Origin of the sequence: Luteimonas sp. 22616, from assembly GCF_052044325.1 — a bacterium.
Taxonomy (GTDB): Bacteria; Pseudomonadota; Gammaproteobacteria; order Xanthomonadales; family Xanthomonadaceae; genus Luteimonas.
On sequence record NZ_JBQEMW010000001.1, the window covers coordinates 774667 to 1228657 of the forward strand.

The 453991-nt window shown below is 67.3% G+C and carries 404 protein-coding genes, 4 tRNA genes, 1 other RNA gene, 4 pseudogenes and 1 riboswitch (2 of these 414 running past the window's edge); of the genes and pseudogenes, 236 read left to right on the forward strand and 177 right to left on the reverse strand.

Annotated elements, in window-relative coordinates:
* Window positions 1-1302: the 5' portion of a DUF7844 domain-containing protein gene (locus ACTJIL_RS03605; protein WP_440754227.1), read on the reverse strand. Its footprint begins 630 nt before the window's first position; only the first 1302 of its 1932 coding nucleotides appear in the window; the start codon lies at window positions 1300-1302; its stop codon lies off the left edge, out of view.
* 3 nt (window positions 1303-1305) lie between these two features.
* Window positions 1306-1608 carry a DUF2388 domain-containing protein gene (locus ACTJIL_RS03610; protein WP_440754228.1) on the reverse strand — a complete coding sequence of 101 codons (303 nt, stop codon included), beginning with the start codon at window positions 1606-1608 and terminating at the stop codon, window positions 1306-1308.
* 140 nt (window positions 1609-1748) lie between these two features.
* Between ACTJIL_RS03610 and ACTJIL_RS03615 the strand changes: the two genes are divergently transcribed.
* The 3 genes from ACTJIL_RS03615 to ACTJIL_RS03625 all read left to right on the forward strand — a co-directional run bounded on the left by ACTJIL_RS03615 (window position 1749) and on the right by ACTJIL_RS03625 (window position 2852).
* Complete coding sequence (locus tag ACTJIL_RS03615) at window positions 1749-2018, forward strand: DksA/TraR family C4-type zinc finger protein (protein ID WP_440754229.1); 270 nt, start codon at window positions 1749-1751, stop codon at window positions 2016-2018.
* 132 nt (window positions 2019-2150) lie between these two features.
* A complete protein-coding gene (locus tag ACTJIL_RS03620) occupies window positions 2151-2327 on the forward strand; it encodes an oxidoreductase-like domain-containing protein (protein WP_440754230.1) in 177 nt (58 codons plus the stop codon).
* Window positions 2328-2507: 180 nt separating this feature from the next.
* A complete protein-coding gene (locus ACTJIL_RS03625) occupies window positions 2508-2852 on the forward strand; it encodes a zinc ribbon domain-containing protein YjdM (RefSeq protein ID WP_440754231.1) in 345 nt (114 codons plus the stop codon).
* A 25-nt stretch (window positions 2853-2877) separates the two neighbouring features.
* Here the strand turns inward: ACTJIL_RS03625 and ACTJIL_RS03630 are convergent, their stop codons facing one another.
* The 3 genes from ACTJIL_RS03630 to ACTJIL_RS03640 form a co-directional block, all read right to left on the reverse strand.
* On the reverse strand, window positions 2878-3075 hold the full coding sequence (locus ACTJIL_RS03630; protein WP_440754232.1) for a hypothetical protein: 198 nt from the start codon (window positions 3073-3075) through the stop codon (window positions 2878-2880).
* 110 nt (window positions 3076-3185) lie between these two features.
* Window positions 3186-3539, reverse strand: coding sequence for a YkgJ family cysteine cluster protein (locus tag ACTJIL_RS03635; protein WP_440754233.1), 354 nt, complete (start codon window positions 3537-3539; stop codon window positions 3186-3188).
* Window positions 3536-4216, reverse strand: a complete 681-nt coding sequence (locus ACTJIL_RS03640) for a class I SAM-dependent methyltransferase (protein ID WP_440754234.1) — start codon at window positions 4214-4216, stop codon at window positions 3536-3538. Before ACTJIL_RS03640 ends, ACTJIL_RS03635 begins: the two co-directional genes overlap by 4 nt.
* A 233-nt stretch (window positions 4217-4449) precedes the next feature.
* Between ACTJIL_RS03640 and ACTJIL_RS03645 the strand changes: the two genes are divergently transcribed.
* From ACTJIL_RS03645 to ACTJIL_RS03685, 9 genes are all read left to right on the forward strand, one after another.
* Window positions 4450-5040, forward strand: a complete 591-nt coding sequence (locus tag ACTJIL_RS03645) for a 2'-5' RNA ligase family protein (RefSeq protein ID WP_440754235.1) — start codon at window positions 4450-4452, stop codon at window positions 5038-5040.
* A 172-nt stretch (window positions 5041-5212) separates the two neighbouring features.
* Entirely contained in the window at window positions 5213-5839 is a 627-nt protein-coding gene (locus tag ACTJIL_RS03650; RefSeq protein WP_440754236.1) for an HD domain-containing protein, read from the forward strand.
* A 2-nt stretch (window positions 5840-5841) separates the two neighbouring features.
* On the forward strand, window positions 5842-6408 hold the full coding sequence (locus tag ACTJIL_RS03655) for a GNAT family N-acetyltransferase (RefSeq protein WP_440754237.1): 567 nt from the start codon (window positions 5842-5844) through the stop codon (window positions 6406-6408).
* 28 nt (window positions 6409-6436) lie between these two features.
* The gene (locus tag ACTJIL_RS03660; protein WP_440754238.1) at window positions 6437-7249 is read left to right on the forward strand and encodes an SAM-dependent methyltransferase; all 813 of its coding nucleotides are present in this window, start codon (window positions 6437-6439) and stop codon (window positions 7247-7249) included.
* A gap of 165 nt (window positions 7250-7414) precedes the next feature.
* Window positions 7415-7705, forward strand: a complete 291-nt coding sequence (locus ACTJIL_RS03665) for a hypothetical protein (protein ID WP_440754239.1) — start codon at window positions 7415-7417, stop codon at window positions 7703-7705.
* Window positions 7706-7731: 26 nt separating this feature from the next.
* Window positions 7732-9582 carry a tetratricopeptide repeat-containing diguanylate cyclase gene (locus ACTJIL_RS03670; protein ID WP_440754240.1) on the forward strand — a complete coding sequence of 617 codons (1851 nt, stop codon included), beginning with the start codon at window positions 7732-7734 and terminating at the stop codon, window positions 9580-9582.
* 67 nt (window positions 9583-9649) lie between these two features.
* A complete protein-coding gene (locus tag ACTJIL_RS03675; RefSeq protein ID WP_440754241.1) occupies window positions 9650-10015 on the forward strand; it encodes a DUF6164 family protein in 366 nt (121 codons plus the stop codon).
* Between the two features lie 280 nt (window positions 10016-10295).
* On the forward strand, window positions 10296-10886 hold the full coding sequence (locus ACTJIL_RS03680) for a hypothetical protein (RefSeq protein WP_440754242.1): 591 nt from the start codon (window positions 10296-10298) through the stop codon (window positions 10884-10886).
* 37 nt (window positions 10887-10923) lie between these two features.
* Window positions 10924-11805, forward strand: coding sequence for a pseudouridine synthase (locus tag ACTJIL_RS03685; RefSeq protein ID WP_440754243.1), 882 nt, complete (start codon window positions 10924-10926; stop codon window positions 11803-11805).
* A gap of 39 nt (window positions 11806-11844) precedes the next feature.
* Here the strand turns inward: ACTJIL_RS03685 and ACTJIL_RS03690 are convergent, their stop codons facing one another.
* Genes ACTJIL_RS03690 through ACTJIL_RS03700 form a run of 3 tightly spaced genes read right to left on the reverse strand, consistent with a single transcriptional unit; the run spans window position 11845 to window position 14853 of the window.
* Window positions 11845-13110 carry a TIGR03862 family flavoprotein gene (locus tag ACTJIL_RS03690; protein ID WP_440754244.1) on the reverse strand — a complete coding sequence of 422 codons (1266 nt, stop codon included), beginning with the start codon at window positions 13108-13110 and terminating at the stop codon, window positions 11845-11847.
* On the reverse strand, window positions 13107-14291 hold the full coding sequence (locus ACTJIL_RS03695; protein ID WP_440754245.1) for an NAD(P)/FAD-dependent oxidoreductase: 1185 nt from the start codon (window positions 14289-14291) through the stop codon (window positions 13107-13109). Before ACTJIL_RS03695 ends, ACTJIL_RS03690 begins: the two co-directional genes overlap by 4 nt.
* A gap of 4 nt (window positions 14292-14295) precedes the next feature.
* A complete protein-coding gene (locus tag ACTJIL_RS03700; RefSeq protein WP_440754246.1) occupies window positions 14296-14853 on the reverse strand; it encodes a YaeQ family protein in 558 nt (185 codons plus the stop codon).
* A gap of 152 nt (window positions 14854-15005) precedes the next feature.
* On the opposite strand from ACTJIL_RS03700, the gene ACTJIL_RS03705 reads away from it, so the two are divergent.
* Both ACTJIL_RS03705 and ACTJIL_RS03710 read left to right on the forward strand, forming a co-directional pair.
* Entirely contained in the window at window positions 15006-15758 is a 753-nt protein-coding gene (locus tag ACTJIL_RS03705; protein ID WP_440754247.1) for a sulfurtransferase, read from the forward strand.
* A complete protein-coding gene (locus ACTJIL_RS03710) occupies window positions 15755-16153 on the forward strand; it encodes a hypothetical protein (protein ID WP_440754248.1) in 399 nt (132 codons plus the stop codon). Before ACTJIL_RS03705 ends, ACTJIL_RS03710 begins: the two co-directional genes overlap by 4 nt.
* A gap of 249 nt (window positions 16154-16402) precedes the next feature.
* Here the strand turns inward: ACTJIL_RS03710 and ACTJIL_RS03715 are convergent, their stop codons facing one another.
* A complete protein-coding gene (locus tag ACTJIL_RS03715; protein ID WP_440754249.1) occupies window positions 16403-18379 on the reverse strand; it encodes a DEAD/DEAH box helicase in 1977 nt (658 codons plus the stop codon).
* Window positions 18380-18565: 186 nt separating this feature from the next.
* Here ACTJIL_RS03715 and ACTJIL_RS03720 point away from each other — a divergent pair, with 186 nt between their 5' ends.
* The 5 genes from ACTJIL_RS03720 to ACTJIL_RS03740 all read left to right on the forward strand — a co-directional run bounded on the left by ACTJIL_RS03720 (window position 18566) and on the right by ACTJIL_RS03740 (window position 25727).
* Window positions 18566-20170 carry a protein adenylyltransferase SelO gene (locus tag ACTJIL_RS03720; RefSeq protein ID WP_440755831.1) on the forward strand — a complete coding sequence of 535 codons (1605 nt, stop codon included), beginning with the start codon at window positions 18566-18568 and terminating at the stop codon, window positions 20168-20170.
* A gap of 477 nt (window positions 20171-20647) precedes the next feature.
* A complete protein-coding gene (locus ACTJIL_RS03725; RefSeq protein WP_440754250.1) occupies window positions 20648-22558 on the forward strand; it encodes an ATP-binding cassette domain-containing protein in 1911 nt (636 codons plus the stop codon).
* An 84-nt stretch (window positions 22559-22642) separates the two neighbouring features.
* Window positions 22643-23314: a glutathione S-transferase gene (locus ACTJIL_RS03730; protein WP_440754251.1), complete on the forward strand. Its 672-nt coding sequence runs from the start codon at window positions 22643-22645 to the stop codon at window positions 23312-23314.
* 76 nt (window positions 23315-23390) lie between these two features.
* Window positions 23391-23945 (forward strand): SRPBCC family protein, encoded by a 555-nt coding sequence (locus ACTJIL_RS03735; protein ID WP_440754252.1) that lies wholly within the window; start codon window positions 23391-23393, stop codon window positions 23943-23945.
* 24 nt (window positions 23946-23969) lie between these two features.
* Window positions 23970-25727: a diguanylate cyclase gene (locus ACTJIL_RS03740; protein WP_440754253.1), complete on the forward strand. Its 1758-nt coding sequence runs from the start codon at window positions 23970-23972 to the stop codon at window positions 25725-25727.
* Window positions 25728-25891: 164 nt separating this feature from the next.
* On the opposite strand, the gene ACTJIL_RS03745 is transcribed toward ACTJIL_RS03740, so the two are convergent.
* Both ACTJIL_RS03745 and ACTJIL_RS03750 read right to left on the reverse strand, forming a co-directional pair.
* Window positions 25892-26764, reverse strand: coding sequence for an endonuclease/exonuclease/phosphatase family protein (locus ACTJIL_RS03745; RefSeq protein ID WP_440754254.1), 873 nt, complete (start codon window positions 26762-26764; stop codon window positions 25892-25894).
* Between the two features lie 286 nt (window positions 26765-27050).
* Window positions 27051-28826 carry a M14 family metallopeptidase gene (locus tag ACTJIL_RS03750; protein WP_440755832.1) on the reverse strand — a complete coding sequence of 592 codons (1776 nt, stop codon included), beginning with the start codon at window positions 28824-28826 and terminating at the stop codon, window positions 27051-27053.
* A gap of 180 nt (window positions 28827-29006) precedes the next feature.
* Between ACTJIL_RS03750 and ACTJIL_RS03755 the strand changes: the two genes are divergently transcribed.
* From ACTJIL_RS03755 to ACTJIL_RS03765, 3 genes are all read left to right on the forward strand, one after another.
* On the forward strand, window positions 29007-29639 hold the full coding sequence (locus ACTJIL_RS03755; RefSeq protein ID WP_440754255.1) for a glutathione S-transferase family protein: 633 nt from the start codon (window positions 29007-29009) through the stop codon (window positions 29637-29639).
* Between the two features lie 218 nt (window positions 29640-29857).
* Window positions 29858-31447 carry a POT-type proton-dependent oligopeptide transporter gene (locus ACTJIL_RS03760; protein WP_440754256.1) on the forward strand — a complete coding sequence of 530 codons (1590 nt, stop codon included), beginning with the start codon at window positions 29858-29860 and terminating at the stop codon, window positions 31445-31447.
* On the forward strand, window positions 31447-32067 hold the full coding sequence (locus ACTJIL_RS03765; protein WP_440754257.1) for a rhomboid family intramembrane serine protease: 621 nt from the start codon (window positions 31447-31449) through the stop codon (window positions 32065-32067). The genes ACTJIL_RS03760 and ACTJIL_RS03765 overlap by 1 nt, the downstream gene beginning before the upstream one ends.
* Before the next feature lie 29 nt (window positions 32068-32096).
* Here ACTJIL_RS03765 and ACTJIL_RS03770 read toward each other — a convergent pair whose 3' ends face one another.
* Window positions 32097-32294, reverse strand: coding sequence for a hypothetical protein (locus tag ACTJIL_RS03770; RefSeq protein ID WP_440754258.1), 198 nt, complete (start codon window positions 32292-32294; stop codon window positions 32097-32099).
* A gap of 217 nt (window positions 32295-32511) precedes the next feature.
* On the opposite strand from ACTJIL_RS03770, the gene ACTJIL_RS03775 reads away from it, so the two are divergent.
* Both ACTJIL_RS03775 and ACTJIL_RS03780 read left to right on the forward strand, forming a co-directional pair.
* Window positions 32512-33372: a hypothetical protein gene (locus ACTJIL_RS03775; protein WP_440754259.1), complete on the forward strand. Its 861-nt coding sequence runs from the start codon at window positions 32512-32514 to the stop codon at window positions 33370-33372.
* A 69-nt stretch (window positions 33373-33441) separates the two neighbouring features.
* Window positions 33442-33681: a GNAT family N-acetyltransferase gene (locus ACTJIL_RS03780; RefSeq protein WP_440755833.1), complete on the forward strand. Its 240-nt coding sequence runs from the start codon at window positions 33442-33444 to the stop codon at window positions 33679-33681.
* Between the two features lie 51 nt (window positions 33682-33732).
* On the opposite strand, the gene ACTJIL_RS03785 is transcribed toward ACTJIL_RS03780, so the two are convergent.
* The 3 genes from ACTJIL_RS03785 to ACTJIL_RS03795 are packed head-to-tail and all read right to left on the reverse strand — an operon-like array spanning window position 33733 to window position 35764.
* Window positions 33733-34782: a M23 family metallopeptidase gene (locus ACTJIL_RS03785; protein WP_440754260.1), complete on the reverse strand. Its 1050-nt coding sequence runs from the start codon at window positions 34780-34782 to the stop codon at window positions 33733-33735.
* The gene (locus ACTJIL_RS03790) at window positions 34782-35123 is read right to left on the reverse strand and encodes a transcriptional regulator (RefSeq protein ID WP_440754261.1); all 342 of its coding nucleotides are present in this window, start codon (window positions 35121-35123) and stop codon (window positions 34782-34784) included. Before ACTJIL_RS03790 ends, ACTJIL_RS03785 begins: the two co-directional genes overlap by 1 nt.
* Entirely contained in the window at window positions 35120-35764 is a 645-nt protein-coding gene (locus ACTJIL_RS03795; RefSeq protein WP_440754262.1) for a hypothetical protein, read from the reverse strand. The genes ACTJIL_RS03790 and ACTJIL_RS03795 overlap by 4 nt, the downstream gene beginning before the upstream one ends.
* A gap of 146 nt (window positions 35765-35910) precedes the next feature.
* Between ACTJIL_RS03795 and ACTJIL_RS03800 the strand changes: the two genes are divergently transcribed.
* The 7 genes from ACTJIL_RS03800 to ACTJIL_RS03830 all read left to right on the forward strand — a co-directional run bounded on the left by ACTJIL_RS03800 (window position 35911) and on the right by ACTJIL_RS03830 (window position 42589).
* The gene (locus ACTJIL_RS03800; RefSeq protein WP_440754263.1) at window positions 35911-36645 is read left to right on the forward strand and encodes a pseudouridine synthase; all 735 of its coding nucleotides are present in this window, start codon (window positions 35911-35913) and stop codon (window positions 36643-36645) included.
* Window positions 36646-36989: 344 nt separating this feature from the next.
* On the forward strand, window positions 36990-37199 hold the full coding sequence (locus ACTJIL_RS03805; RefSeq protein WP_137265674.1) for a cold-shock protein: 210 nt from the start codon (window positions 36990-36992) through the stop codon (window positions 37197-37199).
* Window positions 37200-37442: 243 nt separating this feature from the next.
* Window positions 37443-38267: a PdaC/SigV domain-containing protein gene (locus ACTJIL_RS03810; RefSeq protein ID WP_440754264.1), complete on the forward strand. Its 825-nt coding sequence runs from the start codon at window positions 37443-37445 to the stop codon at window positions 38265-38267.
* A 110-nt stretch (window positions 38268-38377) separates the two neighbouring features.
* Window positions 38378-39499, forward strand: a complete 1122-nt coding sequence (cfa, locus tag ACTJIL_RS03815) for a cyclopropane fatty acyl phospholipid synthase (protein ID WP_440754265.1) — start codon at window positions 38378-38380, stop codon at window positions 39497-39499.
* 91 nt (window positions 39500-39590) lie between these two features.
* Complete coding sequence (locus ACTJIL_RS03820; RefSeq protein ID WP_440754266.1) at window positions 39591-40349, forward strand: S-methyl-5'-thioinosine phosphorylase; 759 nt, start codon at window positions 39591-39593, stop codon at window positions 40347-40349.
* Window positions 40350-40447: 98 nt separating this feature from the next.
* The gene (locus ACTJIL_RS03825; protein ID WP_440754267.1) at window positions 40448-40654 is read left to right on the forward strand and encodes a cold-shock protein; all 207 of its coding nucleotides are present in this window, start codon (window positions 40448-40450) and stop codon (window positions 40652-40654) included.
* A 291-nt stretch (window positions 40655-40945) separates the two neighbouring features.
* On the forward strand, window positions 40946-42589 hold the full coding sequence (locus tag ACTJIL_RS03830; protein ID WP_440755834.1) for an isovaleryl-CoA dehydrogenase: 1644 nt from the start codon (window positions 40946-40948) through the stop codon (window positions 42587-42589).
* Between the two features lie 66 nt (window positions 42590-42655).
* Here the strand turns inward: ACTJIL_RS03830 and ACTJIL_RS03835 are convergent, their stop codons facing one another.
* The 5 genes from ACTJIL_RS03835 to ACTJIL_RS03855 form a co-directional block, all read right to left on the reverse strand.
* A complete protein-coding gene (locus ACTJIL_RS03835) occupies window positions 42656-43369 on the reverse strand; it encodes a hypothetical protein (protein WP_440754268.1) in 714 nt (237 codons plus the stop codon).
* A 113-nt stretch (window positions 43370-43482) separates the two neighbouring features.
* Entirely contained in the window at window positions 43483-45297 is a 1815-nt protein-coding gene (locus ACTJIL_RS03840) for an ABC transporter transmembrane domain-containing protein (protein WP_440754269.1), read from the reverse strand.
* Entirely contained in the window at window positions 45297-45887 is a 591-nt protein-coding gene (locus ACTJIL_RS03845; protein ID WP_440754270.1) for an IMPACT family protein, read from the reverse strand. The genes ACTJIL_RS03840 and ACTJIL_RS03845 overlap by 1 nt, the downstream gene beginning before the upstream one ends.
* On the reverse strand, window positions 45884-47074 hold the full coding sequence (locus ACTJIL_RS03850; RefSeq protein ID WP_440754271.1) for a hypothetical protein: 1191 nt from the start codon (window positions 47072-47074) through the stop codon (window positions 45884-45886). The genes ACTJIL_RS03845 and ACTJIL_RS03850 overlap by 4 nt, the downstream gene beginning before the upstream one ends.
* Window positions 47071-47655, reverse strand: a complete 585-nt coding sequence (locus ACTJIL_RS03855; RefSeq protein ID WP_440754272.1) for an RNA polymerase sigma factor — start codon at window positions 47653-47655, stop codon at window positions 47071-47073. The genes ACTJIL_RS03850 and ACTJIL_RS03855 overlap by 4 nt, the downstream gene beginning before the upstream one ends.
* 204 nt (window positions 47656-47859) lie before the next feature.
* Between ACTJIL_RS03855 and ACTJIL_RS03860 the strand changes: the two genes are divergently transcribed.
* Window positions 47860-50778 (forward strand): EAL domain-containing protein, encoded by a 2919-nt coding sequence (locus tag ACTJIL_RS03860; protein ID WP_440754273.1) that lies wholly within the window; start codon window positions 47860-47862, stop codon window positions 50776-50778.
* Window positions 50779-51255: 477 nt separating this feature from the next.
* Here ACTJIL_RS03860 and ACTJIL_RS03865 read toward each other — a convergent pair whose 3' ends face one another.
* Window positions 51256-52986, reverse strand: a complete 1731-nt coding sequence (locus ACTJIL_RS03865; RefSeq protein WP_440754274.1) for a vWA domain-containing protein — start codon at window positions 52984-52986, stop codon at window positions 51256-51258.
* A 243-nt stretch (window positions 52987-53229) separates the two neighbouring features.
* On the opposite strand from ACTJIL_RS03865, the gene ACTJIL_RS03870 reads away from it, so the two are divergent.
* A complete protein-coding gene (locus ACTJIL_RS03870) occupies window positions 53230-53694 on the forward strand; it encodes a hypothetical protein (RefSeq protein ID WP_440754275.1) in 465 nt (154 codons plus the stop codon).
* A 36-nt stretch (window positions 53695-53730) separates the two neighbouring features.
* On the opposite strand, the gene ACTJIL_RS03875 is transcribed toward ACTJIL_RS03870, so the two are convergent.
* Window positions 53731-55161, reverse strand: a complete 1431-nt coding sequence (locus ACTJIL_RS03875; protein WP_440754276.1) for an aldehyde dehydrogenase family protein — start codon at window positions 55159-55161, stop codon at window positions 53731-53733.
* A gap of 225 nt (window positions 55162-55386) precedes the next feature.
* Complete coding sequence (gene xseA / locus ACTJIL_RS03880) at window positions 55387-56730, reverse strand: exodeoxyribonuclease VII large subunit (protein ID WP_440754277.1); 1344 nt, start codon at window positions 56728-56730, stop codon at window positions 55387-55389.
* A 163-nt stretch (window positions 56731-56893) separates the two neighbouring features.
* Here xseA and ispG point away from each other — a divergent pair, with 163 nt between their 5' ends.
* Both ispG and ACTJIL_RS03890 read left to right on the forward strand, forming a co-directional pair.
* Complete coding sequence (ispG, locus tag ACTJIL_RS03885) at window positions 56894-58183, forward strand: flavodoxin-dependent (E)-4-hydroxy-3-methylbut-2-enyl-diphosphate synthase (RefSeq protein ID WP_440754278.1); 1290 nt, start codon at window positions 56894-56896, stop codon at window positions 58181-58183.
* A gap of 28 nt (window positions 58184-58211) precedes the next feature.
* Complete coding sequence (locus tag ACTJIL_RS03890) at window positions 58212-58889, forward strand: phosphatase PAP2 family protein (RefSeq protein WP_440755835.1); 678 nt, start codon at window positions 58212-58214, stop codon at window positions 58887-58889.
* Between the two features lies 1 nt (window position 58890).
* Here the strand turns inward: ACTJIL_RS03890 and ACTJIL_RS03895 are convergent, their stop codons facing one another.
* A complete protein-coding gene (locus ACTJIL_RS03895) occupies window positions 58891-59091 on the reverse strand; it encodes a hypothetical protein (protein ID WP_440754279.1) in 201 nt (66 codons plus the stop codon).
* Between the two features lie 324 nt (window positions 59092-59415).
* On the opposite strand from ACTJIL_RS03895, the gene ACTJIL_RS03900 reads away from it, so the two are divergent.
* On the forward strand, window positions 59416-59913 hold the full coding sequence (locus ACTJIL_RS03900; protein WP_440754280.1) for a hypothetical protein: 498 nt from the start codon (window positions 59416-59418) through the stop codon (window positions 59911-59913).
* A gap of 442 nt (window positions 59914-60355) precedes the next feature.
* Here ACTJIL_RS03900 and asd read toward each other — a convergent pair whose 3' ends face one another.
* Both asd and ACTJIL_RS03910 read right to left on the reverse strand, forming a co-directional pair.
* Window positions 60356-61210 carry an archaetidylserine decarboxylase gene (gene asd, locus ACTJIL_RS03905; protein ID WP_440754281.1) on the reverse strand — a complete coding sequence of 285 codons (855 nt, stop codon included), beginning with the start codon at window positions 61208-61210 and terminating at the stop codon, window positions 60356-60358.
* Window positions 61211-61597: 387 nt separating this feature from the next.
* A complete protein-coding gene (locus tag ACTJIL_RS03910) occupies window positions 61598-62242 on the reverse strand; it encodes an SCO family protein (protein WP_440754282.1) in 645 nt (214 codons plus the stop codon).
* Between the two features lie 101 nt (window positions 62243-62343).
* Here ACTJIL_RS03910 and prmB point away from each other — a divergent pair, with 101 nt between their 5' ends.
* The 39 genes from prmB to ACTJIL_RS04105 all read left to right on the forward strand — a co-directional run bounded on the left by prmB (window position 62344) and on the right by ACTJIL_RS04105 (window position 103531).
* Entirely contained in the window at window positions 62344-63294 is a 951-nt protein-coding gene (gene prmB, locus ACTJIL_RS03915) for a 50S ribosomal protein L3 N(5)-glutamine methyltransferase (protein ID WP_440754283.1), read from the forward strand.
* A 67-nt stretch (window positions 63295-63361) separates the two neighbouring features.
* Entirely contained in the window at window positions 63362-64465 is a 1104-nt protein-coding gene (gene aroC, locus ACTJIL_RS03920; protein WP_440754284.1) for a chorismate synthase, read from the forward strand.
* Window positions 64458-65444, forward strand: a complete 987-nt coding sequence (locus ACTJIL_RS03925) for a 2-hydroxyacid dehydrogenase (protein ID WP_440754285.1) — start codon at window positions 64458-64460, stop codon at window positions 65442-65444. The genes aroC and ACTJIL_RS03925 overlap by 8 nt, the downstream gene beginning before the upstream one ends.
* 150 nt (window positions 65445-65594) lie before the next feature.
* On the forward strand, window positions 65595-66611 hold the full coding sequence (locus ACTJIL_RS03930) for an aspartate-semialdehyde dehydrogenase (RefSeq protein ID WP_440754286.1): 1017 nt from the start codon (window positions 65595-65597) through the stop codon (window positions 66609-66611).
* 59 nt (window positions 66612-66670) lie between these two features.
* Window positions 66671-68512, forward strand: a complete 1842-nt coding sequence (locus tag ACTJIL_RS03935) for a type IV pilus assembly protein FimV (protein ID WP_440754287.1) — start codon at window positions 66671-66673, stop codon at window positions 68510-68512.
* A gap of 20 nt (window positions 68513-68532) precedes the next feature.
* A complete protein-coding gene (gene truA, locus ACTJIL_RS03940; protein WP_440754288.1) occupies window positions 68533-69321 on the forward strand; it encodes a tRNA pseudouridine(38-40) synthase TruA in 789 nt (262 codons plus the stop codon).
* A gap of 90 nt (window positions 69322-69411) precedes the next feature.
* The gene (locus tag ACTJIL_RS03945; protein ID WP_440754289.1) at window positions 69412-70119 is read left to right on the forward strand and encodes a phosphoribosylanthranilate isomerase; all 708 of its coding nucleotides are present in this window, start codon (window positions 69412-69414) and stop codon (window positions 70117-70119) included.
* A gap of 38 nt (window positions 70120-70157) precedes the next feature.
* On the forward strand, window positions 70158-71357 hold the full coding sequence (gene trpB / locus ACTJIL_RS03950) for a tryptophan synthase subunit beta (RefSeq protein ID WP_440755836.1): 1200 nt from the start codon (window positions 70158-70160) through the stop codon (window positions 71355-71357).
* Window positions 71358-71558: 201 nt separating this feature from the next.
* Complete coding sequence (gene trpA, locus ACTJIL_RS03955) at window positions 71559-72386, forward strand: tryptophan synthase subunit alpha (protein ID WP_440754290.1); 828 nt, start codon at window positions 71559-71561, stop codon at window positions 72384-72386.
* A 48-nt stretch (window positions 72387-72434) separates the two neighbouring features.
* Window positions 72435-73325 carry an acetyl-CoA carboxylase, carboxyltransferase subunit beta gene (accD, locus tag ACTJIL_RS03960; protein WP_440754291.1) on the forward strand — a complete coding sequence of 297 codons (891 nt, stop codon included), beginning with the start codon at window positions 72435-72437 and terminating at the stop codon, window positions 73323-73325.
* Window positions 73322-74683, forward strand: a complete 1362-nt coding sequence (glmM, locus tag ACTJIL_RS03965) for a phosphoglucosamine mutase (RefSeq protein ID WP_440754292.1) — start codon at window positions 73322-73324, stop codon at window positions 74681-74683. The genes accD and glmM overlap by 4 nt, the downstream gene beginning before the upstream one ends.
* 152 nt (window positions 74684-74835) lie before the next feature.
* Window positions 74836-75789 carry an isopenicillin N synthase family dioxygenase gene (locus tag ACTJIL_RS03970; RefSeq protein WP_440754293.1) on the forward strand — a complete coding sequence of 318 codons (954 nt, stop codon included), beginning with the start codon at window positions 74836-74838 and terminating at the stop codon, window positions 75787-75789.
* 177 nt (window positions 75790-75966) lie between these two features.
* Complete coding sequence (gene tpiA / locus ACTJIL_RS03975) at window positions 75967-76719, forward strand: triose-phosphate isomerase (RefSeq protein ID WP_440754294.1); 753 nt, start codon at window positions 75967-75969, stop codon at window positions 76717-76719.
* A gap of 49 nt (window positions 76720-76768) precedes the next feature.
* Window positions 76769-77206 carry a preprotein translocase subunit SecG gene (secG, locus tag ACTJIL_RS03980; protein WP_440754295.1) on the forward strand — a complete coding sequence of 146 codons (438 nt, stop codon included), beginning with the start codon at window positions 76769-76771 and terminating at the stop codon, window positions 77204-77206.
* A gap of 57 nt (window positions 77207-77263) precedes the next feature.
* Window positions 77264-77348, forward strand: a tRNA-Leu gene (locus ACTJIL_RS03985).
* Window positions 77349-77556: 208 nt separating this feature from the next.
* Entirely contained in the window at window positions 77557-77913 is a 357-nt protein-coding gene (locus tag ACTJIL_RS03990) for an NADH-quinone oxidoreductase subunit A (RefSeq protein WP_440754296.1), read from the forward strand.
* Window positions 77904-78491, forward strand: coding sequence for a NuoB/complex I 20 kDa subunit family protein (locus tag ACTJIL_RS03995; RefSeq protein WP_440754297.1), 588 nt, complete (start codon window positions 77904-77906; stop codon window positions 78489-78491). The genes ACTJIL_RS03990 and ACTJIL_RS03995 overlap by 10 nt, the downstream gene beginning before the upstream one ends.
* Entirely contained in the window at window positions 78484-79290 is an 807-nt protein-coding gene (locus ACTJIL_RS04000; protein ID WP_440754298.1) for an NADH-quinone oxidoreductase subunit C, read from the forward strand. Before ACTJIL_RS03995 ends, ACTJIL_RS04000 begins: the two co-directional genes overlap by 8 nt.
* Window positions 79287-80597, forward strand: a complete 1311-nt coding sequence (locus ACTJIL_RS04005) for an NADH-quinone oxidoreductase subunit D (RefSeq protein WP_440754299.1) — start codon at window positions 79287-79289, stop codon at window positions 80595-80597. Before ACTJIL_RS04000 ends, ACTJIL_RS04005 begins: the two co-directional genes overlap by 4 nt.
* Window positions 80594-81121 (forward strand): NADH-quinone oxidoreductase subunit NuoE, encoded by a 528-nt coding sequence (gene nuoE / locus ACTJIL_RS04010; RefSeq protein ID WP_440754300.1) that lies wholly within the window; start codon window positions 80594-80596, stop codon window positions 81119-81121. The genes ACTJIL_RS04005 and nuoE overlap by 4 nt, the downstream gene beginning before the upstream one ends.
* A 14-nt stretch (window positions 81122-81135) precedes the next feature.
* The gene (gene nuoF / locus ACTJIL_RS04015; RefSeq protein WP_440754301.1) at window positions 81136-82506 is read left to right on the forward strand and encodes an NADH-quinone oxidoreductase subunit NuoF; all 1371 of its coding nucleotides are present in this window, start codon (window positions 81136-81138) and stop codon (window positions 82504-82506) included.
* Window positions 82503-84734 carry an NADH-quinone oxidoreductase subunit NuoG gene (gene nuoG / locus ACTJIL_RS04020; RefSeq protein ID WP_440754302.1) on the forward strand — a complete coding sequence of 744 codons (2232 nt, stop codon included), beginning with the start codon at window positions 82503-82505 and terminating at the stop codon, window positions 84732-84734. The genes nuoF and nuoG overlap by 4 nt, the downstream gene beginning before the upstream one ends.
* A complete protein-coding gene (gene nuoH / locus ACTJIL_RS04025; protein WP_440754303.1) occupies window positions 84731-85807 on the forward strand; it encodes an NADH-quinone oxidoreductase subunit NuoH in 1077 nt (358 codons plus the stop codon). The genes nuoG and nuoH overlap by 4 nt, the downstream gene beginning before the upstream one ends.
* Complete coding sequence (gene nuoI, locus ACTJIL_RS04030) at window positions 85807-86295, forward strand: NADH-quinone oxidoreductase subunit NuoI (protein ID WP_440754304.1); 489 nt, start codon at window positions 85807-85809, stop codon at window positions 86293-86295. Before nuoH ends, nuoI begins: the two co-directional genes overlap by 1 nt.
* Before the next feature lie 7 nt (window positions 86296-86302).
* On the forward strand, window positions 86303-86950 hold the full coding sequence (locus ACTJIL_RS04035; protein ID WP_440754305.1) for an NADH-quinone oxidoreductase subunit J: 648 nt from the start codon (window positions 86303-86305) through the stop codon (window positions 86948-86950).
* A gap of 5 nt (window positions 86951-86955) precedes the next feature.
* Window positions 86956-87273, forward strand: coding sequence for an NADH-quinone oxidoreductase subunit NuoK (nuoK, locus tag ACTJIL_RS04040; protein ID WP_440755837.1), 318 nt, complete (start codon window positions 86956-86958; stop codon window positions 87271-87273).
* A gap of 12 nt (window positions 87274-87285) precedes the next feature.
* The gene (gene nuoL / locus ACTJIL_RS04045) at window positions 87286-89352 is read left to right on the forward strand and encodes an NADH-quinone oxidoreductase subunit L (protein ID WP_440754306.1); all 2067 of its coding nucleotides are present in this window, start codon (window positions 87286-87288) and stop codon (window positions 89350-89352) included.
* A gap of 19 nt (window positions 89353-89371) precedes the next feature.
* The gene (locus tag ACTJIL_RS04050) at window positions 89372-90883 is read left to right on the forward strand and encodes an NADH-quinone oxidoreductase subunit M (protein WP_440754307.1); all 1512 of its coding nucleotides are present in this window, start codon (window positions 89372-89374) and stop codon (window positions 90881-90883) included.
* A 28-nt stretch (window positions 90884-90911) separates the two neighbouring features.
* Window positions 90912-92378, forward strand: a complete 1467-nt coding sequence (gene nuoN, locus ACTJIL_RS04055) for an NADH-quinone oxidoreductase subunit NuoN (RefSeq protein WP_440755838.1) — start codon at window positions 90912-90914, stop codon at window positions 92376-92378.
* 371 nt (window positions 92379-92749) lie between these two features.
* Window positions 92750-92826 (forward strand) — tRNA-Met (locus ACTJIL_RS04060).
* A gap of 194 nt (window positions 92827-93020) precedes the next feature.
* Window positions 93021-93623, forward strand: a complete 603-nt coding sequence (gene rimP / locus ACTJIL_RS04065) for a ribosome maturation factor RimP (protein ID WP_440754308.1) — start codon at window positions 93021-93023, stop codon at window positions 93621-93623.
* 7 nt (window positions 93624-93630) lie between these two features.
* The gene (gene nusA / locus ACTJIL_RS04070; RefSeq protein WP_440754309.1) at window positions 93631-95142 is read left to right on the forward strand and encodes a transcription termination factor NusA; all 1512 of its coding nucleotides are present in this window, start codon (window positions 93631-93633) and stop codon (window positions 95140-95142) included.
* A 243-nt stretch (window positions 95143-95385) separates the two neighbouring features.
* Complete coding sequence (infB, locus tag ACTJIL_RS04075) at window positions 95386-97989, forward strand: translation initiation factor IF-2 (RefSeq protein WP_440754310.1); 2604 nt, start codon at window positions 95386-95388, stop codon at window positions 97987-97989.
* Window positions 97989-98351 (forward strand): 30S ribosome-binding factor RbfA, encoded by a 363-nt coding sequence (gene rbfA, locus ACTJIL_RS04080; RefSeq protein WP_440754311.1) that lies wholly within the window; start codon window positions 97989-97991, stop codon window positions 98349-98351. The genes infB and rbfA overlap by 1 nt, the downstream gene beginning before the upstream one ends.
* A gap of 133 nt (window positions 98352-98484) precedes the next feature.
* Complete coding sequence (gene truB, locus ACTJIL_RS04085) at window positions 98485-99456, forward strand: tRNA pseudouridine(55) synthase TruB (protein ID WP_440754312.1); 972 nt, start codon at window positions 98485-98487, stop codon at window positions 99454-99456.
* Window positions 99457-99615: 159 nt separating this feature from the next.
* A complete protein-coding gene (rpsO, locus tag ACTJIL_RS04090; RefSeq protein WP_386706832.1) occupies window positions 99616-99876 on the forward strand; it encodes a 30S ribosomal protein S15 in 261 nt (86 codons plus the stop codon).
* 125 nt (window positions 99877-100001) lie between these two features.
* The gene (pnp, locus tag ACTJIL_RS04095; protein WP_440754313.1) at window positions 100002-102110 is read left to right on the forward strand and encodes a polyribonucleotide nucleotidyltransferase; all 2109 of its coding nucleotides are present in this window, start codon (window positions 100002-100004) and stop codon (window positions 102108-102110) included.
* A 327-nt stretch (window positions 102111-102437) separates the two neighbouring features.
* The gene (locus ACTJIL_RS04100) at window positions 102438-103079 is read left to right on the forward strand and encodes a DUF5671 domain-containing protein (RefSeq protein WP_440754314.1); all 642 of its coding nucleotides are present in this window, start codon (window positions 102438-102440) and stop codon (window positions 103077-103079) included.
* Complete coding sequence (locus tag ACTJIL_RS04105) at window positions 103076-103531, forward strand: hypothetical protein (protein WP_440754315.1); 456 nt, start codon at window positions 103076-103078, stop codon at window positions 103529-103531. The genes ACTJIL_RS04100 and ACTJIL_RS04105 overlap by 4 nt, the downstream gene beginning before the upstream one ends.
* Window positions 103532-103555: 24 nt before the next feature.
* On the opposite strand, the gene ACTJIL_RS04110 is transcribed toward ACTJIL_RS04105, so the two are convergent.
* From ACTJIL_RS04110 to ACTJIL_RS04125, 4 genes are all read right to left on the reverse strand, one after another.
* The gene (locus tag ACTJIL_RS04110) at window positions 103556-104665 is read right to left on the reverse strand and encodes a hypothetical protein (protein WP_440754316.1); all 1110 of its coding nucleotides are present in this window, start codon (window positions 104663-104665) and stop codon (window positions 103556-103558) included.
* Window positions 104666-104788: 123 nt separating this feature from the next.
* A complete protein-coding gene (locus tag ACTJIL_RS04115) occupies window positions 104789-104965 on the reverse strand; it encodes a hypothetical protein (protein ID WP_440754317.1) in 177 nt (58 codons plus the stop codon).
* 106 nt (window positions 104966-105071) lie between these two features.
* Window positions 105072-107237: a peptidase domain-containing ABC transporter gene (locus tag ACTJIL_RS04120; protein WP_440754318.1), complete on the reverse strand. Its 2166-nt coding sequence runs from the start codon at window positions 107235-107237 to the stop codon at window positions 105072-105074.
* The gene (locus ACTJIL_RS04125; protein ID WP_440754319.1) at window positions 107237-108496 is read right to left on the reverse strand and encodes an HlyD family secretion protein; all 1260 of its coding nucleotides are present in this window, start codon (window positions 108494-108496) and stop codon (window positions 107237-107239) included. The genes ACTJIL_RS04120 and ACTJIL_RS04125 overlap by 1 nt, the downstream gene beginning before the upstream one ends.
* 422 nt (window positions 108497-108918) lie before the next feature.
* Between ACTJIL_RS04125 and ACTJIL_RS04130 the strand changes: the two genes are divergently transcribed.
* Window positions 108919-109545 carry a trimeric intracellular cation channel family protein gene (locus ACTJIL_RS04130; RefSeq protein WP_440754320.1) on the forward strand — a complete coding sequence of 209 codons (627 nt, stop codon included), beginning with the start codon at window positions 108919-108921 and terminating at the stop codon, window positions 109543-109545.
* A 168-nt stretch (window positions 109546-109713) separates the two neighbouring features.
* A complete protein-coding gene (locus ACTJIL_RS04135) occupies window positions 109714-110244 on the forward strand; it encodes a DUF4199 domain-containing protein (protein ID WP_440754321.1) in 531 nt (176 codons plus the stop codon).
* 163 nt (window positions 110245-110407) lie between these two features.
* Here ACTJIL_RS04135 and ACTJIL_RS04140 read toward each other — a convergent pair whose 3' ends face one another.
* The 3 genes from ACTJIL_RS04140 to ACTJIL_RS04150 all read right to left on the reverse strand — a co-directional run bounded on the left by ACTJIL_RS04140 (window position 110408) and on the right by ACTJIL_RS04150 (window position 115471).
* Window positions 110408-111931 carry a DUF1501 domain-containing protein gene (locus ACTJIL_RS04140; RefSeq protein WP_440754322.1) on the reverse strand — a complete coding sequence of 508 codons (1524 nt, stop codon included), beginning with the start codon at window positions 111929-111931 and terminating at the stop codon, window positions 110408-110410.
* Between the two features lie 11 nt (window positions 111932-111942).
* The gene (locus tag ACTJIL_RS04145) at window positions 111943-113961 is read right to left on the reverse strand and encodes a DUF1800 family protein (RefSeq protein ID WP_440754323.1); all 2019 of its coding nucleotides are present in this window, start codon (window positions 113959-113961) and stop codon (window positions 111943-111945) included.
* Between the two features lie 106 nt (window positions 113962-114067).
* On the reverse strand, window positions 114068-115471 hold the full coding sequence (locus tag ACTJIL_RS04150) for a GntP family permease (RefSeq protein ID WP_440754324.1): 1404 nt from the start codon (window positions 115469-115471) through the stop codon (window positions 114068-114070).
* A 189-nt stretch (window positions 115472-115660) separates the two neighbouring features.
* Here ACTJIL_RS04150 and ACTJIL_RS04155 point away from each other — a divergent pair, with 189 nt between their 5' ends.
* Both ACTJIL_RS04155 and ACTJIL_RS04160 read left to right on the forward strand, forming a co-directional pair.
* Window positions 115661-117943, forward strand: coding sequence for a TonB-dependent receptor (locus tag ACTJIL_RS04155; protein ID WP_440754325.1), 2283 nt, complete (start codon window positions 115661-115663; stop codon window positions 117941-117943).
* Between the two features lie 264 nt (window positions 117944-118207).
* Complete coding sequence (locus ACTJIL_RS04160) at window positions 118208-121531, forward strand: hybrid sensor histidine kinase/response regulator (RefSeq protein ID WP_440755839.1); 3324 nt, start codon at window positions 118208-118210, stop codon at window positions 121529-121531.
* A gap of 50 nt (window positions 121532-121581) precedes the next feature.
* Here ACTJIL_RS04160 and ACTJIL_RS04165 read toward each other — a convergent pair whose 3' ends face one another.
* Window positions 121582-122247: a response regulator transcription factor gene (locus tag ACTJIL_RS04165; protein ID WP_440754326.1), complete on the reverse strand. Its 666-nt coding sequence runs from the start codon at window positions 122245-122247 to the stop codon at window positions 121582-121584.
* A 97-nt stretch (window positions 122248-122344) separates the two neighbouring features.
* Between ACTJIL_RS04165 and ACTJIL_RS04170 the strand changes: the two genes are divergently transcribed.
* The 9 genes from ACTJIL_RS04170 to ACTJIL_RS04210 all read left to right on the forward strand — a co-directional run bounded on the left by ACTJIL_RS04170 (window position 122345) and on the right by ACTJIL_RS04210 (window position 129144).
* The gene (locus ACTJIL_RS04170) at window positions 122345-124180 is read left to right on the forward strand and encodes a 3-hydroxybutyrate oligomer hydrolase family protein (RefSeq protein ID WP_440754327.1); all 1836 of its coding nucleotides are present in this window, start codon (window positions 122345-122347) and stop codon (window positions 124178-124180) included.
* 178 nt (window positions 124181-124358) lie between these two features.
* A complete protein-coding gene (locus ACTJIL_RS04175; protein WP_440754328.1) occupies window positions 124359-124994 on the forward strand; it encodes a CDP-alcohol phosphatidyltransferase family protein in 636 nt (211 codons plus the stop codon).
* Between the two features lie 58 nt (window positions 124995-125052).
* Window positions 125053-126162: a class III poly(R)-hydroxyalkanoic acid synthase subunit PhaE gene (phaE, locus tag ACTJIL_RS04180; protein WP_440754329.1), complete on the forward strand. Its 1110-nt coding sequence runs from the start codon at window positions 125053-125055 to the stop codon at window positions 126160-126162.
* 1 nt (window position 126163) lies between these two features.
* Entirely contained in the window at window positions 126164-127234 is a 1071-nt protein-coding gene (locus ACTJIL_RS04185; protein WP_440754330.1) for a class III poly(R)-hydroxyalkanoic acid synthase subunit PhaC, read from the forward strand.
* Window positions 127235-127244: 10 nt separating this feature from the next.
* Window positions 127245-127646: a DUF5329 domain-containing protein gene (locus tag ACTJIL_RS04190; RefSeq protein WP_440754331.1), complete on the forward strand. Its 402-nt coding sequence runs from the start codon at window positions 127245-127247 to the stop codon at window positions 127644-127646.
* Window positions 127647-127694: 48 nt separating this feature from the next.
* The gene (locus ACTJIL_RS04195; protein ID WP_440754332.1) at window positions 127695-127895 is read left to right on the forward strand and encodes a PspC domain-containing protein; all 201 of its coding nucleotides are present in this window, start codon (window positions 127695-127697) and stop codon (window positions 127893-127895) included.
* 23 nt (window positions 127896-127918) lie between these two features.
* On the forward strand, window positions 127919-128356 hold the full coding sequence (locus ACTJIL_RS04200; protein WP_440755840.1) for a hypothetical protein: 438 nt from the start codon (window positions 127919-127921) through the stop codon (window positions 128354-128356).
* On the forward strand, window positions 128331-128654 hold the full coding sequence (locus ACTJIL_RS04205; RefSeq protein ID WP_440754333.1) for a hypothetical protein: 324 nt from the start codon (window positions 128331-128333) through the stop codon (window positions 128652-128654). The genes ACTJIL_RS04200 and ACTJIL_RS04205 overlap by 26 nt, the downstream gene beginning before the upstream one ends.
* 76 nt (window positions 128655-128730) lie before the next feature.
* Window positions 128731-129144, forward strand: a complete 414-nt coding sequence (locus ACTJIL_RS04210; RefSeq protein WP_440754334.1) for a hypothetical protein — start codon at window positions 128731-128733, stop codon at window positions 129142-129144.
* A gap of 29 nt (window positions 129145-129173) precedes the next feature.
* On the opposite strand, the gene ACTJIL_RS04215 is transcribed toward ACTJIL_RS04210, so the two are convergent.
* The 6 genes from ACTJIL_RS04215 to ACTJIL_RS04240 are packed head-to-tail and all read right to left on the reverse strand — an operon-like array spanning window position 129174 to window position 133097.
* Window positions 129174-129980, reverse strand: coding sequence for an NRDE family protein (locus tag ACTJIL_RS04215; protein ID WP_440754335.1), 807 nt, complete (start codon window positions 129978-129980; stop codon window positions 129174-129176).
* A 26-nt stretch (window positions 129981-130006) separates the two neighbouring features.
* The gene (arsH, locus tag ACTJIL_RS04220; protein WP_440755841.1) at window positions 130007-130711 is read right to left on the reverse strand and encodes an arsenical resistance protein ArsH; all 705 of its coding nucleotides are present in this window, start codon (window positions 130709-130711) and stop codon (window positions 130007-130009) included.
* A gap of 10 nt (window positions 130712-130721) precedes the next feature.
* The gene (gene arsC / locus ACTJIL_RS04225; protein WP_440754336.1) at window positions 130722-131147 is read right to left on the reverse strand and encodes an arsenate reductase (glutaredoxin); all 426 of its coding nucleotides are present in this window, start codon (window positions 131145-131147) and stop codon (window positions 130722-130724) included.
* Window positions 131144-132199: an ACR3 family arsenite efflux transporter gene (arsB, locus tag ACTJIL_RS04230; protein ID WP_440755842.1), complete on the reverse strand. Its 1056-nt coding sequence runs from the start codon at window positions 132197-132199 to the stop codon at window positions 131144-131146. Before arsB ends, arsC begins: the two co-directional genes overlap by 4 nt.
* A gap of 55 nt (window positions 132200-132254) precedes the next feature.
* A complete protein-coding gene (locus ACTJIL_RS04235) occupies window positions 132255-132749 on the reverse strand; it encodes an arsenate reductase ArsC (protein WP_440754337.1) in 495 nt (164 codons plus the stop codon).
* A gap of 9 nt (window positions 132750-132758) precedes the next feature.
* Complete coding sequence (locus tag ACTJIL_RS04240) at window positions 132759-133097, reverse strand: ArsR/SmtB family transcription factor (protein WP_440754338.1); 339 nt, start codon at window positions 133095-133097, stop codon at window positions 132759-132761.
* Between the two features lie 232 nt (window positions 133098-133329).
* Here ACTJIL_RS04240 and ACTJIL_RS04245 point away from each other — a divergent pair, with 232 nt between their 5' ends.
* Window positions 133330-133686: a DUF1428 domain-containing protein gene (locus ACTJIL_RS04245; protein WP_027080324.1), complete on the forward strand. Its 357-nt coding sequence runs from the start codon at window positions 133330-133332 to the stop codon at window positions 133684-133686.
* Window positions 133687-133697: 11 nt separating this feature from the next.
* A complete protein-coding gene (locus tag ACTJIL_RS04250; RefSeq protein WP_440754339.1) occupies window positions 133698-134315 on the forward strand; it encodes a YceI family protein in 618 nt (205 codons plus the stop codon).
* A gap of 147 nt (window positions 134316-134462) precedes the next feature.
* Here the strand turns inward: ACTJIL_RS04250 and ACTJIL_RS04255 are convergent, their stop codons facing one another.
* The 16 genes and pseudogenes from ACTJIL_RS04255 to purB form a co-directional block, all read right to left on the reverse strand.
* Window positions 134463-135743 carry an RNA polymerase sigma factor gene (locus ACTJIL_RS04255; RefSeq protein ID WP_440754340.1) on the reverse strand — a complete coding sequence of 427 codons (1281 nt, stop codon included), beginning with the start codon at window positions 135741-135743 and terminating at the stop codon, window positions 134463-134465.
* 49 nt (window positions 135744-135792) lie between these two features.
* A complete protein-coding gene (locus tag ACTJIL_RS04260) occupies window positions 135793-136332 on the reverse strand; it encodes an SRPBCC family protein (RefSeq protein WP_440754341.1) in 540 nt (179 codons plus the stop codon).
* Between the two features lie 70 nt (window positions 136333-136402).
* Window positions 136403-136831 carry a YciI family protein gene (locus ACTJIL_RS04265; RefSeq protein WP_440754342.1) on the reverse strand — a complete coding sequence of 143 codons (429 nt, stop codon included), beginning with the start codon at window positions 136829-136831 and terminating at the stop codon, window positions 136403-136405.
* A gap of 255 nt (window positions 136832-137086) precedes the next feature.
* Window positions 137087-137503 carry a low affinity iron permease family protein gene (locus tag ACTJIL_RS04270; protein ID WP_440755843.1) on the reverse strand — a complete coding sequence of 139 codons (417 nt, stop codon included), beginning with the start codon at window positions 137501-137503 and terminating at the stop codon, window positions 137087-137089.
* 57 nt (window positions 137504-137560) lie between these two features.
* A pseudogene (locus ACTJIL_RS04275) lies at window positions 137561-137698 on the reverse strand (SDR family oxidoreductase); the annotation flags it as partial.
* Window positions 137699-137760: 62 nt separating this feature from the next.
* Complete coding sequence (locus ACTJIL_RS04280; protein WP_440754343.1) at window positions 137761-137946, reverse strand: hypothetical protein; 186 nt, start codon at window positions 137944-137946, stop codon at window positions 137761-137763.
* A gap of 179 nt (window positions 137947-138125) precedes the next feature.
* Window positions 138126-139367 carry a TCR/Tet family MFS transporter gene (locus tag ACTJIL_RS04285; RefSeq protein WP_440754344.1) on the reverse strand — a complete coding sequence of 414 codons (1242 nt, stop codon included), beginning with the start codon at window positions 139365-139367 and terminating at the stop codon, window positions 138126-138128.
* Window positions 139368-139680: 313 nt separating this feature from the next.
* Entirely contained in the window at window positions 139681-140274 is a 594-nt protein-coding gene (locus ACTJIL_RS04290; protein WP_440754345.1) for a TIGR00730 family Rossman fold protein, read from the reverse strand.
* 297 nt (window positions 140275-140571) lie between these two features.
* Window positions 140572-142005, reverse strand: a complete 1434-nt coding sequence (lpdA, locus tag ACTJIL_RS04295) for a dihydrolipoyl dehydrogenase (protein ID WP_440754346.1) — start codon at window positions 142003-142005, stop codon at window positions 140572-140574.
* 127 nt (window positions 142006-142132) lie between these two features.
* Window positions 142133-143362: a dihydrolipoyllysine-residue succinyltransferase gene (gene sucB, locus ACTJIL_RS04300; protein ID WP_440754347.1), complete on the reverse strand. Its 1230-nt coding sequence runs from the start codon at window positions 143360-143362 to the stop codon at window positions 142133-142135.
* Window positions 143363-143404: 42 nt separating this feature from the next.
* Complete coding sequence (locus ACTJIL_RS04305; RefSeq protein ID WP_440754348.1) at window positions 143405-146233, reverse strand: 2-oxoglutarate dehydrogenase E1 component; 2829 nt, start codon at window positions 146231-146233, stop codon at window positions 143405-143407.
* 244 nt (window positions 146234-146477) lie between these two features.
* Entirely contained in the window at window positions 146478-147416 is a 939-nt protein-coding gene (locus tag ACTJIL_RS04310; RefSeq protein ID WP_440754349.1) for a GNAT family N-acetyltransferase, read from the reverse strand.
* Window positions 147413-148618 carry a ribosomal protein uL16 3-hydroxylase gene (locus tag ACTJIL_RS04315; RefSeq protein ID WP_440754350.1) on the reverse strand — a complete coding sequence of 402 codons (1206 nt, stop codon included), beginning with the start codon at window positions 148616-148618 and terminating at the stop codon, window positions 147413-147415. The genes ACTJIL_RS04310 and ACTJIL_RS04315 overlap by 4 nt, the downstream gene beginning before the upstream one ends.
* Window positions 148619-148732: 114 nt before the next feature.
* Window positions 148733-149137, reverse strand: coding sequence for a VOC family protein (locus ACTJIL_RS04320; protein ID WP_440754351.1), 405 nt, complete (start codon window positions 149135-149137; stop codon window positions 148733-148735).
* Window positions 149134-149514, reverse strand: a complete 381-nt coding sequence (locus ACTJIL_RS04325; protein ID WP_440754352.1) for a VOC family protein — start codon at window positions 149512-149514, stop codon at window positions 149134-149136. Before ACTJIL_RS04325 ends, ACTJIL_RS04320 begins: the two co-directional genes overlap by 4 nt.
* Before the next feature lie 3 nt (window positions 149515-149517).
* Window positions 149518-150888, reverse strand: coding sequence for an adenylosuccinate lyase (gene purB / locus ACTJIL_RS04330; protein ID WP_440754353.1), 1371 nt, complete (start codon window positions 150886-150888; stop codon window positions 149518-149520).
* A gap of 287 nt (window positions 150889-151175) precedes the next feature.
* On the opposite strand from purB, the gene ACTJIL_RS04335 reads away from it, so the two are divergent.
* Entirely contained in the window at window positions 151176-152585 is a 1410-nt protein-coding gene (locus tag ACTJIL_RS04335; RefSeq protein ID WP_440754354.1) for a class II fumarate hydratase, read from the forward strand.
* 30 nt (window positions 152586-152615) lie between these two features.
* Here ACTJIL_RS04335 and ACTJIL_RS04340 read toward each other — a convergent pair whose 3' ends face one another.
* From ACTJIL_RS04340 to ACTJIL_RS04370, 7 genes are all read right to left on the reverse strand, one after another.
* Window positions 152616-153221 (reverse strand): hypothetical protein, encoded by a 606-nt coding sequence (locus tag ACTJIL_RS04340; protein WP_440754355.1) that lies wholly within the window; start codon window positions 153219-153221, stop codon window positions 152616-152618.
* Between the two features lie 42 nt (window positions 153222-153263).
* Entirely contained in the window at window positions 153264-153854 is a 591-nt protein-coding gene (locus ACTJIL_RS04345; protein WP_440754356.1) for an ankyrin repeat domain-containing protein, read from the reverse strand.
* A gap of 53 nt (window positions 153855-153907) precedes the next feature.
* A complete protein-coding gene (locus ACTJIL_RS04350) occupies window positions 153908-154738 on the reverse strand; it encodes a DUF4097 family beta strand repeat-containing protein (RefSeq protein ID WP_440754357.1) in 831 nt (276 codons plus the stop codon).
* 66 nt (window positions 154739-154804) lie between these two features.
* Window positions 154805-155854: a hypothetical protein gene (locus ACTJIL_RS04355; protein ID WP_440754358.1), complete on the reverse strand. Its 1050-nt coding sequence runs from the start codon at window positions 155852-155854 to the stop codon at window positions 154805-154807.
* Window positions 155851-156729: an ABC transporter ATP-binding protein gene (locus ACTJIL_RS04360; protein WP_440754359.1), complete on the reverse strand. Its 879-nt coding sequence runs from the start codon at window positions 156727-156729 to the stop codon at window positions 155851-155853. The genes ACTJIL_RS04355 and ACTJIL_RS04360 overlap by 4 nt, the downstream gene beginning before the upstream one ends.
* Window positions 156726-157097 carry a GntR family transcriptional regulator gene (locus ACTJIL_RS04365; RefSeq protein WP_440754360.1) on the reverse strand — a complete coding sequence of 124 codons (372 nt, stop codon included), beginning with the start codon at window positions 157095-157097 and terminating at the stop codon, window positions 156726-156728. Before ACTJIL_RS04365 ends, ACTJIL_RS04360 begins: the two co-directional genes overlap by 4 nt.
* A 3-nt stretch (window positions 157098-157100) precedes the next feature.
* Window positions 157101-157568 carry a hypothetical protein gene (locus tag ACTJIL_RS04370; protein ID WP_440754361.1) on the reverse strand — a complete coding sequence of 156 codons (468 nt, stop codon included), beginning with the start codon at window positions 157566-157568 and terminating at the stop codon, window positions 157101-157103.
* Window positions 157569-158220: 652 nt separating this feature from the next.
* On the opposite strand from ACTJIL_RS04370, the gene ACTJIL_RS04375 reads away from it, so the two are divergent.
* The 8 genes from ACTJIL_RS04375 (at window position 158221) to ACTJIL_RS04410 (ending at window position 167097) form a co-directional block, all read left to right on the forward strand.
* Entirely contained in the window at window positions 158221-159162 is a 942-nt protein-coding gene (locus ACTJIL_RS04375) for an FKBP-type peptidyl-prolyl cis-trans isomerase N-terminal domain-containing protein (protein WP_440754362.1), read from the forward strand.
* Between the two features lie 113 nt (window positions 159163-159275).
* A complete protein-coding gene (locus ACTJIL_RS04380) occupies window positions 159276-160079 on the forward strand; it encodes an FKBP-type peptidyl-prolyl cis-trans isomerase (RefSeq protein ID WP_440754363.1) in 804 nt (267 codons plus the stop codon).
* A gap of 13 nt (window positions 160080-160092) precedes the next feature.
* A complete protein-coding gene (locus tag ACTJIL_RS04385; protein WP_440754364.1) occupies window positions 160093-161439 on the forward strand; it encodes a UDP-glucose dehydrogenase family protein in 1347 nt (448 codons plus the stop codon).
* Between the two features lie 7 nt (window positions 161440-161446).
* Window positions 161447-161674: a SlyX family protein gene (locus ACTJIL_RS04390; RefSeq protein WP_440754365.1), complete on the forward strand. Its 228-nt coding sequence runs from the start codon at window positions 161447-161449 to the stop codon at window positions 161672-161674.
* Window positions 161675-161803: 129 nt separating this feature from the next.
* The gene (locus ACTJIL_RS04395; protein ID WP_440754366.1) at window positions 161804-162415 is read left to right on the forward strand and encodes a DUF2058 domain-containing protein; all 612 of its coding nucleotides are present in this window, start codon (window positions 161804-161806) and stop codon (window positions 162413-162415) included.
* Between the two features lie 102 nt (window positions 162416-162517).
* Entirely contained in the window at window positions 162518-164638 is a 2121-nt protein-coding gene (locus ACTJIL_RS04400) for a TIR domain-containing protein (protein WP_440754367.1), read from the forward strand.
* 223 nt (window positions 164639-164861) lie between these two features.
* Window positions 164862-165392: a hypothetical protein gene (locus ACTJIL_RS04405; protein WP_440754368.1), complete on the forward strand. Its 531-nt coding sequence runs from the start codon at window positions 164862-164864 to the stop codon at window positions 165390-165392.
* 10 nt (window positions 165393-165402) lie between these two features.
* Window positions 165403-167097 (forward strand): hypothetical protein, encoded by a 1695-nt coding sequence (locus ACTJIL_RS04410; RefSeq protein WP_440754369.1) that lies wholly within the window; start codon window positions 165403-165405, stop codon window positions 167095-167097.
* Window positions 167098-167205: 108 nt separating this feature from the next.
* On the opposite strand, the gene metH is transcribed toward ACTJIL_RS04410, so the two are convergent.
* The 3 genes and pseudogenes from metH to ACTJIL_RS04425 form a co-directional block, all read right to left on the reverse strand.
* On the reverse strand, window positions 167206-170001 hold the full coding sequence (gene metH, locus ACTJIL_RS04415; protein ID WP_440754370.1) for a methionine synthase: 2796 nt from the start codon (window positions 169999-170001) through the stop codon (window positions 167206-167208).
* A gap of 150 nt (window positions 170002-170151) precedes the next feature.
* On the reverse strand, window positions 170152-171246 hold the full coding sequence (locus ACTJIL_RS04420; protein ID WP_440754371.1) for a homocysteine S-methyltransferase family protein: 1095 nt from the start codon (window positions 171244-171246) through the stop codon (window positions 170152-170154).
* A gap of 155 nt (window positions 171247-171401) precedes the next feature.
* Window positions 171402-172328, reverse strand: a pseudogene (locus ACTJIL_RS04425) (ArsR/SmtB family transcription factor); the annotation flags it as partial.
* Between the two features lie 244 nt (window positions 172329-172572).
* On the opposite strand from ACTJIL_RS04425, the gene ACTJIL_RS04430 reads away from it, so the two are divergent.
* From ACTJIL_RS04430 to ACTJIL_RS04440, 3 genes are all read left to right on the forward strand, one after another.
* Window positions 172573-173721: an acyl-CoA dehydrogenase family protein gene (locus ACTJIL_RS04430; protein WP_440754372.1), complete on the forward strand. Its 1149-nt coding sequence runs from the start codon at window positions 172573-172575 to the stop codon at window positions 173719-173721.
* 243 nt (window positions 173722-173964) lie between these two features.
* Entirely contained in the window at window positions 173965-178923 is a 4959-nt protein-coding gene (locus tag ACTJIL_RS04435; RefSeq protein WP_440754373.1) for an NAD-glutamate dehydrogenase, read from the forward strand.
* A 112-nt stretch (window positions 178924-179035) separates the two neighbouring features.
* Window positions 179036-179821: an NAD kinase gene (locus tag ACTJIL_RS04440; protein ID WP_440754374.1), complete on the forward strand. Its 786-nt coding sequence runs from the start codon at window positions 179036-179038 to the stop codon at window positions 179819-179821.
* A gap of 292 nt (window positions 179822-180113) precedes the next feature.
* Here the strand turns inward: ACTJIL_RS04440 and ACTJIL_RS04445 are convergent, their stop codons facing one another.
* Window positions 180114-180452: a 4a-hydroxytetrahydrobiopterin dehydratase gene (locus tag ACTJIL_RS04445; protein WP_440754375.1), complete on the reverse strand. Its 339-nt coding sequence runs from the start codon at window positions 180450-180452 to the stop codon at window positions 180114-180116.
* A 186-nt stretch (window positions 180453-180638) separates the two neighbouring features.
* Between ACTJIL_RS04445 and ACTJIL_RS04450 the strand changes: the two genes are divergently transcribed.
* On the forward strand, window positions 180639-181232 hold the full coding sequence (locus ACTJIL_RS04450; protein ID WP_440754376.1) for an NfuA family Fe-S biogenesis protein: 594 nt from the start codon (window positions 180639-180641) through the stop codon (window positions 181230-181232).
* 27 nt (window positions 181233-181259) lie between these two features.
* Window positions 181260-182969, forward strand: a complete 1710-nt coding sequence (locus ACTJIL_RS04455) for a hypothetical protein (protein ID WP_440754377.1) — start codon at window positions 181260-181262, stop codon at window positions 182967-182969.
* 220 nt (window positions 182970-183189) lie between these two features.
* On the opposite strand, the gene ACTJIL_RS04460 is transcribed toward ACTJIL_RS04455, so the two are convergent.
* Together ACTJIL_RS04460 and ACTJIL_RS04465 are read right to left on the reverse strand one after the other, a co-directional pair.
* Window positions 183190-183633: a c-type cytochrome gene (locus tag ACTJIL_RS04460; protein ID WP_440754378.1), complete on the reverse strand. Its 444-nt coding sequence runs from the start codon at window positions 183631-183633 to the stop codon at window positions 183190-183192.
* 8 nt (window positions 183634-183641) lie between these two features.
* Entirely contained in the window at window positions 183642-184052 is a 411-nt protein-coding gene (locus ACTJIL_RS04465) for a c-type cytochrome (protein ID WP_440754379.1), read from the reverse strand.
* A gap of 231 nt (window positions 184053-184283) precedes the next feature.
* On the opposite strand from ACTJIL_RS04465, the gene ACTJIL_RS04470 reads away from it, so the two are divergent.
* From ACTJIL_RS04470 to ACTJIL_RS04480, 3 genes are all read left to right on the forward strand, one after another.
* Entirely contained in the window at window positions 184284-185417 is a 1134-nt protein-coding gene (locus ACTJIL_RS04470) for an efflux RND transporter periplasmic adaptor subunit (protein ID WP_440754380.1), read from the forward strand.
* Window positions 185414-188926 (forward strand): efflux RND transporter permease subunit, encoded by a 3513-nt coding sequence (locus ACTJIL_RS04475; RefSeq protein ID WP_440754381.1) that lies wholly within the window; start codon window positions 185414-185416, stop codon window positions 188924-188926. Before ACTJIL_RS04470 ends, ACTJIL_RS04475 begins: the two co-directional genes overlap by 4 nt.
* 136 nt (window positions 188927-189062) lie before the next feature.
* The gene (locus ACTJIL_RS04480) at window positions 189063-192161 is read left to right on the forward strand and encodes an efflux RND transporter permease subunit (RefSeq protein WP_440754382.1); all 3099 of its coding nucleotides are present in this window, start codon (window positions 189063-189065) and stop codon (window positions 192159-192161) included.
* Here the strand turns inward: ACTJIL_RS04480 and ACTJIL_RS04485 are convergent.
* Complete coding sequence (locus ACTJIL_RS04485; protein ID WP_440754383.1) at window positions 192158-192592, reverse strand: hypothetical protein; 435 nt, start codon at window positions 192590-192592, stop codon at window positions 192158-192160. The two genes, ACTJIL_RS04480 and ACTJIL_RS04485, sit on opposite strands and share 4 nt — an antisense overlap.
* Window positions 192589-193146, reverse strand: a complete 558-nt coding sequence (locus ACTJIL_RS04490; protein ID WP_440754384.1) for an NADPH-dependent FMN reductase — start codon at window positions 193144-193146, stop codon at window positions 192589-192591. Before ACTJIL_RS04490 ends, ACTJIL_RS04485 begins: the two co-directional genes overlap by 4 nt.
* Window positions 193147-193218: 72 nt before the next feature.
* Here ACTJIL_RS04490 and soxR point away from each other — a divergent pair, with 72 nt between their 5' ends.
* Complete coding sequence (gene soxR / locus ACTJIL_RS04495; protein WP_440754385.1) at window positions 193219-193683, forward strand: redox-sensitive transcriptional activator SoxR; 465 nt, start codon at window positions 193219-193221, stop codon at window positions 193681-193683.
* Window positions 193684-193710: 27 nt separating this feature from the next.
* Here soxR and ACTJIL_RS04500 read toward each other — a convergent pair whose 3' ends face one another.
* The 9 genes from ACTJIL_RS04500 to ykgO form a co-directional block, all read right to left on the reverse strand.
* Window positions 193711-194172 (reverse strand): pyrimidine dimer DNA glycosylase/endonuclease V, encoded by a 462-nt coding sequence (locus ACTJIL_RS04500; RefSeq protein WP_440754386.1) that lies wholly within the window; start codon window positions 194170-194172, stop codon window positions 193711-193713.
* 39 nt (window positions 194173-194211) lie between these two features.
* Entirely contained in the window at window positions 194212-195432 is a 1221-nt protein-coding gene (locus ACTJIL_RS04505; protein WP_440754387.1) for a TraB/GumN family protein, read from the reverse strand.
* Between the two features lie 111 nt (window positions 195433-195543).
* Window positions 195544-196470, reverse strand: coding sequence for an alpha/beta hydrolase (locus ACTJIL_RS04510; protein WP_440754388.1), 927 nt, complete (start codon window positions 196468-196470; stop codon window positions 195544-195546).
* Window positions 196471-196493: 23 nt separating this feature from the next.
* Window positions 196494-197093: a TetR/AcrR family transcriptional regulator gene (locus tag ACTJIL_RS04515; RefSeq protein ID WP_440754389.1), complete on the reverse strand. Its 600-nt coding sequence runs from the start codon at window positions 197091-197093 to the stop codon at window positions 196494-196496.
* A 338-nt stretch (window positions 197094-197431) separates the two neighbouring features.
* Entirely contained in the window at window positions 197432-198316 is an 885-nt protein-coding gene (locus ACTJIL_RS04520) for a carbon-nitrogen hydrolase (RefSeq protein ID WP_440754390.1), read from the reverse strand.
* Between the two features lie 51 nt (window positions 198317-198367).
* The gene (locus tag ACTJIL_RS04525; RefSeq protein WP_440754391.1) at window positions 198368-198883 is read right to left on the reverse strand and encodes a DUF1697 domain-containing protein; all 516 of its coding nucleotides are present in this window, start codon (window positions 198881-198883) and stop codon (window positions 198368-198370) included.
* Between the two features lie 70 nt (window positions 198884-198953).
* A complete protein-coding gene (locus ACTJIL_RS04530; protein ID WP_440754392.1) occupies window positions 198954-199985 on the reverse strand; it encodes an agmatine deiminase family protein in 1032 nt (343 codons plus the stop codon).
* A gap of 70 nt (window positions 199986-200055) precedes the next feature.
* Window positions 200056-200385 (reverse strand): hypothetical protein, encoded by a 330-nt coding sequence (locus ACTJIL_RS04535; RefSeq protein WP_440754393.1) that lies wholly within the window; start codon window positions 200383-200385, stop codon window positions 200056-200058.
* A 202-nt stretch (window positions 200386-200587) separates the two neighbouring features.
* Window positions 200588-200713: a type B 50S ribosomal protein L36 gene (ykgO, locus tag ACTJIL_RS04540; RefSeq protein ID WP_010342887.1), complete on the reverse strand. Its 126-nt coding sequence runs from the start codon at window positions 200711-200713 to the stop codon at window positions 200588-200590.
* Between the two features lie 158 nt (window positions 200714-200871).
* Here ykgO and cmk point away from each other — a divergent pair, with 158 nt between their 5' ends.
* From cmk to galU, 8 genes are all read left to right on the forward strand, one after another.
* Window positions 200872-201546 (forward strand): (d)CMP kinase, encoded by a 675-nt coding sequence (gene cmk / locus ACTJIL_RS04545; protein ID WP_440754394.1) that lies wholly within the window; start codon window positions 200872-200874, stop codon window positions 201544-201546.
* A gap of 319 nt (window positions 201547-201865) precedes the next feature.
* A complete protein-coding gene (rpsA, locus tag ACTJIL_RS04550; RefSeq protein WP_440754395.1) occupies window positions 201866-203560 on the forward strand; it encodes a 30S ribosomal protein S1 in 1695 nt (564 codons plus the stop codon).
* A 21-nt stretch (window positions 203561-203581) separates the two neighbouring features.
* Entirely contained in the window at window positions 203582-203932 is a 351-nt protein-coding gene (locus tag ACTJIL_RS04555; RefSeq protein ID WP_440755844.1) for an integration host factor subunit beta, read from the forward strand.
* A gap of 109 nt (window positions 203933-204041) precedes the next feature.
* On the forward strand, window positions 204042-204314 hold the full coding sequence (locus ACTJIL_RS04560) for a lipopolysaccharide assembly protein LapA domain-containing protein (protein WP_440754396.1): 273 nt from the start codon (window positions 204042-204044) through the stop codon (window positions 204312-204314).
* A 1-nt stretch (window position 204315) separates the two neighbouring features.
* Window positions 204316-205494 (forward strand): lipopolysaccharide assembly protein LapB, encoded by a 1179-nt coding sequence (gene lapB, locus ACTJIL_RS04565; protein ID WP_440754397.1) that lies wholly within the window; start codon window positions 204316-204318, stop codon window positions 205492-205494.
* A gap of 9 nt (window positions 205495-205503) precedes the next feature.
* The gene (locus tag ACTJIL_RS04570; RefSeq protein ID WP_440754398.1) at window positions 205504-206532 is read left to right on the forward strand and encodes a hypothetical protein; all 1029 of its coding nucleotides are present in this window, start codon (window positions 205504-205506) and stop codon (window positions 206530-206532) included.
* The gene (locus tag ACTJIL_RS04575) at window positions 206529-208439 is read left to right on the forward strand and encodes a polysaccharide biosynthesis protein (RefSeq protein WP_440754399.1); all 1911 of its coding nucleotides are present in this window, start codon (window positions 206529-206531) and stop codon (window positions 208437-208439) included. The genes ACTJIL_RS04570 and ACTJIL_RS04575 overlap by 4 nt, the downstream gene beginning before the upstream one ends.
* Window positions 208436-209338, forward strand: a complete 903-nt coding sequence (galU, locus tag ACTJIL_RS04580; RefSeq protein ID WP_440754400.1) for a UTP--glucose-1-phosphate uridylyltransferase GalU — start codon at window positions 208436-208438, stop codon at window positions 209336-209338. Before ACTJIL_RS04575 ends, galU begins: the two co-directional genes overlap by 4 nt.
* Window positions 209339-209642: 304 nt before the next feature.
* Here galU and ACTJIL_RS04585 read toward each other — a convergent pair whose 3' ends face one another.
* The 3 genes from ACTJIL_RS04585 to ACTJIL_RS04595 form a co-directional block, all read right to left on the reverse strand.
* The gene (locus ACTJIL_RS04585; protein WP_440754401.1) at window positions 209643-210848 is read right to left on the reverse strand and encodes an acetyl-CoA C-acyltransferase; all 1206 of its coding nucleotides are present in this window, start codon (window positions 210846-210848) and stop codon (window positions 209643-209645) included.
* A 113-nt stretch (window positions 210849-210961) separates the two neighbouring features.
* The gene (locus ACTJIL_RS04590; RefSeq protein WP_440754402.1) at window positions 210962-213334 is read right to left on the reverse strand and encodes a 3-hydroxyacyl-CoA dehydrogenase/enoyl-CoA hydratase family protein; all 2373 of its coding nucleotides are present in this window, start codon (window positions 213332-213334) and stop codon (window positions 210962-210964) included.
* Between the two features lie 119 nt (window positions 213335-213453).
* Window positions 213454-214071 (reverse strand): TetR family transcriptional regulator, encoded by a 618-nt coding sequence (locus ACTJIL_RS04595; protein WP_440754403.1) that lies wholly within the window; start codon window positions 214069-214071, stop codon window positions 213454-213456.
* A gap of 210 nt (window positions 214072-214281) precedes the next feature.
* Between ACTJIL_RS04595 and ndk the strand changes: the two genes are divergently transcribed.
* The 11 genes from ndk to ACTJIL_RS04650 all read left to right on the forward strand — a co-directional run bounded on the left by ndk (window position 214282) and on the right by ACTJIL_RS04650 (window position 226071).
* Window positions 214282-214707: a nucleoside-diphosphate kinase gene (gene ndk, locus ACTJIL_RS04600; RefSeq protein ID WP_386707094.1), complete on the forward strand. Its 426-nt coding sequence runs from the start codon at window positions 214282-214284 to the stop codon at window positions 214705-214707.
* A 142-nt stretch (window positions 214708-214849) separates the two neighbouring features.
* Window positions 214850-216007 carry a 23S rRNA (adenine(2503)-C(2))-methyltransferase RlmN gene (rlmN, locus tag ACTJIL_RS04605; RefSeq protein ID WP_440755845.1) on the forward strand — a complete coding sequence of 386 codons (1158 nt, stop codon included), beginning with the start codon at window positions 214850-214852 and terminating at the stop codon, window positions 216005-216007.
* Window positions 215994-216809, forward strand: coding sequence for a type IV pilus biogenesis/stability protein PilW (gene pilW / locus ACTJIL_RS04610; RefSeq protein WP_440754404.1), 816 nt, complete (start codon window positions 215994-215996; stop codon window positions 216807-216809). Before rlmN ends, pilW begins: the two co-directional genes overlap by 14 nt.
* Window positions 216806-217618 carry a helix-turn-helix domain-containing protein gene (locus ACTJIL_RS04615; RefSeq protein WP_440754405.1) on the forward strand — a complete coding sequence of 271 codons (813 nt, stop codon included), beginning with the start codon at window positions 216806-216808 and terminating at the stop codon, window positions 217616-217618. Before pilW ends, ACTJIL_RS04615 begins: the two co-directional genes overlap by 4 nt.
* Before the next feature lie 168 nt (window positions 217619-217786).
* Window positions 217787-218419: a YfgM family protein gene (locus tag ACTJIL_RS04620; RefSeq protein WP_440754406.1), complete on the forward strand. Its 633-nt coding sequence runs from the start codon at window positions 217787-217789 to the stop codon at window positions 218417-218419.
* A gap of 26 nt (window positions 218420-218445) precedes the next feature.
* Window positions 218446-219648, forward strand: coding sequence for an outer membrane protein assembly factor BamB (gene bamB, locus ACTJIL_RS04625; protein WP_440755846.1), 1203 nt, complete (start codon window positions 218446-218448; stop codon window positions 219646-219648).
* A gap of 175 nt (window positions 219649-219823) precedes the next feature.
* Complete coding sequence (gene der / locus ACTJIL_RS04630; RefSeq protein ID WP_440754407.1) at window positions 219824-221239, forward strand: ribosome biogenesis GTPase Der; 1416 nt, start codon at window positions 219824-219826, stop codon at window positions 221237-221239.
* A gap of 353 nt (window positions 221240-221592) precedes the next feature.
* Window positions 221593-222183 carry a molybdenum cofactor guanylyltransferase gene (gene mobA / locus ACTJIL_RS04635; RefSeq protein ID WP_440754408.1) on the forward strand — a complete coding sequence of 197 codons (591 nt, stop codon included), beginning with the start codon at window positions 221593-221595 and terminating at the stop codon, window positions 222181-222183.
* A gap of 17 nt (window positions 222184-222200) precedes the next feature.
* Window positions 222201-223436: a molybdopterin molybdotransferase MoeA gene (locus tag ACTJIL_RS04640; protein WP_440754409.1), complete on the forward strand. Its 1236-nt coding sequence runs from the start codon at window positions 222201-222203 to the stop codon at window positions 223434-223436.
* 197 nt (window positions 223437-223633) lie between these two features.
* Window positions 223634-224773 (forward strand): molybdopterin-synthase adenylyltransferase MoeB, encoded by a 1140-nt coding sequence (gene moeB, locus ACTJIL_RS04645; protein ID WP_440754410.1) that lies wholly within the window; start codon window positions 223634-223636, stop codon window positions 224771-224773.
* 155 nt (window positions 224774-224928) lie between these two features.
* The gene (locus tag ACTJIL_RS04650; protein ID WP_440754411.1) at window positions 224929-226071 is read left to right on the forward strand and encodes a DUF2272 domain-containing protein; all 1143 of its coding nucleotides are present in this window, start codon (window positions 224929-224931) and stop codon (window positions 226069-226071) included.
* 10 nt (window positions 226072-226081) lie between these two features.
* Here ACTJIL_RS04650 and ACTJIL_RS04655 read toward each other — a convergent pair whose 3' ends face one another.
* Entirely contained in the window at window positions 226082-226396 is a 315-nt protein-coding gene (locus ACTJIL_RS04655) for a DUF1244 domain-containing protein (RefSeq protein WP_440754412.1), read from the reverse strand.
* 98 nt (window positions 226397-226494) lie between these two features.
* Here ACTJIL_RS04655 and folD point away from each other — a divergent pair, with 98 nt between their 5' ends.
* The 6 genes from folD (at window position 226495) to orn (ending at window position 232440) form a co-directional block, all read left to right on the forward strand.
* Entirely contained in the window at window positions 226495-227370 is an 876-nt protein-coding gene (gene folD, locus ACTJIL_RS04660; protein ID WP_440754413.1) for a bifunctional methylenetetrahydrofolate dehydrogenase/methenyltetrahydrofolate cyclohydrolase FolD, read from the forward strand.
* A 201-nt stretch (window positions 227371-227571) separates the two neighbouring features.
* Window positions 227572-229029: an IMP dehydrogenase gene (gene guaB / locus ACTJIL_RS04665; RefSeq protein ID WP_440754414.1), complete on the forward strand. Its 1458-nt coding sequence runs from the start codon at window positions 227572-227574 to the stop codon at window positions 229027-229029.
* A gap of 166 nt (window positions 229030-229195) precedes the next feature.
* The gene (gene guaA / locus ACTJIL_RS04670; protein WP_440754415.1) at window positions 229196-230761 is read left to right on the forward strand and encodes a glutamine-hydrolyzing GMP synthase; all 1566 of its coding nucleotides are present in this window, start codon (window positions 229196-229198) and stop codon (window positions 230759-230761) included.
* A 31-nt stretch (window positions 230762-230792) separates the two neighbouring features.
* Window positions 230793-231308: a DUF1993 domain-containing protein gene (locus ACTJIL_RS04675; RefSeq protein WP_440754416.1), complete on the forward strand. Its 516-nt coding sequence runs from the start codon at window positions 230793-230795 to the stop codon at window positions 231306-231308.
* Window positions 231309-231316: 8 nt separating this feature from the next.
* Window positions 231317-231808: a tRNA adenosine(34) deaminase TadA gene (tadA, locus tag ACTJIL_RS04680; RefSeq protein WP_440754417.1), complete on the forward strand. Its 492-nt coding sequence runs from the start codon at window positions 231317-231319 to the stop codon at window positions 231806-231808.
* A 59-nt stretch (window positions 231809-231867) separates the two neighbouring features.
* Window positions 231868-232440, forward strand: a complete 573-nt coding sequence (gene orn, locus ACTJIL_RS04685) for an oligoribonuclease (protein ID WP_440754418.1) — start codon at window positions 231868-231870, stop codon at window positions 232438-232440.
* Window positions 232441-232585: 145 nt separating this feature from the next.
* Here orn and ppsA read toward each other — a convergent pair whose 3' ends face one another.
* Window positions 232586-234961, reverse strand: coding sequence for a phosphoenolpyruvate synthase (ppsA, locus tag ACTJIL_RS04690; protein WP_440754419.1), 2376 nt, complete (start codon window positions 234959-234961; stop codon window positions 232586-232588).
* A gap of 171 nt (window positions 234962-235132) precedes the next feature.
* Here ppsA and ppsR point away from each other — a divergent pair, with 171 nt between their 5' ends.
* The 3 genes from ppsR to ACTJIL_RS04705 all read left to right on the forward strand — a co-directional run bounded on the left by ppsR (window position 235133) and on the right by ACTJIL_RS04705 (window position 236858).
* A complete protein-coding gene (ppsR, locus tag ACTJIL_RS04695) occupies window positions 235133-235954 on the forward strand; it encodes a posphoenolpyruvate synthetase regulatory kinase/phosphorylase PpsR (protein WP_440754420.1) in 822 nt (273 codons plus the stop codon).
* A gap of 125 nt (window positions 235955-236079) precedes the next feature.
* The gene (locus tag ACTJIL_RS04700; RefSeq protein WP_440754421.1) at window positions 236080-236568 is read left to right on the forward strand and encodes a DUF1249 domain-containing protein; all 489 of its coding nucleotides are present in this window, start codon (window positions 236080-236082) and stop codon (window positions 236566-236568) included.
* A gap of 107 nt (window positions 236569-236675) precedes the next feature.
* A complete protein-coding gene (locus ACTJIL_RS04705; protein ID WP_440754422.1) occupies window positions 236676-236858 on the forward strand; it encodes a hypothetical protein in 183 nt (60 codons plus the stop codon).
* Window positions 236859-236969: 111 nt separating this feature from the next.
* On the opposite strand, the gene ACTJIL_RS04710 is transcribed toward ACTJIL_RS04705, so the two are convergent.
* From ACTJIL_RS04710 to ACTJIL_RS04740, 7 genes are all read right to left on the reverse strand, one after another.
* The gene (locus ACTJIL_RS04710) at window positions 236970-237215 is read right to left on the reverse strand and encodes a hypothetical protein (RefSeq protein WP_440754423.1); all 246 of its coding nucleotides are present in this window, start codon (window positions 237213-237215) and stop codon (window positions 236970-236972) included.
* A gap of 206 nt (window positions 237216-237421) precedes the next feature.
* A tRNA-Glu gene (locus ACTJIL_RS04715) sits at window positions 237422-237497 on the reverse strand.
* A gap of 44 nt (window positions 237498-237541) precedes the next feature.
* Window positions 237542-237617: transfer RNA gene (locus tag ACTJIL_RS04720), tRNA-Ala, on the reverse strand.
* 22 nt (window positions 237618-237639) lie between these two features.
* The gene (locus ACTJIL_RS04725; RefSeq protein ID WP_440754424.1) at window positions 237640-240042 is read right to left on the reverse strand and encodes a heavy metal translocating P-type ATPase; all 2403 of its coding nucleotides are present in this window, start codon (window positions 240040-240042) and stop codon (window positions 237640-237642) included.
* Window positions 240039-240473, reverse strand: a complete 435-nt coding sequence (locus ACTJIL_RS04730) for a MerR family transcriptional regulator (RefSeq protein ID WP_440754425.1) — start codon at window positions 240471-240473, stop codon at window positions 240039-240041. The genes ACTJIL_RS04725 and ACTJIL_RS04730 overlap by 4 nt, the downstream gene beginning before the upstream one ends.
* Window positions 240474-240832: 359 nt before the next feature.
* Complete coding sequence (locus ACTJIL_RS04735; RefSeq protein ID WP_440754426.1) at window positions 240833-241066, reverse strand: DUF3653 domain-containing protein; 234 nt, start codon at window positions 241064-241066, stop codon at window positions 240833-240835.
* Between the two features lie 100 nt (window positions 241067-241166).
* On the reverse strand, window positions 241167-241541 hold the full coding sequence (locus ACTJIL_RS04740; RefSeq protein WP_440754427.1) for a DUF3693 domain-containing protein: 375 nt from the start codon (window positions 241539-241541) through the stop codon (window positions 241167-241169).
* A 140-nt stretch (window positions 241542-241681) separates the two neighbouring features.
* Between ACTJIL_RS04740 and ACTJIL_RS04745 the strand changes: the two genes are divergently transcribed.
* From ACTJIL_RS04745 to ACTJIL_RS04800, 12 genes and pseudogenes are all read left to right on the forward strand, one after another.
* Entirely contained in the window at window positions 241682-241873 is a 192-nt protein-coding gene (locus ACTJIL_RS04745) for a hypothetical protein (protein WP_440754428.1), read from the forward strand.
* Window positions 241874-242034: 161 nt separating this feature from the next.
* Window positions 242035-242250, forward strand: a complete 216-nt coding sequence (locus tag ACTJIL_RS04750) for a hypothetical protein (protein ID WP_440754429.1) — start codon at window positions 242035-242037, stop codon at window positions 242248-242250.
* Window positions 242243-242377: a hypothetical protein gene (locus ACTJIL_RS04755; protein ID WP_440754430.1), complete on the forward strand. Its 135-nt coding sequence runs from the start codon at window positions 242243-242245 to the stop codon at window positions 242375-242377. The genes ACTJIL_RS04750 and ACTJIL_RS04755 overlap by 8 nt, the downstream gene beginning before the upstream one ends.
* 98 nt (window positions 242378-242475) lie before the next feature.
* Window positions 242476-243222 (forward strand): annotated as a pseudogene (locus ACTJIL_RS04760) (rolling circle replication-associated protein); the annotation flags it as partial.
* Window positions 243219-243494 carry a single-stranded DNA-binding protein gene (locus ACTJIL_RS04765; protein WP_440754431.1) on the forward strand — a complete coding sequence of 92 codons (276 nt, stop codon included), beginning with the start codon at window positions 243219-243221 and terminating at the stop codon, window positions 243492-243494. The pseudogene ACTJIL_RS04760 and the gene ACTJIL_RS04765, both read left to right, overlap by 4 nt.
* A 3-nt stretch (window positions 243495-243497) precedes the next feature.
* Window positions 243498-243704, forward strand: coding sequence for a hypothetical protein (locus ACTJIL_RS04770; protein ID WP_440754432.1), 207 nt, complete (start codon window positions 243498-243500; stop codon window positions 243702-243704).
* 10 nt (window positions 243705-243714) lie between these two features.
* Entirely contained in the window at window positions 243715-243945 is a 231-nt protein-coding gene (locus tag ACTJIL_RS04775; protein WP_440754433.1) for a major capsid protein, read from the forward strand.
* A gap of 124 nt (window positions 243946-244069) precedes the next feature.
* Window positions 244070-245653: a hypothetical protein gene (locus ACTJIL_RS04780; RefSeq protein ID WP_440754434.1), complete on the forward strand. Its 1584-nt coding sequence runs from the start codon at window positions 244070-244072 to the stop codon at window positions 245651-245653.
* On the forward strand, window positions 245653-245979 hold the full coding sequence (locus ACTJIL_RS04785) for a DUF2523 family protein (protein ID WP_440754435.1): 327 nt from the start codon (window positions 245653-245655) through the stop codon (window positions 245977-245979). The genes ACTJIL_RS04780 and ACTJIL_RS04785 overlap by 1 nt, the downstream gene beginning before the upstream one ends.
* Window position 245980: 1 nt before the next feature.
* Window positions 245981-247225: a zonular occludens toxin domain-containing protein gene (locus ACTJIL_RS04790; protein WP_440754436.1), complete on the forward strand. Its 1245-nt coding sequence runs from the start codon at window positions 245981-245983 to the stop codon at window positions 247223-247225.
* Complete coding sequence (locus tag ACTJIL_RS04795; protein ID WP_440754437.1) at window positions 247222-247881, forward strand: TraX family protein; 660 nt, start codon at window positions 247222-247224, stop codon at window positions 247879-247881. The genes ACTJIL_RS04790 and ACTJIL_RS04795 overlap by 4 nt, the downstream gene beginning before the upstream one ends.
* A gap of 150 nt (window positions 247882-248031) precedes the next feature.
* A complete protein-coding gene (locus tag ACTJIL_RS04800) occupies window positions 248032-248256 on the forward strand; it encodes a hypothetical protein (RefSeq protein ID WP_440754438.1) in 225 nt (74 codons plus the stop codon).
* Here ACTJIL_RS04800 and ACTJIL_RS04805 read toward each other — a convergent pair.
* The gene (locus tag ACTJIL_RS04805) at window positions 248253-248558 is read right to left on the reverse strand and encodes a DUF3653 domain-containing protein (RefSeq protein WP_440754439.1); all 306 of its coding nucleotides are present in this window, start codon (window positions 248556-248558) and stop codon (window positions 248253-248255) included. The two genes, ACTJIL_RS04800 and ACTJIL_RS04805, sit on opposite strands and share 4 nt — an antisense overlap.
* A 12-nt stretch (window positions 248559-248570) precedes the next feature.
* Window positions 248571-249014 carry a helix-turn-helix domain-containing protein gene (locus ACTJIL_RS04810; RefSeq protein ID WP_440754440.1) on the reverse strand — a complete coding sequence of 148 codons (444 nt, stop codon included), beginning with the start codon at window positions 249012-249014 and terminating at the stop codon, window positions 248571-248573.
* Window positions 249015-249154: 140 nt separating this feature from the next.
* Between ACTJIL_RS04810 and ACTJIL_RS04815 the strand changes: the two genes are divergently transcribed.
* The 12 genes and pseudogenes from ACTJIL_RS04815 to ACTJIL_RS04870 all read left to right on the forward strand — a co-directional run bounded on the left by ACTJIL_RS04815 (window position 249155) and on the right by ACTJIL_RS04870 (window position 255729).
* On the forward strand, window positions 249155-249346 hold the full coding sequence (locus ACTJIL_RS04815; protein ID WP_440754428.1) for a hypothetical protein: 192 nt from the start codon (window positions 249155-249157) through the stop codon (window positions 249344-249346).
* A 161-nt stretch (window positions 249347-249507) separates the two neighbouring features.
* On the forward strand, window positions 249508-249723 hold the full coding sequence (locus tag ACTJIL_RS04820; protein ID WP_440754429.1) for a hypothetical protein: 216 nt from the start codon (window positions 249508-249510) through the stop codon (window positions 249721-249723).
* Window positions 249716-249850 (forward strand): hypothetical protein, encoded by a 135-nt coding sequence (locus tag ACTJIL_RS04825; RefSeq protein WP_440754430.1) that lies wholly within the window; start codon window positions 249716-249718, stop codon window positions 249848-249850. Before ACTJIL_RS04820 ends, ACTJIL_RS04825 begins: the two co-directional genes overlap by 8 nt.
* Before the next feature lie 98 nt (window positions 249851-249948).
* Window positions 249949-250695: pseudogene (locus ACTJIL_RS04830) on the forward strand (rolling circle replication-associated protein); the annotation flags it as partial.
* The gene (locus tag ACTJIL_RS04835; RefSeq protein WP_440754431.1) at window positions 250692-250967 is read left to right on the forward strand and encodes a single-stranded DNA-binding protein; all 276 of its coding nucleotides are present in this window, start codon (window positions 250692-250694) and stop codon (window positions 250965-250967) included. The pseudogene ACTJIL_RS04830 and the gene ACTJIL_RS04835, both read left to right, overlap by 4 nt.
* A 3-nt stretch (window positions 250968-250970) precedes the next feature.
* Window positions 250971-251177 (forward strand): hypothetical protein, encoded by a 207-nt coding sequence (locus ACTJIL_RS04840; RefSeq protein ID WP_440754432.1) that lies wholly within the window; start codon window positions 250971-250973, stop codon window positions 251175-251177.
* Window positions 251178-251187: 10 nt separating this feature from the next.
* Window positions 251188-251418, forward strand: coding sequence for a major capsid protein (locus tag ACTJIL_RS04845; RefSeq protein WP_440754433.1), 231 nt, complete (start codon window positions 251188-251190; stop codon window positions 251416-251418).
* A gap of 124 nt (window positions 251419-251542) precedes the next feature.
* Window positions 251543-253126 carry a hypothetical protein gene (locus tag ACTJIL_RS04850; RefSeq protein WP_440754434.1) on the forward strand — a complete coding sequence of 528 codons (1584 nt, stop codon included), beginning with the start codon at window positions 251543-251545 and terminating at the stop codon, window positions 253124-253126.
* Window positions 253126-253452, forward strand: a complete 327-nt coding sequence (locus ACTJIL_RS04855; protein WP_440754435.1) for a DUF2523 family protein — start codon at window positions 253126-253128, stop codon at window positions 253450-253452. Before ACTJIL_RS04850 ends, ACTJIL_RS04855 begins: the two co-directional genes overlap by 1 nt.
* A 1-nt stretch (window position 253453) precedes the next feature.
* Complete coding sequence (locus tag ACTJIL_RS04860) at window positions 253454-254698, forward strand: zonular occludens toxin domain-containing protein (RefSeq protein ID WP_440754436.1); 1245 nt, start codon at window positions 253454-253456, stop codon at window positions 254696-254698.
* Window positions 254695-255354 (forward strand): TraX family protein, encoded by a 660-nt coding sequence (locus ACTJIL_RS04865; RefSeq protein WP_440754437.1) that lies wholly within the window; start codon window positions 254695-254697, stop codon window positions 255352-255354. Before ACTJIL_RS04860 ends, ACTJIL_RS04865 begins: the two co-directional genes overlap by 4 nt.
* Window positions 255355-255504: 150 nt before the next feature.
* Complete coding sequence (locus tag ACTJIL_RS04870; protein ID WP_440754438.1) at window positions 255505-255729, forward strand: hypothetical protein; 225 nt, start codon at window positions 255505-255507, stop codon at window positions 255727-255729.
* Here the strand turns inward: ACTJIL_RS04870 and ACTJIL_RS04875 are convergent.
* Window positions 255726-256031, reverse strand: a complete 306-nt coding sequence (locus ACTJIL_RS04875; RefSeq protein WP_440754439.1) for a DUF3653 domain-containing protein — start codon at window positions 256029-256031, stop codon at window positions 255726-255728. The genes ACTJIL_RS04870 and ACTJIL_RS04875 overlap by 4 nt on opposite strands.
* Window positions 256032-256276: 245 nt before the next feature.
* On the opposite strand from ACTJIL_RS04875, the gene ACTJIL_RS04880 reads away from it, so the two are divergent.
* The gene (locus ACTJIL_RS04880; RefSeq protein WP_440754441.1) at window positions 256277-256564 is read left to right on the forward strand and encodes a DUF3653 domain-containing protein; all 288 of its coding nucleotides are present in this window, start codon (window positions 256277-256279) and stop codon (window positions 256562-256564) included.
* Window positions 256565-256626: 62 nt separating this feature from the next.
* On the opposite strand, the gene ACTJIL_RS04885 is transcribed toward ACTJIL_RS04880, so the two are convergent.
* From ACTJIL_RS04885 to ACTJIL_RS04895, 3 genes are all read right to left on the reverse strand, one after another.
* Window positions 256627-257052, reverse strand: a complete 426-nt coding sequence (locus ACTJIL_RS04885) for a hypothetical protein (protein WP_440754442.1) — start codon at window positions 257050-257052, stop codon at window positions 256627-256629.
* 182 nt (window positions 257053-257234) lie between these two features.
* A complete protein-coding gene (locus ACTJIL_RS04890; RefSeq protein WP_440754443.1) occupies window positions 257235-265949 on the reverse strand; it encodes a GH36-type glycosyl hydrolase domain-containing protein in 8715 nt (2904 codons plus the stop codon).
* Window positions 265950-265965: 16 nt separating this feature from the next.
* The gene (locus ACTJIL_RS04895; RefSeq protein WP_440754444.1) at window positions 265966-269826 is read right to left on the reverse strand and encodes a GH36-type glycosyl hydrolase domain-containing protein; all 3861 of its coding nucleotides are present in this window, start codon (window positions 269824-269826) and stop codon (window positions 265966-265968) included.
* Window positions 269827-269991: 165 nt separating this feature from the next.
* Between ACTJIL_RS04895 and ACTJIL_RS04900 the strand changes: the two genes are divergently transcribed.
* The 3 genes from ACTJIL_RS04900 to gnd all read left to right on the forward strand — a co-directional run bounded on the left by ACTJIL_RS04900 (window position 269992) and on the right by gnd (window position 273876).
* Complete coding sequence (locus tag ACTJIL_RS04900) at window positions 269992-271386, forward strand: glucoamylase family protein (RefSeq protein ID WP_440754445.1); 1395 nt, start codon at window positions 269992-269994, stop codon at window positions 271384-271386.
* Window positions 271386-272882, forward strand: a complete 1497-nt coding sequence (locus tag ACTJIL_RS04905; protein ID WP_440754446.1) for a mercuric reductase — start codon at window positions 271386-271388, stop codon at window positions 272880-272882. The genes ACTJIL_RS04900 and ACTJIL_RS04905 overlap by 1 nt, the downstream gene beginning before the upstream one ends.
* A 73-nt stretch (window positions 272883-272955) precedes the next feature.
* Entirely contained in the window at window positions 272956-273876 is a 921-nt protein-coding gene (gene gnd / locus ACTJIL_RS04910; protein ID WP_440754447.1) for a phosphogluconate dehydrogenase (NAD(+)-dependent, decarboxylating), read from the forward strand.
* Window positions 273877-274098: 222 nt separating this feature from the next.
* On the opposite strand, the gene ACTJIL_RS04915 is transcribed toward gnd, so the two are convergent.
* The 8 genes from ACTJIL_RS04915 to ACTJIL_RS04950 all read right to left on the reverse strand — a co-directional run bounded on the left by ACTJIL_RS04915 (window position 274099) and on the right by ACTJIL_RS04950 (window position 284598).
* Window positions 274099-274314: a DUF2945 domain-containing protein gene (locus tag ACTJIL_RS04915; RefSeq protein ID WP_440754448.1), complete on the reverse strand. Its 216-nt coding sequence runs from the start codon at window positions 274312-274314 to the stop codon at window positions 274099-274101.
* Window positions 274314-276386, reverse strand: coding sequence for a transketolase (gene tkt / locus ACTJIL_RS04920; RefSeq protein ID WP_440754449.1), 2073 nt, complete (start codon window positions 276384-276386; stop codon window positions 274314-274316). Before tkt ends, ACTJIL_RS04915 begins: the two co-directional genes overlap by 1 nt.
* A 39-nt stretch (window positions 276387-276425) precedes the next feature.
* Entirely contained in the window at window positions 276426-278090 is a 1665-nt protein-coding gene (gene pgm / locus ACTJIL_RS04925; protein WP_440754450.1) for a phosphoglucomutase (alpha-D-glucose-1,6-bisphosphate-dependent), read from the reverse strand.
* Window positions 278090-279745, reverse strand: coding sequence for a glucose-6-phosphate isomerase (gene pgi / locus ACTJIL_RS04930; protein ID WP_440754451.1), 1656 nt, complete (start codon window positions 279743-279745; stop codon window positions 278090-278092). Before pgi ends, pgm begins: the two co-directional genes overlap by 1 nt.
* A gap of 12 nt (window positions 279746-279757) precedes the next feature.
* Window positions 279758-280846 (reverse strand): transaldolase, encoded by a 1089-nt coding sequence (gene tal / locus ACTJIL_RS04935; RefSeq protein WP_440754452.1) that lies wholly within the window; start codon window positions 280844-280846, stop codon window positions 279758-279760.
* Between the two features lie 11 nt (window positions 280847-280857).
* The gene (locus ACTJIL_RS04940; RefSeq protein WP_440754453.1) at window positions 280858-281589 is read right to left on the reverse strand and encodes an HAD family hydrolase; all 732 of its coding nucleotides are present in this window, start codon (window positions 281587-281589) and stop codon (window positions 280858-280860) included.
* Entirely contained in the window at window positions 281583-282971 is a 1389-nt protein-coding gene (gene zwf, locus ACTJIL_RS04945) for a glucose-6-phosphate dehydrogenase (protein WP_440754454.1), read from the reverse strand. The genes ACTJIL_RS04940 and zwf overlap by 7 nt, the downstream gene beginning before the upstream one ends.
* Before the next feature lie 208 nt (window positions 282972-283179).
* Window positions 283180-284598, reverse strand: coding sequence for a PLP-dependent aminotransferase family protein (locus ACTJIL_RS04950; protein WP_440754455.1), 1419 nt, complete (start codon window positions 284596-284598; stop codon window positions 283180-283182).
* 98 nt (window positions 284599-284696) lie between these two features.
* Between ACTJIL_RS04950 and ACTJIL_RS04955 the strand changes: the two genes are divergently transcribed.
* The 12 genes from ACTJIL_RS04955 to ACTJIL_RS05010 all read left to right on the forward strand — a co-directional run bounded on the left by ACTJIL_RS04955 (window position 284697) and on the right by ACTJIL_RS05010 (window position 294314).
* Complete coding sequence (locus ACTJIL_RS04955) at window positions 284697-285071, forward strand: hypothetical protein (protein ID WP_440754456.1); 375 nt, start codon at window positions 284697-284699, stop codon at window positions 285069-285071.
* Entirely contained in the window at window positions 285068-285274 is a 207-nt protein-coding gene (locus ACTJIL_RS04960; protein ID WP_440754457.1) for a twin transmembrane helix small protein, read from the forward strand. The genes ACTJIL_RS04955 and ACTJIL_RS04960 overlap by 4 nt, the downstream gene beginning before the upstream one ends.
* 111 nt (window positions 285275-285385) lie before the next feature.
* Window positions 285386-286879 carry a cytochrome-c oxidase, cbb3-type subunit I gene (gene ccoN, locus ACTJIL_RS04965; protein WP_440754458.1) on the forward strand — a complete coding sequence of 498 codons (1494 nt, stop codon included), beginning with the start codon at window positions 285386-285388 and terminating at the stop codon, window positions 286877-286879.
* Between the two features lie 10 nt (window positions 286880-286889).
* On the forward strand, window positions 286890-287507 hold the full coding sequence (gene ccoO, locus ACTJIL_RS04970; protein ID WP_440754459.1) for a cytochrome-c oxidase, cbb3-type subunit II: 618 nt from the start codon (window positions 286890-286892) through the stop codon (window positions 287505-287507).
* A gap of 3 nt (window positions 287508-287510) precedes the next feature.
* Complete coding sequence (locus ACTJIL_RS04975; RefSeq protein WP_440754460.1) at window positions 287511-287654, forward strand: cbb3-type cytochrome oxidase subunit 3; 144 nt, start codon at window positions 287511-287513, stop codon at window positions 287652-287654.
* Entirely contained in the window at window positions 287651-288604 is a 954-nt protein-coding gene (ccoP, locus tag ACTJIL_RS04980) for a cytochrome-c oxidase, cbb3-type subunit III (protein WP_440754461.1), read from the forward strand. The genes ACTJIL_RS04975 and ccoP overlap by 4 nt, the downstream gene beginning before the upstream one ends.
* Before the next feature lie 41 nt (window positions 288605-288645).
* Complete coding sequence (locus ACTJIL_RS04985) at window positions 288646-288897, forward strand: hypothetical protein (RefSeq protein WP_440755847.1); 252 nt, start codon at window positions 288646-288648, stop codon at window positions 288895-288897.
* A gap of 10 nt (window positions 288898-288907) precedes the next feature.
* Complete coding sequence (locus ACTJIL_RS04990; protein ID WP_440754462.1) at window positions 288908-290455, forward strand: 4Fe-4S dicluster domain-containing protein; 1548 nt, start codon at window positions 288908-288910, stop codon at window positions 290453-290455.
* Window positions 290455-290955, forward strand: coding sequence for a FixH family protein (locus tag ACTJIL_RS04995; protein WP_440754463.1), 501 nt, complete (start codon window positions 290455-290457; stop codon window positions 290953-290955). Before ACTJIL_RS04990 ends, ACTJIL_RS04995 begins: the two co-directional genes overlap by 1 nt.
* Entirely contained in the window at window positions 290952-293390 is a 2439-nt protein-coding gene (locus ACTJIL_RS05000; protein ID WP_440754464.1) for a heavy metal translocating P-type ATPase, read from the forward strand. Before ACTJIL_RS04995 ends, ACTJIL_RS05000 begins: the two co-directional genes overlap by 4 nt.
* Before the next feature lie 2 nt (window positions 293391-293392).
* Window positions 293393-293602 carry a cbb3-type cytochrome oxidase assembly protein CcoS gene (gene ccoS, locus ACTJIL_RS05005; RefSeq protein WP_440754465.1) on the forward strand — a complete coding sequence of 70 codons (210 nt, stop codon included), beginning with the start codon at window positions 293393-293395 and terminating at the stop codon, window positions 293600-293602.
* Window positions 293592-294314, forward strand: coding sequence for a sulfite exporter TauE/SafE family protein (locus ACTJIL_RS05010; protein WP_440754466.1), 723 nt, complete (start codon window positions 293592-293594; stop codon window positions 294312-294314). Before ccoS ends, ACTJIL_RS05010 begins: the two co-directional genes overlap by 11 nt.
* A gap of 22 nt (window positions 294315-294336) precedes the next feature.
* Here the strand turns inward: ACTJIL_RS05010 and ACTJIL_RS05015 are convergent, their stop codons facing one another.
* From ACTJIL_RS05015 to lolA, 6 genes are all read right to left on the reverse strand, one after another.
* Window positions 294337-295095, reverse strand: coding sequence for a helix-turn-helix domain-containing protein (locus tag ACTJIL_RS05015; RefSeq protein WP_440754467.1), 759 nt, complete (start codon window positions 295093-295095; stop codon window positions 294337-294339).
* A 62-nt stretch (window positions 295096-295157) separates the two neighbouring features.
* Window positions 295158-295475, reverse strand: coding sequence for a DUF190 domain-containing protein (locus ACTJIL_RS05020; protein WP_440754468.1), 318 nt, complete (start codon window positions 295473-295475; stop codon window positions 295158-295160).
* Window positions 295476-295492: 17 nt separating this feature from the next.
* Window positions 295493-295882, reverse strand: coding sequence for a fluoride efflux transporter CrcB (gene crcB, locus ACTJIL_RS05025; RefSeq protein WP_440754469.1), 390 nt, complete (start codon window positions 295880-295882; stop codon window positions 295493-295495).
* A 61-nt stretch (window positions 295883-295943) separates the two neighbouring features.
* Window positions 295944-296011: riboswitch (Fluoride riboswitch) on the reverse strand.
* A gap of 1 nt (window position 296012) precedes the next feature.
* A complete protein-coding gene (locus tag ACTJIL_RS05030; protein WP_440755848.1) occupies window positions 296013-297317 on the reverse strand; it encodes a replication-associated recombination protein A in 1305 nt (434 codons plus the stop codon).
* A 291-nt stretch (window positions 297318-297608) separates the two neighbouring features.
* Window positions 297609-298295: a hypothetical protein gene (locus ACTJIL_RS05035; RefSeq protein WP_440754470.1), complete on the reverse strand. Its 687-nt coding sequence runs from the start codon at window positions 298293-298295 to the stop codon at window positions 297609-297611.
* 103 nt (window positions 298296-298398) lie between these two features.
* Complete coding sequence (lolA, locus tag ACTJIL_RS05040; RefSeq protein WP_440754471.1) at window positions 298399-299019, reverse strand: outer membrane lipoprotein chaperone LolA; 621 nt, start codon at window positions 299017-299019, stop codon at window positions 298399-298401.
* Window positions 299020-299321: 302 nt separating this feature from the next.
* On the opposite strand from lolA, the gene ACTJIL_RS05045 reads away from it, so the two are divergent.
* A complete protein-coding gene (locus tag ACTJIL_RS05045) occupies window positions 299322-299552 on the forward strand; it encodes a DUF6289 family protein (RefSeq protein ID WP_440754472.1) in 231 nt (76 codons plus the stop codon).
* 116 nt (window positions 299553-299668) lie between these two features.
* Here ACTJIL_RS05045 and ACTJIL_RS05050 read toward each other — a convergent pair whose 3' ends face one another.
* Together ACTJIL_RS05050 and ACTJIL_RS05055 are read right to left on the reverse strand one after the other, a co-directional pair.
* Entirely contained in the window at window positions 299669-302023 is a 2355-nt protein-coding gene (locus ACTJIL_RS05050; protein ID WP_440754473.1) for a DNA translocase FtsK, read from the reverse strand.
* Between the two features lie 191 nt (window positions 302024-302214).
* Window positions 302215-303285 carry an alanine dehydrogenase gene (locus ACTJIL_RS05055; RefSeq protein ID WP_440754474.1) on the reverse strand — a complete coding sequence of 357 codons (1071 nt, stop codon included), beginning with the start codon at window positions 303283-303285 and terminating at the stop codon, window positions 302215-302217.
* A 250-nt stretch (window positions 303286-303535) separates the two neighbouring features.
* On the opposite strand from ACTJIL_RS05055, the gene trxB reads away from it, so the two are divergent.
* The 4 genes from trxB (at window position 303536) to infA (ending at window position 307061) form a co-directional block, all read left to right on the forward strand.
* Window positions 303536-304489 (forward strand): thioredoxin-disulfide reductase, encoded by a 954-nt coding sequence (trxB, locus tag ACTJIL_RS05060; protein ID WP_386711189.1) that lies wholly within the window; start codon window positions 303536-303538, stop codon window positions 304487-304489.
* Window positions 304490-304678: 189 nt separating this feature from the next.
* Entirely contained in the window at window positions 304679-305806 is a 1128-nt protein-coding gene (locus ACTJIL_RS05065; protein ID WP_440754475.1) for a GNAT family N-acetyltransferase, read from the forward strand.
* Window positions 305807-305999: 193 nt separating this feature from the next.
* Window positions 306000-306752, forward strand: a complete 753-nt coding sequence (gene aat / locus ACTJIL_RS05070) for a leucyl/phenylalanyl-tRNA--protein transferase (RefSeq protein ID WP_440754476.1) — start codon at window positions 306000-306002, stop codon at window positions 306750-306752.
* Window positions 306753-306842: 90 nt separating this feature from the next.
* On the forward strand, window positions 306843-307061 hold the full coding sequence (infA, locus tag ACTJIL_RS05075; RefSeq protein ID WP_027080044.1) for a translation initiation factor IF-1: 219 nt from the start codon (window positions 306843-306845) through the stop codon (window positions 307059-307061).
* A 210-nt stretch (window positions 307062-307271) separates the two neighbouring features.
* On the opposite strand, the gene clpA is transcribed toward infA, so the two are convergent.
* Together clpA and clpS are read right to left on the reverse strand one after the other, a co-directional pair.
* Window positions 307272-309548, reverse strand: a complete 2277-nt coding sequence (clpA, locus tag ACTJIL_RS05080) for an ATP-dependent Clp protease ATP-binding subunit ClpA (RefSeq protein WP_440754477.1) — start codon at window positions 309546-309548, stop codon at window positions 307272-307274.
* 163 nt (window positions 309549-309711) lie between these two features.
* Window positions 309712-310032 carry an ATP-dependent Clp protease adapter ClpS gene (gene clpS, locus ACTJIL_RS05085; protein WP_440754478.1) on the reverse strand — a complete coding sequence of 107 codons (321 nt, stop codon included), beginning with the start codon at window positions 310030-310032 and terminating at the stop codon, window positions 309712-309714.
* Window positions 310033-310103: 71 nt separating this feature from the next.
* Between clpS and ACTJIL_RS05090 the strand changes: the two genes are divergently transcribed.
* Genes ACTJIL_RS05090 through hflD form a run of 3 tightly spaced genes read left to right on the forward strand, consistent with a single transcriptional unit; the run spans window position 310104 to window position 312317 of the window.
* On the forward strand, window positions 310104-310583 hold the full coding sequence (locus tag ACTJIL_RS05090) for an NUDIX hydrolase (RefSeq protein WP_440754479.1): 480 nt from the start codon (window positions 310104-310106) through the stop codon (window positions 310581-310583).
* Window positions 310580-311719 carry a tRNA 2-thiouridine(34) synthase MnmA gene (mnmA, locus tag ACTJIL_RS05095; protein WP_440754480.1) on the forward strand — a complete coding sequence of 380 codons (1140 nt, stop codon included), beginning with the start codon at window positions 310580-310582 and terminating at the stop codon, window positions 311717-311719. Before ACTJIL_RS05090 ends, mnmA begins: the two co-directional genes overlap by 4 nt.
* Window positions 311712-312317: a high frequency lysogenization protein HflD gene (hflD, locus tag ACTJIL_RS05100; protein ID WP_440755849.1), complete on the forward strand. Its 606-nt coding sequence runs from the start codon at window positions 311712-311714 to the stop codon at window positions 312315-312317. Before mnmA ends, hflD begins: the two co-directional genes overlap by 8 nt.
* A 73-nt stretch (window positions 312318-312390) precedes the next feature.
* Here hflD and ACTJIL_RS05105 read toward each other — a convergent pair whose 3' ends face one another.
* Entirely contained in the window at window positions 312391-312801 is a 411-nt protein-coding gene (locus ACTJIL_RS05105) for a type II toxin-antitoxin system VapC family toxin (protein ID WP_440754481.1), read from the reverse strand.
* A 68-nt stretch (window positions 312802-312869) separates the two neighbouring features.
* Window positions 312870-313115, reverse strand: a complete 246-nt coding sequence (locus ACTJIL_RS05110) for an AbrB/MazE/SpoVT family DNA-binding domain-containing protein (RefSeq protein ID WP_440754482.1) — start codon at window positions 313113-313115, stop codon at window positions 312870-312872.
* Between the two features lie 144 nt (window positions 313116-313259).
* Between ACTJIL_RS05110 and acnA the strand changes: the two genes are divergently transcribed.
* On the forward strand, window positions 313260-316025 hold the full coding sequence (gene acnA, locus ACTJIL_RS05115; RefSeq protein WP_440754483.1) for an aconitate hydratase AcnA: 2766 nt from the start codon (window positions 313260-313262) through the stop codon (window positions 316023-316025).
* A 134-nt stretch (window positions 316026-316159) separates the two neighbouring features.
* Here the strand turns inward: acnA and ACTJIL_RS05120 are convergent, their stop codons facing one another.
* Window positions 316160-316627, reverse strand: a complete 468-nt coding sequence (locus ACTJIL_RS05120) for a nuclear transport factor 2 family protein (protein ID WP_440754484.1) — start codon at window positions 316625-316627, stop codon at window positions 316160-316162.
* A gap of 180 nt (window positions 316628-316807) precedes the next feature.
* On the opposite strand from ACTJIL_RS05120, the gene ACTJIL_RS05125 reads away from it, so the two are divergent.
* Together ACTJIL_RS05125 and ACTJIL_RS05130 are read left to right on the forward strand one after the other, a co-directional pair.
* Window positions 316808-318481, forward strand: a complete 1674-nt coding sequence (locus ACTJIL_RS05125; protein WP_440754485.1) for a long-chain fatty acid--CoA ligase — start codon at window positions 316808-316810, stop codon at window positions 318479-318481.
* A 231-nt stretch (window positions 318482-318712) separates the two neighbouring features.
* Window positions 318713-319615 carry a crotonase/enoyl-CoA hydratase family protein gene (locus ACTJIL_RS05130; protein WP_440754486.1) on the forward strand — a complete coding sequence of 301 codons (903 nt, stop codon included), beginning with the start codon at window positions 318713-318715 and terminating at the stop codon, window positions 319613-319615.
* 111 nt (window positions 319616-319726) lie between these two features.
* Here the strand turns inward: ACTJIL_RS05130 and ACTJIL_RS05135 are convergent, their stop codons facing one another.
* The 11 genes from ACTJIL_RS05135 to dapB form a co-directional block, all read right to left on the reverse strand.
* The gene (locus ACTJIL_RS05135) at window positions 319727-321844 is read right to left on the reverse strand and encodes an ATP-binding protein (RefSeq protein WP_440754487.1); all 2118 of its coding nucleotides are present in this window, start codon (window positions 321842-321844) and stop codon (window positions 319727-319729) included.
* Between the two features lie 8 nt (window positions 321845-321852).
* Window positions 321853-322872 carry an HD domain-containing phosphohydrolase gene (locus tag ACTJIL_RS05140; protein ID WP_440755850.1) on the reverse strand — a complete coding sequence of 340 codons (1020 nt, stop codon included), beginning with the start codon at window positions 322870-322872 and terminating at the stop codon, window positions 321853-321855.
* 314 nt (window positions 322873-323186) lie between these two features.
* On the reverse strand, window positions 323187-324710 hold the full coding sequence (gene lysS, locus ACTJIL_RS05145) for a lysine--tRNA ligase (protein WP_440754488.1): 1524 nt from the start codon (window positions 324708-324710) through the stop codon (window positions 323187-323189).
* Window positions 324711-324843: 133 nt separating this feature from the next.
* Window positions 324844-325972 (reverse strand): peptide chain release factor 2 gene (gene prfB / locus ACTJIL_RS05150; RefSeq protein WP_440754489.1). Its coding sequence is split into 2 segments (ribosomal slippage): window positions 324844-325896 and window positions 325898-325972, totalling 1128 coding nucleotides; the frame shifts between segments, so codons are not numbered across the junction.
* Between the two features lie 113 nt (window positions 325973-326085).
* On the reverse strand, window positions 326086-327828 hold the full coding sequence (gene recJ, locus ACTJIL_RS05155; protein WP_440755851.1) for a single-stranded-DNA-specific exonuclease RecJ: 1743 nt from the start codon (window positions 327826-327828) through the stop codon (window positions 326086-326088).
* Window positions 327795-328733, reverse strand: a complete 939-nt coding sequence (locus ACTJIL_RS05160; RefSeq protein ID WP_440754490.1) for a phosphoglycerate mutase — start codon at window positions 328731-328733, stop codon at window positions 327795-327797. The genes recJ and ACTJIL_RS05160 overlap by 34 nt, the downstream gene beginning before the upstream one ends.
* Before the next feature lies 1 nt (window position 328734).
* On the reverse strand, window positions 328735-329211 hold the full coding sequence (gene greA, locus ACTJIL_RS05165) for a transcription elongation factor GreA (protein WP_440754491.1): 477 nt from the start codon (window positions 329209-329211) through the stop codon (window positions 328735-328737).
* Entirely contained in the window at window positions 329208-332453 is a 3246-nt protein-coding gene (carB, locus tag ACTJIL_RS05170; protein WP_440754492.1) for a carbamoyl-phosphate synthase large subunit, read from the reverse strand. The genes greA and carB overlap by 4 nt, the downstream gene beginning before the upstream one ends.
* 35 nt (window positions 332454-332488) lie before the next feature.
* Window positions 332489-334390, reverse strand: a complete 1902-nt coding sequence (locus ACTJIL_RS05175) for a prolyl oligopeptidase family serine peptidase (protein WP_440754493.1) — start codon at window positions 334388-334390, stop codon at window positions 332489-332491.
* A gap of 62 nt (window positions 334391-334452) precedes the next feature.
* Window positions 334453-335580: a glutamine-hydrolyzing carbamoyl-phosphate synthase small subunit gene (carA, locus tag ACTJIL_RS05180; RefSeq protein ID WP_440754494.1), complete on the reverse strand. Its 1128-nt coding sequence runs from the start codon at window positions 335578-335580 to the stop codon at window positions 334453-334455.
* 156 nt (window positions 335581-335736) lie between these two features.
* Window positions 335737-336447, reverse strand: a complete 711-nt coding sequence (dapB, locus tag ACTJIL_RS05185) for a 4-hydroxy-tetrahydrodipicolinate reductase (RefSeq protein ID WP_440754495.1) — start codon at window positions 336445-336447, stop codon at window positions 335737-335739.
* A 101-nt stretch (window positions 336448-336548) separates the two neighbouring features.
* Between dapB and ACTJIL_RS05190 the strand changes: the two genes are divergently transcribed.
* Window positions 336549-337241, forward strand: a complete 693-nt coding sequence (locus tag ACTJIL_RS05190) for a 2OG-Fe(II) oxygenase (protein WP_440754496.1) — start codon at window positions 336549-336551, stop codon at window positions 337239-337241.
* 144 nt (window positions 337242-337385) lie between these two features.
* Here the strand turns inward: ACTJIL_RS05190 and dnaJ are convergent, their stop codons facing one another.
* The 4 genes from dnaJ to hrcA form a co-directional block, all read right to left on the reverse strand.
* A complete protein-coding gene (gene dnaJ, locus ACTJIL_RS05195; protein ID WP_440754497.1) occupies window positions 337386-338519 on the reverse strand; it encodes a molecular chaperone DnaJ in 1134 nt (377 codons plus the stop codon).
* Between the two features lie 72 nt (window positions 338520-338591).
* Entirely contained in the window at window positions 338592-340520 is a 1929-nt protein-coding gene (dnaK, locus tag ACTJIL_RS05200; protein ID WP_440754498.1) for a molecular chaperone DnaK, read from the reverse strand.
* Between the two features lie 150 nt (window positions 340521-340670).
* A complete protein-coding gene (gene grpE / locus ACTJIL_RS05205) occupies window positions 340671-341192 on the reverse strand; it encodes a nucleotide exchange factor GrpE (RefSeq protein ID WP_440755852.1) in 522 nt (173 codons plus the stop codon).
* A gap of 215 nt (window positions 341193-341407) precedes the next feature.
* The gene (gene hrcA / locus ACTJIL_RS05210) at window positions 341408-342466 is read right to left on the reverse strand and encodes a heat-inducible transcriptional repressor HrcA (RefSeq protein WP_440754499.1); all 1059 of its coding nucleotides are present in this window, start codon (window positions 342464-342466) and stop codon (window positions 341408-341410) included.
* A 173-nt stretch (window positions 342467-342639) separates the two neighbouring features.
* On the opposite strand from hrcA, the gene recN reads away from it, so the two are divergent.
* Entirely contained in the window at window positions 342640-344322 is a 1683-nt protein-coding gene (gene recN, locus ACTJIL_RS05215) for a DNA repair protein RecN (protein WP_440754500.1), read from the forward strand.
* A 132-nt stretch (window positions 344323-344454) separates the two neighbouring features.
* On the opposite strand, the gene fur is transcribed toward recN, so the two are convergent.
* Window positions 344455-344859, reverse strand: coding sequence for a ferric iron uptake transcriptional regulator (gene fur / locus ACTJIL_RS05220; protein ID WP_440754501.1), 405 nt, complete (start codon window positions 344857-344859; stop codon window positions 344455-344457).
* Between the two features lie 225 nt (window positions 344860-345084).
* Here fur and ACTJIL_RS05225 point away from each other — a divergent pair, with 225 nt between their 5' ends.
* Window positions 345085-345474 carry an outer membrane protein assembly factor BamE gene (locus ACTJIL_RS05225; RefSeq protein WP_440754502.1) on the forward strand — a complete coding sequence of 130 codons (390 nt, stop codon included), beginning with the start codon at window positions 345085-345087 and terminating at the stop codon, window positions 345472-345474.
* 56 nt (window positions 345475-345530) lie between these two features.
* On the opposite strand, the gene ACTJIL_RS05230 is transcribed toward ACTJIL_RS05225, so the two are convergent.
* Window positions 345531-345803 carry an RnfH family protein gene (locus ACTJIL_RS05230; protein ID WP_440754503.1) on the reverse strand — a complete coding sequence of 91 codons (273 nt, stop codon included), beginning with the start codon at window positions 345801-345803 and terminating at the stop codon, window positions 345531-345533.
* Window positions 345803-346234 carry a type II toxin-antitoxin system RatA family toxin gene (locus ACTJIL_RS05235; protein WP_440754504.1) on the reverse strand — a complete coding sequence of 144 codons (432 nt, stop codon included), beginning with the start codon at window positions 346232-346234 and terminating at the stop codon, window positions 345803-345805. The genes ACTJIL_RS05230 and ACTJIL_RS05235 overlap by 1 nt, the downstream gene beginning before the upstream one ends.
* 83 nt (window positions 346235-346317) lie before the next feature.
* Here ACTJIL_RS05235 and smpB point away from each other — a divergent pair, with 83 nt between their 5' ends.
* Window positions 346318-346815: an SsrA-binding protein SmpB gene (smpB, locus tag ACTJIL_RS05240; RefSeq protein ID WP_440754505.1), complete on the forward strand. Its 498-nt coding sequence runs from the start codon at window positions 346318-346320 to the stop codon at window positions 346813-346815.
* 247 nt (window positions 346816-347062) lie between these two features.
* On the opposite strand, the gene ACTJIL_RS05245 is transcribed toward smpB, so the two are convergent.
* The gene (locus ACTJIL_RS05245) at window positions 347063-349276 is read right to left on the reverse strand and encodes a CHASE domain-containing protein (RefSeq protein WP_440754506.1); all 2214 of its coding nucleotides are present in this window, start codon (window positions 349274-349276) and stop codon (window positions 347063-347065) included.
* A gap of 125 nt (window positions 349277-349401) precedes the next feature.
* Here ACTJIL_RS05245 and ssrA point away from each other — a divergent pair.
* From ssrA to ACTJIL_RS05275, 6 genes are all read left to right on the forward strand, one after another.
* Window positions 349402-349755: a transfer-messenger RNA gene (gene ssrA / locus ACTJIL_RS05250) on the forward strand.
* Between the two features lie 207 nt (window positions 349756-349962).
* Window positions 349963-351231 (forward strand): tyrosine-type recombinase/integrase, encoded by a 1269-nt coding sequence (locus ACTJIL_RS05255; protein ID WP_440754507.1) that lies wholly within the window; start codon window positions 349963-349965, stop codon window positions 351229-351231.
* 274 nt (window positions 351232-351505) lie between these two features.
* Window positions 351506-351763: a helix-turn-helix transcriptional regulator gene (locus tag ACTJIL_RS05260; protein WP_440754508.1), complete on the forward strand. Its 258-nt coding sequence runs from the start codon at window positions 351506-351508 to the stop codon at window positions 351761-351763.
* A 2-nt stretch (window positions 351764-351765) separates the two neighbouring features.
* Window positions 351766-351897: a hypothetical protein gene (locus ACTJIL_RS05265; RefSeq protein ID WP_440754509.1), complete on the forward strand. Its 132-nt coding sequence runs from the start codon at window positions 351766-351768 to the stop codon at window positions 351895-351897.
* Window positions 351897-352262: a hypothetical protein gene (locus tag ACTJIL_RS05270; protein ID WP_440754510.1), complete on the forward strand. Its 366-nt coding sequence runs from the start codon at window positions 351897-351899 to the stop codon at window positions 352260-352262. Before ACTJIL_RS05265 ends, ACTJIL_RS05270 begins: the two co-directional genes overlap by 1 nt.
* Window positions 352259-352945, forward strand: a complete 687-nt coding sequence (locus tag ACTJIL_RS05275; protein ID WP_440754511.1) for a hypothetical protein — start codon at window positions 352259-352261, stop codon at window positions 352943-352945. Before ACTJIL_RS05270 ends, ACTJIL_RS05275 begins: the two co-directional genes overlap by 4 nt.
* Window positions 352946-354090: 1145 nt before the next feature.
* On the opposite strand, the gene ACTJIL_RS05280 is transcribed toward ACTJIL_RS05275, so the two are convergent.
* The 3 genes from ACTJIL_RS05280 to ACTJIL_RS05290 all read right to left on the reverse strand — a co-directional run bounded on the left by ACTJIL_RS05280 (window position 354091) and on the right by ACTJIL_RS05290 (window position 356153).
* Window positions 354091-354309 (reverse strand): hypothetical protein, encoded by a 219-nt coding sequence (locus tag ACTJIL_RS05280; protein ID WP_440754512.1) that lies wholly within the window; start codon window positions 354307-354309, stop codon window positions 354091-354093.
* A 382-nt stretch (window positions 354310-354691) separates the two neighbouring features.
* Window positions 354692-355069, reverse strand: a complete 378-nt coding sequence (locus ACTJIL_RS05285; RefSeq protein ID WP_440754513.1) for a hypothetical protein — start codon at window positions 355067-355069, stop codon at window positions 354692-354694.
* A 43-nt stretch (window positions 355070-355112) separates the two neighbouring features.
* Complete coding sequence (locus ACTJIL_RS05290; protein WP_440754514.1) at window positions 355113-356153, reverse strand: hypothetical protein; 1041 nt, start codon at window positions 356151-356153, stop codon at window positions 355113-355115.
* Between the two features lie 115 nt (window positions 356154-356268).
* Here ACTJIL_RS05290 and ACTJIL_RS05295 point away from each other — a divergent pair, with 115 nt between their 5' ends.
* The gene (locus ACTJIL_RS05295) at window positions 356269-357180 is read left to right on the forward strand and encodes a LysR substrate-binding domain-containing protein (RefSeq protein WP_440754515.1); all 912 of its coding nucleotides are present in this window, start codon (window positions 356269-356271) and stop codon (window positions 357178-357180) included.
* 203 nt (window positions 357181-357383) lie between these two features.
* Here the strand turns inward: ACTJIL_RS05295 and ACTJIL_RS05300 are convergent, their stop codons facing one another.
* The 5 genes from ACTJIL_RS05300 to ACTJIL_RS05320 form a co-directional block, all read right to left on the reverse strand.
* On the reverse strand, window positions 357384-357626 hold the full coding sequence (locus ACTJIL_RS05300; protein ID WP_440754516.1) for a DUF6868 family protein: 243 nt from the start codon (window positions 357624-357626) through the stop codon (window positions 357384-357386).
* Window positions 357627-357899: 273 nt separating this feature from the next.
* Window positions 357900-358310 carry a low affinity iron permease family protein gene (locus ACTJIL_RS05305; protein ID WP_440754517.1) on the reverse strand — a complete coding sequence of 137 codons (411 nt, stop codon included), beginning with the start codon at window positions 358308-358310 and terminating at the stop codon, window positions 357900-357902.
* A gap of 102 nt (window positions 358311-358412) precedes the next feature.
* Window positions 358413-359258, reverse strand: a complete 846-nt coding sequence (locus tag ACTJIL_RS05310) for a hypothetical protein (RefSeq protein ID WP_440754518.1) — start codon at window positions 359256-359258, stop codon at window positions 358413-358415.
* 100 nt (window positions 359259-359358) lie between these two features.
* Window positions 359359-360618, reverse strand: coding sequence for an MgtC/SapB family protein (locus tag ACTJIL_RS05315; RefSeq protein ID WP_440754519.1), 1260 nt, complete (start codon window positions 360616-360618; stop codon window positions 359359-359361).
* A gap of 282 nt (window positions 360619-360900) precedes the next feature.
* Window positions 360901-361659 carry a DUF6544 family protein gene (locus ACTJIL_RS05320; protein WP_440754520.1) on the reverse strand — a complete coding sequence of 253 codons (759 nt, stop codon included), beginning with the start codon at window positions 361657-361659 and terminating at the stop codon, window positions 360901-360903.
* A 170-nt stretch (window positions 361660-361829) separates the two neighbouring features.
* Between ACTJIL_RS05320 and ACTJIL_RS05325 the strand changes: the two genes are divergently transcribed.
* Complete coding sequence (locus ACTJIL_RS05325; protein ID WP_440754521.1) at window positions 361830-362573, forward strand: response regulator; 744 nt, start codon at window positions 361830-361832, stop codon at window positions 362571-362573.
* An 11-nt stretch (window positions 362574-362584) separates the two neighbouring features.
* Window positions 362585-364600, forward strand: a complete 2016-nt coding sequence (locus ACTJIL_RS05330) for a PAS domain S-box protein (RefSeq protein WP_440754522.1) — start codon at window positions 362585-362587, stop codon at window positions 364598-364600.
* Between the two features lie 6 nt (window positions 364601-364606).
* On the opposite strand, the gene ACTJIL_RS05335 is transcribed toward ACTJIL_RS05330, so the two are convergent.
* Complete coding sequence (locus ACTJIL_RS05335) at window positions 364607-365335, reverse strand: helix-turn-helix domain-containing protein (protein ID WP_440754523.1); 729 nt, start codon at window positions 365333-365335, stop codon at window positions 364607-364609.
* Between the two features lie 219 nt (window positions 365336-365554).
* On the opposite strand from ACTJIL_RS05335, the gene ACTJIL_RS05340 reads away from it, so the two are divergent.
* Window positions 365555-366448, forward strand: coding sequence for a hypothetical protein (locus tag ACTJIL_RS05340; RefSeq protein WP_440754524.1), 894 nt, complete (start codon window positions 365555-365557; stop codon window positions 366446-366448).
* Here ACTJIL_RS05340 and ACTJIL_RS05345 read toward each other — a convergent pair.
* Window positions 366445-367275 carry a universal stress protein gene (locus tag ACTJIL_RS05345; protein ID WP_440754525.1) on the reverse strand — a complete coding sequence of 277 codons (831 nt, stop codon included), beginning with the start codon at window positions 367273-367275 and terminating at the stop codon, window positions 366445-366447. The two genes, ACTJIL_RS05340 and ACTJIL_RS05345, sit on opposite strands and share 4 nt — an antisense overlap.
* A 157-nt stretch (window positions 367276-367432) precedes the next feature.
* On the opposite strand from ACTJIL_RS05345, the gene ACTJIL_RS05350 reads away from it, so the two are divergent.
* A complete protein-coding gene (locus ACTJIL_RS05350) occupies window positions 367433-367990 on the forward strand; it encodes an N-acetyltransferase family protein (RefSeq protein ID WP_440754526.1) in 558 nt (185 codons plus the stop codon).
* A 247-nt stretch (window positions 367991-368237) separates the two neighbouring features.
* Here the strand turns inward: ACTJIL_RS05350 and ACTJIL_RS05355 are convergent, their stop codons facing one another.
* Window positions 368238-369080, reverse strand: a complete 843-nt coding sequence (locus ACTJIL_RS05355) for a universal stress protein (protein ID WP_440754527.1) — start codon at window positions 369078-369080, stop codon at window positions 368238-368240.
* A gap of 521 nt (window positions 369081-369601) precedes the next feature.
* Here ACTJIL_RS05355 and ACTJIL_RS05360 point away from each other — a divergent pair.
* The 3 genes from ACTJIL_RS05360 (at window position 369602) to ACTJIL_RS05370 (ending at window position 373057) form a co-directional block, all read left to right on the forward strand.
* A complete protein-coding gene (locus tag ACTJIL_RS05360) occupies window positions 369602-370780 on the forward strand; it encodes a diguanylate cyclase (RefSeq protein WP_440754528.1) in 1179 nt (392 codons plus the stop codon).
* A gap of 324 nt (window positions 370781-371104) precedes the next feature.
* Window positions 371105-371527, forward strand: a complete 423-nt coding sequence (locus ACTJIL_RS05365) for a universal stress protein (protein WP_440754529.1) — start codon at window positions 371105-371107, stop codon at window positions 371525-371527.
* Window positions 371528-371668: 141 nt separating this feature from the next.
* Window positions 371669-373057 carry an MBL fold metallo-hydrolase RNA specificity domain-containing protein gene (locus ACTJIL_RS05370; RefSeq protein ID WP_440754530.1) on the forward strand — a complete coding sequence of 463 codons (1389 nt, stop codon included), beginning with the start codon at window positions 371669-371671 and terminating at the stop codon, window positions 373055-373057.
* 154 nt (window positions 373058-373211) lie between these two features.
* Here the strand turns inward: ACTJIL_RS05370 and ACTJIL_RS05375 are convergent, their stop codons facing one another.
* On the reverse strand, window positions 373212-373745 hold the full coding sequence (locus ACTJIL_RS05375) for a VTT domain-containing protein (protein WP_440754531.1): 534 nt from the start codon (window positions 373743-373745) through the stop codon (window positions 373212-373214).
* A gap of 471 nt (window positions 373746-374216) precedes the next feature.
* Window positions 374217-374783: a hypothetical protein gene (locus tag ACTJIL_RS05380; RefSeq protein ID WP_440754532.1), complete on the reverse strand. Its 567-nt coding sequence runs from the start codon at window positions 374781-374783 to the stop codon at window positions 374217-374219.
* A 490-nt stretch (window positions 374784-375273) separates the two neighbouring features.
* On the opposite strand from ACTJIL_RS05380, the gene ACTJIL_RS05385 reads away from it, so the two are divergent.
* The gene (locus tag ACTJIL_RS05385; RefSeq protein ID WP_440754533.1) at window positions 375274-376047 is read left to right on the forward strand and encodes an SDR family NAD(P)-dependent oxidoreductase; all 774 of its coding nucleotides are present in this window, start codon (window positions 375274-375276) and stop codon (window positions 376045-376047) included.
* 454 nt (window positions 376048-376501) lie between these two features.
* Here ACTJIL_RS05385 and ACTJIL_RS05390 read toward each other — a convergent pair whose 3' ends face one another.
* From ACTJIL_RS05390 to ACTJIL_RS05410, 5 genes are read right to left on the reverse strand one after another with little or no spacing between them, the layout of a single operon-like run.
* Complete coding sequence (locus tag ACTJIL_RS05390; RefSeq protein ID WP_440754534.1) at window positions 376502-379759, reverse strand: efflux RND transporter permease subunit; 3258 nt, start codon at window positions 379757-379759, stop codon at window positions 376502-376504.
* The gene (locus tag ACTJIL_RS05395) at window positions 379752-380831 is read right to left on the reverse strand and encodes an efflux RND transporter periplasmic adaptor subunit (RefSeq protein ID WP_440754535.1); all 1080 of its coding nucleotides are present in this window, start codon (window positions 380829-380831) and stop codon (window positions 379752-379754) included. Before ACTJIL_RS05395 ends, ACTJIL_RS05390 begins: the two co-directional genes overlap by 8 nt.
* Window positions 380832-380856: 25 nt before the next feature.
* On the reverse strand, window positions 380857-381072 hold the full coding sequence (locus ACTJIL_RS05400) for a YgaP family membrane protein (RefSeq protein WP_440754536.1): 216 nt from the start codon (window positions 381070-381072) through the stop codon (window positions 380857-380859).
* Window positions 381069-381665, reverse strand: coding sequence for a cytochrome b (locus ACTJIL_RS05405; protein WP_440754537.1), 597 nt, complete (start codon window positions 381663-381665; stop codon window positions 381069-381071). The genes ACTJIL_RS05400 and ACTJIL_RS05405 overlap by 4 nt, the downstream gene beginning before the upstream one ends.
* Before the next feature lie 38 nt (window positions 381666-381703).
* Window positions 381704-383002, reverse strand: a complete 1299-nt coding sequence (locus ACTJIL_RS05410) for an NAD(P)/FAD-dependent oxidoreductase (RefSeq protein ID WP_440754538.1) — start codon at window positions 383000-383002, stop codon at window positions 381704-381706.
* A gap of 304 nt (window positions 383003-383306) precedes the next feature.
* Here ACTJIL_RS05410 and ACTJIL_RS05415 point away from each other — a divergent pair, with 304 nt between their 5' ends.
* Together ACTJIL_RS05415 and ACTJIL_RS05420 are read left to right on the forward strand one after the other, a co-directional pair.
* On the forward strand, window positions 383307-385838 hold the full coding sequence (locus tag ACTJIL_RS05415) for a cation-translocating P-type ATPase (protein ID WP_440754539.1): 2532 nt from the start codon (window positions 383307-383309) through the stop codon (window positions 385836-385838).
* 67 nt (window positions 385839-385905) lie between these two features.
* Complete coding sequence (locus ACTJIL_RS05420) at window positions 385906-386241, forward strand: hypothetical protein (RefSeq protein WP_440754540.1); 336 nt, start codon at window positions 385906-385908, stop codon at window positions 386239-386241.
* A 28-nt stretch (window positions 386242-386269) separates the two neighbouring features.
* On the opposite strand, the gene ACTJIL_RS05425 is transcribed toward ACTJIL_RS05420, so the two are convergent.
* Complete coding sequence (locus ACTJIL_RS05425; protein ID WP_440754541.1) at window positions 386270-387241, reverse strand: zinc-dependent alcohol dehydrogenase family protein; 972 nt, start codon at window positions 387239-387241, stop codon at window positions 386270-386272.
* A 200-nt stretch (window positions 387242-387441) separates the two neighbouring features.
* Here ACTJIL_RS05425 and ACTJIL_RS05430 point away from each other — a divergent pair, with 200 nt between their 5' ends.
* Window positions 387442-388092, forward strand: coding sequence for a BON domain-containing protein (locus ACTJIL_RS05430; RefSeq protein WP_440754542.1), 651 nt, complete (start codon window positions 387442-387444; stop codon window positions 388090-388092).
* A gap of 121 nt (window positions 388093-388213) precedes the next feature.
* On the opposite strand, the gene ACTJIL_RS05435 is transcribed toward ACTJIL_RS05430, so the two are convergent.
* On the reverse strand, window positions 388214-389365 hold the full coding sequence (locus tag ACTJIL_RS05435) for an acetate/propionate family kinase (RefSeq protein WP_440754543.1): 1152 nt from the start codon (window positions 389363-389365) through the stop codon (window positions 388214-388216).
* Window positions 389362-391722 (reverse strand): phosphoketolase family protein, encoded by a 2361-nt coding sequence (locus ACTJIL_RS05440; protein WP_440754544.1) that lies wholly within the window; start codon window positions 391720-391722, stop codon window positions 389362-389364. Before ACTJIL_RS05440 ends, ACTJIL_RS05435 begins: the two co-directional genes overlap by 4 nt.
* A gap of 209 nt (window positions 391723-391931) precedes the next feature.
* On the opposite strand from ACTJIL_RS05440, the gene ACTJIL_RS05445 reads away from it, so the two are divergent.
* Together ACTJIL_RS05445 and ACTJIL_RS05450 are read left to right on the forward strand one after the other, a co-directional pair.
* The gene (locus ACTJIL_RS05445; RefSeq protein WP_440754545.1) at window positions 391932-393023 is read left to right on the forward strand and encodes a L,D-transpeptidase; all 1092 of its coding nucleotides are present in this window, start codon (window positions 391932-391934) and stop codon (window positions 393021-393023) included.
* An 18-nt stretch (window positions 393024-393041) separates the two neighbouring features.
* Complete coding sequence (locus ACTJIL_RS05450) at window positions 393042-393743, forward strand: murein L,D-transpeptidase catalytic domain family protein (protein WP_440754546.1); 702 nt, start codon at window positions 393042-393044, stop codon at window positions 393741-393743.
* A 70-nt stretch (window positions 393744-393813) separates the two neighbouring features.
* On the opposite strand, the gene ACTJIL_RS05455 is transcribed toward ACTJIL_RS05450, so the two are convergent.
* The 3 genes from ACTJIL_RS05455 to ACTJIL_RS05465 form a co-directional block, all read right to left on the reverse strand.
* Window positions 393814-394476: a DUF2238 domain-containing protein gene (locus ACTJIL_RS05455; protein ID WP_440754547.1), complete on the reverse strand. Its 663-nt coding sequence runs from the start codon at window positions 394474-394476 to the stop codon at window positions 393814-393816.
* Between the two features lie 256 nt (window positions 394477-394732).
* Window positions 394733-401092: an NACHT domain-containing protein gene (locus ACTJIL_RS05460; RefSeq protein ID WP_440754548.1), complete on the reverse strand. Its 6360-nt coding sequence runs from the start codon at window positions 401090-401092 to the stop codon at window positions 394733-394735.
* Between the two features lie 329 nt (window positions 401093-401421).
* Window positions 401422-403383 (reverse strand): tetratricopeptide repeat protein, encoded by a 1962-nt coding sequence (locus tag ACTJIL_RS05465; RefSeq protein WP_440754549.1) that lies wholly within the window; start codon window positions 403381-403383, stop codon window positions 401422-401424.
* Between the two features lie 901 nt (window positions 403384-404284).
* On the opposite strand from ACTJIL_RS05465, the gene ACTJIL_RS05470 reads away from it, so the two are divergent.
* From ACTJIL_RS05470 to ACTJIL_RS05485, 4 genes are read left to right on the forward strand one after another with little or no spacing between them, the layout of a single operon-like run.
* Window positions 404285-406339: a TerB N-terminal domain-containing protein gene (locus tag ACTJIL_RS05470; RefSeq protein WP_440755853.1), complete on the forward strand. Its 2055-nt coding sequence runs from the start codon at window positions 404285-404287 to the stop codon at window positions 406337-406339.
* Window positions 406336-407634, forward strand: coding sequence for an ATP-binding protein (locus tag ACTJIL_RS05475; RefSeq protein WP_440754550.1), 1299 nt, complete (start codon window positions 406336-406338; stop codon window positions 407632-407634). The genes ACTJIL_RS05470 and ACTJIL_RS05475 overlap by 4 nt, the downstream gene beginning before the upstream one ends.
* A 6-nt stretch (window positions 407635-407640) precedes the next feature.
* Window positions 407641-409884: a DEAD/DEAH box helicase gene (locus ACTJIL_RS05480; RefSeq protein ID WP_440754551.1), complete on the forward strand. Its 2244-nt coding sequence runs from the start codon at window positions 407641-407643 to the stop codon at window positions 409882-409884.
* 8 nt (window positions 409885-409892) lie between these two features.
* Complete coding sequence (locus ACTJIL_RS05485) at window positions 409893-410978, forward strand: hypothetical protein (RefSeq protein ID WP_440754552.1); 1086 nt, start codon at window positions 409893-409895, stop codon at window positions 410976-410978.
* 448 nt (window positions 410979-411426) lie between these two features.
* Here the strand turns inward: ACTJIL_RS05485 and ACTJIL_RS05490 are convergent, their stop codons facing one another.
* From ACTJIL_RS05490 to ACTJIL_RS05530, 9 genes are all read right to left on the reverse strand, one after another.
* The gene (locus ACTJIL_RS05490) at window positions 411427-412104 is read right to left on the reverse strand and encodes an OmpA family protein (protein WP_440754553.1); all 678 of its coding nucleotides are present in this window, start codon (window positions 412102-412104) and stop codon (window positions 411427-411429) included.
* Window positions 412105-412238: 134 nt separating this feature from the next.
* Complete coding sequence (locus ACTJIL_RS05495) at window positions 412239-413714, reverse strand: WS/DGAT/MGAT family O-acyltransferase (protein WP_440754554.1); 1476 nt, start codon at window positions 413712-413714, stop codon at window positions 412239-412241.
* A gap of 98 nt (window positions 413715-413812) precedes the next feature.
* A complete protein-coding gene (gene alr, locus ACTJIL_RS05500) occupies window positions 413813-414901 on the reverse strand; it encodes an alanine racemase (RefSeq protein WP_440754555.1) in 1089 nt (362 codons plus the stop codon).
* A 165-nt stretch (window positions 414902-415066) separates the two neighbouring features.
* The gene (locus ACTJIL_RS05505; protein WP_440754556.1) at window positions 415067-416467 is read right to left on the reverse strand and encodes a replicative DNA helicase; all 1401 of its coding nucleotides are present in this window, start codon (window positions 416465-416467) and stop codon (window positions 415067-415069) included.
* Window positions 416468-416808: 341 nt separating this feature from the next.
* A complete protein-coding gene (gene rplI, locus ACTJIL_RS05510; RefSeq protein WP_440754557.1) occupies window positions 416809-417261 on the reverse strand; it encodes a 50S ribosomal protein L9 in 453 nt (150 codons plus the stop codon).
* Window positions 417262-417526: 265 nt separating this feature from the next.
* On the reverse strand, window positions 417527-417757 hold the full coding sequence (gene rpsR, locus ACTJIL_RS05515) for a 30S ribosomal protein S18 (RefSeq protein ID WP_027080006.1): 231 nt from the start codon (window positions 417755-417757) through the stop codon (window positions 417527-417529).
* Window positions 417758-417768: 11 nt separating this feature from the next.
* On the reverse strand, window positions 417769-418203 hold the full coding sequence (rpsF, locus tag ACTJIL_RS05520) for a 30S ribosomal protein S6 (RefSeq protein ID WP_440754558.1): 435 nt from the start codon (window positions 418201-418203) through the stop codon (window positions 417769-417771).
* A gap of 279 nt (window positions 418204-418482) precedes the next feature.
* Window positions 418483-420258 carry a DUF885 domain-containing protein gene (locus ACTJIL_RS05525; RefSeq protein ID WP_440754559.1) on the reverse strand — a complete coding sequence of 592 codons (1776 nt, stop codon included), beginning with the start codon at window positions 420256-420258 and terminating at the stop codon, window positions 418483-418485.
* A 182-nt stretch (window positions 420259-420440) separates the two neighbouring features.
* The gene (locus ACTJIL_RS05530; RefSeq protein ID WP_440754560.1) at window positions 420441-420782 is read right to left on the reverse strand and encodes a HesB/IscA family protein; all 342 of its coding nucleotides are present in this window, start codon (window positions 420780-420782) and stop codon (window positions 420441-420443) included.
* A 75-nt stretch (window positions 420783-420857) separates the two neighbouring features.
* Between ACTJIL_RS05530 and asnS the strand changes: the two genes are divergently transcribed.
* The 17 genes from asnS to ACTJIL_RS05615 all read left to right on the forward strand — a co-directional run bounded on the left by asnS (window position 420858) and on the right by ACTJIL_RS05615 (window position 437680).
* Window positions 420858-422258 carry an asparagine--tRNA ligase gene (gene asnS / locus ACTJIL_RS05535; protein ID WP_440754561.1) on the forward strand — a complete coding sequence of 467 codons (1401 nt, stop codon included), beginning with the start codon at window positions 420858-420860 and terminating at the stop codon, window positions 422256-422258.
* A gap of 4 nt (window positions 422259-422262) precedes the next feature.
* Window positions 422263-422571, forward strand: coding sequence for a hypothetical protein (locus tag ACTJIL_RS05540; protein ID WP_440755854.1), 309 nt, complete (start codon window positions 422263-422265; stop codon window positions 422569-422571).
* On the forward strand, window positions 422568-422888 hold the full coding sequence (locus ACTJIL_RS05545; protein WP_440754562.1) for a hypothetical protein: 321 nt from the start codon (window positions 422568-422570) through the stop codon (window positions 422886-422888). Before ACTJIL_RS05540 ends, ACTJIL_RS05545 begins: the two co-directional genes overlap by 4 nt.
* A 7-nt stretch (window positions 422889-422895) precedes the next feature.
* Complete coding sequence (locus tag ACTJIL_RS05550; RefSeq protein ID WP_440754563.1) at window positions 422896-423516, forward strand: FMN-binding negative transcriptional regulator; 621 nt, start codon at window positions 422896-422898, stop codon at window positions 423514-423516.
* Window positions 423517-423532: 16 nt separating this feature from the next.
* On the forward strand, window positions 423533-424318 hold the full coding sequence (locus ACTJIL_RS05555; RefSeq protein WP_440754564.1) for an SDR family oxidoreductase: 786 nt from the start codon (window positions 423533-423535) through the stop codon (window positions 424316-424318).
* Between the two features lie 120 nt (window positions 424319-424438).
* Window positions 424439-425251: an endonuclease VIII gene (gene nei, locus ACTJIL_RS05560; protein WP_440754565.1), complete on the forward strand. Its 813-nt coding sequence runs from the start codon at window positions 424439-424441 to the stop codon at window positions 425249-425251.
* 119 nt (window positions 425252-425370) lie between these two features.
* Window positions 425371-426798 (forward strand): aldehyde dehydrogenase, encoded by a 1428-nt coding sequence (locus tag ACTJIL_RS05565; RefSeq protein ID WP_440754566.1) that lies wholly within the window; start codon window positions 425371-425373, stop codon window positions 426796-426798.
* 13 nt (window positions 426799-426811) lie between these two features.
* Window positions 426812-427480 (forward strand): carbonate dehydratase, encoded by a 669-nt coding sequence (gene can / locus ACTJIL_RS05570; protein WP_440754567.1) that lies wholly within the window; start codon window positions 426812-426814, stop codon window positions 427478-427480.
* Window positions 427477-427902: a RidA family protein gene (locus tag ACTJIL_RS05575; RefSeq protein ID WP_440754568.1), complete on the forward strand. Its 426-nt coding sequence runs from the start codon at window positions 427477-427479 to the stop codon at window positions 427900-427902. Before can ends, ACTJIL_RS05575 begins: the two co-directional genes overlap by 4 nt.
* A 3-nt stretch (window positions 427903-427905) precedes the next feature.
* On the forward strand, window positions 427906-428436 hold the full coding sequence (locus ACTJIL_RS05580; protein WP_440754569.1) for a 3-hydroxyanthranilate 3,4-dioxygenase: 531 nt from the start codon (window positions 427906-427908) through the stop codon (window positions 428434-428436).
* A 140-nt stretch (window positions 428437-428576) separates the two neighbouring features.
* A complete protein-coding gene (locus tag ACTJIL_RS05585) occupies window positions 428577-430691 on the forward strand; it encodes an FUSC family protein (protein ID WP_440754570.1) in 2115 nt (704 codons plus the stop codon).
* Between the two features lie 10 nt (window positions 430692-430701).
* Window positions 430702-431712 carry an amidohydrolase family protein gene (locus tag ACTJIL_RS05590; protein ID WP_440754571.1) on the forward strand — a complete coding sequence of 337 codons (1011 nt, stop codon included), beginning with the start codon at window positions 430702-430704 and terminating at the stop codon, window positions 431710-431712.
* An 82-nt stretch (window positions 431713-431794) separates the two neighbouring features.
* On the forward strand, window positions 431795-433081 hold the full coding sequence (gene kynU / locus ACTJIL_RS05595; protein ID WP_440754572.1) for a kynureninase: 1287 nt from the start codon (window positions 431795-431797) through the stop codon (window positions 433079-433081).
* 68 nt (window positions 433082-433149) lie between these two features.
* Window positions 433150-434526 carry an FAD-dependent oxidoreductase gene (locus ACTJIL_RS05600; protein WP_440754573.1) on the forward strand — a complete coding sequence of 459 codons (1377 nt, stop codon included), beginning with the start codon at window positions 433150-433152 and terminating at the stop codon, window positions 434524-434526.
* A gap of 271 nt (window positions 434527-434797) precedes the next feature.
* On the forward strand, window positions 434798-436240 hold the full coding sequence (gene sbcB, locus ACTJIL_RS05605; RefSeq protein WP_440754574.1) for an exodeoxyribonuclease I: 1443 nt from the start codon (window positions 434798-434800) through the stop codon (window positions 436238-436240).
* Window positions 436241-436352: 112 nt separating this feature from the next.
* Window positions 436353-437039, forward strand: a complete 687-nt coding sequence (locus ACTJIL_RS05610) for a DUF2461 domain-containing protein (RefSeq protein ID WP_440754575.1) — start codon at window positions 436353-436355, stop codon at window positions 437037-437039.
* Between the two features lie 86 nt (window positions 437040-437125).
* A complete protein-coding gene (locus ACTJIL_RS05615) occupies window positions 437126-437680 on the forward strand; it encodes a DUF2939 domain-containing protein (protein ID WP_440754576.1) in 555 nt (184 codons plus the stop codon).
* A gap of 27 nt (window positions 437681-437707) precedes the next feature.
* On the opposite strand, the gene ACTJIL_RS05620 is transcribed toward ACTJIL_RS05615, so the two are convergent.
* Complete coding sequence (locus tag ACTJIL_RS05620) at window positions 437708-438613, reverse strand: 5'-nucleotidase (protein ID WP_440754577.1); 906 nt, start codon at window positions 438611-438613, stop codon at window positions 437708-437710.
* A gap of 273 nt (window positions 438614-438886) precedes the next feature.
* On the opposite strand from ACTJIL_RS05620, the gene ACTJIL_RS05625 reads away from it, so the two are divergent.
* Together ACTJIL_RS05625 and pilH are read left to right on the forward strand one after the other, a co-directional pair.
* On the forward strand, window positions 438887-439903 hold the full coding sequence (locus ACTJIL_RS05625) for a YhdH/YhfP family quinone oxidoreductase (RefSeq protein ID WP_440754578.1): 1017 nt from the start codon (window positions 438887-438889) through the stop codon (window positions 439901-439903).
* Window positions 439904-439965: 62 nt separating this feature from the next.
* Window positions 439966-440370, forward strand: coding sequence for a twitching motility response regulator PilH (gene pilH / locus ACTJIL_RS05630; RefSeq protein WP_440754579.1), 405 nt, complete (start codon window positions 439966-439968; stop codon window positions 440368-440370).
* A 364-nt stretch (window positions 440371-440734) separates the two neighbouring features.
* On the opposite strand, the gene ACTJIL_RS05635 is transcribed toward pilH, so the two are convergent.
* Both ACTJIL_RS05635 and ACTJIL_RS05640 read right to left on the reverse strand, forming a co-directional pair.
* On the reverse strand, window positions 440735-441646 hold the full coding sequence (locus tag ACTJIL_RS05635; protein WP_440754580.1) for a DnaJ C-terminal domain-containing protein: 912 nt from the start codon (window positions 441644-441646) through the stop codon (window positions 440735-440737).
* Window positions 441647-441735: 89 nt separating this feature from the next.
* Window positions 441736-442152, reverse strand: a complete 417-nt coding sequence (locus ACTJIL_RS05640; RefSeq protein WP_440754581.1) for an Hsp20/alpha crystallin family protein — start codon at window positions 442150-442152, stop codon at window positions 441736-441738.
* Window positions 442153-442294: 142 nt separating this feature from the next.
* Here ACTJIL_RS05640 and ACTJIL_RS05645 point away from each other — a divergent pair, with 142 nt between their 5' ends.
* Together ACTJIL_RS05645 and ACTJIL_RS05650 are read left to right on the forward strand one after the other, a co-directional pair.
* Window positions 442295-442774, forward strand: coding sequence for a peroxiredoxin (locus ACTJIL_RS05645; RefSeq protein ID WP_440754582.1), 480 nt, complete (start codon window positions 442295-442297; stop codon window positions 442772-442774).
* A 16-nt stretch (window positions 442775-442790) separates the two neighbouring features.
* Entirely contained in the window at window positions 442791-443360 is a 570-nt protein-coding gene (locus ACTJIL_RS05650) for a ferritin-like domain-containing protein (protein ID WP_440754583.1), read from the forward strand.
* Between the two features lie 454 nt (window positions 443361-443814).
* Here the strand turns inward: ACTJIL_RS05650 and pbpC are convergent, their stop codons facing one another.
* From pbpC to gyrA, 3 genes are all read right to left on the reverse strand, one after another.
* On the reverse strand, window positions 443815-446160 hold the full coding sequence (gene pbpC / locus ACTJIL_RS05655; RefSeq protein WP_440755855.1) for a penicillin-binding protein 1C: 2346 nt from the start codon (window positions 446158-446160) through the stop codon (window positions 443815-443817).
* 395 nt (window positions 446161-446555) lie between these two features.
* Window positions 446556-451493: an alpha-2-macroglobulin family protein gene (locus tag ACTJIL_RS05660; protein WP_440754584.1), complete on the reverse strand. Its 4938-nt coding sequence runs from the start codon at window positions 451491-451493 to the stop codon at window positions 446556-446558.
* A gap of 245 nt (window positions 451494-451738) precedes the next feature.
* On the reverse strand, window positions 451739-453991 hold the 3' portion of the coding sequence (gene gyrA, locus ACTJIL_RS05665) for a DNA gyrase subunit A (RefSeq protein WP_440754585.1). The gene runs 342 nt beyond the window's last position; 2253 of the gene's 2595 nt are visible here — the last part of the coding sequence; its start codon lies off the right edge, out of view — the gene reads right to left on this strand; it ends in the stop codon at window positions 451739-451741.

Here is a 453991-nt window from a genome sequence, read left to right on the forward strand (position 1 = left end):
GGCTTCGGCGCTGTCGTCGAGAACCGACGCATCGGCGATGCCGGCATGTTCGAGTCGGCGCAGCAGGCCGGTCGGGGTGATGCTCGAAAGGTCCTCTCCGGCGAGCCGCGGGACGCCGTCGTGCAGCAGCTTCCAGGTCTCCACCGCGCAATTGTTGGTCAGGAAGTAATAGCGGCCGTCATAGCTCCAGTGCACGCGCGCGGCGCGTTCGAGCAGCATCGCAATCTCGTCGTCGCGCAGTTGCAGTGGGATCGACTGCAATCCGCGCAGCTCCACCTTGGTGTATTCGTCCACCACCTGCTGCAGCGGCAGCATGAACAGCCGCGACGGGTACGAACCGGTCAGCCCGCGCCAGCTCGACACCTGCACGTCGTCGACGAAGGCGCGGAACGAGAGCACCCGGTGGTATGGCAGGTCGAGGCGGCAGTCCGGGCCGGGCGGCCGCCCCGGCGCGCAGACCACCAGCCGCAGCATGCTGTGGCCCCAGCGGCTCATCACCTGGTCGTTGCCTTCCGCCAGCAGGTAGTCGACGGCGTAGACGCGGGCGGGATCGAGTTCGAGCAGCGGCGCCTGGCCGGCGTCGGCGTCCGGCTGCAGGTAGGGCAGGCCGGGCGCGCAGTCGGCCTGCGGCGGGGCGCCGCCGAAGCGGTCTGCGAAATAACGATGCAGTGCCGGCCGGCGACAGGCGTACGCCGGGTCGAGCACGAAATGCTCCAGGTTCACCGCGACGAATTCGGCCGGGCTGTCGAGCTCGTAGCGGTCCGGGCTGCGATCGGTGAGGGCATTGCGCGAGGTGCGCAGGCCCAGCCGCAGCGGTGCGACCTGCCAGCCTGCGAGGTCGAGCAGGCGCGGATCGTGCGACATGCGCCCGCGCGGCGAGCGGTCGAGGAAGTGCGCCAGTTCGTGGACGACGGCCGCCCGCGCCGCGCGCATCGCGGGAGCGTCGCCGGCTTCGGCCGGGCGCGCCATCCAGTCGTCGAGCAGGGCGCGGCGCAAAAGCAGTTGGCCGCTTCGCGCGCGGCCGTGGACTTCAGGCGGAAGGTCGCCGCGCCATTCGACCCGGACGCGGCGGTCGATCGCCTCGATCCAGGCAGGCGGCAGGCGACGCAGCACGTCGTCGAGGATTTGCCGCGTGGCGGCCGCCTGGGCCGACGACAGCGCATCGTCCTGCACGTCCAGTCGCAGCGCCGCCTGGGATGGCAGTGCGCAGGCAAGCAGGCAGGCCGCCCACCATCGCAGGGTGCGCCGCCGCGTGTGCAATGGGATTACGCGTGTTCGGGCAGGGAGCGCCGGTGGCGCCATGGCTTACTGGGCCAGGATGGCCTGCGCGAGTTCCATGTCGCTGGCCTGGCGCGCCGCGTCGCTGTCTTCGCGCAGGTGCCGCAACGCCGCTTCGAGCACGACGCCGCGGATGCGGCCGTTGCTGGCGACGAAGCCGGCTGCGTCGTCGCGCGCCTGCAGCACGATCTTGTCGTCGCCCGACGAGCTGCCCGACGAGGCGGAAGAGCCCGCCGACGAGGCGCCGGCCGAGCTTCCCGCGAAGCTGCCGGCCACGGCGGGGGCGATGGAGAACGCCGCCAGGGCGCAGAGCAGGAGCAGTCGGGTCATTGTTCGGAATCCGGGCTGGAGGGGCGCGGGAATAGTACCGGGCCTCCGCAGCGCATGCACGGGACGGCGAGCTTGAAATCATTCATCACCGCTTCGATATGGTGGAGAACATCATTCGGATCGGCGTTCCAGGAGGCGACATGGCAACCGGTTGGGCAGGCGACGGTGCGGTGCAGGACCAGATCGATGCGACCGTCAAGGACGCGATCAAGCGCGTGCGCAGCCAATTGCCGCAGGGGCCGGGGCTGAGCCACTGCGAGGAATGCGATGTGGCCATTCCAGAAGCGCGGCGCAAGGCCGTGCCTGGCGTGCGGTTGTGCGTGAATTGCCAGGAGGCGCGCGACGCCGAGAACAACGCCGCGGCCAGCGGCTACAACCGGCGCGGCAGCAAGGACAGCCAGCTGCGCTGAATCGCTGCGTTCCGGCAGCCGGGCGCGATGCGCGTGAGCCTGCGTGCGGTCAAACTTCTGGAGCTTCCCCGACCTGCGCGGCAGTGCCCGTAGACTGGCAGGGTCGCCAACGCCTTCGCCACTTTCGCCATCGTGCCCCCGGACCTGCCACCCATCCCGCCGGAAAAGCCCCTGCCTTCGGACTGTTGCGAAAGCGGCTGCGACCGCTGCGTGTTCGATATCTACGCCGAGGAACTGGCGTACTACGAACAGCAGCTGGCGGCCTGGCGGGAACGCAACCCCGGCCGCGATCCGGAACAGGTGCGGTAACAGGGCGGATGATCGTCGCGCCAACGGCTTGGGATTCCCATGCGTCGTGCGCGGCCATCGCGATCGCATCCGTGCCACGGGACGCGATGCAATCGGTCACTGTCGCGCGGGTTCCGGGTTGGCACGGCGCGCCCGTCGCGAACCCCTATAATTACCGGCCGGTTCCAGCGAGGCCGTTCCATGAATGCCATGCCAGCCTGCCCGCAATGCGGCGGTGAGATCACCTATCCCGATGGCGACAATCTCGTTTGCGCCGAGTGCGGCCACGAGTGGCCCGTTGCGGGCGATGCCAATGCCGGCCAGGCAGGTACGCCACCCCGGGACAGCAACGGCAATGTCCTCGCGGACGGCGACAACGTGGTGGTGATCAAGGACCTGAAGGTCAAGGGGTCGTCGATCCCGCTCAAGCAGGGCACGATGATCCGCGGCATCCGCCTGGTCGATGACGACCCGGAGCACATCGAAGGCAACTCCGACAAGATCAAGGGGCTGGTGCTCAAGACCTGCTTCCTGCGCAAGGCTTGAGCCAACCTGCGCGGTGTCGCCCGCGTCAGCCCGCGGCGGGTTCGTCCACTTTCTTGAGCACGCGGGTCACGCCGAGCACTTCAACGTGGCCGCCGGCTTTCTCGAAATCGGCCAGGTCGGCGGAGATCCGGTCGCTGGTCAGGCGCTTTTGCATGTTGCCGTCCGCCGCATCACGGGTGGTCCGGCGGATGCGCGCCTTGGGGTTGTGCTTGGGGTTGGCCATGCCGAATGCCTGCTCCGTAAAGATGTGCGCATGGAGGCGCGCCGTGGTTCCAGCGGGTTGAAGGACGCGCGAGACCGCTCGATCCTGCGCGCCCCGGCGTTAGTGCGGTGTTATTCGTCGCGAAGCGTCAACGGGATCCCGCGCAGCATCTGGTCGCGATAGGTGGCACGTTCGTCGCGGCAATACGGGCTGCCCATCGCGAACTTGCGGCAGATGGCGGGGCGCTGTTCGTAGATCGAACAGCACATGCGGCCATGATCGACGGCCACGCACCAGCCTTCCTCGTCGCGTGCCATCACTTCCAGTCCATGCCTGGTTTGCGTGGTGAGGTGGCGGGGGATCCTGTCTTCCGGCATCACCACCACGGTCAGGCGGCAGCAGACGGCGTCGCAATTGCTGCACGAGACCGACGGGTCGACGCTTTCGGCGAATGCATCTTCGGTTGCGATGGGGGCGGCGGTCATGTCGCGATTCCGGCATCGGCCGCCACGGCGCGCGCATAGCTGAGCAGGCGGCCGCGGAACGGTGGCACGTCGTTGGCGTTCATCCGGCAGCGCTGTTCGGCCACGACGTAGCCCTGGGTCGCCAGCGCACGGGTGAACGGCGCGCTGTTGCCGCGGCCCGGGTCGGTGATCAGCACCTCGGAGACGACGTGTGCGTGCCGCGGCAGCAGCGCCGAGAGGCGCTCGGCGTGGTCGCGTTCGTAGAGGATGTCGCTGCCTATGATCAGGTCGAAGCGGCCCAGGGTTTCGTTCGGCGTGTCCCAGCGCAGCGTGCGGTAGGGCACGGCCGGTAGCTCGTTGAGCGCCGCGTTGTAGGAGAGGAAGGCTTCCGCCAGCGGGTGGTAATCGCTGGCGACGACGTCGGCGCCGCGATGCCGCAGCACGAGGCTGGCAAGGCCCAGCCCGCAGCCCAGTTCGAGGACGCGCTTGCCGGCGATGTCGTGCGTGGCCATCGCTTCGGCCAGCAATCGCCCCGCGGGCCAGACGTGGCCGAACAGGCTCCACTGCGCCGAGGAAATGCCCAGCCGCCGCGCGTGGTGGTCGGGGTCGGCGAACTGCTGCAGGTCGACGAGCGAACGGATCCGGTAATCGTGGTCACCGAGGCGGAGCGTGCGGATATGGGTGTCGTAGCCAGACATGGGCGCTCCCGGACAAGCGTCACCCCGGAGGCCGGGATGCGGACACGGAAAAAGGAGCGAGACGGCGACGGGAAGCGGTCGGGCGCAGCGCGCGAAAACAACGGATAACGGGGCCATGCTACCGCATCGGACTGAAGGCGACTTCACCGCCGCGTGCAGGCCGGAATTGCGGTTGCGCATCGCCATTGGGCAGCATGGCGCCCCGGGACAAGGTGCCATTGGAGCCATCATCGATGAACGAACGCCACGCGCAGCTCTCGCTGGACGGGATGGCGCCGGAGCAGCCAACCGATCGCCTGTTCTTCGCGATCTTCCCCGATCCGCCCGCGGCCGCACGGATCGCCTCGATTGCGCAGTCCTTGCGAGCCGAGCACGGGCTGCGCGGCAGGCCGCAGCAGGCGGACCGCCTCCATGTCACCCTGCATCACCTGGGCGATCACGTCGGCCTGCGATCCGATATCGCCAGCGCCGCGGAAGCAGCGGCGGCGCAGGTGGCGATGCCTCCTTTCGGGATCGCATTCGACAATGCCTCCAGCTTCAGCGGTCGCGCGCGCAACCTGCCGCTGGTGCTGCGCGCAGGAAGTGGGGCCGGATCGCTGGAGGCGCTGCATGCCGCGATCGGTGCGCGGATGGCGGCTGCGGGGCTGGCCAAGTGGGTCAAGCCGGCCTTCGCCCCGCATGTCACCCTGTTGTATGACGATCGCGGCATTGCGCCACAGGCGATCGAACCGATTGCGTGGACCGTGCGCGAGTTCGTCCTCGTCCACAGCCTGCTGGGCCGGACCGAGCACCGGGTCATCGGTCGTTGGCCGCTGCGAGGATGAGCGCAGACTGGCCCGCTCCTGCGGATATTCCTGCAGATACACGGGCACTGCACTGACGACTCGCAAGCCGGCGCTCCGGGCGTTGCATGACGGTGCGCGCCGGGATCGCTGGTGCGAAGCACTGCATGCTTCGCCGCCGTAAGATGGCGTACAGCATCCTTGCCCCGCGCCCATGCCGCACACCACGCCCCTGGTGCTTCCCGAAACCCAGCTCACCGAGCTGGCGTCCGCCTATGCCACGCCGCCGCGGGCGTACCACAACTTCGACCATGTGCGCGAAGTGCTGCGCCACCATGCCGACGTCGCTGCAGGCCCGGGCTGGGCGCAGCCGGAAGAAACCTGGCTGGCCGTGCTTTACCACGACGCGATCTACGAAGCCAGCCGGAGCGACAACGAAACCCGTTCCGCGGAGATGGCCGTCGCCGCCATCGCGCGTTGGCTGCCCGACGCCGGCATCGATGCCGCGCGCGTTGCCGAACTGATCGAGCTCACTGCGCGCCATGGCCAGTTCGCGCCCGGCGACTTCGGCGAAGGAGACCTCGCCGACGACACCCGGCACTTCCTCGATTGCGACATGGCGATCCTAGGCGCCGAGCCGGACGTGTTCGACGCCTACGACCGCGGCATTGCCGCCGAGTACCGCGGCAAGGTTCCGGCCTGGTTGTTCCGGCTCAACCGTCGCCGCTTCCTCAAGTTGCTGCTCGCCAAGCCGCGAATCTATCTCAGCCCGCTCTTCCACGAGCGCTACGACGCGCGGGCGCGCGCCAACCTGCGCCGCGCAGTCAACGAAAAGCGCTGAAGATGCGCGGCGCCCATGGCGGCCTGCACACGCCGCACCTGCACCTGCGCCCGCTGGCGTCTTCCGACGAACGGTTGTACTGCAGCCTGTACACCGATCCGGACGTGATGCGCCACATCGCCGACCCGCTCACGCCCGCGGCCGCGCAGCGCGCATTCAGCGCGGTCCTGCAGCAACTGGCCGCCGATCCCCCGCGGGCGCGCTACTGGATCCTGTGTCGACGCGACGATGGCGGCGACATCGGCTTGATGGCCTGGGTGCCGGATTGCAACGACGCAGGTTCGGCGGAGGTCGGCGTGGTACTGGCCGGGTGTGAGGTGTGTCGAGGCTATGCGAGCGAGTCCATCGCCGCGTTGGCCGACGCCGTCTTCGGCCGGTCCGGGCAGCGACGGCTGTGGACGTGCCATGACCGCGACAACGGCCCGGCGGCTGGCCTGATGCGCAAGCTGGGCTTTGTTTCACTGGAGGACGCGGGCGGCGGCGCGGCAGCGCTGCGCTGGCAGCTCGAACGGCAGGCGTGGCTCGATCGGCATGCGCCGGCTTTTGCATCGCTCACAGCCAGCTGCTAGATTCCAGACGGTTATCCGGGGGGATGGCATGGCGGCGGGTAAGGGAAGCTTGTCCTGCGTGGGCGTGGGCATGATGCTCGGCGCCCACATCGGTCCGCGTGCGCGCGCCACCATCGAACAGGCCGACGTCGTATTCGGCGCCGTTTCCGATCCACTGGTCGAACTGTGGCTGCAGCAGATGCACGCCGACGTGCGCAGCCTCCAGCCGTATTACGCCGAGGGCAAGTCCCGGCATGAGACCTATCGCGAAATGATCGCAGCAATGCTCGCCGAGGTCCGTGTCGGTCGCCAGGTCTGTGGCGCGTTCTATGGCCACCCGGGCGTGTTCGCACGCGTGCCTCACAAGGCCATTGCACAGGCGCGTGCCGAAGGGTTCGAGGCGCACATGGAGCCCGGTGTTTCCGCCGAGGACTGCCTCTACGCCGACCTCGGCATCGACCCGGGCGAGGTCGGCTGCCAGCACTTCGAAGCCAGCCAGTTCATGTTCTATCGCCGCCGCATCGATCCGTCCGCATACCTCGTGCTCTGGCAGGTGGGCGTGGCCGGGGACCGCTCGGTTCGGCGTTTCAGTACCGGGCGAGCCTATCGCCGCCTGCTCGTCGAACGGCTGGCCGAGGACTATCCGGCCGATCACGTCGCCACTCTTTACGAGGCCGCCACACTGCCGATCGTGGCGCCGCGGATGGAGCAGATGCCGATGTGGCAACTGGTGGATGCCGATCTGCACATGCACACCACGTTGGTGATCCCACCCGCGCGGGCCTTGCAGCGGGATCAAGCCATGCTGGAGAAGATTCGTCGGCTGGATGGCGAAGTCGAGTTCGAAGTTGTTTCCATGTAACCAGGAAAAAGATCATGTCGAAGGCGATCCCGTTTGGCGATATGCAGGCAGCAGGCCAGCCCCGTGGCTGTCGACAACACTGTTGCTGAAGCCAGGCGACTGGTCGACAGGTCATGTCGACTTGGCAAATAGTTCACTTCCATTCGTGCACACAGGGGCAAGATCTTGGATTCCATCCGGTTTCTCGAATTGCTGGGCAGCAAGCCGGCCATGGCTTGCGGGCTGGCGTACGCCGAAGGGGTTGCGGCGCTGAAAGTCGACCCCGCCGAACAGAGCGCGTTGCTGGCAAGAGACGGTTCGGTCCTGAGCCGCCTGCTGGATGGACGTCCCGCGATCTACTGCATGATTTCAACGCCGGACGAACAGGCGCCTCTCAAGGATCCTGGCGATCGGGACGATGACCGGGAGCCGGGGCGTGAAGCGGAAGACGAACCAGACGGGATGGTTGATCAATGACCGACTAGTCGGTTGAGGAGCGTGCGATGAACAGGATGGCTTGCTGCCTGGTGCTCGGCGCCATTCTTGGCTGGTCGCTGTGGCTGCCTGCATCGGCATCGGCATCGGCATCGTTCGATGCGATGCTGCGCGAAGCGGATGCCGTACGCACGTCCGATCCTGATCGATTCAAGCGCATCCTGGATGACCTGGACCGCACGGCCATGGGAGCCTCGATCGAGCAACGCGAGAAGCTCGAGTTCATGCATGCCTACCAGTCGATCAGGATGGGCGATCTGCATGATGCCATCAGCAAGTTCAAGGCCCTTCATGCTTCGGCAACCAACAATGAAGTCCGCTATCGTTCGGGGGCGATGCTTGCAAACGCATACGCAGTAACCCGGGAATTTCGCGAAGGACTGATTGCTGCCCAAGAGACGATAAGGGGATCGGCATCCATCAAGGACAGGAGTGCCAGGCACCACGGCCTGGTGGCTTCCGGAATTCTGTACAACCAGGTCGGCGAGTATGGGCTGGGTCGTCGCTATGCGCAGCAGGTGCTCGCTGACAAGCCTGATGACAGGAACCGGTGCATCGCTGGCAACCTGCTGGTCGAGTCGTCGTTGCATCTCGACAAGAAGTCTTCCGATGAAGACGCCGTCAATGCGTTACGCCAATGCGAAGCCATCCACGATGCAACACTGGCCGGATTTTCCCGCATCTATCTGGCGAGGGTGTGGCATGGCGAAGGACGCACGCAGGAAGCGGTGAAACTACTTGAAGGGCACTTTGCCGAAGTGAAAGGAACGGGATATTCGCGCCTGATCGGCGAAGTCCATTCGCTCCTGGCCGAGATGCGCCTGTCGCTTGGCGACGTGCAAGCCGCAAAACGGGATGCCGAGGCTGCCGTTGCGCTGAATGTCGGCATGGTCAATTCGCTCCCGCTCGTGGTGGCCTACAAGACGCTCTTCGAAATTGCGGAACGCACGGGCGATACGGCAGCGGCGCTTGAGTTATACAAGCAGTATGCGGCTGCCGAGCGCGGGTACAGGGACGATGTCGCGGAGCGTGAGCTGGCGTACCAGATGGTGCAGCAGGAGGCGATGCAGCAAGCACAGAAGATCGAGTTGCTCAACAAGCAAAATGAGGTCCTGGTGCTGCACCAGGGCATCAGCGAGCAGAAGGCCCAGACCTCGCGCCTGCTGATCCTGCTGCTGGTGGTACTGGCCGGTTCGATCGGCTACTGGGCCTTCAAGATCAAGCGCGTGCAGATGTCGCTGCGGCGGATGGCGGAAACCGATGCGCTGACCAGCATCTGCAATCGCCACCACTTCAACCAGCAATCGGAGCAGACCCTGGGGCAGGCGGCGCGGGCCGGTGAGGACGTGGCGCTGGTGATGTTCGACCTGGACCACTTCAAGTCGATCAACGATCGCTTCGGGCATGACACCGGCGACTGGGTGCTGAAGAAGGTCTCCGAGCACTGCAGGACGTTCTGCCGGCGCGTCGACCACCTGGGCCGCATCGGTGGCGAGGAGTTCGCGATCCTGCTGTCGGGCTGCGACCTGCGCGGGGCGAAGCGCGTCGCCGAGGATTGCCGCGTGCGCATCGCGAGCATCGACACCCAGCCCAGCGGCCACAAGTTCCTGATCACCGCCAGCTTCGGCGTGACCGCCTCCTCGCTGTCGGGCTACGACCTGGCCAAGCTGCTCTCGCACGCCGACAAGGCGCTGTACCGTTCCAAGCGTGAAGGGCGAAACCGGGTGTCGACGTTCGATGGCGACGTGCAGCCCTGGATGCAGCTGCAGGTGGTGGCCGCCGACGGCTCGCCCGGACCCGAGGTGCCGCCGACGCCCGGGGTGGCGCCGGATCATCCCTTTCGAAGCCTGATTTCCTGATTGCCCGCGGGGCGCACGGGTTTGCGGCGCGCGCATCCGGCGGCCGCGTGGCGCTATAGAATGGCGCATGGCCAAACTGCTCCTGAACCTGCGCCACGTGTCCGACGACGAAGCCGCGGACGTGCGTGCTTTCCTCGAGGCGAACGCGATCGCCTTCTACGAAACCCAACCCAGCCGCTGGGGGATCTCCAACGGTGGAATCTGGGTGGAGAACAACGCCGAGGTCGCCGAGGCCAAGCGGCTGATGGCCGACTACCAGAAACAGCGCCAGGCCCGTGTCCGCGCCGAACGCGAGCAGGCCGTGCGCGAAGGCACCGCGGAGACCTTCGCCGACATCGCGCGCGAGCAGCCGCTGCGCGTGCTGCTGACATTGCTGGCGATCGTGTTCCTGCTGGCGCTGGTCGCGCTGCCGGTGTGGCTGCTGCATCATTAAGCGGCTGTCGGCAAGCCCGGGTTGCCCCGGATGGCCGTTGCCGGCATGCGCTGACATAGTCCACGGCCGCACAGTCCGGCCGCAGCCGGGCGCTTGCGGAGCGACGACAGTCGCGATTGGCCGCAGTGGCGGCCCCCGTCGCTCCCTGCTGGAGCGTCAGGACGAGCCGGCTAACGCCGGATGAACATTCCATGCTTAAGATGGCGAGTCTTCTGCCGTCGTGTTCCGGGGATCGAGATCCATGCCTTGTTCCATTTCCGGCAGCCGCGTTGTGCTGCCAATGCTCGCGCTATCCGTTGTCCTGTTCGCCGGCTGCTCGCGCAGCGGGCCGGCGGCGGCACCCGCCACCCAGCCGGAAGCGAACACCGCGCCGGCGCCGCCCGCGATCCCGCAGCATGATCCGGCCACCGCGCCGGTCGAGCGCGCCGCCCCGCCGACCCTGCAGGCGGTCGTGCTCGGCGAGTTCGCCGCCAGCAATCCGGCCGCGGAATCGGCCACCGGCGCATTGACCATCGAGGACGGCGAGATCATCGGTGCGAATGGTGCGAAGTTCACGACCGAGCGCGTGGCGCTGGTCAACGGCGACGACCAGTACACCGCCGACGCGCGCTTTGCCGACGCCATGATGATCGAGCCGCGCCAGCAGGTGGAGCTGCGCCATGTGGTCGAGGAAACGCCGCCGACCGATGCACCGGGCAACGCCTTCTGCGGCACGCTCAAGACCGGCCACCTGGCCATCGCCAAGGTCATGGATGGCGACGTTGAACAGGTGAAAGTCCTCGCGCTGAGCGGGCAGGGGCTTCCGGCTGCATCGGCGACCGATGTCTCGGCTTGCGCGATGGCGGAATACCGCTCCCTGCCGAAGAAATGACGGCGCGCGCCGGCGCATGCGTCCGGCGCTTCGGGCCATGACCGGCAATCGGCCGGATGACCTGGCGGCCAGCCGCCTGCAGCTTCCCCCCGGCAACTGGCCGACGTTGATCGATGGCCTGTGCGAACGTTTTCCCGCCATTTCGCGCGAGCAGTGGCGCGCGCGTTTCGAGCGTGGACGGGTGCAGGACCGCGACGGCAACCCGCTGCAGCCGACGCACCCGTATCGCGTCGGCATGGAAGTGCGCTACTTCCGCGAGGTGCCCGACGAGGCGCCGATTCCGTTCCACGAAGTGGTGCTGCATGCCGACGACGACCTGTGGGTGGTCGACAAGCCGCACTTCCTGCCGGTGGTGCCCGCCGGGCGTTACGTGGCCGAAACGCTGCTGGCGCGCCTGCGAAACGCGTCCGGCAATGCCGACCTGGTGCCGTTGCACCGGATCGACCGTGCCACCGCCGGGCTGGTGCTGTTTTCCGCGGGCCGCGAAACGCGCGCGCGATACCAGGCGCTGTTCCGCGACCGCGCCATCGACAAGACCTACGAAGCGCTGGCGCCGGGGCTGCCGGCACTCGAGTTTCCGTGTATCCGCCGCTCGCGGCTCGTGCGCGGCGAGCCTTTTTTCCGCATGCGCGAAGCCGACGGCGAAGCGAACAGCGAGACGCGCCTCGATGTCATCGGGCGGGGCGCCGACTGCTGGCATTACCGCCTGCGGCCGGTGACCGGCAGGAAGCACCAGCTGCGCGTGCACATGGCCGCGCTGGGCGCGCCGATCGTCAATGACGATGTCTATCCGGAGATGGTGGCGAATCCCGACAGCGTCGATTATTCGCGGCCACTGAAACTGCTGGCACGGCGACTGTCGTTCGTCGATCCGCTGAGCGGGCTGCGGCGGGAGTTCAGCAGCCGGCGCGAGCTTTGAGCACGTTCCGGACGCGATCTGGAATCGGGTGGAGGGGAGCTATCGCGAATCCGGTGGCGGCGCCACGCCTCTCGCGGCAAGCCACGCCACGGCGCCTTCACCCGCGCGCTTGCCGCTGGCGAAGCAGGCGGTGAGCAGGTAGCCGCCGGTCGGCGCCTCCCAGTCGAGCATTTCGCCGGCACAGAACGTGCCGGCCGGGACGGCATGGGCGCCCGGGGCCAGCATCAGCGCGTCGTCCAGCGCTTCGAGCCGCACGCCGCCGGCGCTGCTGATCGCCTCGGCAATCGGCCGGGGTGCGCGAAGGACCAGGGGCAGGCGCTTGATGGCCGCCGCGAGCGTGGCGGGTTCTTCCATCGCATCGCGGTCGAGCACCTCGCGCAGCAGGCCGGACTTCGCGCCAGACAAACCGGTCTGGCGACGGATGTGCTCGCCGAGGCTGCGGCCCAGCCGGGGCTTGGACAGCGCATCGCGCAGCCGTGCCTGGCCGCGCCCGGGCGCGAGGTCGAGATGGAGCACGGCGCTGCCGTCGCGCGCGATGGCGTCGCGCAGGTCGGCCGAGAGCGCGTAGACCAGGCTGCCTTCGACGCCGGTTGCCGTGACCACGCATTCGCCCTGCTGCGCGTGTTCGTGGCCGGCGGCGTCGCGCCAGTGCGCGATCACCGGCTTCAGCGGTGCACCGGCGTGGCGCTGGGCGAAGTGGCCGCTCCAGCCAATGTCGAAGCCGCAGTTCGCCGGGCGCAGCGGGGCGACCTCCACGCCGCGATCGCGCAGCACGTCCTGCCACGCGCCGTCCGATCCGAGCTGCGGCCAGCTGCCGCCGCCGAGCGCGAGCACGCTGGCATCGGCGAGCACCACGCGTTCGCCGTCGGGCGTGGCGAAGCGCAGCGCGCCGCCGTCGTCCCAGCCCAGCCAGCGGTGCTGGACATGGAAGCGCACGCCCTGGTCGCGCAGGCGCCGCACCCAGCCGCGCAGCAGCGGCGCGGCCTTGAGGTCGGACGGGAACACGCGCCCGGAACTGCCGACGAAGGTGTCCACGCCCAGTCCGCGCGCCCAGGCGCGCAGCGCGTCGGCATCGAAGTCGCGCAGCCAGCCTGCGATGTCGCGTTCACGCTCGCGGTAACGTTGCGCGAATCCCGGCATCGGCTCGGAATGGGTGAGGTTGAGCCCGCCCTTGCCGGCGATCAGGACCTTGCGGCCGACCGAGCCCTTGGCGTCGAACAGGTCGACCTCCACGCCCGCGGCGCGCGCGACTTCCGCCGCCATCAGCCCGGCCGGGCCACCGCCGATCACGGCGAGCGTGCTCACGCGACTTCTCCCGCGGCGTGGCCCGAGGCCCAGGCCCACTGGAAGTTGTAGCCGCCAAGCCAGCCGGTGACGTCGACCACCTCGCCGATGAAGTACAGGCCGGGCACGCGCCGGGATTCCATCGAGCTGGACGACAGTTCACGGGTATCGACACCCCCGAGGGTGACCTCGGCGGTGCGATAGCCCTCGGTGCCGCTGGCGGTGATCGGCCAGTGATGCAGCTGGGCGGCGATGTCGCGCAACTCGCGTTCGGTGTACTGGCGCATCGGGCGGTTCGGGAACCACGCCTCGCACAGGCGCTGCGCAAAACGCTTCGGCAGCTGTTCGGACAGCACGGTCTTGAGTTCCGCCGCCGGTCGTGACTGGCGTTGTTCGCGCAGGAGCGCTTCGGCGTCGAGTGCGGGCAGCAGGTCCAGCTGCAGCGTGTCGCCGGGCTGCCAGTACGAGGAGACCTGCAGGATCGACGGCCCGCTCAGGCCGCGATGGGTGATCAGCATGAAGTTGCGGAACGACTGGCCGTTGCAGGTCGCCTCGACCGGCAGCGACACGCCGCTCAGGTCCTGCACGCGCTCGGAATGCGTGCCGCTGAGCGTCAGCGGCACCAGCCCTGCGCGGGTTGGCAGCACCGCGTGGCCGAACTGGCGCGCAAGCTGGTAGCCATAACCGCTGGCGCCCATGCTCGGGATCGACAGCCCGCCGCTGGCGACCACCAGCGACGTCGCAGCGAACAGCCCGCGCGCGGTGCGCAGCGCGAAGCCGCCGCCGTCCCGTGCACGCACGTCCTCGACGCTGCAGCCGATCTCGATGCGCACGCCGGCCGCTTCGCATTCGTCCAGCAGCATGCGCACGATCTGCTTCGAGGACTCGTCGCAGAACAGCTGGCCGAGTTCCTTCTCGTGGTACGCGATGCCGTGGCGTTCGACCATGGCGATGAAGTCCACCGGCGTGTAGCGCGCCAGCGCGGACTTGCAGTAATGCGGATTGGCCGAGAGGAAGTTCGCGGGCCCGGCGCCGGTGTTGGTGAAATTGCAGCGCCCGCCGCCGGACATCAGGATCTTCTTGCCGACCTTGTTGGCATGCTCGACCACCAGTACCCGCCGCCCACGCTGGCCCGCCGTGATGGCGCACATCAGCCCGGCCGCGCCGGCGCCGATCACGACGACGTCGAAAGCCTCCGCCATTGCGTCAGTGCGTCCGCCCGGCCGGCGCCATGCGCACGCTGGATTCCACCGTCAGCGAGGTGCCCTCGCCATAGAGCTCGAACTGCCCGTCCTGCACCATGCACTGCAGGCGGATCGTGCGGTTGGCCAGCGCAGCCAGCGCGGCGACCGTGGCGCTGCCGATGTCGAGCACGGTGAGGTTGCCGATGCGCGCCAGCGCGCCGCGGTGCTTGTCCCACCAGATGTCCGAGCCGCGGCCAGCGTAGTTGACCACCACCACCTCGCGCGCACGGCCGCAGGCCTTGCGGATGCGCGCCTCGTCGGGCTGGCCGAGGTCGATCCACAGCTCGATCTCGCCGCTGAGCGACTTGCGCCACAGGTCCGGTTCGTCGTCGCTGGACAGGCCGCGGCCGAACTCGAGCGCATCGTCGGCGTGCAGCGCGAACGCCAGCAGCCGCACCATCAGGCGCTCCTCGGTTTCGGAGGGGTGCTGGGCCAGCGTCAGCGCATGGGTGGCGTAGTAGTGCCGGTCCATGTCGCTGACCTGCAGTTCGGCCTTGTAGATGGTGGATTTGAGTGCCATGCGACCCGTCGGAGGCGATTGCCGGCGCATAGTGTAGGCGTCCGCCACCACAGGCGTTGCCCGCACGCGCGGCGCGGGCGCTGCGGGAGGGTTCAGGTGTCGCGGGCCCGGGTGTCGCGGGCCCGCGGCCGCGCATTCCGTAGAATGCGGCCATGGTCACCAACATCGCCGCCTATCACTTCGTTGCCATCGACGCCCCGGACACGCTGGCCGCGCGCCTGCGCGCGCTGGCCGAAGCCGGCGCGCTGCTCGGCACCGTGCTGGTGGCCGGGGAGGGGATCAACCTGTTCCTGGCCGGCGTGGACGCCGGCATCGAGGACTTCCTGGCGCAATTGCGCGCCGATCCGCGCTTCGCCGGCCTGCAGGTGAAGTACAGCCGCAGCACCGCGCAGCCGTTCGCGCGGCTGAAGGTGAAGGTGAAGCCGGAGATCATCAGCTTCCGCCGCGACGACGCCTCGCCGCTGCGCGGACGGGCGCCCGTGGTGGCACCGGCGGACCTGTCGCGCTGGATCGCGCAGGGCCACGACGACGCCGGCCGGCGCCTGTTGCTGCTCGATACCCGCAACCGCGAGGAAGTCGCGCATGGCACCTTCGCCGGTGCACTGACCCTGCCGATCGACAATTTCACCGAGTTGCCCGAAGCGCTCGCGCCGCATCGCGAGGCGCTGGCCGACGCCACCGTGGTGAGTTTCTGCACCGGCGGCATCCGCTGCGAGAAGGCCGCGCTGTGGATGCAGGCCGAAGGCATGGACAACGTGCTGCAGCTCGACGGCGGCATCCTGGGTTACTTCGAGCAGGTGGGCGGGCAGGGCTTCGATGGCCGCTGCTTCGTGTTCGACGGGCGCATCGCGCTCGATCCGGCGCTGGCGCCGCTGGTCGATGCCGGCCTGGAGGAAGCCGCTTGAGCTGGCTCGCGCTGCTGCTGGTGCCGCTGGCGCTGTACCTGGCGTACAAGCTGGTCGGCGCGGCGCTGAAGATGGTCCTGGCCGTGGTGGTGCTGGTCGCTGTCTACTGGTGGGCGGCCCCGCACATGGGCTGGCCGACGGTGTCGGACCTGTTCTATGTCCTCGGGCCGGACTTCGACGGACGCCGCATCGAGGAGGTCGCCGACCCTTCGAACCTGGCGAAGCAGGCGACGGGCAGGGTCGTCGACGGCGTGGTGGACGAGGTCGTCCAGCGCAGCGGCATCGCTTCGCCAGAGCCCGACGCCGGGCCCGAAGCATTGCCGCCGACAGAGGCGGGGACGCCCGACACACCGGACATCCAGGCAGCGGAGCCTGCGGCGCCAGACACGCACTGACCAGACCTTGGGGTTTTGCAGGGGCACGCGTGTGTAGAGGGCGAGGCGCGCGCGTGGGGAGGGAGCAGCCCGCGCCTTGGCTGTAGCTGTCATCCCGAGCGCAGCGAGGGATCCGGCCCGCGCGTCGCAGGGCAAGATCCCTCGCTGCGCTCGGGATGACAGGGGGCAGGACAGATCGCGACATCCCGCTCTTCCGCGCACCGGCCGCAGAGCAAGCTCGCGGCTGAAGCCGCTCCTACAGAAGCGCGGTCAGCGCGGCGGGCGCTTCGGGCCCGGCCTGCGCGCGGGCAGCGGCTTGGCCCGTGGCTTGCCGGCGAACGGACGCTTGCCGCGCGGCGGCGGGGCGCCGGTATCGGCGACATCGGCGCGGCGCATCTTCAGTGACTGGCCGGAGACGTAGACGCGCTTGAGGTGTTCGAGCAGCTCGTGCGGCATGCCTTCGGGCAGGTCGACCAGGCTGTAGTCGTCGCGGATGTCGATGCGGCCGATGTAGCGGCTTTCCAGGTCCGCCTCGTTGGCGATCGCGCCGACGATGTTGCCCGGCTGCACGCCGTGGACGTGGCCCACCTCGATGCGGAAGGTTTCCATGGCGACGTCGTCGGCGCGTGGCGGGCGCGGCGCGCTTTCGCGGCGCGGCGCCTCGTCGTCGGCGAACATCGCTTCGGCGGCGTTGGGGTGCCGTGGCGACGGGGGCGGCGCGTGCCGCGCTGCGTCGTGGCCGGGACCACGCTGCGCAGGGGGAGCGTCGCGGCCGGTCGATGTTTCCGCAGGGTGGGGATGGCGCTTGACCGGCAGGCGTTCGTGGCCGTGCGTCCGCAGCTCGCCGCGGTCCTCGCGCCTGGGGTGCTGGAACGGCTCGCGCTGGAACGACTCGCGCGGCCGCTCCGGCGGCGCCTGCAGCAGGAGCGGCGTCTTGCCCTGCACCAGCTGCGCCAGCGCCGCGGCGATCTCCACCGCCGGCACGTTGTGCTCGCGCTCGTAGCGTTCGACCAGTTCGCGGAACAGCGGCAGGTCGCTGCTCTCCAGCGCCGCGCCGATCCGGCCGAGGAACTTCGCCACGCGCTGCTCGTTGACCGCTTCCACGCTGGGCAGCGCCATCTGTTCGATCGGCTGCCGCGTGGCCCGTTCGATCGCGCGCAGCATGCCGCGCTCGCGCGGGGCGACGAACAGGATCGCCTCGCCGTTGCGCCCGGCGCGGCCGGTGCGGCCGATGCGATGGACGTAGCTCTCGGTGTCGTAGGGAATGTCGTAGTTCAGCACGTGGCTGACGCGGTCCACGTCCAGTCCGCGCGCGGCCACGTCGGTCGCCACCAGGATGTCGAGCTGGCCGTCCTTGAGCCGCTGGATGGTGCGTTCGCGGGTCTTCTGCTCGACGTCGCCGTTGATCGCCGCCGCAGACAGTCCGCGCGCGGCGAGCTTCTCGGCCAGCTCCTCGGTGCCGAGCTTGGTGCGGGCGAACACGATCATCGCGTCGAACGGTTCGGCCTCGAGGATGCGGGTAAGCGCGTCGAGCTTGTTGACCCCGCTGACCATCCAGTAGCGCTGGCGGATGTTGCGCGCGGTGGAGGTCGCCGACTTGATCGCGATCTCCACCGGGTCCTTCAGGTAGGTCTGGGCGATGCGCTTGATCTGCACCGGCATCGTGGCCGAGAACAGCGCCACCTGGCGGGTCTCGGGGGTCTTCTTCAACACCGTTTCGACGTCGTCGATGAAGCCCATGCGCAGCATCTCGTCGGCCTCGTCGAGCACCAGGCAGCGCAGCTGCGAGAGGTCCAGCGAGCCGCGGGTGAGGTGGTCGATCACCCGGCCCGGGGTGCCGACGACCACATGCACGCCGCGGCGCAGCGCGTGCAGCTGCGGGCCGTAGCCCTGGCCGCCGTAGACCGGCAGCACGGAGAAGTTCGGCATGTGCACGGCGTACTTCTGGAACGCCTCGGCCACCTGGATCGCCAGCTCGCGGGTCGGCGCCAGCACCAGCGCCTGCGGCTTGCCCGGCTGCGGGTCCACCTGCGCCAGGATCGGCAGCGCGAAGGCCGCGGTCTTGCCGGTGCCGGTCTGGGCCTGGCCGAGGACATCGCGGCCGGCCAGCAGCGGCGGGATGGTCGCGGCCTGGATCGGCGAGGGCGACTCGTAGCCGACCGCCGCCAGCGCCTGCAGCAGCGTGTCGGGCAGGCCCAGATCGGTGAATTTGGGGCCCGGGGCGGGGGTGGCGTCGGCGCTGGTCATGGAAGTCTCGGGTGGTTCGTAGGCGTGGGAACGCGCTGGCGGGCCTGGCCCCGAAAGGGGCAGGCGAACGGATTGCAGTCGAAGGAGGACGCGAGGCGTTCGCGGTCGACAGTGTCGGCGGGCACGGCGCGAGTGTGCAGTTTAACCGGACAAAGGGGCGTGACCGAATAAGCTGGTGGCATGACGCTGCCTGCGCTGCACTTCGACAATGCCTTCCTGCGCGAGCTTCCGGGCGACCCGGAGGCCGGGCCGGGCATCCGCCAGGTCCACGGCGCGCTGTGGTCGCGGGTGGAGCCGGAGCCGGTGGCCGCGCCGCGGCTGCTGGCGTATTCGCGTGAAATGGCCCAGCGGCTCGGGTTCAGCGCCGAAGACGTGGCTTCGCCGGAATTCGCCGCGGTGTTCGGCGGCAATGCGCTGCTGCCGGGCATGGCGCCGTTCGCGGCCAACTACGGCGGCCACCAGTTCGGGCACTGGGCCGGGCAGCTGGGCGACGGCCGCGCGATCACGCTGGGCGAAGTGCTCGATGCCACCGGGGCACGCCACGAGCTGCAGCTCAAGGGGGCGGGGCCGACGCCGTACTCGCGCCATGCCGACGGCCGCGCGGTGCTGCGTTCGTCGGTCCGCGAATTCCTGTGCAGCGAGGCGATGCACCACCTCGGCGTGCCGACCACGCGCGCGCTGTCGCTGGTGGCCACCGGCGACGAGGTGGTGCGCGACATGTTCTACGACGGCCATCCGCGCGCCGAGCCGGGCGCGGTCGTGTGCCGGGTCGCGCCGTCGTTCCTGCGCTTCGGCAGCTTCGAGCTGCCGGCCTCGCGCAGCGAGCTGGACCTGCTGCGGCAGCTGGCGGAGTTCTGCGTCTGGCGCGATTTCCCGGAACTGCTGCCCGAACCGGCCCGCGCCCCGCTCGCCGGGCTGCGCGCGGAAGGCGCCTTCACCGAATCGCTGTTCGGCGCGTGGTTCGCGCAGGTCTGCGAGCGCACCGCGGTGACCGTGGCCGACTGGATGCGCGTGGGCTTCGTCCACGGCGTGCTCAACACCGACAACATGTCGATCCTCGGGCTGACCATCGACTATGGCCCCTATGGCTGGATCGACGACTACGACCCGGACTGGACGCCCAACACCACCGACGCGCAGGGCCGCCGCTACCGTTTCGGCTGGCAGCCGAAGGTGGCGCACTGGAACCTGGTGCGGCTGGCGCACGCGCTGTCGCCGCTGTTCGCCGGCGTGCAGCCGCTGCAGGACGGGCTGGACCGGTTCGCGGCCGTCTACGAGCGCACCGAGCGCGAACACACCGCCCGCAAGCTGGGCCTGGCCGAATGCCGCGACGAGGATGTCGAACTCGTCCAGAACCTGCATGGATTGATGCAGATCGCGGAGATCGACATGACGCTGTGGTTCCGCGGCCTGGCCGATGTCGACCCCGACGCGCCTGCGCTGGCGCCGATGGCGGCCGCGTTCTACGACGACGCCAGGCGCGGCGAATCCGAGGCGGCGCTGCTCGCCTGGCTGGCCCGCTACGCCGCGCGGCTGCGCGACGACCCGCTTTCGCCGCAGGCACGCCGTGAACGCATGCACGCCGCCAATCCGCGCTACGTGCTGCGCAATTACCTGGCGCAGCAGGCCATCGACCGCGCCGAGCAGGGCGACGACAGCGGCGTGTCCGAACTGCTCGATGTCATGCGCCGCCCGTACGACGAGCAGCCGGGCCGCGAAGCGTTCGCGCAGAAGCGGCCGGACTGGGCGCGCGACCGGGCAGGGTGTTCGATGCTGTCCTGCAGTTCGTAGGCCGAGTCCCGAGCCTCAAGTTCCGAGCTCCGAACCTCAAGTTCCGAGTCCCGAACCCCACGCTCCGGGATTCGAGCCCCAAGTTCCGAGCTCCGGGCCTCATGCTCCGGGTTCCAAACCCCAAGTTCCGAGCTCCGAGCCTCATGCTCCGGGTTCCAAACCCCAAGTTCCGGGCTCCGAACCTCAAGTTCCGAGTCCCGAACCCCAAGTCCCGAACTCCGAGCCTCAAACTCCGAGCTCCGACCCCCAATTCCGAATCCCCAAAAAGAAAACCGGCTCAATGGCCGGTTTTCTTTTCCTTCTTCGCCGCGCGCTTTTCCTTCAGCGTCTTTTCCGGCTTCTTCTTCTCTTCTTTCTTCTTGTCCAGGCTCTTGGCCATGACGGTCTCCGCTGGTTGGGTGGTCGACGCTGCGCAAATGTACGCTGGCGCGCGTCCGGCGCATAGGGCCGGGCGGCTGCGCCCCTTACACTATGCGCATGCCCCTGATCTCCCTGAATGCCGTCGACTACAGTGTCGGCGGCCCATTGCTGCTCGAACGCGTCGACCTGGCCATCGAGGCCGGCGAGCGTATCGCCCTGATCGGCCGCAACGGCGCCGGCAAGTCCACCCTGTTGCGCCTGCTGGACGGCGAGATCCGCCCCGACGACGGCGAGGTCCGCCGCGAGGGCGGGGTGCGCGTGGCGCGGCTGGAACAGGAGGTGCCCGCCGGCGCCGAAGGCAGCGTGTTCGACGTGGTGGCCGCGGGCCTGGGCGGGCTCGGCGCCGACCTGGCCGAATTCCACCGCCTTGCCCATGCCGAGGACATCGACATGGCCGCGCTGGCGGCGGTGCAGGGCCGGATCGAGGCGGCCGATGGCTGGCGCCTGGACCAGCGCGTGGTCGAGACCCTGACCCGGCTCGAACTCGACGGCGACGCGGCCTTCGCCCGCCTGTCCGGCGGCATGAAGCGGCGCGTGCTGCTGGCCCGCGCGCTGGTGTCGGCGCCCGACGTGCTGCTGCTCGACGAGCCCACCAACCACCTCGACATCGCCGCGATCGACTGGCTGGAAGGCTTCCTCAAGGGCTGGACCGGCGCGCTGGTGTTCATCACCCACGACCGCCGCTTCCTGCGCGCGCTGGCCACGCGGATCGTCGAGATCGACCGCGGCCAGGTGACCAGCTGGCCGGGCGACTGGGACAACTACCTGCGCCGCAAGGAAGAGCGGCTCAACGCCGAGGCGCAGGAGAACGCGCGTTTCGACAAGATGCTGGCGCAGGAGGAAGTCTGGATCCGCCAGGGTATCAAGGCCCGCCGCACCCGCGACGAAGGCCGCGTGCGCCGGCTCGAGGCGATGCGGGTGGAACGCGCGCAGCGCCGCGAGCAGACCGGCAACGTGCGCATGGACACCGCGCAGGCCGGCGCGTCGGGCAAGAAGGTCATCGAGGCGAAAGCGGTGTCGTTTTCCTTCGGCGACCGCGCGCTGGTGCGCGACTTTTCCACCACCATCCTGCGCGGCGACCGCATCGGCCTGATCGGCGCCAACGGCAGCGGCAAGACCACCCTGCTCAAGCTGCTGTTGGGCGAACTGCAGCCGCAGGCGGGCGAGATCCGCGTCGGCACCCAACTGCAGGTGGCCTACTTCGACCAGTACCGCGCCACGCTGCGCGAGGACTGGAATGCGCTGGAGAACGTCGCCGAGGGCCTGGAGTTCGTCGAGGTCGGCGGCAAGCGCAAGCACGTGATCGGCTACCTGCAGGACTTCCTGTTCACGCCCGAGCGCGCCCGCGCGCCGATCACCCGGCTGTCCGGCGGCGAGCGCAACCGCCTGCTGCTGGCGAAGCTGTTCGCGCAGCCGTCCAACCTGCTGGTGATGGACGAACCCACCAACGACCTCGACGTGGAAACGCTGGAGCTGCTGGAGGAACTGCTGGCCGAATACCCGGGCACGCTGCTGCTGGTCAGCCACGACCGTGACTTCATCGACAACGTCGTGACCTCGACCCTGGTGATGCAGGACGGCGGCGACGGACGCATCGGCGAATATGTCGGCGGATACAGCGACTGGGTTCGCCAGGGCCAGTCGCGGATGCGCCAGGAGCCGGGGGCCGGCCAGCCGTTCGCGGCTGCGTCGGACACGAATGCGGCAAAGACGCCGGCAGCGGAGGCCATCACTGCGCCCGCCAGCGAGAAGCGCAAGCTCGGCTACAAGGAAGCGCGTGAGCTGGAACAGCTCCCGGCCCGCATCGAGGCGCTGGAAACCCGGGTTGCCGCGCTGACCGCAGCGATGAACGAGCCCGCGTTCTACCAGCGCGACAGCGCCGCGATCAACGCGCACAACGCGGCCGTGGCCGAGGCGCAGGCCGAGCTCGACGAGGCCTATGCGCGCTGGGAAGCGCTCGAAGGCTGAGCGGCCCAAAGCCCGCGCGCCCCGATCGGCCTGCAGGAGTGCGACATCAGGTTCGGGATACACGCACGAGGGCCACAGGATTCCATGATCACCGTTCATCACCTCGAAAATTCCCGCTCCCAGCGCGTGCTGTGGCTGCTGGAAGAGCTCGGCCTCGATTACGAAATCGTGCGCTACGCGCGCGACCCGAAAACGCTGCTCGCACCGCCGGAACTGCGCGCGATCCATCCGCTCGGCAAGTCGCCGGTGGTGGTCGACGAAGGCGACGTGCTGGCCGAATCCGGCGCGATCATCGAGGCCCTGGTCGAACGCCACGACGCCGCGCATGCGCTGGCGCCGCCGCCCGGCAGCCGCGAGCGCCTGCGCTGGCGCTACTGGCTGCACTACGCCGAAGGCTCGGCGATGCCGCCACTGCTGCTGGCGCTGGTGTTCGCGCGCATCGAACAGGCGCCGATGCCCTTCTTCGCCCGCCCGGTCGCGCGCGGCATCGTCGGCAAGGCCATGGCCGGCTTCATCCGGCCGCAACTGAAGCTGCATGCCGGTTACCTCGAAGCCGAACTGGCGAAGGCGGCCTGGTTTGGCGGCGCTGACTTCAGCGCGGCCGATATCCAGATGAGCTTCCCGGTTGAAGCGCTGGCGGCGCGGCTGGGCATTGAGCGTTATCCGTACCTGCAGGACTGGCTGCAGCGCATCCACGCTCGTCCCGCCTGGCAGCGCGCGCTTGCGCGCGGCGGCCCGTACGCGCTGGTGAACTGACGTGTTGCAACCGGCCGGCCACACTTGCGCGGAGCCTCTACGCGGGGTAAACCGGCGACGCCTCCGGGGGAACGACATGCATCGAACGAAGCTGCTTGGCCTGCTGCTCGCTTGTGCGCTGGTACCCGCGGCCGTGGCGGGCGTGGTGGACGCTTCCCCGGCGGGCTTCACCGTCGAGAATTCACGCGACGTGCCGGTGGATGCGGACACGGCATGGCGGGCGCTGGTCGGCGATGTCGATCGCTGGTGGCCGAAGGACCACACGTGGTGGGGCACCGAATCGATGCTGTCCATCGAGCCGGTCGCCGGCGGCTGCTTCTGCGAACGCGCCGCCGATGGCAAGCGCAGCGCGCGGCACATGGTCGTGGCCTTCGTCGAGCCGGGAAAACTGCTGCGGCTGACCGGCGGCCTTGGCCCGATGCAGGGCATGGGCCTGCACGGCGTGATGGAATGGCGGCTGGCGCCGGCCGAAGGCGGCACGCGCATCACCCTGTTCTACCGCGCCGGCGGCTATGCGCCCGATGACCTGTCGAAACTCGCGCCGGTCGTCGACCACGTGCAGGCGCTGCAACTGGGCGCGCTGGCCGATCACCTGCGAGCCGGGCGTGCCACGCGCGGCGACGGGGACTGAGCGATGGGACAGCAGGATCCGCGCGTGGACGCCTACATCGCGAAGTCCGCTGCGTTCGCGCAGCCGATTCTGCGGCGCGTGCGTGAACTGGTCCACGAAGCCTGCCCGGGTGTCGAGGAAACCATCAAATGGGGTGCGCCGAGCTTCGTCCACGCCGGGGGCATCCTTGCCGGCATGGCGGCGTTCAAGCAGCACGCCTCGATCGGCTACTGGAAGCACGCGCTGGTGGTCGGCGAAGGCGTCGCGCGCGATGGCATGGGCAGCTACGGCAGGCTGGCGAGCGTGGACGACCTGCCGCCGCGCAGGCAGATGCTTGCGGACATCCGCCGCGCTGCGGCGTTGAACGAGCAGGGCGCCAAGGCGCCCGCCGCTCGCAAGGCCGCGCGCCCGAAACCGATGCCGGACATCCCGCCCGAATTCGCCGCCGCGCTTGCCATGCGCCGGCACGCCGGGGCGAAAGCGGCATTCGATGCCTTCGCGCCCAGCCATCGCCGCGAATACATCGAGTGGATCGCCGAGGCCCGGCGCGAGGACACCCGGGCCCGGCGCCTGGCGCCTGGCGCAGGCGCTGGAATGGCTGGCCGATGGCAAGCGTCGCCACTGGAAGTACGAAAAAGGCTGAATGCAGGCCTGCAGCGCCTGCACAGCGTGACGCAGCGCAGATTCACCGGTTCAGGCACGCGGGTATGCTGGCGAGCCAGACGGCCGGCTAACAGGGGCGACGACCGCGACATGGGCTTCCTCGAATCCCAGCTCACCGAATCCCGGGATCGGAAGTTCGTCGATCGCATGTACCGCATGCGCACGCTCGGGCTCGGTCTCGCTGCGTTGCCGATCGCATCGGTCCTGTACGAGAACGACGCTGCCTACTGGGTCTGGGGCCTGCTGCTGCTCAATGCCCTGGCCTGGTCGCACCTGGCCTTGTGGCTGGCGCGGCGCAGTGGCGACCCGCGGGATGCCGAGTTCCGCAACCTGGTGTTCGACTCGATGGCGGGCGGCGCATGGGTGGCGATCATGCAGTTCAACCTGCTGCCCAGTGCGCTGCTGGTGACCATGCTGACGATCGACAAGATCGGCGTGGCGGGCTGGCGCTTCCTCGCGCGGACCGTGCCGGCGCAGGTGGCCGCCTGCGTGGTGGTGTCGGCGCTGCTCGGATTCCCGGTGCGGCTGGAGAGCAGCATGCTCGTCATCGTCGCCTCCCTGCCGTTCATGCTGGTCTATCCGCTGGCGCTGAGCACGGTGACCTACGCGCTCAGCCATCGCGTGAAACGCCAGAACCGCCAGCTCGAACGGCTCAACCGGATCGACGTGCTGACCGGACTGCCTAACCGCCGCCACTGGGACGAAGTTGCCGACACCGAGCTCGCACGCTACCTGCGCTATCGCCGTCCGGCCGTGGTGATGCTGATCGACGTCGACAATTTCAAGGAAGTCAACGACGCGCACGGCCATGCCGCCGGCGACGACGTGCTGCGCCGGGTGGCGCAGGTGCTGCGCTCCTGCGTGCGCGAGGTTGACACGCCGGCCCGCTACGGCGGCGACGAGTTCGCGATGCTGCTCGCGGAGACCGACGTCAGGGGCGCGCGCGAAGTGGCCGAACGCGTGCGCACGCGCTTCCTCAGCGAACGGGGTGCCAAGGCCGCCGCCGAACACTGCACGCTGAGCATCGGCTTGGCCGAAGCCGATCGGTTGCTGGTCGACGCCGACGACTGGGTGCGGCGCGCGGATGCGGCCATGTATGGCGCAAAGGCCGCAGGCCGCGACCGGGTCAACGTGGCCTGAGGCGCCGGTACCCGCGCGCAGCGCGAACACCTCCCGGCAGCTAAGCAGCGCTTGAGGCCCTCCCCTTCAAGGGGAGGGTTGGGTGGGGATGGGTTCGCCCCCGATCGCGGAGTCCCCAGCAACATGCGCCTCCTGCGACGCGCTTCCATGAGCCCCGCCGCGCGCTACTGTCCCGCCGGCTCCGCGAACCGGAACCCCACCAGCACGCCGTAATGGTCCGACGCCCAGGTTCCCGCCGCATCGGGCCGGTCGAGGATCACCTTCGCCTGCATCGGGACGAACGCACCACGCTGCAGCAACACCTGGTCGATGTGCCGTGGCGGGTACTGCTCGAGATTGAGCGTGCTGTGCGCGCAATCGCCGGGCGCCATGCCCGGATGCATCGCGGCATAGGCATCGAGGAACGGAGCGAGCAGCGGCTGCAGCTCCGGCGCGTCCATCGAGGCGTTGAGGTCGCCGGCCAGCACCGAGGGCAGGCCGCCGTCGGTGGCTGAGATGTAGCGCAGGACATCGCCGGCCTGCTCGGCGCGGATCGCGCCGCCCTGGTCGGTCCAGTGCAGGTGGGTGTCGTAGACGTTGATTTCGCGGCCGTCGATGGCGATCCGGACCCGGACGATGGTGCGGAAGTCGTCGAGCGGTTCGAGCGCCTTCCAGTCCCGGGCGAGGATCGGGTGGCGGCTGAGGATCGCGTTGCCGAAGCGCTGCGCCTTGCCGGGTGCGTCGACCGACGCGAACACGTACTCGTAGCCCAGCGCTTCGGCCAGCGTCCGGGCCTGGTTGGGCAGCTCATCGTGCTGGAACACTTCCTGCAGCGCGATCAGGTCCGGATGCAGTTCGCGCAGCGCGGCGACGATCAGCTTCTCGCGCTTCGGCCACTCGCCCTTGTCGTGCCAGAGGTTGAGGGTGACCAGGGTCAGTTCCGGCGAATGCGTGTCGGCACCCATCCTGGGCGCCGGTGTCGAAGCGCATGCCGCCAGCGTGAGTGCCAGTACCAGCGCCAACAGGCGCACGGGCGAAGAGGTGGCGATGACGTGCATGCGGGGCTCCGGTGGCTCGGGTGGCGGCATCGCCAGCATGGAATGCAACGATAGCGCCTGGCTCGCGAACGCAATGTCAGCGGCGAATGGCGCTGGTTGGCGCTGCGATGCCTGGAGTGGCCACTGGCCACTCCAATGTGCTCGTCATTCCCGCCCAGGCGGGAATCCAGGAGGCATGAATGAGATCACTCCAGCCGCGAGCGTTCTTCCTGCCAGTCGAAGAGCTCGCGGCTGAAGCCGCTCCTGCGGATTGCAGTGGATCGGTTCCCTCGGGCTTGCCCGCGCCTCAGCGCGCTGCCGGCACCGTCGCCGTCCGCACCACCGGATACAGGTTGTAGCGCTCGTCCCAGGATGGATGCAGGCGATAGAAGAAGTCCAGCCGCGCACGCGGGCTCGCCGCGAATTCCGCGTCTTCGCGCAGCTTCTGCTCGAAGCGCGCCTTCAGCGCCGGATCCTTCGCCAGCATCCCGCGCGCGACTTCCTCGGCCACGTAGGGCTCCATGTATTCCTTGCGCTCGAAAGCGTTGTTGAATTCTCCCCAGGCGGCGAGCGCATCGGGCGCCTGCGGTTCCAGCAGTGCCATCACCAGCCGCGCCTTCGGCTGCGCGATCGGGACGAACAGCGCGCCGGCGGCGACGTCGCGCGTTTCGGGTTTCCAGCCGCCTTCCAGCGCCAGCCGCTGGTGGCCTTCTACCGACGTTGCATCGAACGACGCCTGGTCGGCGCGGAAGGTCTCGACCTTCGCCGCTGGCAGGGCCGCGCCCAGTTTGCGGAAGCCGATGCCGTGCTGCGCGAGCTTCTCTCCCACCCAGGCCGCGTGCGCGGCCGGCACGAGGTAGCCGCCCTTCGGCGCGACGATGCTGCGGCCGGGCACGATCTCGTCGCGCAGCGGCAGCGTCCACAGCTGCGGCGTGTCCTCGTCGTAATGGGTCATCAGCGCGCCGGAGATGTCCGACGGCGTGCGCGTGTAGGCGTAACCGAGGAAGTCGACGGTGCGCACCTTGTCGGTGGCCTTCCAGTCCAGTGCCACCGGCTTGCCGCCGAGCTTCGCCGCGCGGTCGTCCGCGGCATGCGCATCGCGCAGCCAGTCGTGGCCATGCAGCGCGGTCTGTTCGAGCAGGGCGACGATGGTGTCGCGGGTGATCTTCACCCGCACCGGGTATTCCTTCCACGAATGGGTTTCGACCAGCATGCCGAAGCGGTTGCGCAGCTGGAAATAGCCATGCGAAAAGCGCGGCGGGGCGACGCCGTCGACGAAGCCGGACGCCGGATTGTCCTCTTCGACGAACGAGGGATAGAACGTCAGCGGGTGCGCGCCCTGCGCCGCGACCGCCTCGACGATGGCGCCGCGCAGTGCGAGGCCGTCCGTGCGGAGCTGCATGTCGCCGGCGTGCACCGGCTCGATCTGGTACGACACGTCCTGGCGGAACTTGGCGCCGTCGGTCACGTGCAGGTCGACGTAGACGATCGGGTCCCAGGCGTTCACCAGCGCCAGCATCGCCTGCATTTCGGGCGCGTCGGCCTTCAGGTAGTCGCGGTTGAGGTTGTAGTTCTGCGCGGTGGTGCGCCAGCCCATTTCCTCCGGGCCGCGCTGGTTGGGGCGGTTCCAGCGGCCGAAGCGCTCGTGGCCGTCGATGTTGAACATCGGCACGAACAGCAGCACCTGTTTGTCGAGCGCTCCCGACGCGGCCTTGCCGTCGAGCGCCTCGCGCAGGGCGAGGAAGCCGGCGTCCTTGCCGTCGCTCTCGCCGGCGTGGATGCCGCCCTGGACCAGCAGCACCGGGATGCCCTTCGCGCGCGCCTGTTCCGGCGTGAACGCACCGCTGCGGGTGGCGACCAGCGCCTTCATCGGCCGGCCTTCCGGCGTGGTGCCGAAGTCGATGCAATGCACGGCGTCGGGGTAGCGCTGCGCGAATGCGGTGCAAAGCGCGACCACCTCGTCATAGCGGCCGGTCTGGATGAAGCCGGAGCGTTCGGAGACCGTGGTCAGAGGGGCATCCTGCGCGGTCGCCGGCAGCGGCAGCAGGGTGGCGGCGAAAAGCAGGGCGGCGAAAGACGGCAGCAGGCGCATGTCGATACCAGGCGGGGCGGAACGTGGATGATGCCGCAACGCACGCCTGCCGGCAGTGCCTTTCCCCGCATATCGTGCGGGACCGCTGGAATTCGCGTCCGTGCCCCGTTTTGCCGATCGTGGCCGAAGCCTTCCATAATGCGGCGGCCACTTCCCCCGGAGTCCAGGCGCATGCACACGCTCTACTACTCGCCGGGCGCCGCCAGCATGGTGGTGCATTGGCTGCTGATCGAGCTCGGCATCGCGCACGAGCTGTCGCTGGTCGACTTCGAATCGCGCGCGCAGAAATCTGCCGCCTATCTCGCGCTCAACCCCAACGGGGTGGTGCCGACGCTGGTGATCGACGGCCGGCCGCACACCGAGGCCGCGGCGCTGCTGGTGCACCTGGCCGACACGCACCCGGCGGCGCGGCTGTCGCCGCCGGTCGACGCGCCGCGGCGCCTGGATTTCCTGGCGTGGATGTTCCACCTGGCCAACGTGGTGCAACCGCTGTTCCGGATGTGGTGGTACCCGCACGAACCGGCGGGCGAGGGCTGCGAGGAAGCGGTGCACGGCGCCACGCGCGCGCGCATCGAGGCCGAATGGGCGCTGATCGATGCCCATCTCGGCCAGCACGGGCCGTACCTGCTTGGCGAGTACCCCTGCGCCGCGGATTTCTACCTCACGATGCTGATGCGCTGGTCGCGCAACATGCCGAAGCCGGCGACGGCGTGGCCGAACCTGGAAGCGCTGGCTGGTCGCATGAAGGCCCTGCCGTCGTTCCACGCGCTGTACGAGCGCGAAGGGCTGGCGGAGTGGGCCTGAGGCGCGCTTCCTTCTCCCTTTGGGAAAGGATGGCCCGCAGGGTTGGATGAGGCGGCGGCAAGGCGATCGTGGTTTGAGCCGTCGCGATCGCGCCGTACCCTCACCCCAACCCTTCTCCCGAGGGGAGAGGGGCCTCAACGCCGGGTGTGGCCCGCACCAGGCCGCCCGGGCAGCGCCATCGGTTACGCTTGCCCCCTGATCCCGACCAAGACTCCCGGATGACCACACCCGCTGCGGCCATCGACCGCCCCGCGAAACTGCCCCGGCAGATCCCCTACATCATCGGCAACGAAGGCTGCGAGCGCTTCAGCTTCTACGGGATGCGCAACATCCTGGTGCCGTTCCTGATCAGCAGCCTGCTGCTGGCCTACCTGCCGGAAAGCGAGCGCGGCGGCGCGGCGAAGGACATCTTCCATACCTTCGTCATCGGCGTGTACTTCTTCCCGCTGCTGGGCGGCTGGATCTCCGACCGCTTCTTCGGCAAGTACAACACCGTGCTGTGGCTGTCGCTGGTGTACTGCGCCGGCCATGCCTGCCTCGCGTTGTTCGAGGACAGCCGCACCGGCTTCTACACCGGCCTGTTCCTGATTGCGCTGGGGTCCGGCGGCATCAAGCCGCTGGTGTCGGCGTTCGTCGGCGACCAGTTCGACCGCACCAACAAGCACCTGGCGAAGGTGGTCTACGACGCCTTCTACTGGATCATCAACCTCGGTTCGTTCTTCGCATCCTTGCTGATGCCGATCTTCCTGCGCGAGTACGGGCCTGGCGTCGCATTCGGCATCCCGGGCGTGCTGATGTTCGTCGCCACGGTGATCTTCTGGAGCGGCCGCAAGAAGTACGTGCACGTGCCGCCGGCGCCGCCGGACCCGCACTCGTTCCTGCGCGTGGTGCGCACGGCGCTGTTCACGCACGCGCCGGGGCAGGGCCGGGCAGGGTTGGTGGTGTTCGCCATTGGTGCCGTACTGGCGGTGGTGGCGCTGGGCTGGCTGGTGCGCGACGACTTCGTGATCGCGGTGCTGCTGGCGCTGGGCCTGCTGCTGGCCTTCGGCGGCCTTGGCGCGTCGATGCAGCTCGAGCGCGCGCGCGGCGTGCACCCGCAGCACGCGATCGACGGCGTACGCGCGGTGTTGCGGATCCTGATCGTGTTCGCGCTGGTCACGCCGTTCTGGTCGCTGTTCGACCAGAAGGCCTCGACCTGGGTGATCCAGGGCGGCGCGATGACGATGCCGCACGACCAGTGGTGGTGGCCGAGCTGGCTGGTCAAGGCGCCGGCGCAGATGCAGGCGCTGAACCCGTTGCTGGTGATGCTGCTGATCCCGTTCAACAACCTGGTGCTGTTCCCGGCGCTGCGGCGGATGGGGCTGGAGATCACCTCGCTGCGGCGGATGGGCGCGGGCATCGCGTTTTCCGGGCTGGCGTGGATCGTCGCGGGCATGATCCAGCTGGCGATCGATGGCGGCGACGCGGTCTCGATCGCCTGGCAGATCGCGCCGTATGCGCTGCTGACGCTCGGCGAGGTGCTGGTCTCGGCGACAGGCCTGGAGTTCGCCTACAGCCAGGCGCCGCCGTCGATGAAGGGCACGATCATGAGCTTCTGGCTGCTGTCGGTGTCGTACGGCAACCTGTGGGTGCTGATCACCAACGCCGCGGTGCGCAACGAGGCGGTGACCACCCAGATCGCGGGCACCGGCCTGACCGAGAACGCGTTCCTGATGTTCTTCTTCGCCGTGTTCGCCCTGCTCACCGCGCTGGTGTTCGCGCTGTACGCCAGGCGCTATCCGATGCAGGACAACTACCGGGCCGCCTGATGAACCTCTCGATCACGATCGTCATCGTCGCCGCCACCTGCCTCGTCTCGTGGCTGGCGTTCAACAACCGGCAGTTGCTTGACCGGCTGATCCTGTGGCCGCCTGCGGTGGACCGGTTCAAGCAGTACGACCGGCTGGTCACGCACGGTTTCATCCATGCCGACCTCGGCCACCTGCTGTTCAACATGATCACGCTGTTCTTCTTCGGCCGGCCGGTCGAACAGGTGTTCGTGGAGCGGATCGGTGCGTTCGGCTTCGTGCTGTTCTACCTGTCGGCGATCGTGATCGCGATCCTGCCCACGTACATGAAGCACCGCCATGACGCGCAATACCGGAGCCTGGGCGCCTCGGGCGCGGTCTCGGCGGTGCTGTTCGCCTTCATCCTGATGGCACCGTGGACCGGGATCTACATCTTCTTCATCCCGATCCCGATCCCGGCGATCCTCTACGCGGTGTTCTATGTCGGTTACAGCATCTGGATGGACCGGCGCGGGACCGACAACGTCAACCACAGCGCCCACCTGTGGGGCGCCGGCTATGGCGTGATGTTCGCGTTGCTCATGGAGCCCGCGCTGTTTTCGCACTTCCTCACCGAACTGGCGAACCCGGAGTTCGGCTAGCAGGGCTGGCCGCGGCCTGCCCGCGGTACTTAGGCGGCGGCGGTCTGGACCTGGATTGCGCCTGCCCGCAGGGCGGTGTGGCCCTCGCTGCCGTAGGCCTGTTCCAGGCGTCCATAGATCATCGAATCGAGCTGGCTGTACTCGCAGTTGTCGGTGTCGCCGTTGCGGGCGAGTTCGAACAACCGGGTGACGGCTTCGTGCTCGGCGTTTTCGCTCTGGTCGTACATGGTGGTCTCCTTCTCTCTCGGCGAAGGAGGAAGCAGCAAGCGTGCCAATAGGTTTGCGCGGCCCGGGCGTGCCCTGTACGTGACGCAGCGTGTCAGCAATCCGCGCGCCGCGGCCGCTGAATGACACCCCAAGGCCAGGCCGTCGCGCTCACCCGGAGTGAATGGCGCCGATGCTATTGCTGTCCCTGCAACCCATCCAGGCGGAGACGGAGGCGAAATGGCGACCACCCGCAAGGCAACCCGGGCCGTGAAGAAGGCCACCACGAAGGCCGCGACAAAAACCGGGACCACGGCGCGCAAGAAAGCGCCTGCCCGCAAAGCGGGCGCGAAGCGCACCACCGCCATCAAGACGGCCGCGTCCCGGCGCGTGGTGAAGAAGGCCGCGGCACGCAGGGCGCCTGCGAAGAAGGCGGCGGCGAAACGGCCGGTGGCAGGAAAGGCGGCCGCGAAAAAGACCATGGCCAGGAAATCGGCAGCGACGAAGGTGTCTTCGCGAAAGGCGACACCGGCGAAGGTTGCCAAGAAGGCCGTGACCAGGAAGACAGCCGCGAAGAAGGCGGCAGGACTGGGCACTGCGAAAAAGGTTGTCGTGAAGAAAACGCCGCTGCGGACGGCGGCGAAGAAGACTGTCGTAAAGAAGGCAGCTGCAGGCCCCGCGGCGAAGAAGGCCGCGAAGAAGGCGGTCGCGAGGACAGCGGGCAAGCCTGCGCCCCGGAAGCGCACGGCCAAGGTGGCGAAGGTATCGGCAAGGCCAGCGCCCAGGAGGGCAGTCGGCAAACCTGCCGCCAGGGCGTCGTCGGGGCGGAAGCCAGCTGCGAAGCCGCATCCCATCACCCCCGAGCAGGCGCTGGAGAACACCCGCAAGCTGCTCGAAGCCAAGCAGCAACACGACCGCGAGACGCCAACCTGGCAGCAGCTGGATGGCAGTCACGTCGCGGGCGTGCAGGGCGGTTACCAGTCGGATGAGGCCGCGGCCAAGGCCACCGAGCTGCACGCGGCCGAGAGCCGGCTGCAGGCCATCCAGGGCAGCATCGGCACGCAGGATCGCCACAACCAGGGCAAGCGCGATAATCGCTGAGCCCGCAGGCAGGAGAGAAGTTTGGACATCACTACCGCGATCCGCCACGAAGGCGACCGCCATCGTTTCATGGTCAACGAACAGGGCAGCGAAGCCTTCGTCGAGTACGCACGCGATGGTGACGTGCTCGTCATCACCCACACCGTCGTCCCGCCGGAGATCGGCGGCCGCGGCATCGCGGGGAAGCTGGTGGAAGCCGCGCTGCAGTACGCCCGCGGCGAAGGTCTGAAGGTGCGTCCAGACTGTTCCTACGCCGAGGCGTACATGCGGCGCCATCCGGAGCACGCGGACCTGCTGGCCCCGGCGTGAGCCATGGGCCATCCGCGGCCACGACCGGCGCGGATGGCCCGGATCGAGTGACTACTTCGAAGCCGCTGGTGTCAGCGGCGCGATGAGCTGTCCCTTCACCGGCTCGCCGCGTTCCACGGCCTTGCCGTCGGCGGTGTAGTGCTCGAAGAACACCGGCAGGCCGTCGCCCTCACCGAACTTCGGCGCGTCCTGCAGGTGGAAGTGCAGGTGCGGTTCGCTGGTGTTACCGCTGTTGCCGCAGCGCCCGAGTTCCTCGCCTGCGGCCACCTGCTGGCCGGCTTTCACGGCGACGCTGCCCTCGCGCAGGTGCGCGAGCATCGCGTATTCGCCGTTGCCGAGGTCGAGCATGATGTGGTTGCCCGCGATCGCTTCGGTGTTGCGGGTACCAATCGCCTGGTCAGGCAGGCCATCGATGGCCTCCAGCACGGTGGCATCGGCCGGCGCGAGGATCGGCTCGTTCCAGCAGTAGTAGTCCTCGAGCGCCTTGCCATCGCCGCGGTGGCTGCTGCCGTCCACGCGCTTGACCAGGTCGTAGGCGAAGCGCTGGCCACGCACGGCGGCGTGGTAGTTCTGCTCGATCGTGTGGCCGCCCCAGAACACGTACCAGGCGCCGTCGAACGGCATGCGCAGGTGCGCCTTGGTCTGGTAGTCGAGGTGCGGCGAGGGCGCGGCCTCCAGCTTCGGACGCACGAAGAAGCCCTGCACCTTGCCTTCGCCATCGGTGGCCCATTGCATCACGATCGGCATCGGCGCCTTGCTCCAGCGTGCGACGCGCACGTAGACGCGCAGTCCCGACTGCTCGACCACCTGCTCGTCCAGCAACGACTGTTCCTCGCCGAGGTCGCGCGCCAGCTGCGCGCGGAACTGCACCAGCGCTTCGGCGTTGCCCAGCCCCTCGCGCATCGGTGCGCCCATGCGCGCCCAGACCGCCGCGGTGTCGCCGGCGAGGAACAGGCGCGAGAGCTCGCGCCCCTCGGACATGCCGGGATTCGCTGCGGCTTCGGCTGCAGGCGAGTGTTCGGCCGCGGACTGCGCAGGCGCGGTAAGCGGAAGCGCGGCGAGCGCCAGCGACAGCGCGGTGGCAAGGATCGGGTTCGACATCAGTCTTGCTCCTGGTCGGTGGGTGGAACGGAATCGATCAGTGCGGCGATCTGCCGGCGGTAGCGCTGCAGCGCCTCGCGGCCGGCGTCGGTGATCGCCGCGCGGGTGAGCGGCCGCTTGCCGCGGAAGCTCTTGTGTATCGCGACCAGCCCGGCGGACTCGAGTTTCGACAGGTGGCTCGACAGGTTGCCCTTGCTGAGCCGGCACACGGTTTCGAGGAAACCGAATTCAACCAGTTCGGCGCCGCTGAGCACGGTCAGGATCGCCAGCCGCGCTGGTTCGTGGACCAGCCGGTCGACGGCGAGCACCGCGTCGATCGCGTCCTGGGTGCCGCTTTTCATGCGCTGGCGTCCCGGGCGTGGTCGGCGCCAGGCAGGCCGAGCTCGTCGCGCAGGCGGAGGTAGTCGCGATGCTCGCGCCAGCCGGTGCCGATGGCGATGGCGGCGTACAGCGCGGCGATCAGGATCCAGTACCAGGGGTAGTGGTCGCCGGCGATCACCACCGCGGCCTGGCAGACCAGCAACACGCCGACCAGGAAATCACCGACCGACCAGAACCAGCGTGCGGCGACCAGCGGCATCGCCGCGACGATCGCGATGTAGGCGATCCCGGGCCACTGCCAGGCGCGGGCGCCTGCCGCCCAGACCACGCCACCGACGATCAGCAGCGACATCACCGCCAGGTAAGCCACCATCCACAGGTGCATGCGGCGCTGCTTGTCCGAGAGCCGTTCGCGCGCGGCGCCTGCGCGCTGGTAGTAGAAGGCACGCAGCAGTTCCTTCGACAGCAGCCACAGCAGCGGCGCGCCGACCAGCGCGTAGCGCAGGGCGGGGGTGAGTTCCGTGGTCGCGCCGACCACGAACGCGGCCAGGCACAGGATGCCGCCGATCACCAGGCTCAGCCCGCCGGCGCTGCGGGAGTAACGGGCGTAGCGGCTGGTGTTCTCGGCGAGGCGGGACAGATTGCTGGTGTCGTTCTGCATTTCATTGGTTCACTCAATGACTGCAAATAGGTTTGCATCACAAACTATGTTTGTCAAGTCCGGGCGTCGCAGCGTTCCGGCAGGTGTGGCGGCTGCCCTCGGCGTGCCGCGAGGTGGCCAATCTGCGAGACTGCGCGCCCGCCGCCATGCCCGACCGCCCGACCCGGATGCGACTCAACAAGCACATCAGCGACACCGGTTTCTGCTCGCGGCGCGAAGCCGACCGGCTGGTCGGCGAAGGCCGGGTCACCGTCAATGGCCAGCGCGCGCGCATCGGCGCCGAAGTCGGCGAGGGCGACGAGGTCAAGGTCGACGGCCAGGCATTGCGCGCGCGTACCGCAGCCAAGGGCCAGCGCAGGCATGTCTACATCGCGCTGAACAAGCCGGCCGGCATCACCTGCACCACCGAATCGGCGGTGCGGGGCAACATCGTCGACTTCATCGGCCACGAGCAGCGGATCTTCCCGATCGGGCGCCTGGACAAGGATTCCGAGGGTCTGATCCTGCTGACCAGCAACGGCGACATCGTCAACGCCATCCTGCGGGCGGAGAACAAACTGGAGAAGGAATACCTGGTGGCCGTGAACCTTCCGGTCACCGACGAATTCCTGCGCGGCATTGCCCGCGGCGTGCCTGTCCATGGCCAGACCACGCTGCCCTGCAAGACCGGGAAGCTGGGCAAGTTCGGCTTCCGGGTCGTGCTGGTGCAGGGCCTGAACCGGCAGATCCGGCTGATGGCGGCGTACTTCAAGTATCGGGTCAAGCAGCTGGTGCGGGTGCGGATCGGCGCGGTGAAGCTGGGGCGCCTGAAGCCGGGCCAGTGGCGCAATCTCACCGACGCCGAGCTGCAAGGCCTGCTGCCCCGGCGGGAGGAGTGGTAGCGCCGCTGGGCGCGGTTGCGGGGGACCTGTGCGGCGCGGGAAAGCGTGGACGGATCCCATGGCCGGAACGGCGTCCGTTCAACGTTTTTGCGGCCCGGCGGGGCGGGTGTTGCCGGGTCGCCCGGGGGATCGCCACCCTGGGGTAAACCCCATTCACACTTCTGGCGAAAAGTGCGGTAAGGTGCGCGCACTGTTCAAAGCCGGGATCACGGTACATCGTGGTTTCGATGCGGTAGATCTGCCGATCCGCTCCATCGCTTCGCGTTACCCCTTGCTGACACAGTCGCGGATCCGCCTGAAACGGACCGTGTATCCCAAAAAACTGTTCCAAGGAGTAACACATCATGTCCGATCGTCAGACCGGTACCGTCAAGTGGTTCAACGACGCCAAGGGCTTCGGCTTCATCACCCCGGAAAGCGGCCAGGACCTGTTCGTCCATTTCCGCTCGATCCAGGGCAGCGGCTTCAAGTCGCTGCAGGAAGGCCAGAAGGTCTCGTTCAAGGTCGTGCAGGGCCAGAAGGGCCTGCAGGCCGACGAAGTGCAGGCTCTCTAAGCCAGCACCCAGTCAGTCGCAACACCAGAGCCCCGGGCGGAAACGCCCGGGGCTTTTTCGTATGCGCGACTTTCTTCGCATGCGCGGCTTTTTCGTGGGCGTGTTCGCCTGCATGGCCGCGGTTCCGGCGCCGGATCCGGCATGCGAAGCCGGCGCGTCAATCCCGACATCACGCGCCGCCGCCTAGACTGCGCGCGTCCGGACTACACCGGAATGCCGCAATCCCCAGGGAGAGACTCCACGATGAAGCGCCTGCCGATCTGCCTCCTGCTGCTGGGTCTCGCCGCCTGCCAGCGTGAAACCCCTGCGCCGCAGGCGTCGCAAGCGCCGACGTCACCGCCGGCGGACCAGGCACAGACGGCGCCGCCGGCGCAGGTAGCGCTGAAAGACGTCATCGAGCGCGATCCGCGCTACATCGTCGGCATCAGCTATCCGCAAGGCGTGGACAAGTATCCGGGGCTGGCGGCCGAGCTGCAGCGCTACGCCCAGGCCGCGCGCGGCGAATTGATGCAGGCCGTCGACGGGCTGGCCGGTGAGAAGCCCAGCGCGCCCTACGACCTGTCGCTGGCCTTCAGCCTTCTGGCCGAAACGCCGCAAGTGGTGTCGGTGGCCGCCAACGGCAGCAGCTACACCGGCGGCGCGCACGGCAATCCGCTGGTGGCCCGGTTCGTCTGGCTGCCGCAGCGCAACGAATTGCTGCAGGCCGGGAATCTCATCGCCGACAAGGATGGCTGGCGCGCGGTCTCCGACGCGGTCCGGGAACAACTGCACGCATCGCTTTCGCAGCGCATCGACGGCGACGACATCGAGCCCGCCGAGCGCGCGGAGATGCTGAAGTCCGGCCTCAAGATGATCGACGAGGGCTCCGGCCCCGACGCCGGCAACTTCAGCCAGTTCGAACCGGTCATCGACGCCGCGGGCCGCATCACAGCCCTGCGCTTCGTGTTTCCGCCCTACCAGGTGGGCCCGTATTCTGACGGCGTGCAGACGGCCGAAGTACCGGCCAGCGTCCTGCTGCCGCACGTGGCGGAGGCCTACCGCGGGCTGTTCGCCGCGCCGGGAGCCTAGCCCCCGCGAGCAACGTCGTCGCCACGCTGCGTTTCACCTGTTGCCGTGACGCGGCGCGGACGGCGACGGTAATCTAGGCAGCAACGCTTTCCGGGATCCCACCGAGAGGCATGTCCGCAACGCATCCATTCCGTGATCGATTGCAGGCCCTGCTGGCCGATGCCGATATCCGCATCGACGGCGAGCGGCCCTGGGACATGCAGGTCAACGATGCCCACTTGCCGGCGCGACTGGTCGCCGGCGGTTCGCTCAAGCTCGGCGAGAGCTACATGGATGGTTGGTGGGACGCGCCGTCCCTCGACAGCCTGCTGTTCCACCTGCTCGACGCCCGCATCGACGAGCGCGCGCACGGCCCGGCCGACATCCGCGACGCTCTGCGCGCGCGCCTGTTCAACCTGCAGGCCGGGCGTCGCAGCTACGAGGTCGGCAAGCGCCACTACGACCTGGGCAACGACCTTTACCACGCGATGCTCGGCAAGCGGCTGGTCTACAGCTGCGGTTATTGGCGGCAGGCCGGCAACCTCGACGACGCACAGGAAGCCAAGCTCGACCTGATCTGCCGCAAGCTCGGCCTGCGCGAGGGGATGCGCGTGCTCGACATCGGCTGCGGCTGGGGCGAGGCGCTGAAATTCGCGGCGCAGCGTTACGGCGTCTCGGGCGTGGGCGTCACCATCTCGCAGGAGCAGGCCGCGTTCGCGCGCGAGCTGTGCGCGGGCCTGCCCATCGAGATCCGCGTGCAGGACTACCGCGAGGTGGACGAGCGCTTCGATCGCATCCTGTCGGTGGGCATGTTCGAGCACGTCGGTTTCCGCAACTACCGCCGCTTCTTTGAGGTCGCGCGGCGCTGCCTGGGCGACGATGGTCTGTTCCTGCTGCATTGCATCGGCAGCAACAGGTCGGTGACGCACACCGATCCGTGGATCGCGAAATACATCTTTCCCAACTCGATGCTGCCCTCGGCGGCGCAGATCGCCACCGCCACCGAGGGCCTGTTCGTGACCGAGGACTGGCACAACTTCGGCACCGATTACGACCGCACGCTGCAGGCCTGGCGGGCCAACATCGAAGCCGCCTGGGACATGCTGCCGGCGCGCTACGATGAACGCTTCCGCCGGATGTGGCGCTATTACCTGGCCGCGTCGATGGCCAGTTTCCGCGCCCGCCGGATCCAGCTCTGGCAACTGGTGCTCTCGCCGCGCGGCGTTGCCGGTGGCTACGTCGCGCCGCGTTGAGCGCCTCTTTCACGGGCAGGCGGCCGCCGGGCTTTGCGTCGCGCGCCGCGATTCCGGATGATCGGTGACCCCGCTCACTTCCGGAATCCCCATGTCCCAGTCCGACATCGCGCTCGCCATCATCGGTGGCACCGGCCTGTACCAGTTCGCCGGCCTGCAGGACATCGAGACCCATCAGCCGGTGACCCGCTATGGCGCGCTGTCCGGTCCGGTGCGCGTGGGCACGCTGGCAGGAAGGCGCGTGGCATTCCTGGCGCGTCACGGGGAAGGGCATTCAGTGCCGCCGCACAAGGTCAACTACCGTGCCAACCTCGCCGCGCTGCAGTCGCTCGGTGCGACGCGCGTGCTTGCGCTCAACACTGTCGGCGGCATCGGCGAGCGCTTCGGCCCGCGCGTGCTGGCGTGCCCGGATCAACTGATCGACTACACGTGGGGGCGTATTTCGACGCTGTGCGAAGAGGAGGGCACCGAGGTGCTGCACGTCGATTTCGGCGAGCCATACACGCCGTCGCTGCGCGCGCGCGTGCTCGAAGCAGCGCGCACGGCGGGCGTGGAACTGGTCGATGGCGGTTGCTACGGCGCCACCCAGGGGCCACGGCTCGAGACCCGTGCCGAGATAGCACGCATGCGCCGCGACGGCTGCGACCTGGTCGGCATGACCGGCATGCCCGAAGCCGGGCTGGCGCGCGAACTGGGCCTGGAATATGCCTGCCTGGCCATCGTCGCCAACTGGGCGGCGGGCGCGGGGCCGGTCGTCGATGAGGTGATCACGCTCGAGGAGGTGCTTGCCAATGTCGCGGCGGCATCGTCCGGGTTGCCGGCACTGGTCACGGAAATGCTCTCCGGGTGATTGCAACCGCCGGGCTTGCTTTGCATACTCGCGGCCGTGCGCCCGGGGGACCGCAAGGGGGCGTACGCACATCGCATCCAGACGAGGTAGGGAGAGTCATGCAATACGGCACAGTGAAATGGTTCAACGACGCCAAGGGCTTCGGTTTCATCGCACCCGAGGACGGCAGCGCGGATGTCTTCGTGCACTTCTCGGCGATCGAGGCCAAGGGCTTCCGCAGCCTGCAGGAAGGCCAGCGCGTCAGCTACGAGGTTACGCAGGGCCCCAAGGGTGCACAGGCCGCCGGCGTGCAGCCGGTCGCCTGATCCGACACATCGCGATTTTCGAGCCCCGCCTCCCGGCGGGGTTTTTTTGTTCTTGCGGGAATGGTTTCAGCCGCGAGCTTTTCGAGCGCCTGATGCAGCGGCCCATGAAAGCTCGCGGCTGAAGCCGCGCCTGCAACGGCCAATGACGCATGTTCCATGTTGCCGGCCGCGGCCATGCGCCGCGGCCGTTCGGGCGGCCGGGATTGCAGGACGGATTCGTCGATGCACTCGCCAGGCGCGACGAAGCGCAACGACGCGGGCACCCGGATTGCGCCAGAATCGGGGCATCGCATCGAGGGCCCTGCCATGTCGCGTTTCCAGACCCACACGGTCGACAACCAGCCGCCGGAGTTCGCGCCGCGCGATCTCTGGCAGGACGACATCGCCCTGCGCGAGGCACTGGCGCGTGAAGGCGGCGATGCGCACGCCGATCGTGTCGCGCGCTACGGCGCACTGGCTGGCGGCGAACTGTACGCACTGTCGTTCGACGCCCATCGCGACCGGCCGCGCCTGCGCAGCCACGACCGCTTCGGCCACCGCATCGACACTGTCGAGTTCCATCCCAACTACCACCGCATCATGGCCGCGGCCGTCGAACATGGCGTTGCCGGCCTGTCGTGGGCCGACGCCGCGCCCGGCGCGCATGTCGCGCGCGCGGCGCTGTGCTACCTGCACAACCAGGCCGAACCCGGCACCAGTTGCCCGCTGACCATGACCCATGCCGCGGTGCCGGCGCTGCGGCAGGCGCCGGCATTGCGCGAATGGGCGGACAAGGTCGCCGCCTGCCGCTACGACCCGCGCGACGTCGCCATCGACGACAAGCCCGGCGTGACCCTGGGCATGGGCATGACCGAGAAGCAGGGCGGCAGCGACGTGCGCGCCAACACCACCACCGCCACGCCGCTCGGCGGCAGTGGCGACGAATACGCGCTGGTCGGGCACAAGTGGTTCTTCTCGGCGCCGATGTCCGACGGCTTCCTGGTGCTGGCGCAGGCGCCCGGCGGGCTGAGCTGTTTCCTGTTGCCGCGACGGCTCCCGGACGGGGCGAAGAACGCCTTCGCGCTGATGCGCCTGAAGGACAAGCTCGGCGACTGGAGCAACGCCTCGGGCGAGGTCGAGTTCATGGAAGCGCGGGCGTGGCGCGTCGGCGACGAGGGGCGCGGCGTCGCCACGATCCTGCAGATGGTGATGCTCACGCGCCTGGACTGCATGCTCGGCTCGGCGGCGCAGATGCGCATGGCATTGGCGCAGGCGTTGCACCACACCGCCCATCGCGTGGCGTTCGGCAAGCGGCTCATCGAGCAACCGTTGATGCGCAACGTGCTGGCCGACCTGGCAATCGAATCGGAAGCCGCGCTGGCGTTGTCGATGCGGGTGGCGCGTGCCGTCGATGCAGCACCACGCGACCCAAGCGAAGCTGCGTTCGCGCGCATCGCCACCGCGATCGGCAAGTACTGGATCTGCAAGCGCACGCCTGCCTTCGTCAACGAGGCGCAGGAGTGCCTGGGCGGCGCCGGCTACATCGAGGAATCGATCCTGCCGCGGCTGTACCGGCAGGCCCCGCTCAACTCGATCTGGGAGGGCAGCGGCAACATCCAGTGCCTGGACGTGCTGCGCGCGCTGGGACGCGAGCCCGGCTCCGCGGACGCGTTGCGCAAGGAGCTTGAATCGGCAGCGGGGCGCAACGAACGCTATGACGCTGCAGTTGCGACGCTGGACGAATCGCTGCGCAACCAGGCCGGTGAATCCGGCGCGCGACTGCTGGTCGAACGCCTGGCGCTGGCATTGCAGGCCGCGACGCTGCTGCGCGCGGGCAGTCCGCTGGCCGACGCGTTCTGCAGCAGCAGGCTTGGCGGAGCGCATGGCCTGGCGTTCGGCACCCTGCCGACAAGCATCGACCACGGCCTGCCGATCGAACGCGCCTGGCCCTGTTGAAGCCTGTCGCGGTTGGCGATCCTCGCAGCAGGAGCTTCGTGCGGCGCCTGCTTGCGCGGCTGGCATTCAACCCGCGAGCCAGCTCGCGAATTGCTGCCACTGCGGTGTCTGCGACAGCGCCAACCGCAGCGGCCACGACACTGCGACCAGCGCGGCGCCCCATGCGAAGGCCGGGTGCAGGCGCCGGCGCGCGATCGTGTCCCATGCCACGCAGGCCAGCACCAGCGCCACGGTGACCAGGAAGAACGCGACGATGCCGCCCTGCTGCAGCGGCGGCCACGGGATCCGCGCGATCGGCGCGGTCAGCAGGCCCACGCAGGCGAGCAGCATCAGCCGCTTGTGGATGTCGCTGCGCTGGCGGAACCAGAGCGCGGCGCTGACAAGGAGGGCGAACACCAGCATGTCGCCGAGCGGCACGACGAGGAACGTCAATGGCGGCGGGCCGGGCGGGGCGTGCCCCAGCCGCGCGCCGGTGATCGCCACGAGCGTGCCCAGTACGAGGACCGCGACGGCCAGCAGTGCGCCGAACACGCCGAGCCTGCGGTGCACGGAAGTGCGGCCGGTGGCTACCAGCCTGGCCTGGACGATGAACAGCGCGAACCATGCACTCATCACGATGCCGTGGACGTGCAGCAGCGCGGAGATCGGTGGCGTGTCGAAGGCCAGCTTGAGGTAGTAGGTGCGCGCGAAGCCGGCGAACACCACCAGCAGCGCGACGATCGCGGCCCAGGTATAGAGGCGCCGTTCGAAGCCGCGGGAAGAGGCGAGAGTACGGGCCAAGATGCACCTGTTGCCGGAATGCCTGATCGCGACAACGCGGGGACCTGGCCGAACCGGCCGCCGGCCAGCGGGTTTTGCCGGGCCGGCGCAGGGGTGGAGAGCCCGGGGACCGGCTAGTCCAGGAACTGCAGCCGCGCCAGCTCCGCGTAGAGGCCGTCCTGGGCGATCAGCTCGTCGTGGGTGCCCTGGGCGATGATCCGGCCGCGTTCCATGACCACGATGCGGTCGGCCTTGAGCACGGTGGCCAGGCGGTGCGCGATCACCAGCGTGGTGCGGCCTTCCATCAGCCGCTCCAGCGCCTGCTGCACGGCGCGCTCGCTCTGCGCATCGAGTGCGGAAGTGGCTTCGTCGAGCAGCAGCACCGGCGCGTCCTTGAGCAGCGCGCGGGCAATGGCGATGCGTTGCTGCTGTCCACCCGACAGCCGCGCGCCGCGTTCGCCGAGCTGCTCGTCGTAGCCGTTGGGCAGCACCGAGAGGAACTCGTGCGCCTCGGCCGACCTTGCCGCGGCCTCGAGCTCGGCGTCGCTGGCCTCCAGCCGGCCGTAGCGGATGTTGTCGCGCGCGCTGCTGGCAAAGATCGCCGGCTGCTGCGGCACCAGCGCGACGGTGCCGCGCAACTCGGCCGGATCGAGCGTGCGGATGTCCACGCCATCGAGTTCGATGCGACCGTGCTGCGGATCGTGGAAGCGCAGCAGCATCGCGAACACGGTGCTCTTGCCGGCGCCGGAGGGGCCGACCAGGGCCACGGTTTCGCCGGGCGCGACCTGCAGGCTGAAGTCTTCCAGCGCCGGCGCATCCGGGCGCGACGGATAGTGGAACGTGACGCCGTCGAAGCGCAGTGCGCCGCGCACCGGCACCGGCAATGAGTGCGGCCGTGCCGGCGCAGCGATGCCCGGGCGCTCGTCGAGCAGTTCGCCGATCCGGCCCATGCCGCCGGCCGCCTTCTGCAGTTCGTTCCAGGTTTCCGCCAGCGCGCCGACCGAGCCGCCGCCGAGCACCGCGTACAGCACGAACTGGCTCAGCGTGCCGACCGTGAGCCGGCCGTCGATCACGTCGTGCGCGCCGGACCACAGCACCAGGGTGATCGCGCCGAACACCAGCGAGATCGCCATCGCGGTGACCAGTGCCTGCATCCCGATCCGGCGCCGCGCGGTGGCGACGGAAGCGTCGATCGCCGCGGCGAAGCGCCCGCGTTCGTACGGCTCGCGTGCGTGCGCCTGCACGGTGGGGATCGCGCCGAGGGTTTCGCTGGCCAGCGCGTTGGCGTCGGCGACGCGGTCCTGGCTCTGCCGCGAGATCTTGCCGAGCCGGCGCCCGCCGAGCACCAGCGGCAGCACGCACAGCGGGATGCCGACCAGCGTGTAGGCCGCCAGCCGCGGGCTGGTGGCCACCAGCATCGCCAGGCTGCCGATCACCATCACCACGCTGCGCAGCGCCACCGAAACGGTCGAGCCGACCACGCTGCGTAGCAGTTCGGTGTCGGCGGTCAGGCGCGAGACCAGCTCGCCGCTGCGGCTGCGCTCGAAGAACGCCTGGTCGAGCCCGACCAGGTGCGAATACAGGCGCTCGCGCAGGTCGGCGACCACCCGTTCGCCCAGCAGGGAAACGAAGAAGAAGCGCGCCGCGGTGGCGACCGCCAGCCCCAGCGCCACCGCGAACACCAGCGCGAAGGTGGCGTTGATGTTGCCGTCGCCCGAAAACCCGTGGTCGATCATCCGCCGTACCACCAGCGGCAGGCTCAGGGTGGCGGTGCTGGACGCGGCCAGCGCCACCAGCCACGCCACCAGCAGGCCTTTCTGGCGCATGACGAAGGGCCACAGCGCGCGCAGGCTGCCGAGTCGGGGCTTGGGCTTGCCGGTGGCGTCCTGCGGCGGCCGGGTGTCCGGCGCCTGGCCGGAGTCGGTGTCCTGTTCTGGAATGTCAGCCATCAGCCATTGTCGTCGATGCGCACCCGGTTACGGGTGGCGTCGCGCAGGCGCAGTTTCAAGGCATCGACGTTGTCATCGGGCAATCGCAGCACGAGGCGGACGCCGTCGGGGTCGAAGGTTTCGGACAGTTTTTCGGCGGAGACGGCAGCGAGCGCCGCGTGGACGGTGCCCAGGTCCTCGAACGGCGCATGCAGCGCGAGCTCGCGCAATTCGACCAGCACGATGCGTTCGGCGCTGCGCAGGCACTCGGCCGCGGCGCCGCCGTAGGCGCGCACCAGTCCGCCCGCGCCGAGCTTGATGCCGCCGAACCAGCGCGTGACCACGACCACCACCCGGTCGATGCCCTGGCCGTCGATGGCGGCGAGGATCGGGCGTCCGGCGGTGCCGGCCGGTTCGCCGTCGTCGTTGGAGCGGTAGTCGCCGCCGATGCGCCAGGCCCAGCAGTTGTGGGTGGCGTCGGCGATCGAGACCGCGGCCACGGCTTGCATCGCCTGCCCGGCGTTTTCGACCGGGATGGCATTGGCGACGAAACGGCTGTGCTTGACCTCGATCGCGTGCGTGGCGGGCACCGCCAGCGTGTGCAGGCTCATTCTTCCAGCAGCGCGCGCAGGTCGTCGGGCAGGGTGGCCTTCGGATAGCGGCGCTGGTATTCGCGCAGGCTGTCGCGCGCGGCGTCGGGCTTGCCTTCGGCGACCAGCTGGCGCACGCGCTGCAGCCATGCCTGCCGCACCTGCGGGGAGTCGACCGAGGCCGGGGGCTGGTCGTCGAGCGGCTGGTCGCTGGCGTATCCAACGTCGGCCTGGTCTTCCTCGTCTTCGATGCGCGCGCCGGTGACTTCGATGCGGTCGAGGGCACTGGCATCGGCGGCGGCGGCCGTGTCGGCCGGCCTTGCAGGTTGCGCGACGGCGCCCGAGGCGACCTGTGCCGAGGGGATGCGCCGGGCTGTGGTTTCCAGTGTCTTCGCACGCTGTGCGCGTGCCTTGTTCTCGGCCTCGACGACACTCCTGGTGGCGGGCGCGTTGCCGGACGCCGGCTCCTGCGGGAAGGCGATGGCAGCGCGTGCCGCCGGCGCCGGCGCGGATGGTGCAGCGGGCGGGGGTGGCGCAGATGGGGCGGGCGGCGCCAGATGCCGCGGCTCCCCGGGCGGGGAAGGCGGCGTGTCCATCGGCGACGGCTCATCGAAGACCACCGGCGGTTCGGCGGGTGCGGGCGGCTTCGTCGTGAACGCCTTCGGCGCGGGCTGCGCGCCGGCCCCGGATGGGGCTTCGGCGAACCGTTCGGTCGCTGCGGCAGGTTCGGGCGGCTTCACCGGAATGGGGGCGGGACTGGCCGACGCGGGTGCGGCGCTGTCCGCCGCTGCCGGCGCGACTTCGGCTGCCGGCGACGGCGGCAGCGCAACGACGGCCTGCTGCGCCGGGCGGGATGCAGGTGCGGCACCGGCCGACGGCCCCGAAACCGCACGCGGCGCTTCGGAATAATCGACCTGCAGGTCGTCGACCGGACGCAGCTGCCAGGCCAGCCCGCCGACGATGACCAGGGTGGCGACAGCGCCGAAGGCCACCGGCCAGCGCCGCTGCCTGCGGCGCGGCGAACGATGCGCGGGAGCGGTTGTGACAGGCGCGCTGGCCGCAGCACGCGCGGCGGCGAGAATGCGCGCGTCGAGCGCGGGCGACGGCTCGCCCTGCGGGCCGAGGCGGGCGAGGCGATCGGCCAGCGCGCGTTCTTCCGGCGTGAGCGCATCGTCGTGGTTGCCGTGGTGTCCGGATCCGATGTTCATCCGGCGTCTTCCAGGCGCGCGCGCAGCTTGTCCATCGCGTAGCGCAGGCGCGATTTGACGGTTTCCCGGCCGACGCCGGTGATGGCTCCAATTTCTTCCAGGGTCAGCTCCTGTTCCAGCCGCAGCAGGATCACCTCGCGCTGCTCGTCGGGCAGCTCGTCCAGCGCCAGCTGCATGCCGCGGCGCTGTTCGAATTCGGACAGTGTGCGTTCCGGCGTGTCGGGATCGGGTATGCGCGCGGTGCGCTCGTCGGCGTTCTCTGGTGCCGGCGGGCGGTACTGCTGCGCCCGCCAGTGGTCGGCGATGCGGTTGTGGGCGATGCGATACAGCCAGCTGGAGAACGAGGCGTCCGGCGTCCAGCCCGAGCGGGCCGCGATCACGCGCTGCCAGATGTCCTGGAACAGGTCGTCGGCCAGCGCACCGTCGCGCAGCTGGCGCAGCAGGAAACGGTACAGGCGGGTGCGGTGGCGTGCGTAGAGCTGCTCGAATGCACCCGGGCGCCCGGCCGCGTAGGCCAGCATCAGCGTCTCGTCGCTGATGTCCTCGCTGGCATTGGCGTCCGGGGCGGCAACATCATTCATTACCGGCAGGTTAAGCGCTGCCGTCGCGCGGGAAAAGCCCGGCACCGGCCCCGGCCGCGCGGGCGGGCTGCACCGGATCGCCACTGCGTTCATGTCGGACCACCATTCATGCCGAAAACAAACGACCATGGGCGCGGGCCGGGGTTGCCGGCGATGGAAAAAGCGCCCGATATCCTGAATGATGGCGGGCGGGGAAACAGCGGCATGCGAACCTTGGTGCAGACAACGAGAACCGCAGTGCCGGAAGGGGGTGCCTCCGGGCTCGCCGAACTGCTGGCCGCGACGCTGCCTGCCGGATCCAGGCTCGCGGTGGCGTGGAGCGACGTACGCATCGACGGCGGGCTCTCGCACACCGAGGATGCGCCGCATGTCCTGATCGCCCGCGCCCGCGATTCGCTCGAACATTTCGCGCCCGGCCAGGTCGATGCCGGGATCATCGATGCCTGGAACGACGCCGGCACGCGCATCGCGCTGGCCGCGGACCTGTCGCAGCCGCTGGCACCGGACTCGCGCAGGGCCTGGCTCGAACTCGCGCGTCGCACGATCGGCGCCACGCTCGCCGCCACCCAGGCCCAGGCCCGGATCGAATCGCTGCAGAAATCCGAGCGCCTGCAGCAGGCGCTGTACGAGATCGCCGACCTGGCCGGTTCCGGGCTGGAGATGCAGGACATGCTCGGCCGGATCCACGACGTGGTCGGCGGGCTGATGCCGGCCGAGAACTTCTACATCGTGCTCTACGACGATGTCCGCGAGACGCTGCGCTTCCTGTATTTCGCCGACCAGCACGACCCCTACGTGGCCGATCCGGACGAGGAACTGCGCCTGGACGCCATGGACAACAGCCTGACCGTGGCCCTGCTGCGGCACGGGCAGCCGCTGTTCGGGCCGTCGGAGGATATCCGCCGCAAGCTCGGGGTCATGCCCGACCTGAACCATGGCCCGGACAGCGCCGACTGGCTCGGCGTGCCGATGCGGCGCGAGGGCCGCGTCAGCGGCGCCATCGTCGTGCAGAGCTACCTGCAGGCATCACGCTACACGCACGAAGACCGCACCCTGCTGGAATACGTGGCCCAGCACATCCTGACCGCGCTCGACCGCCGCCAGGCGCGCGAACAGCTCGAGCGCCGCGTCGACGAACGCACCCGCGAGCTGCAGCAGGCGAACCTGGTGCTGCAGGCGGAGATCGTCGAACGCCAGCGCGCCGAGCGGCTGCAGCGCGCCCTGTATCGCATCACCGAGCTGTCGGTGACCGCCGGCAGCCTCGAGCGCTTTTATGCCGATGTGCATTCGATCGTCGACGAGCTGCTGTATGCGCGCAACTTCTACATCGCGCTGCTGTCGGGCGACGGCGAGCACATCGAGTTTCCGTACTCGGTCGACGAGCGCGACCGCGCCCGGGAATCCCGCCACCTCGCCAAGGGCCTGACCGAGTACGTGCTGTCCTCCGGCACGCCGCTGCTGGCCGACCGCGCGACCATCGCCGAGCTCGAAGCCAGCGGCGCGGTGCGCAGCTTCGGGCCGCTGGCGCATTGCTGGCTCGGCGTGCCACTCAAGCGCGAGGACGTGGTGGTCGGCGCGATCGTCGTGCAGAGCTATACGCCGGAGGTGAGCTTCGTGCCGCGCGACCAGGCGCTGCTGACCTTCGTCGCCCACCACATCGACGGCGCACTGGCGCGCAAGCGCGCGCAGGAACACCTCAAGGCCGCGCACGCGGAGCTCGAGTTCCGCGTCGAGGCGCGCACCCGCGAGCTGGAAAACGCCAACCGCGAGTTGCGCGCGCAGATCGGCGAACGCGTCCGCGCCGAGCAACAGCTGACCCACCAGGCCCGCCATGACAGCCTCACCGGGCTGCCCAACCGCGTCCTGCTGCTCGAACGGCTGGACGCGGCGATCGCGCGGATGGGCGACCCGCAGCGCGCGCGCTTCGTCGTGCTGTTCCTCGACCTGGATCGTTTCAAGCTGGTCAACGACAGCGCCGGGCATGCGGCCGGCGACGAGATGCTGGTCGAAGCCGGCCGTCGCATCTCCCGCTCGCTGGGCGAGCAGACGCTGGTCGCGCGGCTGGGTGGCGACGAGTTTGCCGTGCTGGTGGAGGAAGTTGGCAGCCACGCCGCCGCCGAGGCGCTGGCCGCCACGTTGCTGGAGGAGCTCGGCAAGCCCATGTGGATCGCCGGTCGCGAGCTGTTCCCCTCGGCCAGCATCGGCATCGCGCTGTGGGAGCCGCGCTACCGGCAGGGCGAGGACATGCTGCGCGACGCCGACGCCGCGATGTACCGCGCCAAGGCCCATGGCCGCGACCGCAGCGCGCTGTTCGACGAGGAGATGCGCGCCGAGGCCACGCGCCTGCTGGACCTGGAAGCGGACCTGCGCCGCGCGATCCTCAACGATGCCTTCGAGCCGCATTTCCAGCGCATCGTGCGCCTGGCCGATGGCGAGGTGGTGGGCCACGAGGCGCTGCTGCGCTGGAACCACGAGTTGCACGGGCCGCTGCCGCCGGGCGAATTCATCGGCGTGGGCGAGGACAGTGGACTGATCGAGCAGGTCGACTGGCTGATGTATCGCCGGGTGTTCGACTGGATGACCCGGCACCACCACGGCTACGTCTCGATCAACGTCTCGCCGCGCCACTTCCATGCCGAGACGTTCGCCGAGCGGCTGCTGCAGATGCTCGACGACGCTGGCGCCGATCCGCGTCGCCTGCGGATCGAGATCACCGAAGTCGCGCTGCTCGACGACGCGCCGCGCATCCTGCGCATGCTCAACGTGCTGCGCAGCCGCGGCGTGATGGCGCTGCTGGACGATTTCGGCACCGGGTTCTCGGCGCTGTCTTACCTGCACCGGTTCCCGATCCAGGCGCTGAAGATCGACCAGAGCTTCGTTGCAGGCCTCGGCGGCGAGATGCATGCCGAAAGCCTGGCGCTGGTGCGTGCGATCCTCGCGCTCGCCGGGACGCTGGGCATCGACGCGATCGGCGAGGGCATCGAGACTGCCGAGCAGCGCGACATCCTGCGCCAGCTGGGCTGCGAATATGGGCAGGGATTCCTTTATGGAAAGCCGTCGCCGGAGCTGCGTGGTAGCGATGGTGATGATGCGGGGCGGGAGCCGTCCCGCAAGTTGCGCTAGGCGTATGCCATTCCGCGGCCCAGGCGCGAGCCACAGCTGCGATAGGCCTGGGCAATTCCGCTCTTGATCGTCATTCCTGCGAAGGCGGGGTTTTCAACAGGCGACCGTCTGGTCACCCAGTGGCTTGGGTTGCGAGCGATTGGAGTCCACGGCTCCGATGTTTGCGGTGTGGTGATGATTGCTTTTGCCTGGGGCAAGGGCGTTTCGCGCCGTGACGGCGCGAGCCACCTTTCTTTGCTTGTGCAAAGAAACCTGGCGCAAAGAAACACACTCCGCCTGCGCGCCCGGCACGTTGTGCCGGGTTCGCGGAGCCGGCGGGAACTACCGAGAGGGCATCCTGCCCTCGCGGAAAACGCCGCACATCCATGTGCGGCGCCCCTGCGGGGTTTGGCCCGCCGTCTCCGCCGCTTCGGAGGGGCCCCGGAGGTCAAGGGCGACGAGCAAAGCAACAGCCGCGGCCCTTCGCCCGCCGATTCACTAGTCCGCCACCGCCGTCTCGCGTCGGTCGTCGTCGACAAGCGACTGCGCGGTTTCGACCAGCCCGATGAACTCTGCTCGCTGGGGATCGCCGCCCCGCAACTGGCGAGCGCTGCGCACGATGTCGTCCCATGCCCAGTCGCCGATGCGGCTGCCGCCGCGCAGCGCGTCGGCATAGGCGGCGACGGTCGCAGCGAAGCGCAGGGTGTCGCTGGGCGTCGCCCGCAGCGAGGATTGCGCGATCGGCGTGGTGATCAGCCGGCTCGCATCCTCGCCGGGGCGCTTGTAGCGCAGGCGCAGGTGGGCGATTTCATCCGCGCGTGCCTCGCCCGCGCGTGCACCGGATGGCGCGGACGCGGCGCCGTAGCGCAGCGCCGGCAGCTGTTCGGCGCCGGAACCAACCGGCGTGATCTCGTACAGCGCAGTGACCTCGTGCCCGGCGCCGATGTCGCCGGCATCGACCTTGTCGTTGGCGAAGTCCTCGTTGCGCAGCACCCGGTTCTCGTAGCCGACCAGACGATATTCCGCGACCAGCGCGGGATTGAACTCGACCTGGATCTTGACGTCGCGGGCGATGGTCAGCAGGGTCGAACCCATTTCCTGCACCAGCACCTTGCGCGCCTCGGCGAGGCTGTCGATGTAGGCGTGGTTGCCGTCGCCGATGTCGGCCAGTTGTTCGGCCAGCGCATCGTTGTAGTTGCCGCGGCCGAAGCCGAGGGTGGTCAGCGCGATGCCGCCCTTGCGCTGGTCGGCGACCAGCGTTTCCAGCGCGCCCTGGTCGACGGTGCCCACGTTGAAGTCGCCGTCGGTGGCGAGGATCACGCGGTTGACGCCGCCCTGCACGTAGCCCTGTTTCGCCATCGCATAGGCCAGGCGGATGCCATCGCCGCCGTTGGTGGAGCCGCCGGCTTCGAGTCGCTCGAGCGCGGCGAGGATCTCGCCGCTGCGGTCGCCGGGCGTCGGCGGCAGCACCAGCCCCGCTGAGCCCGCGTAGACGACGATGGACACGTGGTCCTGCGGGCGCAACTGGTTGACCAGCTGCTTCATCGACTGCTTCAGCAGCGGCAGCTTGTCCGGGGTGTTCATCGAGCCGGACGTATCGATCAGCAGCACCAGGTTGGCCGGTGGCAGGGTCGCCTTCGGCACGTCATAGCCCTTGATGCCGATCATCAGCAGCTGGCGCTTGCCGTTCCACGGCGCCGGCGCCAGTTCGGTGGTCACGCGGAACGGCACGTCGAGCGAAGCGGGCGTGGGGTGGCCGTAACGGAAGTAGTTGATCATTTCTTCGGCGCGCACCGCGTCGGCCGGCGGGCGCGTGCCGTCGTGCAGCATCCGGCGCACGTTGGCGTAGCTGCCGGTGTCGACGTCGATGGAGAACGTCGACACCGGCTGCTCGCGGGTGCGATGGATCGGGTTGTCGTCGCGTTCGGCGTATTTCTCGGTGTTGGCCGGCTGCCAGTTCGCGGCGACCGGCGACGGGGCGCGCATGGCCGCGTACGCGTCGGAGACCATTGCGGGTGCAGCCTGGACGCGCGCGCCGGTTACTTCGACGCGATCGAGCGCCAGCGAGGCCTTGGCTTCCCGTGCGATGTCGGCCGGCGGTGCAAGCGGTACGGGCGGAGGCGGCGCGGCCTGGCCTGCGGCGGCGGATTCCTGTTCGTTGCCCACCGTGCTGCAGGCGGACAGGGCGAGTGCGCAGAGCAGTGCGGAAGCAAGGGCATGGCGTTGCATGTGGGCATCTCCGGGGTTGGCTGCGGGGGCAAACGGGCCAGTCTCGGAAATGGGGTTGACGGAGATTCGCCGGATTCGCCGGATTCGCCGTCCAGGCGGGCAGCCGCCGGGACGCGCGCCATCGCGTACGATGCCGGCCGGCGAGGGGCCGAGAACAGGGGAATGCCGGGAATGGGGAGTCGGATGCGTCAGCCGGCAGCACAGGGGACAGCGGAAGCGGGTGCGAAAGCCAGTCTGCCGCTGGTGGCCGCAGGCAACTTTCCGAAGGTCTTCGTCTATCCGTTCTTCCTGTTCCACATGCTGATGTTCGGCATCTCGGGTTTCCTGCTGGCCTATGGCGTCGGCGACGTGATCTTCCTGTACATGCACGGCGGCATCGCGATCGTGGTCTACGTGGTGTTCTACCTGCTGATCTTCGGTCGCGACCAGGTCCAGTGGATGTTCATCAACGCGGCGCTTGGGGTCGTCGGCATCTACAGCCAGATCGGCTGGATCCTGTCGCTGTTCGGTCGCGACGCCGGCGACTATCCGTTCTACATACACGCGGTCCCGATGCTGTACTTCGTGCTGTACACGTTCCTGCTCAGGCAACTGCTGCTCGACGTCACCCGTTCGCGCGACAACGCCGGGCGCAGGCGGATGGTGGAGTTCGGCTACGTGGCGATCTCGCTGGCGTTCTATGGCCTGTCGCTCTGGCACCGCGCCTGATCCGCCGCACGTGGTACGTGGGGCGGGGCCGGGCGTTCAAGGATCGCGGATCACCAGCAACCGCAGCTCCGTCATGTCCTCGATCGCATAGCGCACGCCCTCGCGACCGATGCCGGAATCCTTGACCCCGCCGTAGGGCATGTTGTCGACGCGGAAGCTGGGCACGTCGCCGATGACGACGCCGCCGACCTCGAGCCGGTCCCACGCCCGCATCGCATGCGACAGCCGCCCGGTGAACACGCCGGCCTGCAGGCCGAAATCGCTGTCGTTGACGCGTGCCAGCGCGTCGTCGAAGTCGTCGAACGCTTCCATCCCGGCGACCGGGCCGAAGGCCTCCTTGCGATACAGGTCGGCGTCGTGCGGCACGTTCTCCAGCAGGGTTGCCGGCAGCATGTTGCCCTTGCGTTCGCCGCCGGCGAGCAGCTTCGCGCCGCCCTTCCTTGCCGCGCTGATCCATGACTCGACGCGTTCTGCCGAGTCCTCGTCGATCATCGGGCCGACGAAGGTCGTATCAAGGCGCGGGTCGCCCATTTTCAGCTTCGCCACCGCCGCCTTGAGCTTGCGACGCAGCTCCACATGGACATCGGCATGGACGAAGATGCGCTGCACGCCGATGCAGCTCTGCCCGGACTGGTAGTAGGCGCCGAAGACGATGCGCTCGACCAGGGCATCGAGGTCAACGCCGGGATCCTGGTCGACGATGCACGCGGCGTTGCCGCCAAGCTCCAGCACCACCTTCTTCTTGCCGGCGCGCGCCTTGAGGTCCCAGCCGACCAGGCCGCCGGTGAAGCTGAGCAGCTTGATGCGCGCGTCCTCGACCAGCAGGCCGGCATCGTCGTTGCTGCAGGGCAGGATCGAGAACGCGCCCTTCGGCAGGTCGGTCTCGGCCAGTACGGCGCCGATGATCAGCGCGCCGACCGGTGTCTTTGCCGCAGGTTTCAGTACAAACGGGCAGCCGGCGGCAATCGCCGGCGCCACCTTGTGCGCCACCAGGTTGAGCGGGAAGTTGAACGGGGTGATGAAGGCGCAGGGGCCGATCGGAACCCGCTTGGCCATGCCGCGATAGCCGCGCGTGCGCTTCGAGATTTCCATGTCGATCACCTCGCCGCCCAGGCACGTGGCTTCGCCGGCGGCGATGCGGAAGGTGTCGATCAGGCGCGTGACTTCGCCGCGGGCGTCCTTGATCGGCTTGCCCGCCTCGATGCACAGGGCCAGGGCGAGCTCCTCGTGGCGTTGCGTGAAGCGCGCCACGCAATGCTCGAGCACGTCGCGGCGCGCATCGTGCGGGAACGCCGCCATCGCCGGCGCCGCCTTGTGCGCGGCCGCGATCGCCTTGCGCACCGCAGTCGCATCCGCAAATGCCACGCGTGTCGCGCGCTTTCCGGAGTACTTGTCGAACACTTCCAGATCGGTATTGGCGGCGACGGGCTTGCCGGCGAGGTAATAGGGGTAGGTCTTGTCGAGCATGGCGATCTCCTTTGCGTCAGCATCCCGCGCCTGGCGTTAACGCCTCGTGGGATCGATCGCATGGGAGCGGCTTGGCGGGCCTGTAGGAGCGGCTTTAGCCGCGAGCTCTTCCAGCCAACAGAATTCCTGCCGGTTGCGGGCGTCGGGTGCGGCTCCTTGGCAAGATCTCGCGGCTGAAGCCGCTCCTACAAGAGCCGTTCCCCAAAAGCCGCTCTTGCATCGCGACTACGAAGAACCAGCCCCCTCGACGCGCACGCGCAACGTGCCGTCGGCCAGTCGCGCATCCAGCCGGTCGCCGGCCTCGGCGTCACCCACCGCGCGTACCACGCGCCCGTCCTCGTGCTGCAGGATCGCGTAGCCGCGTGCAACGGTGGCCAGCGGGCTGACCGCTTCGAGCGAACGCGCCAGCCCGCGCAGGCGAAGTGCGTCGCGCTGCAGGTGCCGGGCAATCGCCGCCAGCGGACGCGGTTGCAGCGTCGCCAGGCGTTCGCGCAGCACGATCAGCCGGCGCCTCGGCGCCATCGCGCGCAACACCGCTTCGGCATGGCGCAGGCGCGCGCGCCTGCGTTCGTCTTGCGCGCGGAAGGTGCTGGCCAGCCGCTGCATCGCGACCTGCTGTCGCGCCCGCAGCTGCTGCAGGCGCGCCTGCGGGCGCAGCGCGTTGAGCCGCAGGGCTGCGCGGTCGGCGCGCTGCATGGCGTCGCGCAGGCGCCGCAGGTGGTGGGCCTGCAAGCCCTGTTGCAGCGTACGCAGGCGGGCGACGAGATCGCCGCGCTCGGGCACCAGCAGTTCAGCGGCCACCGACGGGGTCGGCGCGCGCAGGTCGGCGGCGAAGTCGGCGAGGGTAAAGTCAGTCTCGTGTCCCACCGCCGACACCACCGGTACCGTCGACGCGGCGATCGCCCGCACCAGCGCTTCGTCGTTGAACGCCCACAGGTCTTCCAGCGAACCACCGCCCCGCGCCAGCAGCAGCGCATCGAAACGGCCGCTGGCGTCCGCCCGCTGCAGCATCGACGTGATCTGGGCCGCGGCGGTGGCGCCCTGGACCTGCACCGGCAGCACTTCCACCTCCAGCAGCGGTAAGCGGCGCGCCAGCACGCTCAGCACGTCGCGCACCGCGGCGCCGGATGGCGATGTCAGCACGCCAAGCCGGCGCACGTAGGCGGGCAGGGGGCGCTTGCGTGCGGCATCGAACAGGCCCTCGGCCTGCAGCTTCGCCTTGAGCTGCTCGAACGCGCGCCGCAGCGCGCCTTCGCCGGCCTCCTCGAGCGAATCGAGGATCAGCTGGTAGTCGCCGCGCGCCTCGTACAGCGTGAGCCGGCCGCGTGCGAGCACCCGCATGCCGTCGCGCGGCTGGAAATTCAGCCACTGGCTCTTGGGCTTGAAGAGCGCACAGCGCACCTGGGCGCGCGCGTCCTTGAGCGTGAGATACAGGTGCCCCGACGCCGGCCGCGCCAGGTTGCCGATCTCGCCCTCCACCTGCACCAGCGGAAATGCGTCCTCCAGCAGGCTGCGCGCCAGCGCGTTGAGCTGGGTCGGGGTGAGGACGTTCTCGGGGAGGGCGGACATGGGCACAGGATACCCGGCGTCCGTCGCGCGGCCGGAGACGCTGCCTTTGCCCTTTGGATGGGCGGACGGCGCGATGGCGGAGTGGCCCAACTGGCCCAACGGACGGGCAACGCCGCGGTTGCTGCCGCCACCGGCGACACCCAGACCGACTAAAATGGCGCGCATGAACGCAGACCCCGCCGCCAGCCGCGCCATCGTCCAGCCCCTGTCGGATTGGGCGTTCGGCCCTGCGCCGCGCCGCGCCACGCGCCAGGTGCGCGTCGGCAACATCCTCGTCGGCGGCGACGCGCCGGTGGTGGTGCAGTCGATGACCAACACCGACACTGCCCATGTCGCCTCGACGGTGAAGCAGGTCGCCGACCTGTGGCGCGCCGGTTCCGAGCTGGTCCGCGTCACCGTCAACAATCCCGAGTCCGCCGCGGCCGTGCCGCACATCGTCGAGAAGCTGGCGATGATGGGCATCGACGTGCCGGTGATCGGCGACTTCCACTACAACGGCCACCAGCTGCTCGCCAACGAGCCGGCCTGCGCGCAGGCGCTGGCCAAGTACCGCATCAATCCCGGCAACGTCGGCTTCGGCAAGAAGCGCGACACCCAATTCGCACAGCTGATCGAGTTCGCGCTGCAGTACGGCAAGCCGGTGCGCATCGGCGCCAACTGGGGTTCGCTCGACCAGTCGCTCGCCACCGAACTGATGGACGAGAACGCGCGGCGCGCCGACCCCTGGGACGCCGGTCGCGTGCTGCGCGAGGCGCTGATCCGCTCGGCGCTGGATTCGGCCGCGCGCGCGGTCGCGCTGGGCCTGCCCGCCGAGCGCATCATCCTCAGCTGCAAGGTCAGCGGCGTGCAGGAGCTGATTGCCGTCTATCGTGACCTCGCCCAGCGCAGCGACTTCGCCCTGCACCTGGGCCTCACCGAGGCCGGCATCGGCAGCAAGGGCATCGTCGCATCCAGCGCCGCGCTCGCGGTGCTGATGCAGGAAGGCATCGGCGACACCATCCGCATCTCGCTCACGCCCGAACCCGGCGCGCCGCGCACGCAGGAAGTGGTGGTTGCGCAGGAACTGCTGCAGACGATGGGCCTGCGCGCATTCACGCCGATGGTCACCGCATGCCCCGGCTGTGGCCGCACCACGTCGGAGTTCTTCCAGGAACTGGCCAAGGTGGTGCAGGAGCACGTGCGCGCGAAGATGCCCGAGTGGAAGATCACCCATCCCGGCGCCGAGCACCTGACGCTGGCGGTGATGGGTTGCGTGGTCAACGGCCCCGGCGAATCGCGCCACGCCGACATCGGCATCTCGCTGCCCGGCACCGGCGAGGCGCCCGCCGCCCCGGTGTTCATCGACGGCCAGAAGGCCGTGACCCTGCGCGGCGAGAACATCGCGCACGAGTTCGTCGCGTTGATCGACGGCTACGTCGAACGCCGCTACGGCCGTGCCGCCGAACTGGCCTGAGCCACGGATCGAGCGCCCCTCGCGCGCCCTGCGCGAGGAGGCCCGCACCGGTGCCTCGCTGCTGCGCCGTCACGGCGGGAGGTTGCTGCTGCTGTTCGCCGGCCTGCTGCTGCCGCTGTGGGGATTCGCCGAACTGGCCGACGAAGTGCGCGAAGCCGAAGGCTTCCCCTTCGACGTGCCGATCCTGCTGGCCGCCAACGACATGGCGCGCGCCGGCTTCGACCAGCTGTTCCTGCTGTTCTCCGCACTCGGCTACGAGTACGGCGTGGTGCCGGTCGACATCGCCCTGGTGCTGGTGCTCGCGCTGCGCCGCCGCTACCGCGAAAGCGTGTTCGCCGCCGTCGCCGGCGGCGGTTCGGCGCTGCTCAACGTCGCCGCCAAGCAGGCCTTCGCCCGCGACCGCCCCAACCTGTGGCAATCGATCGCGCCGGAACACAACTACAGCTTCCCCAGCGGCCACGCGATGGGCTCGATGACCCTGGCCGTCGCCCTCGTGCTGCTGGCCTGGCCCACCCGCTGGCGCTGGCCCGTGCTCGCCGCCATGGCGGTGTTCGTGCCGATGGTCGGCCTCTCGCGCGTGTACCTGGGCGTGCATTACCCGTCCGACATCCTCGCCGGCTGGGCGGCGGCGTTGGCCTGGACAGTGGGCGTGTACCTGTTGGTGTTCCGGTGGAGCGGGCGGCCGTGGCGAGCGTCAGGCCAGTAACTTAGAAATCCGGTTCATAAACGACGACTGGATCGCCCCAGCCTTCCGGGAATGTGATCTCCACCGGTCCCCCAACTTCCACAGCCTCGGCGAGCGCCATTGCATGTGCAGCAAGGATGGCCTTCAGTTTGTTGCGAAATAGCTGCGTATAGCCGGTTGCTTTGACGATATAACCCGCTTGAACTTCGTCTATCTTGACCACTGCTTCCTCCTTGAAGTGGGTACGGTATTGCGCAACAAGTAGTTCGCTTAAGTGCCTCGTCTTGCCGCTCGACTAGATTGCGCGCTTCACTCGGTGGCGGCAATCAGAGTTCCCTAACAGTTTTGTCAGAAAGCCGCGTTCCAGCAAGTAGGAATTCTCTGACTCAGGCGATATCGGTATGCGGAATAAGCCGTATCACAACGCAGGTAAGACAAACCCTACGAAAGAACGCAGCGACTACCGATTGTGGAAGTTGCCGGTCCATTCGAGAATCGTCCCGTTCGGCAAGAAGGCTGAACTAATTTCACGTATATGGAGATCACAATGAACAGAAATTTGATTTCTCTGGCTATCGAAGACGCGCAATGGAGTGCCGCCGATGAATCCATCACGCAGCTGGAGTCCATCTTCATTGGATTGATTGCAATGGAGCCAAACCAACGCCGCGCCATCTTTAAGATGGGCAGTAAGTCGGAGTCGTTCTGCCGTAACGCCATTGACGTGCTTGAGCAAAATCCACAGGTCATTCCGCAGAGCTTGAGTATTGCTCAGGCACGAGCTGATCTCGATGCGATCGATCAACTGCGTCCTCGCCTGATCCGACTAAAACGTCTCGTCAGCAGGATGATTGACTCGGAGATTGCGCTGGGCAGCGATGTTATTGGTGCTGCACTGCAGGGTTACAAGCTCCTGAAGGTGGCGGGAAGGAATGAAGGGCTTGAAGGCTTGCGGAGCAGCCTTGGCGCTCGATTCAAGGGGCGGCCTCGGACCAAGCCAGAGCTTGGGGCGGAGTCTGGACCGCCTGAGCAGATCGAAGACTAACAAGAAGAAAAAAGCCCCAGATCATCTGGGGCTTTTTTTACGCCTTCTGAAAGTTGACGTGACACTTCCCTGGGAGCTTCGATGCGTCACGAAAGACCAGTGCGTTGCCGTACAACTGGCGATAGTTCATCGTGAAAGTTGTCCAAGTAGCTCGGAAACAAGATGTGCGGCATGGAGAGTAAACATGGAAATCTTATGGCAGAGGATCGAAACATTATTCATGAGGGTGAAGTTCATGAAAGAGGATGCTTGCATTGCCGCAGATCAGGCTGACCAGCATCAAAGACGAAGCTTGGAGTGTTAAAGAACCACCTTTGATCCTCTTAACCGAGGTTCTGATCTTGAAAGGTGTGGATCATGTCGTTAAGTGGAAGCCTGGGGAGTGGTAGCACGCGTCGCACTCAGTTCGAATTCGCTTCGTGGGGCCGGCTTAATTCATGTGTCAGATGAGCATTGCTAGCTTCTGTCCCAGTGTTACTGGAGATTCTGCTAGCAATCCACTCGTTAGTTCTGCGGCGCCCGCTGGCAACAGCACAATCACCGTCGATCCATAGTTGAACCGGGCCATCTCCTCGAACCGCTCCAGCGTGATCGGTTCGCCCTCGTCGCCGGTGCGATAGTCCTTGACGGTAACCGTATCGCCGTATTCCGGGACCTCTTCGCCGCTCCACACGGTTTCGATGCCCGAGACCAGCAGGGCGCCGACCATCACCACGGCCATGGGGCCGAAATCGGTGTCGAAGTGGCAGGCCAGGCGCTCGTTGCGGGCGAACAGGCGCGGGACGTTGCGCACGGCGTCCGGGCCTACGGAGAACAGGCGCCCGGGCACATGCACGGTTTCGCGCAGGGTGCCGGCCCACGGCATGTGCACGCGGTGGTAGTCCTTGGGCGACAGGTAGACGGTGGCGAACAGGCCGTTGGCGAAGGGTTCGGCGGCCGCTTCGTCGCCAAGCAGCTCGGCGGCGGTGAAGGACTGGCCCTTGGCCTGGAAGATGCGGCCGTCTTCGATGCGACCGCACTGGCTGATGCGGCCGTCGGCGGGCATCAGCAGGGCGCGCGGGTCGGGGTCGGGCGTGCGCACGCCGGGCTTCAGGGCGCGGGTGAAGAAGGCGTTGAACGTGGGATACGCCTGCGGGTCCGGCTGCGCGGCTTCGGACAGGTCGACGCCGAACTTGCGGGTGACCGTTTCGATCAGCCATTGCTTGAGCCGTGGATTGTCGGAGTACGCCAGGTGGCGTGCCAGCGTGGAAAGCAGGCGGTGGGGGAGGACGTAGGTGAGGGCGGTGACGAGGCTCATGGGTGTGTTGTATCCGAAAAGCCGCAGGAGGTGAGAGGCGGTTGCGGTTGGGGCAAGGATCAGGAGCGAAGGGCGGCCCTCACCCCAACCCCTCTCCCGCAGGCGGGGGCTCGATCCCGGCATGGGTGCGTGCACTTGTCCGGCATTCCGCCATGGAGCGGGAGGGGCGGAAAGAGCAGGCGGGAAGGGCAACGATGTCCAGGGAACCTATGGACAGTTGTCATTTGGGGCGTAGCGAGAGGCGCTTCACAACAGCGAGGCTGGTCAATCCATGCTGTTGAATCCTCGGGATTCCTCGCTGCTTCCGGAATGGCATTCCCCGAATTTCTCAGGCCTGCCCGAGGAGCACGCGTCGGCGCCGCCAGCTGCTTCGCCGATTGCCGGGGCCTACTTGAACGAGGCCTGCGTCAGTGCGGCCAGGTCGGCGGCGATCGCCTTGGGCTGCAGGGGCGGCTGGATGATGCCGGCCATGCGGCCCTGCGGGTCGAGCACGGCGAGGGTGGCCGAGTGGTCGATGGTGTAGCTGTCGGGCGGGGCGCCGTCGGCGGCGGGGACCTTGGCGAACACCAGCGACAGCGAGCGGGCGAAGTTCTCCAGTGCCGGCACGTCCGCGGTCGCGGCGAGGGTGTCGCGGTGGAAGGCGTGGGCGTACTCGCCGATGCGGTCGGGGTCGTCGCGCTCGGGGTCGACGGAGACGAACAGCACCCGCGGGCGGGTCGATTCGGGCAGGGTCTCCCACTGCTTCTGCGCCTGCGCCAGTTCGGCCAGGGTGGTGGGGCAGACGTCGGGGCAGTAGGTGAAGCCCAGGAACACCAGGGTCCAGTGGCCCTTGAGTTCGCCCGGCACCATCTGGGTGCCGTCGGACTGCCGCAGCGCGAACGCGGGCAGCTCGCGTGGCTGCGGGAACAGCGTGGTCGTCTGCATCGACGGCCCCACGGGCACCGGCGCGGCGAAGAACTTCTGCGAGGCCAGCAGGCCGAGGCCGGCGGCCAGGGCGACGACCAGGACGATCAGGGTGGTGCGATTGAACATGGCGAGGGCGCTTCTTCACGCGATACTTGAAGTGCGGCAATGATAACCGCGCCACCGTTATACTTCCCGGCCCGGCTGTCCTGCCGTGCCCGTGCGCCGCCATGACCGACGAACTGCACTCGATCATCGACCTGATCCGCTACGGCGCCAGCCGCTTCAATGCGGCGGGGCTGACGTTCGGCCACAGCTACGACAACGCGATCGACGAGGCCACCCAGCTGGTCCTGCACGCCCTGCACCTGCCGCACGACCTCGGTCCGGCCTACGGGCAGGCCAACGTGACGCTGGCGGAGAAAGAAGAGGTGCTGGCGCTGTTCCTGCGCCGGATCGAGGAGCGCATCCCGGCGTCCTACCTCACCGGCGAGACCTGGTTCGCCGGCCTGAGTTTCAAGAGCGACACGCGCGCCCTGGTGCCGCGCTCGCCGATCGCCGAGCTGATCGAGGCCGGCTTCGAACCCTGGCTGGGCGGGCGCGAGGTGCGCCGTGCGCTGGACCTGTGCACCGGGTCGGGCTGCATCGCCATCGCGATGGCGCACTACAACCCGGACTGGCAGGTGGACGGGGCGGACCTGTCCGACGACGCGCTGGCGCTGGCCGCCGAGAACAAGGCGCGGCTGCAGGCCGACAACGTGAAGCTGCTCAAGTCCGACCTGTTCGCGGGCCTGTCCGGCCGCCATTACGAACTGATCGTGACCAATCCGCCCTACGTCACCAACGACGAGACCGATGCACTGCCGAAGGAATACTCCTACGAGCCGGACATGGGCCTGCGCGCGGGCGACGATGGCCTCGACCTGGTGCTCAGGATCCTGCGCGACGCGCCGCTGCACCTGAGCGAGGACGGGCTGCTGATCTGCGAGGTCGGCGAATCCGAACGCGCGCTGGTCAAGCTGCTGCCGGACGTCGAGTTCGCGTGGATCGAGTTCAAGGTCGGGCAGATGGGCATCTTCGCGGTGGAGTGCTCGGAGCTGATCGCCCACCACCCGCGTATCCGCGAACTGGCCGCTGCCCGCGAGCCGCGGCCGGCGGAGGCATCGGGCGCGCTGTTTTGAGCGCCGCGACGCTGCATGACACCCGGATTCATTCCCCTTTTCCAGGGGAAGTGACAAGCGTGGGGCGATGCGTTTGAACACCTTCGGCCACCTGTTCCGCATCACCACCTTCGGCGAGTCGCACGGGCCGGCGATCGGCTGCGTGGTGGACGGCTGCCCACCCGGCGTCGCGATCGCGGCGGACGACTTCGCCCATGACCTCGCGCGCCGCGCCACCGGCCGCACGCGCCACACCTCGGCGCGGCACGAGGACGATGCGGTCGAGATCCTGTCCGGCGTGTACGAGGGCCGCACCACCGGCACGCCGATCGCGCTGCTGATCCGCAACACCGATGCGCGCAGCAAGGATTACGACCGCATCGCGCAGCAGTTCCGCCCCGGCCACGCCGACTACACCTACTGGCAGAAGTACGGCACCCGCGACCCGCGCGGCGGCGGGCGTTCGTCCGCGCGCGAGACCACGATGCGCGTGGCGGCGGCGGTGATCGCGAAGAAGTGGCTGGCGGAGCGCCATGGCGTGCGCGTGCGCGGCCATCTCGCGCAGATCGGCGACGTGGTGCCGCGCACGCACGACTGGCGCGCGGTCGAAGGCAATCCGTTCTTCTGGCCGGACGCGGGGCAGGTTGCAGAGCTCGAGGCGTTCATGGATGCGCTGCGCAAGTCCGGTGACTCGGTCGGCGCGCGCGTCACCGTCGTCGCCGACGGCGTGCCGCCGGGCTGGGGCGAGCCGGTCTACGGCAAGCTCGATGCGGAGCTTGCCGCGGCGATGATGTCGATCAATGCGGTGAAGGGCGTGGAGATCGGCGACGGCTTCGCCTCGGTTGCCTCGAAGGGCAGCGAACATCGCGACGCAATGGCACCGGACGGCTTCCGCTCCAATCATGCCGGCGGCATCCTCGGCGGGATTTCCAGCGGCCAGCAGGTGGTGTGCTCGGTGGCGTTCAAGCCGACCTCGAGTTTGCGGCTGCCGGTGGAAGGCGTGGACGTGCAGGGCAACGCGCTGGAGATCGTCACCACCGGGCGCCATGACCCCTGCGTCGGCATCCGTGCCACGCCGATCTGCGAAGCGATGCTGGCGCTGGTGCTGATGGACCAGGCGCTGCGCCATCGCGCGCAGTGTGGCGACGTGGGCGAGGTTGCGCCGCGCATCCCGGGCCACGCCGGTGAGTGACGCGCGGCCGAAGATCTGGGTCTCGCAGCCGCTGTTCGACGACATCGTGGCGCGCCTGGACGAGTACTTCGATGTCGCCGCGACGCCCGACATCTCCGACCACGCGCCGGAAGCGATTGCCGCGGCGCTGCGCGATGCCGATGGCGCGCTGGTGACGCTCAACGACCGGATCGGCGCGGCCGAGATCGCCGGCGCGACCCGCCTGCGTGCGATCGCCAACGTGGGCGTCGGTTACAACAACCTCGACGTGGCGGCATTGCACGCGCGGGGCATCGTCGTGGCCAACACGCCCGACGTGCTGACCGAAACCACGGCCGACTTCGGCTTCGCGCTGATGCTGGCCGCCGCGCGCCGCATCACCGAGGCCGAACACTGGCTGCGCGCCGGCCACTGGCAGGGCTGGGGCTTCCACAAGATGCTCGGGGCCGAGGTGCACGGCAGCACGCTGGGCATCCTCGGCATGGGCCGGATCGGGCAGGGCATCGCCCGGCGCGCGGCCGGCTTCGGGATGCGGGTGCTGTACCACAATCGCAGCCGCCTGCCCGAGGCGGTCGAACGGGAATGCCGCGCGCGGTACGTCGATCGCGATGCGCTGCTGGCGCAGTCCGACCACCTGGTGCTGGTGCTGCCGTACGTGCCCGCAAACCACCACCTCATCGACGCCGCCGCGCTGGCGGCGATGAAGCCGACCGCGACCTTGACCAACATCGCCCGCGGCGGGCTGGTCGACGAGGACGCGCTGGCCGATGCATTGCAAAGTGGACGGCTGGCGGCGGCGGGGCTGGACGTGTTCGAAGGCGAGCCCGTGGTCAATCCGCGCCTGCTGGCCTGCCGCAACGTGGTGCTGACGCCGCATATCGCCAGCGGCAGCCTGCCCACGCGGCGCGCGATGGTGGCGCTGGCGGTGGATAATCTGGTCGCGGCGCTGGGCTATGGCCCGAATGCGGGCAAACCGCCGAGCGCGATCGCCCCGAAATAGAACCATCTGCAGGAGCGGCTTCAGCCGCGAGCTTTTTCCCGCGCCAGTCTCCGGCCGAAGAGCTTGCGGCTGAAGCCGCTCCTGCAAGGTCACATTCAAGAACACATTCGCAAGACAACAACAGGCCCGGCGGGCCGGCAGGAAGAATCGATGAGCAGGCAGTACAAGGTTGCGGTGGTGGGCGCCACCGGCGCGGTGGGCGAGGTGATGCTGGCGGTGCTCGAGGAGCGCAAGTTCCCGGTCGGCGAACTGGTGGCGCTGGCCAGCGAGCGCTCGGCCGGTGGAACGGTGAACTTCGGGACCGGCGAACTGGTGGTGCAGGACCTGGCGACCTTCGACCCGGCCGGCGTCGACATCGCCCTGTTTTCCGCCGGCGGTGCGGTCTCGAAGGAGTACGCGCCCAAGTTCGCCGCGGCCGGCGCGGTGGTGATCGACAACTCCTCGGCCTTCCGCCAGGACGCCGACGTGCCGCTGGTGGTGAGCGAGGTCAATCCGGAGGCCGCGAAGGACCGCCCGCGCGGCATCATCGCCAACCCCAACTGCTCGACAATGCAACTGCTGGTCGCGCTGGCGCCGATCCACCGCAAGGCCGGGATCGAGCGGATCAATGTCGCCACCTACCAGTCGGTGTCGGGCACCGGCCGCAAGGCGCTGGAGGAGCTCGGCCGCCAGACCGCCGGACTGCTCAACTTCCAGACGGTCGAGCCCGAGGTCTATCCGGTGCAGATCGCCTTCAACGTGATCCCGCATGGCGGCGACTTCACCGACAACGGCTATACCACCGAAGAGATGAAGCTGGTCCACGAGACCCGCAAGATCCTCGGCGACGACACCATCCGGATCAACGCCACCGTGGTCCGCGTGCCGGTGTTCTACGGCCACTCCGAGGCGGTGAACATCGAGACCCGCGACAAGCTGACCGCCGCCGAGGCGCGCCAGCTGCTGCAGGCGGCGCCGGGCGTGGAAGTGGTCGACGAGCACGTCGATGGTGGTTATCCGACGCCGGTCACGCACGCTTCGGGCAATGACGCGGTCTACGTCGGCCGCATTCGCGACGACCTGTCGCACGCGCGCGGCCTGAACCTGTGGGTGGTGTCGGACAACATCCGCAAGGGCGCGGCGCTGAACGCGGTCCAGATCGCGGAACTGGTGGCCGGTGAAGGCTGAAGCGTTGCGGATCGACGCGTGCGGCGGCTAGAGTCGGAGCCATGAACCGGGGGAAAGGCGTGACCAGGACACTGCACAAGGCGTGGCTGCCGCTGCTGGCGGTGCTACTCACCGTGCTGGCGATGCCCGCGTTCGCGTTGGGGCTGGGCCAGCTCACGGTCAAGTCGCAGCGCGGCGAACCGCTGCTTGCGGAAATCGCCATCGTTTCGAATGATCCGGGCGAACTGGAAAACCTGCAGGTGCGGCTGGCCTCGCCGGAGACCTTCGCGCGGGTGGGCCTGGAGCCGCCCAGCGGCACCGTGACCGGGCTGCAGTTCAGCGTCGCGCTGGATCCGCAGGGAAGGCCGGTGATCCGGGTCACCAGCGCCGCCCCGGTCGACGAATCGCTGCTGACGTTCCTGCTCGAGGTGGACTGGGGCCAGGGGCGCCTGGTCCGCGAATACTCGGCGCTGCTCGATGCGCCGCGGACGGTGTCCGCGCCGGCGCAGCCGCCGATCGAGGCGCCGACCGCCGCGCCCACCAACGCCATCGTCCGCGAACCTGCCGCGCAGGTGCCGGCTGCAGTGCCCGAGCCGCAGGACGCGACAGCGCCGGAAGCCGCGCAGCCCGCGACGCCGGTGGCCGCGGAGCCCGCGAGCGAGGCGACGCCGCCGTCGAATGCGATCGAACCCACCCCCGCGCCCGCACCGGCCGCGGAGGCCGAACAGCGGGCGCAGCCGGTGGCCGCGACGCCGGGTGAGTACGGGCCGGTCAAGATGGGCGACACGCTCGGCAAGATCGCGCGCTCGGTCGATGCCGAAGGCCATTCGCTGGACCAGGTGATGCTGGCGCTGCTGCGGGCCAATCCCGAGGCGTTCATCAAGGGCAACATCAACCTGGTCAAGAGCGGCGCGGTGCTGCGCATGCCCAACGCGTCCGAGCTGTCGCAGTACAACGCGCGCGAGGCGCGGGCGATCGTGCACGAACAGATCGGGCAGTGGCGCGAGATGCGCAAGCCGGCCAGCCAGCCGGCGGCTGTCGCCGCCGACGGCGCGACGGAAGCGGACGGTACCGCGGATGACGCGGCGGCCAAGGCACGCACCGCGGATGCGCGGCTCGAAATCGTACCGCCGTCCGGCAAGGACGCGCGGCAGGCAGGAACACGATCCGGCATCCAGGCCGGCGGCGAGGGCGACATGCTGCAGGAACTGCAACAGACCAAGGAAACCCTGGCGGCGCGGGATGCCGAAGTGCAGGATCTCAAGACGCGCGTGGCCGAGCTGGAGAAGCTGCAGGCTGACCAGCAGCAACTCATTGCGCTCAAGGACAACAAGCTGGCCGAGACCCAGCAGGCGCTGGCCGCGCGCCAGGCCGAGGCGGGCACGCAGGCGCAGCAGGCAGCGCCCGCCCAGGACACTGCAACGGTCTGGCCGTGGGCGATCGGCGCGCTGCTGGTGGTGGCGCTGCTGGCGTGGCTGCTGATGCGGCGCAGGTCCACCGAGCCGAAGCGCCCGGTGTTCGACACGTCGCGGCTGGCCGCGGGCATTCCGTCGCCGGTGACGACGACGGCGAAGCCCGAGGCTGCTGCTGCCTCTGCTTCTCCGGCACCTGCGGATGCCGATGCCGCGGGCTCGCCCACCTGGCATGCCGGTGGAGCGCCGGCCTCGATGGCGACACCGGCTCCCGTGTATGCGCAGCCGGTTCCCGCGCCTGCGCCTGTACCCGCCGCTCCCGCAGCGGATGAAGCGGTGGCCGAAACCGCGGAACCGGCCCCCGTCGGCCACGATCGCATCGAGCTGGCGCGCGCCTATATCGAGCTGGGCGATGTCGACACCGCGCGCGGGCTGCTGCAGGAAGTGGCCGACGGCGGCGACGCCGCGGCGCGCGGCGAGGCGGCGCGGCTGCTGCGCGAGCTGGTCTGAGCCTGCCGGCGGCGGGCCACATGCGGTACGCGCTCGGCGTCGAATACGACGGCAGTGGCCTGTTCGGCTGGCAGCGGCTGGGCAAGCCTGGCGTCGAAGCCGTGCCGACCGTGCAGCAACTGCTGGAACAGGCGTTGTCGTCGGTGGCCAACGCGCAGGTCGAGACCATCTGTGCCGGCCGCACCGACGCTGGCGTGCATGCGCGCTGCCAGGTCGTGCACTTCGACAGCGACGCGGCGCGCGAACCGCGTGGCTGGATGCTGGGCGCGACCTCGCGTTTGCCGCAGGAGGTCTGCGTGCGCTGGTGCGTGCCGGTGACCGGCGATTTCAGCGCGCGTTTCTCGGCGCGTGCGCGACGTTACCGCTACACCATCCTGAACCGCCCGATGCGGCCCGCGCTCGGCCGCCAGTACCTGTCGTGGGTGCGCCAGCCGCTCGACGCCGATGCGATGCATCGCGCGGCGCAGGCGCTGCTGGGCGAACAGGATTTTTCCGCCTTCCGCACCGTCCACTGCCAGGCGCCGCACGCGCGTCGCGACCTGCAGCGGATCGTGGTCGCGCGCGACGGCGAGTATGTGCATGTCGACGTGCAGGCCAACGCGTTCCTGCACCACATGGTGCGCAACATCGTCGGTTCGTTGCTGCTGGTGGGGCAGGGCGAGCGCCCGGAACAGTGGATCGCGGAGCTGCTCGCCGGCCGCGACCGCACGCTCGCCGGCCCCACCGCGCCGCCTGGCGGACTGGTGTTCGTCGGGCCGCTGTATCCTGCCGAGTGCGGCCTGCCGCAGGAAGTGACGCTGCCGGGCTGAACGCATCCGCCCGGCGGCACACCCCGTCGCACGCCGCCGGTGCGCTGGAGCGGTTACGCTATCGGGCCCGTCTTTCCCCGTCGCCCGCGCATGTCCCGCACCCTGTTCCGCACCCGCATCAAGTTCTGCGGCATGACCCGCGCCGGTGACGTGCGCCTGGCCAGCGAACTGGGCGCCGACGCGGTGGGTTTCATCTTCGCCGACGGCAGCCCCCGCCGGATCCATGCCAACGAAGCGCGGGCGATGCGCCAGGCGCTGGCGCCGCTGGTCGATGCGGTCGCGGTGTTCCGCGACAACGATGCCGAAGAAGTACGCGACGTGATGAAGCAGGTCCGGCCCACGCTGCTGCAGTTCCATGGCGACGAGGACGATGCGTTCTGCCGCGGCTTCGGCGTGCCTTACGTCAAGGCGATCGGCATGGGCAACGCGCTGGTGGATGATGCGGTCGCGCTGCAGGTGCGCTATCCCGGTGCCGCGGCGTTCCTGTTCGACAGCCACGGCGACGGCGCGGACGGCGGCAGCGGCCGCGGCTTCGACTGGTCGCGGATCCCGGAGGGGCTGGTCAAGCCGGTGATCCTGGCCGGCGGCATCGGCACCCACAACGTGTTCGACGCGATCCTGCGCACGCTGCCGTGGGGCGTGGATGTGTCCAGCGGCATCGAGGCGTCGCCGGGCATCAAGGACGGCGACCGCATGCGCGAGTTCGTCGGGCAAGTGCGGCGCGCCGACTGCCACGTCGAGCCGGACATCGAGGCAGGCAGCGCGGCCGCAGCCCGCGCCAATGGAATCCCGAAGTGAGCAACCAGAAGCACGCAAGCGCGCCGGCCACCGCCGCGATCGACTACCACGCCTGGCCGGACGCCAGCGGCCACTTCGGCCGCCACGGCGGACGCTTCGTCGCCGAGACCCTGATCGGGCCGCTGGAGGAACTGGCCGCGGCCTACGACGCGGCGCGCGTGGATCCGGCGTTCATCGAGGCGTTCAACAAGGATCTGGCGCATTACGTCGGCCGGCCCAGCCCGATCTACGAGGCAACGCGGCTGTCGGAACACGTTGGCGGCGCGCGCATCGCGCTCAAGCGCGAAGACCTCAACCACACCGGCGCGCACAAGATCAACAACACCATCGGCCAGGCGCTGCTCGCCAGCCGCATGGGCAAGACCCGGATCATCGCCGAGACCGGCGCCGGCCAGCATGGCGTGGCGTCGGCCACGGTTGCCGCGCGGCTGGGCCTCGAATGCGTGGTCTACATGGGCGCGACCGACATCGAACGGCAGAAGATCAACGTCTACCGCATGCAACTGCTCGGCGCGAGCGTGGTGCCGGTGACCAGCGGTTCGGCCACGCTCAAGGACGCGCTCAACGAAGCGATGCGCGACTGGGTCACCAACGTGCGCGACACCTTCTACATCATCGGCACCGTCGCCGGCCCGGATCCGTACCCGCGCATGGTGCGCGACTTCAACGCCGTGGTCGGGCGCGAGGCGCGCGCGCAGATGCTGGCCGAATACGGCCGGTTGCCGGACGCGATCACCGCCTGCGTGGGCGGCGGCAGCAACGCGATCGGCATCTTCCACGCCTTCCTCAACGACCCGGGCGTGCGCATCGTGGGCGCAGAAGCCGCGGGCGAGGGCATCGCCAGCGGCCGCCACGCGGCATCGCTGGAAGCCGGCCGCGTCGGCGTGCTGCACGGCAACCGTACCTACGTGCTGTGCGACGACGACGGCCAGATCACCGAGACGCATTCGGTGTCCGCGGGCCTGGACTATCCCGGCGTCGGCCCCGAACACGCCTTCCTCAAGGACACCGGGCGCGCCGAATACGTTGGCGTGACCGATGACGAAGCGCTCGCCGCATTCCACCTGCTGGCGAAGACCGAAGGCATCCTCGCCGCGCTCGAATCCAGCCATGCCATCGCCCAGGCCATCAAGCTGGCCCGCGACATGCCGAAGGACGCGATCGTGCTGTGCAACCTGTCCGGCCGCGGCGACAAGGACGTACACACCATCGCCGCCCGCGAAGGCATGGATCTGTGAACAGCGGAACGCCTGGCGTTCTGCTCCCTCCCCTTCAAGGGGAGGGCTGGGGAGGGGATGGGTTTCCCTCCCGCTCCAGCAAAACCCATCCCCATCCCAGCCTGTCCGGCCACGCGCAGCACGCGTGGCGTTCATCGTCGTGCGAGCCGGTGGCTCGCAAGCACTCCTCTTCACCCCCTTGAAGGGGAAAGAGCAAAACCCATGAACCGCATCGACACCAAGTTCGCCCAGCTGAAGGCCACCGGCCGCAAGGCGCTGATCCCGTTCGTCACCGCTGGCGATCCCTCGCTGGAAGCACTGGTGCCGGTGATGCACGCACTGGTGAATGCCGGCGCCGACGTGATCGAGCTCGGCGTGCCGTTCTCCGACCCGATGGCCGACGGCCCGACCATCCAGCGCAGTTCCGAACGTGCGCTCGCGCGCGGCGCCGGCCTCTCGTACGTGTTCGACAGCGTGCGTGGATTCCGCCAGCGCGATGCCGACACACCCGTGGTGCTGATGGGTTACCTCAATCCGGTGGAAGTGCGCGGCGCCGAGGGGTTCGCGCGCGAGGCCGCGGGCGCCGGCGTCGATGGCGTGCTGCTGGTCGACCTGCCGCCGGAGGAAGCCGGTGGCTTCCGCGAGGCCTTTGCCGCGCACGGCGTGGCGCTGGTGCTGCTGGCTTCGCCGACCACTACCGACGCACGGCTCGAAGCGCTGTGCGCGCAGGTGCAGGGTTATCTCTACTACGTCAGTTTCGCCGGAGTCACCGGCGCGTCGGACCAGCTCGATCCCGGGACGGCCTCGGCGCGCCTGCGCACGATCCGCGCGATGAGCCGGGCGCCGGTGGTTGCCGGCTTCGGCATCCGTGATGCCGCCAGCGCCGCCGCCATGGCCGCCGATGCCGATGGCGTCGTGGTAGGCAGCGCACTGGTGGCCGCACTGGCCGGGGCGGACGGCCCTGCGGACGCGGCGGCGCGGGCCGGCGCCTTCCTTGCGCCCCTGCGGGCGGCGCTGGACGGGGCGGGGCTGGCCGGCCCCGTGCGCTAAACTTTCACGCCTGACGCGGCCGTGGCCGCCCAAAGGCAACCTGATCGCATGTCCTGGCTGAAAAAAGTGATGCCCGCCCGCATCCGCACCGAACCCGGCGCACCGAAGAAGCGCAGCGTCCCCGAGGGGCTGTGGGAAAAGTGCGACCGCTGCGGTTCGGTGCTGTACCGGCCCGAACTCGAGGAAAACCTCGAGGTCTGCCCGAAGTGCAATTTCCACATGGCGATCCGCGCGCGGGTGCGGCTGCGGGGGTTCTTCGATGCCGGCAGCACGCAGGAAATCGGGGCCGCACTCGGCCCGACCGACGTGCTCAAGTTCCGGGACCAGAAGAAGTACGCCGACCGGATCAAGGCCGCGCAGAAGAGCACCGGCGAACGCGACGCGCTGGTGACCCTGCAGGGCACGCTCAAGCAGCAGCCGCTGGTGGCCAGCGCCTTCGACTTCGCCTTCATGGGCGGCTCGATGGGCTCGGTGGTCGGCGAGCGCTTCGCCCTTGGCGCCGAGCGCGCGCTGGAAATCGGCTCGCCGTTCGTGTGTTTCTCCGCCAGCGGCGGCGCGCGCATGCAGGAGAGCCTGTTCTCGCTGATGCAGATGGCCAAGACCTCGGCCGCACTGGCGCGCCTGCGCGCGGCCGGGTTGCCCTACATCTCGGTGATGACCCATCCGACCACCGGCGGCGTGTCGGCCTCGTTCGCGATGCTCGGCGACATCAACCTAGCCGAACCCGAGGCGCTGATCGGCTTCGCCGGCCCGCGGGTGATCGAGCAGACCGTGCGCGAAACCTTGCCGGAAGGCTTCCAGCGTTCGGAATTCCTGCTCGAACACGGCGCGATCGACCAGATCTGCGACCGCCGCGAGCTGCGCGACCGGATTGCAGGCCTGCTTGCGTTGTTGATGCGACAGCCGCAACCGGAGGACGACGTGGTCGTCGAAGCATGAGCAGGAAGTATTTCGGCACCGACGGCATCCGCGGCCGGGTCGGCGAGGGCGTGATCTCGGCCGACTTCGTGCTGCGCCTGGGCAACGCCTACGGCCATGCGCTGCGCGCAACGGTCAAGGACGCCGGCGCGGGCCAGTGGCGCCGCCCGGAAGTGATCATCGGCAAGGACACCCGGGTGTCGAACTACATGTTCGAGGCCGCGCTGGAGGCGGGTCTCGTCGCTGCCGGCGTGGACGTGCAGCTGATGGGGCCGATGCCGACTCCCGCCGTGGCGCACCTGACGCGCTCGCTGCGCGCCGACGGCGGCATCGTCATCTCCGCCTCGCACAACCCGCATTACGACAACGGCATCAAGTTCTTCTCCGCCGAGGGCGAGAAGCTCGACGACGCCACCGAACTGGCGATCGAGGCTGCGCTCGACAACCCGTTCAGCACGGTGCCGTCCGAGCAGCTGGGCAAGACCACGCGCACGCGCGATGCCGTCGGCCGCTATGTCGAGGCCTGCAAGAACTCGGTCGCGCGCAACTTCGACCTTGACGGGATGCGCATCGTGGTCGACTGCGGCCACGGCGCGACCTACCAGATCGGCCCGCTGGTGCTGCGCGAACTCGGCGCCCGCGTCGACGCGATCGGCGTGGAGCCCAACGGCCTGAACATCAACGACGGCGTCGGTTCGATGCATCCCGAGGGCCTGTCGGCGCGCGTGCGCGAGACCGGTGCCGCGCTCGGCATCGCCTTCGATGGCGACGGCGACCGGGTGCTGTTCGTCGACGGCGACGGCGTGGTGCGCGACGGCGACGACCTGCTGTTCCTGCTTGCCAGCGATTGGAAGGCCAGCGGCCGCCTGCACGGGCCGGTGGTCGGCACCCTGATGAGCAACTTCGGTTTCGAGCGCGCGCTGGGCGACGCGGGCATCGGCTTCATCCGCGCCAAGGTTGGCGACCGCTACGTGCACCAGGCCTTGCTCGAGCACGGCAGCAACCTCGGCGGCGAGGCCTCGGGCCACTTGCTGTGCCTGGACCGGGCGACCACCGGCGACGGCATCGTCAGCGCGCTGCAGGTGCTGGAGGTGCTGCACCGCCGCGGCATCACCCTCCAGCAGGGATTGCGCGGGATGGAAAAGGTGCCGCAGAAGACCGTCAACGTGCGCTACTCGAACGGCGCAAAACCGGCCGAGGCCGAAAGCGTGAAGGTCGCGCTGGCCGCGGCCCAGGCCAGCGTCGCCGGCCGCGGGCGCGCGTTCCTGCGGCCTTCGGGCACCGAGCCGGTGGTGCGGGTGACGGTCGAGGCCGACGACGCGGCGCTGGTGCAGTCGACGCTGGACACGCTGGCCGCCGCGGTCCGCGCCGCGGCCTGAGCGCGGCGCGCCACGAACGGGCAGGCATTGCCCGCCTGGACTAATCTATCGCCTGCGGCGCGGAACCGGTCTGCGCCCGACGGCGCGCATCGCGCCAACCTCCCTGCCAGGTCTTTCCCTGCGAGGGCAGGGAACCCGACAAGAGCCATCGCATGCCCGCCAAGATCCCCACGCTCGACATCCGCCGATTCACCCATCCGACCAGTCCGCAGGACCGCCAGGCTTTCGTCGGCGAACTCGGCGCCGCCTACCGCGAATGGGGCTTTGCCGGCATCCGCAACCACGGCATCGCGCAGCCGCTGATCGACGATGCCTACGCGGTGTTCAAGGCTTTCTTCGCGCTGCCGGAGGACACCAAGAAGCAGTATCACGTGCCCGGCGGCGGCGGCGCGCGCGGCTACACGCCGTTCGGCGTGGAGACGGCCAAGGGCGCCAAGCATTTCGACCTCAAGGAGTTCTGGCACATCGGCCGCGAGATCCCCGGCGACTCGAAGTACGGCGACGTGATGCCGCCCAACCTGTGGCCTTCCGAGGTCGAGGGCTTCCGCGAGAAGGGCTATGCGCTGTACCAGGCGCTTGACCAGCTTGGTGCGCAGGTGCTCGCGGCGCTGGCGCTGCACATCGGCCTGCCGGAGCACTGGTTCGCCGACAAGACCGATTCGGGAAATTCGATCCTGCGCCCGATCCACTACCCGCCGATCACCGCCGACGATATCCCCAACGAACGCGCCGGCGCGCACGAGGACATCAACCTGATCACCCTGCTGGTCGGCGCCAGCGCCGCCGGGCTGGAAGTGAAGTCCAGGGAAGGCGAGTGGGTGCCGTTCACCTCCGACGCCGACACCATCGTGGTCAACATCGGCGACATGCTGCAGCGCCTGACCAACCACGTGTATCCCTCGACCACCCACCGCGTGGTCAACCCGCCGGGCGAACAGGCGCGCCAGCCGCGCTATTCGGTGCCGTTCTTCCTGCACCCGAACCCGGACTTCCTGATCGACGTGCTGCCATCGACGATCAGCGCCGACAACCCGAGTCGCTATCCCGAGCCGATCACCGCACAGGGCTACCTCGAGGAGCGGTTGCGCGAGATCAAGCTGAAGTAGTCCCGGGAGCCCCGCATCCCCTGCAGGAGCGGCTTCAGCCGCGAGCTTTTCCTAATCGGGGTTTCCGGAAAAGCTCGCGCCTGAAGCCGCTCCTACAAAAAGCTTGCCGAGCTCGGCGGGGGCCGGCTTCGAGCCCCATCGGCTATCCTTGTGCGCCTTTTCCACAGGAGTCGCCCGATGCGTCGCAGGATCGTAGCCGGAAACTGGAAGCTGCATGGCAGCCGCGCCTTCGCCACCGAACTGCTTGGCGGCGTGGCCGCCGGCTTGCCGGTTGCGGGGGTCGATGTCGTGGTGCTGCCGCCGCTGCCTTACCTGGGCGACCTGATCGAGGATTTCGAGGGTCGCGGCATCGGCTTCGGCTCGCAGGACGTGAGCTGCAACGAGAAGGGTGCCTACACCGGCGAGGTGTCCGCGGCGATGATCGCCGACGTCGGCGCGACCTACGGCCTGGTGGGCCACTCCGAGCGTCGCCAGTACCACCAGGAGGACAGCGAGCTGGTGGCACGCAAGTTCGTCGCCGCCAAGGCCGCCGGGCTCGTGCCGATCCTGTGCGTGGGCGAGACCCTGCAGCAGCGCGAGGCGGGGCAGACCGAATACGTGATCGCCGGCCAGCTCGAGCCGGTCTTCGAGCTGGCCGGACCCCGGGCCCTGGAGGGCGCCGTGGTGGCCTACGAGCCGGTCTGGGCGATCGGGACCGGCCGGACCGCCACCCCGGAGCAGGCGCAGGCCGTGCACGCGTTCATCCGTGGCGAGGCCGCGGCGCGCGATGCTACAATCGCCGGCTTGCTACCGCTGCTGTATGGCGGCAGCGTGAAGCCCGACAACGCGGCCGAGCTGTTTGCCCAGCCCGACGTGGATGGCGGGCTGATCGGCGGGGCCTCGCTCGTTGCCGCCGATTTCCTGGCCATCGCCAAGGCGGCGGCTTCCTGAACCCATCGAGCGGTTCCCAACCGGGAACCCACCACCCAGAGTCCTTCCGATGTTGATGTCGATCCTCAACGTGTTGTTCGTGCTGATCGCGATCGCGATGATCGCGCTGATCCTGATGCAGCGCGGCGCCGGTGCGCAGGCCGGCTCCGGCTTCGGCGGCGGCGCTTCGGCGACGGTGTTCGGTTCCCAGGGTTCCTCGAACTTCCTGTCCAAGGCCACCAAGTGGCTGGCGATCGCGTTCTTCGCGATCACCCTGTTCATGGCCTGGCACGCGACCCGCAGCGCGCAGCCGGGACAGGCGCAGCAGGACCTGGGCGTGATGTCGCAGGTGCCGGCCGCGCCCGCGCCCGCTGCCGGCGATGTCGCCGTTCCCGCAGCGCAGTCGCCGGCCTTGCCCTCGGCGCCGGCGCAGCCCGCCGATACCGCGCCGGCACAAACGCAATCACAACCACCTGCGCAGAAGCAACCGGTTCCGCAAGGCGATTGAGACACTTACAATGCCGGTGTTTCGCGGCCGGAACGGCACGCGAAAAGTGAAAGATTTGCCCAGGTGGCGGAATTGGTAGACGCACTACCTTGAGGTGGTAGCGGCTTAGGTCGTGGGGGTTCGAGTCCCCCCTTGGGCACCACAAGCGGAAGGCCTGCGCAGGGACATGCAGGTTCCTGGCCTGGGGCGGCTGTCATGGCAGCTCCCGGCAAGAACCCGTGCGTCCACGCCCGGGCTTTCCACCAACCGCTCGCTCCGCGCAGGATGCGCGCAGCGGCAAGATGGGTTCCGGCGTGCTGCGGAATCCGAGCAATGGCCGTTCACGCGGCCAGTAGCCGAGAGAAACAAGCGTGCTGGCCGAATACCTGCCGACCCTGCTGTTCCTTTTTGTTGCCACGGGCATCGGCATCGCCCTGATCGTCATCGGCAACGTGCTCGGGCCGAATCGGCCGACGGCGGAGAAGCTCTCGCCGTACGAATGCGGCTTCCCCGCGTTCGAGGATTCGCGGATGCAGTTCGACATCCGCTACTACCTCATCGCCATCCAGTTCATCGTCTTCGACCTGGAAATCATCTTCATCATTCCATGGGCCACCGTGTTCCGGCAGCTGGGCGTGCTCGGGTTGATCGAAATGGGCATCTTCGTGGGCATGCTGCTGCTCGGTTTCATCTACGTCTGGAAGAAGGGAGCCCTGGAATGGGAGTGATCCAGTCCATTCAGAAGGCTGCGGATTTCGTCAGCAATCCACTGCCGGAAGGTCGCGTCGACGACATCCTGCGGCCGGAGGGCGACAACCCGCTGACCGAACGCGGCTTCGTCACCACCAGCTCCGACGTGCTGCTCAACTGGGCGCGCACCGGCTCGATGTGGCCGATGTCGTTTGGCCTGGCGTGCTGTGCAGTGGAGATGATGCACGCCGGTGCCTCGCGCCTGGACCTGGACCGCTTTGGCGTGGTGTTCCGCCCGTCGCCGCGCCAGTCCGACGTGATGATCGTCGCCGGCACCCTGGTCAACAAGATGGCCCCGGCGCTGCGCAAGGTCTACGACCAGATGCCCGATCCGAAGTGGGTGATCTCGATGGGCAGCTGCGCCAACGGCGGCGGCTATTACCACTATTCGTACTCGGTCGTGCGTGGCTGCGACCGCATCGTGCCGGTCGACATCTACGTGCCCGGCTGCCCGCCGACGGCGGAAGCGCTGGTGTACGGCATCCTGCAGCTGCAGAAGAAGATCCGCCGCGCGACCAACTTCGGCGAGAACAAGACGGGGCAGCGCAATGGCTGAGCAACACGTCGGCCACGAGCCGGCGTCGGCGTTCGCCGATCGCCTGCGCGCGCGTTTCGAAGGCGCCGAGGTCAGCGTGGCGATGCCGCGCGGCGAAGTGGGCATCGTGTTCACGCCCGATGCCTGGCATGACGGCTGCCGCGCGCTGCGCGACGAGTTCGGGTTCGAGATGCTGGTCGACCTGTGCGGCATCGACTATCTCGGCTACGGCAGCGACGAGTGGGACACCGACGTGTCCTCGGAAGGCTTCAGCCGCGGCGTCGAGGGCAGGGGGCCGGGGCGCTTCAAGTACGGCGAACGGCCGAGCCAGCAGGCGACGCAGCCCGATGCCGTCGAGATCACGCCGGTCCCGCAGCGCCGCTACGCCGCGGTCGCGCAGCTGCTTTCGGTCGGGCACAACCGGCGCCTGCGTGCGACCTGTTTCGCCTACGACGACAGCCTCCCGGTCGTGGCCTCGGTCACCGACCTGTGGCCGGGCGCGAACTGGTTCGAGCGCGAGGCGTTCGACCTGTTCGGGATCGTCTTCCCGGGCCATCCGGACCTGCGCCGGATCCTGACCGACTACGGCTTCGTCGGCCATCCGTTCCGCAAGGATTTCCCGCTGATCGGCAATGTCGAAGTCCGCTACGACGCCGAGAAGCAGCGCGTGGTGTACGAGCCGGTCACCTCGGTCGAGCCGCGCGTCGGCGTGCCGCGCGTGATCCGTGACGACGCCCGTTACGCCACCGCCATCGGCGAAGACCACGACCTGAAGGTCCGCAGCGGCATCGGCCCGGCCGATGCAGGAGCCGCGAAATGAGCGCCCATCCGCACGTCTCCAGCAAGCCCTTCGCCAGCAACGTGGCCGAGGCGCGGCAGGAGATCCGCAACTACACCCTGAACTTCGGCCCGCAGCACCCGGCCGCGCACGGCGTGTTGCGCCTGATCCTGGAAATGGACGGCGAGGTCGTGCAGCGTGCCGACCCGCATGTCGGCCTGCTGCACCGTGGCACCGAGAAGCTCGCCGAGTCCAAGCCGTTCAACCAGTCGATCGGCTACATGGATCGGCTCGATTACGTGTCGATGATGTGCAACGAGCACGCCTACGTGCTCGCGATCGAACGGCTGATGGGGATCGAGGCGCCCGAGCGCGCGCAGTGGATCCGCACCCTGTTCGACGAGATCACCCGCCTCCTCAACCACCTGATGTGGATCGGCTCGAACGCGCTCGACCTTGGCGCGATGGCGGTGTTCCTGTACGCCTTCCGCGAACGCGAAGAGCTGATGGACGTGTACGAGGCGGTGTCGGGCGCGCGCATGCACGCGACCTACTACCGTCCCGGCGGCGTCTACCGCGACCTGCCCGAGCGCATGCCGCAGTACCGCGAGTCGAAGTGGCGCAAGGGCGCCTCGCTCAAGCGTTTCAATGCCTGGCGCGAGGGCTCGATGCTCGATTACCTGGAGGCCTTCGCGAAGGACTTCCCGGAGCGCATCGACGAATACGAGACGCTGCTGACCGACAACCGCATCTGGAAGCAGCGCACCGTCGGCATCGGCGTGATCCCGCCGGAAAAGGCGCTGGCCTGGGGCATGACCGGCCCGATGCTGCGCGGTTCCGGCGTGGCCTGGGACCTGCGCAAGAAGCAGCCCTACGCGAAATATGCCGAGGTCGATTTCGACATCCCGGTCGGCGTCACCGGCGACTGCTACGACCGCTACCTGGTGCGCGTGGCCGAGATGCGCCAGTCGGTGCGGATCATCGAGCAGTGCGTGCGCTGGCTCAAGGCCAACCCCGGCCCCGTGATGCTCGACAACTACAAGGTGTCGCCGCCCTCCCGCGGGGAGATGAAGGACGACATGGAAGCGCTGATCCACCACTTCAAGCTGTTCTCGGAAGGCTATTGCGTGCCAGCCGGCGAGACCTATTGCGCGGTCGAGGCGCCGAAGGGCGAGTTCGGCTGCTACCTGGTCTCCGACGGCGCCAACAAGCCGTTCCGCGTGCACCTGCGCGCGCCGGGATTCGCCCACCTGTCGTCGATGGACGAGGTGGTGAAGGGACACATGCTGTCGGACGTGGTAGCGATGATCGGCACCTACGACATCGTGTTTGGTGAGGTCGATCGATGAAGGCCACCGGCAATTTCGAGAATGCGCGCAACGTCGATCCGATGGTCGCGCTGTCCGACGACGTGCGTGCGCACATCGACCACTGGGTGGCGAAGTTCCCGCCGGACCGCAAGCGCTCGGCGGTGATCCAGGGCCTGTTCGCTACCCAGCAGGCCAACGGCGGCTGGCTGAGCGACGAGCTGATCGCCGCGGTCGCCAAGTACCTGGGCATCCCGCCGGTGTGGGCGTACGAAGTCGCGACGTTCTACTCGATGCTCGAGACCGCGCCCGTGGGCCGCAACAACGTCGCGTTCTGCACCAACATCAGCTGCTGGCTCAATGGCGCCGGCGACCTGGTGAAGCACGCGGAACGCAAGCTCGGCTGCAAGCTGGGCGAGTCCACCGCCGACGGCCGCGTCTACCTCAAGCGCGAGGAAGAGTGCGTGGCCGCTTGCTGCGGTGCGCCGGTGGTCGTGATCAACGGCCATTACCACGAGAAGCTCGACGCGGCGAAGGTCGACGAGCTGCTCGACGGATTGAAGTGAGGCTGGACGCAGGCATGGCGCATCATCACCCCCACGTCTCCGAAGGCTACGGCCCCGTCGGCCCCGCGCCGAAGGAGCACCAGGCCGTCTACACCACGCTGCATTTCGACAAGCCGTGGTCGTACGAGAATTACCTCAAGACCGGCGGCTACAGCGCGCTGCGCAGGATCCTGGAAGAGAAGATCCCGCCGGCCGACGTGATCGAGATGGTCAAGCAGTCTGGCCTGCGCGGCCGCGGTGGCGCGGGCTTCCCGACCGGCCTGAAGTGGAGCTTCATGCCGAAGGATTCGGGCATGCAGAAATACATCCTCTGCAACTCCGACGAATCCGAACCGGGCACCTGCAAGGACCGCGACATCCTGCGCTACAACCCGCACTCCGTGATCGAGGGCATGGCGATCGCGTGCTATGCCACCGGCAGCACCGTGGCCTACAACTACCTGCGCGGCGAGTTCCACCACGAACCGTTCGAGCACCTCGAGGAAGCCACCGCCGAGGCCTACGCCAACGGCTGGCTGGGCAAGGACATCCTCGGCAGCGGCATCGACATCGACATGTACAACGCGCTCGGCGCCGGCGCCTACATCTGCGGCGAAGAAACCGCGCTGATGGAATCGCTGGAAGGCAAGAAGGGCCAGCCGCGCTACAAGCCGCCGTTCCCGGCCAACTTCGGCCTGTTCGGCAAGCCGACCACGATCAACAACACCGAAACCTACGCTTCGGTGCCGGCGATCGTGCGCAACGGCGCGCAGTGGTTCCTTGACCTGGGCAAGCCCAACAACGGCGGCTGCAAGATCTTCTCGGTCTCCGGCCACGTCGCGCGGCCGGGCAACTACGAGATCCGCCTCGGCACCTCGTTCGCCGAGCTGCTGGAAATGGCCGGTGGCATGCGCGATGGCCGCAAGCTCAAGGCCGTGATCCCGGGCGGCTCGTCGATGCCGGTGCTGCCGGGCGAAACGATGATGCAGCTGACGATGGATTACGACAGCCTGCAGAAGGCCGGTTCCGGCCTTGGTTCGGGCGCGGTGATCGTGATGGACGACACCACCTGCATGGTGCGCGCCTGCCAACGCATCGCGCGCTTCTATTTCCAGGAAAGCTGCGGCCAGTGCACGCCGTGCCGCGAAGGCACCGGCTGGATGTACCGCATGCTGACCCGCATCGCCGAGGGCCAGGCCACGCTCGACGACCTGCAGATGCTGCGCGCTGCGGCCGGGCAGATCGAAGGACACACCATCTGTGCATTCGGCGAGGCCGCGGCATGGCCGGTGCAGGGCTTCCTGCGCCACTACTGGGACGAATTCGAGTACGCGATCGTGAACGGACGCTTCCTGGTGGATGACGAACGCGACGGCACCGTGGTGCCGAAGGCGGTGGCGGCATGAGCGCCCAGCCAGTGAATCCGAGCCTGCCGCCGGACCAGGTCACCGTCTTCATCGACGGCGTCGAACTGGCCGCGCCCAAGGGCTCGATGATCATCCAGGCCGCCGACAAGGCCGGCATCCCGATCCCGCGCTTCTGCTACCACGACAAGCTCGCCATCGCGGCCAACTGCCGCATGTGCCTGGTCGACGTGGAGAAGATGGGCAAGCCCGCGCCGGCCTGCGCCACCCCGGTGATGGACGGCATGAAGGTCGCCACCCGCAGCGAGAAGGCGCTCAAGTCGCAGCGCAACGTGATGGAGTTCCTGCTGATCAACCACCCGCTCGACTGCCCGATCTGCGATCAGGGCGGCGAGTGCGAGTTGCAGGACCTGTCGCTGGGCTATGGCCGCTCGGTGTCGCGTTTCTCCGAGCGCAAGCGCGTGGTCGCCGACGAGGACATGGGCCCGCTGGTCGCCACCGACATGACCCGCTGCATCCAGTGCACGCGCTGCATCCGCTTCACCGCGGAGATCGCCGGCACCTACGAGCTGGGCGGCATGCAGCGCGGCGAGAACCTGCAGATCGGCACCTACGACGGCAAGCCGCTGACCACCGAGCTGTCGGGCAACGTCATCGACGTGTGCCCGGTGGGCGCGCTGACCAACAAGGTGTTCCGTTTCCGCGCCCGCCCGTGGGAGCTGATCGCGAAGGAATCGCTGGGCTACCACGACGCGCTAGGCAGCAACCTGTTCCTGCACGCGCGCCGCGGCGACGTGCTGCGCGCGGTGCCGCGCGACAACGAGGCGGTCAACGAGTGCTGGCTGTCCGACCGCGACCGCTATTCGCACCAGGGCCTGCATGCCGAAGATCGTGCGGTGAAGCCGCTGGTCAAGGACGGCGACGAGTGGCGCGAGGCCTCTTGGGATGAAGCGCTGGCGAAGGCCGCGCAGATCCTGCGCGACAACGGTGCCGACGACCTGGGCATCCTCGTCCATCCGTCGACCTCGAACGAGGAAGGCGCGCTGCTCGCACGCCTGGCCGACGCGCTGGGCACAGGCAACCTCGACCACCGCATCGCTCAGCACGACCTGTCCGACGGCGCCAGCGCCGAGGCGTTCGGCATGCCGGTCGCCGAGATCGAGCAGGCCGACCTGATCCTCATCGTCGGCAGCCAGCTGCGCCATGAGGTGCCGTTGCTGCACCAGCGCGTGCGCAAGGCCTGGACGCGCGGTGCGAAGGTGCACGTGGTCAACCCGGTCGATTTCGACTTCGCGTTTGAGATCGCGGGCAAGCAGATCGTCGCACCTTCGCGCATCGCCGATGCGCTGGGTTCGGCGGCGCTGGCCGACGCATTCAAGGGCGCGACGCGTGCGGTCGTCATCGTCGGCGCGGTCGCCGAGAACGGCGTGCATGCCTCCGCGATCCGCAAGGCCGCCGCGCAGTTCGCAAGCGCGAACAACGCCGCGCTGTGCCGCATCCCGCAGGGCGCCAACGCGCTCGGCCTTGCGCGCCACGGCGTGCTTCCGGCTTCGCGCGATGCCAACGCCATGCTCGCGCAGCCGCGCGGCGCCTATGTCGTCTACGGCATCGAACCGGGCCTCGACTTCGCCGACCAGAAGCGCGCGCTCGATGCGCTCGCCGGCGCCAAGGTGGTGGCGTTCAGCCAGTTCGCCTGCCGCTCCACGCGCGCGGTCGCGGACGTGATCCTGCCGATCGGTGCGCTGCCCGAGATCGAGGCCACGCTCACCAACCTCGACGGCCGCGACCAGTTCGCGGTGGCCGCCGGCAAGCTGCCGGGCGAAGCGCGCGCCGGTTGGCGCGTGCTGCGTGCGCTGGCCGGGGAACTCAGGATTGCCGGCTTCGACTTCACCGACTTTGCCGGCCTGCGTGCCGGCCTGGCGCCACGCGACGTCGCGGTGGCGACTTCAACCGCGCCGGCGACGACGGGCGAGGGCTACGAGCTCGCGGTCTCCGAGGCGATCTATCGCGTCGACGCCGTCACCCGCCGCGCAGCCGCGCTGCAGGCGCATCCGCTGACGGTCGGGCCTCGCGTCACCCTGCATCCGCTGGATGCCGCCGCGACGGGCGTCGCCGACGGCGCGATGGCAAAGCTTTCCAACGCGTTCGGCACCGCGACGCTGCAGGTCGTGCTCGACGATCGCGTCGCCGCCGGTTCGGCCTGGGTCGAGCGCGGCTATGGCGCCACCGCGGCGCTGGCTGCCGGGGACATCAAGGTGGTGGCCGCATGAACACCGCGACCTTCCTCGCCGACCTGTTCGGGCCGCTGCACGAATGGCTGCTGTCGCTCGGTGCGATCGGGCTGGTGGCCTGGATCGTGTTGAAGATCCTCGCGATCGCCGTCCCGGTGATCCTGGCGGTGGCCTTCTACGTGGTCTGGGAACGCAAGCTCATTGGCTGGATGCACGTCCGCCATGGGCCGATGTACGTCGGTTTGGGCGTGTTCCAGGCCTTCGCCGACGTGTTCAAGCTGCTGTTCAAGGAAGTCATCCAGCCGACCAACGCGCAGCGCGTGCTGTATATCGTCGCGCCGCTGATCACGCTGGCGCCGGCATTCGCCGCCTGGGCGGTGGTGCCCTTCGATGCGCAGCTGGCCCTGTCGAACGCCAACGCCGGCCTGCTGTACCTGCTGGCGATGACGTCGCTCGGCGTCTACGGCGTCATCATCGCCGGCTGGGCATCGAACTCGAAGTACGCCTTCCTCGGCGCGATGCGCTCGGCCGCCCAGGTCATCAGCTACGAGATCGCGATGGGCTTCGCCCTGGTCGGGGTGATGATCGGCGCGGGCAGCCTGAACATGACGCAGATCGTGATGGCGCAGGCTGGCAACGGCGGCTTCACCGAATGGTTCTGGCTGCCGATGCTGCCGCTGTTCGTGGTGTACTTCGTGTCCGGCGTGGCCGAGACCAACCGCTCGCCGTTCGACGTGGTGGAAGGCGAGTCGGAGATCGTCGCCGGGCACATGGTCGAGTACTCGGGCGCCGCGTTCGCGCTGTTCTTCCTGGCCGAGTACGCCAACATGATCCTGGTCAGCTTCCTGGCCTCGATCTTCTTCCTTGGCGGCTGGCTGTCGCCGCTGCACGGCTGGGGCGTCCCGCTGCTGTCGGTCGACGGCTGGTGGTGGCTGTTCCTGAAGGTCGGTTTCTTCGCCAGCTGCTTCATCTGGTTCCGCGCCACATTCCCGCGCTACCGCTATGACCAGATCATGCGGCTGGGCTGGAAGGTGTTCATTCCGCTGAGCATCGCGTGGATCGCGGTGACGGCGTTGATGGCGTACTACGGCGTGTTCGAGGCGGGCAAGTGATGGGCAAGATCGCGTCCTGGTTCAAGGGTTTGCTGCTGCTGGAGCTGTTCGCCGGCATGTGGCTGACGCTCAAGTACCTGTTCAAGCCGAAGTACACGCTGATGTACCCGATGGAGAAGACGCCGCAGTCGCCGCGTTTCCGCGGGTTGCATGCGCTGCGCCGCTATCCCAACGGCGAGGAACGCTGCATCGCCTGCAAGTTGTGCGAGGCGGTGTGCCCGGCGCTGGCGATCACCATCGATTCCGAGCAGCGCGCCGACGGCAGCCGCCGCACCACGCGCTACGACATCGACCTGTTCAAGTGCATCTATTGCGGGTTCTGCGAGGAGTCCTGCCCGGTCGACTCCATCGTCGAGACCCACGTGCTCGAATACCACTTCGAGAACCGCGGCGAGAACATCGTCAACAAGCAGCAGCTGCTGGCAATCGGGGACCGGCTCGAAACCGAGATCGCCGAACGCCGCGCCGCCGACGCCGCCTTCCGCTGAGGACCGCATGGACTTCACACTACTTGCCTTCCTCGCCTTCGCCGTCGTGACCGTGGTCGCGGCCGGCGCGGTGATCAGCGTCCGCAGCCCGGTGCATGCCGCGCTGTGCCTGGCGCTGACCTTCTTCACGGTCGCCTGCACCTGGATCCTGGCCGACGCGGAATTCCTCGGCATCGCGCTTGTCGTGGTCTACGTCGGTGCGGTGATGGTGTTGTTCATGTTCGTGGTGATGATGCTGGACATCGACGAAGTGAAGATGCACGAAGGCTACGTGCGCTACCTGCCGGTGGGGCTGCTGGTCGCGGTGGTGATGCTGGCCGAAATCCTGATGCTGATCGGCATCAAGGCGCGCTCGACGCCGTTCGGCGTTGATCCGGCGGCCGCGGGCGGCGTGCCCAACATCGAGTGGCTGGCCGAGCGCCTGTTCACCGGTTACCTGCTGCCGTTCGAGGTCGCCGCGCTGATCCTGACCGTGGCCGTGATCGCGGCGGTCACGCTGACCCTGCGCAAGCGCGAGGGCACCAAGCACCAGGTCCCCAGCGCGCAGGCGCGGGTCAAGGCGGGCGATCGCTTCCGCATGGTGCAGATGGACGCCACCAGGCCTGCGCCCGAGGCGCCGCCGGCGAGCGGCGATGCTGGCGGGGAGGGCAAGTGATGGACATGTTCATGCAGGGGCTGTCGCTGGGCCATTACCTCGCGCTGGGTGCCGCATTGTTCTGCATCAGCGTCGCGGGCATCTTCCTCAACCGCAAGAACGTGATCATCCTGCTGATGTCGATCGAGCTGATGCTGCTCGCGGTCAACATCAACTTCGTCGCGTTCTCGCGCGACGCCGGTGACGCGGCCGGGCAGGTGTTCGTGTTCTTCATCCTCACCGTGGCCGCGGCCGAGGCCGCGATCGGCCTTGCGATCCTGGTCACGCTGTTCCGCAACCGGCGCACGATCAACGTGGCCGAAATCGACACCTTGAAGGGCTGACAGATGCCGGGCATGGAATTCGCGATCTCGAAAACGGTGCTGCTGGCGGTCGTGCTGGCGCCGCTGATCGGCGCGATCGTGGCCGGGCTGTTCGGCCACAAGGTCGGCCGCGCCGGCTCGCATTCGATCACCATCCTCGGCGTAGCCGCGAGCTGCGCGCTGTCGATCTACGTGCTGTGGCAGCTGGTCGGGCAGGGGGCGGCGCCGTTCAACGAGAACGTCTACACCTTCTTCCAGGTCGGCTCGATCGACGCCCATGTCGGCTTCATGGTCGACAAGCTGACGGCGATGATGATGGTCGTGGTGACCTTCGTTTCGCTGCTGGTCCACGTCTACACCATCGGCTACATGGCCGACGATCCGGGTTACCAGCGCTTCTTCAGCTACATCAGCCTGTTCACGTTCTCGATGCTGATGCTGGTGATGTCCAACAACTTCATGCAGCTGTTCTTCGGTTGGGAAGCGGTGGGCCTGGTGTCGTACCTGCTGATCGGCTTCTGGTTCAAGCGTCCGACCGCGGTGTTCGCCAACCTCAAGGCATTCTTGGTCAACCGCGTCGGCGACTTCGGCTTCATCCTCGGCATCGCCGGCGTGCTGTACTGGTTCGGGACGCTGGACTACGCGACGGTGTTCGCCAACGCCACCGACAAGATCGGCGGCGGCCAGGTCGTCTCGATCATCTCGGGGCACGAGTGGTCGGTGGCGACGGTGATCTGCATCTGCCTGTTCATCGGCGCGATGGGCAAGTCGGCGCAGGTGCCGCTGCACGTGTGGCTGCCCGATTCGATGGAAGGCCCGACCCCGATCTCGGCGCTGATCCACGCCGCGACGATGGTCACCGCCGGCATCTTCATGGTCGCGCGCATGTCGCCCCTGTTCGAGCTCAGCGAGACCGCGCTGAACTTCGTGCTGTTCATCGGCGCCACCACGGCCTTCTTCACCGGCCTGATCGGCATGGTGCAGAGCGACATCAAGCGCGTGGTCGCGTACTCGACCCTGTCGCAGCTGGGCTACATGACCGTGGCCCTGGGCGTGTCGGCCTACAGCGCCGGCGTCTACCACCTGATGACCCACGCCTTCTTCAAGGCGCTGCTGTTCCTGGCCGCCGGCTCGGTGATCATCGGCATGCACCACGAGCAGGACATGCGCCGCATGGGTGGCCTGCGCAAGTACATGCCGATCACCTACTGGACGATGCTGATCGGCACCCTGGCGCTGGTCGGTACGCCCTTCTTCAGCGGGTTCTATTCCAAGGACACGATCATCGAGGCCGCGGCGCACCATGCGCACGAATCCGGCAACTGGATCGCGACCTACGGCTACTGGGCGGTGCTGCTCGGCGCCTTCGTCACCGCGTTCTACAGCTTCCGCCTGCTGTACCTGACCTTCCACGGCAAGGAACGCTTCCGCGACGCCCATGCCACCGGTGGCGGACACGATGCCCACCACGACGACCATGGGCACGGCGCGCATGAGCCGCACGAGTCGCCGTGGGTGGTGACGGTGCCGCTGGTGCTGCTGGCGATCGCCTCGATCGGCGTGGGTTTCCTCACCCTCGGGCCGATGCTGTTCGGCACCGACGTGATGGGCGGCGTGAAGCAGCTGCCGTTCTTCCTCGGTTCGATCGACGTCGCCGGTCCGCGCGATGTCATCGGGATCCTGGCGGCGGAATGGCATGGCCCGGTGAAGTTCGCCCTGCACGGTTTCGTCGCGCCCGCGTTCTGGCTTGCGTTCGCCGGCTTCGTGGTGGCGACTGTGATGTACCTGCTAAAGCCGGAATTGCCGGCGAAGGTGGCGCGCGTGCTGGCGCTGCCGATCCGCGTCCTGAACAACAAGTACGGAATGGACGACCTGTGGATCAAGGGTTTTGCCGGCGGCAGCATGCTGCTGGGCAAACTGTCGCGCCGCAACGACGAGAAGGTGATCGATGGTGCCTTCGTCAACGGCAGCGCGCGTCTCGTCGACCTGTTCTCGGGCGTGCTGCGGCGCACCCAGTCCGGACTCCTCTACCACTACGCCTTTGCGATGATTCTCGGCCTGATCGTGCTCCTGGCCGCGCTCATCCGCTATTGGCGCTGACCGCCACGGATAAGAACAAGTGTCGAACTGGCCCCTCCTGAGTCTGTTGATCTGGCTGCCGATCGTCGGTGGCGGACTGGTGCTCGCGCTCGGCAACCAGCGCGCAAGCGCTGCGCGCTGGCTGTCGTTGCTGATCGCGCTGGTGACGTTCGTGCTCAGCATCCCGCTGTTCACGGGCTTCGACTACGCCAACGCCGGGCTGCAGTTCATCGAACGCCGCGAGTGGATCCCGGCCTACGACATCCAGTACCACCTGGGTGCGGACGGCATCTCGATCGCGCTGGTGATACTGACCACGATCACCACGGTGCTGGTGCTGATCGGTGCATGGGGCTCGGTGGCCAAGCGCGTGAGCCAGTACTTCGCCACGATGCTCATCCTCGAAGGCGTGATGATCGGCGTGTTCTGCGCGGTCGACTCGATCCTGTTCTACGCGTTCTTCGAGGGCATGCTGATCCCGATGTTCATCATCATCGGCGTCTGGGGCGGCCCGCGCCGCGTCTATGCGGCGATGAAGTTCTTCCTGTACACGTTCCTCGGCTCGGTGTTCATGCTGGTCGGGCTGATCTACATGTACCTGAAGGGCGGCAGCTGGCAGATCCCGGACCTGGTGCAGCTGTCGCTGACGGCGACCGAGCAGGCGTGGCTGTTCTTCGCGTTCTTCATCGCCTTCGCGGTCAAGGTGCCGATGTTCCCGGTGCATACCTGGTTGCCGGACGCGCACGTGGAGGCGCCAACCGGTGGCTCGGTGGTCCTGGCCGCGATCATGCTGAAGATCGGCGGGTACGGCTTCCTGCGCTTCAGCCTGCCGATCGTCCCCGATGCCAGCCACGAGTTCGCTTGGTTGATGATCACGCTGTCTCTGATCGCGATCGTCTACGTCGGCATGGTGGCGTTGATGCAGGACGACATGAAGAAGCTGGTCGCCTATTCGTCGATCGCGCACATGGGCTTCGTGACCCTGGGCACATTCATCGCCCTGGCGCTGGTCCGCGATGCGCAGAACATCGACGTCGCGCGGCTCGGCCTGCAGGGCGCGATGGTGCAGATGGTGTCGCACGGCTTCATCTCCGGCGCGATGTTCTCGTGCATCGGCGTGCTCTACGACCGCATGCACACGCGCCGGATTTCCGACTACGGCGGTGTCGCGAACGTGATGCCGTGGTTCGCGGCGTTCTGGATCTTCTTCTCGATGGCCAACTCGGGCCTGCCTGGTACCAGCGGCTTCGTCGGCGAGTTCATGATCATCCTGGCCAGCTTCCAGCAGCACCCGCTGATCGCGTTCGCCGCGGCGACCACGCTGATGATCGGCGCCGGCTATTCGCTGTGGCTGGCCAAGCGCGTGATCTGGGGCGACGTGGGCAATGCACACGTGGCCGAGTTGAAGGACATCGACAGCCGCGAGTGGATCGTGCTCGGCGTGTTCGCTGCCGGCGTGCTGCTGATCGGCGTCTGGCCGAAGCCGCTCACCGACCTGATGGAGCCCTCCATCGCGCAACTGGCGGCGCAGCTCGCCGCAAGCAAGCTTTGAGGACGATGCCGCGATGATCCTTGGCGTACTGATGGAAGCAACGATGGTCCCGCAGGTGAGGAGCCTGGCAGACATCGCGCCGCTGGCGCCCGAGCTGCTGGTGGTGATCGGCGCGTTCGCGCTGTTGATGCTCGACCTGTTCCTGGACGAGCGCCGTCGCATCGTCACCCACGTCGGTGCGATCGGCGTGCTGCTGGCCGCCGCATGCATGGTGGCCGCGGGCACGGGCGGGCAGGGCGCGGTGATGCACGACATGTTCATCCGCGACGGCATCGCCGACGTGCTCAAGATCTGCCTGCTGGTGGTCTCGGCGGTGGCGCTGGGTTATGCGTGGACGTTCATGCGCGAGCGCAGCCTGTACAAGGGCGAGCTGCCGGTGCTGGTGCTGTTCGCGACCGTGGGCATGATGCTGCTGGTCTCGGCCGGCAACCTGACGATGGTCTATGTCGGCCTCGAGCTGCTCGCGCTGGGTTCGTACGCGCTGGTGGCGATCGACCGCGACAGCCCGTTGGGTTCGGAAGCGGCGATGAAGTACTTCGTGCTGGGCTCGCTGGCCTCGGGCATGCTGCTGTACGGCATGTCGCTGCTGTACGGGGCCACGCACTCGCTGGACCTGGCCACGATCCACGCCGCCGCAGGCACGCTGTCCGGCGACGACCGCGTGCTGATGCTCACCGGCACCGTGTTCGTTGTCGTCGGCATCGCGTTCAAGTTCGGCGCGGCGCCGTTCCACATGTGGTTGCCCGACACCTACCACGGTGCGCCCACGCCGATCACGCTGTTCATCGGTTCGGCGCCGAAGCTGGCGGCGTTCGGCATGACCTACCGCCTGCTCGAATCGGGGCTCGCCCCCGCGGGCGACCAGTGGCACGTGCTGCTGGCCGGCCTGGCGGCGCTGTCGCTGGCGATCGGCAACGTGGTCGCGATCGCGCAGGGCAACCTCAAGCGCATGCTGGCGTATTCCACCGTCTCGCACGTCGGTTTCATCTTCCTCGGCTTCGCCGGCGGCGGCCCCGAGGGCTATGCGGCGGCGATGTTCTACGCGATCAGCTACGCGATCATGGCGGCGGCGGCGTTCGGCGCCATCATCATGCTTTCGCGCAACGGCTTCGAGGCCGACCGCATCGACGACTTCAAGGGCCTGAACGCGCGCAGCCCGTGGATGGCGGGGCTGGTGCTGTGCATCATGGCCTCGCTGGCCGGTGTGCCGCCGTTCCTCGGCTTCTGGGCCAAGCTGGCGGTGCTGCGCGCCGCGATCCATGGCGACATGCTCTGGCTGGCCATCGTCGGCATCGTGTTTGCGGTGATCGGCGCGTTCTACTACCTGCGCGTGATGAAGGTGATGTACTTCGACGAGCCGGTGGGCGAACCGATCCAGGTCCGCCCGGGACGCCCGCTGCAGGTGGTGTTCTCGATCAATGCGATCTCGCTGCTGGTGCTCGGTTTCGCCTGGAGCCCGCTCATGGCGTGGTGCCAGCGCGCTTTCGGAATCTAGCGCGGCGAAGTCGCGCTTCCGAATTCCCTCCCCTTCAAGGGGGTGAAGACGGATAGCTTGCGAGCCATTGGCTCGCATCCGCCTGAACGCCACGCGTGCTGCGCGTGGCCGGACGGGCAAGGGTGGGGATGGGTGTCCAGCCCGACGCGTGGCTACCCGCCCAAGAAGCACGCCGCCAGGCTGCCTCGGGGATCAGGGCGATATCCAAGGGCCATTCAGCCACGCTTGACTCGAAACCCGTCCCCATCCCGGCCGTCCCCTTGAAGGGGAAGGAGAAGGGCCTGGATAGAGAGGGAAATTCGTGCACTTCGCGCGACATTCCCACGCAGGCTTGCAATAAATTCCCGCAGTCACCATAATTCCGCTCCTGATGCGGGGTGGAGCAGTCTGGCAGCTCGTCGGGCTCATAACCCGAAGGTCGCAGGTTCAAATCCTGCCCCCGCTACCAGCTTTTCGCGATCGACGAAAAGCCTCCACGGAGGCTTTTTTTGATGGCGGCAAGTCGGGCTTGATCGAGGCAGGCTTCATGCCTCGGTGCCGAAATCCAGTGGTATCGGACAAGGGGCCCATTGGGCCCTTTGTCGTTTTTCGGGCCCTTCCGCGACGCATCGGCATGCAGACAGCAGGATCTTCACGGAACAGATGACCGACAAGGCAACCCAAATCGCGACCCTCCTGGCGCCGACCATCCGCTCCCTCGGGGTGGAACTGCTCGGCGCCGAGTACCTGCCGGCTCCCGGCAGCGCGGTGCTGCGCCTGTACATCGACGTCCCGGCCGATGCCGGCGACGGGCGCCAGGTCGGCATCGAGGATTGCGAGGCGGTCAGCCGCGAAGTGTCGGCGCAGCTCGACGTCGAGGATCCGATCAGCGGCAACTACACGCTGGAAGTGTCCTCGCCCGGCGTCGACCGGCCGCTGTTCGCACCAGAGCAGTTCGCGCGGTTCCTGGGCGAGCGCGCCAAGGTCACGCTGAAGCTGCCGCAGGACGGGCGCCGCAGGCTGCAGGGCGTCATCGCCGCGGTCGACGGCGATCGCATCACCTTCGACGTCGACGGCACGCCCGTGGAAGCCGGCTTTGACAACATCGACAAGGCGCGCCTGGTGCCGGACTGGGTGGCACTGGGCCTGGCGCCCGCGCAGGACAAGTCGGGGCGCGACGCGCGTCCGGGCAAGCAAGCGAAGAACAAACCCACAGACAAACGAACCAACAAGACGGCGGCGGCAAAACCGTCCCCCGCGGAGTGAGAAGCAGATGAGCAAGGAACTGTTGCTGGTCGTGGATGCGGTCGCCAATGAAAAGGGCGTGCCGGAGTCCGTGATCCTCGAGGCGATCGAAGCGGCGCTGGCCACTGCGGCCAAGAAGCGCTATCTCGACCAGGACGTGCTGACGCGCGTGGAGATCGACCCGAAGGATGGCAACTACCAGACCTACCGGCGCTGGGAAGTGGTGGCCGACGACGTGGTGATGGAATCGCCCGACCGCCAGATCCGCCTGATGGATGCGCTCGACGAGAGCGAGGGCGCCGAGGTCGGCGACTACATCGAGGAGCAGATCGACAACGTCGATTTCGGCCGCATCGCCGCGCAAGCCGCCAAGCAGGTGATCGTGCAGCGCGTACGCGAAGCCGAGCGCGCACAGGTCGTCGATGCATGGAAGGACCGCGTCGGCGAACTGGTGACCGGCATCGTCAAGCGCGTCGAGCGCGGCAACGTCTACGTCGACCTGGGCGGCAACGCCGAGGCGTTCATCCCCAAGGACAAGGCGATCCCGCGCGACATCGTCCGCGCCGGCGACCGCATCCGCGGCTACCTGTACGACGTGCGCACCGAGCCGCGCGGCCCGCAGTTGTTCATCAGCCGCGCCGCGCCCGAATTCATGATGGAACTGTTCAAGCTCGAAGTGCCGGAAGTCGGCCAGGGCCTGGTCGACATCAAGGCCTGCGCACGCGATCCGGGCGACCGCGCCAAGATCGCCGTGCTCGCCTACGACAACCGCACCGATCCGATCGGCGCCTGCATCGGCATGCGCGGTTCGCGCGTGCAGGCGGTGTCGAACGAGCTCAACGGCGAGCGCGTGGACATCGTGCTGTGGTCGGACAACCCGGCGCAGTTCGTGATCAACGCCATGGCGCCGGCCGAGGTGCAGTCGATCGTGGTCGACGAGGACAAGCATTCGATGGACCTGGCCGTGGCCGAGGACCGCCTCGCGCAGGCGATCGGCAAGGGCGGCCAGAACGTGCGCCTCGCCAGCCGCCTGTCGGGCTGGCAGCTGAACGTGATGACCCAGGACCAGGTCGCAGAGAAGTCGGAGGCCGAGCAGGCCGCCGCGCGTGCGCTGTTCCAGGACAAACTCGAGGTCGACGAGGAGATCGCCAACATCCTGGTCACCGAGGGCTTCAGCACGGTCGAGGAAATCGCCTACGTCCCGGTCGGCGAACTGCTGGCCGTCGAGGGCTTCGACGAGGACATCGTCGAAGAACTGCGCGCCCGCGCCCGCGACGCACTGCTCAACGACGCGCTCGCGGTCGAGGAAGAGCTCGACGAGAACGCGCCCGCCGACGACCTGCTGGCGCTGGAAGGCATGGACGAGGAGACTGCCTTCGCGCTGGCGTCCCACGGCGTGCGCACCAGCGAGGACCTGTCGGACCTGGGCGCGGACGAAGTGGTCGAGTTCGGCATCGAGGGCGTGGATGAATCACGCGCCGCGGCGCTGATCCTGGCTGCGCGCGCGGAGGAAATCGCGCGGCTGGAGCGCGAGAGCTGATCGAACGGACCGGCAGGCGCGGTGCGCCGCCGGTCACGTTCATTGTCGCCCGGGCATGGAGGTCCGGGACTGGCATCCCGCGGGATGCCGAAGTTCGGCCACGGAGGGCGGCAGGAGAGGCAGGAGAGGCCGATCCGGCGGAAGGCAGCCATTTGGCGCCACCCCGGGCCGTTTTCCCCACCGCAGTAGAATCGTTCCATCACGCGCAGGGCCAAGGCCCCCGCCAAAGGACACGGAAACCGAATGTCGCAGCAAACCACCATCCGCAAGCTTGCCGCACTGGTGAACACACCGGTCGAGAAATTGCTGGAGCAGCTGGCCGAGGCCGGCATGAGCTTCAACGATCCGGACCAGGTCGTCACCAGCACCGAGAAGGTCAAGCTTCTGGGCTTCCTGCGTCGTACCCATGGCAAGGCCGACAAGCCTGCCGAGGACGCAGTCGCCCCGAAGAAGATCACGCTCAACCGCAGTCGCAAGCAGGAGCTCACCGTCGGCGGCGGCAAGAACCGCGCCACGGTCGATGTCGTCGTGCGCAAGAAGGTCACCCTGGTCAAGCCGGGCCAGGGCGATGCCGCGGCCCCGGCCGCGTCGGCAACTGCCGCCGCGGCGGGCGGTAACGACGAGCGCGCCGAGATCCTGCGCAAGCTCGAGGAATCGCGCCTGCGCAACCTGACCGAGCAGCAGCGCCTGGCCGAAGAGGACAAGCGTCGCGCCGACGAAGCCGCCGAGCGCAAGCGCCAGGAGGAAGCCGAAGCCGCGCGCCTGCGTGCCGAGGCCGAACTGGCCGCCGCTGCCGTGCCGGCCGAGGACGATGCCGCCGCGCGCAAGCCGCATGGCCATGGCCATCCGAAGCCGGCCGCCCCGCGCGCCGACGACCGGAGCGGGCACAAGCACAAGACCCGCGGCTCGCATGCGATGGTCGCCGGCGTCGAGGACGACGAGAGCGCAGCGCGATTTGCCGGCCAATTGCACCTGAGCGCGGCCGACCGCGCGCGCCGCACCACCGCGCGGCCGAAGTCGCGCTCCACGCGCCAGAACCGCGACCAGGCCCGCACCGGCACCGGGTTCACCCGGCCGACGGCGCCGGTCGTGCGCGAAGTGGCGATCGGCGAAGCGATCACCGTGGCCGACCTCGCCCAGAAGCTGGCGATGAAGGGCGGCGACGTGGTCAAGGCGTTGTTCAAGATGGGCGTCATGGCGACCATCACCCAGACCATCGACCACGACACCGCGGTGCTGGTCACCGAGGAACTGGGCCACACCGCCGTGCGCGCCGACGCCGACGATGCCGAGACCGAGCTGCTGGCGCACGTGGAGGAAACGCAGGGCGACAGGCAGCCGCGCCCGCCCGTGGTCACGATCATGGGCCACGTCGACCACGGCAAGACCTCGCTGCTCGACTACATCCGTCGTACCAAGGTCGCCACCGGCGAGGCCGGCGGTATCACCCAGCACATCGGTGCGTACCACGTCGAGACCGACAAGGGCGTCATCAGCTTCCTCGACACCCCCGGCCACGCAGCGTTCACCTCGATGCGCGCGCGCGGCGCCAAGCTCACCGACATCGTGGTGCTGGTGGTCGCTGCCGACGACGGCGTGATGCCGCAGACGATCGAGGCCGTGCAGCATGCCCGCGCCGCCGGCGTGCCGCTGATCGTGGCGATCAACAAGGTCGACAAGTCCGAAGCCGACCCGTCGCGGATCAAGAACGAGCTGCTGGGCCAGGAAATCGTCGCCGAGGAATTCGGCGGCGAAACGCAGATGGTCGAGCTCTCAGCGAAGACCGGGCAGGGCGTCGACACGCTGCTCGATGCGATTTCGCTGCAGGCCGAAGTGCTTGAACTCAGGGCCGTGGCCGAAGGCCGCGCCAGCGGCGTGGTGATCGAATCCTCGCTCGACAAGGGCCGTGGCCCGGTCGCGACGGTGCTGGTGCAGCAGGGTTCGCTGCAGAAGGGCGACTACCTGGTCTGCGGCGTGCAGTACGGCCGCGTGCGTGCGCTGTTCGACGAGAACGGCAAGCAGGTGCCCGCCGCGGGTCCGTCGATCCCGGTGCAAGTGCTTGGTCTGTCCGGCGTGCCGGATGCCGGCGACGATTTCGTCGTCGTCGAGGACGAGCGCCTGGCCAAGGACGTTGCCCAGCAGCGCGATGCCAAGCGTCGCGAGACGCGCCTGGTGGGCCAGGCCGGCAACCGCATGGAAGACATCATGGCGCAGATGGGCGCGGGCGAAGCCCAGCTCAGCCTGCCGCTGATCATCAAGGCCGACGTGCAGGGTTCGGTGCAGGCGCTGCGCGAGGCATTGACCGCGCTGTCGAACGAGCAGATCCGCATCAACGTGCTCGCCGCCGGCGTCGGTGGCATCACCGAGTCCGACGCGCAGCTGGCCGCGACATCGAAGGCCACGCTGATCGGCTTCAACGTGCGTGCCGATGCCTCGGCGCGCAAGGTGATCGAGGGCAACGGCGTCGACCTGCGCTATTTCTCGATCATCTACGACGTGATCGACCAGGTGAAGCAGGTCGCATCCGGCATCCTCGGCGTCGAGATCCGCGAAGAGATCATCGGTACCGCGGAAGTCCGCGACGTGTTCCGCAGCTCCAAGTTCGGCGCCGTCGCCGGCTGCATGGTGGTCGAGGGCGTGGTCAAGCGCCACAAGCCGATCCGCGTGCTGCGCGACAACACCGTGATCTTCGAGGGCGAGCTCGAATCGCTGCGCCGCTTCAAGGAGAACGTCGACGAGGTGCGCAACGGCACCGAGTGCGGCATCGGCGTGAAGCAGTACAACGACGTGCAGCCGGGCGACCAGATCGAGTGCTTCGAGCGTATCGAAGTGCAGCGCACGCTCTGATGCCGCAGAAGTCTTTCCACCGCACCGACCGCGTTTCCGCCCAGCTTCGTCGCGAGCTGGGCACGCTGGTGCGCGACGCCGTGGCCGAGCATGGCCTGCCGTCGGTCAGCGTGTCGGACGTCGAGGTCACGCGCGACCTGGCGCATGCCAAGGTGTTCGTCACCGCGCTGCAACCCGAACGCGCGACCGAAGCGATGAAGGGACTCAAGGCGGTCGCGCCGGAAGTGCGTTACCGGCTCGCGCGCGCCGTGAACCTGCGTCACGTGCCGGAGCTGCATTTCCACTACGACGATTCCGTCGACCGCGGCGAGCGCATCGACAACCTGCTGCGCGACCTGCCGGATACCGGCGACGACAGCTGAGCTGTCGTGGGAGCGGCTTCAAGCCGTGCGCTTTTGATTTTCACCGTTGCCCGAAGAGCTCGCGGCTGAAGCCGCTCCCACAAGAGCGTGGGTACAAGAGCACGGCCCCGCGCCTCGACCCTACAATGCCCGGATGAGCAAGCCGCCACGCACGCGATTCCGCAGCCTCGACGGCATCCTGCTGCTCGACAAGCCGCGTGGACTGAGCTCCAACCAGGCGCTGCAGCGCGTGCGCCACCTGTTCCGCGCGCAGAAGGCCGGGCATACCGGCAGCCTCGACCCGCTGGCCACCGGCCTGCTGCCGGTCTGCTTCGGCGAGGCGACCAAGATCGCCGGCGGCCTGCTCGGCGCGCGCAAGGCCTACGACGCGGTGGCGCGGCTGGGCATCGTCACCGATACCGACGACGCCGACGGCCAGCCGCTGCGTGAACGACCGGTGCCGGCCTTGTCCATCGACACCATCGACGCCGCCCTGCGGGCGTTGACCGGGCGCATCCGCCAGCGCCCGCCGATCTATTCGGCGCTCAAGCGTGGTGGCGAGCCGCTGTATGCCAAGGCGCGCCGCGGCGAGGTGGTGGAGGTCGAGGAGCGCGAGGTCGACGTGCACGCCTTCGAGCTGCAGGCCGCCGCCGACCTGCTCGATGCCGGCGAGCCGCTGCTGCGCCTGCATGTCGAATGCGGTTCAGGAACCTATGTGCGCAGCCTGGTGCGCGACCTCGGCGAGGCGCTCGGCTGCGGCGCGCATGTCGCCGAGCTGCGCCGGCTCTGGGTCGATCCGTTCCGCGAGCCGAAGCTGTGGACACTGGACGACCTGCAGGCGCTGGCCGGCCGCGGCGAGCGCGGGCTCGACGCCTGCCTGCTGCCGGTGGAAAGCGGCATGGCCTCGTGGCCGGAAGTGGAGGTCGATGCGGCCCAGGCGGCGCGCCTGTCCTATGGGCAAGGCGTGTCCGGCGGCTTCCGTCCGTCGGGCGCGGTGGCGATCTTCGATCCACGGGGACGCGCGCTGGGGCTGGGCGAGGTCGATGGCGAGGGGCTGCTGCGGCCGCAGCGCCTGTTCAGCTGGGCCTGTGCCCAGCCGGGCATCCCGGTTGCCAAGGCGCGTTGACCTTGTGACCGGCGGCGCCAGGCGCTACAATTTTGCGGCTTTTTCAAGCACTTTCGCACCACCCATCCTGCAAACGGCGAGCCGAGCGGTGCGTGGACCATGCCACTGGCATGGCGCCGCGTTCCTGCAAGCCACGCATCTACCCGAGGCAAACACCAGATGTCCATCGACACCAGCACCGTCATCAACGAACACAAGCGCGGCGACAACGACACCGGCTCGCCGGAAGTCCAGGTCGCCCTGCTCACCGCCCGCATCGTGCACCTGACCGAGCACTTCAAGGCCCACAAGCACGACCACCACAGCCGTCGTGGCCTGCTGAAGATGGTCAACCGCCGCCGCAGCCTGCTCGACTACCTGCACCGCAAGGACGTCGCGCGCTACAAGTCCCTGATCGAGAAGCTCGGCCTGCGCCGGTAACCCCGGACCACACCGCGGCGCAGCAATGCGCCGCGGTTCTTTTTTGGATCGCTTCGCGCGGTCCGCCCGGCGCGGGCAAGGGTCCGCGTCCGGTCCATCGCTAGAGTCATCCAAGGAATACACACGTGGCAAAAGTTACCAAGAGCTTCCAGTACGGCAAACAGACGGTCACGATCGAGACCGGTGAGATCGCCCGCCAGGCCGGCGGCGCCGTCATGGTGTCGTGCGACGGCACCGTGCTGCTGGTCAGTGCGGTCGCCAACAAGACCGCGCGCGAGGGGCAGGATTTCTTCCCGCTCACCGTCGACTACCAGGAGAAGTTCTACGCCGGTGGCCGCATCCCGGGCGGCTTCTTCAAGCGCGAAGGCCGCCAGACCGAGAAGGAAACGCTGATCTCGCGCCTGATCGATCGCCCGATCCGCCCGCTGTTCCCCGATGGCTTCCGCAACGAAGTGCAGATCATCGCCACCGTGATGTCGATGAACCCGGAAGTCGACGGCGACATCCTCGCCCTGATCGGCGCGTCCGCCGCGCTGTCGCTGTCCGGTGCGCCGTTCGACGGCCCGATCGGCGCGGCCAAGGTCGGTTACAAGGACGGCCAGTACCTGCTCAACCCCTCGAAGACCGAACTGGTCGACTCGCAGCTCGAGCTCGTCGTCGCCGGTACCGCCAACGCGGTGCTGATGGTCGAGTCCGAAGCGCAGGAACTGTCGGAAGACGTGATGCTGGGTGCGGTGATGTTCGGCCACCAGCAGATGCAGGTTGCGATCAACGCCATCAACGAACTGGTCGCCGAAGCCGGCAAGCCGAAGTGGACCTGGTCCGCCCCGGTTGCCGACGCGAACATGATCGGTGCGCTCAAGACCGCCATCGGCGATCGCCTGACCCAGGCTTTCGCGGTACGCGACAAGCTCGAGCGCAAGGACGCCATCTCGGCGCTGAAGAAGGACGTGATCTCCGGCCTCGCCGAGCAGATCGAGGCCAACGGCTGGAACCCGGCCGAAGTCTCCAAGCAGTTCAGCGAGCTCGAGTACGAGACCATGCGTGGCGCTGTGCTGAGCAGCAAGATCCGCATCGACGGCCGTGCGCTCGACACCGTGCGCCCGATCGCATCGAAGGTCAGCATCCTGCCGCGCGTGCACGGTTCGGCGCTGTTCACCCGTGGCGAGACCCAGGCGATCGTCGCGGTCACCCTGGGCACCGCGCGTGACGGCCAGATCATCGATGCCGTCGGTGGCGAGTACAAGGACCACTTCCTGTTCCATTACAACTTCCCGCCCTATTCGGTCGGCGAAGCCGGCCGCATGATGGGCCCGAAGCGTCGCGAGATCGGCCACGGCCGCCTCGCCAAGCGTGGCGTGCTGGCGGTGATGCCGACGATGGAAGCCTTCCCGTACACCATCCGCGTCGTCTCGGAGATCACCGAGTCGAACGGTTCCTCGTCGATGGCATCGGTCTGCGGCTCGTCGCTGGCACTGATGGACGCCGGCGTGCCGATCAAGGCGCCGGTCGCGGGTATCGCGATGGGCCTGGTGAAGGAAGGCAACGACTTCGTCGTGCTGTCCGACATCCTCGGCGACGAAGACCACCTCGGCGACATGGACTTCAAGGTGGCCGGTACCTCGAACGGCATCTCGGCGCTGCAGATGGACATCAAGATCCAGGGCATCACCGAGGAAATCATGAAGGTGGCGCTGGCCCAGGCCAAGCAGGGCCGCCTGCACATCCTCGGCGAGATGGCCAACGCGCTGACCGCGCCGCGCCCGGAGCTGTCCGACTTCGCGCCGCGCCTGATCACCATCAAGATCCACCCCGACAAGATCCGCGAAGTGATCGGCAAGGGCGGTTCGGTGATCCAGGCGATCACCAAGGAAACCGGCACCCAGATCGACATCCAGGACGACGGCACCATCACCATCGCCTCCGTCGACGCCGCCGCCGGCAAGGCCGCCAAGGACCGCATCGAGCAGATCACCTCCGACGTCGAGCCGGGCCGCATCTACGAGGGCAAGGTCGTCAAGCTGATGGACTTCGGTGCATTCGTCACCATCTCCCCCGGCAAGGACGGCCTGGTCCACGTGTCGCAGATCTCCAACGAGCGCGTCGAGAAGGTGTCCGACAAGCTCAAGGAAGGCGACGTGGTCAAGGTCAAGGTGCTGGAAGTCGACAAGCAGGGCCGCATCCGCCTGTCGATGAAGGCCGTGGAAGAAGGCGAGGGCGTGTCGGCCGAGTAAGCCGCCGCGACATCGCTGCACAATACGAGAGAGCGGGCTTCGGCCCGCTTTTTCTTTGGTTCTTCTCCCGACTGAGGGAAAACGCGCGTCCAGGTGACTGGGCGCCGGGTGCGAATGCCCATGCGCGCGAATGTCCTCCGGCGCCGGCCTGCGGCCGAGGCCTCCTCCTTGATTTCGCACCCAAGGGCATTCGCACCCGCGTTCCGACTTGCCCGGCGGTTCAAGAGCGAAAGGCAAGGGGGCTACGGCGACCCATTGGAACTGGCGTGAATGATCTGTCGTGCCGCCTGCTACAGTCGCCGCCATCGCAATCACGGAGTGCGGGCAATGGCGGCAGGAGCACAGGAACTCGAGATCTTCGTGCGCGAGGCGCTGCTGCGCGGGCAGTCGCGCGAGGCCATTGCGCAGGCGCTGGCCGCGGCCGGGTGGAGCGAGGCGCAGACCCGCGACGTGCTGTCCGCCTATGCCGACGTCGACTTTCCCGTGCCGGTGCCGCGCCCACGGGCCTCGCTGTCGGCGCGCGAGGCGTTCCTGTACCTGGTGCTGTTCGTCTCCCTGTACTACTCGGCGTTCCACGTCGGCAGCCTGCTGTTCGACCTGATCAACGCCGCCTTCCCGGATGCCGCTGCCAGCCGCGGCTACGAGGTGTTCGGCTCCTCGATGCGCTGGTCCACGGCCTCGGTGATCATCGCGTTCCCGGTCTTCGCGCTGCTGGCGCGCCATCTTGCGCGCGAAGTGGACCGGCAGCCGATCAAGCGGCTCTCGCCGGTGCGTCGCTGGCTGACCTACCTGACCCTGTTCCTGGCCGCGGTCGCGCTGATCTGCGACGTCACCACCCTGGTCTACAACCTGCTCGGCGGGGAACTGAGCGTCCGCTTCGTGCTCAAGGTGCTGGTGGTGGGCGCGATTGCCGGCGGCGTGTTCGGCTACTACCTGCACGACCTGCGCCGTGAAGAGGTGTCAGCGTGAGCGCCCGGCCCGTCGGGCTTTGGCTACTGGTGCTGGCCGGCGCCGTGGTGCTGGCCACGGTGGCGGGGGCGATCGTGGTGATGGGCTCGCCGGCCGAGCAACGGCGCATGCGCATCGACGAGCGACGCGTGGACGATCTGCGCCAGGTCGAAGCGGCGGCGCGCGCTTTCCGGGCCGATACCGGTGCGCTTCCGGACACGCTCGACGCGCTCGACGCGCGGCCGGGTGTTGCGCTGGATGTCTCCGATCCGGAAACCGGATCGCGCTACGAATACCGGAAGACGGGTGCCGATGCGTTCGAGCTGTGCGCGACCTTCATCACCGACACCGCGGCCAAGCGCGAAGCGAAAAGGCGCTGGCAGGACCCGCACTGGGTGCATGGCGCAGGGCGGCACTGCTTCACGTTCCGCATCGACGGCGGCAGTCGCAGCGATCCGCAACCCCGTCCCTGACGGCAACACCCGACGCCGAGGCTGCTATTCGCGGCTGATCCAATCGCCTGCGGCGGCCTCGGCCTCCATCTGCGGACGCACCTGTTGCCACCATTGGGCGTGTTCCTCGCTCGCGTTGTAGGCGGCGTAGGAAAGCGCAGGGTCGGGATCCAGGCTGTAGTCGGTTCGCCCCTGGCCAAGCATGGCGGACATCGCCTGCAGCAGCGGCAGTTGCGGCACCAATTGTTCGAGGAACAGGAACTGCCCGGCCTGGTTGACTTCGAGGAAGTACGCCTCGCCATTTTCGTCAAGGGCCAGGTCGAAGCAGCCGAAGACGATTCCGAGCGCCCGCATCACCGCCTTGAGCTTGTCCGCGCAGCCTGTGGGGAGCTCGGCCACCGTCGCTTCCAGGCTGGTGCCGTGCTGGTGCGCACGCCAGTCCACGAACGCCTGGCCGGAGGTTGAACGCAGGGCGACGGTGAACAGGCGCTCGCCGATCGCGACCACGCGCAGGTCGCTGCGCTTTTCAACGTAGGCCTGGTAGATGCCCGGGCAATGGCGCAGGCTTTCGTCGCCCGCCAGCATGGATTCATCCAGGATGCTGGCATAGGTGCTGAACGCGTCGCCATCCGCGTTCTCCCAGCTGTGGGTCATGAAGGGCTTGTAGATCACTTTTCCGTGCCGGCGGAAGAACGCGCGGATCTCCACCGGGTCATTGGAAACGAGGGTGGCCGGGAAGCGCACGCCGCACCGGCGGGCGGCGCGCAGCTGCACGAGCTTGTTCTCGGCCTCGATCGCCGCGGCCGGCGGATTGATCCAGAGTCGGTCAGACAGGTCGCCCGCCAGCAGGTAGAGGTTCTTGAGGAAGCGCGCCCATTCGGTGCGCACGAACGCGAGGTCGCTTTGCCGCACGCGCGGGAAGTCTTCAGGATTGCGCGTGCGCCGGTACCAGACCGGACCGATCTCCGCGCCCAGCGCGCCCGAGGCCCGCCAGGGTGTTTCGTCGTCGCTGTACAGCGATATCGCGCCTGCAGCGGGGTCGGCAAAGGAGGAGACCCAAAGCGGTTCGACGCCGCTGCATCGCAATCCCCAGCTGACCGCATGGGCGTGGATATCGTGGGACAGCGACGAGAGGATCAGCGGGCGTGATGGCATGCAGCGAGTCCGGCTTGGTCCGGGGCGCGGCGCGAAAGGGGGCGATGCGCAGTCCCGGTTCCATTCGTGGACACGCCCCGCGGGTGCGGGGCGTGCGGAGTGCGAAAGATTCGCGCAATCGGATCAGTAGATGTCGCCCGGATCAGCCGGATCGTCACCGCGCGGACCGGTGGCGTGGGTGGTGTCGGGACGGCCGCCGGCGACTGCCGCGATTTCTTCCGCGGAGAGTTCGCGTGCCGCGATTCGAGCAAGCGGACGTGCCAGCGTGTCTTCCTGGGGTGCAACGTCATGCTGTTTCATGCATCGTTTCTCCTGGCTGCGCCGGTGGATGGACTGCATCGGATGCAGTTGCGCCGGAACCGGCTCCGGCGCGATCCGATGCTAGCCAGATTCCAAAAATTCGTTGTTAGCCGGCATTAACCGCGATTGCCGCTTCTGCGTGTGATGCCTGTCTCGATCGGTAGTCGGGCTCCGTCATCGACTGCGCGCGGCCGGCCTGGAGGGCGATCACGCGATCGACGCTGGCGATGGTGTCCGGTCGATGCGCGATGACGATGCGGGTCATGTTCATGCCGGCGATGGCCGCATTGATCGCGCGTTCGCGGCCGACATCGAGATGGCTGGTGGCCTCGTCCAGCAGCAGGATCGCCGGCTGCCGGTACAGCGCGCGCGCCAGCAGCACGCGCTGTTTCTGTCCGCCAGACAACGCGGACCCCATGTCGCCGACCAGCGACTCGTAGCCCATCGGCATGGCGACGATGTCGTCGTGGATGTGGGCGGCGCGCGCGGCCGCTTCGATCGCCTGCGCGGTGGCATCGGGATCGAAGAACGAAATGTTGTCGGCCACCGAGCCGGCGAACAGGACGTCCTCCTGCATCACCGCACCGAAGCGAGCGCGATACTCGGCCAGCCCGTAGCGGCGCACGTCGATGCCGCCGATGCGGATCGAGCCTTCGGCGGGTTGCAGCAGGCCGAGGACGAGCTTGGCGAGCGTCGTCTTGCCGCAACCGGAAGGGCCGACGATGGCGACCGATTCGCCGGCCTCGATGACCAGCGAGCAGTCGTGCAGCACCCACGGATCGTCGTCGGCGTAACGGAAGCCGAGGCTTTCGATCTCGATGCGCGGTTCGGGCGTGGGTCCCGAATAGCCGCCATGCACGTGCGGCTCCGGCGCCTCGAGCGCGATGTCGGCCACGCGCTCGCCGTGCAGGCCGAGCAGGCGCAGGTCGACCAGCTTGTCGATCAGGCTGCCGGTGCGGGTCGCGAACAGCTCCGCGTAGGTCACGAACACCACCAGCATGCCGGCGCTGAAGCGGCCTTCCAGGGTCATCCACGCGCACAGCCAGATCAGCACCACGCGCTGGCCGCCGATCACCAGCTTCGACAAGGCGGCGAACGTGGCCGTGAGCCGGCCGATCGCGGCCTCGCGCCGCGCCACTTCGATCGATGCGTTGGCCACGCGCGCCTGGCGGTCGCCCTGTTTGTTGGCGAGCTTGACTGTCTGCACGCCCTGGATCGCCTCGATCAACTGGCTCTGCTGCCGCGAGACGTAAACCAGCTGTTCCTCTTTCAGCCGCCAGAGCTTGCGGTACGCGACCCAGCGCAGCGCCGCGTACAGGGCGAAGGCAGCGAGCACCAGCAAGGTCAGCGGCACGCTGTAGAACACCAGCATGGCCAGCACCAGCACCACGGTGAGCCCGTCGAGCAGCGCTTCGACGAAGCTGCCGGTCAGCGTCTGCTGGATCGCCTGCACCGACGTGAAGCGCGACAGCACGCCGCCGACATGGCGCTTCTCGAAGTAGTCCAGCGGCAGGCGCATCAGGTGGCCGAACAGCTGGCCGATCCACTGCGCGCCCAGCGATGCGCCGATGTCGGCGACCAGCCAGCCGCGCATCGCCGCGATCGCGGCCTGGAACAGCACCACCGCGAGGAAGCCGATGCCGATCAGCGTCAGCAGCCCGTAGTCGGCCGACACCAGTACCTGGTCGATCACCCACTGCAGCGCCAGCGGTAGCGCCAGAGTGAACACTTCGAGCGCCAGTGCCAGCAGCAGGACCTGCACCGCGGCGGTGCGCAGCCCGGCGATCCGCGCGGCCAGTGCGCGCAGCGTCGGCCGCGCCCCGGTGCGTTCGTGCATGGGTTCGAAGTCGGGCACTGGCGTGAGTTCGAGCGCGACGCCGGTGAAATGGCGGCCGGCTTCCTCGAGCGACATCGTCACTGCCCCACGCGCAGGATCGTGGATCTCGATCCCGCGCCGCCCGACATGCTTGAGCACCACGAAGTGGTTGAGGTCCCAGTGCAGGATGCACGGCGTGCGCAGGTCGGCGAGCAGTTCGGGTTCGGTGCGCAGCGGCCGCGCCTCGAAGCCCATGCGGTCGCCGATCTCGATCAGCCGCGACAGCCCCACGCCCTTGAGCGAGACCGGGAAGCGGCGACGCAGGCCCGCGAGGTCGACGTCGTGCCCGTGGTAGCGCGCGACCATCGCCAGGCAGGCCAGGCCGCATTCGGCCAGTTCGCCCTGCTGGATCACCGGCAGGCGCGCGCTGCCCGACATGCGCAACGAGACCGGCATCAGTGCGTTGCCTCGAGCGAAGCGGTGGTTTCCGGTGATGGTCGGTCGGGCGCGGACCACAGCAGGTCGCGCAGGCGGCGGTGTTCGAGCATCAGGTCGGCCTCCAGCTGCATGCCGACGCGCGGCGCCAGCATGCGGCCGGCCTCACCGGCGATGCGCTGGTGCAGCGGCGCGACCAGGACCCGGTAGGACGGCTCGGCGACGGTGACGCCGGCACGCTCGCGGATCTCGTCGACCGACAGCGCCACGCCGCCGATGTCGACGATGCGCCCGGGCTGGCGCCCGAACTTCTGGTGCGGAAATGCCGCGTACCGCATCGAAACATCGCCGCCGACCGCCAGCGTGCCGATGGCGCGGCTGGGCACCCACAGTTCGGCCTGCAACGGCGAGTCGCCGGGGATGATCGACAGCAGTCGCTGGCCAGCGGCCACCGACTGGCCCGGTTTGATGGACAGGCCCGACACCACGCCGGCACGCGCGGCGCGCAGCACCTGGCCGCGCTGCACTTCATTGCGCGCGATCGCCAGATCGACGTCCGACAGTGCGCGCTCGGCCACGCCACGCCGCGATTCGCCTGCGCGCGGCAATTCGGCGAGTTGCGCCCGCGCGCCTGCGAGCTCCCCTTGCACCTGCAGGCGCTGCTGCCGTGCGAGCTGCGCGTGGGCCTGCGCATCCAGCGCGGTGGTCTCGTACTGCTGCATCTGCACCGCGCTCACGATCTGCTGTTCGACCAGCGGGCGGATGCGCTCGATCATTGCACTCGCATCGGCGGCCTGGTGTTGCCGCAGGTCCTGCTCGGCGGCGGCCGCGACAAGCTGTCGCTCCAGCAGCGCGATGCGCTCGCCCAGCGCGTCGCGCTGCAGGCGTTCGGAATCACCCGCGGACGCGAGCTCCGCGGCAAGGCTGTGCCGTTGCCGACGCAACTGCCGGTCGATGCTTTCGCCCACGCCGCGCGCGGGCAGGGCGGGGCTGTCGGGGTCGGCGGACAGCTCAAGCAAGGGCTGGCCGGCCGCGACGGCCTGTCCTTCGCGCACCTGCAATCTGGCGACCGTCGATGGTGCCTCTGCCGCGACCTCGATCAGGCCCGCGCGCGGCACCAGTCGCCCCTGCACGCGTTCCTTGCGCGTATAGCCACCGAACGCCAGCAGCAACACGATGGCCAGCATCGCCGACGCGGCGAGGATCGCCATCGGCCAGGCCATGCGCGACCTGGGCAGGTGCACGCCGCCGAGCCAGGCGTCCTTGCGGGCCTGTGTCACCTCGTGCCTGAACAATCCTTCCGCCACGTCGATCCTCGCCAAAAACCGGATCTATTGAAGCACAGGGAAAATGCGCGTCAGCCGCCACGTTGTGTGCCGGCGTTCACTGTTCGGCCCGGCAAACTCCGCGCACCCGATGCGGCGGGCAATCCACTGGCGGCCGCCGCGCCTGCACTGCCACGCAGGATGATGTTGCCGTGTTCGCGCATTCCGCGGCCCGGTCATCCATGAAGGACCGGGCAGGGCGCGCCGGGCTCCGTGCGGCTGTCGGAGGCATCCTGCGAGTCGTGGCGGTCGACACCCATGGCGGGATAGGCTTGGCAGCTGGGGTGCCCGGGTCTGCGATGGCGAAGGCGCCTTCGTGGCTGACAGGAACGGCAGGCGTTCCGGACTTCGATGCGTGCGCGTGGGAGCGCGAATCCATGAACGAAACCCTGCTGTTCACCGTGCTGGACATGGCCGGCACCTTCGCCTTCGCCATCAGCGGCGCGGTCGCCGCGCGGCAGAAGAACCTCGACCTGTTCGGCATCATCGCCATCGCCTACATGGTCGCCTGCGGCGGCGGCATCATCCGCGACGTCTGCATCGGCGCGATCCCGCCGGCCGGCCTGGCCGACTGGCGCTACCTGACGCTCGCCCTGATCGCGGCAGCACTGGCGATGGTGGCCTATCCGCTGCTGCAACGCCTGGACCATCCGGTGCAGATGTTCGACGCGCTCGGGCTGAGCTTCTTCGCCGTGTTCGGCGCCCACAAGGCGCTGCTGCTGGGCCACAACGCCCAGGTCGCGATCGTGCTGGGGATCGTCAGCGCGGTCGGCGGCGGCGCCATGCGCGACGTGCTGCTCAACCGCACCCCGCTGATCCTGCGCAAGGAAATCTACGCCTCCGCCGCACTGCTCGCCGCCGTGGTGCAGGTCACCGGCGAACGACTGGGGCAGGCCATGGAATGGGTGCCATGGGTCGGCATCCTGCTGTGCTTCGGCCTGCGCTACCTGGCGATGCGCCATGGCTGGAACCTGCCGCGCTTCGCCCCGCACCGTAAGCCGTAGCCCCGGTGGCCGCCGTCCATCGGGTGTGGAAGTTCTGTCGCTTCATGGAGCGGCCTGCTACAGGCACGCTGGTGCGGAGGACGGAGGCTGCCGGGGTGTAACCTCGACGGCGTCGCGGCGCGGGCCGGGTTTACTCCAATTCTGTTCGGGTGCACGGGAGGGGGTCTCATGTGGCGCAACATCCTGAAATACGGCGTGATCGCAGGCCTGGTGGTCGCCGCTGGCATGTGGGCGACGCTGCTGGCGTTCGGCGGCAACATGCCGCATGGCATGTCGGGCATGGCGCTGGGCTACCTGGGCATGCTGGTGGGGCTCAGTGCGGTGTTCTTCGGGATCAGGCGCCACCGCGACGTGGACCGCGGCGGGACGGTCGGGTTCTGGCCGGCGTTCGGCCTGGGTCTGGGAATCTCGCTGGTCGCGGCGATCTTCTACGTGCTGGCCTGGGAATTGGCGCAGGCGACGGTAGTGGGGGACTTCGCCGGGCAGTACGCGGCGTCGGCGATCGCACAGGCGAAGGCGGAAGGTGCGGATGCGGCCGCGCTGGCGGAGCTGGGCATGCAGATGGAATCGTTCAAGCAGCTGTACGCCAATCCGCTGTTCCGGCTGCCGATGACGTTCGTGGAGATCTTCCCGGTGGGGGGGCTGGTGTCGCTAGTGTCGGCGGTGGTATTGCGGAGAGCCGAAAGCGCGCGGCTGTAGCGGCTCCCACAGGGAGGGCTGCGCGCGGGCGGCAAGCGGTCAGCAAGCCACAGGTCGGGCTACGCCCCCGACGTGCGGGGGCAGGGGGCGGGGGTCGCACCGGCGCGGGATGGTCAATGCCGAACTGGATCCGCCAGCGACCGCGTCGCAGGGGCCGGGCGCCTCAGCGCGCGCGGCGGATCAGCGTGCGGTCGACACGGCCACGTTGCTGCCAGTCGGGCGTCTCGCGTGTGGCGGCGCTATCCGCCGGAAGCAGCGATTCGCCGTAGGCCGGCTGCGGGATGTCCGGCAGTCGCGCAGCGGGCTGCGTCGCGGTCGCCATCGACGCGCCTGCGTACTGCGGCGCCATGTCGCTGCCCTGCACGATGCCCAGCGGCGAGTAGCCGGCGTAGCCGGGGAACACCGCGCCGAGCCGGTTGTTGCCCACGCGCCGGATCAGCAGCTCCGACAGCACGCGGCGGAAATCGGTGGTGACCGGCACGTCGCCGAAGTAGGGCGAGAGGATTTCCGGATCCAGTCCCTTCCAGCTGCCGTAGAGCTTGCGCCCGTTGACCGCGCCGCCGAACACCAGCAGCGGGTTGCCGTAGCCGTGGTCGGTGCCTCGGCTGCCGTTCTGGCGCACGCGGCGGCCGAACTCGGACTGCACCACCACCGTCACCCGACCGATCTCGCCGCCGGCCTTGAGTTCGCCATAGAACGCGGCCAGCGCCTGCGACAGCTCCGCGATCCTGTCCTGGTAGTAGTGGTAGCCGGCGCCGGCGGTGCCCTGGCCGTCGTGGGTGTCCCAGCCGCCCAGGTCGACCGCGGCATAACGCATGCCGAGGTTGAAGCGCACCGATTGCGCCACCGTCCACAGCTGCCGCGCGAACGTGCCGGTCGGCCACGTCGCCGGCAGGTCCGCATAGGGCTGTCCGGCGATGACGCGCAGCGAGGCATCGGCGCCGCGGCCGGCAGCTTCCAGCCCGGTCCTGCCTTTCCACAGGGTGGCGAGGGTTTCGTTGACGCCCTTCAATCCCGCCGGCGAATCCGCGCGCGTGCGCTGCCACGCCCACGCGCCAGAGTTGAGTTCGAAATCGGACGGGCTACCCATGGTCAGCGCATCGGTGGCGCCGAGCAGGTTGGTGGGCGTGCGGCTGTTGACCGCCAGCGCCGGCATGACGGCGTTGCCGGCGGCGCCGGGCTGCGAGTTCCAGGCGCGCGTCATCCAGCCACTGCCGATGCCGTGTTGCCCGGGCGTGCCGAGGTCGAGGTACAGCTGCGCATCGAAATGGCTGCGCGTGACCGTGGTCAGCAGGCCGCAGCCGTGCACGATCGCGAGCTTGCCGTCGGTCCAGATGTCGCGCAGGCCGGTGGCCGACGGATGCAGGCCGAAGCCGGTGGCCGCGCCGCTGGCGAGCGTGAGCGGCAGCGCGCCATAGGCACCCGAAGCGGCGATCGACAGGTCGGGGCGCGCTTCCTCGTAGAAGGCGCGGTCGTTGCCGGACACCGGCGGCACCAGGTTGAGGCCGTCGATGCCGCCGCGCAGGAACACGTGGACGATGGTGTCGTAGGGATTGGCCGCGGCGTGCGCGGGATCGGAAAACAGCAGCGAAGGGCCCGCGACGGCGCCAACGGCGGCGGTCGCGCAGCAACCCTTGAGGAACTCGCGGCGGTCCAGGAGCAGGCGGTCTTGCATCGAGCTTGGCATGTGCGTGCTCCTCAGCGGGCCAGGAATTCGGGCGACATCAGCACCAGCGACACCATCGAGCGCAGGCGCTGGTGGTTGTAGTGCTTCTTCAGGTCGTTGCCGGACCAGCTGTCGCTATCGGCGATGACATCGCCCGCGGCGCCGTTCTGGCGCATGAAGTCGACCAGCACGCTGCGCCGCGCCGGCAGGTAGCCCAGCAAACGTTTGCACCAGAAATCCACCAGCGCGGTCGACGTCCACGTCGACACGCCGCTGCGGGTGGCGTCCAGGATCGGCAGCAGCGGTACCTCGCCATCCTTCGTTTCGGTCAGCCAGTTGAGCAATTTCCAGGTCATGCCGAGGCTGTTCGAACCGGACCACGCCACCGCGGTGTCCGGGTAGCCGTTGGGCGCCGGCCAGTCGTAGGGCGTGTGGCCGGTGAAGCCCATCCGCCACATGAATTCGTCGCTCTTGTCGTCGCCCACGCGCGGCGTCCAGTCGCTGCCGCCGGTGCGCAACGCCGCGGCCACGGCCTCGAACGGGCGCCTGCGCTTCTCGCCCCAGTCGTTGAATGCGGCGTCCGACAACAGGATGTGGCGCAGCGTGCGCTTGATCTGGTCGGGCTTCTGCCAGTTGGCGCGAAACACCGCCGCCGCGCTGTCGACCAGCTGCTGGCTGGGTCGGTCGGCGCAGAAGCGGCGGATCAGTTTGCTGCAGATGAACTTCGCCACCCGCGGGTGGCTGGCGAGGCGGTCGAGGATGTCGCGGCCGTCCTTGAGCGCGGGCTGTTCGGGATTGAGGAACATGCCCAGCGGGAATTTCGGCCCGGCGTCGTGCCAGCTCGATCGATAGACGAACGTGCCGTCGTCCTCGGCCGGGAATTCCCAGTGCCCGTCCTTCACCGTCCAGCCGGTGAACGCGGCCGCGGCTTCGTAGACGTCGACGTCGGTGTAGCCGATCGGATACGACGGGTCCTCGGGGCAGGGCGGCACCTGGAACGGGTCGACGAAGCCCAGGTAGTTCTCGCTGCCGAAGGTGTGCAGCTCCATCAGCTCGCGGGCGAAGTTCTCGTTCGGGCCGGCGCGGGTGTTGGAGCGGTTGTCGAGGAAGTACAGCATCGCCGTGCTCTGCGCGACGGCCTCGAGCATCGTGCGGAAATTGCCGAAGGCATTGGCGCGGATCACGTCGCGGTCGTAGTGCACGTACACCGGGCCGGCTGAGTAATCGGTGGCCATGACATTGAAGTGGTCGTGCCAGAACGTCACCAGCAGCTCGCGCAGCTGCCGCTTCGAATGCACCGCGCGCACCAGCGAGGCGCGCTGGATTTCCCAGGCCGGGCGCATGCGCACTTCCCATGCCGGATCCCCCAGCACGTGGTCGGTCCAGAGCTGCTGCAGGCTCTTGCCGAGCGTCGTGAAGCCGGCGGACGCCAGGCGCGACTCGACCGCGCTGTCGTCGATCGATTCCCAGGCCAGCTGGCGGTCCACGTAAGCGGTCATGCGCGCGGCGTCCGTGCTGCCCAGCGCATTGAACGCGGTGATGTCGGCGGCGGTGGCGCCGTAGCTCATGTTGCCCAGCGCGCGGATCGCCAGCGGCGGCTTCGCCAGCGTGATCCGCACCGGGGCCGACATGCCGCCGGTCGACGGCGCGCCGGAAGATCCGGGCAGGATGCCGGCGACAGCGTCGGCGTTGCCGGAGGTGTCGTAGAACAGCGGCGTGATCGCATTCGATACCGCGGCGCGGGATGGCGGTGCGGTGATGGTCCCGCTCGCGGGCGCGCTGGTTTCAGGACGCGTGGATGGAAGCGCCCGGTAGGGCAGCGGCTTGCCGCGCCCGTAGCGCTGCTCGAGGGCGGCGCGCGCACGTGATGCATCGACTTCATGCCGGGCGTTGGCGACCTGGCGCTGCCGCGACGACGGCGGCGCTGCGGCCTGCACGGGCTCCATCGGCGCGGATGCATCAAGCAGGAAGTCGGCAGGCGCCGGACACTGCAGTCCGGCTTCGGCGAGGCGCGCGGTCGGCATCGCACTGGGCGACATCGGATTGGACATTGGACTTTCCCCGGAAAACTCCCCTGTACGGCGAGTATGGGGCGAATTCCAGGTTGGGTTGTGATCGCTTTCCCAGAGCCGGCCGCGTGGGCCGGCCGCGCGCCCCTCAGATCAGGCCGGTGGCGTAGAACACGCCGATCACCACGAACACAGCCAGCGTCTTGATGATGGTGATCGCGAACACGTCCTTGTAGGACTGGCGATGGGTCAGTCCGGTGACGGCCAGCAGGGTGATCACCGCGCCGTTGTGCGGCAGCGTGTCCATGCCGCCGGAGGCCATCGCGGCGACACGATGGAACACTTCCAGCTGGATCCCGGCCGCCTGCGCGTTGGCGATGAACGTTTCCGACATCGCCGCCAGCGCGATGCTCATGCCGCCCGAAGCCGAGCCGGTGATGCCGGCCAGCGCGGTGACGGTGACCGCCTCGTTGACCAGCGGATTCGGGATTGCGCCCAGTGCGTTGGCGACCACCAGGAAGCCGGGCAGGGCGGCGATCACCGCGCCGAATCCGTATTCCGAAGCCGTGTTCATCGACGCCAGCAGCGCGCCGCCGATCGCGGACCTGGTGCCTTCGGCAAAGCTCGCCAGCACCGGCTTCCACGCGAACGCCAGCACCGTGAGGATGCCGACCAGCAGCGCGCCTTCCACTGCCCAGATCGCGGCGATCTTCGACACTTCCTGCACCACCGGCGCGGCATTGCCGACCACCGCTGGCACGAAGGCGTGGCTGTCGCCATAGGCGTGCGGAATCCAGTCGGTGAACAGCTTGTTGGTCACGCCCACCAGCACCAGCGGAAGGATCGCGACGAAGGGGTTGGCGAGCTTGCCGCCGGTGAACTCGGCCGGTTCGTTCACCAGCGTGGCGGCGTCGCCGTAGCCTTCGCCGGCCTTCAGCGCGCTGCGCCGGCGCCAGTCGAGGTAGCTCATGCCCACGGCGAGGATGAACACGCCGCCCAGCGTGCCCAGCCACGGCGCCGCCCAGGCATTGGTGCCGAAGAACGAGGCCGGGATGATGTTCTGGATCTGCGGCGTGCCCGGCAGCGCGTCCATAGTGAAGGTGAACGCGCCCAGCGCGATGGTGCCGGGGATCAGGCGCTTGGGGATGTCGCTCTGGCGGAACAGCTCGGCGGCGAACGGATACACCGCAAACACCACCACGAACAGCGACACCCCGCCGTAGGTCAGCAGCGCGCACACCAGCACGATCGACAGCATCGCGCGCTGCGCGCCGACGATGCGGATGGTGGCCGCCACGATCGCCTTGGAGAACCCGGAAATCTCGATCAGCTTGCCGAACACCGCGCCGAGCAGGAACACCGGGAAATACAGCTTCAGGAACCCGACCATCTTGTCCATGAACAGGCCGGTGAACATCGGCGCGACCAGCGACGGGTCGGTCAGCAGCACCGCGCCCAGCGCCGCGATCGGCGCGAACAGGATCACGCTGTAGCCGCGATAGGCGACGAACATCAGGAAACACAGCGCGGCCAGCACGATCAGGAACGCCATTGGCTTACCCCAGCACGAGTCCGTTGCGCGACGCAGGGCCGTGCATCCTCGGGACGACAGTGTCGTCACCCGGAACGGCCGAGGCCCATTGTCCGAAGGTACGATGCCGGCCGCCGCGCGGCGGCCCTAGCCTTGCGACCAATCTGCGGCGCATGCCGCGCGGCGTGCATCCTGAGGGGAGAAGATTCGATGAAGCGCAAGCACTTGAGCCTGGCGATCGGCTGTGTCCTGTTGTCGCCGGCGGCGTGGGCACAGCAGGCCGGCGATCCCGCCACGCAGGAGGCGCCGGCACAGGAACAGCCGACGACCACGTCCGCGCAGGCCGATGCCAGTGCCCGCACCCTGGACACGGTGACCGTCACCGCGCGTCGTCGCACCGAGTCGATCCAGGACGTGCCGGTTGCAGTCAGTGCGTTCAGCGAGGAACAGCTCGCCGACTTGCAGGCCAGCGATGTCAGCGGCCTGCAGGGCGCGGTGCCCAACCTCAACATGGTCCAGGGTCGCGGTTCGGCCAACAGCGTCAACGTGTTCATCCGCGGCATCGGCCAGCCCGATGCGCTGCAGACGTTCGATCCGGGCGTTGGCATGTACGTGGACGACATCTATTACTCGCGCATCAACGGTGCGCTGTTCTCGCTGTTCGACGTTGGCCAGGTGGAGGTGCTGCGCGGCCCGCAGGGCACGCTGTACGGCAAGAACTCGACCGGCGGCGCGATCAAGCTCACCACCAAGAACCCGTTCGACAACGAGGGCGGCTCGGTCGAGCTGACCGCAGGCGACCATGGCCGCAACGAAGCCCGGTTCTACGTCAGCGGCAAGTTCAGCGATACGCTGGCAGCGAGCATCGCCGGCGCTTCGATCCGCAACGACGGTTACGTGCGCGACGCGATCACCGGCCGCCACTTCAACAATGACGACACCCAGGCGCTGCGGGCCAAGCTGGCGTTCGCGCCGAGCGACAGCTTCCGCGCGACGCTGTCGCTGGACCATACCGAACAGGACGTTGCCCTGACCCTCGGCCGGCCCATGGCGCCGCTGCGCCAGACCGACCTGGCGCTGGGCGTGGTGGAACTGCAGCCCGGCGAAACCGGTGACTGGAACTATCGCGCCCGCACCTCGTTCGATCCGCCGGGCCACGGCCAGACGCTGGAGCACTCCGGCGGCTCGCTGTCGATGGAATGGGACATCAACAGCCAGTGGCTGTTCAAGAGCATCAGCTCGTACCGCAAGCTCAAGACCCATTCATTCATCGACATCGACGCCTCCGAGTTCGAATTGGGCGACGTGCTGGTGGCGCTGGACCAGAAGCAGGCCAGCCAGGAATTCCAGCTGCAGTACGACAACGGCAGCAACCTGCACGCCACCTTCGGTGCGTACTACATGCGCGAGAACGTGCCGTCGTACCAGGAGGCCTACGCCGACGACCTGTTTGCGCTCGCGGGCATGCCGATCAGCTTCCTGCGCACGATCGGGGACGACCTGACCACGACCAGCGTGGCAGCCTTCGGCCACGTCAACTGGGAGTTCGTGCCCACCTGGACCCTGGCCGCCGGCGTGCGCTGGACCCGCGACAACAAGGAATACGACCGCAGCACCAGCACCTTCTGGGGTGCTCCGTTCGGCGCGCTCAACGAGACCGTTGCCTTCAGCGCCGAGCACGACTGGACCGCCGTCACCCCGTCGGTCAGCCTGCAGAAGGCCTTCAGCGACAACGTGATGGGCTACGTGTCGGCCAACCGCGGCTTCAAGTCCGGCGGCTTCAACGGTCGCGCCAACACGGTGTACGACACCCAGCACGCCGAGTTCGACCCGGAATACGTGTGGACCTACGAGGTCGGCCTGAAGGCGAGCTCGGCCGACAACCGCCTGCGTGGCAGCGTGGCCGCGTTCAAGAGCGACTACAGCGACTTCCAGGCGCGCGTGTCGCAGGACGTCGGCACGTTCCCGGTACTCAACGCCGCCGAGCTCGACATCCAGGGCATCGAGTTCGAAGGCAGCGCGCTGCTGGGCGAGGCCACCGTGCTCAGCGCGCAGGTGGGTTGGCTGGATGCCAAGTACAAACGCTTCGACGACTTCCGCCTCGACCCGGCCTATCCGGGCTACGACCCGACGGTGAACCACGACCACGTGCCGTTCTCGCCCAAGGTCACCGCGCGTCTGGCGTTGCAGCACAGCTTCAGCCTCGGCGACAGCGGCACGCTCGGCATCGGCGGCGACGTCTCCTATCGCGACAAGACCTGGTTGAGCGTGGACAACCGCGACGTGCTCAGCCAGGACGCCTACACCCTGGTCGGCCTGTTCGGCGTGTGGGACTCGCCGCAGTACAGCTGGCAGGTGCGCGCCGGCGTGCGCAACCTGACCGACAAGAACTACAAGACCGAAGGCCAGGAGTTCGCCAGCGTCGGCAATATCCAGACCGCGTACTACGGCCTGCCGCGCAACTGGTACGTGTCGGCGCGCTACAACTTCTGACGTTCGTGATGCGGGAATCGGCGGCGGGCTTCGGCCCGCCGTTTTTCGTGGGCACCGACCGTGCCACGCAATCCCCGTAGGAGCGGCGGGAGCCGCGACTCCGCACCATGCGCAATTCCGCGCAATGCGCGCGTCGACGCGCCCGCAGCATGCCGGTCGCGGCTTCCGCCGCTCCTACAATGGAGGCAGGGGAGCTATGCTCCCGCGTGACACGGGGGCAGGCGTGCAGATCCAACCACCACCACCGACGCGATGGCCGCGCCGATGCTGAGCATCGGTGTCGTCGTGCTGGCTGCGGTGCTGTGGCTGGCGGTGATGTTCGGCACCGCGCTGTACGGCGAACGCCATCCGGCGGTGCTGGCGCGGCACTGGCGGCATGTGTATGCGCTGTCGCTGGCGGTGCACTGCACGTCGTGGTCGTTCTACGGCACGGTCACCCAGGCCGCACGCTACGGCTGGCCGCTGCCGCCGACCTTCCTCGGCGCGATTGCGTTCTACGCGCTGGCGGTGTCCTTCATGATGCGGCTGGTGCGGCTGGCGCGGGAGACCAATGCCACGTCGCTGGCTGACCTGATCGCCACGCGGCTGGGCAAGGATGCTTGGCTGGCCGCGGTGGTGACGCTGGTCGCCGCGCTCGGCCTGATTCCCTACATCGCGCTGCAGCTCAAGGCGGTGACGATGAGCTTCGTCACCCTGACCGGCGGCGGCGCGCGCGGCGACATGTCGCTGTGGCGCGACGGCTCGCTGTACGTGGCGCTGGCGATGGCGTTGTTCGCGATGCTGTTCGGCACCCGGCGGGCGAGCGCGGTCGAGCACAACCGCGGGCTGGTGCTGGCGATCGCGTTCGAGTCGATGTTCAAGCTGGTGGCGATGCTGGCGCTGGGCGCGTTCGTCTGGTTCGGGCTCGGCGCGCTGCCGGAGGTGCCGCCGCCGCTGTCGCAGCAGACCACCGACGGCTTCGCGCCGCTGGTGCTGCTCGGCGCGCTGGCGATGTTCATCCTGCCGCACCAGTTCCACGTCGGGGTGGTCGAGTGTCGCGACGAGGGAGACGTGCGCACCGCGCGCTGGCAGTTCCCGTTCTACCTGCTGCTGATCGCGCTGCCGGCGCTGCCGCTGGCGCGTGCCGGGACCGCGCTGCTCGGCGACAGCGTGCCGTCGGACATGTATGCGCTGGCGCTGCCGTTCTCGCGCGGGCACGAGGGCGTGGCGCTGTTCGCGTTCCTCGGCGGGCTCAGCGCGGCCACCGGCATGGTGGTGGTGAGCACGCTGACGCTGAGCCTGATGATCGGCAACCACTGGTTCGCGCCCGGCCTGTTGCGCGGCGCGTGGTCGCACGGTGGCGACGACGGCGACCGCCGCGGCGACGTGCTGCTGCTGCGCCGGGTCGGCATCGCCGCGACCATGCTGCTGGCCTGGGCCTACAGTCGGCAGATCGCCGGCAGCGATGCGCTCGCGGACGTGGGCGCGGTCTCGTTCTCGGCGCTGGCGACGCTGGTGCCGGCGTTGGCATTCGCGGTGTGGCGGCCGCAGACGCCGGCGCGCGCGGCGACGGCCGGGATCGTGGTCGCGTTCGCCGTCTGGGCATGGGTGACGCTGGGGCCGATGCTGCTTGCGGCGACCGGAGGCGATGCGGACTGGCTGCGGCGCGGGCCGTTCGGCCTGGCCTGGCTGTCGCCCGATGGGCTGTTCGGCCTGACCGGCTGGAGCCGCCTCGGTCGCGCGGTCGGGGCCAGCCTGTTCTGCGGCACGCTGGCGACGGTACTGGTCGCGATCGTGGGGGTGGCGCCGGGCCGCATCGCCAGGCGCGGTTCGGACCTGCAGACGCTGCGGGGCGCGGGGCGCCGCTTCCTGCCCGCGCGCAGCGTCGACGTGCTGCTGGAAGACGCCCCGCCCAGCGGCCCGGTGCCGGCGCACATCGAGGCGCGGCTGGAGCGCGAACTGGCGGCGGTGCTCGGCAGCGCATCGGCGCGGCTGCTGCTCGACGCCGCGCGCCGCGAGGCCGGGCCGGACCTGGACACGGTGGCGGCGATCGTCGACGAGGCCTCGCAGGACCTGCGTTTCAACCAGCGCGTGCTGGAAGGTGCGCTGGAGAACATGAGCCAGGGCATCAGCGTGGTCGATGCGCAGCTGCGGCTGGTGGCGTGGAACCGGCGCTACGCGGAGCTGTTCGGCTATCCGCCCGGGCTGCTGCAGGTCGGACGCCCGATCGCCGACCTCAGCCGCTGGGCGCTGCAGCAGTTGCCGCCGGTCGGCGACATCGAGCACGCGCTGCAGCGGCGCCTGGCCTTCATGCGCGCCGGCACTCCGCATCTGTCCGAACGCGTGCTGCCCGACGGCAGCATCATCGAGATCCGCGGCAACCCGATGCCTGGCGGTGGATTCGTCGCCACGTTCACCGACGTCACCGAGTTCCGCAGCGTCGAGCGCGGCCTGCGCCGGGCCAACGAAACGCTGGAGCAGCGCGTGGGCGAGCGCACCGCGCTGCTCGAATCGGCCAAGCGCGAAGCCGAGCACGCCAACGATGCCAAGAGCCGCTTCCTCACGGCCATCGGCCACGACCTGATGCAGCCGCTGCACGCTGCGCATTTGTTCACCGACACCCTGTCGCAGCAGCTGGCCGACCCTGCGCAGCGCGACGCGGTGGTGCAGATCCGCGGCGCGCTCGATTCGACCACGGATCTGCTCACCGGCCTGTTCGACATGTCGCGGCTGGAAGCCGGCGGGCTGGTGCCGCAGCTGCGCGACTTCCCGCTGGCCGAGGTGCTGGAGCCGCTGGCGTCGGAGTTCCGGGCGATGGCTGCCGAGCGCGGGCTTGCGTTTGCCTGCGTGCCCACCGCGGCCTGGGTGCGCAGCGACCCGCAGCTGCTGCGGCGGGTGCTGCAGAACTTCCTCGCCAACGCCGTGCGCTACACCGTGCATGGCGGCCTCCTGCTGGGTGTGCGCCGCGCCGGCGATGCGCTGCGGATCGAGGTGCACGACACCGGGCCGGGCATTGCACCGGAGCAGCAGGCGGCGATCTTCGAGGAGTTCCGGCGCGGCGAGGATGCCGCCGGGCAGGGGTTGGGGCTCGGCCTTGCGATCGCCGACCGCATCGCGCAGCTGCTGGAAGCACCGCTGGCGCTGCGCAGCCGCGTCGGTCGCGGCACCGTGTTCGCGCTGACGGTGCCGCGCGCGGCGGCACGTGCATCGGTGTCGCCATCGGCGAAGGCCGGTCTCGCCGGCACCCGGGTGCTGATCGTCGACAACGACCGCGCCGCGCTGCAATCGCTGCACGCGTTACTGGAGGGCTGGGGCTGCGAGGTCGAAGCGGTGGCCGATGGTGTTGCCGCGGAAGCCGCCATGGCCGCGGACGACGCATCGCTGTGGCTGTTCGACTACCACCTAGACGGTGGCGACACCGGCGCGGCGCTGCATGCGCGGCTGGCACGGCGTTTCGGCGCGCGGCCGGCGCTGATCCTCAGCGGCGATGGCAGCGACGCCGTGCGGCGTGCGGTGCACGAGGCGGGGTTGCCGCTGCTGGCCAAGCCGCTCAAGCCGCTGGCGCTCAAATCGGTGCTCGACCGCCTGCTGGCCGCCCGCGCCGCGTAGGCCGGGGACACGCCCGACCTATGGCGGTGCTGTCCGGAAGTGCGGTCGCGTCAGGACTCGAGCTGCCGCGAGGGATCGCTGAGTTCGAGTTCGCGCAGCACCACGCCGGCCTGGGTGCGGTTGCGCACACCGAGCCGGTCGAAGATCGCAGACAGGTGGGCCTTCACCGTGCGTTCCTGCACGTCGAGGCGGTCGGCGATCTGCTTGTTGAGCAGGCCTTCGGCGACCAGCACCAGCACCCGGAACTGTTGCGGCGACAGGCTGGCCAGGCGTGCGGCCAGGGCGCTGTCGTGGGCCGAGGATTGCGCCCGCGTCACCGCCGAGCGCAGCGACGCGGGCAGCCATTGTTCGCAGGCCATCACGCTGCGGATCGCGTCGCGCAGGTCGTCGAGGCCGGCGCTCTTGGGCAGGTAGCCGGCGGCGCCGTGGTCGAGCGCGCGCCGCACCACGCGCGGGTCATCATTCGCGGACACCACGATCACCGCCACGCCGGGGTGCTGCGCGCGGATCGCGGCCAGGCCGGCGAGGCCGTGGTTGCCGGGCATGTGCAGGTCCAGCAGGACCAGGTCGATGCCCGGCTCGGCGTCGAGCGCGGCCAGCACGCTGTCCAGCGAATCGGCTTCGCGCACCTGCAGCGCGTCCACGGCATCGGCCGCAGCCTGGCGCAGGGCGGCGCGGAACAGCGGGTGGTCGTCGGCGATCAGGAGGGTGGGCATTGCCGTGATTCTCGCAGGAATCCGGCCAGTGGCGGCCCGGCGTCGACTGGTACCAAAGTACGATGAAGACGGTCGCCGCGCTTGCTACTGTCATGGCATGACCAAGACTCCTGTCCGTGCCAGCGCCGTCCTGTCCCTCGCCCTGCTGCTGGGTGCCTGCGCCAGCGGGCCGCAGCGCAACACCACGGAGGCGCCGATGTTCACGTCAGAACGCAGCAGCGACCATCGCGGCAGCGACGACCTGCTGACCGCCGGCCTGGGGCTCGATGGCCTGCGCGCGATGACCCCGCCGGCCTTCGCCGATGCAGCGCATCCCACCGCGGCCGAACTGCGCCGCCGTGCGATCTGGAGCAACTGGCGCGGCATTGCCGACCTTGCACCGGGTGGCGGCTACGGCACGCTCTACGGCACCACGCAGGCCGTGCCGGGGCGCGAGTTCTCGGCGCTGGTGAAAGTCGCGGGTGCCAGCCAGCCGCATCGCGTGCTGGTGCAGGTGCCCGACGCATTCGACAAGGGCAGGCGCTGCGTCGTGGTCGCACCGGCCTCCGGCTCGCGCGGCGTGTACGGCGCGATCTCGATCGCCGGCCCCTGGGGCCTGCCGAAGGGTTGCGCGGTGGCGTACACCGACAAGGGCGCGGGCACCGATTACTTCGATCTGGATGCACGCGGCGCCGCGCGCGCGGACGGCACATTCGGCACGCTCGAAGCCGGCGATGACCTCGCTTTCGTGCCCGATGCGCCGGCCACCGCCAGCGGCGTGGCGTTCAAGCATGCGCATTCGAAGGACAACCCGGAGGCCGACTGGGGCCGGCACGTGAAGCAGGCGGCGCAGTTCGCGCTGCATGCGCTGGACCAGGCCTTGCCGGACGCCGCGCCATTCACCTTCGACAACACGCGGGTGATCGCGGTCGGCATTTCCAACGGCGGCGGCGCGGTGCTGCGCGCGGCCGAGCTGGACGGCGACTGGCTGGATGCGGTGGTCGCCGGCGAGCCGAACGTGCATGTCGAAAGCGGGCGCCCGATCTACGACTTCGCCACCGAAGCCGCGCTGCTGCAGCCGTGCGCGCTGCTGCACCTGGCGCCGGAATCGCTGGCGCAGCCGCCGATGCGCGCGCAGGTGGAGCCGCTGTGGGCGTTGCGCTGCGCCTCATTGAAAACCGCGGGCCTGGTCAGCGGCGACAGCGTTGCCGAGCAGGCCAGGTCCGTCTACGACACGATGCGCGCCAGCGGCTGGACCGATGCAGCCTTGCGCTCGGGCGCGGCATCAAGCGGCTTCGACCTGTGGCGATCGGTCGCGGTGGCCTACGCCTCGGCGTACGGGCGCTACGGGGTCGGCGAACACCCCTGCGGCCATGGCTTCTCGGCGCAGAACGCGGACTTCAGCCCGCGCGCCGCAACGGCGGAAGAACGTGCCGCATGGTGGTCCGATGCCGCCGGCATCCCGCCGGGCAACGGCGTCGGCATCATCGACACGAAGATCGCAGCGCCCGATTTCACCTTGCCGGGCCTGCAGTGCCTGCGCGCGCTGTGGGACGGGCAGGGCGGCGATGCCGACCGCGTGCGCAAGGGCATCGCCGAAACCCGGGCCTCGCTGCCGCGCCCCGGCCTGCCGGTGATCGTGGTGCACGGTCTCGACGACGGCCTCGTGCCGCCGGCGTTCAGCAGCGCACCCTACGTCGCCGCCGCGCAGTCGGCCGGGCGCGAAGTGCGCTACTGGCAGGTGCACAACGTGGAGCATTTCGACGCGTTCCTCGGTTTCCCGGACTACGCCGCGCGCTACGTGCCGTCGCTGCCGTATGTGTACGAGGCACTCGACCGCATCGATGCTTACCTCGACGGCAAGTCGCCGCTGCCTGTCGATGCGGTGATCGCGACTACACCGCGTGGCGCCGGCAAGCCGCTGGAGGCGGCGAACCTCGCGATCCCGCGGTAGTCCGTACCGGGGTCCCCGTAGGAGCGGCGGAAGCCGCGAGCTTTTGACCTTCGACCGCGAATCGAGAAACTCGCGGCTTCCGCCGCTCCTACGAGAGCTGGCAGGGCGTCGCATGGCCTGCATGTCACGGTTACGCTGAATCTGGCAGCCTGTCGGCTCCCGGGATCAGGAAGCGACCATGCAGCGCCCCCGCCATTTCTCGATGCTCCGCGAATTCCAGCTTGCCGACTGGTTCACGCTGGCCAACGCCTTCTGTGGCACCGGCGCGATCTTCGCGGCGATGCGTTTCCTGCACGAGGGCGCCACGTTGGCTGACGGCCGGCGCGACCTGATGATCGGGATGGTGCTGATCCCGCTGGCCTTCATCTTCGACGCGCTCGACGGCCGCATCGCGCGCTGGCGCAAGGTCGCCTCCACGCTCGGCCGCGAGCTCGATTCGCTGGCCGACGTGATCTCGTTCGGGGTCGCCCCGGCCGCGCTCGGTTACGCCTGCGGCCTGCAGGGCGGCTGGGACTGGGTGGTGCTGAGCTACTTCGTCGGCTGCGGCGTCAGCCGCCTGGCGCGTTACAACGTCACCGCCGAAACCTTGGCCGATGGCGGCGACAAGGTGAAGTACTTCGAGGGCACGCCGATCCCGACCAGCCTGGCGATCGTGATCGTGCTGGCCGTGGCGACGCACCTGGGCCGCATCGGCGACGAGCTGTGGTTCGGTGTGTGGCAGCTCGGTCCGTGGCAGCTGCATCCGCTGGTGCTGGTGTATGCGTTGTCGGGCTCGCTGATGATCAGCAAGACGTTGCGCATCCCCAAGCCCTGAGCCGCGGAACGGTCACCGGCGCGTTGCTATGATCGTGGCTTGATCCTGGAGGACGGTGATGCACGACAGCGGGCAGGATGGCGGAACGAAGCCGGGCGATGCCGGGTCCGGACCGGGCTTCGATGCCCTGGCGCGCCAGTACTGGAATGCATGGGGCGAAGCATTGCGCAGCGCCTCGCCGGGCGCGGCGCAGGCCGGTGCGCAGCCCTGGCAGGACGCGATGGACTGGTGGGGCCGCGTCGCGCAGGGCGGTCGCCAGGAAGGCAATGACGCCCTCGAGCGTTTCAATGGGCAGGCCCGGCAGTGGTTCGGGCAGATGCAGCAGGTCGCAGCGCAATTCGGCGGCGGGCAGGCCAGCGCGTCCGAAGTCGCCGCGGCATGGAAACGGGCGGTGGAATCGGCCGGCGGCAATCCGTTCGGCGACCTGATGCGCGGCATGCGCGGGCCGGGGCTGCAGGGTTTCGAACAGTGGTTCGAACAGGCCAGGCCCTGGCTGGACGGCCTGCGCGGCGAAGCAACGTCCTGGCTGCGCACGCCGACGTTCGGCTTCGCCCGCGAGCACCAGCAGCGCTGGCAGCAACTCGCCCTGGCGATGGCCGACTACCAGCAGTGCACGCAGGCCTACGACGAGCTGATGCGCCAGGCCACGCGCGACGCCTACGCGATCTTCGAGGACAAGCTTGCCGAGCGCGAGGAACCGGGGCGGCAGATCCAGTCGGCGCGTGCGCTGTTCGACCTGTGGGTGGACGCGGCGGAGGACGCCTACGCGAAGATCGCGCTGTCGCACCGGTTCCGCGAGGTCTACGGCAAGCTGGTCGACGCGCAGATGCGCCTGCGCGGCGGCGTGCAGCGCGAGGTGGAGCAGGCCAGTGCGCTGTTCGGCATGCCGACCCGCACCGAGCTCGACGGCGCGCACCGCAAGATCGTGGAACTGGAGCGGCAGTTGCGGAAGCTGCGCGACGGCATCGAGGGCGCGAATGCGCCGAAGCGCGCGGCCGTCGGGTCGACCACGCCCGCGAAGAAGAAAGGTGCCGCAAGGAAGTCGCCGGCGAAGAAGACTGCCGCGGCGAAGCCCGCTGCGAAGCGTGCAGCAGGGAAGCCGGCATCGGCAGGCAAGCCGGCCGCGGTGAAGAAACAGGCCGCAAAGACCGCGAACAGGAAGCGCTGACATGACCGGACCGCTCGACATCACGCCGGATCGGCTGGCCACCGAAGCGGCAGCATTCCAGCAGAAGCTCGCCGCCGGCCTGCAGACGCTGCGCGAGGTCGACGATGTCGACTACGGCGCCACCGCGAAAGAAGAGGTCTGGCGCGACGGCAAGGTCGTGCTGTATCGCTATCGCGGCGAGGGCAAGCCGACCGCGAAGGTGCCGTTGCTGATCTGCTATGCGCTGGTCAACCGGCCGTACATGGTCGACCTGCAGGCGGACAAATCGATCGTCCGCAACCTGCTGGCGCGCGGCGAGGATGTCTACATCATCGACTGGGGTTATGCCGATCGCTCGGATCGTTTCCTGACCCTCGAGGATTACATCGAGCGTTTTCTCGGCGGCGCCGTCGATTACCTGCGCGATGCGCACGAACTCGACGCGATCAACCTGCTCGGCATCTGCCAGGGCGGCGCGTTCTCGCTGTGCTACGCGTCGCTGCATCCCGGCAAGGTGCGCAACCTGGTCACCATGGTCACGCCGGTCGACTTCCATACCGACGACAACATGCTGTCGAACTGGACCCGAGGCATGGACGTCGACCTGTTCGTCGACACGCTGGGCAACGTGCCGGCCGACCTGATGAACCTGTGCTACCTCACGCTCAAGCCGTGGCGGCTGTTCGCGCAGAAGTACGTGGGGCTGGTCGACATCCTCGACGACAAGCGCGCGCTCGAGGACTTCCTGCGCATGGAGAAGTGGATCTTCGATTCGCCCGACCAGGCCGGCGAGGCGTTCCGCCAGTTCGTCAAGCAGTTCTACCAGGCCAACGGCTTCGTCAACGGCGGTATCGTGATCGGCGAGCGCGAAGTGCACCTGGGGCTGGTCGAGATGCCGGTGCTCAACATCTACGCCGAGCAGGACCACCTGGTGCCACCGGCCGCTTCGAAGCGCCTGAAAGAACTCGTGGGCAGCAAGGATTATTCCGAGCTGTCGTTCCGTGGCGGCCACATCGGCATCTACGTCTCCAGCCGTGCGCAGAAGGAAGTGCCCGGCACCATCCACGAGTGGCTCGCGGCGCGTTCGCGCTGAGCGTCCCGGGATGATGCGGGTATCTCGCCTGCAGGGATTCGTTCGGAGTGCCGGGCTTGCGGCGCTGGCCTGCATCGCGTTCTCCACGACAGGGCCGGCGAGGGCGGCGGACGATGTCGCCGCGCGCGAGATAGGCGCCCTGATCGCGGCCCTGGGGAACTCCGGCTGCCAGTTCTGGCGCAATGGCAGCTGGCACGACGGCGCCGAGGCGCGCGACCACCTGCAGCGCAAGTACGACTGGGCGCGCAAGCGCCACCTCGCGGGCAGCGCCGAGGAATTCATCGAACGCGCGGCCAGCCGAAGCAGCCTCAGCGGCAAGCCGTACCGGGTGCGGTGCCCGGGCCAGCCGGAGGTCGATTCGGAACGCTGGTTCCACGAGGCCCTGCGCCGCATTCGTGTCGACGATGCTTAACGGGCGGCACGCTAGACTCGTTCCATCCTCCGCCACGCCTCCTCGCCGATGCCCCAGACGCAGCGCTTCACCCGATCGATCAACGACCGTGTCCTTGCCGGCGTCGTGGGCGGCATCGCCCACCGCTTCGGCTGGAACCCGACCCTGCTGCGGGCCATCTACGTCATCATCTCGGTGGCGTCGGCCGCATTCCCCGGCATCCTCGTCTACCTGATCCTGTGGCTGCTGATGCCCGAAGGCGACGATTGAACGCAGCGCAAGCCGCGCCGCACATGCCGCGTGCGGCGCTGCGCGTGCTGCAGGTGCTGGGCGTCGCGTGGACGCTGCCGAACACGCTCGCCGGCCTGTTGCTTGGCGTCTTCGGTCTTGCCTTCGGCGCGCACTTGCATGCGCGCCGGCGCGACCTGGCCATCGTGTTCCATCGCTGGCCGTGGGGGCCGGGCGGTGCACTGACACTGGGCAACGTGATCCTGCATACCGGCGACACGCTCGACTCGCCGTGCATGACCTATGCCCACCGCGATGGCCAGGGCAACGAGGCATCGATCGTGCTCGCCGACCACGAACGTGCGCATGTCTTCCAGTACATGGTGCTGGGCCCGCTGTTCCTGCCGCTGTACCTGGCATGCGGCGGCATCAGCGTTCGCAACCGCTTCGAGCGTGCAGCCGATCACTACGCCAGGCATGGGCACGGCTGGTGGCCGTGGTAACGCCGCGCGCAAGCGCGTGCCGACGAACGGTCGGCAAGTTTTACGCCCCGGTAACGGCCACTCCGATACCCTGCACACGTCGAAGAAAAAGCGGAAGGCGAAAGCCGGAAGCAATCGCTTCGGCAAAGAAGGCTCAGCCGATCGGAGCAATCCGGCAGACTGGGCCTTCTACTTTTTCGCGCCGAAGATGCGTGCTGGAAATTTTGTGCGCTGCGAGCACGGCGCGTGTTCTTTCCTGTTCAAGCGGATACCGCGCTTGGTGCAGGTGCCTCGGCAGCATGTGGCCGCAACCGGTTGAACTGCCCCCCACACCGATGTGAATACGGATTGGCGTCGCATGCGCTAGGCTCGCGCAAGCGAGGGGAGGGCAGCGCATGAGCCGAGACGAATTCCGGGCACTGACGCCATGGTCGTTTTTCCTGCCGATGGCGCTGGCGGTCATGCTGGGGGTGCTGGTCGCCAACGCTCTGATCGCGGCGTTCTCCGGAAGCGACGACGCCAACGTGCCCGCCGTGGAAGCGGCGGAAGCAGCTGCGGAGGCCGGGGATGCCGGGGCTGGCGCCGACAAGCTGGGGCCTGCGCCGGCAACGCGCCGGGCGAACGGAGCTGCTGCGGCCAGGGTGGCGCCGGTACTCGCGCCGGTGAGCCTGCCGGGGCCGAGCAGCGCGCGGCGCGACGGAGAAACGCGTGCCTGCATCGGCGGCACGATCGCGGTCCGCGCCGAGAACGGCTGGGAACAGGAAGTGGTGGAAGACGCGCCTGCGCGCTGCACGGCGAGTTCGCGCTGAGCCGGGCGGATCGTCCCGGAGCCCGGGCTTCAGGCGCCGCGTAGGCCCGCCAGCGGCAGGCTGATCAGGCTTTCCCCCAACGGTGTCGCGTCCGGCCCGAAGCGCCGTTCGGCAAACACGATCGCATCATTGCCCACCAGCACCACGCTGCTGCAACGCGTGCCGTAGACCGCGCCGCGCACGAACGGCGGCGACAGCGCGCGTTCGAGTTCCAGCCCCACGCCGGTGTCCGGCAGGCTGGCGTCCGGCGCGACGCTGGTGTCGGCGAGCGCATCGAGCAACGGTGCGAGCGCGGCGATCCCGGGTGCTTCCGCCGTGGTCGCTTCCGGTGATTGCAGCCACGCCTCGAGTGCGCGGGTGGCGTGCGTGCTCTTCGGCCAGGGCGCGTCGAACGCCCCGTTCGACATCGCATGCAGGCCCGGCGCCACCGGGTGGCTGGCGAAGCTGGGGTGATTGCTGGCGAAGACCAGCGAATCCCCGTCCCAGGCCAGCATGTTGAAGCGGCCGAATTCCGCGGCGACCGGCGCGAGCGAAGACAGTGACGCGCCTGCGCGCGCTTCGCCGCGCACGAAATCGCGCACCAGCGCACCGCGGGAACGCGGCGCGGTTTCGCCGGCGATCCCGGCGCGCACGTTGGTCACTGCCGCCAGGCGTCCGCGGGTCGAGACCTGCAACCAGCTGCCGCCCTGGACGAGGTCACGGCCGCCGTAGACCTCTGGCACCTCCGGGTCGAATCCGGCCGCGGCCGTCGGCCGCGCGTGGGCCTCATCGCGATTGGCGATGAGCGCGAGCGGGAAGCGCGGATGCACGTCCCAGGCAATGGCAATCAGGCACATGGGGCGATGCTAGCGCAGCTGCGGATTCAGGCGCTGCTGCGCAAGTTGACGCGCGCGGACAGCTCGGCGGCGGTTTCCCTGCGTTCGCTGTAGCGGTCCACCAGCCAGGGGCTGATGTCGCGGGTCAGCAGGGTGAACTTGACCAGCTCTTCCATCACGTCGACCACGCGGTCGTAGTACGCCGAGGGCTTCATCCGGCCGGCCTCGTCGAACTCCTGCCAGGCCTTCGCCACCGATGACTGGTTGGGGATCGTCAACATCCGCATCCAGCGGCCGAGCACGCGCAGCTGGTTGAGCGCATTGAACGACTGCGAGCCTCCGGAGACCTGCATCACCGCCAGCACCTTGCCCTGCGTGGGGCGGATCGAGCCCTCGGTGAGCGGGATCCAGTCGACCTGCGCCTTCATGATCCCGGTCATCGCGCCATGGCGCTCCGGCGAACACCACACCATCGCCTCGGACCAGCGCACGAGGTCCCGCAGTTCCTGCACCTTCGGATGCGTGGCCGGCGCATCGTCGGGCAACGGCAGGCCGGAGGGATCGAACAGCCTCGTCTCCGCCCCCAGCGCCTCGAGCAGGCGCGCGGCTTCGAGCGCCAGCAGCTTGCTGTAGGAGCGCGTGCGCAGCGAGCCGTACAGCAACAGCACCCGTGGCGGGTGCGTGGCGCTGCCGACCGCCGCGAAACGCTCGGGCAAGGCGCGCTCGAGCAGCGCGGTGTCGACGTTCGGCAGCGTGATCGATTCAGACAACGCGGTTCCCCTGTGCATCGATGACCACTTCGCCGTCTTCCTTGGCGAACGGGCCGCGCTGCGGCGACGGCAGCAGGTCGAGCACGGCTTCCGAGGGCCGGCATATCCGCGTGCCGAGCGGCGACACCACGATCGGCCGCTGGATCAGGACCGGGTGTTCGAGCATCGCGTCGATCAGCGCATCGTCGCCGAGCGAGGGATCGTCGAGGTGCAGTTCCGCGTAGGCCGTTTCCTTCGCGCGCAGTACATCGCGTGCAGGGACGTCCATTGCCGCGATCAGGCCGGCCAGCGTTTCGCGGTCGGGCGGGTCCTTGAGGTATTCGATCACCCGCGGCTCGATGCCGGCATTGCGGATCAGCGCGAGCGTGTTGCGCGAAGTGCCGCAGGCGGGGTTGTGGTAGATGGTGATGTCATTCATGGGTGGGACTCCGGGATTTCGGTTGCATGTTCATGCGCTTGTTCGTACCAGCCACGGGTGCGATTGACCACGTGGACGACCAGCAGCATGACCGGGACTTCGACCAGCACGCCCACCACGGTGGCCAGCGCGGCGCCTGATTTCAGCCCGAACAGGCTGATCGCCGCGGCCACGGCGAGCTCGAAGAAATTGGACGCGCCGATCAACGCGGACGGACACGCGACGCTGTGCGGTTCGCCGGCCCGGCGATTGAGCCAGTACGCGAGCCACGCGTTGAAGAGCACCTGGATCAGGATCGGCACCGCGAGTATGGCGATCACCAACGGCTGCTGAAGGATTGCCTCGCCCTGGAATGCGAACAGAAGGACCAGCGTCAGCAGCAGCGCGCCGATCGACATCGGCGCAACCCGCTTCAACATACGATCGAACACCGCTTGTCCACGGCGCAGCAATGCACGGCGAACCAGTTGCGCGATGACCACCGGGACCAGGATGTACAGCACTACCGACGTCAGCAGCGTGTCCCAGGGCACGGTGATCGACGAGATGCCCAGCAGCAGGCCGACGATGGGGGCGAATGCGAACACCATGATCGTGTCGTTCAAGGCCACCTGCGACAGCGTGAACAGCGGGTCGCCGCCCGCAAGGCGGCTCCATACGAAGACCATCGCCGTGCACGGCGCCGCGGCCAGAAGGATCAGGCCGGCGATGTAGCTGTCGAGCTGATCGACCGGGAGCCACGCCGCGAAGACATGGCGCACGAACAGCCAGCCGAGCAGCGCCATCGAAAACGGTTTGATGGCCCAGTTGACGAACAGGGTCACGCCGATCCCGCGCCAATGCCTGCCGACCTGGCCGAGAGCACCGAAATCGACCTTGAGCAGCATCGGGATCACCATCACCCAGATCAGAACGCCCACGGGCAGGTTGACCCGGGCGATTTCCATGCGGCCGATCGACTCGAAAACGGCCGGGCCGATCTGGCCAAGCGCGATGCCCGCGACGATGCACAGCAGCACCCAGACCGAGAGGTAACGGTCGAACACGCCCATTGCGGCAACGGGCTTCCCGCGAGCGGCCATGTCGCGCTGCATGCTGGTCATGGCTTCAGTGCTCGCCGATTTCGCGCAGCTTGCCCTGTGCGGCAAGGCGATCGAGCTTGTCCAATGGCAATGCGACCAGCAACTCGACGCGCCGGCGCAGTGTCGCGAAAACAGAGACGAACGCGCGCCTGCGCCTGTCCTCGCTGTCGTCTACCGCGGCCGGATCGGGCACGCCCCAGTGCGCGACTGCAGGGTGACCTGGCCACACGGGGCAGGATTCACCCGCGGCGTTGTCGCAGACGGTGATCACCATGTCCATTTCCGGCGCGCCCGCCGTTGCGAATTCGTCCCAGTTCTTGCTGCGCATGCGCTCGGCCGGGTATCCGAGCGATTGCGCCAGTTCCGCTGCCTCGGGCTGGACTTTCCCCCCCGGACGACTGCCGGCGCTGAACGCGCGGAAGCGGCCTTCGCCGAGCATGTTGAGCAACGCCTCGGCCATGATGCTGCGCGCGGAATTGCCGGTACACAGGAACAGCACGTTGTAGACACGTTGATTCATTGCCGGGGCTCAGGCAGTCGAGGAATCGGGGGTGTCGTCGCAGGCAGCCGCCGTGGCGCACGGGGCGCCCCCGCAACAGTTCTCGGTGAGGAAGGTGATCAACGCATTCATCTGGTCGAAGTCCGCGCTGACCCGGATGCTGCGCCCCTCCCGCAAGTCGGAGACCAGCCCGGCCGCGCGCAGGATGTTGAGGTGGGCGGTGAGCGTTGCCGGCGGAATGTCGAGCCGGTCACGCAGCTCGCCGACCGCCAGGCCGGCCGGCCCGGCCTGCACCAGGGCGCGGAACGCGGCGAGCCGGTGCTGGTGCGAGAGGGCGTTCAGGGAGGCGAGGGCGACTGGGGATTCCATGATTCGAATATTCCGGAAATATGGAATTGAAATCAAGCCCCCGATTCGGCATCGCTTGAATCTTGCCTAAACGGCGGATGAACACAGCCGAAGCGCGTCCGGTCAATCGTCGATATCGACCGTCGCGAAACGACGATCACGCAAGATTGTCGGCGGCGGATCGCTCACCAGGGCATCGCGCCACCACGGTCGAACCTGTTCGGTCCAGGACCAACCCAAGCGAGGAATGATCATGAGTTATGTCGATGGTTTCGTGTTGCCCGTGCCCGAAAAGAACCTGGCCGCCTATCGCCGCCTGGCCCGCAAGGCCGGGGCGATCTGGAAGGAGTACGGCGCGCTGGAGTACGTCGAGTGCGTGGCCGACGACGTCCAGCCGGGCAAGCACACCTCGTTCCCGCAGAGCGTCAAGCTCAAGCCCGGCGAGGTCGTGGTCTTTTCCTGGATCGTCTACAAGTCGCGCGCGCAGCGCGACCGGATCAACAAGAAAGTCATGGCCGATCCGCGCCTGGCGAACCTGGGTCCCAAGGACATGCCATTCGACGGTAAGCGCATGTTCTTTGGCGGCTTCAAGCCGATCGTGGAACTGTGAGGAGGACGACGATGGAAATCCGGAATCGCTTTGCCTTCGGGCCGCTCGCGCTTGTCGCGCTGCTGGCGACCAATGGTCTTGCCGCGGCGGCCACCGTCAACTACGAGATCGATCCCGAACACACCTATCCCAGTTTCGAGGCCGACCACATGGCGGGCCTGTCGGTGTGGCGTGGCAAGTTCAACCACAGCAGCGGCAAGGTCGCGCTCGACAAGGCGGCGGGGACCGGGTCGGTGGACGTGGTCATCGACGTCGCCAGCGTTGATTTCGGCCACGACGTGCTCAACGAGCATGCGCGGGGCGCGGAGCTGTTCGACGTGGCGAAGTATCCGCAGGCGACCTACACCGGCCGGCTGGAGGATTTCGTCGACGGCAAGCCCACGCGCGTGGCCGGCCAGCTGACCCTGCACGGGGTGACGCGCCCGGTCGAGCTGAAGGTCAACAGCTTCAAGTGCATGCCGCACCCGATGCTCAAGCGCGAGGTCTGCGGCGCCGATGCACTGGCGACGATCCAGCGCGACGAGTTCGGCATGCCGGCCGGCAAGGATTACGGCTTCAGCATGTCGGTGACGCTGCGGATCCAGGTCGAGGCGATCGCGGAGGAAGCGGCGGCGGCCGCCTCGCAGTAGCCGAAGACAGAAGCCCCTCTCCCGCCTGAGGGAGAGGGGTTGGGGTGAGGGTGCATCAGGTCGTCACGTGGTTGGGCGGCCAGCTGCCTTGTCTTGGCCCGATGAAAAGCCGGGCCCTCACCCGGCGCTTCGCGCCTCCCTCTCCCGCTAAGCGGGAGAGGGGCTGTTTCCCGCGCAGTCGCGTGCCTTGGCCAGCAGCAGTTCGCGTTCGCGCGCGTTGCGGGTCATCTCCGCGGCGCGCTCGAATTCGGCGCGCGCCTCGGCGGGGCGGTCCAGCCTGCGCAGCAACTCTCCGCGCACGCTTGGCAGCAGGTGGTAATTCTGCAGGGCGCGTTCGTTTGCCAGTGCGTCCACCGCGGCGAGCCCCGCGCCGGGGCCCGATGCCATCGACACCGCGACGGCGCGATTGAGCTCCACCACCGGCGAAGGCATCACTTCGGCAAGCGCATCGTAGAGCGCGACGATGCGTGGCCAGTCGGTCGCTTCCACGCTCGTGGCACGGGCATGGCCGGCGGCAATCGCGGCCTGCAGCGCGTAGGGCCCGCGCGCGCCGCCAAGCTTCGTGGCCTGCTCGAGCGCGGCCAGGCCGCGTCGGATCAGCAACTGGTCCCAGCGGGCGCGGTTCTGGTCGGACAGCAGGACCGGTTCTCCGTTTGGCCCCACGCGCGCCTTGCTGCGGGAGGCTTGCAGTTCCATCAACGCCAGCAGGCCGTGGACCTCGGGCTCGCGTGGCATCAGCCCGGCCAGGATCCGGCCCAGCCGCAGCGCTTCCTCGCACAGCGCCGGGCGCAGCCAGTCGTCGCCGGCGGTGGCCGCATAGCCTTCGTTGAAGACCAGGTAGATCACTTCGAGCACCGAGGCCAGGCGTTCGAAACGGTCGTCGCCGCGCGGCACCTCGAACGGCACCTGCTTGTCCGACAGCGTGCGCTTGGCGCGCACGATGCGCTGGGCCATGGTCGCTTCCGGGACCAGGAAGGCACGCGCGATCTCGTCGGTGGTCAGGCCACCAAGCAGGCGCAGCGTCAGCGCGATGCGCGCCTCGCGCGGGAGCACCGGGTGGCAGGCGGTGAACACCAGCCGCAGCAGGTCGTCGCCGATGTCGTCGTCGAGCCGGTCTTCGAGTCCGGACGCGGCCATGTCCTGCTGCTCCTCCAGTTCACGCGCGATCTCCGCGTGCTTGCTCCACTGCAGCTTGCTGCGCCGCAGCCGGTCGATGGCGCGGTGCTTGGCGGTGGCCATCAGCCAGGCGGCCGGGTTGTCCGGCACGCCCGTGTCCGGCCAGCGCTCCAGCGCGGCGACCAGCGCGTCCTGCGCCAGCTCCTCGGCCAGCCCCACGTCGTGGACCATGCGCGCGAGCGCGGCGATCAGCTTGGCCGATTCGATGCGCCACACCGCGTCGATCGTGCGATGGATGTCGGTCGTCGTCATGGCGACCGATCACAACACCGCCGACCCCGCCGCGCAAGCGACGCTGGCTTCACCCGTCGGTTGCGGCGAGTTCCCCCAGCCGCTGCAGGCTGGATTCGAACTCGCGTCCCACCATCCGGTCCATGTTGAAGAACAGGTGCATGACCTTGCCGACGAACGGCGTGCGGCCCGCCATGTGCCAGGTGACGACGGTCGCATCGCCGTCGGGCTGCAGGGTGAATCGCACCTGGTTGCTGGCCCTGATCGGCCGCAGCATGTCCAGCCGCATGTCGATCGCCGATGCCGGCTCGGCGCCGGTGATCGCAAGCCTTCCGGCCCCGGCGCGTCCGCTGCCTGCCCATTCGTAGACCGCGCCCGTACCGTGCGGCGCGCCGCTGTGGGTCTTGCGTACCGCGGGGTCTGGCGGGTCGAACGTCGACCAGGCCTCGTGCGCGCGCAGGTCGCTGATCAACGGGAAGATCCGCCCGGCCGGCGCCTGGAGGCGTGCGCTGCGGGTCACGACGAACTCGTCCGGCCGTCGCGCCGCGACGACGAGGACGACGGCGGCCAGTACGGCCAAGGCTGTGATCGCCAGGATGAGGGCATTCACGACGGGCTCCTTTGCGGGTGGTGCCGGGCGCACGCGCGCGGCGCCCGGTGCATCGATGCGCGGGCAACGGTCATGGCTTGCCTGCGAGTTGCGAACGCAGGCGTTCTTCCTGCTCGCGCGCCTCGGGCGTGAACTGCTCGCCGAAGTCCTCGGCCTCGAAGACCGGGCGGATCTCCACCTCGAAATCGTCGCCATCGGGATTGGGGATGCGCCGCGCCCATTCGACCGCCTCGGCCATCGACTTCACCTGCCACAGCCAGAAGCCGGCGACCAGTTCGCGGGTCCCGGTGAACGGTCCCTCGGTCGCCACCGGCTTCGCCGCGCCCGAAAAGGCCAACCGCACGCCTTTCGAGCTCGGATGCAATCCTTCGCCCGCCAGCATCACGCCGGCGTTCACCAGCACCTCGTTGAAATTGCCCATTTCCGTCAGGGCGCGTTCGCTGGGCATCACGCCCGCCTCGCTGTCCGGGTTGGCTTTCATGATCACCATGCAGCGCATGTCGACTCTCCTGTGATGGCTGGGGAGCATCGGCTGCGTTTTCCAGGGCGCAGGAACCGTGCTCTTGCCCATACGACGAAGCCGGCGCCCGGAAATCGACAGGCCGGACCATGGAGCACAAAAAAACATTCCGGGCATGGCGAGGGCTCTTCTCCCAGCCAGGACCACCGCCGGCGGGACGACCGCAACGATGCAGGTTGCGGCCTGCGAGTGGGGCGGGAAGCGGCTTTCCTGGTGCGGGCGATGCCGCGTGGGTCAACCCTCCGTGGCTTCCTTGCCCGGTCCGGGGTCGTCGCGCGCGCATTCCTCACGCGCCTTGCGGGCGAGGTCCGCGAAGCGCTTGCGCTGCTTCTCCAGCGTCGCGTCGTCGAGTTCCTCCAGCGCGAGCAGCGTGTTGCTCGCCGCTTCGGTGGCGCGGATCAGCTCGTCGAGCTTGATCTGCAGCGCCTCGGTGTCCCGGTTCTGGGTGTTCTGGATCAGGAACACCATCAGGAACGTCACGATCGTGGTGCCGGTGTTGATCACCAGCTGCCAGGTGTTGTTGAACTTGAAGATCGGTCCGGTCAGCGCCCAGACGACGATCAGTGAGGCGGCCATCGCGAAGCACATCGGCTTGCCGGTGAACCGCGCGGCGGTTTGAGCGAAATGCGTGAATGCCGCGGACTTCTTCATGGAGGCCTCGTCGATTGGAGTTCCTGGGTGCCGGTGCCGCAGTGGTTCATCCAAGAAGCCACCCATCATCGGCAGCACCACGCCGTTGACGCAGGAAACGGCCACGGGCGCGGCAAGGAACACCTGGGCCGGTCAGATTTCCTCGGGCTGCGCCGGGCGTCCCATGTCGCTGTCCTTGCCGAATTCGGCGACGTCGCCGGGGGCATGTCGACACCGTCGTGGCGGCGTGGCCCGCGCCGGTGTGCGGGGAGCGTGGTTCAGTCGGGTGTCTTGGCGGGAATGAACGGCGAAGCCGGGTCGCTGGCGGGAAAGGTTTCCTCAAGCGCCTCGTCCTGGTTGTCGCTCTCGTGCTGCTTGCGCTGCTGGCGGCGCTGCGGTGTTTCGGGCGCGCAGTCGTCGCGTTGCTCAGCCGGCAGATCCTTGCGGTCGCGGCAGTTGCTCATCGCGATGCTCCTGCGGCCGGATTCCGGCAAGGGGCGCCAACGCGGGGTCGAAAGCCTGCTGTGGTTCGTGGCATGGCCATGCTCCTGAGCCTGGGACATCAATATCCGCCCGGGGCCGTTGCCGCGGCGTCAAAGCGTGCGCCGGACTTGCCGACGCACGCTTTCGATTGCCACGATGCTCAGGAAGCGGTCATTGCCGCCAGCCGCGCGCGCCGCGCCACGCGCCAGCCGATGATGGCGGCGCCAAGCAGCACGCCAGATGCGATCAGGAACGCGGTGCCCGGATGCGGGAACCACGCATCCGGTCCCACCGAGACCGCGTATACCGCGCCGAAGAATAGCGGCGACAGCACGCCGGCGATCGCGCCGACGCTGTTGTTCGCGCCCTGCAGCTGGCCCTGTTCGGACTCGGAGACGCGTTGGGTCATCAGCGACTGGATCGTCGGCATCGCCAGCCCCCACAGCGCATTGGGCAGCATCGCCAGGGTGAACAGCAGGCCGGTCGGCGCCAGCCCCATGCAGGCGATGCCGACGGCGCCGAAGCACAGCCCGGTGATCATCACCCGCCGGTCGCCGAAACGCTTGACCACCGGGCCGACGAGCACGCCCTGCACGATCATGTCGAGCACGCCGACCATCGCCAGCAACACGCCCACCTGCCACGGGCTCCAGCCGTAGCGGTAGCCGGCGTACAGCACGAACACTGCAGAAAACACGTGGTGGGCGAAGTAGAGCAGGAAATTGACCCCGGCCAGTCCCGTCAGTTCGGGATGCGAACGCAGCAGGCGCAGCGCGCCCAGCGGATTGGCACGATGCCAGGAGAACGGCATGCGCCGTTCGGGCGGTAGCGATTCGGGCAGCACGAACGTGCCGTACAGGAACGCAACCCCGCTGAGCGCGGCCGCCGCCCAGAACGGCGCCCGCGGCGACCATTCGCCGAGCACGCCGCCGAGCAGGGGGCCTGCGACGAAGCCGGCGCTGAAGGCGGCGCCGATCAGGCCGTAGCCGCGCGCCCTGTGCTCGGGCTCGGTGATGTCGGCCATGTAGGCAAACGCGGTAGTGAAGCTGGCCGAAGTCACGCCGGCGATGATCCGGCCAAGCGCCAGCCACCACAGGTCGGGGGCCAGCGCCATGAGCACGTAGTCGATCGCCAGGCCGGCGGTGGAGATCAGGATCACCGGGCGCCGACCATGCTGGTCGGACAGCGAACCGATCACCGGCGAAGCGAGGAACTGCATCAGCGCCCAGAGGGCGACGAACACGCCGTTGATGATGCCGGCGCGCGCGTTGGAGCCAGTGAACTGCTCGATCAGGGTCGGCAGGACCGGGATGACGATGCCCATCGACAGGACATCGAGCATTGCGGTCACGAGGATGAAGGCGATCGCGGCCTTGCTGGCGCGGAATGCGACAGGAGACATGAGGGAGGTTTCCAGGGAGTGCGCCGGTTTGCCGGCGCAGCGTGCGGACGCACGAAAGATCCCGGCCGAACGCCGGGATGCAGGAAGGGACCCGGCCCGGAGGCAGGGGAAGCGCGAGGCTTCAGGTGGTGGCTCTATCCCGCATGGTTGTTGCCCCTCGGCGAACAAGGGGCGCGATGCTACACGATGGCGGGAGGCGCACGCCACCCGGGCGTGCGGTGGTGTTCACGTGATGAAGGTGCGCGTCAGCGCAATTCGCGGAAACAAGCCTGTGTCACGCGGCCGCGGCCGCGTGCGTGGAATCCGGCGTGGCTCAGCGCAGTCCGCTCTTGTGCTTGGCATCGAGCCACTTCAGCGCGTGCGCGGGCTTGTAGCCATCGAGCCACGAGAACAACCCGTCGATGTCATCGCCGTGCCACAGGTCGGCACGCTGGTCCGGGTGCAGGAAGCGCTCCGCGACCATGCGATCGATCATTGCCAGCAGCGGGTCGTAGAAGTCGTCGACGTCGAGGAAGGCGCAGGGCTTCTCGCCAAGGCCGAGCTGGCGCCAGGTGAGCATCTCGAACATCTCGTCCATCGTGCCGAAGCCACCGGGCAGGGCGACGAACGCATCGGCCAGGTCGAACATGCGCGCCTTGCGCTCGTGCATCGAGCCAACGATTTCAAGCTTGGTCACGCCGTGGTGCGCGACTTCCAGGTCCACCAGCTGCTGCGGGATCACGCCGATGACTTCGCCGCTGCCTTCAAGCACCGCGTCGGCGACGATGCCCATCAACCCGACGTTGCCGCCGCCGTAGACCAGCGTCATTCCGTCTGCTGCGATGCGCTTGCCGAGGGCCTTGGCCCGCTCGGCATAGGCGGGCTTGCTGCCGGAGTTGGAGCCGCAGTAAACGCAAATGCTTTTCATGAGGCGGGAATATGGAATGGGGAATGGGGGATGCTGGAGCAAAAGCTCGGACCCGATGGCGGAATACTCGTGCGCTTCGCCTTGCCCGTGTCATTCCGAACGCAGTGAGGAATCTTGACCTGTCGCGGGTGGACTTCTAGCTGCGCTCGAGACGACAAGCCTGATTCTCTTCTCACCCGACTTTTGCCCCAGCCCCCAGGTTGGGGGCTGTTCGCGCCGAAGGCGCGAAGGGGCGGGGATGACGGCATGCTTTGGGGCCCATGCTTCGCTGCGCAAAGCATGGGTGCAAGGCGAACCCTAGTTCGCCTTGTGGATCGCGCGCTTGTCGACCGCCATCGCTGCGTCGTGGATCGACTCGGACAGCGTCGGGTGGGCGTGGCAGATGCGGGCAAGGTCGTCGGCGGAGCCCTTGAACTCCATCGTCAGCACGCCTTCATGCACCAGCTCGGACACGCCCACGCCGACCAGGTGCAGGCCGAGCACGCGGTCGGTTTCGGCGTGCGCGATCACCTTCACGAAGCCCGCCGGCTCGGCCATGGCCACGGCGCGGCCGAGCGCGGCGAACGGGAAGCTGCCGGTCTTGTACGGCGTGCCTTCTTCCTTCAGCTGCTGCTCGGTCTTGCCGACCCAGGCGACTTCCGGCTCGGTGTAGATCACGTTCGGGATCGTGTCGTAGTTGACGTGGCCCGGCAGGCCGGCGATCAGCTCGGCCACCGCGATGCCTTCCTCGAAGCCCTTGTGCGCCAGCATCGGCCCGCGCACGCAGTCGCCGACCGCCCAGACACCGTCGACGCCGGTGTGGCAGTGCTCGTCGACCTCGATCACGCCGCGCTGGTCAAGCTTCACGCCGGTGCCTTCGGCCAGCAGGCCGCGGCTCGCGGCACGGCGGCCAACGGCGACCAGCAGCTTGTCGAACGTGATCGTCTGTTCGCCGTTCTTGTCGGTGTAGGTGACCACCACTTCCTTCTTCTTGCCCTTGCCGGTCACTTCGGTCTTGCTGACCTTGGCACCGAGGCGGATATCCAGGCCCTGCTTCTTGAATTCGCGCGCGGCGGTCTTGGCGACCTCGGCGTCGGCGACGGCGAGGAAGTCGGGCAGGGCCTCGAGCACGGTGACCTCGGCGCCCAGGCGCTTCCACACGCTGCCCAGTTCCAGGCCGATCACGCCGGCGCCGATCACGCCCAGGCGCTTGGGCACGTCGGTGAAGTCGAGCGCGCCGACGTTGTCGACGATGTACTCGCCGTCGAACTTCGCGAACGGCAATTCGATCGAATCCGAACCCGCTGCCAGCACCACGTTGGCGGCCTTGAGCTCGACCTCCGAACCGTCATGCTGCTTGACCTTGACTACGTTGCCCGGCTGCAGCTGGCCGAAGCCGTAGTACGGCGTGACCTTGTTGGCCTTGAACAGCATCGCGATGCCGCCGGTGAACTGCTTCACGATGGCGTCCTTGCGGCCGACCATCTTGGCGACGTCCATCTTCGCGTCCTTGAAGCTGATGCCGTGCTGGTCGAACAGGTGGCCCATGTTCCAGTACTGGCGCGACGAATCGAGCAGCGCCTTGGAGGGAATGCAGCCCACGCGCAGGCAGGTGCCGCCGAGGGCGGGCTTGCCGTCCTTGCCCAGCGCGGCGTCGATGCAGGCGACCTTCATGCCCAGCTGCGCGGCGCGGATGGCGGCGTGGTATCCGGCGGGGCCGGCACCGATGACGATGACGTCGAATTGTTCCATTTGAAACTCCTGGACCGAGTTCCCTCTCCTTCAAGGGGAGGGCTAGGGTGGGGATGGGTTGCCTTGCGGCGTCGATGGGGAAACCCATCCCCATCCCGGTCTTCCCCCTGAAGGGGAAGGAGACAAATCACATGCCGAGCAGCATCCGGTGCGGATTCTCGAGCTGGTTCTTGATGTCGACCAGGAACAGCACCGCGTCCTTGCCGTCGATGATGCGGTGGTCGTAGCTCAGCGCGATGTACATCATCGGCGCGGCGACGACCTGGCCGTTCTCGACGATCGGGCGCTCCTTGATCGTGTGCATGCCCAGGATCGCCGACTGGGGCGGGTTGACGATCGGCGTCGACATCAGCGAGCCGAAGGTGCCGCCGTTGGTAATGGTGAATGTGCCGCCCTGCAGGTCCTCGAGCTTCAGGCCACCCTCGCGTGCGGCCCGGGCGTAGCCATCGATGCCCTTTTCGACATCGGCGAACGACATCCGCTCGACGTTGCGCAGCACTGGCGTGACCAGGCCGCGGTCGGTGGAGACCGCGATCGAGATGTCGGCGTAGCCGTGGTAGATGATGTCTTCGCCATCGACCGAGGCGTTGACAGCCGGGTACTTGGCCAGCGCGTTGGCGGCGGCCTTGGCGAAGAAGCTCATGAAGCCGAGCTTGATGCCGTTGGCCTTCACGAAATCGTCCTGCAGCTGCTTGCGCATCGCCATGACGTTGGTGAGGTTGACCTCGTTGAACGAGGTGAGCATGGCGATGGAATTCTTCGACTGCATCAGGCGCTCGGCGATGCGCTTGCGGATGCGGGTCATCGGCACGCGCTCTTCCGGGCGGGCGCCGCCGGACACGCCGGCGGTCTTGCCGCTGGCGTAGTTGACGATGTCTTCCTTGGTCACCGCGCCGCGACGGCCGGTGCCTTCGACCTGGGCCGGGTCGATGCCTTCCTTCACCGCGGTGAAGCGCGCGCCGGGCGGCAGCTCGCTGCTGGCGGCCGGCGCCGGCTTGGTGGACGCCGGAGCGGCGGCTTCGGCCTTGGCGGCCTGTGCCTTGGGCTGCACTTCCTGCGCGCCGGCGGCGGGCGCTTCCTTGGCCGGGGCGGCGTCGGCCTTCGGCGCTTCCGCGGCCGCGCCTTCCTCGATCACCGCGATGACCTGCTGGCTGGTGACGGTGTCGCCTTCGGCGAACTTGAGTTCCTTGATCACGCCGTCGACGGTCGAGGGCACTTCGAGCACGACCTTGTCGGTTTCGAGGTCAACCAGGTTTTCGTCGCGCTTGACCGCGTCGCCCACCTTCTTGTGCCACGACGCGATGGTGGCGTCGGAAACGGATTCGGGAAGGACCGGAACTTTGATTTCGGTGGCCATGTTGGTCGGCGTCCTGATGGAAACGTGGAAAGGGGAGTGGGGTTACTCGGCGGCGGCTTCGCCGTCGAGCGGATTGACCAGCGCGTCGGCGACCAGTTGGTTCTGTTCTGCCACGTGGTCGTTGAAGTGCCCGACCGCGGGCGACGGCGAGCGCGAACGCCCGGCGTAGTGCAGCGATTGCCCCGCTGCCAGGCAGGCGACGAGGTGGTGGCGGATCTGGTACCACGCGCCCTGGTTGTGCGGCTCTTCCTGGCACCACACCACGTCGGTGGCCTTGGAGTAGCGCTTGAGTTCGGCGGCCAGCAGCTCGCGCGGGAACGGATACAGCTGTTCGACGCGGATCAGCGCGACGTCGTCGGCCTCGCGCTTGTGCATGTCCTCGAGCAGGTCGTAGTAGACCTTGCCGGAGCACAGCACGACGCGTTTGGCCTTCTTCGGGGTACTGGTGCTGTCGGCGATCAGGTGCTGGAAGCTGCCCTTGGCCAGCTCGTCCAGCGACGACACCGCCAGCTTGTGGCGCAGCAGCGACTTGGGCGTCATCACCACCAGCGGCTTGCGCGTGTCCATGCGCATCTGCCGGCGGATCATGTGGAAGGCCTGCGCCGGCGTGGTCGGCACGCAGACCAGCATGTTGTCCAGCGCGCACAGCTGCAGGAAGCGTTCCAGGCGCGCGGAACTGTGCTCAGGGCCCTGGCCTTCGTAGCCGTGGGGCAGGAACAGCGCCATGCCGCACAGGCGGTTCCACTTCGCCTCACCGGAACTGATGAACTGGTCGATCACCACCTGGGCGCCGTTGGCGAAGTCGCCGAACTGGCCTTCCCAGATGTCGAGCGTGTCGGGGTCGGCGGTGGCATAGCCGTACTCGAACGCCATTACCGCTTCCTCGCTGAGCAGCGAGTCGATGATGGTGGCGTCCTCGGGGTTCTTCACCAGTTGCTGCAGCGGCAGGTAGTCGGCGTCGCTCTTCTGGTCGTGCAGCACCGCATGGCGGTGGAAGAAGGTGCCGCGGCCGCTGTCCTGGCCGACCAGGCGCAGCTTGTGACCCTCGTCGAGCACGGTGGCGTAGGCCAGGTTCTCGGCGAAGCCCCAGTCGGCGGACTGTTCGCCGGCGGCCATCTTGCGGCGGTCGTCGTAGATCTTGGCCACGCGCGGGTGCAGCACGATCTCGGCCGGGATCGTGGTGATCGCCTTGGCCAGCTTGTCGAGCGTGGCGCGCTTGACCGTGGTGTCGACCGGGTCGGACAGCTTGCCGGACAGGTACTTCGACCAGTCGATGGTGAATTCGTCGGGCTTGACCGTGGCCAGTTCGGTGGTGACCTTGCCGGCGTCGAGCGTGTCGCGATAGTCGTCGACGATCTTCTGCGCATCGCCCTCGGCCAGCGTGCCGGCCGTGGTCAGGCGCTGCGCGTACAGCTCGCGCGTGGTCTTGTGCGCGCGGATGGTCTGGTACATCAGCGGCTGGGTGGCGGCCGGCTCGTCGGCCTCGTTGTGGCCGTGGCGGCGGTAGCAGACCAGATCGATGACCACGTCCTTGCCGAAGCGCTGGCGGAAGTCGAACGCAAGCTCGGCGCAGAACACCACCGCTTCCGGGTCGTCGCCGTTCACGTGCAGCACCGGCGCGCCGACCATCTTGGCCACGTCGGTGCAGTACAGCGTCGAGCGTGCGTCCTCGGCGGCGCTGGTGGTGAAGCCGACCTGGTTGTTGATGACGATGTGCACCGTGCCGCCGACGGCGAACCCGCGCGCCTGAGACATCTGGAACAGTTCCATCACCACGCCCTGGCCCGCGAACGCGGCGTCGCCGTGGAGGAGGATCGGCAGCACCTGCTTGCGCTGCGTATCGCCGCGGCGATGCTGGCGCGAGCGCACGGAGCCGGCGACCACCGGGTCGACGATTTCCAGGTGCGAGGGGTTGAAGGCTAGTGCCAGGTGGACCGGGCCGCCCGGCGTGGCGATGTCGGCCGAGAAGCCCATGTGGTACTTCACGTCGCCGGTGTGGGCGCGGTCGCTTTCGGCGTGGTCGAACTTGCCCTCGAACTCGTCGAACAGCTTGCGCGGCGACTTGCCAAGGGTGTTGACCAGCACGTTGAGGCGGCCGCGATGGGCCATGCCGACGACGATGTCCTTGACCCCGTTCTCGCCGGCGCGGCGGACCATGTTGTCCAGCAGCGGGATCATCGAATCGCCGCCCTCGAGCGAGAAGCGCTTCTGGCCGACGTACTTGGTGTGCAGGTAGCGTTCCAGGCCTTCGGCCGCGGTCAGGCGCTCGAGGATGCGGCGCTTGTCATCGGCCGTGCGTCCGTAATCGCCGCCAGCCGCTTCCAGGCGCTCGTAGATCCAACGACGCTGTTCGGCGTCGGTGATGTGCATGAACTCGGCGCCGATCGGGCCGGTATAGGTGGCCTTGAGCCGCGCGAGCAGGTCGCCCAGCTTCATTCGTGCGTTGCCGCCGACGCCGCCGGTGCTGAACTCGGATGACAGGTCGCCCTCGGACAGGCGGTGGAAGGCCAGTCCCAGGTCCGGCGCTTCGGGCTTGTCCTGCATCGCCAGCGGGTCCAGCGCCGCGCCCAGGTGTCCGCGCGAGCGGTAGGCGGTGATCAGCCGGCCGACGTTGCGCTCGCGCTCGTCGCCCGCGCCTTGGGACGCGACCATGCCGCGTGCGGCCTGGCGGCCAGCCGCGGCCACGCTCTCGATCACGGCCGAATGCGGGATATCACCGGCCTCGCGGCCCTTGAACCCATCAAACCATGCCTTCCATTGCGACCCCACGCTGTCGGGGGCGACCAGGTACTGCTCGTACAGGTCCTCGATATAGGCGGCGTTGGAGCCGAGCTGGGAGGACTGCGCAAACTGCTTCAGGAGACTGTCCACGTCGGGCGTAATGGGCTCGAAAAGGGGAGGGCAAATGCCTGATTCGACGGGATTTTCGCTGGCCCGTGGAACGGCTCGGGAAAGAATCGCGATTATAGCCCGCGACCTTGCCGCGGTGCATCATGAACCGGCTTTCCATGACAGGGACGCTTCATCCCAGCGGATGCCTGCGGAGCGCCCCATGGGTGCGAAGCTTTCCCGGGAATCGATCCTGCGGAAAGCGCATCGCGCCCGTCGGGCATTCCTACAGGCCCAATGCGCGGTACTCGCTGCACGGGCGTGAGCGTTCCCAGACCGGGCGGAAGTGTTCGGCCAGCTGCCGGGCGCGGCCGGCGGCGCCGGTTTCGGCTTCGCCGTCGAGGCGGTGGCCGAGGGCGCGGAAGTAATAGCCGCCGTCGTCGTTGGCCAGATAGGCCGACGGGTAGCCGCGGTCGACCGGGTCGGCGACCTCGCGGAAGGCGATCGCGCTCGGCAGCCGCTGGGCGAGTGCCAGCAGCGGCGCCGGCGCGCGCTGCGGCGCGGCCGCGTCCTGCAGCAACACCTGCACCTGGATGCCGTCGCCGCGGGTGCCCAGGTCGCGTATCGCGTCGAGCACGCGCGGCGCGTCGAGCAGGCCGGGATCGAGCTCGCGGCTGTAGACGTACAGCCTGCGCCGCGCCTGGCGGATGAGGCCGACAGTGGTGGCCACGGCCGCGTCGCGGCCCTCGATGGCGTGCGGGCGATCGATCCGGCGTCGCATGGCTTGGTGTTCAATCCCTGCCTCGGTGAAGCGTTCGCCGACCGGCACGAAGCCGTGGCGCGCATAGAACGACTGTGCCGAGACCTGCGCGTTGAGGGCGATGTCGTTCCAGCCCAGTTCGCGCGCCTGGCGTAGCAGGGCATGCAGCATCGCGTCGCCGACGCCCGCGCTGCGCCATTCGCGCAGCACCGCCATGCGGCCGATGCGGGCCGGGGCGTCGTCGGCGGGCGGTGGCACCAGCCGGCCGGTGCCGATCGGGACGCCGCCGCGGTCGCGGGCGATGACGTGCCGACACTGCGGGTCCAGCGCGTCGCGTTCCTCCTCGACCGGTATGTTCTGTTCCAGCACGAACACCGCCTCGCGCACCGCGAGCAGCGCGTCGGCCGCTTCCATGAAGGCCACCGTTTCGACCCGGAATGGCCCGCGCGCCTGCAGCGTGCTCATGGCGCGCCGCCGTCGGGTTCGGTGAGGTGGTAGTGGCCGCCTAGCAACAGGTCGTAGACCGCGTCGCGGCCGCGGTCCGAAAGCTTCGTGTAGGACGTGCCGTCGAAGGTGGAGGCCGCGGCGATCGCCTGCGCGTCGCGCACGGGCAGTTCGTAAACGTGACCGGCCGCGTACAGCCGTGCGCCGCGGGTCGCGCGCCGCCAGGCGATGCGCGTCCACGGGTGGCGATGCAGTACGTGGCCCTGCTGCAGGTCCCATTCGATCTCGATCCGCGAGCGCCCGTCTTCGGCCGGCATCGCCTCGCCGCTGCTGCGGTACAGGGTGATGAAGCGGCCGAACCAGTCGCCGAGCCGGTCGGGGTCGTTCATGCGCAGCAGGTTCAGCGCCTCGACCGCGCGCTGCATCGCCGCGCAGTCGATCTCGTTGGCGTCCCTGGCCGGTTCGAGGTCCGGGTCGGCGAAGCGCAGGCCGTCGTCCGACTCCGAAGCCAGGGTGTCGACGAAGTCGCCCAGCAGTTCCGCGGCCGAGGGCGCACGCATGCCGACCGAGAACGTCAGGCAGGGGTCCTCGGCGACGCCGTGGTGCGGCACGCCGGGCGGCAGGTAGAGCATGTCGCCGGGCCCGAGCACCCAGTCGTGGTCCGGCGTGAAGCGCTGCAGCATCCTGAGCTCGACGTCCTTGCGGAAATGCAGCGGCGGGGCGTCCCGGGTATCGATCTGCCAGCGCCGATGGCCCTGCGCCTGCAGCAGGAACACGTCGTACTGGTCGACGTGCGCGCCGACCGAGCCGCCGGTCGCGGCGAAGCTGACCATCACGTCGTCGATGCGCCAGCGCGGCAGGAAGTCGAACTTCGGCAGCAGCGCGGCGATGTCGGCGTCCCACTTGTCCACGTCCTGCACCAGCAGGGTCCAGTCGCGGTCGCCGAGGCCGGGGAATTCCTCCTCGGCGAACGGCCCATGCCGCACCTTCCATGCATCGCGCTCGCGGTCGTGCTGGATCAGCCGCGACAGCGCGGCCTCCTCGCAGGCCAGTCCGGCCAGGTCCTCGGGTTCGATCGGCGAAACGAAGCCGGGGAACGCGTTGCGGACCAGCAGCGGCTTCTTCTGCCAGTAATCACGCAGGAAGTCGGCGGCCGGCATGCCCAGCGGCTGCTGCGAACTGGCGTCGACTTCGATGGGCAGGGCGGTGCGCGGGCGTGCCATTCGGGGGTCCGGGAGTCGGCGGACGCCCATTGTCGCGCCAAATGCGCGATGGCTGCTGACCGCAGCCGGTACGCGCGGCAGCGATGGAACCACGATGATCGGCCGCGGCTGCCGCTACTGCGGGTCGGCGATCTCGTCGTAACCGCGTCCGCGGAATTCGAGCAGGCACCAGCCGTGGCCGAAGGGGTCGGACAGCTGGACGATGCGGCCCCAGGCTTCCTCGCGGATGTCGCCTTCCTGCACCGCTCCGGCGGAAAGCGCGCGTGCCAGTGCGGGTTCGAGTGCATCGACCACCACGTCGCAGTGCAGCGGCGTCCAGTGGCGGGCGTAGTCGCGCGCCGTGTGGGCGGCACCGGTGCTGCCGTCAGGCTTGCGCAGCAGGTAGATCGGGACCTGCGTGCCGGCCAGTTCGAGCACGTCGTGGCCGAAACGGCGCGTGGGCACGAGGCCGAAGGCGGCGACGTAGAACGCCTCCGCGGTGGCGATGTCGGGGACGTCGATGTTGAGCAGCAGCTTCACGACAGCGCCTGCGCGAAGCGGATCTCGAAGCCGGAAGGATCGGCCAGGGTGAAGTCGCGCAGGCCGTAGAAGCGGTCGCCGATCGGATGCATCGGTGTGATGCCCAGCGCCGTGGTCCGGCGCCAGAGCGCATCCACGTCGTCGACCATGATCCGCAGGTTGGTCCAGCGCGGCGCGACGGGCGCATGCACGTTCTCGGCAAGGAACAACCGCTGGCCTTGCCAGTGGACGACGGCGAACCCGTCGGTCCGGCGCAGCAGTTCGAATCCGATCGACAGGTAGAACGTGATCGACCGATCGAGATCCGGACCGACGACCTCGACGATGCCTTGAGCGTAGCCCTGGCCACCCACGCTGTCGGGCGCGTCGCCCACCATCGTTCAGATCGCCTTGGCCAGCGCCCCGGCCAAACCGGTGTAGCTCCCCGGCGTCATGTCCAGCAGCCGCTGCCTGTCGGCATCCGGCAGGTCGAGCGACGCGATGAACTCGCGCATCGACGCCTCGGTGATGCCCTGACCTCGGGTCAGCGCCTTGAGCTGCTCGTAGGGATTGGGCAGGCCATGGCGGCGCATGACCGTCTGCACGGCTTCGGCCAATACTTCCCAGGAGGCATCGAGGTCGGCTGCGAGGCGCTGCGGATTGATCGAGAGCTTGCCGAGGCCGCGCAGCAGGGCGTCGTAACCAATCAGCGCATGGCCGAACGCGGTGCCGAGCGCGCGCAGCACGGTGGAGTCGGTGAGGTCGCGTTGCCAGCGGCTGACCGGCAGCTTGATGGCGAAGTGGTCGAACAGCGCGCTGGCGATGCCGAAGTTGCCCTCGGCGTTCTCGAAGTCGATCGGGTTGACCTTGTGCGGCATGGTCGAGCTGCCGACTTCACCGGCCTTCACCGCCTGCTTGAAGTAGCCCAGCGAGATGTAGCCCCAGACATCGCGGCACAGGTCGATGCAGATGGTGTCGATGCGCTTGTGCACGTCGCAGATTTCCGCGATGCAGTCATGCGGTTCGATCTGGGTGGTGTAGGGATTGAAGTCCAGGTCCAGCGATTCGACGAAGCGGCGCGCGAACGCCGGCCAGTCCACGTCCGGGTAGGCCGCGACGTGGGCGTTGTAGTTGCCGACCGCGCCGTTGATCTTGCCGCTCAGCGACACCGCGGCCAGCTGCTCGCCCTGGCGCTGGAGGCGGGCGACGACGTTGGCGATTTCCTTGCCGACCGTGGTCGGCGAAGCGGTCTGGCCGTGGGTGCGCGAGAGCATTGGCAGCGCGGCGTGCTCGTGCGCCATCGCGCGCAGGGCCTCGATCAGGGCGTCGAGCTTCGGCAGCAGCACCGATTCGCGCGCCTGGCTGAGCATCAGGGCGTAGGACAGGTTGTTGATGTCCTCGCTGGTGCAGGCGAAATGGACGAATTCCAGCGCCGGGCCGAGCTCGGCGTCGTCCTTCAGCCGTTCCTTGATGAAGTACTCGACCGCCTTGACGTCGTGGTTGGTGGTGCGCTCGATCTCCTTGACCCGGGCGGCGTCGGCGACGGAGAAATCGTCGGCCAGCGTGCGCAGGCGCGTGATCGCGGCGTCGCCGAACGGGGCGAGCTCGGCGATGCCCGGCTCGGCGGCCAGCGCCAGCAGCCATTCCACCTCCACCCGCACGCGCGCCTTGAGCAGGCCGTATTCGGAGAAGATCGGCCGCAGGGCATCGACCTTGCCGGCATAGCGGCCATCGATCGGGGACAGGGCGAGCAGTTGCGATTCGGCGGACATGGCGGCGGCGTGGGTCGTGGAGCCGCGCATTCTACTGCGGCTGCATCGCAGGACGGTTGTTGTGCAGGCGAAGGCCCTTGCGGAAGCCTGGAGCCGAAGCCCTCTCCCGCCTGCGGGAGAGGGGTTGGGGTGAGGGTGCTTCAAGTCGACGTATAAGGCCGAACCCTCACCCGGCGCTGCGCGCCTCCCTCTCCCGCAAGTGGGAGAGGGGCTGGAAGCTCTCGTCGTTCCCAGGAGATCCGAGGGGCCGGCGGCGTATCCTGAGGGCATCGCATCAGGAGAACGTCATGGCCACGCAACGCTACCGCACCGAACACGACAGCATGGGCGAGCTGCAGGTGCCCGCCGACGCGCTCTGGGGCGCGCAGACGCAGCGTGCGGTGCAGAACTTCCCGGTGTCGGGCCGCCCGATGCCGCGTGGGTTCATCCGCGCGCTGGGGCTGGTGAAGGCTTCGGCGGCTTCCGTCAACGCCGAACTCGGCCTGCTACCCAAGGGCGTGTCCCGGGCGATCCACGCCGCCGCGCTGCAGGTGGCCGAGGGCGAGCACGACGCGCAGTTCCCGATCGACATCTACCAGACCGGCTCCGGCACCTCGTCCAACATGAATGCCAACGAGGTGATCGCCACGCTGGCTTCGCGTGCCGGCAATGCCGGCTCCGGAAGCAAACACGCGGTGCATCCGAACGATCACGTCAACCTCGGCCAGAGCTCCAACGACGTCATTCCCACCGCGATCCGCGTCAGCGCCCAGCTCGCCGTGGTCGAGGACCTGCTGCCGGCGCTGAAGCACCTGCGCAAGACCATCGACGGACGCGCACGCGCCTTCGGCAAGGTGGTCAAGACCGGCCGCACCCACCTGATGGACGCGATGCCGCTGACGTTCGCGCAGGAGTTCGGTGCGTGGTCGTCGCAGCTCGCCTCGGCGCAGGCGCGGATCGAGGACGCACTCAAGCGCCTGCGGCGGCTGCCCATCGGCGGCACCGCGATCGGCACCGGGATCAACGCCGACCCGCGCTTCGGCAAGGCGATGGCGAAGGCGCTGTCCACGCTGGCGATGACGAAGTTCGAATCGGCCGCCGACAAGTTCGAAGGCCTGGCGTCGCAGGACGACGCGGTAGAGCTGTCGGGCCAGCTCAGTGCGCTGGCGGTGGCGTTGATGAAGATCGCCAATGACCTGCGCTGGATGAATTCCGGGCCGCTGGCGGGACTGGGCGAGCTGGAGCTGCCGGCGTTGCAGCCCGGCAGCTCGATCATGCCCGGCAAGGTCAATCCGGTGGTGCCGGAGGCCACGGTGATGGTCTGCGCCCAGGTGATGGGCCACCACACCGCGATCACGGTCGCCGGCCAGACCGGCAACTTCCAGTTGAACGTGACCCTGCCGCTGATCGCGGCGAACCTGCTCGATTCGATCGGCCTGCTGGCCAACGTCTCGCGGCTGCTCGCCGACACCACCATCGCCGGGATGAAGGTGCGCCGCGACAACGTCGCCGCGGCGCTGGACCGCAATCCGATCCTGGTCACCGCACTCAACCCGATCATCGGCTACGAGAAGGCCGCAGCGATTGCCAAGCGCGCCTACAAGGAAGGGCGGCCGGTGTTCGAGATCGCGGTGGAGGACAGCGGGCTGCCTGCGACGCAGCTGAAGAAGCTGCTGGATCCGGCCGCGCTCACGCGCGGCGGCATCCACGGCAAGTGACGGCGGGAACAGCGTTCAGTCCTTGGGCGTTCAGTCCTTGCTGCGGCAATCGTCGATGTCCGACTGCGTCATCGTCGCGTAGGGCTTGAACGCAGACAGCTGTGCGGCGAGTTGCTGCTGGGTGTCGAACAGCGGCGGCAGCCGGTCGCAGATCTTGCGCGCGTGGGCCTCGAACTTGCGGGCTTCGGCTTCGATCTCCGCTTCGACCTGGTCGCCGTTGCCGGAAAGCGCCCCGCGCAGGGCCTTGCCGGCGGTGCGCAGGCCGAAGTCGGCGCCCTGTGCGCCGATGTCGGCACCGGCAGTGGCGATCGCAATGACGTCGCTGCGATATTCGACCAGCAGCGCGCGTTGCTGGTCGGTGACCTCGACCTTGTCGCCACCGACCAGCAGATCGCCTTGCGGAGTGATCTCCGCCTTCGTGCCGCCGTTGTCGTCCGAGATCGTGAGGTTCCGGGTCGCCATCTGTTCGCGTGCACGATCCATGGCCTTGGCAACCACGCGGCTGATGGCGGATGGCGAGGCATCCTGCGACGCATCATCGCCGGCGGACGCGTGCGTGTCGGTCGCTTGCTGGCGCTGGCAGCCGCCCGCCAGCAACAGGCAGGCGAGCAGGGCGATGACATGTGTTTTGGTCATGGCAATTGCCTCCTGCAAAGTTCGTGGAGACGGCATGGATCGTCAGCGTTTGGCTGACCGTTCGCTGTCGGCATCGCCGTCCGCCGACGCACCTTGGCGGATCAGGTAGGACTTGATCGCCTCGCTTCCGGCCTGGTTGAGCGGCGACCGCCACTGGCCAAAATCGGCAGTGACCCCGAGATTGACGTCGGCACCGTGTTCGACCAGGTACTCGACCGTCCCCAAGTGCCCTCCGCGGGCGGCATTGATCAACGGCGTCTCGTCGCCGGCAACGACGGCATTCGGATCGGCGCCGGCTTCGACTAGTCGAGCCACCACGTCGTCGTGTCCGGCCTTTGCGGCCATGATCAGCGGATTACCGTCGCCGTGCGAAGGCACTTCCACGCCTGCGCCCAGTTCCAGAAGGGTATCGACCATCGCAAGCTTTCCCTGCTTCGATGCGAGAATCAGGGCGGTGCCGTCGCCGGGCACGGCGGCATCGGGATTGGCGCCTTTCGCGACCAGAGTGCGCACGGCCTTGATGTCGCCGCTATCGACGGCTGCGAGGACTTCGGCGGCGGAAGGCGTGGACTGCGCCGCAAAGGGTGCGTCCTGCTGGCAGCCGCCCGCGCCAATCAACAAGGCGCAAGCCATGAATCGAATCGTGGACATCGTGGTTCCTTGTCGGTCCGGATCGGTGGCGCGGATCAGTTTTTCCGCGGAAGCGTGACGCGGCCGGTGACGCCGCGATGGCCGACATCGCCGCTGCCGATCGAGCGCACGTCGAGATCCCCGCGCACGCCATCGGCATCGATGTCGCCGGAGCCGATGGAACCGACGGTGACGCTGCCGCCGATATCCGCGAGTTCGACATCGCCCGAACCGACCGAACCGATCTCCACCGGTCCCTGCGTGGTCCGGATCCCGAGGTCCCCGGAACCGATGCTGCCCACCTTCGATGCGCCGCGGACATTGCGGAACGTCGCGTCGCCGGAACCGACCGACAGCAGGTGCAGCGAGCCGATGTCCTCGGCCTCCAGGTCGCCCGAGCCGATGGCCGCGGTGAGTTCGCCGCGGATGCGGGAGACGTGGACGTCGCCCGATCCCGTGTCGACGCTGGCGGTGCGCGCGCCGTCGACGCTGGCGTCGCCGGAGCCCACCTTGAGCCGCACGGCGACGCTGTCGGGCACGCTGGCCTGCAGCTTCATGTAGGCGTAGTGGTTGCCGAGGAAGATGCCGCCGAAGTTGCCCTCGCGCCGGGCGTGGACGAGCAACCGCTCGCCGGTCTTCTCCTGCGTCAGGACCAACCGGTCCAGGTCCTTCCCGCTCGAGGCGCACGCGCGGCCATCAACCTTGTTGCTGGGCGAAGCGCTGGCGCGCACGTCCAGGTCGTTGCCTCCGATGTCGAACACCACCGTCTTCACGCCCGCAAGGTCGAGCTGCAGGTTGCGTGGCTGGCTGTGCTTGCAGTGGTCATCGTCCGAGGCTTGCGCGGCCAGCGGCAGGAGCAGCAGGGCGCCGAGGATCAGTTTGTGCATGGGAATCTCCCTGGGTTCGTGATGGGGCAGCGGCCCTTGGCGCAGGCGCTGCCCCGGTGCGGCGATTCAGTCGGCGAGCTCGCGGCGGCGACGCAGCTGGATCGCACCGTAGATCATCAGTGCGCCGGCGGCCGCGCCGATCCAGATCGCCGGCGTGGCCAGGCTTGCCAGCTGGCTGGCGGGCGACACGCTGTCGAGGATGTCCTGCAGGTTGTGGCCACCGGTTTGCCCGAAGTCATCGCGGGACACCAGGTCCATGCCCGGCACCGTGCCCAGCAGCATGCGGCTGACGATGTTGCTCCAGAACCAGGAGCTGTCGAGCTTGAACAGTTCCATCAGGTCGAACCAGCTGACGAAGATACCGGCGAACAGCGGCACCATGATCGCCCACAGGAACGGCTTGCTCCTCGACCACGCCGAGCACAACAGCAACCAGCCGACCGTCGGCAGCGCCCACAAGGCATAGACCGGGATCCAGGCGATCGAGCTGGCCATGATCTTGAGCGGGCTGGCCGGGCCCCACAGCAGCGTCACCGGATTGCCGCCGTGGAACAGCACCACGATGCTGATCATGGCCATGAACCCGAGCATGGTGACGAACGACGCGATCAGCGCGAGCACCGGCGCCACCACGACCGCGCTGGCCACCTTCGACAGCACGGTCTGCGCATCGGATACCGGCAGCGACTTCCAGAACAGCACGCTGCGGTCCTTGCGCTCGTCATACAGCGCGCCGAGGCAGTAGAAGAAGACGACGAACGCCAGCACGATGAACGGCCAGGCCGAACTCAGGAACAGGGTCAGGTCGATGCCCTGGGCGAACTGCGCCATGTCCGCGGCGCTCATCTTGCTGGTCAGCTGGTTGATGTCCAGCCCGTTTACGTTGATGCCGTCGAGCTGGAAGTCGCCATTGGCCGCGGCGCGCCGCGCGGCGACCAGGCCGAACACGATCATCATCCCCGTCAGCAGCAGCGAGATGCCGCCGGCGATCAGCGGCGACCACAGGAACCCGCCCTTGTGCTCCCAGAATTCGCGCTGCAGCAGCAGCTTGAACTTGTGGGTGGGATGGACCGGCGCGGCGGTGCGCGGCACGGCATCGAGGTCGGGGGCGTTCATGCGTAGGTCCCTTTCATGGTGGCGACGAACAGGTCGGCCAGGCCCGGCGTGCGGGTCTCGCCGAACGCGGCAAGGCTGGCCTGCGGCACGCCGTCGAACAGCATCACGGTCTTGCCGAAGGGCAGGGCACGTTCATCGATGGGCTGGAGCGCGCGCGCGTTGTCGGCCTGGTCGGCGTTGACCAGCACCTCGACGAAGCGCTCTCCCACCGCGTCCATCGGCGCATCCAGCACGATCTTGCCGGCGCGGATGAACATCACGTCGGTCAGGATGTGCTCGACTTCCTCGACCTGGTGGGTGGTGATGATGATGGTCTTCTGCTCGTCGAAGTAATCCTCCAGCAGGCGCTGGTAGAACTGCTTGCGGTACAGGATGTCGAGGCCGAGGGTCGGCTCGTCGAGCACCAGCAGGCGCGCGTCGATGGCCATCACCAGCGCCAGGTGCAGCTGCACGATCATGCCCTTCGACATTTCCCGCACGCGCTGGTTGGGCTTGAGCTGGGTGTTGGCGAGGAAGCGCTCGCAGCGGGCGCGGTCGAAGCGCGGGTGCACGCCGGCGACGAAGTCGATCGCCTCCCTGACCCGGATCCAGCGCGGCAGCACGGCGACGTCGGCGATGAAGCAGACGTCGTTCATCAGTTCGTCGCGTTGCGTACGCGGATCGAGGCCCAGCACGCTGAGCTCGCCCTCGAACGGGGTCAGCCCGAGCATCGCCTTGAGCGCCGTGGTCTTGCCGGCGCCGTTGGGCCCGATCAGGCCGATGATCTTGCCGCTGTCGATCTGGAAACCGGTGTTGTCGAGCGCGACCGTGGTCTTGTAGGCCTTGCGCAGGTTGCGCGCGGTGACGACATGCTCATGGGCGGCGACGGCATTCATGCGGCACCTCCGCCGAAGGCCGGCTTCAACAGGTCTTCCATCGACAGGCCGAGGCGCGCGATGCGTTCGAGCACCAGCGGCCACTCCTCCTTGAGGAAGCGTTCGCGTTCGTTGGTCAGCAGTTTCTTTGATGCCTCTTCGGTGACGTACATGCCCAGGCCTCTGCGTTTTTCGACGAGTGCTTCATCCGCGAGCTCCTGATAGGCGCGCGAGACGGTGATCGGGTTGAGCTGGTATTCGGCGGCCACCTGGCGCACCGAGGGCAGCGCGTCGCCGGGCTTGAGCACGCCATCGAGCATCATCGCGATGACGCGCTCCTTGAGCTGGCGGTAGATGGGTGCCCCGTCATTCCACTGGATTCCGCTCATGGCTCAGCTCCGGCTGCCGCGGCGCAGGCCCTGCGCGAACGAGAAGTAGGGGACGGCCAGTGCGCCGCGGACCTGGCGCGCGTGGCGGCGTTTCTCCTTGGCAGCCGCGCGTTTCTGTTCGGCTTCGTCCGAGGTGGCTTCGAACGCGGCGCTGAGCGCGGCCTCCGTGGACACCGCAGCGGCGAAGCTCACCGCGCTGGCGATGGTGTCGCCGAGCGAGGCGCTGTCGTCGAGTTCGCTCTCGAGCTGGCGGGCGCGTGCCTCGATGTTGCGGGCGTGGGCCTCGACGGCCTCGGCGTTCGCCTGCAGGGCGTTGGCATCGATCGGGGCCATAGGGCCGGCAGCGGCAAGCGCGACGGGCGTGGAGACGTCCTGGCCGGGCAACACGGGAGAAGCGGCGATCAGCGTGAACACCAGCATCAGGCCGGTGGTGGCGAGGCCGAGCATCGAGTTGTGGAGCTTGCGGTTCATGGGGAACGTCCTGCTCTGGGTAATCGGTGTTGTATGTAACTATAACACCAAGACACGCCATGTCAACGGATTTCGACGGACGGTCGACCCAACTCAAGTCATGGTGGCGGCATGACACTTCTGTTCCAAACATCTCTTTGAATATCAGTCAGTTAAGGAATCTGGCGGGGTGGTTGGGTCATGAAGACGGGTCCGGAACACCCATGCGGGCACCCACATTCCACGCAGGCATTCCCGCGAAAGCGGGAACCCAGAGACTTTTGCCGCCCACGCCGCTGGATGATCTGCCCGGAGCCCGTTTTCATCCCAGCGAAGGCTGGGCCCCTCGGGCGCTGCGTCCCAGCAAGCTGGAAGGGAAAGCCAGGATGATCGGCGTCCGACGGTTGCAAAGAAGCGACTTCAAGCCCTGGCAGGCGGGGCTGCGGGCGCGCCGACTCCGTACGCAGGGCAGAGGCCTGCGTCACGGGAATGAAGAAGGCCTGTCCGCAGGTTCGCGGCTGCTCCGGTGCGGCCGCTTGAGGCGCAGGACGAAACAGCCCACCGCAGGCCTGCAAAAGGACGGCCGCAGCGGCGATTGCCCGTATCGGCCGCGCCCGCGACAATAGGCGACTTCGCGCCGCAATCCGCCGGCGCTGCACAGGAGTCGTTCCGGATGAAGCCCTTCCTGCGCGGAGTTGCCGCGCTGTTGATCGCCCTGGCCGCCCTGCCGGCCGCCAACGCTCTGGCCCAGGACAAGCAGGTCCTGTCGAGCGAGCGCGAGAAAGCCAGCTACATGGTCGGCATGGACGTGGCCAAGTCGCTTGCACCGGCCGCGGACGACCTCGACCTGGCGTCGTTCGAGCGCGCGGTGCGCAACGGCCTCGACGGCGGCGAGCCGCTGATCGCGGAGAAGGACGCCGTGGAGGCCGGGCAGGCGCTGATGCAGCGCGTCGCGGCGCGCAGCGGCCGGCCCGTGGCAGGCATGCCGCCGGGCACCCAGCCGCCGGCGGTGGACAAGGGCAAGGTCGGCCTGCTGCTCGGCGCGGACATCGGCCGCTCGCTGGCGCCGCTGAAAGGCGAGATCGACCTGCCGGTGGTGATGCAGGCCTTGCGCACGACGCTGGCCGGCGGCACCACCCTGCTCAGCGATACCGATGCCGACAGCGTCCGCAAGTCGTTCGGCGAACGCATGCAGGCCAAGCTGCAGGTCGAAGCGGCGCAGGCCGCAACCCGCAACGCCGCCGAAGGCGAGCGCTTCCTCGCCGCGAACAAGTCGGTCAAGGGCGTGTTCACCACGCCGTCCGGCCTGCAGTACATGGTGCTGCGCCAGGGGGCCGGCCCGCGTCCGCGCCCCAGCGACCGCGTCCGCGTCAACTATCGCGGTACATTGCTCGACGGCACCGTGTTCGACAGTTCCGAGCAGCACGGCGGCCCGGCCGAATTCGGCCTCGACCAGGTGATCGCCGGCTGGACCGAAGGCGTGTCGATGATGCCGGTCGGCGGCAAGTACCGGTTCTGGATCCCCGGCGACCTGGCCTACGGCAAGCAGGGCAATCCTTCGATCGGCCCGAACTCGACCCTGGTATTCGATGTCGAACTGCTCGATATCCTCTGATCCGCGCCACCTGATCAAGCCAGCCTGATCAAGCCAATCCGAGTTGCACCAACCCCCATCCCCCTGCCGGCGCATCGCCGGCATCCGCCGCACAACACCGGAGTTGCCCCGCCATGACATCCCGAACCCGTTTCGCCGTCGCCAGCCTGCTCGCCGCATCCCTGGCGTTCGGCTTCGCCGCCTGCAAGCCGATCGACAAGGATGCGAAGAAGGAAGACAAGGCCGGCGCAGCCGCCGCAGGCAACGACGACATCGCCAAGAGCAGCGGGCTGAAGACCGACCGTGAGCAGGCCAGCTACATGGTCGGCATGTCGGTCGGCAAGTCGCTGGAACCGATCAAGGACAACGTCGACGTCGACACCGTGATCAAGGCGATGAAGACCGTGATGTCTGGCGGCAAGCCCCTGCTGACCGACGAGCAGGCGCAGCAAGTCGCGCAGGCGTTCGACCAGCGCCTGCAGGCCGAGAAGATGGCCGAAGCCGAGGCCGCGTCGAAGAAGAACGCCAGTGAGGGCGAGGCGTTCCTTGCCGCCAACGCCAAGAAGCCGGGCGTCAAGACCACCGCGTCGGGCCTGCAGTACCAGGTGCTGACCGAAGGCAAGGGCGCCAAGCCGGCCGCCGACGCCATGGTCAAGGTGCACTACAAGGGCGCACTGCTCGATGGCACCGAATTCGACAGCTCCCACGATCGCGGCGAGCCGGCCGTGTTCTCGCTGCAGCAGGTGGCGCCGGGCTGGGCCGAAGGCGTGCAGCTGATGCCGGTGGGCAGCAAGTACAAGCTGTGGATCCCGAGCAAGCTCGGTTACGGCGAGCAGGGCACGCCCGGTGGCCCGATTCCGCCGAATGCCACGTTGGTGTTCGAAGTCGAGCTGCTCGACATCGTCAAGCCGGACGCAACTCCGGACCCGAAGAACTAAGGAGCGGTACCGCATGCGCGTTGCGATCTTCGGAACCGGCTACGTCGGGCTCGTCACCGGAACCTGCCTGGCAGAAGTCGGCCACGAAGTGGTCTGCGTCGACATCGACCAGGCCAAGGTGTCCGGCCTGGAAAAAGGTGTCATCCCGATCTACGAGCCGGGCCTGGAGCCGATGGTGAAGGCCAACCACGCCGCTGGGCGGTTGCGCTTCACCACCGACGCCGCGCAGGCGATCGCGCACGGCGAGGTGATCTTCATCGCCGTCGGCACGCCGCCCGACGAGGACGGCAGCGCCGACCTGCAGTACGTGCTGGCGGTGGCGAAAACCATCGGCAGCCACCTGCAGAAGCCCGCGGTGGTGGTCGACAAGTCGACGGTGCCGGTGGGCACCGCCGACAAGGTGCGCGCGGCGATCGCGGCGACCCTGGCCGAGCGCGGGGCGCAGGTCGATTTCGACGTCGTGTCCAACCCCGAGTTCCTGAAGGAGGGCGCCGCGGTCGAGGATTGCATGCGCCCGGACCGCATCGTGATCGGCGCCGACAACCCGGCGGCGGTGGAGAAGCTGCGCCGCCTGTACGCACCGTTCAACCGCAACCACGACCGCATCGTCAGCATGGACGTGCGTTCGGCCGAGCTCACCAAGTACGCGGCCAACGCGATGCTGGCGACCAAGATCAGCTTCATGAACGAGATCGCGAACATCGCCGAGAAGGTGGGTGCCGACATCGAGATGGTGCGCCAGGGCATCGGCTCGGATCCGCGCATCGGCTGGCACTTCATTTATCCAGGCGCCGGTTACGGTGGCTCGTGCTTTCCCAAGGATGTGCAGGCGCTGGCGCGTACCGCGCAGCAGAACGGGCACACCCCGACGCTGCTGGACGCGGTGGAAGCCGTCAACGAACGCCAGAAGGCCCACCTGTTCGAACTGATGCTGCGCCACTACGGTGCTGCGTCCGCGCTGCGCGGCAAGACCGTCGCCCTGTGGGGGCTGGCGTTCAAGCCGAACACCGACGACATGCGCGAGGCGTCGAGTCGCCGGCTGCTGCAACTGCTCTGGGATGCCGGCGTGATCGTGCGTGCCTACGACCCCGAGGCGATGGACGAAACCCGTCGCATCTTCGGCGCGCGCGAGGACCTGGCCCTGTGCGAAAGCGCAGACGATGCGCTCCAGGGTGCCGATGCGCTGGTGGTGATCACCGAGTGGAAGCAGTTCCGCAGCCCGGATTTCGGCGGCCTGCGGCAGCGGCTCGCCGACGCGGTGATCTTCGACGGCCGCAACCTGTACGAACCCGATGACGTGGAAGCCGCCGGCCTTGCCTATTACGGCATCGGCCGTGGCCGTTCCATCCGCCTCGACTGACTGCCTGATGCCCAGCGAGCTCTCCACGCAACTCGAGCAGCGCATCGTCGAACTGGAAACGCGCCTTGCCTTCCAGGAACAGGCGCTGGCCGACCTGAGCGACGCGCTCGCTGCCTCGCGCATCGAGGCGGCCGAGAACGCCGAGGTGCTGCGTCGCACGCTCGATGCGGTGAAGCAGTCGCGCGGCGAGTTCTACGCCGATCCCTCCGAAGAGCCCCCGCCACCGCATTACTGAGAGGCGGGATTCGGGTGATCCTGCACGATCACCTGCCGATCCCGATTCATCCCTCCGATCGCGTGCCATGCCAGACTCGCGAGCGTTGCTTCAACGAATCCCAATCCAGTACCCCGATCCCCGCTGCTAATGACCGACACACTCCGCGACCAACTCCTCGGGCTGGGCTTCAAGCCGGCCCCGAAGCCCGCGAAGCCGCCGCGCGACGACAAGGGCAGGGCGGGTGCGCGCGGCGGCAAGCCGTCCGCGCATTCGCACAAGCCCGCGCCGGGAAAGGGGAAAGCGAAAGCCCATCCACGCAGCCCCGGCTCGCGCGAGGACATCGACCTGGCCAAGGCCTACGCGATCCGCGCCCAGCGCGAGAAGGACGAACGCATCGCGGCCGAACGCCTGAAGCAGGAACAGGCCCGCGAGCGCCGCGAGGCCAAGGCGAAGCTGGCGCAGTTGCTCAAGGACAAGGCGCTCAACGACGCCAATGCCGACCTCGTGCGTCACTTCGACTACGGCGGCAAGATCAAGCGCATCCACGTCAACGCCGAGCAGCTCAAGGCACTTAACGCCGGTGAACTTGGCGTGGTCCAGCTCGACGGCCGCTACCTGCTGGTCACCGCTGCGGTACTGGCCGAGGCCGAGGCCACGTTCGCGCCGGCGGTGGCGCTCAAGGTCGATCCGCAGGCGCCGGTGCCGGGCGACCCCTACGACGACCCGCGTTTCCAGGTACCCGACGACCTGGTCTGGTGAATTCCCTGCGTTTTTCCGACGACCGGTAGGCCGGTCCGGCGGCAGCCTTGCGTTCGAACAGGGGCCCGGCTTCATCCGGCTTCCTCTTCGCGGGGATGGCGCATGTATCGCAGCTTCCGCTACTGGGGCTTCCTCAGTTACAGCCACGACGACCGTCGGGTTGCGGAACGCATGCACAAGGCGCTCGAGGCCTATCGCATCCCGACGCGCCTGGTGGGGTTGGACGGCCCGTTCGGGCCGGTGCCTGCGCGGCTGCTGCCGATCTTCCGTGATCGCGACGACCTCAATGCAGGCGGCCGCCTGGGACCGGAAGTGGAACATGCGCTGGCGGCAAGCCGTTCGCTGATCGTGCTGTGCACGCCGTCCGCGGCGGCATCGGCGTGGGTCGATGCCGAGATCGCCGCCTTCATCCGCCTGCACGAAGACGGGCCGTTGTTCTGCGTGATCCTCGACGGCGAGCCACTGGCACCGACGCACGGCGCGGACGCATCGTGCGAGTGCCTGCCGGCGGCCGCGCGCGCGCGTTTCAGTGCCGGTGCCGGCCTCGACCACAACACCCCGGTCGCGGTCGACCTGCGCGAAGACGGCGACGGCTGGCGCCTGGCAGTGCACAAGATCGTCGCCGGCCTGACCGGACTGCCGCTGGACCAGTTGGTCCAGCGCGACGCGCAACGGCGCCATCGACGCATGGCATGGCTGTCCCTTGCACTGATCGCGATCGCGGTGGCGCTGGGGTTGCTGGCGATGCTCGCCTATCGCGCGCGCGACGAGGCACGCGAGCAGCGGGCGCAGGCCGAGGGCCTGATCGAATTCATGCTGGTCGACCTGCGCAAGCGCCTGGAACCGGTCGGCCGGCTCGACGCGCTGGAATCGGTGGGCGAGCGAGCGCTGGCCTATTACGACCGGCAGTCGGTCAAGTCGCTGGATCCGGATTCGCTCGCGCAGCGCGCGCGCGCCTTGCACCTGATCGGCGAGATCGACGACCGCCGCGGCGACATCAAGGCCGCGCGTTCGGCGTTCACGCGGGCGCGAGCCTCCACCGCCGAGTTGCTGTTGCGCGAACCGGACGAGCCGCAGCGCATCTACGACCACGCGCAAAGCGTGTTCTGGAACGGCTACACCGACTGGCAGTACGGCGACATCGCCGCGGCCGAGCTTGCGTTCCGCGAGTACGCGCGGCTTGCGAACGATCTCCTCGCGCATGATCCCGAGAATCCCGACTGGCTGACCGAGGTCAGCAGCGCCCATTCCAACCTGGGCTCCATGCTGCTCGGGCAATTGCGCGCGGCTGACGCCATCCCCCAGTTCATGCAGAGCCTGCGCATCGACCGCAAGCGCGCGACGCTGGCGGATGATGCCGCGCCCGTGCAGCTCGACATCGCCCAGGACCACTCATGGCTGTCGTCCGCGTACTTCGCCAATCGCCAGCTCAGGCCAGCCGTCGCCGAGCGCGAAGCCGAACTGGTCGTCTATCGACGCCTCGCGGCCAGGGCCCCGCGTGACGCCGTCGTGCAGGGCCGGCAAATGCTGGCGCACCGTTTCCTCGCCAAGTTGCACCTGGCCGCGGGCGATACGGGGCGCGCGGGGAGCGAGCTCGCTCGCTCGCTGGAATTTTCCGAACTGCAACGCAAGCTCGATCCCGACAACCTGGATTGGCAGGAATCGGCTGCGAAGGCAAACGTGATGCTGGCACGGATCGCGCGCGTGTCGGGTCGGAGCGCTCAGGCACGGCAGTACCTCGACGCCGCCGCATCGCTCCTGGCCAGGCAGTTGCAGCGCGACTCGATGGCCTGGGAGTGGCGCGTCGATGTCCAGGAGGAAGTCGCGTTCGAACGGGCGGCGCAGATGATCGACGGAAACCGGTTGCCCGCCGCCGAAGGCGTGCTCGTGGCTTCGCAGCAGCGGCTGCAGGAGGCTGCGCTGGAGCCTTCGCATGAAGTCATGACGCTGCGCCATCGGATTTTCAACGAGGCACTGCAGGCCAGGCTCGCCCGGCGACGCGGCGATGCGGGCGCGGAACAGGCGCATTGGCAGCAGGTCATCGCGCTAGCGCAGGGCAGGGAAGGGCGGCTCGACGGAGAAACGACATTCGCGCTGGCCGACGCGATGCACGGCATGCGACGGGAGGATGACGCCAGGCAGCTGCGGTCGACGCTGGCCGCCGCAGGCTACCGGCAGGAATCGGCCGGGGTGGACCGCGCCGGCGTGGTGTTCCAGCGCTGACCGCCCATGGACGCAGCACCCGGCGCCTGCGGTGCGAGGGCCGCGCGGGGCGCCACGGCTGGGGAGCGTTGCGGATGCATTGGCCCGGCATCTAGGGAAGGCGCTCCGCACAAGGCCGTCGGGAGAGGCAGACGGCGTCTTTCCGACTGCTGGCCACAGGAAGACCGGCGCAACGTGCAGCTTCAAGGAGCAGGTATTTCCCGACCAGACGGAGGATCGCACCATGCCCATCGTGAACGAAACCCAGAGTCCCGAAGACAAGATCGTGGAGAGCTTTCTCCGGGATCCGATCATCTTTGTGGACGTCCACGTGACACCGCCGCCACCCGGGGGCGGCAATCCCGGCCACTCGTTCCATCCCGACAAGTACGTCAATGGTGATGGCGACGTCGTCTGCCTCACCTGCGGAAAATGCCAGATCAAGTTCAAGCTCGTCTGGCACCCGAAGTACTTCAAGCGCGTGATGTTCACGGAAGGAATGCCGGATGCCGCCGACGGCGATGGCGCGCTCGATCGGGAGCGGCCGGCGCTGGTGATCGGCCTGCCGGACTCGACAGGTTGCCCCGCCGCGTTCGCCAACCCGCCGTTCCATGACGTGGTTCGTGAAACGACCGGCCAGATGGTCTCGGTCATCAACGACAACCCGGGCGGACCGGACAAGAACCAGTACGCCTACAGGCTCAACGTGCTGGCGACCGAGCATGACGGCACGCAGCGGCTCATCCGCATCGATCCGCGCATCATCAACAAGTAGGAAGCTGCACGTGCCCGCCCCGCAGGATGCCGACGCCATCCCGCTGATCGTCGGCGTCACCAGCCACCGCGACCTGCGCGAGGACGAACTCGCAGGGCTGCGCGGGCAGGTTGCGCGGCTGTTCGATCGCCTGCGCGAGGCCTATCCGGACCTCGAACTCGCGGTGCTGTCGCCACTGGCCGAAGGCGGCGACCAGCTGGTCGCCGAAGAGGGCCTGCGCCAGGGCGCGCGCCTGCTGGTGCCGCTGCCCTTGCCGGTCGACTTCTACCTGCACGATTTCCATGGCGAGGTGCAGCGGTCGCACTTCCTCGACCTGCTGCGCCAGGGCGAAGCGCTGCCGCTGCCCTTGCCCGACGGAGTCGGTATCGAAGCGCTGCGCGAACCCGGGCCATTGCGCGACCTGCAGTACGCGCGCTGCGGCCTGTACGTGGCCGATCATTGCCACCTCCTGCTGGCGCTGTGGGATGGCCGCCCTTCGTCGCGGCTCGGCGGCACGGCGCAGGTGGTCGGTTACTACCTGGGCCAGTCGATGCCGGGCGCGGGCGATGCGCGCACGCGGGTGCGCAGGGTGCTGGCCAACGACGACGACAGCCTCGTGTTCCACGTGCCCACCGGGCGGCGACAGCACCAGGGGGATGTGCTGGCGCCCGACGAGCAGCCGGCGTGGCTGACCTCGCGGGGCAGGAGCCCGGGCGACTTGCCCATGCCGGCGGGCTTCCCCGCCATCTTCGAGCGCCTGCAGTCGTTCGCGCGCGACCTGCGCAGGTATCCGGAGGCGCAACTGCCATCCGCAGAGGCCGACGGGACCGTAGTGCAGCGGCTGTACGTGGGCGCCGACCGGCTGGCCATGCACTTCCGTGAACGCGTGCTGCTGGCCCTGCGCACGACCCATGTGATGGTGGCGCTGATGGGCATCACGTTGCTGGTGTACCAGTACGTGCGTGAGCCGCAGTGGCTGCTGTGGATGTTCCTGGTCGTCTTCGCCGCTGGAGTATTGCTGGCGCACATCGCACGCAGGCGCGAATGGCATCGCAAGTACATCGACTACCGCTCGCTGGCGGAGGGATTACGGGTGCAATGGTTCTGGCGTCGTGCCGGGATATCGGCGACCGGCGACCAGAACTTCGCCCACGACAACTTCCTCCAGAAGCAGGACGTGGAGCTGGGCTGGATCCGCAACGTCATGCGCTTTGCGGGGCTGCAGGTCACCGCGCCGATCGATCCCGGTGATGTCGGCCATGTCTGCGACGAGTGGGTGGGCGAGGACGACGGCAACGGCAACGGCGGGGCGGAGCTGGCCTGGTACACGCGCCGGGCGATCGAGCGCAGCCGGCAGGAGCGGATGACCCGGGTGCTGGGCGCGGTTTGCCTGTGGGCCGGCATCGCGATCTGCCTGCTGCTTGCCCTGGCTTATCCGCGGTTGCCGCTGCCCACGCGCAACGCGCTGGAAATCGCGCTGGGCACCTTGTCGATCATCGCCGCGGTGCGCTCCGCGTATGCGTTCCGGAAGGCTGACAAGGAACTGGTCCGGCAATATCGCTTCATGCAGCGGATCTACCGCAACGCGCGCAACGCGCTGGATGCCTGCACCGACTGGCGCCAGCGGCAGCAGATCCTGCAGGTGCTCGGCGAAGCCACGCTGGCCGAACATGCCGAGTGGGCGCTGATGCACCGGGAGCGGCCGCTGGAACACGGGAAGCCGTGAGTGGCTTGTGACCTGGTAGGAGCGGCTTCAGCCGCGAGCTCTTGATCTTTCTCTTGTGGATGAATACCAAGAGCTCGCGGCTGAAGCCGCTCCTACAGCGTGCGACTGCTACTCCGGGTCGTAGTCCAGGTTCGACGCCAGCCAGCGTTCGGCCTGCTGCAGCGAGGCGCCCTTGCGGCGGGCGTAGTCGGCCGCCTGTTCCTTCGACACCCGGCCGACGACGAAGTACTGGCTCTTCGGGTGGCTGAAGTAATAGCCGGACACCGCAGCCGTCGGCAGCATCGCGAAGCCGTCGGTCAGTTCCATGCCGGCGTTGTTTTCGGCATCGAGCAGCGCGAACAGCGTGCGTTTCTCGCTGTGCTCGGGGCAGGCGGGATAGCCCGGGGCAGGGCGGATGCCCCGGTACTTCTCCGCGATCAGGGCGTCGTTGTCGAGCGACTCGTCCGGATCGAAGCCCCAGAACTCCTTGCGCACGCGCCGGTGCAGGTGCTCGGCCAGCGCTTCGGCCAGGCGGTCGGCGAGCGCCTTGAGCAGGATGGCGTTGTAGTCGTCGTGGTCGGCGTGGAATCGCTCGAGGTGCGGCTCGATGCCCAGTCCCGCGGTGACCGCGAACGCGCCGATCCAGTCCTGCCGGCCGCTGTCCTTCGGCGCGATGAAGTCGGCGAGGCAGAAGTCGGGACGTTCGACCGGCTTGTCGACCTGCTGGCGCAGGAAGTGCAGGGTGGTCAAGCCCTCCCCTTCAAGGGGAGGGTTGGGTGGGGATGGGTTCAAATTGGATCCCGACACATCGGAACCGGCGGAAACACCATCCCCACCCCTGCCCTCCCCTTGAAGGGGAGGGGGAACAGCGCGAACCTCCACGTCATCGCCGATGCTGTTCGCCGGCCACAGCCCGAACACGGCCTTCGCCGTCAGCCACTTCTCCGCAATGATCCGGTCCAGCATCGCGCGCGCGTCGCGGTACAGCTCGCTGGCCGACTTGCCGACCACCTCGTCCTCGAGGATCGCCGGGAACTTGCCGGCCAGCTCCCAGGCTTGGAAGAACGGGGTCCAGTCGATGATCTCGACCAGGTCCTGCAGCGGATAGTCGTCAAAGACGGTGATCCCGGGCTTGACCGGTGCCGGCGGCACGTACTCGTCCCAATGGCCGTCGAAGCGCTGCGCGCGCGCCTTCTCCAGCGACACCAGCCGCTTGGCGTCGCCGCGGTTGCGGTGGCGTTCGCGGATCTCGGCGTAGTCGGCGTCGTTGGCGGCGACGAACGCGGCTTTCAGCTCCTTCGAGATCAGCGACTGCGCCACGCCAACGGCGCGCGAGGCGTCCTTCACCCACACCGTCGGCGACTTGTAATGCGGGTCGATCTTCAGCGCGGTGTGCGCGCGCGAGGTGGTGGCACCGCCGATCATCAGCGGGATCGTGAACCCTTGCCGTTGCATTTCGCGGGCGACGTTGCCCATTTCCTCCAGCGACGGCGTGATCAGGCCGGAGACGCCGATGATGTCGGCGTTCTCGGCAACCGCCGTGTCGAGGATCTTCTGCGCCGACACCATCACGCCCAGGTCGATCACGTCGAAGTTGTTGCAGGCCAGCACCACGCCGACGATGTTCTTGCCGATGTCGTGCACGTCGCCCTTGACGGTGGCCATCACGATCTTGCCGTTGGACTTGCCGACGTCGCCGGTGCGCAGCTTCTCGGCCTCGATGAAGGGCAGCAGGTAGGCCACGGCCTTCTTCATCACCCGCGCCGACTTCACCACCTGCGGCAGGAACATCTTGCCGGCGCCGAACAGGTCGCCGACCACGTTCATGCCGTCCATCAGCGGGCCTTCGATCACGTCGAGCGGGCGCGTGGACTGCAGCCGCGCCTCCTCGGTGTCGCCCTCGACATATTGGTCGATGCCGTGCACCAGCGCATGGCTCAGGCGCGCGCGCACGTCCTTCTCGCGCCACGACAGGTCTTCGGCCTGCGATTGCCCCTTCTTGCCCTTGTAGCGCTCGGCCAGCGCCAGCAGGCGCTCGGTGGCGTCGGGGCGACGGTTGAGGATCACGTCCTCGACGTGCTCGCGCAGCTCCGGGTCGAGGTCGTCGTAGATCGGCATCGCGCCGGCGTTGACGATGCCCATGTCCATGCCGGCGGAAATCGCGTGGTACAGGAACACCGAGTGGATCGCCTGGCGCACCACCTCGTTGCCGCGGAACGAGAACGACACGTTGGAGACGCCGCCGGAGATGTGGCAATGCGGCAGGGTCTTGCGGATGATGCGCGCCGCTTCGATGAAGTCGACCGCGTAGTTGTTGTGCTCCTCCATGCCGGTGGCGATGGCGAAGATGTTGGGGTCGAAGATGATGTCCTCGGGCGGAAAGCCGACCTGCTCGGTCAGGATCCGGTAGGCGCGCGTGCAGATCTCGACCTTGCGCTCGCAGGTGTCGGCCTGGCCCTGTTCGTCGAACGCCATCACCACCGCGGCCGCGCCGTAGCGCAGCACCTTTTGCGCGTGCTCGATGAACGCCGCTTCGCCTTCCTTCATCGAGATCGAGTTGACCACGCCCTTGCCCTGCAGGCACTTGAGGCCGGCCTCGATCACGCTCCACTTCGAGGAGTCGACCATGACCGGGATGCGGGCGATGTCGGGCTCCGACGCGATCAGGGTCAGGAAGCGCACCATCGCCTTCTCGGAATCGATCATGCCCTCGTCCATGTTGACGTCGAGGATCTGCGCGCCGTTGGCGACCTGCTGGCGCGCGACCTCGACGGCCTCGTCGAAGCGGTCCTCCTTGATCAGCTTCTTGAACTGCGCGCTGCCGGTGACGTTGGTGCGCTCGCCGACGTTGACGAACAGCAGTTCGGGAGTGATGACCAGCGCTTCGAGGCCGGAGAGGCGGGTATGGCGGGTTTCGTTATTCATTGGTCTCGGTTCGTCATTCCCGCGAAGGCGGGGCTTTCAACAGACGAATGTCTGATCATCCGGCGACTCTTGCGTTGGCACGCTGCCGGATCCAGGACGGGGGCTGGATTCCCGACGTCGCGGGAATGACGGCAAGTGCAGGTTGGGCGTTCATGCGGCTTCACGCAGCGCGCCGGGCAGCCTGCGCGGCGCGATGCCGGCGACCGCTTCGGCGATGGCGCGGATATGGTCGGGCGTGGTGCCGCAGCAGCCGCCGACGAAGTTGAGCAGGCCGGATTCGGCGAACTCCTTCAGCGTCGCCGCCATTTCCTCGGGCGTCTCGTCGTACTCCGCGAAGGCGTTCGGCAGGCCGGCGTTCGGATGGGCGCTGACGTAGCCCTCGACGATCCGCGCCAGCGTCTCGACGTGCGGGCGCAGGTCCTTCGCGCCCAGCGCGCAGTTGAGCCCGACCGACAGCGGCCTGCCATGCGAGATCGAGGCATAGAACGCTTCGGCGGTCTGCCCGGACAGGGTGCGTCCGGAGGCATCGGTGATGGTGCCGGAGATCATCACCGGCAGTCGTCCGCCGCGCGCCTCGAACACTTCCTCGATCGCGAACAGCGCGGCCTTGGCGTTGAGCGTGTCGAAGATGGTCTCGACCATCAGCACGTCCGCGCCGCCATCGACCAAGCCCTCGATTGCTTCGCGATAGGTTTCGCGCAGCGCGTCGAAGCTGGTGTTGCGGAAGCCCGGGTCGTTGACGTCGGGACTGATGGAGGCGGTGCGGCTGGTCGGCCCGAGCACGCCGATGACGAACCGTGGCTTGTCCGGCGTGCCGGCCTCGGCGGCATCGCAGCAGGCGCGGGCGATGCGCGCGCCTTCCTTGTTCAGTTCGTAGACCAGGTGCTGCAGGTGGTAGTCGGCCTGGCTGATCGCGGTGGCGTTGAAGGTGTTGGTCTCGACCAGGTCGGCACCGGCGTCCAGGTATTCGGTATGCACCCGGGCGATCACTTCGGGCCGGCTCAGCAGCAACAGGTCGTTGTTGCCCTTCAGGTCGTGGCCGCAGCGCGGGCCGTGGCCGTGCTGCGAATCGGCCTGGAGGCTGTCGAAGCCTTCGGCGAAGCGTTCGCCGCGGTAGTCGGCTTCCTCGAGGCGGTGGCGCTGGATCATGGTGCCCATCGCACCGTCGATCACCAGGATGCGTTCGGCCAGCGCGGATTCGAGCGCGGCGACGCGGTCGGGGTGCAGCCAGGGAAGTTGTTTCATCGTTTCACTCCGAAGCCTTGCTTGCCTCCTTCCCCTTCAAGGGGAAGGCCGGGATGGGGATGGGTTTGATCGGGGCGGACGGGAAGCCCATCCCCACCCAACCCTCCCCTTGAAGGGGAGGGCTTTGAATGCCGTGCTGGCGACGGATGCCGTCACGGTTTTTTCGCGATCAGCGAAATCACTTCGAAATGCGGCGGGCGCTTTTCGCGCGTCACCGTTTCCGCGGTCTGCAGGGCGAGGCCCGCCTTTTCGGCGAAGCGCCGCAGTTCCTTTTCGGTGAAGCCGAGGTTGGCGTGGCCATAGGCCTCGACCACGCTGCGGTGCTCGTGGCGGGCGAGGCTGGACAGCAGCAGGCGGCCGCCGGGGCGCAGCACGCGCGCGGCCTCGGCCACTGCCTGCGCGGGCTTGGCGGCATAGGTCAGTGCGTGCATCAGCACCACCAGGTCGAAGCTGCCGGGATCGAAGGGCAGGGCGTGCATGTCGGCCTCGCGCACCTCGACGTTGCGGTACTGGCGCAGGCGCTCGGCGGCGGCGGAGACCACGCGCTTGCTGCTGTCGATACAGACATAGCGGTGCGCGTGCGGCGCCAGCAGTTCGGCCAGAACGCCGTCGCCGGAGGCGATGTCGAGCACGTCGCCGGTTTCGAACAAGGGCAGCACCGAGCGCGCCAGCGCTTCCCAGGTGCGGCCGGGCGAATAGTGGCGTTCCATGTCGCCGGCGACCGAATCGGCCCAGTTCTGGTCCGCGGCGCGCATCGCCAGCACGCCGGCCACGCGCTCGGCGTCCTGGCGCAGCAGCGGGTCGTCGCTGCCGGCGCTCAGGGCCTGCCACAGGCTGCGCTGGGCCGGGTCGAGGGTGGTTTCGTCGAAGCGGTAGTAGGCCGACACGCCGGAGCGGCGGTCCCGCACCAGGCCGGCTTCCTTGAGCTTGGCCAGGTGCGTGGACACGCGCGGCTGGGCCAGCTGGGTGATCGCGGACAGCTCCGCGACCGTCAGTTCCTCGCCTTCCAGCAGGGTCAGCAGGCGGACGCGGGTCGAATCGGCGAGCACCTTCAGGCGGCTCGACCAGCCTTCGAGATCCATAAATATCTTCCTATCGCGATACAGAGATAAGTGTCCTCCGCGAAGACGGGAAGGTCAAGCACGTGGATGAAGTCGCGAGGGCTGGCCGCTGCATGCGGGCAGGATCATGCGCGGATCGGACTCCGGATATGCGCAGCGATGGCCGCGAAGGCTCGCATCGTTGGCTGGAGGTCAGGTCCTCCCTTCGGTTCCGCTCGCCCCCCGGCTACAATTCCGCATCTGACTTCAAGGCGGAGCGCGCAACGTGGATTTTGGGTTCACCGAAGAACAGTTGATGATCCAGGACGTTGCGCGGCGCATCGCGCAGGAAAAGATCGGGCCCAGCGCCGAGGGCTTCGACAAGAGCGGTGAATTCCCGCTGGAGAACATCCGCCTGCTGGGCGAGAACGGCCTGATGGGGATCGAGGTCCCGGCCGAGTACGGCGGCGCGGGCATGGATCCGGTGGCGTACGTGCTGGCGATGGTCGAGATTGCCGCGGCGGATGCTGCGCATTCGACCATCATGTCGGTCAACAACTCGCTGTTCTGCAACGGCATCCTGACCCACGGCACCGAGGCGCAGAAGCAGAAGTACGTCCGCGCGATCGCCGAGGGTGAAGAGATCGGTGCGTTCGCGCTGACCGAGCCGCAGTCCGGCTCCGACGCCACCGCGATGCGCTGCCGGGCAGTGAAGCAGGCGGACGGCACCTATGTGGTCAACGGCAAGAAGAGCTGGATCACCTCCGGCCCGGTGGCGAAGTACATCGTGCTGTTCGCGATGACCGACCCGGACAAGGCCGCGCGCGGCATCACCGCGTTCCTGATCGACACCGCGCGCGAGGGTTTCCATCGCGGCAAGACCGAGCCCAAGCTCGGCATCCGCGCCTCGGCCACCTGCGAGATCGAGTTCACCGACTATGTCGTGCAGGCCGACGAGGTGCTGGGCGAAGAAGGCCACGGCTTCAAGATCGCGATGGGCGTGCTCGACGCCGGCCGCATCGGCATCGCCTCCCAGGCCATCGGCATCGCCCGTGCGGCCTACGAGGCCAGCCTGGAATACGTGCGCGAGCGCAAGGCGTTCGGCCAGCCGATCGGCGCGTTCCAGATGATCCAGGCCAAGATCGCGGACATGAAATGCAAGCTCGATGCGTCGCTGCTGCTGACCTTGCGCGCGGCGTGGCTGAAGGGACAGGGCAAGCGCTTCACCACCGAGGCCGCGGTGGCCAAGCTCACTGCTTCGGAAGCGGCGATGTGGATCGCCCACCAGGCGGTGCAGATCCATGCCGGCATGGGCTACTCGAAGGAAATGCCGATCGAGCGCTATTTCCGCGACGCCAAGATCACCGAGATCTACGAGGGCACCAGCGAGATCCAGCGCCTGGTCATCGCCCGCCACGAAACCGGGCTGCGTTGAACAAAGGCGGCCCGACCATGATTCCCAGAACGGACAGAACCGCCTGTCCCGCCTCGCGCGGCCACGATCGCCGCGAAATCCGGATCGTCGTGCCCGGCGTGGCCAGCCAGTCATGCCCGCCCTGGCCAAGTCCTTCCTGGCCATGCCCTTCCTGAGCCGGGCACGTCCGCAACGCCTGTGTGGTGAACCTCCACCCGGGGCCCGGCATGTGCACGGGCTCCCCATCATCGGATCCTTTCTCCCATGAGTACGCAACGCAAACCCGCCACCTCACGCCCGACCGGGCGCAAGGCCGATGCCCAGCGCCGCAAGCCCAGCCGTGAGGTCGCAGCCATGCTCGACCCCATCTTCCAGGCGGTCCGCAAGCGCGCCGGCAAGACCCGCCAGGACGATGCGATCGCCTTCGCCGACGCCTTCTACCACCGCCTGACCGCGGACGAACTGCCGCTGCACAGCCCCGATGGCTGGGCGGCGCTGGCGACCGACTTCCTGGACTTCGCGCGCAACCGCAAGCGCGGCAGCGCCAACGTGCGCCTGTTCAACCCGAACACGAAGCAGCACGGCTGGGAATCGCCCCACACCGTGCTGCAGATCGTCAACGACGACATGCCGTTCCTGGTCGATTCGGTGACCATGGCGCTGGCCGAGAAGGGCATCGGCGTGCACGTGCTGGGGCATCCGGTGGTGCCGGTCACCCGCGACAAGGCCGGCAAGCTGGTCGAGGTGGGCAGCGGCAATCCGGAATCGCTGATGCACATGGAGATCGATCGCCAGACCGGTGATGCGATCGGCGACATCACGGCCACGCTGCAGTCGGTGCTGGCCGAGGTGCGCGGGATCGTCGCCGACTGGGCGCCGATGCGCGAGAAGATGCTGCAGGTGGCCGATGGCATCGCCACCCGCCGGATGCCGGTCGACGAGGCCGGCCGGCGCGAGGCGCAGGAGTTCCTGCGCTGGGCTGCGGACGACCACTTCACCCTGTTCGGCTACCGCGAGTACGCGGTGAAGAAGAAGGGCAAGGAGGAAATCCTGTGCGCCGTCGAGGACAGCGGCCTGGGCCTGCTGCGTTCTAAGGAAGTCGGCAAGCCGCGCCTGCTCAAGTCGCTGGCCGCCCACTACATGCCGCAGTCGGGCGCGGTCGATGCGCTGATCCTGACCAAGACCAACGCCCGTTCGACGGTGCACCGCCCGGGCTACATGGACTACATCGGCGTGCTCGAGTTCGACGACAAGGGCATGCCGGTCGGCGAGGAGCGCTTCCTCGGCCTCTACACCTCCAGCGCCTACAACCGCCGTCCGTGGGACATCCCGCTGGTGCGCGAGCGCTTCGAGTACGTGATGCGCGAGTCCGGCCTCAAGCCGAACAGCCACAGCGGCAAGGCGCTCAAGCACATCCTCGAATCGCTGCCGCGCGACGAACTGTTCCAGTCCAACGAAGAGGAACTGCTGGCGCTGGCGACCGGCATCCTCGGCCTGCAGGAGCGCGTGCGCAGCAAGCTGTTCCTGCGCCGCGACCGCTACGGCCGCTTCTATTCGGCGCTGGTGTACCTGCCGCGCGACCGTTACAACACCGACCTGCGCAAGCGCGTCGAGGCGCTGCTCAAGCGCGCGCTGCATGCCGACCATGTGGACACCAACATGCAGGTTGGTGAATCGCCGCTCGCGCAGCTGCACATGATCGTGCGCCCGCGCGCCGGCGAGAACTTCGAACTCGACCAGCAAGCGCTTGAGGCCGAACTGGCCGACATCGTGCGCAACTGGCACGACGACCTGCGCGACGCGCTGGTGGCCGCGAGCGGCGAGCAGGAAGGCCTCGCGCAGGCGGTGCGCTATGGCCGCGCGCTGCCGACGAGCTACCTGCAGGAAGTCGGGACCGAGGTCGCGGCCGACGACGTCCGCCATCTCGCATCGCTGCAGGGCCCGGATGATCTCGCGCTGAGCCTGCGCCGGCAGCATGCCGGCGTCGGCGGCCTGCGCCTGAAGTTCTATCGCCAGAACAACGACATCCCGCTGTCGGACGCGCTGCCGATGATGGAGAACATGGGCCTGCGTGTGATCACCGAGCATCCGTACCTGCTGCGGATCGACGACACGCAGACCTACCTGCAGGACTTCGAGGTCGAGGCGGCGCGCGAGTTTGACATCGGCGCGGTCGGCCACGTGTTCGAGGAGGCATTCCTGCAGGTCTGGCGCGGCAATGCCGAGAACGACGGCTTCAACCGCCTGGTCCTCGGCGCCGGCCTGAGCTGGCGCCAGGTCGCCATGCTGCGCGGCTACTGCAAGTACCTGCTGCAGGTCGGCGTGCCGTTCTCGCAGAGTTACGTGGAGGAAACCTTCACCCGTTATCCGTTGCTGGCGCGACTGCTGGTGGAACTGTTCGAAGCCCGTTTCGACCCGCGCAGGGACAAGCCCGGCAAGGCGGCGGACGGCGACCGGCAGTTTGCGAGCCAGATCCAGGCGCTGTGCGGCGATGATGCCGAGGCGCTGAAGACGCTGCGGCCGCTGCTCGAAGCCCGCGCCAAGGGGCGCGACGTGCAGTACGAGGCCGCGCGCGCCGGGCTCAAGGCGCTGCTCGACCGCGTCGCCAGCCTCGACGAGGACCGCATCCTGCGCAGCTTCATGGGCGTCATCGACGCCACCCTGCGTACCGGCTACTACCAGGCCAACGTCGACGGCAGCCACAAGGACTACATCGGCTTCAAGTTCGACTCCGCGCGCGTGCCGGACCTGCCGAAGCCGCGTCCGTACCGCGAGATCTTCGTCTACGGGCCGCGCGTGGAAGGCACGCACCTGCGCTTCGGCGCGGTGGCGCGCGGCGGCCTGCGCTGGTCCGACCGGCGCGAGGACTTCCGCACCGAGGTGCTGGGCCTGGTCAAGGCGCAGATGGTGAAGAACACGGTGATCGTGCCGGTCGGCTCCAAGGGCGGCTTCTTCGTCAAGCAGCCTCCCGCCGACCGTGACGCGCTGCAGGCCGAGGGCATCGCCTGCTACAAGATGTTCATCAACGGCATGCTCGACGTCACCGACAACCTGGTCGACGGCAAGGTCGTGCACCCGCGCGACGTGGTGCGCCATGACGAGGACGATCCTTACCTGGTCGTCGCCGCCGACAAGGGCACCGCCCGGTTCTCCGACATCGCCAACGGCATCGCGCGCGAGCACGGCTACTGGCTCGACGACGCGTTCGCGTCCGGCGGCTCGGTCGGCTACGACCACAAGGGCATGGGCATCACCGCCCGCGGCGGCTGGGAGTCGGTCAAGCGCCACTTCCGCGCGCTCGGACGCGACAGCCAGTCGCAGGACTTCACCTGCGTGGGCATCGGCGACATGTCCGGCGACGTGTTCGGCAACGGCATGCTGCTGTCGAAGCACATCCGCCTGGTCGCGGCGATGGACCACCGCCACATCTTCGTAGATCCGAACCCGGACTCGGCCAGGTCGTACAAGGAGCGCCAGCGCCTGTTCAAGCTGCCGCGTTCGAGCTGGGACGACTACGACAAGGCGCTGATCAGCAAGGGCGGCGGGGTGTTCCCGCGCTCGGCGAAGTCGATCCCGGTCTCGGCGGAAATGCGCGCTGCGCTCGGGCTCGAGGACGGGGTCACCGCGATCAGCCCGAACGAACTGATGAGCGCCGTGCTCAAGGCGCCGGTCGACCTGCTGTGGAACGGCGGCATCGGCACCTACGTCAAGGGCAGCGGCGAAACGAACGCCGATGTCGGCGACCGCTCCAACAACGCGATCCGCGTCAACGGCGGCGAGTTGCGCTGCAAGGTCGTCGGCGAGGGTGGCAACCTCGGCTTCACCCAGTGCGGCCGCATCGAGGCGGCGCAGAACGGGGTGCTGATCAACACCGACTTCATCGACAACTCGGCCGGCGTGGACACCTCGGACCACGAGGTCAACATCAAGATCCTGCTCAACGGCCAGGTGCAGGCGGGCAAGCTGAAGGTCGAGGAGCGCAACAAGCTGCTCAAGTCGATGACCGACGAGGTCGCGGGCCTGGTGCTCAACGACAACTACCGCCAGAACCAGGCACTGAGCCTGATGGAGCGGATGAGCGTGTCGCGCCTGGGCTCCAAGCAGCACTTCATCCAGACGCTGGAATCGCAGGGCCTGCTCGATCGCCAGATCGAGTACCTGCCGTCGGACGCCGAGATCGCCGAGCGCAAGGCGCGCGGCCTCGGCCTGACGCGGCCGGAGCTGGCCATCCTGCTGTCGTACTCCAAGCTGGTGGCGTTCGAGCAGCTGGTCGATTCGGACGTGCCGGAGGATCCGTACCTGTCCAAGGAACTGGTGCGCTACTTCCCCGAGCCGCTGCAGAAGAAGTACGCCAAGGCGATGGAACAGCACCGCCTGAAGCGCGAGATCATCGCCTCCGCGGTGACCAACTCCACCATCAACCGGATGGGCGCGACCTTCCTGCTGCGCATGCAGGAAGACAGCGGCCGCAGCCCGGGCGAGGTGGCGAAGGCCTTCACCATCACCCGCGAGACGCTCGACGCGCGCAACCTGTGGTCGCAGATCGACAGCCTCGACAGCAAGGTGCCCGAAGCGGTGCAGATCGATGCCCTGCAGACCATCTGGTCGCTGCAGCGTTCGATGACGCGCTGGCTGCTGGCCCGTCCCGGCGCGATTCCCGACATCGCGACGGCCGTGGACCGCTACCACGACGGCTTCCGCGACATCCGCGCCGGCGACGCCATCCTCCCGGATTCGCAACGCCCCGCCTATGAGGCCAGCCTGGCCGAATGGAGGGCCCGTGGCGTCCCGACCGAGCTCGCGCTGCAGCTTGCCGCGCTGCCGTACCTGGAGCCGTGCTGCGACATCATCGAGGTGGCCCGCGAGCGAAAGCTCAAGCCGGTGGAGGTGGCCAAGGTGCATTTCCGCCTGGGCGATGCACTGCGGCTGCCGTGGCTGTTCGAACAGATCGACCAGCTGCCGGTGGAGGGCCGCTGGCACGCGGTCGCACGCGGCGTGCTGCGCGACGAACTGGCCGCGCAGCAGCGCGCACTGGTGGGGCAGGTGCTGTCGGTTGCGGGCAGTGGTGTCGATGCCAAGGTGCGCAACTGGATCGGGCGCGACGATGCAGCGCTGCGCTTCACCCTGTCGATGCTCAACGAGCTGGCCGCGCAGAAGACGCTCGACTACCCGACCGCGTCGGTGGCCGTGCGCAGGCTCGCCCAGTTGACCGCGAACGGTTGATGCGGCATCCCGTGCCGGCGGGCCCGCAAGCCCGCCGGCACGGATCGACAGCAGGGGACCGGGCCGCTTCCGTGGCCCGGGTTATGCTCATGGCACGTCCATGGAGCCGCCGATGACCGCGAAACCGCGTATCGCCTTCCTCGCCAGCCAGACCGACGACGCGCAGGCCGCGCTGGCCGCGTTGTCGCGGGCGCACGGGCAGTATCCGCCGGAAGAGGCGGACGTGCTGTGCCCGCTAGGCGGAGATGGTTTCATGCTGCAAACGCTGCACCGCCACGGCGGGCTCGGCAAGCCGGTCTACGGCATGAAGCTGGGTAGCGTCGGTTTCCTGATGAACCACTATCGCGCCGAGGATGCGGCCGGCGGCCTGTTCGAGCGCCTCGCCGCGACCGAGCCCGCGGTACTCAAGCCGCTTGAGATGCTGGCGCAGACCGAATCGGGCGCCAGCGTCGGCTCGCTGGCCTACAACGAGGTGTCGCTGTTGCGACAGACGCGGCAGGCCGCGCACCTGCGCATCGACCTCAACGGGCAGACCCGCCTGGACGAACTGGTCTGCGATGGCGTGCTGGTCGCCACGCCCGCCGGCAGTACCGCATACAACTTTTCCGCGAATGGCCCGATCCTGCCGTTGGGGTCGAACGTGGTCGCGCTGACGCCGATCGCCGCGTTCCGGCCGCGGCGCTGGCGTGGCGCGGTGCTCAAGGCCGGGACCGAAATCCGCTTCCACGTCGTCGATCCCTACAAACGGCCGGTGAGCGCGACGGCTGATTCGCACGAGGTGCGCGACGTGGTGGAGGTGATGATCCGCGAATCGCGCGACCGCACCGTGACCCTGCTGTTCGATCCCGAGCACAACCTCGAGGAGCGGATGCTGGCGGAGCAGTTCACCAGCGGCTGAGCGAATGGCCTTTCGGCCTTTCAACGCTAGTTGCGGATGTAGAGCGCACAGCGGATGCATTCGTTCGGCATCGACCGGGCAACCCGTCAAGTCGCTCCCCGATACTCGCTTGGTTGACGGGCTACCCGGCCGATGCTCCCGACATCGCGGCGCCTGTCGCGGAAAGCGAGAGGCGACAAGCATTCTTCACGATCACCGGAATGTGTGGAGCGGCCCGTGGAATGCGGCCCGACCAGGTGAGTATGGGGGAGCGATTCGGGTCATATGCCGTGCGCCGCCCTGCGCAAATGCCCTACGCCAGCAGGTCCGCCTTCGCCGCGCAGATGAAGTCGTTCTCGCTCAGGCCGCCGACATCGTGGGTCGACCAGCGCACCACGCAGCGGTCGTAGTGCACGCCGAGGTCGGGATGGTGGTCTTCGCGATTGGCCATGTGGGCAAGGGCGTTCACGAACGACATCGTGCGGTAGTAGTCCTTGAACGCGAATGTCCTGGCCAGCGCGTGACCGTCCTCGATCAGTTCCCAGCCCGGGACCTGCGGCAGCAGTTCCTGGACGCGGGCCTGGGTGAGCTTGTGTTCGCTGCCCTTGCGCGGTGTGCAGTGGGCCTGGGCGAGGGGGATCAGATCGGACATGTCGGCTCCTGTCAGTGGCGGGCCGCGGTGGCGGCGTGCTGAACGGGAAATGTTCGCCGCCCCGGTTTTACGGAACCGGAACGAACGCGAATCGGCGGGGTCGCTAGAATACGCTCCACGGCCGGCAACTTCCGAATCCGCGCGGGCTTCCGCGCGCGCCGGCCGCACCAGGCAGGGCAGCAGGCAATGATAGACATCTCACAATCCGCGCAGTCGCACTTCCGCAAGCTGATCGAGCGCGAAGCCGTGCCCGGCATGGGCGTGCGCCTGGCGGCCAAGGATCCCGGCACGGCGCGTGCCGACGTGCGGCTCGAGTTCGCCGAGCCGGCCGACCTGCATGGCGACGAGTGGGCGATCGACTGCGAGGGCTTCACCTTGTGGCTGGACGCCGACAGCGCGCCGTTCCTCGACGGCGCGCAGATTGATTACACCACCCAGGCCACCGGCGGCCAGCTGCAGATCCGGGCGCCGAAGATCAAGGGCGAGGCGCCGGCCGAATCGGCCTCGCTGGTCGAGCGCGTGCGCTGGCTGATCGAACACGAGATCAACCCGCAGCTGGCGCAGCATCGCGGCAACGTAGCGCTGCAGGAAGTCACCGCCGACGGCGTGGTGGTGCTGCGCTTCGGCGGCGGCTGCCATGGCTGCGGCATGGCCGACGTCACCCTCAAGCAGGGCATCGAGAAGACCCTGATGGAGAAAGTGCCCGGCGTGACCGCGGTGCGCGACGCGACCGACCACGACAGCGGCGCGGCGCCCTACATCGCCCGCGGCTCGGCGTGACGCGGTAGCGGCGCCAGCGGCCACTGGATGACTTTCTCCTCTGCCGAACTGATCGACGCACTGCGACGACGCAGGCGCCGGTCGTTGCGGCCGGAGCGGCCGGCGGGCGAGTTCCCGCCGGGATGGGCGGCCTGGTTCGACACGATGGAGGTGCGTGTCGGGGCGGTCACCGGCGCCGCGGCCGAGGCGATCCTTGCGATTTTCGCCGCCCGCGAGCCGAAGTTGCCGCCGCGCGCGATGGCCGAACTCAACCACTGGCAGGCGTTCAATACCCTGTGGCGGCAGCAGTGGCACCCGGCCGGCGAGGACGACGAGCCCGGCATCCGCATCATTGCCAGCGTGGTCACGCTGCTCGTCCACCTGTTCCTTGCGGTGTCCCTGCTGTACCTGGCCTACGTGCGCTTCATGGCGGTTCCCGAGCAGGCCAGCGCGGGCGAGGACGTGATCCAGGTCGAATACATCGGCGAGGGCACGCCGGACGACACCGGCGGAGGCCCGCCGTCGGGCGAGATGCGCGTGCAGGAAACGCCACAGCCCGCCGCCAGCGCCGCGGCCGCGCCGCGGTCGCCGCAAGCCACGGCGCAGAGCGCGCCGTCGCCGCCCCCGGCGGCGGCCGAGGTCGCGGTGGAGCCGCCGGCGCCGTCACCGCCCGCGCAGGCGCCGCCGGTCGAGCAGCCGCTGCAGGTCACGGAAACCCCCGAGCCGGACCAGGCATTCACCGTGCCGCCGGTGAGCATCACCCCCGTTCCGCAGCCGATCACGCCGCTCCCGGACCTGAGCGCGCCTGCGCCCAGGATCGAAATGGTCGAGGTGCCGACGCCGGTGGTGGCCCCGGCATTGCAGCCGGTCAAGGCCGTACCGCCGCGGACGCCATCGCCGCGCCTGCAGCAGCAGCCGACGACGGTCACGATGCGCGAGATTCCGGCGCCGCTGGCGCCGGTCAGCGTGCCGAACGTGCCGGTACGCCCGAGTGCGGCGCCGGACCTGCGCGCGCAGGCGCCGAAAGTCGCCGTTCGTGCCATTCCGGCGCCCAGCCAGGCCCCGCCGGGCGAGGCGACGCAAGCGCAGCCGAGCGCGAATGCGGGTGCGGCGAATGCCAGCTCGCCTTCGTCGTCCTCCACGGCCACGGCCAGCACGTCGAATGGCAAGCCTGCCAGAGGCAGCGAAGCGGCCAGTGCGGGTTCCAGCAAGGCCGGTGTCTCCACCGGGAGTGGTGCGACATCGTCGCCGAAGCCCGGCGCGCTGCCTTCGCCGACGCGCGGCGACGACTGGGGCGTGTCGACGCGTAACCGTCCCGGCGGCCAGGCCGGCACGCCGGGGCTGTTCAACGCCGATGGCACGCCGAAGCTCGCGTCGGGCGATGGCAATGTCGGCGGCGGCCTGCCGCCGGGCACGATCACCGAGGATTTCGAGAAGATCGACCGCAACGGCACCTGGCTCAAGCGCCCGCCGATCGACTACACACCGACCGCTTTCGACAAGTTCTGGGTCCCCAACGAGACGTTGCTGCAGGAGTGGGTGCGCCGGAGCATCAAGGAAGTATTGATTCCGATCCCCGGCACGTCCAAGAGCATCAAATGCTCGGTGGTCCTGCTGGCGCTCGGCGGCGCGTGCGACATCACCGACCCCAACATGCAGGATGTCGAGGCCGAGGCGCGCAAGCCGCCGGACGTGCCGTTCAAGCCCGAGTTGCAGGAGAACCAGGATGCGCTCGCCCGGCCGCCGGGGACGGAGTAGGGCAAGGAGAAAATGCCGACGCAATACGATTCTCGCCATCCGAAGTAGCTTGTAGGAGCGGCTTCATCCGCGAGCTCTCCGGCTCCGAAAAGCTCGCGGATGAAGCCGCTCCTACAAGAGCCGGGAGCGTCGGGCGTACGCCGCCATTTGGCGGTCCCTGCAACGAAGAAGGCCCGCATGAGCGGGCCTTTCGATCAGGACACATCAGCCACGGCGGGCGTCAGTTGTTGACCCCGTGCAGGTCGCGCAGGTGGGTGGGGCGCGAACCGAAGTACGCGGCCACGTCGGCGATCTGCTGGTCGGTCAGATCCTTGGCCTGCTGCGACATCAGCGCGTGCTCGCGGTTGCCGTCGCGGTATTGCTGCAACGAGTGCGCGATGTAGTCGTAGTACTGGCCGCCGAGCTTGGGATAGCTGGCGTCGATCGGGGCGTTGCCTTCCTCGCCATGGCAGTCCACGCAGGACTGGCCGGTGGCCTTGCCCTTGGTGTGGGCGAGCTTTTCGCCGGCGTCGATGTGGCCCTTGGGCAGGCCGGCGGACGAGGTGGTATGGCCTTCGCCGCGGTCCGACGAGGAGTGCTCGGCCGGGGTGTCGCCGCCGGAGCAGCCGGCAAGCACGAACGCGGAGGCGAGGGCGAGGGCAAGGAGGGAGGCTGAATGGGTCATGGCGCGGCTCACTGCTTCAACTCCGAAAGATAGGCCGCGATATCGGCGATGTCCTGCTCGGAAAAACTCTGTGCCTGCACTTCCATCGTGGGATGCTTGCGCGTGCCCTTCTTGTACTCGCCCAGGGCATTGGTCAGGTACACCGCCGACTGCCCGCCGATGCGTGGCACGTGGTAGTTCGGGTATGCGTTCTTGTAACCGGTGACGCCATGGCAGCCCTGGCAGGTGAAAGTGAGCTGCTTGCCGCGTTCGGCTGAGCCGACCGGGGCGGCCGGCGTGCTGGCTGCCGGGGCGGCAGTCGCAGGAGCCGTCGCCGGGGCGGGCTCGCCGGTGGCGGGCGTGGTCTCGGTCTGGGCGAACGCCGCGAAGGAGAGCGCGGCAAGGGCAAGGCTGGCGGCGATCGGCACCGGTCGCGTCATGTCGGGTATCCGCAATCGTGAATGGCTGGAATGGAACTGGCTTGTTCACGCAACCGCAGGTCGCGATGCGTAACCGCAACAGTATAGCGACAGCTTGAGACCAACCCAAAATGCACCTACCTGCCGACGTCCCGGCCGGCGCCCGCCGCCAGTCACCATGACCTCTGGCGCATGCTGTTCCCGAGGTGGGTGATATACCTTGCTACAACACCGTAGGGGTTATCTCAGAAGATGGACAAGAACACCGTGTTTTCGGGCTTTGCGAAGACGCTGCTGGCGGTCGCGCTGGTGGCCGGCGTGGCCTCGGTGAGCGGCTGCAAGGACAATGGGGAAGGCACGGCCCAGGCCAAGGCGCCGGACGCCGAAAAGGCCGCCGATGCGATCCCGGTGGAGGTCGCGAAGGCCTCGCACCGCGCGGTTGCGGCGAGCTACGCCGGCACCGGTGCGCTGGACGCACGGGCCGAATCACAGGTGGTCGCCAAGACCTCGGGCATCGCAATGGCGGTGTTCGCCGAGGAAGGCCAGCACGTGAAGGCGGGGCAGGTGCTGGTGCGCCTGGACGCGGATCGGGCGCGCCTGCAGGCCGCACAAAGCGAGGCGCAGGTGCGCAAGCTCGAGGCCAACTACCAGCGCGCGAAGCAACTGGCCGCGCAGCAGATGGTGAGTGCCAACGACCTCGACCAGCTCAAGTATGACCTCGCCAATGCGCGCGCGGTCAACAACATGGCCAACCTCGAGCTGTCCTACACCAGCGTGGTCGCACCGATTTCCGGCGTGATCGCCTCGCGGTCGATCAAGCCCGGCAACTTCGTGCAGATCAACACGCCGATCTTCCGCATCGTCGACGACTCGCGCCTGGAGCTGACCTTGAACGTGCCCGAGCGCGAGATCGCCACGCTCAAGGCCGGACAGCCGGTCAACCTGCAGGTCGATGCGCTGCCGGGGCAGTCGTTCGCAGGCACGGTGGACCGCGTTGCGCCGGTGGTGGACTCGGGCAGCGGCACGTTCCGCGTGATCTGCACGTTTGCCGGAGGCGGCGCGCTGCAGCCGGGCATGTTCGGGCGCATCCGGATCGATTACGACAAGCGCGCCAATGCGCTGGTGATCCCGCGGGTCGCGCTGCTCGACGACCAGGGCACGCCGGCGGTCTACGCGGTGCGCAAGGGCAAGGCCGTGCGCGTGCCCATCAAGACCGGCTACACCGATGGCGAATGGACCGAGGTGCGCAGTGGCCTGAAACCGGGCGAGGCGGTGGTGACCGCCGGCAAGGTGGCGCTGCGCGACGGCAGCGCGGTGCAGGTGATCGGTGAGCCGGCGGACAAGCCGGTTGCCAAGGCCGCAACCGGCACGGAAGACAAGCAGTGAGTGGCGGCACGCGTGATCCGGATTCGTCCGACTTGCCGCAGCCGGACGACGGCATCGGCCATGGCCTGGTTGGCCTCTCCACGCGTCGCCGCGTCACCGTGGCGATGTTCTGGATCACGATGCTGCTGTTCGGCTCGATCGCGCTGGCCTCGCTGAAGGTCAACCTGCTGCCGGACCTGAGCTACCCCACGCTGACCGTGCGCACCGAGTACACCGGTGCCGCGCCGTCGGAGATCGAAACGCTGATCACCGAGCCGGTGGAGGAAGCGGTCGGCGTGGTCAAGAACCTGCGCACGATGAAGTCGGTCTCGCGTACCGGCCAGAGCGACGTGGTGCTCGAGTTCGCCTGGGGCACCGACATGGACCAGGCCGGGCTGGAAGTGCGCGACAAGATGGAAGTGCTGCAGCTGCCACTGGAGGCCGAGGCGCCGGTGCTGCTGCGCTTCAACCCGTCGACCGAGCCGATCCTGCGGCTGGCGCTGTCGAGCAAGGCCAGGGCCGCGACCGATGACGATGCGATCCGCGAACTGATCCAGCTGCGCCGCTATGCCGACGACGACCTGAAGAAAAAGCTCGAACCGGTCGAGGGCGTGGCCGCGGTCAAGGTCGGCGGCGGCCTCGAGGACGAGATCCAGGTCGACATCGACCAGCAGAAACTCGCCCAGCTGCACCTGCCGATCGAAACGGTGATCCAGCGGCTGCAGCAGGAGAACATCAACATTTCCGGTGGCCGCCTGGAGCAAGGCTCGCAGCGGTTCCTGGTGCGCACCGTCAACCAGTTCGCCAGCGTCGACGAGATCGCCAACATGCTGGTGACCACGCAGGGCGCGGGCAGCAATGCCGCCGAAAGCGCGGCGCAGCAGATGGCGCGCGTTGCCGCCGCCACCGGCGATCCCAACGCGATGGCCGCCGCGGCCTCGGTCGAAAGCGCCTCGTCATCTGGTTCGAGCACGGTCGCCGGCGGCGTGCCGGTCCGGCTCAAGGACGTGGCCACCGTGCGCCAGGGCTACAAGGAGCGCGAGGCGATCATCCGAATGGGCGGCAACGAGGCCGTCGAGCTGGCGATCTACAAGGAAGGCGACGCCAACACCGTCGCCACCGCCGATGCCATCGCCAAGCGGCTGGAACAGATCAGGGCGCAGATCCCGCCGGACGTGGAACTGACCACGATCGACGACCAGTCGACCTTCATCCGCCACGCCATCGCCGACGTGAAGCTCGACGCGGTCATCGGCGGCCTGCTGGCGATCCTGGTGATCTTCCTGTTCCTGCGCGACGGCTGGAGCACGTTCGTGGTGGCGCTGTCGCTGCCGGTCTCGATCGTCACCACGTTCTTCTTCATGGACCAGCTGGGCCTGAGCCTCAACGTGATGTCGCTCGGCGGCCTCGCACTGGCCACGGGCCTTGTGGTGGACGATTCGATCGTGGTGCTCGAATCGATCGCCAAGGCGCGCGAACGCGGGCTCGGCGTGCTGCGGGCGGCCGTCGTCGGCACCCGCGAGGTCAGCATGGCGGTGGTCGCATCGACCCTGACCACGATCGCGGTGTTCCTGCCGTTGGTGTTCGTCGAAGGCATCGCCGGACAGCTGTTCCGCGACCAGGCGTTGACGGTGGCGATCGCGATCGCGATTTCTTTGGCGGTCGCGATGACCCTGATCCCGATGCTCAGCGCGCTCAAGGGCCGGCCGCCAATGGCGTTCCCGGAAGAGCCGCCGCATCCGCAATGGCAGCCGGACCGGAAATGGCAGAAGCCCGTCGCCGCGACCGGGCGCGGGATTGGTGCCGGCACCCGCGGCGTCTTCTTCGGCATCGCATGGCTGTTCGTGCGGCTGTGGCGCGGCATTGTCGCGGTCGTCGGCCCGGTCATGCGCAAGGCCAGCGACCTGGCGATGGCGCCTTATGGCCGCGCCGAGCGCGGCTACCTGAAGCTGCTGCCCAGTGCACTGCGGCGGCCGGGGCTGGTGCTTGGTTTCGCCGCGCTCGCGTTCGGGCTGACGCTGGCGGCGATCCCGATGCTCGGCGCCGACCTGATCCCGCAGTTCGCGCAGGACCGCTTCGAGATGACGGTGAAGCTGCCGCCCGGCACGCCGCTGCGCCAGACCGACCAGCTGATCCGCGAACTGCAGGACGAACACGACAAGGACGCCGGGATCCGCACGCTGTACGGCGTCAGCGGCAGCGGCACGCGACTGGACGCCAACCCCACCGAGAGCGGCGAGAACATCGGCAAGCTCACCGTGGTGATGGCCGATGGCGGCAGCAAGGACGTCGAGGCGGCGGAAACCGAGAAGCTGCGCGCGACGATGCAGCGCCATCCCGGCGCGCAGGTCGATTTCAGCCGGCCGGAGCTCTTCAGTTTCTCCACCCCGCTGGAGATCGAGCTGCGCGGGCAGGACCTGTCATCGATCGAGGACGCCGGCCGCAGGCTTGCGGCGCTGCTGCGCGACAACCCGCACTACGCCGACGTGAAGTCGACAGTTGAGCAGGGCTTCCCGGAGATCCAGATCCGCTTCGACCAGGAACGGGCGGGCGCGCTGGGCCTGACCACGCGCCAGATCGCCGACATCGTGGTCAAGAAGGTGCGCGGCGACGTGGCCACGCGCTACAGCTTCCGCGACCGCAAGATCGACGTGCTGGTGCGCGCGCAGGTCTCCGACCGCGCGTCGGTTGCCGACATCCGCCGGCTGATCGTCAATCCCGGCAGCGCGCGACCCGTGACGCTCGATGCGGTCGCCGACGTGGTCGAGACCACGGGCCCCAGCGAGATCCACCGCGCCGACCAGGTGCGCGTGGCGATCGTCTCGGCGAACCTGCGCGACATCGACCTGGGCGCCGCGGTGCGCGAGGTCGAGCAGCTGGTGCGCGACAACCCGGTCGGCGCCGGTGTCGGCATGCACATCGGCGGCCAGGGCGAGGAACTGTCGCAATCGATCCGCTCGCTGCTGATGGCGTTCGGACTGGCGATCTTCCTGGTCTACCTGGTGATGGCGTCGCAGTTCGAATCGCTGCTGCATCCGTTCGTGATCCTGTTCACCATCCCGCTGGCGCTGGTCGGCGCGGTGCTGGCGTTGCTGCTGACGCGATCGCCGGTGTCGGTGGTGGTGTTCATCGGCCTGATCCTGCTGGTGGGCCTGGTGGTGAAGAACGCGATCATCCTGATCGACAAGGTCAACCAGCTGCGCGAGACCGGCGTGGCCAAGCGCGAAGCCTTGGTGGAAGGCGCGCGTTCGCGCCTGCGGCCGATCATCATGACCACGATGTGCACGCTGTTCGGCTTCCTGCCGCTGGCCTTGGCGGTGGGCGAGGGCGCCGAGGTGCGTTCGCCGATGGCGATCACCGTGATCGGCGGCCTGCTGGTGTCGACGCTACTGACGCTGGTGGTGATCCCGGTGGTGTACGACCTGCTCGACCGCCGCGCGGACGACTACTACCTGGCCCGCGCGAAGCGCACCGGTGCCGAGGATCGCGCCGCGCATGATGCGATCGAGGCGGACGGGGATCCGGCATGAGCGTGCTCCGGCGCCCCTCGGTTTTCTCCCTCCCCTTCAAGGGCAGGGCCGGGGTGGGGATGGGTTCAAGGTCTGGGCGACGGATGGGAAACCCATCCCCACCCAACCCTCCCCTTGAAGGGGAGGGCTTCAAGCCATGAGCGTCGCCGAATTCAGCATCCGTCGCCCGGTCACGACGATCATGTTTTTCGTGTCGATGTTCGTGATCGGCATCATCGCGGCGGTGCGGTTGCCGCTGGAAGCCTTCCCGGAAGTGTCTCCGCCCTTCATCTTCGTTTCCCTGCCGTACACCGGCTCGACGCCCGAGGAAATCGAACGCACGGTGTTGCGCCCGGCAGAAGAGGCGTTGTCGACGATGACCGGCATCAAGCGCATGGATTCCGAGGCGCGCGCGGACGGTGCCCAGTTGTTCATCCAGTTCAGCGACTGGAGCAAGGATGTCGCGATTGCCGCGTCGGAGGCGCGCGAACGCCTCGACGCCATCCGCGACGAGCTGCCGGACGACCTGCAGCGCTATTTCGTTCTCAAGTTCTCCACCACCGACCAGCCGGTGTTGCGGGTGCGCCTGGCCGCCGGCAACGGCATCGACCTGTCCGGCGACTACGACCTGATCGACCGCGAGTTCAAGCGCCGGCTCGAGCGTATCTCCGGCGTGGCCAGGGTGGAGGTGTCCGGCGCAATGCCCAACGAGGTGGAGATCGCGATCGCACCCGATCGCCTCACCGCGCATGACATCGGGCTCAACGAGCTGTCGCAGCGGCTCCAGCAGCTCAACTTCTCCGTGTCCGCCGGCGAGATCGAGGATGGCGGCCGGCGCCTGCGCGTGCAGCCGGTGGGCGAGATCGTCGACCTGCAACAACTGCGCGACCTGGTGATCAACGACCGCGGCCTGCGCCTGGGCGATATCGCCAGCATTCAACTCAGGTCCGCGCGACTGGACATGGGGCGCAGGCTAGAAGGACAGCCTGCCGTGGGCCTGGACATCTTCAAGGAGCGCAGCGCCAACCTGGTCGAGGTCTCGCGCACCGTCCTGGCCGAGATCGAAGCGATCCGGAATGAATCCGCCCTGCGCGACGTGCGCGTGACGGTGATCCAGAACCTGGGCAAGGACGTGACCAGCTCGCTGCTGGAACTGGCCGAGGCTGGCGCGATCGGCCTGGTGCTGTCGGTGATCGTGCTGTTCTTCTTCCTGCGGCACTGGCCGTCGACGTTGATGGTGACGCTGGCGATCCCGATCTGCTTCGTGATGACGCTGGGCTTCATGCACTTTGCCGGGGTCACCCTCAACATCCTGACGATGATGGGCCTGCTGCTGGCCGTCGGCATGCTGGTGGACAACGCCGTGGTGGTGGTGGAAAGCATCTACCAGGAGCGCGAGAAGTTGCCCGGCAAGCCGAAGTTGGCTTCGATCATCGGCACCCGCCACGTCGCCATCGCGCTGACTGCGGGCACCCTGTGCCATTGCATCGTATTCGTGCCCAACCTGTTCGGCGAACGCAATTTCCTGAGCATCTACCTGTCGCAGATCGCGATCACGATCTCGGTCTCGCTGCTCGCGTCCTGGCTGGTGGCGGTGAGCCTGATCCCGATGCTGTCCGCGCGGCTGAAGACGCCGCCGGCGGTGCAGAAAACCGGCGGCCTGATCCCGCGCATGCAGGCGCGCTATGCAAGCTTCCTGCGCTGGACCCTGGAGCACCGCGGCAAGAGCGTGCTCGGCATCGCTCTGATCGTGGCGGTCAGCATCGTGCCGGTCATCCACACCAAGACCAACATGTTCGGTGGCGACGGTGGCGACGAGATCAACATCTACTACCAGTGGAAGGGTTCGTACACGGTGGCGCAGATGTCGGACGAGGTGCGGCGGGTCGAGGATTTCCTGGACAGCAACCGCAAGAAGTTCCACGTCAAGCAGGTCTACTCGTGGTTCAGCGAGCAGGGCGACGCCGGCACGCAGGTGACGTTCGATTCCGCCGACCCGGCGCGGATCAAGTCGTTGACCGACGCGATCAGCAAGGCGTTGCCGAAGTCGGCGCGCGCGGAGATCGGCGTGCGCAACGGCGGCGGGGGCGGGCCGGGCGGTGGCGGGCCGGGGCAGGACGTGCAGGTGCAACTGGTCGGCGACTCCTCGCAGACGCTGGCCGAGCTGGGCCGGAACATCGTGCCGATCCTGGCCAGGCGCAAGGAGTTGCGCGACGTGCACGTCGACGCGGGCGACCAGAACAGCGAACTCAACGTCCGCGTCGATCGCGAACGGGCCGCCGCGTTCGGCTTCAGCGCACAGGAGGTCTCGCAGTTCGTCGGCCTGGCGCTGCGCGGCGCGTCGCTGCGGGAGTTCCGCCGCGGCGAGACGGAAGTGCCGGTCTGGGTGCGGTTCGCGGGCGCCGAGCACTACGGCATGGCCGACATCGCCACTTTCATGGTGCGTGCGCCCGATGGCCGCACCGTGCCGCTGCTGGCGATGGTGGACGTGTCCATCGAGCCGGCGGCCACCCAGGTCCAGCGCACCAACCGCCAGACCACGCTGACCATCAAGGCCAGCCTCGCGCAGAAGGTCACGATGCCCGAGGCCCGCACCGCGATGGAAGACGCGCTGAAGGCCTTCGCCTTCCCCGCCGGGTACTCGTACTCGTTCGATGGCGGCGCCTTCCAGGACGAGGACGAGGCGATGGCGCAGATGATGTTCAACCTGCTGATCGCGCTGGTGATGATCTACATCGTGATGGCGGCGGTGTTCGAGTCGCTGCTGTTCCCGGCAGCGATCATGAGCGGCGTGGTGTTCTCCGTGTTCGGTGTGTTCTGGCTGTTCTGGATCACCGGCACGGAGTTCAACATCATGGCCTTCATCGGCATCCTGGTGCTGATGGGCGTGGTGGTGAACAACGGCATCGTCATGATCGAGCACATCAACAACCTGCGGCGGCGCGGCATGTGCCGTACCGATGCGCTGGTGGAAGGCAGCCGCGAGCGGTTGCGGCCGATCCTGATGACGATGGGCACGGCGATCCTGGCGATGGTCCCGATCGCGATGAGCACCGGCTCGAGCGACGACATGCCCGCCTATTACCCGATGGCGCGCGCGATCGCCGGCGGCCTGGCGTTCTCGACCCTGGTCAGCCTGCTGTTCCTGCCGACGATCTACGCCATCCTCGACGACTTGCGGCATGGCACCGCGCGCCTGATGCGGCGCGCGCGCGGCGTGCCGCAGGTGCCGGTGGGCGCGGTACTGGAGGGCTAGCCCGCGGGCAAGGGATCGCCCGTGGCCATCAGGCCTGGACGGCGACGGCTTGCGCGGGCGGGCACGTCGTCCGCGGCCACCGGTTCGCAGCTGCGCGAGAGCGCGTGTTCGAGCAACGGCCTGAGCCGTTGCAGCTGCGCGGCAAAGGCCTCGCTGCCGCGCCAGCGCAGCTTCTCCGCGTGCGAGCCGAATTCGGTGACGACCACCACTGCCTCGCCGTCGAGCGTGCGAAAGACGCGGCTGCCGCCGCTGCCGTCGCCGTGTGCGGGCCGGCCGGTGCGGTGGATCTCGTCGGCCAGCCGGGCGAGGAAGGCGCTGCGCAACCCCGGGCGTGGCAGGTAGGTGTCGATGACCATGACTGGACCGTCGCGCGTCTCGTCGGCGTCGCCCTGGAGATCCGTGTCATGTCGTTGATGGCGCACCTGGTTCATGCGGCCTCCGCGTACGGAACATGGGCGCGCGCCGTCTGCAGCGCCCACGCCCACCAGCGCAGGCGTGCCAGCAGCATCTGCATGGCGCCTTCAGCCGGCTCCGGATCGAGCAGCCCGCCGTCGTCGTCGAAGCGCCGCGTGGCATGGGCGAAGCTGACGCAGTCGCGCAGCGTGGTCGCGTGCAGTTCGGCGAACACCTGGCGCAGCTGTTCCACCGCGCGCAGGCCGCCCGAGATCCCGCCATAGCTGACGAACGCCACCGGCTTGGCCTGCCACGGCTGGCCGACCTGGTCGATCAGCGCCTTGAGCGGCGCCGGATAGCCATGGTTGTACTCCGGCGTGACCACCACGAAGGCATCGGCCCGCTGCAGGCGCGCCGAGAGTTCCTCGACGCCACCGGCTTCGTCCAGTCGCCGCGGATCGACGACGTCGATGTTGAAGCCGCCGGCATCCTCGATCCGCGACAGCGTCCATTCCGTGACCGTGTCGCAGAAGCGGCCTTCGCGCGTGCTGCCGCAGACCACGGCCAGGCGCAGGGAGGGGGGAATGGGCATTGCGTCGACTCGCTTGCAGGGAGGGAAGCGACAGCGTAAAACCTCAACATTACTTCAGGTCAAGGGGAGTCTATGGCCAAGGCGACCACGACGGGATTGCGTGCCGAACTGGGCGTGGGCGAGCTGGCTGCGCGCAGCGGCGTCGCGGTTTCGGCGCTGCACTTCTACGAGTCGAAGGGTTTGATCCACAGCATGCGCACCGCGGGCAACCAGCGCCGCTATGCGCGCGACGTGCTGCGACGGGTAGCGGTGATCAAGGTGGCGCAGCGGTTGGGATTGCCGCTGGCGACGATCCGCGACGCGCTCGATTCGCTGCCCGAGAACCGTACCCCGACGGCAGCCGATTGGCGCCGCTTCTCGGCCGGCTGGAAGGCCGAGCTCGACGACCGCATCGAGCATCTGGTCCGCCTGCGCGACCAGCTCGACGGTTGCATCGGCTGCGGCTGCCTGTCGCTGAAGGCCTGCCCGCTGCGCAACCCGCGCGACGCGCTGGCCTGCGAGGGCTCGGGGCCGCGCTTGCTGGATCCGCAGGACTGATCGTTCGCGCCTGGATACCGGCGCCGATCAGGCCGGCCCCCGCGCAGCATCGACCGCGGCGCGCGCGCGTTCCCACGACGCCACCGGGCCGAGGCGCCGGCGGAACAGCGGATGGCAGTGCGGATCGGATTCCATCCGCAGCCGATCGAACCGAGACGGGTCGCGGACCGCGAGTTTCGCGAGCAGGTGCTGCCATTCGCATGCCAGCTGGCCGCGGGTCACGGCGATCGGTTCGACCACGCGCACCGGCCCGATCTTGCTGCGGTCGAAGGCGTAGCCGCGCGATGTCGCCTCGGCGTGGACCGCCGCAAGGTAGGCGTTGATCGCCAGCCGCGGCGAGGCGTGGGCATGGAAGCGCTCGAGTTGCGGATGGCGGGTATACCCGCGCGTCCTGCCGCGCAGGACGGCTTGGGCCAGCAGGGCTTCGCGCCACAGGGCGAGCAGCCCTTGGCGATCGAGATACTTCGGATGCAATGACCACAGGCGCATGGCGTGGCGTTCTTCCGGCAAGACCGGGGTGGTGCGGGCTCAGGCGATCAGCTTGCCGACGATGCGCGCGCCCGCCAGCCAGACGCCGATGCCGGTGCCCAGGTTGGTGAGGATGAAGTTGAGCACCACGCGTGCGACCCGGTTGCGGTACCAGCCACGCATGGTCTGCGCGTCGTCGCGCAGGGCCAGGAAATCGCCATAGGCCGGCTTGCGCACGCGCAGTTCGACTAGCGCACTGAAGGTGCCCGAGGGAATGCCGGGGCGGAACGGCTTGAGCGGCGCCGCGATCGCGCCGGCGAGGATGCTGAGCGGGTGCCCACCGGCCAACAGGCAGCCCAGCGCCGCCAGCCCGGCAGTGAACAGCACCCATTGCTGCAGCAGGTCCGCACCGAGCGCGAAACCGCCTCGCCAGAAGCCCCAGGCGATGCCGCCGAGCACCAGCGCGGTGATCACCATGGTGAACCACGGAAGCCTTTTCTTCTTGCGGACGAAGTCGAGCTCCTCGCAGATCGCGCGCGGGTCGCGCGTCTCCTCGCGCAGGTAGCGGGCCAGCCCCTGCAGGTGCCCGGCGCCGACCACCGCCAGCACGTTGCGCGCTTCGCCGCTGGACTCGCGCAGCCGCGACGCCATGTACTGGTCGCGCTCGTCGATCAGGGTTTCGTACAGGGCGGGGCTTTGCTTGGCGAACTCGCCGAAGCTGGCCTCGAGCATGTCGCCCTGCTTGAGCTTCTCGATCTCGTCCTCGCCAACCTCGTCGTCGACCAGCAGGCCGGTGAGCAGGCCACTGACCAGGCGGATGCGGCCGAAGAAGCCGAGCCGCGCCGAGATGCGCTTGAAGGTGACACCAACCTCGCGGTCGATCAGGTGCACGGGCAGGTCGCGTGCGCGCGCTTCGTCCGCGGCGGCCTTGAGTTCGGCGCCCGGCTCGATGCCGAGTTGCTCGGCGAGGCGGCGCTGGTAGGCGGCCAGGCCGAGGTTCGCTGCGAACAGCGCTGCCTTGCCCTCGCGGATCACCTTGACCAGGTCGAGTTTGGCCAGCGCGTCCGGGTCGCTCAGCGCCTGCATGCGCTGGGTGTCTAGCTCGACCGAGACCGCGTCGAATGCGCCGGTATCGATCGCCGCGCGCACCGCGTCCAGGCTGTCGCGGGACACGTGTGCGGTGCCGAGCAGGGTGTAGCGCACGCCGTCGCGTTCGACGATGGCGTGCGGCTGGCCGGCGAGGGCATCAAGGGGGGCGGGCGAAATGGTTTCGATCGTCATCGTGGGCGGTGCTGTGCGGGCGGGGCGCCACGGCATCGCCACGACGGGGCCGGCAGCATAGACGCTCGCCCGCATTGCCCGCAAAGCGCGGGCTGAAGGGTGAGGCGTCGTTCAGGCGATGCCGTAGGGCAGTTCCGGTGTGGACACCACGCGCTGCCCGACCGCCTCGCCGCGCAGGAAACGCAGGGCCGCGGCAATCACGTCCTCGTGCTGGGCGATCCGGTTGTGGCCGAGGCCGCGGGTGCTGAGCAGGCGCGAATCGGGCCAGTAGCGCGCATAGCGCTCGCCTTCGGCCCAAGGCACTTCGCGGTCGTCCAGGTCGTGCACGATCAGGGCCGGGCGGGCGATCCGCGGGGCGTTGTAGTGGGCCTGGAATTCGGTGAACGAGGCGCCGACCATGGACTCGAACATCGCGACCATGCGCCGGCCCAATCGCATCGGTAGCCCGACCACGCGCGCGAAACGCAGTGCCGCGTCGACCGGATCGGCCGCAGGGGCGATGAGCACCGCACGCTCGACCACGAGCCCGCGCGCCATCGCGATCGCGGCTGCGGCGCCGCCCAGCGAATGCCCCACCAGCGCCGCGGCGGGACCGAAGCGACGGCCGATGGCCTCCAACGTTTGCGCGAATTCGGGCAGCGTGGCGCGACGCCCGCTGCTGCGGCCATGCGCCGGCTGGTCGAATGCGACCACGGCATAGCCATCGGCGCGAAGACGCTCGACCCAGGGCAGGAAGCGCGTGCCGTGGCTGGACCAGCCGTGCGCGAACAGCACGTAGGGTTGCGCCTGCGGATCGCCCCAGACGTAGGTGTGGATGTGCTGGCCGGTGAGGTCGAGGTCGGCTTCCGCGGCCTGGCCGGTCGGCGCGGCGAGTGCGCGTGCGCGCGAACTCGGGAACGGCGTGCAGAACAGGTCGCCGGCGCGGCGCAGCGTGGCCTGCGGGCGCAGCACGCTGCCCAGGCGGAAGCTGGCGCGCAGCCACTGGTACTGCGCATACAAACGAACGGTCGTGCTAATTTTGGAGAGGGAAGCGGGCATGACGCACCTCGGGGTGATGGGGCTCAGGGGGAGTGGGCGGTGATCCAGCGCTCCAGGGCGGCGTCACCGTGGCGCCGTGCGCGTTCGTAGCCGAACAATCCCGCCTCGTGGAGCATCGCCAGCGGGATGGCGTAGAGCTCGAACGCATACTGGTCGGTGTCGCCGTCGCGCAGGTGGCCACATTCGATCGCCAGCCGGGCAGCACGCTCCAGGGCGCTGCGCCAGCGCTGTTCGTTGTGCAGGACCTGATCGCGCAGGATGCCGGGGCGACCGTCGTATTCGGTCACCGAACCGACCAGCACGCAGCCGCCTGCCGCGTGCCGCCCCCATTCGAACCAGTTGTGCATGAGCGCGCGCAGGCGCGGGAGGCCGCGCGGTTGCGACAGGGCGGCGATCAGGACGGATTGCCCGAACCGGTGTGCCGCCGAATCCAGCACGGCCAGTTGCAGGCCCTCGCGCGAGCCGAAATGGGCAAACACGCCACTTTTGGACATGCCAACGGCCTGCGCGAGCGGGCCGATCGACAGGCCTTCCAGCCCGGTCTGCCGGGCAATCTCGTAAGCCCGATCGAGGATGGTCTCGCGGGTGGCGGAGCCCTTGGTGGTGGCGGTCAGGCTGGACATGTTGCGGACAATAGCACGACCGTTCGTTTTATCGTGACCGTTCGTCGGGAGGCGCCGTCATGACTGAGGCCGGCGTCGGGACGTAGCCGTGACCTACGGCGATCGGGGGCGCGAGCGGGATCGTTGTGAGGGCGCAATGCCCAAATTTCTCACCGTATTAGCCAGATATTTCAAATGGATGCACGATATTCCAAGCAAAGTGCTTCATCTGAATTCGCGCCAATAAATTCATTTGCGGGCGGCAGTGACCGGACGTCGGGAGGCCCCGACGCCAGCGCCAATCCCGCTATCGATACCGTTTCAGTTGCAGGGTCGGGGCTGTGTCCCCGACGCGGGTCTCAATCCCGATACCGTCTCAGCAGGTCGCCGTAGGCATCGATGCGGCGGTCGCGCAGGAACGGCCAGATCCGGCGGACATGTTCGCTGCGGCCGAGGTCGACATCGCAGACCAGCACGGTCGGGTCGCCGCCGGCTTCGGCGATGAACTCGCCCTGCGGGCCGAGCACATGGCTGTTGCCCCAGAAGTCGATGCCGGTCGCACCCAGCGGGGAAGGCTCGTGGCCGACGCGGTTGCAGCTCAGCACCGGCAGGCCATTGGCCACGGCGTGTCCGCGGTGGCTGAGGATCCAGGCATCGCGCTGGCGGTCTTTCTCGGCCTGGTCGTCGGCCGGATCCCAGCCGATGGCAGTCGGGTAGAGCAGCAGTTCCGCGCCGGCCAGCGCCATCAGGCGCGCGGCCTCGGGATACCACTGGTCCCAGCACACCAGCACGCCGAGGCGGCCGACGCTGGTGTCGATCGGTTCGAAGCCCAGGTCACCGGGGGTGAAGTAGAACTTCTCGTAGAAGCCCGGGTCGTCGGGGATGTGCATCTTGCGGTACTTGCCGGCGGTGGAGCCGTCGGCATCGAACACCACCGCGGTGTTGTGGTACAGCCCGGTGGCGCGCTTCTCGAACAGCGAGCTGACCAGCACCACGCCGTGCTGCTTCGCCAGCGCAGCGAGGCGTTCGGTGCTCGGACCCGGGATGGTTTCAGCCAGGTCGAATTCGTCCACCGACTCGTGCTGGCAGAAATAGGCGCCGTTGTGCAGCTCCTGCAGCAGCACCAGCTTTGCGCCCTGGTGCGCGGCCTCGGCGACGCGCTGCTCGATCACGGCAAGATTGTCTTCGGCGTTGCCGTGGTTGCGTTCCTGCACCAGGGCGACCGGGAGGGTTCTGGTCTTCATGCGTGGATTGTAGGGAATGCAGGGCGGGACGGCATGATGGCCGCAAGCTGTTCATGCCGCGGCACAGCGGCGCAGCGTGTCCCAGGTGCGGGTCGTGGTGGCGTCGCCGAAGGTCTTCGTGATCAGTGCCATGAAGACCGGCGTGCCGGGCGCCGGCACGTAGGCGGTGAACACCTCGCGATCCCGCATGGCGAGGATGCGGGCCCCGGCCTTCGTGATGGGCAGCACCGCTGGTGGCACCGGCACCGCATCGAGGAAGGTCACCACCCGTTTCGCGCCGGGCGGGAGCTCGAAGGCCTGGAAAGGATCGGCATCAAGCAGGGTGCGCAGTTGTGCTTGCGAGCGGATGAAGGTCCTGAAGCTGCGTCCCAGCGTCTCGGCCATCGCTGCTTCGGCTTGGCGTGCGAGCGTCGCGTCGCTGCGTCGCGGCGCGTCGAACACCACGTTGCCGCTGGACAGCAGGGTGGTGACGTTGGTGAACCCGGCGCCCTCGAAGCAGGCGCGCAGGGCCGGCATCCTGGCATTCATGGGGCTGACGCCGCGGAGCAGGGCCACGTAACGGGGCATGGGCGTGTCCGGATGGGGTTGGAAAGGCGGCGACCGGGTGTGGAACGAAGGTGTGCCAGGTTCCGCGGATCTACACCAGACCTTCGGGCAACTGCATGGTGAGGCAGTGCAGGCTGCCGTTCTGCCAGATCAGCGGGCGGCAGGGGACCTGCACGATCTCGCGGCCCGGGAAGGCCTGCGCGAGCACGTCGGCCGCGTCGGCGTCGGCTTCGTCGCCATATGCGGGGATCAGCACCGCGCCGTCGATGACCAGGAAGTTGGCGTAGCTGGCAGCGAGGCGCCGGCCGTCGTCGACGATCGGCTGCGGCCACGGCAGCGGAAACAGCCGGTAGGGACGACCATCGTGGGTCCGCAACGCGGCGATCTCGTCGGCCATGGCCTTGAGTTCGTCGTGATGTGAGTCGGTGGGATCGTCGCAGGCCTGGAAGACGATCGCGTCGCCGGGTGCGAAGCGGGCAAGGGTATCGATGTGGGCGTCGGTGTCGTCGCCCTCCAGATAGCCGTGATCGAGCCACAGCACCCGGTCCTGCGCCAGCCAGTCGGCCAGTTTCGCCGACAGGTCCTCGCGGCTGGCGTCCGGATGGCGCTCGTGCAGGCACTGCCATGTGGTCAGCAGGGTGCCGGCGCCGTCGGTTTCGATCGCGCCACCTTCCAGTGCAAAATCAATTGATTGCCGCGAACTATTGAGAAACGTGTTCACCTCGTCAAGGTTCTCGACAAGGCGGTCGTCGCGGCTGGCCTCGAACTTCCCACCCCAGCCGGTGAAGCGGAAATCGAGCAGGCGGAAGCCGTCGCCGTCGCGCAGGGTGATCGGGCCGGAGTCGCGCAGCCAGGTGTCGTCGTATTCGACCGCGAGGAATTCCACCCGGCCCATGTCGACCCGCGCCGACGCCAGCCGCGCGCGGGCGTAGGCCTCGACGTCGTCGTCGGCCACGCAAACCAGTGCGCGCTGGAAACGGGTGATCGCCGCGACCAGGGCGATGTAGGTCTCCTCGACTTCGCCGAGGCGCTCGGCCCAGTCGGTGCCGGCGTGGGGCCAGGCGACGAGGATGGCGGACTGGGGCTCCCATTCGGCGGGGAAGCGCAGCCTGGAATCGGACATTGGGACCTTCAGGTGGAACCCGCGCGGACGTCGCGCGGGCAGGTGTACGGGCGTGTGTGCAAGATCCGCGTCAGCGGATGGCCGGCTTGGGGCCGACTTCGTTCGGCGCCGCCTTCTGCGCGACGGCGTCGATGACGCGGCTCTTCTCGAAATAGACGACGAAGCCCGGATAGACCCAGCGGTTGATGGTGGGCCACTGGCGCTTCTGGCCGCCGCGGGCATCGAGCTTCTCGCTGGGCGCGCCGAAGCGGGCCTCGACCTGGGCCATGCTCATGCCGCGGGTCGGCATGGCGAGCCGGCTTTCCTGCTGCACGCGATCGACCAGCAGGACATCTGCGGAGGCGGCGCCGGCCATGCCCAGCAGGGCGGCGGCGGACAACGAAATCAGGACTCGCGACATGACGGACTCCCCCAAAGGCTTGAAGATGAATGCCGCAGCGTTGTAGCAGATTACGGCCGGCGCGGGTGGCGTCCACGAATGTTACTGGGCACGGCGTCACGCCTGCGTTTGTGCATCCGGGACGGCAAACAGCGAAAGGCCGCATCGCTGCGGCCCTTCGTCTGCAACACACGGCTCCCGGCAGGGCCGGGGAGGGAATCCCTCAGCGCTGGCGCGCCTTGAAGCGCGGGTTGCTCTTGCAGATCACGAAGACCTTGCCGCGGCGACGAACGACCTTGCAGTCGCGGTGGCGGGCCTTCGCCGATTTCAGGGAGGACAGGACCTTCATGACATACCTCAAAGGACGGTTGGGACGAGCGAGCCCACCATTCTAGCGGATATTTCCTCGCTCGCTCAAGCGCTTGCGGCGAATTTTTCGCGGTGGGCCGGGTTTCCCGCCCGCGCGGGCCCGTAGAATGCCGCGAACCGCACATCGGGGAGAAGCGAATGACGGCAAGCGAGGTTCCGGTCCTGACCATCGATGGGCCGTCCGGCTCGGGCAAGGGCACCATCAGCCGCGCGGTGGCCAGGCATCTGGGCTGGCACTACCTGGACTCCGGCGCCCTGTACCGCGCGGTGGGGGTGGCGGCGGCCTGGGGCGACCTCGACCTCGGCTACGCCGGGGCGCTGGTGCGCTGCACTTTCGACACCGCGGTCGACTTCCGCGAGGACGACAGCGGCGAGCTGCGGGTCCTGGTCAACGGCAACGACGCCACCGACGAGTTGCGCACCGAAACCGCGGGCGCGGTGGCCTCGGCCATCGCCGCGATCCCGGAGGTCCGGACCGCGCTCATGGACCGCCAGCGGGCCTTTCGCCGGCCGCCGGGCCTGGTGACCGACGGCCGCGACATGGGCACGGTGATCTTCCCCGATGCCCCCTTCAAGGTCTTCCTGACGGCGAGTGCAGGGGAACGGGCCGAAAGGCGCTATAAGCAGTTGAAGGACAAGGGGGTTTCCGTTACATTGGACGGTCTTCTACGCGAGATTCTCGCCCGCGACGCCCGTGACGCCAGTCGCGCGGTGGCGCCGCTGCGACCGGCCGCAGACGCCGTCCGCATCGACACCACCGGTATCGGCATCGACGAGGTGGTCTCGCGCGTACTGAACGTAGTGGGCGCGTAGCGCCTACTCCGGATTCCTTCCCTTTCAAGGGGAACGCAAGGATGGGGATGGGTTTCCGTGACGCCGCCGCAAGGCCCGCACTCAAATCCACCCCCGCCCCCAGTCCTCCCCCTGAAGGGGAGGGAGTTCCAATCCCTCCTTCGGGAAGGGCGTCGCATCCCTCCGCTGGAATGGAGGGCGTTCCAGGCCCCGTCGGCTCGCCGCCGGGTTTTCCAACCACAACACTCACGGCCACGCGCAATCCCGCGCAAGCCGACAACGGGTGGACCGGCATGCGCCACGCGCCTCCGGTCTGTGTCATCAACCGAGTATTTTTCCAATGACCGAATCATTCGCAGAACTGTTCGAACAGAGCCAGACCAACCTGGCCAAGCTGAAGCCGGGCTCCATCGTCACCGGCACCGTGGTCCAGGTGCGCACCGACGTGGTCGTGATCAACGCCGGCCTCAAGTCCGAAGGCATCGTGCCGATCGAACAGTTCCGTAACGACGACGGCGAGATCGACGTCGCCGAAGGCGACATCGTCAAGGTCGCGCTCGACTCCCTCGAGAACGGCTTCGGCGAGACCGTGCTGTCGCGCGAGAAGGCCAAACGCGCCATGGTGTGGGACGAGCTCGAGGAAGCCCTCGAAGCCAACGCTACCATCACCGGCCGCATCAGCGGCAAGGTCAAGGGCGGTTTCACCGTCGACATCAAGGACGTTCGCGCGTTCCTGCCCGGTTCGCTGGTCGATGTGCGCCCCGTGCGCGACCCGGTGTACCTCGAAGGCAAGGAGCTCGAATTCAAGCTCATCAAGCTCGACCGCAAGCGCAACAACGTGGTCGTCTCCCGCCGCGCGGTAGTCGAGAGCGAGCATTCGGAAGAGCGCGAGCAGCTGCTCGAGAAGCTGGTCGAGGGCGCCGTGCTCAAGGGCGTGGTCAAGAACCTCACCGACTACGGCGCGTTCGTCGACCTCGGCGGCATCGACGGCCTGCTGCACATCACCGACATGGCCTGGAAGCGCGTGCGCCATCCGTCCGAAGTCGTTGAAGTCGGCCAGGAGCTCGACGTGCGCGTGCTCAAGTACGACAAGGAGCGCAACCGCGTCAGCCTCGGCCTCAAGCAGCTGGGCGAGGATCCGTGGGACAACATCTCGCGTCGCTATCCGTCCAACACCCGCGTGTTCGGCAAGGTCAGCAACGTCACCGATTACGGCGCGTTCGTCGAGATCGAGCCGGGCGTCGAAGGCCTGGTCCACGTGTCCGAGATGGACTGGACCAACAAGAACGTCAATCCATCCAAGGTCGTGCAGGTCGGCGACGAGATGGAAGTCATGGTGCTGGACGTGGACGAAGAGCGTCGCCGCATCTCGCTGGGCATCAAGCAGGTCACGTCCAACCCGTGGGAGACCTTCGCGGCCATCCACAAGAAGGGCGACAAGGTCGACGGCCAGATCAAGTCGATCACCGACTTCGGCATCTTCATCGGCCTGGACGGCGGCATCGACGGCCTGATCCACCTGTCCGACATGAGCTGGAACTCCACCGGCGAGGAAGAAGCGCGCAACCTGAAGAAGGGCGACACGCTGGAAGCCGTGGTGCTGGCGGTCGATCCGGAACGCGAGCGCATCAGCCTGGGCGTCAAGCAGCTCGAGCAGGATCCGTTCGGCCAGTTCATGGCCGCGCATCCGCGTGGCTCGAAGGTCAGCGGCACGGTCAAGGAAGTCGACGCCAAGGGCGCGACGATCGAACTGGCCGACGGCGTGGAAGGCTATGTCGCCGCGCGCGACATCTCCGACGAGCGCGTCGAGGACGCCAGCCACCACCTGAAGGTCGGCGACACGATCGAAGCCAAGTTCACCGGCATGGATCGCAAGGGCCGTTCGCTGCAGCTGTCGATCAAGGCCAAGGACGAAGCCGAGACCGCCGAGACCCTGGCCGAGTACAGCAAGTCGTCCTCGTCCTCGGATGCCTCCAGCGGCACCACCAAGCTCGGCGCGCTGCTGCGTGAGCAGCTCGAGAACAAGTCCGAGTAAGCGGTACACGGTGGTCCGGCACTGGCCGGACCACCGTATCGGCCCGCCACCACGATGACAGCGTCCATGACCAAATCGGAATTGATCGAGATCCTCACCCAGCGCCAGGGCCACCTGAAAGCCGAGGATGTCGACATGGCCGTGAAGTCGCTGCTGGAAATGATGGGCGGGTCGCTGGCCCACGGCGAACGCATCGAGATCCGTGGATTCGGCAGTTTTTCCCTGCACTACCGGCCGCCGCGTACCGGCCGCAATCCCAAGACCGGCGACGCCGTTGCGCTGCCGGGCAAGCACGTACCGCACTTCAAGCCAGGCAAGGAACTGCGCGAACGCGTCAGCGGCGTCACGCCATTGCCGCCGGACGAGGGCTGAGCCCCGGCTTGGCCGGGCCCTGGTTGCCGCAAGTTGGCTCGTCGCAGCCGCGGCGTCGCAAGCCGGCTCGTCGTAAGCTTGGAATCCTGGCTCCACAGGCCCACGCACCATGCGATTGATCCGATTCCTCATTGCCCTGCTGTGCATCGCCGCCGGCGTTGTCGTTGGTGCGCTGAATCCACAGCCGGTTTCCCTCGATTTCGGTTTCGTCACCCTGCGCGGCACGCTCGGCGTTTCGCTGCTGGTGGCGTTGCTCGCCGGTGCCATCGCCGGCGGGTTGATGCTCGCCGCCTCGGTGGTGGTGCCCCTGCGGCAGCAGCTCCGGCGCGAACGCGCGCGGCAGGCAGCCGCGCCTGCAAATCCCCATACCGGCGACTCATGACATGGACTTCATCACCCAATGGTTCTGGCTCTTCCTGCTGTTGCCCATCGCCGCGCTGAGCGGCTGGGTGATCGGCCGTCGTGGCGGTGAACGCCACAGCGATACCCAGGTCAGCCGGTTGTCGACGACTTATTTCCGCGGCCTGAACTACCTGCTCAACGAACAGCCCGACAAGGCGATCGAGCTGTTCCTGCACATCGCCGAACTCGACAAGGACACCTTCGAGACCCAAGTCGCGCTGGGCCACCTGTTCCGCAGGCGCGGCGAAGTCGACCGCGCCATCCGCCTCCACCAGGGGCTCGTGCAGCGCCCCGACCTGAGCGACCCGCAGAAGGTGCAGGCGCTGCTGGCGCTGGGCGAGGACTACATGCGCTCGGGCCTGCTCGACCGTGCCGAAACCGTTTTCACCGACCTGGCCAAGATCGACCAGCGCGCGCCGCAGGCACTCAAGCACCTGATCGGCATCTACCAGTCCGAGCGCGACTGGGCCAAGGCGATCGAGAACGCGTCGCGCTACGAGGCGGCCACCGGCGAGCCGATGGGCAAGCTGATCGGGCAGTTCGAATGCGAGCTGGCCGAACGCCTGCGCGCCGCGGGCGATGCCGCCGGTGCGCGGGAAGCGGTGGCGCGCGCCTATGCCGCCGATTCCAACCTGGTGCGTGCCGGGATCCTCGAGGGGCGCATCGAGGTCGATGCCGGCAATGATGTGGCGGCAATCCGCGCCTTCGAGCGCGCCGCCCGGCACGATCCGGAATTCCTGCCCGAAGTGCTGCCTGCGTTGCTTGCGGCCTACGAGCGCGTCGGCGACGGACCTGGTGCGCGCAACTTCCTTTCGGAGATGACCGAGCATTACCGCGGCATCGCGCCGGTGCTCGCGCTGACCCGCCTGGTCGAAGCCGAGGACGGCGTGGCCGACGCTCGTGCCTACCTCGCGCGCCAGCTCAAGGATCGCCCGTCGGTTCGCGGCGAGGCTGCGCTGATCGACCTGACTCTGGCGGCGGGCGCCGACCCGACGGCAACCCTGCAGGACCTCAAGCACATCACCGACCAGTTGCTGGTGCGCAATCCGAGCTACCGCTGCAACCGTTGCGGCTTTGGTGCGCGCAGCCATCACTGGCAATGCCCGAGCTGCAAGGAGTGGGGCACGATCAAGCCGCTGCTGAACTACGCGGTGGTCTGACCGTTGGGCATGCCGGCGTTCCCGGACACGACCGCCTGGCTCGTGCTGTTGGCCTGCATCAGCCTGGCCGGCACCGTCGTCGCGCGCCGCTACGCACTCTGGCGCGACCTGCTCGACCATCCCGGCGAGCGACGCAGCCATGTCGTGGCGACGCCCCGCGGCGGCGGCATCGGCATCGTGTTCGCCGTGCTCGTTGCCATGGGCCTGCTCGCATACCGGGACCATGGGCAAGTCGTGGCGATGGCGCTTGCGGCGGCGGGCCTGCTGCTGGTCGCCGGCATCGGCTGGCTCGACGACCACCGGCCGCTGACGCCGTGGTCGCGCCTGGCCGTGCACGCGATCGCAGCCAGCCTGCTTGCCATGGTGGCCTATCGCGCAGGCGGGCAGGTGGCAGTAGCGCTGCCCGCATTCGTGCTGGCCATGGTGCTGGTCAATATCTGGAACTTCATGGACGGCATCGACGGCATCGCTTCGCTGCAGGCGCTGGTCGTCGCTGCCGCGTGTGCGCTGCTGGCGAACGACATGGCCTCGCGCTGGCTTTCGCTTGCGCTGGGCGCTGCATGCCTGGGGTTCCTGCCGATGAACCTGCCGCGGGCGAGAATTTTTCTCGGCGACGTCGGCAGTGGCGCGCTGGGCTATATGCTCGCACTCGCGGTGGTGTTGGTGGCAACAGGGGGTGGCAGGGCGTGGTCGCTTTCGACGTGGATGCTGCTGTCGATGCCAGCCTCTGCCTTCCTTCTCGACGCGGCCTTGACACTGGTTTCGCGCATCGTGCGCGGTGAACGCTGGTGGACGCCCCACGTCGGGCACGCCTATCAGCGCTGGGCGAAGGTCGCCGGCAGTCATTGGCCGGTCACGTTCGCCTATGCAGCATGGGCAGTTGCGGGAAGCATGCTGGCGTGGCTGGGTCGGGATTGGCCCGAAGCGACTATCATGTATGTCGGCAGCGCGTGGTACCTGGGGGGAGGGATCCTGTGGCTGTGGTTCCAGTTGTATCGCGGCCATAGGCCGGGTTTGCCGGGAAAAAAGAGCGAATGAGTGCTTGGAAAACGCGGATGGGGGCGGGCTTGCCACGGGCTGCAATCGTGGTGCACGACCTGTTCATGGTCTGGCTTTGCTGGGCCGGGCTGAACCAGTTCCGCTATTCCATGGAGATCGTGTCCCTCGACCTGCCGTTCTGGTCGCCGGAAATGCTGCTCGTCATGTTCGCGCAGGGGCTGGTGTTCTGGAAGGTCGGCCTCTACCGCGGTGTCTGGCGCTTCGCGAGCCTGCCGGACCTGCTCAACATCCTCAAGGCGAGCCTCGCCGGCCTGCTGGCCATCGTGCTCGCGCTGTTCCTCTACAACCGCCTGGACCTGGTGCCGCGTTCGGTACTGGTGCTGTATCCGATCGTGTTGACCGCGCTGCTGGGCATGCCCCGGCTGCTGTACCGGACCTGGAAGGACCACGGCCTGGCACGCACCGACAAGGCGGCATTGCGCGTGCTGATCCTGGGCGCGGGGCAGGCGGGCGAGACGTTGGTGCGCGACCTGCGCCGCGCGGGTGCCTACCAGCCGGTCGGATTCCTTGATGACGCCGCGAAGCTGCGCGGCAGCTACCTGCAGGGGCTGCCGGTGCTCGGCCGGATCGAGGACGTGGACAAGATCGCGCCCGAGACCGCCGCGAAGCTGATCGTGATCGCGATGCCGTCGATCGATGCCGCGGCCATGCGTCGCGTGGTCGAGGCCTGCGAGCGGACCGGGTTGCCGTTCCGCACCGTGCCCCGGCTCGACGACCTGCTCGAAGGGCGTTCGTTGCCCGGCGAACTGAAGGAAGTCGCGATCGAGGACCTGCTCGGGCGGCAGCCGATGACGCCCGACTGGAAGTCCATCCGTGGCTGGCTGGGCGGGCGCAGCGTGCTGGTGACCGGCGCCGGCGGCTCGATCGGTTCGGAGCTGTGCCGGCAGTGCGCCAAGCATGGCGCGCGCCAGATCACGCTGCTGGAGATCGACGAACTGGCCCTGATCACCGCCGAGGCCGAACTGCGCCGTGATTTCCCACAGATCCAGTGCGTGCCGGTGCTTGGCGATTGCGGCGACCCGGCCGTGGTCCGCTACGCGCTGGAGAATTCGAAGCCGGACGCGGTCTTCCATGCCGCCGCATACAAGCACGTGCCGGTGCTCGAGACGCAGCTGCGCGAGGCGATCCGCAACAACGTGCTGGCCACCGAAACTGTCATCGAGGAAAGCCTGCGGGCTGGCGTCGGGACGTTCGTCCTGATCTCCACCGACAAGGCGGTCGACCCGGCGAACGTGCTGGGCGCGAGCAAGCGCCTGGCGGAAATGGTGTGCCAGTCGATGGCCGACTCGCTGACCACGCGCCTGATCACCGTGCGCTTCGGCAACGTGCTGGATTCGGCCGGCAGCGTCGTGCCGCTGTTCCGCGCGCAGATCCGCAGCGGCGGCCCGATCACGGTCACCGACGAGGAGGTCACGCGCTACTTCATGACCATCCAGGAGGCCTGCCAGCTGATCCTGCAGGCCTCGGCGATTGGATCGCAGCAGGCGATCTACACCCTGGACATGGGGGAGCCGGTGCCGATCAGGTTGCTGGCCGAACAAATGATCCGCCTGGCAGGCAAGCAGCCGGGGCGCGACATCGCCATCGTATACACCGGCCTGCGTCCCGGAGAGAAACTGCACGAAACGCTGTTCCATGCTGACGAGCGCTATCGCCCGACCGCGCATCCCAAGATCCTCCAGGCCGAGGCCCGCGAAGTCGTGGTCGAGCAGATCAATGGTGTCTGCGTCCGGTTGCGCGAAGCCACCGCCCGCTACGACCTCGATGCGCTGGCCGCGCTCCTGCGCGAAGCCGTGCCCGAGTTCGTCCCTGCCGATTCGCCGCTACTGCCCCGCAAGGTGGGAACGGTGGTCGCATTCCCAGCAAGAGCATCCCGCAGGACATGAGCAAACGCATCAGGAAGGCCGTTTTCCCCGTCGCGGGCCTGGGGACCCGTTTCCTCCCGGCCACGAAGACCGTTCCCAAGGAAATGCTGCCGATCGTCGACAAGCCGCTGATCCAGTACGCGGTCGACGAGGCGATCGAGGCGGGTTGCGACACGCTGGTGTTCGTCACCAACCGCTACAAGCACGCCGTCGCCGATTACTTCGACAAGGCCTACGAGCTGGAACAGAAGCTGGAGAAATCCGGCAAGCTGGAGCAGCTTGATCTGGTCCGCAACGTGCTGCCGGAGGGCGTGCGTGCGGTCTTCGTGACCCAGACCGAGGCGCTGGGCCTGGGGCACGCGGTTCTTTGCGCGAAACCGGTGATCGGCGATGAGCCGTTCGCCGTGCTGCTTCCGGACGACCTGATCTGGAACAAGGGCGGGCCGGGCGCGCTGAAGCAGATGGCCGACCATGCCGAAGCCAACGGCGTCGGCGCGATTGCGGTGCAGGACGTGCCGCGTGAGCAGACTGCAAGCTACGGCATCGTCGCGACCGACGACTTCAGCGAGCGGACGGGCAAGATCCGCCGCATCGTGGAGAAGCCACGGCCGGAGGACGCGCCCAGCACGCTGGCGGTGGTCGGGCGTTACGTGCTGCCCGGCGAGATCTTCGAACAGCTCGAAAGGACCGGCCGTGGCGCCGGCGGCGAGATCCAGCTCACCGATGCGATCGCCAGCCTGATCGAGAAGTCGCGGATCGACGCCTATCGCTTCCGCGGCACGCGGTTCGACTGCGGCACCCACCTCGGCCTGGTCGAAGCGACCATCCGCTTCGCGCTCGACCACGAGAAGATCAGCGACGCGGCCCGCGACAGCATGGCCAGGACGCTGCACGAACTGGGTGTGATCGACCTCGATTGACCTTGCGCTTCTCTCCCTCCCCTTCAAGGAGAGGGCTGGGGTGAGGATGGGTTTGATTGCGGCTGGGTTGTGGGATTTCTCGCCGCGTCACGCAAACCCATCCCCATCCTTGCCTTCCCCTTGAAGGGGAAGGAATTCCGTATCGTCGCGATACAGCCGCGATGACAGATTTCCTTTCTTGCCTGTCCGGCCACGCGCAGCGCGCGTGGCGTTCATCGTCGCGCAAGCCCATGGCCCGCAAGCGCTCCTCTTCACCCCCTTGAAGGGGAGGGAATTTCGAGCAGACGCTACGCGCCCATGCGCTTCAAAGGGCCTCGAAGATTCCCGCCGCGCCCATGCCGGTGCCGATGCACATCGTCACCATGCCGTACTTCTGCTGGCGACGGCGCAGGCCATGGACGATGGTTGCGGTGCGCACGGCACCGGTCGCGCCGAGCGGATGGCCCAGTGCGATCGCGCCGCCGAGCGGGTTGACCTTGTCCGGGTCGAGCTTGCAATCGCGGATCACCGCCAGCGACTGTGCGGCGAAGGCTTCGTTGAGTTCGATCCAGTCGAGCTGGTCCTGGGTCAGGCCGGCCTGCTTCAGCGCCTTCGGGATCGCCGCGATCGGGCCGATGCCCATCACTTCCGGGCGCACGCCAGCGACCGAGAACGAAACGAAGCGCGCCAGCGGCGTCAGTCCGTAATCCTTGATCGCCTGTTCGGAGGCCAGCAGCACCGCACCGGCACCGTCGCTCATCTGCGAGGAGTTGCCCGCGGTCACGGTGCCGCCGAACTGGCCGTTGCGGAATACCGGGCGCAGTTTCGCCAGTCCCTCGGACGAGGTGTCCGGGCGCGGACCCTCGTCGTTCTCCACCACCAGCTTCTTCAACCGGATGGTGTTGCCGCCCAGGTCGGGCTGGCGCGAGACGACTTCGTACGGGGAGATCTCATCGCGGAATTCGCCGGCCTTGGTTGCTGCCAGCGCCTTCTGGTGCGACGCCAATGCGAAGGCATCCTGGTCCTCGCGCGAGACCTTCCATTCCTCGGCCACCTTCTCGGCGGTGATGCCCATGCCGTAGGCGATGGCGACGTGGTCGTCCTTGAACACGCTCGGCGAGAGCGCGACCTTGTTGCCCATCATCGGCACCATCGACATCGACTCGGTACCGCCGGCCAGCACCAGGTCGCTGTTGCCGAGCCGGATCTGGTCCGCGGCCAGCGCCACGGCCTGCAGGCCCGACGAGCAGAAGCGGTTGATGGTCTGCGCGGCGATGGTGTCCGGCAGGCCGGCAAGCAACACGCCGATGCGCGCCACGTTCATGCCTTGCTCGCCCTCGGGCATCGCGCAGCCGATGATCGCGTCCTCGATGCGGTTGACGTCGATGCCCGGCGCCTGCGCGATCACTGCCTTGAGCACGTGGGCGAGCATGTCGTCCGGACGGGTGTTGCGGAACACGCCCTTCGGCGCCTTGCCCACCGGGGTGCGGGTGGCGGCGACGATGTAGGCGTCCTGGATTTGACGGGTCATGGCGGTTCTCTCTGGAATTCAGCAGGTTTGTAGGAGCGGCTTCAGCCGCGAGCTCTTTCAGGTCTGGTGTGCTGTGGGGGAACTCGTGGCACGAGTCACTCCCGCGAGGCGCCCTAGTTCCTGAGCGGCTTGCCGGTCTTGAGCATGTGCGCGATGCGCTCCTGCGTCTTGGGTTGCTGCGCGAGTTCGACGAAGTGCTTGCGCTCCAGGCGCAGCAGCCACGCCTCGTCGACCACCGCGCCGCGATCGACCTCGCCGCCGCACAGCACGGTAGCGATGCGGGTGGCGATCTCGTCGTCGTATTCGCTGATGAAGCGGCCCTCGAGCATGTTGACCAGCAACATGCGGAACGTGGCGATGCCGACGTCGCCGGCGACGCGGATGCGGCGCGCGGGCAGGGGTGGGCGGTAGCCGCTTTCGGCCAGCGCACGGGCCTGCTGTTTGGCGATGTAAAGCAGTTCGTGGGCATTGAACGCCACGGTGTCCTGCTCGCGCAGCAGGCCGAGTTCCTTCGCCTCGACCGCGGAGGCCGAGACCTTGGCCATCGCCACCGTTTCGAACACGCGCTTGAGCTCGGCGAAGACGTCGCCGTTCGGGCCGGCCGCCGCCGATGCGCGCACGGCCAGTTCCTTCAGGCCGCCGCCGGCGGGCAGCAGGCCGACGCCGGCCTCGACCAGGCCGATGTAGCTTTCGAGATGCGCCACGGTGCGCGCGCTGTGCATCTGGAATTCGCAACCACCGCCCAGCGCCAGCCCGCGTACCGCGGCTACCACCGGCACCAGCGAGTACTTGATCCGCTGGCTCGTGGCCTGGAAGTTGGCGACCATCGCCTCGAATGCATCCACCTTGCCGGCCTGCAGCAGGCCCAGCGCGCCGGCCAGGTCCGCGCCGGCGGAGAAGGGCTCCTTCGGCTGCCAGATCACCATGCCCGCGAAGTCGCGTTCGGCGCGCGCCACCGCTTCCTGCAGGCCGTCGAGTACCTGGTCGGACACCGTGTGCATCTTGGTCTTGAACGAGGCCACGGCGATGTCGTTGCCATCGGTCCACAAGCGGATGCCGTCGTTCTCGAACACCGTCTCGCCCTGAGCGAACGATTCGCCCAGCAGCGGATCAGGGAAGCGTTGGCGCTTGTAGACCGGCAGCGCGGAACGCGGCAGGCGCGCGTTCTTGCCCGGGCTGTAACTGCCCTCGGCCGAATGCACGCCGTCGCGTCCGTCGAACACCCAGTCCGGCAGCGGTGCGCCGCTCATCGCCTTGCCGGCGACGATGTCGTCGGCAATCCACTGCGCGACCTGCTTCCAGCCGGCGGCCTGCCAGGTCTCGAACGGCCCCAGCGACCAGCCATAACCCCAGCGGATCGCGAGATCGACGTCGCGCGCGGTTTCGGCGATGTCGGCCAGGTGGCAGGCGCTGTAGTGGAACAGGTCGCGGAACACCGCCCACAGGAATTGCGCCTGCGGGTGCGGGCTCTCGCGCAGCTTCGCGAACTTCTCGACCGGGTCCTTCGTCTTCAGGATCTCGACCACTTCCGGCGCCGCGGCGCGGTCGGCAGGGCGGTAGTCCTGCTTTTCCAGGTCCAGGACCATGATGTCCTTGCCGACCTTGCGGAAGATGCCGGCCCCGGTCTTCTGGCCCAGGGCGCCCTTGGCGACCAGCGCCTCCAGCCACTTCGGCGACTTGAAATACTTGTGCCAGGGGTCGTCGGGCAGGGTATCGGCCATGGTCTTGATCACGTGCGCCATGGTGTCCAGGCCGACCACGTCCGAGGTGCGGTAGGTCGCCGACTTGGGGCGCCCGACCAGCGGGCCGGTGAGGGCGTCGACCTCGTCGAAGCCCAGGCCGCTCTGCGCGGTGTGGTGGATCGTCGACAGGATCGAGAACACGCCGATCCGGTTGCCGATGAAGTTGGGGGTGTCGCGCGCGTAAACCACGCCCTTGCCCAGGGTGGTGGTCAGGAACGTCTCCAGCCCCTGCAGCACGGCCTTGTCGGTGCCGCGCGCCGGGATCAGCTCGGCCAGGTGCATGTAGCGCGGCGGATTGAAGAAGTGCACGCCGCAGAAGCGGTGGCGCAGTTTCTCCGGCAGCACCTCGGCCAGCTTGTTGATGCCCAGGCCCGAGGTGTTGCTGGCCAGCACGGCGTGGTCGGCCACGAACGGGGCGATCTTTTCGTACAAAGCCTGTTTCCAGTCCATGCGCTCGGCGATGGCCTCGACGATGAGGTCGCACTCCTTGAGCTTCTGCAGGCCGACCTCGTAGTTGGCCGGCACGATGGCCTCGGCCAGGGATTTCGAAGCCAATGGCGCGGGGCTGAGCTTGCCCAGGTTGGCGATGGCCTTGAGCACGACGCCATTCGGATCGCCTTCCTTCGCGGGCAGGTCGAACAGCACGGTGTCGACCCCGGCGTTGGTCAGGTGGGCGGCGATCTGCGCGCCCATGACGCCGGCGCCGAGCACCGCGGCCCGCCGTACAAGCAGTTTGTCAGACATGTTGCGTATCTCCTTGAAAATAAAAAATATTCAGCCACGAACAAATATCTGATGAGCACGGATCAAGCGCTTGAGGACAGCCTTGATCCCTGCCATCGGTGTTCGTCTGCGGCAAAAAGTCAGCTCTTGAACCCCGCCGCCGCGAACCGGATCAGTTCCTGCGCGGCGCGGGCGCGATGGGTGGCGTCGCTGACCCCGGAGGGCCGCTTGATCAGGCCGAAGTCGGCCATCGCGTAGGTCAGCGCGCCGGCCAGGAAGTCCAGCCGCCAGTACAGTTGTTCCTTGCTCAGTTCGGGGACGCAGGTTGCGATCGCCCTGGCGAAGTCGCGCAGCACGTGGCCGTAGCGTTCGGAGAGGAACTTGCGCAGGCCGTCGTTTTTTTCCGCGTAGGCGCGCGCAATGACGCGGATGAAGGCGCCACCGCCGTTGCGGTCCTGGGCGAGGGCGAGGGCGGGCTCGACGAAGGCGGCCAGGATCGCCTCGAGTTCGCCGGGGGCTTCCTCCTGGGCCTGCCGCAGCCGCGCCAGGCGCTGGGCGCTCATGTCGTCCATGCGGCGGCGGAACACTTCGGTGACCAGGTTTTCCTTGCTGCCGAAGTGATAGTTGACCGCGGCGATGTTGACGTCCGCCCGGCTGGTCACCTGGCGTAGCGAGGTCCCGCTGAAGCCGTGCTGGGCGAACAGCTCCTCGGCGGCGCCGAGAATGCGGTCCTTGGTCGAGAACTGGGTGTTGGCCATGGATCCCCTGAACGAATCAAACGCTTGTTTGATCGTAGTCCCGGGCCGGCCACGGCGTCAAACCGGACACCGAATTCGCGTGCGCGGGAGCCGGATCTAGACTAGAATCACCCGCAGCCAAGTCGGCTAAACCCGCGTCCATACGCGGGTTTTTCCATGTTACCCTTTGGGTCGCACCGCCCTGCGGCCCGCCTATCCGGAGAAAATCCCATGGCGCTGGAGCGCACCCTTTCGATCATCAAGCCCGATGCCGTCGCCAAGAACGTCGTCGGCGAGATCTATTCGCGTTTCGAGAAGGCCGGCCTGAAGGTCGCCGCCGCGAAGATGAAGCACCTGTCGCGCAAGGAAGCCGAAGGCTTCTACGCCGTGCATCGCGAACGCCCGTTCTTCAACGCACTGGTCGAGTTCATGATCAGTGGCCCGGTGATGATCCAGGTGCTCGAAGGCGACAACGCGATCGCGAAGAACCGCGAGCTCATGGGTGCGACCAATCCGAAGGACGCAGCAGCCGGCACGATCCGCGCCGACTTCGCCGATTCGATCGACGCCAACGCGGTGCATGGTTCGGACGCAGCGGAAACCGCCGCGGTCGAGATCGCCTATTTCTTCCCGTCGACCGACGTCTACGCACGTTGATTGAAATGCGCTCTTGCCACGGATCAATACGGATTGAGGCGGACTTGGCAGCGGAATGCCTGATCGGGTTTTGCTTCGACTGTTCCTCGCTTTATTCGCGTCGATCCATGGCAAGGGTTTTTGAAGGCACGTGACCGAGTCCATCGCCAAGCAGAACCTGCTCGACCTCGATCGCGAGGGCCTGGAGCACTTTTTCGCCGACGTGCTCGGCGAAAAGCGTTACCGCGCCCACCAGGTGATGAAGTGGATCCACCACCGCCACGTCACCGACTTCAACGAAATGACCGACCTGGGCAAGGCGCTGCGCGCCAAGCTCGAGATGCATGCGGAAGTGTGCGTGCCGCAGGTCCAGTTCGAGAAACCTTCCACCGACGGCACCCACAAGTGGCTGCTCGGCATGGACGGCAAGAATGCCATCGAGGCGGTGTTCATCCCCGACAAGGGGCGCGGCACGCTGTGCGTGTCGTCGCAGGTGGGTTGCGCGCTCAACTGCCAGTTCTGTTCCACCGCCACCCAGGGCTTCAACCGCAACCTGTCCACCGCCGAGATCATCGGCCAGGTGTGGGTGGCGGCGAAACACCTGGGCAACGTGCCGCACAAGATGCGCAAGCTCACCAACGTGGTGATGATGGGCATGGGCGAGCCGTTGATGAACTTCGACAACGTCGTGCGCGCGATGAGCATCATGCGCGACGACCTCGGTTACGGGCTGGCCAACAAGCGGGTGACGCTGTCGACCGCCGGCATGGTGCCGATGATCGACCGCCTCGGCGAGGAGAGCGACGTTTCGCTCGCGGTCTCGCTGCACGCGCCCAACGACGAGCTGCGCACCGAGCTGGTGCCGCTCAACAGGAAGTATCCGATCGCCGAGCTGATGGCCGCCTGCGAGCGCTATGTCACGCGCAAGCCACGCGCGTCGATTACCTTCGAGTACACGCTGATGAAGGGCGTCAACGACCAGCCGGTGCACGCGCGGCAGCTGGCGCGGCTGATGCGGCAGTTCGACAACGCGGTGCAGATGAAGGACGCGGGCAAGGTCAACCTGATCCCGTTCAACCCGTTCCCGGGCACGCGCTTCGAGCGCTCGCCGGAGGCGGACATCCGCGCGTTCCAGAAATCGCTGCTCGACGCGCAGGTGCTGACCATGGTCCGGCGTACCCGCGGCGACGACATCGACGCGGCGTGCGGCCAGCTCAAGGGCCAGGTGGCCGATCGCACCCGGCGCCAGGCCGAACACAACAAGCGGCTGCAGGCGCAGGCGGACTCCGGCGGAGTCGGGGGCACCGATGCGGCCGCATAGCGTCGTCGCCTGCGCGGTTTCGGTGGTGCTGCTGGCAGGCGGCTGCTCGCGGCTGACCTTCGTCAAATCGAGCATGGGCAGTGGTGACTACGAACGCACCTCGCCCACGTACGAATTCCGGGACGATCCCGGCACCAGGCAGCGGACGCAGCTGCGCAGCCACCTCGTCCTGGCCGCGAACGCGCTGCGGATCGACAAGCTGGATGAAGCCGAGTCGCAGGCCCGGGCCGCATTGAAGATCGATGCCGGATCGGCGGACGCCAATACCTTGCTGGCGGTGGTCGAGGACCGGCGCGGAAACGCGGCCAAGGCCGGCGGCTACTACGCGAAGGCGGCAGAGCTGGCCCCGCAGCAGGGCGCGGCGCTCAACAACTATGGTGCCTGGCTGTGCGGCAACGGCCGCGTGGCCGAGTCGCTGGCCTGGTTCGACCGGGCGCTGGCCGACGCCACGTACCGGCAGCGCGCTTCGGCGCTGGCCAACGCCGGGTCGTGCGCACTGAAGGCCGGCCAGACCGCGCGGGTGGAGCGCGACCTGCGCGAAGCGCTGGCGCTGGACCCGGTCGACGCGACCGCGCTGGCGGCGATGGCCGAGTACCAGTACCGCACTGGCCAGTACATGGACGCGCGCGCCTTCTCGGAGCGCCGCCTGGCGGCTGCACCGGCAGCGCCCGCCGTGCTCCTACTTGCGTCACAGATTGAAGAAAAACTTGGCGACAGGGCCGCCGCCGCTCGTTATGTTCAACGTTTGCGGACGGAATTTCCGCAAATGGGGACGCTCCAACCCGGGGATAGCAGTCAATGATGTCGCCCAACGATAATCTGGCGGACAGCGAACGCGGCTGCGGCCAGCGTCTTCGCGCCGCGCGCGAGGCCGCCGGCCTGAGCGTGGCCGAGGTCGGCTCGAAGCTGAAGATGACCTCCCGCATCATCGAAGCCCTCGAGGCTGACGACTGGGCGCGCATCGGTGCGCCGGTGTTCGTGCGAGGCCAACTGCGCAGCTACTCGCGCCTGCTCGGCCTGCCGGTCCAGCCGGTCCAGATGGCATCCGGGGTCGCACCGATCGAGCCGACGCGGCTGGTGCCCAGGACGCAGACACCGCGCATGCAGCGCATCACCGACCAGGTGGGCGGCCGGCTGGTGTACATCGTGATCACCGCACTGATCATCCTGCCGGTCTGGGTCGCGACGCAGTCGCACGTCGCCGGCGTCCAGGACACCGGTGCTCCGCTGGACCTGCCCACGGACAAGCTGGCCGCGAATGCAGCCCCGTCCGGATCCGCACCTGTCGAGCCATCCACGGTGGTGGCCTCGATGGCGTCGTTGCCGCAACGGCATGCCGCCGCCGTACCGACGCTGTCACTGCGATTCACCGGCGACAGCTGGGTCCAGATCATCGGTCCCGACGGCCACAGCGTCGAGGAAGCCCTGCTCAAGGCAGGCGATACCCGCAGCTATCCGGCGGGCGAGGTCGGGCGTCTGGTGCTCGGCAACGCCTCCGCCGTCGAGGTGCGCAGCAACGGCCAGGTCCGGGACCTGGCGCCCTACATGCGCGCGAACGTGGCGCGCTTTACGGTATCCTCTGACGGTTCCCTCGCGCCGGTCTCCGACTGACCCGCAAGCGGGTCCAGCGAGTTCCTGCGTTCCGGCAACGGCGCATGAATCCAGACCATGGCCAGCCGGCCTCGCGCACGGCTGGTCTGGTAGTGTCGGCCCGCCGCGGCCAGCCCATTCCACAGACGCCCCACGCATGCCGGCGGGCGGGAGAGACGCAGTTTTCCCATGGCAATTGACGATCTTCTCGACGAACACGAACAAAGCGAACGCGTCCTGGCCTGGTTGCGCAGCAACGGCGCCGGCCTCATCGGCGGGGTCATCATCGGGCTGGCGCTGATCCTGGGCTGGCAGTGGTGGAGCGCGAAGCAGGCCGCCAACGACATGCAGGCCGGCGACGACTACCAGGCGATGCTCAAGAGCCTGGAGGCCAAGGACGTCAAGAAGGCGCAGGCGCAAGCCGCAGCCCTCAAGGACACGCCTTACGCCCCGCTGGCCGTGCTCGACCTGGCCAAGGCGCAGGTGGAAGCCGGGCAGCGCGATGCCGCCATTGCCACCCTGCGCGCCGCGCAATCCCCGAATCAGGCGCTGGAGCAGGTCCTGCAGCAGCGCCTGGCGCGGCTGTTGATCGACGCAGGCAAGGCCGACGAGGCGCTGAAGGTCCTGGGGGATGCGGACGACCCAGCCAGCCTCGAAGTCCGCGGCGACGCCCAGGTGGCGCTCGGCAAGCGCGACGATGCGCGCAAGTCCTATTCAGAGGTTCTGGCCAAGCTCGACGTCGCTTCGCCGGGACGTCGTCTGGTCGAACTCAAGCTCACCGACGTCGGCGGTTCGGCCGCCAAACCCGAGGCGCGGATTTGATGAAGGCGGATTCAATGAAGGATGCGATGACGATTGCCGGACGACTTCCCGCGACTTCCCGCAACAGGCCGGGACGCGTCCTCGTCCTGCTGCTGTGCGTCATCGCACTGGCCGGCTGCAGCACCATCAAGGGCTGGTTCGGCAGCAAGAAGGACAAGGGCCCCGAGCCCGCGGAGCTGACCGAGTTCGCGCCTTCGGCAACCGTCAGCAAGATCTGGTCGGCCAAGGCAGGCAAGGGCGAGGGCCTGCTCGGCGTGCGCCAGGGCCCGGTGGTTGCCGACGGCCGCGTCTATGCCGCGGCGGTGGAGGGCGGCGTCCGCGCGTTCGACCTGCAGACCGGCGCCACGGCCTGGACCTACGAATCCGACCTCGCGCTCTCCGGTGGCCCCGGTGTGGGCGAAGGGCTGGTCGTGGTCGGCGGGCTCGAGGGCGACGTGATCGCGCTCGATGCCGCCACCGGCGCCGAGAAGTGGCAGGCCAAGGTGGACAACGAAGTGATTGCCGCGCCTGCGGTCGGGCAGGGCATGGCCTTCGTGCGTTCCAACGATGGCCGCGTCACCGCGTTCGACGCGGCGACGGGCGAACGTCGCTGGTTCTGGAGCCATGACATGCCGCTGCTGACCGTGCGCGGCAACGATGCGCCCTCGCTCGGCCCGGGCTACGTCTTCGTCGGCAACGACGACGGCACGATCTCGGCCTTGGCGGTCGCCGATGGCCGCGAGCTGTGGAGCCAGGTGATCGCGCAGCCCGACGGACGCACCGAGCTCGAGCGCATGGCCGACGTCGACGGCACCCCGGTGCTCGACGGCGTCACCCTGTATGCCACCAGCTTCAAGCGCCAGACGCTGGCGATCGAAGCCCCCAGCGGGCGCCCGATCTGGGCGCACGACAGCGGCGGCCCGGGTCGCGTCGGCGTTGCGTCCGACCGGGTGCTCGTCACCGATCCGGACGGCATCGTCTGGGCGCTGGACAAGGGCACCGGCACCGCGCTGTGGTCGCAACCGGCGATGACGCGGCGCAATCTCACCGCGCCCGCGATCCAGGGCGACTATGCGGTGGTCGGCGATTTCGAGGGCTACCTGCACTGGCTCAAGCTCGACACCGGTGAACTGGCCGCGCGCGTGCGCACCGGCCGGGACCCGCTGCGGGCCGCCCCGGTCGTGGCCGACGGCATCCTCATTGCCGAAGACATCGACGGCGGGCTCAACGCCTACCGCCTGGGGCAGTAAGCTGGCCGGGAACCGGGACAGGGGATCGCCTGCGCGATTCCCTTGCCGTACCCGTCCGGTTCCGCAACTTCGCGACTGCCACCCACAAGGATCAAACATGGGAATCGGATGAACGGAACAGTCGCGAGTCGCCATCGATTCCCGACTGCCGATTTTCCCTTCCCGGATCACCCCCATGCTCCCCCTCGTCGCCCTGGTCGGTCGTCCCAACGTCGGTAAATCGACGCTGTTCAATGCGTTGACGCGCACGCGCGATGCGCTGGTGCACGACGAGCCCGGGGTCACCCGCGACCGTAATTACGGCGTGTGCCGGCTCGACGAGGCACGGCCATTCGTGCTGGTCGACACCGGCGGCATCGCCGGCGAGAACATCCACCTGGAAAGCGGCAACCTCGCCGGTGCCACCGCCCGCCAGGCGCGCGCAGGGGCCGAGGAGGCCGACCTGGTGCTGTTCATCGTCGACGGCCGCGAGGGCCCGTCCGCACTGGACGACGACATCCTGCGCTGGCTGCGCAAGGCGTCGCGCCCCACGTTTCTGGTGGTCAACAAGACCGATGGCGTCGACGCGCGCGCGGCGCTGGCCGAGTTCTCGCGCTACGGCTTCGCCGACGTGCTGGCGATCTCTTCCGCGCACCGGCAGGGGATCGACGAGCTGCTGACGCAGGTGTTGGCCAGGTTGCCTGCCGACGGCGACGCGGAAATCCTCGACGACGATCCCGAACGGGTGCGCGTGGCGTTCGTCGGCCGCCCCAACGTTGGCAAGTCGACCCTGGTCAACCGCATCCTCGGCGAGGAGCGGATGATCGCTTCGGATGTCGCCGGCACCACCCGCGATTCGGTCGCCATCGACCTCGAGCGCGATGGCCGCAAGTACCGTCTGGTCGACACCGCCGGCATCCGCCGCAAGTCGAAGGTCGAGGAAGCGGTGGAAACGTTCTCGATCATCAAGACCCTGCAGGCGATCGAGCAGTGCCAGGTCGCGGTGATCATGCTCGATGCCAGCGAAGGCGTGACCGAGCAGGACGCCAGCGTGCTGGGCGCGGTGCTCGACGCCGGCCGTGCGCTGGTGGTCGCGGTCAACAAGTGGGACGGCCTGAGCGACTACCAGCGCGAGCAGGTCGAAGCCCTGCTGTCGCGCAAGCTGGCGTTCGTGCAGTGGGCCGAGGCGGTGCGCATCAGCGCCAAACACGGGTCCGGCCTGCGCGAGCTGTTCCGTGCCATCCATCGCGCGCACGACTCGGCGACGCGCCAGTTCAGCACCGCCGAGGTCACCCGCGCGCTGGAAATCGCGTACGAAACCAATCCACCGCCGGTGGTCCGCGGTCACGTCGCCAAGCTGCGTTTCGCCCACCCGGGCGGCGAGAATCCGCCAACGTTCATCGTCCACGGCACGCGCCTGCGGACGCTGTCCGAGACCTACCGCCGCTACCTCGAGAACTTCTTCCGCAAGCGCTTCAAGCTGGTCGGCACGCCGGTGCGGTTCGTGTTCAAGGAAGGCGAGAACCCGTACAAGGACCGCAAGAACGTGCTGACCGCGCGCCAGGTGGTCAAGAAGAAGCGCCTCATCCGCCACGCCAAACGCGGCAAGTGACGCCACGGCCCGCGCTCCGGCGCGGCTTTGCCGTTGCGTCATCCCCGCGCAGGCGGGGATCCAGCGACTTTGAACAAGAGACCCGCGCTGCAGCGCGGCTTTGCGGTGGCGTCATCCCCGCGGCCGAGGCGCTGCAGGAGCGGCTTCAGCCGCGAGCTCTTCGGCACAGGCCAGAGAGATCAAAAGCTCGCGGCTGAAGCCGCTCCTACAGGGATGTCTTGCTCTGCAGCCGCAGCAGGCGCGCGCATGGCGCTGCAACAAGCCGCACGGCTGACGTGGCAGTGCCCGGCAGGCCCCGGTTCTCAGCAAGGGCTTATCCTGTTCCGTCCACCCCACGCAGATACCACCGGCCCGTGACCGCCCATCTCGTCCCCTCGCACGACGACGCCATCACCCTGGGCATCCTCGCCGGCGGTCGCGCCACGCGCCTGGGCGGGCGCGACAAGGCCTGGATGACGCGCGGTGGCAACCCGCTGGTGCTCGCATTGGCCGAACGGCTGGCGCCGGAAGTGGATGCCACCATTGTCAGCGCCAATCGCAACGCCGAGCGTTACCTGTCGCACGGGCTGCGCGCGATCCACGACCGGGTTGCCGGCATCGGCCCGCTCGGTGGCATCGATGCACTGGCCGCTGCCTGCCAGACCCCCTGGCTGCTGACCGTGCCGGTGGACGTGGTCGACGTGAATGACTGCCTGGTCCGCAGCCTGCTGGCCGCCGGCGCGCAGGGCGCGTGGGCCGAGGACGACAATGGCCCACAGCCGCTGGTCGCGCTGTGGCGCACCATGGCGCTGCGTGAGGCTGCGGCGACGGCAATGGCGTCGGACGACCACGCCGTGCATGCGCTGCAGTCGCGGATGGGCATGATGCCGGTGCGCTTCGCAGGCGTCTGCTTCGGCAACCTCAACACGCCGGACGATCTCGCCGCCGCCGGCGTTGCCTCCTGATCCCCGGAAGTCTCCGCATGTCCCAGGCCAGCACGTTCCCGACCCGCATCGCCTTCGAAGAAGCCCGCGCGATCATCGATCGCGTTGCCGACGCACACCGCATGCCGGCGCAGCGCGTCGCGCTGGCGCGCACGCATGGCTGCATCCTCACGCACGACGTGGTCGCCCAGGTCGCCCAGCCCCCATTCGACAACTCGGCGATGGATGGTTTCGCGTTGCGCCATGCCGACCTGCAGGCCGGCGGCGACATCGCGCTGTGCCTGGTCGGCGAGCAGTTTGCCGGGCGCACGGTCGATCTGACGATCGCCGCGGGCCAGTGCGCGCGGATCACCACCGGCGCGCCGCTGCCGGCGGGGGCCGATACCGTGGTGATGAAGGAAAACACCCGGCTCGATGGCGATCGCGTCGTCGTCCTGGTCGCCCCGAAACCCGGACAGCACGTGCGCCGCGCCGGCGAGGACATGCAACCGGGACAGCATGTGCTGCACGCCGGCGAACCACTGACGCCCACGCGCATCGCGCTGGCGGCCTCGCAGGGATTGGCTGAACTCGAGGTCGCGCGACGCCCGACCGTGGCCGTGTTCACGACCGGCGACGAATTGGTCGAGCCCGGTTTGCCGCTCGCGCCCGGGCAGATCTACAACTCCAACCGCGAGCAGTTGATGGGCCTGCTGCGCGGCGACGGCCTCGATCCGGTAGCGTGGCCGACGCTGCCCGACGATCCGGCGCAGGTGGAGTCCGCCCTGCGCCACGCCGGCCACGCTTTCGACGTGGTGCTGACCTGCGGCGCGGTCTCGGCCGGCGAGAAGGACCACATCCCCGCGCTGCTGCAGGCGCACGGTGCGGTGCACTTCTGGAAGGTGCGGATGAAACCCGGGATGCCGGTGCTGCTGGCGGAGGGCGGCGGGCTCGGCGACGCGCTGTTCCTGTGCCTGCCGGGCAATCCGGTGTCGGTGCTGGCGACCTACCTGACGCTCGGTCGTCCGCTGCTCGACAGGATGCAGGGCAGGGCGGCTGCACGGCCACGCTGGCGGGCGCGCCTGGCGTCGCCGTGGCGCAAGACGCACGAGCGCCTCGAGTTCCTGCGCGGGCGGCTGCGTCCGCGCGACGACGGCAGCCTGGAAGTCGAGCCGAATCCCGCCGACGGCTCGCACCGGATGCAGGCCGCGGCCGATTCCGATGCCCTGATCGTGCTGGGGGAGGGCGCACGCGAATACCCGGCAGGCGCGATCGTGGAAGTGCTGCAGTACTGAGCCTCCAGCCCTTGCAGGAACGGGTTCAGCCGCGGGCTTTTCAGTCCCTCGCGACCGCGACATGGAACAAGAGCTCGCGGCTGAAGCCGCACCTGTCAGAGCAGCATGTCGTGCCGATGTCCGACCGGCGGTCGGGCCCGGCGATGGAACACAGTGGAACAACGGTTTCGATGGCCGTTTTCCGCGATAATCGCGCCATGGCAATCCCGGAAATCACTCCACGCGAAGCACACCTGCGGCAATCGCAGGGTGCGGTGCTGGTCGACGTGCGCGAGGACCACGAGCGCGAACTCGGGATGGCCGAAGGTGCACGCGGCATCGCGCGCGCCGAGCTCGAGGAAGATCCGTCGTTCCACTTCGCCGACCTCGATGCCGAACTGGTGCTGATCTGCCAGAGCGGCGGGCGTTCGATGCTCGCCGCCGAGGTGCTGCAGCGGCAGGGCTATCGCAACGTGGTGTCGGTGCGCGGCGGCACGCTGCGCTGGACCGCCGACGGGTTGCCGCTCACCCGGCCCGAAACCGGTGCCGGGATCGACCAGGATTTCCACGACCGCTACTCGCGGCACCTGTTGCTGCCCGAGATCGGCACGCGCGGGCAGCGGCGGCTGGAGCTGGCGCGGGTGCTGATGATCGGCGCCGGCGGGCTCGGTTCGCCGGCCGCGTTCTACCTCGCGGCCGCCGGCGTCGGCCACCTGCGCATCGCCGACGACGACGTGGTCGAACGCAGCAACCTGCAGCGCCAGGTCCTGCACATCGATGCCGACATCGGCATGCCCAAGGTGAATTCGGCCGAGACGCGACTGTCGGCGCTGAACCCGCGCACCCACATCGAGGCGGTCGCCGAGCGGGTAACGTCGGCCAACGTCGAGCGCCTGCTCGAAGACGTCGACGTGGTGCTCGACGGCGCCGACAACTTCCCGGTGCGCTACCTGCTCAACGATGCCTGCGTGAAGCTCGGCAAGCCGCTGGTCTATGGCGCGGTGCACCGGTTCGAAGGGCAGGTGAGCGTGTTCGATGCCGGCCGCCAGCGCGGCGTGGCGCCGTGCTACCGCTGCCTGTTCCCGGAACCGCCGCCGCCGGAAGCCGCGCCCAATTGCAGCGAGGCCGGCGTGCTCGGCGTGCTGCCGGGCGTGGTCGGCATGCTGGAGGCCACCGAAGTGCTCAAGCTGTTGCTGCACATCGGCGAGCCGCTGGCGGGGCGGCTGCTGCATTTCGATGCGCTGTCGATGCGCTTCCGCGAGACGCGCCTGCCGCCGGATCCCGACTGCGCGCTGTGCGCGCCGGGGCGGGCATTCCCCGGCTACATCGACTACGCCGCGTTCTGCAGCGGCGCCTGATCCACACGAAGCCTGCTCCCGCGAAAGCGGGAAGCTCGCGACTGAACCCACTCCTGCAAAGAAGCGTCGTTGCGGCGTGAATGGCGATAGCCATTGCCTGCATTAGGCTGCGGACTGCTCCCTGGATGCAATCGACGATGAAGCCCGCTTCGATGATGAAACTGTTTCTCACGTGCGGGTTGTGGTGGCTGTCGACCACCCCGGGCCTGGCCGCCGCTGCCGACGTCTGCCCGCTGCTGCGCGCGCAGGTCGATTCGCCCGTGGTGTCCACCCGCATCGCCGCGGCCGCGTGCGAGGAACACCAGCTCTGGTACCGCCCCTTCATCGACCTCGAGGGCCGCTATGCCGGTTCGCGCGTGCGCGAGGCCGAGGCCGGGCTGCTTGCCAACGGCCAGCCGGCGTGGCTGCGGGTGGTGGATTACTGGCGCGGCACCGGGTTGCTCGGGCGGGCATCGGGACGCCCTGGCGCCAGCGATTGCGCCTATGCCGGCATGAGCCAGTACGCATCGCCGGCCTGCCGCGCGTTCGTGGTCGATACGCCGTGGTCGGCGGCCTTCGTGTCGTGGGTGATGGCGCGTGCGCGGGTGCCCGGGTTCAACGGCTCGGCCAGCCATGTGAGCTATGTGCGCGATGCCTATCGCGACCCGGCCGGCAGTGCCTACCAGGTCGCCAACCCGGTGTCCGCGCGGCCGCAGCCCGGCGACCTGCTGTGCTACGTGCGCGTCGCCTCGCGCGTCTATGGTTTCGGTGGCCTTGCCGGACTGCTGAGCAGCAACGAGTCCGGGCTCAACATGCACTGCGACATCGTGGTCGCGGCCAATCCCGGCAACGACGGCCTGGCCTACCTGGTCGGCGGCAACGTCCTCGACGGCGTCACCATGCGCCTGCTGCGGCTCACGCCGGGCGGCCAGTTCGCCAACCTGCCGATGCGCATGCCGGGTGCGGCGGAGTGTTCGCCGGATGCGCCGTCGGCCTGCGATGCCAGCCGCCAGGACTGGGCGGTGCTGCTGCAGCTGCGGCCGGCACAGCAGCTGGCGCAGTTGCCGCCGGCGATGCCGATGGCACCGTCGCCGGCCTCGCAACGTCAGCCGTCGCAGCAGTGCTGCGTGAACTGCGTGGTCGGTTCGGGCATCCCGCGCTGCCCGGCGGGGACGCCGGCGCCCGCGCGCCCGTTGCCGCCCCCGAAACCGGTCACGATGCCGCCGCAGCCGCCGCCGGCGCCAACGAAGTGCTGCGTCGATTGCGTGGTCGGTTCCGGCATCCCGCGCTGCCCGGCGGGGACGCCGGCGCGGCCCTGACCCGGCTGGCTCAGCCCTTGCCCGGCTGCAGGGCAGCGAACGCTGCCAGCTGCTCCGGCGTCGCCTCGCGCTGGTGGCGGGCCTTCCACTGCGCGAACGGCTCGCCGTAGACCGCCTCGCGCGCTTCATCCCTGGTCATCGCGATGCCGCGCGCCCCTGCGGCCTCGCGGTACCAGTCGGCAATGCAGTTGCGGCAGAAACCGGCGCCGATCATCAGGTCGATGTTCTGCACCTCGGGGCGGTCGCGCATGAGGTGTTGCAGCAGGCGGCGGAACGCGGCGGCCTCGATGGCCGTCGTCTCCGTGGTGATGTCGTGGTCGGTCATGCCTTGTTCTCCCGGAGATGATTCCCGTGGGGATGATTCGCGTGGGATCGATGGAATCGGGGACAATAACGCCTTCGCCGCACGCAGGTCCCGCCCGCATGACCGAACAGCACAGCGCCCGCATCCTCGACGGCAAGGGCATCGCCGAGGACCTGCTCGACACGCTCAAGGCGCAGGTCGACGCGCGCCTGGCGGCGGGCAAGCGGCGGCCGGGGCTGGCGGTGGTGCTGGTGGGCAATGACCCGGCCTCGCAGTCCTACGTGCGCAACAAGCGCCGGGCAGCGCAGAAGGTCGGTATCCAGGCCTTCGACCACGATTTCCCGGATGGCGCCAGCGAGGCCGAGCTGCTGGCCCTGATCGACCGCCTCAACGCCGATCCGGCCGTGCACGGGATCCTCGTGCAGCTGCCGCTGCCCGGCATCCCGGACGCCACCGGCCTGATCCACCGGATCGATCCGCGCAAGGACGTCGACGGCTTCCACCCGGAAAACGTCGGCCACCTGGCGCTGCGCCAGTTCGGCCTGCGCCCGTGCACACCGCGCGGCATCACCACGTTGCTGGCCTATACCGACCGCCCGGTGCGCGGGCAGAGCGCGACGATCGTCGGGGTCAGCAACCACGTCGGCCGGCCGATGGCGCTGGAATTGCTGATCGCCGGCTGCACCACCACCTGCTGCCACAAGTTCACCCCGCCGGACGTCCTGCGCCGGCACGTAGGCGAGGCCGACATCCTGGTCGTGGCCGTTGGCCGGCCGGGCCTGATCCCGGGCGACTGGGTGAAGCCGGGCGCGGTGGTGATCGACGTCGGCATCAACCGGCTCGACGACGGCCGCCTGGTGGGCGACGTCGGCTTCGCCGAGGCGGCGAAGCGGGCCAGCTGGATCACGCCGGTGCCGGGCGGGGTGGGGCCGATGACCGTGGCCACCCTGATGCAAAACACGCTGGAAGCCGCGGACGCTGCCGACGCGGGCTGAGCCAGCGCGGAAACTCCAGAGATGCCGCGATGGGAACGGCTTTAGCCGCGAGCTTTTTTGCCTTTCGTCGATCGCACCGCCGGAAACTCGCTGCTGAAGCCGTTCCCACGCACAGACCGTTCCAGATTCGCGAGGTTTCCACCCCTCCGGATCGGCCGCCATTCGCGATACAATGTCGTGCTTCACCCCACCGGCACTCCCATGCTGCGCATCCAGGCTGAAGCACTGACCTACGACGACGTTTCGCTCGTCCCCGCCCACTCGACCGTCCTGCCCAAGGACGTTTCCCTCGCCACCCGGTTCACCCGCGACCTGCGCCTGAACCTGCCGATCGTCTCGGCTGCGATGGACACGGTCACCGAGTCCCGCCTCGCCGTGGCCATGGCGCAACTCGGCGGCATCGGCATCCTTCACAAGAACATGTCCGCCGAACGCCAGGCGGCCGAGGTCGCGCGGGTCAAGAATTTCGAAGCCGGCGTGATCCGCGAGCCGTTCACCGTCGGCCCGCAAACCACCATCGGCGAAGTGCTCAAGCTCACCCGTGCGCGCAACATTTCCGGCGTGCCGGTGGTCGACGGCGGCCACCTGGTGGGCATCGTCACCGGACGCGACATGCGCTTCGAGACCAAGCTCGACGACCCGGTGCGCAACGTCATGACCCGCAAGGAACGCCTGGTTACCGTGCGCGAAGGGGCAAGCGAAGAAGAAGTGCTGCAGCTGCTGCACAAGCACCGCATCGAGAAGGTGCTGGTGGTCAACGACGGCTTCGAACTGCGCGGCCTGATCACCGTCAAGGACATCCAGAAGGCGCACGACAATCCCAACGCCGCCAAGGACGCATCGGAAAGCCTGCTGGTCGGTGCCGCGGTCGGCGTCGGCGGCGATACCGAGCAGCGCATCGAACTGCTCGCCGCGGCGGGCGTGGACGTGGTCATCGTCGACACCGCGCACGGCCATTCGCAGGGCGTGCTCGATCGCGTCGCCTGGGTCAAGAAGCGTTATCCGAAGCTGCAGGTGGTCGGCGGCAACATCGTCACCGGCGACGCCGCGCTGGCGCTGATGGATGCCGGTGCGGACGCGGTCAAGGTCGGCGTCGGCCCGGGTTCGATCTGCACCACCCGCGTGGTCGCGGGCGTCGGCGTGCCGCAGGTGACCGCGATCGACATGGTCGCCGAGGCGCTGCAGGACCGCATCCCGCTGATCGCCGATGGCGGCATCCGTTATTCGGGCGACATCGGCAAGGCGCTGGTCGCCGGCGCATCGACGGTGATGATCGGTGGCCTGTTCGCCGGCACCGAGGAAACCCCCGGCGAGACCGAGCTCTACCAGGGCCGCAGCTACAAAAACTATCGTGGCATGGGCAGCCTGGGCGCGATGGAGAAGGGCAGCTCGGACCGCTACTTCCAGGACAGCAGCGACGCCGACAAGCTGGTGCCCGAGGGCATCGAGGGCCGCGTTCCGTATCGCGGCCCGCTCAGCGGCGTGGTGCACCAGCTCGCCGGCGGCCTGCGCGCGACGATGGGCTACGTCGGCTGCGCCACGATCGAGGACATGCGCACGACGCCGAAGTTCGTGAAGATCACCGGCGCCGGCCAGCGCGAGAGCCATGTGCACGACGTGCAGATCACCAAGGAACCGCCGAACTATCGGGCGGGGTGAGCCCGCCAGATGCGATTCGTGATTGGCGATTCGTGATTCGAGAAGCCGATCCGGTTCCTTGTCATCCCGAGCGTAGCGAGGGATCTGCTTGACCGACGTCCACGCCTGGACAGATCCCTCGCTGCGCACGGGATGACAGCGCCCCCCAATCACCAATCAGGCCCCCATGGACCTCCACACCGACAAGATCCTCATCCTCGACTTCGGCGCGCAGTACACGCAGCTGATCGCCCGTCGCATTCGCGAGCTGGGCGTCTACTGCGAGATCTGGGCCTGGGACCACGATCCGGCCGAGATCGCGAAGTTCGCGCCCAAGGGCATCATCCTGTCGGGCGGTCCGGAGTCGACCACCGAACACGGCGCCCCGGCTGCACCGCAACAGGTGTTTGACAGCGGCCTGCCGCTGCTGGGCATCTGCTACGGCATGCAGACGATGGCCAAGCAGCTGGGCGGCGAGACCGAGGCCGGCGAATCGCGTGAGTACGGCCACGCCGAAGTCACCCTCGTTGCCGCCGACCAGCTGTTCGAAGGGCTCAAGGACCACCCCGGCGCGCCGCCGCGGCTGGATGTCTGGATGAGCCACGGCGACCATGTGTCGAAGGCGCCGCCGGGCTTCACTGTCACCGCGAAGACCGACCGCGTGCCGGTCGCCGCCTTCGCCGACGACAGCAGGCGCTGGTACGGCGTGCAGTTCCACCCGGAGGTCACGCACACGCGCTCCGGGCAGCAGATGCTGCGCCGTTTCGTGGTCGACATCTGCGGTTGCCAGACGCTGTGGACGGCCGCGCACATCATCGACGACCAGATCGCGCGCGTGCGCGAACAGGTCGGTTCGGACGAGGTCATCCTCGGCCTGTCGGGCGGCGTCGACTCGTCGGTGGTCGCGGCGCTGCTGCACAAGGCGATCGGCGACCAGCTGACCTGCGTCTTCGTCGATACCGGCCTGCTGCGCTGGCAGGAAGGCGACCAGGTGATGGCGACCATGGCCCAGCACATGGGCGTGCGCGTGATACGCGTCGATGCGCGCGATCGCTACTTCGACAAGCTCAAGGGCGTCACCGATCCCGAGGCCAAGCGCAAGATCATCGGCAACCTGTTCGTCGAGATCTTCGACGAGGAATCGAACAAGCTCGCCAATGCCAGGTGGCTGGCGCAGGGCACGATCTACCCCGACGTCATCGAGTCGGCCGGCAGCAAGACCGGCAAGGCGCACGTGATCAAGAGCCACCACAACGTCGGCGGCCTGCCCGAACACATGAAACTCGGCCTGGTCGAACCGCTGCGCGAGCTGTTCAAGGACGAGGTCAGGCGCCTGGGCGTCGAGCTCGGCCTGCCGCGAGAAATGGTCTACCGGCATCCGTTCCCGGGCCCGGGCCTGGGCGTGCGCATCCTCGGCGAGGTGAAGCCCGAATACGCCGAACTGCTGGCGCGCGCCGACGCGATCTTCATCGAGGAACTGCGCAAGGCCGACCTGTACGACAAGACCAGCCAGGCATTCGCGGTGTTCCTGCCGGTCAAGTCGGTGGGCGTGGTCGGCGACGCGCGCGCCTACGAATGGGTGATCGCGCTGCGCGCGGTGGAGACCATCGACTTCATGACCGCGCACTGGGCGCACCTGCCGTACGACTTCCTCGGTCGCGTCTCCAACCGGATCATCAACGAGGTGCGCGGCGTCTCGCGCGTGGTCTACGACATCAGCGGCAAGCCGCCGGCGACGATCGAGTGGGAATGAACCCCGCAGCCATGCCAACAGGAAAAGCCTCATGACGCTTTCGCTCCACGACATCACCGTCCCCGCGTTGGTTCGCGGCCTGCAGAACCTGTCGCACCAGATCGACCTGGCGCTCGCCCACGGTGCCGAGGCCGGCATCGACAGCGCGGAGTTCGTGCAGGCGCGACTCGCACCGGACATGTTGACCTTCGCCGGCCAGGTGCAGCGCGCCAGCGACACCGCCAAATTCGGCGCGGCGCGGCTGTCGGGTGGACAATCGCCGTCGTTCCCGGACGACGAGGCGACGCTCGAACAGCTGCAGGCACGCATCGCGGCCACGGTGGACTACCTGCAAAGCGTGCCGGCCGAGTCCATCGCCGGGCAGGAAGCGCGCGAGATCCGCTTCAATGCCGGCAAGCGTGAGTTGCAGTTCAGCGGTGCCGACTACGTGCGCGCGTTCCTGCTGCCGAACTTCTATTTCCACCTGACCATCGCCTACGGCCTGTTGCGCCACAAGGGCGTGCCGCTGGGCAAGCTCGACTTCCTGCGCGGCAACCAGCCGGGCTGAGCACCTGGATGAACCAGGTGGCTCCCGGGGACGCCGACGCGCAGTGGATGCGTCAAGCGCTGGCGCTGGCCGAGCGGGCCGAGCGCGAGGATGACGAGATTCCGGTCGGGGCCGTGCTGGTCGATGCCGATGGCCAGGTCGTCGGCGAAGGCTGGAACCGCAACATCGCCGAGCATGACCCCACCGCGCATGCCGAGATCGTGGCGATGCGGCGGGCGGGCAGGGCGCTGGGCAATCATCGGCTGGTCGGCTGCACGCTGTACGTGACCCTGGAGCCCTGCGCGATGTGCGCCATGGCGATGGTGCACGCGCGGCTGGCGCGGGTGGTGTTCGGCGCCAGCGACCCCAAGACCGGCGCCGCCGGCAGCGTATTCGACCTGCTCGCCGATCCGCGCCACAACCATCGCGTCGAAGTGCGGGGCGGGGTGCTGGCGGAAGAAGCCGGCATGCGGCTGACCAACTGGTTCCGCCGCCGGCGCGGGCAACCGCCGCTGGCCTGAATGCAGCGACGACACGCAGCGGACTATCATGTCCTGCTACTTCCAGCAGCAGGATATCCATGACAAGCAATGGCGGACACGCGCGCGACGGCAGGTTGATCTGGATCGACCTGGAGATGACCGGGCTCGACACCGGCCGCGACTCGATCATCGAGATCGCCACGGTGGTGACGGACTCCGAGCTCAACATCCTGGCCGACGGCCCCCAGTTCGCCATCTCCCACCCGTTGTCCACGCTCGAGGCGATGGACGACTGGAATCGCACCCAGCATGGCAAGTCCGGGCTGTGGCGGCGGGTGCTGGAAGAGGGCGTGCCGATGGCCGAGGCCGAGGCGCGTACGCTGGATTTCCTGCAGCAATGGGTCGGCCACAACCAGTCGCCGATGTGCGGCAATTCGATCTGCCAGGACCGCCGCTTCCTGCACCGGCAGATGCCGTCGCTGGAGCGGTATTTCCACTACCGCAACCTCGACGTCAGCACGATCAAGGAACTCGCTCGCCGCTGGGCGCCGGAAGTGCTGGCCGGCGTGCGCAAGGAAGCCGCACACACGGCGCTGAGCGACGTGCGCGATTCGATCGCGGAACTGAAGCACTACCGCACGGCGATGGGCGTGTTCGGCGCGCCGCACTAGCGCGCCTTGCCGACGTCGCTGCTTTTGTAGGAGCGGCGGAAGCCGCGGGCTTTTTTCCAGAGATCCGGCGTTACGGAAAGCTCGCGGCTTCCGCCGCTCCTGTAAAGAGCGAGGCCGGCTTGTGGCCGGCCTCGTTCCATTTCCGTCAGGAAGCGGCCTTCGACTTCGCCAGCTTCAGCCAGGTGTCGACCACGGTGTCGGGATTCAGCGACACCGATTCGATGCCTTCTTCCATCAGCCACTGCGCCAGGTCCGGATGGTCGCTCGGGCCCTGGCCGCAGATGCCGACGTACTTGCCCCTGCGGCGTGCGGTCTGGATGGCCATCGACAGCAGCTTCTTCACCGCCGGGTCGCGCTCGTCGAACAGGTGCGCGACGATGCTCGAGTCGCGGTCCAGACCGAGGGTGAGCTGGGTCAGGTCGTTGGAGCCGATCGAGAAGCCATCGAAGATGTCGAGGAACTCGTCGGCCAGCAGCGCGTTCGACGGCACCTCGCACATCATGATGATCTTCAGGCCGTCCTGGCCCTGCTTGAGGCCGTTGGCCTCCAGCACCTCGACCACCTTGCGGCCCTCGTCGAGGGTGCGCACGAACGGGATCATCACCCAGACGTTGGACAGACCCATCTCGTTGCGCACCTTGCGCACGGCCTTGCATTCCAGCGCGAACGCCTCGGCGAACGACGGATCGACGTAGCGGCTGGCGCCGCGGAAGCCGATCATAGGGTTCTCCTCGTGCGGTTCGTAGCGCGAGCCGCCGAGCAGGTTGGCGTATTCGTTGGACTTGAAGTCGGACATGCGCACGATCACCGGCTTCGGGTGCACCGAGGCGGCGATGGTGGCGATGCCCTCGGCGAGGCGGTCGATGTAGAACTCCACCGGCCCGGCATAGCCGGCGATGCGCTCGTCGATCTTCTTGCGGACGTCGGCATCCTGGTCGTCGTACTCCAGCAGTGCCTTGGGATGCACGCCGATGTGGCTGGCGATGATCATCTCCAGCCGCGCCAGGCCGATGCCGGCGTTCGGCAGCTGCCCGAAGTCGAACGCGCGCTCGGGATTGGCGACGTTCATCATGATCTTCAGCGGTGCTTCGGGCATCGACGACAGGTCGGTGGTGATGCGCTCGAAGGGCAGGGTGCCGGCATAGATGAAACCGGTGTCGCCCTCGGCGCAGCTGACCGTGACCTCCACGCCGTCCTCGATCAGGTCGAGCGCGTTGCCGGTGCCGACCACGGCGGGCACGCCGAGTTCGCGGGCGATGATCGCGGCGTGGCAGGTGCGGCCGCCGCGGTTGGTGACGATGGCCGCGGCGCGCTTCATCACCGGCTCCCAGTCGGGGTCGGTCATGTCGGCGACCAGCACGTCGCCCGGCTGCACCCGGTTCATGTCGTCGAGCGTGCGCACCACGCGCGCCACGCCGGCGCCGATCTTCTGGCCGATGGCGCGGCCCTCGACGACCACGTCGCCGCGCCTGTCGAGCTGGAAGCGCTCGATCTGCGTCGCCTTGGTACGCGACTTCACCGTCTCCGGGCGCGCCTGGACGATGAACAGCTTGCCGCTGACGCCGTCCTTCGCCCATTCGATGTCCATCGGGCGCTCGTAGTGCTTCTCGATCACCAGGGCCTGCTTCGACAGCTCGTGCACGTCGGCGTCGCTGAGCGAGAACTTGTTGCGCAGTTCCGCCGGCGTGTCCTCGGTGCGCACGCGTTCGCCGGGGGTGTCGGAATAGACCATGCGCAGCTGCTTGCTGCCCAGCGAGCGGCGCAGGATCGCGGGCCTGCCTTCGGCCAGGGTGGGCTTGTAGACGTAGAACTCGTCCGGGTTGACCGCGCCCTGCACGACCATCTCGCCCAGGCCATAGCTCGACGTCACGAACACCACGTCGCGGAAGCCGGATTCTGTGTCGAGCGTGAACAGCACGCCAGAAGCGCCCACGTCGGAGCGCACCATCAGCTGCACGCCCGAGGAAAGGAACACGTCCTCGTGCTTGAAGCCGTGGTGCACGCGATAGGCGATGGCGCGGTCGTTGTAGAGGCTGGCGAAGACTTCCTTGACCTTGTGCACGACGTCATCGGCGCCGGTGACGTTGAGGAAGGTTTCCTGCTGGCCGGCGAACGAAGCGTCGGGCAGGTCCTCGGCGGTGGCGGAGGAGCGCACGGCGACTGCAACGTCGCCGCCGCCATTCTCGCTGCACAGCTGCGTATAGGCCTTGCGGATGTCGGCGTCGAGTTCCGGCTGCAGGGGCGCATCGATGACCCAGCCGCGGATTTCCTTGCCGGCCGCGGTCAGCGCCGGCACGTCCTCGACGTCCAGCGAGGCCAGTCGATCGAAGATGCGCTGGTGCAGGGTGTTGTGCGCGATGAAGGCCTTGAACGCGTCCGCCGTGGTCGCGAAACCGCCCGGGACCGAGACGCCGAGTCCGGCCAGTTCACCGATCATCTCGCCGAGCGAGGAATTCTTGCCGCCGACCTGGGCAAGGTCGGTCAGTCGCAGGTCGTGCAGCCACAGGATATTGGCGCTCAAAACGGGCACTCCGGGTTGTGCAGGCGGGGACGGAACAGTGACAGGGCAGGCGGAGCCGGCCGAAGTTGGCTATTTTAGCCGCCAGCGCAGGGCAGCGGCCACGATCGGGCCGGATTCCACGCATCGCGGCCACGGCCGCTCCCGCACGCATTCACAGGAAAGCGTTTACACATGTCCGAAATACGCCCGGTCTTCTACGTTTCCGACGGCACCGGCATCACCGCCGAGACCATTGGCCACAGCCTGCTGACCCAGTTCGCCGACACCCGCTTCAGCACCGACCGCATCCCCTTCGTCGACAGCCCCGAGCGGGCGCGCGAGGCCGCCGGGCGGATCCGGGCGAAAGGGGAGGAGGTCGGCATCCGCCCGGTGGTGGTGAGTTCCTGCGTCGATCCGGAGCTGACCCGCCTGATCGGCGAAAGCGGCGCGCTGGTGCTGGACACGTTCGCGCCGTTCATCGAGCCGATGGAGCGCGAGCTGGGACAGCAGCGCAAGTCGCAGGTCGGGCAGGCGCACGGCATGGTCGACTTCGAGACCTACCACGCCCGCATCAACGCGATGAACTATGCGCTGACCCACGATGACGGCATCGCCATCAACTACGACGATGCCGACCTGATCCTGGTGGCGGTCTCGCGGGCTGGCAAGACGCCCACCTGCGTGTACCTGGCGCTGCACTACGGCGTGCGCGCGGCGAATTACCCGCTGACCGAGGAGGACCTCGAACACGACCGCCTGCCGCCGCGCCTGCGTCCGTACCGCAACAAGCTGTTCGCGCTGAGCATCGATCCCGCGCGCCTGCACCAGATCCGCGAGGAACGACGTCCGAACTCGCGCTACGCGCAACTGGACACCTGCAAGCGGGAGGTGGCGGCGGCCGAGAGCCTGTTCCGGGCAGAACGCATCCCGGTGCTGAGCACCACGCACAAGTCGATCGAGGAAATCGCCAGCACGGTGCTGACCACGCTCGGCATCCGCCGCGGGATGTTCTGAATCGCGCCGTAGCGCCAGGCCGATCGTGCTTCGATGAAACCGGCCGTGAAGAGCCTTCACGTTAGGCGCCGCGAACACTTCCGTCAATGCTGCCGCGGCGTCATTTCTGCGTGTAGCATCGGGCCATGTCCCGGGTCCCTGTCACCGATCGCACCGCACGCATTCCGAAGCTCAGCCGCTTCGGTTGGCTCATGGGCCTGTACGCGGAAAACTTCAATCGCCTGACGCGCCTGTTCGAGCCCGCCGACCTCGCACCGGGCCGCTATGTCTCGACGATCGGCGACGGCCTCGACCTGCGCCTGGAAGTCATCGAGCAGCACGCCTACACCACCGAACTGCGCCTGACCTACGGCCTGCAGGACCCCGTGACCGGCGAGCCGGATCCCTCGGCCTTCCTGCGCCTGTACCGCGATGCGCGCCAGGTGGAGGCCACGCACTGTTACGTGGGCCGGCGCTGGCAGGACGTGATCGGCATGTATCCGCCACCGGCGGAAGTGATCGGCCATCGCATGCGCATGAACACCTTCCTCGGCAAGTGGCTGCAGTACTTGGCCGAAGGCGGCCACGGCGTGGCCACGCTGCGCGCTGTCGCGGCCGAAACCGAAGCGGCCTGAGACGCGCGACGCATTTTTAATGCTTCGTTCACGGCCTTTACGCGCCGCAAACATCCGGCTGCTAGCATCGCCCTCCAACGCGCCTGAATGCGCATGAGGAGACACCGATGACCAAGCTCGACAAGCCGTTGCGGCGCGAAGTCCAGATCGGCGACAAGGCCTACACGCTCACCATCGATCCCGACGGCCTGAAGCTGGTCGAGAAGGGGCATCGCAAGGGTGTCGAAGTCAGCTGGGCCTCGCTGGCCAACAGCGAAGGCGAGGGCGCTGCGCACACGCCGTCGATGTAAGCGACGCACGCGCTGACCCGATGCTGCAAAAGGCCCGCCATTGGCGGGCCTTTTCGTTGCGGCGCGAAAGCGATCGTTACGTCGCGAAAAGCAATCCTGGCGTCGCGTCCGTCAGCGAAATCCGTCGCGCGATTTCTGCCCGCTCCAGCCATGCCGCGCAATCAGCACGCTGCCGCCGTTTGCAACACGAACCGCGACGCCCGTCGAGTCGCCGCGCGCCCGGTTCTGTTCGGCGGCAAGACGGCTGGCCACGCCGATCGCCTCGAGCTTGGTTGCACGAAGATCCAGCGCCTTGCCCTTCAGGCTGACGACCCAGCCGCGCAGGACAGGTTCCACCGTCAATACCGATCTGGCCATGCCGTTCTCCGCGTTGCTGCGAGCCTTGGTCTGCCAAGATCAACGCAAGCGGCCGCCACGGGCGGCCTGTCGGGCAGGGCAGGGTGGCCGGATCGATGCGTCTTTGTCGAGACGAAAACCCGGCGTTGCGCTCAACACGACACGAGGAAAGCGCACAGAAAACGACGAGGGCCGCCTTCCGGCAGCCCTCGTCGTCGAATCAAAAGTGGCGTCCCCACGGGGATTCGAACCCCGGTGTCCACCGTGAAAGGGTGGTGTCCTAGGCCTCTAGACGATGGGGACGCAGTGGAACTTGCAGCGATTCCAGACAGGCCATGTCCGGAATTTGGTGGAGCCAGGCGGGATCGAACCGCCGACCTCCTGCATGCCATGCAGGCGCTCTCCCAGCTGAGCTATGGCCCCACGGGCTGGAAAGCGCGAAATTCTAGCCAGCGGTTGCCGAACGCGCAAGCGCTGATTTCGATTTCGCCTTGTCGCGTTCACCCGCGGGCGTGGCCAATCGCAGCCGCAGCGCGTTGCCGACCACCGAAACCGAGCTCAGGCTCATCGCCGCCGCGGCCAGCATCGGCGACAGCAGCAGCCCGGTGAACGGGTACAACAGGCCGGCGGCGATCGGTATGCCCAGCGCGTTGTAGGCGAAGGCGAAACCCAGGTTCTGGCGCATGTTGCGCACGGTCGCGTCGGAGATTGCGCGTGCGCGGGCGATCCCGCCCAAGTCGCCCTTGACCAGGGTGACCTGGGCGCTGGACATGGCCACGTCGGTGCCGGTGCCCATGGCGATGCCGACGTCCGCTGCGGCCAGCGCCGGCGCGTCGTTGATGCCGTCGCCGGCCATCGCCACGCGGCGGCCTTCGGCCTGGAGCGTCCGGACCAGTTCCAGCTTGGCGGCGGGGCGGACTTCGCCGTGGACTTCGTCGATGCCCAGTTCGCGCGCCACGGCCTGCGCCGTGGCGGTGGCGTCGCCGGACGCCATGACGATGCGCAGGCCGGCGGCATGCAGCTGCCGGATGACCTCCACGGTGCCGGCCTTGAGCGGGTCCGCGACCGCGACCAGGCCGGCAAGGCGGCCGGCCACGCCCAGGTACATGGCGGTGGCGCCGCGCGTGCGCAGTTCGTCCGCTTGCTGCGCGAGCGCGGAGGGGTCGATGCCGTGCTCGGCCATCAGCGCGTCGTTGCCCAGCACGATCGCGTAGCCATCGACGCTGCCGCGCACGCCCGTCCCGGTCATCGATTCGAAATCCCGCGCCGGCGACAACGCCATTTCGCGGCGCCGCGCCTCGGCCACGATCGCCGCGGCCAGCGGGTGTTCGCTGCCGACATCGAGGCTGGCGGCCAGCCGCAGGACCTCGTCCTCGGTCCAGGGCGCGATGGCGAGCACTTCGCGGAAGGCGGGCCGACCCTCGGTGAGGGTGCCGGTCTTGTCGACCACCAGAGTGTCGACGCGGCGCAGCGTTTCCACCGCTTCGGCGTCGCGGAACAGCACCCCGGCCTGCGCGGCGCGGCCGGTGGCGACCATGATCGACATCGGCGTGGCCAGGCCCAGCGCGCAGGGGCAGGCGATGATCAGCACCGACACCGCGGCGAGGATGGCGTGCGTCCAGGACGGTTCCGGGCCGAACAGGCCCCAGCCGAGGAACGTTGCCACGGCGATGGCGAGCACGCCCAGCACGAACCAGTACGCGACCTTGTCCGCCATGCGCTGCATCGGTGCGCGCGAACGCTGCGCCTGCGCCACCAACTGCACGATCTGCGCCAGCACGCCGTCGCCGCCGGTCTTCTCCGCCCGCATCACCAGTGCACCGGTGCCGTTGAGGGTGGCGCCGATGACCCGGTCGCCGCCGGATTTTTCGACCGGCACGGGTTCGCCGGTGAGCATCGATTCGTCGACGTTGGAGCGGCCGTCGATGACCACGCCGTCCACCGGCACCTTCTCGCCGGGACGCACGCGCAGACGGTCGCCGACGTGGATCCGGGCGAGTTCGACGTCTTCTTCACCACCATCGTCGCGCAGGCGGCGGGCGGTTTTCGGCGCAAGCCCGAGCAGGGCCTTGAGAGCGGCCGAGGTCTGTGAGCGCGCCTTGAGTTCGAGCAACTGGCCGAGCAAGGTCAGCGAGACGATCATCGCCGCCGCCTCGAAGTAGACGCCGACCACGCCGTGGTCGCGGAACGAGGCCGGGAACAGATCGGGCGCCACCGTCGCCACCACGCTGTAGCCGAAGGCGGCGAGCACGCCGGTGCCGATCAGGGTCCACATGTTGGGGCTGCGGTTGCGGATCGACTGCGCCCAGCGCTGGAAGAACGGCCAGCCGGCCCAGAGCACCACGGGCGCGGACAGGGCGAGTTCGATCCACGGCTGCGTCGCCGGCGGCACCAGGGCGAACGCGTGCCCGGCCATTGCCAGCACCATCGTCGCCAGGCTCAGCGGCAGGGTCCACCAGAAACGCCGGCGGAAGTCGGTCAGCTCCGGGTTCTCGCCGTCGTCGAGCGACGGCAGCATCGGCTCCAGCGCCATGCCGCAGATCGGGCAGGTGCCGGGGCCGTCCTGCTCGATCTCGGGATCCATCGGGCAGAAGTAGCGCGTGCCCGGCGGCGGAGGCGGGGCGGGTTCGGCCAGTTCCGGATGCAGGTAGCGCGCCGGATCGGCGACGAATTTCGTCCTGCAGCCGGCGCTGCAGAAGTGGTAGTCGACGCCGTCGTGGGTGGCATGGTGCGGGGTGGTCGCCGGATCGATGGTCATCCCGCAGACGATGTCGATGGCCTTGCCGTCGGCGATCCCGGCCTGCGTGTTCCCGCAGCAGGTGTGCGCGGCGTGGTCGTGGGCGGTCATGCCTGCGGCCTCCGGGCGGACGCGCCGGCTGTGGCGGCGTCGCTGGTGGTCAGCGCAGCCATGATCGGGCAGGTGGCCAGCGGGCCGTGGCCGGGGCAGGCATCGACCAGGCCGCGCAGGGCATCGCGCATCCGCGCCAGTTCAGCGAGCCGCTCCTCGACGACTTGAAGTTTTCTGGAAGCTTTTTGCTTCATCTCATTCATATCATTGGATGAAGTTGAGCTTATGGCCATAAGTTCACCTATTTCCTCAAGTGTGAAACCGAGGGTCTTGGCGCGGCGGATGAAGTTCAGGCGGGTAACGTCGTCATGTGCGTATTGGCGGTAACCGCTGGCACTGCGTGCCGGCTCCGGGATCAGGTGCTGGCGTTCGTAGTAGCGGACGGTGTCGATGGGCACGCCGGCCTGGCGCGCGAGCTGGCCGATATTCATGGCGATCTCCTGGGGCAGGGCGCCATCTTAAACCTTTGACCTTGGTCAAAGATCAAGGGTTTGGCGCGATCGCCCGGGAGGACGCGGAACCGGAAGCGGACGCTGGCGACCCGGGCGTTGTTGCCGGCATCGTGGCTCGCGGCCTCAACCTGGTCGGTGGTACCGCCGAAGCGGTCGGCTGCAGATTGGCGCGCGCCTCGGGTTCGCTGATTGTTCTGGGTCGGCTATCTGGAAGGATCGAGCGTCGATGGAGCTTCATTCAAGGCTCCATCACATGGTGTACGACGCCTGTAAGCCTTGGGCGCTTCCGACGAATCGTTCTTGCGCGGGAATGACCGGCGAAGATCTCAGCATCGTCTTCAAGTCTTGCGGCGCAAGCGTTTTTTGACGCGCTCCGTCCACAGGAAGCCCGCCAGCCGGTGCGGGCTGATCCGGTCGCCATCGGGCGACACCAAGTCTTTTCCTGCCATCCGCCAGCCGGCCCACGGGCCGTGCAGTTCGTGCTTGTTGTAGACGACGCGCTCGTAGTGCTGGTCGGGATGCTCAGTCTTGCACTGGAAACACGTCGTGGTTTTGGGCTTGCGTGCGCGCATGGATCCCCCTGATCCGTGGCGGCGGGAGCTCAAGCCGCAAGCGTGTGGCGGGAGGGTGGACCTAGGGGAAAAGTTTCGGATTGCCCGCCATGCCACCCGATCAGTTATTTCGCATAATGTATACGTTAGGTGCGCGATCACTCGTCATCGAGCTGTTTTCTAGGGGTTTTGCGTGTCCTTGAAGCGAGAGGGATAGCGCGAAAAAAACGAGTGCCGCTGTCGATGCCAGCTTGCGCCACACCGCCTTTTCTTCGCGGCTGACAGCGCGCTCTTCTCCGACAACACCCAGCACGTGTGCCAGCGGCAGGCCGCTAAGTCCGGCAATCGTCGCGCACTGCACAGGGTCGGGCAGGCGGTGCCCGTTGCGATAGCTCGAAAGCGCTTGCTTCGAAATGCCTAGGCGTTTTGCTAGCTCTCCGTCAGTCCTCGCCCCGCATACTTCTTTGCACTTGTCAAGCAATTTATTTATGTTCATGAAGTCCTCGGGGTGTTGACTATGTGTCCTCGCCCAGCGTACAACTACGCCCGTCCTCGGGGCGAGTACCCAAGGATTGCCCCCAGCCCGGTTCCCCTGCCGGCCGGGGGCTTTCAAGGGGCAGGGGAGGGGAGTCCTTCATGCGACGCGTCATCGAAGCGGCCGGCGACGCCGCACAGGAACGGTTCGAAGAAGCCAGCTGTCGCGCAGCTGCATACCTTGCGGGCGATACCCGCGACCTGTTCGACACCGCGAACGAAGAAGCCGTTTTCTGGCGTGGCGTGATGCTTTCGTGTGACCGTGCCTTGGTCGAGGAAATCGCCCGTGGCTGACCGAATCACGCAAGTGACGATGTTTCGGAGCGCGGAATTAGCGCGGGCTGCGTGCGATTTCTACGTCGAAGATGGTGTGGAAATTTCGGGGCAGGGCGCGTACCTGCTGACGGAATTGGACACGGGCACGGGTCAGGTTCGCAGGCAGCTTTGTAGCAGCCGTGACGCTGCTGCCGCGCTTTCGGCGGTGTGGGATGCGTGACGGCTACTGGATCGAAGTCGCCACCGTCAACGGCTGGCGACCTGTCGGCTTCTACGGCATCAACGAACCTGCGGCCATCGACTCGGCCCGCTGGTATGCGCGCCTTTGTCGCAAGCGTCATCAGTACCGCGTGTGTCTCCGCACTGGTGGCCTGCTGGCGGTGATTCATGGCTAATCCCATCGAGTGGCTGCGCAACTCGCATTGGGCTGTGCAGCTGCTGGTGATCTATGTGGCGTGTCCGGTGCTTGTCGGCGCGCTGCTCGGCCTGTTGTTGCGGATGCTGCGCTGGTGGCTCGCGTGAGCGCTGTCAGCCTCCCGCTTTCCGCTGCGGCTTCGGCCGCGTCCGCACGTGCGTCCGGCGCTCTGGCCGCGTGCCTCCCGTTCTCTTCGAAGGCCGGCCGCGAAGCGGCTGGCCTTGGGCTTGTCCCTTCTTCAACAAGTGACACGCGGTCGGTGAATCGCGTGTCGATCGAGCTTGATCAAAATCGAATCCGAGCCATGCGGCTGCGGAAATCAGTCATTACGGGAGCGCGGTTGCATGACCAAGAAGCGCGGCAAGGGTCGGCGCGTGGCGCGTGGTACATGCTCACCACGACCTACGCAGAGGGAAGTGACGCAAGCCCTCGTGATATTAGCGAGCTGGTTAAGCGAATCCGGGGCTACTTCAATCGCCTTGCAAGACGAAAGGGGATGGGGGGTGCGCGCTTCCGTTATCTGTGGGTCGGGGAACTCACCAAGCGACTCCGGCCCCATTACCACCTCCTGATTTGGATTCCTCGGGGCTTCTTTCTGCCGAAGGCGGATCGTCAGGGGTGGTGGTCGCACGGCTCGACCAAGATCGAGAAGGCCCGCAACGCTGTGGGCTATCTCGCCAAGTACGCAAGCAAGTTCTGCGCGGCCACGGCTGAAGCCTTTCCGAAGGGCTTTCGCACGCACGCGGTCGGCGGCTTGGGCGATGAATCCCGGCGTGAGTTGCGCTGGTGGAAAGCACCGAAGGATGCGCGCGATGCCCTGGGTGTCGATGCGGACATTCGCAAAGTTCCCGGCGGTTACGCCGACAAGCACACCGGCGCCTTCTGGCCCTCGCCGTGGCGTGTGTTCTTCGAAAAGGGCCGAGTAATCGCATGGAAATTGGAGTCTCTATGAACTGCATCGTCATCAAGTCGGGCACGGCAACGCCGCGCATCATGAAGCGCAAGGACGGCACGCAAGTGGTGTTCAAGGAACAGAGCGCGGCCATCGAGAAGGGCGAGGATTTCCCCGTCCCGTTCACCATCAACCTTGGCGACGATCAGCCGCCATACCCGCCGGGTCGCTATTCGCTCGACGTGTCGTCGCTGGAAGTGGGCGACTTCAAGTCGTTGAAGGTCGGTCGTCGTGTCTACCTGACGCCGGCACCTGCTCCGGCTTCGAAGTAAGTCATGGCCGCGCCACTCGTCCTTGCATGTGACGTCGCCGATTACAACGCGACAACGTACGAGTGCGCGGCCCCTTATTTCACCGAACAAACGACAGTCTTGCCAGCGCTGTCGATTGAGGACGCGCAGTTGATCGGGGCGGCTGTTGCCTACCTGCTCGCCATCGCGTTCGTGTTCCGCCTGCTGCGCAAATTCCTACAACAGTCCTAGGAGGACAAACATGTTCCAGAAGATTAAGGCCCGTTTCGCGGGCAAGGCTCCGGCGCTGGCCGGCGTGGGTACCGCCCTGGCCGTCACCGGTTCGGCGTTCGCCAGTGCGCCCGCCGTCGACGTTTCCGCGGTGGTCACCGCCATCGAAGCGGCCGGCACGCCCATCGCGGCCATCGGTGCTGCGGTGCTGATCGTGATGGTCGGCATCAAGGTCTACAAGTGGGTGCGCCGCGCGATGTAACAACCGGCGTGAGCCGGGTCACGTCGGGGCTTCGGCCCCGGCATTTCTTCAAGGGGTAGGGCATGGGTTGGGTGTATCTCTGTGCGTTCGTCCTGGCACTCGTCATCCTCCTGGGTGGCGACTGATGCGCTGGTTGCTTCGCGTCGCCGCGTCGGCCGCCGTGCGCCGTCTGGTGTACCTGGCTATCGCTGCGTTGATCGGTTTGCTTGCGATGTGCGGCAAGGCCCAAGCGCAGTACGTCGATTGTTTTACTAACGCAACATCCGGAAACTGCGAGACGAGGCAGGATGCTTATGGGGCGTCACAAGGTGCAGCGGAATCTTTCAGGTTGGGGACGGGTAATCCTTCGGCGTTCTCGGTTGTGTTTGTTTTTGATCAGCGTCCTAGCCCGCCTTCGGGTTCTGTTCGTTATGCTGTGCAACGAATATCGGACGGCGCGACGCTTCAGACGTACACGCGCTCTTACGTTGCGGGTTGCCCGGTGGGTAAGCAGTGGGATGAAGGTAGTCACAGCTGTCTCGATACACGGTGTGCAGATTCTGAAGTGGTAGTTACTAGTGCAGGCGCGCGTGGCACGCTTCAATGTCAGTTTGCAACGGGTGTTACTGGTGACCCGGTGCGTTGTGAATACATCGCGCAAACGATTGCGCCTGGACAACCGAATAGCGGCTACGTTGGTTTGGTGCCAACGGGTGCGACGTGCGATTTAACTGACCCGTGCCCATCGGGCGGGGCTGCTTATGATCAAGGCGTTGGCACGTTCGACCAGCATGTCTGCTACCCGAAAAAGGAGTGTGCGGCAGGTGTGCCCGTCGATCCGGTCACAGGAAATTGCACCACGCCGGACACGTGCCCGGAAGGCAAAGAAAAGGGGCCGGACGGCGCGTGTCGTGAAGTAGCGAACGATTGCCCTGGCTTCGGTACGGTGAAGGGGCCGGACGGGTCCTGCGTCGATGATCCGAATATCTGCAAGCCCGGCACCGCGAAGGGTGGGGACGGTACGTGTAAGCCGGACACTGACGGCGACGGAGTGCCCGATGAGGACGATGGCACGCACAAGGCAACGGACGCGGTGAGTTGCGTGTCGCCGCCTGTTTGCTCCGGTGACGAAATCATGTGCTTGCACGCCAAGCAATTGTGGCGGATCGACTGCAACACGCGAAAGAACGCGAACGTGGTTCTGGATCAGTACTGCAATGCGCCGCCCGTCTGCGAAAAAGTCGCTTTGGGCGATGACAACCGCACGACCGGCTGTAGCGCGGCGGAAGAAGCGGGCTTGTACTTGCAGTGGCGGCAGGTCTGCGAAACCGAAAAGTCGAATGAGATTCTTGAGCGCATCGCCGAGAACGGAAAGACCGGTGGGTCGAGTTGCGGCCCCGGCACGATGGACACCGATTGCAACGGTCAGCCGGACTGGACGCAGAACCCGGCCGATGGTCTCGGGCAAGCGGGTTTGAGTGATCCCGGAGAAGCCGCCACGCCTGCTGACGTGGTCGTGGAAGGCGACGCCATCGGTACAGGTGGGTTGAACGTGACTGGCTTCGGCTACGGCAGCACGTGCCCGACCATTCCCGATGTAACGATCAACGGGCAGACGTTGCATTTCGATACTTCGGTGTTCTGTAACTGGCTGCGCCTGGGTGGGCAATTCGTGCTGATTGCGGCCGCGTTGCTGTCGCTTAGCATCATGACGAGGGGGCAAGGGTAATGCCTGCAATTCTTGCTGCGCTTTTCACTGGCCTGCGGTGGTTGATCCTGTCGAAGCTGGGCCTGTTCTTGGCAACTGCGCTTCTCTGGCTCGGGATCAATTTCGGCACGATGAAGCTTGTCTTGCAACCGACGCTCGACCTGTTGACGAACTTTGCCAGCGGTGGCGGCACGGGCGGCGGCGAGTACTGGATCATCGCGCGCCAGTGGGCGGGCGTTCTGAATTTCGACAAGGCGTTGACGATGGTCATCAGCGCCTACGTAACGCAGCGCACGCTGATGGCGGGGCGACTGTTCATGTTTAAGCGCGGCATAGGGGCCGGCTGATATGCCTATCGAGTCTTACACCGGCCTACCGGGCCACGGCAAAACATCGCTAATGATGGAGCGCCTCATGAAAGAGGCGGCGAAAGAGAACCCGCGTCCGCTGTGGGCGGCTGGTATCGACGGCCTCGAACCTGGGCTTGCGAACGTGCTGGCCGATCCGCGTCAGTGGAACGCGGTCCGCGAGGGCGAGGTGTGCCATTGCCACGACACCGAGAACAGCGCGGCGTGCGATTCGCACGTCATCCCGAACGGTTCGCTGATCTTCATCGACGAAGCATGGAAGTGGTTCGGTCATTTGCACAACGCAACCCGGCAAGGTACGCCGGATCATGTGCTGCAGCTGGCCGAGCATCGCCATCGCGGAATCGACTTCGTGTGGACGTACCAGATGCCGGCGCAGATTTACCCGTTCGCCCGGTCGCTGTGCGCCACGCATTACCACACGGTGCGACGTTTCGGCTCGCAAGTCATCGATGTGTTTCAGTGGGAGGAGTTGAACGAGGAGGTCAAGAGCCAGGCGAAGCGAGAGTCTGCGCAGCGCGTGACCCGTGCGCTCCCGAAAACCGTTCGCGGCAAGTACAAGAGCGCCGAAGAACACACGATCAAGACGCGCATCCCGCTCAAGGTCATTCTGCTGCCGGTGATGCTGGTGGCCGCTGCCGGCCTGTTGTATTTCGCTATCGGCTTCCTTCGGCCCGACGCCTTCGCTTCCCGCATGACGGGGAAAGGCCCGAACGCGGCGCAAGCCGCGTCGGGCCAATCCGCCACGCGCGGTGCAGGGGGTGGGGGCCTTCCTTCCGGTGAGCCGCTTTCACCGTTCGACTATGCCAAGCAACACCTGCCGCGATTCCCGTCGATGCCTTGGACGGCGCCGGTCTACGACAGTCGCCAAGTGATTGCCGATCCGGAGGTGTATTGCATGGCGTCGGGCGCTGGCATCGACGCGCTCGGCCGGCACGCGCCGGCATCGTGCAGCTGCGTCACGGAGCAGGGCACGCGCTACGCGATGGCGGAATCGGAGTGCCGCACGCTGGCGAAGAACGGGCCGGTCTACAACCCGTATGGCACCCGGCGCAACGCGCCGTCGATGCAGGCCGAGTTTTCGCCCGGTCCGCAACCGGCATCGGCGTCGGGTCCTGGTGGCGTGGGGGTAGGGCAGGACACGTTCAGGGCACAACAGGCGCGCTACGGCCAGATGCGGCGCGCACCGATCCCGGCCGACTACGAAGGGAGCAATATTTTGTGAACGCGCAAGCGCAAGCGGCACCGCTCCGGCTGACCTACGACAATGCCGAGGCGCTTAAGTGGCTCGCGTTCGCGGCGATGCTGGTCGATCACGCGAACAAGGTCTTTGCGGACGGTGCCTGGGCGTGGGCGGTGCCGGTGGGGCGCGTGGCGTTCCCGGTGTTCGCGTTCTTGATCGGCCGGCATCTGCTGTCGGAGCGCTTGCTGGTGCGGCTGCTCGCGGTCGGTGCCGTTGCCGCGGTGCCGTACATGCTCGCGCTGACGCCGGGAAGCCCGCTGCCGCTCAATATCCTGTTCTCGTTTGCATTCGCCGCCGGCGTTGCGCGTCTCTGGACAGATGGCCGGCGCAACTATGCCGGCGTGCTGTTCGTGCTAGCGGTGATGGTCTGCGACTACACGTTGCCGGGGATGCTGCTGATTCTGTCGTGCTGGGCGTGGTGGCAGGAGCGCACGCGCGCGACCTGGGCGATGCTGGCGTCATCGTTGCTCATGGTCTGCCTGCTCAACGGCAATCTCTTTGCGCTGCTGGCGGTGCCGATGGTGCTGCTGGCTGCGGCGTGCGACTGGCGGGTGCCGCGCGTCCGTCATTTCTTCTGGATCGCGTACCCGGTGCACCTGGTCGTGTTGGCAGCGCTGGCGTTCGCTTTTCGGGTGTAGGGCAGCGCCCTACGGAGACGCTTGTTCGGGGTCGTGTGAAAAAAGCGGAGAGGATCCTCTCCATGTTTCGCGATCCGTTCCCGGTCGGAACCTTCCCCCTGCAAACCGCTTTTGTGGCCTGTAGGCTGTCGCTATTTCAGGGGAAAGCGTATGCGCCGCGAAGAACCGAAGTTCAATCCTGATGCCGTCGCAGATATCGATCTGGAACGGCCGTTGCGGCGCTCACATCGAGCCGAGCGTTCTGCCGGTATCGACTGGCGGCTGGTGTGGTCTGTCGTCCTGGCCTTGTCGATTTTCAAGCTGATCGAAGTCGTTTTTGCCGTGGTTTTCGCCGGCATGGCGCTTTCGACGCTGTCGCGCTCGCTGGGCGGCTAGGCGCTGCCGACGAATCTTTCCCGTGCTGGGATGATGGCAGCTGCGTTTCGCTCCAGGACTTTAGTTTGTGGGGCAGACCGCCGCAGCTTTCGCTTGGCATGTTCTGTCCATAGGAACCCGCGCAGCCGGTGCGGGCTGATCCGGTCGCCATCGGGTGACACTAGGTCTTTTCCTGCCATCCGCCAGCCGGCCCACGGGCCGTGCAGTTCGTGCTTGTTGTGGACGACGCGCTCGTAGTGCTGTTCGGGATGCTCGGCCTTGCAGCGGAAGCATGTGGTCGTTTTGGGGGTTCGATTTCGCATGGCGGCCGGAGCTTAAGCCGTGAGTGTGTAGCGGTGGGGCCGGCCTAGGAAAAATTCTCGGATGCGCCGTAGGAGCCTGCCTACTGCATTTCGCATAATGTATACGTTAGGTGCGCGATCACTCGTCATCGAGCTGTTTTCTAGGGGTTTTGCGTGTCCTTGAAGCGAGAGGGATAGCGCGAAAAAAACGAGTGCCGCTGTCGATGCCAGCTTGCGCCACACCGCCTTTTCTTCGCGGCTGACAGCGCGCTCTTCTCCGACAACACCCAGCACGTGTGCCAGCGGCAGGCCGCTAAGTCCGGCAATCGTCGCGCACTGCACAGGGTCGGGCAGGCGGTGCCCGTTGCGATAGCTCGAAAGCGCTTGCTTCGAAATGCCTAGGCGTTTTGCTAGCTCTCCGTCAGTCCTCGCCCCGCATACTTCTTTGCACTTGTCAAGCAATTTATTTATGTTCATGAAGTCCTCGGGGTGTTGACTATGTGTCCTCGCCCAGCGTACAACTACGCCCGTCCTCGGGGCGAGTACCCAAGGATTGCCCCCAGCCCGGTTCCCCTGCCGGCCGGGGGCTTTCAAGGGGCAGGGGAGGGGAGTCCTTCATGCGACGCGTCATCGAAGCGGCCGGCGACGCCGCACAGGAACGGTTCGAAGAAGCCAGCTGTCGCGCAGCTGCATACCTTGCGGGCGATACCCGCGACCTGTTCGACACCGCGAACGAAGAAGCCGTTTTCTGGCGTGGCGTGATGCTTTCGTGTGACCGTGCCTTGGTCGAGGAAATCGCCCGTGGCTGACCGAATCACGCAAGTGACGATGTTTCGGAGCGCGGAATTAGCGCGGGCTGCGTGCGATTTCTACGTCGAAGATGGTGTGGAAATTTCGGGGCAGGGCGCGTACCTGCTGACGGAATTGGACACGGGCACGGGTCAGGTTCGCAGGCAGCTTTGTAGCAGCCGTGACGCTGCTGCCGCGCTTTCGGCGGTGTGGGATGCGTGACGGCTACTGGATCGAAGTCGCCACCGTCAACGGCTGGCGACCTGTCGGCTTCTACGGCATCAACGAACCTGCGGCCATCGACTCGGCCCGCTGGTATGCGCGCCTTTGTCGCAAGCGTCATCAGTACCGCGTGTGTCTCCGCACTGGTGGCCTGCTGGCGGTGATTCATGGCTAATCCCATCGAGTGGCTGCGCAACTCGCATTGGGCTGTGCAGCTGCTGGTGATCTATGTGGCGTGTCCGGTGCTTGTCGGCGCGCTGCTCGGCCTGTTGTTGCGGATGCTGCGCTGGTGGCTCGCGTGAGCGCTGTCAGCCTCCCGCTTTCCGCTGCGGCTTCGGCCGCGTCCGCACGTGCGTCCGGCGCTCTGGCCGCGTGCCTCCCGTTCTCTTCGAAGGCCGGCCGCGAAGCGGCTGGCCTTGGGCTTGTCCCTTCTTCAACAAGTGACACGCGGTCGGTGAATCGCGTGTCGATCGAGCTTGATCAAAATCGAATCCGAGCCATGCGGCTGCGGAAATCAGTCATTACGGGAGCGCGGTTGCATGACCAAGAAGCGCGGCAAGGGTCGGCGCGTGGCGCGTGGTACATGCTCACCACGACCTACGCAGAGGGAAGTGACGCAAGCCCTCGTGATATTAGCGAGCTGGTTAAGCGAATCCGGGGCTACTTCAATCGCCTTGCAAGACGAAAGGGGATGGGGGGTGCGCGCTTCCGTTATCTGTGGGTCGGGGAACTCACCAAGCGACTCCGGCCCCATTACCACCTCCTGATTTGGATTCCTCGGGGCTTCTTTCTGCCGAAGGCGGATCGTCAGGGGTGGTGGTCGCACGGCTCGACCAAGATCGAGAAGGCCCGCAACGCTGTGGGCTATCTCGCCAAGTACGCAAGCAAGTTCTGCGCGGCCACGGCTGAAGCCTTTCCGAAGGGCTTTCGCACGCACGCGGTCGGCGGCTTGGGCGATGAATCCCGGCGTGAGTTGCGCTGGTGGAAAGCACCGAAGGATGCGCGCGATGCCCTGGGTGTCGATGCGGACATTCGCAAAGTTCCCGGCGGTTACGCCGACAAGCACACCGGCGCCTTCTGGCCCTCGCCGTGGCGTGTGTTCTTCGAAAAGGGCCGAGTAATCGCATGGAAATTGGAGTCTCTATGAACTGCATCGTCATCAAGTCGGGCACGGCAACGCCGCGCATCATGAAGCGCAAGGACGGCACGCAAGTGGTGTTCAAGGAACAGAGCGCGGCCATCGAGAAGGGCGAGGATTTCCCCGTCCCGTTCACCATCAACCTTGGCGACGATCAGCCGCCATACCCGCCGGGTCGCTATTCGCTCGACGTGTCGTCGCTGGAAGTGGGCGACTTCAAGTCGTTGAAGGTCGGTCGTCGTGTCTACCTGACGCCGGCACCTGCTCCGGCTTCGAAGTAAGTCATGGCCGCGCCACTCGTCCTTGCATGTGACGTCGCCGATTACAACGCGACAACGTACGAGTGCGCGGCCCCTTATTTCACCGAACAAACGACAGTCTTGCCAGCGCTGTCGATTGAGGACGCGCAGTTGATCGGGGCGGCTGTTGCCTACCTGCTCGCCATCGCGTTCGTGTTCCGCCTGCTGCGCAAATTCCTACAACAGTCCTAGGAGGACAAACATGTTCCAGAAGATTAAGGCCCGTTTCGCGGGCAAGGCTCCGGCGCTGGCCGGCGTGGGTACCGCCCTGGCCGTCACCGGTTCGGCGTTCGCCAGTGCGCCCGCCGTCGACGTTTCCGCGGTGGTCACCGCCATCGAAGCGGCCGGCACGCCCATCGCGGCCATCGGTGCTGCGGTGCTGATCGTGATGGTCGGCATCAAGGTCTACAAGTGGGTGCGCCGCGCGATGTAACAACCGGCGTGAGCCGGGTCACGTCGGGGCTTCGGCCCCGGCATTTCTTCAAGGGGTAGGGCATGGGTTGGGTGTATCTCTGTGCGTTCGTCCTGGCACTCGTCATCCTCCTGGGTGGCGACTGATGCGCTGGTTGCTTCGCGTCGCCGCGTCGGCCGCCGTGCGCCGTCTGGTGTACCTGGCTATCGCTGCGTTGATCGGTTTGCTTGCGATGTGCGGCAAGGCCCAAGCGCAGTACGTCGATTGTTTTACTAACGCAACATCCGGAAACTGCGAGACGAGGCAGGATGCTTATGGGGCGTCACAAGGTGCAGCGGAATCTTTCAGGTTGGGGACGGGTAATCCTTCGGCGTTCTCGGTTGTGTTTGTTTTTGATCAGCGTCCTAGCCCGCCTTCGGGTTCTGTTCGTTATGCTGTGCAACGAATATCGGACGGCGCGACGCTTCAGACGTACACGCGCTCTTACGTTGCGGGTTGCCCGGTGGGTAAGCAGTGGGATGAAGGTAGTCACAGCTGTCTCGATACACGGTGTGCAGATTCTGAAGTGGTAGTTACTAGTGCAGGCGCGCGTGGCACGCTTCAATGTCAGTTTGCAACGGGTGTTACTGGTGACCCGGTGCGTTGTGAATACATCGCGCAAACGATTGCGCCTGGACAACCGAATAGCGGCTACGTTGGTTTGGTGCCAACGGGTGCGACGTGCGATTTAACTGACCCGTGCCCATCGGGCGGGGCTGCTTATGATCAAGGCGTTGGCACGTTCGACCAGCATGTCTGCTACCCGAAAAAGGAGTGTGCGGCAGGTGTGCCCGTCGATCCGGTCACAGGAAATTGCACCACGCCGGACACGTGCCCGGAAGGCAAAGAAAAGGGGCCGGACGGCGCGTGTCGTGAAGTAGCGAACGATTGCCCTGGCTTCGGTACGGTGAAGGGGCCGGACGGGTCCTGCGTCGATGATCCGAATATCTGCAAGCCCGGCACCGCGAAGGGTGGGGACGGTACGTGTAAGCCGGACACTGACGGCGACGGAGTGCCCGATGAGGACGATGGCACGCACAAGGCAACGGACGCGGTGAGTTGCGTGTCGCCGCCTGTTTGCTCCGGTGACGAAATCATGTGCTTGCACGCCAAGCAATTGTGGCGGATCGACTGCAACACGCGAAAGAACGCGAACGTGGTTCTGGATCAGTACTGCAATGCGCCGCCCGTCTGCGAAAAAGTCGCTTTGGGCGATGACAACCGCACGACCGGCTGTAGCGCGGCGGAAGAAGCGGGCTTGTACTTGCAGTGGCGGCAGGTCTGCGAAACCGAAAAGTCGAATGAGATTCTTGAGCGCATCGCCGAGAACGGAAAGACCGGTGGGTCGAGTTGCGGCCCCGGCACGATGGACACCGATTGCAACGGTCAGCCGGACTGGACGCAGAACCCGGCCGATGGTCTCGGGCAAGCGGGTTTGAGTGATCCCGGAGAAGCCGCCACGCCTGCTGACGTGGTCGTGGAAGGCGACGCCATCGGTACAGGTGGGTTGAACGTGACTGGCTTCGGCTACGGCAGCACGTGCCCGACCATTCCCGATGTAACGATCAACGGGCAGACGTTGCATTTCGATACTTCGGTGTTCTGTAACTGGCTGCGCCTGGGTGGGCAATTCGTGCTGATTGCGGCCGCGTTGCTGTCGCTTAGCATCATGACGAGGGGGCAAGGGTAATGCCTGCAATTCTTGCTGCGCTTTTCACTGGCCTGCGGTGGTTGATCCTGTCGAAGCTGGGCCTGTTCTTGGCAACTGCGCTTCTCTGGCTCGGGATCAATTTCGGCACGATGAAGCTTGTCTTGCAACCGACGCTCGACCTGTTGACGAACTTTGCCAGCGGTGGCGGCACGGGCGGCGGCGAGTACTGGATCATCGCGCGCCAGTGGGCGGGCGTTCTGAATTTCGACAAGGCGTTGACGATGGTCATCAGCGCCTACGTAACGCAGCGCACGCTGATGGCGGGGCGACTGTTCATGTTTAAGCGCGGCATAGGGGCCGGCTGATATGCCTATCGAGTCTTACACCGGCCTACCGGGCCACGGCAAAACATCGCTAATGATGGAGCGCCTCATGAAAGAGGCGGCGAAAGAGAACCCGCGTCCGCTGTGGGCGGCTGGTATCGACGGCCTCGAACCTGGGCTTGCGAACGTGCTGGCCGATCCGCGTCAGTGGAACGCGGTCCGCGAGGGCGAGGTGTGCCATTGCCACGACACCGAGAACAGCGCGGCGTGCGATTCGCACGTCATCCCGAACGGTTCGCTGATCTTCATCGACGAAGCATGGAAGTGGTTCGGTCATTTGCACAACGCAACCCGGCAAGGTACGCCGGATCATGTGCTGCAGCTGGCCGAGCATCGCCATCGCGGAATCGACTTCGTGTGGACGTACCAGATGCCGGCGCAGATTTACCCGTTCGCCCGGTCGCTGTGCGCCACGCATTACCACACGGTGCGACGTTTCGGCTCGCAAGTCATCGATGTGTTTCAGTGGGAGGAGTTGAACGAGGAGGTCAAGAGCCAGGCGAAGCGAGAGTCTGCGCAGCGCGTGACCCGTGCGCTCCCGAAAACCGTTCGCGGCAAGTACAAGAGCGCCGAAGAACACACGATCAAGACGCGCATCCCGCTCAAGGTCATTCTGCTGCCGGTGATGCTGGTGGCCGCTGCCGGCCTGTTGTATTTCGCTATCGGCTTCCTTCGGCCCGACGCCTTCGCTTCCCGCATGACGGGGAAAGGCCCGAACGCGGCGCAAGCCGCGTCGGGCCAATCCGCCACGCGCGGTGCAGGGGGTGGGGGCCTTCCTTCCGGTGAGCCGCTTTCACCGTTCGACTATGCCAAGCAACACCTGCCGCGATTCCCGTCGATGCCTTGGACGGCGCCGGTCTACGACAGTCGCCAAGTGATTGCCGATCCGGAGGTGTATTGCATGGCGTCGGGCGCTGGCATCGACGCGCTCGGCCGGCACGCGCCGGCATCGTGCAGCTGCGTCACGGAGCAGGGCACGCGCTACGCGATGGCGGAATCGGAGTGCCGCACGCTGGCGAAGAACGGGCCGGTCTACAACCCGTATGGCACCCGGCGCAACGCGCCGTCGATGCAGGCCGAGTTTTCGCCCGGTCCGCAACCGGCATCGGCGTCGGGTCCTGGTGGCGTGGGGGTAGGGCAGGACACGTTCAGGGCACAACAGGCGCGCTACGGCCAGATGCGGCGCGCACCGATCCCGGCCGACTACGAAGGGAGCAATATTTTGTGAACGCGCAAGCGCAAGCGGCACCGCTCCGGCTGACCTACGACAATGCCGAGGCGCTTAAGTGGCTCGCGTTCGCGGCGATGCTGGTCGATCACGCGAACAAGGTCTTTGCGGACGGTGCCTGGGCGTGGGCGGTGCCGGTGGGGCGCGTGGCGTTCCCGGTGTTCGCGTTCTTGATCGGCCGGCATCTGCTGTCGGAGCGCTTGCTGGTGCGGCTGCTCGCGGTCGGTGCCGTTGCCGCGGTGCCGTACATGCTCGCGCTGACGCCGGGAAGCCCGCTGCCGCTCAATATCCTGTTCTCGTTTGCATTCGCCGCCGGCGTTGCGCGTCTCTGGACAGATGGCCGGCGCAACTATGCCGGCGTGCTGTTCGTGCTAGCGGTGATGGTCTGCGACTACACGTTGCCGGGGATGCTGCTGATTCTGTCGTGCTGGGCGTGGTGGCAGGAGCGCACGCGCGCGACCTGGGCGATGCTGGCGTCATCGTTGCTCATGGTCTGCCTGCTCAACGGCAATCTCTTTGCGCTGCTGGCGGTGCCGATGGTGCTGCTGGCTGCGGCGTGCGACTGGCGGGTGCCGCGCGTCCGTCATTTCTTCTGGATCGCGTACCCGGTGCACCTGGTCGTGTTGGCAGCGCTGGCGTTCGCTTTTCGGGTGTAGGGCAGCGCCCTACGGAGACGCTTGTTCGGGGTCGTGTGAAAAAAGCGGAGAGGATCCTCTCCATGTTTCGCGATCCGTTCCCGGTCGGAACCTTCCCCCTGCAAACCGCTTTTGTGGCCTGTAGGCTGTCGCTATTTCAGGGGAAAGCGTATGCGCCGCGAAGAACCGAAGTTCAATCCTGATGCCGTCGCAGATATCGATCTGGAACGGCCGTTGCGGCGCTCACATCGAGCCGAGCGTTCTGCCGGTATCGACTGGCGGCTGGTGTGGTCTGTCGTCCTGGCCTTGTCGATTTTCAAGCTGATCGAAGTCGTTTTTGCCGTGGTTTTCGCCGGCATGGCGCTTTCGACGCTGTCGCGCTCGCTGGGCGGCTAGGCGCTGCCGACGAATCTTTCCCGTGCTGGGATGATGGCAGCTGCGTTTCGCTCCAGGACTTTAGTTTGTGGGGCAGACCGCCGCAGCTTTCGCTTGGCATGTTCTGTCCATAGGAACCCGCGCAGCCGGTGCGGGCTGATCCGGTCGCCATCGGGTGACACTAGGTCTTTTCCTGCCATCCGCCAGCCGGCCCACGGGCCGTGCAGTTCGTGCTTGTTGTGGACGACGCGCTCGTAGTGCTGTTCGGGATGCTCGGCCTTGCAGCGGAAGCATGTGGTCGTTTTGGGGGTTCGATTTCGCATGGCGGCCGGAGCTTAAGCCGTGAGTGTGTAGCGGTGGGGCCGGCCTAGGAAAAATTCTCGGATGCGCCGTAGGAGCCTGCCTACTGCATTTCGCATAATGTATATTATGTCAAATAAAGTATGCGCAGTGACCGAAGAACCGGCCGGCCCTCCCGATTGGCGTCAACGCCCCCACCAGCCCTGCCACAAAGTGGATGACGAGAAATCCTGTCCAGGCGGAAACCTGGCAACCCGGAGGAAAGTCCATGCAAGGGAATCGCACCGTTGTCTGTCTGCATTGGCATGTCGAGCATCCGGAGGCCCACCACGAGCGCGTTGTGCACAATCGCACGCCGTTGTTCGGGCCGTGGGCCGGTTGGCGGATGGCCGGCCGCGACCTGGTGTCACCCGATGGCGACCGGATCACGGCGCGTCGCCTCATTGGCATCCTCTGGGCCGAACGGTCGCGCCGGCGGATCCTGAAGACATTGCCTCGGCAACGGCCGTCGGTGGTGGTCCTCCCGGCGCGTGAATCGTTCACGGACATCGCCTGACAACGACGGTCCCGGGCGGGAGCGGCGCCGACCGGTTCGCAACCGGCTTTCCGGGCCATGGGCTACTTGCAGGCGTCGTAGACCCGGTGGTTCCAGCGGGAAAGCTGCTCCATGGTGACCTTGATTCCGCGCCGACGCTGGAAGTCGTCGCGGGCGCGTTTTTCGCGGGTGCACGGGTCGACGGCCTGCTTGCGGCGTTTCGAGCGGAGGCGCGTCGACTTTCGTTTCGCGTGGGCCCGGCGTGGGTGCTGAGACTGCGTGGCGCGCGGAGGCCTGCTTTCGCTTGCGGTCGCTGGTTGATGGTCCCGGGAGGCCGACGCGGTGTCGGCTTCCATTTCACGCACGGCAACCAGCGTTTCGCCCGGCAGGCAGGTGCCGCTGCGGTAGGCAGTGGTGCCGCCCTGCCCGGTGCACTGGTGCAGGGTCTGCGACTGCGCGCAGAAGCAGGCGCCCAGCAGGCAAAGCAGCAACAGAACGGGCTTTCGCATCGTGACCTTCCCTGGTCGTGTTCCGACAGGGACACAGGATCGGTGGATCCGGGGGCTGGGACAAGCCGGATTGGCCGCGTTGTCGGGTCAGGAAAGTGCGGGGATGCGCGTACGGGTTTTCCGGGTCGCGGGGTTGCGGGGAAAGCTCGCGACTGAAGCCGCTCCTGCAAGAGCCGGAACGTTCAATCCTGGATCGGAGCATCCGCCAGCCACAGTTCGACCGCATGCTGGGCGTAGTCGTCGCGCAGCGGGATCGCCAGGCCCGGTTGCTCGACGCCGTCCACCAGCAGCCGTTGTGGTCTGCCCTGCCCCGCACCACGGTGCACCTGGATGCGGTACACGGTGTCGCGGTAGCGGTAACGGATCGTGTAGCCGGGCCATTCGGGCGGGATGCACGGCGCCAGCCGCAGGGTGCCGCCTTCCAGCCGGAGGCCCAGCAGGGATTCGATGACCAGCCGGTACATCCAGCCGGCCGAGCCGGTGTACCAAGTCCAGCCGCCGCGGCCGACGTGCGGTTCGACCGCATAGACATCGGCCGCCACCACGTAGGGCTCGACCTTGTAGGTGGCGATGCGCTCGGCGGTGTCGCCGTGGTGGATCGGGTTGATCATGCGAAACAGTTCCCACGCGCGCGCGTGGTCGCCGAGTTCGGCGAACGCCATCGTCGCCCACACCGCGGCGTGGGTGTACTGGCCGCCGTTCTCGCGCACGCCGGGCACGTAGCCGCGGATGTAGCCGGGGTCCTGCGCGGTCTTGTCGAACGGCGGGTCGAGCAGTTGGATGAGGCCGGCATCGCGCCGCACCAGGCGCTGGTCCAACGATTCCATTGCCTGGCGGGCGCGCACCGGATCGGCCGCACCGGACAGCACCGACCAGCTCTGCGAAATCGAGTCGATGTTGCACTCGTCGCTTTCGGTCGAGCCCAACGGCGCACCGTTGTCGAACCACGCGCGCCGATACCAGGCGCCATCCCAAGCCTCGGCTTCCAGTGCCTGGCGCAGCTGCGCGGCGCGGTCCACGCAGCGCTCGGCGAACAGCAGGTCGCCACGGTCGCGCGCGAGCGCATGGAAACGGTTGAGCACGTCGTACAGGAAGAACCCCAGCCATACGCTCTCGCCGCGGCCGCCCTCCCCCACCCGGTTCATGCCGTCGTTCCAGTCGCCGGTGCCGATCAGCGGCAGGCCGCGTTCGCCGAACAGGTCCAGCGCCCGCTGCAGGCCGCGCACGCAGTGCTGGTACAGCGTTTCGCGCAGGCCAGAACGCGACGGCAGGTCGTAATAGGACTCCTCGTCCGGATCGACCTGGCGGCCTTCGACATAGGTCAGGCGTTCATTGAGGACGTCGCGGTCGCCGGTGGCTTCGACGTAACGGCAGGCGGCCAGCGGCAGCCACAGGTAGTCGTCGGAGCAGCGCGTGCGCACGCCGCGGTCGAGCGGCGGATGCCACCAGTGCTGCACGTCGCCGTCGATGAACTGGTGCTCGGCGCACAGCAGCAGGTGGCTGCGTGCGAGCTTGGGCTCGGCATGCAGCATCGCCATCGAGTCCTGCAACTGGTCGCGGAAACCGAACGCGCCGCCGGACTGGTAGTAGCCGCTGCGCGCGAAGTAGCGGCAGCCGATGGTCTGGTACAGCAGCCAGCCGTTGGCGAGCAGGTCCACGCTGGGTTCCGGCGTTTCCACGTGCACCGCGCCGAGCGCGCGCAGCCAGCTGATGCGGACCTCGTCGAGGGCGTCCCAGGCCGCGTCGTGGCCGCGGGTCTGGCGCGCCGTGGCCAGGGCGTCGGCGTGCGAACGGCCCGCGCCGAGGCGGAACACCACATCGCGCGATTGCCCGGGCGCGAGGTCCAGCGCAACCTGGATCGCCGCGCAGGGATCGAAGCCGGCGCCCATTCGTCCGGACAAGCGTTCGCGCGTCATCGCCGCGGGGCTGCGCAGGCTGCCGTTGCGGCCGATGAACTCGCCGCGGTCGCCGCTGACGCTGCGCCGCGTTTCCTCGCCGTGCCAACCGCCGGCATCGATGTCGGCATCGAAGAATGCAACCCGCCCGCCGAACTCGGTGTTGTAGGCGTTGCGCGCCAGCACGGCGCCGTTCTCGCGGTCCGGCTCGGCTTCGGTGACGACGTGCATCTGGGTGCGCGCGTGCAGGTCGCCGAGGATCCATTCCACGTAGCCGGTCGCACTGAGCCTGCGGGTGCGGTCGCTGGTGTTGCGCACGCGCAGCACGCTGAACTTCACCGGGGCCTCGCGCGCCACGTAGACCCAGAGTTCGCTGGCGATGCCATCGTGTTCGTGTTCGTAGACGCTGTAACCGAAACCATGGCGCACACGATAGGCGCCTTCGCCGCAGGGAAGCGGCGTCGGGGACCAGAAGCGGCCGGTCTGCTCGTCGCGCAGGTAGAAGGCTTCGCCGCTGGCGTCGCAGACCGGGTCGTCGTGCCAGGGCGTGAGGCGGTATTCGTGCGCGTTCTCCGACCACGTGTAACCGGTGTTGGATTCGCTGGCCACGCAGCCGAACTGCGGATTGGCCAGCACGTTCGACCAGGGCGCCGGCGTGGCATCGCCCGCCTGCAGGTCGATCACGTATTCGCGGCCATCCGCGGAGAAGGCGCCGATGCCGTTGCCTTCGCGCAGTGGCCCGGCCACCGGATCGAACGGCCAGGGGTCGAATGCCACGTCGCCACCGCGGTTTGCGCTGGCGTTCTCTGCCGGCGTCGGCAGTGCCATCAGTTCGTACTGGGTCGGCTGCGGCTGCAGCGGCGGCACGACCACGTCCGGTGGCGGCCGGCGCGAAACCTGCTCGGCCAGCGTGCCCTGGGTGTCGCTCACGATCACGCGCGCCACCGACTGCAGCAGGATGCGGTCTTCCTGCGGCAACTGGTGCGCCGGGCGCACGAAGATGCCGCCGGGGCGATCGATTACGTTGGCTTCCACGCCCGCGGAGATCAGGCCCATGATCTGGTCCTGCAACTGCTGGCGATAGCCGCCCTGCTCGTCGTTCCAGATCACGAGGTCGGTGGTCAGGCCCTTGAGCCGCCAGTAGGCGTAGGCCTGCACCATCTGCCGGACCAGTTCGATGTTTTCGGCATCGGCGATCTGCACCAGCACGATCGGGTGGTCGCCCGAGATCGCCTGCCCCCACAGCCCCGACTGGCCGCGCCGGTTCTGCAGCAGCAACGCCTGCTCCGCGCGCAGCGCTGGATTCGCGTACAGCACCAGCCCGGCCAGGCGCTCGTACAACTGCGCGTCGGCCTGCGAGGCGTTGATCTGCCGGCGCACCACCTGGCTGTGGGTCCAGGCCAGGTCGAACACGCGGTCGGCCAGGCGCCGGTCGCGGTACTTGTCGACCAGTGCGGAGCAGTCCTCGCGCGCCGCGCCGATGCCGCTGACCATGTCGATGGTCGCGCTGCGGTACGGGGCAAGCGTGATCCGGCTGCGGATCGCGACGATCGGATCGAGCACCGATCCCTGGCTGCCGGACAGTGCGCCGGGCTCGACCAGCACCCGCGGTGCGCGCGCGTCGCGGCCGCGGCCGATGAACCGGGAGCGGTCGGTTTCGTAGGAAATCTCCTCGACATCGGCGTCGTGCACGGCGACAAGGTGGAACATCCACGGCGGCACTTCGTCCTGGGCACGCGCGCGCCGGGTGCACAGGATCGCCTGCCGCTCGGGCACCAGTTCGGTCTGCACGAACAGGTTGCTGAAGGCCGGATGCAGTTCGTCGGAGATCGCGGGTGCGAGCACGACTTCGGCGTAGGTCGTGATCTCGATGCTGCGGGCGCTGCGCGACTGGTTGGTCACGTGCAGCCGCCGCAGCTCGATGTCGTCCTCGGGCGAGATCGCGATTTCCAGATGGGTTTCGAAGCCATGCTGGCGGCCGCGGAACTCAGCCTTGGCATCAGAGAAGATCGCCTCGTAACCGGAGACCTCCACCGCCGTCGGCTGGTACGAAGCGGACCAGAAGCCGCCGCTTTCCACGTCGCGCAGGTAGCACCAGCTGCCCCAGGGGTCGCGCGTGCCGTCCTCGCGCCAGCGGGTCATCGCCATGTCGTGCATGCGGCTGTAGCCGCTGCCGGCGCTGGTGAGCATGGCGTGGTAGCGGCCGTTGGACAGCATCTGCACTGCGGGCCGCGGCGAAGACGCGTTGCGGAAGATGCGCAGGCGGGTCTCCGTGGCATCGGGCGCGATGGCCGCGCCCTCGACTTCGGCCGTGTTGGGATGGAAGGCGCCGGTGCGCGGGATGCGTTCCTGCAGCAGCAGCAGCGTGGCCTGGAATTCCGGATCGGCGAGGAAACGGCGCTGCATCGGCTGGTTGTGCAGCAGGTAGTCGAGCGCCAGCAGGCCCATGCCCTGGTGGTGGGCCATGAACGAGCGCACCAGGGCGCGCGACTGTCCGCGCGGCAGCCGCGCGGGCGTGTAGTCGATCGCCTCGTACATCCCGTAGCGGCCGGCGAACCCTTCCTGCGCCATGCGCTGCAGGTTCCGGCAGGCATCCGCCGGCGCCACCATCAGCGCCATCATGCTGGCGTAGGGCGCGATCACCAGGTCCTGCGCCAGGCCGCGCCGCAGGCCGAGGCCGGGAACGCCGAACGCGCGGTACTGGTAGTTCATGCGCGCATCGACGGTGTTGTAGCCGGACTCGGAAATCCCCCAGGGCACGTCGCGCTGGCGTCCGTACTCGATCTGCCTTGCCACGGTGGCCTTTGCGGTCTGGTCGAGCAGCGAGCCCTCGTAGCTGGGCATCACCAGCTGCGGCATCAGGTACTCGAACATCGAGCCGCTCCACGACAACAGCGCAGGATCGCCGTCGACGTCGGTCAGCAACCGCCCCAGCGTGAACCATGCGTCCTGCGGAAGCTGGCCGCGGGCGACGCCGATGAAACTGCACAGGCGCGCCTCGGAGGCCAGCAGGTCGTAGTAGCCCGGATCGCTGCGGTGCTCGTCGACGTTGTAGCCGATGGTGAGGAGGTGGCGGCTGCGGTCGTAGAGGAAGTCCAGCTCCATCTGCGCGCACTGCCCGGCGACATGCGCCAGGCGTTCGAACTCGGCGATGCGCGCACGCGCCGCGTCCTGCGCTGCCGTGGCCTGCGCGTCGCCCGGCAGAGCCTGGGAGAGCTCGCGCAGCGTCGGGATGGCGGCCATCGCCTGCGCCGGCGCGAGCCATGCGATCGACGCCGCCGCCGCGTGGCACTGGTCGAGCAGCTTGCGCAGCCAGTAGGCCGCATCGGTCGGCGCGCCCGCCTCCGCATCGGATTCGGCAGCGTCCGGTGCGGGCGGCCGCGCCAGCGTCGCTAGCTCGGCCAGCGCTTGCGACGCCTCGCCGCAGGTGGTCGGTGGCGAGAGCGACAGCGCGTCGAGCTTCCGGCGCAATGCGTCGGGCACGTCGCCGCCGGCTTCTTCCAGTACCGCCAGCGTGTCACGCAGGCCCTGCCAGGTCGCGGGTGCGAGCAGCGGCGCGTCGGCCTGCGCCAGCAGCCCCTGGCGCAGCGTCAGCAGGTGCCCGGCGAGGTTGCCGCTGTCGACGGTGGAAACGTACAGCGGCGGCAGCGGGCGCAGGGTCTCGGTGTCGTACCAGTTGTAGAAATGGCCGCGGTGTCGCGGCAGCGACTCCAGTGCGTCGAGCGTCCTGGCGATGCGATCGGCCATGCCATCGGCCTGCAGATAGCCGAAGTCGTGCGCGGACAGGTTGGCCAGCAGCGCGAGGCCGATGTTGGTCGGCGACGTGCGCCGCGCGACCAGCAGCGCGGGGTGTTCCTGGATGTTGTCCGGCGGCAGCCAGTGGTCGGCTTCGGTGACGAAGTCCTCGAAGAACGCCCAGGTGCGTCGCGACAGGCGGCCGAGGAAAGCGCCCTGCTCCGCCGACAACTGCTCCGCCCTGCGCGCGCGTGGCCGTCCGGTCCACCAGCCGAGCCAGGGCGACAGCAGCCACAGCGCCAGCAGAGGCGCCGCGATCGGCAGCGACGCCGGTTGCATGCGTGCCAGCGCGACCGCGACCGCGATCGAGAACAACGGTGCGAACCACATCTGGCGCAGCGATGCGGCAAGGCCATCACCCAGCGTCTTCTCGACCTGGCTCGACGGGCTCCACTGCAGCATCCGCCGGCGCGACACCAGCATCCGCCACAGCGTGCGCACGATGGCGTCGAGGCTGTAGAAGGCCTCATGCGGCAGGAATGCGGCACCAAGCGTGGCCCGCGCCAAGTCGCGGCCGGCGGCCTCGGCGCGGTGCCACAGGTGGGCGCGCCATGGCAGTTCGCGCGGTTTGTCGAGCAACGCCGTCAGCGCCGCGATCAGCGGCGCCACCAGCAGCGTCGACAGCACCCACAGCGTCCAGCCCAGCGCATGCGGCGCAAGCAGCCAGCCGAGCACGAACAGCGCGGTCGTCGCCGCCGGCACCAGGCTGCGGCGCAGGTTGTCGAGCAACTTGCCGCGCGAGAGCATCGACAGCGGGTTGCGCTCCACCCGGCGGCCGCCGAGCGGTACCCATGGCAGCAGCCAGGGCAGCAGTTGCCAGTCGCCGCGGATCCAGCGATGCCGACGTTTGACGTCGAGCGCGTAACGGGCGGGATAGTCCTCGTACAGCTGCACGTCGCTGACCAGGCCGGCGCGCGCGTAACAGCCTTCGAGCAGGTCGTGGCTCAGGATCTGGTTGTCGGGGAAGCGCGCGGCGAGCGTGCGTTCGAACGCGCCGAGCTCGTAGATGCCCTTGCCGACGAACGAGCCCTCGCCGAACAGGTCCTGGTACACGTCCGACACCGTGCGCGTGTAGGGGTCGATGCCCGGCTCGCTGCCGTACAGGCGTGCATACCAGGAGCGGCGCTCGCCGCCCATGCTGGCGCCCACGCGCGGCTGCAGGATGCCGTAGCCGCCGGACACCACGCGTCGCGCAGGGTCCAGCCGGGCGCGGTTGAGCGGATGGGCCAGCGTGCCGACCAGCTCGCGCGCGGCATCGCGCGGCAGCCGGGTATCGGTGTCAAGCGTGATCACGTAGCGCACGCCCTGCAGCGACTGCGCATCGCCGACGATGCTGGAGAACGCCGCTGCATCGCCCTCGTGCAGGAAGGCGTTGAGCGCGGCGAGCTTGCCGCGCTTGCGCTCGTGCCCCATCCACGCGCGCTCGCGCGGGTTCCACGTGCGCGGCCGGTGCAGCAGGAAAAAGATGTCGCGGTTGCCGGCGTGGCGCGCGTTCAGGGCCTCGATCGCGTGCTGCGCCTCGGCCAGTACGACGGCATCGCCCGGAAGCACTTCCTCGTCGGCATCCAGGAAGTCGGTCAGCAGCGCGAAGCACAGGTTGTCGTCGCGGTTGGCGAGAAACCGCACCTCCAGCGCGTCGGCCAGCGCGTGGACCGATTCGACGTCGCCGATCATGCTCGGGACCACCACCAGCGAGCGTGCGTGGGGCGGGATTCCGGTCGAATAATCCAGCCGCGGCAGCGCACGCGGTGCCATCAGGATGGTGGCGAACCAGTTCACCAGCACCACGCCCAGCTCGCTGAAGGCAATGATCCCCAGCGCGCCGGCCAGGTACAGCAGGCCGCGCTCGTCGAGGATCGCGCTGGCGTCCTGCATCAGCCCGCCGGTGAACACGGCCACGATCGTGGCGATCGGCAGGATGTAGACCAGCAGCGGCACGCGTCCTGGCCCGCTGCGGATCTTGCCCAGCGGCCCGGCTGGCAGCTGCAGTGCCCGCTCCAGGCGCGGCAACCCGGCGTCGACGAGGTAGTAGCCGATATGCAGGGCGATGTCGTCGCCGTCGGGTTGCGCGGCCGCTTCGCGCGCGAGTTCCAGCGCCGCACGCGCGACGTCGCACTCCTCCCGCTTCCCTCGGCGCGCGATGCGCTCGACGACGTGGCGATAGCGGTCGCGGGTGGCGAAATCCATCTGGCCGTACGTGCCGTCGGGATCCTCGCGCAGCGTCGCCTCGACCACGCTCATGCTCTCGACAAACTCGCGCCAGTCGGTCATCGAAAGCAGGCGCAGGCTGCCGATGCTGTTGCTGATCGAGACCTGGTCGGCGGCCTGCTGCCGGTTCTCGGCCTGCACGAGCTGCGCGATGCCCTGTTCGTGGTCGGCCAGCCACTGCTCGATCCAGGTCAGCGGCAGGCTCAGCGCCGCACCCTGCCCTTGCAGGCGGCGCACGATCTCGGCGACGAAGGCGCTGCTCGGCGGCGGCTGCGCGCGCGCCATGTCCGCGATCACCAGCACCACGGACTTGGGGTCGGACTCGGCGATCGCGGCGAAGCGGTCGCCCCACAGATCGGCCAGGTCGCGGTCGATGCGGCCGGCGATCACCTGCGCACTGACCCTGCGCAGGTTCTCGATCAGCGCCAGCCGCAGCATGATCGGGATCGCCCACAACTCGCCGAGCGTGAGCGGGGTGACGGCCTGGTACGCGGCGATGAAGCGACCCAGGCTCTCGACATCGACGCGGCCGTCGCCGTGCGAGATCGCGTTGAGCGCGATGTCGTACACCCGTGGCAGCTGGTCGGATGGCCCGCCCTCGAGGCGCGGCAGTTCGCGGCTGTAGCCCTTGGGCAGGTGGCGTCGCGCGATCCGGACCTGCTCCTCGATCAGGTAGAGATTGTCGAGCAGCCAGTCGCCGGCCGGAGTCAGCCGGCGCTTGGCATGCGCGGCGTCGCCGAGCAGCCGGCTCGCGCGTTCGATCACCGCTTCGTTCGCGCTCAGGCGCGCCAGCAGCAGGTCGGCGCTGCGGCGACCACTGAGCTTGTGCGCCTGCGCCAGCACGCGGCCGTGGCGTTCCATCTGCTCGGCGCTGAACAGCTGCGCGCGCAGCGGAAGTTCCTGCAGGCCGGGCGCTACCGCCGCACGCGTCCGGCGCGCGGCGCGGCGCGAGAGCCACTGCCGGGCGGTTTCGCCGGGGCGCCTGCGGGGAGGAATCACGCGCCTGCCATCCGTGTCAGCCGCCGAGTTCGACGACTACGTGATGCACGGCGCCGTCGTCCTGCAGCGGTATCACGCACGGGTCGACATCGAGCGCGCGGCCATCGAGTTCGCAGCGGGCGATGCCGCGGCAGACGCCATGCGGGTTGGCGACTTCGATCAGGTAGCGGCTGCCGCCGTGGCGGTAGTCGATCGAGAAACCCGGCCAGCTGCCGGGGATGCAGGGATCGAGCCGCAGGTGGTCGCCCTGCAGGTGGAAGCTCAGGATCGCCTCGAGCCCGGCCCGGTACAGCCACGCACCGGAACCGGTGTACCAGGTCCAGCCGCCGCGGCCGACGTGCGGTTCGACCGAGTACACATCGGCGGCCGCGACGTAGGGCTCGACCTTGTAGCGGGCCACGCCTTCCCGCGTCGAAGCATGGTGGATGGGGTTGATCAGCGAGAACAGGTCGAACGCGCGATCGCCGTCGCCCAGTTTCGAGAAGGCGAAGATCGACCATTGCGAACCGTGCGTGTACTGGCCGCCGTTCTCGCGCAGGCCCGACGGATAGGCCTTGATGTAGCCCGGGTCGTGCTCGGTGTGCTGCAACGGTGGCGTGAACAGCAGCGCGAGCTTCTCGTCGCGCAGGATCAGCTGGCGCTCGACCTGTTCCATCGCCGAAGCCGCGTGTTCGGGATCGCCGCCGCCGGCGATTACGCTCCACGACTGCGCGATGGCGTCGATGCGGCACTCCTGGCTTTCGTGCGAACCCAGCGGGGTGCCATCGTCGTAGTAGCCGCGGCGGTACCACTGCCCGTCCCAGCCGCCCGCATCGAGCCCCTTGCGCACGGTTTCCGCAACCTGTTCCCAGCGTGCTGCGCGTTCCGGCTCGCCGCGCGCCTTCGCGTAAGGCGCGAAGGCATCGATGGTGGCGCACAGGAACCAGCCCAGCCACGAACTCTCACCCCTGCCCTGCTCACCGACCCGGTTCATGCCGTCGTTCCAGTCGCCGGTGCCGAACAGCGGCAGGTCATGTGCGCCAAGCGTGAGACTGATGTCGATCGCACGCGCACAGTGTTCGTAGAGGCTGGCGTCGGTGTCGGCAGTGGTCGGCCGGTAATAGGCCTCGTGCGCGCCGGGTTCGACCTGCGGTCCTTCGATGAAAGGCTGGCGCGTGTCGAGCACCGCGGTGTCGCCGGTGGTGTTCATGTAGTGGCAGGCCACGAACGGCAGCCACAGGCGGTCGTCGGTCATCCGCGTGCGGATGCCGTCGCCGCCGGGCGGCAGCCACCAGTGCTGCACGTCGCCTTCCTCGAACTGGCGTCCCGCGGCGCGCAGCAGCTGCGCGCGGGTTTCGTCCGGGCGCGCGATGCAGGTGGCCATCACGTCCTGCAGCTGGTCGCGGAAGCCATAGGCGCCGCTGGCCTGGTAGTAGGCGGTGCGGGCCCAGACCCGGCAGCACAGCGCCTGGTACAGCAGCCAGCCGTTGAGCAGCAGGTCCATCGCGCGGTCCGGTGTGCGCACCTGCACGGTGCCGAGGATGTCGTTCCACTGTTGCGTGGCCGCCTGCAGGACCGCGTCGAGATCGGCGTCGCGATACCTTCGCACCAGCTCGCGCGCGGCGTCGGCGTCGGCTGCATCACCGAGCAGCAGCACGACTTCGTCTTCGCCGTCCGCCGGCAGTTCGATGCGGGCCTGCAGCGCGCCGCACGGATCCAGGCCGGCGCCGGTGCGGCCCGACAACGGCGCGCCGGTGCGCAGCGCCGCGGGTGAAGCGAGGTCGCCGTGGCGGCCGATGAAGTCGAGGCGGTCGCCGCCGTGCGACGCCTGACGCCCGCGCAGGTCGATGAAGGCCACGCGTTCGCCGAACTCCGCCCGCCAGGCATTGCTGGCGAACAACGCGCCGGTGTCCGTATCCATCGTGGTGGCGATGAAGGGCGCCGGCCGGGTCCCGTTCGGCCCCAGTGCCCACTGCACGAATGCGGTGACCGAGAGCGTCCGCGTGCGCCCGGAGCGGTTGCGCAGCCGCAGGCGCGAGATCTTGAGGCCGTCGTCGACCGGTACGTACTGAAGCAGGTCGAGTTCGATCCCGTGTTCGGCGTGCTGGAAGCGGCTGTAGCCGTGGCCGTGGCGGGCGACGTACTCGCCGTCGTCGCCGCAGCGCGGCAGCGCGGTAGCGGTGAACAGGCGGCGGTCGTCCTCGTCGCGCACGTACAGCACTTCCTGCGGCGGATCGGAGACCGGATCGTTGGCCCACGGCGTGATCGGATTGCGCTGGCTGTTCTGCGACCAGGCGTAGCCACCGCCGGCCTCGGTGGCAGTGAAGCCGAAATCTGGGTTGGCGACCACGTTGAGCCACGGCATTGGCGGCAGCACGCCGTTGCGGATGATCGTCACGTACTCGCGGCCGTTCTCGGCGAAGCCGCCGTGGCCGTTGAAGAATTCGAGGCTGCCCTCGATGGTGGACTTGATGGCGTTGTCGGGTTCGCCGTGCGTCGGGCGCGAACCGACGCTTGCCGCGACCACGGCTGCGCTATCGGTCGCATCCGCGCCGGCCGGCAGCGCGTCGACCTGCACGGCGAGTGGTCCGTCGCGCTGGTCGAGGACGATGGCGGCGGCCGTCGCCAGGCCTGCCTGCAGTGCCGGCGTGGCCTGGTCGGCGCGCAGCGCAAACAGGTTCGGCTTGCCGTCCTCCGGCGGGAACCGTTTCGCGTGCGCGTCCAGGCAGGCCTGCAACGAGGCCTGGAATGCAGCTGCCTCATCGTCGGCCGCTTCGGCGAGCACCACCAGGTCGGCGTCCACGCCATGCGCCTGCCAGTACGCGCTGGCGCGCAGCAGCTCGTCCACCAGCGCGAGCCCGGCGTCGTCCTCGATCCGCAACAGCACGATGGGGCGGTCGCCGGAGATGCCGCCGGCCCACAGCGTGGGTGCACCGCCCTGCCCCGCCGCGAGCAGGTCGGGCGCGGCGCGCAGTGGCGGGTCCGCATACAGCAGCGCGGATGCGAGGCGCTGGAAGCGCTGCGCCTGCGCGTCGTCGATGCCGAACCCGGCCAACCGGGCCTGTGAATGCCGCGACGCACTTTGCGATGCACGCGCAAAGGCGCCAGCGTCGCGGAAGCGGTCCGCGACCGCCAGCACTTCTTCCCTGGATTCTGCGGCCACCGTCCACAACTGCAGCGTGGCGGACCCGCCCGGCGCGAGGCGCACGCGCCGGCGCAGGCAGAACACGGGGTCGAGCACGGTGCCAACGGTTCCGGGGAGTTCTGGCGTCGCCAGCGCCGCAGGCATGCGCTGGTTACCGCCTCGGCCGATGATGCGCGCGCGATCGGTTTCCCACTGCGGTCCGTCGCTGGTCCCGCTTTCCACGTCGAGCCACTGCGCGGCGCAGGCCGAGGGGTCGCCCGGGCTGCGTACCCGGCGCGTGGCCAGCAGCAACTGGCGCTCGGCCAGCCATTCGGTGCGCACGAACATCTTCGAGAACGCAGGGTGCGCCGCATCGCCCTGGGACGGGGCCAGCACCAGCTCGGCATAGGTGGTCAGTTCGACGGTGCGTTCGCGGTCGCCGTCGTTGCGCAGCGTGATGCGCCGCACGTCCGCGTCGGCGTCGCCCGCGACCAGCACTTCGGTGGTGGTCTCGATGTCGCCGTCGCGGCGGCGGATGCACACGCGGTCGGCGTCGAACTCGACCGCATGGTCGTCCGGCGTGCCGCCGACCGGTTGCAGCCCTGCGGACCAGGTCGCACCGCCGTCGACGTCGCGCAGGTAGAGCCAGCAGCCGCGGTCGTCGCAGGTCGGGTCCGCGCGCCAGCGCGTAATCGCACAATCGCGCCATTGGCTGTAGCCGGCGCCGGACGCGGTCAACATCACGGTGTGGTGGCCGTTCGAGAGCAACTGCAAGCGTGGTGCCTGGCGGGAGGCCGAAGGCGCCGTTCTCCCGGAAGCGTGATCGTGCATGGAACGTGGACTCCTCCCGGGCGATTGCCCTTTATGACACGTTCGCGGTCATGGCCGGGTCAACGCTCATGGCGAGCTAACGAAACGCCGCCTACACTGCGCTGCAAGGTGCCGAAGACGATCCACAACAGCGCCGCCGCGGCCGTCGCGGCCAATGCCGCGGCCATCGTCGACGACGGGATGCAGCCTCTGCCGGCCATGGCGGCCGACGCACTGCTCGACCGCTACCAGCGGGCGGCCTTCGGCTATTTCCTGCGCAACCGCAATCCCGCCAACGGCCTGTATGCCGACACGTCGCGTGCCGGTTCGCCGGTCAGCATCGCGGTGGTCGGGTTCGCGCTGTCGTCGTACCCGGTGGCGGTCGAGCGCGGCTGGATCGGGCGCGCGGAAGCGGTCGAACACTGCACCGCGGCGCTGCGCTTCTTCCGCGACAGCAACCAGGACGGCACCGCCGGTTCCACCGGCTACAAGGGGTTCTATTTCCACTTCCTCGACCGCGACGCCGGCACCCGCGTGTGGCGCTGCGAGTTGTCGATGATCGACACCGCGCTGCTGATCGTCGGCGCGCTGGCCGCGAGCCGCTACTTCGACGCCGACATCCCCGCCGAGGCGGAGCTGCGCGGGATCGTCGACCTGCTGTACCGGCGCATCGACTGGCGCTGGTCGCAGAACGGCGGCAGCACGATCATGCAGGGCTGGAAGCCCGAATGCGGCTTCCTGCACTACGGCTGGGAGGGCTACAGCGAGGCGATCATGCTGTACGTGCTGGCCCTCGGGTCGCCTACGCACCCGATCGGCGACGACTGCTTCCACGCCTGGACCAGCACCTACCAATGGGAAAACCTCTACGGCCACGGCTTCCTGTATGCCGGGCCGCTGTTCATCCACCAGTTCTCGCACGCATGGATCGACTTTCGCGGCATCCGCGACCGCTTCATGCGCGGCAAGCAGTGCGACTACTTCGAGAACAGCCGCCGCGCCGTCCACGTGCAGCGCGCCTATGCGTGCATCAACCCGCGCGGCCACGCCGGCTACGATGAGGACTGCTGGGGATTCAGCGCCTGCGAGGGGCCTAGCGACGAAGTGCAGGAGGCCGATGCCGAGCCGCGCCACCTGTTCGGCTACACCGCCCGCGGCGTGCCCTACGGGCCGGACGACGGCACCCTGTCGCCGCCGGCGGTGCTGGCCTGCCTGCCGTTCGAGCCCGACCTCGCGCTGGCTGCGATCCGCACGATGTGCGATCGCCACCCGGAAATCGTCCACGAACACGGCTTCACCAGCGGCTTCAATGCCGACCTGCGCGATCGCGATGGGCGCGTCTGGGTGTCGCCGGGCCTGTTCGGGCTGGACCAGGGAATCATCGTGCTGATGATCGAGAACCACCGCACCGGGATGTTCTGGGAACTGATGCGCGGCTGCCGCTGCATCGTCGACGGGCTGCGCCGCGCCGGCTTCGACGGCGGCTGGCTGGATGCGGCCGCGCGCGACCGGGAGGAAGCCTGATGCACCATCGCGATTCCGGCGCCGGCATCGCGGTCGATCCGGCCGTCCGCGACGAGCTTCGCCACAACACTCGCCCCGCGCAGTGGCGCAACCCCGAGCCTGCGGACCGCTACGGGCTGGTCGTGGTTGGTGCCGGCGCCGCGGGGCTGGCAGCTGCGCAGGAAGCCGCAGCCACCGGCACACGCGTCGCGCTGGTCGAGCGCGACCTGCTCGGCGGCGACCGGCTCAACTTCGGCTGCGAACCGTCCAAGGCCCTGGTTCGCACCGGCCGCGCCTACGCGGAGATGCGCAATGCCCGCAACTACGGCGCCGTCGTGCCGCCACGTATCGAGGTGGACTTCCACGCCGCGATGGAGCGCGTGCTGCTGCTGCGCGCGCGCCTGAGCCGCGCGACCTCGCCGCGGATGCTGAAGGAAGCCGGCATCGACCTGTTCTTCGGCCATGCCATGTTCAAGGCCCCCGACCGGCTCGATCTCGATGGCGTGCAGCTGCGCTTCGACAAGGCGTTGATCGCGACCGGCGCCGAGCCCGACGTGCCCGACATCCCCGGCCTGCGCGACGTGGGCTACTTCACCAACGAAACCATCTTCGGCATCCAGTCCCTGCCGCGGCGGATGCTGGTCATCGGTGGCGGCCCGCTGGGTTGCGAGCTGGCACAGGTGTTCCGCCGCTTCGGCAGCAGCGTGATCATCGTCCAGCACATGCCGCTGTTCCTGCCGCACGAGGAGCGCGACGCCGCGCAGATCCTTTCGGTGGCATTCGCGCGCGACGGGATCGAGGTGCGTCTGAACACCGAAGTGACCGCCGTGCGCCGCGTCGGGGACGAGATCCACGCCGACCTGCGCAGCGACGACTACGTGACCAGCGTGGCTGCCGATGCGGTGCTGGTCGGCACCGGTCGGGTGCCGCGCATCGATGACATGGGGCTGGATGCGGCGGGCGTGCGCCACGATGCCGTCCATGGCATCCGTGTCGACGAGCACCTGCGCACGGACAACCCCGCGATCTACGCGGCCGGCGACGCCTGCATGGCGCAACGCTTCACCCATGTCGCGGTGGCCACCGCGCGCATGGCGGTGGCCAATGCGCTGCGCGGCGAGCAGCAGGTGCTGGACGACCTGGTCATCCCCTGGTGCACGTACACCGACCCGGAGATCGCGCACGTCGGCCTCTACGTGCGCGAGGCGATGCGCCGCGACATCGCCGTCTCGACCAGCACGATCCCGCTGCACGTGGTGGACCGGGCGGTGCTCGACGGCGACGATGTCGGCTTCATCAAGCTCCACGTCGCCGACGGCTCGGACCGGATCCTGGGCGCGACGATCGTCTCCCGCTGTGCCGGCGAGCTGATCGGACAGGTCACCCAGGCCATGGTCAACGGGGTCGGCGTGCGCGGGCTGGCACGGGTCATCCATCCCTACCCCACCGAATCGTCCGCGATCGGGGCGGCGGCGCGGGCCTGGTGCCGGGAGCATCCGGTGTCGCCACGGAAATAACGAACATCGCGGGCGGCGGGTGCGGCATCATCACAACGGGCGCGCCATCCGCTTCAATCCATCGACTGCAGAAATGAGGGAAGAAACAATGGAACTCGGCATGATCGGCTTGGGCAAGATGGGCGCGAACATGGCGCAGCGCCTGGCAGGTGGCGGCCATCGCGTGGTCGGCTTCGACCCCAACCCGGAGGCGCGCGCGCGCGTGGAGGCGTTCGGCGCGGGATCGGCCGCTTCGCTGGAGGAACTGGTCGGCAAGCTGCCGGCGCCGCGCGTGGTCTGGATGATGGTGCCGGCCGGCGACATCACCGGCAGTACCGTCGATGCATTGATGAAGCTGCTGGCGCCGGGCGACACGATCGTCGACGGCGGCAACTCCAACTACAAGAACACGCTGGACCGCGCCAGGGCCGTCGCCGACAAGGGGCTGCACTACATCGACTGCGGCACCAGCGGTGGCGTGTGGGGGCTGGCCGAGGGCTACAGCATGATGGTGGGCGGCGAGAAGGACGCGGTCGAGCGCCTGCGCCCGATCTTCGAGACCCTGGCGCCGGGCAAGGACCAGGGCTGGGGCCGCGTTGGTCCGGTCGGCTCGGGCCACTTCACCAAGATGGTCCACAACGGCATCGAGTACGGACTGATGCAGGCGTATGCGGAAGGCTTCTCGATCCTCGGCCACAAGACCGACTTCGGCCTCGACCTGCACCAGGTCGCCGAGATCTGGCGCCAGGGCAGCGTCGTGCGCTCGTGGCTGCTGGACCTGACCGCCAATGCGCTCGACAAGAATCCGAAGATGGACGGCATCGCCCCGTTCGTGCCCGACTCCGGCGAAGGCCGCTGGACCGTGGCCGAGGCGATCGACCTCGACGTGCCGGCGCCGGTGATCACCCAGTCGCTGATCGAACGCCTGCGCTCGCGCGACAGCGACTCGTTCGCCGACAAGCTGCTGTCGGCGATGCGCAACGAGTTCGGTGGGCATGCGATGAAGAAGGAGTAGCCACAGGCTGCTTTGCGTAATCGCACTTGCACTTGCACTTGTAGGAGCGGCTTCAGCCGCGAGCTTTTCGCTACGGCCCCTCTCCCTGCGAAGCTGCCGAGGGCACCTCTAAGCACCCCTCCTCGACCTCCCCTGGCTTCGCAGGGGAGGGAGCAAAAGCTCGCGGCTGAAGCCGCTCCTACAAGAGCAACCAACACGCAACCGGCAATCAGGAACCAGCCGTCAGGATTTCGACTTCTTCAGCGCCCCGCCCTTGTGCACGGCCACGTGGTCGGTCTTGTCGCTTTTGATCTCGTACTGCGGGTCGTCCTTGCTGCAGTGCCGGGTATAGCCGTGCCAGTCGAAGTCCTTGACGTGCACCTTGATGATCGTGCCGCTGACGTGGCCGGCCTCGGAGTTCCACGTCACGTGGTCGCCGACCTTGAATTCGTGTGCCATCAGGTCGCCTCCTTTCCGAGCAGCTTGCGCGCCCGCGCGCAGACGTTGTCGACGGTGAAGCCGTAACGTTCGAGCATCTCGCTTCCCGGCGCAGACGCGCCAAACCGGTCGACGCCGAGCACGTCGCCACGGTCGCCGACATAGCGGTGCCAGCCCTGCGGCGAGCCTGCCTCCACCGCCAGCCGTGCGCCTACCGAGGGCGGCAGCACAGAATCGCGATAGGCCTGTGGCTGCCGGTCGAACAGTTCCCAGCTGGGCATCGACACGGCGCGAGCCGAGATGCCCTCGCCCTGCAATGCTTCCACGGCGGCCAGCGCGAGGCCGGTTTCCGCGCCGGTGCCGATCACGACGACATCGGGCTTGCCGCCGTCGGCATCGAGCAGGACATAGGCCCCCTTGCGCACGCCGTCGGCCGCTGCGTACCTGCCGCGGTCGAGTGTCGGCACCTTCTGCCGCGACAGCGCCAGCGCGACCGGGTGGTCCTTCGCTTCCAGCGCGACGCGCCAGGCGACGGCCGTTTCATTGGCGTCGGCGGGCCGGATCACCAGCAGCTCCGGCACCGAACGCAGCCCTGCCAGCTGCTCGACCGGCTGGTGGGTGGGCCCGTCCTCGCCCAGGGCGATGCTGTCGTGGGTGAACACGTGCACCACGTGCAGGTGCATCAGCGCCGCCAGGCGCATCGGCGGACGCATGTAGTCGGAGAAAATCAGGAAGGTCGCGTCGTAGGGAATGATGCCGCCGTGCGCGGCCATGCCGTTGCAGATCGCGCCCATCGCGTGTTCGCGCACGCCGAAGTGCAGGTTGCGGCCGGCATGACTCCAGCCGCCGCCGGTGGATCCCTGCTCGTCCTCGCCGGGCGTGGCACGCGGGTCGAAGTCGCCCAGGCCTTTCACCGCGGTGTAGGTCGAAGGGTCCAGATCCGCGGAGCCGCCGGTCAACGCCGGGAGATTCGGTGCGATCGCCGACAGCACCTTGCCCCCGGCCTCGCGCGTGGCTATGCCCTTTGCGTCGGCGGGGAACACCGGGATGTCGGCGTCCCAGCCGTCGGGTAACTTCGCTTCGAGGCTGGTGCGCAGTTCGCGCGCTTCATCGGCGAAGGCCTCGGCATAGGCGTCGAAACGCCGCTGCCACGCGTCTTGTTCGCGCTTGCCGCGGTCGAGTGCGGAACGGAAGTGCGCGATCGCGTCGTCGGGCAGCAGGAACGGCGGCTGTTCCGGCCAGCCGAGCTTGCGCTTGGTAGCCGCGACGTCCTTTTCGCCCAGCGGCGAACCGTGCGCCTTGTAGCTGTCCTGCTCGGGCGAGCCGTAGCCGATGTGGGTGCGCACCAGCACCAGCGAGGGTCGCGTGGTTTCGTCGCGCGCCCGCTGCAGGGCCTGTTCGATGGCGGCCACGTCGTTGCCGTCGTCCACTGTCTGCACGTGCCAGCCGTAGGCGGCGAAGCGCGCAGCGCGATCTTCGGTGAAGGTGATGTCGGTGCCGGCGGCGAGCGTCACGCTGTTGTCGTCGTACAGCACGTTGAGCTTGCCGAGCTGCAGGTGCCCGGCGAACGACGCGGCTTCGGAAGCGACTCCCTCCATCAGGTCGCCGTCGCTGGCAATCACCCAGGTGCGATGGTTGACGACGACGTGGCCGGGACGGTTGTAGCGCGCCGCCAGCTGCGCCTCGGCCATCGCCATGCCTACGGCGTTGGCCAGGCCCTGCCCGAGCGGCCCGGTGGTGACCTCGACGCCCGGCGTGTGGCCGCGCTCGGGATGCCCCGGAGCCTTGCTGCCCCATTGCCGGAAGCGCTTGATCTCGTCGAGCGGCAGGTCGTAGCCGGTGACGTGCAGCAGGCTGTACAGCAGCGCCGAGCCGTGGCCCGCGGAGAGCACGAAGCGGTCGCGGTCCGGCCACAGCGGGTTGGCCGGGTTGTGCTTCAGGAAGTGCTGCCACAGCACGTAGGCCATTGGCGCGGCGCCGAGCGGCAGGCCGGGGTGGCCGCTGTCGGCCTTCTGCACCATGTCGACGGAAAGGAAGCGCAGCGTGTCGATGCAGCGCTGGTCGATGGTGTCGGATGGATGGGCGGGTGACATGGATGTCCTCCTCGCAGCGCGCCTGGCAGGGGCGCGGGGTTACGGCTCCTTGCCCGGGGCCGATGCCAGCGCCGCATCCACGATCCCCTGCGCCTCGGCAAGGATCGCCTGCAAATGTGCGCGGCTTTCGAAGCTTTCGCCGTAGATCTTGTAGATATCCTCGGTGCCCGACGGCCGCGCGGCGAACCAGCCGTTGTCGGCGACGACCTTGATGCCGCCGATCGGCGCGTCGTTGCCCGGCGCCTTGTCCAGCACCTGGCGGATGGGCGCGCCGGCGAGCGTGTCGGCATTGAGTTGCCCTGGCGCGAGCTTTGCCAGCACCTGCTTCTGCTGCGCGCTGGCCGGCGCTTCGACGCGGTCGAAGAAGGCCTCGCCGAAGGCATCGCACAGGCCGCGATAGTGTTCGGCCGGATCATGTCCGTGGCGCGCGGTGAGTTCGGCGGCGAACAGCGCCGGCGCCATGCCGTCCTTGTCGGTCGTCCAGACGCTGCCGTCGCGGCGCAGGAAGCTGGCGCCCGCGCTTTCCTCGCCGCCCAGGCCCAGCGACCCGTCGAACAGGCCGTCGGCGAACCACTTGAAGCCCACAGGCGTCTCGTACAGCTTGCGCTGCAGTCGCGCGGCGACGCGGTCGATCATGCTGCTGCTGACGACGGTCTTGCCGACCGCGGCATCCGCGCCCCACTGCAGGCGGTGGCGGAACAGGTCGTCGACCATCGCCGCCATGTAGTGGTTCGATGGCAGCAGCCCGGCCTTGCTCACCACGCCGTGGCGGTCGTGGTCGGTGTCGCAGGCGAAGGCGACGTCATAGCGGTCCTTCATCCCGATCAGCCGCTGCATCGCGTACGGCGAGGACGGGTCCATGCGTATCTGCCCGTCCCAGTCCAGGGTCATGAAGGCGAAGGTCGGGTCGATCTGTTCGCTGACCACGTCGAGGTCCAGCGAATAGCGTTCTGCGATGCGCGCCCAGTAGTGCACGCCGGCACCGCCCAGCGGATCCACGCCCAGGCGGATGCCGGAGCCGCGGATCAGGTCGAAGTCGAGCACGTTGCGCAGGTCTTCGACGTAGTGTTCGAGGAAGTCGTGTTCGCGCGTGGTCGCCGCCTTGCGCGCCTGCGCCAGCGGCACGCGGGCCACGCCCTTGAGGCCGGCTTCGAGCAGTGCGTTGGCGCGGTCCTGCACCTGGCGGGTGATCGCGGTGTCGGCCGGCCCGCCGTTGGCGGGGTTGTACTTGAAGCCGCCGTCGCCGGGCGGGTTATGCGAAGGCGTGACGACAATGCCGTCCGCCAGGTTTGATGTGCGGCCGCGGTTGTGGACGAGGATCGCGTGCGAGATCGCGGGCGTCGGCGTGTACTCGTCGCCTGTCGCGATCCGCACCTCCACGCCGTTGGCCGCCAGCACTTCCAGCGCACTGTCGCGCGCCGGCGCGGACAGCGCATGGGTATCGATGCCGAGGAACAGCGGCCCGTCGATGCCCTGCGCCTTGCGGTACTCGCAGATGGCCTGTGTGATGGCCAGCACGTGGAACTCGTTGAAGCTGCCGTCGAACGAACTGCCGCGATGGCCGGAGGTGCCGAACGCCACGCGCTGCGCGGCGACTGACGGATCCGGCTTCACGTCGAAATAGGCCGCGAGCAGTTTGTCGATGTCGACCAACTGCGCGGCCTGTGCAGGCTTGCCCGCCAGCGGGCTGATGTTCGTGCCCATCAGCGTGTGCCCCGCTGTTCGAGGTAGCGCCGGATCAGCGCGTTGGTGGAGCTGTCGTGGCGGAGCTCGGGCGGGTTTTGGGTGGACAACTCGCTGGCAGTCTGTTTCGCCAATACCTTGCCCAGCTCCACACCCCACTGGTCGAAGGAGTCGATGTCCCAGACCACGCCCTGCACGAACACGCTGTGTTCGTACAGCGCGACCAGCGCGCCGAGCGCGTGCGGGGTCAGCCGCTGCGCGAGGATCGTGCTGCTCGGGCGGTTGCCCTCGAAGGTCCTGTGCGGTACCAGCGCCTCGGCGACGCCCTCGGCGCGGACTTCGTCGGCGGTCTTGCCGAACGCCAGCGCTTCGCCCTGCGCGAACAGGTTGGCCATCAGCAGGTCGTGCTGCTCGCGCAGGGGGCTGAGCGGTTCGCAGAAGCCGATGAAGTCGCACGGCACCAGCCGCGTGCCCTGGTGGATCAGCTGGTAGAACGAATGCTGGCCGTTGGTGCCCGGCTCGCCCCAGTACACCGGGCCGGTCGGGTAGTCGACGCGACGGCCGTCGAGTGTCACCGACTTGCCATTGCTCTCCATCGTCAGCTGCTGCAGGTAGGCCGGAAAGCGCTTGAGATACTGCGCATACGGCAGCACTGCCACCGTGTCCGCGCCTAGGAAGTCGTTGTTCCAGATCGCGACCAATGCCATCAGCACCGGCAGGTTGCGCTCGAACGGCGTGTCGCGGAAATGCGCGTCCATCGCGTGGAACCCGGCCAGCATGTCGCGGAAGTTGTCCGGGCCGATCGCGATCATGGTCGACAGACCGATCGCCGAATCCATCGAGTAGCGGCCGCCGACCCAGTCCCAGAAGCCGAACATGTTGTCGGTGTCGATGCCGAACCCGCGCACGCCCTCGGCGTTGGTCGAGACCGCGACGAAGTGCTTCGCGACCGCGGCCTCGTCGCCTCCGAACGCATCGAGGCACCAGGCACGCGCGGCGTGCGCATTGGCCAGCGTCTCGAGCGTGGTGAAGGTCTTGGAGCAGACGATGAACAGCGTCTCGGCCGCGTCCAGACCACGCACGGCTTCGGTGAAATCGGTGCCGTCGACGTTGGAAACGAACGCAAAGTGCATGTCGCGCTGGCTGAAGTCGCGCAGCGCCTCATACGCCATCACCGGTCCCAGGTCGGAACCGCCGATGCCGATGCTGACCACGTTGCGGATGCGCTTGCCGGAATGGCCGGTCCATTGCCCGCTGCGCACGCGGTCGGCGAAGGCGGCCATGCGGTCGAGCACTTCGTGTACCTGCGCGACCACGTCGACGCCATCCACGTCCAGGTGCTCGCCCTTCGGCATGCGCAGGGCCACATGCAGCACCGAGCGGTCCTCGGTGCGGTTGATGCGCTTGCCGGCGAACATCGCCGCGGTGCGTGCGCGGAGGTTGCAGGCTTCGGCGAGGTCCAGCAGCAGGCGCAGCGTCGTGTCATCGATGCGTTGCTTGGCGTAGTCGAGGTACAGGCCTGCCCCTTCGGCGCTGAATCTCTGCCCGCGTGCCGGATCGGCGGCGAACAGTTCGCGCAGGCCGGTGGCGGAAAACGCCTGTGCATGCGCCGCAAGCGCCGCCCACTGCGGGCGCTGGGTCAGCGGAACCTGATTGCCGGGGGACGACGTATCCATGGCCACCCTTGCTCAGCCGCCGCTGCCGGCCAGCGCCTGCGCCTTGTCGGCGATGCGCTGCATCAGCTGGTGCCAGGATTTGACGAACGAATCGGCCCCTTCGCGCTGGAGCTGGCCGGCCAGCGCGTCGATGTCGACGCCGGCTGCGGTGATCTTGCCCAGCGTGTCGGCGAAGTCGCCGCCGTCTTCGGCCATCGCACCGTCCACCTTGCCGTGGTCGGCGAATGCGCGCAGGGTTTTCTCCGGCACCGTGTTGATGGTGTCCGGCGCGGCCAGCGCTTCGATGTAGAGCGTGTCCGGCGCGGCCGGATCCTTGGTGCCGGTACTGGCCCACAGCAGGCGCTGCGGCCGCGCGCCGGCGGCCGCGAGCTTCTTCCAGCGATCCGAGGCCAGCAGTTCGCGATAGGCACGATAGGTCTGTTGACCCACGGCAATCCCGAGGCGGTTGTGCAGTTCGACCGGCAGCTGCGCCGCGCTGGCCTTGTCCCAGCGGCTGATGAACAGCGAAGCCACCGAGCCGACCACCGGGTCCAGCCCGGCGGCGATGCGGCGTTCGATCCCGCGCATGTAGGCTTCGGCAACGGCCATGTACTGCTGCGTGGAGAACAGCAGGGTCACGTTGATCGGCACGCCGGCGAAGATCGACTCCTCGATGGCCGGCACGCCCTCGGGCGTGCCCGGGATCTTGACGTACAGGTTGTCGCGCGCGCCATCGGCGCGGATGCGGCTGGCGGCCTCGATGCTGCCGGCGGTATCGGCGGCCAGCAGCGGCGAAAGTTCCATCGACACCCAGCCATCGACGCCGCCGGTCGCGTCGAACGCGGGCCGGAACAGGTCCGCGGCGCGGCGCAGGTCTTCCAGTGCGAGCTCGATGAACAGCGCTTCGCCTTGCTTGTCTGCGGCGGCCTTCTCGCGGATGCCCGCGTCGTAGGCGCCGCTGTTGCCGATCGCCTCGTCGAAGATCGTGGGGTTGGAGGTCAGGCCGGTGATGCCGTACTCGTCGATGTAGCGCTGCAGCGTGCCGTCGTCGAGGATCTCGCGGGTGATGTTGTCCAGCCACAGGCTCTGGCCGAGGTCGCGCAGGGATTGCAGGTGGGTCATGTCGGTTCCTGTCATTGCGATATGGATTCTGGCGTGCCGTCCGGCGCTGCCTGGTGGCAGGCCCGAGGGCCGAATTGTTGCAGGTCGAAGGTGGCCAGTTCGCCGATGTCGTCGATGGCCATGTCCGGTGCCGGCTCGATCGGCTGGCCCGCGGCCTCGTCGGCATAGTGTCCCTGGCGCACGAAAACGGTGGTCAGGCGCGCGCCCATCGTGGACTTCATCGCCGCCAGCAGCTTCGGCTTGTCGTCGACCATCACGTAGTGTCGCGCCGGGTAGCGCAGTTGCACTGCGTCGAGCATGTGCTGCTTGTGCAGGTAGATCAGCACCCTGCCCCGCATCGCCTCCCATAGTCCGGAGCGCTGCACCTTGCGCGGCTGGAACACCACGTCGCCGTCGGACAGGATCACCGGCACGCCGACTGCGTGAAGCCGTTCCACCGCTTCCAGCGCGCCCGGGTAGACGCGCTCGGCGAACGGATAGTCGAGCATGTAGCCAGACATGCGCAGCAGGTCTGGATCGTCCTCGCGACCCTCGCGGAAGGCCTGCAGTGCGGCGAGGTAATCGGCGTAGCCCAGCCTGCGGCGCTCGCTTTCGTACAGGGCCCAATAGGCGGCGCGGCCGTCGGGGCCGAAGTCGCGCTGCAGGCGCGCGTCGAGATCGGCCTTGAAGCGGTCGTTGTCGAGCAGGGTGTTGTCGACATCCAGCAGGAAGACCACGTCGGCGACGGGTTCGTGGCCTAGCATGGCGCGCTCGTCTCAGGCTGCGGATCGTGCCAGCGCTCTTCGCCTTCGACGATGGAAGCCGCGGATGCGGGGCCCCAGGTGCCGGGTTCGTAGGGCTCCGCTGCGGGATGGTCGCGCAGGACGGGATCGACCACGCGCCAGGCGGCTTCCACCGCGGCGTCGCTGGTGAACAGCCCGGTGTCGCCGCGGATCGCGTCGCCGAGCAGGCGCTCGTAAGGTGATTTCTCGTCGCTGTGCTGGTGGCGGGCGGTCAGTTCGACGTCCTCGCCGCGCATCTCGTCGCCGGCGCGCTTGACCCGCACGCCGGTGGCGATTACCACCTCGGGGCTCAGGCGCAGGCGGAAATAGTTCGAATGGGCCGGCAGGGTCTCGTCGAAGATCGCCATCGGCGGGCATTTGAGGTCGACGACCACCTGGGTCGAGGTGATCGGCAGGCACTTGCCGGCGCGGATGTAGAACGGCACGCCGGCCCAGCGCCAGGTGTCGATGTGCAGGCGCAGCGCGGCGAAGGTTTCGACGTCGGAATCCTTCGCCACGCCCGCTTCGTCACGGTAGCCGCGGAACTGGCCGCGCACCAGCTCGCCGGCCTGCAGTGGCCGCATCGCGCGGAACAACCGCAGCTTCTCCAGGCGGATCGACTCGGGATCGCGGCCGGTCGGTGCGTTCATCGCCAGCAGCGCAACCACCTGCAGCAGATGGTTCTGGACCACGTCACGGATCGCGCCGACCCCGTCGTAGAAACCGCCGCGGCCCTGCACGCCGAAATCCTCGGCCATGCTGATCTGCACGTTGTCGACGTGGTCGCGATTCCACAGCGGTTCGAGGAAGGCGTTGGCGAAGCGGAAGTACAGCAGGTTCTGCACCGCTTCCTTGCCCAGGTAATGGTCGATGCGGAAGATCGAGGCTTCGTCGAACACTTCGTGCAGCGTGGCATTGAGCGCGCGGGCCGAGGCCAGGTCGCGGCCGAACGGCTTTTCCACCACCACCCGCGCGCCTTTCGCGGAACCGCTGGCGTCGAGCGCCTGGACTACGGGCGCGAACAGGTTCGGCGGGATCGCGAGGTAGTGCAGCGGCCGCTGCGCGTCGCCCAGCGCCTTGCGCAGGCGTTCGAAGGTGCCGGCATCGTTGTAGTCGCCGTCCACGTAGCGCAGCAGCGAAGCCAGTTTGGCGAAAGCGGCCTCGTCGACCCCGCCGTTGTGCTCGATGCTGTCGCGGGCGCGTTCGCGCAGCTGATCCACCGTCCAGCCGGCGCGGGCCACGCCGATCACCGGGATATCGAGGTCGCCTCGCGCCACCATTGCCTGGAGCGCGGGAAAGATCTTCTTGTAGGCGAGGTCGCCGGTGGCGCCGAAGAACACGAATGCGTCGGAAGCGGGGGGCAAGTGGGTTCCATTCCAAGGCTGGTGCACGCTGCATGCTAACGGCGGCGGGGTTAATAACGGGTCATCGCGTCCATGGCCAGGACGCCCGCGCGCGCCACGAAACCCGTAGGAGCGGCGAAAGCCGCGACCTCTCGACCGCACCCGGAAATTGGCGTTGGCGAAGAACCGCATGCACGGCGCCGGCAACGAGACCACGCGGACGCCGCCATCACCGCAGCTGCTGAGCGACAATGCGTCCCAGTGTCGCCAGCGCCGAATCGATGCGCGGTTCGAGCGGATGCCCGCAGTTCAGCCGCAGGCAATGGCCGAAGCCGCGGCTGGCCGAGAACATCGGCCCGGGCGCGATGCTGATCCCGAGGCTGCCCGCCTGCCGCTGCAGCAACAGCGCGTCGCCGCCCGGCGGCAGTTCGATCCACAGGAAGTAGCCGCCGGCCGGGCGCGTGACCCGCGTCCCGCGTGGGAAACTGCGCGCGACCAGGGCGATGTACTGCTCCTGCTGCGCCGCCAGCGTGCGGCGCAGGCGACGCAGGTGGCGATCGAAGCTGCCACGTTCTAGATAGCGGGCCAGCCCGATCTGTGCCGGTACGTTGGTGTTGAGGGTGGTGGTGAGCTTGCGCCGCGCCACCGCCTGCGCACGGCGCCCGGCCGCGACCCAGCCGATGCGGTAGCCGGGCGCCAGCGACTTGGAGAACGACGAGCAATGCATCACCTGCCCGTCGCGGTCGAAGGCCTTGGCCGGCAGCACGCGGCCGGCGCCGTGGTGCAGTTCGGCGTAAACGTCGTCCTCGATCAGCGGGATCTCGTGGCGCGCCAGCAGCGCGACCAGGTCCCGCTTGCGCTCGTCGGGCATGGTGGAGCCGAGCGGGTTCTGGAATGTCGGCATCAGCCAGCAGGCGCGCGGGGCGTGGCGTGCGATCGCGGCTTTCATCGCATCGAGGTCGACGCCGGTGCGCGGATGGGTCGGCACCTCGATCGCGCGCAGGCCGTTGCGTTCCAGCGACTGCAGCGTGGCGTAGAAGCACGGCGACTCCACCAGCACCGCGTCGCCGGGCCGGGTCACTGCCGACAGGCACAGGTTCAGCGCCTCCAGTGCGCCGTTGGTGATCACGATCTCGTCGGCCGGCACGTCCATGCCGTCGATCAGGTAGCGCAGTGCGATCTGGCGGCGCAGTTCGGTGTTGCCGGGCGTCAGGTCGTCCACCGTGCTCCACGGATCCAGGTGCACGGCGGCCGACGCCACGGCGCGCCCGACCCGTTCGAGCGGGAACAGCAGCGGACTGGGGAAGGCCGATCCCAGCGGCACCACGTCGTGCGTCATTGCCGATTCGAGCACTTCGAAGACCAGCGCGCTGACGTCGACGTCGCGCGATTCGCCGTCCGGGCGGGACGCGGCCTCCGGCTCCGGCGGCAGGCGCGCGGCCGCCTGCGCCACGTAGTAGCCCGAGCGGGGCCGCGATTCGACCAGTCCACGCGCCTCGAGCAGGTAGTAGGCCTGGAACACGGTCGAGGGACTGAGCTTGCGCGCGGCGCTGGCCGTGCGGACCGACGGCAGGCGTTCGCCGGGCTTCAGCAGGCCGGCGTGGATCGAGCGTGCGATGTCGTCGGCCAGGGCCTCGTAGCGTTTCATGGCGGGCTCCCGGGGCGGGTCGCTCACTCCATCTGATACGGTTTTTTACCGAAAAACTGATTCTATTGAAACTGATTCGGTTCGACTAGCATGCCGCGGTGCCCTCCCCGTCCCTGCCCGCCGCCATGCCGCCCCAGATCGAACTCAACCTGGCCCTGATCCTGTTCATCCCCTGGTTCTCGATCCTGGCGGCCCTGTTCTGGCTGTTTCCGCGCCAACCGCGCGGTTGGCGCAGGCGGTTTTTCGACCTGGCCAGCCTGGTGCTGGCCGTCGCCGCAGCCGCGGCTGGCACCCACTGGGGCATGCTCCACGCCGATCCGGGCGCCACCGCGATCTGGAAACAGGTGCTGGCCACCTCGGTCGGCTACGGCATGTTCCTGCTGGTGCTGACTGCGGCGATCGTGGCGCGGCGCCTGGTGCTGCGCGAGCGGGCATCGGCGAGGCGCCTTCCTTCCGGGGCACCTTGCCCATGAAAACCCTGCTCATCGTCGGTTTCCTCGGCGTGATCCTCTACCACCTCGGCGCCGGCCTGTACTACATGCTGGTCGACAAGGGGGCGAGCAAGCGCACGGTCAATTCGCTGACCAAGCGGATCGGCTTCTCCGTGCTGCTGATCGTGCTGGTCGCCGCGGGCATCGCCGGCGGCGTCATCCAGCCGCATGGCGTGGGGGGCTGAACCGGTACGATGCGCCAGGAATCCGGGACGCGGACGGGCGATTGATCCAGATCAAGTTTGCCCACGTCCACCTTCGGGACAATATCGGGGCAGCGAAATCAAGGTGTTTCCATGAGCATTGAAGCCATACAGCCCGCGCCGGCAGGCGCGTCGGCCGCGACTGTGCGCGCCGAACCCGCCGGGACCTACAACGACAAGGTCGTGCGCCAGTTCGTCGTCGCCACGATCCTGTGGGGCATCGTCGGCATGGCGGTGGGCGTGCTGATCTCGGCGCAGCTGTACTGGCCGGCTCTGAATTTCGACATTCCGTGGCTGAGCTACGGCCGCCTGCGGCCGCTGCACACCAACGCGGTGATCTTCGCCTTCGGCGGCTCGGTGCTGTTCGCCACCAGCCTGTACGTGGTCCAGCGCACCTGCCACGTGCGGCTGATCTCGGACAGGCTCGCCAGCTTCGTGTTCTGGGGCTGGCAGGCGGTGATCGTGGCCGCCGCGATCACCCTGCCGCTGGGCATGACCCAGGGCAAGGAATATGCCGAGCTGGAATGGCCGATCGACATCGCCATCGCGGTGGTCTGGGTGGCCTACGGCGTGCTGTTCTTCGGCACCATCGCCAAACGCCGCGTGAAGCACATCTACGTGGCCAACTGGTTCTACGGCGCCTACATCATCGCCGTGGGCATGTTGCACATCGTCAACAACCTCGCGCTGCCGGCCAGCCTGACCAAGTCCTATCCGGTCTACAGCGGCGCGGTCGATGCGATGGCGCAGTGGTGGTACGGGCACAACGCGGTGGCGTTCCTGCTGACCACCGGGTATCTCGCGATGATGTATTACTTCGTGCCCAAGCAGGCCGGGCGGCCGATCTACTCGTACCGGCTGTCGATCGTGCACTTCTGGGCGCTGATCTCGGTCTACATGTGGGCCGGCCCACACCACCTGCACTACACCGCGCTGCCGGACTGGGCGCAGTCGGTGGGTATGGTGTTCTCGCTGATCCTGCTGGCGCCGAGCTGGGGCGGCGCGATGAACGGCATCCTCACGCTCTCGGGCGTCTGGTACAAGCTGCGCACCGACCCGATCCTGAAGTTCCTGATCGTGGCGATCAGCTTCTACATGATCGCGACGTTCGAGGGCCCGATGCTCTCGATCAAGACGGTCAATTCGCTCAGCCACTACACCGACTGGACCGTGGGCCACGTCCACGCCGGCACCCTCGGTTGGGTGGCGATGATCTCGATCGGCTCGGTCTACGCGCTGCTGCCGCGGCTGCAGGGGCTGAAGGAGATGTATTCGGTCAAGTGGATCGACGTGCACTTCTGGATGCACACCCTGGGCGTGGTGTTCTACATCGCCTCGATGTGGATCGCCGGCGTGACCCAGGGTCTGATGTGGCGCGCCACCAACGCCGACGGCACGCTGACCTACAGCTTCGTCGAATCGCTCAACGCCACCTACCCGTACTACCTGGGGCGCCTGTTCGGCGGCCTGCTGGTGCTGGCCGGCATGTGCCTGATGGCCTGGAACATGTACAGGACCGTGCAGCTGGCCAGGAATCCGGCGCCCAATCCGGTGCTGCCGCCCGGCGCAGCCGAAGCGCGGGCTTGAGGACGACCCGATGAGCAATATTGGACACGAGAAAGTCGAGAAGAACATCGGCCTGATGGCGGTGCTGATCACGGTCGCGCTGTCGCTGGGCGGGCTGGCCGAGATCGTCCCGCTGATGTACCAGGCCGAGGCGATCAAGCCGCTGCCGGGCGTGGAGCCCTACCCCGCCCTGCAGTTGGCTGGGCGCGACGTGTACGTGCGCGAGGGCTGCTACAACTGCCACTCGCAGATGATCCGCACGCTGCGCTTCGAAACCGAGCGCTACGGCCACTACTCGCTGGCCGGCGAATCGGTCTACGACCGGCCGTTCCAGTGGGGCTCCAAGCGCACCGGGCCGGACCTGGCGCGCGTCGGCGGCCGCTATTCGGACGACTGGCATCGCGTGCACCTGATCAATCCGCGCGACGTGGTGCCCGAATCCAACATGCCCTCGTTCCCGTGGCTGGCGAAGAACACCCTCGACGGCGCGCAGATCACCGCGCACATGCGCGCACTGCAGCGCCTCGGTGATCCCTACACCGACGAGCAGATCGCCGCGGCCGCCGCGGACGTCGCCGACAAGACCGAACTCGACGCCGTGGTCGCCTACCTGCAGGCGCTCGGCAAGCACGCGCCGCGGGGGGAGTGAGCCATGTTGTCCGGAATCGTGACCTCGATCCTGCTCCTGCTGTTCCTGCTTGGCTGGGCGTGGGCGTGGAGCCCGCGCCGCAAGGCCGACTTCGACGCCGCCGCCAGGCTGGCGATCGATGAAGACGTGCCGGAGGAGCGCCCGTGAGCACAGGTTGGTCGTGGTACGTCATCGCACTGGTGGCGCTGAACCTGCTGGGCTGCGTGTGGCTGCTGTGGTGGACGGCCAAGCGCCGCCCCGGCGACCCGAAGCCGGAGGAAACCAGCCACTACTGGGACGGCGACATCACCGAGTACAACAAGCCGATGCCGCGCTGGTGGATCAACGGCTTCTACCTGCTGCTCGCGTTCTCGGTGGTCTACATCTTCTGGTACGGCGGCCTCGGCGGCTACGAGGGCTACGGCAAGTGGAGTTCGGCCGGGGAACACGCATTGGCCAAGGCGGCCGATGATGCCCGGCTCGAGGAAACCTTCGCGCCGTACAAGGGCCAGCCGATCGATGCCATCGCGAAGGACCCGGCCGCGATCAAGCTGGGCCAGGCGATCTTCAACAACAACTGCGCGACCTGCCACGGCTCGTCGGCGCAGGGTGCGATCGGCTTCCCCAACCTGCGCGACGACATCTGGCACTGGGGCGGCAGCCCCGACGACATCCTGACCACGGTGCTCGACGGCCGCGAAGGCGTGATGCCCGAATGGGGCACCGTGCTCACCGGCATGGGCGGCGACAGCGCGGTGATCTCGGTGGTCGCCTACGTGCGCTCGCTGTCGGATCCCGCGCGCAGCAAGGACTACCTCGCGGTGCAGGGCCAGCGCCTGTACGAAGGCGTCTGCGTCGCCTGCCACGGCGTCGAGGGCAAGGGCAACCAGGCGCTGGGCGCGCCGGACCTGACCGACGACTACTGGATGTATGGCGACAGCACCGCGCAGCTGAGCGAATCGATCGCCAAGGGCCGACACGGCGTGATGCCGGCCTGGCGTGACATGCTGGGCGAAACCCGCTCGCGGCTGGCCGCGGCCTATGTGTGGTCGCTGTCGCATCCCGATGCCGACGCCACCGGCACCGCGCCGGCAACGCAGGAGACAGGCAGCCAGTGACCGATTTCACCGAGCCGAAATTCGACCACCCGCCGCGCCCGATGGCGCAGCGGGTCGGCGCGATCGTATGGCCAAGTTTCTTTGCCGCGGGCGTGGCGACGATGGCGTTCTTCGCCTTCGTCGATCCGCTGGCGCTGCGCGACATGACCTTCCCGGACATGCCGATGACCCGTGGCCTTGGCTACAGCATCGGCTTTTTCATGTTCTGGATCGCGACCGCGTCGTCGAGCCTGTTCACCTGGATCCTGCTGCGCCCGGCGAGCCGCTTCAACCGGCCCATCCCGCACAAGTGAGCCTGCTGCAGTGAGCAAGAAGATCGACCTGGACCTGCTCGACGAGGGCGGCTCCGTCTATGCCAGCGAGCGCAAGGTCTATCCGCGCGATGTCGCGGGCACGCTCAACCGCCTGCGCGTGGCCGCGGTGTTCTGGCTGTTGGGCATGTACTACGTGTTCCCGTGGCTGAAGTGGGATGGCCACCAAGCGGTGCTGTTCGACCTGCCCGCGCGCAAGTTCCATGTCTTCGGGCTGACCTTCTGGCCGCAGGATTTCACCTTCCTGGCGATGCTGCTGATCATCCTGGCGCTGGTGCTGTTCTTCGTCACCGCCCTGCTCGGCCGCGTCTGGTGCGGATACGCCTGCCCGCAGACGGTGTGGACCGAAGTGTTCCTGTGGATGGAGCGCTGGACCGAGGGTGACCGCGCGAAACGGATGAAGCTCGACGCCGGCCCTTGGACGCGCGAGAAGCTCCTGCGCAAGGGAAGCAAGCACGCGCTGTGGCTGGTGTTCGCGCTGTGGACCGGCTTCACCTTCGTCGGGTTCTTCACCCCGATCGTGGACCTGGGGGCGCGGCTGTGGCCCTTCGACTGGAACGGCTGGGAAATCTTCTGGGTGCTGTTCTACGCCCTGGCCACATGGGGCAACGCGGGCTTCCTGCGCGAGCAGGTCTGCAAGTACATGTGCCCGTACGCGCGCTTCCAGGGCGCGATGTTCGACCGCGACACCCTGATCATCGCCTACGACCCGATGCGCGGCGAGCCGCGCGGCCCGCGCAAGCGCACGCTCAAGGACGTGTTCACCCGCGCCCGCGGCCTGCTCGACGTGGCGACCGCTTACGACTACGTCTTCCGTGCCACCCGCCACCCCAGCGCCGCCGACAACCGCCTGCAGGCGGCCGGCACGATCATGCTCGCCAACGTGGATGCGGAGGCCAGGCCGCTGCCGAAGTTCGCGTCCGAGGAACTGGGCGACTGCATCGACTGCACCATCTGCGTGCAGGTCTGCCCCACCGGCATCGACATCCGCAACGGCCTGCAGTACGAGTGCATCGCCTGCGGCGCCTGCATCGACGCCTGCAACGACGTCATGGACAAGATGGGCTATGCGCGTGGCCTGATCCGCTACACCACGCAGAACGCCATCGACGGCGGGCAGACGCGCGTGGCGCGCCCGCGCATCGTGGTCTACACCGTACTGCTGGTGGCGCTGGTCGCCGCCTGGGCCTGGGGCGTGACCACGCGCAGCAGCCTGATCGTCGACGTGCTGCGCGACCGCAATGCGCTGTACCGCAGCGCCGCCGACGGCAGCATCGAGAACGGCTACACGCTCAAGCTGGTCAACAAGGTGGGCGCGGCGCGCGCGTTTCGCGTCGAGGTCGCATCGAAGACGCCGGGCATCGCCCTGCGCGAGCTGGACCAGCCGATCCGCGCGGAGGCCGAGGAAGTGCTGTCGCTGCCGGTGGTGCTGACCGCACCCGCATCGGTCAAGGGCCGCCAGGACGTGGTCTTCATCGTGCGCAGCGAGGACGGCGCGGTGAGCGAGACCGTCGACAGCACCTTCTTCGGGCCACTGTGATGAACGACCAGCACCGCCATCCCCTGCGCGAACCGATGGTCTGGGTGGTGATCGCCCTGCCCCTGGCGGCGGTGATCGCCAGCATCTGGCTGGTGGTGCTGTCGTCGCGCGGCGGCAGCATCGACTCGGTCGCCGATGAAGTGCAGCGCACCGGGCAGATCCAGACCACGGACCTTGGCCCCGACGAGCGCGCCGCACAGCTCAAGCTGGGCGCGGTGCTGCAGTCGGAGGAAGGCGTGTTGCGGGTGTTTCCCGTTGGCGATGGCTTCCGCCGCGACGAGCCGCTGCGCCTGCAGCTGCTGCACCCCTACAGCGAGGATGCCGACCAGGTGATCGTGCTGGAACCCGACAAGCTGGGCTGGCATGCCGCGCACGCGCTCGATGCCGGCCACGACTGGAACCTGCAGCTCGGCGACGAAGCCGGAAGCTGGCGCCTGCGCGGACGCCTGCCGCGCGGGCAGCACGCCGCGCACATGGGGCCCGCGCTGGAAGCGAAGTGAACGCGCAGCCCGACCACGCCTGCTTCCACTGCGGCGAACCGCTTCCCGACCATCCCGCCACCGCGACCATCGACGCCGAGCCGCGTTCGTTCTGCTGCGACGGCTGCGCGGGCGCGGCGCAGTGGATCCGGGACGCCGACCTCGGCGATTACTACGCATTGCGCAGCGCGCCGGCAGGACAGGTCGGCGTCGAACCGGTGGACTTTTCGGCCTGGGACCGCGACGACCTGCTGCACGAGCACGTGCATGCGGTCGAAGGCGGCCGCGAGATCACCGTGCTCACCGACGGCATGCGCTGCGCTGCCTGCGCGTGGCTGATCGACCGCGCCCTGCGCCGCGAACCCGGGGTGCTGGACATCAGCGCCAACGCGGTCACCGGCCGCATCCGCATCGCATGGGACCCGGCGAAGGTGGTGCTGTCGGCGCTCCTGCAGCGCATCGCCGCGCTTGGCTATCGGCCGTACCTGAGCGGCGGCGAGGCCGGCGAGCAGGCGCGCCGCGCCGAGCGCAACCGCTGGTTGCTACGCCTGGGCCTGGCCGGGCTCGGCGCGATGCAGGCGATGATGTTTGCAGAAGCCCTGTACTTGGACTTCAACAACACGATGCCGATCGCCACCCGCGACTTCTTCCGCTGGGTGACGCTGCTGGTGTCGTCGCCGGTGGTGTTCTGGGCGGGCTGGCCGTTCATCGCCGGTATGTTGCGCGAGCTGCGCGGCCGCCGGCTGGGCATGGATACGCTGGTCGCCAGCGCCACCCTGCTCGCCTACGGCGCCAGTCTGGTCGAGACGATCCGCGGCGGCGCGCACGTCTGGTACGACGCTGCGGTGATGTTCGTGTTCTTCCTGCTCGCAGCGCGGATGCTGGAACAGCGTGCGCGCAACATCGCCAGCGCGCAGGTCGATGCGCTGGCGCGGGCGCGCCCGGTGATCGCGATTCGCGAGCTCGCCGACGGCGGGCGCGAGGCGGTGCCGGTGGCGGCGCTGCGCGTCGGCGACATCGTCCGCGTCGCGGCCGGCGACGCCTTGCCTGCCGACGGTCGCCTGCTCGATGACGAGGCCTGCTTCGAAGAAGCGCTGCTCACTGGCGAATCCACGCCGGTCCGCAAGCGCGCCGGCGCCGACGTGTATGCCGGCACCGTCTGCCGGGAGCATCCGGCGCGCGTGCACGTGCGCGGCGTGGGCGCCGACACCCGGCTGTCGCAGCTGGCCCGGCTGGTCGAGCACGCGCAGGAACACCGGCCGCCGCTGGCGCGCCTGGCCGACCGCATCGCGGGCTGGTTCGTGCTCGCGCTGCTGCTGGCCGCGCTGCTGGTCTGGCTGGGCTGGCGCATCCACGACCCGTCGCGCGCGCTCGAGGTGACGCTGGCGCTGCTGGTGATCAGCTGCCCGTGCGCGCTGTCGATGTCGATCCCCGCCGCGCTGGCGGTGGCCCACGGCGCACTGGCGCGGATCGGCGTGCTGGCGCTGCGGCCCGACGCGCTGGAAACCCTGGCCGACGTCACCGACGTGGTGTTCGACAAGACCGGCACCCTCAGCGACGGGCGTCCGCGCCGCGCCTCCGTGGAAACCACTGGCGGCTTCGATGTGCAGCAGGCCTTGCGCATCGCCGCCGCGCTCGAACGCGACAGCGGCCACCCGCTGGCGCACGTGTTCGCCGATGTCGAAGGCGCACCGGAAGCAAGCAACGTGCGTGCGGTGCCCGGTGCTGGCATCGAAGGCGTCGTCGATGGCGTTGCGTGGCGCCTCGGGCAGTCCGGGTTCGCCTGCGGCGGCGACGATGACGGCGACCTGTGGCTCGGCGACGGGCACCACGGCGTCGCGCGTTTCGGCGTGCATGAGGCGGCGCGGGCCGAAGCCGCCGAAGCGATCGCGGCGCTGCGTGCGCTGGGGCTCCGCGTGCACCTGTCGAGCGGCGATTCGGTCGACGCGGTGGCGCGTTTCGGCCAGGCGCTGGCGATCGATGACGTCCACGCGCGACAGACGCCCGAGCAGAAGCTGGCCTTCGTCCGTGCGCTGCAGGCCGAAGGCCGGCGCGTGGCGATGGTCGGCGACGGACTCAACGATGCGCCGGTGCTGGCCGGCGCGGACGTGTCGCTGGCCGTCGCGGATGGAGCGGCCCTGGCGCAGCGCGCCGCCGACCTGGTGGCCACCCATCCTTCGCTGATGCGCGTCCCCGAATCCGTGGCGCTGGCGCGGCGCACGCGCAGGATCATCCGCCAGAACCTGGCGTGGGCGCTGGGCTACAACGTGCTGGCGCTGCCGCTGGCGGCCGCTGGCCTGGTGACCCCTTGGCTGGCCGCACTGGGCATGGCGGCCTCGTCGCTGACGGTGACGCTCAATGCGCTGCGACTGGCACCGCGGCGGGAATCGCGGCAGAAGCCGCAGCCGCGTCCCGCAACTGCGATGATTGCGGCCGCTCCTTCGCAGGCGGACTGACGATGGCCATCCTGCTGTTCCTGATCCCCATCAGCCTGCTGCTGCTCGGCGTGGCGGTCTGGGCGTTCGTGTGGTCGGTGCGTGGAGGTCAGTACGACGACCTGGACACCGCGCCGCTCGACATCCTGCGCGACGATCCGCCGCTTTCCGCCCCTGCGCCGGAACAGAAAGATCCCCCGGCTGACGCGCTCCGGTCAAACGATGCCGATTGACTGGCTGACCCTGCTCGCGGCGCTACTCAGCGGCCTGACCGGCGGCCTGCACTGCGCGGCGATGTGCGGCGGCATCGCGACCTCGTTCCCGGCAATGGGCGCCCGCGGCGACCTGCGCTACGTGATCGAACCGAACCTGGGCCGGGTGCTTGGCTACGTCATCGCCGGTGCGGTGGCCGGCGGCATCGGCGGCGGCATCGTGGCCGTGGCGCGGATGCCGTGGCTGTCGACCGGACTGCGCGCGGCGGTCGGCCTGGTGCTGGTGCTGGCGGCCGTGCGCCTGCTCGACAGCCGCGGGCGACTGGCGTTCCTGCGCGGCAACGGCGCGATGTGGCGCTGGCTGCGCCCGCTGCAGCGACGCCTGCTGCCGGCCAACAGCCACGCGAAACGGATCGCCCTGGGCGTGCTCTGGGGCTGGTTGCCGTGCGGGCTCAGCACCACCTTGCTGGTGGCGGCCTGGCTGCAGGCCGATGCGCGCAACGGTGCGCTGACGATGGCGGCGTTCGGCCTCGGTACGTTGCCGGTAATGCTGCCGCTGACCTGGTCGGGGGCGCGCCTGAAACTGTGGCTGCAGCACGGCCGCTGGCGGATTGCTGCCGCGCTGCTGATCCTCACCGCCGGCCTGCTGACGATTGCCGCACCGTGGCTGATGCACGTGCCGGCACTGCACGACGCGCTCGCGGCGCTGGGCTGCACGCCGGCGCCGCGCTGACGGTCGGGTCAGGCCCGGCGCCTCAGGCGTGGCGCCGCTGTTCTTCCGGCGGCTCGCCGCCGTGCGCGAGGCGGACCAGTTCGGCCGGATCCAGGACATCGACCTGGCGCCCGGACACCGCGATCACGCCGTCGTCCTGCAGCCGGGTGAAGCCGCGGCTGACGGTCTCGATCGCAAGCCCGAGGTAGCTGGCGATGTCCTCGCGGCTCATCGCCAGCCGGAACTGCAGCGACGACTGGCCGATGTGGGCGAGGCGTTCGCCCAGCCCGTGCAGGAACAGCGCGATGCGCTCGTTGGCGTGGCGCCGCGCGAGCATCTCGGCGTGGTCGCGGTCCAGCGCGATGCTCTGGCCGATCACGCGCATCAGTTGCCGCTGCAGCCCGGGCAACTGTGCGGCCACCGCGGCCAGATCGTCGACCGGGACTTCGCACACCTCCGCCGGGTCCAGCGCGACCGCCTCGCAGCGGTGTTCGCCGTCGGCCAGCGCATCGAGCCCCATCAGCTCGCCGGGCAGGTGGAAGCCGATCACGCGCTCGTCGCCCGCTTCGCTGAGGCTGACGGTCTTGAATGCGCCATTGCGCGCGACGTAGATCGACGACAGCACGTCGCCGTGGTGGAACAGGCGTTCGTCGCGTTTCAGCGGGCGCCTGCGGCGCACCACTTCGTCCAGGCGCGCCATGTCGTTCACGCCGATGCCGGCAGGCAGGCAGAGTTGCCGCAACGAGCAGTGCCCGCAGCTCCGGCGCAGGGTGGCGAGGTCGATGGGCGTCGGGTCGGCCATGGCCCATTCTAGCCTTGTGGCGACGGGGCCTCGCCGCGCCATCGCGCCCGCGGCATGCCCGGTCAGCCGGTGGTGAACCCGAAACTGGCCGGCATCCGCACGTAGAACAACGCCAGGCCTTCGGCCGCGACGCGCGCCAGCAGGCGCCCGGCGTCGCTTTCCTCCAGTGCGAACACCACTTCCACCGGGAGAGTGCCCTGCAGCTCGACGAAGGCCTGCCGGTGGACCTGGTGGTGGTGGCCGTAGCCGCCGATCGAGCGGAATACCGAGCAGCCGGGCAACTGGAGCTCGCGGGCCAGTTCGACCAGCCATTCGTGCACCAGGCGGCCCTCGTGGCGCAGGTTTTCCTGCAGGTAGAACTTCAGGTAGATGCCGTCCATCGTGTCCTCCCGGTCTTTCAGGCGGCAGCAGCGCGCAGCGCCCGCAGCGTGGACAGCCCCAGCACCGTCATCGAAAACGAGCCGAGCACGTGCAGGGCCACGGTCGCCCCCGCCCAGGCGTACTGCTGGCGCAGCAGCATCTGCACGGTTTCTGCGGAAAACGTGGAGAACGTGGTCAGGCCGCCGAGCAGCCCGGTGATCACGAACAGGCGCCATTCCGGCGACAACCCCGGCGCGTGCGCGAACCAGCCCAGCGCCAGGCCGATGCCGTAGCCGCCGATGAGGTTCGCCGCCAGCGTACCCAGCGGCAGCGTTGCGTGATGCGGATTGAGCCAGAGCCCGAGGCCCCAGCGCAGCCAGGCGCCGATCGCGGCGCCGCTTCCGATGGCGAGCAAGGATGGGAACATGGATGTCTCCTGCGGTTGGCGCGGGCAGGAGGACGAAGATACGGCCTACCGTCCCGCAAGGGATCCGGTAGGCATCATCAGCCGCAGGCGTCGCGGTGGTTCGGGGAGGATGCCATCTCCTGAATGGCGATCATGCGCCGCCTTCGCCCCTGGCGCGATCCCGGGCTGCGCGCAGGCGATCGAGTTTCTCCTTGAGCTTGATCTCCAGCCCGCGCTCGACCGGCTCGTAGTACACGCGCTCGCCCATCGCGTCCGGGAAGCCGGTCTGGCCGAGCGCCACCCCGCCGTCGGCGTCGTGGTCGTACTGGTAGCCCTGCGAATAGCCGAGCTGCTTCATCAGCTTGGTAGGCGCGTTGCGCAGGTGCATCGGGACTTCCTGGGTGCCGTGTTCGCGCACGTCACGCTTCGCCGCACCGAACGCGACGTAGCCTGCGTTCGACTTGGCGGTGCTGGCCAGGTAGATCACCAGTTGCGCCAGCGCCAGGTCGCCCTCGGGGCTGCCGAGCCGGTCGTAGGTGTCCCAGGCCTCGATGGCCATCGCCAGCGCGCGTGGGTCCGCAAGGCCGATGTCCTCGACTGCCATCCGGGTCAGGCGCCGAGCCAGATAACCCGGATCGCAGCCGCCGTCGAGCATGCGCGCGAACCAGTACAGCGCCGCATCAGGATTGGAGCTGCGCACCGACTTGTGCAGCGCCGAGATTTGGTCGTAGAACTGCTCGCCGCCCTTGTCGAAGCGGCGGGTACGATCGGCCAGGACCTGTTCGAGGATGGCGTCGGTGATGGTGCCGCCCTGCCCTTCCTCGCTCTGCCCAGCAACGGTCTCGCCGGCGAGTTCGGCGGCGATCTCGAGCAAGGTCAGGCCGCGGCGCACGTCGCCGTCGGCGGCGGTGGCGATCAGCCGCAACTGGTCGTCGCCGATGGACGCGCCGCGTTCGCCGAGGCCTCGTTCGCTGTCGTCCAGCGCACTGTGCAGCGCGGCGCGAATGTCGTCCGGCGACACCGCCTCCATCACGTGCACGCGGCAGCGCGAAAGCAGTGCGGAGTTCAGTTCGAACGACGGGTTCTCGGTGGTGGCGCCGACGAAGACGATCGTGCCGCGCTCGATGTGCGGCAGGAAGGCGTCCTGCTGGGTCTTGTTGAAGCGGTGCACCTCGTCGACGAACAGCACCGTGCGCCGGCCCTCGGCAAACCGGTGCGCGGCTTCGGCCAGCACCTGGCGGACTTCCGGGAGCCCGGACAGCACGGCGGAGATCGCCTTGAACTCGGCGTCGGCATACTTCGCCAGCAGCAGCGCCAGCGTGGTCTTGCCGCAGCCGGGCGGGCCCCAGAGCACCATCGAATGCACGCGGCCGGATTCGACCGAACGCCGCAGTGCGGAGCCAGGCGCCAGCAGGCGGCGCTGGCCCACCATTTCGTCGAGCGTGCGCGGGCGCATGCGCTCGGCCAGCGGGCGCAGTTCGTCGCGGTCGACGTGGAGCAGGTCGGGTGTGGATTCGGTTCGGGTGGTCTTGCGGGCCAAGGGGTTGCGACGATGCAGGAGGATCGCAACACGATAGCAATTTGGCGTCGCGGCCGGTCGCAGCTGATCGCTCGAACGGAGCCTTCGCACTTGTAGGAGCGGCTTCAGCCGCGAGCTTTTCCGGGTGGCGGAGCAACCATCCAGGAGCTCGCGGCTGAAGCCGCTCCTACAAACGCAAAAGCCTGCCGCGCCCGCCCTTCGGCGATCTCAGCCGCCGGCCAGTGCGCCCAATTCCTGCATGCCCGCGCCCGGGCCGAGCTCGTAGTTCACCCGCAGCCAGGCCTTGCTGCGACGGTCGTACAGCGCCTCGATCTGCGCCGGCGAAGTGCCCTCGGCGCCGAAATCGGCAATGCCGCTGGCATTGATCCGCAGGTAACGGCTGCCCGCCTCGACGGTGGTGATGCGGTCCAGCTGCAGCCGCACCACCTGGCCCGTGAATTCCTGGCCCAGGCGTTCAACCACCCGGTCGTCGAGCTCGCGCACCAGCGTGGTGTCGTTGGGCACATCGCGCTCGCCGCTGGTGACACCGCCAAGGGTGATGTCCGGGTAGGCGGCGCTGTTGAACGTGGTGTCGTACAGGGTGCTGAAGCGGAATCCGATCCAGTCCTCGTCGCCCTCTATCCGCGCACGTCCTTCGCCGTTGACGATACGGTCGCGGATGCTGGCAGGCTGGACATTGACCCTGTCGAGCATGATCGACACGGATCGGCCGCCGAACTGTTCGGCCAGCGCAGTGATCAACACGCCGGCCACCGCGCCGTTGATCGCCTCCGTGCCGCCGACGGCAGACGTGGGTGCGGTAGGTACCGGGACCGGATTAGACGCCTGCGCCGTTGCCGCCGGCAGCATGCCGGAGCCGAGCAACAGGATCAGGAGCAGTGGCAAGCGTCGCATGGCATTCCCGTCGGCTGCCGGCGTATCGGTCGTGACTCCGGCTTCACCCTGCGAGAACGTAGACGGCCGCGCGAAGCGGCCGTCCCTTCCACCTGCCGTTCAGTCAGCCGGCGTCGACCACGTCCACGCCCTTGCCGGGCGTGTAGCGGAAGGTGCCCTTGGCGAACGCCGGATTCTTCTTCCAGCCGCTGAAGCCGATCTCGGTGCGCTGGCCCAGCATGTCGACCACTTCCATCTTCGCAAGCCCGTTGGCGTCGAAGCCCAGCCGCGCACGCTGGAAGCTGGCGTTCTCGTCCTGTTTCGGGGTCAGTTCCAGCCAATCGAGGCCGCCCTGCTCGCCGCCCTCGACGACGTTGAAGTCGCGATCCAGGCGGGCCGGGTCGATCAAGGTCGCCAGCGGCGAGTTCTGCTCCTCGGCGCCTTGCGCGCGCACGCTCACCTGTGACAGGTCGGGATCGTAGACCCAGACCTTGCTGCCGTCGGCAATGACCAGTTGCTCGTACGGCTTGACGTACTCCCAGCGGAACAGGCGCGGCGCCGACAGCGCGAGGCGGCCGCTGGAGCTTTCCTTGAGCTTGCCGTTGGCATCGAAGACGGTCTGCGTGAACTGGCCTTCGAGGCCCTTCAGGCCCTGGGTGAACGCATTGAGGTCGTCGCGCGCGCCGGCGAAGGCCGCGGTCGAGAACAGCAGTGCAAGCAGGGCAATCGATCGAATGGCGCGCATGGAGTGTTCCTCTAAAGGGGCGCGGCAAGTGTGCCGCCGGCTTGCTGAATACGCATGAAAATCGTCATGCCGCGGTTGCCCGCGGCTCAGTTGCCGGCCGCACGGCGACGGTGCCGTGCGCCACGTCATCGTCTCCCTGGCTGCGATCGACGCCGTTGTGGCGCTTCCGGCCAAACAGTTTGGCCGGGAATCCTGGACCGGTACGGAACCACAGAGATGAGCACCGCGTCATGGGTAGCCCTGCCGACATTGCGTACTTTGACATGGCAGTCACGAGGCTGCGTAGGGAAAAAGGAGCTTTCATGAGCAGGAAATTGCTTTTCGCCACGGTTCTGGTCGTCGCTGGTGCGGCCGCCATCGGCCCAAGCGCCGCCAATGCGCCGCCCCTCGGCACGGAACAATTCGAGGAATGGTTCGACAATGCCGGAAACATGGTCGGCTACGTGCACTGGACCTGCGACGGCCAGCGCGAGACCTGGGGGAGCCGCAACGGGCGCCTCACCGTCACCAGGCTGGCCTGCCCGAGTCCGTAAGTCGCACCGTGGCACCGGTGCAAGCAAAGCCCCATCACCATGCGGTCTTTCGCTGAACACCTGCCACATGGACAAGCGCCTCCGGGATGCCGGGGGCGCTTTCTTCGCAAGTGGCGCTACTTCGGCGGCGGTGGCGCCAGCACTGCGCGATCGCCATTGTGCTCGGGCGGTGACACCACGCCTGCGGCCTCCATTGCTTCGACCAGACGCGCGGCACGGTTGTAGCCGATCTTCAGCCGCCGCTGCACGCCGGAGATGGAAGCGCGCCGGGTCTCCGTGACGATGCGCACGGCCTCGTCATACAGCGGATCGCTTTCGTCGCCGCTGCTGCTTGATTCCGGCAGGCCGGTCGCGCCGACCACGACGCCGTCGCCCATGGTCTGCACTTCTTCCAGCACGCCCTCGATGTAGTCGGGGCCGCCGCCGCTCTGCTTCAGATGGTCCACGACCCGGTGCACTTCCTCGTCGGACACGAAGGCGCCATGCACGCGCTCGGGCAGCGCGGTGCCCGGCGGCAGGTAGAGCATGTCGCCGTGGCCGAGCAGCGTCTCGGCACCGGACTGGTCGAGGATCGTGCGCGAGTCGATCTTGCTCGACACCTGGAAGGCGATGCGGGTGGGAATGTTGGCCTTGATCAGGCCGGTGATCACGTCCACCGACGGCCGCTGCGTGGCCAGGATCAGATGGATGCCGGCGGCGCGCGACTTCTGCGCCAGGCGCGCGATCAGTTCCTCGACCTTCTTGCCGACGATCATCATCATGTCGGCGAATTCGTCGATGAAGATGACGATGAACGGCAGCGGCTCCAGCGGCAGCGCCACGTCGCTGGATTCCGGATTGGCCTTGAACAACGGGTCGAGCATCGGCTGGCCGGCGTCCTGCGCGTCCTTCACTTTCTTGTTGAAGCCGGCGAGGTTGCGCACGCCGACCGCGCTCATCAGCTTGTAGCGACGCTCCATTTCCGCCACGCACCAGCGCAGGCCGTTGGCGGCCTCCTTCATGTCGGTGACCACCGGCGCCAGCAGGTGCGGGATGCCCTGGTAGACGCTGAGCTCCAGCATCTTCGGGTCGATCATCAGCATCCGCACGTCTTTCGCCGATGCCTTGTACAGCAGGCTCAGCACCATCGCGTTGACCGCGACCGACTTGCCCGAGCCGGTGGTGCCCGCGACCAGCAGGTGCGGCATGCGTGCGAGGTCTGCCACGGTCGGCCGGCCGGCGATGTCCTTGCCCAGCGCCAAGGTCAGCGGGCTGCCGGACTTGTCGTATTCCTTCGAGCGCAGCAGTTCGCTGAGGTAGATCATCTCGCGGTGCGTATTCGGCGTTTCCAGGCCGATCACCGACTTGCCCGGGATCACGTCCACCACGCGCACCGACTTCACGCTCAGCCCGCGCGCGATGTCCTTGTCCAGCGAGCTGATCTGGCTGACCTTGATGCCCGGCGCCGGCTCGATCTCGAAGCGGGTGATGACCGGGCCCGGGTAGGCGCCCACCACCTGCGCCTCGATGCGGAAATCCTTGAGCTTGAACTCGATCTGCCGCGACAGAGTTTCCAGCGTGTCCTCGTCGTAGCCCTTGGGCTGCGGCTTGGGGTCGTCGAGCAGCGCCAGCGGCGGGATACCGCTGCCGTCGCCGACGTGGAACAGCGGGATCTGCTGCTCGCGCCGGGCACGGTCGCTCTTCTCCACCTGCGCCGGCGCCGGCGGCTCGATCTTCACCGGCGCGCGTTTGGCGCGCAGCTCGGTTTCGATCTTGCGGGTCTCGGTGCGTTCCTCGCGGTAGGCGCGCGCCTCCTGCCACTCGGCGGCCTGCTGGCTGCCGCGGCGGAACAGCGCCGGCAGTTTCAATACCCAGTGGCCGATGCGATCCATGACTGCCAGCCACGACAGGCCCGTGGCCAGCGTCACCGACACCAGCAGCAGCGCGAGCAGGAACAGGTTGCCGCCGACCGGCCCGAACCCGGCATACAGCGAGTTGCCGACCAGCCGGCCGAGGATGCCGCCGCTGCCGCCGGAGAAGTTCTCGGCGGCGCCGAAGCGCAAGTACAGCAGGCCGGTGGCCGAGACCAGGAAACCGACGATGCCCACGAGACGCAGCGCCGGCCCGAGGTCGGCCTCGCCATCGCCATCGCTGTCCATCCCGAACAGCGCGATCCAGGCGATCGCACCCAGCATCACTGGCAGCAGATAAGCGACGTAGCCGGTGAGGTGCAGCAGGATGTCCGCCAGCCAGGCGCCGACGCGGCCGCCGACGTTGTGCAGCGGCGCGGTCACGCTGCCCGAGTGCGACCAGCCGGGATCGTTGGGCGAGAACGAAAACAGGCTGGCCAGCAGGTACAGCAGCAGCGGCGCGATCAGGATCAGCGCGATGTCGCGCCAGAGGCGTTGCCGACGCGGATTCGGCGCGTTCGCGGCGTCCTTCGCCGCGCTCGCGCGCTGCCGCTTGCTGCGTTCCGTGATCGGGCGTGCCACCGTGTGGTCAGACCTTAAGAAGACCCTGCAATTGGATGATTCTACGCAATTATTGTCCGATTGCGACCACTGTCGCGGTTTATCGAAAGCCTTGGACAACCCGGCCATCCCGGTCCGCGGGAACAGCCATGGCCACGATTGGCCTGATCCGAACCGCCGCCATGGGCGCCCCCACAGCTTGTTGGAGGGGGCTAGAGCTTCATCCCCGCGAGCGCCGGGTGCACCAGCTTGCCGCCCTCGACGTTGATGCCCCGCACCAGCGCCTCGTTGCCGCGCCAGTCGTTGCCCGACGCCAGCTTGTTGACCCACGGCAGGATCGCCGCACAGATCGCCTGCGACGAGGTCTGCGGCACCGCGCCGGGCATGTTGGTCACGCAGAAGTGGGTCACGCCCTCCTCCACGTAGGTCGGTTCCTTCCAGTTGGTCGGCCGCGAGGTCTCGAAGCAGCCGCCCTGGTCGATGGCGATGTCGACCAGCACGCTGCCGTCTTCCATGTTCCTGAGCATCTCGCGCGTCAGCACGTGCGGCGCCCTGGCGCCGGCGACCAGCACCGCGCCGATGACCAGGTCCGCGGCGGCGACTTCGCGCGCGACCACGTCGTGGTACGGATACAGCGCGGTGACGTTGTTGCCCAGCCTCATCATCTCGTCCATGCGGTCCTGGCGCATCTCGAACACGGTCACGTTGGCGCCCGCGGCCGCCGCAAGCGCGGCCGATGCCCCGCCCGCCTTGCCCGCGCCGAACACCACCACGTTGCCGCGCGCGGTCGAAGGCAGGCCGCCGAGCAGCTTGCCCTTGCCACCCATCGGCTGGTGCAGCAGGTGGGTGCCGACCTGCACGCCGATCTTGCCGGCGACGATCGACATCGGCGCCAGCAGCGGCAGGTCGCCGTTGGGCAGTTCGACGGTCTCGAAGGCCACGCCGGTCAGACCGATGTCCAGCAGTTGCCGGGTCAACGCCGGCTCGGCCGCCAGGTGCAGGTAGCAGAACAGCAGGTGGTCTTTGCGCAGGTGCTGCAGGTCGCCGGCGATCGGCTCCTTGACCTTGACGATCATCTCGCCCTTTTCGTACAGCGCAGCAGCATCGGGCGCGATGTTGACGCCGAGCGCGGTGTAGTCGGCGTCCTTGAAACCGGACTTCACGCCCGCGTCTTTCTCGAGCCAGACCTCATGGCCGCGCTTGACCAGGTCGCCCGCGGCGGCTGGCACCAGTGCAACGCGGCCTTCGAGTGTCTTGGTTTCCCTGGGTACGCCGATACGCATGGTTCTCTCCGGATTCACGGTCGCAGGCTTGGTACCGGCGGACCCGACAAGGTGAAAGCCCGCACAGCGATGCGCGGGCTCTGTATTCGTTCTTGCGTGGCGGCAATGCAACGCATGGCGGCACGCTCAGGTCTGCTGCTGCACCTTGATAAGCGGCGTTGCGGTCGCCAAGCTATCGGTTCCGCAACGTCGCCCGGGTGGTGGTGTTTCCACCGCTTCCAGGCGCGTTTCATTCCGTTCGCGAGTATACATGAGCACTTCCAAGCACTGCCGCCTGCTGATCCTCGGTTCCGGTCCCGCCGGCTGGACCGCCGCCGTGTACGCGGCGCGCGCCAACCTCAAGCCCGTGGTCGTCACCGGCCTGCAGATGGGCGGCCAGCTGATGACCACCACCGAGGTCGACAACTGGCCCGGCGATGCCCACGGCCTGATGGGCCCGGACCTGATGGCGCGCATGCAGGCGCATGCCGAACGCTTCGAGACCGAAACGATCTTCGACCACATCCACACCGCGGACCTGTCCCAGCGCCCGTTCCGGCTCAAGGGCGACAACGGCGACTACACCGCCGATGCGCTGGTCATCGCCACCGGTGCGACGGCCAAGTACCTCGGGCTGGAGTCGGAGGAAAAGTTCAAGGGCCGCGGCGTGTCCGCATGTGCCACTTGCGACGGTTTCTTCTACAAGGACATGGACGTGGCCGTGGTCGGCGGCGGCAACACTGCGGTCGAGGAAGCGCTGTACCTGTCCAACATCGCCCGCAAGGTCTACCTGGTGCATCGCCGCGACACCCTGCGCGCCGAGAAGATCATGCAGGACAAGCTGCAGGCGAAGATCGCAGCCGGCAAGATCGTGCCGGTCTGGCACCACGTCGTCGACGAGGTGCTGGGCAACGACGCCGGCGTGACCGGGCTGCGGCTGAAGTCGGTGCTCGACGACAGCACGCGCGAGATCGACGTGCACGGTTTCTTCGTCGCCATCGGCCACACCCCGAACACCTCGTTGTTCGAAGGCCAGCTGGCGATGAACAACGGCTACCTGGAGATCCGTTCCGGGCTGGGTGGCGGCGCCACCGAGACATCGGTCAAGGGCGTGTTCGCGGCCGGCGACGTCGCCGACCAGCATTATCGGCAGGCAATCACTTCGGCCGGCTTCGGCTGCATGGCGGCGCTGGATGCGGAGCGGTTCCTGGACAAGGGCGAGTAGCCACGCTTGCGGACTGCCCTATCGGCAGTCCGTGTGGCTGCGAGCGCCCGGCCATGGATGGCCGGGCCGGGCGTTCCGAAGCCGGCATGAGTTGCGCCATGGATGGCATCGTGATCGCATGACGAAGCGATTGGCGCCACTACGATGAAGGATCCTTCTTCATCCGCGAAATCCGCAGGTTCCGCCTCCATGCCGACCATCCGCATCCTCGAACGCCTGGCCGACGTGCCGGCTACCGTCTGGGATGCCCTCCAGGACGGCCGCAACCCCTTCATCGCCCACGCCTTCCTCGAAGGCATGGAACGCCACGGCTGCGTGCGGGCGCAGTGGGGCTGGACGCCCCGGCACCTGACGCTCTGGGAAGGCGATGACCTCGTCGCGGCCGCCCCGGCCTACCTCAAGGACAACTCGCACGGCGAGTTCGTGTTCGACCACGCCTGGGCGCATGCCTATGCCCGCTACGGGCAGGACTATTTCCCCAAGCTGCTATGCGCGGTGCCCTACTCGCCCGTGACCGGGCCGCGCCTGCTGGCGCGCGACGAAGCCTCCCGCCAAGCCCTGCTCGAGGTGCTCGCGGCGACGGCGCGCGACGCCGGCCTGTCCTCGGCGCACGTCAACTTCCACACCGAAATCGAGGATGCGGCGTTCGGCCCGGAATGGCTGCAGCGCACCGACCTGCAATACCACTGGCACAACCGCGACGGCTGGTGCGATTTCGACGGCTTCCTTGCGGCGATGGACCACAAGCATCGCAAGAACATCCGCCAGGAGCGGGCACGGGTGGCGCGCGCCGGCGTGACGTTCCGCGTCGTGCACGGCGACGAGGCGACAGCTGCGGACCTCGACAGCATCCATGCGCTCTATCTGCAGACGTTCGCCGAGTACGGCAACCATCCCACGTTGACCCTCGACTTCGTCCGCCATCTGGCGGCGACCATGCCGCGCAGCCTGGTGCTGTTCCTCGCCGACCAGGAGGGCGAAGCCATCGCCGGCGCGCTGTGCCTGCGCGGCGGCGACACCCTGTACGGCCGCTACTGGGGCGCGTTCCGGCAGGTGCCGGGACTGCACTTCGAAACCTGCTACTACCAGGGCATCGAATACTGCCTGCGCGAGGGGCTCACCGCGTTCGAACCCGGCGCCCAAGGCGTGCACAAAATCGCGCGCGGCTTCCTGCCGACGCCGGTGCGCAGCCGGCACTGGATCGCCGACCCGGCGTTCGCCACTGCGCTGCGGAGCTGGTGCGAAGAAGAATCGGCCGAGGTTGGCCGGCACGCGGCGGCGCTGGCCAGCCACTCTCCGTTCCGTTCAACCGGATAGTCCCAGATTGCACGCCACTCTCATCCGGACACCGCTTCCGGCACGGATAACACGGAGCCCCTGTAGGAGCGGCTTCAGCCACGAGCTCTTTCCCGGCGGTCCAGCCAGATCAAAAGCTCGCGGCGGAAGCCGCTCCTACAAGGTTTTGCGGTTGCTGCACGAGTCCACCCGCGCAGTTCCTACAATGCCGCCAATGAACATCGAATCGCCCGCCTGGCTGGGCAACGATCCGCAAGCCCCCTTCCCGCCGGTGTCCCGCGCCCTGCGCGAGCCGGACGGCCTGCTGGCGGCCGGCGGCGACCTGTCGCCGGCGCGCCTGCTCGATGCCTACGCGCACGGGATCTTTCCCTGGTACTCGGAAGGCCAGCCGATCCTCTGGTGGTCGCCCGATCCGCGCATGCTGTTCCGCAGCGACGGCGTGCGCCTGTCCTCGCGGTTCCGGCGCGGCCTGCGCGGCAGCGGTTGGCAGGCCTGCGCCGATACCGCGTTCGAGGCCGTGATCGACGCCTGCGCCGGCACCCCGCGCCCGGGGCAGCGCGGTACCTGGATCACCCCTGCGATGCGCGCGGCCTATATCGAACTGCACCGCCTCGGGCATGCCCACAGCGTGGAGGTCTTCGATGGCGACCGCCTGGTCGGTGGCATCTACGGCGTCGCCATCGGCCGGATGTTCTTCGGCGAAAGCATGTTTTCCATCGCCAGCGGCGGGTCGAAGGTGGCGCTGGCCGCCCTCGCCCACCGGCTGCGGCAGTGGGGCTGGCCGCTGATCGATGCGCAGGTCGAGAACGACCACCTCCGGCGGCTGGGCGCCGAAGCCTGGCCGCGCGAGCGCTTCATCGCCACGATCGGCGACCTGTGCGGGCAGCCCGGCGTGCCGGGACGGTGGACGGAGCGATTCGGCAGGCTGTCGGCCAGCGAACTTGCTGCCCCGCCGACCGGCGGTTAACGGAAATTTTGCGCCACGGGCCGCCGCGTGGCAGAATACGCGGCTTGTCGGCCGTTTCCTCGCCCGACCTTACGCAGCAGTCCAGGACGCATGGCGAAAGACGACGTCATTGAATTTGAAGGCACGATCTCCGAAACCCTCCCGAACACCATGTTCCGGGTGAAGCTGGAGAACGGCCACGAGATCATCGCGCACATTTCCGGACGGATGCGCAAGAACTACATCCGCATCCTCACCGGCGACAAGGTCAAGGTGGAAATGACGCCTTACGACCTGACCAAGGGCCGCATCACCTACCGCATGCGGTAAGTGGATCGGCGCGACGGCGCGCGATACCGTAAAAAAGGAAGGCGGCCAGCGGCCGCCTTTTTCGCGTGCGGATCACCACCCGCCGATCTCCCCCACTCCAGCAGCAGCCAACCATCTTCAGCGTCGGCGTCGGCCATGGAGAGCGAAGTCCGGGGCCCGTGGGCACGGGTGCGTCGCCCGTGCCCACGGCGGCGTGCCGAAACACCCGCTCTACACGGTCACCGGCAACAGCTTCTCCGGCTCGGCCTGCACGTCCAGCACGATCTCGCCGTCGACCACGTCGACGCCAACGCGCCCACCCTTCACCAGCTTGCCGAACAGCAGTTCGTCCGCCAGCGGGCGCTTGATCCGGTCCTGCAGCAGGCGGGACATCGGGCGGGCGCCCATCAGCGGATCGAAACCGTGCTGCGCCAGCCAGTCGCGGGCCGCAGGGGTTGCCGACAGGGTCACGCCCTTCTCGTGCAACTGCGCCTCGAGTTCGATCAGGAACTTGTCCACCACCCGCAGGATGTGGTCGAAGCCCAGCGCCTGGAACTGCACGATCGCGTCGAGGCGGTTGCGGAACTCCGGGCTGAAGCCCTTGCGGATCACTTCCATCGCGTCGGTGCTGTGGTCCTGGGTGGTGAAACCGATCGTGCGCCGCGCCGCCTGCGCCGCGCCGGCATTCGTGGTCATCACCAGGATCACGTTGCGGAAATTCGCTTCGCGGCCGTTGGTGTCGGTGAGGATGCCGCGGTCCATGACCTGCAACAGGATGTTGAAGATGTCCGGGTGCGCCTTCTCCACCTCGTCGAGCAGCAACACGCAGTGCGGCGTCTTGACGATCTTTTCCGTGAGCAGGCCACCCTGGTCGAAGCCGACGTAGCCCGGGGGCGCGCCGATCAGGCGGCTGACCGAGTGCGACTCCATGTACTCGCTCATGTCGAAGCGCACCAGTTCGATGCCAAGCTGCAGCGCGAGCTGCTTGGTCACCTCGGTCTTGCCCACGCCGGTGGGGCCGGCGAACAGGAAGTTGCCGATCGGCTTGTCTGGATTGGCCAGGCCCGAGCGGGCGAGCTTGATCGCCGAGGTCAGCGATTCGATCGCCGGGTCCTGGCCAAAGATCACCATCTTCAGGTTGCGCTCCAGGTGCTGCAGCACGTCCTTGTCGGAGGCGCTGACCTGCTTGGCCGGGATGCGCGCCATCTTGGCGACGATCAGCTCGATCTCCTCGACGTCGATCAGCGTGTTGCGTTCCTCGTCGGATAGCAGCTGCTGGCGCGCGCCGGCCTCGTCGATCACGTCGATGGCCTTGTCCGGCAGCAGGCGGTCGCCGATGTGCTTGACCGACAGGTCGACGGCGGCCTGCAGCGCATCATCGGTGTAGAGCACGTCGTGGTGCTCCTGGTAGCGCGGGCGCAGGCCGCGCAGGATCTCGACCGCCTCGCCCACGGTGGGCTCGACGATGTCGATCTTCTGGAAGCGGCGTGCCAGCGCGTGGTCCTTCTCGAAGATGCCGCGGTATTCCTGGAACGTGGTCGAACCGATGCAGCGCAGCTCGCCGGAGGCCAGCGCCGGCTTGATCATGTTGCTGGCATCCATCGTGCCGCCGGAAGCGGACCCTGCGCCGATGATGGTGTGGATCTCGTCGATGAACAGCACCGCATCGGGCACCTTCTTCAGCGCCGCGAGCACCGCCTTCAGGCGCTTCTCGAAGTCGCCACGGTACTTGGTGCCGGCGACCAGTGCGCCGAGGTCGAGCGAGTAGATCGTCGCCTCCTGCAGCACCTTGGGCACGTCGCCCTCGACGATGCGCCGCGCCAGGCCCTCGGCCAGCGCGGTCTTGCCCACGCCGGCCTCGCCGACGTACAGCGGATTGTTCTTGCGCCGGCGGCACAGCACCTGGATGGTGCGCTCGACTTCCTCTGCGCGGCCGACCAGCGGGTCGATCCGGCCTTCCTGGGCCAGCACGTTGAGGTTTATGGCGTACTCGGTCAGGGCATCGCCCTTGGTCTCGGCTTCCGCAGCCTCGGCCTTGGCAGTGAGATCCTCCATGTCCGCCGATTCGCCCTCGCCCTGCTTGGCGATGCCGTGCGACAGGTAGTTCACCACGTCCAGCCGGGACACATCCTGCTGGTTGAGGTAGTAGACGGCATGCGAGTCCTTCTCGCCGAAGATCGCCACCAGCACGTTGGCGCCGGTGACCTCCTTCTTGCCCGAGGACTGCACGTGGTAGACCGCGCGCTGCAACACGCGCTGGAAGCCGAGCGTCGGCTGGGTATCGCGGCCGTCGTCCTCGGGCAGGCGCGACACCGAGCTGGCGATGGCCTGTTCGAGGTCGCTGCGCAGGCGGTGGAAGTCGGCGCCCGTTGCCTTGAGCACGGCTTCGGCCGAGGGGTTGTCGAGCAGCGCGAGCAACAGGTGTTCGACCGTCATGTACTCGTCGCGCGCCTCGCGGGCGCGCTTGTAGCACTGGCCGATGGTGTATTCGAGATCCTTGCTGAACATGGGGCGGGAGCCTCCGGAAATCACTACAACCCAGATGGGGGTGGCCGCGGGGTTTTCCACATCCCCGCCATGGCTTCCTTGTAGGTCTTTTCCCGCCCGGCCTGCAAGTCACGCAGGACATGCCACAACTTCGGGATTCAGCGTTCCGCCGCTGGCCCGATGCTCAGGCCTTTTCCATCGTGCACAGCAGCGGATGCTGGTTGAGCCGGGAATACTCGTTGACCTGTGCCACCTTGGATTCGGCCACTTCGCGCGTGAACACCCCGCATACGCCGCGGCCGCGGGTGTGGACGTGCAGCATCACCTGGGTGGCCTTGTCGAGGTTCATGCCGAAGAACCGGATCAGGACGTCGACCACGAAGTCCATCGGCGTGTAGTCGTCGTTCAGCAGCAGGACGGAATACAGCGGTGGCCGGGCCACCTCCGGCTTGCCGGTTTCCACGGCGACGCCGTGCTCTCGATCCTGTTCGTGCTCGTTTGCCATCCGGCAATTTTATACGAGCGCGGCGCGCGGCGGCGTGGACGCAACCGCCGTGGGCAAACGACAATGGCAGGATGTCCCAGCGCACAAGCCGTTTCTGGCAGCCCGATGTCACCGTCGCCACCGTCGTGGTCAACGGCGGCCGCGTGCTGTGCGTCGAGGAACGCAGCAACGGGAGCCTGGTGATCAACCAGCCGGCCGGCCACCTGGAACCGGACGAAAGCCTCGAGCACGCCGCCCTGCGCGAAACCCGGGAGGAGACCGGTTGGGACGTGCGCCTGACCGCCTTCATCGGCGCCTACCAGTGGCAGGCCCCCATGCAGGCCGATGGCAATGCGGGCCGCCATTACCTGCGCATGGCCTTTGCCGCCGAACCATTGCGTCACGACCCAACGCGGCCGCTCGACGACGGCATCGTGCGCGCGCTGTGGATGACGCCCGCCGAACTGCTGGCCGAACGCGACCGGCACCGCAGCCCGCTGGTGTGGCAGGTGGTTGCGGACCATCTCGCCGGCCAGCGCCATCCGCTGTCGCTGCTGCGGCAGCTGCCATGAGTGCGCCACGGATCATCGTCGGCATGTCCGGCGGCGTCGATTCCTCCGTGGCGGCGCTGCTGCTGCGCGATGCCGGCGAGCCGATTGCCGGCCTTTTCATGCAGAACTGGGCCGACGACGGCAGCGGCGACTGCCGCGCCGAGGACGATCGCCGCGACGCGGTGGCGGTCTGCGGCCGGCTCGGCATCCCGATCCATTTCCGCGATTTCTCCGGCGAATACTGGGACGGGGTGTTCGCCCACTTCCTCGCCGAGTACGCCGCCGGGCGCACGCCCAACCCGGACGTGCTGTGCAACCGCGAGATCAAGTTCAGGCATTTCCTCGATGCCGCGCGCGAGCTCGGCGCCGAACGCATTGCCACCGGGCATTACGCCCGGGTCGACAACGACCGCGGAAGCTGGCGCCTGCTGCGCGCGCGCGACCGGGGCAAGGACCAGAGCTACTTCCTGCACCAGCTCGGGCAGGCGCAGCTTGCCGCCACCGTGTTCCCGCTTGGCGACCTGCCCAAGACCGACGTGCGCCACATCGCCGCCGAGGCCGGGCTGCCGACCGCGGCGAAGAAGGATTCCACCGGCATCTGCTTCATCGGCGAGCGCGACTTCCGCGAGTTCCTGTCGCGCTACCTGCCTGCCCGGCCCGGCGAGATGCGCACGCCCGACGGCCGCGCGGTCGGCACCCATCCGGGCGTGTTCTATTTCACCCTGGGCCAGCGCGAAGGCCTGCAGATCGGTGGCCTGCGCGGATTCGAAGCGGCACCGTGGTTCGTGGTCGGCAAGGACGTCGAGCGCAACGTGCTGGTCGTCGACCAGGGCAGCGACAGCCGCTACCTGTTGTCGGACACCACCTGGACCGAGGGCGCGCACTGGATCGCCGGTGCGCCGCCGGCGGCGACGTTCACCTGCAGTGCGCAGACGCGCTACCGGCAGCACGACCAGGACTGCGAGGTGGAAGTGCGCGACGACGGCAGCCTGCGCGTGCGTTTCGCGCAACCGCAGCGCGCGGTGACGCCGGGACAGTCGCTGGTGCTTTACGATGGCGACCATTGCCTGGGCGGCGCAGTGATCGCCGCCACCGACGCGCCGCTCGAACAGCGGCGCCACGACACGAATCCGGGAGCAGTGCGGCATGATGCATGAACGGGTCCTCGCCCTCGCCGGCCTGGTGCAGGGGCTGAAGCAGGTGCGGCGCATCGCCGAGACCGGCCAGGCCGACGCGTCGGTACTGGCGACCGCGCTCGACAGCGTGTTCCGCATCGACGCCGAGTCCCCGGCGGCGGTCTATGGCACCGTCACCGACCTGCGCCCCGGCCTGCTGCTGCTGCGCGACTACTTCGGCAACCAGAACAAGGACGAAGCCCTGCCCCGGCTGGCGCTGGCGGTGTTGCAGATCGAGCGCCGGTTCGTGCGCGACGGCGCGATGGTGCAGCAGGTCCAGGACGGCATCGCCGCAGCCGCACCGCTGGCCGAGCGCCTCGGCAGCAGCCACCCGGAGGTGCTGGCCGCGCTCGGCAAGCTCTATGCCGACACGGTCAGCAACCTGCGTCCGAAGGTGATGGTCCAGGGCAATCCGCATTACCTCGGGCAGGCCGACATCGTGTCGGAAATCCGCGCATTGCTGCTCGCCGCACTGCGCTCGGCGGTGCTGTGGCGGCAGATGGGCGGCAGCCTGTTTGATTTCCTGATCGCCCGGCGGCAGATGATCGCCGTGATCGAGCGGGAGAGCGACCTGAGATAACGCCCGGGCGCCGGCATCGGCTCTGGAGGCCTGCAGGAATTCGCAGCGGCTTCAGCCATGGCAGGACCGCGGATCAGCCCCGCGTCGCCATCGGCACGATCAGCTTCAAGCCCTTGAAGTAGTCGCGGTAGAAGCGGTCGTCACGGGTAATCAGGCCACTGCACTGCATCAGCGCATGGGCGCCGGTCAGGAAGTCCGGCACGGCGCGGACGTCGCCGCCGCCGCGCTGGCGGTGGCGGCGCTGCATCTCGCCGGCGCGCAGCGCCGACCTGGCCTCGGTGGGCAGGTAGCGGATGCTCATTTCCTCGAGCACGGCCAGCGCCTCGGAGCCGTCCTTGAGCGCGCTGCACAGTTCGGCCAGCACCACGTCGCAGACCACCACCGGGCCGCTGCCCAGGCATTGGCGCAGGCACAGCTCCACCGCGTCGGCATCCGGGCCGTCGGCCAGCAGGTCGATCAGGGCGGGCGTGTCGATCGCGATCATCGGCCTGCTCCAGCCAGGCGTGCCCCGGTTGGGCGTGCCCCAGCTCGGCCTGCTGCGGTCAACATGAGCTAGCGCTGCGCTGGGTCGCCGGGCTTGCGCCCGCGGATAGTGGTCATCGCCTCGCTGGTGTCCGCGAACCCGTCCAGCTTGAAGCGGCCACGGGCCCGTGAAATCGCATCGTCAACACTCTTGCGCAGGATAATGCGGCCACCATCCAGCTCCACCTTCAGGATGGTGCCCTTGCTCAGGCCCAGGGCATCGCGCACCGCCTTGGGCAGGGTGATCTGGCCGCGCTCGGCTACCGTCGCCTCCATCAGGGCATTCTCCGGAGCATGAAGTATGGATGGAGTCTACATACTTCAAAAAACATACTCAATCCGGCATACTGTGCGGATTCCCAGCCCCCTCCGGCCACCCCGCCAGGGTCTTCCGCCCCCAGCCACAGGAGTTTTCGCCCCATGAGCGATTCCTTCGCCACCCGCGCCCAACTGGACGTCAACGGCAAGTCCTACACCTACGCCAGCCTGCCCAGGCTTGGCGAGAAGTTCGACATCGCCCGCCTGCCCTATTCGATGAAGATCCTGCTGGAGAACCTGCTGCGCCACGAGGATGGCGGCATCACGGTCGGCAAGGAGCACATCGAGGCGGTGGCCAAGTGGGATCCGAAGGCCGAGCCGGACACCGAGATCGCCTTCATGCCCGCCCGCGTGGTGCTGCAGGACTTCACCGGCGTGCCCTGCGTGGTCGACCTGGCCGCGATGCGCGACGCGGTGACCAAGCTCGGCGGCCAGCCGGACCAGATCAACCCGCTGATTCCCTCGGAGCTGGTCATCGACCACTCGGTGCAGGTCGACGTGTTCGGCCGCCCGGACGCGCTGGACCTCAACGGCAAGATCGAGTTCGAGCGCAACAAGGAGCGTTACGGCTTCCTGCGCTGGGGCCAAAAGGCGTTCGAGAACTTCAAGGTGGTGCCGCCGAATACCGGCATCGTCCACCAGGTGAACCTCGAGAACCTCGCCCGCGTGGTGATGGAGCGCGACCTGGACGGCGAAGCCTGGGCGTTCCCGGACACCGTGTTCGGTACCGACTCGCACACCACGATGATCAACGGCATCGGCGTGCTGGGCTGGGGCGTGGGCGGCATCGAGGCCGAGGCCGCGATGCTGGGCCAGCCGTCGTCGATGCTGATTCCGCAGGTCGTCGGCTTCAAGCTCACCGGGCGCCTGCCCGAAGGCGCCACCGCCACCGACCTGGTGCTGACCGTCACCCAGATGCTGCGCAAGCACGGCGTGGTCGGCAAGTTCGTCGAGTTCTACGGCGACGGCCTGCAGCACCTGCCGCTGGCCGACCGCGCCACGATCGCCAACATGGCGCCCGAGTACGGCGCGACCTGCGGCATCTTCCCGGTCGATGCCGAATCGATCCGCTACCTGCGCCTGTCCGGCCGCAGCGAAGAACAGATCGCGCTGGTCGAGGCCTACGCCAAGGCGCAGGGCCTGTGGCACACGCCGGAGTCCGCGCACGCCGAATACTCGGCCACGCTGGAACTCGACCTGGCCACCGTGCAGCCCTCGCTGGCCGGCCCCAAGCGCCCGCAGGACCGCGTCCTGCTGGGCGACATGAAGGCCAACTTCCACGACAACGTCGGCGGCATGACCAAGGGCCGCCAGGCCAAGGTCGGCTGCGCGGTCCACGAACTCGAAGCCGAGGGCGGCGACCAGCCGCAGGCGCAGCGCCTCGCCGCCAAGCCGATCTCGAAGATCCGCCTGCAGGACGAGGACCACGAACTGACCGACGGCTCGGTCGTGATCGCCGCAATCACCTCGTGCACCAACACCTCCAACCCGGCGGTGATGCTCGGCGCCGGCTTGCTGGCGCGCAATGCCGCGGCCAAGGGCCTGAAGGCGGCGCCGTGGGTCAAGACCTCGCTCGGACCGGGCTCGCTGGTGGTCACCGACTACCTCAAGAAGGCCGGCCTGATGGATGACCTGGAGAAGCTCGGCTTCTACGTGGTCGGCTACGGCTGCACCACCTGCATCGGCAACTCCGGCCCGCTGCCCGAAGCGGTGTCCAAGGGCATCGCCGAGAACGACCTGGCCGTGGCCGCGGTGCTCTCGGGCAACCGCAACTTCGAAGGCCGCATCCACGCCGAAGTGAAGATGAACTACCTCGCCTCGCCGCCGCTGGTGGTGGCCTATGCGATCGCCGGCACCATCGACATCGACCTGACCAACGATCCCATCGGCCACGACCCGGCGGGCAACGCGGTCTACCTGCGCGACATCTGGCCGACCAACAAGGAAATCGGCGACATGATCGCCGCGACCGTCGGCCCGGAACTGTTCGCGCAGAACTACGCCGACGTGTTCAAGGGCGACAGCCGCTGGAACCAGATCCAGTCGCCCGACACCCTCGCCTACCAGTGGGACGAGGCCTCGACCTACATCAAGAACCCGCCCTACTTCGACGGCATGACGATGGACGTCGGCGACATCGACGACATCCACGGCGCACGCGTGCTCGGCCTGTTCGGCGATTCGATCACCACCGACCACATCTCGCCGGCCGGCAACATCAAGCAGGATTCGCCCGCGGGCCGTTTCCTGCAGTCGCGCGGCGTGCAGCCGGCCGATTTCAACAGCTACGGTTCGCGCCGCGGCAACGATGACGTGATGGTGCGCGGCACCTTCGCCAACATCCGCATCCGGAACCAGATGCTGGACGGCGTCGAAGGCGGCTTCACCAAGTACTTCGGCAAGGGCGACGCCGCGGGCGAACAGCTGGCGATCTACGACGCCGCGATGAAGTACAAGGCCGATGGCACGCCGCTGGTGGTGCTGGCCGGCAAGGAATACGGCACCGGCTCGTCGCGCGACTGGGCGGCCAAGGGCACGATCCTGCTGGGCGTGAAGGCGGTGATCGCCGAAAGCTTCGAGCGCATCCACCGCTCCAACCTGGTCGGCATGGGCGTGCTGCCGCTGCAGTTCAAGGACGGCCAGAACGCGCAGTCGCTGGGCTTCGACGGCTCGGAAACCTTCGACATCATCGGCCTGCAGGACGGCGCGTCGAAGACCGCGACGGTCACCGCGACGAAGGCCGACGGCAGCACCAAATCGTTCGAGGCCCACGTGATGCTGCTGACGCCGAAGGAAGTCGAATACTTCCGCCACGGTGGCCTGCTGCAGTACGTGCTGCGCCAGCTGGCGGCGAAGAAGGCGGCCTGATCTCGGGCGCCGGGTCGGGCGGAAGCCCGGCCCGGCGCAGCCAATCGAAAAGGAAAAGGCGGCCTCCGGGCCGCCTTTTCGCATTGGCATCAACGGCACGAATGGCCGCGACCGGTTTTGTAGCGACCCGCTCGCTAGGGCGCGTTCCACGACAGGCTGGTCATCCGCCAGTCGCCATCTTCCAGGCGCCAGCCCGAAGTGACGGCGTGGACGCGCCCGGTGTCCGGCAGCAGCCCGCCGCTTCCGCCGGTCAGCACCACCGTGGTGCGAACGGTGGCGTGATCGCCCTGCAGCTGGATGTCGAGCGGCCCCGGGGTGATGCCGATTTCGGCATTGCGCATGAAATAGACCGCGGCAAGGCGGCGCGCGCCATCGCGGTCGAGACCGTCATTGCCGACGAAATCCCGGGCCAGGAACTTCGCCATTCCTCCCGCGTCGCGCGATTCGATCGCCGCCTGCAACGCGGCGACGTCCCGGCGCAGCGCCTGCTCGGCGGATTCGCGGCGGCAGCCAGGGACGAGCGCCAGCACGGCGAGCAAGGCGCCCAGCGCAGGCAGCCATCGGACCCCGCGAATCGCGTTGTGCGGCTTGATCGGGTGCATGTGCGTCGTCACTCCCGGCGTTGACCCCAAGCGACCAAGGCTACCTGTTCGCAGGTCTCCGGGACAGGCGTCCGTACGGACGCGCACGCCGCCTTGCGGGGGCCTAGAGCCTATGCTCCAATCGATCAAGGCACGTCCGCATGGTTGCGGTCGGCAATGGAACATCGGAGAGAGAGGAACATGACGATCGAACGCCCCTGGCTGGCCCATTACCCCGCTGGCATCCCGGCCCAGATCGATGTCGAAGAGTTCGCCTCGATCCCCGCGGTGCTCGAGGGCTCGATCCGCAAGTACAGCGACCGCCCGGCCTTCACCAACATGGGCAAGACGCTCACCTATGCGCAGATCGACGCGGCCAGCCGCCAGTTCGCCGCCTACCTGCTCGGCGAACTGAAGCTCAAGAAGGGCGATCGCGTCGCGATCATGATGCCCAACTGCCTGCAGTACCCGATCGCCACCTTCGGCATCCTCCGCGCCGGGCTGACGGTGGTGAACGTCAACCCGATGTACACGCCGCGCGAACTCAAACACCAGCTGGTCGACTCGGGCGCGACTGTCATCCTGGTCCTCGACAACTTCGGCTGCACCGTGCAGCAGGCGCTCGAGGGCACCGCCGTCAAGCAGGTGATCACCACCGGCCTGGGCGACCTGCTCGGCTTCCCCAAGGGCGCGATCGTCAATTTCGTGCTCAAGTACGTGAAGAAGATGGTGCCGGACTACGACCTCGCCGGCGCCGTCCGCTTCAACGACGCGCTCACGCTCGGCCAACGCCATGAACTGCCCGAGGTGTCGATCACCGCGGACGACATCGCCTTCCTGCAATACACCGGCGGCACCACCGGCGTGGCCAAGGGCGCGATGCTCACCCATCGCAACCTTGTGGCGAACATGCAGCAGGCCGCGGCCTGGGTCAGCCAACTGGTGAACGAAGGCGGCGAGATCATCATCACCGCGCTGCCGCTGTATCACATCTTCTCGCTGACAGCGAACGGGCTGGTCTTCATGAAGATCGGCGCGCTCAACTACCTGATCACCAACCCGCGCGACATGCCGGGCTTCGTCAAGGAACTGTCGAAGGTGAAGTTCACGGCGATCACCGGCGTCAATACCCTGTTCAACGGACTGCTCAACACGCCGGGCTTCGACAAGGTCGACTTCTCCCAGCTGCGGCTGACGCTCGGCGGTGGCATGGCCGTGCAGCGCGCCGTGGCCGAGCGCTGGAAGCAGGTCACCGGCGTGACCCTGGTCGAAGCCTACGGCCTGACCGAAACCTCGCCCGCGGCGTGCATCAACCCGATGGACCTGGCCGAATACAACGGCTCGATCGGCCTGCCGGTCCCGTCCACCGATGCCTGCATCAAGGACGAGAGCGGCGCGATGCTCCCGGTGGGCGAAGTGGGCGAGCTGTGCATCAAGGGCCCGCAGGTGATGAAGGGCTACTGGAACCGCCCCGACGACACCGCCCAGGTCATCGACGCCGACGGCTGGCTGCACACCGGCGACATGGCGAGAATGGACGAAAAGGGTTTCTTCTACATCGTCGATCGCAAGAAGGACATGATCCTGGTGTCGGGCTTCAACGTGTATCCCAACGAGGTCGAGGACGTCATCGCGATGATGCCGGGCGTGCTCGAGGTCGCGGCCGTGGGCGTGCCGGACGAGAAGTCCGGCGAGGCGGTCAAGCTGGTCATCGTCAAGAAGGATCCCGCGCTGACGGTCGAGCAGATCAAGGCGCACGCGCGTGCGAACCTCACCGGCTACAAGCAGCCGCGCTACGTGGAGTTCCGCGACGAATTGCCCAAGAGCAACGTCGGCAAGATCCTGCGCCGCGAGCTGCGGGAACCGTCCGCCTGAGCAGGGCGGGCCCAGGGTGATGTGATGCATCACCCTGCCGTGGCTGGAGGGATTACGGCCCCAGAAGTGCGGAAATCCGGCCTTGGCGGCCGAAACTGCCCCTGAAACCGCTTGCAGTGCGCTCGATCTTGGGCGGACCATGTGGCGTCGGGCGCATTCGTCTTCTCTTCATACATCCTTCCGCTGTCCCGTTGCGCGACCGGCCGGACGGCTTATATCAGGGGTATCGCCATGTCCATTCTTGAAAGCGCTGTCTTTGGCCACGACACGTCCATCGTCCGTCGTGTCACGGACGAGCACACAAACGTCGATTGGTGCTACATGCACGCCAATCCCTCAGGCATCTATCACCCGTGTTTTTCCGAGCGGTTGTTGGGTGAGCTGAAGCGCACACAGGAAGCCATCCGCCGCTCGCTCGCTGCCGATAACGGATCCTCCGCAGGCATCCACCACCTTGTGCTGGCATCCGACGCCGAGGTGTTCAACCTGGGGGGTGACCTCGCGCTGTTCTCGCAGATGATTCGCAATGGCAATCGGGGGCGCCTGCTCGACTATGCGCGGCTCTGCGTCGAGGTGGCATACAACTTTTCCCATCTCTACCAAGATCGCGTACATAGCATCGCGGTGGTACAGGGCGAAGCGCTGGGCGGCGGTTTCGAGGCCGCGCTGTGCTGCAACACCATCATTGCCGAGGAAGGCACGGGGATGGGTTTCCCCGAAGTCTTGTTCGACCTGTTCCCCGGGATGGGCGCCTACACGTTCCTGACCAGGCGCGTGCCAGCAGCCAAGGCTGAACGCATGATGCTCGATGCGCGCATTTATTCGGCCGGGGAACTACTGGAAATGGGGGTCGTCGACTACGTGGTGCCCAAGGGCGAGGGACTGATGGCTGCGCAGGATCTGATTCGCCGCAACCAACGCATCAGCAATGCGCTGCGGGCCATGAACACCGTACGCCAAGCTTGCCGACCGGTCAGCCTCGAGGAACTGCTGTCGGTGACCACGGAGTGGGTGGATGCGGCCATGCGCCTGAACGAGCGTGGCCTGAGGACGATGGAGCGCCTGATCCGCGCACAGCAGCGCCGTGCCGAGTCGCAGTTGCACCAGAGCCAGCCGGTCTTCGCAGTCCAGTGAAACGCCGGTGGATGATGGAGCCGCAGTGCCACGCATCGACGATACACGGGACAGATGTGCGGCCTTGCCGCGCAACCATGCCGACGAGGCGGAAAGGCGTGGGTGCGCCGGTTACTGGCTGTCGGTTTCGGTTTCGTAAACCAGGTCGCCGCGCTCACGCAGCGCGGTGATCGCCTGTTCCAGCTGTTGCCGCACGATCCTGGTCATGCCGGCGTGCTCTCGCACCAGCTGATCCGAAGGCATCCGCATGCCCTCGGACGCACTGTCAGCCAGCCGAATGGCGCCCATGTTGCTCGCCGCACCCTTGAGCCCGTGGCAGGCATCGCGGAAGGCATCCCATTGGCCTGAGGTCCCGGCGATCTCAAGGTCGGCGATGCACTTGCGGGCATCGCGGGCGCATTCGCCGAGAAAACGCTGCACGAACTCCTCTCCGAGACCCATTTCCCGCAGTTCATCGAGGATGTGCTGTGAAATGACGCTCTTGTCGGCGGTCGGTTGTGGTGCAGAAGATCTTGTTTCCGCACCACCCGAAGCGACGCCATCGGCGATTTCGGCGATCTTCTCGAGCAAGCGGTCGACTGCCACAGGCTTTGTCATGAACGCATACGCACCCGCGCGCTCGCACTCGATGCGTGCCTCGGCGGTGGCATCGGCGGTGAGTACGATGAACGGCGTGCGCTTGCGGCCCGCTTCCATGAAGCGTGCCTGCTTGATTACTTCCAGACCACTGGCGCCTGGCATGTGCAGGTCGATGATGACGACGTCGCACCTTTGTGACTCGATCGCATCGAGCACGCGCTCGCCGTCGTCGACGAGCAGCGGTCGGTGGCCTGCTTTCTCAAGCAGGCGGCGCATGACCATGAGGTTCGCCGACTGGTCGTCGGCGACAAGGATTCGCATCGGCCGAACGCGTACACGGTGCCTTACGAACGGATCGTCGAAGGCAATGACATTGTTCGCCACCGAATCGTCGCGTGTTGCGATTCCGAAGGGAATGTCGACCCAGAAGTGCGACCCCCGCCCGACCTCGCTCTCGACACCGATCGTGCCACCCATCAGTTCAGTGAGCGCCCTGGCAATCGTTGTCCCCAACCCGGTGCCACCGTGGCGACGGCCCAGGCCGCTCTCGGCCTGTTCGAAAGCATCGAAAATGTGCACCAGCGCCGCGCCGGGAATGCCGATTCCGGTGTCGCGCACGGAGAAGCGCAATCTTGCCGCCCCCGGCTTCGCCGACAGCATGGAGACAGTCAATACCACCCGCCCGCGCTCAGTGAACTTGATGGCGTTGGAGAGCAGGTTGACCAGTATCTGGCGCAGGTGGTTGCTGTCGCCGTGCAGCGCCGTGGGCACGTCGCTGCCAATGTCGAGTTCGAGCGCCAAGTTCTTCGATTGTGCCCCGGGCCGGAGCATGACATGAATGCTCTTGACCAGTTCGGCCAGCGAAAAATCCGAGTCGTTGCGGCTGAACTTGCCCGCCTCGATCTTGGAAATATCGAGTACGTCATCGACCAGAAGTTGCAGGGCGCGCGCAGATGTCTGGATGACATGTGCACTGTCGCGTTGCTCCGCGGTCAGCGTGGTGGTGACCAGCAATTCGGACATCCCGATGATGCCGTTCAGCGGCGTGCGGAACTCGTGGCTCATGTTGGCAAGGAAGCGGGACTTGGCTTGATTGGCCCGATGCGCCTCCTCCGTGACCCGGTGCAGGTTCTTCATCAGCGAAGAAAGATAGCCGGGAATCGCGACAAGCCCGAGCCACAGGCCACCGGCCAGATAGGGCTGGTCGCGCCAGAAAGGATTGAACAGGATCACCGCGAGGAAGGCGCTGGCCGACAGGAGCGAGGCCGAATACAGGTACCGGGTGCCGTACCTCATGCCGTTGCCAATGGTCACCCACAGGATGAGCACGTAAAGCGGCGACAGCGCTGGCGCGTTCAGCGACATCAAGATCGCAAGCGTCGCGTAGTCGGTCATCATCCCGATCCAGCGCCGCACGTGGGATACGCCCGGATTGGCCACGATCGCCGAGATGATGCCAAGGGCCGCGACGGCTTCGGCCAGCATCACCAGGATCATCGTATCGACGTGGGCTTCGCCACTGTACCGACGCAGCGCCCACAGGTATGCCAGCAGCAGGCTCGCAATGGTCAGGCGCACGATTGCCTGCCCGTGCTCGCTGTCGGGACGATTCTCGAAGCGTGACTTCAATGCTCGCGTGACGGCGATCATTTTGATGCTTATTGCAGGTCGGTGTGCACTGTGCGAATCGGGCCTGCGTGCGCGCAGATATCGACCAGTCGAGCCCGGTTGCGCAGCAGCGCATCCACGCATTTCGGATCGAACAGCTTGCCGCTCTGCTCGGACATGAATTCCAGCGCCTCGTCGAAGCTCCATGCCCGCTTGTACGGGCGGACCGAGATCAGCGCGTCGAACACGTCGGCGACGGCGACGATCCGGGCCTCGATCGGAATCGCGTCGCCGGCCAAGCCGTCGGGATAGCCGCTGCCGTCGTAACGCTCCTGGTGGCGCAGCGCGATCGTCGCGCTGACCTGGATGAACCGGTTCTGGCTGCCGCTGAGAAGTTCGTGGCCGATCTCCGGGTGCCGGCGCATCAACCTGGTTTCTTCGTCGGTCAGCGGCCCGGGCTTCATCAGCAGCGCATCGGGGATCGCGATCTTGCCCAGGTCGTGCAGCGGCGCGGCCAGTTCGATCATCCGCACCTCGTCCTCGAACAGGCCCATTTCCTCGGCAACCATGCCGGCGATGCGGGCCAGGCGCTCGAGGTTGGCGCTGGTGCCGGCGTCGCGGTAGGCGATCGCCCGCGCGAGCCGGGTCAAGGTCTCGCGCTCGCGCTCCTCGACCTCGTTCATGCTCGACAGCAGGCGTTGTTCCAGCGACAGCGCACGCTGTTTCACCGACTCGGCCTGCTGGCGCAGCTGCAGCAGGTTGCGACAGCGGGCGCGCAGTTCGCGCGGGCGCACCGGCTTGACCAGGAAATCGATGACGCCGGCGTCCAGCGCGGCCTGCCGGATCGGCTCGTCGCCGACCACGGTCACCAGCACGATCGGCACGTCGCGGTGCAGCAGCGGGCGGCGGAAGCGGCGCGCGAACTCCAGCCCGTCGATGACCGGCATGCGGTAATCCAGCAGCAGTAGGTCCGGGCGGTTGTCCTCGCACCAGCGCAGCGCGTCCTGGGGGTCGCCGAAGTCGAGCACGTCCAGTTCGGGGCTGATGTCCTCGAGGATGTGGCGCAGCATCGTGCGCGCGGATGTCTGGTCGTCGACGATCACGATGTTCACGTGTTGTCCGCTCCTCGAACGCAGTTGCCTTGCCAGCCCCACATACTCACCCGGTGATACAGGGCAAGCAAGTCCCCTGCCCCGCCGGCAAGCCCCGATCTGGCGCGACCGGCCACGTTTCCCCGCGGAGGGAAGCGGCGCGATCGGCGGTGTGAGGTCAGAAAATGCCCCTTCCCGTCATGCGCTCCCATTGCCGCCTCCATCGATCTCCTTTTCCCTTCCCTTTCCTTCCATTTCCTTTCCTTGTCTTCCCTGCGCGGCAGGCCGGCACCTCAGCCGGTCGCCTCGGGGCGCATGTAGGGGAACAGCAGGACATCGCGGATCGACGCCGACCCGGTGAACAGCATCACCAGGCGATCGATGCCGACCCCCAGCCCGCCGGTCGGCGGCAGGCCGACCTCGAGCGCGCGGATGTAGTCGGCGTCGAAGTGCATGGCCTCGTCGTCGCCGCCGGCCTTGGCTTCGACCTGGGCGCGGAAGCGCGCGGCCTGGTCCTCGGGGTCGTTGAGCTCGGAGAACCCGTTGGCCATTTCCTTGCCGCCGACGAACAGTTCGAAGCGGTCGGTGATGCCCGGTTCACTGTCGGACTCGCGCGCAAGCGGCGATACCTCGACCGGATAGTGGGTGATGAAGGTCGGCTGGATGAGCCCGGTCTCGACCGTCTTTTCGAAGATCTCCAGCAGCAGCTTGCCCCAGCCGTAGCCGGGCTTGACCGCAACCTTCAGCCGCGCGCAGTGCGCGGCAAGCGCGGCGCGGTCGCGGCAGTCGGCGACGCTGATCTCGGGATTGAGTTCGCGCACGGCCTCTTCCAGCTTCCAGCGGCGGAAGCGCGGACCCACGTCGATCGCATTGCCTTCCCACTCCAGCACGGTGCTGCCCACGGTCTCCTGCGCGACATCGCGGATCAGCGACTCGGTCAGGTCCATGACCTCGTCGTATCCCACGTACGCCTCGTACAGTTCGAGCATCGTGAATTCGGGATTGTGCCGCGTGCTCACGCCTTCGTTGCGGAAATTGCGGTTGATCTCGTACACGCGCTCGAAGCCGCCCACGACCAGGCGCTTGAGGTAGAGCTCAGGCGCCACGCGCAGGAACAGGTCGAGATCCAGCGCGTTGTGGTGGGTGGTGAACGGCCGCGCGGTCGCGCCGCCGGCCAGGTAATGCATCATCGGCGTCTCGACCTCGAGGAAGCGCCGGGCATCCAGCCAGCGCCGGATCGCGCCGATCACCTGCGAGCGCTTGACGAAAACCGCGCGTGCCTCGGGCGTGACGATCAGGTCGACGTAGCGCTGGCGATAGCGCTGTTCCACATCGGCCAGCCCGTGCCACTTGTCCGGCAGCGGCCGCAACGACTTGACCAGCAGCCGCAGCGTGTCGGCCTTGACCGAAAGCTCGCCGGTCTTGGTGCGCATCAGGGTGCCGGTGGCCGCGACGATGTCGCCCACGTCCCAGCCCTTGAATGCGTCGTAGGCTTCGCCAAGCGTGTTGGCCTGCAGGAACAGCTGGATCCGGCCCGAAACGTCCTGCACCTGCACGAACGCAGCCTTGCCCATCACCCGCTTGGCCAGCAGGCGGCCCGCCAGCGCGACGCGCCTGCCCTCGCCTTCCAGCGCCTCGCCGGTCCATTGATCCGCATCCGCGTAGGCGTCCTGCAGGTCCTGTGCATAGTCGGCACGGCGGAAGTCGTTCGGGAACGCCACGCCCTGCGTACGCAACGCCGCGAGTTTCGCGCGGCGCTCGGCGATCAGGTGGTTCTCGTCGGCGGCGGGCTGCGGGGACTGCGTCTGGTCGGTCATGGATGGAAATCGGTTGTGGTTGCAGGTCGGGGCCAGCCCCGACGCCGGAAATTACGGGGGAAGCAATGCGTCCGGTCGGGGTGGTCGCCGTGCGTCGGGGACGTAGCCCCGACCTACGACGATCGACAGAGGGTTATACCGCGTCGGAGCGTTTGGAACCCGCCTCGAGCCCGGACTTCAGGCTCGCCTCGATGAATTCGTCCAGGTCGCCATCAAGCACCTTCTGCGTGTCCGAACGCTCCACGCCGGTGCGCAGGTCCTTGATCCGGCTCTGGTCGAGCACGTAGTTGCGGATCTGGCTGCCCCAGCCGATGTCGGACTTGGTGGCTTCCAGCGCGTCGCGTTCGACGTTGCGCTTCTGCACTTCCAGTTCGTACAGCTTCGCGGCCAGCATCTTCATCGCGGTGTCGCGGTTCTGGTGCTGGCTGCGGCCGGTCTGGCAGGCGACCACCGTGTTGGTCGGGATATGGGTGATGCGTACCGCCGACTCGGTCTTGTTGACGTGCTGGCCGCCGGCGCCCGACGAGCGATACACGTCGGTCCGCAGGTCGGCGGGGTTGATGTCGATCTCGATGTTGTCGTCGACTTCGGGCGATACGAAGACCGAGGTGAAACTGGTATGCCGGCGGTTGTCGGAATCGAACGGCGACTTGCGCACCAGCCGGTGCACGCCGATCTCGGTCTTCAGCCAGCCATACGCGAACTCACCTTCCACCCGGATCGTCGCGGACTTGATGCCGGCCACGTCGCCGCCGCTGGCCTCCATCAACTCGGTCTTCCAGCCGCGGCTCTCGGCCCAGCGCAGGTACATGCGCAGCAGCATCTCGGCCCAGTCCTGCGCCTCGGTCCCGCCGGCGCCGGCCTGGATGTCGACGAAGGCGTTGGCCGAATCCATCTCGCCGGAGAACATGCGCTGGAACTCAAGCTTGTCGACGCGGCCGGCGAGCTGTTCGACGTCATCGACCACGGCGTTTGCCGTGTCCTCGTCGCCCTCGCCCTCGGCCAGGTCCAGCAGTTCGCCTGCGCCAGCCAGCCCTTCAGTCAGGTCGCGGATGCCGTTGACGGTCTTGTCGAGCAGCGAGCGCTCGCGCCCCAGGGCCTGCGCCCGCTCCGGGTCGTTCCAGACGTCCGGGTTCTCCAGCTCGCGCTCTACTTCCTCCAGGCGCTCGCGCTTGGTGTCGTAGTCAAAGAAACCCCCTGAGCGCATCCAGCCGACCGGTCAGGTCGGCGATGCGCTGGCGCACGGGATTGAGTTCGATCATGGCGGTCGGAAACGTGAAAAATGGCCGTGAATTCTAGCAGGGCGGCCGCCCCGGCTGCGCCGACACGCGCGCACCCCAGGCGTGGCGCAGGCGTGGCGGTGGATCAGGCGCTTCTACGCCGCTTCGCGATGCACCACGATCAGCTGGATGGCGTTGCCGCCGCGGTAATCGTCGGGCGCGAGGCGATAGGCGATGCGGATACGGTCCGGTGGTGGCGTGCCGGCCCAGCCGCCGAACTCGATCGCCTGCAGCCGCTGGCCGCCCAGCCCCAGTTCGAGCTTGAGGTGCTGGGTGCCGACTGGCCGCCACGACAGCACGGTGAACTCGCCGTCGAACAGCGGCTCGGGGAATCCCTGCCCCCATGGCCCGCCGTCGCGCAGTGCACAGGCGTTGTCGATGTCGAACGCATCGGCGGGCAGCTCGCCATCGCTGGCGATGGTGTCGCGCAGCAGTTCGGGCGTGATCATCGCGCTGGCGGCTTCGAGGAAGGCCACCTGGAATGCCTCGAAATGCGCCTGCGGCAAGCTCAGGCCCGCAGCCATCGCATGGCCGCCGAAGCGGTCCATGAGGCCCGGCCGCATGGCTTCCACGCGTGCGAGTGCATCGCGGACGTGGAAGCCGGGGATCGAGCGTGCCGAACCGCGCAGCAGCGTGCTGCCCGGTTCGCTGGGTGCGAAGGCGATCACCGGGCGATGCAGGCGCTCCTTCAGTTTCGACGCGACCAGTCCGATGACGCCGGGATGCCACTGGGCGTCGAACAGGCAGTGGGCGACGCGTGGCGCGGCGGCATTGGGCACCGTTGCCAGCGCCACCTCCGCTTCGCCGACCATTTGCTGCTGGACCGCGCGGCGCTCGGCGTTGATGCCGTCGAGCACGGCGGCCAGTTCGCGCGCCTGCGCGGGGTCGTCGCAGAGCAGGCATTCGATGCCCAGCGCCATGTCCTCGAGGCGTCCCGCTGCGTTGAGCCGCGGCGCGACCGCGAACCCGATGTCGGCGGCGGTCAGGGTATCGGCACGCCGCCGCGATACTTCGATCAGTGCCTGCAGGCCGGCGCACCCCTGCCCTGCGCGCAGGCGCCGCAGGCCGGCGGACACGAGTGCGCGGTTGTTCGCGTCGAGCGGCACGAGGTCGGCGACGGTACCGACGGCGACCAGGTCGAGCAGCGTCGACAGGTCGGGGCCGCCATCATCGAAGCGCCCTGCCTCGCGCAGGCGCCTGCGCAACGCCAGCAGCACGTAGAAGATCACGCCAACGCCGGCCAGCATCTTGCTGCCGAAACCGTCGCCGCGCTGGTTCGGGTTGACGATCGCGTCGGCCGGCGGCAATGCATCGCCGGGGAGGTGGTGATCGGTGACGAGAACTTTCCAGCCGTGCGCCTTTGCCGCTGCGATGCCGGCGTGGCAGGCGATGCCGTGGTCGACGGTGACCAGCAGTTCGGGCTGCAATGCGGCCAGTTCCTCGACCAGCGCCGGCGACAGCCCGTAGCCGTGCACCATGCGGTTGGGCACCGCGTGCGACACGCGCGTGGCACCGAGCATGCGCAGGCCACGTACGGCGGTGGCGCAGGCGGTGGCGCCATCGCAGTCGAAATCGCCCACCACCAGGATATGCCCGTTGTTGGCAATGGCATCGGCGAGCAGCGCGGTGGCGGCGTCGAGCCCGAGCAGGCCGTCTGGAGGCAGCAGGTCGGTCAGGCGCGGCCGCGCAGCGGCATGGTCGTGCGCGCCGCGGGCGCTGTAGACGCGGCGCAGCAGCGGCGACACCGAGGCAGGCCAGTCGTCCCCGACCACGCATTCACGGCGATGGATCGTGCGCGCGATGGTCACGCGTCGAACCGCGCCAGCGGCCGGCGCCAGAAACGCCAGCGCTGGCCGGGCGCAAGCGTCCACTGCCGGCCGTCGGCGAAATCCAGCACCAGGTTTTGCAGCTCGCCGCGCTGCAGCGCCGTGCAGGCCGGCTGCAGCCAGTCGCGCTCCAGCACGGCGAGGTCGCGCGCACCTTGCAGGTCGAAGACAGCATCGTCGGCGTCGATGCCGAAGCTGCCGGGTAACGCGCGGGCGATCCCGGCGGCATCGGCAAGCGCAAGCGCGATCTCGTCGCCGGAATGAAGCGCGACATGCGGTGAGGCGACTGCATCCGGCAGCGCGCCTCCGCCCCAGAACCACAGCGAGTTCACCGGTGCCCTGCCCTGTGCCACGCGCTGCGCGTTGCGCGGATGGTTGTGCAGCAGGACCTGGGCTTCGCCGAGCAGCGTGCGCCAGCGGCGGCCCTCGCTGCCCTCGGCGAGGTGGTCGAACAAGTCCGCGCCCAGCGCCTCGGACGGCTCGGCGAATGCCGGCAGCTTCGCGCCCTGCGGCAGCCGCAGGTACCAGCGCGACGGGTGCGGCGCGTCGATCGGGAAACCGGCATCGCCGAACATCGGCCTGAGTTCGGGCAGGAAGGCCGCGCGATCGTCGTCGTCCAGCCCGAGCGATGCGCCGATGGCGAGCAGGCGCGCGCCGTTGATGTCCGGGCGCACGTACGCCGGGTCGGCGCGCAACCAGCTGGAAGCTGCGGCGTCGCCGGCATCCATCTGTCGGGTCAGGGCCGCCATTGGCCAGTGATCCGGCGTGAGCCGGAAATGGCGCCGCAACTGCGCGCGCCGCCCTTCTTCCCCGGCTTGCGCACGGTCGGCGCGGCCAAGCGCGCGGGCGACATCGGCGCCTGCCTGCTGGCCGCCGAAGCGCGTGGCTGCCGGCAGCAGGAAGGTCGCCCGGGCCATGTCAGCCGACGTAGCGGACTTCGACGATCTCGAACTCGCGGGTGCCGCCGGGCGCCTCGATCGTCACCTCGTCGCCTTCGTGCTTGCCGATCAGCGCACGAGCGACCGGCGACGAGATCGCGATCTGGCCCTGCTTGATGTCGGCTTCGAGGTCACCGACGATCTGGTAGCGCTTCTCTTCGCCGCTGTCGGCATCGGCCAGCAGCACGGTCGCGCCGAACACGATGCGGGTGCCGGCATCGAGCGCGGAGATGTCGATGACCTGCGCATGCGACAGTTCGCCCTCGAGCTGCTTGATGCGGCCTTCGATGAAGCCCTGCTGTTCGCGGGCGGCGTGGTACTCGGCGTTTTCCTTCAGGTCGCCGTGCGCGCGCGCCTCGGCGATCGCGTTGATCACCGCCGGGCGCTGGACCGACTTGAGTTCTTCGAGTTCCGCGCGCAGGCGCTGCGCGCCCTGGGTGGTCAGTGGTGCTCTCATGCCTTGCTCAACTCCTGGTGCAGTTCCTGCAGCGCCCACACGGGGCCGCTGCTTCGATACTCGAGAGAATGCAACAAGGCCCTGGCGCCGGCAATGGTGGTCGAATAGGTCACGCCCTGTTGCAGCGCTTCACGACGGATCGAGAACGAGTCGGCGATGGCCTGGCGGCCCTCGGTGGTGTTGACGATGTAGTTGATCTCGCCGTTCTTGATCAGGTCGACGATGTGCGGCCGGCCTTCGGCCACCTTGTTAATGTGCGCGCACTCCAGGCCGTTCTCGCGCAGCCACGCGGCGGTGCCGCCGGTCGCCACCAGTGAATACCCGCGCTCGACCAGGTCGCGCGCGACCGGCAGCACGCGCGACTTGTCGGGGTCGCGCACGGAGATGAAGGCCTTGCCGACCGGCGGCGTGCGGATGCCGGCCGCCTCCTGCGCGCGCGCGAACGCGGCACCGAAGTTGCGGCCCACGCCCATCACCTCGCCGGTCGAACGCATTTCCGGCCCGAGGATCGGGTCCACGCCCTGGAACTTGGCGAACGGGAAGATCGCCTCCTTCACGCAGTAGTAATCGGGCACGATCTCTTTGGTGACGCCCTGCTCGGCGAGCGTCATTCCGGCCATGCAGCGCGCAGCGATCTTCGCCAGCGGCCGGCCGGTGGCCTTGGACACGAACGGCACGGTGCGCGAGGCGCGCGGATTGACTTCGAGCAGGAAGATCACGTCCTCGCCGTTCTCGTCGACCTGCACCGCGAACTGGGTGTTCATCAACCCGACCACGTCCAGCGCACGCGCCAGGGCGGCCACCTGTTCGCGCAGCCGTGCCTGTGTGGCAGCGGACAGCGAGTACGGCGGCAGCGAACACGACGAATCACCGGAATGCACGCCGGCTTCCTCGATGTGCTCCATCACCCCGCCGATCAGCACCGCGCCGGTGCGGTCGGCGATGACGTCGATGTCGACCTCGACCGCGTTGTCGAGGAAGCGGTCGAGCAGTACCGGCGAATCGTTGGACACCTTGACCGCGTCGCGCATGTACTTGGAGAGATCCGCGTCGGCGTGGACAACCTCCATCGCGCGGCCGCCGAGCACGTAGCTCGGGCGCACCACCAACGGGTAGCCGATTTCGCGCGCCAACGCCAACGCCTCGTCCGGATTGCGCGCAGTGCGGTTGGGCGGCTGCAGCAGGCCAAGCTTGGTCACCAGTTGCTGGAAGCGCTCGCGGTCCTCGGCCAGGTCGATCGACTCTGGCGAGGTACCGATGATCGGCACGCCATTGGCCTCCAGCGCACGCGCAAGCTTGAGCGGCGTCTGGCCGCCGTACTGCACGATCACGCCCTTGGGCTTCTCGAGCTCGACGATCTCCAGCACGTCTTCGAGCGTCAACGGCTCGAAGTACAGGCGGTCGGAAGTGTCGTAGTCGGTCGAGACTGTTTCGGGGTTGCAGTTGACCATGATGGTTTCATAGCCATCCTCGCGCAGGGCGAGCGCGGCGTGCACGCAGCAGTAGTCGAATTCGATGCCCTGCCCGATCCGGTTCGGCCCGCCGCCGAGGACGATGATCTTGTCGCGAGCGGTCGGTTGCGCTTCGCATTCGTCCTCGTAGGTCGAATACAGGTAGGCGGTGGTGGTGGCGAACTCGGCCGCGCACGAGTCCACGCGCTTGTAGACCGGGCGGATGCCGAAGGCGTGGCGCAGGGCGCGCACTGCCTTCTCGTCGGTCTGCACCAGCTGCGCCAGGCGCGCGTCCGAGAAGCCCATGCGTTTGAGTCGGCGCAGACGCGGTGCGTCGAGCGCGGCGACGCCGGCGGCGGCGACCTCGGCTTCGACGGCCACCAGTTCCTCGATCTGGTCGAGGAACCACGGATCGACGAACGACAGGCCGAATACGTCCTCCACCGACATCCCGGCGCGGAATGCATCGGCCAGGTGGAACACGCGCTCGGGGCCGGCCTCCTTGACCTCTCGACGCAGCGTCGCAAGGTCGTCCTCGCTGTCGAGATCCAGCCCGGTGGGATCGAGCCCCGCCTTGCCGGTCTCCAGCCCGCGCAGCGCCTTCTGCAGCGATTCCTGGAAGGTGCGGCCGATCGCCATCACCTCGCCCACCGACTTCATCTGCGTGGTCAGGCGCGAGTCGGCCTGCGGGAACTTCTCGAACGCGAAGCGCGGGATCTTGGTGACCACGTAGTCGATCGCCGGCTCGAACGAGGCCGGAGTGAGCCCGCCGGTGATCTCGTTCTTCAGTTCGTCGAGGGTGTAGCCCACCGCCAGCTTGGCCGCGACCTTGGCGATCGGGAAACCGGTGGCCTTCGATGCCAGCGCGGACGAACGCGACACGCGCGGGTTCATCTCGATCACCACCACCCGGCCGTTGTCGGCGTTGATGCCGAACTGCACGTTGCTGCCGCCGGTATCGACGCCGATCTTGCGCAGCACCGCGATCGAGGCATCGCGCAGGCGCTGGTACTCCTTGTCGGTCAGGGTTTGCGCCGGCGCCACGGTGATCGAGTCGCCGGTGTGCACGCCCATCGGGTCGAAGTTCTCGATCGAGCAGACGATGATGCAGTTGTCCGCGGTGTCGCGGACCACTTCCATCTCGAACTCCTTCCAGCCCAGCACCGACTCCTCGACCAGCACCTCGTGCACCGGCGAGAGCTCGAGGCCGCGCTTGACGATGTCCTCGAACTCTTCCTTGTTGTAGGCGATGCCGCCACCGCTACCACCGAGGGTGAAGCTCGGCCGGATGATGGTCGGATAGCCGACGCGGGTCTGGATGTCGACCGCCTGCTCGAAGCTGCGCGCAACCTCGGCCTTCGGGCATTCCAGCCCGATCTCGGCCATCGCCACCCGGAACAGCTCGCGATCCTCGGCCATGCGGATCGCATCGCGCTTCGCCCCGATCAGTTCGACCCCGTACTTCTCGAGCACGCCGTTGTCGGCCAGGTCCAGTGCGCAGTTGAGCGCAGTCTGGCCGCCCATCGTCGGCAGCAGCGCATCGGGCTTTTCCTTGGCGATGATCTTCTCGACTGTCTGCCAGTTGATCGGCTCGATGTAGACCGCGTCGGCCATTTCCGGGTCGGTCATGATCGTGGCCGGGTTGCTGTTGACCAGCACCACCCGGTAGCCCTCGTCGCGCAGCGCCTTGCAGGCCTGCGCGCCCGAGTAATCGAACTCGCAGGCCTGGCCGATGACGATCGGGCCGGCGCCGATGATGAGGATGGTCTTGAGGTCGCTGCGCTTGGGCATTGCTCGATGTTCCGGGGGATCAGGGGGTCAGGAGATCAGGGGGTCTGCGCAGTCGCCTGCTTGTTGCCGATGTGACTGTCGAAGAAGGCGAGCATCTTCGTGTAGAGGTTCACGTTGTTGTCGATGTCGCGGAAGCCATGGGCTTCCTTCTTCTCGACCACGATCTGCTCGGGCTTCTTGCCCACCGCGGCCATGCGATCGACTAGTTCGTGCATGTTCTTGATCGGCACACGCTCGTCCTTGGCACCGTGCACCAGCATGATCGCGGCCTTGATCCGGTCGACGCCGTAGATCGGCGACTGCGCGTGTCGTTCGGCGGCCGATTCCGGGAACACCGTATTGAGGTAGGCACGACCATACTCGGACTGCGAGGTGTCGCTGTTGTGCCGCTGCACGTCCATGTCATAGACGCCTACGTAGCCCACCGAACACTGGTACAGGTCAGGCTCGCGCACCACGCTCATCAGCGCTGCGTAGCCGCCGTAGGAGGCGCCGTAGATGCACACCCGCGATGGGTCGGCAATGCCCTGCGAGACCGCCCAGCGCACCGAGTCGGTGAGATCGTCCTGCATGGTTGTGCCCCACTTGCGGTAGCCAGCGGAGACATAGGCGTCGCCGTAGCCGCCGGAACCGCGGTAGTTCATCTGCAGTACCGCGTAGCCACGGTTGGCAAGCAGCTGGACCTCCGGGTTGAAGCCCCACTCGTCGCGCGGGCCGTGCGGACCGCCGTGCGGGTTGACGACCAGCGGCAGGTTCTTGCCATTACTACCGGCCGGGATCGTGAGGTAGCCGTGGATGACCATGCCGTCGCGGGTCTTCACATCCACCGGCTTCATCACGGACATCTGTTCCGGCTTGATCCATGCCATCGAGGAAAGCAGGAACCTGGCCTGCCCGGCCTTGCGGTCGAACAGATAGACCTGGCCCGGGTCACGATCGCTGTAAACGTGCATCAGCACGCGGTTGCCATCCTCGGAGATGCCACTGAACGCCACCACCTTGCCCGGGAACGCCTTCACCAAGCCTGCAAACAGCGCCGTTTCCGGATGGTCGGGGGCGATGAAATCCCAGTACGGAACGCCGTCATCGTAGCGGACCGCCAGCAGTGTCCTGTGGTCACTGCTCCACAACAGCCTGCTCGCATCCACGGTACCGTTGCGAGAGACTTCCTTGCCCTCGCCCGTCACCGGGTCGATCCGCCACAGCGATTGCGGGCCGCCTTTGACACTCTTGAGTACGAAAGCCTGCTTGTTGTCGGCGCTGAAGCCAACCGGCTGCATGCTTGCGCCGACAAAGGGGGCCGCCTTGTCCACCATCGACCACTTGTCGCCGTCGCGGCGGTAGACCACGCTGGAGCCGTCGCCCATCCCGCCGAAGCTGTAGCGCACGTTGGCCTCGTGGTCGACAAGGAAGCTGCCGAAGTCCAGCGGACTGGACGCGGCTCGCGTGATCTTGCCGTTGTAGACATTGAGCTTGAACAGGAAGGCATTCTCGATCGAGCGCGTGACCAGCACCGAATCGCGCTCGCCGGGCAGCGTGTCGACCAGCCCATAGAAATTGCCGTGCGGGATCGCTATCCGGCGGGTGCCGTCGATGTTGGAGGCATACATGTCGCGCAGGCCGACCTGGAAATCGAAGCGACCGGTCTTGAAGCTCGTGGCGTACAGGATGCGTTCGTCGTTGGCCCAGGTGACCCGCTGGAAATAGTAGTCCTTGCCGTAGTCCCAGCTGCCGACCACGCTCTTGTCGTCGACCTTGAGCACCACCAGCAGGCTGCGATCGCTGCGCGGCATCACTACCGCGATGTGCTCGCCGTTCGGCGAAAGCAGGACGCTCTCGAACTCCGCGTCCTTGAAGAAGTCCTTGATCGGCACGTCCGCCGCCACTGCCATGCCGGGCATGATCATCAGCAGCAGGATTGCAAGCAGGTATCGCATTTGGGTTTCTCCCCTTGGTGATGCGTGAAGTCCGTTTACAGGCTCTGTTTACAGGCGTGGTATCAGCGCGGTGCCGTCCGCATCGATTCGATGAAACGGTCGAACAGCGGTCCCACATCCTGCGGTCCGGGACTCGCTTCCGGATGTCCCTGGAAGCTGAACGCCGGTGCGTCGGTGAGTTCGATGCCCTGGTTGGAGCCGTCGAACAGCGAGCGGTGGGTCACGCGGGCGGTGCCCGGCAAGGTGGCTTCGTCGACCGCGAAACCGTGGTTCTGCGAGGTGATCATCACCCGGCCACTGCCGAGGTCGATCACCGGGTGGTTGGCGCCGTGGTGGCCGAACTTCATCTTCAGCGTGCTCGCGCCGATCGCCAGGCCGAGCAACTGGTGGCCGAGGCAGATGCCGTACAGCGGGATCTTCTTCGCGAGGAACTCGCGGATCGCGGCGATGGCGTAGTCGCAGGGCTGCGGGTCGCCGGGGCCGTTGGACAGGAAGATGCCATCGGGCTTGAGCGCCAGCGCTTCGGCGGCCGTCGTCTGCGCCGGCACCACGGTGACGTCGCAGCCGCGTTCGGCCAGCATGCGCAGGATGTTGCGCTTCACGCCGAAGTCGTAGGCAACGACGCGATACTTCGGTTCGACGCGTGCGAATTCGCCGCTGTCGAGATCGAGCTGGCCGTCGCGCCACGGGTACGCGCTGCGCGTGCTGACTTCCTTCGCCAGGTCCATGCCTTCGAGGCCCGGGAACTTGCGTGCCGCCTCGAGCGCCTTGTCGACGTCGATGTCGCCCGCCATCAGCGCGCCGTTCTGGGCGCCGCGGTCGCGCAGCAGCCGGGTCAGCTTGCGGGTATCGATGTCGGCGATGGCGACGATGCCGCGCGCGCGCAGCCATTCGGGCAACGAGCCTTCGCTACGCCAGCTGCTCGGCCGGCGCGGCACGTCGCGCACCACCAGGCCCGCGGCCCAGGCCTGCGGGGCCTCGTCGTCCTGCGCGGTGCAGCCGGTGTTGCCGATGTGCGGGTAGGTCAGGGTGACGATCTGGCGCGCGTACGACGGGTCGGTGAGGATCTCCTGGTAGCCGGTCATGGCGGTGTTGAACACCACCTCGCCGACCGACAGGCCGGGCGCGCCCACGGAAATGCCCTCGAACACGGTGCCGTCTTCGAGTGCGAGGATTGCGGTTTCTGTCACGGAGTTTCGCCTACGTCGGGTTGCAGAAAACCGCCGACACGGTGCGCAACCGGCCGGAGGCGAGAGGAATCAGGCGAGCGGGAATGATACCGGCGCGACGCCGGCCGCGCCAGAGTTTCCGTGCCGCCTATCCGCCGCGGAACGGGGGGCGCGGCTTCACAGCACGTCGCGCAGGCGTCGGACGCCCGGCGGGCCCCCGGCGAGTGCCAGCGCGGCGTGCAGGGCGCCGCTGGCGAAGATGTCGCGGCTGCCGGCGCGGTGGACCAGTTCGAGGCGCTCGCCGGCGGTGGTGAACTGGACGACGTGCTCGCCGACGATGTCGCCGGCGCGAATGCTGGCGTAGCGCGGCTGCGCGCCCTCCCGCTGCGCCGCCGCGCCGAGCGCCAGCGCGGTGCCGGAGGGGGCGTCGAGCTTGCGGGTGTGGTGCATCTCGACGATGTCGCAGTCCCAGCCTGGCAGCGCGCCTGCCGCGCGTTCGACCAGTTCCTCCAGCAGCGCCACGCCGAGGCTGAAATTGGCCGACCACAGCACGCCGATGCGTGCGCCGGCCCCGTTCATGGCCGCGTGCTGCGCTTCGGACAATCCCGTAGTACCCGACACCAGCCCCGCGCCGCGCGCCAGGCAGGCGGCGAGGACCGCGTCGAAGCCGGCCGGCAGGCTGAAATCGATCGCGACGTCGAAATCGGGCGCGCCGCCCAGTTCGGTCGCGGCGAAGTGCGGGACGCCATCGACCACCCGCTGCGACGGCGAGCGCGCCGATACCGCGGCGACCACGCGGCAATCGTCGCGCTGCGCGCACAGCCGCAGCAGGGCCTGTCCCATGCGGCCGCCGGCGCCGTGGATCAGCAATCGGGTCGATGCATTCATGTTCGCAGGCTAATCGGGCACCGGGTGCGCCACAAGCCCGGTGCCGGCGACGCGCGTTCCAGCGCTAGACTTCGCGTGACGTCATGCTCCCGGTTGGCTCGATGCCGCCCGATTCCCCCTTTCTTGATCCCCACCGGCTCGAACGCGCCGACGTCGTGGTCGCGCACGACCCGTTCTGTTTCGTGGTGGCGCCGGCACAGCTGCCGGAGGCCGACCGCGAGGCCTTACTGCGCGACTTCCCGCGCTACGGCAGCGCCGGTTTCTTCCCCTACCGGGAACAGGATTGCGGTCCTTCCATACGGGCGCTGGTCGCCGAGTTCAGCGGCGGCGCGTTTGCCAGCGCGCTTGGCGCGCGGCTCGGCATCCCGGATCTGGCGGGCTTCCCGGTGATCGTCACCCTCAGCGATTCGGTCCATCGCCGCCACGGCACGATCCATACCGACAGCACGTCCAAGATCGCGACCGCCCTGCTCTACCTCAATCCATCGTGGCCGGAGAACGGCGCCGGGTGCCTGCGGCTGCTGCGGCGTGGCGACGACATCGACGCGCTGGCCGCGCCGGCGATCCCGCCGCTCTACGGCACCCTGGTCGCCTTCCGGCGCGCGGACAATTCCTGGCACGGGCACCTGCCCTTCGAAGGCGCAAGGCGCGTGCTGCAGGTGGCCTGGCTGGCCAGCGCTGCCGACGCCGCGCGCAAGGACCGGCGCGGGCGGCTTTCACGGATGGTGAAGACGCTGGCCGGTCGCCTGGATCGGCGCTGGGGCGCCCGGCGCGGGATCGACGCGCACCATTGAGAGTTTTTGCGGAGCCCAGCAGGAGCGGCCTCAGCCGCGAGCTCTTTTTCCTGTGCGAAATGAATCGAGCAGAAGAGTTCGTGGCTGAAGCCGCTCCTGCAAGATCAGCCGCCCTGCGGGATCAGCCGCGCCGCAGCAGCGATGCTACGAGACCATCCGGTCCCAGAAGCCCTTCACGCCGTCGAAGAACGTGCTCGATTTCGGTGAATGCCGTCGTGCGCCGTCGCCGACGAACGTCTTCTCGAAATTCTCCAGCAACTCGCGCTGCTCCGGGGTCAGGTTGACCGGGGTCTCCACTACCGCCTTGCAGTACAGGTCGCCGGTGCTGCGGCTGCGCACGGACTTGACGCCCTTGTCGCGCAGGCGGAACACCTTGCCGGTCTGGGTTTCGGCCGGAATGCGGATCTCGGCTTCGCCATTGAGCGTCGGCACGCGGACCGTGTCGCCAAGCGCGGCCTGCGAAATCCGGATCGGCACCTCGCAGTGCAGGTCGTCGCCGTCGCGCACGAAGATCTCGTGCGGGCGCACGCGCACCTCGACGTACAGGTCGCCCGGGGGCGAACCGGGCGGGCCAGCCTCGCCCTCGCCGGACAGGCGGATGCGGTCGCCGTTGTCGACGCCCGGCGGGATCTTCACCGAGAGGACCTTTTCTTCCTCGACGCGGCCCGCGCCGCGGCATTCCGGGCATGGATTCTGGAAGGTCTGGCCGCGGCCATGGCACTGCGGGCACGGCTGCTGCATCGAGAAGATGCCGCGCTGGAAACGCACCTGGCCGCGGCCGTGGCAGGTTTCGCAGGTATGCAGCTTGCCGTCCTCGGAGCCGGTGCCCCGGCACGGTTCGCACTCGGCCAGGGTCGGGATCTCGATCCGGCGTTCGATGCCGGCGACGGCTTCCTCGAGGTCGAGCTCCATCACGTAGCCGACGTCGGCGCCGCGTCGCGGCCCGCGCGAGCCGCCACCGCCGAAGATGTTGCCGAAGATGTCGCCGAAGATGTCGCCCATGTCGGCGCCGCCGAAACCGCCCGGACCTGCGTTGCCGCCGCCCATGCCGTGTTCGAACGCCGCGTGGCCGTGCTGGTCGTACATGCGGCGCTTGCCGCTGTCCGACAGCACTTCGTACGCCTCCTTGCACTCCTTGAACGATTCAAGCGCGCTGGCGTCGCCCGGATTGCGGTCCGGGTGGTACTTCATCGCGCAGCGACGGTAGGCCTTCTTCAGCTCGTCATCGCCGGCATCGCGGGCCACGCCCAGGATTTCGTAGTAATCGCGCTTGCTCATGGACGCTGCTTTCCTTCCCCATTACAACGACGGGCAGGCGCGTGCCTGCCCGTCGTCAATGCCGATCGTCGATCAGGCCTGCTTGTTGTCGTCGTCCTTGACCTCGGTGAACTCGGCGTCGACCACGTCGTCGCCCTTCGGCGCGTCGCCGTCGTTGCCGCCCGCTTCGCCGGACGGCTGCTGGGCGGCGGCGACCGCCGCGAACAGCGCCTGTGCGGCTTCCTCGAGGGTCTTCGACTTGGCTTCGATCTGAGCCTTGTCGTCGCCCTTCATCGCGGTCTCGACTTCGGCGATCGCGCCTTCGACGCGACCGATCACGTCGCCCGGGACCTTGTCGCCGTTGTCCTTGATCGCGCTGCGCGCGCCGTGGATCAACGCGTCGGCCTGGTTGCGGGCGGTGACCAGGTCGTGGAACTTCCGGTCTTCCTCGCGATGCGCCTCGGCATCGCTGACCATCCGCTGGATTTCCTCGTCGGACAGGCCGGAACCGGCCTTGATCTCGACCTTCTGTTCCTTGCCGGTCTTCTTGTCCTTGGCCGTCACATGGACGATGCCGTTGGCGTCGATGTCGAACGACACCTCCACCTGCGGCATGCCGCGCGGCGCGGAGTCGATGCCGGTGAGGTCGAACTTGGCCAGCGACTTGTTGTAGCGGGCCTGCTCGCGCTCGCCCTGCAGCACGTGCACGGTCACCGCGGACTGGTTGTCCTCGGCGGTGGAGAACGTCTGCGAGGCCTTGGTCGGCACCGTGGTGTTCTTCTCGATGATCTTGGTGAACACGCCGCCGAGGGTCTCGATGCCCAGCGACAGCGGGGTCACGTCGAGCAGCAGCACGTCCTTGACGTCGCCGGCCAGCACGCCGCCCTGCACCGCGGCGCCGATGGCGACCGCTTCGTCCGGGTTGACGTCCTTGCGCGGCTCCTTGCCGAAGAACTCGGCCACGGCCTGCTGCACCTTCGGCATGCGGGTCTGGCCGCCGACCAGGATCACCTCGTTGATGTCGCTGGCGCGCAGGCCGGCGTCGTTGAGGGCGGTGCGGCAGGGTTCGATGGTCTTCTTGATCAGGTCCTCGACCAGCGCCTCGAGCTTGGCCCGGGTGAGCTTGATGTTGAGGTGCTTGGGGCCCGAAGCGTCGGCGGTCACGTACGGCAGGTTGACCTCGGTCTGCTGCGCGCTGGACAGCTCGATCTTGGCACGCTCGGCGGCGTCCTTCAGGCGCTGCAGGGCGAGCGGATCCTTGCGCAGGTCCAGCCCCGAGTCCTTCTGGAACTCCTCGACCAGGTAGTCGATGACGCGCTTGTCGAAGTCCTCGCCGCCGAGGAAGGTGTCGCCGTTGGTGGACAGCACCTCGAACTGCTTCTCGCCGTCGACGTTTGCGATCTCGATGATCGACATGTCGAAGGTGCCGCCGCCCAGGTCGTACACGGCGATCTTGCGGTCGCCGCCTTCCTTGTCGAGGCCATAGGCCAGCGCGGCCGCGGTCGGCTCGTTGATGATGCGCTTGACGTCGAGGCCGGCGATCTTGCCGGCGTCCTTGGTCGCCTGGCGCTGGGAGTCGTTGAAGTAGGCCGGCACAGTGATCACGGCCTCGGTCACGGTCTCGCCCAGGTAGGCCTCGGCGGTCTTCTTCATCTTCTCGAGGATGCGCGCGGAGACTTCCTGCGCGGAGAGCTTCCTGCCGTCGCTGGTCGCGACCCAGGCGTCGCCGTTGTCGTGCTCGACGATCGCGTACGACACCAGGTCCAGGTCTTTCTGGACCTCGGCGTCCTTGAACTTGCGGCCGATCAGGCGCTTGACCGCGTAGAAGGTGTTCTTGGAATTGGTGACGGCCTGGCGCTTGGCGGACGCGCCGACCAGCACTTCGCCGTCCTTGGTGTAGGCCACGATCGACGGCGTGGTGCGATCGCCCTCGCTGTTCTCGATGACCTTGGCCTTGCCGCCGTCCATGATCGCCACGCACGAGTTGGTCGTGCCGAGGTCGATGCCGATGATCTTTGCCATTGTGTGGTTCCCTCTCGGAATTGCCTGGGTTGCTTGTCTGGGTTGTCTGGGGGCGGCCGGGCCGCCCATGAACGCTTATCTGGGGTCGCGGGCAGGCGGTTCAAGCGTTTTTCTTGAATGCCCGCGAACGCGCCCCCCGCCGGGCGCCGGTCAGTCTTCGCCCTTGGCCACGGCCACCAGCGCCGGGCGCAGCAGTTGCTCGTGGAGCATGAAGCCCTTCTGGAAGACCTGAGCGACCGCATGCGGCTCGATGCCATGGGCCTCGACCACGCTCATCGCCTGGTGGTGCGCCGGGTCGAAGGCATCGCCGGCCACGGGCGCGATCTCGACCAGGCCGTTGTTCCCCGCCACCCGCGACAACTCCCGCAGGATCAGGACCACGCCGTCGCGCAGCGGGTCGGCGTCCGGGGCATTGGCCAGCGCGGCCTCGAGGCTGTCGAACACCGGCAGCAGGTCGCCGAGCAGCTGCTTGTTGGCGAAGCGGCAGGCGTTGCGGACATCGCGCTCCATGCGCTTGCGCTGGTTTTCGATGTCCGCGCGCTCGACCAGGGACTGGGCACGGAGCTGTTCGAGCTCGGCCTTGAGCTGCTCGATCTGCGAATCCTGTTCGAGGGCGGCGGCATTGTCGGTGTCGGTGTCGGGCGTGGTGATGTCGTCGTGTTCTGGGTGCATGGTCATCGGGTCGGAGGAATGTCTCGGGAATGTCTCGGAACGGGAGTGGCCTGCGCCCTTCCACCAGCGCGGTCGACGGGCAGGTTCGACATGCGCGCTGATGTGTGGGCCGGGCTGCAAAAATCCAAGCCCGGGACAGCCTGGCGGCAGCCCCGGAAGGTGCACCCGGCCGGGAATGGCTGCCTGGGCGGCCGCCAAGGATACGGGGCCGGGCTTCAGCTGACGCGTTCGGCCATCGTCCGCGACAGTGCCTGGGCAGTCGCCTGGACGGTGGTGATGACGCGGTCGTAGTCCATCCGGGTGGGGCCGATGACGCCCAGCACGCCCAGCACCCTTCCGCCGCTCGCGTAGGGAGCCGCGATCAGGGTGCACTGCTCCATCGACGTGACCCCGGACTCCTCGCCGATGAACAGGCGCACGCCGTCGGCGCGCAGGCAGCCCTCCAGCACCTGCAGCAGCTCGCTCTTGCGCTGGAACGCCTCGAACAGCTCCCGCAGGCGCTCGACGTCGGCCAGCCCCTGGGTCCCGCCCATCAGCTTGGTCTGGCCGCTGACCAGCATGTCCTCGTCGTCGACCGGCTGCAGGGTGGCCTGAGCCAGCGCCACGGTGGCGGCCATGCGGCGGTCGACCTCGCGACGTTCGTCGTCGAGTTCGGCCACCAGCCGCTCGCGGATCTCGGCCAGGCCGAGGCCGGCGTAGTTCTGGTTGAGGTAGTTGGCGATCCACTCCAGCTCGCTGGCCGACAGCGGGCGCGGCACTTCCACGGCCCGGTTCTGGACCTCGCCGTCGGTGAACACCAGGATCGCCAGCACGCGGCGCTCGTCCAGGCGCACGAAGTCGATGTGGCGGAAGGCGAAGCGGTCGCGGCGCGGCACGGTGACCAGGCCGACGAAATGGGAGATGTCCGACAGTCGCGACGACGCGTCGCGCAGGACTTCCTGGGTGGACCCATGCGCGGCCAGGCCCTCGTGGATCAGCTGGATCTGGCGCTCCGCCGGGGGACGCCATTCGATCAGGCTGTCGACGAACACCCGCAGCCCGCGCGCGGTCGGCACGCGCCCGGCCGAGGTATGCGGCGCGGCCAACAGCCCGATCTCCTCGAGGTCGGACAGGATGTTGCGGATGGTCGCCGGGCTGACATCGAGCCCGGCATGGCGCGCCAGGGTCTGCGAGCCCACCGGCTGGCCGTCGCGGATGTAGCGGCCGATCAGCGCACGCAGTAATTGCCGCGTGCGCGGGTCGAGGGCGTCCTGGTTGTCGATCCTGCGCGTCATGCCCTTGGATATAAGCCCGGTCGGTGGCGGGCGCAAGCGGTCGCGATGAACGATCGGGCAAGTAGCAGCCCGGCCAATGCCGGTCGCATGCGGCGAGACGCAGGCCGTCTCTCATTGCCGCGGCGGCACGCCCCCTTGGCCATTCCCCCCACACCCCTGCACAATTCGCGCGCATGCTCACCCACCTCGCCATCCGCGATTTCGCCGTGGTCACGGCAGCCGAACTCGAGTTCGGCGCGGGCCTGACCGTCATTTCCGGCGAAACCGGCGCCGGCAAGTCCTTGCTGGTGGATGCGCTGGGCTTCCTGTCCGGGCAGCGCGCCGACAGCGGCATGGTCCGCCACGGCGCCGAACGCGCGGAACTGCACGCCGAGTTCGACCTCACGACCTCCGACGACGCCCGGCAATGGTTGCGGCAGGAGGAGTTCGACGATGGCGACGCCTGCCAGCTGCGCCGCACCCTGCGTGCCGACGGCGGCTCGCGTGCGTGGATCAACGGCCGGCCGGCCACCCTGTCGCAGCTCGCCGCGCTGGCGGAGCGGCTGGTCGAGATCCATGGCCAGCACGAACACCAGGCGCTCCTATCCCGGCCCAGCCAGCTGGCCCTGCTCGATGCCTGTGGCAGCCACGATGCGCTGCTGGCGGCCGTGGTCGACGCCGCCCACCGCTGGACCGCGCTGCTGCGCGAGCGCGAGACGCTCACGCGCGCCCGTGAAGGCCGCCCCGGCGACGTCACCGAACGTGGCGACTGGCTGGAACACCAACTCGCCGAACTCGACCGCGAGCCCATCGACCCGGCCTCGATCGCCGAACTCGACGCCGCGCATCGCCGCCAGGCCCATTCGACCGGGCTGATCACAACCTGCGAAGCCGCCCTCGCCCACCTCGACGGCGATGGCGCCATGGCGCTTCCGCGGCAGCTGCAGCAGCTGCGCGGCGAACTGGTGCGCGCGCAGGAGCACGAGCCGCGCCTGGCCGACGTGGACGCCATGCTCGATGTCGCCGCGATCCAGATCGACGAAGCCGGGCTGCTGCTCGAACGCATCCGCGCCGACCTCGACGTCGACCCGGCGCAGTTCGACGAACTCGAGCGCAGGCTCACCCGGTTGCACGAGCTGTCGCGCAAGCACCGGGTCGCGCCGGAAGGCCTGGCGGCGCAGCGCGATGCGCTGGCAGCCGAACTCGAATCGCTGCGCAACGCCGCCGTGCGCCTGCAGGCGCTGGACGGCGAGATCGCATCCGCGGCCGCCGACTGGGGCAAGGCGGCCGACGCCCTCGGCAAGGCGCGCGCGAAGGCCGGCAAAGCGCTGTCGAAAGCCACCACCGCGTTGATCGCCGAACTCGGCATGGGCGGCGGGCGTTTCGAGGTCGCGCTGGAGCCGGTCGAAACCGGGCGGCCCGATCCGCAGGGCGGCGAGCGCGTGGAATTCCTGGTCTCGGCCAACGCCGGGCAGCCGCCGCGGCCGCTGCGCAAGGTGGCCTCCGGCGGCGAACTGTCGCGCATCTCGCTGGCGATCGAGGTCGCCGCGCTCGGCCACGACGCGGTCCCGACGATGGTGTTCGACGAGGTCGACTCCGGCATCGGCGGCGCCACGGCGGACATCGTCGGCCAGAAGCTGCGTGCGCTCGGCGGGACGCGGCAGGTGCTGTGCGTGACCCACCTGCCGCAGGTGGCCGCGCAGGGCCACCGGCACTACCGCGTCAGCAAGGCGGAAAGCGCCGGCGTGACCCAGAGCGCGGTCCGCTTGCTGGACGCAGCCCAGCGCCAGGAAGAGCTGGCGCGCATGCTCGGTGGCGTGGAAGTCAGTACCGAGGCCCGCGCCGCGGCCAAGCGGCTGCTGCACAACGCCTCGTAGGTTGGGATTACACCCTCGACGCTCTTCGCCCCGCATCGACGCTGCCGGTGCACGGCTTCCGCTAGACAGTGACGGGCTCCCGCGGGAACGGCTTCAGCTCCCACAGGATCCGGCGGCTGCCCTGCGCTTCGATCAGCGCTTCTTGCGCACGTACAGCACCAGCGAGTGTTCCTCGAGGTGATAGCCGTGCTTGGCGGCGACCTCGTGCTGCAGCTTTTCGATCTCGGGGCTCTCGAACTCGATGATCTTGCCGCTGTCCACGTCGACCATGTGGTCGTGGTGGCCACCGCGGTCGATTTCGTACACCGCCGTCCCGCCTTCGAAGTTGTGCTTCAGCACCAGCCCCGCCGCCTCGAACTGAGTCAACACGCGATAGACGGTGGCCAGCCCGATCTCGTCGCCGCTGTCGAGCAGGTGGCGATAGATGTCTTCGGCCGTCATGTGGTGCTGCGCGCTTTTCTGTTCCAGCAGCTCGAGGATGCGCATCCGCGGATGCGTCACCTTCAGCCCGGCCTTGCGCAGTTCTTGGGATTCCATGGCGCCTCCATTCACTGGCGGTTTATGGCGTGGTCTTTCCGTGCGCCCTGCCCTGCAAGGCGACGGCGCCGGCCGAAGCGGCATCCCGGTATGCCGGATGCACGCCGGAGTGCCTCGAATCCCCTCGTTGCATGCGCCGTGGATCGCATCGGAACGGTCGCCAGCGGGCACCGCGACGGGGGGCGGGAGTGTATCATCGGCGCGGTCTCCAGCCTGCGGTTTCCCATGCGCAAACTCCTGATCCTCGTCGTCACCGCCCTCATGGTTTCCGGTTGCGGCATCGTCTATCGGCAGCCGATCTACCAGGGCAACCTGCTCGAGAAATCGGCGATCGACCAGTTGCAGCCCGGCATGAGCAAGCAGCAGGTTCTCGGACTGCTGGGTTCGCCGTCGATCGCGGACCCGTTCCACAACCAGCGCTGGGACTACACCAGCACCCAGCGCACCGGCCGTACGGGCCACGTGGAACGCAAGAACCTGGTGCTGTATTTCGAGAACGACACCCTCGCCCGCTGGGACGGCGACTACTTCCCCGAACAGGACGAGCAACTGTCGAAAGACCTGCGCAAGTCGTTCGGCCCGAACCTAGCCAAGGACAAGAAGAAGGGCCGCTGAGGCCACGCGCTCTCGGGCGTCCTCTTACCCGCGCCCAGGCGACGTTTCGCCGCGACTCAGCCCGGCTTGCCGGCAGCAGCCCGTCGCCGCCTGGCCTCTTTCGGATCCACCTGCAGCGGCCGCAGCAGTTCGACGCGGTCGCCATCTTGCAGCAGCGTTGCGCCGCTCGCGCGCTCGCCGTGGACCGCATAGCCGCTGATCCCTTCGATTCCGAAGCCGCTGGCGACCACCGCGTCCTCCACCGTTGCGCCGGCGGGCAATTCGAGCGTCACCGCCTCGGCGCGTCGCGGCCAGCCGCGGATGACCTGCACGTGCAGCGTCGCCGGCATCATTCCGCGCCGCGGTCGGCCACGCGCACGAAGTCGTCGACCATGCGGTCGGCCAGCCCCTGGAAACCCAGCGTCATCGCCGGCGCCAGCAGGCGGCTTTGTGGCTCGAAGTCCAGCGTCAGCGTCACCTTGCAGGCGCATTCATCCAGCGCATGGAATTGCCAGCGCCCATCCAGGCGCTTGAACGGGCCCGCGCGCAGGGCCATCGCGATGTGGTGCGGCGGCGACAGCGTGTTTTCGGTGGTGAACCAGGTGCGCAGCGCACCGAAGCCCAGTTCCAGCCGCGCGACCACGCGGTCCTCGCCCGTTTCCAGCACCTCCGCCGCCTCGCACCAGTCGAAGCGGCGCGGATAGGCGGCGATGTCGTTGACCAGCGCGAACATGCGCGCTGCGGAATGTTCGACGAGGGCGCTGCGCTGGATGGTCGGCATTCGGATCTGGATTCGGATTCTGGCGTCGGGATCGCGGCGGGCCGGCCGCGCAAAATCTCGCGGCAAACTGCGACAATGCCGCCATGGGCAAGAAGAAAGGCGACAAGGATAAGGCAAACGGCGGCGGCACCGTTGCGCTGAACAAGCGCGCGCGCCACGACTACCACCTCGAGCAGCGCTTCGAGGCCGGCCTGGCGCTGCAGGGCTGGGAGCTGAAATCGATCCGTGCGGGCCGCGCGAACATCACCGAAAGCTACGCCGTGGTCCGCGGCGGCGAGCTGTTTCTGTTCGGCGCCCAGATCTCGCCGCTGATCCAGGCCTCCACCCACGTCATCGCCGACGACCGTCGCACCCGCAAGCTGCTGCTGCACCGGCGCGAGATCGACGAACTGGTCGGCCGCGTCGAGCGTGACGGCTACACGATCGTGCCCACCGCGTTGTACTGGAAGGGCAACAAGGTCAAGGCCGAGCTGGCGCTGGCCAAGGGCAAGCAGTCGCATGACAAGCGCCAGGCCACCAAGGAGCGGGATTGGGCACGCGAGAAGCAGCGTGTGCTGCGCCAGCACAACAAGAACGCCTGACCCGCGGCACCAGTGGCCGCATGCAAAAGCATGCCCGCCCGATGCCGCTGCCTTTGCTCTTTCCTTCGCGGTTGCCCGTGCCTTTCCGGGGCCCCTCCGTAGCGGCGGAGCCGGCGGGGTGTGCTTTCTTTGCGCCAGGTTTCTTTGCACAAGCAAAGAAAGGTGGCTCGCGCCGTCACGGCGCGAAACGCTCTTGATTTTGCAGGCTTGAAAGCCCTCCAAGAAAAGCAGTTCGCTACGCTCGCACCTAGCCCGCTGCTGCGACCTCGCGCGGCAACGTAAAGCGGAACGTCGCCCCCCCACCCGGCCTGCCCTCCGCGCCAACGGTACCGCCGTGGCGCTCGATGATGCGCTTGACTGATGCCAGCCCGATGCCGTGGCCCTCGAACTGTTCCTGGTTGTGCAGCCGCTGGAACGGGCGGAACAGCTTGCCTGCGTATTCGGGCGGGAAGCCCGCGCCGTTGTCGGTGACATGGAAGGTTGCCTGCTCGCCGGGCAAGTCCTCCCTGCCGACGACGATGCGGGCATCAGCGACCCCCGCGGTGAACTTCCAGGCATTGCCGATCAGGTTCTGCAGCAGGTTGTGCACCAGGGAGGCGTCGCCAACGGCGCGCAGCCCGGGTTCGATCTCCACGTCGACCTGCCGCTGCGGCTGCGCGACGCGCAGTTCGGCGACCACGTCGCGCGCGATCCGGGTGATGTCGAGCGGCGCCAGCGTCAGGGTGCTGCGACTGACGCGCGACATTTTCAGCAGCGCGTCGATCAGGTCGTCCATGCGGCCGGCCGCGCTGCGCACCCGCGTCAGGTAGTCGCGGCCGACCTCGTCGACCTTGTCTGCATAGCGTTCGCCCAGCAGCCGGCTGAATCCCTCGATCGTCCGCAGCGGCGCGCGCAGGTCGTGCGAGACGCTGTAGGCAAACGATTCGAGCTCCTGGTTGGCGTGGGTCAGCTCGCGCGTGCGCAGCGCGACGCGCGCTTCGAGGGTGCGATTCAACGCCTGCTCCCGCGCATGGGCGAGCACGCGCTCGGTGATGTCCTCCACCTGCACCAGGCTCGCCACGTCCTGCCCGATCTCTCCAGAGACCGGCGCGTAGGTCAGGTGGGCATGGCACAGCTCGCCTGCCGTCGTCCGCCACTGCCGCGTGGTGCGGAACACGCCTTCGGCCAGCGCCGCGAACTCGCGGCTGCGCCGGGCCTCGTCCTGGGCATCGATGAAGTGGGATCCGAACATCGAGCCGACCAGGGCATCGGTAGTGGTGTCGAAGATCGCCGCGAGCGCGGGGTTGGCGTCGACGATCGCGCCCTTGCGGTCCAGCAGCGCCTGGCCGATGGCCGAGAACCGCATCGCGTTGCGGAAGCGCAGTTCGCTGCGCTGGTAGGACTCGGCAAGGAGCGCGGCCTTGCGTTCGGCCAGTGATTCGGTCCGCGCGAGCACCAGGGCGACGCCGAAGAGCAGCAGCGAGGCGATGATGCCCGCGCCCAGGGTCATCCTCAGTTCCGGCGTGCGCGCCGCCAGCGCCGCCCCGGTATCGGCGCTGAAATCCAGCTCCCATCGCCGGCCGTACAGTTCCAGCGGCATGGTTCGCCGGAAGTCGTTCTCGTCGCCCCGCGCTGCCAGATCGGCATGGTCCGCGTACAGCACCGCGCCCGAGCCTTGTCCCGCACCGCCGTCGCGGATGGTCAATGCCGCATGGCGCCGTGTGGTCCGCAGGGCGGCCGCGACGAACCCGGACATGTCCAGCGGCACGTAGATCCAGCCTTGCAGGGCCGCGCGCCGTGCCGACAACGTGGCCGGAATCCCGAACCGGTAGACCGGCGCGAACATCACCACGCCCGTGGCGGGGCGACCGGCGTCCCGGCCCAGTTGCAGCGGGCCGCTGATGCGCACGGCGTTGTCGTCGCGCGCGCCGGCCATCGCCGCATGCCGCACCGGGTCGGCGAACAGGTCGTTTCCGATCACCGCCCGATTGGCCGGTGTGCGCGGCTCGAGGTAAAGGATCGGGCCGTAGCGGTCGCGTATACCCGCGGGCCGGACGATGTAGAACCCCTGGCCTGCGTCGCGCATCTCCAGTTGCAGCGTCTGCAGTTCGGAGCGATCCAGGTACGGGGCGTAGCCGAGCCCCAGCATGTCCGGATAGCCCGCCTCGATGTTGAGTGCGTCGACATAGCCCTGCCACTGGCCGGCGCTCGGGCGATCCACCGACGCGAACAGGGACACCCCGCCTCGCGCCACCAGCTCGTAGCTGGCCAGCCGCTGCCGCAGGAGCTCGGCGATGGCATCGGTTTCGGCGGCGAACTCGGCCTGCACCGCCTTGAGTTCGCGCTGCTGCGCACTGCTCCAGTACAGCCACACCAGCAGCAGCGAGGCCACCAGCGCGAACACCGAGAGGATATAGCCATGCAATGGCGCCCGGAGCCGTGCCCCGAGGGAATCCAGGTCCATGCCGCGCAGGAGCTTCATCGGATTCAGCATAGCCCGGACCAGCGCCGTTGCGCGCGTGAACGGCCTCCGCGCTGGATGTCGCCGCCCGCTTGCGTGGGCCCCGGTCGCCCCTATACTGGCGTGGTCAGCGTGATCGACATCCCGGGGGTGCACTGGCTTCGACGGGGGTCGCGAAATCGCCTGGCGCATGCCGAGGGGGTAGCTTTCCTCGTAAATCCAGCTGCAAAACTCTAGTTGCCAACGACGACAACTACGCTCTCGCCGCTTAAGGCGTAAGCCCCGAACCCACTTGTGTCCGTGCTCGTGGATGTAGGGTCATCATCACGGAACCGGCTGTGACGGCTGCCTGTCAGTCACGGTTCAACCAAAACAGGCTGGTGTCCCGATGCGCTTTGCGCGCCGTGCTGTCGGGAGACGAGACCTAACGGAGCGCTAAGCATGTAGTGCCGGGGATGGAGTGCCTTCGGACGCGGGTTCGATTCCCGCCACCTCCACCACATCTAGATGCCGGGTCATCCCGGTGCATCACGGAACCCCTGAGAAATCAGGGGTTTTTCTTTGCCTGTTGTCATGCCATGCCACTGGTGGGAATCGGAAAACACCCAACTTTGGCGGTACGGATGGCGGTAAAGATGGTGCATCGGGACCCCGATACCGCCAAAGCATGGCGGTACGGGTACCACCAACATCTAGAGGACACCGACATGGCCAAGACAATCAAGCCGCTCTCTCCCTCGCAGGTCCAGAACGCGAAGCCGAAGGAGGCGCCCTACAAGCTGCGCGACGGCAACGGCTTGTACCTGCTGGTCAAGGTGAGTGGCAGCAAGATGTGGCACTACGACTACCGCCGGCCGGCGTCTGGCCAGCGGAACACCGTCTCGTTCGGCCCCTACCCCGAAATCACCCTGAGCCGTGCCCGGGAAAGGCATTCGGAGGCCCGCCGCCTGCTGGCAGAGGGCTGCGACCCCAGCGAGAACCGAAAAGCACAGCGCCAAGCCCACGCCGCGCGCGCTGCGAACAGCCTTGAGGTCATCGCTCGGGAGTATCAGGCGAAGAAGGCCAAGGAACGGACCGAGGGGACCTCCAGCCGCGCCAAGGCGTGGATGGAGCAGCACGTCTTCCCCCTGATTGGTGCCCGCCCCATCGACGAAATCGAGGCCCCTGAACTGCTGGCAGCCCTCCAGCGCATGGTCAAGCGCGGCACGGTGGACAGCGCTAACCGGGTGCGCGCCGAACTATCTGGGGTGTTCTGCTTCGCCATTGCCACCGGCCGGGCCAAGCATGACCCAGCCCATGCCCTGCGCCACGCCCTGCCCAAGCACACGAAGACCCACTTCGCGTCCATGACCCGGCCGGATGACATCGCAGACCTGCTGAAGGCAATTGACGGCTACATGGGTGACCCGCTGACGCTGGCGGCGCTGAAGCTCTCCCCCGTTCTGTTCCAGCGCCCCGGCGAGCTGCGCGGCATGGCATGGGCGGAGGTGAATCTGGAAGCAGCCGAGTGGCGCATCCCGGCCATGCGCCAGAAGTTGCCCAAGGCCCAGAAGGAAAATCCGCGTACGCCCGACCACGTCGTGCCGCTGCCGAAACAGGCGGTCGCCGTCCTGCGCGAGGTGCACGAGTTGACCGGGCGGGGCAAGTACGTGTTCGCGGGCCGGCTGACCCCCACCCGCCCCATGTCCGAGAACACGGTACGCAACGCCCTGCGCCGCCTGGGCTTCACCAACGAGCAAATCACCCCGCACGGCTTCCGGCACACGGCCAGCACCCAGCTCAACGAGATGGGCTGGAACCCGGACGCCATCGAGCGCCAGTTGTCCCACCGGGTCGCCGGCGGCTCAGTCCGCGCCACGTACAACCAAGCCGAGTATCTGGAGGAACGCCGGGAGCTGATGCAGGCGTGGGCTGACCGGTTGGATGCCCTGCGTACCGGATCGAATGTCATCCCGATTGGCCGCAAGCGCGCCTGACCGGGTCATAGCCGGAAGCGAACGCCTCCTGTCTCCGGGGCATAATCAGCGGCTCACGGTAAGGGGAAGCCGTCGGAATGACGCCGGAAAAGTTCATTGGCCTCCTTCTGGCTCTGAACCAAGCCCGCGCCGGTTCGGAAAAGTGAAAACCTCGCGGATGTAACTGGCCAGAACTGGCCAGCCCTGCAAAAGTCGGAAAATCACGCAAGAGCGAGGGAAAACGAAGGATAGCTTGGATGTTCGCCCGCCGAAGGTCGACGGAAGGACATTTCACATGAAGAAGCAAGACTCCCCCCTCGTCGCGGCGGTCCCCGCCGCTCCCGAGCACGACCACATCGTGTTCGCCCCCAGCGACCTCCTGAACGAAAAGGAGGTCGCCACCATGCTGGGCATCGCCACCGGCACCGTGCGCAATTGGCGGTCCCTGCGCATCGGCCCGACCTACGTGAAGCTCGGCAAGCGCGCGGTCCGCTACAGGCGCGTCGACGTGGAATCCTTCATCACCAGCGGCATGGCCCGGATGGAGGCGTAGTCATGGACAACTCCACGCTCCACGACGTCGATGCCCCGCCCAACGCCGCCTCGTGCCCCTTCCTGAAGTTCACCGCCGCCCTCCTCCGCTCGATCACGGAGATGTACCGCCGCGCTGACGGGAGGCTGAAATGATGAACGACGACAAGCGCAACCACCCCGACGGCGAGCGGGACGACGAAAGCGGGAATCCGCCGGCGCCGGCGCCCGGTCCGTCTACGTACCGCTGGCTCCGCAGGAACACGAAGCGCTTGGCCACATTCGCCATGCTCCTGCACGGCCTCAAGGCATCGCGCCTCGATGTGTTGGCCGGGGCCAGAACCTATCGCGGCGCCGCCGTCGTGCTGGCACTGAAAGAATCCGGCTTCCCCATCGTCTCGGAACTCCGACCTCACCGGACGGCCAATGGCGCAGCCACCCGCATCGCCTACTACTCGGTCCCCGCCACCGAGCGGGCGCACATCCTGGCCGACACCCATCGCAAGGCGGTTTGGCAATGATCGTTCGCGGCCCGCTGCCCGAAGCGAGGTACTACGTGCTCCGCAACGAAATCGCGGACGACAGCAGCCTGAGCTGGGCTGCACGGGGAGTGCTTATCCACCTGCTCACGAAGCCGAGTGATTGGCGGGTGAGCGTCGCCGCACTGGTCAATCAGACCAAGGGAGCACGTATCAAAAGTGGACGGGACTCCGTGTACGCGCTGCTGAAGGAATTGGAAAAGGCTGGATACGTGAAACGGGAACGGACTCGCTCGGCCGATGGAAAGCTGGGGGAAGTGGATTACATCGTCTCGGAAGGCAGGTTCCAGCCACTTCCGGCTCAGCCGGACACGGCTAATCCGACAGAAGTAATTACTGAAAGAGCAGTAAGAACGAATTTCAAATCTAAAGATTTGACTCCTCCGGAGAGGACTCATCGCAAAAAACGCGATAAGTCGCCCACCAGAGAAGCAAAGGTTGCCGAAGCAAAGATTCCCAACCACCCGATCTGGAATCGCGAACTTTCCAGGCTGACCGCTGAGGGCGTCTCGATCAAACGCGCGCGTGCCTGCCTGGCAAAGCTCGTCGATGCGCTCAACGAGGGCGAAGCACTGGATTTGCTGGAATCGGCCCGTGAAGCAGGCAACACGGGAAGCATGGTTATCGACGAAATCATGCGCCGCGTTTACGCCGAGACCCGCTAGCAATCTGCTTGCAAGCAGCTTCAGAACTTCCAAGGATAGAAACAGTGCAAATTGAACCCAGAGGCCGCGTGGCGGAACGCCATAGGAGCGGCACCCGCCCCCTGATCGGCAGCGTACCGGCACTGTCGATCAGCATCCTCCACCTTCACGGCTGGCGGTATACGGAGCGCTACGGGGACGCCAGACGCGCAGGGCGGTTGGCTTTCAGTCGTGGCGGAGTCGCCATTGGAGAGGTGGATTACAGGGCCAGTATCGGTCAGGAATCTGGGACGCTGACCTTGAGGTGCAGCTTCAGCAACGATGCCTGCGTAACCGAGGAGCATGTCGAAATCGTGAGCGTTCCAAATGTTTGGGGCGGCAGGCATTGGTTCTTCGCATGTCCGGTAACCGGAAAGCGCGCACGGAAGCTCTACCGCTGGCCGGGGCTTGGCTTCAGTCACCGGGAGGCATCGCCGATCCCGCCGGTCTACGCCTGCCAGCAGGACAGCGGCCTAGCGCGTACAGCGAACGCCATGCATGAAATCCGCAGGCGGCTTGGCGGTGTGCCCGGCAATGTTGAGAAACCCAAGGGAATGCCTCGGAGAACCTTCCTCCGCCTGACCATGCGCTACGTAGAGTTGCACGAAAGGTTCTGGCGCTTGTCTCGGCCCAGCTTCGCTCAGCTCGACTGATTTAGGCGCAGTCCTAGTAATGGTCGGACGACACGGCTCGCCGCACCACCGGGCTAAGACGATTGAAATGCGTCCGGTGCTGGCACGTAGATGGACACTGCCAGCTCAAGGGTGAGGATGGGGATTCGCCTCACCGCCGGAGCAGACATTTTAATCCAGCTCTTGACGCCCGTTCAGGGCAAGCGCCCCTCCCTTCGTGTAGACACGCAGGTGCCTTTCGTCCAGGGGGAGCTGCCGGTAGGCATTGACGGCCGCTCGCCATGCGGCTCAGGGCAACCGGCTGGCCAAATGCCATAACCTTGCTCGCGCCACTGATGGCCGCTCTTCCGGCCTGCTGGAATGCATCCAGCAGCGCCAGTGGGAAACCGCAAACAGAAGCGGCGACCGTCAGCCAAGTCGATGTAGTACGCGCCGGCGCGTGTGGCCCCATGCGCCGCCGCATACGGCTGGACCTGGAACGGGCCGCGGTGTGGATCACCAGGTCAACGTCGAGAGCAGCCAAGGCTTGGCTGACGTCGGGGCATTGCAGTCGATCGTGGCGGCGCTGGCCTGTTCGCCCAAGATGTCCGCGAATCGTCGGCCCTGCCCGGCATCGCGTCCCGCTACCAGCAGCTCGATGTTCGCGTCGCCCGCCATTGCACAACAGGCGCGGGCGCCGAAGTTTCCGTAGCCGCCCGGTACCAGACTCTTCATTCGTTTCGAGTGCCCCTTGGCTGCAGGAAGCAGCATCGCAGACCAGGCTCGTATGGCGCACCGTCGAATCGACCTCGGCTAGCGGGGTTTGCCAGCCGGCCTATGGGTGAGCGCAGCCGCGAAAGACTGCTAGCGGCCAGGAGCGGACATCTCGTTAACGATTGAACGATGCTGAGTTGTGAAGCAACTTCTGCCCCAATTCGTTCTTAGGCCGCAACGTGGCCGAGGCGAGCTTTGAGAGTCCCGAAAGCAATGGAACCGTGGAAGCGGCAATAGGCAGATCTCTTCGATTCACAGGAAATGCTCCAGCTGTCGAGGCGGCTGTCACTCGGATCCGTCCCGAAGTGGACGCGGGAAGGAGCTCACGTTCGGCGACCGCCGGCTACGTTGGTTTTGCGACCATCAATGCCAGGACAATGAGCAGCGCAGCAGGGCGACAATTCCAACGCAGTCTGCCCGGTAGTCGCTTCCACACGAGCAGCGCTGCGGTGTCCACGGCTAGCGTCAGGCCAAGCACGAAAGTGGAAGTATGGATCCAGGCAAGCGGCCACCATCCTCCCAGTCCCGCGACGATCACGCCCGTAAGCATCGTCGCCAACATCGCCAAGCTGGTCGCGTGATCCAGAATCAGTAACCAGCGAGAAGGCGTGGTGCCGCGTCGTCGCCACTGCCAGCCCATGACAGGGACCGCTACCGCAAGCAGGATGGTTACCACCGCACTAGCGACGTGTATCTGGTGGATGGCCGGGTACGAGGTCATTGGTCCGCCTCACGCTTGCATCTATTGCAATTCGGGAAGCGGCTCAAAGCCTCGCTCCCATCAGGGCCGCCGACAGCAGGAGCGCCACCAGCAAGCCGACGACGCCAAACGTCACTGCGATTGCGTGCCCGGTACGCCTGGCCGCGCCATGGCCCAGGGCGACGACCCGCGCGCCGAGCCCAACGTGCGCGATGACGGCCAGCACGGCCAGGAAGTAGTGCGGGATCAGGCGCACGTTCCAGGGATCGCCAATCAAGCCCGCATCGCCGCCCGCAGCCCAGGTCCAGTCCGGATCGATCCCGAGGACACCGCGGGCCATCCAAAGGGCAGCGATCAGGTGCGACAGCAGGAACGCGCCGAGGTTGGCGCCAAAGGCAACCTGCAGGACCCTGTACCCGTCCATTTCCAGCCGCCGGCCGTAAATGCGCGCAAGCGCCACGCCACTTCCGACCAGCCACGCAAGCAGCGCAACCAGTGACACTTCGATCCAGGGATCGCGATACCAGGCGCGCAAGGTCAACTGTACGACGCGGTGCGCATCCGCACCCCACCAAGCCGTCAGGTGATTGCCAAGGTGCAGGCCCACGTAGCCCAGCAGGACCAGCAGTGCGGCGATGCCGTGTCCAATGCGCAGCCAATCCGGAACTGGGGTCGCCGCGCACGCGCGATCGCGGAAGCACAGCCACGGCGGGATGGACGCCGCCCACATTACCCACCAGACAAGGTGGTCCCACCCGCCGATGCCGGCGAGGAACGTCACCACACCGGTTCCCGTGAACAATGGCGGTGCGGCGACTACCAGCAACGCCAGCCGGCGAATCCGGTAGCCGTCCGCGTCCTCTCGTCCTCGCATCGCCAGCAGCGCCGCCAGGCCCAGGCCCGGCACGGCGAACGGCAGCACGAAGAGCAGCGCCAAAATCACGCCTTGCTCGATTGCAGTTGTCGCGGAGGGTGGAGTCGCCTGTCCCGCGACGAGAAACAACAGCCGCAGCAGGATCGGGTATGCCATCGCGGCGGCGACCAGGACGATGGCGATATGGCGTATCGAAATGGTCGGGCGCGTCAGTGCGTTCGATGCAATCATTGGGCCTTCGGGATCCGGATAGAATGTCGTTGTAGTCGAGCTTCCCCAGTGTGGTCAGCGCCGTTGCGACGCGAAATGGGCGGTCGCTCACTTCACCCGTAACCGAACCGACCGAATGGCACGCCTCCACAACCTCGCCGGAATCGAAGCGTTCGTGCGTGTCACCGAACTGGGCAGCTTTGCGGCAGCCGCGGCTGCAATGGGCATCTCGTCGCCGGCGGTGAGCAAACGCGTCGCTGTGCTGGAAGGACAACTCGGCGTGCGGCTACTCAAGCGCACCACGCGAAAGCTCGCGACCACGGCCGAAGGTGCCCTTCTGCTGGAGCGGTTCCAGCAGGCGCTTCGCATGCTGGAGGCGACCGAGAATGAGCTGCCCCGGCTGCGCGACCGTCCGCAGGGTCTGATCCGGGTGAGCTGCACACACGGACTCGGCCACCAATGCGTGGTTCCCGCGCTGGCGCCGTTCCTGGCGCGCCATCCGGAAATCGAGATCGATCTCACGCTGGATGATGCCTATGCGAACCTGGTCGACGATGGCGTGGACCTGGCCATCCGCAATGGGCGACTGGACGACGCTGGTTTCGTTGCGCGCAAGCTTGGCCCCATGGCGCTGGTGGTGTGCGCCTCGCCGGACTATCTCGCCACGCATGGCACCCCGTCACATCCGGACGAACTCGCCGCGCATGCTTGCATCAGCTTCCGGCGCAAGGCAGACGGGCGCGCGTTTTCCTGGGAGTTCGAGCATCAGGGCCGCCGCTTCAACAAGGCGGTCACCGGGCCGGTTGTGGTCGACAGCATCCTTGCAGCCGCCATCTTGGCCGAGCAGGGTGTCGGTCTGGCGCAAATGGGCGACTATTTGGCGCGCCCGCTGATGCATACCGGACGTCTGGTGCAGGTCATGGAACCGTTTGTCGCACGCGATCGCGCGCATTGGCTCTGCTACCGCGACCGCCAGCACCTGCCGCATAGAGTGAACTTACTCGTGCAGCACTTGATTGATAGCTTCTCTGCCGAAAATACGAACTGAAGCAGACGCTTTTATAGCACTTGCGGGGAAACGTCAGCTTTGGGTCGGGAGCAGCTACCTCTTACCCGCGATAACGTCCCCTAATCCCCGACACATTCAATGTCCGAGACCGGCGAGCAACGGTCATTCGTTAAAGCTTGAATTAGGCCGCCTTGCGAAGCGGATTCCGCTTGAATTGATTGCTAGATACCACCATGACTCACTCAGTTCGCTGCGCAAAGGACCAGCAATGGCACCAGGAAGAACAGCAATATTCCGATCTTGTAGGCAGCCATGCTCGCGTAATGAATGGCGTCGAATAATTCGACAGGAATCTTGAACCATCGACCATGAAGTTTGTACATCCAGTCATGGGCAGATGCGAAAACGCCGAACCAGACGAGCAGAACTGCATAGTTGATTCCTACACACCACAAAAGAATGTCTTTGAGTTCGTTCAATGTCACGGCACAATCTCCTGCTGAATTTAACACCTTGATCAAGCAAACCCGCGAACGGGCGCCGCTTGAATGAACTGTCAGGTCTCGGCACGAGTTCCAGCTGGTCGTGTTCGCCGGGTTCGCCTCGAGCACCGCTGGTGACTAACCTCTTGCGCAGTTCGTAAGCCGCGCTCTTGCCGGCGTGTCCAGCGCCCAGATAGGGTATCTCGTCCGTGGCAACCCATTTAGCACTACATCTTCGCCAACAGTTGGCCGAGGACATTGACCCTGGTCATGGGGTCATGGCTCGGGTGTGCCGGTGTCTGGCTTTCCATGATCCAGTTCCACGCGCGCCGCAGCAGCAAGCGCCTGGTACTTTGTTCTGAACGCATCGAGGCTTCTATCCTCGAGTTCTTCCAGATCAAGCAGAGCGTTGTGTGCGCCTTTGGTTGCCCGGATCAACTCATCCAGCTTCACCTGAATGGCGTCGGTGTCTCGGTTCTGGGTGTTCTGGATCAAGAAGACCATCAAGAAAGTGATGATCGTCGTACCAGTATTGATCACCAACTGCCATGTGTCGCTGAAGCCGAACATTGGGCCTGTCGTTATCCAGACAACAATGCTGGCAACGGCAAGGGTGAACACACGGGGCCGGCCGCAAAAGTGGGCAGCGGCCTTTGCGAATCTCGAGTACCAGGATGTGCTTCGCATACGACGAAACCCTCCAGACACATTGACGCATGCAACCGAGAAAGCGTACTGACCGCTATCGCCGCACGCTGACTCGACACTTTTTGCCGAGGAAGCAAGGCGCTACCGCGACATGAGTAGTGGTACGCGGGCTGTTTTCAAAATCTTGCGTGTGGCCCGGCCAAAGCCGAACTCCCCGACCCGGGGATGCGCACAACCGCCGACGACCAGCAGGTCTGCATCCAATGCACGGCAACGACCCAACAGTAGTTCACCTGCGTCGCTGCCCGCGTGCTGCTCAAGCAGCACCGGAACGCCGTTGCGTGCCAAGTGGGTCGCCATGTCCGCGCCTGGCTCTTGTCCATAAGCGCCTCGCAGGCGTGCGCCCGGCACTACTACCAGATGTACAGACTCCGCAGTCGTCAAGAAGGGCATCGCATCAGCGATCGATCGTGCGGCTTCACGTCCCCCGTTCCACCCGACGACGATCCGCTGCGCGCGATGTTCCTTGGACCAACCCTCCGGCAGGAGCAGGCAAGGCCGTCCAGACCCGAAAATCATCTGCTCGGACAGTCCGAGCCTTGTCACGCCAGCCTGCTGAAGAGCCGGGGGACCAAGCACGGCAAGGCTTGCGTGGCGCGCATGAAGCATAAGGTCTTCGCCGTCTTCGCCTTCGGAGACGCGCCACTCAGCAGTGAAGCTATGGTCATGGACCAGGGCGTCGAAGGTGTCTCGTGCTTTCGCCAGCGCCTTCGTCGTGCGCCTTGAATGCTCCTCGAGCATGCTGGCAAAAGCCGGGCCCACGGCGAACCCGGCGTGGGGGTCCAAAGCGAGCTCACGGACAACAAACGTGGCAATCAAATGGGCCTGCCAGCGCCTGGCCAGCGCCGCGGCGAAGCCAAGTCGTGTATCCGAGCCTTCCGACGGCTCAAGGAACACGACCAGGTCCTTTGGCACGGAAATTTGCATCTTCGGTCGGCTCTGTTCTCCGTCCGTGACAGTATCCCGTCAGCACCGATTCGGTTGCTTGACCTGCATCAATGGATTTGCAAAAAGACTTCTTCGGACGTCAGCTTGACAGGAGAACGCCGGCGAATGCTCCCACCATGGCGATGGCGCCTGGGATTAGACGGATGGCATAGGCGGAACCTCCCTTGCTCCATGCTACTGCGCACTTGAGCAACGTATTGGAAGCCAGAGCCACAAGCAGGCCAAGCGCGGCAAGGTCCAGATCGGTTTTCCGCGACGCTATTGACTGTGCGGCCGAAGCCGCCGCTGCATGTACATCGGCCAGCCCCGATAGACCTAGCACCCAGAGTGTGCTGGCCTGGCCCAACGTGTCCCGCAGGATCGCAGCCACCAACATGATTCCCGCAAGCACTGCGACAAAGCGCAGCGCTGCTAGCGGCTCGAAGGGTCGCTTGCCTGCAAACTTGCCCACATCAATCGGAGAGCCAAATGCCCGCCAACTCGAAATGAGCGCTATGACCGCCGCCACCAATCCGGAGGCAATCAGCGCGGGGGCCACATGCTGAAGCAGCGGAGGTGCAATTGCGCCAAGCACCACAGCGAGCTGAATGATCGTGGCGACATTGGACATCAATCCGGCGGCCGCCGCAGCCGGCGCGATCGCAGGCAATTTCCTGGCACGCTCTGCCATGGTTGCAATGGTCGCGGTACTGGAAACGAAACCTCCCACCAGACCCGCAATAGCCAAACCAACGCTCGATCCGAATGCCCGCAACAAGACGTAGCCAAGCGACGAGATCGACATCACCGCGACGACGAGTATCCACAAGCGATAGGGGTTTATTGCCTGCCATGGGTCGATCGTACGATCGGGCAATAGAGGCAGCACGACGAAGGCGGCGCCTGCCAGCACGAGCAGGTCATGAAGCTCCTGTTCCGACAGCAGTTTCGTGCTGATGCGGTGCAAGCGATTCTTGCTGGCCAGGACTATCGCGATCAAGACACCTAGCCCGCCCGCCAGCGCGGCCGAGCGCATCGCGAGGATGCCCAGCAGGAATGTCGCCAACATGGCGATCTCAGTGGTCAGGCCGGGATCTCGACTCCGGCTTCGCCAGTAACTCGCGATGGTGGCCATTGCGACAAACAGTCCGGCGACGATGATCCCAATGCCACCGATCCGTTCTGCGATTGCTCCGGAGACGCACAGGAGCGTAAACGTCCGGATGCCTGCCGGCTCCCGATTGGGGCCGCTCCCCTTCGCACGCTCGCGTTCGAGTCCGACGAGCAACCCAACGCCAACTGCGACCACGATGCCCACGACGTTCGCAGCCACGGCGGCCCCCATCCCCTCCTGGTTCACGCCAGCACCGTGCCGAGAACACTGCACAAGCCGTGGGTGACCGCCGTCGCTGTGAATTCGATGGGCAATCGTCGGCCGTCGGAGAACGGCGCGCTCCGACCCACCTCATGCGTCATCCCTGATCTCATCGCGAACATGACCATGCCACGAATATCCAAACTCAGAAGAGGTGATCCAATGGCCCTGCGACGACATCCTAGGCCCACGGCTCCGCCACCCATTTGACGCAGGTCAAATCAGCGCCCCAAGACACCAGGGGATCGCGAGTACAGCCGCCCTGCCCTAGACAACCGGTCTCACGCTGGCCCGCCAGACACACTGCCACTCATCGTGTTCATACCAGCCAACCTGTGCTTCCGCGGGAATCGCGATCCCCTTAAGGCGCTGGTATGCACCAACGCGCGCCTCCCATGCATAAAGCTGATATTCGGTGCCAACTCGGCGCCACCGGCCCCCGGACGAGATCTTGACCACTGCCGCATCATCGTCGAAGTGAAAGTCGACGGACGCGTTGACGCCATCAACTTCGATCGAGGCGCGTGCACAGCGGTCGGACACGTGGGCCCAAGTGACCGCGGAGCTAGCCAGAAACGCCGGGTACCAAACCGCCTCGGCAAGTAGCCGCTGCGTGTTGGCCAGGTCAATACGTCGATCGCCCCCTTGCGAGGCGAGGACAATCAGAGACCTAAAGCGGACAGACCCCGATCCCTCGCCATTCAAAAGGCGGTCGGTCACCTCCAGGAAGGGGTGCCCGAACAGATATATCCTTGCGTTCCAGACGAAGGACATCGCTTCCGGTGTAATCCATTGCGTGGCCTCAAACCGCATCCAACGAGAGCGTGTCGTTCTGCGTAGCTCGCCCCTCTGTTCAAGCTGGACGTGGCCTGCTGGCGTCCTGGAAGTTCCCAGCGCGTACGTCAGATAGCGCCCGACAATTGCTGGCAGGTGTTGAAAATCATTCTCAGGTAAATGGGCTGACATGGCAGTCGGAGAACCCTTTTCCCGGCACGCGATCCGGACCGCGATATTGCGGCCGATCATTCTGTCACGCTGCGCCCGCTGAGGCCTGATCTTGATCAAATGTGGACTGTTCCCAGCCCGCCAGGTGCTGTCCTCTCCGGAGTTGCAGCCCGTTTCCAATGGCGCCATGCTGCGCTGGTCCAGGGCTTAGGCAGTAGCCACTTTCGGAATCCACCGACGATAGCCATGCCATGACCGTCTCCAAGACTCCCCCTACCCCCGATCGCCGAAGAGTTCTGGTCGTCGACGACGACGCCGACATCACGACCTTGCTGGAGCGATATCTGACCGGCCATGGGTTTGACGTGACATGTGCAGCAGACGGCGCGCAGTTGCGTAGCGTGATAGCAGAGCGCGCGATCGACCTGGTCCTGCTCGACCTGAGCCTACCTGACGAAGACGGACTGTCACTGCTTCGGTACCTGCAGACAGCCTGGCGGGGTCAAGTCATTGTCGTCAGTGGACGAAGCGATGCTGTTGAGCGAGTGGTTGGTCTCGAACTGGGCGCTGACGACTATGTAACCAAGCCATTCGATTTTCGCGAACTCCTTGCGCGAATCCGCTCTGTTCTGCGGCGAGCACCTTCCGGACCTTCGATCGTGGATCCCGAGTCGGCACCTTGCCTCCGCTTCGATGGCTTCGCGCTCGATACATCCTCGCGACGACTGACAGACCGTAATGGAGCCGAGGTTCCGCTCACGACCAGCGAGTTTGAACTGCTCAAGACACTCCTGGATAGACCTAAGCAAGTGCTGACGAGGGACCAGCTCATGAACAGCCTCTACAGTCGAGAGGCAGGCCCGTTTGATCGAGCAATTGATGTCAGCATCGGGCGCCTCAGGCGAAAGCTGGAGTTCGATCCATCTACGCCACAGTTGATCAAATCGGTAAGGGGCGCGGGCTATATGCTCGCCGTCGATGTCTCCCGGCTCTAAGCAAAACGCCCATGTTTCCTGAATTGTTCGACGCAGTTCCAGATGCTTTGGTCGTCGTTGACGGACAGGGTCGCATCGTCAACGCCAACAACCAGGCGGAGCGCTTGTTTGGTTATCCAAGACATAGCATGGTCGGCATCGAGATCGAGAAACTCATTCCGGAGAATGCCCGCGCTCGCCACCGCTCGCATCGCGATGGATACATGGCTCGACCTCACGTAAGGCCGATGGGAGCAACCGGCCAGACACTGGTCGGGCAGCGCCGCGATGGCGTGCAGTTTCCAGTCGAGATCGCGTTGAGCCCCATGCATGACGAGCAGGGGCTGAACTATCTGGCCTCGATTCGCGATATTTCCGAAACCCAGCGCGCCCGCCAGGCGTTGGTCCGGGCAAGCTACGACACGCTCGTTGCACGCATTGGCCAGCTTGCCCTGGAATCGGATGACGAGAGCGGTGTCATCGAACGCGTGCCTTCCTTGCTGGCGGACGCGCTGTCCATTGAGGCAGTGGCCATCGCGTTCGTTGCCTCGGATGGGCAAACGATCGAGGTACGCGCATCCGCTGGGCTGGACGCTGGGCTGGAGGGTGACGATTCCGCATCTTCGGTCAGCGCCATCGCAAGAAGCTTGTCGGCGACCCTTGCGGGCGCACAACCCCTCAGTATTGAAGACTTTGCTGCCGCAGGCGCCGAAGCAGCCGAATTTCCGATCAGATTGGGCCCCGGCGGGAGCGGTGTACTCATGCCCTTGTTCGATCGCAGTCGGCCGATGGGCGCATTGATCGCCGCATCGACCGAACCGCGTCGATTCGATCATGATGCGCTCCACTTGGTACAGTCGGTAGCCAATCTGATCGCGGCGCTGGTGCAGCGTCGGCGCACCGAGGAGCAACTCGCCCATTCGCAACGACTTGATGCTATTGGCCAACTCACCGGCGGCATCGCACATGATTTCAACAACCTGCTGACCGTGATGTCAGGAAGCCTGCAGTTGCTCGAGGACGAATGTGGGCAAAGCGAGGCTGCAGGCGAATTGATCGCCAGTGCGTTGCGTTCCGTCGGACGCGGCGCCGAGCTCACCGGAAAGCTTTTGGCGTTTGCCCGCCGTCAGCGCCTGATGCCGCAACCTGTCGACCCGCGATCGCTCTTGCGTGACGTCGAACTGATGCTGAAACGCACGCTCGGCGATACCATACGCCTTCAGGTCAGCAGCACCAGTGACCTGCCCTCCGCTTTCGTCGACCCGACGCAGCTCGATGCAGCGCTCGTCAACCTGGCATTGAACGCGCGGGACGCGATGCCGGTCGGCGGGGAGATCGCAATCGATGCTCGGGTACGCCACGTGGGCGACGAAAGTGCCATCCCCGATCTACCCGCAGGGCAGTACGTTCTAATTGCTGTGACTGATACCGGGCGCGGGATGACGCCGGACACATTGGTTCGCGCGATGGACCCGTTCTTTACGACCAAAGAAGCTGGACGCGGCAGCGGGCTCGGTCTGAGCATGGTCTACGGCTTCGCGAAGCAAAGCGGCGGACATCTGCGAATCGAAAGCACGCTGGGGTACGGCACGCGCGTCGAGCTTTACCTGCCTGCGGCTCCGGGCGCCGCAATTAAGCCCACTCCCGCCAAAGCTCTCGCTTCTGAAGCAGCTGGAGAATGTGTACTGGTGGTCGAGGATGACGCCGGCGTGCGCAACATTGCCGTGGCGTTCCTGCGCGCATCCGGCTATGAGGTGCGGGCCGTCGACAGCGCGGAGGCCGCAATGCAATGCCTCTCCGAGAATTCTGACATTGACCTGCTTTTCAGCGACGTCATGTTGGGTAACGGTTCCAATGGCAAGGAGTTGGCACGCGCCGCACGTGCGATGAGACCCAACCTTGCCGTGCTTTTGACTTCAGGCTATGAGGACGACGCGATTGCCAAGGCGGCCGGGGCAGACGCACTCGAACTGCTGCGTAAGCCCTATCGCCGCGAGCAACTTGTATCGGCAATCAGGCGAACGCTCCAGGCCCGGAGCAAGCAGTGACCGCTGTCAACGACAAGGACGAGCGGTAGTTCCGTACACCATTGACCGTAGTCCCGCCAGATTCTCGAGGCGGATCTCGCGACCTGCCACTTCGATCATGCCTTGCGATTGCAGGTGCGACAAGGCGCGGGTGACCGTCTCGAGTTTGAGTGACAAGAAGTTGCCCAACTCGGCGCGCGTCATCCGCAACATCAACCGATGCGCGCTGAACCCGAGTGCCTGGAGGCGTTGCCCGAGGTCGAGGAGGAAAGCAACGACACGCTGCTCGGCAGATAGTGTTCCGACCGTCAGCATCCATCCCCAGTCACGGCGAATTTCACCGGCCAGGATCGATGCAATTCTCTGCTGGAACTCGGGCAGGTTGTTACACAACTGCGTATAGGGCAACTCCCAGATTTCACCGGTATCGAGCGCGATGGCGTCGCACGTGTAGCTGGCCATGTCCAGGGCGTCGAGTCCAAGCAAGTCTCCGCGCATCCGGAATCCGGTGATTTTCTCGCGGCCGTCCTCGCTAGTCAGGCAGGTCTTGAAGAATCCGGCGTGCACCAGGAAGAGCGACTGTCGAGGCTGACCGGCGCGAAAAACATACTGCTTCGCATGAATGCGACGGCGCTGTATCGGCCATTCCTGAAGCAACGCCTCCAGGCTACGGGTTTCGTTCGCCCGCCCCTGCTGCTGAACATGGAAGCTCGTCTCGGGGCGGGTATCCGGCTCAATGGTGTTGTCGTGCAGCATGGCGGCAACTCGATTTGTGGGGACGCTTGCAGACTAAAGCGGCTGCTCGACGGGACGATATGGATCTGGTAACTGCCGGTAACGGTTTGTAACAAGGTCCGCCGTATTGACCGCGGTCAATACGCTGGCCGGGGCCCGCAATGACACTGGCGCACCCGAAGGAAGACACTCTTGAGGCTCCCCTTGCCGCTCCGTACCCGGTTCACCCATCCAATCGCCGTGGATACTTGGGATGCGTACTTTCGTCGGCGTGTCGGTAATGACCTGCGCGAGCACACGATCGACGAGACTTGGGCGCGTGTTGCCCAAGAGGTGGCAGGCACGGAGAGCGAAGGCAACGATTCCTGGTCACGCAGATACATCTCCACGTTCCGGAAGTGGCGTCTGCTACCCGACGAGAGACTCCTCTCAGATGCTCATGCAGTATTTTCAGGCATGCCACCGGAACCAGCGGCGGTGTTGAATGCCGCGGTCTTCGTTCTGGATCCGAGAACGGAGCACGCGCGCTTCGACGCGGACGGGTTTGCAATCGCCGCTGCTTTGGCGGTTCGCTTCCTGGACGACGCATCCCTTGCATCGCCGCAACGAGCTGGTGAGCCTCCATGCCTGCGGATCGGCATGCTCGGCGTCGCTGATGCCGTGTCCGACATGGGAATGGCGTATGGCAGCGCCGACGCAGTACGCCAGGCCGCAGCGATGGCGGCGGCTCTGGCGACAGGCTGTCTCCAGGGTACGGTCGCATTGGCAGTGGAACGCAGCCCATACCCCGATGCGCCGCTGGAGGAACTCACCGCGATATGGCGCGGGCGCGGAATGCCGCCTGAACTGATCGAGGCGGCACACCGGCACGGCGTGCGCCACCTGCAATTGACAGCGATCGATCCGCATCCACTTCTGGCACGGCTTGCCAACGATGCCAGCGACGGCGTCGATCCGAAGAATCGATCTGTGCTCACCACCGTGTGCCGCCCGACTTATCCGATGTCGGCAAGTAGCGCAGGGATGGCTCGCGAGCGACTCGATGCGATGCGGCGGGCCGTACAGCCTTGGATCGACATTGAGATCGACTCCCGCAACGAGGGTGTTGAGGAATTGCAGGCCCTCGGCGCCTAGTGCGAGAACAGGACTGGAATCTGCGCGTTCTCGAAAAGGAACCGGGTGACACCGCCGAATACCTGCTCCGTGACGCGTCGGCGTCCGTAGCCTCCGGCCACGATCAGATCCGCATGGCTCCGCGTCGCGTAAGTCAGAATTTCCTGCCCGCTGGAACTACCGCGGGACCTCAAGACCTGATTGACGGCCAAGCCATGATGGGTGAAGTAGCGCAGGACGTCGGCGTCTTCGTCTTCGAGTCTGGCTTGATCGCTTGCGCTGCCCGTAATCGTCAACAGGTCGATTATCCTGGCTTGGCGCAGCAGGGGCATGGCGTCATGGAGGGCACGCGCTGCCTCGCGTGCCGGCTTCCAGGCGACGACGACATGCTCGAAGCCGGCAGTCGGGTTCGCCATCGGCGGGACGATCAGGAGTGGTCGGCCAGAGCCCAGCAACGCGCTCCCGAACAGGCGCTTCTCAGGCTCTTGCGCTTTATCGCTCCTGCCCAGCACGACCAGATCAGCCAGCCGGGCGTGAAGAATCGTCTGCTCGGCCGGAGTCAGCCAGAACGAACCGGCCACCCGCACGGAATGCGCGACGGCCTCGTGCTTGAGCACCTCACTGACGTCACGGGCCAATGCAGCGGCCGCGCTCTTGGTGGTCTCGTCCAGCGTGTCGTAGATGCCGGCCGGGAAGTACTCCCAGCCACTGACCATCGGGCTGATGGCGTTCAAGCCGACCAAGGCGGTGACGTGGCCGGCTTCGCGCTCCGCGATGGCGCAGGCGGCATGCAGCGCACTGCGGTCGATCGTGCCCAGCACCAGGGGTACCAGCAGACTCTTGAACATGGCGGCTCTCCCTTCGTATGGGCCTCATGCTGATCGGATAGTGCGATGTCTGGATTGACATGCATCAACATCGAAGGTGATCGGTTGTTGACATATGTCAATGCCTGGAAAGCCGGCCAGATTATCGTGAACCTCGATCGTCCCTGCGAGACAAAAGATGAACACGACGTCGAACCGTTCTTCACAGGTCCCCGAAGAGCTGCGCTGGTCCGAGACATTGCGCGATCGCAGCCACGTGCTGATCCGGCCCATCACAAAGCAGGACAAGGCCAGCGAGCGCGATTTCATCGAGGGACTGTCTTCCGAGAGCAAGCGCTACCGCTTTCTGGGCCAGATGAGCTCCCCGAGCGACCGTATGCTCGAGCGCTTCACCGACATTGATTACGTACACGACATGGCCTTCGTGGCTGTTGTCCAGGACGATGCTCGCGAGCGAATCGTCGGCGTCAGCCGCTACAGCACGGATTCGACCGGCAAGCGTTGCGAATGCGCGGTCACCGTTAGCGACGAGTGGCAAGAGAAGGGCCTGGGAACAAAACTGATGCAGCACCTCATCGAGGTTGCACGGATGCAAGCCGTGCACACCATGTTCTCGGTCGATTCCGCAGAGAACATCGCCATGAGGGACCTGGCGCGGTTCCTGGGCTTCCAGACCCGGCCCGACCCGGATGATGCCGCCCAGGTGATTCATGAGCTAGCGCTCAACGTCGCATAGCCCTTCCAGCGCCATGACGATTGCGGGCTAAGGGACTAACTGGAATGCGGCCCCTTGGCTTGAGCGCGCCTGCACTGGAGGTGTTTCCACCAGCCTTTGGCCATCCGTGCCGAGGCGATCCCGCGCGCACGCTCCACCGCATCTCTGGGTTGCTCGATCTCCAGCCGTGAACCGGGCTGCACGACGGCTGTAATCGCCTGCGGCTGCTTCATCGCGCATTCCATTGCCTTGAACACGCCGTCAACCATCAGTGTGAAAAGAAAACGGGAATGGTTGCGCCGATCAGCAGTTCGCGGGTGACGCCGCCCATCGCCCACTCGCGCAATCTGGAATGTCCGTAGCCCCCAACCACCAGGAGTTCGGCGCGCATCTCGCGCGCGTGTTCCAGAAGGACTGCACTGACCGAGGTGGCCTTCGATTCACGCACCACGACATTGACCTTGACGCCGTGCCGGGCAAGGTGCGAGGCGATATCCACACCGGGCTGTTCCCCATCTCCGCGGTCGCCGCCGACGGGATCCACGACCAGCACGTCGACGGCCTCGGCTGAGGCCAGGAATGGCAGTGCATCATGGAATGCGCGTGCGCATTCGGTCGTCGGCCGCCACGCAGCCACGATGCGCCGCGGCGGCATCGGTGTTTTGCAGCGTGGCGGAATGACAAGAACGGGGCGTCCAGATTCGAGCAGCAAACTTCCGAAGTAGGTGCGTGGTACGACCCCCTCTGCGGTGTCGCCGATCGAACCGGCCACGATCGTCAGATCCGCATAATGCGCGTGATGCGCCGCCATGCGGGCCGGCTCCACCAGCAAGGATTCGACCAGCCTGACCTCGGTCGATACTGGCTCCCTTTCCAGCCGCGCCTTGAGTTTGGCGACGTTGCGCTCGCCCTGTTCCCGAAGAGGGTCATATGCCTCAGCGATCGCAACGTCCGGCATCAGGCCCCACGGCGATGCCAGGGGCATTGGCAAGCCCACCAACTCCAGGACGGACAGATGGGCGCCCTGGCTCGCCGCCAGGTCCAAGGCGACATTGAGGGCATCGACGTCACCGACGGACGCGGTCATGGGAACCAAGATGTCTTTGAACATGAGCTACTCCAAGCGGATGAGACGTGATGTTGGAGTGTTGAGTAGAAAGCTTGGCGCCTCTCTGGACCTTGACCTGCATCAATACCAGGCCAACCGGCATCACTGGACAGCGTTCTGCGGCTGGTGGCCATGCCCTCATCCTGATCGTTGATCTGGATCAACTCGGTCACCGCGCCTGGTACGGAAAATGCAAGCGGAAACCTCGAACTTGCTTTAGACCCCCGCGTCGATGCAGCGGCTATCGCTGTCAAAGTCGACGATCGCATCGTCACGTTGACTCGCGGCTGGCGTCAAGGACGTCGACCACCGGGTTACCGTCCGGTGAATGGGACTGGATCAGTGGACTTCGATGCCGACCTGGGGCGTTGCTATCGAAGGCTTGGACCGCAGGCGAGTCGCACCGGAATTCCAGGCCGAGGTCGTCGAGGTTCGATCGCCGCGGCCTGACTGCTTTGATAGGCCGCTTGGACGCCAAGGTACGGACCACCCTCTGGAAGAGATCGCCGGCATGGCGGAGATCAATGACTGAACCCGGAAAGCGTTCGAATCCAGACTGGCGCACCCCACTGGAAGTACTTCGCCGAGGCTGTACGCTGGACGAGCCTTACCATCGCCAGCAAGGTGAGCTGATCCGGCGCAGGGTGAGCTCGCTGGCGGCGGCAGTGGGCGTGCTCGCGTTGGCCTGGATCCCGATCGACCTGCTCAGCCTGCAGGCCGACGAGTACGTTCCGATCGCGCTGCTGCGCCTGCTGCTCGCCGCCGCATTGGCCGCGCTGGTCGTTAACCTCCGCCGGCTGCGGCCACTGTTCGCGCTTGCCGCTTGCATCGCCCTGCAATGTGCGGGATTCGCGGCAATGCAGGCGTGTCTGCAGCAGGAATCCGTGGGCGTGCTGCGTGTCGGCTACGGCCTGTTTCCATTCGTCGTCGCCGTGCAACTGGCGATCTTCCCACTGCCCTGGTCGTGCACGTTGCGACTCGCGTTGCCGATCGTGCTGCCGGTGGCAGCATCGATTTTCAGCGGCGAGCTCGGCAATGGCCCAGCGCTATGGAACGAGCTGTGGTTGCTTGCACTGCTGCTTGCCTTGGCTGCCTGGTCGAGCGACGCGCAGCTTTCGCTGATGCGCGAATTGCTGCACGCGCGCCGCGATGCCAGTCACGACGCCTTGACCGGTTTGTTCAACCGGCGGGCCGCCGCCGAACGCCTGGCCCTCGAACGCGCCCGCGCCACGCGCCTGTACACTCCGCTGTCGGTACTAATGCTCGACATCGACCATTTCAAGCGTATCAACGATCGCTGGGGCCATGCTGCCGGTGACCGGGTCCTGCTCGCGCTGGCCGACGTACTGCGACACGGGCTGCGCGCCAGCGATCTCTGCGTACGCCACGGCGGCGAGGAATTCCTGGTGATCCTGCCGGGGGATTCCGCGACACAGGCGTTCGAAGGGGCCGAGCGCATCCGCAATGAAGTCGCGCAGCTCGAGGTACCGCTGGACGGCGGCATCGAATCGATCACCGTCAGTATCGGTATCGCTACGTTCGATGGCATCGAATCCGGAGGGCAGTTGATCGCACGCTCTGACGCCGCGCTGTACCGCGCGAAGCAGAACGGACGCAATCGCTCGATCGCGGCAGATAAAGTCCGGTCGGTCGCCAGCGCGGCTGAGGGTCACCCTGCCGGCGAGATCGAAGCCTCGCGGTGACCACGAGGTGTTGCGACAACCCCTTGTTCCGATTCTGAAGTTTCACGCGGTCGACGCGACGCCTCAAGCACCTCCGCGGATACGCCTGAATCACCGGACTGCCGCGCGCGGCCGACCAGTGCAGTGCGCAGAAGGCGACGATTTCGGTCGCCGCCAAGCGCAAGCTCGATGTCGTTCTGGTCGCTTGGTCAACCCGCCACTCCATGGCGTCCGTCGGCCACGATCTATCGTCACATGGTTTGATGCAGATCAATGGCCCGTTGCGGGCTTGCCCGCACACTGACTGCGCCGAACGGGCCTGACGCCCTCGATCATGAGTCCGATATGCGCATCCTGATTGCCGTTGACGGCAGCGAACACTCCTCCCTTGCACTCCGATACGTGGCACGACTGGCGAAGGATCTGAAACAGCCACCTGAAATCCACGCCTTGTTTGCTGACGAACCCCTGCTCAGAAGTGTGGCGCTCGACCTGGGGACTGAAGGCGTGGCGCGCTACCACGCCGAAAGCGCCAAGTTGCCGTTCGCGCAGACCCGCCGGATTCTGGGGCGGGCAAGCCTGCCCTATGAGGAGCATCTGCTGGTGGGCGATCCGGCCGAGACGATCCTGAAGTTCTCGAAGTCCAAGAAGTGCGATTTGGTGATCATGGGATCACACGGGCGCAGTGCCCTGAAAAGCCTGCTGCTTGGATCGGTGACGAGCAAGGTGCTCGGGCATGGTCACATTCCGCTGACGATCATTCGGTAACCCAATGCAAACACCGCCACCGCTGTTCGCGCCGAGCGTTTGCGACCTGCTGATTCGGGGTGCGACGCTAGTGGTGACCGATGAGGGAAGATGGCCCGGTGCACATGTGAATTTGACGGTTCTGCAAGCCGGCGCCACACCATGACAGCGGTCTCGACGACACCAGGGTCTGCCTTCGGTCTCCAGTTCCTCGGCGCCAACGCGACGGTGACCGGTTCGCGCTACCTGGTCGAAGCAGGTCGGTTTCGGATCCTGGTCGATTGCGGCTTGTTCCAGGGCTACAAGCCCCTACGCCTCAGGAATTGGGCGCCGTTCCCGATCGATCCCGCAGCGATTGACGCGGTGATCCTCACCCACGCCCATCTCGATCACAGCGGCTACCTGCCCCGCCTCATGCGATTGGGCTTCAAGGGCCGGGTCTGGTGCACTCATGCGACCAAGGGTCTGTGCGGCATCCTGCTGCCCGATTCGGGGCGACTGCTGGAAGAGGAAGCCGGCTACGCCAATCGGGCTGGCACTTCCAAGCATCATCCGGCAGAGCCGCTCTACAGCGAGCACGATGCCAGCCAGAGCTTGCGACAGGTGCACGGCGTTTCTTTCGACGAAGCGTTCGAACCAGTCCCAGGCGTGCGCGCGAGCATGCGCCTGCAGGGCCATATTCTCGGTGCCGCAGCGGTGACTCTCGAGTACCAGGGCGTGCGCATCACCTTCAGCGGAGATATCGGTCGCCCGCATGATCCGGTCATGCTGGCACCTGCGCCGCCCGCGGACTCGGACTGGATCGTCACCGAATCCACTTATGGCGACCGGGCGCATCCGCCTGGCACGCTCGAGCAGGAATTGGGCGAAGTCCTGCGTCGCGTGGCCATACGCGGCGGCGTCGTGGTGATCCCCGCGTTCGCCGTGGGCCGTGCGCAGCTGTTGCTGCACATCATCGCGCAGCTGCAGGGTTCCGGGCAGGCGCCGGTCGTGCCGGTGTACTTGAACAGCCCCATGGCCAGCGGCGTCACCGAGTTGTATCGGGTGCATCCCGACCTTCATCGCATAGGCGGCGCCGACCTGGACGCGCTCGAGCGGATGACCAAGGTAGTCACCAGCGTCGAGGCGTCCAAGGCGCTCAACCGGCGCAAGGGGCCCATGGTGATCGTCTCGGCCAGCGGCATGGCGACCGGTGGACGGGTCCTGCATCACCTCATCGCATTCGCACCAGATCCGAGAAACGCGATCGTCCTGTGTGGCTTCCAGGCCGGCGGCACGCGCGGTGCCGCCATCGCGGCCGGAGCTTCGACGGTCCGGGTCTACGGGCAGGACGTCCCGATTCGCGCCGAAGTGGTGCAGCTCGCCGCCGCCTCCGCGCACGCCGATGCCGGCGAGATCCTCGACTGGTTGCGTTCGGCGCCGCGCCCGCGCGGCGTGTTCGTGACCCATGGCGAGCACGATGCAGCCGACGCATTGCGCGTGCGCATCCAGCGCGAGCTCGGCTGGACATCGCATGTGCCGGAATACCTAGAGCGCGTCGAATTGACGTGATACGTCAGGTGATGTCACCCAACAGATGGCCGGGAGATGTTCCCGTCGCCGGCATCGTCACGCTGGGCGCGGACGTCTTTGGACGAAGGCGTCGACGCAGAAGCCACAGAGCACCGCCAAACAGACCCGCGGCTGCAATACCGAAGACGACAAACTAGCCGAGGCGCGCATCTACGATGCTCCCGCCCATCAGCACCGTGCCGACCGCATAAGGTCCCTCTGCCACCGCCACGGCGGTTGCGTAGATGCGGAAGCGCACGCGCAGGAGTCCGCAGACATAACCTGGCAGTTCCGAAGGTAGAGCCAGTTGCATCAGCAAGACCAGCGACCAGCTCGCATTGGCCGGCATCGTGTCCAGGAAGGCGTCCATTGCCGACGCGCCGCGACGCGTCGCCAACAGTGGCTTGCGGAACATGCGGCCCGCGACGTAGGTAGCCGTGCCACCCAGCCACCATCCGCACCAGAGCAGGAGGATCGTGCCGGCACTGCCCCAAGCGTAGACCGCGGCGGGCACCAGGACAGCGCTCGAAAAGAGCGCAAGCATCGCCGACAGCGCCGAGACCGCGACGAACAGGCCGCGACCGAGCAGCGGATGGTCGGCCAGCACCGGCTCGACCAGGGCCAGTGCGTCATTGAGGATCTGACGCATGGCCGGGATCGAAAGCAGCATCGCAACCGCAATCAGCAAGAATGCGATTAGAACACCGCGCAAGCGATGCCCTCCCAGAAGTACTACGGGATGATCGTCTTCCGGAGCAACTGCGACCGAGCCACGCGGAGACTGAGAGGCGCCCCGGCCCTTGTCGGGAGTGTCAGCCACGTCGCCGTCTTGCCACGAGGAAAGCGACCGCTGCGGCGAGGATAAGGACCGTCCCCACGGTCGACCCGGGACGACGGCCGATGCCGTGCTTCGGGTGCCTGCCAGCCTTCCATCGCCGAAGCGCGGTCCTGCCCTGTAGGTCCGGCAGGCCGATGCGGGCATCCTCCGGGCTACGGCCAAACCGCTGCGAGGCTCTCGTCGCCCGATCGGTGCTGCGATCGGCTAGATGCTCGAGCCGGCGGTCTAGCTCGCGTACGACGTTGCGCATCCGCTGCCGCAAGCGCTCCGCTTCCTTTTGCACCATGATGGTCTCCGGCGATGGCCGCTTCGTTGCTGCGCTCAGTTGTCGCGCTTGCCGGTCTCTTCCGGCTCGACCGGCTGGGTTTCTTCCTGGCTAGCCGGGGCTGCTTCATCGGCAGAGTCCCAGAGACGACGCACCTTCTCCGCAAGCGTCTCGTAGCTTCCAACGAACTGTTTTCTGCTTCGCTCCCACGTGTCTTCTGAAGCGTCCTGCATCGCCCGATAGCGCTCGGCCGCATCGGCGCGTTGCCTGCGAAGCTCCGCCAGCAAGCGATCGCGGCGCTCGTGGGCTTTCGTGGACCTGAGTTCGACCCCGCCTTCCAAGGCGCGACGCGCATCCTCAACGCGCCGGTCCATCGCATCCAGCGCCGATCTTGCGCGCTGCAGCGCTTGGCTGCGTTCGGCCCGCGAGTACGCGCTGATCGCCTTCGAGGCTTCTTCGACCTCGCGGCGCATGTCCTCGCGACGGGCGTCCCGCTCGGTGCCCTGCCGCGTCTGGGCATCTTTCGCTTGCCCGGATGCGGTCGATGCCGGCGCTTGCGCGGCCACCGGGCCGATCGCCAATGCGAGCAGAATCGACGCACTCATTTGCCGGATCTTGTTCATAGCTATATCTCCCTGGTGTCGCCGGCAGGGCCGGCATTTCAATGGGCTTCGGTTGAGCCCCGTCCGCCGTCCGTCATCGGCAAAGTCAGTACCAACGCAAAGTTGTCGTACTTCGCCACGCATCGGCCGCTAACGGCTTTCCCGGGACAAATGAACGCGCGGAAGCTCCTGGCGATACATTGCCCGGCATGGACCTTCTTCCGATTCCCCCGTGCCGGCGCGCGCCGACTCCGTTTCGGGCGGCCCTGCGAGCGAGATTCCGTTGGGTCAGGTGCGTCATGGGGCTGCTGTGGATACGAGCTAGGCCTGGTGATCGGTATCCGCAAAAGTAGGCGCATCGGTGCGAAGCGCATTGATCAGGATCAACGAAATGGCGGGGCAACCGGCCTGGAATGATCCCTGCGCGGCTACCCCGCCCATTGACCTCGATCAACATCTTTCACGGTGGCAATTGCTCCACTGGCGTCATTTCCCCCAGTAGGCAATCGACATGAACAGGGTCGGAAACAAAGTCTGCATCGTCACCGGCGCCGCGCTCGGCATCGGCAATGCCTGCGCCCGACGGCTCGCTGAAGAGGGTGCGCGGCTCGCCTTGTTTGATCTTGACGACCAGACTGGCACTGCGCTCGCGGCCGAACTGCAGGCCACTGGTGCGGAGGCACGCTACTGGCATGTCGATGTCTCCAGCGAACGCGCGGTGCAGGGTGCGATCGACGCCGTCGCTGCACATTTCGGCGCTGTGCACGTGCTGGTGAACAACGCTGGCATCGCCGGCGCCAACAAGCCCACGCATGAGATCAGCGAGGAAGAGTGGGATCGGGTTCAGGCGATCAACGTGAAGGGCGTTTTCTTCTGCACCAAGCACGCCATTCCTCACCTACGCAAGGCCCAAGGCGGCAGTATCATCAACCTGTCCTCGATATACGGGCTGGTCGGTGCCGCGGATCTGCCGCCCTACCATGCATCGAAGGGAGCGGTCACGCTCATGACCAAGACCGACGCACTGTTCTATGCCAGTGATCGGATCAGGGTGAACTCGGTCCACCCCGGCTTCATCTGGACGCCATTGGTGGATGCACATCTGCGTGCAAGCGGAGCCACGGATATCGATGCCGCGCGGCGCGAGGTGGACCAGTTGCATCCACTCGGACATATGGGCGAGCCGGACGACATCGCCTGGGGCGTGGTCTACCTGGCCTCGGACGAGTCAAAATTCGTCACGGGCTCTGAGTTGTTGATCGACGGCGGCTATACGGCTCGTTGAAGACCGCTGCAGACGCAGTCGAATCAATGCACGGCGATCGCGGACAATCAGTGCCCATGGCGCCGCGAGACGAGCCGAAATCCGCACGCGATGACTGCGATCGACGCCTCGTGCCGCTAGCGCCGAATCTTCTGCGCGTCACGGACATCCCCATGCTTGCCGAAGTTGGCCTGGTCGAGAACACCGCCGATGAGCACAGCGGCGCCCCACTCGACCCTTTCGTGAATGGGCAATGCGACACCATGAACAGTAGCAGTCAGCCTCAGGGGCCACGCCGCGGCGCGGGTATCGAGTGTGCAGCGCGCCAGACGCGCTCCTGGATTCCCACAGGGAGTAAAAAACAGGCTGGCCGACAGGGCAGTTGACGATGGCAGCGGAAGGTGCGCCATCCTGTTGTTCCAGGGTGGCGCGGATCGGCTGGTCCAGCCTTATCGCGGTCTCCGGCAGTCGCGAGTCAGGGCGTGGCTGCGCGGCGTCCCTGCGCCGTCAGCAGCACGTAATACAACAGCGGGATCACCACCAGCGTCAGCACGGTGCTGACCAGGATGCCGAAGATCAGCGACACCGCCAATCCATTGAAGATCGGGTCATCGAGGATGAAGACTGCGCCCAGCATCGCCGCCACGCCGGTCAGCATGATGGGCTTTGCGCGCACCGCGCAGGCTTCCACGATCGCATCCTCCGCGCTGCGGCCTTCGGTAATGGCCTGGTTGATGAAATCCACGAGCAGGATCGAGTTGCGCACGATGATGCCGGCCAGCGCGATCATGCCGATCATCGAGGTCGCGGTGAACTGCGCGCCGAGCAGCGCATGGCCGGGCATCACCCCGATCACGGTCAGCGGAATCGGCGCCATGATCACCAGCGGCACCAGATAGCTGCGGAACTGCGCGACCACCAGCAGGTAGATCAGCACCATGCCCGCTGCATAGGCGATGCCCATGTCGCGGAAGGTCTCGTAGGTGATTTGCCATTCGCCGTCCCATTTGATGGCGAAGCCGCTGGTGTCCTGTGGCTGCGCGATGAAGGTCTGGCCGAGCTTCTGTCCACCGACGCTGGCGTCGCGCAGCTGTCCGACCAGATCGAACATGCCGTACAGCGGGCTGTCGATCTCACCGGCCTCGTCGCCGGTCACGTAGACCACCGGCAGCAGATCTTTGTGGTGGATGGCACCATCCCACGGCGCCTGCCGTACGGTCACCAGCTCCGACAGCGGCAGCAATTGTCCCGATCCGCCGCGCACGCGCAGTGCGAGCACGCCCTCGATGCCGGCTTGATCCAGTGCCGGCAGGCGCAGACGCACCGGCCGCGGATACTTTGAAGTCCCGTCGTGCACATAAGCTGCATCCAGGCCGGACACGGCGGCGGCCAGGGTATCGGCGATCGCCGACTGCGGCACGCCCAGGCGCGCGGCGCGAGCGCGATCCACGACCAGGATCTCGCGTGGCGCATCGCTTTCCACGCTGGTGTCGACGTCGACGATGCCTTCGGTCTTCTTGAAGCGCTTTTCCAGCTCGAGCGCCAACTTGCGGCTGCGCGCATAGTCCGGGCCATAGAGTTCGGCCACCAGCGGCGACAGTACTGGCGGTCCCGGCGGCACTTCCACGACTTTCACCGATGCGCCGTGGCGTGCGCCGACCTCGGCCAGCCTCGGGCGCAACGCGCGGGCGATCTCGTGGCTCTGGCGGTCGCGCTCGTGCTTGTCGACCAGGTTGACCTGCAGGTCGCCGACATTGCTGCCGCTGCGCAGGAAATACTGGCGCACCAGGCCGTTGAAGTTCATCGGCGCGGCAGTGCCGGCGTAACCCTGGTAGTCGAGCACTTCCGGCACCGTGTCGACCACGGCGGCGAGTTCGGTCAGCAGTGCATTGGTGTCTTCCAGCGTACGGCCCTCGGGCAGATCCACCACCACCTGCAACTCGGACTTATTGTCGAACGGCAGCATCTTCAGCACCACCAGTTGGAATACCGCCAGCGATGCAGCCAGCCCGACCAGCACGGCCATGCCACCGAACAGGAGCTTGCGGCGCCGGCTACCCGAGCTGCGATCGAGAAACGGACGCATGAACCTGCCGAAGAGGCGATGCAGGCGCGTCGCTCCCCCAGCCGCTGCTTCGGCGCCATGGTCGTCATGCGCGGCAGCCTTGGCGTGCCGCGACAGCAGCTTAAGAGACAGCCACGGTGTTACCACCAAAGCGATCGCCAGCGACAGCAGCATGCCCACCGACGCGTTGATTGGGATCGGCCGCATGTACGGCCCCATCAGGCCCGACACGAACGCCATCGGCATCAGCGCTGCGATCACGGTGAACGTGGCCAGGATAGTCGGCCCGCCGACCTCGTCCACCGCCGGTGGTATCGCTTCGCGCAGGGTCTTCCCACGGCCGTCCTTCCCGGGCATGGCCATGTGCCGATGGATGTTCTCGACCACAACGATGGCGTCGTCGACCAGAATTCCGATCGAGAAGATCAGCGCGAACAGCGAGACGCGGTTGAGCGTGAAGCCCATCGCCCAGGACGCAAACAGCGTGATCGCCAACGTCAGGACAACCGCGCTGCCGACCACGACCGCTTCGCGCCAGCCCAGTGCGAACAGCACCAGCAACACCACCGAGCCGGTGGCGAACACCAGCTTCTGGATCAGCTTCTGCGCCTTGTCCGTGGCCGTGCGGCCATAGTCTCGGGTGATGGTGACGTGCACGCCTTCCGGAATCAGTTCGCCTTCGAGCTGTTCGATCCGCTCGGAGATGGCCGCGGTGATGTCGGCGGCATTGCTGCCAGGCTTCTTGGCGATGGCGATCGTCACCGCCGGCGCCACGCCGGAAACGGGGCCATCGCGGCCGGCGGGCGCACCATGCCAGGCGTAACGCGCGGCGACATCGGCACCTGCACGTACGTCCGCAACATCGGCCAGATGCAGGGGTCGGCCGCCGTCGAGCCCGATCACCAGATCGGCGACGGCATCGGCATCTGCGAGGAATTCGCCGGCGGTCACGGGCACCGTGCCTTGCGGGCCGACGCGCTCGCCCACCTGGCGCACCGCGTTGGCGGCCTGCAGCGCTTGCGTCAGATCGGACACGGCCAGACCGTAAACGGCGAGCCTGGCCGGATCCAGCGTCACCGCCACTACGCGATCCGGTGCGCCGATGGTGTAAACGTCACGCGTGCCGGTAACGCGCTTGATCTCGGTTTCGAGCGTATGCGCGACTTCGGCCAGTTCGGTGGCGCCGCGCTGCGGGTCGTCGGTCCACAGCGTGAGGCTCATCACCGGGACGTCGTCGATGCCCTTGGGCTTGATCAACGGTTGTCCGACACCGACGCCGGCCGGCATCCAGTCCTGGTTGGAGAAGACCTGGTTGTACAGGCGCACAATCGCCGGTTGGCGTTCGACGCCGACGGTGTATTCGACCGTCAACACCGCCATTCCCGGGCGGCTGATCGAGTAGACGTGCTTGATGCCCTCGATTTCCGACAGCTTCTGCTCCAGCGGCGTGCTGACCAGCTGTTCGACATCGCGTGCGTCCGCACCGACGAACGGCACGAACACATTCGCCATGGTCACGTCGATCTGGGGTTCTTCCTCGCGAGGCGTAACGAGTACCGCGACCAGGCCCAGCAGCAGGCCCAGGATCGCCAGGATCGGGGTCAGCGGATTGGACTGGAACGCGGCGGCGATGCGACCGGGCAGCCCCAGCTGGGCGCCATCAGCCATGCCCGGCCCCGGCGGCCGTCCTGCGCTGCGCCGCGAGCGCCTGCCCGGCTTCGACAGGATCGAGCGCGATCTTCTCGCCGGCTTTAAGTCCTGCGATCACTTCGATCTCGTCGCCGACGCGCTGGCCGAGGCGGACCTGGCGCAAAGCGAGATGATGGCTGTTGGCCAGCACGTAGACGCCGCTGACTTCGCCGCGTTGCACCAACGCACCGGCCGGAATGCGCACCATGCCCACGCTGCTGGCGATCGGGAACACGACTTTGGCGGTAATGCCCGGCTGCGGCGCGTCGGCGACGCCCGGCAGCAAGACACGCACGCCCACGCTGTGGGTGGACGGATCAGCCGCCGGGAACACGATCACCTGCGCGGCGTCCAGGCTGCGGCCATCGGCCAGAAAGATCCGTGCACGCTTGGCGGTCCGGATCGCGGCAGCATCGGATTGCGGCACCAGCACCTCGATGCGCAACACATCGGGCGCATACAGGGACAGCAGCGCCTGGGCCGGCATGACACTTTCACCGGGTTCGACGTCGCGTGCACTGACGATGCCGGCGAAGGGCGCGCGCACCACCGTGTATTCAGTCTGCTGTCCCGCCTGCGCCAACTGCGCACGCGCGGCATCGCGCGTGGCGACGGCGCTGTCGCGCGCCGCGCGCGCCTGGTCGATCTGCGCGCGCGAGATGTACTGGCCAGAGGCCAGCGCGGCGAAGCGCCGATAGCTGGCTTCCGCTTCCACCGCTGCAGCTTCCGCCGCCCGCAGTTGCGCGCGTGCAGTATTGGCACCGGCCTGCTGCTCGACCGCAGTCAGGCGAAGCAAGACATCGCCGGCTGCGACGCGATCGTTCACATCGACATTGACCGAGGCGACGCGGCCGGATGTCTGCGCCGTGAGCGTCGCCTGCTGCACGGCTTCGACCACGCCGTCCCACGCGCGGCCGCGCGTGCTTTCCGCGGTGTGCACCGTGACCGTTGCGAGCGCGGGCAAGGGCGGCAGATCCGAAACCGGTGGCTCGCTCCCGCAGGCCATCAGTGCCAGCAGCAGGACGACCACGAAGATCCTTTGCGTTCGCATGGGCGTATATCCGTTGCTCGGCCGATTACCTGAAGCCGCAGCCAGGCGCTCTGCCTTTGCCGACGCCGAGCTTGCGCAGGATCATCGCCGCCGGACAGAAGCCGGTGATGCTGGATTGCAGCAGGTTCAGGCCGACGAAGGCGGTCAGCAGCCACCACCACGGCGAAACGAACTGGGTCAAGGCAATGCTGATGAGGATCATCACGCCCGCGACGGCCATGACGGCACGGTCCAGGTTCATTGGAGTTCTCCTCTGGAATGGATGGGTTCACGATCATCCCGCCCGCGGCGACGTCGCGGCAGCATCAGAAGCACCGTGTTGTCGCGCAAGACGTAGTGGTGGAACAGTGCCGCGACCGCATGCAGGCCGACGAGGTAGTAGCCGATGGTGCCGATGGTCTCGTGCACGGCTTGGATCGAGTCGGCAAACGCCGCGTCGGTTCCGACCAGGGCGGGAAGCTCAAGTCCGAAGAACGGTACCGGCTTGCCCTCGGCGCTGAGCAGCAGCCAGCCCAGCAGTGGCATCACGATCATGAAGATGTACAGCGCCAGATGCACCACGACTGCCAGCCGATGCTGCCATCGACCAGCCGCGGGCCGAACCTTCGGCGACGCTCCCGCCATCCGCAGCGCCAGCCGCAGCCACACCAGCGCGAAGACCGCCAGGCCGAGCATGAAGTGCCACTGCTTGAGTGCCTCCCGCGGATCGCTCCCCTTGGGGTATAGCTCGCGCAATTCGATGCACGCATAGATGGCCACCAGCAACAGGAGCATCAGCCAGTGCATGGCGATCGACAGCGAGCTGTAACGGTCCGTGGTGTTCTTCCAGTGCATGGCTGTTCGCTCCCTATCAGGTTCGCCGCGAGTACCACTCACGTGCCTGACTCGTCGTCGTAACCGGCTTTCAGGCGCTCGATGCCGAGCGCCTTCATCATGTACTTCTCGTAGACCGGCTCTGAAGTGCCGTGGCGCATCTTGTAAAGGAAATACTTTTCGAAACCGACCTTGGCTACGTGCACCCATTTGCCGATTTTTGTCCAGGTCACGTTGCGCGGCGGGATCTGCGGCAACGCGACGAATGCCGCGCCGGTGTCGCCCATGTCCGCCAGGCACACCGCGTTCCACGTGCCTTCGAATTCGGCGGGCTTGCCCTGCAACTCGGCCTCGATGTTGCAGACGATGGTGGTGACCATCGACTCGATCATGAAACCGGTCTTGGGTGCGCCGGTGGGAATCGGAGTGACCTCCACCGGCGGAATCGCCACGCAGACGCCGGCCGCGAAAATCCGGGGGTACTTCGGACTGCGCTGGTGCTTGTCGATAGTGATGAAGCCTCGCGGGTTGCACAGGCCTTCGACCTCCGCCACGGCATCGACACCCTTGAATGCAGGCAGCAGCATGGAGAACTTGAATGGCAACGTCTGCTCGCCCAGCGGCTGTCCCCGCGCGTCGTGTTCGACTACGACGGCTTCGCCCGCCCGTACTTCCTTGACCTTGGCATTGGTGATCCATCGGATGTGCCGCTGCCGCATCTCCGACTCCATCAGGCCCTTGGAGTCGCCGACGCCGCCCAGGCCCATGTGACCGATGTACGGCTCGCTGGTCACGTAGGTCATCGGCACCTTGTCGCGTAGTTTGCGTCTGCGTAGGTCGGCATCGACGATCATGGCGAACTCGTAAGCCGGACCGAAGCAGCTCGCGCCCTGGACCGCGCCGATGACGATCGGCCCGGGGTCCTTCAGAAACGCCTGATAGGCGGCCCACGCATGTTGCGCGTGGGGCGTGGTGCAGACCGATTGCGTATGTCCCGCCGCCGGGCCCGTGCCCGGCACTTCTTCGAAGGCGAGCCGCGGACCGGTGCAGATCAGCAGGTAGTCGTAATCGAAGCGCTGGCCGTTGGCCGTCTCGACCCTGTGGTTGCCGGCGTCGATGCGAGTGGCGCGATGCGGCGCGAAGGCGATGTCCTTCTTTGCCAGGTACGGACCCGCCGGGAAGCTGAGATCATCGGCTTGGCGCCAACCCACGGCCAGCCAAGGATTCGACGGCGTGAAGCTGAAGCGTTCGCCATCGCCGATGACGGTAATCGCGTGCTCGCTGCCCAATCGCCCGCGCAGCTCGTAGGCCGCGCTCATGCCGGCAAGGCCGGCCCCCAATATGACGATCTTGGCCATGGCAGTCTCCCTCGATGCTGCATCTTGGCCAGTGGCCGGCGGCAAGCATTGATCTCGATCAAGCCTTCACCATCGAGCCGCTGGCCCCTGCAAACTGCCTATCGGCATTGACAACCATTCCCGTTCTCATGTTGGCATCTCCCGGGGAAATGTACGGGGGAACCTTTCCCAAGTAGCGCCATTCCGGCCACGTGTTTGACCTGCATCAACCCGGGTACGAGTTCAACCGCGCACAGTGCACTATCGCCACTCAAGGTCCAAGGTCAGGACAGTGCAGACGCATGATCGCCCTGCTCCTGCAATCGTGGGCACCGCGACCACGACGAGTGCAGGCCTGACGAGCGCGCAAGCGGCGGAAAGGCTGCTTCGCGACGGTCCCAATGCAGTGCCGCACCCCGACCGACGCCGCTGGACTGCGATGCTTGGCAGCGTGGTGCGCGAACCAATGCTCCTGCTGCTGATCGCGGCGACCGTCCTGTACCTGCTCATCGGCGAGGCCCGCGATGCGGCAACACTCGCCATTTCGGTCGTCCTGGTCGTGGCGTTGACGCTCTACCAGGAACTGCGTTCGGAACGCGCACTGCAGGCACTGCGCGACCTCGCCAGTCCGACCGCGCATGTGCGCCGCGACGGGACGCTGCAACAAGTGTCGGCGACCGAACTCGTCGTCGGGGACTTGGTGCGCGTCGCGGAGGGAGACCGGATCCCCGCCGACGCGCGCATGCTCGCAGGAAGCGACCTGCACGTCGACGAATCGCTGCTGACCGGCGAATCCACGCCGGTCGCGCACGACGCGCACGCCACGGAGGCCGGCGGCGCGAACCTGGCTGGCGGCACTCTGGTGGTTCGCGGCGAAGCGACGGCCGAAGTGATCGCGACGGGCGCGCGTACGCAGATGGGGCGCATTGGCGCGAGCCTCAATACGATCCGCTCCGAACCAACGCTGCTGCAGGAAGAGATGCGCCGCCTGGTCGTGTTGTTCGCGGCCGTCGGCATTGCCTCGTGCGTCGTGCTCCTGGTGCTGTACCTGGCCTTGCGCGGGGGATGGGAGCAGGCACTGCTCGCCAGCATCACTTTGGCGATGTCCAACATCCCGGAGGAATTTCCCGTCGTACTGACGGTGTTCCTGGCGCTGGGCGCCTGGCGAATGGCCCGCAAGCGCGTCCTGGTACGGCGACCGCCTGCGATCGAAGCGCTGGGCACGGTGACGGTACTGTGCACCGACAAAACCGGCACGCTGACCGAGAACCGAATGGCGGTGGCACGCTGGGCGGCGGACGAGGCGTTGGCGGTGTCCGCATTGGGATCCGCTCCCGGCCCCGAGGCGCAGGCTCTGCTGCAATGCGCGTCGCTCGCCAGCGATGCTGATGGGCTGGATCCGATGGACAGGGCGATCCAGGCCGCCGCGCACCCGTCCGGCGGGAATCGCACGGCGACGGCCTGCGTCCGCCATTACCCTGTGTCGCCGCAGCTGCCGGTCTACGCGAATGCATGGCGACAGGCCGGCCGGTCCGGGCTTCTGGTGGCCTGCAAGGGCGCACCGGAAACGGTCGCGGCATTGTGTGCGCTGCCACAAGCGCAGCATGCGCGTGTAATGAGACAGGCCGAAGCAATGGCAGCGGACGGCTTGCGCGTGATCGCAGTGGCACGGTCGGAGTACGGTGACGAATCTGCTTCGCCGCCCGCGTCAATCACGGACCTCCCCTTCCAGTGGCTGGGCCTGCTCGGCTTGGCTGACCCCTTGCGCACTGCCGTTCCCGCGGCGGTTGACGAGGCTCGCGCCGCAGGCGTGCGCGTGATCATGATGACCGGCGACCACGCCGAGACCGCACGCGCAATCGCTGCCGCGGCGCGCATCGATACCTCTGGCGGAGTCGCACTCGGCCGCGACCTGGACGACCTGGATCCTGCCGGACTCTCCGAACTACTCGAGCGAACGCAGCTGTTCGCACGGGTGCGCCCGGAACACAAGCTGCGACTGGTCGAGGCGCTCAAGGGCCAGGGGGCGATCGTCGCGATGACCGGCGACGGCGTCAACGATGCCCCTGCCCTCGCCGCCGCGCACGTCGGCATCGCAATGGGCGGACGCGGGACCGACGTGGCGCGCGAGGCTGCGGCCATCGTGTTGCTGGATGACGACTTCACGTCCGTCGTCCGTGCCATCCGGCTGGGCCGCGGCATCTACGACAATATCCGTCGCGCGGCGCGCTACATCATCGCCGCGCACGTCCCCATCACGGGCCTCGCCCTGATGCCGCTGTTGCTGGGCACACCGCTGATCCTGCAGCCGCTGCACGTGGTGTTCCTGGAAATGATCATCGACCCGGTGAGCTCGATCGTGCTCGAACGCGAGCCCGCGGCCGGCGACATCATGCACCGGCCGCCACGGTCGCCGCATGCGCGGCTCATCGGGCTGCGCACGCTCCTGGCCAGCATGGGTCGGGGCCTGATCGTTCTTGCAGCTGTCGCAGCCGCCTACACCGGCGCGGCATATGCGGGTCTTCCGTCACCGCAGCGAGGTGCCCTCGCCTTCATCGCACTGGTGGCGGGCAACCTCGGGCTGGTCGTGCTGCATCGCAGCGGGCCGGCCTTTCGCAAGCTGCAAAGGCACGACATCGCCTTCGGCTTCATCGCAATGCCAACGCTAGCGCTCCTTGCGGCGATCGCATTGCGACCTGCCGTGGCGGCCTGGTTCGGCTTCGCGCCGCCGCCGCTCCCGGCGGCAGCACTGGCCCTGCTGCTCCCCTGGGGCGCACTGTGGGGAACGAGCTGGTTGGGCGCTCGCTTGCGACGCACGTCCGGGCGCGCTTCGGGACAGGAAGGCCGATCAACTTGACCTCGGTCAATGTCCGGCGCTGAAGTCGCGCGCCTGATATGCCGCAATGACATCGAAGAGATCGTCCATGGTCATTCAGAAGATTGTGATGCGAGGCACCTGCCGCGACGCCAGTGCCATGGCCACCCTCCTGGCCGGGGTTGAGGGAGTCCGGAAATTGAAACAGACCATCGAGTCGGTTCCCGATGGGTACGAGCCTGAAGATCTCCTGCCCGACGACGCGGTCGTCGTGCATTCGCTCGTTGTCGATCTGCCGGACCATTTCACCGCGCGTCGCGTGTGCGAATTCGCTTCGATCGTCGCGGATCTTCTGGACGTCACCATCGAGTTCCGGGAACCGGCGAACGCCGGCTCCATCGCTGCCCGGAGCCCGATCGGCAAAGCTGTCCAGGCCCGTTGGTGACGCAGGATGCCGGTCGATTCCGGCAGACTCAGGGCACGAGTACCGCCGCGCCCTGGAAACGCCCTGCCCGCAAGTCGTCGAGCGCCTGGTTGGCCGCTTCCAGCGGATAAACATGCGTTCTCGTGCGTATGCCGGCCTTGGCCGCGAACGCGAAAAACTCCCTTGCATCCTGCCGAGTCAGGTTGGCTACCGAGAGCAGCTTGCGCTCGTTCCAGAGCAGGCGATAGGGAAACGCCGGGATATCGCTCATGTGGATGCCGCCGCAAACGACGCGGCCGCCCTTTCGCACCGCAGCCAACGCAAGCGGCACCAGTTCGCCGATCGGGGCAAAGATGATCGCAGCGTCGAGTTCGACCGGACACGAGCGATCGGAATCATCGACCCAGTTCGCGCCAAGAGAACGGGCGTGGTCCTGCGCGGCCGAATCCCCCGGGCGCGTGAATGCGTACACTTCCCGCCCCTGCCAGCAGCAGACCTGCGTGAGGATGTGCGCGGCAGCGCCGAACCCGTACAGGCCGATCCGCCGCCCGTCTCCGGCCATGCGCAACGCGCGCCAGCCAATCAGGCCGGCGCACAGCAACGGCGCAGTTGCCACCGGGTCGTCGAAGCCGTCCAGCCGCAGCGTGAAAGCCGCATCGGCCAGAACGTGCGTGGCGAAGCCGCCATCGCGCGTGTATCCGGTGAAGCCAGGCCGGTCGCACAGGTTTTCATCGCCGGCAATGCAGAACGCGCAAGTTCCACAGGCATGGCCCAACCACGGAATACCCACTCGCTGCCCCACTGCTGGCGTGATCACGCCTTCGCCCACCACATCCACGATGCCCACGATCTCGTGTCCCGGTATCACGGGGCAGCCAGCGGCGAGATCGCCGTCCACCACATGCAGGTCCGTCCGGCATACGGCGCATGCCTCGACACGCACCCGGACTTCGCCGGGGCCTGGGAGTGGTTCGGGCCGATGCTCGAGTACGAGTGGTTGACCGATCGCCAGCAACGTCATCGCTCTCATGCTGCCTCCAGGGTGCTCGACCGGCGCACGACGCGGGTCATGGATGGCGCGACGGTCGCGACGTGAAAGCCACGCCAGCCCGGTCTCGAATCTGCCCCCCGCAACTGGACGTTTCATTGATTCAAATCAAGGCGTTCTCCGCCAGCCATAACGATCATGCCAAAGCAACATCTCCCCCGAGGAATATCGACATGAACGACAAAGAATTGCGACAGAACGTGATTGACGAACTCGAGTTCGAGCCGAGCATCGATTCAGCCGACATCGGCGTGGCCGCCGAGAGCGGTGTGGTGACCCTGTCCGGGCACGTACCGAGCTACGCCCAGAAGCTGGCAGTGGAACGGGCTGTCTGGCGAGTCAAGGGCGTCAAGGCAGTCGCCCAGGAAATCGAGGTTCGCCTGCCTTCCGACAAGCAGGTCGCAGATGATCAGATCGCCCAGCGTGCCCTCAATATCCTGGCCTGGAGCACCATGGTCCCCCACGATGCCGTGCAAGTGAAAGTGACGGATGGCTGGGTCACCCTGAAGGGCAAGGTGAACTGGTACTACCAGCGCAGCGCCGCGGAATCCGAGGTGCGCAAGCTGTCCGGCGTCAAGGGTGTGATCAACGACATCGCGCTTGCGCCGGCCGTGCAGCCTGGCGACGTGAGGCAGCGGATTCTCGATGCGCTCAAGCGCCACGCCGAAGTCGAATCGAGCCGCATCCGCATCGAGATTCGCGATGGCGGCACCGTTTGCCTCGAAGGCGAAGTCGACGACTGGGATGAGCGCCAGGCCGTAAGCCGCGCGGCATGGTCGGCGGCAGGGGTGCATGCGGTCGACAATCGGATCCGCATCTCCTGAATTGCCGAAGCGGCTCATGCTCGGGCGGGCCTCTGCCCGCCCGAGTGCTGCGTTTCGAAACTACTCGCTTGGCCAAGCTCTCGTGCTCGCAGAGCTACGGCTGTGTCGGGACCGCTTGCTATCAATAATGATTTGCCGTGTTCTTGGCTTGGTTCATGGTCAGCTCGTGGGTGTGCCAGGCAATCGTCTGGGCTTCATCCGATGGAAGCGTAATGATGCTGTTGATGCCTATGCCCGCCATGCCTTCGCAGATCGACGCTCGCGCTTGCGCATCGTTCTCGCCGATGCCGCCGGTGAACACCAGCAGATCCGCTCCGCCCAATACCGAAGCCATTGCTGCAATTTGCTTGCGCACCGATTGGCAGAACATGGCGATTGCCAGTCGCGCCTCCGGATTGTGCGGCACCGCTAGGCGCAATTCGCGCATGTCACCACTAACGCCGGACACCCCCAGCATTCCAGATTCCCGATGGATCATCGTGTCGACGCCTGCGGCGTCGTAACCGAACTCGCGAAGCAGATACACCAGGACTCCAGGATCGATATCGCCGCATCGTGTGCTCATCATCATCCCACCAGCTGGCGTAAGACCCATGCTGGTATCCACCGAACGTCCCTGGGCGACCGCAGTCACGCTGGCCCCATGGCCCAAGTGCGCAATGATCAGGCGAGGCGGCACTGCGTCGCCCAGCTGGTGGACGATGGATTCGCACGAAAGGCCATGAAAGCCGTAGCGCTCGATACCCTTCTCGCGAAACTGTCGCGGGATGGGAAGGACACGCGCCAGCAAGGGCATGTCGGCGTGAAAGGTCGTGTCCAGGCATGCGACGTGTGGAAGGTTGGTGAAGTGCTCGCGCGCCATGCGTAGCAGCATCAACGCCGGCGGCAGGTGCAGAGGCGCAAAAGCCGTGGCGGCCTCCAGCTGCAGCATCACGCCTGTGTCGATCAGCGCATGACGCCGGCAATCGGGCCCACCATGGACGATGCGGTGTCCGACCGCTTCCGGTGCCGGCAGGTCGTGGCGCTCGAGCAGCGCGACGATACGGTCCATCAGGGGCTCCCTTGTTTCGGCATCCGTCTCGATACGTAATGGCTCGCTGCTGGCATCAGCCGGATGGAAATTTCGATATCCACCGTCCGCGGCAGCCTCTGCCGTTCCAGACAGCAATGTCTTCACTGATTGCCGGTCGACCGAGTAGAAGCCGAACTTCAACGAAGACGAACCGGCATTGAGCGCGAGTATCGGCCGAGGGGACGGTTGGATCAGCTTCATGGCGTCCAACGCCAGTCGCGTATCTCGGGCAGATCCTCGCCGTGCTCGTGGATGTAGGCCTTGTGCCGGGCAATCGACTGGTCGTAACGCAATGTCGCCTCGTCGATCATATGGCTCAGTCGTGGTACCCGATAGATCGCGTCGAGGGCCAGGCGATACCGGTCGATGTCATTGAGCACCGCCATATCGAAGGGCGTGGTGGTGGTGCCTTCCTCCCTGTAACCCCGTACGTGGAAGTTGTCGTGGTTGTGCCGTCGATAGACCAGTCGATGGATCAGGGACGGGTAGCCATGGAAAACGAACACCACCGGCCGGTCGCGAGTGAATATCGAATCGAACGCTTCGTCGCTCAGTCCATGCGGATGCTCGGATGGCGGCTGCAGTGCCATCAGGTCCACGACGTTGGCGACACGGATCCGGATGTCCGGCACGTACTCGCGCAGCAGCGTCGCCGCCGCCAGGGCTTCCATCGAGGGCACGTCGCCGGCGCAGGCGAGCACCACATCGGGATCGCCGTCGTCATTGCTGGCCCATTCCCAAACGCCGGCGCCCACGCCGCAATGCGCTATCGCTGCGTCGATGTCCAGCCACTGCGGCTGCGGCTGCTTGCCGGCGACGATCAGGTTCACGTAGTCGCGGCTACGCAGGCAGTGGTCGGCAATCGACAACAGGCAGTTCGCGTCGGGCGCCAGATAGATGCGCACGACGTTGGAAGTCTTGTTGGCTACCACATCCAGAAAGCCGGGATCCTGATGGGTGAATCCGTTATGGTCTTGTCGCCACACGTGCGACGTCAGCAAATAGTTCAGTGATGCCACGGGCTTGCGCCATGGTAATTGCCGGCAGACCTTGAGCCATTTGGCATGCTGGTTGAACATCGAGTCAACGATGTGGACAAATGCTTCGTAGCATGAGAACAGGCCGTGGCGCCCCGTCAACAGGTAGCCTTCCAGCCAGCCTTGGCATAGATGCTCGCTGAGCACCTCCATTACCCGCCCGTCGGCCGCCAGGTCGGTCTCGCCTTCCTCGATATCCGCCATCCACGCCTTGCCCGTCACCTCCACGACCGCGCCCAGCCGGTTCGATGCGGTTTCGTCGGGTCCAAACAGGCGGAAGTTCCGGCTCGCCAGGTTCTGCCGCATGACTTCGGCAAGGTAGTCGCCCAGGACGCGGGTCGTTTCAGCACTCCCCGCGCCAGGGGTGGAAACAGGAACCGCGAAGTCGCGGAAGTCGGGAAGCACCAGGGGCTCCAGCAACAAGCCTCCGTTGGCGTGCGGGTTCGCGCTCATGCGCTGCTTGCCGCGAGGCGCGATGCTGGCGATCTCTTCCCGTAGACGTCCGTCGGTATCGAACAGTTCTTGCGGCCGATAACTTCGCAGCCACTGATCGAGCAGTTCGACGTGACCGGGCGTCTCGAACTCCGCGATCGGCACCTGATGGGAACGCCAGTTGCCCTCCACCTTCTTGCCGTCCACGGTCTTGGGGCCGGTCCAGCCCTTTGGCGTCTTGAACACGATCATCGGCCATCGCGGCCGCCTCGGCGGACGCGGCGCATCGGGCGCGCGCGCGTGCACCTGGATGCCGCGGATGGCGCTCAGCACTGTCTCCAGCGTAGTAGCAAAGTGTTCATGCATCGCATCCGGATCGTCCCCGACTACGAAATGCGGCTCGTAGCCGTAACCGCGCATCAACTCGGCAAGTTGCTCGTTGCCTATGCGCGCAAGCAAGGTCGGATTGGCGATCTTGTAGCCGTTCAAGTGCAGGATCGGAAGCACCGCGCCATCGCTGGCGGGATTGAGGAAATTGCACGAATGCCAGCTCGCCGCCAGCGGGCCGGTTTCCGCCTCGCCGTCGCCCACCACGCAGGCGACGATCAGTTTCGGGTTGTCGAACGCGGCGCCGTACGCATGCAGGAGCGCGTAGCCCAGCTCACCACCTTCGTGGATCGAACCAGGCGTTTCGGGCGCCACGTGGCTTGGAATGCCTCCCGGCCAGGAAAATTGCCGGAACAGTTTTCGTATGCCGTCGCGGTCGGAGCCGATATCGGGATAAATCTCACCGTAGGTGCCTTCCAGATAGGTCGATGCCACCAGCGCCGGTCCGCCGTGCCCTGGCCCGATGATGTTGATCATGTCCAGGTCGTGATCGACGATGAGCCGATTGAGGTGCACGTAGATGAAGTTCAATCCCGACGTGGTACCCCAGTGGCCGAGTAGTCGAGGCTTGATATGTTCACGTGCCAGGGGCTCTTCCAGCAGCGGATTGTCACGCAGGTAGATTTGCCCCACCGACAGATAGTTCGCAGCGCGCCACCACGCGTGCATCAGTTCCCTGCGCTCCGGCGACAACGTATTCATGACGAATCCACCATGTTGGGCAGCGAGCGCAGGTCGGTCGGCATCTGACTGATGACATCCCGACCTGCCCTGGCGATGCTCGGGTGCGCTGCGTAGAGAAGATCCTTGCAAATTGCGCACCAAGAGCCCGTGAACCCCGAGACGAGCCGCCAGCGGAAAGCCAGCTGCCGGCGGCGTCCTCATTTGGCTACTGCGGGCGACGGCGGCCATTGATCCAAATCAAGCCCCGGGCTTCTATTTCCCGACAGACTTTCCGACAAGACGTCGCGATCGCCACGAACAAGGACCACTTGACCTTGTCTTCGATTTTCCGCTACTGCCTGACACTGCTTTTCGCCATCGCTTCGGTGCCATCGCAGTCTCAAGAATCGCTGCAGCAGCTGCCGGACCAGGGCTATATCTGGACGCCGCAACTGTCGCCGCAGGGTCCCACGACGATCGTGGTCAGCCTGCAGGAACAACGCGCTTACGTGTACCGCAATGGTGTGCGTATCGGCATATCGAAGGTGAGCACTGGCAAGCCGGGCTACGAGACCCCGACTGGCGTATTTACCATCCTGGAGAAACACCGCGAGCACTACTCCAATCGTTACGACAACGCGCCCATGCCGTTCATGCAGCGGCTTACCTGGGATGGCGTGGCGTTGCACGCCGGCAACGTACCCGCGTATCCGGCTTCACACGGCTGCATCCGACTGCCTTACGCGTTCTCGGAAATTCTGTTCGGCATCACCGCCCGCGGCATGACGGTGGTCGTGAGCGACACGGCGGCCGCCCCGGCCGTGGTCTACCCGGAATTGTTCGCCGTGAGCGGCGCTATGCCGGCGGCGCCGATTGCTCCGATGCAAGCGTTCCTTTGGGTCCCGGATCGTTCTCCCGCCGGTCCGATGACAATCGTGCTCAGTACGCACGAGCGGGAAATCCTGGTAGTGCGCAATGCCGTCGAAATCGGCCGTGCACCCGTCGAGGTGGCCGATGGCGTATTGCAGGGCACCCGCGTCTACCTGCTGCTCCGGGGCGCCGGTCCGGAGGCCAGCAGCGTCGTTCCCGGGCGACCGGCGCTACGCTGGCTCGCGGTCTCCGACGGGATGCCCGAGGCGGCTCGGCCCGACCTGCGCCGGCTGGTGGCTGCAGGGCAGTTGCGTATCGATCCGGGCTTCGCCGCGCAGGTGTACGAGGCCTTGGTGCCCGGCACCACTCTGGTAGTGACCGACGAGCCGATCAGGCCGCCGGGGCCCGCCAATCTCACTATCCTGCAGGGCGCACAGGCCGCCGAAAAAGCATCGGCCCGTTCACCCTGAGCCGGCTATGCTGGCGGCATGCTTCGGATCGCCTGTCTTGTCCTGACCCTGCTGGCCGCCATGGCGGCCCACGCCGCGCCGCCGGCTGTTTCCCCGGCCTTGGCTTCGGGCGGGCTGCTGTCCCGGTTGCAGGCGGCAGCTCCGGGTATCGACCGCACGGCGCTTTCGTTGGCACTGGATGCGCGCGACTGCGCTATCCAGTCCGGCGCCGTGTCTGCTTCCCAGCGTCTGGCACTGATCGATTACTCGCGACCTTCGACCGAACGGCGTCTCTGGGTGTTCGATCTGATGCATGCGCGCCTGCTGTACACCGAGTTCGTGGCGCATGGCCGCGGTAGTGGCGAGAACTTCGCCACGGCTTTCTCCAATCGCGACGGCAGCCATCAGTCGAGTCTGGGCTTGTTCGTCACCGCCGACACCTACATCGGCGGCAATGGCTATTCGTTGCGCATGGATGGGCTGGAACCGGGCATCAACGACAAAGCGCGGGCACGGGCCATCGTCATGCACGGCGCACGTTACGTGGATCCAGGCTTGGCCTCGCAACAAGGTCGGCTGGGCCGCAGTTACGGTTGCCCGGCACTGCGTCCGGCCGTGGCGCGGGAGATGATCGATACGCTCAAGCAAGGGCAACTGCTGTTCGCGTATTACCCCGATCGCGACTGGCTGGCGCATTCGCGCTTTTTCCGATGCCCTGCTCAGGCGCTGGCCAGCCGCTGATATCGCTGCCATCGGCCGGGACTCCAGCCCGCGTACCCGCGGTGCCTGCGCCTGTTGCGCGGAAGTCTTGTCATTCCTTGCTCGCGTTCCTATCGGGTCGAATCCCGGGAAGCCGGCAGACAACGACGGCGATCAATGCCCCCAGCCCAGCCATGGCCGAATCCTTCTGGGCGTCCCACACGTCTCCCTGTGCGCCCAAGTAGGCCTGTCCCAGGTCGCCACCAAAGATTGCGGCCGCAGCCCACTCGATCATCTCGTAGATCGTCGAATGCGAGATCATGAATAACAATGGCACCAGCCAACGCCAAAAGCGTCGCTGCGGAGCACGGGCATCCAGCACCTCGATGGCGGCGGGCGTGACCAGCAGTCCATAGGCAAAATGCACAAGCCGGTCGTAATGGTTGCGGCCCAAACCAAGCGCGTCGCTGACGGTGTGGCCGGTGAGCATTTGCGCCCAGCGATCGTAGGGTACTTCGGCGTAAGTGTAATGCGCCCCGACCGCGTGCAATCCGAAGAATACGAACAACAACGTGTAGGCTGTGTTGGACAGCCGCAGCCGCGGATAGGACCACACAAGGAGCGGCACGGCGACGAAAACCAGCAAGTTCTCAAGCAGCCAGTCTTGCCGATAACTGGGCCGGACCGCCAGCAGGAACCACCACAGCAAGAAGGCTGCCAATAGCACGAGCGGATATCGCGCGGACGCTTTCGATCTCGGCTCGGAAAAGTCCATGCAGGCAGTATCGCGGCACCGGGAAGTCAACACCAGCCGGCGCTCCGCGAGCCGGAGACGTGAAGCAGGAAACCCTGCGGGTCTCTCAGAGGCAGGATATCTGCCAGACCGAGTTCCACCAGTTGCCTGTGCGCCACTGATGGCCTGAGTGTCGTCATGCCGCTTTCCTCAGAAGCGATCATCCGAGTCAACGTCTGCTTTCGGCCAGCAGCGGACATCCACGCCGTTACCGGCTCTTGTGACTGATTGGGGACCATCAAAACTTGCTCTCGTGCAGTTCGTTGGCCCGTCCAGGGTAGAGGTAAATCTCGAGCGAAGGTGTGATGCGCACAACCAAGGTTGTGTGCCAGTACCGGGACCTACGATCTCCGTGACCCGTATCTCTGCGTCGCAGACGAATCAGGCACAGCAGGTCGCAGTTCTGCGCGCCCAGGAAGCCCCGAATGAAGCTGGATCGGCAGCTTGCGCGATTCCCGGTGGAACGCTCACCTTCGTCACGTTCTGCGGATTGACACCACGCCTCCGCGTGCAAGACGGTGGCGCCCAAAGCATCGATCCACTCGCGCCCGAAGGGGTCCTTCATCGTCAGGCCACCAAAGCGAATCGCTTCAGCAGTCAACCGCGGCCGCTCAGCCGCGCCAATGACGCCGAAGACGTCGGTCCGGTCGAGGCCGGCCCGGGCATTGGTGTTGACCAACCAAGGACGAAACGGCGCCTTGAACTTCAGCCAGCGCGGATCGCTCTCCTCGTAGTCCTCGATCTTCGGGGCATCGGCTTGAAACGGATCTTCAGCAGCCAGTTCCTTGGCGACGTTGCCGCTCTGCGCGAAGGGCACCATCGACGACCGCACGTGGACGCCGATGCCATCCATTGAGGTCCAGTCCCCATCAACCACCAACCAATCTCCCACCCCTGCTCCGATGCCCAGAAGCGCGCAAAGCCTGGTTGGGTCGGCAGTCAGTGCCACGCCGTCCTCGGTCACTTCGCGCAAGTTGACGCGGGTGGTGGCCTGGCGCCAATCGGTACCATCGGCCAGCCACTGTCCATCGTCGCGCGCCAGTACCTGCTCGCGCAGCCATGCCTGCCACGGGTGAGCCTGTCCGTACGGCGACATGGCCACCGGATGGTCCCGCAGGAACTGCCCGGCCACGCCGTACAGGGCATGCCAGACCAGCTGTTCCCCATAGTGATGCTGCGCTTCCGACATTTCGCCGTGGCTACTCCGACGCGAGTCCGAGCGACCACCGAGATCGTACATACTGGTGACGGCAGGGTCGTGCTTGTGGACCCACGCGCTAAGCGCGTCCCGCGTCACCCAGCGGTTACGGTCGAACAGGGTGGCCAATTCCGACACTTCGGTCTTATCGAAGTCGTATTCCAGGCTGACTTCCGAGACGGGCGCAGGAATATGGTCGGGTCGGGATTCGTAGAACGATGATCCCCCACCTTTGCCTTTGACGAGCGGATACCCAGACTGATTCACGCGACGCAGTAGCGCCTGTGTTGCTTTGGACAGCTTCAGCGCGCCGCCGCGGTGGCATGCCAGCAAAGCCTCCTTCGCAAAGTGCTGTCGCAGTACATGAGGATCGGCCTGGTTGAGCGCGATGTCCTCAAGGAATTGGCGGTGGGGAGCAATGGCAGATGGAACCTCCATCGCCACACGAGCCATGGCGATCAGCAGCCACAGTTGGGCATGGAGGTAAAAGAACGGCAGTTCCGGGGCGCCAAATGCCCCGGCGGTTTTGTCGCCGAAGCGTGCCACCACGCGGTCCAGAACGTCGCTTCGTCCCAAACGCACGGCCGATCGCAACGCGTGGGCGGACATCCAGCGTCGCTCGGCGCGTGGCGAGCCGAGCCCAAACCACACGAGTCCAGCCGTGACCTCGATGGCGTCGTCCTCGGGATAAAGACTGGGATTCCATTCGCCGTCGACCACGAGCGGGGCCAGCTTGGCCGCTCCGCCCCGCAACAACCGAGCCAGGGCGGCTTGACCCGCGCCGGGTTCGGCCTTTTTGTTGAAACTCGCCGCCACGCTTAGCCAAACAGCGGCCGGCACCTCAACCTCGGGTCGCGAATACTCCTTGAGCAGCCCCGCGACCAGAGCATGACCATCGACGCCCGTCAGTTCTGATAGCCGATTGAGCTGGAAACTGGACAACTGCCCGAAGGACACAAACTCCGCCGGATTGGCGTGAATGATCCACTCAGCGCACTGCGACCAGATGCGACCAACGGCATCCGAAGACCCCGACCACGCGGTCTTGCACTCCTCCAACTCGTGGAACTTGTCGTACAGATCGAGCTGCTCTTGCCGGGCAATCAACTCGATGTATTGGGTCATGCCCGACAGCGGGACCTTGGCGCGCAGGACCTCAAGAAAGTCCCGTTCCAAGCGTCGGCCTTGGAGCACGCCATCGAGCGCCACGAGCGATTCACCGATGCCGGCATCGTCGAGAGGATTGAGCGATGCCGCGCGCGATCGGGCCGCGGCAATCTGTTTGGCTTGCTCCGCCTCCCACTCGGTACGATCAGGCACGGGCGTGGGAGATCGCCAGTTGTTGAGCGAGTTGAACTCCTTCGTCGCCTCGGCGATCGCCTCTCCCGCAACCAGCAGCTGCGATTGCTCGGCGGAGGATTCGCCAAAGACCCGCGCGGCGAGGTGCGAGAGTGCCAAGACATCGTCCGACCCGTATCCGCCGGGATTGTTTTGCTGATAGTGATGAATCAGCTCCGTGGCCAGCGTCGCAGTGACCGCCGTTAGGTGTTGCATTAACGCCTCGACAAACTGCGCGGTTCCACAGACACGCAATTCCGCAGGCGAGCTCACCCGCAGCATCGTGAGGGCCAACGCCGGCTCAAGGTCGCCGTTATCGACCAGCGCCTTGAGGTACGGGAGCAAGGTGTAATCGAGGGAGATTCGTTCGCGGTCCTCCCACCGCGCTAGCCGCGCCAAACCCTTGGGTCCGGCGGCCTGCGCCAACGCATGGCCATAGCCGGCCCAGTCAAACTTGTATTCTTCACCCAAGTTCAGATCGCAGATGTTCGACAGGGTGTGGCTGTCGGAATCTGCCAAGCGGCCGCCGTGCAAGGTCGCTGCGATGTGCATCAATTCGCTGACGAATTCCCAGTCACCCGATCCAACGGCGTCGACCTGTTCCAGGCCGCGGTGAAAGTACTCGGCGGCATCAGCCGGACTGGCCGGAACGATCGCCCGTGCGAGCTGTGCAAAGGAAGCGGCGCGCTCGTTGACGTCGTCCAGGCGCTCAATCGCTTCCCGGGCTCGGACCGCACTCTTTCCCGCAACCATCTGAAAAGGCGCTCGTCGGGCCAAGATGCCGACCAGTTCGATGACATGGGACACCGGCGCCACGCCCGTCGCACTGACCGCATCAACGTAGTCACGAACCTCTTGCGCATCGTGGCCAGCGTCCACGGACACAGCCAGCGTGAGGAGTCGTTCGCCCACCGCGTTGAGCTGCCGCTGAGCAGACAAACCGCCTAGGTAATAGTCGTTGCTGGTGCGCAGGCGATTCCATTCGGCCAGCAACGGGCGCAATCGCCCCTTGGCTCCGCTGGGCGACCGGCTAATCGCCAACGAGAACGCCTGCGCCACCGATACCCAAGTGCTCAACCGCGAGTCGAGAAACCGCTCGGCGCGCTGCAGATTGTCGTGACGCATCCGGTGGGCGGGGTCCTCCGTCGGCGCTTGCGCTTTGGCAGCCTCGCGCATCACGTCCTTCATGGCGGATCGGAAATCCTTGCCCTGAAGCGCCGGCGACACGCCTGCGGCCGCCGCGGATAGCTCCTTCGGCAGCAGCATTCGTTCCTCGACCGGCGTTCCTTTGGCGAGGGCGCGGAGCACTCCTGCAGCAACGAACGGATATGTATCTCGCGTCCAGTACTCGTCCAGAAAGACATGCAAGCTGGGAGTCGGAACAGCGGCCGCATCGAGGATCGCGATCGCCTCGGTCGACATGCCCAAGACCACGGCCACAGCAGCTGCCCGCAGCATGCCGCGCAAGATGGGAGGCTCCTTGGACTGGTAGTCGGCTTCGCCCAAGTCGGCTTTGGCGCAAACCGCGGCCAGCCGGCTGACCAGTTCCCGCTGCAATAGTTCGTCGCCATCCGCGTGTGCGATTGCTGCAGCCAAGACACCGGCCCCCGTGGCGTCCGATGCAAGCATCTCCCTGAGCGCCGTATCGGGCACGCGGCCCGCGGAGGCACCGGCTTGGACGAGCGAGAACAGCTGCTCCGCCACTTGGAAGCCGTACCAGTCCCGCCATCCCGCCAGATCTCGCGCGGCTGCCTCTCCCCCGCCTCGAGCCAGCCAAGACAGCGGGATCGACGCCATATCGAGTGCGGTGGGGCCTTCGTCACGACGGCGTTCCTCCCGCTCCTGGTCGTAATAGTGACGACGCCACTCCGAAACCCGATGGGCGTGGCGGGTGGCATCGGGCACCTCGCCAGCCAAGACGTGCGCGATGGTCAGCCGCGCATGTCTGGCGCCAGGCCAATCCGTACGCGCTTCGAAGAGGCGACGCAGCGAGTCGGCATCCGCGATCGCCACGGTCAAGTCGGGATGATCGAGCAGGTACTGGGTGCCGCGCTGATTCATAGCGGCCAACGTCGACAGTTCGACCAGCAGCTGCACGAGCCGGCCGTTGTCTTCGTGGTTCGCGGCGAAGGCCACGGAGGCGCGGATTCGCGCCTGCCGAATGGCCTGCTTGCCGGCCGCACTGGTGATGGCAGCCGGAAGGCGCTCGTCAAAGGCGAGCTCGAACAATTGATCCCCGTCGCCCAGTTGCTGGAGCAGGTCCGGCAAGGTCGTTGCGGCGTAAACGGAGCGATCCTGCATCGCCAGCAGATTCTTGGCCAAGCGTCGCTGCGTCACTTCATTCGCGGCGTAGGTTTCACGAATCAGTCGCTCGGTCGGCTCGTCGCGAATCATCAAGCCGTACTTGGTCTGATCTAGTAAGGGCGACAGATCGGCGGCGAAGCTGTTGACCGCCCCTTCCGCCAAGCCATTGGCCTCGGCGAATTCGCGCACGGGAACTGGTGGCGGCAGCGTCGCAAGTCCGGCAAGGAAAGACGAGATCTCGTCCTCTTGATAGCCCTGCCGTCGAGCTTCCGCTAGCGCCTTGGAAATCTTCGACCAAAGCAGGTCGTCCAATTGGATGACCTTGTTGATTTCCGATGGTGCCAGGAGTTCTGGACCCTCGTCGACCAGATGCTCGAGAATGCGCGCGTTTCCGCGCGAGCGGGATTGGGCGACCTGCAGCATCCCGTCTGTGAGCCCGTCGATACGACCTTGTAGGTATGCGCGGGTTTCGCCCGGTGTGAACGGCTGGAGCTGGAGGCGTTCGCAGGACGCCCCACCGATGGCGTTCGTCAAACGATAGCCGCGTGCGCTGACCACGACCTGCACGCCGGGGATTGGTCCGGCGAGAGTAAGGTCTTCCAACAGCAAGCGAGGAAACGCCGTTTCGCCGCGCAAGGTGGCGTGCTCACCGGCGTTGTCGATCGCGTCAAGCAGCAGGACGAGCTGTCGATCCGGCGTTGCCTCCCGGAGCGTCTCGGTCGCTTGTGCGAGCCGCGATCGAAAGGTCCGGATCAGGTCGCCGTCGCTGGCGTTGCCGGGAAGTATGGGATCGCACAAACCACGGCAAGCAAGCAGGTTGGCGATGTGGACCAATCCACGCTGCGGCAGGTGTCTGGAGTCCGACGTGGCGCGGTACTGGCCCATGCCAAAACAGTCAAAGAGCACGACGTCATGGTCCTGGCCAAGCTTGGCCGCCAGCGACTGCATGAATACGGTCTTGCCGACGCCGCCGTCCGCGTGGATCAACAGTGGCCGCGTAAGGGCCGGCACCTGATCGGCAACCGACGCCAGTTGCTCGCGCTCCACTACCGGACCGACGTCCGGGAAGCTCTCTCGAACCGGCAGTAGGTCATCTTCGTGCTGCAGGTCCAATGCGGTCAGGACATCGGCGCGCAGAATGACGTTTCGATGCTGGGCCAAGAGCCCGGCCTTGGCGCGCGCCAACTCTCGCAGGTTGCTGAGCCTGATCCGGGAGTTGGGATCACGCGCCACCGACCAATCCGCCAAAGCGATGGCCAGCTCATGCTTGCTCTGGCGCAAGTCGCCGGAAATTCCCGTCAGGCGAAGGCGCGCGGCGAACTCTGAAAGATCCTTGCCCTGCAGATTGATAGCCTGAGCCAGTTGTTTTGCTTGTGCCTTGGCGACGCCCTTCAGAGTGACTCCGTCTCGGAGGGCGACGACGGCCTGTTCGAGCTCAGGAAGGATCGGGCGGTTGGTGATGAGCTCGAAGCGAAGGCGGTTGCGGGTCGGGCCGACACCGTGCTGGCGCTTGTGCGCGCGGTATGTGTGGGCGAATTTTTCGATCGTGTGCTTGGCGTCGGCCGCGCGAAAGGGCTTGAGCTCAGAAGCCTTGGAATACTTGACTTGGACCACCACGACGCGGTCCGCGCCCCGAAATGTCGCCGTGTTCCCGTAATAAAGCACCGCATCGGCGATTTCGGTCGCCTCTTGGGATGCCTGGTCGCTGGGAGAAAATCCTTCGATCGCGATCCCGACGAATCCATCTTGGGCAAGCAACAGCCCCAAGCTTTTACGAGCAACCCAAGCCTCGTGGAACTCATGACCGTCCCTCGAAGCGCGAACGCTGTCAACGCGAATGCGAGATTTTGCCACTGCGTTCCTTTTTTGAAGTTTCCAGCACGTAAGGCGTGGTGAGCGCATCGAGCTCCACATCAAACGTTCAAGCGCCCAAATGCTTCGACTATAGCCACTCTAATGCGACGCATGGATGGATTCGCTGCGCTCACCACCTCTACACAATGTCCGCTTTGGTTCGAAAGCGGGCCCCCTGTCAACGTAGCGACCCATGGTCCACGCGCGCCGCTCGCCTTTGCACTAATCGACGTCTAGGCGACGGTCACACGCTCAATCCAGGCGAGGCGCCGTGCGTCCCCAGTCTCTTGTAGCACCGCCTTGAGCCCATCCTGCCGGTCAAATGCATGGAGCAACAAGGGGCCGAGGGCGGCCATGGGCGACTTCGTCGCGTGCATGTCGCGTAACAGGGCAAACGATCGCTCGTCGAACTCAGCGAGCACGTCGGAACAGTAACGCGCCGCATGGCTGATGCCTGACAGGTACATGGCCTTGGGCACCTCGTAGGCCGGCCAGTGCAGCGCCATTCGAAGCGGCCAATCGAGCATGTTGCGTTCGCCCCACATGGCGTCCTTCGGCATCATCTCGTTGGCGACTAGGCCCAGCGTCAGCGATTGCGCCAGCGCATTGAGATACGGCTGCATCTGCTCGAGCGTCGGGCGCGTGTAGATCGCATCATGCGGTTTCGCCTGAGCACTGCCGAGGCGTGCAAGCACCTTGTCTTCCAGCTCGAGCACAGCTGCCTCTAGTTCGCCATGCTCGGCTGAAAACGACTCGCGCCCGATCAGCTCTACATGGGCGGTATCCCAGATGCCCAGGTCGACCGTCCACACATCACCCCTCCTATCGATAGAGCCCACCACAAGCACATCGGCGTGGGCTGCCATCTGCGTGGCGGTTTCTCGCTCACCCGCCTCGTCTTGCGCACTGAACACAACCGGTCCACCGCCCATGACGACAGCGACCAGCGATTGAGCGTGTACAGGCGTCCATTCGTAGGCGCTTTCGGCCAGATACAGCGGGATCGCACGACTCAAACGTCCGACGTCGTCTTCCCGCTGCTCCTCGGCCTGCTCAGCACCGCTCATGACCTTGCCGAGCATCAGGAACATCACCCTGCGTGCATTGATGGCCTTCGGCGAAAACAGCCACTGCGGGTCGCGCAAGCCGTACATCCAGATGGGCAACTCGAAGGGCATCTGTACAATCTTAAGTCCTGATTCCTCCACCGGGCGCGCAGACGTCATCTCGCGACGGCGTTCCTGATATTGGCTAGCCATCGCATCCAAATGCTGTTTGAACGGTGGCATGTTGAGCGCGTACAGGCGTTCGAGCAGCGCCTCGCCTTCGTCGAATCTGCCCAAGTGCAGGTACGCCTGAAGCAGGTTCAATCCGACTTGTGGACCGTGTACGGCGGGGTCGTAGTACGGCCCAGTAAGGTCGGCGAGCTCTGCGAGCTTACCGGCATTGCCGAGATCGCCCGAGATTGTCAGCAGTGCGTCCCGGTTCTGTGCTGCATGTGCGAGAACAGTGCGGAACAGATCGAGCGCAGCCGACACGGCGCCTGCAGCGAGCCGGTGCCGTCCTAGGTAGAGGGTGGCCCGCCAGCTTCCCGGGAGCGCCGCCACCTTTTCGAGCGCCGCCACATAGCCGGTGTCTCCTCCCCGCTCGCGCTCGCGAGCAAGCCACCATCCCAGGCCGTTGTCTTGGTTGGGGTCAAGAGCGATGGCCTTCCACAGCATGGCGTTGGCCTGCTGCTCGTCTACGCGCGACTCCAGAACCTTAGCGAGATTGGTAAGGATTGTTCCGGTCTCACCGACCTTGGCGACCGCGTCGCGCAGGACCCGCTCGGCCTCGTCAAGTGGGCCGTGCTTCATCAGCACAATTGCGCGGATCACATGGCTGCGCTCGACGATAGGGTCGATTTCTAGCAGACGCCTGGACGCCGGCTCGACTTCGGCGATGAACTCATCATTCAGCGCGTTGACGATTAGCTGGTAGAGCTCGTCGGGATTGTTCCACCTCGTCGCAAGCTGGGGCAGCAACATCCTGTCGCGCCAGTCCGTGCGAGTGACCTGCAGTTCTCGGCCGTGCACGTCATATACGGTGATGAGCTGGGGCTGCGCATCTTCTGACGGCGCGTCCCGCCGGGCAGTGACATGCGGCTCGGAATCGACAGGCTTACCGGTCAGGCTCTGAATCAGGCGCTTGAACATCGCTTCTCCGTGGGCTGGCCCAGAATCGGGGCACCGGCGCCAAAGCGATCGACCGTCTCCCCGAAGCCGGAAGGCACATTCTGCACGCTACATCCACTCTTCGCCGCACCCGCACACGTTGGCCGCTTGATCCAGCACGACGACATGGCTCCGATTGCTACAAAGTCCGCTATCGAGCTGCCCACCGCAGAGCAAGTCCTGCCAAGGCATCTCAAAGCGATCCGGCGAAATCGCGATTCCTAGGCACCGTAGTGGCGAACAAGGGTCCCCAAGCATACGTTCGCATGCAGCGTTCGCCCGTCATTGCCATTTAAATATCTGCGCTGCCTCGGAAGATGCCTAGCCATAACACCGCACCTAAGAATTATTCCTAGTTGATTCTCCATGTGGGGCCTAGTGCGCCGGACACCACTTAATCTGCCCCGCGATTCTGAGGGCGTATGCTTACAAACTGGAAATAGGGGCCGACGCCGGCGTGGGGCGGCGGGGAATTGGGGGAGCAGCAGTGGTGGCAAAACGATCGTTGGGAGGCGGTGTGTGGCTGTTTCTTGGGGCTCTTGTCCTGATTGCCGCGGTGCCCAGAGAAATCTTGATTGGCCTAGCAGTGGTGGCTGGCGCCGGATTTGTGTCCTACCTCGCCAACAAGCACCTAACTAGTAAGGCCAGCGCAAGAGCCTCCAACATGAAGCCGCCGCCTCGTGAACCGACACTTGCAGAGCTAACTGGCAGGATCGATCGGGTTCCGATGTATCGAACGCAGAGCCAGCCAAGCTCTGGCCAGACCTCCGGCACGGCAACGCCCAGCGCACCAAGGTACAGCCGCTCTATCGCGGCACCGGCGCAAGCCGAAGAGTTCTACTCCGCTCCAGCCGCGGCGTACAAGCCAACTCCCTCCTACGCCATCCCCAAAGTACCTTCGGGCTTTGGAGACGGGCGCTGGGTGCCGCCTGGGGAAAGCATCCAGGTGGCCGGCGTGACCTTGCCTGGCGGGATGATTTATGTGGGTGGACGACTGCGAGCGCCCAGCGGCATTACCGACCCATGCCTGATCAGTGGTCAGTTGAACGTGGCGAGCGTGGGCAACTACCGCTCACGCCAAATGGGCTATTGGCCCAACTATGCCGACGCCTCAACGAACGAGCGGCGCGCTTACCTCAACTGGCTATCGGAGGGTCGATCCCATCCCGACTGCGACATCGGCTATGTCTTCCTGTTCTTCTATGGCCTCGAACGCCGGGTCATCGTGGACTCGCGCGACGACCCCGCAGCTAAGAATGACTGGCCGGCCATCATTGCCGAGCTGCGGCGACTCCTTTCGATCTACGGAGAGAAGTCGGGGTCGTTCAAACGATATGCCGGTGAGCTCCTGAGTTGGATCGAGCTCGACGGCGCGTCGAGCCAGCTTTACAAGAAGCCGGTTCCAGAGTTCCCCAAGACCTACGAGCTGCCCCCATACCTCCGCCTAGCACTCGGGCAGGCCGCGATCGATCGTGCCCCCCTCCCCGCCCACTTGGCGTTTGCCTGGGTGCGATTGAATCCAGAGACCTATCTACGCACCGCCGCCACCCGGTGCCCCGACGAGTTCGAGCGCCTGTTCATTCTGCGCTATCACGAAGTTCTTGGGCCGGGTCTCGTGCTGCCGAAAAACCGGACCAAGTTGAAGTTCGTCTACCAGGCCGCCTCGGCCGGGCTTCATGGCGCCAATATCACTCTGGCATTTGGTAACGTCCCTGACGTCACCGCTCTTACCGCGCCTATCAAGAAGCTGGTGGAGGTCGCAAACCAGTGCACGGACGAGCTCGGGTCCTACAGTCGGCTGGTGGGTAAGGACCCTTCGGCCGCCGGCGGTCTGGAAGGACTACTCTTGCTGCCCGCGACGCTGTGGCCGCCAGCCACCCAAACCAAGCTACAGACCCTGACCGCTCGCATGCGCGAAGGCCGCCTGTCGCTGCCGCTGCAAGAGTTGCTGGAGACTTTGGGCGGGGCGAAGCAGTCGGTTAACCGGGATCGTGTGCGCGGGCTTGCCCGGGCCCTAGAGGGCGCCGAGATCGGCTTCGAACCGCATGTGCTCGCCGGTGCCCGGGCGCCGGGGGAGCGGGACACGGTGGTGCTGTTCGCCCAGCCCCTGATGGATGCAGCCGTAGGCTCGGGTGCCGAGTATCAGACAGCAGCTCTGACCCTGCAGCTGGCCGCTGCCATGGCCCAAGCCGACGACGACTTCAACGAGCACGAGATTGTGCATCTGCGTGCCGAGATCGAGGGGTGGGCACACCTCACACCCGCCGAGCGACGCCGGCTCCACGCGCACCTGCAATGGCTGACCGCGTCGCCCCCGACCTTGGCTGGCCTGAAGAAGAAGCTCGAACCGCTGCCTATCTCAGCGAGGGAGATGCTTGCAGCTTTCATGGCCACACTGGCCCAGTCCGATGGCTTCGTGTCGCCGGATGAAGTCAAGTTCCTGGAGAAGGTCTACAGGGCGCTCGGCGTCGAACCTAAGCGCGTGTTTAGTGACATCCACGCCGTCGGCGCCGGTGGCGCGCCGGTGTCGACCACGCACGCCGAAAAGCAAGGTTTTCGTCTGGATGCCGATCGCATCGCGGTTTTGCAAGAAGACACCGCGCGGGTCTCGGCGTTGCTGTCGAAGATCTTCGCCGACGAGGCAGCGGGCGCGCCGGCACCGCCGCCTGCAGCTGCGCCGGAGCCCGAGCGCGAAGACGAGGCGAGCTCGCCGCTCGGTTTGGATGAGGTCCACTCTGCCCTGTTGCGCCTGATGCTGTCTCGACCGAAGTGGACGCGATCGGAGCTGGAGGATGCGGCCGCCGATCTGGACCTTATGCTCGATGGCGCCTTGGAGCAGATCAACGAAGCGGTCTTCGATGTCTTCGATGAGCCGCTATGCGAAGGCGACGACCCTGTGGCTGTGAACATCAAACTACTTGAGAAGATCGAAACATGAACGCGCCTATCCGCCCCAAGGATCGCGACGCCGTCATCCAGTCCTTGCGCGCAGGCGTCGTCCCGCGCGCAGGCCAGCATCTGATCCAGGTCGCCCGCGGTCGGGAGATCGAAGCGCTGGTGTCGGATATCGACCGCGTGGCGGACGGCGGCTCTTCGTTCCGCTTCGTCATCGGCGAATACGGCGCAGGCAAGACTTTCTTTCTGAACCTCATTCGTGCGATCGCCATGGAGCGAAAGCTCGTAGTGGCGAACGTTGATCTCAATCCCGATCGGCGATTGCATGCCTCCGGTGGGCAGGCCCGCTCGCTCTATGCAGAGCTCATGCGCAACCTGTCTACACGCACCAAACCCGAGGGGGGCGCCCTTGCCGGCGTAGTCGAGAAGTTCATTGCCACGGCCAAGTCCGAAGCCAAGGCGCAGGGCATCGCGACCGAGCAAGTTATCCGCTCAAAACTGGAGCAGCTGACCGAGCTCGTCAACGGCTATGACTTCGCCGATGTCATCGCAGCCTACTGCCGTGGTGCGGAGGAAGGTAACGATCAGCTGAAATCCGATTCCATACGCTGGCTTCGTGGCGAGTTCGCGACCCGGACCGATGCCCGAGCTGCCTTGGGTGTGAGGACCATTGTCGATGACGCCTCGGTCTACGACCAGCTCAAACTCGTGGCCCGCTTCGTGCGCCTGGCTGGTTACGCGGGGCTGTTTGTGTGCCTGGACGAGCTGGTCAATCTCTACAAGCTGGCCAACTCGCAGGCACGCAATTCCAACTACGAGCAGATCCTGCGAATGCTCAACGACTCACTGCAGGGCACTGCCGTGGGCTTGGGCTTTGTCCTCGGCGGCACGCCAGAGTTCCTCATGGATCCGCGACGCGGCGTCTATAGCTACTCGGCGCTCCAGAGCCGTCTGGCCCAGAACGCCTTCGCTACGGGCAACTTGGTCGATTACACGGGCCCTGTCCTTCGCCTTTCCAGTCTAACCCTGGAAGACTTTTACCTGCTGCTGGGCAAGATCCGCCATGTGTATGCAGGGGGCAAGGCGGAGCATTACCTGCTGCCGGACCCGGCCATCGCGGGCTTCATGGAGCACTGTGCCAACCGCATCGGGGACAGCTTCTTCCGCACCCCGCGCACAACGATCACTTCCTTCATTAACCTGCTGGCCATCCTGGAGCAAAATCCAGGCACGGATTGGAAGAGCCTGATCGGCGAGGTGCCGGTCGAAGCCGATCAAGGGGGCAAGAACGACCTGGCGGTCGATCCGGACGACGAGTTGGCCTCCTTCAAACTCTGATCCGCGATGTCGGCCTCCCAAGCATTTCTGCAGTTGGACCCTCGTATCCAGCACTACCTGTGGGCCGAGGGCTGGGGCGCACTGCGCGAAGTCCAAGAACGGGCTATCCCGCTGATCCTGCCGGGCGACCGGGACGTCATCGTGGCAGCGAGCACCGCCTCGGGGAAGACAGAGGCTGCCTTCCTCCCTGCGCTGACCCATTTGCTCCAGCAGCCCGATGATGGCCTGATCATCTACATCAGCCCGCTCAAGGCCCTGATCAACGATCAGTTCGGACGCCTGGATCGCCTATGCGAGAACTTGGAAGTTCTAGTCTGGCCGTGGCATGGGGATATCACTGCTACCAGCAAGCGGAAGTTCGTGCAGAAGCCCCGCGGCGTGCTCCTGATCACCCCAGAGTCCTTGGAAGCCACACTGTGCAACCGCGGCACTAGTATTGCTGGCTTGTTCAAGAATACGACCTTCTTTGTCATCGATGAACTACACGCCTTCATCGGCACGGAGCGCGGCAAGCAGCTGCAGTCGCTTTTGCATCGCATCGAAACCGCGCTCGGGCGCAATGTGCCCCGGATAGGACTGTCGGCCACGCTGGGCGATATGAGCTTGGCGGCCCACTTTCTTCGGCCCGATCTTCCGGTCGCCATGGTCGATGTTCCATCGACCGGCGGACAGCTGCTGATTTTGGTCAAAGGGTTTGAGGAGCCGCCGGCTGAGGGTGGGAAACGACGCAAGAATGACCCGGAGACCGAGCGGGCGCCCCCGGCCATCGCCGAACATATGTTCAAAGTGCTGCGCGGTTCCAACAATCTGATCTTTCCGAACAGCCGCCGGGAAGTCGAACGCTACACGCATCTGCTCAACACGCTGTGTGAGCAAACCCAGGCGCCCAAGGAGTTCTGGCCACATCATGGCAGCCTGTCGAAAGAAATCCGCTATGAAACCGAGGCCGCCCTGAAACAACGTGAGCGCCCCGCCACGGCGGTATGCACGAGCACGCTGGAGCTTGGCATTGATATCGGAGCGGTTAAGAGCGTGGCCCAGATCGGCACCCCGCCGTCCGTTGCGAGCTTGCGGCAGCGCCTGGGTCGTTCCGGCCGGCGTGAAGGTGAGCCCGCGATCCTACGCGGCTATGTAATCGAGGACGCCTTGGACGAGAAGGCCGATCTGGCAACCCGACTTCGGCTGGACACGGTGCAGACAGCGGCCGCCATCTCTCTTCTGCTGGAGCATTGGTTCGAGCCGCCGGCCGTGCACGGCGCGCACTACTCCACGCTCGTCCAGCAACTCCTCTCGGCCATCGCACAATACGGCGGACTCCAAGCTGGCCAAGCTTTCCTATTGCTTTGCGCCCAGTCCGCGCCCTTCGAAGGGGTATCCAAGGACAGCTTCGCCGAACTGCTGCGAACTTTGGGTCAAGATGAAATCCTGACCCAAGATCATTCAGGCTTGCTACTGCACGGGCGCATCGGCGACAAGATCGTTAATCACTATTCGTTCTACGCAGCCTTCGCCAGTGACGAGGAGTTCCGCATCGTTTCAAGCGGCAAGGCACTGGGAACGCTACCCGTGTCGCAGATGGTGAGCCCAGGCCAACGCATCCTATTTGGAGGACGCACTTGGCTCATTGAAGAGATCGACGAGCCACACAAGACTATCCATGTGGCACCAGCTAAAGGCGGGGCGCCGCCATTGTTTGATGGTGGCGGCGGCCGTGTTCACACCCGGGTGCGGCAGCGCATGCGGGAAATCTACCTTCAGACAGGTGCCTTGGGCTACTTGGATTCAGAGGCGCAGCGCTTTCTGGACGAAGGTCGCACGGCCTTTCAGGATCTAGACCTCCAGCATCGGACTCTTCTCGACCAGGGCAGCCAAGCGATCTTGCTCACATGGCTGGGCGACTCTGCCAACGAGGCCATCGCTTGCCTTTTGATGTCCCGAGGCGTTGGCGCATCAGCAGGTCGTCTAGGGGTCGAGATCCAACGCACCGGCCGTGGCTTGCACGAGATCGAGGATCTGCTGACAGATGTCGGCTCTGAAGCTGCTCCGTCTGTCGACGAGCTGCTCGCAAAGGCCAACAATCTCGCACGCCAGAAGTGGGACGGGTTGCTGTCGCCAAAGCTGCTTCGGGAAACTTACGCTAGTTCCAACATTGACCTAAACGAAGCCATGACCTGGCTTCGAACCACGCTCGAATACACCACTACCCAACAACGGCCCCCAAGCTCGGGCCTAACAGATCAACCTCTATGAGCCAGAGCGTGCTTGCCGACAACTGGTCACTTCAAGATGTGTCCCTGCTTCTGACAGACGGGCTGCCAACCGACGAGGCACAAACGCTTACTCTCACAGCAAGCGGACATGGAGCCGCATCAATCCCAGCGGCGATAACCGCGATTGAGGGATTATTTGATCTACTCACGGACATCGTGCTTAGGGATCAGATCCTCGTCGACAAGGACTTTGCCTATGCATGGGACGAAAACGGGACCTATGCGGATCTCTTGCGGGGTCAGATAGTCAAACCCTACGGATTCCTAGACTACCGCGACCGCTTCTCGGATACCCGTGCCGTAATCTTGGATCGCCTGTTGATTACAGACTCACTTCGGGAGGCCCAGGCAAAGAATGAGGAAAGCTATGCCCTCACCCGTCGATCCCATGATCCTTGGTTAGGCCAAGTCGTATGGGGCGGAGCCGGCATGATCGCTCGCGCGAGCGCCTTCAACATTCCTTATGCACCCCATCCCGTTCGTCGCCGGTTCTTTGAGCTTGCCGGTATGGCGCTGTCTGCATCCTCGGCCACCGCGAATCTGACCAGCTTCGTCGAAGAGCAACGGGCAACCGTCAGAAATGCAATGCGTGGTCAAGACAGGCTTCACAGCCTCGTGATCAGCATGGATCCAGTCCCAGTGATGGTGATCGCCGAGAGCTCGTCCCTCTCAGATCTCATACCAACCGCATTACAGTTGCGATCAAGTTTCACTGGCCTGAGAAACTGGCTAGGCGCTTACCAGGTTGAGCTCGAAAAGGACGATTTCCGGGCGATCAAATCGCAACAGCGCCTACTGAAATCTGTCGGTCAATACGTGACCGCGGAGGTTGGAAGTTCTTGGGCTGACCTTGCCACATTGAAGGCAGGACTCACCGCAATGGATCTGTCAGTCCAGGCCAAGCCTATGAATCATCTTCTGAACAGGTTTGGCGTAAGGTCGACCATCAATCGACTCATTTTCCAGCCGAATGGGCGCGAGCACCTGACCAAGCTTCTCAGGTTCTTCGATCACGAAAACTCTAAAACGGGAGTTGCCGTGAACCGGCACTTCCTGGAAAGCAGATCGAACTAGGGGCCCGCGTCCTCTTCCGTCACCTCTCTACCCCGAGCGATGCGGGCCTATACCAAGTGAGCTGCTTCCTGACTCGGACGCAACAGTCGCTTGTCGGCAGCCAGTTTAAGCCTCGCGCACAATCCCAACGCGACCTCGCTGGACTCTGGCAGGCTCAGCGTCGACAACCCGCGCCGATCTGCCGTTATGATGGGCAAGGGTTCTAGACGTGGTGGTTGGTCGATCCGCTCGGTGGGGACATTCTCGGGTTGCCGACCAATAGTGGGTGTCCCTTGCGAATAGCGGTATTTTTGGCGGTATCTGAGAAACGCAAACTCACGGATACTCCTAAAATCAAGCCATTTTTCGCTTGAGTTCGATTCCCGCCACCCCACCAAACCAAAGGGCCACCCTCGCGGGTGGCCCTTTTTTTCGCAGTTTGTTGTCCTTGTGGAAGCTTCCCTCTTCCTTACGAGCGCACCGGCACCAGGGTGATCTCGACCCGGCGGTTCTCGGCGCGGCCGGCATCGGTGTCGTTGCTGGCCACCGGATGGGTCTCGCCGGCGCCGACGGTGATCATGCGGTCGCGCATGATGCCGCGCGCGTTGAGGTAGTTGGCCACCGCCTCGGCGCGCTTCTGCGACAGCTGCTGGTTGTAGGCGTCGCTGCCGACGCTGTCGGTGTGGCCGGCCACCTCGATGATGGTCTGGTTGTACTGCTGCAGCGTGCTGGCCACGTTGTTCAGCACCGGATAGAACTGCGGCTGCACCTCGGCCTTGTCGAAGGCGAACGTCACACCACCGGGCATGTTGAGGGTGATGTTGTCGCCGTTGCGCACCACGTCGACGCCGGTCCCTTGCATCTGGCTGCGCAGTTGCGCTTCCTGGCGATCCTGGTAGGCGCCGACCGCCCCACCGGCGAGGCCGCCGACGCCCGCGCCGACCAGGGCGCGCTGGCGACGCTCGGTGGCATCGCCGCCGCTGAGCAGGCCGGCGACGGCGCCGATGCCGGCACCGATCAGGGCACCGCGGCCGGTGCGGTTGGGGTCGTCCGGCGCGCTGGTCTGGCCGGTGTACGTGGCGCAGCTGCTCAGCAGCAGGCTGCCTGCGAGTGCGGTGACGATGGCAGCGGTGGTGGACGGTCGCATGGGGGTCTCCTGATCGTTCGGATGAACGTGAATGGGGAGGCCCAAGCTAAACACGCCGCCGTCGCCGCAGGGTGATGGCTGTGGCCTGATCGCCGCGGCGATCAGGCGCGGTTAACGATGCGCACACATGTTGCTCAGAGCAACGCCTCGGCGCCTGCAGGATCGAGTGCACGGTCCCAGTTGCCCATCAGCGCCAGGTACAGGAGCTTGTCGAACTCGGTGCCGAAGCGCCGGGTCACGGCGTCGGGGTCGGGGATCAGCTTGGCGTCGGCGATCAGGCCGAAGTGCACGCGTCCGTTGTAGCTCATGATCGAGACGCCGACGCCGATCGACCCGGTCTGCGGGACCCAGAACATCATCTCGCGCAGCCGGCAGCCGGCCAGGTACAGCGGCTGCGGCGGCCCAGGAACATTGGTGGCGACGGAGGTGGCCTTGCGGCTGAACAGTTCCAGCGCCAGCTCCTGCAGCGGCTGCGGTGCCATTCCAATTGCGGCAAGAAGGCCATATGCAACAATGGCTTGACGCGAACTCTTCAACTGGTTCATGCAGTCCGAAACCAGTGCCAGCCGACGTACCGGATTGCCCTCGCCCACCGGCAGGTCGAGGAACACCAGTCCGAAATGGTTGCCCAGCTTCTTTGCGTGTTCCAGCGGCCGCAGGTTCACCGGCACGGTGGCGCGCAGGGTCAGGCCGTCGACGTCGTCACCGCGCTCGATCATGTAATCGCGTAGCGCGCCGGCCGCCGCCGCCATCAGCACGTCGTTGACGGTGCAATCGCAGGCACGGCCCACCGCCTTCACTTCTTCCAGGTCGATCGGGTCGGCCCATGCGACGCGCTTGCTGACGCCCAGGCGTCCGCGCAGCATCGATGGCGGATCGTCCGGCAGCGCGAGCGCGTGCACCAGTTCGCGTGCGATTTCGCCGCCTTCCTTCGCCAGCATTGCGGCCAGCGTCGGGTCCTGCATCATCTCCATGCCCTTGCCGAACACCTTGCCGCCGAGCCGGGCGTAGCGCTCCACCGCACCGACCCGCCGCGCGACCTCCGCGCCGTCCTGCTTCAGCCAGGCCTTCGCCAGGTCCTTGCCCTTGCCGGCGCTGCGTTCGGTGTCGGTCAGCGACAGCAGCACCTGCACCAGCGCGATCCCGTCGGCATAGCTGTGGTGCAGGCGCGCGACCAGCGCCGAGCCACCGGCGTAACGTTCGACCAGGTGGAACTGCCAGAGCGGCCGGTGCTTGTCGAGCGGGCTGGATGCGAGCTGGCTGACGAAGCGTTCGAGCGCGCGCTTCTCCGCGCCATCCCGTGCCGGCCGGCGACCATCACCACGCCCCGGCAGCGCGGCAAGCTGCACGTGCCAGTCGAGATCGAAGTTCGCATCCTCCTGCCACGCCGCACCCGACGGGGTGTCGACCGCCTTCTGGCGGAAACGCGCGTAGGCGAGGAAGCGCTTGGCAATGACGCGCTTGAGGCGCTCGAGCGACATCGGCTCGGCGAACATCAGAACGCCGGTGATCATCATCGGGTTGGTCGGCCGCTCCATGCGCAGCCAGGCGGTGTCGACCCGCGACATGGGTTCGCGGCGCAGCGCCTTGCGCGGCTTTTTCGTGGCCATCCGGATCTCCCGACAAGTCGCGCGAGTGAATCACGCGGCCGTCGGCAGCGTCAATTTTGTGCGCGCATCCGTCATCGCGCCGCATGCGGCGCAAACGCTCAGGCTTCGACGAAGCGCACGCGCCGGGTGATCGAGCAGGTCAGTTCGTAGGCGATGGTGCCCGACGCATCGGCTACGGTTTCGATCGGCAGCCCTTCGCCCCAGAGCACCACGGGATCACCCGCGCGTGCATCCGGATGGTCCCGCAGGTCGATGGTCATCAGGTCCATCGATACGCGTCCGACGACCTGCGCCGGGGCGCCGTTGACCAGCACTGGCGTTCCGGCGGGCGCGAGCCGCGGATAGCCGTCGCCGTAACCGACCGCGGCGACGCCGATGCGCATCTCTTCGGGTGTTTCCCAGGTGGCCGAGTAGCCGATCCGCTCGCCCTTGCCGATGCGGTTGACCGCGAGCAGCCGGGTGCCGAACGTCATTGCCGGCCGCAAGCCGAAGTCCGCCGCGGGCTTGCCCTTGACCACCGACATCCCGAACAGCGCGCCACCGGGCCGCACCCAGTCGCCGTGCGAACCGGGCCAGCCCAGGATGGCGGCGGAGTTGGCCAGCGACCTCGGCCCCGGCAGGCCCGCGGTGGCATCGGCGAACACCTGCAACTGCTCGCGCGTCTGCCGGCCGTTGCTCGATGCGCCCTCGAACTCGTCGGAACTGGCGAAATGGCTCATCAGGACGATGTCGCCGGTCACGCCACGCGCTGCGGACAGCCGCGCATGCGCTTCACGCACCCTGTCCGGCTCGAATCCGAGTCGGTGCATGCCGGTATCGATCTTCAGCCAGCAGCCGATCGGCGCGCCTTCGGCCTGTTCCAGCATGTCCAGCTGCGCGGGATGATGGACGATGCTGTCGGCACGCAGGCGGCGCAACTGGTCCAGGTCCTCGGCCGAATCGAAGCCCGACAGCACCAGGATCGGTTGCGACAGGCCGAGCGCTCGGATCCGCTGCGCATCCTCGATCGCGGCCACGCCGAAAGCATCCGCCTCGCGCAACGCGGACACGGCCGTCTCCAGCCCGTGCCCGTAGCCGTCGGCCTTGACCATCGCCATGACCCGGCTCGAAGGCGCATGGGTGCGCACCAAGGCCAGGTTGTGGCGGATGGCCGCGGTGTGGATGGTGGCGGTGACGGGGCGCGACATCCGGCGCATTTTAAGGCCTCGGCTCCCGCGGACATAGGGCGGGCCCGGACAATCGCCGCCACTCGGCCAAGGCGGAATGACGGAGCGGGTTGTTCGGACCTTCCGTCATGCTGCCGGAAGACGAGCACGGGTTGCCGCCTGCAACCCGGCGCCCGGCGCGAGCCGTTACTCGAAGCTGCCGACGGCGTCGTGCGCGAGGTTGTCGAAGCGTGTGTACTCGCCGAAGAATTTCAGCTTGATCGACCCGGTAGGGCCGTTACGCTGCTTGCCGATGATGATCTCGGCCAGTCCCTTGTCCGGCGAATTTTCCTTGTTGTAGTACTCGTCGCGGTAAATGAAGATGATCACATCGGCGTCCTGCTCGATGGCGCCGGATTCGCGCAGGTCGGCCATTACCGGGCGCTTGTCGGTGCGGGTTTCCAGCGAGCGGTTGAGCTGCGACAGCGCGATCACCGGCACGTTGAGCTCCTTGGCCAGGCCCTTGAGCGAGCGCGAGATCTCCGAGATCTCGGTGGCGCGGTTCTCACTGTTGCCCGGCACCGCCATCAGCTGCAGGTAGTCGATGACGATCAGTCCCAGGTCGTGCTCGCGCTTGAGTCGTCGCGACTTGGCGCGCAGCACCTCCGGCGACAGCGCCGGGGTGTCGTCGATGAAGATCTTCGACTCCTTGAGCATCCGGATCGCACTGCTGACGCGGCTCCAGTCCTCGTCCTCGAGCTGGCCGGTGCGCAGCCGGGTGGCGTTGACCCGGCCGTTGGACGAGATCAGGCGCAGCGCGAGCTGGCTGGCCGACATTTCCATCGAGAACACCGCCACCGCCTTCTTGGTCTTGATCGCCGCGTACTCGGCGATGTTCAGCGCGAAGGTGGTCTTGCCCATCGCCGGGCGGGCCGCCAGGATCAACAGGTCGGTGGGCTGCAGGCCCGCGGTCATTTCGTCGAATTCTGTGTAGCCGGTCGGCATGCCTGTGATCCCGCCACCGTTGGCGTAGCGCGTCTGCAGGACGTCGAAGGCCTCGCCCATGGCCTTGTTGATCGGCGTGAAATCGGTGCGGCCGCGCGCGCCGGCCTCGGCGATCGCGAACACCTGCTGCTCGGCGCTGGCGAGGATCTCGCTGCTGTCCCGGCCCTCCGGCTGGAAGCCGTCGTTGACGATGACGGTGCCGACCTCGATCAACTGCCGCAACACCGCCTTGTCGCGCACGATCTCGGCGTAGGCGACGATGTTGGCCGCCGAAGGCGTCGTGCTGGCCAGTTCGACCAGGTAGGCGCCGCCGGCGACCTGTTCGGCCAGGCCCTGCGACTCGAACCATTCGCCGAGGGTGACCGCATCGTAGGGCCGGCTCTTTTCCGCCAGCTCGCGGATCGCCCGATAGATGAGCTGGTGGTCGCGACGGTAGAAATCGCCATCGACCAGGTGGTCGGCGATGCGGTCGTAGGCATCCGGTGCCAGCATCAGCCCGCCGAGGACGGCCTGTTCGGCCTCCACCGACTGCGGCGGCACGCGCAACTGCTCGATCCTGCTGTCGCTGCGTGATTCATTCCCAAACCGGGGACGTGCGGACATCGTGTTGTCTTGCTCCTGCGAAGCGAAAGCCGTGAAGGGAATAAGGGGGATCGATTTTCGTGACTGGCCAGGCATCGTAGGCGCTCGGCTTGTGGGTTCGCGACGGAACAACCTGTGGATAAGACAGGTTTCTTAGCCGGTCGTCGTCTCACCAGCTGCGATGACGCCTGGTTGCCTTCCCTTGTAGGAGCGGCTTCAGCAGCGAGCTTCTTGTTCTTTGGCGAAGAATCAAGAGCTCGCGGCTGAAGCCGCTCCTGCAATGATCCCCCAAGGCCCGCGAAGGCCGTGGCAACAAAAAAGGGCGCCGGAAGGCGCCCTCTTCGTCGAACGGGGTGCAGCGATCAGGCGGCTTCGGGCGCCACGATCACCTTGACCGTGGTCTCGACGTCGGCGTGCAGGTGCACGACAACCTCGAACTCGCCGGTGGTGCGGAACGCACCCTCGCCCAGCACCACTTCCGATTTCTCGACCGGGGTGCCGGCCTTGGTCAGGGCTTCGGCGATGTCGCGCGGGCCGACCGAGCCGTACAGCTTGCCTTCGGTCGAAGCGTTGGCGTAGATGGTGACGCTGGCGCCTTCCAGCTTGGCGATGCGATCGGTGGCTTCACTGTGGATCGCGGCAGCCTTGGCCTCGTAGTCGGCGCGCTTGGCCTCGAACTCGGCGACGTTGGTGGCCGTTGCCGGCACCGCCTTGCCCTGCGGGACAAGATAGTTGCGGCCGTAACCGGGCTTGACGTTGACCTTGTCGCCCAGGTTGCCGAGGTTGGTGACTTTCTGCAGCAGGATCAGTTCCATGGTGGTACTCCGTATTCGTTAGCAGCGCATGGCGCCGCAACTTTCAGCTGTCCGAACGGACGGGATTCTTGAAGCCTTTCGCCATCATTCAGGGCAAGGCCGGGTTCTGAAGCCCTCCCCTTCAAGGGGAGGGTTGGGTGGGGATGGGTTTGCCTTCGACCGTGGAGCTGAAAAGAAAGTCGCAGCGTCACGAACACCCATCCCAATCCTTGCCTTCCCCTTGAAGGGGAAGGAAACCGGAGCCTCCCTGCGGGAGGCAGGCTTTTTACACGTTGTGGTTGTCCGTGTACGGGATCAGGGCCAGGAAGCGTGCGCGCTTGACCGCGGTGGCCAACTGGCGCTGGTAGCGCGACTTGGTACCGGTGATCCGGCTCGGGACGATCTTGCCGTTCTCGGTCAGGTTCTGGCGCAGGGTGTTGAGATCCTTGTAATCGATCTCCTTGACACCCTCGGCGGTGAACTTGCAGTACTTGCGGCGGCGGAAGAACTTGGACATGTCAGGGCTCCTCAGGCGGCTTCGGCGGTGTCGTCGTCGGCGGATTCAGCGGGCTTGCCGCTGCCTTCGCCTTCATCGTCGTCTCGGCGACGGCGCTCGCCACGTTCGGGCTTGTCGCCCTTCTCGTCCTTGTTCTTCATGATCAGCGACTGCTCGGTGTCGGCCTCGTCGCGGCGCATCACCAGGTGGCGCAGCACGGCATCGTTGAAGCGGAAGCCTTCGACGAGCTCGTCGAGCACGGCCTGCTCGACTTCGATGTTGAGCAGGACGTAGTGGGCCTTGACCAGGTTGTTGATCGGATAGGCCAGCTGGCGACGGCCCCAGTCTTCGAGGCGGTGGATCTTGCCGTTGCCGGCCTCGATCAGCGCCTTGTAGCGCTCGATCATGGCGGGCACCTGCTCGCTCTGGTCCGGATGGACCAGGAACACGACTTCATAGTGACGCATGGTGTTTCCTCGTGGATATTCGGCCGTTGCCCGGAGAGGGCAGCGACCCGGATAGCCCCCCGACGATCCGGCACGGATGCGGTGGGGCAAGGTCTCCCGACGCGCGGGAGCCGGATATTGTCGCAGTTCAATGGCCGGGGAGCAACGATCGGGATTGCCGAGCGACGGCGGTTGCCGTAGGTCCGGGTTGCGCCCCGGACAGCTTTGCCCGCGGGCTCTTCACGCCCTGCAGCGAGGAACCGTCGGGGGCAGCCCCGACCTGGGACAGCCCTGCCTGCCCTACTCCTGCGCCGCGATCCAGGCGTCGATGTGCTTCTCCAGTACGTCCAGCGGTACCGAACCGGTTTCCAGCACGGCGTCGTTGTAAGCCCGCAGGTCGAACTTCGGCCCCAGCTCCCTCGCGGCTTTCTCGCGAAGCTCCGAGATTTTCAGCTGGCCGATCTTGTAGGCCAGCGCCTGCCCCGGCCAGCTGATGTAGCGGTCGATCTCATTGACCACGTCCTGGCGGGTCTTGGGCGAGTTGTCCATGAAATATTCGATCGCCCGTTCGCGGCTCCAACCCTGGCTGTGCATGCCGGTGTCCACCACCAGCCGCACCGCGCGCCACATGTCGTAGGCCAGCTGGCCCATGCGGTCATAGGGGTCGTCGTACAGGCCCATGTCGTAGCCCAGACGCTCGGCGTACAGGCCCCAGCCTTCACCGTAGGCCACGAAATAGGCGGTGCGGCGGAACATCGGCGCGTCCGGCAACTCCAGCGCACGGGCGAACTGGAAATGATGCCCCGGCACCGCCTCGTGCAGGCTCAGCGGGATCATCTCCCAGGTCGGCCGGGTCTCGGGCTTGTACAGGTTGACGTAGTAGTAGCCGGGCCGCGAGCCGTCGGCAGCGCCGGGCATGTAGTACGCGGTGGTGGTATCCGGCGCGATGTTGTCCGGGATCGGGCGCACCCCGTACGGCAGCCGCGGGATGGTGTGGAAGACCTTCACCAGCTCGGGGTCGATGCGCTTGGCGACCGACCGGTAGCGCTCGAGCAGGGCTTCGGGCGTCTTCTCGAAGAACTTCGGGTCGGTGCGCAGGTAGGTGAAGAACTCCGCCAGCGTGCCCTCGAAGCCGGTCTCGGCCTTCACCTTCTCCATCTCGGCGCGGATCCGCGCCACTTCCTTCAGCCCGATCTCGTGGATCTGCGCGGGCTTGAGATCGGTCGTCGTGTAGTAGCCGGCCAGGTAGGCGTAGTAGTCCGCACCGTCGGGCTGGTCGGTCACGGCGATGCTGTCGCGCGTCTTCGGCAGGTATTCGTCGTTGAAGTACGCCTGCAGCGTGCGATAGGCGGGCACGACCTTTTCGCGGATCGTGCGCTGCGCATCGGCGACCAGCGCCTTGCGATCCGATTCCGGCACCGCATCGGGGAATCTGGTGAACGGCCGGTAGAACGGGCTCCTGGCAGGCTCATCGACGATCTGCGCGGCAATTTGCGCCGGCACGCGTTCCATCACGACTTTGGGCGGCACGCTACCCGCCTTCACGCCCTCCTTCATCAACGCGATGGCCTGGTCGACCTGCTCCGGCATCGCGGCCATGCGCGCCAGCCAGTCGCGGTAGTCCTTGGTCGAGGCGAACGACAGGACCTCGGCGATGCCATCCGCGGTCTGGATGCCGCCCTGGTGGCTGATCGGCTGCAGGTAGCCGCGGAAGCGCTGGGCGGCGATGGAGTGCTCGAGCTGCCATTCGAAGGTGTCGTAGTTGAGGCGGTCGGCCGCGGCCAGCGCCTCGCGATCGATCGTGCGCAGTTGCTCCAGCGCGGCGCGGTCTTCGGCTTCGCGCTTCCCGATCGCCTGGATGCTGTTGTCGCTCCAGCGGTCGTTGAAGCGCTTGTCGCCGTTGTAGGTGGCATTCTCGGGGCTTTCGCGCAGGCCGCGTTCCCACTGCGCGGCGAAGAACGCATCCAGGGCCTGCTTGGTGGCGCTGTCGGACACGGCCGGCGGGGTTTCCACGGCGCGCAGGGTCGAAACCGGAATGGCGGCAATCAGCGCGGCCAGCAGCAGGTGCTTGAACATGGAGACTCCCCGGAGCGGAAGCCCGGGAGTCTAGCGCGCGGATGCTGTTGGCCAACGTGCCGAAGGTTGGGCGTTGCCGGCCTTGGAGCAGGCCCTTGTAGGAGCGGCTTCAGCCGCGAGCTTTTGATCTTATGGGAGTGCAACCAAGAGCTCGCGGCTGAAGCCGCTCCTACATGCGCGGCCTACGCGGCCTTGTCGGCGTCGGTGGTGAAGCTCTCGCCGCAGCCGCATTCGGCCGAGACGTTGGGGTTCTCGAACACGAACTGCTCGTTCAGGCCCTGCTTGAGGAAATCGATCCGGGTGCCATCGACCAGTGCCAGGCTGTCGGCGTCGACGAGGATGCGTACGCCGTCGTGCTCGAAGGCGGTATCGCCGTCACGCTGCTCGCGGGCCAGTTCGATCAGGTAGCCCCAGCCCGAGCAACCGGTGCGCCTGACGCCGAAGCGCAGGCCCACGGCCGATTCGTCGGCGGACAGGAAACCCCGGATGCGCTCCAGGGCGGCGGGTGCGAGATGGATCGACATGGCAGGCATTCTAGCCCTTGCGGCTCCGGTAAACTGTATGGCTCATATCGGCACGATCGAGCAGGGATTCAAGGCATGACCACGGTGAGTGTTGCGCAGGCGCTGGCAGGCAAGGTGGCCGAAGGCGGCGAAGTCACGGTTCGCGGCTGGGTGCGCACACGGCGCGACTCCAAGGCCGGGCTGTCGTTCGTCAACGTCAGCGACGGTTCGTGCTTCGCCCCGATCCAGGTGGTGGCGCCGAGCGCGCTGGCCAACTACGAATCCGAGGTGAAGCGGCTCAGCGCCGGTTGCTCGGTCATCGCCACCGGCACGCTGGTGCCGTCGCAGGGCCAGGGCCAGAGTTTCGAGATCCAGGCCGACGCGATCGAGGTCGTGGGCTGGGTCGACGACCCGGAAACCTACCCGATCCAGCCCAAGGCGCACTCGCTGGAATTCCTGCGCGAGGTCGCGCACCTGCGCCCGCGCACCAACCTGTTCGGCGCGGTCACCCGGATCCGCGACTGCCTGGCCAAGGCGGTGCACCGCTACTTCCACGAAAACGGCTACTACTGGATCAGCACCCCGATCATCACCACCTCGGACGCCGAAGGCGCCGGGCAGATGTTCCGCGTCTCCACGCTGGACGCGGCCAACCTGCCGCGCGACGGCAAGGGCGAGGTGGATTTCTCGCGCGACTTCTTCGGCAAGGAGACCTTCCTCACGGTGTCCGGCCAGCTCAACGTCGAGGCGTACTGCCTGGCGCTGAGCAAGGTCTACACCTTCGGTCCCACCTTCCGCGCCGAGAACAGCAACACCACCCGCCACCTGGCCGAGTTCTGGATGGTGGAACCGGAGATCGCCTTCGCCGACCTCGCCGAGGACGCGCGCGTGGCCGAGGAATTCCTCAAGTACCTGTTCCGCGCCGTGCTGCACGAGCGCGGCGACGACATGGCGTTCATCGCCGAGCGCGTGCAGAAGGACGCGATCACCCGGCTGGAGATGTTCGTCAACGCGCCGTTCGAACGCATCGACTACACCGACGCGGTGGCGCTGCTGCAGAAGTCGGGGCAGAAGTTCGACTTCCCGGTCGAATGGGGCCTGGACCTGCAGACCGAACACGAGCGCTGGCTGACCGAAGTCCATGTCGGGCGCCCGGTGGTGGTGACCAACTATCCCGAGCACATCAAGGCGTTCTACATGCGCCTGAACGACGACGGCAAGACGGTCGCGGCGATGGACGTGCTGGCGCCCGGCATCGGCGAGATCATCGGCGGCTCGCAGCGCGAAGAGCGGCTGGACGTGCTGGACGCGCGCATGGCCCAGTTCGGCCTCGACCAGGCGCACTACGGCTGGTACCGCGATTTCCGCCGCTACGGCACCGTGCCGCACGCAGGCTTCGGCCTCGGCTTCGAGCGGCTGGTGGTGTACGTGTGCGGGCTGTCCAACATCCGCGATGCGATCCCGTACCCGCGCGCGCCGGGCAACGCGGAGTTCTGAGATGGTGATCATGTTCTTCGCGCTGCTGTTCGTCGCGGCCGCCATCGCCGGCGCCACCGCGTTCGTGATCTTCTGGCCGCTGGCTCTGGTGCACCTGCGCGACCGCCATCCCGACGTCAAGGCGCGCCTGGGCGATGGCGCCTTCATCAAGCCCGATGCCCTGTGGTGGCTGTTCAGCGGCCGCTACCGGCAGGTACGCGATCCGCAGTTCACCGGCCTGGCCACGCCCGCGCGCGTGGCGCTGACGGTGATCGTGGTCGCGCTGGTCCTTGCCGGCCTGTTGTGGCTGCTGTCGATCGCGGTGTCGCCATGAGCGACGAGGCGATGGTCCACGGCCCCGCGCAGTGGTGGCTTGCCACGCTCGGCCGCACCCTCGTGTGGGCCCGCCTGCGCGTGCGCGAGGCCGGCACCGCCGAGGTGCTCGACAGCGATGGCAACACCCTGGTCTACGACAGCGAGGACACCGCCCGCGCGATGCTGATGGACGCCGAGTTCGTCTCGCTCGACGGACTCGACGAACAGGACGCGCTGGAACGCGGCTTCTCGCTCGACGAACTCTCGCCGCCGTCCGGCGGCAGCGACGACGAACTGCGCCCGCGCATGGTGCAGAAGCTTGGCGGCAGCGCCTAGGCCCGCAATGTACACGCCGCGTGCCTTCGTCGACACCGACCTCGCGCGGCTCGATGCACTGGTGGCGGACGATCCGTTCGTCACCTTGCTGACGGTGGCCGACGGCGGCGCGCCGCAGGTCACGCACCTGCCCGTGCTGTATCGCCGCGACGGCGACGACGTACTGCTCGAGGGGCACTGGGCGAGGCCCAATCCGCAGGCCCGGCATGACGGCGCAGCGTTGATGATCGTGCACGGGCCGCACGCCTACGTCTCCCCCGGCTGGTATCCCGACAAGGAAGAACAGGCGCGCGTGCCGACCTGGAACTACGCCGTCGCCCACCTGCACGGGACGCTGGAACGCTACGACGACGAAGCCGCCCTCGCCGACCTCGTCATGCGGATGAGCGCCCGCTTCGAAAGCGCCATCGGCAGCGACTGGACATTCGAGCCCGGTCGCGAAGACCATCGGGTGCAGCTGCGGGGCATCATCGGTTTCCGCTTCGTACCGCAGCGGATCGAGATCAAGTCCAAGCTCAGCCAGAACCATCCCGAGGCCAACCGTCGCGCGGTCGCGGACGCCCTGCACGCACAGCCCGACGCACGTGCGAACGCGATCGCCACGCTGATGCGGGCGCGCGAAACCTGACCACACCGGAGCTCCCATGGACCTGAACCTCAGCGGCAAGCACGCCCTCGTCTGCGGCGCCTCCGAAGGCATCGGCCGCGCCACCGCGCACGAACTGGCCCTGCTCGGCGCCAGCGTCACCGTGCTCGCGCGGCGCGCCGAAGCCCTGCAAGAAGTGGCAGCCGCCCTGCCCCGCACCGACGGGCAGGCGCACGACTGGATCGCCGCCGATGTCTCGCAGACCGATGCGCTGCGCGAGCGCGTCGAGGCGCTCGCCGCGTCCGCGCCGGTGCACATCCTGGTCAACAACACCGGTGGCCCACCCGGCGGCTCCGCGCACGGCGCCGCGGTCGAGGCCTACCTGGACGCGTTCAACAAGCACCTGGTCGCCAACCAGACCCTGCTGCAGGCGGTCCTGCCGGGCATGCGGCAGGCGCGCTGGGGCCGCATCGTCAACGTGATCTCGACGTCGGTGAAGGAGCCGATCCCGGGGCTGGGCGTGTCCAACACCATCCGCGGCGCGGTCGCGTCGTGGGCCAAGACGCTGTCGCGCGAACTCGCCGCCGACGGCATCACCGTCAACAACGTGCTGCCGGGTTTCACCGAGACCGGGCGCATCGAGCAGATCGTGCGCGGCAAGGTCGCGGCGGAGGGCCGGTCCGAGGACGACGTGCGCGCAGCCATGCGTGCCGGCGTGCCGGCCGGGCGCTTCGCCACGCCCGAGGAAACCGGTGGCGTGATCGCCTTCCTGTGCTCGCCCGCGGCGGCCTACGTCAACGGGGTCAGCCTGGCGGTGGACGGCGGGCGGATGAATTCGATCTGAGGAGCGAGCCAACCGTGAATCCCTTGTAGGAGCGGCGGAAGCCGCGAGATTTTGCGGTTGGACGAAAGAAGCTCGCGGCTTCCGCCGCTCCTACAAGAACTGGCGATTCCTATATCCCCCATGCCCGAAGGCCCTGAAATCCGTCGCACCGCCGATCGCCTCGCCGAGGCCGTGGTCGGCGAACGACTGGTGTCGGCGTGGTTCGCATTCCCCGAACTCAAGAAATTCGAGACGCGCCTGACCGGCTGCGTCATCGAATCGATCACGCCGCACGGCAAGGCCCTGCTGACGCGATTCGACAACGGCTGGACGCTCTACAGCCATAACCAGCTCTACGGCGTGTGGCGCATCACCGATGCGGGCCAGCGTCCCGACACAGGTCGTTCGCTGCGCGTGGCGCTGGAAACCGCGCACAGCGCGGTCCTCCTGTACTCCGCGTCGGACGTGGCGATGTGGCGCAGCGATGACCTGCACGCGCATCCGTTCCTCGCGCGGCTGGGGCCGGACGTGCTCGATCCCGCGCTCGACGAAACCGCCGTCGCCGGGCGCCTGCGCGATCCGCGCTTCGCAGGCCGCTCCCTTGGCGGCCTGCTGCTCGACCAGGGATTCCTCGCCGGGATGGGCAACTATCTCCGCTCGGAAGTGCTGTTCGCCGCGCGCCTGCGGCCGGCGCGACGTCCGCGCGACCTCGACGCGCGTGAACTCGCCGCACTCGCGCGCGAACTGCTGGCGGTCCCGCGCCACAGCTACGCCACGCGCGGCATCGCGCCGGCCGGCGGCATGCGCGCCGACTACCTGACCGACACGCCGGACGCATTCCGCTTCCTCGTCTTCGGTCGGGAAGGCGAGCCCTGCCCCGTTTGCGGGACGCGCATCGCACGCCGGGAAGCCGGGGCGCGGCGGCTGTACCTGTGCCCGCGCTGCCAACATTGAAGGCGATCGGGCCTGGCACGCCCGCAGGAGCGCCCCATGGGCGCGATTGCCTTCGACGGGGAAGCATCGCGCCCATAAGGCGCTCCTACCGGGGCACCTGCAGCGGTTAAGCTACGCGGATGCAGCAGTTCGCCCACTGGATCGACGGCAAAGCCCGTGAGGCGTCCACGCGGCGCTGCCTCGACGTGTTCGATCCGGCCACCGGAAAGCCGTTCGCGCAGGTCGCCGACGGCAGCGCCGAGGACGTCGAAGCCGCGGTTGCCGCCGCCGCGGATGCCTTCCCGGGCTGGTCCTCGCTGGCCAACGCCGAACGCGCGCGCTGGCTGGAACGCCTGGCCGATGCACTGGAGGCGCGGCTGGACGATTTCGCCCACGCCGAGTCGCGCGACGGCGGCAAGCCGTTCGCCCTCGCCCGCGACGTGGAGATCCCGCGCGCGATCTCGAACCTGCGTTTCTTCGCGCACGCCGCCACCCAGTTCGCCAGCGAATCGCACCACGGCGAGGCCGGGCTGAACTACACCCTGCGCCAGCCGCTGGGCGTGGTTGCGACGATCTCGCCGTGGAACCTGCCGCTGTACCTGTTCACCTGGAAGATCGCGCCGGCGCTGGCCGCCGGCAACACCGTGGTCGCCAAGCCTTCCGAGGTCACGCCGATGACGGCGACGATGCTCGGTGAACTCGCGGCGGAGATCGGACTCCCTGCGGGTGTGCTCAACGTGGTGCATGGCCTCGGCCCCGCCGTCGGCGAGGCGATGGTGGTGCATCCACGGGTCAAGGCAGTGTCGTTCACCGGCAGCACCGCCGTCGGCCGGCGCATCGCCGGCATCGCGGCACCGATGCTGAAGAAGGTGTCGCTGGAACTCGGCGGCAAGAACCCGACCCTGGTCTTCGCCGACAGCGACTGGCGTGGCCAGCTCGACACCATCGTGCGTTCGGCGTTCCAGAACTCCGGGCAGATCTGCCTGTGCGGTTCGCGCATCCTGGTCGAACGGGCCATCTATGCCGAATTCCGCGATGCGCTGGTCGAACGCGCGCTGGCGCTGCGGGTCGGCGACCCGATGGACCCGGACGCGCGGATGGGCCCGCTGGTGTCGCAGGCGCATTTCGACAAGGTCGTGGCCGGGATCGCACGCGCCCGCGAGGAAGGCGGCCGCGTGCTGTGCGGCGGCAACGCGCTCGACCGGCCCGGCTGGTTCGTCGCGCCCACCGTGATCGAAGGCCTCGGCCCGGACTGCGCGACCAACCGCGAGGAGATCTTCGGCCCGGTCGCGACCCTGCAGCCCTTCGACGACGACAGCCAGGCGCTGGCGCTGGCGAACGCTTGTGAGTACGGCCTTGCCGCATCCATCTGGACCCGCGACCTCAACCGCGCCCACCGCCTCGCCGCCGGCATCCAGGCCGGTATCGTCTGGATCAACTGCTGGCTGATGCGCGACCTGCGCACCCCGTTCGGCGGCATGGCCCAGTCCGGGCTGGGCCGCGAAGGCGGGCTCGAGGCCATGCGCTTTTTCACCGAACCCCGCAACGTGGGCATCTCACTGGCATGAAGCGAACCCCCGCATGAAACAGGCACTCGACATACTGCTGCGCAACAACCGCGCCTGGGCCGAGGGCGTACGCAGCGAAGACCCGCACTTCTTCGAGCGCCTGTCCGCGCTGCAGGCACCCAAGTACCTGTGGATCGGCTGCTCGGACTCGCGCGTACCGGCTAACCAGATCATGGGCCTGGCGCCGGGCGAGGTGTTCGTCCACCGCAACATCGCCAACGTGATGGTGCACACCGACCTGAACTGCATGTCGGTGATCCAGTTCGCCGTCGACGTGCTGAACGTCGAGCACATCCTCGTGGTCGGCCACTACGGCTGCGGCGGCGTGGATGCGGCGCTCAACGGCCTGCGCATCGGGTTGTCCGACAACTGGATCCGGCACGTCGGCGACGTCGCGCAGAAGCACGCCGCACTGCTGGAAGGGTTTCCCGCCGAGCAGCGCCCCAATCGCCTGTGCGAGCTCAACGCGATCGAGCAGGCCGAGAACGTCTGCCTGTCGACCGTGGTCCAGGACGCCTGGGCGCGCGGACAGAAGCTTTCGGTGCATGGCTGGGTCTACAGCCTGGCCGACGGCCGCGTGCGTGAACTGGGCATGGACGTGGATTCCGCCGCGGCGCTGACGCCGACCTATGCGCGCGCGCTTGCGCAGCTGCGCGAACGCCAGGTCGAGGAAGCGCCATGAGCGACGTGATCGACGCCAGCGGCGCGCCGCGCCCGGTGGGCATCTATCCGCACGCGCGCCGTGTCGGCAACCTGCTGTTCCTGTCGGGCATCGGCCCGCGCGACCCGGCCGGCAACGGCATCCCCGGCAACGAATACTTCGCCGACGGCCGCGTGCGCAGCCACGACATCGCCGCGCAGGCCCGCGCGGTGTTCGCCAACGTGCGCGCGGTGCTCGATGCCAGCGGTTCACGCTGGGAGGACCTGGTGGACATTACCGTCTACCTCACCGACATGGCGCGCGACTTTGCCGCCTACAACGCGGTCTGGGCCGAGCATTTCCCCGACCCGGCCACCGCGCCCTGCCGCACCACGCTCGGCATCGACGCGCTGCCCACGCCGATCGCGATCGAACTCAAGTGCGTCGCCGCCTTCAAGGAGTAAGCCATGCTGCCCGCCCCGCTGAACCTCCAGGCCTGGATCGACGAACACCGCCACCTGCTCAAGCCGCCGGTGGGCAACAAGTGCATCTACGACGGCGATTTCATCGTGATGGTGGTCGGCGGCCCGAACGCGCGCACCGACTACCACTGGGACGAGGGCCCGGAGTGGTTCTACCAGCTCGAGGGCGAGATGGTGCTGCGCATCCAGGAGAACGACAAGCCGCGCGACATCCCGATCAAGGCCGGCGAGATCTTCCTGCTGCCACCGCGCGTGCCGCATTCGCCGCAGCGCATGGCCGACTCGATCGGCCTGGTGATCGAACGCAAGCGCCTGCCGCACGAGGACGACGGCCTGATGTGGTTCTGCGAGCAGTGCAACCACAAGTTGTACGAGGAGTTCTTCTTCCTGCACGACATCGAGAAGGACTTCCCGCCGGTATTCGAACGCTTCTACGCCTCGCGCGAGCACCGCACCTGCAAGCAGTGCGGCCACCTGAATCCGGCGCCATCGAAGTACGAGTTCCCGGATACCTGACCGTCGCTCCGTCCCAGCACTTTTGTAGGAGCGGCTTCAGCCGCGAGCTTTTGACATCCCCGCGCAAGCTCGCGGCTGAAGCCGCCCCTGCAACAGCCGGGATCGTCGAGAATGCGTGAATACCCGCCAGGAATCGCTCCGTGCTGCGCTCCCTGATCGACCTCAAGCCCCGCGACGTTCCGCTCCGGGTCGCGCTGCGCAACACCATTGCCGTGGTGGCGCCGCTCGCGGTCGGGCTCGCGATCGACCAGGTCCCCGCGGGGCTGGCGATGACCACCGGCGCGATCAACACCATGTTCACCGACCAGCCCGGGCCCTACCGGCAGCGCATGCAGCACATGCTGATGGCCGCTGCCGCCGCGGGTCTGTCCGCCCTGGTCGGCATCCTGGTCGGCGGGCACATGTGGTTGTTCGCGCTGGCGGCCGCGCTGGCCGGGCTGCTCGGTGGCCTGCTGGTGGCGCTCGGACCGGTCATCGCGCGCGTGGGCATGTCCAGCATGATCGTGCTGATCATCACCGCCGACATGCAGGTACCGACGGTGCACGCGCCAGGCGTTGCCGCCCTGATCTTCGCCGGCGGCGTGCTGCAGATGCTGATGGCGGTCGCGGCCTGGCCGTTGCAGCGCTATCGGCCCGAGCGCTTCGCGCTTGCAATCGTATTGCGGCAACTGGCGGACGTCGCGCACAGCCGCCCCGACACGTCATTGCCGCCGCCGGTGTCGATGGCCGCCATGGAGGCCCTGGAAACGCTGCATGGCGAGTATCGCTCGCGTGGCCGGGCAATGCAGTCCTTCCGCATCATCGCCGAACTGTGCGAGCGCGTGCGCATCGAACTACTGTCGCTGGGCGACGTACTCGAACGCGTCGAGGACCCCGACGCCATGGCCCGCATCCGCAGCGTCCTCGCCGGCGCCGAAGCCATCCTCGGCCACCTGTCCGATGCAATGCAGGCGGCGGAGAAACCGTTGCGCGCCGAACAGGAGGTGACCACGCTCGGCGCTCGCGTCGATGCGCTGGCGCACGCGGTCGACGCTGTTTCCGGTGCCCGCGACCGGCGCCTGCTGCGCATCGCAGTGCTCCGCGCGCAGGGGCTGGCCGGCCAGCTGCGCGCACTGGTGCGCAACAGCGACTGGGCCAGCAGCCGCGGCGAGATCCGCGCCGAGCTGGCCGATGCGAAGCTGCCCGCGGCGCTGCGTCCCGGCAATCCGCTGCAGACACTGCGCGCCAATCTCGACCTGTCCTCGGTGGCCATGCGCCATGCGATCCGCTGCGCCGTCTGTCTCGGGATCGCCGTTGCCTGCGAGCGCCTGCTGGAGATTCCGCATGGCGCATGGATCCCGATGACCGCCGCCATCGTGCTGCGGCCCGACTTCGGCGGCACCCTGCGCTTCGGCCTGCTGCGCGTGGCCGGGACCTTCGGCGGCCTGCTGCTGACCTCGCTGGTGGTGCACCTGGTGGTCGACAACACGGTGCTGTCGCTGCTGCTGATGGCGCTGCTGTGCATTGGCTTCCGCCTGCTGGCGACGGTCAACTACGGCCTCGGCGTGGCGATGCTGACCGGCATGCTGGTGCTGCTGCTGGCGTTCGAGGGCATCCCGCCCGGAGACGCCATCCACATGCGCGTGCTGGGCACGACGCTGGGCAGCGCGCTGGCCCTGGTCGCCTACCTGCTGTGGCCGACATGGGAAGGCCAGCGTTCGGACATCGCCCTGGCCAGGCTGATCGACGGCTACCGCGCCCACATCCTGGCCGTGCTCGGCAACGACATCGGCGCCCTGCACGAGACCCGCACCACCGCCCGCGCCGCGCGCACGCGCGTGCTGGCCTCGCTCGACCGCATGCGTGCCGAGCCCGGGCGCGAACGGGCCGCCGAACTGGTCGCGACCGAATCCTTCCTCGCCAACGCCCACCGCCTGATCCGCACCTCGCTGTCGCTGGAAGCCGCGTTGCGCGACGAAGGCACGTTGCCGCAGCTGCCCGAGCTGTCCGCCTTCGCAAGCGAAGTCGACGCCTCGCTTGCAGCCATCGCCGACGCCCTGCGCAACCGTACGCTGCCGCAGGTCCGCTCGCCCCGCGTCGCCGAACGCCAGCTCGCCAAGGCCCTGTCGCGCGACGAGGCGCTTGCCGCCAGCCCGGCCGGCATGGCGCTGGCCGACACCTGCGACCGCATTGCCGACAGCATCGACACGCTTGCCCACCTGCTCCGCCAGGCGCGGGCGCACGACGCGAAGGCGATCGCCGAGCCGGCCGGGTAAACTGGCCGCCATGCTCAAGATCGACATCCACGCGCATTACCTGCCCCGCGACTGGCCGGACATGGCGAAGAAGTACGGCGACGACCGGTTCCCGGTCATCCACCACACCGACGACGGCCGCCATCGCATCTACAAGGACGGCAAGTTCTTCCGCGAGATCTGGTCGAACACCTGGGACCCGCAGCAGCGCATCGACGAGTACGCGCGCTTCGGCGTGCAGGTGCAGGTGATCAGCACGGTGCCGGTGATGTTCAGCTACTGGGCCAAGCCGCACCACGCGCTGGAGCTGCATGCCGCGCTCAACGACCACATGGCCGAGACCCTGCGCACGCACCCGCGCCACTACGCCGGGATCGGTACCGTGCCGCTGCAGTCGCCGCGGCTGGCGATCCAGGAGCTGGAGCGCTGCATCGACCAGCTCGGCCTGCAAGGTGTGCAGATCGGCTCGCACATCGGCGAATGGAACCTCGACGCGCCGGAACTGTTCCCGTTCTTCGAGGCCGCCGCCGACCTGGGCGCGGCGATCCTCGTGCATCCCTGGGACATGATGGGCGCCGAGTCGATGCCGAAGTATTGGCTGCCCTGGCTGGTCGGCATGCCGGCCGAGCAGTCGCGCGCGGCGTGCTGCCTGGTGTTCGGCGGCGTGCTGGAGCGGCTGCCGAAACTGAAGGTCTGCCTCGCCCACGGCGGCGGCAGCTTCCCCTACACCATCGGCCGCATCGAGCACGGTTTCAACATGCGCCCGGACCTCGTCGCCACCGACAACCCGCGCAACCCGCGCGAGTACCTCGAACGCCTGTACTTCGATTCCTGGGTCGCCGATTCGCGCGCGTTGCAGTACCTGCTCGACACCTGCGGCGTGGAGCGCGTGATGCTCGGCACCGACTATCCGTTCCCGCTCGGCGAACAGGTCCCGGGCGCCGGCATCGACGCGATGGAACTCGACGACGCCGGCAAGGCGCGCCTGTTCCACGGCACCGCGCTGGAATGGCTGGGGTTGCCGAAGTCGCGATTCGCCTGACCGTGCGTGGAGACGTCGTCGCCACGCGCACGCCCCTGCCACTTCCCGCCGCGCGGCATTGCGCGCTACCCGGAACGACCCGATGACCGAACTCTTCTCCGACGACCACGCGAACGCGCAGGACGCCGCCGACCCGTTGCGCGATCTGCGCGATGAGTTCCTGATCCCGCGGCACGACGGCCGCGACCAGGCCTACTTCTGCGGCAACTCGCTGGGCCTGCAACCCAGGTCCGCCCGCGCGCACGTCGAGGAAGTGCTGGACAAGTGGGCGCACGAGGCCGTCGAAGGCCACTTCACCGGGCAGGCGCAGTGGATGCCCTACCACGAGCTCGTCCGCGACGGGCTCGCGCGCGTGGTCGGCGCGCTGCCGTCGGAAGTGGTGGCGATGAACTCGCTCACCGCCAACCTGCACCTGATGATGGTGAGCTTCTACCGGCCCACCCGCGAGCGGCCGGCGATCCTGATGGAAGCCGGCGCGTTTCCCTCGGATCGCTACGCACTCGAATCGCAGGTGCGCTTCCATGGTTTCGACCCCGCGACCGACCTGATCGAACTGCAGCCGGACGAGCCCGACGGCACGTTCTCGATGCAGGCGATCGAGCGCGCCATCGCCGAGCACGGCCCGCGCCTGGCATTGATCGTCTGGCCGGGCGTGCAGTACCGCAGCGGTCAGGCCTTCGACCTGCGCGAGATCGCGCGCCTGGGCCACGCCGCCTGTGCGGTGGTCGGCTTCGACCTCGCCCACGCCGCCGGCAACCTGCCGCTGCAGTTGCATGATGCCGACGCGGATTTCGCGGTGTGGTGCCATTACAAGTACATGAATGCAGGACCCGGCGCGGTTGCCGGTTGCTTCGTCCACGAACGCCACGCCCGCAGCGACCGGCCGCGTTTCGCCGGCTGGTGGGGCCACGAACAGGCCTCGCGCTTCCGCATGGGCGCCGACTTCGTGCCCACGCCCGGCGCCGACGGCTGGCAGCTGAGCAATCCGCCGATCCTGGGGCTGGCGCCGCTGCGCGGTTCACTGGAACTGTTCGACCGCGCCGGCATGCCCGCGCTGCGGGCCAAGTCCGAGCGCCTGACAGGCTATCTGGAAACCCTGATCCGCGAACGGCTGTCCGGCACGCTGCAGATCGCCACCCCGCGCGAACCCGAACGTCGCGGCGCCCAGCTTTCGCTGCGCGTCGTGGAAGGCCGCGGCCTCACCGGACGCGACGCCGGCAGGTCGCTGTTCGACTTCCTCGCCACCCAGGGCGTACTCGGTGACTGGCGCGAACCGGACGTGATCCGGATCTCGCCGATGCCGATGTACAACACCCACGCCGACGTGCTGCGGTTCGTGCGCGCGGTGCAGGCGTGGCGTGGGGAATGATCCCTACTGCATCCACCACGAAACCGTTATTTCCGCGAATTTCGGGATGACGGTTTCCGGGAGCCGAATTGAACAGGACTGACTCGAAATCCCTCACCATCATCGGCGCCGGCCTCGCCGGCGCACTGCTGGCCACCCTGCTCGCGCAGCGCGGCTGGCGGGTGGAGGTGTTCGAACGACGTGGCGACCCGCGCCTGCACGGCTACGCCGGCGGGCGTTCGATCAACCTCGCCCTGGCCGAGCGCGGCCTGCATGCGCTGCGCGCCGCGGATGCCGATGGCGCGGTGCTGAAACAGGCGGTGATGATGCGCGGGCGCATGGTGCACCCGCTGCACGGGCAGCCGCAGCTGCAGCGCTACGGTCGCGACGACAGCGAAGTGATCTGGTCGGTCAGCCGCGGCGAGCTCAACATCACCCTGATCGACGCGGCCGAAGCGGCGGGGGCCACCCTACATTTCGATCGGGGGCTCAAGTCCGTCGACTTCGACGCGCGCACCGCCACCTACCGTGGCAACGGCCAGCTGCACACGCATCCGTTCAACGCCCTGCTCGGCTGCGACGGCGCCGGCTCCACGCTGCGCGCGCAGATGGGCGCGCGCAGCGATCTCGGCGAGCGCACCGAATGGCTCGGCCATGGTTACAAGGAACTGGAAATCCCGCCCGCACGCGACGGCGGCTTCCGCATCGAACCCAACGCGCTGCACATCTGGCCGCGGGGTCGCTACATGTGCATCGCGCTGCCCAACGACGAGCGCAACTTCACCGTCACCCTGTTCATGGCCCTGCACGGCGACGGCGGCAACGACGACCCCGATTTCGACTCGGTCGCCACCGCGGCGGACGCACGCGCGCTGTTCGAACGCGACTTCCCCGACACGTTGCCGCTGATCCCGGAGCTGGAAAGCGACTTCGAGGCCAATCCCATCGGCACGCTGGCCACGCTCCGCCTCGACCGCTGGCACCTGGATGGCGACGCGGTGTTGCTGGGCGACGCCGCGCACGCGATGGTGCCGTTCCATGGCCAGGGCATGAACTGCGCGTTCGAGGACTGCGTCGCGCTCGCGGACTGCATCGAGGGCCACAACACCCTGGCTGGCGCCTTCGCTGCATTCGAGACCACGCGCAAACCCAACGCCACCGCGATCCAGGACATGGCGCTGGAGAACTACATCGAGATGCGCGACCTGGTCGACGATCCAGACTTCCTGCTGCAGCAGGCGCTGGAACGCAAGCTGCAGGAACGCCACCCCGGCCGCTTCGTGCCGCACTACTCGATGGTGACCTTCATGCGGATCCCGTACGCCGTGGCGCTGGAGCGCAGCAACATCCAGCGCGGGATCCTGGTGGCGGCCACGCGCGGGCTGGATTCGCTCGACGGCGTGGACTGGGATGCGGTCGACGCCGAAGTCGAACGGCAGCTGGCGCCACTGGTCGACAATGCCTGACACCGGCCGGTCGCGCCGCCTGCGACGGGCTTGCGGCAAGATGTCCGGTACTCGCCCTTGTGGGAGCGGCTTCAGCCGCGAGTTCTGGCTTTGGCTCCTCCCCCTGCGACGGCAGGGGGAGGCTGCGAGGGGGTTTCCACGGTTCGCATTGATCCCGAAGGGCACCCCTCCCCAGCCCTCCCCTGCCTTCGCAGGGGAGGGAGTCGAAGCTCGCGGCTGAAGCCGCTCCCACAAGAACAGGAATAGCAGGACGCCCCGCAGACTCGAACCCATGCCCGCCAGTTTCCTCTTCTACGACCTCGAAACCTTCGGCACCGACCCGCGCCGCAGCCGCATTGCGCAGTTCGCTGCGATCCGTACCGATGCGCAACTCAACGAGGTCGAGGCGCCGGTCGAGTTCTTCGTCAAGCCGGCGGACGACCTGCTGCCCTCGCCCATGGCCACGCTGGTCACCGGCATCACCCCGCAGGATGCGCTGCGCGATGGCGTTACCGAGGCCGAGGCCTTCGCCCGCATCTTCGAGGAAATGGCGCGCCCGGAAACCTGCACCCTGGGCTACAACTCGCTGCGCTTCGACGACGAGTTCGTCCGCCACGGGCTGTTCCGCAATTTCCGCGATCCCTACGAGCGCGAGTGGCGCGGCGGCAACTCGCGCTGGGACCTGCTCGACGTGATGCGCCTGGCCCACGCGCTGCGGCCCGACGGCATCGAATGGCCGAAACGCGACGACGGCGCAACCTCGTTCCGGCTCGAACACCTCGCGGCCGCCAACAACGTGCGCATCGGCGACGCGCATGAGGCGCTGTCGGACGTGCGCGCGCTGATCGGCATGGCGCGCCTGCTGCGGCAGTCGCAGCCGCGGCTGTGGGAACACGCCGCGCGACTGCGCGACAAGCGCCACGTCGCCACCCTGCTCGATTCCATCGCGATGACGCCGGTGCTGCACGTGTCGCAGCGCTATCCCGCCGCGCGCCTGTGCGCGGCCGCCGTGCTGCCGCTGGCGCGCCACCCGCGCATCGACAGCCGCGTGATCGTGTTCGACCTCGACAGCGAGCCCGACGCGTTGCTCGACCTCGAAGCGGACGCCATCGCCGACCGCCTCTACGTGCGCGCCGCCGACCTGCCGGAAGGCGAATCTCGGGTGCCGCTGAAGGAGGTCCACCTCAATCGCTGCCCGGCGCTGATCCAGTGGGCGCACCTGCGGGAGCCGGATTTCCAGCGCCTGGGCATCGATCCCGCGGCGGTGGAAGTCCGCGCCGCGCGGCTGCGCGCCGCGGCACCGGCACTGGCTGAAAAGGTCCGCCGCGTCTTCGCCAATGTGGCCGAGCGCGAGCCAGCCGACGCCGACGCGTCGCTCTACGACGGCTTCATCGGCGACGGCGACAAGCGCCGCTGTGCCGATGTCCGCGCCACCCCGCCGCAGGCGCTAAGCACCCGCGACTTCGGGTTCCAGGACCCGCGCCTGACCGAGCTGCTGTTCCGCTACCGGGCGCGCAACTGGCCGGAAATGCTGTCCGCCGACGAGCAGGCGCGCTGGAACGAATACCGTGTCCATCGCCTGGTCGACGACTCCGGGTTGTCCGAGGTGACCTTCGCGCAGTACGAGGCGCAGATCGCGGAACTGCGTGCGGCGCATGCCGACGACGGCGCCAAGCAAATCCTGCTCGACGGGCTCGAGGATTGGGGGCGCCGATTGCGGGCTTCCCTTCCATGATCCGTGGGAGCAGCTTCAGCCGAGGGCTCCTGGTGCACCGGATAAAGCGCGCGGCTGACTCCGCTCCCACGCGAGTGCTTCACGACTTTCGACACCGGATGACCGGCCTGCCATGACGACCTACTTCTCCGACAAGAGCTTCAAGTTCCTGCGCAGCCTCGCGCGCAACAATGAGCGCGCCTGGTTCCAGGCGCACAAGGCCGACTACGACGCCCACGTGCGTGGCCCCTTCCAGGCGCTGCTGGCGGACCTTCAGCCGGAGCTGCGCACGGTGAGCGAGCATTTCCGCTCCGAACCGAAGACCGTCGGCGGTTCGCTGTTCCGGATCCAGCGCGACACCCGCTTCGCCAACGACAAGACGCCATACAAGTCGTGGCAGGGCGCGCGCCTGTTCCACGAGCGCTCGCGGCAGGTGCCGGCGCCGTCGTTCTACCTGCACCTGCAGCCGGGCAACTGCTTCGTCGGCGCGGGACTGTGGCATCCGGAAACGGCGACGCAACGGCGGGTCCGGCAGTTCATCTTCGACAACCCCGGCAGCTGGCAACGAGCGGCGCATGCGCCTGCCTTCCGCCGCCGATTCGACCTCGAGACCGACGAGATGCTGGTGCGGCCGCCGCGCGGTTTTCCCGCCGACTTCGCTTTCATCGATGATCTTCGCCACAAGAATTTCGTCGCTTCGCGCGCAGTCGAGGACAGCGTGATGAGCGGCCCCAGGCTGCGGCAGACGCTGGCGAAGGACCTGCAGGCGCTGGCGCCGTTCATCGATTACCTGTGTGCGTCACTGGACCTGGAGTTCTGAAGAAAACTCGTGGAACGCCCATGGGCGTTCCTACAAGGGCAGTGGGATCGTCATAGAATCCCGAGACGGTCACGGGAGTATCGACGATGAAGAAATGGCTCTGGCTCGCCGCCGCTGTCCTGGTCGCCCTCCTCGCCTGGACCGCAAGCGGCCCCTACCGGACCGTCAATGCCATCCGCGATGCCGCGCAGGCACGCGATGCCGCAGCGATGGCGAAGCAGGTCGACTTCCCGGCGCTGCGCAGCAGCCTCAAGGCGCAGCTCGGCGGTCATCTGTTGCGGGAAGTCGGTGCGCCGTCGCCGGACAATCCGTTCGCGGTCTTCGGGCTCGGCATCGCCAACGGGCTGGTCGGCGGGCTGGTCGATACGATGGTCACCCCCACGGGGCTCGGCGCGATGATGGAAGGCCGCAAGGTCTGGGACCGCGCCAGCGGCCTGCCGCCGCCCTCGAGCGACGAGGCGCGTACCTCATCGGAGCCGCGCCCGTTGCAGGACGCGCAATACCGCTACGAATCGCTGTCGCGTTTCACCGCCACCGTCCACGACGACCAGGGCCGTCCGGTGGTGTTCGTGATGACGCGGCATGGACTGGACTGGAAGCTCTCCGACATCCGGCTGCCGTTGCAGGAACCCGCTCCGTAGGAGACAGGCCGGTCGGCAAGTAACGAGTCAGGGGTTCGACACGCCATGTGGCACGTGCCCGGTGGCCACGTGCTTGCGCGCCGAGTCGATGTTGTGCAGCGAATCGTCGAAGAAGATGTCGGCACCGAACACGTCCAGGAACGGCCCCTTGGCGCGCCCGCCGAGGAACAGCGCCTCGTCCAGGCGCACGCCCCATTCGCGCAGGGTGCGGATCACGCGCTCGTGCGCAGGCGCCGAACGCGCGGTGACCAGCGCGGTGCGGATCGGCGAATCCTCGCCCGGCGGATAGGCGGCCTGCAGCCGGTGCAGCGCGTCGAGGAAGCCTCGGAACGGCCCACCGGGCAGCGGTTCGCGCGCGCGTTCGCGCTCGTGGCGATGGAAAGCCTCGATGCCGCGCTCCTGCGACACGCGCTCGCCCTCGTCGTCGAAGATCACCGCGTCGCCGTCGAAGGCGATGCGCAGCTGGTCGTGTCGGTGTGCCGGCGCCTTGGCCGGCAGGATCGTCGCCGCGGCGACGCCGTTTTCGAGCGCGCCGCGCACCGACTCCGGATTGGCCGACAGGAACAGCTGCGCGCCGAACGGCTTGATGTAGGGCCAGGTCGGCGCACCCGAGGTGAAGGTTGCGCGCGAGATCGCCAGGCCGTGGTGCTGGATCGAGTTGAACACGCGCAACCCGGTGTCGGAAGAGTTGCGCGACAGCAGGATCACCTCGACCCGCGGCGAGTCGGCCGGCGCGCCCTCGTTGAGCGCGAGCAGCTTGCGCACCAGCGGGAAGGCGATGCCCGGTTCGAGCACGTCGTCCTCGCGGCTGCGCTGGTGCTCGGCGTAGACATCGATGCCCCGCGCCTCGAACAGGCTGTTGCTTTCCTCGAGGTCGAATAGCGCGCGCGAGGAGATCGCGACGGTGAGCAGGTCGGCGGGGGTGTCGGACATGGCCGCATTGTGCCGCGAATCGGTCGCAGCGGTTGCGACGCTGCGTGTGGTTTGCGGGGAGGATTTTGTGGGAGTGGCCATGGCCACGATGCTTTCCGGGGGAAGCCGGTGAAAGCATGGCTTCCCGGCGCGGAAGCTGGACGGCATCGCGGCCATGGACGCTCCCACGCATGGCCGGGTGCTCCCAGAGGTGGCCGAGTGCCCCACCGATGGAAGGACACGGCGTTGGCGGGCATCATCGACGCGCCCGCCCCTTCCAGAGACCACCGGCCCATGACGATCCCCACCGACTTCAACGCCTTCCGCATCCACAGCGACGACGCCGGTTATCGCAGCGGCATCGAGCGGATATCGCTCGGCGACCTGGCGCCCGGCGAGATCGTCATCCGGGTCGCGCATTCGTCGGTCAACTTCAAGGACGCGCTGGCCGGCACCGGCAAGGGCAAGATCCTGCGCCGGTTCCCGCTGGTGGGCGGCATCGACGTGGCAGGCCATGTGGTGGCGTCGACCGATGCGAAGTTCCGCGAAGGCGACACGGTGCTGGTCACGGGCTCCGGCCTGAGCGAGACCCGCGACGGCGGCTATGCCGAATACGCGCGGATCGAAGCGCGATGGGCGGTCGCATTGCCTTCGGGGCTGGACCTGCGCGAAAGCATGATCCTCGGTACCGCCGGTTTCACCGCCGCGCTCGCGCTGCTGCGCATGGAAGAAAACCGGCAGGCGCCGTCGCTCGGGCCGCTGGCGGTGACCGGCGCGACCGGCGGCGTCGGCTCGCTGGCGGTCGACATTTTCAGCAGCGCCGGCTACACGGTGCACGCCGTCAGCGGCAAGCCGGAACATGCCGATTACCTGCAGGCGATCGGCGCCAGCGAAGTGCTCGGCCGCGATGCGCTGGCCAGCGCCCGGCCCCTGGAATCGACCCGTTTCGGCGGCGGCCTGGACAACGTCGGCGGGCCGATGCTCGCCAGCCTGCTCGCGCAGACCGCGCCCTACGGCAATGTCGCCAGCGCCGGCCTCGCGGCCACGCATGACCTGCCGGCCACGGTGATGCCCTTCATCATCCGCGGCGTCTCGCTGCTGGGCGTCGCCTCGGCCGGCACCGCGCGCGACATCCGCGACGAAGTCTGGCGCCGGCTGGCCTCCGACTGGAAACCGCGCCACCTGGACCGCATCTGCACGCGCGAGGCCACGCTGGAACAGCTGCCCGCGGTATTCGACACCATGCTGGCCGGTGGCTCGATGGGACGGACGCTGGTCAATCTCCGGGAACCCGTCGCAGCGGGCGCGTGACCGGCCTGCTTGCGGCCACCACGGCCCCGGCTACAATCTCCACGCACCCAACGGGGAACATCATGGCGCGCATTCTGATCGTGGACGATTCGCCCTCCCAGCTGATGGGGATCCGGCGCATCGTTGAAAAGCTGGGCCACGAGGCACTGACCGCCGAGGACGGCGCCGCCGGTGTCGAGGTCGCCAAGCGCGAACTGCCCGACCTGATCCTGATGGACGTGGTGATGCCGAACCTCAACGGTTTCCAGGCCACCCGCTCGATCACGCGCGACCCGAGCACCAAACACATTCCGGTGGTCCTGGTGACCACCAAGGACCAGGACACCGACCGCGTCTGGGGCATGCGCCAGGGCGCGAAGGCCTACCTGACCAAGCCCTTCTCGGAGTCCGAACTGGCGGAGGCCATCGCCGGCATGATCGGCTCCGGTGCGCCCGACACCCCGCCCGAGCCGCCCGCCGCGGCCTGACCATCCCTTCCACAGGGTGGCCCGCTGGATACGACCCGAGCCGCTCCCCGGTATTCGCCTGATTGGTCCGCATCCCGCGGGCTTTTCCATGCACCCCGGCGATCGCGAAGAACGCTTTTTCGCTTTCCGCGACAAGCACCGCGATGTCGGGAGCATCGGCCGGGTGACCCGCCAACCAAGCGAGTATCGGGGAGCGACTTGGCGGGTTACCCGGCCGATGCCTCACGGATACATCCGCTCTGAACGATATGCAGCCGCATGAGTCCGGCCGCTCTCCACCAAAACATCAGCATCAACAGCGTCCGCTCCAGCGACGCGATCCCACCGATGCCACGGGGATTTCTCGTCACCGAGCGGTGACGCCCTACTCCCGGCGCCAGTCGCCGGCGAAGGCGTCCCGCAGGCCTTCGTAAGCCTCGCGCTGGCCGTCGCCATGCGGCGTCGGTGCCTGCACTTCCAGTTCGACGATCTGGTCGCCGGCCGCGGTCGAAGCGGCGCCGTTGGGCAAGCCGCGACCGCGCAGGCGCAGCTTGCGACCGGCTTCCGAATTCGCCGGGATCTTCAGCTCGACCTTGCCACCCAGCGTCGGCACGCTGATCGTCGCACCGAGCGCGGCTTCCCACGGCGCCACCGGCAGCGTGTAGATGATGTTGCGGCCGTCGACCTCGAACTGCGGATGCGCCGCGTACTCGATCTCCAGCAACAGGTTGCCGCCACCGGTGCCCTGCCCGGCCAGGCGGATCGCCTGCCCCGGCTTGATGCCCTTGGGCACGCGCACGTCGAAGGCCTTGCCGTTGAGCCCGACGCGGACGCTGTCGCCGCGGTACACCGCCTCCAGCGACACCGCCAGGCGCGCGCGCAGGTCGGCGCGCCCCTGGTGGCCGCGCGCCTGTTGTTGCGAGAACCCGCCGCCGCCCTGGCGCCGGAACAGGCTTTCGAAGAAGTCGCTGAAGCCGCCGCCCGCGCCGCCGCCGGCGAACACCTCGTCGAAATCGAAGCCTTCGCCGCCGCCCTGCCCGTAGCCGCCCGGAGGCGGTTGCACCTCGTCGCCGGGACGATAGCCGCGGGTGCGCAACTGGTCGTAGGCCGCACGCTTCTGCGGGTCGCGCAGCGCCTCGTAGGCCTCGTTGACCGCCTTGAAGTTTTCCTCGGCGCCGGCTTCCTTGCTGACATCGGGATGGTACTTGCGCGCCAGCCTCCGGTACGCCGTCTTGATCTCGGCGTCGCCCGCGCTCGGTTCCACGCCCAGGATGTCGTAGTAGTCCTTGAACTGCATCGTGTCGGTGTCTCCAGCGAAAGCGGCCCGCGACGTTGCCGCCGCGAGCCGGGATTATCCGCCTTCCGCCCGCTTGCGCGGTGAAAGGCCTACTGCACGGTCTCGACGCCGACGCGGATGCGGCGCGGCGTGGTTTCCGGCTTCTTCGGGATGCTGACTTCCAGCACGCCGTTGCGGCCGCTGGCCACGATGCCGTCGGCATCGGCGCTGTCGGGCAGCGCGAAGCGGCGGTTGAAGCTTCCGTTGCGGCGCTCCACGCGCGTGTAGTGCGCGCCTTCGGCGACGACCTCGGCCTTGCGCTCGCCCTGGATGGACAGGATGCCCTTGTCCATCTGCACCTCGATGTCCTGCGGGTCGATGCCCGGCAGGTCGGCGCGGATCACGAAGCGGTCGGTTTCCTCGCGGATGTCGACCTGCGGCAGCCACTGCGCGCTGGCGGAAGCGGACTCGGCGACTGCGCTGGCCAGGCGCCGGGCCGGCCACTGGCGGTAATGGACGATGTTCATGCTGCGATTCCTCTGGATACTGGGCGGCGCCAATTGCCGCGATGTCCACGAGGTAGGTGCACGGCGCGGGATTTCAAGCCCGTCTTGACGCCGCCTTTCCCCCTGCGCACTAGACTGCGTTCACTTCAACAGGATCCCCCCAATGCCCATCCAGCCCGGCGACTCCATTCCAGAAGCACGGCTCCAGCGCATCGACGAAGGCGTCGAGATCATCGATACCCCCACCCTGTTCGACGGCAAGAAGGTGGTCCTGTTCGCGGTTCCCGGTGCCTTCACCCCCACCTGTTCGGAAAAGCACCTGCCCGGTTTCATCCAGCACTTCGACGAGTTCCGCAAGCGCGGCATCGAGGTGCTCTGCATGTCGGTCAACGACCCGTTCGTGATGCAGGCCTGGGGCCAGAGCCAGCACGCGCCGGAGGGCCTGCTGATGCTGGCCGACGGCAACGGCGAGTTCGCGCGCGCGCTGGGGCTGGAGATGGACGCCAGCTCCTACGGCATGGGCATGCGCGCCAAGCGCTTCTCGCTGTATGCCGAGGACGGCGTCGCCCGCATCGTCAACGTCGAGGCGCCCGGCGAGTTCCGCGTGTCCTCGGCCGAACACCTGCTCAGTCAACTTTCCTGACCCGAGGAGCCAATCGATGGCCAAGCAAGCCGCGAAGAAGAAAGCCGCCAGCCCCGCCTCTCCGCTCACCGCCACAGCGACCCTGCGCGCACGCGCCCGCAAGAACATCGACGACGGCGCGATCACCGACAGCTACGCCGCCGATCGCAAGGTGGTGATCCGCATGCTCAACGACGCGCTGGCGACCGAGTACGTCTGCGTGCTGCGGTACTACCGCCACTACTTCATGGCCAAGGGCATGCTGGCCGACGCGGTCAAGGCCGAGTTCCTCGAGCATGCCCAGCAGGAGCAGGCCCATGCGGGCATGCTGGCAGAGCGCATCGTGCAGCTTGGCGGCGAGCCCGACCTCAATCCCGACACCCTGACCGCGCGCTCGCACGCCGAATACAAGGAAGGCAAGGACCTGCGCGACATGGTCAAGGAGAACCTCGTCGCCGAGCGCATCGCGATCGACAGCTACCGCGAGATGATCAACTACGTCGGCGACCGCGACACCACCACCAAGCGCATCCTCGAGCACATCCTGGCGCAGGAAGAGGAACACGCGGACGAGTTCTCCGACCTGCTCGACGGCTGGATTGGGTGAGCGAACGCGCTTAGCCGATGCCCTATCGGCATCGGCTGCGTTCGCGAACGCACGGCCATGGATGGCCGGGCTGGACGACCCGAAGCCAGAACGCTGCGCCATGGACGGCTGCGATATGCGATCAAGACAATCGGCACTGCCGCGCGCCTTGGCGAACGCCCGGCCAAGGATGGCCGGACCGGTGGTTCCGAAGCCCTGATGCTTCGCCATGGATGGCCGCAGGCAAGTCAATCGAAGCAACGTGATGCCCTATCGGCATCGGCTGCGTTCGCAAACGCCCGGCCACGCACATGTGGCCGGATGCAAAGCTGGAGATTCCGCTTCTCTTTTGTAGGAGCGGCTTCAGCCGCGAGCTCTTGCGTGACGAAGAAGCGAGAGAATTCAAGCGCAGTGAGCTTCCCGGCCCGGCGCTGAAGAGCTCGCGGCTGAAGCCGCTCCTACAGGGCCGCGGCGCCTAGGGAGGAAGCACGCGGAACTGCAGGCTGGCCCATGCCCCGCTTTCCGCGAGTGCGGTCAACGTGTGATCGCCGGCTTCGCCAAAGTCGTGCGCGAATGGCCGGGCGCCTTCGGACTCCCCGATCCGGCGCCCGTCCAGCAGCCACTGCACTCGCGAACCGCTGCCCAGCGCACGCAGCGACAGCCGCACCGCGTGCTGGCTGCCCGGGGCGCGCGCCAGCGTTGCGCGGTCGTTGATGCCCTCGATGCGCAGTTCCTCCACCGCGCCGCGCCCGTCGGCCATGCAGTCATCGGCCAGCGGCGGCAGCCGTGATGCGCGTCGTTCGGCCGCCGACAGCCATGGCGACGCCAGCGCGGGCCAGCGCGCGATCTCGGTGCTGCGCGTTTCGTGCGGCAGCGAACAGGCGGCCGACACCCGTTCACCGGTTGCCGTGTCGGCATCGAACCGTTCGCGCCCGGCATTCCACAGGCGCGCGCCGCGTTCGGCGAAGGTCGTGGGCACGACTCCGTCCAGCGTCCATGCCTTCATCCTGCGCTGGCACAGGGCGGCCGGCTGCGCGTCCGCTGCGATGCCCAGCGGCCAGCAGATTTCGGTTTCCGCAACGTTATGCGGCGGTGGGCGCGGCACGCTGTCGCCGCGCCCACGCGGCAGGCTGTCGACGACCTCGAACATCAGCGGCAGCGCCGTGACTGCGCCGTACTGTCCCGGCAGCGGCGTCCCGTCTGGCCGGCCTACCCAGACCCCGACCGTGTACCGGCGCGTGCTGCCGATCGCCCATGCGTCGCGGAAGCCGTAGCTGGTGCCGGTTTTCCACGCCACCCGCGGCCGGCCGCGACGGTCGAAGGTGTCCTCGCGCTCGCCCGGGCGCGGATTGGCCTCGAGTATCGTGCGCACGATCCATGCTGCACCCGGCGACACCACGCGCCGGTCGATGCGCGGATCGGAGGGCGTGTAGCGCACGCGTCCGGCGATGCCGCCGCGATTGAGCGCCGCGTACGCGCCCACCAGGTCCTCCAGCCGCGCGCCGGTGCCGCCGAGAATGACCGACAGGTTGGGTCTGGCGCCGCGCGGGTACTTCAGCGAGATGCCGGCATTGTCCAGGCGCGCCGAGAATCGCGCTGGGCCGACGCGATCCAGCAGGTCGACCGCGGGAATGTTCAGCGACAACCGAAGAGCCTCGGCCGCGCCGACCGGCCCGTTGAACGCGGCATTGAAGTTGCCGGGCCGATATCCGCCGAACGACTGCGGCGCGTCGACCAGCAGGCTTTCGGAATGGATCAGGCCGTCGTCCAGCGCCATGCCGTACAGGAACGGCTTGAGCGTGGAACCGGGCGAGCGCCACGCCTGCACCATGTCGACGTCGCCGAGCCGGGCCTTGTCGCCGAACGCGACCGAACCGACGTAGGCACGCGCCTCCAGGGTCGCGTTGTCGACCACCAGCAGCGCGGCGGAGGTCCGGGGCGGCAGATCGGAGAAGTAGGCAGTGACACGTTCCTCCAGGGTGCGCTGCAGGCCGGGATCGAGCGTGGAAGGGATGCGCGCGGATGCGGGATGTTCGTTGCGCAATCGTTGCGCCAGCAACGCCGCGGAGAGCGGCGCATGCAACGTGCGCGAGACCACCGCCTCGATCTTCGCGTCGCGCACCTGCGCCGGTGTCCAGACACCGAGTTCGGCCATGCGATCGAGCACCTTGTCGCGGGCCACGCGTGCCTCGTCGGGATGCCGGTCCGGCCGCCAGCGGCTCGGCGCCTGCGGCAACACGGTCAGCAGTGCGGCCTCGGCGCGCGACAGGCGCGAAGCCGGCTTGCCGAGATAGGCACGGCTCGCGGTCTCGACCCCCTCGATGGTGCCGCCGAATGGCGCGCGTTCGAGATACAGGGTCAGGATCTCGCGCTTGGACAGGTGCGCTTCGAGCTGCAGGGCGCGCAGGACCTGCTTGAGTTTCACCCACGGCGTGCGCGAATGCCGGCCGTCGGCGGGCCGGTCGAGGATGCGCGCGACCTGCATGGTCAGCGTCGAGCCGCCCGACACGATGTGCCCGCGCAGCAGCCACTGCCTGCCGGCGCGCAGCAGCGACACGGGGTTGACTCCGGGATGGCGCCAGAACCAGCGGTCTTCGTAGTTGAGCAGCACCTGCAGGTACAGAGGCGAGACCTGTTCCGGCGTGACCGGGTAGCGCCATACGCCTTCGGCGTCCGCGAACGCACGCAGCGGCGTGCCATCGCGCGCGACCACCAGGGTGCTGGTGTCGCGCTTTTCAGGCAGGGGCAGCGGGAATGCGAGGTCGAGGACCAGCAAGGACAGCAGGATCGCCACCGTGCCCCAACGCAGCCACGGGAGCATGCTGCGCCAGCCGTGGCGTGCGGGACGCGAAGCGCCGGGCGAACTGGATTGTTCGCTGAGGCTCTTCGCGGTGCTCGCGGCCTCGCGGGCACTATCGGCATGCCGTGCGCCGGAATTCCAGCGCAAGCGGTAACCCAGCGCCTTCAGTTTTTCCAGTATTGGTCGACGTTGGAACGACAAGTCACTAGGTTCCCGCTTGCGCGGGAATGACGATCAAAAGCGCAATTGCTTCTTCCCGATTCCCGATTCCCGGGCGGTCGCAACCCGCCCTGACCTTGGCTTCGGCCCTTCTCCGGCCTGCGGGAGAAGGGCTCGACCCAGTGCTGCTGGAGCACAGCCTCAATCACGACTGCCTGTCGCAGACCACAAGCCACGAGTCGCCGGGCTTTCGCGACTCACGGCTGCACCACCGTGATGCTCGCCGGCACCGACTTGCCAACGCCGCGCAGTTCCGGACGGTACATGTCCTCGACCAGCGGCGGCGGCGCTGTGTAGGTGCCTGGCGTTACCGCGCGCACGAGGTAGAACACGCGCGCGGGACGGCCGGCATACAGCTTCAACGCGGCGACGTAACGATCCTCGCGGTATTCCTCGTGCACCACGTCGGCGGCATTGGCGCGATTGGTGATCTCGATGCCATCGACCACCACGTCGGCCCACTGTTTCTCGTCGCCGAGGTTGAAGTTCTCGACCTCGAGCCCTGCAGGCAGCAGGTCGGTGAGCAGCGCATCGGCCATGTCGCGATCGGCAGTCATGCTGACCTCGACGATCAGCGCCTCGCCCTCCTTCAACGGCCCGGGCCTCCACGCCTTGCCGTCGGTGCCGTACCACTTGCGCTCGACCTTGATCTGGCTGAAGTCCGGCTCGGGCGCGGTGCGCGGTACGCCGGCGACTTCCAGGCTCGCGTACAGCGGCGGCGTGCCCTTGGGGTCGAAGCGCACGCCCTTGGCCAGCGTGTCGTAGTCGAACATGCGGCCCACGATCTTCGCGGCCGCGGCCGTGTCTTCGACATCACCGACCTGCCAGGTGCCGGACACGCGCTTGTCCTGGCCGGCCATCAGCGCCTTGCCCAGCCGCACCAGCGCCACCTGCTCCTGCGTGCTCAGGTAGAGCCAGCGGCTGTTGCGGCGCGCGTCGAGTTCGCGACCCAGGTCGACCGCACGCGCGTCGTACGCCGGCTTGGCGTAACCACGCTCGTGGGTCAGCGCGATCATCAACGCGATGTCGCGCAGCGGACTGCCGTAATCGCCCAGGTAGCCCGGGCGATCGCCCTTGAACGCGAAACCTTCGGCAATCGACTTCTCGCCGCGCGTCTTGTCGCCCTGCATCGCCAGTGCGAGTCCGAGGTGCACCAGCGGCAATCCGGTCAGCGTCTTCTTGCGGTCGTTGTCGTACAGGGCGCGCAGCGTGCCGAGCGGTGCACGGTTGACCCGCGCCAGCACGTAGCCGGCATGCGCCTGGTAGGCGAACTTGAGGTGCGAGCGATGGTCGCGGCCATAGAACTCGTTGCCGCCGGCCAGCAGATCCTCGTTGAGGCGCTGCAGCGCTTTCTGCAGCACGTTGTCGGGGACCTGGAAGCCGCCCTCGCGCGCATCCAGCAGGAACTCGACGATGTACGGCGTCAGGTTCGGGCTGACATAGTTGTCGTCGCCCCACATCGAGAAATGCCCGGAGCTGACCTGCATCGAAGCCAGGCGACCGAAGGCGCCTTCCATCCGCGCGCGGCGCCTGTCGGCGTCCAGGCCAGTGGCGCCCAGCATCTTCGCCGTCGCCGGATCGAGTTCGAGCGCGGCGTAGCCCTTGCTGGCGGTCTGCTCGGCGCAGCCGTAGGGATAGTTCAGCGCACCCTGCAACGCGCTGGCAAACGGAATCGGCGGGATCGCGCTGACCGTCATCCGCGCGTTGACCGAACCGGGCATGAGTCCACTGGCGAAATCCGCGCCCAGCGACACCGCGGCCAACTGGTCCAGCACCTGGGTGCGCGCGCGCAGCACGCCTGGCCAGGCCGGGCGTACCGGCAGGTCGTAACGCCGGTCGACCTTGAAGCCGTTGCCCTCCACGCGCACGCGCACGTTGGCGGTGCTGTAGCCCTCCTTCGCGGTCAACGGGAAACTCAGCGTCGACTTGCCCTCCACCGCGATCTTCGCGTCGCGCACGTTGTCGCCGATCGACACCGGGCCGATGCCGTCCACGCGCACCTTGAAATCGCCGGCCTTGCCGGTGAAGTTGGTCAGGTCGAGGGTGACCGTGCTGCTGTCGCCAGGCGCGAGCACGCGCGGCAGGCTGGCTTCGGCCACGATCGGCGCGCGCACCACGGTTTCGACGTCGCGATTGCCGTAGCGATCGGCGGAGAACACCAGGGCCGACACCCGCAGGGTGCCGTTGAAGTCCGGCACCGGCAGGTCGATGCGTGCATTGCCCCTGGCGTCGAGCTTCACCGGGCCGGCGAACAGATCCACCGTCTGCACCCGAGCCGTCGGCCGCCGCGCCTGCGGCAGCGCCTCCAGCGCCATGTCGCCGCCGAAGCGCAGCTTGGCCATGCCGCCCTCGAAGCTCTCGATCACGCGGCCATACAGGTCGTAGGCGTCGACGCCCAGGCGCCGTTGCGCGAAGAAGTGCTTGTTGGCATCGGGCACCGGGAAGCGGGTGATGTTGAGGATGCCCACGTCGACCGCGGACACCGTCGCATAGGCCTGCTGGCCGGCGAGTTCGGGCACGCTCACGATCACCCGCATCGGCTGTTCGGGGCGCATCTGCTTCGGTGCCTTCAGCCCGACCGCGACGCGACGCGCCTTGCGGTCCATCGGCACCCAGGCCACGCCGACCGCGCGCGCCGGCGTGATCTTGCTGGGTACGCTGCCGCCGCGGAACACCAGCGCGGTGACGTAGACGTCATGCCGCTCCCAGTCCTTGGTCACCGGGATCTCGAACGTGCTGCCACCGGCCTTGACGTCGATGTCCTGCACGTACAGCAGCTTGTCGCTCTCGACCAGCAGCACGCCCTTGCCGGCGTGCGGCGGCGTGATGGTGGCCTTGAGCGTGTCGCCGGCCTTGTAGCCGGTCTTGTCCAGCGACAGCTTGACCTTGTCGGGGCGTGCATCCAGCCCGCGGTTCTGGTCGTCCCAGCTCCAGCCGGCGCGGAACGGATAGCGCATCGTCAGGCCGGTCGCCGGGTCGAGCACGTCGACGCGGTACTCGCCCCACTCCACCGGGAAATCGAGGCGCACCGCGGTGGCCGCGGAATCGATCGTCTTCGTCTCCACGTTCTCGAACCGGCGGGTGAAGTCGTAGTCCCAGCCGTCGTCTTCGTCGTAATTCCAGTGGTAGTCGCGATGCTCGCGCACCAGCGTGACCTTCAGCCCCTTGCCCGGGCGCGGCCTGGCGTCGCTACCCACGCGCAGCAGTTCAAAGCCTGCGTTGCCGTTGCTGTCCGCGCCATCGGCGTCGTCGAACAGCGGGCGCACGCCGACCAGCGCGTCGGCCGGCCACATCACCCGCTTCAGCGAACGGTTGACGCTGCGGCCGCCGGTCTCGTATAGGCTGCCGGACACGACCACCGCCACCGGCGTCACCGGCTTGACCTCGTCGGGAAGCGGGATGTCCTGCGCCAGCTTGCCCTTGGCGTCGAGCTTGGCGTCGATGACGTCCTTCGCCTCCCTCGGCAGCTCGACGGTCGGATCGCCGAAGAAGTAGCCGGGCAACTGCTCGAGCGGGTGCTGCTCCGCCGCCACCGCGAGCTTCGCGCTGAAGCGGTTGTCCGCGGCGGGCGCGCCGTACAGGTAGGCGCCGGTCGCTTCCAGCCGGAACGGCTGTCCGGGCTTGAGCGCGGCATCGGCGGTGGCGAGGTCGAGCTTCATGCGCTCGGGCAGGAACTCCTCGATCCGCAGCGTCATCCCCTCGACCGCTTCCGCGCTGGCCGGATCGGTACGGAACTCGACCCGCCAGCGCCCGGTCGGCGCGTCCACGGGAATGGTCTTCTCGAACTTGAAGTAGCCCAGTTCGCCGGCCTCGATGCGACTGTCAAGGAAGGTCTTGCCGTCGGGCTGCTTGAGCCGGACGAAAAGTGGTTGCGTGCGCGGCTGCCCATCCTTGCCCTTCGCCGCGACCGGCTTGCCGTCGTTGTCACGGAACAGGGCCGACACGCGCACGGTCTCGCCGGGACGGTACAGGTCGCGGCCGGACCACGCGAACACGTCGAACCAGGCCGATTCCCGGCCGGCGACCGCGAATTCGGAGAGATCCAGCGCAGGCTGGTTGAACGGCAGCAGCGAGATGTCGCTGCCGCGCCGGGCGACCAGCACGTGCCCGGATTGCAGCTTGTAGTTCAGCAGCGCATTGCCGTTGCCGTCGGTCTCGCCCTTGAGGAAGGTGTCGCCCTGCGGGTCGAGGATCCGCAGCTCGACGCCGCCCACAGACCCGCCGTCGCGCAGCGAGGCGGTGTGCACGTACAGCTTGTCCTTGTAGGCCCGCGCATGCAGGCCGATGTCGCTGACGGTGAAGAACGCGGTCTCGAACTGGTCCTGGAACTGGCCCGAGCGCTTCATCACCGCGAAATACAGCCCCGGCTCCTGCAGCTCCGGGATGTTCTGCACCGGCAGGTAGGTCAGCGCGCGCTCGTTGCGCTTGCCGCCGAGCACGAAGCGGTTCACGTAGACCGACCTGGCCAGCTTCGACAGCGGCACGTGCCCGTTGTAGTCGCGCTCCAGCTCCCAACTGCCGCGGCGCCCACCGCGCTGGTATTCGCTGAAGAACTGCGCCAGCGATTTCTCTTCCACGCGGAGGAACTCGACATCGACCTCGTCGACGTTGACCGACACCACCGGCAGCCCGCGCGACTCCTTCGCCGGCAGCACGCTGCCCTGCGAGGCGAAGCCCACCGCGGGATCGAGTTCGCCGGTGAACACCTTCTGCTCGATGTCCTTGCCGAGCTTGCTGCCGTCCGCGGCAGTGAGTGCGCCCGAGATGCGCAGCGTGTAGTTCTTGTTGGCCTCGACGAACGGGAACCGCAGGGTCTTGCCATCCTCGTCCAGCGACCAGCTGCTCTTGTCGCCCACCGGCTCGGCGAAGGTCAGCAGCTTGTCGAAATCCTGGGTGCCCACCAGCGGCTGCGAGAACTCCAGCGCGATGGCCAGCGACTCGCGCCCCTGGTCCGGGTAGGCACGCAGCAGCGCGAATCCCTCGACCTTCGCGCGTTCGGCCTTGACCGGCTCGCCGCTGGCTTCCGGAAGTTGCCCGTGCGGGCTGCGCTTGCAGGCCACCAGGCCCACGGCAAGCAACAGTACGAAAGTCCATTTGGCCACGGCCGCGGCCACCACGAAGTCGCGCTTGCGCATGTCAGGTCCATCTCCCGGGTCGTCCCGAGTATATGACGGCCGTTGGAGATTTTCGGGGCCACCATGCGGCGGCCTGGCACCTTCCGCAGGAGCGGCTTCAGCCGCGAGTTTCTGCTCTGGTCTTGTAGGAGCGGCGGAAGCCGCGAAGCTTTCCCGGTAAAGCCATCGCGGCTTCCGCCGCTCCTACAATGCGCCCCAAAAGCAGAAGGCCCGGCGAGCCGGGCCTTCCATTGCATCGGCAGGGCTCAGCCCGCTGGCGGCGGCGCCTGCGTCTCCGCTGCAACGCCGTCGGCGTCCTCGACGTCCTCCTCGTCCAGCGACGCATCCACGCGCTCGATCGCCTGCAGGGTTTCGTCGGGGGCCAGCCGGATCAGGGTCACGCCCTGGGTGTTGCGGCCGACCTGCGAGATCTCCGAAGCACGGGTGCGCACCAGGGTGCCGCCATCGGAAATCAGCAGTACCTCATGGCTGTCCGACAGCTGGATCGCGCCGACCAGCTTGCCGTTGCGGGCGGTGGTCTGCAGCGCGATCACGCCCTGGGTGCCACGGCCCTTGCGCGGATAGTCGGCCTCCGGCGTGCGCTTGCCGTAGCCGCGCTCGCTGGCGGTGAGGATGTCGCCATCGCCCTCGACCACGATCAGGCTGCGCACTTCCTCGCCGTCGGCCAGCTTCATTCCGCGCACGCCGGTGGCGGTGCGGCCCATCGGGCGCACGGTGCTGCCGGCGAAGCGCACGGCCTTGCCGTTGCTGGCGAACAGCATGATGTCGCGATGGCCATCGGACAGCGCCACGCCGACCAGCGAATCGCCATCGGCAAGGTTGATGGCGATCTTGCCGCGCTGCAGGCGGTAGGCGTACTCGGTCAGCGGGGTCTTCTTGACCGTACCGTGGCGGGTGGCGAAGAACACGAACAGGTCCTCGCTGTACTCGCGCACCGGCAGCACCGCCTGCACCTGCTCGTCGGCCTCCAGCGGGATCCAGTTGATGATCGGACGGCCGCGCGCATGCGAGCCGGCCTCCGGCAACTGGTGCACCGGCAGCCAGAACACGCGGCCGGCGCTGGTAAAGGTCAGCAGGGTGTCGTGGGTGTTGACCAGCCACAGCTGGTCGATGAAATCCTCTTCCTTGGTCGCCGCCGCGTTGCGGCCGCGGCCGCCGCGCTTCTGCGCGCGGTAGGCGCTCACCGGCTGGCGCTTGGCGTAGCCGGCGTGCGACAGCGTGACCACCACGTCCTCGGGCGCGATCAGGTCGAGGATGTCCAGGTCTTCCTCGCTGGCGCGGATCTCGCTGCGGCGCGCATCGCCGAACTCTTCCTTGACGTTGCGCAGCTCGGTGCGGATCACCTCCAGCAGCACGTCGGGATCCTCGAGGATCTCGATCAGGCCGCGGATGGTGTCCAGCAGCAGCCTGTATTCCTCGGTCAGCTTCTCCTGCTCCAGCCCGGTCAGGCGGTGCAGGCGCATCTCGAGGATCTGCTGGGCCTGGGTCTCGGTCAGCTGGTAGCCGGTGTCGAGCAGGCCCACGCCCGCAGGCAGGTCCTCGGGCCGCGACGCATCGCTGCCGGTGGCGGCGAGCAGCGCGCCCACCAGGCCCGGTTCCCAGGTGCGCGCCAGCATGCGTTCGCGCGCCTCGTTGGGATTGGCCGAGGTCTTGATCAGCTCGATCATCTCGTCGATGTTGGCCAACGCGACGGTCAGGCCTTCGAGCACGTGTGCGCGGGCGCGCGCCTTGCGCAGCTCGAAGATCGTCCGGCGGGTGACCACCGCGCGGCGATGGCGCACGAACGCCTCGAGGATCTGCTTGAGGTTCAGCAACTGCGGGCGGCCGTCGACCAGCGCCACCATGTTGATGCCGAACACCGACTCCATCTGGGTCTGCTGGTAGAGGTTGTTGAGCACCACGTCGGCCGATTCGCCGCGCTTGACCTCGATGTAGATGCGCATGCCGTCCTTGTCGGACTCGTCGCGCAGCTCGCTGATGCCCTCGAGCTTCTTTTCCTTGACCAGCTCGGCGATCTTCTCGATCAGCCGTGCCTTGTTGACCTGGTACGGGATCTCGGTGACCGCGATCGCCTCGCGGCCGTTGTCGGCCACTTCGATCTCGGCGCGTGCACGCATGCGCACGCGGCCGCGGCCGGTGCGGTAGGCCAGGTGGATGCCGCCGACGCCGTTGATGATGCCGCCGGTGGGGAAATCCGGGCCGGGGATGTGTTCCATCAGGCCTTCGATGTCGATCGAGGGATCGTCGATCAGCGCGATCAGCGCGTCGATCACCTCGGACATGTTGTGCGGCGGGATGTTGGTGGCCATGCCCACCGCGATGCCGGCCGAGCCGTTGACCAGCAGGTTCGGGAACCGGGTCGGCATGACCGTCGGCTCCTGTTCCTTCTCGTCGTAGTTGGGCTGGAAATCGACGGTTTCCTTCTCGATGTCCGCCATCAGCTCGTGCGTGAGCCGCGACATGCGCGCCTCGGTGTAGCGCATGGCCGCGGCGGAGTC

Excerpts from the sequence above, each read along its gene's own strand:
- ACTJIL_RS03610 (WP_440754228.1), bottom strand. The coding sequence starts at position 1,608 with ATGACCCGACTGCTCCTGCTCTGCGCCCTGGCGGCGTTCTCCATCGCC.
- ACTJIL_RS03615 (WP_440754229.1), top strand. The coding sequence starts at position 1,749 with ATGGCAACCGGTTGGGCAGGCGACGGTGCGGTGCAGGACCAGATCGAT.
- ACTJIL_RS03625 (WP_440754231.1), top strand. The coding sequence starts at position 2,508 with ATGAATGCCATGCCAGCCTGCCCGCAATGCGGCGGTGAGATCACCTAT.
- ACTJIL_RS03630 (WP_440754232.1), bottom strand. The coding sequence starts at position 3,075 with ATGGCCAACCCCAAGCACAACCCCAAGGCGCGCATCCGCCGGACCACC.
- ACTJIL_RS03635 (WP_440754233.1), bottom strand. The coding sequence starts at position 3,539 with ATGACCGCCGCCCCCATCGCAACCGAAGATGCATTCGCCGAAAGCGTC.
- ACTJIL_RS03640 (WP_440754234.1), bottom strand. The coding sequence starts at position 4,216 with ATGTCTGGCTACGACACCCATATCCGCACGCTCCGCCTCGGTGACCAC.
- ACTJIL_RS03645 (WP_440754235.1), top strand. The coding sequence starts at position 4,450 with ATGAACGAACGCCACGCGCAGCTCTCGCTGGACGGGATGGCGCCGGAG.
- ACTJIL_RS03650 (WP_440754236.1), top strand. The coding sequence starts at position 5,213 with ATGCCGCACACCACGCCCCTGGTGCTTCCCGAAACCCAGCTCACCGAG.
- ACTJIL_RS03655 (WP_440754237.1), top strand. The coding sequence starts at position 5,842 with ATGCGCGGCGCCCATGGCGGCCTGCACACGCCGCACCTGCACCTGCGC.
- ACTJIL_RS03660 (WP_440754238.1), top strand. The coding sequence starts at position 6,437 with ATGGCGGCGGGTAAGGGAAGCTTGTCCTGCGTGGGCGTGGGCATGATG.
- ACTJIL_RS03670 (WP_440754240.1), top strand. The coding sequence starts at position 7,732 with ATGAACAGGATGGCTTGCTGCCTGGTGCTCGGCGCCATTCTTGGCTGG.
- ACTJIL_RS03675 (WP_440754241.1), top strand. The coding sequence starts at position 9,650 with ATGGCCAAACTGCTCCTGAACCTGCGCCACGTGTCCGACGACGAAGCC.
- ACTJIL_RS03680 (WP_440754242.1), top strand. The coding sequence starts at position 10,296 with ATGCTCGCGCTATCCGTTGTCCTGTTCGCCGGCTGCTCGCGCAGCGGG.
- ACTJIL_RS03685 (WP_440754243.1), top strand. The coding sequence starts at position 10,924 with ATGACCGGCAATCGGCCGGATGACCTGGCGGCCAGCCGCCTGCAGCTT.
- ACTJIL_RS03695 (WP_440754245.1), bottom strand. The coding sequence starts at position 14,291 with ATGGCGGAGGCTTTCGACGTCGTCGTGATCGGCGCCGGCGCGGCCGGG.
- ACTJIL_RS03700 (WP_440754246.1), bottom strand. The coding sequence starts at position 14,853 with ATGGCACTCAAATCCACCATCTACAAGGCCGAACTGCAGGTCAGCGAC.
- ACTJIL_RS03705 (WP_440754247.1), top strand. The coding sequence starts at position 15,006 with ATGGTCACCAACATCGCCGCCTATCACTTCGTTGCCATCGACGCCCCG.
- ACTJIL_RS03715 (WP_440754249.1), bottom strand. The coding sequence starts at position 18,379 with ATGACCAGCGCCGACGCCACCCCCGCCCCGGGCCCCAAATTCACCGAT.
- ACTJIL_RS03725 (WP_440754250.1), top strand. The coding sequence starts at position 20,648 with ATGCCCCTGATCTCCCTGAATGCCGTCGACTACAGTGTCGGCGGCCCA.
- ACTJIL_RS03730 (WP_440754251.1), top strand. The coding sequence starts at position 22,643 with ATGATCACCGTTCATCACCTCGAAAATTCCCGCTCCCAGCGCGTGCTG.
- ACTJIL_RS03735 (WP_440754252.1), top strand. The coding sequence starts at position 23,391 with ATGCATCGAACGAAGCTGCTTGGCCTGCTGCTCGCTTGTGCGCTGGTA.
- ACTJIL_RS03745 (WP_440754254.1), bottom strand. The coding sequence starts at position 26,764 with ATGCACGTCATCGCCACCTCTTCGCCCGTGCGCCTGTTGGCGCTGGTA.
- ACTJIL_RS03755 (WP_440754255.1), top strand. The coding sequence starts at position 29,007 with ATGCACACGCTCTACTACTCGCCGGGCGCCGCCAGCATGGTGGTGCAT.
- ACTJIL_RS03760 (WP_440754256.1), top strand. The coding sequence starts at position 29,858 with ATGACCACACCCGCTGCGGCCATCGACCGCCCCGCGAAACTGCCCCGG.
- ACTJIL_RS03765 (WP_440754257.1), top strand. The coding sequence starts at position 31,447 with ATGAACCTCTCGATCACGATCGTCATCGTCGCCGCCACCTGCCTCGTC.
- ACTJIL_RS03770 (WP_440754258.1), bottom strand. The coding sequence starts at position 32,294 with ATGTACGACCAGAGCGAAAACGCCGAGCACGAAGCCGTCACCCGGTTG.
- ACTJIL_RS03775 (WP_440754259.1), top strand. The coding sequence starts at position 32,512 with ATGGCGACCACCCGCAAGGCAACCCGGGCCGTGAAGAAGGCCACCACG.
- ACTJIL_RS03780 (WP_440755833.1), top strand. The coding sequence starts at position 33,442 with ATGGTCAACGAACAGGGCAGCGAAGCCTTCGTCGAGTACGCACGCGAT.
- ACTJIL_RS03785 (WP_440754260.1), bottom strand. The coding sequence starts at position 34,782 with ATGTCGAACCCGATCCTTGCCACCGCGCTGTCGCTGGCGCTCGCCGCG.
- ACTJIL_RS03790 (WP_440754261.1), bottom strand. The coding sequence starts at position 35,123 with ATGAAAAGCGGCACCCAGGACGCGATCGACGCGGTGCTCGCCGTCGAC.
- ACTJIL_RS03795 (WP_440754262.1), bottom strand. The coding sequence starts at position 35,764 with ATGCAGAACGACACCAGCAATCTGTCCCGCCTCGCCGAGAACACCAGC.
- ACTJIL_RS03800 (WP_440754263.1), top strand. The coding sequence starts at position 35,911 with ATGCCCGACCGCCCGACCCGGATGCGACTCAACAAGCACATCAGCGAC.
- ACTJIL_RS03805 (WP_137265674.1), top strand. The coding sequence starts at position 36,990 with ATGTCCGATCGTCAGACCGGTACCGTCAAGTGGTTCAACGACGCCAAG.
- ACTJIL_RS03810 (WP_440754264.1), top strand. The coding sequence starts at position 37,443 with ATGAAGCGCCTGCCGATCTGCCTCCTGCTGCTGGGTCTCGCCGCCTGC.
- cfa (WP_440754265.1), top strand. The coding sequence starts at position 38,378 with ATGTCCGCAACGCATCCATTCCGTGATCGATTGCAGGCCCTGCTGGCC.
- ACTJIL_RS03820 (WP_440754266.1), top strand. The coding sequence starts at position 39,591 with ATGTCCCAGTCCGACATCGCGCTCGCCATCATCGGTGGCACCGGCCTG.
- ACTJIL_RS03825 (WP_440754267.1), top strand. The coding sequence starts at position 40,448 with ATGCAATACGGCACAGTGAAATGGTTCAACGACGCCAAGGGCTTCGGT.
- ACTJIL_RS03840 (WP_440754269.1), bottom strand. The coding sequence starts at position 45,297 with ATGGCTGACATTCCAGAACAGGACACCGACTCCGGCCAGGCGCCGGAC.
- ACTJIL_RS03845 (WP_440754270.1), bottom strand. The coding sequence starts at position 45,887 with ATGAGCCTGCACACGCTGGCGGTGCCCGCCACGCACGCGATCGAGGTC.
- ACTJIL_RS03850 (WP_440754271.1), bottom strand. The coding sequence starts at position 47,074 with ATGAACATCGGATCCGGACACCACGGCAACCACGACGATGCGCTCACG.
- ACTJIL_RS03855 (WP_440754272.1), bottom strand. The coding sequence starts at position 47,655 with ATGAATGATGTTGCCGCCCCGGACGCCAATGCCAGCGAGGACATCAGC.
- ACTJIL_RS03860 (WP_440754273.1), top strand. The coding sequence starts at position 47,860 with ATGCGAACCTTGGTGCAGACAACGAGAACCGCAGTGCCGGAAGGGGGT.
- ACTJIL_RS03865 (WP_440754274.1), bottom strand. The coding sequence starts at position 52,986 with ATGCAACGCCATGCCCTTGCTTCCGCACTGCTCTGCGCACTCGCCCTG.
- ACTJIL_RS03875 (WP_440754276.1), bottom strand. The coding sequence starts at position 55,161 with ATGCTCGACAAGACCTACCCCTATTACCTCGCCGGCAAGCCCGTCGCC.
- xseA (WP_440754277.1), bottom strand. The coding sequence starts at position 56,730 with ATGTCCGCCCTCCCCGAGAACGTCCTCACCCCGACCCAGCTCAACGCG.
- ispG (WP_440754278.1), top strand. The coding sequence starts at position 56,894 with ATGAACGCAGACCCCGCCGCCAGCCGCGCCATCGTCCAGCCCCTGTCG.
- ACTJIL_RS03900 (WP_440754280.1), top strand. The coding sequence starts at position 59,416 with ATGAACAGAAATTTGATTTCTCTGGCTATCGAAGACGCGCAATGGAGT.
- asd (WP_440754281.1), bottom strand. The coding sequence starts at position 61,210 with ATGAGCCTCGTCACCGCCCTCACCTACGTCCTCCCCCACCGCCTGCTT.
- ACTJIL_RS03910 (WP_440754282.1), bottom strand. The coding sequence starts at position 62,242 with ATGTTCAATCGCACCACCCTGATCGTCCTGGTCGTCGCCCTGGCCGCC.
- prmB (WP_440754283.1), top strand. The coding sequence starts at position 62,344 with ATGACCGACGAACTGCACTCGATCATCGACCTGATCCGCTACGGCGCC.
- aroC (WP_440754284.1), top strand. The coding sequence starts at position 63,362 with ATGCGTTTGAACACCTTCGGCCACCTGTTCCGCATCACCACCTTCGGC.
- ACTJIL_RS03930 (WP_440754286.1), top strand. The coding sequence starts at position 65,595 with ATGAGCAGGCAGTACAAGGTTGCGGTGGTGGGCGCCACCGGCGCGGTG.
- truA (WP_440754288.1), top strand. The coding sequence starts at position 68,533 with ATGCGGTACGCGCTCGGCGTCGAATACGACGGCAGTGGCCTGTTCGGC.
- ACTJIL_RS03945 (WP_440754289.1), top strand. The coding sequence starts at position 69,412 with ATGTCCCGCACCCTGTTCCGCACCCGCATCAAGTTCTGCGGCATGACC.
- trpA (WP_440754290.1), top strand. The coding sequence starts at position 71,559 with ATGAACCGCATCGACACCAAGTTCGCCCAGCTGAAGGCCACCGGCCGC.
- accD (WP_440754291.1), top strand. The coding sequence starts at position 72,435 with ATGTCCTGGCTGAAAAAAGTGATGCCCGCCCGCATCCGCACCGAACCC.
- glmM (WP_440754292.1), top strand. The coding sequence starts at position 73,322 with ATGAGCAGGAAGTATTTCGGCACCGACGGCATCCGCGGCCGGGTCGGC.
- ACTJIL_RS03970 (WP_440754293.1), top strand. The coding sequence starts at position 74,836 with ATGCCCGCCAAGATCCCCACGCTCGACATCCGCCGATTCACCCATCCG.
- tpiA (WP_440754294.1), top strand. The coding sequence starts at position 75,967 with ATGCGTCGCAGGATCGTAGCCGGAAACTGGAAGCTGCATGGCAGCCGC.
- secG (WP_440754295.1), top strand. The coding sequence starts at position 76,769 with ATGTTGATGTCGATCCTCAACGTGTTGTTCGTGCTGATCGCGATCGCG.
- ACTJIL_RS03995 (WP_440754297.1), top strand. The coding sequence starts at position 77,904 with ATGGGAGTGATCCAGTCCATTCAGAAGGCTGCGGATTTCGTCAGCAAT.
- ACTJIL_RS04000 (WP_440754298.1), top strand. The coding sequence starts at position 78,484 with ATGGCTGAGCAACACGTCGGCCACGAGCCGGCGTCGGCGTTCGCCGAT.
- ACTJIL_RS04005 (WP_440754299.1), top strand. The coding sequence starts at position 79,287 with ATGAGCGCCCATCCGCACGTCTCCAGCAAGCCCTTCGCCAGCAACGTG.
- nuoE (WP_440754300.1), top strand. The coding sequence starts at position 80,594 with ATGAAGGCCACCGGCAATTTCGAGAATGCGCGCAACGTCGATCCGATG.
- nuoF (WP_440754301.1), top strand. The coding sequence starts at position 81,136 with ATGGCGCATCATCACCCCCACGTCTCCGAAGGCTACGGCCCCGTCGGC.
- nuoG (WP_440754302.1), top strand. The coding sequence starts at position 82,503 with ATGAGCGCCCAGCCAGTGAATCCGAGCCTGCCGCCGGACCAGGTCACC.
- nuoH (WP_440754303.1), top strand. The coding sequence starts at position 84,731 with ATGAACACCGCGACCTTCCTCGCCGACCTGTTCGGGCCGCTGCACGAA.
- nuoI (WP_440754304.1), top strand. The coding sequence starts at position 85,807 with ATGGGCAAGATCGCGTCCTGGTTCAAGGGTTTGCTGCTGCTGGAGCTG.
- ACTJIL_RS04035 (WP_440754305.1), top strand. The coding sequence starts at position 86,303 with ATGGACTTCACACTACTTGCCTTCCTCGCCTTCGCCGTCGTGACCGTG.
- nuoK (WP_440755837.1), top strand. The coding sequence starts at position 86,956 with ATGTTCATGCAGGGGCTGTCGCTGGGCCATTACCTCGCGCTGGGTGCC.
- nuoL (WP_440754306.1), top strand. The coding sequence starts at position 87,286 with ATGGAATTCGCGATCTCGAAAACGGTGCTGCTGGCGGTCGTGCTGGCG.
- rimP (WP_440754308.1), top strand. The coding sequence starts at position 93,021 with ATGACCGACAAGGCAACCCAAATCGCGACCCTCCTGGCGCCGACCATC.
- nusA (WP_440754309.1), top strand. The coding sequence starts at position 93,631 with ATGAGCAAGGAACTGTTGCTGGTCGTGGATGCGGTCGCCAATGAAAAG.
- infB (WP_440754310.1), top strand. The coding sequence starts at position 95,386 with ATGTCGCAGCAAACCACCATCCGCAAGCTTGCCGCACTGGTGAACACA.
- rbfA (WP_440754311.1), top strand. The coding sequence starts at position 97,989 with ATGCCGCAGAAGTCTTTCCACCGCACCGACCGCGTTTCCGCCCAGCTT.
- truB (WP_440754312.1), top strand. The coding sequence starts at position 98,485 with ATGAGCAAGCCGCCACGCACGCGATTCCGCAGCCTCGACGGCATCCTG.
- rpsO (WP_386706832.1), top strand. The coding sequence starts at position 99,616 with ATGTCCATCGACACCAGCACCGTCATCAACGAACACAAGCGCGGCGAC.
- ACTJIL_RS04100 (WP_440754314.1), top strand. The coding sequence starts at position 102,438 with ATGGCGGCAGGAGCACAGGAACTCGAGATCTTCGTGCGCGAGGCGCTG.
- ACTJIL_RS04110 (WP_440754316.1), bottom strand. The coding sequence starts at position 104,665 with ATGCCATCACGCCCGCTGATCCTCTCGTCGCTGTCCCACGATATCCAC.
- ACTJIL_RS04115 (WP_440754317.1), bottom strand. The coding sequence starts at position 104,965 with ATGAAACAGCATGACGTTGCACCCCAGGAAGACACGCTGGCACGTCCG.
- ACTJIL_RS04120 (WP_440754318.1), bottom strand. The coding sequence starts at position 107,237 with ATGCCGGTCTCGTTGCGCATGTCGGGCAGCGCGCGCCTGCCGGTGATC.
- ACTJIL_RS04130 (WP_440754320.1), top strand. The coding sequence starts at position 108,919 with ATGAACGAAACCCTGCTGTTCACCGTGCTGGACATGGCCGGCACCTTC.
- ACTJIL_RS04135 (WP_440754321.1), top strand. The coding sequence starts at position 109,714 with ATGTGGCGCAACATCCTGAAATACGGCGTGATCGCAGGCCTGGTGGTC.
- ACTJIL_RS04140 (WP_440754322.1), bottom strand. The coding sequence starts at position 111,931 with ATGCCAAGCTCGATGCAAGACCGCCTGCTCCTGGACCGCCGCGAGTTC.
- ACTJIL_RS04145 (WP_440754323.1), bottom strand. The coding sequence starts at position 113,961 with ATGTCCAATCCGATGTCGCCCAGTGCGATGCCGACCGCGCGCCTCGCC.
- ACTJIL_RS04150 (WP_440754324.1), bottom strand. The coding sequence starts at position 115,471 with ATGGCGTTCCTGATCGTGCTGGCCGCGCTGTGTTTCCTGATGTTCGTC.
- ACTJIL_RS04155 (WP_440754325.1), top strand. The coding sequence starts at position 115,661 with ATGAAGCGCAAGCACTTGAGCCTGGCGATCGGCTGTGTCCTGTTGTCG.
- ACTJIL_RS04160 (WP_440755839.1), top strand. The coding sequence starts at position 118,208 with ATGCTGAGCATCGGTGTCGTCGTGCTGGCTGCGGTGCTGTGGCTGGCG.
- ACTJIL_RS04165 (WP_440754326.1), bottom strand. The coding sequence starts at position 122,247 with ATGCCCACCCTCCTGATCGCCGACGACCACCCGCTGTTCCGCGCCGCC.
- ACTJIL_RS04170 (WP_440754327.1), top strand. The coding sequence starts at position 122,345 with ATGACCAAGACTCCTGTCCGTGCCAGCGCCGTCCTGTCCCTCGCCCTG.
- ACTJIL_RS04175 (WP_440754328.1), top strand. The coding sequence starts at position 124,359 with ATGCAGCGCCCCCGCCATTTCTCGATGCTCCGCGAATTCCAGCTTGCC.
- phaE (WP_440754329.1), top strand. The coding sequence starts at position 125,053 with ATGCACGACAGCGGGCAGGATGGCGGAACGAAGCCGGGCGATGCCGGG.
- ACTJIL_RS04185 (WP_440754330.1), top strand. The coding sequence starts at position 126,164 with ATGACCGGACCGCTCGACATCACGCCGGATCGGCTGGCCACCGAAGCG.
- ACTJIL_RS04190 (WP_440754331.1), top strand. The coding sequence starts at position 127,245 with ATGATGCGGGTATCTCGCCTGCAGGGATTCGTTCGGAGTGCCGGGCTT.
- ACTJIL_RS04195 (WP_440754332.1), top strand. The coding sequence starts at position 127,695 with ATGCCCCAGACGCAGCGCTTCACCCGATCGATCAACGACCGTGTCCTT.
- ACTJIL_RS04200 (WP_440755840.1), top strand. The coding sequence starts at position 127,919 with ATGCCGCGTGCGGCGCTGCGCGTGCTGCAGGTGCTGGGCGTCGCGTGG.
- ACTJIL_RS04205 (WP_440754333.1), top strand. The coding sequence starts at position 128,331 with ATGGGCACGGCTGGTGGCCGTGGTAACGCCGCGCGCAAGCGCGTGCCG.
- ACTJIL_RS04210 (WP_440754334.1), top strand. The coding sequence starts at position 128,731 with ATGAGCCGAGACGAATTCCGGGCACTGACGCCATGGTCGTTTTTCCTG.
- ACTJIL_RS04215 (WP_440754335.1), bottom strand. The coding sequence starts at position 129,980 with ATGTGCCTGATTGCCATTGCCTGGGACGTGCATCCGCGCTTCCCGCTC.
- arsC (WP_440754336.1), bottom strand. The coding sequence starts at position 131,147 with ATGAATGACATCACCATCTACCACAACCCCGCCTGCGGCACTTCGCGC.
- arsB (WP_440755842.1), bottom strand. The coding sequence starts at position 132,199 with ATGGGCGTGTTCGACCGTTACCTCTCGGTCTGGGTGCTGCTGTGCATC.
- ACTJIL_RS04235 (WP_440754337.1), bottom strand. The coding sequence starts at position 132,749 with ATGAATCAACGTGTCTACAACGTGCTGTTCCTGTGTACCGGCAATTCC.
- ACTJIL_RS04240 (WP_440754338.1), bottom strand. The coding sequence starts at position 133,097 with ATGGAATCCCCAGTCGCCCTCGCCTCCCTGAACGCCCTCTCGCACCAG.
- ACTJIL_RS04245 (WP_027080324.1), top strand. The coding sequence starts at position 133,330 with ATGAGTTATGTCGATGGTTTCGTGTTGCCCGTGCCCGAAAAGAACCTG.
- ACTJIL_RS04250 (WP_440754339.1), top strand. The coding sequence starts at position 133,698 with ATGGAAATCCGGAATCGCTTTGCCTTCGGGCCGCTCGCGCTTGTCGCG.
- ACTJIL_RS04255 (WP_440754340.1), bottom strand. The coding sequence starts at position 135,743 with ATGACGACGACCGACATCCATCGCACGATCGACGCGGTGTGGCGCATC.
- ACTJIL_RS04265 (WP_440754342.1), bottom strand. The coding sequence starts at position 136,831 with ATGCGCTGCATGGTGATCATGAAAGCCAACCCGGACAGCGAGGCGGGC.
- ACTJIL_RS04270 (WP_440755843.1), bottom strand. The coding sequence starts at position 137,503 with ATGAAGAAGTCCGCGGCATTCACGCATTTCGCTCAAACCGCCGCGCGG.
- ACTJIL_RS04280 (WP_440754343.1), bottom strand. The coding sequence starts at position 137,946 with ATGAGCAACTGCCGCGACCGCAAGGATCTGCCGGCTGAGCAACGCGAC.
- ACTJIL_RS04285 (WP_440754344.1), bottom strand. The coding sequence starts at position 139,367 with ATGTCTCCTGTCGCATTCCGCGCCAGCAAGGCCGCGATCGCCTTCATC.
- ACTJIL_RS04290 (WP_440754345.1), bottom strand. The coding sequence starts at position 140,274 with ATGAAAAGCATTTGCGTTTACTGCGGCTCCAACTCCGGCAGCAAGCCC.
- lpdA (WP_440754346.1), bottom strand. The coding sequence starts at position 142,005 with ATGGAACAATTCGACGTCATCGTCATCGGTGCCGGCCCCGCCGGATAC.
- sucB (WP_440754347.1), bottom strand. The coding sequence starts at position 143,362 with ATGGCCACCGAAATCAAAGTTCCGGTCCTTCCCGAATCCGTTTCCGAC.
- ACTJIL_RS04310 (WP_440754349.1), bottom strand. The coding sequence starts at position 147,416 with ATGAGCACGCTGCAGGCGCGCGGGCCATTCCGGGTCGAAACGGTGGCC.
- ACTJIL_RS04315 (WP_440754350.1), bottom strand. The coding sequence starts at position 148,618 with ATGGCACGCCCGCGCACCGCCCTGCCCATCGAAGTCGACGCCAGTTCG.
- ACTJIL_RS04325 (WP_440754352.1), bottom strand. The coding sequence starts at position 149,514 with ATGGTGGGCGACGCGCCCGACAGCGTGGGTGGCCAGGGCTACGCTCAA.
- purB (WP_440754353.1), bottom strand. The coding sequence starts at position 150,888 with ATGTCCGCCGAATCGCAACTGCTCGCCCTGTCCCCGATCGATGGCCGC.
- ACTJIL_RS04335 (WP_440754354.1), top strand. The coding sequence starts at position 151,176 with ATGGCCACGCAACGCTACCGCACCGAACACGACAGCATGGGCGAGCTG.
- ACTJIL_RS04340 (WP_440754355.1), bottom strand. The coding sequence starts at position 153,221 with ATGACCAAAACACATGTCATCGCCCTGCTCGCCTGCCTGTTGCTGGCG.
- ACTJIL_RS04345 (WP_440754356.1), bottom strand. The coding sequence starts at position 153,854 with ATGGCTTGCGCCTTGTTGATTGGCGCGGGCGGCTGCCAGCAGGACGCA.
- ACTJIL_RS04350 (WP_440754357.1), bottom strand. The coding sequence starts at position 154,738 with ATGCACAAACTGATCCTCGGCGCCCTGCTGCTCCTGCCGCTGGCCGCG.
- ACTJIL_RS04355 (WP_440754358.1), bottom strand. The coding sequence starts at position 155,854 with ATGAACGCCCCCGACCTCGATGCCGTGCCGCGCACCGCCGCGCCGGTC.
- ACTJIL_RS04360 (WP_440754359.1), bottom strand. The coding sequence starts at position 156,729 with ATGAATGCCGTCGCCGCCCATGAGCATGTCGTCACCGCGCGCAACCTG.
- ACTJIL_RS04365 (WP_440754360.1), bottom strand. The coding sequence starts at position 157,097 with ATGAGCGGAATCCAGTGGAATGACGGGGCACCCATCTACCGCCAGCTC.
- ACTJIL_RS04370 (WP_440754361.1), bottom strand. The coding sequence starts at position 157,568 with ATGAACCGCAAGCTCCACAACTCGATGCTCGGCCTCGCCACCACCGGC.
- ACTJIL_RS04375 (WP_440754362.1), top strand. The coding sequence starts at position 158,221 with ATGAAGCCCTTCCTGCGCGGAGTTGCCGCGCTGTTGATCGCCCTGGCC.
- ACTJIL_RS04380 (WP_440754363.1), top strand. The coding sequence starts at position 159,276 with ATGACATCCCGAACCCGTTTCGCCGTCGCCAGCCTGCTCGCCGCATCC.
- ACTJIL_RS04385 (WP_440754364.1), top strand. The coding sequence starts at position 160,093 with ATGCGCGTTGCGATCTTCGGAACCGGCTACGTCGGGCTCGTCACCGGA.
- ACTJIL_RS04390 (WP_440754365.1), top strand. The coding sequence starts at position 161,447 with ATGCCCAGCGAGCTCTCCACGCAACTCGAGCAGCGCATCGTCGAACTG.
- ACTJIL_RS04395 (WP_440754366.1), top strand. The coding sequence starts at position 161,804 with ATGACCGACACACTCCGCGACCAACTCCTCGGGCTGGGCTTCAAGCCG.
- ACTJIL_RS04400 (WP_440754367.1), top strand. The coding sequence starts at position 162,518 with ATGTATCGCAGCTTCCGCTACTGGGGCTTCCTCAGTTACAGCCACGAC.
- ACTJIL_RS04405 (WP_440754368.1), top strand. The coding sequence starts at position 164,862 with ATGCCCATCGTGAACGAAACCCAGAGTCCCGAAGACAAGATCGTGGAG.
- metH (WP_440754370.1), bottom strand. The coding sequence starts at position 170,001 with ATGAATAACGAAACCCGCCATACCCGCCTCTCCGGCCTCGAAGCGCTG.
- ACTJIL_RS04420 (WP_440754371.1), bottom strand. The coding sequence starts at position 171,246 with ATGAAACAACTTCCCTGGCTGCACCCCGACCGCGTCGCCGCGCTCGAA.
- ACTJIL_RS04435 (WP_440754373.1), top strand. The coding sequence starts at position 173,965 with ATGAGTACGCAACGCAAACCCGCCACCTCACGCCCGACCGGGCGCAAG.
- ACTJIL_RS04440 (WP_440754374.1), top strand. The coding sequence starts at position 179,036 with ATGACCGCGAAACCGCGTATCGCCTTCCTCGCCAGCCAGACCGACGAC.
- ACTJIL_RS04445 (WP_440754375.1), bottom strand. The coding sequence starts at position 180,452 with ATGTCCGATCTGATCCCCCTCGCCCAGGCCCACTGCACACCGCGCAAG.
- ACTJIL_RS04450 (WP_440754376.1), top strand. The coding sequence starts at position 180,639 with ATGATAGACATCTCACAATCCGCGCAGTCGCACTTCCGCAAGCTGATC.
- ACTJIL_RS04455 (WP_440754377.1), top strand. The coding sequence starts at position 181,260 with ATGACTTTCTCCTCTGCCGAACTGATCGACGCACTGCGACGACGCAGG.
- ACTJIL_RS04460 (WP_440754378.1), bottom strand. The coding sequence starts at position 183,633 with ATGACCCATTCAGCCTCCCTCCTTGCCCTCGCCCTCGCCTCCGCGTTC.
- ACTJIL_RS04465 (WP_440754379.1), bottom strand. The coding sequence starts at position 184,052 with ATGACGCGACCGGTGCCGATCGCCGCCAGCCTTGCCCTTGCCGCGCTC.
- ACTJIL_RS04470 (WP_440754380.1), top strand. The coding sequence starts at position 184,284 with ATGGACAAGAACACCGTGTTTTCGGGCTTTGCGAAGACGCTGCTGGCG.
- ACTJIL_RS04480 (WP_440754382.1), top strand. The coding sequence starts at position 189,063 with ATGAGCGTCGCCGAATTCAGCATCCGTCGCCCGGTCACGACGATCATG.
- ACTJIL_RS04485 (WP_440754383.1), bottom strand. The coding sequence starts at position 192,592 with ATGAACCAGGTGCGCCATCAACGACATGACACGGATCTCCAGGGCGAC.
- ACTJIL_RS04490 (WP_440754384.1), bottom strand. The coding sequence starts at position 193,146 with ATGCCCATTCCCCCCTCCCTGCGCCTGGCCGTGGTCTGCGGCAGCACG.
- soxR (WP_440754385.1), top strand. The coding sequence starts at position 193,219 with ATGGCCAAGGCGACCACGACGGGATTGCGTGCCGAACTGGGCGTGGGC.
- ACTJIL_RS04500 (WP_440754386.1), bottom strand. The coding sequence starts at position 194,172 with ATGCGCCTGTGGTCATTGCATCCGAAGTATCTCGATCGCCAAGGGCTG.
- ACTJIL_RS04505 (WP_440754387.1), bottom strand. The coding sequence starts at position 195,432 with ATGACGATCGAAACCATTTCGCCCGCCCCCCTTGATGCCCTCGCCGGC.
- ACTJIL_RS04510 (WP_440754388.1), bottom strand. The coding sequence starts at position 196,470 with ATGCCCGCTTCCCTCTCCAAAATTAGCACGACCGTTCGTTTGTATGCG.
- ACTJIL_RS04515 (WP_440754389.1), bottom strand. The coding sequence starts at position 197,093 with ATGTCCAGCCTGACCGCCACCACCAAGGGCTCCGCCACCCGCGAGACC.
- ACTJIL_RS04520 (WP_440754390.1), bottom strand. The coding sequence starts at position 198,316 with ATGAAGACCAGAACCCTCCCGGTCGCCCTGGTGCAGGAACGCAACCAC.
- ACTJIL_RS04525 (WP_440754391.1), bottom strand. The coding sequence starts at position 198,883 with ATGCCCCGTTACGTGGCCCTGCTCCGCGGCGTCAGCCCCATGAATGCC.
- ACTJIL_RS04530 (WP_440754392.1), bottom strand. The coding sequence starts at position 199,985 with ATGTCCGATTCCAGGCTGCGCTTCCCCGCCGAATGGGAGCCCCAGTCC.
- ACTJIL_RS04535 (WP_440754393.1), bottom strand. The coding sequence starts at position 200,385 with ATGTCGCGAGTCCTGATTTCGTTGTCCGCCGCCGCCCTGCTGGGCATG.
- ykgO (WP_010342887.1), bottom strand. The coding sequence starts at position 200,713 with ATGAAGGTCCTGTCCTCCCTGAAATCGGCGAAGGCCCGCCACCGCGAC.
- cmk (WP_440754394.1), top strand. The coding sequence starts at position 200,872 with ATGACGGCAAGCGAGGTTCCGGTCCTGACCATCGATGGGCCGTCCGGC.
- rpsA (WP_440754395.1), top strand. The coding sequence starts at position 201,866 with ATGACCGAATCATTCGCAGAACTGTTCGAACAGAGCCAGACCAACCTG.
- ACTJIL_RS04560 (WP_440754396.1), top strand. The coding sequence starts at position 204,042 with ATGCGATTGATCCGATTCCTCATTGCCCTGCTGTGCATCGCCGCCGGC.
- lapB (WP_440754397.1), top strand. The coding sequence starts at position 204,316 with ATGGACTTCATCACCCAATGGTTCTGGCTCTTCCTGCTGTTGCCCATC.
- ACTJIL_RS04570 (WP_440754398.1), top strand. The coding sequence starts at position 205,504 with ATGCCGGCGTTCCCGGACACGACCGCCTGGCTCGTGCTGTTGGCCTGC.
- ACTJIL_RS04575 (WP_440754399.1), top strand. The coding sequence starts at position 206,529 with ATGAGTGCTTGGAAAACGCGGATGGGGGCGGGCTTGCCACGGGCTGCA.
- galU (WP_440754400.1), top strand. The coding sequence starts at position 208,436 with ATGAGCAAACGCATCAGGAAGGCCGTTTTCCCCGTCGCGGGCCTGGGG.
- ACTJIL_RS04585 (WP_440754401.1), bottom strand. The coding sequence starts at position 210,848 with ATGACCCGTCAAATCCAGGACGCCTACATCGTCGCCGCCACCCGCACC.
- ACTJIL_RS04590 (WP_440754402.1), bottom strand. The coding sequence starts at position 213,334 with ATGTCTGACAAACTGCTTGTACGGCGGGCCGCGGTGCTCGGCGCCGGC.
- ACTJIL_RS04595 (WP_440754403.1), bottom strand. The coding sequence starts at position 214,071 with ATGGCCAACACCCAGTTCTCGACCAAGGACCGCATTCTCGGCGCCGCC.
- ndk (WP_386707094.1), top strand. The coding sequence starts at position 214,282 with ATGGCGCTGGAGCGCACCCTTTCGATCATCAAGCCCGATGCCGTCGCC.
- pilW (WP_440754404.1), top strand. The coding sequence starts at position 215,994 with ATGCGGCCGCATAGCGTCGTCGCCTGCGCGGTTTCGGTGGTGCTGCTG.
- ACTJIL_RS04615 (WP_440754405.1), top strand. The coding sequence starts at position 216,806 with ATGATGTCGCCCAACGATAATCTGGCGGACAGCGAACGCGGCTGCGGC.
- ACTJIL_RS04620 (WP_440754406.1), top strand. The coding sequence starts at position 217,787 with ATGGCAATTGACGATCTTCTCGACGAACACGAACAAAGCGAACGCGTC.
- bamB (WP_440755846.1), top strand. The coding sequence starts at position 218,446 with ATGACGATTGCCGGACGACTTCCCGCGACTTCCCGCAACAGGCCGGGA.
- der (WP_440754407.1), top strand. The coding sequence starts at position 219,824 with ATGCTCCCCCTCGTCGCCCTGGTCGGTCGTCCCAACGTCGGTAAATCG.
- ACTJIL_RS04640 (WP_440754409.1), top strand. The coding sequence starts at position 222,201 with ATGTCCCAGGCCAGCACGTTCCCGACCCGCATCGCCTTCGAAGAAGCC.
- moeB (WP_440754410.1), top strand. The coding sequence starts at position 223,634 with ATGGCAATCCCGGAAATCACTCCACGCGAAGCACACCTGCGGCAATCG.
- ACTJIL_RS04650 (WP_440754411.1), top strand. The coding sequence starts at position 224,929 with ATGAAACTGTTTCTCACGTGCGGGTTGTGGTGGCTGTCGACCACCCCG.
- ACTJIL_RS04655 (WP_440754412.1), bottom strand. The coding sequence starts at position 226,396 with ATGACCGACCACGACATCACCACGGAGACGACGGCCATCGAGGCCGCC.
- folD (WP_440754413.1), top strand. The coding sequence starts at position 226,495 with ATGACCGAACAGCACAGCGCCCGCATCCTCGACGGCAAGGGCATCGCC.
- guaB (WP_440754414.1), top strand. The coding sequence starts at position 227,572 with ATGCTGCGCATCCAGGCTGAAGCACTGACCTACGACGACGTTTCGCTC.
- guaA (WP_440754415.1), top strand. The coding sequence starts at position 229,196 with ATGGACCTCCACACCGACAAGATCCTCATCCTCGACTTCGGCGCGCAG.
- ACTJIL_RS04675 (WP_440754416.1), top strand. The coding sequence starts at position 230,793 with ATGACGCTTTCGCTCCACGACATCACCGTCCCCGCGTTGGTTCGCGGC.
- tadA (WP_440754417.1), top strand. The coding sequence starts at position 231,317 with ATGAACCAGGTGGCTCCCGGGGACGCCGACGCGCAGTGGATGCGTCAA.
- orn (WP_440754418.1), top strand. The coding sequence starts at position 231,868 with ATGACAAGCAATGGCGGACACGCGCGCGACGGCAGGTTGATCTGGATC.
- ppsR (WP_440754420.1), top strand. The coding sequence starts at position 235,133 with ATGTCCGAAATACGCCCGGTCTTCTACGTTTCCGACGGCACCGGCATC.
- ACTJIL_RS04700 (WP_440754421.1), top strand. The coding sequence starts at position 236,080 with ATGTCCCGGGTCCCTGTCACCGATCGCACCGCACGCATTCCGAAGCTC.
- ACTJIL_RS04705 (WP_440754422.1), top strand. The coding sequence starts at position 236,676 with ATGACCAAGCTCGACAAGCCGTTGCGGCGCGAAGTCCAGATCGGCGAC.
- ACTJIL_RS04710 (WP_440754423.1), bottom strand. The coding sequence starts at position 237,215 with ATGGCCAGATCGGTATTGACGGTGGAACCTGTCCTGCGCGGCTGGGTC.
- ACTJIL_RS04725 (WP_440754424.1), bottom strand. The coding sequence starts at position 240,042 with ATGACCGCCCACGACCACGCCGCGCACACCTGCTGCGGGAACACGCAG.
- ACTJIL_RS04730 (WP_440754425.1), bottom strand. The coding sequence starts at position 240,473 with ATGAATATCGGCCAGCTCGCGCGCCAGGCCGGCGTGCCCATCGACACC.
- ACTJIL_RS04735 (WP_440754426.1), bottom strand. The coding sequence starts at position 241,066 with ATGCGCGCACGCAAGCCCAAAACCACGACGTGTTTCCAGTGCAAGACT.
- ACTJIL_RS04740 (WP_440754427.1), bottom strand. The coding sequence starts at position 241,541 with ATGAACATAAATAAATTGCTTGACAAGTGCAAAGAAGTATGCGGGGCG.
- ACTJIL_RS04745 (WP_440754428.1), top strand. The coding sequence starts at position 241,682 with ATGCGACGCGTCATCGAAGCGGCCGGCGACGCCGCACAGGAACGGTTC.
- ACTJIL_RS04755 (WP_440754430.1), top strand. The coding sequence starts at position 242,243 with ATGGCTAATCCCATCGAGTGGCTGCGCAACTCGCATTGGGCTGTGCAG.
- ACTJIL_RS04765 (WP_440754431.1), top strand. The coding sequence starts at position 243,219 with ATGAACTGCATCGTCATCAAGTCGGGCACGGCAACGCCGCGCATCATG.
- ACTJIL_RS04770 (WP_440754432.1), top strand. The coding sequence starts at position 243,498 with ATGGCCGCGCCACTCGTCCTTGCATGTGACGTCGCCGATTACAACGCG.
- ACTJIL_RS04775 (WP_440754433.1), top strand. The coding sequence starts at position 243,715 with ATGTTCCAGAAGATTAAGGCCCGTTTCGCGGGCAAGGCTCCGGCGCTG.
- ACTJIL_RS04780 (WP_440754434.1), top strand. The coding sequence starts at position 244,070 with ATGCGCTGGTTGCTTCGCGTCGCCGCGTCGGCCGCCGTGCGCCGTCTG.
- ACTJIL_RS04785 (WP_440754435.1), top strand. The coding sequence starts at position 245,653 with ATGCCTGCAATTCTTGCTGCGCTTTTCACTGGCCTGCGGTGGTTGATC.
- ACTJIL_RS04790 (WP_440754436.1), top strand. The coding sequence starts at position 245,981 with ATGCCTATCGAGTCTTACACCGGCCTACCGGGCCACGGCAAAACATCG.
- ACTJIL_RS04800 (WP_440754438.1), top strand. The coding sequence starts at position 248,032 with ATGCGCCGCGAAGAACCGAAGTTCAATCCTGATGCCGTCGCAGATATC.
- ACTJIL_RS04805 (WP_440754439.1), bottom strand. The coding sequence starts at position 248,558 with ATGCGAAATCGAACCCCCAAAACGACCACATGCTTCCGCTGCAAGGCC.
- ACTJIL_RS04810 (WP_440754440.1), bottom strand. The coding sequence starts at position 249,014 with ATGAACATAAATAAATTGCTTGACAAGTGCAAAGAAGTATGCGGGGCG.
- ACTJIL_RS04815 (WP_440754428.1), top strand. The coding sequence starts at position 249,155 with ATGCGACGCGTCATCGAAGCGGCCGGCGACGCCGCACAGGAACGGTTC.
- ACTJIL_RS04825 (WP_440754430.1), top strand. The coding sequence starts at position 249,716 with ATGGCTAATCCCATCGAGTGGCTGCGCAACTCGCATTGGGCTGTGCAG.
- ACTJIL_RS04835 (WP_440754431.1), top strand. The coding sequence starts at position 250,692 with ATGAACTGCATCGTCATCAAGTCGGGCACGGCAACGCCGCGCATCATG.
- ACTJIL_RS04840 (WP_440754432.1), top strand. The coding sequence starts at position 250,971 with ATGGCCGCGCCACTCGTCCTTGCATGTGACGTCGCCGATTACAACGCG.
- ACTJIL_RS04845 (WP_440754433.1), top strand. The coding sequence starts at position 251,188 with ATGTTCCAGAAGATTAAGGCCCGTTTCGCGGGCAAGGCTCCGGCGCTG.
- ACTJIL_RS04850 (WP_440754434.1), top strand. The coding sequence starts at position 251,543 with ATGCGCTGGTTGCTTCGCGTCGCCGCGTCGGCCGCCGTGCGCCGTCTG.
- ACTJIL_RS04855 (WP_440754435.1), top strand. The coding sequence starts at position 253,126 with ATGCCTGCAATTCTTGCTGCGCTTTTCACTGGCCTGCGGTGGTTGATC.
- ACTJIL_RS04860 (WP_440754436.1), top strand. The coding sequence starts at position 253,454 with ATGCCTATCGAGTCTTACACCGGCCTACCGGGCCACGGCAAAACATCG.
- ACTJIL_RS04870 (WP_440754438.1), top strand. The coding sequence starts at position 255,505 with ATGCGCCGCGAAGAACCGAAGTTCAATCCTGATGCCGTCGCAGATATC.
- ACTJIL_RS04875 (WP_440754439.1), bottom strand. The coding sequence starts at position 256,031 with ATGCGAAATCGAACCCCCAAAACGACCACATGCTTCCGCTGCAAGGCC.
- ACTJIL_RS04880 (WP_440754441.1), top strand. The coding sequence starts at position 256,277 with ATGCAAGGGAATCGCACCGTTGTCTGTCTGCATTGGCATGTCGAGCAT.
- ACTJIL_RS04885 (WP_440754442.1), bottom strand. The coding sequence starts at position 257,052 with ATGCGAAAGCCCGTTCTGTTGCTGCTTTGCCTGCTGGGCGCCTGCTTC.
- ACTJIL_RS04905 (WP_440754446.1), top strand. The coding sequence starts at position 271,386 with ATGCACCATCGCGATTCCGGCGCCGGCATCGCGGTCGATCCGGCCGTC.
- gnd (WP_440754447.1), top strand. The coding sequence starts at position 272,956 with ATGAGGGAAGAAACAATGGAACTCGGCATGATCGGCTTGGGCAAGATG.
- ACTJIL_RS04915 (WP_440754448.1), bottom strand. The coding sequence starts at position 274,314 with ATGGCACACGAATTCAAGGTCGGCGACCACGTGACGTGGAACTCCGAG.
- tkt (WP_440754449.1), bottom strand. The coding sequence starts at position 276,386 with ATGTCACCCGCCCATCCATCCGACACCATCGACCAGCGCTGCATCGAC.
- pgm (WP_440754450.1), bottom strand. The coding sequence starts at position 278,090 with ATGGGCACGAACATCAGCCCGCTGGCGGGCAAGCCTGCACAGGCCGCG.
- pgi (WP_440754451.1), bottom strand. The coding sequence starts at position 279,745 with ATGGATACGTCGTCCCCCGGCAATCAGGTTCCGCTGACCCAGCGCCCG.
- tal (WP_440754452.1), bottom strand. The coding sequence starts at position 280,846 with ATGACCCACCTGCAATCCCTGCGCGACCTCGGCCAGAGCCTGTGGCTG.
- ACTJIL_RS04940 (WP_440754453.1), bottom strand. The coding sequence starts at position 281,589 with ATGCTAGGCCACGAACCCGTCGCCGACGTGGTCTTCCTGCTGGATGTC.
- ACTJIL_RS04950 (WP_440754455.1), bottom strand. The coding sequence starts at position 284,598 with ATGAAACGCTACGAGGCCCTGGCCGACGACATCGCACGCTCGATCCAC.
- ACTJIL_RS04960 (WP_440754457.1), top strand. The coding sequence starts at position 285,068 with ATGAAAACCCTGCTCATCGTCGGTTTCCTCGGCGTGATCCTCTACCAC.
- ccoN (WP_440754458.1), top strand. The coding sequence starts at position 285,386 with ATGAGCATTGAAGCCATACAGCCCGCGCCGGCAGGCGCGTCGGCCGCG.
- ccoO (WP_440754459.1), top strand. The coding sequence starts at position 286,890 with ATGAGCAATATTGGACACGAGAAAGTCGAGAAGAACATCGGCCTGATG.
- ACTJIL_RS04975 (WP_440754460.1), top strand. The coding sequence starts at position 287,511 with ATGTTGTCCGGAATCGTGACCTCGATCCTGCTCCTGCTGTTCCTGCTT.
- ACTJIL_RS04985 (WP_440755847.1), top strand. The coding sequence starts at position 288,646 with ATGGCGCAGCGGGTCGGCGCGATCGTATGGCCAAGTTTCTTTGCCGCG.
- ACTJIL_RS04995 (WP_440754463.1), top strand. The coding sequence starts at position 290,455 with ATGAACGACCAGCACCGCCATCCCCTGCGCGAACCGATGGTCTGGGTG.
- ccoS (WP_440754465.1), top strand. The coding sequence starts at position 293,393 with ATGGCCATCCTGCTGTTCCTGATCCCCATCAGCCTGCTGCTGCTCGGC.
- ACTJIL_RS05010 (WP_440754466.1), top strand. The coding sequence starts at position 293,592 with ATGCCGATTGACTGGCTGACCCTGCTCGCGGCGCTACTCAGCGGCCTG.
- ACTJIL_RS05015 (WP_440754467.1), bottom strand. The coding sequence starts at position 295,095 with ATGGCCGACCCGACGCCCATCGACCTCGCCACCCTGCGCCGGAGCTGC.
- ACTJIL_RS05020 (WP_440754468.1), bottom strand. The coding sequence starts at position 295,475 with ATGGACGGCATCTACCTGAAGTTCTACCTGCAGGAAAACCTGCGCCAC.
- crcB (WP_440754469.1), bottom strand. The coding sequence starts at position 295,882 with ATGTTCCCATCCTTGCTCGCCATCGGAAGCGGCGCCGCGATCGGCGCC.
- ACTJIL_RS05030 (WP_440755848.1), bottom strand. The coding sequence starts at position 297,317 with ATGCGCCCGCGCACGCTCGACGAAATGGTGGGCCAGCGCCGCCTGCTG.
- ACTJIL_RS05035 (WP_440754470.1), bottom strand. The coding sequence starts at position 298,295 with ATGCGACGCTTGCCACTGCTCCTGATCCTGTTGCTCGGCTCCGGCATG.
- lolA (WP_440754471.1), bottom strand. The coding sequence starts at position 299,019 with ATGCGCGCCATTCGATCGATTGCCCTGCTTGCACTGCTGTTCTCGACC.
- ACTJIL_RS05045 (WP_440754472.1), top strand. The coding sequence starts at position 299,322 with ATGAGCAGGAAATTGCTTTTCGCCACGGTTCTGGTCGTCGCTGGTGCG.
- ACTJIL_RS05055 (WP_440754474.1), bottom strand. The coding sequence starts at position 303,285 with ATGCGTATCGGCGTACCCAGGGAAACCAAGACACTCGAAGGCCGCGTT.
- trxB (WP_386711189.1), top strand. The coding sequence starts at position 303,536 with ATGAGCACTTCCAAGCACTGCCGCCTGCTGATCCTCGGTTCCGGTCCC.
- ACTJIL_RS05065 (WP_440754475.1), top strand. The coding sequence starts at position 304,679 with ATGCCGACCATCCGCATCCTCGAACGCCTGGCCGACGTGCCGGCTACC.
- aat (WP_440754476.1), top strand. The coding sequence starts at position 306,000 with ATGAACATCGAATCGCCCGCCTGGCTGGGCAACGATCCGCAAGCCCCC.
- infA (WP_027080044.1), top strand. The coding sequence starts at position 306,843 with ATGGCGAAAGACGACGTCATTGAATTTGAAGGCACGATCTCCGAAACC.
- clpA (WP_440754477.1), bottom strand. The coding sequence starts at position 309,548 with ATGTTCAGCAAGGATCTCGAATACACCATCGGCCAGTGCTACAAGCGC.
- clpS (WP_440754478.1), bottom strand. The coding sequence starts at position 310,032 with ATGGCAAACGAGCACGAACAGGATCGAGAGCACGGCGTCGCCGTGGAA.
- ACTJIL_RS05090 (WP_440754479.1), top strand. The coding sequence starts at position 310,104 with ATGTCCCAGCGCACAAGCCGTTTCTGGCAGCCCGATGTCACCGTCGCC.
- mnmA (WP_440754480.1), top strand. The coding sequence starts at position 310,580 with ATGAGTGCGCCACGGATCATCGTCGGCATGTCCGGCGGCGTCGATTCC.
- hflD (WP_440755849.1), top strand. The coding sequence starts at position 311,712 with ATGCATGAACGGGTCCTCGCCCTCGCCGGCCTGGTGCAGGGGCTGAAG.
- ACTJIL_RS05105 (WP_440754481.1), bottom strand. The coding sequence starts at position 312,801 with ATGATCGCGATCGACACGCCCGCCCTGATCGACCTGCTGGCCGACGGC.
- ACTJIL_RS05110 (WP_440754482.1), bottom strand. The coding sequence starts at position 313,115 with ATGGAGGCGACGGTAGCCGAGCGCGGCCAGATCACCCTGCCCAAGGCG.
- acnA (WP_440754483.1), top strand. The coding sequence starts at position 313,260 with ATGAGCGATTCCTTCGCCACCCGCGCCCAACTGGACGTCAACGGCAAG.
- ACTJIL_RS05120 (WP_440754484.1), bottom strand. The coding sequence starts at position 316,627 with ATGCACCCGATCAAGCCGCACAACGCGATTCGCGGGGTCCGATGGCTG.
- ACTJIL_RS05125 (WP_440754485.1), top strand. The coding sequence starts at position 316,808 with ATGACGATCGAACGCCCCTGGCTGGCCCATTACCCCGCTGGCATCCCG.
- ACTJIL_RS05130 (WP_440754486.1), top strand. The coding sequence starts at position 318,713 with ATGTCCATTCTTGAAAGCGCTGTCTTTGGCCACGACACGTCCATCGTC.
- ACTJIL_RS05135 (WP_440754487.1), bottom strand. The coding sequence starts at position 321,844 with ATGATCGCCGTCACGCGAGCATTGAAGTCACGCTTCGAGAATCGTCCC.
- ACTJIL_RS05140 (WP_440755850.1), bottom strand. The coding sequence starts at position 322,872 with ATGCTGCGCCACATCCTCGAGGACATCAGCCCCGAACTGGACGTGCTC.
- lysS (WP_440754488.1), bottom strand. The coding sequence starts at position 324,710 with ATGACCGACCAGACGCAGTCCCCGCAGCCCGCCGCCGACGAGAACCAC.
- ACTJIL_RS05160 (WP_440754490.1), bottom strand. The coding sequence starts at position 328,733 with ATGGCCCGGGCGACCTTCCTGCTGCCGGCAGCCACGCGCTTCGGCGGC.
- greA (WP_440754491.1), bottom strand. The coding sequence starts at position 329,211 with ATGAGAGCACCACTGACCACCCAGGGCGCGCAGCGCCTGCGCGCGGAA.
- carB (WP_440754492.1), bottom strand. The coding sequence starts at position 332,453 with ATGCCCAAGCGCAGCGACCTCAAGACCATCCTCATCATCGGCGCCGGC.
- ACTJIL_RS05175 (WP_440754493.1), bottom strand. The coding sequence starts at position 334,390 with ATGCGATACCTGCTTGCAATCCTGCTGCTGATGATCATGCCCGGCATG.
- dapB (WP_440754495.1), bottom strand. The coding sequence starts at position 336,447 with ATGAATGCATCGACCCGATTGCTGATCCACGGCGCCGGCGGCCGCATG.
- ACTJIL_RS05190 (WP_440754496.1), top strand. The coding sequence starts at position 336,549 with ATGCCGCCCGATTCCCCCTTTCTTGATCCCCACCGGCTCGAACGCGCC.
- dnaJ (WP_440754497.1), bottom strand. The coding sequence starts at position 338,519 with ATGAGCAAGCGCGATTACTACGAAATCCTGGGCGTGGCCCGCGATGCC.
- dnaK (WP_440754498.1), bottom strand. The coding sequence starts at position 340,520 with ATGGCAAAGATCATCGGCATCGACCTCGGCACGACCAACTCGTGCGTG.
- grpE (WP_440755852.1), bottom strand. The coding sequence starts at position 341,192 with ATGCACCCAGAACACGACGACATCACCACGCCCGACACCGACACCGAC.
- hrcA (WP_440754499.1), bottom strand. The coding sequence starts at position 342,466 with ATGACGCGCAGGATCGACAACCAGGACGCCCTCGACCCGCGCACGCGG.
- recN (WP_440754500.1), top strand. The coding sequence starts at position 342,640 with ATGCTCACCCACCTCGCCATCCGCGATTTCGCCGTGGTCACGGCAGCC.
- fur (WP_440754501.1), bottom strand. The coding sequence starts at position 344,859 with ATGGAATCCCAAGAACTGCGCAAGGCCGGGCTGAAGGTGACGCATCCG.
- ACTJIL_RS05225 (WP_440754502.1), top strand. The coding sequence starts at position 345,085 with ATGCGCAAACTCCTGATCCTCGTCGTCACCGCCCTCATGGTTTCCGGT.
- ACTJIL_RS05230 (WP_440754503.1), bottom strand. The coding sequence starts at position 345,803 with ATGCCGGCGACGCTGCACGTGCAGGTCATCCGCGGCTGGCCGCGACGC.
- ACTJIL_RS05235 (WP_440754504.1), bottom strand. The coding sequence starts at position 346,234 with ATGCCGACCATCCAGCGCAGCGCCCTCGTCGAACATTCCGCAGCGCGC.
- smpB (WP_440754505.1), top strand. The coding sequence starts at position 346,318 with ATGGGCAAGAAGAAAGGCGACAAGGATAAGGCAAACGGCGGCGGCACC.
- ACTJIL_RS05245 (WP_440754506.1), bottom strand. The coding sequence starts at position 349,276 with ATGAAGCTCCTGCGCGGCATGGACCTGGATTCCCTCGGGGCACGGCTC.
- ACTJIL_RS05255 (WP_440754507.1), top strand. The coding sequence starts at position 349,963 with ATGGCCAAGACAATCAAGCCGCTCTCTCCCTCGCAGGTCCAGAACGCG.
- ACTJIL_RS05260 (WP_440754508.1), top strand. The coding sequence starts at position 351,506 with ATGAAGAAGCAAGACTCCCCCCTCGTCGCGGCGGTCCCCGCCGCTCCC.
- ACTJIL_RS05265 (WP_440754509.1), top strand. The coding sequence starts at position 351,766 with ATGGACAACTCCACGCTCCACGACGTCGATGCCCCGCCCAACGCCGCC.
- ACTJIL_RS05270 (WP_440754510.1), top strand. The coding sequence starts at position 351,897 with ATGAACGACGACAAGCGCAACCACCCCGACGGCGAGCGGGACGACGAA.
- ACTJIL_RS05275 (WP_440754511.1), top strand. The coding sequence starts at position 352,259 with ATGATCGTTCGCGGCCCGCTGCCCGAAGCGAGGTACTACGTGCTCCGC.
- ACTJIL_RS05280 (WP_440754512.1), bottom strand. The coding sequence starts at position 354,309 with ATGAAGAGTCTGGTACCGGGCGGCTACGGAAACTTCGGCGCCCGCGCC.
- ACTJIL_RS05285 (WP_440754513.1), bottom strand. The coding sequence starts at position 355,069 with ATGACCTCGTACCCGGCCATCCACCAGATACACGTCGCTAGTGCGGTG.
- ACTJIL_RS05290 (WP_440754514.1), bottom strand. The coding sequence starts at position 356,153 with ATGATTGCATCGAACGCACTGACGCGCCCGACCATTTCGATACGCCAT.
- ACTJIL_RS05295 (WP_440754515.1), top strand. The coding sequence starts at position 356,269 with ATGGCACGCCTCCACAACCTCGCCGGAATCGAAGCGTTCGTGCGTGTC.
- ACTJIL_RS05305 (WP_440754517.1), bottom strand. The coding sequence starts at position 358,310 with ATGCGAAGCACATCCTGGTACTCGAGATTCGCAAAGGCCGCTGCCCAC.
- ACTJIL_RS05310 (WP_440754518.1), bottom strand. The coding sequence starts at position 359,258 with ATGCAAATTTCCGTGCCAAAGGACCTGGTCGTGTTCCTTGAGCCGTCG.
- ACTJIL_RS05320 (WP_440754520.1), bottom strand. The coding sequence starts at position 361,659 with ATGATCGGCCGCAATATCGCGGTCCGGATCGCGTGCCGGGAAAAGGGT.
- ACTJIL_RS05325 (WP_440754521.1), top strand. The coding sequence starts at position 361,830 with ATGACCGTCTCCAAGACTCCCCCTACCCCCGATCGCCGAAGAGTTCTG.
- ACTJIL_RS05330 (WP_440754522.1), top strand. The coding sequence starts at position 362,585 with ATGTTTCCTGAATTGTTCGACGCAGTTCCAGATGCTTTGGTCGTCGTT.
- ACTJIL_RS05335 (WP_440754523.1), bottom strand. The coding sequence starts at position 365,335 with ATGCTGCACGACAACACCATTGAGCCGGATACCCGCCCCGAGACGAGC.
- ACTJIL_RS05345 (WP_440754525.1), bottom strand. The coding sequence starts at position 367,275 with ATGTTCAAGAGTCTGCTGGTACCCCTGGTGCTGGGCACGATCGACCGC.
- ACTJIL_RS05350 (WP_440754526.1), top strand. The coding sequence starts at position 367,433 with ATGAACACGACGTCGAACCGTTCTTCACAGGTCCCCGAAGAGCTGCGC.
- ACTJIL_RS05355 (WP_440754527.1), bottom strand. The coding sequence starts at position 369,080 with ATGTTCAAAGACATCTTGGTTCCCATGACCGCGTCCGTCGGTGACGTC.
- ACTJIL_RS05360 (WP_440754528.1), top strand. The coding sequence starts at position 369,602 with ATGACTGAACCCGGAAAGCGTTCGAATCCAGACTGGCGCACCCCACTG.
- ACTJIL_RS05365 (WP_440754529.1), top strand. The coding sequence starts at position 371,105 with ATGCGCATCCTGATTGCCGTTGACGGCAGCGAACACTCCTCCCTTGCA.
- ACTJIL_RS05370 (WP_440754530.1), top strand. The coding sequence starts at position 371,669 with ATGACAGCGGTCTCGACGACACCAGGGTCTGCCTTCGGTCTCCAGTTC.
- ACTJIL_RS05380 (WP_440754532.1), bottom strand. The coding sequence starts at position 374,783 with ATGAACAAGATCCGGCAAATGAGTGCGTCGATTCTGCTCGCATTGGCG.
- ACTJIL_RS05385 (WP_440754533.1), top strand. The coding sequence starts at position 375,274 with ATGAACAGGGTCGGAAACAAAGTCTGCATCGTCACCGGCGCCGCGCTC.
- ACTJIL_RS05390 (WP_440754534.1), bottom strand. The coding sequence starts at position 379,759 with ATGGCTGATGGCGCCCAGCTGGGGCTGCCCGGTCGCATCGCCGCCGCG.
- ACTJIL_RS05395 (WP_440754535.1), bottom strand. The coding sequence starts at position 380,831 with ATGCGAACGCAAAGGATCTTCGTGGTCGTCCTGCTGCTGGCACTGATG.
- ACTJIL_RS05400 (WP_440754536.1), bottom strand. The coding sequence starts at position 381,072 with ATGAACCTGGACCGTGCCGTCATGGCCGTCGCGGGCGTGATGATCCTC.
- ACTJIL_RS05405 (WP_440754537.1), bottom strand. The coding sequence starts at position 381,665 with ATGCACTGGAAGAACACCACGGACCGTTACAGCTCGCTGTCGATCGCC.
- ACTJIL_RS05410 (WP_440754538.1), bottom strand. The coding sequence starts at position 383,002 with ATGGCCAAGATCGTCATATTGGGGGCCGGCCTTGCCGGCATGAGCGCG.
- ACTJIL_RS05420 (WP_440754540.1), top strand. The coding sequence starts at position 385,906 with ATGGTCATTCAGAAGATTGTGATGCGAGGCACCTGCCGCGACGCCAGT.
- ACTJIL_RS05425 (WP_440754541.1), bottom strand. The coding sequence starts at position 387,241 with ATGACGTTGCTGGCGATCGGTCAACCACTCGTACTCGAGCATCGGCCC.
- ACTJIL_RS05430 (WP_440754542.1), top strand. The coding sequence starts at position 387,442 with ATGAACGACAAAGAATTGCGACAGAACGTGATTGACGAACTCGAGTTC.
- ACTJIL_RS05435 (WP_440754543.1), bottom strand. The coding sequence starts at position 389,365 with ATGAAGCTGATCCAACCGTCCCCTCGGCCGATACTCGCGCTCAATGCC.
- ACTJIL_RS05440 (WP_440754544.1), bottom strand. The coding sequence starts at position 391,722 with ATGAATACGTTGTCGCCGGAGCGCAGGGAACTGATGCACGCGTGGTGG.
- ACTJIL_RS05450 (WP_440754546.1), top strand. The coding sequence starts at position 393,042 with ATGCTTCGGATCGCCTGTCTTGTCCTGACCCTGCTGGCCGCCATGGCG.
- ACTJIL_RS05455 (WP_440754547.1), bottom strand. The coding sequence starts at position 394,476 with ATGGACTTTTCCGAGCCGAGATCGAAAGCGTCCGCGCGATATCCGCTC.
- ACTJIL_RS05465 (WP_440754549.1), bottom strand. The coding sequence starts at position 403,383 with ATGTTCAAGCGCCTGATTCAGAGCCTGACCGGTAAGCCTGTCGATTCC.
- ACTJIL_RS05475 (WP_440754550.1), top strand. The coding sequence starts at position 406,336 with ATGAACGCGCCTATCCGCCCCAAGGATCGCGACGCCGTCATCCAGTCC.
- ACTJIL_RS05480 (WP_440754551.1), top strand. The coding sequence starts at position 407,641 with ATGTCGGCCTCCCAAGCATTTCTGCAGTTGGACCCTCGTATCCAGCAC.
- ACTJIL_RS05490 (WP_440754553.1), bottom strand. The coding sequence starts at position 412,104 with ATGCGACCGTCCACCACCGCTGCCATCGTCACCGCACTCGCAGGCAGC.
- ACTJIL_RS05495 (WP_440754554.1), bottom strand. The coding sequence starts at position 413,714 with ATGGCCACGAAAAAGCCGCGCAAGGCGCTGCGCCGCGAACCCATGTCG.
- alr (WP_440754555.1), bottom strand. The coding sequence starts at position 414,901 with ATGTCGCGCCCCGTCACCGCCACCATCCACACCGCGGCCATCCGCCAC.
- ACTJIL_RS05505 (WP_440754556.1), bottom strand. The coding sequence starts at position 416,467 with ATGTCCGCACGTCCCCGGTTTGGGAATGAATCACGCAGCGACAGCAGG.
- rplI (WP_440754557.1), bottom strand. The coding sequence starts at position 417,261 with ATGGAACTGATCCTGCTGCAGAAAGTCACCAACCTCGGCAACCTGGGC.
- rpsR (WP_027080006.1), bottom strand. The coding sequence starts at position 417,757 with ATGTCCAAGTTCTTCCGCCGCCGCAAGTACTGCAAGTTCACCGCCGAG.
- rpsF (WP_440754558.1), bottom strand. The coding sequence starts at position 418,203 with ATGCGTCACTATGAAGTCGTGTTCCTGGTCCATCCGGACCAGAGCGAG.
- ACTJIL_RS05525 (WP_440754559.1), bottom strand. The coding sequence starts at position 420,258 with ATGTTCAAGCACCTGCTGCTGGCCGCGCTGATTGCCGCCATTCCGGTT.
- ACTJIL_RS05530 (WP_440754560.1), bottom strand. The coding sequence starts at position 420,782 with ATGTCGATCCATCTCGCACCCGCCGCCCTGGAGCGCATCCGGGGTTTC.
- asnS (WP_440754561.1), top strand. The coding sequence starts at position 420,858 with ATGACCACGGTGAGTGTTGCGCAGGCGCTGGCAGGCAAGGTGGCCGAA.
- ACTJIL_RS05545 (WP_440754562.1), top strand. The coding sequence starts at position 422,568 with ATGAGCGACGAGGCGATGGTCCACGGCCCCGCGCAGTGGTGGCTTGCC.
- ACTJIL_RS05550 (WP_440754563.1), top strand. The coding sequence starts at position 422,896 with ATGTACACGCCGCGTGCCTTCGTCGACACCGACCTCGCGCGGCTCGAT.
- ACTJIL_RS05555 (WP_440754564.1), top strand. The coding sequence starts at position 423,533 with ATGGACCTGAACCTCAGCGGCAAGCACGCCCTCGTCTGCGGCGCCTCC.
- nei (WP_440754565.1), top strand. The coding sequence starts at position 424,439 with ATGCCCGAAGGCCCTGAAATCCGTCGCACCGCCGATCGCCTCGCCGAG.
- ACTJIL_RS05565 (WP_440754566.1), top strand. The coding sequence starts at position 425,371 with ATGCAGCAGTTCGCCCACTGGATCGACGGCAAAGCCCGTGAGGCGTCC.
- can (WP_440754567.1), top strand. The coding sequence starts at position 426,812 with ATGAAACAGGCACTCGACATACTGCTGCGCAACAACCGCGCCTGGGCC.
- ACTJIL_RS05575 (WP_440754568.1), top strand. The coding sequence starts at position 427,477 with ATGAGCGACGTGATCGACGCCAGCGGCGCGCCGCGCCCGGTGGGCATC.
- ACTJIL_RS05580 (WP_440754569.1), top strand. The coding sequence starts at position 427,906 with ATGCTGCCCGCCCCGCTGAACCTCCAGGCCTGGATCGACGAACACCGC.
- ACTJIL_RS05590 (WP_440754571.1), top strand. The coding sequence starts at position 430,702 with ATGCTCAAGATCGACATCCACGCGCATTACCTGCCCCGCGACTGGCCG.
- kynU (WP_440754572.1), top strand. The coding sequence starts at position 431,795 with ATGACCGAACTCTTCTCCGACGACCACGCGAACGCGCAGGACGCCGCC.
- sbcB (WP_440754574.1), top strand. The coding sequence starts at position 434,798 with ATGCCCGCCAGTTTCCTCTTCTACGACCTCGAAACCTTCGGCACCGAC.
- ACTJIL_RS05610 (WP_440754575.1), top strand. The coding sequence starts at position 436,353 with ATGACGACCTACTTCTCCGACAAGAGCTTCAAGTTCCTGCGCAGCCTC.
- ACTJIL_RS05615 (WP_440754576.1), top strand. The coding sequence starts at position 437,126 with ATGAAGAAATGGCTCTGGCTCGCCGCCGCTGTCCTGGTCGCCCTCCTC.
- ACTJIL_RS05620 (WP_440754577.1), bottom strand. The coding sequence starts at position 438,613 with ATGTCCGACACCCCCGCCGACCTGCTCACCGTCGCGATCTCCTCGCGC.
- ACTJIL_RS05625 (WP_440754578.1), top strand. The coding sequence starts at position 438,887 with ATGACGATCCCCACCGACTTCAACGCCTTCCGCATCCACAGCGACGAC.
- pilH (WP_440754579.1), top strand. The coding sequence starts at position 439,966 with ATGGCGCGCATTCTGATCGTGGACGATTCGCCCTCCCAGCTGATGGGG.
- ACTJIL_RS05635 (WP_440754580.1), bottom strand. The coding sequence starts at position 441,646 with ATGCAGTTCAAGGACTACTACGACATCCTGGGCGTGGAACCGAGCGCG.
- ACTJIL_RS05640 (WP_440754581.1), bottom strand. The coding sequence starts at position 442,152 with ATGAACATCGTCCATTACCGCCAGTGGCCGGCCCGGCGCCTGGCCAGC.
- ACTJIL_RS05645 (WP_440754582.1), top strand. The coding sequence starts at position 442,295 with ATGCCCATCCAGCCCGGCGACTCCATTCCAGAAGCACGGCTCCAGCGC.
- ACTJIL_RS05650 (WP_440754583.1), top strand. The coding sequence starts at position 442,791 with ATGGCCAAGCAAGCCGCGAAGAAGAAAGCCGCCAGCCCCGCCTCTCCG.
- pbpC (WP_440755855.1), bottom strand. The coding sequence starts at position 446,160 with ATGCTCCCGTGGCTGCGTTGGGGCACGGTGGCGATCCTGCTGTCCTTG.
- ACTJIL_RS05660 (WP_440754584.1), bottom strand. The coding sequence starts at position 451,493 with ATGCGCAAGCGCGACTTCGTGGTGGCCGCGGCCGTGGCCAAATGGACT.